Here is a 461,373-nt window from a genome sequence, read left to right on the forward strand (position 1 = left end):
TAAAAACATCGCACTTTGCGCCGCTTTTAGCTCACAAATTAAATGATCAATTAATATGATGGATAAATTTTCTTTTTTGGTCGCCTGTTCAACCCACTCATCAGGGGTACGGCATAATAAAAAGTTGTTAATTGGCTCTAAAAGCTGACTATGTGGCACGCTGACTACTCATTGCTAAAAATTGCGATTACGCATTTTAACACGAAATAATGTTCTGAATAAAATAAACACACGCAGCTCTTACAGGCATGTGGATAACTTGACTTTGCTTAGTTACTGAACCATAACTAAATGGACTGTATAAAAACAAACCAACTATAACCAAACAGTAACTTATCCTTTATGGAGAGCACGCAATGATACTAAATCACCTATGGGGCTTATACGCCCACCCACTCGAAGAGTGGCAAACAATTGATAACCGTCACGAAAGCTTAACTTACAGCTTATCGCACATTTTGCTTATCGCTTTATTTCCCTCCGTAATGGGGTACTACTCATCGGTTTACTTAGGCTGGAGTATAGGCACAGGTAACCCCGTTTTTTTAACCCATGAAAGCGCACTGATGATTGGCGCAGCCATGTATGTTGCTTTAATTGGCGGTGTATTTGCACTGGCCTATTTAGCGCATTGGATGGCGGTTACTTTCGGTGCTAAACCGACCTTTACCCAAACTATCGAGCTGGCAGCGTATACCGCTACACCGGTGTTTATGTCAGCATTGGCTGCTTTTTGGCCTGAGTTATGGTTTGTGGTGTGTGTTGGATTAGTGGCGCTCGCCTACTCAGTTTATTTACTGTATACCGGCGTCCCTATTTTAATGCACATTCCGCAGGAGCGCGGCTTTATTTATGCAAGCTCTGTTGTAACCTGTGGACTCATTTTGCTGGTTATCATTTTAGCACTTACCGCCATGCTATGGACCAACGGTATAATCAGCCCTATGTTTACATAAAAAATTAGTTTTTGAAAAACAAAAAAGGAGCGATTAAGCTCCTTTTTTATTTACAGTTAATATAACTATTAGACTGTAACTACACTATTAATCAGATTCGTTTTCATCTTGGTTATGTATTTCTAAACCAGACGACATCGCGTTTTCGCGGGTGCTTTTAGCAGAATCGTTACGTAGCTTATCAATACGATTTAGGTAGTCTTGATCAACGTCGCCAGTAATGTATTGTCCATCAAACACTGACGTTTCAAACTTAGTGATTTCAGGGTTTTCTTGGCTAACTGCTGCAATTAAATCGCTTAATGATTGAAAAATTAAACCATCAGAGCTAATGCTTTGGTTAATATCTTCAACTTCACGGCCGTGTGCAATGAGTTCAGCCGCCGATGGCATATCTATACCGTATACATTTGGAAAGCGTATTTCCGGTGCCGCTGACGCAAAGTAAACATTTTTAGCACCAGACTCGCGTGCCATCTCAACTATTTGTGCTGAGGTAGTACCACGTACAATTGAATCATCAACAAGTAGGACATTTTTACCTTTAAACTCACGGTCAATTGCATTGAGTTTTTGACGTACCGATTTTTTACGTAGCTCTTGGCCTGGCATAATAAACGTACGGCCAATATAGCGGTTTTTAACAAAGCCTTGGCGGTAAGGTAAGTCAAGCACGCGTGCCATTTCTAAAGCGATATCACACGAAGTCTCTGGGATAGGAATAACGACATCAATGTCTTTATCAGCCCACTCACGTGCTACTTTCTCGCCTAGTTTAGTCCCCATATTTACACGTGCAGCATAAACCGACATACGATCAATGGTTGAATCCGGGCGCGCAAAGTAAACAAATTCAAAAATACACGGTGAGTAAGACACTTTATCTGCACAGGCAAAAGAATGAAACTCGCCTTTTTCCGTCACATAAATAGCTTCGCCTGGGGCAACATCACGGATAAACTCAAAACCATCTGGCTTTAACGCTACACTTTCTGAGGCAAACATATATTCAGTACCCGCAGCAGATTCACGTTTACCAAATACAAGAGGACGAATACCATTTGGATCGCGAAACGCCACAATACCATGGCCAATAATCATGGCAATAGTGGCATAACCACCCGTCACTTTATTGTTAACTTCAGTAACCGCGGTAAAAATATCTTCAGGGTCTAATTTTAGTTTGTCTGACTTACTTAGCTCATGTGCCATGATGTTAAGTAAAATCTCAGAATCAGAGGTGGTATTAACATGGCGACGTGCCTCTGAAAATAACTGCTCTTTTAACGACTCTGCATTGGTTAAATTACCATTATGGGCAAGTGCTATACCAAAAGGAGAGTTCACGTAAAACGGCTGAGCCTCTGACGAGCTTGAAGAGCCCGCCGTTGGGTAGCGCACATGGCCAATGCCAATGTTGCCTTGCAAACGTTTCATATGACGAGTGTGAAACACATCTTTCACTAGGCCATTTGCTTTGCGCAAGCTAAATGTATTGTTCTCAATAGTTATGATACCCGCAGCATCTTGGCCACGGTGTTGCAAAACGGTTAAGCCATCATAAATCGCCTGATTAACTGGCGATGTTCCGACTATTCCAACGATACCACACATGTAATTTATCCTCGCCGATTAACGGTTTACTGAATTTAAAAAGCTCGAGTTGTTTTCTAGGTACGAAAAGAACCATTCAACTACAAAGCCAAATTCTGGAATCAAAATGGAGTTGCCCCACCAATGCGTATTAGGCGCACCAGTAAAAGCATCAAGAAAGAAGAGTAACGCGCTCACGACCAACACGCCTCGAAGAGCACCAAACACCAGACCAAAAACACGGTCTGTGCCGGATAATCCGGTTCGCTGTACAAGCTCACCTAAAATATAGTTTAGTAAACCGCCTAACAATAGCGTCGCAAAGAATAATATGGCAATGGCCGCCGCATTTCTTAAAAGGGGTTCAGAAATGGATGTTAGGAAGGAAGCTAAATATTGATAAAATAAGCTGGAGATGATGAAAGCCCCTGCCCATACCGCTAATGACATAGCTTCTTTAACAAAGCCGCGTATTAAACCGATGATGGTAGAGAGTGCAATAATGCCAAGAATGGCGTAATCAACCCAGATCATAAGAACCAAATAGTCGCTAATTTTGGGCGCATTCTATACCTAAACCTCCTCGTGATGCAAGTTTAAGCGTGAGATTGCAGATGAGTAAAAACATGCAGTTTTTAGATAAAAAATAGCGTGAAATATGTAGGCTAGAAGTGAGGATAGTTCAGGGAATAGATAAATGTGTAATATCAGCTGATAAACACATTTACCTATTAATGACTAAGTTATTTTGCCACTTCAAATTGAGTAACTTTACCGTTTAGTTTAGTTAGTTCTTTCAGTGCGGGAAGTTGGGACTGCAGCTCATTTTTACTTAATGACGGCCCTACAAATACTTTAGTTAACGTACCATTTGGCGTTTTAATTGGCCTAGTAAAGCTTTTAAAACCTTTCGTTTTTAGCTTTGCCTGCAACGCTTTTACATTTGCCGCATGAGAAAAACTACCAAGCTGAATGACATACGCCATACTTGTTAGGTTTTCATCAGTATTACGCATAGCATCATCTTGCCCGGTAGTGACTGTGCCTTGTTTTGTATCGGCTATAACTGCTTCAACCATTGCTGGCTGTGCAGTAACGTCAGTTTTAGCAGAGCTGTTTTGTTGCTCAAATGCAGCATCATCAGGCTGAATATTTTCAATTTCATCCTCTTTTAATGGTTCTGCATTTGCCACTTGCTGATCAATTGATTCTTGTAAATCAATGGTCTTGAACTCAGAGCGTTCTGGAATCGCTTTAAAGCCTTCTTTATAGTGCACTTTTTCACCATCGAGTATATTGGGAATAAACACAATTGCTGCGATCACCACAATACTTGTTCCGACTAAGCGATTAATAAAACCTGAGTTCACCGACATCCTCTCTATTTTTTAAAGTAATGAATAGCGCCAGCCACGGTAAAAAATGAGCCAAATACAATCAAAAGTGTATTACTTGGCTGGCTTGGCAAAATAGCATCCAATGCTACCTCTACGTTGCTATAACCCTGTTTAAAATGACTATTGGGTATACTTGAAAGCGCCTGTTGAAGATGAGCTGCACTATCCCCTCGCGGGACATCTAAGCTAGCCAACGACCATTCATCTACCACATCAGCCACTTCTTTAAGCACACCGACTTTATCTTTATCAGCAAGCATAGCGGCTAATGCATGAATTTTAAAGCCTTTATCTTTATAGCTTGCTAACTTAGTTGCTAAATAACGTGCCGATTCAGGGTTATGTGCCACATCGGTGTACACTAATGGCGACTCACTTAATTGTTGAAAGCGCCCTTCTACCACTAAGTTAGCTATGCACTGAGTTATCACTTCATCACTTGGTAATAAATCTAGCACCGACAAGGTCGTTAACGCAGTGGCCACATTTTGACACGGGATGGCCGGTTTAGGTAACTCGAGTTTATGTGCTTTAAATTGCCAACTAAAACTCTGCGCATACTCTTTAAAAATAAAGTCGCTACCCGATAGCACCATATTAGCGTTAATTTCTTTGCCATAATCGGTCATTGTATACGGAATATTTAAATCCCCAATAATTGCCGGAGTACTCTCTCTAAAAATTCCCGCCTTGTCATAAGCCACTAGCTCACGGGTATCACCTAAATATTCTTTATGATCTAAATCGATGGTGGTGATCACACTGGCAAATGGGGTAACAATATTAGTCGCGTCAAAACGCCCGCCCAAACCGACCTCTAACAACACGTAGTCAACTTCTAAGCGTTTAAATATTGCCAACGCGCCTAAGGTGCCATATTCAAAATAGGTTAATGGTGTGTCACCACGTCCTTGCTCTAGTAAATTAAACGCATCGACATGGTATTGATCGTCAAGCTCTGCGCCATTAACACGTACACGTTCATTGTAGCGAACTAAATGAGGTGAAGCATAGGTGCCAACACAATAACCCTGGGCTAATAATAATGACTCTAAACAACGTGCCGTTGTTCCTTTGCCATTGGTGCCTGCAATAAGAATGATTTTACTTGAGGAAGTTAAAAGCTCTATGTTGTTAGCAACACGAGCAACGCGCTCTAAACCCATTTCTATATTAGCAGGGTGAACACTCTCTAAATAACAAAGCCAATCATCAAGGCTTGATGATTGGCTAGGAATTGTTTTTGTCATAGCATGTAATCAGTAAAGCTGAAATTTACGCTACTCTATGCTCTTGTTCCGTAGAAGGCAAGTTCATAAATTTTGCTAAGATACGTGCTAGCGTATCGCGCATTTCTCGACGGTCAATAATCATGTCAATTGCACCGTGCTCTAATAAAAACTCACTGCGTTGGAAACCCTCTGGCAGTGTTTCACGCACAGTTTGTTCAATAACACGCGGACCGGCAAAACCAATCAAAGCTTTAGGCTCTGCAACATTAATATCACCAAGCATTGCCAATGATGCTGATACACCACCCATTGTTGGATCAGTCATTACCGAGATGAACGGTAGGCCTTTTTCGGTCATTTTAGCAAGTGCGGCACTGGTTTTAGCCATTTGCATAAGTGACATTAGCGCCTCTTGCATACGCGCGCCGCCCGATGCAGAAAAACAAATCAGCGGCATATTATGCTCTAAACATTGGTCAACCGCATCAACAAAGCGAGCACCTACAACCGATGCCATTGAGCCACCCATAAATGAGAATTCAAATGCAACTGCAGCAACCGGAATACCTTTTAGGTTTCCTTTCATTGCAACCAGTGCGTCTTTTTCACCGCTTGACTTTTGAGCTGCATTAATACGATCTGAGTATTTTTTAGAGTCTCTAAATTTAAGCACATCTTTGGGTTCGTGTTGAGCGCCTAATTCATGACGGTCACCGTCATCTAAAAATTGTTCAAGACGCTTACGACCACTAACACGCATATGATGGTCGCACTTAGGGCATACATTTAGTGATTTTTCTAATTCTGCTTTATATAAAATTGAATCACATGACGTACATTTAGCCCATACACCTTCTGGAATTTCTTTACGACCTGAAGATTTAGTCGTTTTTGGTAAGATTTTTTCTAGCCAACTCATTTGCAACTCTCTTAATGCTGTTCTGTGTCGCGAGTCTACATGTTAACCATGCAAACAAATTTTTCCAATTAAAACATGAATTACGCTATCACGGTATAAAAAACTGGTCTTAGTAGTTAGCCCTACGAATAATAGCGTATAAAAATAACCACCTGATTACCTTTTAAATATCGGTATCGGCTAAAAACAATGGCCCCAACGGCGTTCTAGGAATATTAAAGTGTTCTGGGTAATCAACATCTACTAAATATAAACCCGCCGCTTTTGCTGTGGCGCTCGCTTTGGCACGCTCTTTAAGATCTAGCAACTCTTTTAACCAAATTGGTTCATGTTTATGTAAACCGATATCCATTAAACACCCGGTAATATTACGTACCATATGATGCAAAAACGCATTGGCTTTAATGTCAATAATGACATAAGCACCTTGGCGCTGTACCGATAAATGATGAATCGTTCGCGTTGCCGTATTAGCTTGGCAGTGAAGCGCTCTAAACGAGGTGAAATCGTGCTCACCTAATAAATATTGGCAAGCCTGCTGCATTTTCACTTCATCTAAAGGATGATGAAAATGGGTAACACCTTCATTTAATACCGCACCACGAAACGCATAATTATAAATCACATAACGATAACGACGAGCAGTTGCACTAAAGCGAGCATGAAAGTCTTCAACCACAGGCTGGGCAAAACGAATAGCAATGTCTTTTGGTAATAAGGTATTCATGCCTAATGTAAAGGCCACCATTTCACGATCAGCATGGGTATCAAAATGCACAACTTGACCAGTGCCATGCACGCCGGCATCGGTGCGCCCTGCACATACAATTTCAACCGGATGATTACAAATGCGCGACAACGCTTTTTCTACTTCTTGTTGTACGCTATTTACATGAGATTGACGCTGCCAACCACTGTAACGCGCGCCGTTGTATTCTACTCCAAGTGCTACTCGCATAATTACTGCTTTACCTACTGTGCTAATCGACGCTGCATTTTATGCTATATGGCGTTCCAATAAAAGCAGCGAACTAAGGTTCCTAACTATGCGATACAAAAAACCCGTTATTAGTGTTAACCAATAACGGGTTTTACAGCTCAGATATCCTTTTCAGGATTAGCTATTGTTAGTTTTTCAGCTTAGCTTTTAGATTTTGTGCTTCTTCTTGCACATCGTCTGGGCCATTATTAATAATCTCATCTAAAATTTTAACTGCCGAGTCAGCATCATCTATCTCTATATATGCGTGAGCAAGATCAAGCTTTGCCGAGTAACCACCACTTTGAGTATCAACATCCATAGGGTTATCACCAGCAAGTAATGAATCGTAGTCACCCAAACCAACATCCATATCGACGTCGGTGTAGGGTTCGTGATCTATATCCGCATCATCACTTTGCTCTAGTAATGCATCAATATCAACAAAGTCATCTTGATCTAATGGCTCAGTAACCTCAGGTTGCTCAATGGGCTCTTGCAACAATGGTGCTTTATCATCAGCTAAATCTTCGTTAAGTAAGCTATTAAAATCAACATCGAATTCACTGCTATCGCTTAAATCAACATCATCAGGTTCAGCTAACTCATTCAGTAATGAATCAAAATCTGTTTGTGTTAAATCAGCCATGAACTCATCATCAAGCTCATCATCTGAAATCATTTCTGATTCTGACGGTACTGACGTTTGCGTTAAATCAGCTTCACGATCAGCATTTGTTTGCTGATCGGTAAATTCAGCTGACTCTGTTAACGCATCAAGTTGATCATCGTCAAAATCATCATTAGAGCTAACAACTTGCTCATCTGCAGCTTGTTCAGTCAGATCTGTAGACTCTGAAACTTCATTATCTAGAGCTTGCTCTATATCTAACTCTGAAAATTCATTATTAAGTAATAGCTCATCATCAAAATCATCTTCTAAACTATCGAGGTCGTTACCTGCTGATAGAGCATTAGCGAGATCTTGCTCTGCCTGACTAGGTGACATACCTGTAGCATCGCCATCTAAATTATCACCTTGTAGCTCTTCTGGAGTTAGTGATTGTTGCTCCTCATCTGATAAAGACAGTTCATCATCAAGCTCTAACTCAGGATACTCCTCAAGTTCTTCACTTGGGGTGATTATTTCAGGCTCATATAGCTCATCGTCTTCTGTCGATAAATCGTTGCTTTGGATATCGCCAGCAAGCGGGTCATCGCCTAAATCAATTTCCTCTTCATCAAGATCCTCGTCTAAGTCATCCATTGACCAATCAGGTACTTGTTCATCCTCATCGCCTGTTTGCTCAAGCTCACTTAAAAGCTCATCGACACTTTTGAAGTTTTCATCGTTGTATTCGTCAAGCGCATCTTCTGGGTCGAGTAAAGTAGAAGAAGTATCGGTAAAATCATCTTCTGATCCAACATCAGGCTCTGCTTCCAGTTCAGGCTCTACTTCAAGCTCAGGCTCTGCTTCAAGCTCTGGCTCTGCTTCAAGCTCTGGTTCTACTTCAAGCTCTGGTTCTACTTCAAGCTCTGGTTCTACTTCAAGCTCTGGTTCTACTTCAAGCTCTGGTTCTACTTCAAGCTCTGGTTCTACTTCAAGCTCAGGCTCTACTTCAAGTTCAGGCTCTGCTTCAAGTTCAGGTTCTGCTTCAAGCTCAGGTTCGGCTTCAAGCTCAGGCTCGACTTCAAGTTCAGGTTCTGCTTCAAGCTCTGGTTCTACTTCAAGCTCAGGTTCTACTTCAAGCTCAGGCTCTGCTTCAAGCTCAGGCTCTGCTTCAAGTTCAGGCTCTGCTTCAAGTTCAGGTTCTGCTTCAAGCTCAGGCTCGGCTTCAAGCTCAGGTTCGGCTTCAAGCTCAGGCTCGACTTCAAGTTCAGGTTCTGCTTCAAGCTCAGGTTCGGCTTCAAGTTCAAGCTCAGCTTCTGGTTCAGGTTGCTCGTCTAAGCCATCGACTGACCAATCAGGTGCTTCTACATAATCATCACTTGTTTGTTCTAACTCACTCAGTAAATCATCAACGCTATCAAGGTTTTCATTGTTGTACTCATCAAGCGCGTCTTCTGGATCGAGTAAATTAGAAGACGTATCGGTAAAATCATCTTCTGATCCGACATTAGACTCTGATTCAAGTTCTAGCTCTTCTTCAAGTTCTGGCTCTACTTCAAGTTCAGGCTCTGATTCAAGCTCAGGCTCTGCTTCAAGCTCAGGCTCTGCTTCAAGCTCAGGCTCTACTTCAAGTTCAGGCTCTACTTCAAGCTCAGGCTCTGATTCAAGCTCAGGCTCGACTTCAAGCTCAGGCTCTGCTTCAATTTCAGGCTCTGATTCAACCTCAGGCTCTGCTTCAAGCTCAGGCTCTGCTTCAAGCTCAGGCTCTGCTTCAAGTTCAGGCTCTGCTTCAAGTTCAGGCTCTACTTCAAGTTCAGGCTCTACTTCAAGCTCAGGCTCTGATTCAAGTTCAGGCTCTGATTCAAGCTCAGGCTCTGATTCAAGCTCAGGCTCTGCTTCAAGTTCAGGCTCTGCTTCAAGCTCAGGCTCTACTTCAAGTTCAGGCTCTACTTCAAGCTCAGGCTCTGCTTCAATTTCAGGCTCTGATTCAAGCTCAGGCTCTGCTTCAAGCTCAGGCTCTGCTTCAAGCTCAGGCTCTGCTTCAAGTTCAGGCTCTGCTTCAAGTTCAGGCTCTGCTGCAATTTCTGTCTCAGCTGCAACCTCTGGCTCAGCAAAAGATGAAGCGATAGATTCTACATCTTCACTATTTAACTCTTCTTGCGCGTCAGTTAAATCTTCAATTGAGTCCGCCAATGCATGATCTATTTCAGAATCATGAACATCACTTTCAGGTTGTTCAGTATCTAGTACATCGTCAATATCTACTTCGTCTTCATCAATTAAGCTGTCGATGTCTGGCTCTTTAGTTTGAGCTTCAGTAGTTGGTTGCTCAGCGTCGAGCAAACCATCAATATCAACTTCATAGTCTTCTTCAACTAAGCTGTCGATATCAGGCTCTTCAGTTTGAGCTTCAGTAGTTGGTTGCTCAGTATCGAGCAATTCATCAATATCAACTTCATCGTCTTCATCAACTAAGCTGTCGATATCTGGCTCTTCGCTTTGAGTTTCAGTAGTTGGTTGCTCAGCATCGAGCAATTCATCAATGTCAACTTCGTCGTCTTCATCAACTAAGCTGTCGATATCTGGCTCTTCAGTTTGAGCTTCAGTAGTTAGTTGCTCAGCATCGAGCAAGTCGTCAATATCAACTTCATCGTCTTCATCAACTAGAGTGTCGATGTCTGGCTCTTCGCTTTGAGTTTCAGTAGCCGGTTGCTCGGCATCGAGTAAGTCGTCAATATCAAACTCGTCGCCTTCTTCTACTAAACTGTCGATATCAGGCTCTTCGCTTTGAGCCTCAGCGTCCGGTTGCTCAGCATCAAGTAGGTCGTCAATATCAAACTCGTCGCCTTCTTCTCCTAAACTGTCGATATCAGGCTCTTCGCCTTGAGCCTCAGCGTCCGGTTGCTCAGCATCAAGCAAGTCATCAATATCAAACTCGTCATCTTCTTCAACTAAACTATCGATATCAGGCTCTTCGCTTTGAGCTACTGGTTGCTCAGCATCGAGTAAACTGTCTATATCAAACTCATCGTCATCATCAGCTTGTGCTGTTACATCATCTGCTTGTTCATTATTCTCATCAAGCAAGTCGTCAATGTTAAAGTCTTCGCCCTCTTCAGCAAGTTCTTCACTAAGTGCTGCCATATCATCGTTCGATTCACCTTTAGGTTCATCTGGCAGAGCATCGTCATCTTCTTCATCAAACAAGCTATCTAGGTCATCCGAACTTAAAATGTCATCTGACTCATCAAGGTCGATAGCATCACCTGTATCATCGCCATCGGAACTATCAAAGTCCTGTTGCATGAAAACATCAAGTTCATCGTCTTCAGTATTTTCGTCTTCAAAAACAACATCATCATTGAGTAAGCTTTCTAACTCATCTTGATCTAGTAGACTGTCATCATCGAGATCATCGTTAAATGCCACATCATCATCGAGTAACACGTCATCCATGTTGTCGTCTAATTGCACGCTTATATCATCAAGCGGATCGGGAGCTGGCGCTTCTTCATCAAGAATGGGCTCTGGCTCTTCATTTATTGGATCAGTAAACGCTGGAGCTTGAGGAATAAACTCATCATCGTCACTTTCAGGCTCTTGATTATTACTACGCTTACGCAACCACATAACAACGGCAAAAATGATCAATAAAGCCGGAATGGTCATTAATAAAATCAGCACTAAAGGATTCGAAAGTAGCGCGGCAAAGCTAAATTCACTCTCTTGCTCTACCTCTTTTAATTTTTGCTGCGCAATAATCTCATTTTGCTTAAGGATTAATTCTTTTAACTGTTGCTGTATTTCACTGTCTTGACCAAGCTGTAAGCGAACGTTTTCTAACTCGTTTGAAATACCTGTAAGCTGTTTTTTTAGGTTGTTGTTTTCAACTAAGATCTCTTCTACGTTGCTAACTGAACTTTTAAACTGCTGCTGAAGCTCAACTAATTTATTACCTTGGTCTGTTTTTATCTCTTTTAATTCTTGTTGTAATTCTTTTTTGGCTTCATCAACGTCTGCTTTGCGGGCTTGGGTTACTTGTGTTTGAGCTGAATTAATTTCTGCTTGAGTAAGCGTACCATTTTTCTTTTTTTCCCACAGGTCATCATCTTGCTCAGAGCGTTGCTTAGCTAATTGCGGGTTTACTCGTCTAATTTCTGCCAAAGTAGGTATCTTTAAGTAAGAACCGCTTCGCATATGATTTAAATTTTGTTCTAAAAATGAGTTGGGGTTTTTGTTATACAAGGCCTGCATAACTTGGTAAATGCTAACTGAATTATCAGGACGAACCTTAACGGCAATGCGCCAAAGTGTATCGGTTGGTTTTATTGGCCCAATAGAACGCCCCTGTGCGCCGTAATCTGCGCCTTTAGGCCCTCTTAATTGAGTACTGTCTTGAGAGTAAACAGTCGTTACCATCAGTGCAGACGCTAATATAATAAGTGAAACGAAACCGCGCATGCTGATCCTTTAATGTTTAAATGTTAACACAGCGCTTTGAATTGGCGCTTAAACATTGATTATTCTTGCCGTTGTTAGCCACGTAGCTAACGCACATTTTTATTACAATCTATTTTTATTGCAAGCTCTATTCCAGTTACAAACTATAAACCAGTTAAGCCATAATATCCATCGCAACGCATTGAAAATAAATACCTTAAACATCTAGATAAAAATAATTTTATGTTGTTTATCAAAGTGTTTACACCGCAGCTGTTTGTAAGTGGCAAAAAAATGGCAATTAAAGCACAAAAAAACGGCAAACCACTTTGGTTTGCCGTTTATTGGATTATCACTGTCTTCAGGCTAATTACATATAATTAGCAATGAGTTCTTCTGCTATTTGCACACTGTTGGTTGCAGCCCCTTTACGGGTATTATCACTTACTACCCACATATTTAATCCATGTGGGTGTGAAATATCGGCACGTAAACGGCCAATGTAAACAGTGTCGTTACCACTGGCATCTGAAACAGCCGTTGGGTAATCACCCGCATCATCAATTAGCTCAACACCCGGTGCATCGCTCAATAATTGCTTCACATGCTCAAAGTCATAAGGCATACGCGTTTCTATATTAATTGACTCAGAATGACCGAAAAACACCGGTACACGAACACAAGTCGGGTTTACTGCAATGGTCGTATCGCCTAAAATTTTATGCGTTTCGTTTACCATTTTCATTTCTTCGCGTGTATAGCCATTGTCTTCAAAGCTATCGATTTGCGGAATAACATTAAACGCAATTTGCTTAGGAAAAATGTCGTTTTCCATTGGGCGTGCATTCATTAAGTTAGCTGTTTGTTTTGCTAGTTCATCAACCGCTTCTTTGCCTGCGCCCGACACTGCTTGGTAGGTTGAAACGTTAATACGATCAATACCGTAGGCATCATAAATAGGTTTAAGCGCAAGCATCATTTGAATAGTTGAGCAATTAGGATTAGCGATTATATTACGGTTTCTAAAATCAGCTAAACTCGCTGCATTCACTTCTGGCACAATTAGCGGTACTTCAAAGTCATTTCTAAAATGTGAGGTATTATCAATAACAATACAGCCTGCGTCTGCAGCAATCGGGGCATACTTTTCAGACACACTGCCACCAGCAGAAAATAAGCCGATATGCGCTTGGCTAAAGTCAAAGCCTTCAACATCGCGTACTTCTATGCTCTCACCACGAAACTTTATATCTTCGCCGGCACTTCGGCTGCTTGCTAATAAAAACAGCTGATCGACCGGAAATTTACGATCTTCCAAAGTTTCAATGATTTGACGACCAACAAGGCCAGTAGCGCCGAGTACGGCAACGTTATATTTTTGCGACATATTTCATCCTCTGTAAGCACGGTTAAAACAACCGCGCTAATTAAATTAGTTTGCTGTGGTAAAGCCAAGCTGGGCAAGTACGGCAAGCTCGGTGCTATCACCTTCAACCATCACAGTGCTAAATTCACGGCGGGTTGGGTAGTTTTTTCGTAAGCTGTCAAAGCCTTCATCGGCCAAGTGACGTAGTAAAATGCCATCATCACGGCGTACGTCATAAACTAAATGCACTAAACGGGCTATATCTGTTTCGCTAAAACTGCTTTCTAGGGTGACTTTTTTAATCGCAGGAGGCGGTAAAAAATCATCAAGCGATTTTATTGCGTTAACCCCTTTTAGCTCACATAAGCGCTGGTACAACATTTGCGTACCTCGCGCTTTACCCTCAAGGGTATGCCCTGCAATGTGAACACTGGCATAGCGCACATGTTCCAGTAATTCAGTTAAAATATTAGGTTCATTTTCCCAAACATCCAGCACTAAATCGAGTTCTGCTCCGGCTTGCATTACTTCAAGCAAGGCTTGGTTATCAATTACATCACCTCGGCTGGCGTTGATTAAAGTCAGCCCAGATTTAAGTTTAGTTAAGCGTGTTTTATCAAGCATGTGTAGGGTTTTATGTTTACCCGTTTTAACCAACGGCACATGAAAAGTGACAATATCTGACTGCGCTAATAGCTCATCTAACTCAACATGCTCGGTTAATAGCCCTTGCTCATGCTTAATTGGGTCGCACAAGAGTAAATTAACGTTCAGTGCTTTTAATTTTTGCGCGAGGCAACTGCCAATATTACCTACACCCACAATACCGATTGTTTTACCGCTTAACGGGCTGGCATTTTCTTGACTTAATGCAAATAAGCTACTTATTACATACTCAGCTACGGCTATGGCATTACAGCCAGGCGCACTGGTAAAATCAATATTTTTTGCGTTGAGTAAATCGGTATCAATATGATCAACACCAATCGTAGCGGTACCTACAAAGCTTAACTTATTCGCCTGTGCTAATAGGTCACTGTTAACTTGAGTAACTGAGCGGGTAAGCAGTACATCAACATCGATAAGTTGTTCAGGAGTTAATTGCCTGCCATCAAATCGTTCAACCTCACCCATATCTTTAAAGAATTGCTCAACTAAAGGCATATTTTGATCGGCAAGAATTTTCATTGTGAGTCCGTTTGGCGAAATGAGGCGCTATTGTAACGAACAACCCCCTATTAGCACAAACGAAAAAGCCGAGCATTTTGCTCGGCTTTAAAATAGGTAACGGTTAACTTAACCTTTGTATTTGCTCATTACTAGCGTGGCATTAGTACCGCCAAAACCAAAGCTGTTAGACATAACCGTGTTTAGTTCAACGTCTTTTGCTTCAGTTACAATATTCAAGCCTGCCGCTTGTTCATCTAACTCATCAATATTGATAGATGGCGCAACAAAACCGTGCTCAAGCATTAATAATGAAAAGATAGCTTCGTGTACACCAGCAGCACCTAGTGCATGGCCTGTCATTGCTTTAGTGGCACTGATCATTGGCGAATTACCACCAAATACTTCTTGAATAGCGCCAAGCTCTTTAACATCACCTACCGGTGTTGATGTACCGTGGGTATTTAAGTAATCAATGCTGTCAACGTTTTGCATAGCTTGACGCATACAACGTGCTGCACCCTCGCCCGATGGGGCAACCATGTCGTATCCGTCAGAGGTTGCGCCGTAACCGGTAATTTCAGCGTAAATATGCGCGCCACGAGCAAGTGCATGTTCAAGTTCTTCAACAACCACAATACCGCCACCGGCTGAAATTACAAAACCATCGCGGTTTGCATCATAAGTACGTGATGCTTTTTCAGGTGTGTCGTTGTATTTAGTCGAAAGCGCGCCCATAGCGTCAAATTCCATTGCTAACGTCCAGTGAAGCTCTTCACCGCCGCCTGCAAAAATAACGTCTTGCTTGCCTAATTGAATTTGTTCCACCGCGTGGCCAATACAATGCGCAGAAGTCGCACACGCAGAACTAATTGAATAGTTAACACCTTTAATTTTAAACGGCGTTGCTAAACATGCAGAGGTGGTACTTGCCATAGTACGTGGCACCATGTAAGGGCCAACGCGCTTAACGCCTTTTTCACGAAGAATATCAGCCGCTTCTACTTGCCATTTTGATGAACCACCACCAGAGCCAACTAATAAACCAGTACGCTCGTTTGATACTTGCTCGTCGCTAAGACCCGCATCTTCAATCGCTTGCGCCATTGAAATATAAGAGTAAGCCGCCGCATCGCCCATAAAGCGCATTGCTTTACGATCAACATGCTCTTTAACATCAATATCAATTTTACCTGATACATTGCTACGCAATTTGTAATCAGCAAATTCTTGATTAAAAGCAATACCACTTTTACCCGCTTTTAGTGACTCTAATACTTCTTGTTTATTATTGCCGATGCTTGATACAACACCGATGCCTGTTATTACGGCTCTTCTCATGGGTAATTCCCTTAGCTTAATACTTAATTGTGTTCTATTTTACGCGAATTTAATCATCTAAGTGGTCAGCTTTCTAGCGTACACTTGTACTCTGAAGCTACAGCTTATAAATAACGCCAGACTATTTCAAAGAAAACACGTAAAATAATTAAAAAATTATCTATAAATTGAATTGGTCATGATAAAAAACGCCCATATACACTTTAACGACTTAGGCACACCAGTTGCCAATGACTTTGACGATGTTTATTTTTCTAATGACGACGGCCTTGCTGAATCGCATTATGTGTTTTATCAACAAAACAGTATAGATACACGGTTACAAAATCATGACCGTGAACACTTTGTTATCGCCGAAACCGGTTTTGGTACTGGGCTTAACTTTTTGAATGCATGGCTGCAGTTTTCTGACCACTTACAGTGCCTACAAGTTCAATATGAACAGCCAAATACAGTGCAGCGATTACATTTTATTTCTTTTGAAAAATATCCACTTAGCGTAAATGATTTAAAACAAGCCTTGCAAGCTTGGCCTAGTTTAAGCCATTTGAGCGACCAACTCGTTGCCCACTATCCGATTAATTTAAATGGCTGCCACCGACTTGAATTTGCCAATGGCCGTGTAACCCTCGACCTCTACTTTGGCGACGTACTGGAATGTATTAATAGTATGAGCTACCCACAAAGTGGGCTGGTTGATGCGTGGTTTTTAGATGGCTTTGCGCCAAGTAAAAACCCCGACATGTGGCAGCAAAGTGTATTTAACGCCATGGTTGATATTTCCAGAAGCAATGCCACATTAGCCACGTTTACCGCTGCGGGGTTTGTGCGCAGAGGACTAAACGAGGCAGGCTTTAGCATGCAAAAAGCCAAAGGCTTTGGCCGAAAGCGTGAAATGCTAATTGGCACACTTGCTCAAGCCAACCCAAAACAATCAGCCCCCGCCTATTTTGAGCATCACCCCTCACCGCTTTCAAGTGTGGCTATTATTGGCGGAGGTATAGCGAGCAGTTGCATCCTTTATAGCCTCGCAAAACGTGGCATAAAAAGCCACTTATTTTGCCAAGATGAAAAACCCGCAATGGGGGCATCGCACAATGTACAAGGGGCTGTGTATCCGCACTTACAGGCAAAAAACTCGCCACATAGTGAATTATTTGCCCATAGTTTTTTATACGCAAAGCGGCTTTATAATCAATTAATCAACAATGGCTTTTTGTTTGATCACCAGTGGTGTGGTGTACTACAACATGCAGTAAAACAGCCATTGGCAGATCGCCATCAAAACCTCGCAGATAAACAACTGTGGCCAGAGCAGCTTATGCGAAATGTAACTGCTGATGAGGGTGATGCTATCGCTGGGGTTAAAACAGGTTACTCGGGGGTATTTTTTGAACAAGGCGGCTGGGTTAATCCCCCGCAGTTAGTTTGTGCAATGTTAGATGCCGCACAACAATTAAATGCGTTTGAAAGCCTATTTAACTGCCATATTGAGCAATTTACTAAACAACCCGATGGTTGGTACTTAACCACGCAAAAGCAAACATTTGGCCCCTTTAGCGATGTGATTATTTGTACTGGTGAGCACAGTGATGCATTTACGCAAACCAAAACACTTCCCATTGTTGGCGTTCGCGGCCAAGTGTCACATGTTCAGGCAAGCGAGCAATCACGTAAACTTAATACTGTATTGTGTCACAAAGGTTATTTTACTCCCGCTTATTTAGATCATCATTGTATGGGCGCCACCTTTGAAAAAAATAGCAAAAGCCGTGAAGTGACCGAGCAAGACAACCACACTAACCGCGAGCAATTACTGAGTTTTTATAACAACACTGAATTTGCCACTAGCTTAGGCGATATTAGCTCAGCCAAAGCCGCTGTTCGCTGTAGTTTTATTGACCACTTACCAATGGCCGGTGAATGGGTGGAGCAAACTGATTATACACGTGCATTTGCTAATTTACGTTTGGGCAAGCGCTATCAATATCAGCCATTAGAAAAACCACAACAGGGCCTACATATTTTTACCGGCTTTGGCGCGCGAGCATTATGCAGTGCACCGTTATCTGCCGAGCACTTAATTAGTAGTTTAAACAATGAACCTCGCCCACTAAGTGAGCGTGTAAGCCAAGCAATTCATCCAGGACGTTTTATTGTTCGTGATCTTATTCGCAATAAAATTTAAAGGTAATAATACCTACAAAACCCTTTATTGTAATTATCAAGAACGCAATGTACGTATTAGCTTATACCACCGTAACTATGTAACCGAAGTAATTATAAGGATCGAGTAAAAGTTCTAAAAAACACATTAATAATAGCTAATTTTAATACTCAGTTAAGTAATGACTTTTTAACTAATATGTTTTTTAAAATAAGCTCATTTAAATCCCATTTACCCTTTAAAAATAATTCCCTACCCCAAGGTCTGTTTGTACGAACAACCTTTACACTATATTGAGAAGGAATTAATTATGAGTAAGACTTTAATTATTGGTGCAAGTGGTCAAATTGGTAAAATGGCTACCAAACTACTTTTAGAAAATGAGCAAAATGTTGTTGCACTTGTAAGAGACAAAAGCAAACTGCATGATTTAGATAGCCCATTTTTAAGTATTGTTGAACAGGATTTAGAAGGTGACTTTTCAAATGCCATTAATGGCTGCGACCAAGTTATCTTTGCGGCAGGTTCAGGTGGAAGTACAGGCACAGATAAAACCGTACTTATTGATTTGTGGGCAGCGACAAAAGCGGCAACTTATTCTAAAGAGCACGGTGTAAAACACTTTATTATGGTCAGCTCTATTGGCGCAGACGATCCAGATGCAATAGATAGTGACTTAAAGCCCTATCTAGTAGCAAAACATATGGCCGATGAGCATTTAATTCACAGTGGACTCAATTATACAATTGTCCGCCCAGGAACATTAACCGACGAAAATGCCTCTTTGGAAGTAACAACTGAGCGTCCTAGCGATCAGTCAAAGGCTAAAATTAGCCGCGAGAATGTAGCCAACGCACTGCTTCACGTTGCTACAAATTCATTTAATAGCAATCGTATTTTTGAGTTATTTGATGGCGACAAACCAATAAAAGCCGCTATTAAATAAGCATTACATTCATCCCTTGCCATGCAAGCTGTATGGCAAGCAGGGTTAAAATCACTTTAAAAATAACCCTAAAACGCGCTACCGATAACCGCTTAAGTAATCTAATCCCTAACCAAGTGCCAATGGCTCCGCTTAAAATCATCGCCAGTGTTAACGGCAACCATTGCCAAAAGCTAAAGCCAAGCCCCGCATAAACAACGGCTTTTAAACTATGCTGCAAGGTCATAATACTTGAAAAAGTCGCGGTAAATTTAAGCTTATCGTAATGATTAATATGTAAATAACTCGCCACCAAAGGCCCACTTGCCCCTACAAAAGTCGAGATAAATGCGGTTATTGCGCCCGCTATTAACCGCCCTAATCGTGAGTCTTTATTAAATTCAGGAATTGTTCCCCACAATAAATAAATAACAAATAAAGCCACAAACAACTTCATACTATCAAGGTTAATATCGCTTACTACTTGGCTTGATAGCCCCACGCCAATTAATCCACCCAGAGTAAAATACAGCAACATCGGCTTATCAAGATGGGTAATGCTTAACAACAACCGATTGGTATTAGAGCCTAACTGCACTAAAGCATGAACAGGCACTACCACCGCCATAGGCATAACCGACGCCATTACCACCAACAGCATTAAACCGCCGCCCGCACCAAAAGCCGCCGATACAAACGAAGTAAACCCCGCCAGTACAATGAGTAACAGCGAGATCAAAGGCGAAACGTGTTCAGCTGTAAAAATATCCATACCCATGCCCGCAGTTAATCATAAGCTCATAATACAACTAATAGACATGTAAGCGACTAGTCTTTTAGTGGTATGGGGTTCGGGGTTCGCAAGATAAACCAAAGCACAATAAATTCAATAATTTCAGCCATAAAAAAACCCGCGACTTGATTGCTCAAGTTGCGGGTTTTTTTAGGGTTTTTAAACAAACGAATTTAAAAACCGTTATTGGTGGAGCTGGGGGGATTTGAACCCCCGTCCGAAAAGCCTCGACCGTCGGTACTACATGTTTAGTATTGTCATTTAATTAACCTTTAAATCCCGGACAAACACGGTAGATAAAGGCGAGGCCGCTTAGTTTTAACGCTTCAACCCCGGCCAGGGTTTCCGTCGCGATCAGGTGTTAGGGTGACACTCCAAAATCCAGTCCACAAGAATACATGGAAGGAGCGCTAGCCAGCCTAAGCTGCTAGAGAGTAGTTATCGTCGTTTGCGATTACTTTAAATTGCGGCTTTTTTACGAGGCAAACCGCACCTCGACATGCACCTCGGGCTTCTTGAATTCCGTCGAATCCTAATCAGCCCCTGAATAAGGTTACTCATTCAGAGTGTCCAAGCAGTATAACCGAGTAACCTACGAATACTCAACACCTTAGGCGTTTTATTTTATTGGTTGATTAATCATGCATCAAACACACATGTAAATGTAAAGTATTGGACAATTAAGAAACAATTACTTAACAATGATGGTGCTTTATGCTCAAATGCAAGGCTAGACCTTGGTCTAATAAATTATAAAAAATAATAACAGACATATTACCTAGAGGATTTATAAATGTCGGTTTTTTCTTTTAATGAGCAAACGGGGTATATCTCTTTAGTTTCACACCCTCATGTTTCAGGTTTAGCCTCAACAGCAACACAGCTTATTGAATTAATGGGCCAGTCAGAATATTGCGAGTGTGAGGTTATTGCTAGCAATATTGGTAAGCTGTTTGCTCAAAATAAAACCGAAGAAGCCCCCTCTTTAGTAATTGCTCAAGCCATTGATGCAAAACTAACCATAAACATCGATGAAAAGAATATGCTCGTTGAAGCTACCCTTATTACTGCCAAGGGCGGTAAATTGCTTAGCATGGAACAAGCGATTGAAGAGTTCTCACAAGCAGGGGTTGTAAAAGGCATTAGCTCTCATGCATTAGAGCAGTTATTGGCGCAACAGTTCGAACACCCCCCAGGAAGTACGCATTGTGCCGAAGTCGCTTTTGGTCGTGCATCTAAAGTGGGTAACGATGCCAAATTTGTACGTCTTTGCTGCACAGCGCAAGACCGCGTACTTAGCCCACAAGCTAAAGGCGGTGGTAAAGTTGATATGAGGAACCTAGGTGATATTATTACTGTAAAACCTGGTTGTGAATTAATGCGGCGCATTCCAGCAACATCGGGGGTTGATGGGTTTACTGTGTTTGGAGATGTGCTAACTGCAACCCCTGGCAAAGAGCATAAATTACAACCTTTTGACGGCACTAAAATTGCGCCTGACAACCCCAACTTATTAATTGCCGACTGTACTGGCGTACCGGTTGCCCTTCCCCGTGGTATGCGTGTTGATGATGTTTTATGTTTTCACAATATTGATCCAAGTACTGGGCATGTTGAATTTGATGGCAGTATTATAGTCAGTGGTGATATAAAAGATGGCATGCGCGTGACCGCCAGCGGCGATATTACTGTTTTAGGCTTTGTTGAATCGGCGCAGCTCAAAAGTGATAGTGCCATCACAATAGTAAAGGGTGCAATTGGCAGAAAGCGAGAAGCCGATGAGCCATTTACCTGTTCTATTTTAGCTAAACGAACCGTTGCGCTTGGTTACTCTCAATACTGCGACATAAAAACGGATCAAAACTTACTAATAGATCGCCAATCATTACATTGTGACTTGAGTGCTGGAAATTTAATTAGGGTGGGCAGCGCAAAAGATCCTAAAGGTAAAATTATTGGTGGCCATATTCTAGACGCAATGCGCATTGAAACAGGTGAATTGGGCGCACCAGCAGGAACTAAAACCCGTGTTTGCATCGCACAGCGATGGTATGTGCTAAAACAAAAACAAGCGCAAATCACTGACTTTGAAAAAGTTTTAATCAGTAAGTCAATTGAACTACAGCAAGCGCGTCAGCGAATTAATAAACAAGTTGCAAGCGCACAGCGTCAGCAATTTTTGAATAAAATAACAACGAATGAAGAACACATAGCAAACCGAAGCGCCAGCATCAATCAGCAAAAGCAGTTGCTAAGAAAGAAAATGACGCAGCTTTTAGCGCTCAGTCGCTTAAAAGTTAATGAGCTTATGCACCCTGGGGTAGAGCTTAAAATTGCACGAGAATCAATTAGCTTTTCGCGTAATTACCCACCACATTTAATCACTCATAGTGAAGGTAAAATAACGCAATCGTTTTAATAACGCTTATTAAGACTGACTCAGCCCCACAAAGTAAGTATTCACTATTGTGAACTTAATCTTGGTTGCTTGCTTCGTCTTCGCTCTGTTGTGTTTCATCTATAGCAAGTGGCCAACCACCTAGTTGCTGCCAACGATTAACAATTAAACAATATAATTCAGCGGTGCGTTCTGTATCGTATAACGCAGAGTGTGCTTGTTTGTTATCGAACTCTATTCCTGCTGCTCGGCACGCTTTAGCTAATACTGTTTGGCCTAATGCCAAACCCGCAAGTGATGTGGTATCAAAACTAACAAACGGATGAAATGGTGTGCGCTTGATGTTATTACGCTCAATAGCGGCATTTAAAAAGCCATGGTCAAAAGCGGCATTATGAGCAACCACCACAGAGCGCTGACACCCTGCGGCTTTTTGCGCTTTGCGCACTACTTTACAAATTTCTTTAATCGCCTCTTCTTCAGGGACTGCCCTTCGAAGTGCTGAAAAAGGCTCAATCCCATTAAACTCAATAGCGGCTTGTTCAATGTTTGCACCCTCAAACGGTTGCACATGAAAATGAACGGTATGATCGATACTAAGCAGTCCTTCGTCATCCATTTTTAAGACGGATGCTGCAATTTCTAGTAGTGCGTCGGTTTCTTTGTTAAAACCGGCGGTTTCAACATCAATAACCACAGGAAAAAAGCCACGAAAGCGTTGTGCGAAAAGTGTTTGCTCAGTATTTGCCATAGTATTCTTGGTTTATAGGGATTAGCTGTCTATTATGTCAAAATTGATGGCCTGTCGGCTAGGGGATTTATTGATTAATTACAGTTAAACTATAGGCATGTTACTTGCTTTGTAATTAGCGTTTACGCTGAATTATTTGCTGTTGCGTAATATTTTACGGTTTTTGTCACTTTTTTGGCAGAGCTAGATAACTGGAGAATTCTCGATGAAGTGTAAGTTGTTATTTATTAGCCTAGGCATTAGTAGTGTGCTGTATAGTTTGAATACAACTGCAGCAATGCGCCAGTACACGGCTAGCCAAGATAATTCAAACTGGAACTTGGTTAAAACAACTCGCTTGCAATGCCAATTAAATCATGAAGTTCCCTACTATGGTGAAGCTGTTTTTAAAGCATCAGCAAGTAAAAACAAAGATCTCACTTTTAATTTAGACATGGTGGTGCGCCCAGAAAATTACGCGATTGCCGGTTTAAAAGCGGTACCACCTAGCTGGCGAGCAGGCCGCCCTGCCCGTGATATTGCTGATATGAAATTACTTAAAAAGTTTGATGGTGAATTAGGTAATAAAACAGCATGGGAAATACTGACTGAGCTTGAAAAAGGCAACCAACCCACTTTTTACTACCAAGACTGGCAAAATAGTGCCGATAAAATTGCCGTGGGTATGTCTAATGTTAACTTTAAGCAAGCGTATTGGGCATTTTTACAATGCCGAGACGAATTGCTGCCATACAATTTTGAAGATATTTCGTTCACTATAATGAATTATGAATCGAATAGCAGTAAGTTAACTAAGTCATCGCAGCAACGCCTTGATAAAATTGCTGAGTATTTAAAAAACGACCCCAGTATAGAGTCAATCAGTATTGCATCCTATACCGATAGTTATGGCGGTCGTTGGAATAACCTCGATTTATCTAGAACCCGCGCTAAGGCTATTAAAGATTACATGGTTAGCTTAGGTGTTGATGGAACTAAAGTGGTTACTGAAGGCTTTGGTGAAAAACGCTTTGTAGATACCAACGATAATATTTTGGGCCGTGATAAAAACCGCCGCTTAGTGATTCAAATAGCTAAAATGTAAATTCAGCCCCCTCTTTTAATGGCTGAAGGTGCAATTTTAGCACTTTCGGCCAACACCTATTGTTTTAGTAATCCCTCTATTGTGCAAAACCAATAATCTGACCATTTAGTTATTAACATTTGGCTTTTTATTTTTTCATTTATATTAATAAGTTAAATTTCATTTCTTGATGATTTTGGCTTTTTTAATACAGTTGTAAATAGAAGATTACATTTTATTTTGTCTCTTTTATGACAAAACTATTTAAGTTTTGCACAACTAGTTATATCTTGCGTGTCTCTCACGTTTGATCAGGACCATTAAGTGCTTAAAAATAAAACAATAGGTAGCATGTTAATTGTTGCAGGAACCACCATAGGTGCAGGTATGCTTGCCCTACCCATTGCCTCTGCGGGACTGGGATTTAATACGGCAATGGTGTTAATTGTAGGGTGTTGGTTACTAATGACCTACACTGCATTGCTTATGTTGGAGCTTCACCAATATGCCCCTCGCGACGCCACCTTAAATACACTGGCTAAGCTTTGGCTTGGTAAACGTGGCCAGTATGTAGCTAACTTTTCGATGATATTCTTATTTTATGCACTGTGCGCTGCTTACATAGCCGGTGGTGGTGCTCAGCTACAAGAGCGCATTAATACTGGGTTTAATCTTAGTATTGCTCCACAATTTGGCTCCGTTATTTTAGCCGTATTGATTGCAGGTGTGGTGACTTTAGGCACTAGTAAAGTTGATAAGCTTAACCGAGTACTATTTAGTGTAAAAATAGTAGTTTTGGCTAGCTTGTTTTATATGCTAACACCTTATGTACATGGCCAACACTTATTGGAAATGCCTGTTGAGCAAGGGCTGATACTGTCGGCTATCCCGGTGGTATTCACCTCTTTTGGTTTTCATGGCTCAATTCCTTCTATTGTTAAATATGTCGGGCTTGATATAAAAACCTTGCGCAAAGTTATGATTGCAGGCGCCTCTTTACCACTGGTTATTTATGTATTTTGGCAAGTATTAAGCCAAGGCATAATGAGCCAAGAGCAATTACTACAAAGCGATGGGTTAACTGGTTTTGTAGCCAGTGTGGCCAATATTGCCAATAACGCCAATGTTTCTACTGCGGTTAAACTCTTTGCCGACTTAGCTCTAGCAACGTCATTTTTAGGGGTAAGCTTGGGGTTATTTGACTTTTTTGCTGACACATTCAAAAAAGCAGACACGGGGGCTGATAGAATTAAAACAGCACTTATTACTTTTGTTCCTCCTCTTGGATTTGCTTTATTTTACCCGCAAGGATTTATTATGGCATTAGGCTATGCAGCCATTGCTTTGGTTATATTGGCAGTATTTTTACCCGTTAGCATGGTGTACAAGCAGCGTCAGGGGATTGAAAAAGAAGGCTATAAAGTACGCAGTGGTAATATTGGTTTGGCCATAGCCGCTTTGTGTGGTATTTCAATTATTAGCGCACAATGCCTGCAAATGGCAGGAGTTATACCGGCTATAGGCTAGCCCCTATAGTTGTTCTAATATATGCACCCCAATGATGGTTTTGGGGTGCATACCATTCAAACGTCAATAATTAACGTTAAAATACTATCGCTTGCCCTCTTCCGCTTTGCTCAGACGCCGCATCTAATTTGCCATCATTATTGATAATCACATGCATATCACCAAAGTGACGCTCATCCACTGTATAACCCATTTTTATTAGCTGTTGCTTTACTGAGGACTCCAAACCCGAGTGCGCTCTAATCACATTTTTAGGCCATAACTGATGGTGAAAACGCGGGCTATTTACTACTTCATTTGCGCTCATATTAAATTCAATCGCATTGAGTATTGATTGATACACTGAACTAATAATTGTGGTGCCGCCAGGCGACCCTGTTACCATTTTCACCTTATTATTACTGAGTAAAATGGTTGGAGTCATAGAGCTTAACATACGTTTATGTGGCTGAATTTCATTCGCTTTTCCGCCAATGGCGCCAAATACATTCATAACCCCAGGCTTAGCGCTAAAGTCATCCATTTCATCATTTAAAATAAAGCCAGCGCCTTCTACGACTACGCCACTACCAAACCCTAAATTGATGGTGGTGGTATTAGCAACAGCATTCCCCATGTTATCAATAATAGAAAAGTGTGTGGTTTGTTCGCTTTCTTTTAAACCCGGTTTAATATTTTCAGTGGTAGAAATGGCCTTTAAATCTATACTATTGCTGCGGTTTTTAAGATAGTTTTCTGCAAGTAACTTAGCTGTAGGCACTTGGTAAAAATCAGGATCGCCTAAGTATTCTGCCCTATCAGCAAACACTCGCTTACCTATTTCAGCAAGTAAGTGCACATACCCAACTGAATTATGTGATGGTGCAGCTATGGGCTTTTTAAGCTCATACATTTTAAGCCATTGTAATATAGCAATACCGCCGGAGCTTGGTGGCGGTGAAGTAAGCACTTGATAGCCGTTCCAGTTAGCTTTTATAGGAGTACGAGACTTTGCGCGGTAATTTTTTAAATCGTCTTGAGTAATAATACCGCCATGTTGCTCCATAAAGTTTGCGATGATCGTTGCGGTTTCACCTTGATAAAAGCCATCTTGGCCATTATCGCGAATGCGTTTGAGTGTCACTGCAAGCTCAGGTTGCTTAAAAAGCTTACCAGATGTAGCGCTTGCAAAATAATTGGCAAAGTTTACTTTAATGTTTTTATTGTTTAGATGTTCTATGTAGCCCTTAATTAACAGAGCCAACTTTTCAGGCACCACAAAACCTTGCTCTGCTAATGTTACCGCAGGCTGTACTAAGGTTTTCCAAGGAAGTGTGCCATGCTTCTTATGTGCTAGCCACATACCAGCAACACTACCCGGTACACCACTGGCATGAATACCATAAATAGATTTATTAGCAATAACTTGCCCTTGCGCGTCTAAATACATATCACGATGTGCGGCGTTCGGTGCAGTTTCACGGTAATCTATAAAATCACCTTGCCCATCCTTATGAATAAGCATAAACCCACCGCCGCCAATATTACCCGCCTCGGGAAGCGTAACGGCCAATACAAACTGTGCTGCAATGGCTGCATCAACCGCGTTCCCCCCCTGCTCTAACACAGCTTTTGCAGCATGTGCACTAAAAGTGTCAGGCATGGCAACGGCACTCTGTTTAGCCGCTACACTAAAAACACATAACTGTATTACCACAATACTACTGATAATTAGCTTGCTTGGTGAAAAAAGTGCTCCCATCCCATATCCTTAGGTTATTTTTATACATTGATGGAAAACATTAATGCATAGTAACAAACATCAGGTCAATATTTAGATGCTACATTTTTAAGGCTTAGGAAGTTTTAGCTCAACTGCACGGCTTTGAATAAAGCGCAGCAGTTAAGTTTGAGCCATCATCAGTATAAATATAATAGTGCTGTAGCTGCATACCGAGCTTTTTCATGATGTTAATTGAGCCAACGTTGGCGGTCAGCGCTGTGGCACTGATTGCCTTTACTTGCGACTGTTTTTCAATCGTTGAGCAAATCGCTTGTGCCGCCTCAGTTGCATAACCCTTACCCCAACTCGCTTGTTTAAATCGCCAGCCGACTTCAATATCACTAAAGTCAGGCGTATCTGAAAAAAAGCCCATCGGCCGAACAAGCACCCACCCTATAAAGGTATTGCCTTCACGCAGGGTTACCTGCCATAGCCCCCAACCTTGTTGCTCATTTCTATACGCAAGCATTCTTGGAATGCCTTTCGTTTTTATATCTTCAAGCGAAGTGGGTTTACCTTGTGTTAAATACTGCATAACGGCTGGATCTTGATCGAGCTCGAATAATTTCTGCCAATCTTTTTCGTCCATTAATTTAAAACTTAATCGTGTTGTTACAGCTATGTTCATTTTCATTGTTGTATAGTTACCTCTGAAATATATTTTTCACTAAAGGAGATAGTCAATGAAGAAATTAGCAGGTTTAGCATTATTAGGCACTTTAATTACACTAACAGGGTGTGAAGATGCCAACGAAGTGAAACAAGACGCCAAACAAACGAGCGCTGAAGTTCAAGAAAAGCTAAACGAAACGTGGAACGACGTTAAAGAAAAAACCAATGAGCTTAAAAATGACGAGTCATTTAATGAGCTGCTTGAAGAGAGTAAAGCGATGGGCTTAGACATGTACGATGACGGCAAAGAAGTAGCTGTTGATGCATGGATCAAAAGCAAAGAAGCGGCTGGCGAGCTAACTGAAAAAACGAAGCAAAAAGCACGTGAAATTGCAGCAGAAATTGAGCAAGCACGTGAAGAGCATAAAGAAGGTTAATTATTTTTAACCATAAAAAAAGGTAAGCCATGGCTTACCTTTTTTGTATTATTTTTAGAGTAAATTATGGGTTATAGTTCAAAGTCTTTTTTGAATTTTAAACCAAACTCACTACGGTCATTGCTGCGCATTACGCCAACAAAACCAGTTTGCTGCAGGCGACCTACATCGTAAACTTCGTTTAATACGTTCTCACCATATAGCGTTACTTCCATATCGCCGTATGGATTAGTGTAAGAAATATTAAAACCAACTAGCTCACGCGAATCAATCGTTTCACTTTTATTGAAAACTGACTGACCTTGCATTTCACTACGGTACGAGTAGTTGGCATTTAATGCAACCGTGCCACCATTGCTTAAATCAACAAAGTAAGATGGAGCAACCATCACCGTCCAACGAGGTGTCAGTGCTGGTGAGTCACCTTTACCAATACCTTGTACACCTTCAGCTACTTCTGTAATTTCAGAATCTAAGTAACCTACTGCAGTGCGAATAGTAAAGTCGTCGGTTAGTGCAATTGTGGTTTCAAGCTCAATACCTTGCGCTTTAGACTGGCCTGCATTTTCAACGATAGTTACAAAGCCACCGCCCGCGGTTGGATCTGAGAATGGCAGTGCTAAATCAGTGTAGTCAGTAACAAACATTGCAAGCATCATAGATACATTTTCATGTACCTGGCCCTTTAAACCAATCTCGTAGTTAACTGCTTTGGTTTCATCAAACGATACAAACTGATCCGGACCACCAAATGGGCGCGGTGGGAAACCACCTGTTTGGTAACCTTTTTGCACTTGACCGTATACATTCATATTATTGCTAAGCTGGTATGAAGCATTAACGTCCCATGTTACTGCATTAAAGTCTGCACTAATGTCTTTACGCTCAGGGAAGGTTGGGAAAATAGCATTCGCATCTTTTTTATCTTCTGAGTAACGAAGGCCACCGCCGATTGTTAAATCATCAGTTAAATCGTAACTACCGTTAATGTAAGCTGCGTATGAGTTTGTTTCTTGATTTATTTCAAAAAATCCAAAGCCACCAAATGAAGGAGTAACACCATCATTTAGCACACCATCTGGTGTATTAAACGGGCTAAATACAAAATCTTCAGAGCGAGTAAAGCCATCTTCATTAAAGAAGTATAGACCCGATACAAAGTCCATTTTATCAAACGTGGCGTTTAGCTGAAGTTCAAAAGAGTATTGATCTGCACCGCCCACTTCTGGGAACTCAGATAAGTTAAGTGGTGATGCATCATCATCTAAACCACCTTCATATTCAGAAGTACGGTAGCTTGAGATAAACTTGGCTGTATATGTGTTATTAATCGCCCAATCAGCTGTAAATGACGTACCCCAACCAGAATATGAAGTTGACTCAATACCGGCAACCGTTGTGCCTAAATCATCAGGGTTTTGAGGAATTAAGTCTTCAGTTAATAATGGGAAATCGCCATTAAAGACATCATTTGAATCTAATGAATCTGTCAGTTCAATAGTATAAGGTGATTGACCTGACTCATTATCAACGCCATCTAGCGAGAAAGTAAACGCTAAATCACTAGTTGCTTCATATTTAAGTGCTATACGACCACTAAACTCTTGCTCTTCACCAATTTCTTTTTCAGGGTTAGCTAAGTTTACTGCCGTACCTACCCCATTACGTTGTTTGTATGACGCACTGGCTGACATGCTTAGATCGTTAGTTAGTGCATTATTAAAGTAAATATCACCCGCAACTCGACCACGACTGCCCACTTTAGCGGTTGTTGTTAGAATACCTTCATCACCAGGTTGTTTAGTAATTACGTTTACTGCACCACCTAATGTGTTACGGCCATAAAGTGTGCCTTGTGGCCCACGTAGAACTTCAACTCGCTCTACATTAGGAAGTGATAAGTTAGACCCCATTTGACGACCTAAGTAAACACCATCTAGGTAAACACCTACGCCTGGATCGGTTGTTATAATGTGATCTTGCAAACCAATACCACGAATAAACACTGAGGCATGTGCAGCATTACCAACACCATAACGAGTAATGTTTAAGTTAGGAACGTATTTACCAATATCTTCTAAGTTACCCATATTGGCTTTATCAATAAGGTTAGCACCTATTGATGTAATCGCAGTTGGAGATTCGAACAAGCTCTCTGTACGTTTACGAGCTGTCACTTCAATTTTTTCAAACGCGTCTTGTTTGGCTGTCGTTTTAGCTTCTTGTGCATTTGCGGAAGTTGTTAGGGCTGCAATAACCGCTAAACTTAACTGTGAGAGGGTGCGTAATTTCAAGGTCTTCTCCAAAGGGTATTAATTTAATTATGCGTTATGCTGTGTAAACATAAATTGTAGGCATAAAAAAAGATGCGTTAGATGCATCTTTCCTCTGGGAGTTTATTATATTACAAAAACGCTACAATATGTACATTTAACTTTAGTTTACGTAAAAATTTATTTTTATCTTTTTAAGCTTAGCCAACTTACCTAAATAGCAATGCAAATTTAGCTTTAAATTAATACTTTAACATTAATTACCACCAGTATTATTTGTTAATTGAACATGCGCTTTGTTGCGAAAAACACATTAAAGCTATTTAAGATTATGACAATATCCAAACACCCTTTATATTTAAATATACTACAGAATCATTTTTAGGTGAAAAGCATGACAAAAAAACAGACCACGCAATCAGCTAACATGCTTTTTAACAACAACCATTATAGTCCATTATTTTTTACTACATTGAATAACGGCATATTATTAGTCTGTCATTCAGCACTCAATAGCCTTACAAATTACGAACTTTTGAGTCATTTTATGCAAACCAATAATTACCAAGGGTTAGTTATCTTTAATATTCCTAAAAATACTGATGCTGCTTCACTTAAAGAATGGCCAAATTTGAAAGGCCTTTTCTATCAAGATACCAATGAGGAACTATTTAACAGGGGGTTAGAAGCAATTAAACAAGGGGAGTTGTGGTTTCCACGTACTATCAGTGATATTTGGATGCGCCAAATGCTCGATTCAGAGCAAAAAACTGCTTTGCAAACAAATAACCTAACCGATAAAGAAATTAAAGTACTCAACCTACTTTTCAGTGGGCTTCATTCCAGTGCTATTGCTGATAGTTTATTTATAAGTGAAGCTACGGTAAGAGTGCACTTACATAAAATTTATAAAAAAATAGCGGTCAAGAATAAACAGCAGGCAATTCGATGGTGCCAAGACAACCTAAAAAATATGAATTCGCGTTCATAACTTAAAAAATAATTACTACTTAATACCTACTGTAGTAAATATCATCTCATTATAAATAACTCAAACAAGTCAATTAGTTACATTACCTGAAAATAAAAAAACCTTACTTTTCAATCACGGCCATGCCTTTTTGTTGCAAAAAAGCAGTAAAAAGGACTTAATTTATTAATTTTAATTAGAAAAAAGTTAATACTCATCTTATACTGCAACGGGATACACATGAAATTTAAATAGGATACACAATGAAAAAACTATCAGTTGCAGTAGCAATTTGTTGCGCACTTGCCACAAGCAATGCGAGTGCTGAAGTTCGTATTAATGGGTTTGCTTCTATTGTCGGTGGTAAGTCACTCGATAGTGATCAAACTTTATATGGATATGATGATGATATTTCATTTAAAAATGAAAGCGTATTTGCACTTCAGCTGACCGCTGACCTGCAAGAGAAGTTATCCGCTACAGCGCAAATAGTAGCTCGCGGTGAAAATGATTTTGACGCTGATTTTGAATGGGCATACATAACATATGAGTTCTCTGATGAGCTACAATTAAGCGCCGGTAAAATGCGCGCACCATTTTTTCGCTATTCTGACTTTTTAGATGTTGGCTATGCCTATCGTTGGGTTCGTCCACCACAATCCGTTTACAGACTGCCATTTTCAACCTATGAAGGGTTGAGTTTGTTATACACTTCACAATTAGGTGATTGGGATTCAACTTTACAGGTTATCTACGGTGGCTTTGAGGGTGATGTAGTAGCAGTTACTTATAACGACCAAGCAGAGTTAGATGATGTAGCAGGTATTAACTGGACACTCTCTTATGATTGGTTTAGTGCTCGTGCAGCTTACCTTGTAACAGACACTACTATGAAACTTGGGCAAAAAGATGAGAATGATCTAGCGGGGGTTCAAATAAACGCCCTAGAAAATATATTGCGCCAAAATGGATTAACGACTCAAGCTGACGATATTTCAATAAATGAAGATGATAGCTACTTCTTAGGTTTTGGCATTTCAATAGATTACAACAATATTCTATTTGACGCTGAATATACCGAATTTGAAGTTAAAGACAGTATATTAGCAAAGCAGTCTCAATATTACGCTTCTATTGGGTATCGTATGGATAACGTCATAGCTCATTTTACTTATGAAGATAATGACGACAAGCATGACTCATCAAGGTTTAATGCTATAGAGTCAGTGCCGACTCTAAATGCTGCAATAAATGGAGCCTTAGAAGGTACTCGTGCCCAAAGTAATGTATACACCATTGGTGCGCGCTATGACTTCCACCCAATGGCAGCATTAAAAGTAGATTTTAGTCGCTTCGAAAACGACATATCAAATACTGAAACTGATGTTATCGCCGTTGGCGTTGATTTAGTATTTTAATTGGAGCGAACAATGAAAAAATTAATTTTAGCCAGCATGCTAACACTATGTAGTACTGCAGCATTTGCTGAAGTTGCAGTAATCGTTAACCCAGCGAATGCCAATGCAATAAGCCAAGATGATATTAAAAAAATATACCTTGGCAAGAGCAAATCGTTTGCTGATGGTACCAAAGTAAACCCTGTTAACCAAAATGGTACTGCAGTGGCAGATGAGTTTAACGACAAGCTTGTTGGCAAATCAGGCAGCCAATTAAATGCTTATTGGTCAAAGCTAGTTTTTACTGGCAAAGGCACGCCTCCAGGTAAACTTGATAATGACCAAGCTGTGATTGATTTTGTAGCTGCTAATGCTGATGCAATTGGCTATATAGACAGCGCCAAAGCAAGTGATAAAGTTAAAGTAGTAGGTAAGTATTAACCTGCTAAATTAAAAATAAAAGCCCGTAACAAATACTTTGTTGCGGGCTTTTTTATGCCTATTATTTACAACCGTCATAAAACCTTAAAGTTTCGCCTTAACGACTACTCAATTTTAAACTTAGCAGTTGCATCTAATAGATTATCTGAAAGGTAATGTAAGTTTTTTGCCACATCTCTTACCGCTTTGAGTGAACTCATCGTATCTTCAAATGAAACATGCATATTCGATACGTTGTCTACTACCATCGCGGCCACAGAGGTTTGCTCTTCAGTTGCTGCTGCAATCTGCGAATTCATCCCATTAATTTCTAGTATTTGCTCTGCTATTTTTTCAATCGAGACACCGGTTTGCTCTGCTGCACTGGCATTATCTGTGGCCATGTCTCTTGCAGAAGTCATAGCCGTTACTGACTCATTGGCAGCCACACTTAATGTACTTAGTAACTCACGAATTTCATTAGTTGACTGTGCTGTGCGTGATGCAAGCTCGCGGACCTCATCTGCTACCACAGCAAAGCCACGACCATGCTCACCTGCACGCGCAGCTTCAATTGCAGCATTTAACGCCAACAAGTTTGTTTGTTCGGCAATGGAGGTAATTACATTGAGTATTTGCGATACATTTTTAGTGTCATCGGCTAATTTATTAATGGTGTTGGCCGCTATATTAATTTCATCGCTTAACGTACGCGACGCATTAACTGACATTTTGACTTGTACACGACTTTGATCTACTTCTTTTTCTGCTGTTTGCACAGCATTAGATGCGCTCGCTGCTGATTGTGAAATATCGCCAACGCTTTGCTTCATCTCTTCCATCGACTGCTTAACAACATCTGCATCGGTGGTTTGTTTAGTGGTTGCTCGCTCTGCTCGCTCCATCCCTTGCACAAGACGGGTTGAATTTTCCATTAGCGGTTCACATACCGCGATAACTTCTAAAACGGTTTCTCTCAGCAGACTAATAAAAGCATTAAAGTTTATAGATACCTGACCAATCTCGTCCTCTGAGTTAACAGCAAGCTTGGTGCTTAATGATCCTTTACCACTTGCTAAAAGACTTAGGTTATTAGCAGCATCACTGGCTGATGAACCAATATTACGTGCAATCCAAATAGCCATAAGCAAAAGCAATACTAATGATACAACCGCCACAACTAACATTAGATTAAGCGCATCATCTGATCGTGCTTTTGTATTGGCAACTAGCTGGAAAAAGCGATCATCTGCTTTTTGTTGTGCGTTTTTAAAGCTGGTTAAAACCGCCTCGAAAAGGCTTGTTTTAAGCTGCGCCTGTTGTTGTATTTTACTAAAATCAGCCGTGCCATTAACCATGCCATTAGCGATAGTTGCAGATATCTTTTCATAATTTTTCAGCCGCGTTTTTGTGTCGCTATCAATATATGATCCATTAATTGTTTCTATTGCGTCCAAATTCAAAATGAGCCGCTGATAAGTTTCACTCGCTTTTGTTACTAACTCTTGCTCGCCAAAGGTTACAGCCTGAGTGTATAACTCATCTAACTTTTCTAAAATGCTTACGTTGGCCAAGGTTAATTTAGCTACTTTATAAGAAGATTTCTCCATTTCATCAAGTGATATGCGATTTTCGTTCATAGCAAAGTAATTAACCAAAACAATTACTAAGAATGCGATTATCGCTATAGATGTAATTGCATGTATTTTTTTAGTAATGCTGAGGTTTTTAAAAGAGAAACCTGAAGCCATATTAATTTACCCCGTTTAATTATCTATAGTTATTATCGGCTTAATATAGAAAAATGTTAACTTTATTTTTAACTTTCGACGTTTTTTGTACATAAAATTAAATATACAACAATATTCTTTTATAAACACCAACAATTGAAATATAGAGTGTTCTACTCAATGTTCAACATTAATCCAAAAAGAGTTGTTTAATATTTTAAATTTCAGACACAAAAAAACCAGTAACATTGCTGTTACTGGTTTTTATATTTGGTGCGGATGGGGGGACTTGAACCCCCACGCCCGAAAGCACTACCCCCTCAAGGTAGCGTGTCTACCAATTCCACCACATCCGCATTTTTTAAGCTATTGCTTAGCGTTAAGTCTTAAAGCTAACTTGAGGAAAGAGAGCGACTTAACAATTTAAACTAAATTAATTTGGTACGTCAGAGCTTTGCTCTTTTGTAGATGTTACCGGAACATCTTCTTCAACTGGCGTCACAGTTTCAACAGCTGGAGCCGCTTCTAAGTTTTCCCACTCGTCAGTCTTTTTGATTTGACCGGCAGTTAAGTTACCTAAAACAATACTTAACACGAAGAAGATCGTTGCTAAAGTTGTTGTCGTTTTCGTCATAAAGTTACCGGCTCCTGAAGAACCAAAAACAGTAGACGATGCGCCTGCACCAAATGATGAGCCCATGTCAGCGCCTTTACCTTGCTGGATCAAAACCATACCAACAAGCGCTAACGCTACAATTAAATACACTACTAATAAAATTTCGTACATCTTATACGGTCCCTTTTGCACTATTGCAGATAGCAGTGAATGATTCTGCTTTTAAACTGGCGCCACCAATTAGGCCGCCGTCTATATCTGTTTGTGCAAATAATAATTCGCTATTTTTTTCATTAACGCTACCACCATATAAGATGGTTAGCCCTTGTGCTAAATCGCTGTCTAGTGAAGCAATCTTGTCACGGATAAATTTGTGAACACTTTGTGCCTGTTCAGGCGATGCAGTCTTACCTGTGCCTATAGCCCAAACGGGCTCATATGCTATCACAGATTCTTTCAGTGCTGCTACACCTAATTTATTAATTACTGCGTCAATCTGCGCAGCAACTACCTGTTCTGTTTGCCCGTTTTCTTGCTCTATTTCGCTCTCTCCAACACATAAAATAGGCGTTAAACCTACTTGTTGTGCGCGAGCAAATTTTGCCGCTACGGTGTCGTTGCTTTCTTTATATATACTGCGGCGTTCTGAGTGACCAACCAGTACATATGTTGCACCTAATTGCTTAATTAGCTGGGCATCTACTTCACCAGTAAAGGCACCTGGCGTATTCTCTGAAACAGTTTGTGTCCCAGTAGTTACACCACTGGCGACCATTGCTGATATCAGTGGAAACGGAGGAAATAAAACAATGCTTACTTCAGAAGATTTAACATCGTTAATAGCATCAGACAGTTGTTCAACAAGTTCTAATGAACCATTCATTTTCCAGTTGCCCGCGACCATCGCCTTGCGTGTTGCCATTTTTCCACTCCACATTAGAAAGCGGGCGAGATATTAACTCGACTCGCCCAAAGTTACAAGAGGTTATTGTTATCAATCAGTTTGTTTGCTCATAGATTCGACAACCGCTGCTATTTTTTGTGCGCTATCGATAACTATTTTTTCTTGTTCTGCTTCAACCATCACTCGTACAACAGGTTCAGTACCTGACTTACGAAGTAATACACGGCCTTTATCTGCTAAGCTTTGCTCTACTTCAGCTACTGCAGCAAGTACTTCTGGTGCTTGAGTTGGATCGGTACCGGCAGTGTATCGCACGTTAATCATTTTCATTGGGTACTTAGTAAATCCAGCGCCTAAATCTTGAAGTGTACGGTTTTGAGCCACCATAGCAGCAAGCACTTGTAAGCTTGAAATAATGCCATCGCCAGTGCTAATTAAGTCTAAATTTAAAACATGGCCTGAGCTCTCACCACCAATTTTCCAACCTTTTTGCTGCAGTAGTTCCATCACATAACGGTCACCCACTTTGCTACGAGCAAAAGCAATATTTTTTGCTTTTAAGGCATTTTCAAGACCCATATTAGACATGACAGTACCAACAACCCCCCCTCCTAAGTTGTCATCTTGGGCAGCTTGGCAGGCAATAATGTAAACTAAATCATCACCATCAAATACGCGGCCATTGTGGTCTACCATCATTACACGGTCGCCATCGCCATCATAGGCAATACCTACATCCGCTTTATGCTCAAGTACTTTACGCTTTAGTGTATCTACGTGAGTTGCGCCACATTCATGGTTAATATTTACCCCATTAGGCTCACATGCATGGGTTATCACCTCAGCGCCTAGCTCTCGCATAACTGAAGGCGCTATGTGATACGTTGCACCGTTGGCACAATCTAGGACTATTTTTAGCCCCTCAAGTGATAAACCTTGTGGAAACTGACTTTTACAAAATTCAATATAGCGGCCATCAGCGCTTGATAGGCGTGTTGCTTTACCTAGCTTATCAGAGGCAACACATGTCATTGGTTCATCAAGCATGGATTCTATTTGCAGCTCTACAACATCATCTAGTTTTAAGCCTTGGCCATTAAAAAACTTAATGCCGTTATCGTAATAAGGATTATGAGATGCGCTAATCACAATACCCGCTTCTGCGCGAAACGTTTGCGCTAAATATGCAACGGCAGGCGTTGGCATAGGACCAAGCAAAATAACATCAATACCGGCTGCAATTAAACCAGACTCCAATGCAGTTTCAAGCATATAACCAGAAATACGAGTATCTTTACCAATAATGACTTTTTTTGTGCCATGTTGTGATAATACGCGCCCTGCAGCCCAGCCTAATTTCATTGCAAATTCTGGATTAATAGGCCCTTGCCCAACTAGACCACGCACACCGTCTGTGCCAAAATATTTTCTTTCTTGCATTAAAGTACTCCTTGTTTGCAGGCTTGATATACGCCAAGCACGTCTGCGGTTTCTTTTACATCATGCACACGAATAATATGCGCACCGTTTTGTGCTGCTATTAATGCGCCAGCTAAACTACCAGCTAATCTATTTTCTGTATCTCTGTTGAGTAAATTACCAATCATTGACTTACGTGATAAACCCGCCAGCAGCGGTAAGCCAAACTGGGCAAAGTCATTAAATTGAGACAATATTTGATAATTGTGTTTAAGTGTTTTTCCAAAGCCAAAACCAGGGTCTAATATTAATTGGCTTTGTCTTATACCAGCAGTTTCGCATGCAGCGATGCGCTGGTTAAAAAAGTCATTTATCTCGCTTGCTAAATCATTATAGTGAGGGTCGTTTTGCATACTTCGCGGTTGTCCTTGCATATGCATTAAGCACACGACCACGTCAGGATACTGAGCAACCACCTCTAATGCACTAGGTTCTTGTAATGCTCGCACATCATTAACAATATCCGCACCAGCTTCAATGGCTTGACGCATGACTTCGGATTTACTGGTATCGATTGAAATAACGCAATCACTTTGCTCACGTATAGCCTTAATAATCGGAATAACGCGCTGCAGTTCATCTTCAAGAGTGACATCCGGCGCTCCTGGACGTGTTGATTCACCGCCGATATCTAAAATAGTCGCGCCGTCATCAAGTAATTGCATTGCATGTTTGAGTGCAGCTGTAATATTAAAAAACTGGCCACCATCTGAAAATGAATCAGGGGTAACGTTTACTATTCCCATAATAATGGGTTCGCTGAGATCAAGCGCTCGACCACGTGCAAGGTTAATTTTATTATTCATCGCTAACCTTAATATGTGTTTGTTAAGTGTAATTTGAGTTAATTACAGCAAACTGATACAAAAAAGCCCCGAAATTCGGGGCTTTTGGATTTGTTATTTTAACGATTATTCAGCTTTATCATCAAGGTTTGTTTCATCTTTTTTAGATTCATCTTTTTTAGAGTCGTCGTTTTTAGATTCGCTAGTTGGTTTTTGTATTTCATCAACAGCTTTATCTTTAGAAACATCTTCTTTTTCTGATTTAGCTTCATGTCGGTCATGCGCATCACGTGGTTCACGTACTGGCTGACGCGCCATTAAGTCATCAATTTGTTTGGCATCGATGGTTTCATACTTCATCAGTGCGTCTTTCATGGCATGCAAAATATCAATGTTTTCTTTCAATATTGATTCTGCACGTTGATAGTTGCGGTCTGAAAACAAGCGTACTTCTGCATCAATTACTTTTGCTGTTTCATCCGACATGCTCATAGAACGACCACCGCCGCCACCCATGTACATTTCATTTTGATCTTCAGCATAAAGTAATGGGCCTAGCTTTTCACTTAACCCCCATTGTGTAACCATTTTGCGAGCAATGTCAGTTGCACGTTCGATATCGTTACTTGCACCGGTAGTTACTTTGTCTTCACCATAAATAATGGCTTCAGCAATACGGCCACCATAAAGACTAGAGATCATAGACTCAAGTAACTCTTTTGAATGACTAACACGGTCTTGCTCTGGTAAATACATCGTCACACCTAGCGCACGGCCACGTGGAATAATAGATACTTTATAAACAGGATCGTGCTCTGGAACCATACGCCCAACAATGGCATGACCTGCTTCATGATAAGCTGTCATTTCTTTTTCTTGCTCGCTCATCACCATGGTCTTGCGTTCAGCACCCATCATGATTTTATCTTTTGCAGCGTCAAATTCAGCCATACTAACAACACGTTTATTACCACGTGCTGCATAAAGAGCCGCTTCATTCACTAAGTTAGCAAGATCTGCACCTGAGAAACCAGGTGTACCACGAGCAATCACTGCCGCTTCAACGTTATCACCTAAAGGTACTTTACGCATATGTACTTTTAGAATTTGTTCACGACCACGAATATCTGGTAAACCAACCACAACTTGGCGATCAAAACGGCCAGGGCGAAGTAATGCTGGGTCTAAAACATCCGGACGGTTAGTCGCAGCAATAACAATAATACCTTCATTGCCTTCGAAGCCATCCATCTCAACTAGCATTTGGTTAAGCGTTTGCTCACGTTCATCGTGACCGCCACCCATACCTGCGCCACGTTTACGTCCTACTGCATCGATTTCATCGATGAAGATGATACAGGGCGCTGCTTTTTTAGCTTGTTCGAACATGTCACGTACACGTGATGCACCTACACCCACAAACATTTCAACAAAATCAGAACCTGAAATAGTAAAGAATGGCACTTTTGCTTCACCGGCAACCGCCTTAGCAAGTAATGTTTTACCTGTACCAGGAGGACCGACCATAAGTACGCCCTTAGGAATACTGCCACCTAATTTTTGGAATTTAGATGGGTCGCGTAAAAAGTCCACCAGCTCGGTTACATCGTCTTTGGCTTCATCACAGCCAGCTACATCAGCAAAAGTCGTTTTGACTTGATCTTCACTCATTAAGCGGGCTTTACTCTTACCAAATGACATGGCGCCTTTGCCACCGCCACCTTGCATCTGACGCATGAAGAAAATCCACACACCAATTAGCAGAATCATAGGGAACCAAGAAATGAAAATACTTGCTAAAAACGATTGTTCCTCAGGTTTTACACCTTTGACATTTACATCGCTTTTTAACAAATCATTTAAAATATCTTTATCATAGATCGGCATAATCGTTTGAAAACGCTCGCCGCTATTTTTTATGCCAGTAATTGTGCCACTGCCACTTTCAATAGACACTTCTTGTATAGAGCCACTGCGGGCATCTTTAACAAATTGACTGTAACTTGTTTGACGATCAACTTGATCGCCGCCATTAAAGCTCTGAAATACTGACATAAGCACAACTGCAATAACCAGCCAGAGTATTAGATTTTTCGCCATATCGCTCAAGGGGTTAACCTCTTGTATCCAATTAATTTAAATTCAACTAAACGCCAAGCAACTGTACTACAGTTTGTATCCAGTCGCTACTATATATACTTCCCGAGAACGGGGACGCGAGGCATCCGGTTTACGTATCTTCACTGCTTTAAAACTATTACGTACATCTTGCAAATATTGATCAAAGCCTTCACCTTGGAATACTTTAACAATAAACGCGCCATTTTTCTTTAAAACTTGGTGGCACATATCAAGTGCAAGCTCAACCAAGTACATGCTCCCCGCCTGATCAACCGAGTTATTACCACTCATGTTAGGTGCCATATCAGACAATACCACATCTACATTTTTACCATCAATGCGTTTTAACAATGCATCAAGTACGGCCTCTTCACGAAAGTCACCTTGTAAAAAGTCAACACCCGCTAATGAATCCATAGGTAAAATATCACACGCAACCACTTGGCCTTTGTCACCTACTTTTTCTGCTAAGTATTGTGACCAACTCCCTGGGGCTGCGCCTAAATCAACCACTGTCATTGCTGGACGCAATAACTTATCTCTGTTTTGGATTTCGTCTAATTTGAAAACAGCTCGAGAGCGCCAGCCTTTTTTTTGCGCTTCTTGAACATATTTATCATCAAAATGTTCTTTAAGCCAACGCTGTGAACTGGCTGACTGTTTTTTATTTGTCATAAATTAACACGCAACTAATTAGTAATATTCTCTAGATGGCGTTAGAATACCCTTAATTCAAGCCATATTCAGCAAAATTTGTAATATCATGACATTATCAAACAAACAAAAGCAGTTTTTAAAAGGTCAGGCACATAGCCTTAAGCCTGTAGTTTTACTAGGTTCTAACGGTTTAACCGAAGGCGTAGTAGTTGAAATCCAAAGCGCACTAGAAATTCACGAATTAATTAAAGTGAAAGTGCCAACTGACGATCGTGAAACAAAAAAGCTTATTTTTGATGCCATAGTTCGCGAAACAGGAGCTACCAAACTACAAACAATCGGCCATACGATTGTGCTTTACCGTCAAAGCCCTGAGAAAAAAATTCAGTTACCTCGCGGCTAACAATCCGTTATAAATGATACAAAAACCAGCCGTGGCTGGTTTTTTTATATATAATTAAAAATCCATTATTCGCAACTTTGCTCTGTAGTTACCATCCTCAAACTTACTCAGCAAATAATAGTGCCCGAACTGCCCCTCATTCATATTTTCAATAGTTTGGTTACTCAATAACGAAGCCAATTGCGGTGTGGTATTACTATGCCCTACAACCACCACAACACCATTTTGTGCTAACAACTGATTTTTCAATGTCGTTAAATCAGCAGCATTATAAGTTATAACTTTAACATTAAAATACCTAGCTAAAGGCGCTGCAGTACTTAATGTTCGGTTATAGTTACTACTGTATAACGTAATGTCTGGATGGGCTTTAACTAGCGAAACCAAATGCTCAGCACGTACTTGCCCTCGCTCTGTTAAAAATGGATCATTGCCTGTTTGTTTTTCACTATGACGAAACAAATAAAGCTGTTCAGGCGCAGAAAAAGCAGGGTGGCACAGCAGTAATAGTAATACTGCCCATGCTGATTTTATCAATGTACTCATTGTTTTTTACCTCGTTTGTATGCCAATAAACGGTCTATGAACTCCGTAGTAAGCTCATTAATGAGCCCAGTTTCTGCATTTAAAATTAAACTAAACCCTACATTTAAGTGCGGAAAAACCACTAAGTCACTGCGGTAGCCTTGCACCCAACCACTGTGATAATAAAGCGTTTCATCATCATAGTCATACACACGCCAGCCTAGCCCATAGTAGGCTTCGTTCATGTGCTCTCGCCATACTCGTCTGTAGCGTTCTTTTTTAGTATGAGTATAAGGGCGTGTTTGCGTGGCCAATGCATCTAAGGATAATACCGATGGATATTGCCCTAATTGCGCATTTAACCAAATAGCCATATCTGACGCACTGGCGTTTACCCCTGCCGCGGGTGCAACTTTATAATAATTCTTTTTTAAGCGGGCGCTATACCAACGTTTTTTTCCACGCACGTGAGGGTGTGCATAGTTATTATCCTGCACCATGGCATCGTAACCCAAACTAGCATCATTCATTTCTAGGGGAGTAAAAAACGCCTCATTAAGCCACTGGGTATAGGTTTTGTTGGTACTTTTTAAAATTACGTCGTCTATTAAGCTAAACATTACATTTTGATAGCCATAGCAATCACCAGGGTCACAAATGGGTTTAACACTCAATAGTTTTTCAACAATGTCCTTATAACCCATCCGCGATTCGATTAAATTATCGTAAGCGTTAGGCACTAGACCACTAGAATGGCTTAAAATATGAAAAACTTTTAAATCATCTTTATAGCCAGTTTGCTTAAAATCCGGTAAATAATAACTAACAGGTAAATAAAGATTGAGCCGCTGTTCATTTGCGAGTTTAGCCGCTAACGACCCTGCAAATGTTTTCGATACGGAGGCTAAACGAAATCGAGTGTGCGGGTTGATTTTTTGCCCACCGCGCACCTTTGTATTACCCATAGTATGGATGTAGTCACGCGCTTGTGAGTTGACAATGGATAGCGCCCCTCCTGGGATTTTTTTTATTTTTAGTTTTTTTTCTGTATAGCGTCCATAACTTTTAACAAATGCTTCCCAATCAGGATCTGTGCTTGCGCTCGCCTGTAAATGCGTCCCGATAAGGAGCACGGCAAAAAAGTAAAAGGGTAAGGTGTTAAAATACTTCATTCTTAGCTAATTTTTCTTTTTTAGTCATAATCAACCGTTATAATATCATGAACTTTTACTCGGACTAACGTACAATATGTCCGATTAATGGCTTTTGAGTGGATGTAAAATATTTATGCGTTTTTTAGTTGTATCACTTTTTATAATATCAGCGTCAGGTTGTGCTGTCGTTAAACAACCCGCAGAACCTTTAGTTATGCCTGCAAAGCCTATGCTCAAGAGCCAAACTTACCAGTTAAAGTATGAAGCTGAGCATGCTTCACCAAAAGTGAAGTCGGTGCAATTACCCGCCCACAACGTGAAAAAAAATCAAACTGTTAGAGTAATCGTAGACCGTGCAAGTGTTACCGACACTTTGGTCTCTCAAATAAGCCAAGCCTTAATTGATAAACAGCTTAAGGTGACCACTAGCGAGAATAGCGATTATACGTTAGCAATTCATCAAGTTGATCTTGAATTTATAGATGACGCTAAGTACACCCTAGCGCAACCAGAAAAACCATATTCATTATTTTCAAAAGTAGCCCAGCAATTTCCGTCCCAACAATGCGCCAATATATTAGCCCAAGTTAGTATGCGACTTACTCACAAAGCATCGGGCGATGTGGTGTGGTTTGCTAAATCATCAATTGATAGTGCAAGCTTCCATCGTGAACCCCTTGTTTATAGCTTTAGCGAAGAAAAGAAGATCACTAATGAGCTAGAAGTTGTTGCATTTATACATAAGCACAACACCGAACAGGCTCGCCTAAAACGAGCTGAGCTTAATAATGAAGTAACGGCCCCTGCGTATAAAACCATTACAAAATTAAGTCGTTTAACTAAATTAAATGGGCCATGTACACGCACCGAAATAAGTGCTCTAACACCTATGATGCAATTTTACTTAAGCAGTATTCTTATTGATAAAATTAAAGTTCAGTAGTTGTTAGGACGACCGCTACATTTTTTTACAGATTTAGCTAAGAGTTTGACAATATACTAGGGTCTGTTGACCTTTCAAGGTTAAATTTGCAGCACTCTGTTTGGTATTTAGACAAGGCAGAGTCTTTGTGGTGTGGTTGCTCCCCATAAATAGGCGATAACGCAGCATCAATGCCAAACAGACGCTGCCCGAAGGGTTCTGCCTAGGGGCGATTTACTCTTTGTTGCTCGGTTTTTACTTAGCCCACTAGGTTACAAACTTCGCGCCGCGATTAAACCGCCCCTAGTTTGAACAAATTTTAATCCGCAAAGGTCAACAGACCCTAGCCTCTTTAGCAAACTCTAATTAAGGTTCCAAGGATGACGTATACTTCTCTTAAACAGTCTTTTGGTTGTGCGGCCTTATTAGTTGCCGCTATTTTTAGTGCCCAAAGCAGCGCCAGTAATCGTTACTATGCCGATAACACTTTGGAACCCACCACTGGGTTTGCCTGGGATTGGAGCGCTGGCGCAGGTTATTACATTGAAGACTCTTATTTAGTTGGCATGAACTCCTATGATGTTGGTGCAGAACTAGATTTGAGTATTGCAGTTTCTTACGATAATTTTTATCTAGATTTTGACCATAATCAGCTCAGCGGTGGACTTGTTTTAGGCTATAGCTTAATTAACAAATATGATTGGGGTCTTGATTTATTAGGCACCAACATTCAAGCAGGTTTTGATGAACAAGGTTTAGGCTTTTATAACGACGGAATAATTGATCCACTGCGTGGTATAAAAAAGCGTAACTATGATTTTGACACCGGCCTTCGATTAACACGCCGATTTGAAAACTCACAAGTTTCATTTGAATATTTACATGATATAAGCGGTGCTCATAATGGTTGGGTTGCCAATGTGTTTTTCAGCCATATTCAACCTTGGCGCAATTGGGAGTTTCGCTCCGGTATTGGCTTAAGTGCCTACTCTGCTGATTTTACAAACTATTACTTTGGTATTGATAGCGATGAAGCAAACGCAGCACGCCCTATTTATAGTACCGATGCCAGTACCAGTATTATGTTTGAATTTCATGCCGAATACCCCATCAATCAAGATTGGGTATTTTTAGCAGGCTGGTTAACCACTTGGTTTTCAAAAGAAATTGATGACAGCCCAATTATTTCCCAAGGATATCAACACAAAGCCAAGGTAGGCCTGCGTTATGTACTTTAGATTTTTTTACTGTTTGTTGTTTACATATTCGGGCTCTTTGCTTGCAGCCACTACACAACCACCCAGTGAACTTACTGCTGTTCCCGATACCTGTGTAGCCTTACGTGAAGGGCGTCAATGTTATGCCGATGTTGTCTTATCGTGGCAGCAACCAGAGGTAGGAAATTATTGTTTACGCGATGCGACTTCAAAATACATTATGCAGTGCTGGCTTAAACAGCGACAAGGCTCACTTAATTACGCCTTTGATTCAACCCAGAGCATTTCATTTGAGCTGTTTGATAGTAATACATCACAAGTGATTGCTGTAAGCGAAGTTAAACTACAATGGGTGTATCAAAATAGACAAAAAAAGCGGCGCTGGCGGTTATTTTAGCCACACACTATAAACATCATTCAGGTATACGAAGAAAGCTTATGGATAATTACGGTACTATTTTACTGGTTGAAGATGATATCTCTCTTGCACAATGGGTAACTGAGTATTTAACTGAGCAAGGCTATATTGTGCATGTATGTCATCGCGGTGATGAAGTTATAAGCCAAGTAAAGCATTTAAACCCACAGCTTATTTTACTCGATATTATGTTACCAGGTCTTGATGGTATCAGTGTATGCCGTGAGTTACGTAGCTTTTATCAAGCCCCTATAATTATGCTCACCGCACGAGATGAAGAAATGGATGAGGTCATTGGGCTTGAAGTCGGTGCCACAGATTACATTATAAAACCTGTTCGCCCTCGTGCACTGCTTGCTCGTATTAAGTCGGCTTTACGCTACAGCAGTGACACGCCTAAAACTGATGCTCAAGAGAGCATGATCAATATTGGTCAATTAAGTATTAATACCGAATCTCGTAACGTTACACTCAACCAGCAAGATGTGAATATTTCAAGCGCAGAGTATTTATTACTGCATTATTTAGCGAGCAACGCTGGGCAAGTTGTATCACGTGATGCGGTGTTTAAAGCAACCAAAGGCAGGGAGTATGACGGCCTAGATAGAAGCGTTGATGTGCTTATTTCTGCTTTGCGTAAAAAGTTTAATGATGATCCGCAAAAACCAGAAAAAATAAAAACTATTTGGGGGCGTGGTTATTTGTTTGTGACTACAGCGTGGTAAGTTTTAATGCCTGAGCGCTTAAATAATAAGCGCGACAATAATAAAAGTCACTTCAATACACCCAGCCTATTATGGAATAGCATCAATGAAAAAGTTTTATATTTCACTACTAGGCAGTGCGCTGCTTTCAATTATTGTTTTAGGTTGGCTTATTGATGCATTTAGCCAACAAGCACATGCACCTTTGGATGAGTTTAGTGTACAAAGCCAGATTATTGTCGGGTTAAGTAAACAGCTCACAGCTATAAAGCCACAGGCACGACCAGAACAGGTAACTAAGTTAGCCAAAGATTTTAACCTGACTCTTAACTACAAATTAAATCAGTCGCTAGCATTACCATCAGCGCTATTAGATAAAATGCAAACTCAAGGCGGGTTAATACTCGAGGACGAGCAAGGCTTTTACATGCTCTACACTAATGATGCATTAAGCCCTTACCATTTAACCATGCGTTTAGATAAGCCTTACGAGAGCACACAGCGAAACGACATAATTTTAACTTTGTTATTTTATACTGGCTTATGTGTTTTTATGGGTTTTATTATTACCCCTTTAGCAAAACGTCTTACAGTATTAAATGATGCGGCAAAACAGTTCGCATCCGGTAATGTTAAAGCCCGAATTAAGCCCTCTCGCTTTACCTATATTAAAGATGTGGAACTGACCTTTAACCGCATGGCAAGCCAAATTGAAAAGTTAGTAGCTGAAAATAAACTGATGGCCTCAAGCCTGTCCCATGATATAAGAACCCCAATAGCATGCTTACGCTTTGGTGTTGACGCTGCACTTGATAGCCATGATGAGAGCAAAATAAAGCATTACCTAACCCGTATGGAAACCGATTTGGATCATATGGAGTCAATGTTAAAAAGCTACTTAGCATTTGCTACTTTGGAACAAAATGCCAATAAACTCACTTACTCATCAGCAAACCTTAAACAATATCTAAGTGACATTGTGCTGCAGCTTGAACCAAGAATAACCGCACGTTCGCTTAATATTTCTTTAGAATGTGATGATCATACTATTTTTGCTGACTTACATTGGCTAGCAAGAGCGATCGCTAACTTAATTAATAATGCCTGCGATTTTGCACATCATCACATTAAAGTAACCGCCTCGCTACAAGAGCACACTCTAGTGATCAGCATTGCCGATGATGGCCCAGGCATAGCTCAAGAAAACAATCAAAAAGTATTTAGCCCGTTCTTCCGTGAGCGCAGCCACCGTAATCGCAGTGACAACAGTTACGGGTTAGGATTGGCTATCGTTGCCAAAGTAGCCGATTGGCATCATGGTTCAATAGAAGTGAGTAAAAGTGAGCACCTTGGTGGGGCCTGCTTTACACTTACGATTGCGCGGTTTAGATATTAATTAAACAAGTACCATCCGTTCTAACTAACGCAATATAATTAAAGAAATCGTGCTATTTATAATCAAAAAATGCACGTGTTATTTATATCTGAAAATAAAACGCAATAATTGTGCGACTAAGTCAAATAAGCACTTTTTATTTTTTTACAATTCCAGTAGATTGTCACGGCGTCGAAAAAATAGAGAAGCAAAATAATATGAGTGCAGTAAGAGGTGAGTTTAGCTCCCGCTTTGGTTTTATAATGGCTGCGGCAGGATCTGCTGTTGGGCTTGGTAATATTTGGGGTTTCCCGACACAAACAGCAAGTAATGGCGGGGCTGCCTTTTTAGTCGCTTACTTAGTACTGGCCTTCTTTTTAGCCTATCCTGCTTTAATGGCAGAGCTGATGATAGGTCGTCATGGACAAGCTAATGCGGTTTCTTCACTAACAAAATTAACCACTAAACCTTGGCAAAAGCAGTTTGCATTTGCTGTTGGCTTTGGCGGGATTTTATGTGCAGGCTTTATACTAAGCTTTTATGCGATTGTTGCTGGTTGGATGTTAAGTGCAACTTTAGAGCCGGTTACTACTCTCATAGGCGCAGATGCGGCATCTTCTTGGTTAAGTGAACAGTCACTTACACGTAACATTCTTTTTACTGTGGTATTTATTATTTTAACCGTTGCTATTATCAGCCGCGGTGTTGAAAATGGTATTGAAAAATGGTCAAAACGTTTAATGCCTGCTTTGCTCGGTATTTTGTTTGCCTTAATTGCCTATGTAATGACTCAAGAAGGCGCTGTTGAGGGATTAAAAGCTTACCTAGTCCCTGACTTTTCTTCTATTTTTGATCCCACCTTATTAGTCAGTGCACTAGGACAGGCCTTCTTTTCATTGTCACTGGGTACCAGTGTAATGATTATCTATGGCTCATATATCAGTAAAAAAGAAAACCTCGTCTCTTTGGGGGCTTATGTTACGCTTATTGATGTATTCATCGCATTTGTAGCAGGCTTACTGATTATCCCCGCGATGTATGTTGCACAAGCCCAAGGTGTTGAAATATTCTCGTCAACAACAGGTAAACTGCTTTCAGAAGACACCTTAGTATTTCAGGTTTTACCCGCCTTATTTGATGGCATGGGTGGTGTGGGTTTATTTGTTGGCTTTGCTTTTTTTGCATTAATGAGTATTGCCGCTCTAACCTCGTCAATTTCAATGCTTGAAGCGCCGGTATCGTACACTGTAGAGCGCTTTGCAATGAAGCGTGTGCAAGCAACATGGTTAATAGGTGCTTTAATTGCCATAGTTAGTATTACCATAGTGTGTAACTTAGGCACGTTATTTGGTTTAGTGATCACCTTAACAACTAAAGTCGCGCAACCTTTATTAGGACTTATGTGTTGTATTTTTGTAGGATGGATCTGGTATAGGTCATCACTGCTCAAAGCAATCCAGCAAGGTAACCCTGAAGTACATAACACCTTATTTTGGAAAATATGGCCTTGGTACACTAAGTTTGTATGCCCTATCGCCATTAGCTTAGTATTTTTACATTCTTTACTTAGCTAGTAAAACAAAAAAGGCCCACTAATGTGGGCCTTTATTTATTAAGAATTATCTACTGCTTTAAAATCATATCTTGATGGGGTATGCCATCTTCTAAGTACTCCTCCCCAACACACTCAAAACCAAATGAGCGATAAAAATTCAGTAGGTAGGTTTGTGCGCCTATATAAATATCACGAGTAGGCCACTGAGTTCTACAACAGGTAATAGCCTGGCTAACTAATTCTTTGCCTAAACCAGAGCTGCGCTGTGATTGAGCAACTAAAACGCGCCCTATCGCACTATAATGTGCATCTTTCTCATAACAACGAGCATAGGCATTTACTGTTTGCCTATTGAGTGAATACAAGTGGCGAGTAGCATCTGCAATATCCACATCATCAAGTTCGGGGTAAGGACACGCTTGTTCTACAACAAATACGTCAACACGTTCACGCATTATTGCAAACAGGGTTTGGGAGTCGAGCGCAGAGAATGGCTCACATTTAAACGCCATTTAAACACCTTTTATTATTACAGGGCCTTACTAAAAGGCCCCATAATCTTATTAAGCAAATAATCGCTCTAACTGATCACATAACTGAGATAAGTTAACATGATCATGCTCGATAGTTAAATCGACATAACCGTCACTTCTAAATGCTCTGTCTAACTCAATCAGTACATGCGTTTTATGCGCTTCAGGAATAAACGACAGTTCAATTTCCTTTATGCCAAATAAGCTGCGACTATTTGGTTGATATTCAAGCTCTTGATAACACCCAGACACAGATTGAAAAGTAGAAGCACGTAAATGGCCTTGCTCTACATCTGCTTTAACTAAACTAAATCCTAGCTTCTCCATTGCTTGCATACAGGTTTTAACTGCTTCATTCGGATAGATGTGCAAATGGTCTTTATCTGTTGGATCAAGCGCAAGGTCAATATCAAGCCCTGTTTCTAACCACACATAAGACTGGTTATAACCGGCATTAATTTCAGTAATTGGTGTTTCTGAATGCAAACGGGCTTCAAACGGGATAGTTTTAACTTCACCAGGCTCAACAGTACCAATGTCAGTTATGCGCCATTGATCAATAACATGATTAGTAAAGTAATCACCGTCTTCACTGGCCACTTTTACCCGGGTAACTAACATTAAATCCAAACCCGCAATTTCTTGACTCACATCACCTGCAGTAATAACAATTTGTGCATTGAATAGTTGGCCTGGCTGAAGATGCTCGGTTTCTAAAATGGTATCTACCTTGGCAGCACCAATGCCTACCGATGCTAAAATTTTTTTAAACATAGTTTCTCCTTAAGCTAAGCATACACTTGTTTGCTTACGCTTAAATTCCTTCGTTATGGCATCTTAACCACATTTAAAAGCGCTTGTCAGCGAAAAACTGCTATTTACATGCTGTTTACCATAAAACCGACCATTTATGTCTGTTTTTTGTACTTTATAGTCACTTTATACACGCATAACGGTGTTTTAGATATCAGGTGATAAATACTCATAATCAGCCTATTAGCTGTAGTAAATAAGTAGATTAATTGTCAATAAGCATTGTTTTTCGCTACACTACAATGCCAAGTGCAGTGATACTAATAACTATGGAACTAATTTATTTTGCTACCGCCTTCGTCTGCGGTTTTGGTATATATCAGCTAAAATTACCGCCGCTTATCGGCTTTCTTATGGCCGGATTTATTCTTAATTTAGCGGGTTACAAAAGCACGGAGCTACTCGAAACGATTGCCTCTTTAGGGGTCACACTGCTACTTTTTAGTATTGGACTCAAGCTAAAAATTGCTAACCTTATAAAACCTCAAGTATGGGCTCCTGCCACCATACACATCATTTTAAGTAGCGCATTGTTTAGTGGCTTCATGTTGTTGCTTGGTGTATTTGCACTGCCATTATTTGTCGATTTAAGCTGGCAAAGTGCATTGTTAGTCGGCTTTGCTTTAAGTTTTTCGAGTACGGTATTTGCTGTAAAAGTACTTGAAGAACGCGGTGAAATGGCAAGTTTGCACGGTAAAATAGCCATTGGTATTTTGGTTATGCAAGATATATTTGCAGTCATATTCTTAGCGGTCAGTACAGGTAAAGTACCGAACATTTGGGCCTTAGGGTTAATTGTTGCACTACCTTTGTTTCGCCCAATTATGTACTGGGTTTTAAACCGCTCTAAACACGGTGAGTTACTGCCGCTATTTGGCTTTTTCTTTGCATTGGTAGCTGGGTACAATGCCTTTGAATTCGCAGGATTAAAAGGCGATTTAGGCGCATTGATCATTGGCATGATGTTCGCCCCTCACAAAAAAGCAGGTGAGCTGTCTAAATCGCTGCTTAGCCTTAAAGATATATTACTGGTTGGCTTTTTCTTAAGTATTGGTTTAAGCGCAGAGCTTACTGCCCACTCTTTAGTCGTTGCTTTAATTTTAGTGTTGGTTATTCCTGTTAAAACGCTGCTTTACTACATACTAACTAACTTATTTAAACTGCGAGCTCGTACCTCTTTGCTCACCGCATTTAGTTTGGCTAACTTTAGTGAGTTTGGCTTAATTGTTTGTGCCGTTGCTGCATCTAGCGGCATGGTTACCTCTGAATGGCTCGCTGTTATCGCGATTGCCGTATCAATTACATTTGTGATTGCCTCCCCTTTAAATAAACGCTCTAACGAGCTGTACGTTAAAATTGAACGCCTCTTATTGAAGTTTGAAAGCAAGACCCGCTTAGCAGAAGAGCTTCCTGTAAACTTAAATGATACGAAAATAGTAATCTTTGGTATGGGTAGAATTGGCACCGGTGCCTATGAAACAATAAACGCAACCCACCCTGATGTGGTTGCAGGTATTGATATTAAACCTGAGGTGGTTGATAAACATATTAAACGTGGACGCAGAGTATTAATTGCGGATGCAACTGACCCTGATTTTTGGCAGCGTGTTAATCACTCTCATGTCGAAATGGTCATGTTAACTATGCCCAAACATATGCAAAATATTTTTGCCTTAGAGCAATTACAAGCATCAGGCTATAAAGGACAAGTAACAGCCATTGCTAATTACCCCGATCAGCAAAAAGAATTAGAAGATATGGGAATAGATTCTACATATAACTTTTACTTAGAGGCTGGTAGCGGTTTTGCAGAGCATGTAAAGCAAACCTTGTTTCCGTAATCGGGCTTAGATGCAAATAGATTGCATTTACATTCCTTTACATCTGAGTATTTTATTGGTCAAAAAATCAGGTAAAATGTCTGTGTTGGTTTAATAAAGCTAATACCTAAGTTTGTGTTTTATAAAAGACAAATAACGGACCCCTTGCTTTTAAGTGACCAATAAGATTCTCAAATTAGAGGGCCTACTCCCTCTATCAATAGGCTGTTACTTGCCCGTTACAGCCTATTTTATTTTCTTAAAATCCCTTACACTTATCCCCATTATTTATAAAAGATGTCAGTAATGGATCCTCAACAACTAAAAGTAGCGATTAACACCATTATGCCATTTGGCAAGTATGCGGGACGCCCTTTACTTTTGCTGCCTGAGCCATATTTAGTGTGGTTTAAACAACAAGGCTTTCCTGATAGCAAGCTTGGCTCTCAGCTCGCTATGATGTACGAAGTGAAGCTTAATGGCTTAGAGCAAATGCTGATGCCATTACTAGAAAAAAATAGTAAATAAAATAGAACTTTTCTATAAATGGTCTGTCTATCTATTTGCTACTTGTTGATTTTTTGGTTTTAAACCGCAAAAAAGCGCCTTTATGGCGCTTTTTTATTGTTTGGGATTTAGTTGTCGAGGGTGATAATAAACTTAACTCCACCCAGTGGTGAGTCTTCAATCTTACACTGCCCTTTATGCCAGCTAATAATTTTATTTACAATTGCTAGCCCTAATCCAAACCCACCGGTTTTTTTATCACGGCTTTTATCTAAACGGGTAAAAGGTTTAAACACTTTCTCACGTTCAGCATCCGCAATACCTGGGCCATCATCTTCAATAACCAGAAATAACTTTTCGGCGTTGGCAGTTAAACTAATATGCACAGTTTGCGTAGCATGTTTTAGTGCGTTACTAATTAAATTTTGTAGCACTCGCGACATAAAATGACTATCACATACGTAAATGAATTGACTCGGTAGCGTTGTTGTTAATTTAATAGGGGTATCAAAACTTACTTTTTCGATATTGGCTTTAATTAATGCGACGATATCACAAGGAGCCAATTGTAAGCTTGGTTGCTGTGTATCTAAACGAGCGTATTCCAACATTTCTGATACCAAGGATTCCAGCTCATGAATATCCATTTGCATATCAGATAAATAGTGCTGTGCTTTGATGTCCTGAGTTTTATCCTCTAACATCGCGATTGCAAACTTCAAACGCGCTAATGGTGTTCTAAACTCATGTGACACTGATGAGGTCAGTTCCTGTTGAGCACTCAATAAAAACTCAATCCGCTGCTGCATTACTTGCAACGTATCAGTGATGGGTAAAAAAAATGATTTAGAGCGGTCGCTTAATTGAAAATCTTGCGCGCCTCCGACGGCTTCACAGGCTTGGCTGAGCTTAGCAAAGTCTCGCCATAACAATAAGCTCCATAACCCTATCGGTAAGCTAATAATAAATAGCACCAATAAATAAGGTATTACGGTCCCAGTGTTTTTAGCTTTGACACCTACAGGACCTACTTGTAACAACTGAGAATTATTTAAAGTAACATACCAAACAATACGTTGCTGCTTATCATACAAGTAAAGGTAATTATTTTGAGCTAATTGTAATTGCTGCTCAGGAGGGAGAACTAAATCTTGCTGAGAGATAACTTGACTATCAAAATTATGCTTTAGCTGTTCAAGACCATCTGCCGTTTGAGAGAGCAGCCATAATGACTGCCCAAATTCATCATCTAACAAAACATGTTGCTCAGATTCATCATACGGCCAAAGCTGCTCTATAACACCACTGGCAATAAACAAAGAGGCAATAATATACACGTAAAGGCTTATAAATAGCTTCCCCATTAACCTAGCCTAATACCTTGCATTAATTACATGTCCCACGCATCTGATACAAATAAATAGCCTTGCCCCCACACCGTTTTAATACGGTATGGCTTATCACTATTATCACCAAGCTTCTTACGAATTCGAGATACACGTACATCAACGGTTCGATCTAGCCCGTCGTACTCACGTCCAATCATATGTTGGTGCACATGTTCTCGGCTGAGTACTTCTCCTGCATTTGAAGCTAATAACCACAGTAATTCAAACTCATGTGAGGTCAATACGATTTCTACACCGCTTAACTTTACAATACGACTGGTTTTATCTATTGATAAATCACCAAACTTAAGCTCCTCAATGGCTTTTACGCTAGGCTGTCCACGTCGCAATAATGCACTAATTCGAGCCAACAACACGCGCGGCTCCGCAGGTTTAATAACGTAATCGTCAGCCCCGAGCTCTAGGCCAATAACTTGGTCAAAATCTTCGCCCTTTGCAGTAAGCATTAAAATAGGTAAGGTGTATTTGTCGCGCACTTGGCGGCACACGCTAAAGCCATCTTTTCCTGGCAGCATCACATCTAGAATGATTAAATCAACATCGTTTTCACTCAGGTAAGGAAACACTTCGTCTCCGCGATCTAATACGTCAACTTCTAAGCCATTATGCTCAAGATAGTCTTTGGTTAATTGTTGCAACCCTAGGTCATCTTCAACAAGTAATATCTTTGGCATTTATTGCTCCTAAATTAAAAAAAGCTCCAAGGTGAGCGTAGCCGATGTTTCTTCTTCGCGTATGCAGTTTGCACTTCTACTTGCACACTCGCTAATGATACACCTGTAAGGGGATTAATCAGGGAGTATATGGTCTCCACCTGAACACGCGCTTTATAACTAAGTTGCCCTTTTTTTACCCCTTGCCAACATTTCAATTGAGTATATTGCTGGTATAAACACACATCGATTGGCTCAGGCAATTGCCACTTAAATTTTAACTCAAGATCACAGAACTCTTGTTGTTCGGAAACCACACAGACTTTGGGTGATACGTTAAGTGAAGGGGCTTTTGCAACACTTGGGTTGCTAAAAAATGAAGCTGCAAACACAACCAACATAAAACACTTCATATTAAAATGTATGTTCGAATCCTATAAAGGCGGTCATTGAATAGTCATGTTCAAATAGCGGGCTACTATCCATTGCTGAATAGTCATAATATGCTAAATGAAAACGAAGTGCGTTGGCTTTACCTACCGGCCAACGGGCGTCGATTTTAGCATAAGGTTGCCAGCTACTACCAACTTCTATTTTACCATATGAAAATTCTGCGCTGTTTAAGCCATAAAAGTAATTATTTAGTTTGGCTGATTTGTAGTTAACGCCTAAGGTTGATTTAAGTTTTAACAACTTAAGATCAAAATGGTATTGCCATTGTAATGATCCTCTGTAGCTATTATAAACACTATTTACATCATGCAATAATTGCGCAGAAAATACCTGTTGTTGTTTTACAAAAACATAACTGACGCCAGCATCCAGTACTACTCGTCTTTTTTGAATATTATTAATATTAATCTGGCGCGGAGATTCAACATCTTGTGATTCTAATATTTCGTTATTAGACATTGTTGTGAGCGGGAATATATTTTTCGGGTGCCAATCAATAAAAAACCGTGATTCTGGGTTAATCTCAGACACAAAGCTAATGTTATGCGTATCACTTTGTATAAAAGAGTAGCCTAAACGACCGTTATCAAAAAACCAATTTTGGCCATAATAAGCCACTTGTGGGACAACCACTAAAGGAATATTGTCTGCTCCATATAAAGGATTACTGATCACCCCTACCCCTAAGCTGACACTCATTTTAAGTTCATCAGTAGTGATATTTTGCTGCGTCTGAGCAATCGCATTAGCGCTAAACAACACCAATAAAATGCATATTTTTATTCTCAGATGTAACGCCATGGAGTTATTCACTAGTTTATAAAGTGGCTTTGACCCTATAGTAGCAAGTAGTATAAGTACAAGCTCTAGAAGGTTACAATCATTAACAAATTTGATACAAACGGAACACGTTTACAAATTGGCGGCTATTTCAACTCGATTTCGACCATGAGTTTTAGCTAAATAAAGTGCTCTATCGGCCTTTTCTACTAACAAACAGCTCTTACTAAAGGGCTCCATTAAAGCAATACCAAAACTTGCTGAGATATTACGTTTATTATTGCTATCTTCTTTTTTACGAATGGTTAATTTAGCAATACTCAAACGCAACTGATTACAAAATGTCATCGCATCATTAATGCTATCAAAGTAACCCGTAATACAAAATTCTTCACCACCGTAACGATAAGCATTATATTGTTCTTGCACACTATTTTGCACTTTTTGGGCAACAAGCTTGAGAACCTCATCACCTTTTTGATGGCCAAAATCATCATTAAAACGCTTGAAGTGATCAATATCTAACATTATTAACACGGCTATCTTAGCTTGCTCATCTTGTGAAGATGCATGAAGGCAAAACTCAACTATATCGGTATCAAATTTACCGCGATTTAATAACCCCGTTAGCGAATCTTTATCAACCGCTTCTTGAGTCATAGTGAGGGCTTCTTTTAAATCTTTAATCTCATTATATGCTTGCGCTAATTTAGTTTGGAAGCCGCGAGCATAATCTTGCATTGCAATTGATTCGTCTGTTAAACGCTCTACACAAGAGAGAATTTCATTAAATGAGTTTATACTAGAGAGTGTTTTTAACTCATTTTGTGAGTCAACTAACGAGGTGGTAAAACTTTTTGAATATTGAATAGAATCACTCAAATCAAACTGTACTTGCTCTACCGTATTATGAAATCTTTCAGACATTTGTTGGAAAAACGCTAACTCTTCATCATTTATATATTTATCGAATATTTCCTGTGCACTTTGAGCAGAACAAGTATTGTGCTGACCGATAACTCTATCAAGCTCTAAATTTAGTTGTGGATTATCGCCCTGTACATAACAATACCAAATTGCATAATTAATCGGCGTTACCGCCATTTTGTACTTCACCATAAGCGGAATGGCTTTTTTTAAACACTGGGCAGAATGAGCAAGTGAGGCAGTATTATCCATAATCGAAACTCTCAGACATCACAACAAAGATGTTAATAAACACATAAGTATTAGCGGTTTATATTAACAGTTTTTTATCATTCAACAAGCCTATATTATGTTTTCCCCCATATTTTGAGCAATATTCCACAGCGCACTAATCGCAGGATCATTTAATTCTTTGTGTAATACCGCCAAGCCAATTTTAAACCCTTGTGGGGGCTCATCTTTACTATCCAAAATCTGAACTTTATCGTTTAAAGGGCTATTATCGAGAACAATTTTTGGGATCATGGCCACACCTAAGCCCAAACTCACCATAGATACCATAGCCTCATGCCCAGCGACTTGTGCATAGATTTTTCCTTGCACGTTACTTTTTCGCCACCACTGCTCTAACCTTTGTCGTGAAAACCCTTGTTCAGCAACAATAAATTCAAGCTCTGACCAATCAATAGTCTCGCTGTTATTAGCTAGTTTTTCTGTGATCGGACATTGAATAGTGGGCGCAATTAATACCAGTGGCGAATAACCAATATCTACAAATGCAATTTGTGCAGGTAATTTACTGGGCCTAGCTGCAATAGCCATGGATTCGTGACCGTCTAATACACGATTTATTGCCAGAGCAGGGTCGCCCGTATTTAAGGTGATTTCAATATGCTGATGCTGAGCCCTGAGCTGCTCCAAAATATGATGCAAAAAACTATAAGATGCAGTAACAGAGCAATAAAGGCTCACATTGCCATAAATATGTTGCTGCGGTTCGTTTAAATTGGCCTTAAAACGCTGCCAATTACTGAGCGTTGCACTAGCATACTCCTTAAATGCAACGCCTTCGCGAGTAAGTTTGACACTGCGATTATCTCGCTGGAACAGCATCACCCCTACTTCATCTTCTAACTGCTTAATATTACGACTTAAAGTAGGCGCACTTATGTGGCACAACTCACTGGCACGAGAAAAATGAAGCGTTTTTGCCAACGCCAAAAAGTAATGTAAATGCTTATGATCCATAACAACACCAGTATTTCAAATTATGAAATACTTTAATTCAAATATATCATTTTACGCAAGAAGATATTTTTCATATGGTTATTCCAAGCAAAGCAAATGCAATGCATCTAACAAATTGAATTAATAGGAACCTTAATCATGGCAAATTATTTTAATAGCTTACCTTTACGTGAACAATTAGCGCAACTGGCACAATGTGAGTTTATGGGGGCAGACGAATTTAACGATGGTGTTGCTGCACTCAAAGGTAAAAAGTTAGTGATTGTAGGCTGTGGCGCACAGGGCTTAAATCAAGGCTTAAATTTACGTGATTCGGGTTTAAATGTAGCCTATACACTGCGTGAATCAGCGATTGCTGAGCGTCGTCAGTCATTCTTAAATGCATCGGAAAATGGTTTTAAAGTGGGAACATATGAAGAATTAATCCCAACAGCCGATGTAGTACTTAACTTAACACCTGATAAGCAACACACTGCGGTTGTTAATGCCATTATGCCATTAATGAAACACGGCTCAACGCTTGCTTACTCACATGGCTTTAATATTGTTGAAGAAGGCATGCAAGTTCGTGAAGACATTACCGTTATTATGGTTGCTCCAAAATGTCCGGGGTCAGAAGTACGTGAAGAGTATAAACGCGGCTTTGGTGTACCGACACTCATTGCGGTTCATCCAGAGAACGATCCTCAGGGTCATGGCTTGGCACAAGCAAAAGCCTATGCCGCAGGTACAGGTGGTCATCGTGCGGGAGTACTTAAATCATCGTTTATTGCTGAGGTTAAGTCTGACTTAATGGGTGAGCAAACCATTCTGTGCGGCATGCTACAAACTGGCTCTATTCTATGTTTTAATAAAATGATTGATAAAGGCGTTGATGCTGGTTATGCCTCAAAGCTAATTCAATATGGCTGGGAAGTGATCACAGAAGCACTTAAGTATGGCGGCGTTACCAATATGCTTGACCGTCTGTCAAACCCTGCCAAAGTAAAAGCGTTTGAATTAAGTGAGCAGCTAAAAGTAATCATGCGTCCACTGTATAACAAACATCAAGATGACATTATCGATGGCACATTTTCACGAGTAATGATGGAAGACTGGGCAAATGATGACGCTAACTTATTAAAGTGGCGTGCTGAAACTGCAGAAACTCATTTTGAAAAAACCCCAGCGAGTGATGTAGAAATTACTGAGCAAGAATTTTTTGATAACGGCATTTTAATGGTAGCCATGGTTAAAGCTGGCGTAGAGCTGGCATTTGAAACCATGACTGCAGCCGGTATTATTGAAGAATCTGCCTATTATGAGTCATTGCATGAAACGCCGTTAATTGCTAACACCATTGCACGTAAAAAGCTGTTTGAAATGAATCGTACTATTTCCGATACGGCAGAGTATGGCTGTTACTTATACAACCATGCATGTTTGCCACTACTACAAGAGTTTATGCAAGATATTGATACCGATGTTATTGGCAGAGGCTTAAATGAGCAAAGTAACCAAGTAGATAATCAAACATTGATTCAAATAAATACCGCACTGCGTGAACACCCTGTTGAAAAAGTGGGTGCTAAATTACGCGGTTATATGTCGGCAATGAAAAAAATAGTGTAACTCTATAACCCTAGAACTTTCAATTGTTAGAAGCTAAGCCCATTTGCTTTTTGCTGTGGGCTTTTTTTATTTAAATGTAAATTATTCATCAATAGCCGAAAATAAATAATGTGCTAGAATAATCGCCTCATTGCCTCAGTTGTAAATATATAAGCACTACCATGACGATACAAAATCTCTCTATTACTCAAAAAATAACAGCGCTTGGAAGCATTATTGCTATTTGTGTTGCTGTATTAATTGGTTTGACGTCTTTGCATAACTCAAAGAATATTATTGAGCAACGCATGATCGAATCAGAACTGCCAAGTAAGCTGCAAACAATCAGTAATCATATTGGTGGGGAGATCAATGAACTTTTAGGCGCAGCACAGCAGCTTTCTGCCAATACCTTTATTTTAGATTGGGCAAACTCTGGCAACACCAACGATGCGTTGTTACTAAAAGAACTCAATCGTTTGGTTGAGCAATATGACCTTGCCACCGCTTCGTGGGCTAATAAAAACACCGCGCAATATTGGAACCAAGATGGCTTTTTACGTGTTTTAAAAAATGATGCTGCAGATGGTTGGTTTTTTGCTTTTACTCAATCTAAACAACCTTATTCAATCAGTATTTATCAGGAATCTGCAAACGATGTAAAAATGTTTGTTAATCATCAGCAGCTTAATGGATTCGGCTTAGCGGGATTAGCAAAAAGCATTACTGATATGCAAAAACTGCTACAGCAGTTTAAAATTGAACAGTCAGGGTTTGTATTTATTGCCGATAAAAATGGCTTAATTCAGCTACATAAAGATGCAGCTAAAGTCGCTAAGGTTAATATAGATAGTATTTACAGTGCTAATATTCATCACAAATTACTTGATGAAAACGGTTTTGCTTTAGAAGAAGTAAATATTAACGGACAAGCCACGCTGATTGCTGCCACACCAATTAAAAACACCGACTTATTTGTGTTAGCTCAAGTACCAAAAAGTGAAGTATTCGCAAGTGTAAACACCCTAGAGTGGCAAATATTCACATTCACTATCATGACAGCACTTATCGCAAGTGTGATCAGTTACTTGTTAGCTCGCTCTTTAGCCTCACCGTTATCAAAAATGGCAGAGTTGTTTTCTCGTTTAGGTCGAGGTGATGCTAATTTAGCGTATCGTCTACCCACATCACCTCAACCTGAACTCAATAATTTGACGTCGGGCTTTAATCAGTTTATTGAAAAGATAGAAACCGCCATTGTGCAAGTAGCTGATGAAAGCCATGGTATTCGTCAAAGCTCTGATCATGTCTTTGCACAAGCAAAACAAAACTCGTTAGCGCTGGATAAACAAAAAGAGCAAACTATTTCGGTTGCTGCAGCGATTAATGAAATGGGCGCTACCGTGCAAGAAATAGCACAAAGTGCAGCGAATGCAGCTAAGTTAACTAACGATAGCCGCGATAATACCAAACAAAGCCATCAACAAGTACTACAAAGCCAAACGACAATATCAGCTCTTGCCAGCGATATTGATGGTATTACTGAGCAAGTTGCACTGCTTTCTAAAAAGACCATAGATATTGCCAGTATTGTAGATTCAATTAGAGGGATTTCAGAGCAGACCAACTTACTTGCACTTAATGCAGCCATTGAATCTGCACGTGCAGGTGAGCATGGTCGTGGTTTTGCAGTCGTTGCAGATGAAGTAAGAGCTCTGGCGAATCGTACGTCGCAATCAACCACTGAAATTCAATCAATGATTGAAGAGCTTACTCAAATTTCAGATGATGTTGTAAATGATATCAGCCAATCGAAAGGTAAAGCCCAACAAAGCGTCAGCGCAATGCAAAGCTCGGTTGAGTTGCTTAATACGATTACTGAAACAGCGAATGAAATTAACGACATGGCAACTCTAATTGCCACAGCCACCGAGCAGCAAAGTAGCGTTGTAAATGATGTCGGTCGAAGTATTGAGCAAATTAGTGAGATCAGTGATAAATCAATGAGTGAACAAATCAACACCGAACAAGCAATTCGCGATTTAGCCACCAGTGCACAAACACTTGATGCGCTAGTAGCCACGTTTAATCAGCAGCGTTAAACAGTTTGTTACATTAAAAAATAACCTCTGTATGAAATAACCACTATACTTGAGTGTGTTTTTTGTACAGAGGTGTGTATGAGTACTGTTCAAGCTAAACATTATTTACTGGCTGCTTGTTTGCTGAGTTTAAGTGCGTGTAGCACTACAGATAACGCCAATTTAAGCACGCCCCCCCCTATTATTACTCCCCCAATGCAACTTAAACAGCAGCTTGTAGAGTCTGAACAGCAAATATTTCAACTCGATCAGAGCCTTAAACAACAATTAAGTGCTTACGTACAAACAAATAAATCGGCTGATGAAATTGCCTATAGTCTACTCAGTTTTTTACTCTCAAATGGTGATAACTCACTATCTTATCAATCAACTGGCACACAAACGGCGTCTCAAAGCTATCAAAATTTAAATGCTAACTGTCTTTCCCTCTCAATTTTAGCGTATAGCTTAGCCGAACATTTAGGCCTGAAGGCTCGCTTTCAGAAAGTACATATTCCTGAGTACTGGGCGTTAAATCGAGGGTTTAATTTACTCACTGGGCACATAAACATTGCTATAGACAATAAGACTAAATTCAAAGACAGCTCACTTGTTTATCAGCGTAATAAGCGTTTAATCATTGATTTTGATCCTAATAGCCGACAAGCTCGTTTTGCAACTTCATCGCTGTCGAAAAAACGAGTGACCGCCATGTTTTATAATAACAAAGGCGGCGAGGCACTGATTAATAGGCAGTTTGATTTAGCTTATAGTTATTTTAAAGCAGCTATCAATACCGACTCTTCATTTAGTGCAAGCTGGGGGAATTTAGGAGTACTCTTTAAACAATTAGATGACCTCCAACAAGCTGAGAAAATGTATCATTTTGCCATTGCCTTAAACGCCAATGATAATACTGCGCAAGGTAATTTAGCATTATTATATAAACTCACAGATAGAGTAGCCGAAGGCGAAAAGCTATTGGCAAAACTTGACAAAAAGCGCCAAACTAACCCTTATTATCATATATCGCTTGGTAACAGTGACTATGTAAGTGGTGACTATACAAATGCGATTAGTCATTATAAAAAAGCTAACGCTATGTCGCCAACATTACATGAAAGTCACTTTGGGTTGGCGCGCAGTTACTTTAAATTAAGTAATATAACTAAAGCGGAGTTTCATCTACGTAAAGCTAGAAAAAAAGCAGACTTCATTCATCACAAACAGCGCTATGACAATAAGCTCATTGCATTAAAATCACTTACTGCGAAGGCGAATCATTATTAAATTATTTAGCTTAACCTGCATCGTTTTTTTTATAAGTTGGAGCGGCCTTTGTAAACAGATTGAGCCGCAATTATTGACTGATTTAACTATACTAACCAGCCCAGAATTAGCTGGTAGAAAAACGAATAGCCATGCAGCATTACTCACTAGGGAGTATTTAAAAACACGCTTCAAAGGGCATCAACTCACAGTAAGTGAACAACCTTTTACTTATTCCTCAGGGCTGTTTTTTAACGCACAAGGCGTTAATATTATTGCCACTAATACTGTAAAAGATTTACCCGTTATTGTTATTACTGCGCATTATGATCATTTAGGTCTACAAGCAGGAAAATTACACCCAGGTGCTAACGATAATGCCTCGGGTGTTGCTGCATTACTTTATTTATCGAATGCGCTAACGGTTTCTTCTTCATATCGCTTTATGTTTGTTGCAACAGACGCTGAAGAAAATGGTTTACACGGCAGTGAGCACTTTGCCAAAACAATGCGCCAACTCCCAATTGTTTTAAATATTAACTTAGATATGTTGGCAGTTAAAAAGTCACATAAGCGGTTATACGCACTAACAAGTCGCGCATTAAAAACCCAGCTTAACCCTTTACTTACTCAGATTAACGGTGACAAGATCAAATTAAAGCCTGTTTATTCATCACGAAAAATGAGCCGACTCACCAACACTAAACAAATCGACTGGCACAGAGCCAGCGACCATTATTCATTCGCTAAACAAAAAATCCCGTATGTGTACTTTTCTATGGGGGCAGATAACTTCCATCATAGTACTAAAGATACGCTCGAAAATATAAATACTCCCCTCTATCAAGAAGCCGTATTGCTAATTGAGGCATTTATTAATCAGCTTTTGACAAGCCCTGTGGTATTAAGGCCCCCTTTAAAAGCAGCAACATAAGCCTCTTTTTTTGCTCGTGGAAGTTTTTTAATCGCATACTCTAATTTGCTCGCGTCGCTTTTAGTACCTACTTGTTGTTGATGAATGAGCACCAGCGGCCCTTTACCTTTGAGGTTTTTTGCCCCTTTACCTGCTTGGTGAGTAGCGATACGTCGGGCTACATCAACCGTAATGCCGGTATACCAATGACCAAACCGTGTTTGCACAATATAAAGTGACCAAGTCGCCGGTTTATTTTTACTATTGCTCAACTCATTGTTTAAACTTTTTTGATTACTAATGGTCAAAACCTCGCCCTAACACGCTAAACAAAAACAATTACTCAAAAGGGTTTTACCTTGAGTAACTAATCGGTATCATGCAGATTATAAAAAATAAGGATCACAACTAACAATGCAGTCGTTAAAAACTTTGTCTCTTTGGCTTATCGTCGCTTTAACGCTTAGTTCAGCCGCAGGTTGTTCTAGCTGGGTATACAGAATCAACATCCCTCAGGGTAACTTTTTAGAACAATCAGACGTTGATAAGCTTCGCGTTAATATGACTCGCGAACAAGTACTATACGTACTAGGCAGACCCATTGCCGAAGACGCCTTCGATAAAAATACTTGGCGTTATGTATACAGCTTTAATAAAGGACGTGCTAATGAACAATATAAATCATTAGTATTAAACTTTGAAAATGAGAAGCTAGTTACGGTATCGGGCGACTATGAGCAACCAGAAAACTTTACAACACCTTTAGAGCAATAAGAAGCTATTAAAGTGTTGTTAAAAAAGGTGAGCATGGCTCACCTTTTTTGTGTCTAACGATCTAACGGCCGGCCACCAGTGACTTTATTAGCACGGCCCTCTTCTTTGGCTTTTTCAGCACGTTTTCTGCGAGCATCTTTAGGATCGGCAATTAATGGGCGGTAAATTTCAATTCTGTCGCCATCTTTAAGCTCATGATTAAGCTTTACCGTTCTGTTCCATACGCCTAAAGTTAAATCGGTTGCATCAATCTCAGGGCACTTTTTAATAATCCCTGACTGTATTACTGCTTGCTCAGCCGTTGTACCTTGCAGCACTTCTATATTTAACGTGGTTGCCTTAGTGGGTAACGCGAACACAACTTCAATATTTATCATGCACGTTCTCCGTACACGGTTTTTGCACGTTGAGTAAATGCACTCACCATGTTTTTAGCCACATCATTAAAAATTTTACCAAACGCTAGCTCTATTAGCTTACTTGAAAACTCGAACTCTAACTGTAAATTAACCTTACACGCCTGCGCATCTAATTGCTGAAAGTGCCAGCGACCTTGTAGGGTTTTAAAAGGGCCATCAACCAAGCGAAGCATCACTGTTTGCTCATCAATTAGCGTATTTTCAGTGGTAAACCATTTTTTTATACCGGCTTTGGATATTTCTAAACTAGCGGTCATGTTATTATCATGCTGCTTAATAATTTTTGAGTCTGAACAATTAGGTAAAAACTGTGAATAGGCTTCTACATCATTGACTAGATCAAACATCTCTTTAGTGCTGTACATAACCAGCGCGCTTTTTTCTATTTGTGGCATACTCACTCCCAACTGTGTGCAGGAATTTTAGCAAGCTTTGTGCGTTTCCCCAAACTTTCATCGCGCTTAAATTAATCCTTCGCTTTTGCATGTATAATTTAAAAAATCGATGTAAAACATCTTGTATAACGTATATTATAGGGCACTATGGCTAAGAAAAATTCATCAAAATCGACAAGTAATACCATCGCGCTAAACAAAAAAGCGCGACACGAGTATTTTTTACACGACAAGTTTGAAGCAGGTGTTGAACTCCAAGGCTGGGAAGTAAAAAGTATCCGAGCAGGTAAGGTAAATATCTCTGAAACTTACATTCATCTTAAAAACGGTGAAGCATTTTTATTAGGTAGTACCATTCAGCCTTTAAATAGTGCATCAACACATGTTATTTGTGACCCGCTACGTTACCGTAAATTACTACTAAGCAGGCGTGAACTTGACCGCTTAGTTGGTGCAACTGAACGTGATGGTTATTCATTAGTTGCCACCGCTATGTATTGGAAAAAATGCTGGGTGAAGCTTGAATTCCATTTAGCTAAAGGTAAGAAAATGCATGACAAACGTGAAGATGGTAAAAATAAAGATTGGTCCCGTGAAAAAGAACGTTTAATGAAACACAAAGTTTAAATAAAGACGCCTAACATCATGTTAGGCGTTTTTTTTGATTAAATTTTTAAGAAAATACAAATTATTACAAATTAAAGTCGCTCAGTGATTTATTTTTTAATAATGACCAAAGCACTCTCCCGCACCAGATAGCGAGTATCCCATTGTTTTTCATTATTGAGAAAATCAGTATATATTCGTGCCGATAATAAAATCAGCTTTGCAGTCAATTGATAACAGTTAAGTTACATGGTATTAATAATTCGGCTTGAAAAAACAAGTAAATTATAACATATCAACAAGGACTTAAGGATGAAGCAATCAATTGCATTTACACCGAGCTTAATCATCGGTGCTACTATCGCATTGTCAGCAGGTTTTAGTACAACAACTTACGCTGCACAGCAGACTGCAGAAAAAGTAGAACGTATTCAAGTAACAGGCTCTCGTATCAAACGTTCCGATATCGAAGGCCCATCGCCAGTACAATCCATTAATAAAGAAGACATCGAAAACATGGGTTATGACAACCTACAACAGCTTCTTGAAAGAATGCCTGTTGCAGGTAATGGTACTTTTTCAACCCGTGGCAATAACCAAGACTCAACCGCTAATGGTTCAGCCGCCGTCAGCCTTCGTGGTTTAGGGGCTGATGCTACGTTGGTACTTATTAATGGTCGTCGTGTTGCTATAAGCGCATTTGCTGAAGGGATCACCAACTCATTTGTTGACATAAACAGCATTCCTGTTTCAGCAATTGAACGTATTGATATTTTAAAAGATGGCGCATCAGCAATCTATGGCTCTGATGCTGTAGCAGGTGTTGTAAACGTTATCTTGAAAAAAGACATCGACGGGATTGAAGTTAATTTAGGTTACGGCGGCACAGATGGCCCTAACTATGAAGAAACCACGGCTAGCATTGTTTGGGGTACAACGAGTGCAAAAAGTAGTGCGTCCGTTATTATTGATTACTTTAAAAACACGTCTTTATCATCAGACGAAATGGGCCGTTTAGGTACTGCTAATCAATCTCCTTATGGCGGCCAAGACTTTCGTTCATCACGTGGCTTCCCGGGCTACTTTTACGTAGATGGCGTTAAAACAATCGATCCTTCGTGTCCTGCTGAAAATGCAACATCAAGTGGTAGTTGCTTATTTGACTATGGTCCATTCGGCTATATTGCCCCTGCATCAGAACGTGTAGGCGCAATTTCACAATTTGAATACCGCTTCGACAATGGCATCACCGGCTTTTTAGAAATGGCTGTACAGCATAACAGCTCAGTTGCAGCTGGCGCACCAACGCCACTTGATGAAGATGCGGGTTTAACCGTACCAGGGAATCATCCAAATAACCCATTTGGTCAAGATATAGAAATTGGTCGTTACAGAACAGTGGATGCAGGCGCGCGTCAATGGGATATCGAATCAGACACATTACGTTTTGTTGCTGGTTTAAAAGGTGAAATTAACGACTGGAGCTGGGAAACAGCGGTACAAAAAGGGCGTAGCAAGTCATTACAAACAGGGGATCGTTCACAAGGTTGGGTTCGCACCGACTTTTTACAACAAGAGATTGACGCAGGTAACTACAACCCATTTGGCGGCACTTACAACGATCCGGCTGTTGTTGACAGAATCACAACGAGCTTGGTTCGCCAAGGTGAGTCTCATATGACGTCGTTCGATGCTAACATTTCAGGTGAAGCATTTAACTTTGGTGATGATGTTGTCATGATGGCGGCCGGTATTGAATACCGCGAAGAAGACGTAACTGATACGCCAGATGATCAATTTCAACGTGGGTTAATCTTTGGTACCGAGTCAGTTTCAGCTGCCGCAGAGCGCGACCAATACGCTGCCTATGTAGAGTTTTCAATTCCACTTGCGGAAAACTTAGAGCTACAACTTGCGGGCCGTTATGATGATTACAGTGACTTTGGCACTACGACAAACCCTAAAGTCGCTTTACGCTGGGCACCTAGTGATGAAATCACGGTTCGCGGTTCTTGGGCGCAAGGCTTTAGAGCACCTTCACTTGCACAAGTAGGTTTAGGGCCATCTCAAGAGAGTCAGTTCTTTATTGATAATTACCGCTGTGATGCAACAGGTAAAGATTGTGACCCGCTAGATTACAACATTGAATTTGCCGGTAACCCAGATTTAGAAGCTGAAGAATCTGAATCTTGGAATGTCGGCTTCATTTGGGCACCCACAACTGACTTTGGTTTAAGTATTGATGTGTGGAGTATCACCCAAGATAATAAAATTGATGAGCAAGAGTTTGGTCCAATTTACAACTCAGAGTGTAATAACCAAAATAGTACGGTATGTGTACGCTTACCACCATCAGGTACTGACAGCCTAGGAACTATTCAAAAGATATTCAGTACTTTTGAAAATGTATCATCACAAGAAGTTTCTGGCGTTGATATTTCAGCAAACTACAATCATTCACTGGATGAGTTAGGCTTACTAAAATTCAATTTAGAATGGGCTTACCAAGATAAATTTGAAAAAGACGGCCGCGATTACACTGGTGAATATGGCTACCCAGAGCACCGTTGGATTTTCTCAACAAACTGGGAAATTGGCCAATTCAACACGAATATGAACATTAGTTATGTGGGTGAGTTTGAAGATACGCCAGATATCGATTTCGATGGCAACTTAGACTTCGATAGTAATACATCGCGCACTGTTGATTCTCAAGTATTGGTTGATTTACAAACATCATACCGTATTACTGAGTCTGCAAAAGTATCGCTAGGTGTAAATAACTTATTTGATGAAGAGCCACCATTTGCAATTGGTGACGGTGATTCAGATCTGTATGGTTACGCATCGGGTGTACACAACCCTCGAGGTCGTTACATTTACACTAAAGTGAGCTTTTCGTTTTAATTAAAAGCAATAAAAAACCGCCAATATGGCGGTTTTTTTTTATCTTAAACTAAAGGGCTAGATTATAGCTCGCCTTCGTTTTCAGATAAGAATTTAGCTACGCCTTCAGGGCTTGCATCCATTCCTTTTTTACCTTCAGTCCAACCAGCAGGACATACTTCGCCATGCTCGCTGTGGAATGCTAATGCATCAACCATGCGGATCATTTCGTCGATGTTACGACCAAGTGGTAAATCGTTAACTACTTGGTGACGTACGTTACCTTCTTCGTCGATTAAGAAAGAACCACGAAATGCAACGCCCGCTTCTGGGTGCTCAACGTCGTATGCTTTACAGATCTCGTGTTTAACGTCTGCAACTAGTGCGTATTGAACTTTACCAATACCGCCGTCTGCTACTGCGGTGTTACGCCATGCGTTGTGTGAGAACTGTGAATCGATTGAAACACCAATTACTTCTACACCACGTTTTTGGAATTCTGCATAACGCTTATCAAAAGCAATAAGCTCAGAAGGACATACAAAAGTGAAATCTAGTGGGTAGAAAAAGATTACTGCTTTTTTACCTTTGATTTTTTCGTGAAGGTTATAGCTATCTACAATCTCACCGTTACCTAGAACAGCTGCAGCGGTAAAGTCTGGTGCCTGGCGGCCTACTAATACACCCATTTTATTCTCCAAATATTTTGAGTTTATTGTCAATTGCTTACGCAATACTGATAGTAATATGGGCACTAATTTTTAAATTACAATAGCACCATATCTAATTAATCATTATTCTATGGCTATCAAAAATAAATTAACAATCGTATTTATAGATAGCGCCGTTCTAAAATAGCGAACGCTTGATAAATACACGGATTATTGTTCATAAAAAAACCTGCTTAAAGCAGGTTTTTTTTCTAATCCATAATGTCGCTAGGCATATCACCGCGAATATGTTGCCATATTTCACCGGTTTGATGACCATACTTACGCATCATGGATATCGCACCATCGTGCTCTTTATTCTCAGCAAGCTTAGTGAGATCTTTATAGAATTGACGTGCAAGCTCACGAGTGCGAGGATCTGAAAAGTAATGACAACCAATCTTAGAATAAAAGCCTTTGAAACCATTAAGAATAAGCACATAAATGCGATTGTTACCAGCAACAGCTAACTCATGGTGCACTTTATAGTCATAATCAGCAAATGCTTGCGCACTGTCTTCTAGCTCATCACTTTGCGATAAAATTTCAATAACGCGCTCTGGTGCAAGCTTTATTGCTGCACGGGTGTAAATTGCGCTGATGTTGGTGCGTGCTGAAAGTAACTGATCGGTCAACTCTGGCATTTTGTCTTCGTCTAAACGGGCCAGTGTTTCAAGAATATTTAACCCTGACGTTTCCCAAAAATTATTTACGCGAGTAGGTTTACCATGTTGTATTGTTAACCAACCGTCTCTTGCTAATCGTTGTAACACTTCACGCAATGTGGTTCTAGTAACACCAATTAACTCTGAGAGTTCACGCTCAGCTGGCAGAATTGAACCTGGAGGGAAATCACCATTCCAGATTGACTCTACTATGTATTCCTCAGCAAATCCTGCTGGGCTTTTCGCTTTAAAAATTCTCATTCAATTCCTACTCGAATTAATTCACATTACATCGCTACATACGATTAACTGACTGATTGTACCAGACAAGTCACAACTAACAAGTAAAGTAAGTTAAATTACCTAGGTATGTGATTAAAAGGGTAACTTTACTGGTAGAAATTAAACACAATATGAATGCCCACCTATTATTCATACGAGACAGTTTGACTAGCTCTTACAACTGGATTAACTTGATGGCTCTGGGGAAAGTCATGTAACAGAATATCCCTAACTTTGAGGTGCGAAAAGCTTTCATAGCTCCTCGCTTTTTCCTTTTACTTGCCCCGCTGTTTATCCTAAGTCATAATCTAAGCCCTTATTTAAATACGGAATTGTTATGAACTGGCTTGCTAATCTAAGTACTCAGCGTACACCTTGGTTATTATTCAGTGGGATTGTTTTTCTGCTTGAAGTTACTGCACTTTTCTTTCAATACAACATGGGGTTAGCGCCATGCATTATGTGCATATACCAGCGCACCGCAGTATTAGGCCTACTTTTTGCGGGTATGATTGGAGCCAGTAAACCAAACAGCCTCATAGTACGTATTGTCGCTTATGCTGTTTGGGGGATTTCAAGTGTATGGGGGTTACTAATAGCCCGTGAGCACATTGAAATGCAAACAACCACAGACCCATTTGCATTTAGCTGTGAATTTGAGCCAAACTTTCCAGAATTTATACCGTTACATCACTGGATACCGCAGTTTTTTGAAGCGACAGGTGACTGCGGAAATATAGATTGGCAATTTGCCAGCCTAAGTATGCCAGCGTGGATGGAAATTATTTTTGTACTCTTTACCGCCACACTGTTTATATTAGTGGCCAGTCGATTAATTACTAAAAAGTCACTTTAATATGTTTACTTTTTTTTCAAGCCAAGTTGATGAGCTTAAACATTTAAAAGTTCGTCAACGACAAACTGTTATAGCTATCTCTTTAAGCATGCTATCACCCAGTGACAGGGTCTTTATACGCATACTAAAGCTGATGCTATTAAGCCCATTCTTTTTAATATTTACTCTTTTCGAAGGTTGGTTACTGGTGCCCTTTTTAATTGTAGCTGGGTTGAGCTATCCGCTATTAACAGCACCAGTAGATATTAACTTTGCTAAAAAGCACCTTGGTGCTGCCTTAAAACAGTTTGATCAGGGCGCATAGCGCCCTTTTTAGTTAAAACGTCACCTTTCCATCAAGTTTGGCTAGCATTTTTTTACCCACCCCTTTTACTTTAGCTAGATCTTCAAGTGATGCGAAATCACCATTAGCTTCTCTATAATCGATAATTGCCTGTGCCTTTTTCTTACCGACACCTGGTAACTTAATTAACTGTTTTAAATCAGCACTATTAATATTAACCATGGCTGATTGCATCTGCTCTGATAGCATATCGCTTTGCGCAAAGGTGGTACCCATAGGTAATAAACATAAAGCAGCTGCTAACGAGATTATTTTAATTAATTTCATACTATTTCCTTTTGCGTTCCTACATGAACATTCGTTGATTATTTACACCCAGCACTTTTACATAACGTTGTGGTTACTAAGTACTAACGGTAACAATCACTCCTTGCGACTCCTTTACTGCAACGCGTTATAAAGTGACTTAATAAATAAAGTAGAGTCAGCCTTTATTGTCAACTAAGCTGCAGATAAACTAAGGCTAAAGCTTGCAAAATAACGCGCAAGCTTGTACTGTACATAAAAACAGTAATCTAATGATTTAAAATAATCATATTGCCACGTAAGTAAGCAGGAGAAATCATGGCTGTTGTTGTTAAATATGTTGTAGAACGAAACGGAGTCGAGCGCATGACGTTTACTACTAAAAAAGAAGCTGATGCCTATGACAAAATGCTCGATATCGCCGAGTCACTAGAACTAATGCTTGAAAAAGTAGATGTGCCGCTAAGTGAACAACAAGTTGAGTCGCTTGCACTTGAGATTGCGAAAAGTAAAGACGACTTTATGGCGGTACTTAAGGGGACTAAAGAAGTACCTGCAAAAGCTAAAAAAACAAAGTCAGATAACGTTGCAGATATAAAAGATAAAGCTGCAAGTTAGTACTTTTAAAAACCTAATAGTAATTATTAAAAAAACTGAATTCGGTATTCGAATTCAGTTTTTTTTATGCCTTTAAATAATGATAGCTAAAAGCGAGTAAATCATCACTATTTGCTAATGTTAAAAGTCAGTCGATAAAAATGCCAACCAGTTAAACTGGTTGGCATTTTTTTAAACCAAAACTTAGGTTAACTAATCACTTATAATGACGATTCAACTTCATCAAACAGATCAGTAATTTCCTTTTTCGGTTCAGCTGTCATAAGGCTTCCTACTACAATCGCAATACTTGCTAAAATAAAGCCAGGGACGATTTCATAGATCACGCTACTCAAACTCTCACCATTAATAGTAATAGGCGCATAAATCCACACAAGCACCGTTAGTGCACCTACAACCATACCACTGATAGCCCCTTTTAAGTTCATACGCTTCCAGTAAAGGCTAAACAATACCAGTGGACCGAATGCAGCACCGAAACCAGCCCATGCATTACTTACTAAATCTAGTATTGAACTATTGCGGTCATACGCTAAGTAGATTGCAAATAACGCAACCAATATCACGCTAATACGCCCTACTAATACCAGCTCAGTTTGCGAAGCATTACGATTTAAGTAGATCTTATAAAAGTCTTCAGTTAAAGAACTTGAACACACCAATAGTTGCGATGAAATAGTACTCATAATCGCAGCTAAAATAGCCGCTAGTAGGAAACCGGCAATTAACGGATGGAATATTAATTCAGCTAATACTAGGAAGATTGTTTCTTTGTCGGCAATCGGCATTTGGTTTTCAATCATGAATGCTGCGCCAAATAGCCCGGTAAATACCGCACCAATAGCGGATAGCGTCATCCAAGACATACCAATACGACGCATGGTTGGCATTTCTTTTACTGAGCGAATAGACATAAAGCGAACAATAATATGCGGCTGACCAAAGTAACCTAAGCCCCACGCCATTGCAGAAATAATAGCAATGGTAGAACCGCCCGCAAACCAGTCAAGCATACTTAAAGAATGAATTTCGCTTGCTTTAGGCGAGCTTAGTAACTGCTGATAGTTTGCATTTGCTAAGGTATCCATAAAGGGTTGGTCAAGCATCATGTAGGTGGCAATTGGCACTGCCAACAACGAAATAAACATGATACAGCCTTGCACAAAGTCTGTAAGGCTAACCGCTAAAAAACCACCAAACAAGGTATATACCACTACTACACCCGTGGTGATGTATAAGCCCATTTCGTAACTCATTTGAAATGAGTTTTCAAATAACTTACCACCGGCAACAACTCCCGATGAAGTATATAAGGTAAAGAAAACAATAATTACTATTGCAGAGATAACACGTAGGATATTTTTGTTGTCATCAAAACGGTTTGCAAAGAAATCAGGGATAGTAATGGAGTCATTGGCTTTTTCAGTATAAACACGCAGTCTTGGTGCTACTAAAAAGTAGTTTGCCCATGCACCTAATACTAAACCAATTGCAATCCAAACCTTACTCAATCCAAATAAATACATTGCGCCAGGTAAACCCATTAATAACCAACCACTCATATCTGATGCACCAGCCGATAGGGCAGCTACACTGGGGGCTAAATTACGACCACCTAGCATATACCCTGAAATATCACTGGTAGATTGCTTATATGCGTATAGTCCTATTCCTAGCATTACAATAAAGTATAATGCCAGTGAAATAATCATTCCTGTTTCCAAATTCGCCTCCACTTAAAAAAGTAATAATAGGCTTGTAATCCAAATAATGACTCTTGAAATCTTATAATTAAGACAGTATTGGAATAAAAGCTTTCTACTCAACTATAACACGGTAATCGCTAATAACTCCAACCCGCTAATTTAAGTAGATAAAAAACCATCCATTCGCTTGTTTTTAAAACGAATAGAGTAAAAACAATAAGTTTAGATTAATTAAAATTACCCAAGCCATGATATTTTATTAATAAAATTCATTTTACCGATGCTATTTTGAATGTTTTCCAATATATTATTACAATGTTAATTAATTTCTACCTTTACGGAATCTTATATGTATTTTTACGCTGCTCGCCAACCCATTTTAGATCGCAATAAGGAGCTAATTGGCTACGAGCTTTTATTTCGTGATGGGGTAGATAACGTATTTCCAAATATTGACGGCGACGAAGCGACGTCTCGCCTAATTGAAGGCAGTCAGTTTAATTTTGGCCTTGAAGATTTAACCGATAATAAACCCGCTTATATTAACTTTACCCTAGACACCTTATTAAAAGGCTACCCTACGCTATTAAATAAAGACGGGGTAGTTATTGAAATATTAGAAACCGTTCAGCCAGGAAAACGCCTGCTCGCAATAGTTAAAGATCTAAAAGAAAAAGGGTATACACTCGCTCTAGATGACTACGCGCACCAACCTGTTTGGCGCCACTTTTATCCATTTATTGATATCATTAAAATTGATTTTTTAAAGTGCGATATAGAAATCGTTAAAGCCCTCATCGAGGACTTAAAACCTTACCCTCATATTAAATTACTTGCAGAAAAAGTTGAAACCTACGAGCTTTACAACCAAGCTTTTGAACTGGGCTTTGAGTACTTTCAAGGCTTTTTCTTTTCAAAACCTGAGATGGTGCAAAGTAAAGCCTTACCGCCATCAGGCATGGCACTGGCTGAACTGCTCTATGAAACATCCAGTGTAGAAATGGATCTTAAAAAAATCACCGATGTATTTGAGCGTGATGTTAACTTATCATATAAACTACTGCGCTATTCAAACTCAGCAGCATTTACCCGCCGCTCTGAAATAAGCACTATAAAACAAGCACTAATTGTATTAGGCGCTGCTGAAATAAAAAAGCTGCTCTCTTTATTGTTTGCAGCACAAGTCTCTGCCGATAAGCCATTAGAGCTTATTAGACTGTCGTTAACGCGGGCGCGTTTTTGTGAGTTGTTAGCTATTTCACATGGCAAACTGAAAGACACAGGCATGGCGTTCTTAACTGGCATGATGTCGCTTATGGATGCGATATTAGATGAAGAAATGGACAGCGTAATGCTTAAATTACCTCTATCTAATGAGATAAAAACAGCGCTATTAAAAAATGAAGGGCTACTTTCCGAATACTTAAGTTTAGTGACTCTGTATGAGCAAGGTGATTGGCAAGCTGCGAATGACAAAGCTCAGCAACTAAACTTAGGTGATGAAGTGCCTGATGCATACCACGAAGCTCTCAATTGGGTTAGTGAGCAAATGCAGGTGATGATTGATAGCTAAGAGATCTTTGATGCCCATTAACAAAAACGCCAGCATTTGCTGGCGTTTCTATTTTAATTAAAGACTTTCTAAAAAATCTTCATCAAAATCTTCAGGCTCTTCTTTTATTGGCGGGTTACCGTCAAATAACTCGTATAATTGACGCTGAAAATAAATGTCTTTAATAAATAAGTAGGGATCTAACGAATCATTTAATAACCCTTCCTGAGCCATTAAAGACGCACGCGCTTCAACCGCTTTTAGTGCGAACACTAAAATGGTTTGTGGCGTGGTCAGTGCTATTTCAGGCAATACAAGGTTATCAACAACATCACCGGTTAAGTTACGTGCGGTAGATGGCCCCATTGCTGGGATCATTAAATAAGCACCATCACCCACTCCCCACACACCTAAAGTTTGGCCAAAGTCCTCGCTAGTTACTTCAAGCCCAAGTGAGCTGGCCACATCAAATATGCCAAATACACCCACCGTTGAATTCACTAAAAAACGTGCAAAATTAATTCCAGCACTGCTTGGTTTTCCTTGCAGGCCGGCATTTATAATATCAACGGGTGCAGTAATATTATCGGTAAAGTGCACAATACTACGACGAACAGGCTGCGGTGTAACAGTGATGTAACCCACTGCTGCTGGCCTTAAAATATAGGTATCGAGTACGTCCATATTAAAGTCATAAATGGGTCTATTTACACTTTGTAAGGGATCGCGCTCATCATATTTACTCTCGGGCACTTGAGCACAGCCCGATAAGGTGAGTAAACATAATAAAAGTAAGCCTTGTTTTAACATCTCAAATCCTTAAGGTATTAATGTATCAATGTTCAGTTGCACTTGTCGCACATCTTTACGAAGCAGTACTTCAGAGTGGCCTTCAAGCTCACCAGTACTTGGCATCACTGAATCATCATTAGAAATACGCGCAGAAATAACAATTTCATTAGCACTGGATAAATTTAGCCCCGCCATCATGGCGTTCTTGTCGCTCAGCTCAACGGTGATTGGAAAGCTATAGTCAGTCAGTTTAACAACGGCTAAAGGCATTGGTGAACCTTCAGAAGCTTTAGCAAACACAAACAAAATACCGTTACTGGGCTGTTTCTCTTCGAGTTGCTCGTCAATCTTAACCGTAACCTGAATACCCTGTACAACTCGCTGGTCGTGGCTGTTTAGCTCACTTTGCTTAGCTATTTGGCCATCAATTTCACTAATGCGCTTTGAAATCATAGCATAACGCGTATCTGACTCGTCCATACTGGCAAGAAGTACCTCAAATGCAGCTTTTGCCTGTATCCAATCCTTTCTCTCAAAAGCAATCAGCGCAAGTAACGAAATCGCATCGAGGTTATTTGGCTGTGCTTGTAGTACTTTAGAAAGCATACCCGCTGCGCGAGTCATATTTTCATCACTACCCTCAAGTAATAATACCTGCGAGTAACTCACCAAAGCTTGCATATTATCAGAGTTCATTGACAATGCTTTATCAAATGACTGTTTTGCCATGTCAAACTCATTAAGCATTATAGCCACACGCCCTAACAGCATCCAAGCCACTTCATCGTCACCGCTTTGGCTTAACTTAGTACGCAGTGCCAATGCAAACGCTTGCAGTTCATTTTTAGTTAACGGCTCACCTTTTTGCATTACAGCGCGTTGGCCATAATCGGCCAAATTGTCCATTGCATCATGCCAAGCCGCTATTTGTTGCTGGCTGCCGGTCATTGCATAAAATATACCCGCTAACGCAATTAAAAACGCCGCCCCTGTTAAAGCAAATATACGATTATCACCACGACTATTGAGTGACTTTTCTGGTGATAATTCATTTAGCAAACGGCGTTTTAGCTCAACAATTGCCTCGCTGTGGTTTTGCGAGTCTATGCGTTGGTTGTCTAAATCAGCCTGCAGTTCAACTAAACGCTGCTCATAAATGCTGATAAGCTCAGCATTAGCGTTATGAGTAATCGTTACTACGCGCTCTTTTTTTAAAAAAGGCACAATAATAAACAGCAATGCAATGAGTGTGAGTAAAGCAAAAGACGCCCACATTAGAATCATTTAACTTTGCTCCTGACGTTTATTTTGTTTAATCAACTTATTGAGCATCACTTCATCAGTGTCACTCCACGTTTGTTTTACCGACGCTTTACGCTGGCGAATAACAATAAAGCCAAAGCCTATTATTACAATGAGTACTGGCAACACCCACAGAATTAACGTAGCCGGCGTTACTGGTGGATCGTAATGAACAAAGTAGCCATAGCGGTCAATCATATAGTCAATGACTTCGTCTTTGCTTTTACCATCTTTTACTAACGCCAATACGCGATCGCGTAAATCTTTTGCAACTACGGCATCTGAATCAGCAATATTTTGGTTTTGACATTTAGGGCAGCGTAATTCCTTAGTTAGCTCTTCAAAACGAACCGCTTGATCGTTGCTATCAAACTGATAACGGTCTTGTTGAGCAAACGCAGCTAAACTAACAAATAAGCTAAGGGTTAATAAAAACAATCTCATTGCTGAAGCTCCTGCATAAGAGGCGCAAATTTAGCGCGCCAAACTCGAGGGTTTATATCACCGGTGTGGTGTAACAAAATAGTACCATTTTTATCAACTAAAAATGTTTCTGGTGCTCCAGACACCCCCAAATCTAACGCCAAAGAGCGCTCTAAATCTAAAATATTAAACTGATAAGGGTTACCTGCGCGCGCAAGCATATTACTCACATCGTCACGCAGAGCTTGCATATCAAACGGGCCATCAAAGTCGGCATCGTAGCTTTGCACATAATACAAACCGATAATTTTAATGCCTTGTTCGCGAAGCTTAGTTAAATAATCAAGCTCAGCTAGACACGTTGGGCACCATGTGCCCCACACGTTTAATAAATACACATCACCTTTTAACTGCTCATCAGTCCAACGTTTATTATCTTGCATTAAATCAGGCAAGTTAAATGTCGGTACGGTTTGACCAATACGTCCTGTTTGTATTTCCCGAGGGTTAGCAAACAACCCTTGATATAAAAACACACAAATAAAGATGAAAATTAATAAAGGGACTATTGCCATCAATTTACGATTCATAATGCCCCCTCTAATTCATCTTTGCGGGGTGTAGCGCGATAACGCTTATCAAATAAAATCACAAACCCAGCGAGTGAGATCAGAATGCCACCAATCCACATCCAACGCACAAACGGCTTGTGGTAAATACGTAATGACCATGCTCCTTCACTTAATTGCTCGCCAAGGGCGAGATATAAATCGCGAGTAAAACCTGCATCTATTGCAGCTTCAGTCATAAATTGCATACCAATATCGTATCGGCGTTTTTCTGCATAAAGACGCGCAATCGTTTTGTCTTCTTTTGACACTGTTACCACACCAGCATGACCACTGTAGTTTGCACCACGAATTGTCTTCACGCCTTCAAAACGGTATTGATACTGATTAAGCTGTACGCTATCACCTGGCTTCATGGCTACATCGCGCTCAACTGAATACGCAGAGGTAAGGGTAATACCGGCAATAACAAAGGCTAAACCAACATGACCAAGCACCATAGCCCAATAACTTAAACCTAAGCGTTTGATGCCAAGTTTAATTGTTCCATGAACTGCGGCCTTGGTGTAAAGGTCGATAAAGGTGGCTATAAATATCCATACACCCAATGTAGTCGCTAACAGAGTGAGTGGCGTAACCACTTCATAACTGCTAAACAGCCAAGCACAGGTAACAACAACACTGGCTAGTGCGCCAACAAATATTTTGTTTTGTAAAAATGCCCATTTATTTTGCTTCCAGCGCAAAAATGGCCCTATGCCCATTAAAATCGCAAATGGCACCAGTAGAATGGCAAACATTTTATTAAAGAAAGGTTCGCCAATAGAAATGCTGCCTAAGCCCATTTCTTTGTGCACCATAGGTAATAAAGTACCTAATAGTACAATTAAGGTGGCAACCACTAAGAAAATGTTATTTAGCCAAAGTGCTACTTCACGAGAGACAAACTTATAACGTCCTTCACTTTTAACTTGTGACACACGCAAGCCGTAAAGCGCTAAGCCGCCGCCAACAACAATGGCTAAGAAAGCAAGAATAAATAGTCCACGATCTGGATCGGTTGCAAAGGCGTGCACCGAAACAATAATCCCTGAACGAACAATAAAAGTGCCCAGTAAACTTAATGAAAAAGCAGCAATTGCTAATAATACGGTCCATGATTTAAATACACCGCGCTTTTCAGTCACACTTAAAGAGTGTAATAAAGCCGTTGCCACTAACCATGGCATCAGTGATGCGTTCTCAACTGGATCCCAGAACCACCAGCCGCCCCAGCCAAGTTCTGCATAGGCCCACCAACTACCAATGGTAATACCTAAGGTTAAAAAGCCCCATGCAGTCATTGTCCATGGGCGTGACCACTTCGCCCAGGTATTATCGAGTTTACCAGTTAATAGTGCAGCAATAGCAAAGGAAAAAGCCACAGAAAGCCCCACATACCCCATGTAAAGTAATGGTGGATGAATGATCATGCCTGGGTCTTGTAATAATGGGTTTAAGTCTCGCCCTTCAACTGGGAAATAGGGCAATAAACGCTCAAACGGACTTGAAAGCAATAAGGTGTACATCATAAAGCCGACACCTAAAAAGCCAAGCACACCTAATACACGAGCACGAAGCACCCAAGGAAGTGACTTTGAACGCACAGCGACCAGAGCTGTCCACCCGGCTTGCATAAGTAACCACAGTAAAATAGCACCTTCATGACCGCCCCATGTAGAGGTGATTTTATAATACCAAGGTAAGGTGCTACTTGAATGATAAGCAACGTAAGACACGGTAAAATCATCGGTGAGGCTGGCATAAATAAGAACAGCGAACGACAAAGCAACAAATGCAAACTGACCAACCGCTAATGATGGCGCTGCGCGCATCAAACGAAGATTACCTGTGTGTGCTCCCCAAAGTGGGAAAATACACAACAGCACACTGAGCACCATGGCCAATGTTAAAGAAAAATAACCAATTTCTGGGATCATATCAGCTCCCACTATCTAAGTTATATTTTGGCTTTTCGTGCTTAATGCCTTTTACTGCCTCAGCAACTTCTGCCGGCATATATTCTTCATCATGCTTGGCCAATACTTCAAATGCTTCAATCACGTTAGGCTCTACTAACACACCTTGCGCAACAATCCCTTGTCCTTCACGAAACAAATCAGGCAAAATACCTTGATAACGTACCGTTACCAATGGGCCTGTATCAATCAGCTTAAAACTTACTTTTAGGCTTTGTTCATTTCTGATCACAGAGCCTGGTACTACCATACCGCCAATTCTCAGCTTTTGACCTACAAACGGCTTTTCTTTATCGGGACCTTTACCATCAATTAATTCGCTGGGGGTGTAAAACAAATTAATATTTTCTTGTAAGGCGTACAACACTAAACCAATTGATCCGCCAATACCAAAGAGTACGGCGATAATAACCAAAAGGCGTTTTTTACGTCTAGGGTTCACGAGGTTTGCTCCTGCTTAGAATTTTTAATTCGAGTTTCACGTGCAATTTGCTGCTCAACGGACGCTAAAATTTGTTTTTTGTCGCGTAACGAGCTAAATAAAATACCTAATAAAATCAATGCACATGTACCAAAAGAAAGCCATACATAAAAACCATAGCCTCCCATTGCAATAAAATCTGAAAACGAGTCAAACTGCATAATTACCCCTTAGTTAACAACTGTCGCACCCATGGGCGGTGCTTTTCACGGTGTAAAATTTCATTTTTAAGACGAATTAAAGTCACCGTACCGACAAACGCGGCAAAGGCTAAAATATTAATCATTAATGGCCAAAACATACTAGGGTCAACCGCATCGCGATTAAACTTAGTGATACTCGCCCCTTGGTGCAGGGTATTCCACCACTCCACCGAAAAGTGAATAATAGGTAGGTTGATCACCCCTACTATGGCTAAAATTGACGCGGCGCGACCGGCTGACTTTTTATCTTCAAAGGCATGGTACAAAGACAACACCCCTAAGTATAAAAATAATAAAATAAGTTCAGAAGTCAGTCGTGCATCCCATACCCACCAAGCACCCCACATCGGTTTACCCCATGCGGCACCGGTAATTAAGGCTATTGCAGTCATACACGCGCCAACAGGCGCGATTGCAATTACCGCAAGTTCTGCATTACGCAATTGCCATACCAAGGCAACAATGGCAGCAATCGCCATTGATGAATATGCGCCCATAGATAAAATAGCGGAGGGCACGTGAATAAAAATAATACGATAACTGTCTTTTTGTTGGTAATCGGCAGGGGCAAAACCTAACCCCCAAATCCAACCAACAATCATACTAACGACCGTTACTACTGCAAAATATGGCAGTAGAGTATTGCATAATTGATATGCTCGCTCTGCTTTCGCATACGGATGTAACCACTTCCACATATTAACTTACACTCACTTTTAATGCTGATGATATGGCAATTGGTGCACTGATAATCGCAACGACTAACATAGCACCAAGGATTGCAAGCTGACCACTGTAATCCAGCGACATAGTGCTGGTATCAATAGCGGAAGTTGCAAAAATTAAAACTGGAATATACAAAGGCAACACTAATAAGCTCATTAAAATGCCGCCTTTTTGTAATCCCACAGTCAAACCCGCCCCTATTGCGCCAATAAAGCTTAATAAAGGGCTTCCTAGTAATAGCGTTAATAACGTGGCCATTAAGGCCGTTGTTTCTAAATTTAGTAATAAAGCAAATAAAGGAGTCATAAAGACCAACGGTAAGCCGGTGATCACCCAATGGGCCGCAACTTTACCTAGCACAGTTAATGATAATGGATACGAGGAAGCAATTAGTTGCTCCAAAGAGCCATCGTTATAGTCATCTCTAAATAACTTATCGAGTCCAAGCATGGTTGATAATAAAGCCGCAACCCAAATAATGCCTGGCGCCATTCTTGATAACAACCCAGGCTCTGGCCCTATTGCTAATGGGAATAACGAGATAACAATTAAAAAAAACAAGATAGGATTGACTATTTCAGCACGCTGGCGAAAAGCGAGTTTAACGTCTTTACTAAATACCGCGACAAATAACTGCCAATATGAGTGCTGTCGTGTCATTAGTGGCGGTACTCCAAAGTCAAGGTCTGTAGGTCACTAAAGTGGGTGGTTAGGTCTTGGTGTGTTGTTAACAAAATAGCGCCCCCCTTTGATAAGTGCTCAGTAAAACGTTGCTGTAAAAAAGCAACGCCACTTTTGTCGAGCGCTGTAAATGGTTCATCTAAAATCCATAACTTAGCTTCAGATAACCATAATCTAACCAAAGCTACTCGTCTTTGTTGACCCGCCGATAATGTTCTTACGGGCACATCTTCCAGCCCTACCAAACCTAACTTACTCAACAAAGGATATAAATCAGGTGTATTAACATAACCATTAATTGCCAACCAATGTGCTACATTTTCAACTGCACTGAGTTGTACATTAACTCCGGTTTTATGGCCTATAAATAATAAATCTCTGGCGTATTCGTCATAATATTTTTTGATAGATTGATTAAGGTATAAAATATCACCTTCATCAGGCAGCGAAAAACCGGCAATGATGCGCAATAATGATGTTTTGCCAGCCCCATTAGGACCAGCTAACTGCATGATTTGACCGCTTTTAAGGCTAAAATTAAGTTCATCAAACAAACAACGCTCTTGCTTGATACAAGTAACGGACTTAATGTGTAACAAGATGACGATTCTCTCTGCCAAAAATTAGCGGTAAGTCTACCATAATGATAGGGTAATACGAATATTGCTTTAGAATCGATTTACTTAAAATACAGAAAACTTGATATAAAATAATGAATACACCAACGCACATTACAGTGACTAACCCACAGGTTAGTAATCAAACAACCGATTCGGGTAAAACTGCGTTACCAATACTGCCGCCTGAAGTACTAGCGGCAAAAAACATTCAGTTTTCTAAAGATTCAGTTACGCTTGATGTATTTATGAATAAGCATTGGCAAACAATTCGGCTCACTGTTAATGAAGCCCCAACAAACGTTGAAAAAATAGCGAGTGCTAACATACAACTAAGTGCAGATGGTAAAAGCTTAACCATTATTCCTAACAACAGCACCTTATCAATTAAACAACCAGAACAGTTACAGCGGTTTTTAAACTTTATAAACACTCAAAGTGATATTCAAAACAACCCGCTATCGATACAAGTTACTTTAAAGCCAACGCCAAAACTGGTGATTGAAAAATTTAATGCCAGCATCGCCATTAATAAACAAGTAGCGCAATTACTGGCCGAAGAACCCTTATTAAAAGGCATAATTGATACTGATGGCAAAGGTACACGGCTAAATATCATTAATCGTTTTGCTGACATTGTACATTCTCAACCTTTAAGCCAGGCAAAACTAACACAATTAGTTGCTAACAATTTAGGTCATGCTCAGCTTCATGCTACACCCAAGTTTGCGGTGCTAACTCCAAATACCGCAAAAAGCTCGTTAAATATTAGCTTAAGCCATCAACAGTTATCTGAACTACCCACAACGCCGACTAAGGTAACTATTAGCAGCCAAGCAGATAAACTATTAATTAAAACCGCTTATCAAAATATAACCGTGGAGCTTAAAAACTCATTTAGTAAACCATTTAATGAAATGCTGTTACAGCAACCGCAAGTTGCTATCGATTCGCAAAAAATTAAGTCTCATCCACTTAGTACCGTTAATAGTCCAATTCAATCATGGCTAAAAAGCAGCTTTGCTGATTTTAAAACACGTATTTTAGATGCGGTAAAACATTTTGAAAGCAAGCCATTTACCACTGTATTAAACGCATCTCAAAAACCAAACATTGCTTTTAATGAACAGCAACAATTGCTCGCGCCAACGCAAAAAATAGACATTACGCAATTAAAAAGCCCTTTAGGAACTCCCCCCCCTTTAGTGCAACTAACCCAGCAGCTAAAAACCAGTATCTCTTTATGGCAACAGCGAGCGTTACCAACACCCGTAGATTTACACCCTGTTATTACCCAATCAGCACAAACAGCTAATAGCACCTTAACAGCCGTTAATCATTTGCAGCCACTGGAAAAGCTATTATTGACAGCCGTTTTAAAGCAAACCGAAACCGCTCCAATAGAGCAAAAAGAAGCAAGCAAACACGCTCTAAGCAGCCAACTAAACACTATCGTAACTAAGGCGGCAGATCAGGGTACTGACTTAAACCGCTTGGTTAATCAAGCTTTTAACCGTATGTTGTCAGAAAGTAATTTACACCCGACCACCATACAACGTGAAATACTCAGCACTATAAAGCCGACACAACTAACCAGTGACACTTTGCAGAGTTCCTTTAATCGAGGTGTAGAACAACTTTCATTAAGCATTTTAGCTGCGCCGATTATTAACCAAAACCCAACAGCCGTTAGCATTAATAATCAAAGCGGTTTAGAGGCCCTACTTCAGGTTTTATTACCAAGCTTCAAGGCCGGTAATAATACTAATAAGTTATTAGAACAGTTACAGCAACCACAAGTGCAAGCATTAGCAGGTGAATTAACACAAATTAAAAACACCTTAAGCCAAGTACAAGCGCCCGTTTTGAGCCAGCAGCCTGACACTAACTCCTTAGTGCAGTTTTTATTGCCTATGAAACTGCCACCAGAGGCGGCACAAACAGAAATATCGTTAGGACAATATAAAAAGCCAAACAACGGCAAATTAGCGGATAAAAACGTGTGGTTTGTAAGATTAAATTTTGATTATGCTGAACTAGGTAAGCTGCAAATAACCGCAGAGTTGATGGACAAAGCATTAGATTGTCAGTTATTAGCGTCCACTCAAGCTGTGAGCGCGTTGGCTCATCCACACCTTGATAATTTACGCTCAAAACTAGCAAAACAGGGCTTACAAGTCGGCGATCTTAATTTGAAACGCGCAGATGACAACCATCAAGCATTTTATCAATCCCATACCATTATAAATATTAAGGTTTAGCCATGACGGATTCATTTAAAAACAATTCAGCAATTGGACTGCTCTACGAAACGGGTAATTCACCCACCGTAAGCGCTAAAGGGTTTGGAGAATTGGCGGATGAAATTATTGCCCTAGCTAAAGATAAAGGTATTTTAATCCATCAGGATGAAGCACTTGCAAATACACTGTCGAAATTAGAGCTTGGCGAAGAGATCCCTAAAGAGCTTTACTTTGTTATTGCTGAACTGATTGCTTTTTCATATGTGGTAAGAGGGAAATTCCCGCCCGGATGGCAGGACTTTCAAGGGAAGCTCAATATAAAAGCATGAGCCAATATGATAAAAACAAAAAAGGCGCTAAGCGCCTTTTTGTTTGTGTAAAGAAAATAACAGTTCTGCTTCGGCGCGGGGTAATTCACACTCGCGAATAACCTCATCTAAATCAGCACCTAGCTCAACCATTTTTACCGCTCGAGAGTATATTTTAGCATCAGGGTCATCGTATTTTTGAGCAGCTTGTTGCTGTATCAGCTCTTGGTTTTGTTGTTCTACCTCAAGCACTCGTTTACCAATACTCATTAATCCAGTTCGTAACTCAGAGACTTCGCTACGTAAAATATTAATCTGCTCTGATGAATCTTTAAATTGCTGTAATTGTGCGCCAAGCTCATTCGCATAACGCTTTTTAAACATCACAATTAACAGCAGCGAGAATAGCCCAAATGCCAAACCCGCAATTGCAATACCAAGTAATAACATAATTTTATGTAGAGAAGCTTATATATCGCTTAACTCATCCCATTCGTCATCACTAAGTAGTTTATTTAAATCAACCAGAATAAGTAGCTCATTATCGCGGTTACATACACCTTGAATAAATTTAGCACTTTCTTCAGTACCCACGTTTGGAGCGCTGTCAATTTCTGAGCTACGTAAATACACGACCTCAGACACGCTATCGGCTAAAATACCAATTACTTGTTCTTCAGCTTCAATAATCAAAATACGTGAATTGTCGGTCGCTTCAATGTCAGGTAACCCAAAGCGAGAGCGAGTATCAATAACGGTAACAACATTACCACGCAGGTTGATAATACCAATCACATACGAAGGCGCACCTGGGACAGGAGCAATTTCGGTGTAACGCAGTATTTCTTGCACTTGCATTACATTTACGCCATAAGTTTCATCTTCTAGCTTAAACGTAACCCACTGTAAAATTTCATCATTATTATCTGCATTTTTTTTAGCTGACAGTAATTTATCTTCACTCATGCTCTTACCTCGTAATGGTCATTACTTGTGACGGCTATCTAAGCCCTTCTCTAATAGTGCATTTAAATTATTAACATCTATTAAAGCACACATTTTTTCTTTAATTACTCCAGCAAGCCATGGGCGCTTACTGTCATTTGTACGCCATTTTACATCTTCTTTACTCAATGTAATGTTATTTATTAGTTTTTCTGCTAATAAACCCCACTGGCTATCACCTAAAGTGATTAGATATTGATAATTTAAAGATGCCTCTAACTGCTCATCATACTTTTCAGGCATAACCCAGCGTGCAGTATCAACAACATTGAGCTTTTCTTCTCGGTTGATCATGACACCTTTAAACCATTTAGGTTTACCAAATAAATGATTCACTTCCCCAAGCTCATGAATGCCGCCTAACGCTTTTAATGGCACTGCTAAAGTGAGTCCTGCTACCTCAAAAAATAATGCCTGAAATTCACCATCAAAGTATTCAGCTTCATTACCAAGTGCTACATCATGTTCAGTTTTAAGCTGCTGAACTTGGTGAGAATCTATTTCTACATTCGTTACCTGCTCATGGCGTTTTTCAACCTCAACAACCGGCTCAACTACCGATTCAACCTGAAGTGGTTGCTCTTTTTGCTCTTCATACGCTACCTGCTCAAGCAATTTAGCAACAGGCTCAAGGTCTTTCGCTGGTACGTCATCAGATAATAACGCCCCTAAATACTGAGTGACTACTTTTTCATTAGCAAATAATTGCTTACTCATTTATTAACCTTGTTTTATTAAATATTCGAGCAATGCTTTATAAGCATAGACTCCACGGGCATTAGGGCAAAAATCAATAGGCACTTTTTGCGCTAAACTCGCATCTCTAAATTTTGTATCAACAGGAATTACACCTGGCCATACTTTTTCTTTGTACGTATCTTGTAATGTTTTATAGGCTTCAAGTGACGCTTTGGTGCGCTTATCATACATAGTTGGAATTATAGTATATTCATAGCTTTTCGCTTGCGAGGTTTGCATTAATTCCATAGTACGCATCATTCTATCAAGCCCCTTAAGCGCTAAGAACTCAGTTTGTACTGGCACCAGCACTCTTTCACAAGCAGCAAGGGCATTGACCATAAGTACCCCTAAAACGGGCGGACAATCTAAAATTGCGTAATCGTAATGCTCGCCAATTTTAGCCAATGTTTTTTTTAAAATCAGGCCCATCCCCGTTTTATTACCCATACTACGGTCAAGTGTAGCAATCGCCATTGTGGCAGGTAAAATATCAAGATTTTCTATAGTAGAAGGGCATAATGCTTGCAATATTTCCTCGCTTTTCATGCTCGACCCGCGACTGAAAATATCGTAAACACTGACCTCTAAATCTTCTGAATCAATGCCAAAGTAATAAGTTAATGATGCATGTGGATCGGTATCAATCAGTAACACTCGCTTACCTTGAAGCGCAAGGATGCCAGCAAGGCTAACCGCTGTAGTGGTTTTACCTACCCCTCCTTTTTGATTGGCTACTGTCCAGATTTTCACATTACATCCTAATTACTGTTCATTACGCGTAGTAACACGAATACCACCATGCTCTAAGCGAATTATTTTTATTGTATCGTCTTGAGTAGGCAGCTCAACTTCAGCTGGTTTAATAGCTTCAGGAAGTTGCTGCTCAGTATCCTCATCCGCTGACTCTAAAACCAAGCCGTATTTGGAAAGCGCAATCACCACTTTGCGGTTTTCAGCCCGCCCTGCTTCGGTATCATTATCGGCAAAAGGTGAGTATTGGCCATATCCCTCAATTGCCATGCGCGCAGATTGAATACCTAAGCGCTCTAATTCAACTAATATTGATGTTGCACGTGCCACCGACAACTCCCAATTAGAGCGAAATATTTCATTGCGAATAGTTTCGTTATCTGTGTATCCCCGCACTCTTATATAGTTATCGACAGGTGCGATTATTGCTTCAATCTTTTTTACAACGTCTTTAGCTTGGTTATGCGCAACGGCACTACCGCTGGCAAACAACAACCCAGAATTAAGTTCAATAACCAGCCAATCTTGACTAAGCTCTAAGCTTGCATCGCCACTACGTATTTCATCAATGAGTGACGACTGTAGTTTGACCAGTAAACTGTCGAGTGGCTTACCTAAGTGACGCTGGCTGATATTGCTATTATCACTTTGGCCATCGAGCAATACTGGCCCTTGTTCTTGTTTTTGAATACTTTCGCCATATAAAACTTCAGCCTCGGGAGTCACTCTTTCAAGCAACAAAGCATCGCCGTTTACTCCCTTACCTTGCTGAGAAAATTGTTTAGCTGACTTATCAAAAACATGCTCAAGAGAGTCAGATAAAACTTGTATATTGTCTTCTTTGTTTATTGCAATAGCATACAATACAACAAAAAATGCAAACATAATGGTCATGTAATCTGCATAAGAGACTAGCCAACGCTCAGTATGTTGGCTTTTAACGTTTTGATGACGTAAGCGACGGCGAAGCATAACCGCTAATGAGCCTGTAATATAGGACGTTCAACGCGGTAAGCTTCAAGCTTTAATTCTATATTAATAGGGCTCTCGCCTTGGCTAATGGCAATAACGCCTTCAGCTAGCATTTCATGGTAAAGCATTTTTTGCTCAACCCGTTGCTTTAATTTGTTGGCCATCGGCAAAAACAGTAAATTAGCTAAACCTACACCATATATAGTCGCAATGAATGCAGTGGCAATACCCGTTCCTAATTGCTCAGGATCGTTAATAAACGACATAGCTTGGATCAGTCCAAGCACAGCACCTAAAATACCAATGGTTGGGCTGTAACCTCCCATCGCTTCATACACTCGGCTAGCTTCCAGCAATCGTTCTCGTTCAAGTAATAAATCAATCTCGAGAGTATCACGAAGCTTTTGATCTGAGCAGCCATCGACTAATAAACTCAGTCCTTTAGTGGCATAAGGGTCAGAGTGAGTAAGTGCTTCGTTTTCGAGCGCTAAATAGCCCTCTTGGCGGGCTTTATGCGACCAGCGTTTTACTTGTTCAATCGTATCTTCAATATCGTGGTCATCAGTAACAAAAACCCAATGAGTAATACTAAGCATTTTCTTAAATGTATTGGCTGATGTTTGCAGCATCACTGCTCCTAATGTGCCGCCTAATACAATAATAAGTGCAGGCCCATTAAACAGAGCAGATACCACACCTCCCTCTAAAGAATAACCGATTGCAATAGCACCTAATGCAACCAATAATCCTAAAATAGAAAGCTTATCCACAGCCAATCTCTCTTTTTAAACGCGCAGCAACATCATGAAGACCTATGCTTTCACTTGCTAATCCTGCACTTGCTACTGCTTGCGGCATACCATATACAACACAGCTTTTTTCATCTTGAGCCCAAATTGTAGCGCCAGTTTGTTTAAGCATACGAGCACCATCACGACCATCCGCGCCCATACCAGTCAAAATAACGGCAAGTACATCACCTTGGTATGCTTTTGCTGCACTAGCAAAGGTTATGTCAACACTAGGCTTATAGCTTACTCGTTCATTTTTATCTTCAAATACGCGTAGTGTTCTGTTTGAACCCCGTCCTTCTACCATCATTTGCTGCCCACCTGGTGCTAAATATGCACAGCCAGGTTGAAGCCTATCGCCTTGCTGTGCTTCTTTTACTTTAATTTTGCACAAGCTATCTAATCGGGTTGCGAACGCAGGTGTAAATGCCGCAGGCATGTGTTGTATGAGTAGTATTGGGTGTGGGAAATTAGCAGGTAACTGAGTCAATATAGTTTGCAGTGCAACCGGTCCACCTGTTGATGTCCCAATAGCAACTAGTTGATACTGTTTACCACTTGCGCGCACTGATGTACCACTACTGGTTGGTACAGGAGCTGTATTATTGAAGCTGCGATCAGGTTGAACAATTGGCTTTTTAGCGAGATTAGAAAAGCGTTCAGACGTGCTTGGTGCTGGTTTACTTATACTAGGAGAGGCTGGCGCTCTTGTGATTCTACCAATACGCTGGCGACCTATTTCCTTAACCTTATTTTGTAGTAACTTAATTGCATCGTCGTTGTTACGTGCGATATCTTCAAACTTTTTCGGTAAAAAGTCCATCGCACCAGCATCAAGTGCATCTAAGGTAGCAGATGCCCCTGCACGCGTTAACGACGAGAACATTAAAATAGGAGTGGGATTACTCGCCATTATCTCTTTAACTGCGCTGATGCCATCAAGCACAGGCATTTCAACATCCATGGTGATCACATCGGGTCGTAGTTGAGCTGTTTTATCGACAGCTTCTCGACCATTTACAGCGAAACCTATAACTTCAATGCCGCTGTCTTGTTCAAGTATTTCACTCACTCTGCGGCGAAAAAAGCTTGAATCATCAACTACTAAAACTTTAACAGCCATTTCGCTCTCTTATTCAATGAATGGGTAGGCATAAAATGTATGCCTACTTTTAATTATCCAGCGTAATGCTTTAACATATTTGGCACATCTAGGATCAGTGCAATACCACCATCAGAGGTAATTGTTGCACCTGCCATACCTGGTGTACCTTGAAGTAATGCGTCTAGAGGCTTAATTACCACTTCTTCTTGACCAATGAGCGAGTCAACAACAAAACCCACTTTTTGAGTTCCTATTTGCACAATAACCACATGACCTTGTGCTTTTCGCTGACCTCTATCGGCGCCTTTAATGAGCCAATGTTCAAGGTAGAATAGTGGAATTGATTTTTTACGAACAATTATAGTTAGCTGGCCATCAACCACATTGGTTTTTGTTAAATCTAAATGGAATATTTCACTCACACCCGCCAGCGGCAACGCAAAGGTTTGTTCGCCAACTATTACCATTAAGGTAGGCAGTATCGCTAGAGTAAGTGGCACTTTAATTTCTAAAGTAGTACCAACACCCATTTCTGATTTGATATTCACCGAGCCATTGAGTTGAGTGATTTTTGTTTTAACCACATCCATACCAACACCACGGCCGGAAATATCTGAGATCTCTTCTTTAGTTGAAAAACCAGGTGCAAAAATAAGATTATACGCTTCAGTATCAGAAAGACGACTCGCTTGGTCGTGATCAAGCACCCCTTTACTAATCGCAATCTTTTTAAGCTTTTCAGCATCCATACCGGCACCATCATCTTGGATGGTAAGTAGAATATGATCGCCTTGTTGAGAAGCTGATAAGGTCACAGTACCCGTTCTAGGTTTACCCGATGCTTCACGAACATCTGGCATTTCAATACCATGATCCACTGAGTTGCGCACTAAATGCACCAATGGATCTGCCAATGCTTCTACTAAGTTTTTGTCTAAATCAGTGTCTTCACCAACAAGTAATAAATTAATATCTTTTTGTAGCGTTCGTGCTAAATCTCGAACTACACGTGGAAAACGGCCAAACACTTTTTTGATTGGCTGCATTCGCGTTTGCATTACCGCACCTTGGATATCAGCAGTCACTACATCTAAATTAGAAATAGCTTTGCCCATAGCCTCGCTGTCAGAGTTTGTTGCCAGACTCACCAAACGGTTTCGCACAAGTACCAGCTCGCCTACCATATTCATTATTTGGTCTAAACGTTTGGTGTCAACACGAACCGTTGTTTCTGCCGGTGGAGGCGCTGCTTTTTTAGGCGGCGCGGCCTTGGCTGGCTGTGGAGCAGGCGCCGGCTTAGCAGGCTCTGCTTTTGGTACCGGTTTCGGTTCAGGTTTTGGTACAGGTTTCGGTGTAGCAGCAGGTGCAGACTTGTTTGCGGCTACGGGCTCAGGTTTACTTGCCGGAGCCGATACTTCTATAGCTTTAGGTGCACCTTTGCCATGTAATTCATCTAGCAAAGCTTCAAATTCATCGTCACTTATTTCATCATCGCCCGCGCTTGAGTCACTATTTTGTGAATCTACTACAGGAGCTGATGGTGCTTGCTGTGGTGTACTTGCAGTGCTTTGAGTAACTTCGCCAAAACTACCAACACCATGAAGCTCATCTAATAAGCTATCAAATTCATCATCTGTAATATCGCCATTTACATCACTGTCGCTTGATGGGGATTGTTTTTCTTGCGTGGACTGGCCTTTACCATGAAGCTCATCAAGAAGACTTTCGAACTCATCTTCAGTTATTTCATCAATCTGAGAGTCTGAGCTACTACTATCTGGGCCGCTAAATAATTCATCAAATGCGAATGGGTCTTCTTCAGAATCATTGCTAGGTTGTTCTACAGCGGCCTCAGGTTCTACTGATGGGGTTTCAACAGAGGCTGTATCTTCCTCAACTACAGCATCGCCGGCTAGCTCTTCTGCCGTCGGTGGTTGTCCAAGCTTATGAAGGACTGCAAGTAACTCTGGATCAGCAGGTTCTGGCTGGTCACGATTTTTAATTGTGGCAAACATTTCATTAATGGTGTCGAGCGCTTGTAAAATTACATCCATTAATTCAGAGTTAACTGTTCTTACACCTTGGCGCAATAAATCAAACACGTTTTCAGCACCATGACATGCATCAACAAGCTCTGTCATTGCCAAAAAGCCGGCGCCACCTTTTACAGTGTGGAAACCACGAAATATTGCGTTTAGTAGTTCAGTATCATCTGGGTTGTTTTCCAGTTCTACTAACTGTTCAGATAAAAGCTCAAGGATTTCTCCGGCCTCTACTAAAAAGTCTTGTAAAATATCTTCATCGACTTCAAAGCTCATGCAGTACTCTCCTATTAGAAGCCCAAACTTGATAATAGATCATCAACTTCATCTTGATCAGATACAACATCATTACGCGATTCTTTATCAATAATAGGCCCTTCAGGGCCTGCTAGTGTTTGTGCAACAATGGAATCTTCTGTTTCTTCTGGTTGTTCGGTCTGTTGTGTTGGCTCAACCTCACCTTGTGCTGCAAATGCAGTTAACAAGTGGATCAAGCTTTCTTCAACTTCACGCACAAGTTCAATAACACGACGAATAACCTGACCAGTTAAATCTTGATAGTCTTGAGCCATCAATACATTGGTCATCAACATCTGCAACTCATCAGTTTTATGATGAGAGCTGTTCATAAACTTATCAATACTATGACAAAGTGACTTAAACTCACCAAGCTCAATTTCCCGGTTCATTAACCGATCCCACGTTGGCTTGATATCAGAAATTTCGTCAGCAATTTCTTGCGCTAAAGGTAAGCTAGCTTCAACTGCATCCATTGTTTTATTGGCTGCATTCTCAGTCATTTCCATGACATAGTTGAGGCGTTTCTTAGCATCAGGGATGGCATCAGTGGTAATGTCTGTTAAGCGCGTATCTAACTCGAAACTCTTTAAAGCTTCATGTAATTGACGCGTTAACTTACCTACCTCAGCAAATAACTGTGATTGCTCTTGTGAAGCTGTTTCTAAAATTAACTGATTCGCTTTATCTTGCTCACCATTTTCTAAAAAAACAACCAACTGGCGAGCTTGTTCTAAAGTAATCTGAGGCGCAGCAGGTGCTGACATAAGCCTCTCCCTCTCATTAACCTAAGCGTTCGAACACTTTTTCTAATTTAGTCTTCAATGTACCTGCAGTAAATGGTTTAACAATATAACCATTAACACCTGCTTGGGCCGCAGCTACTATTTGTTCTTTTTTAGCTTCTGCTGTAACCATTAAAACAGGAATATGCTTTAATTTGTCATCAGCTCGAATTGCCCTCAAAAGATCAATACCTTGCATGCCTGGCATATTCCAATCTGTTACAACAAAATCAAATACTTGATTTTGCAACATAGGTAAAGCAGTTGACCCATCATCCGCTTCTTGAACATTGGTAAAACCTAAATCGCGCAACAGGTTTTTAATAATACGTCTCATTGTTGAAAAATCATCAACAACAAGAATTTTAATGTTTTTATCCAAAACATCCTCCAGTGAGGCCTGAACCTTTATTTACTTACTTCTAGTTTATCCAGTCATTGATTTTTGCTTTAAGCTTAATCATCGCCTGACCATGTATCTGACTTACACGCGACTCACTAACATCGAGTATATGCCCAATTTCTTTTAAATTCATTTCATCGTTATAGTACAAAGAAAGCACCATTGCATCTTTTTCCGGTAACGACTTTATCGCATTGAGTAAAGACTCATTAAACCGTTCATTTTTAACATTATTGAAAGGTTTGTCTAGTGCTAAATCTTGGCCATGAGGTGTAATCACATCATCGTCAATACCAAGGTCCTCAATGCCCAAAACTTTGCTTACATTGACATCATTTAAAATATGATGGTACTCATTTAACGAAATTTCAAGTTTTTCAGCCACTTCACTATCTTTAGGTTCACGATTTAAACTGTTTTCAAGCGCGACTATCGTCTCTGCTACTAGTCTACTTTTTCTGTGAACTGAACGTGGAACCCAATCACCTCGTCGCATTTCATCTATCATTGCACCACGAATACGAATACCCGCAAAGGTTTCAAAACTCGCGCCTTTACTGGCATCGAAGTTTTTTGAAGCCTCTATTAAGCCAATCATACCTGATTGAATTAAATCATCTAGTTGCACACTGGCCGGTAAACGAGCAATTAAATGGCATGCCACTTTTTTGACTAATGAGGCATGCTTTTCAACAATCATATTTAAATTCTGTGCTGACTGATATCCCATAGCTCTATTCACCGGTATTGTCATCGTTAGTTACTAACTAGCTTCTCAATAAAAAACTCTAAATGACCCGAGGCTTGACTAGGTGTTTGCCACTTAGTAATTTTTGTCGCCAGTGTTTTAAAAGCAATCGCAGCAGGAGACCCTGGAAAAACTTCAACTATCACTTTTTGGCGACGCGTTGATTTGCGCATATTCTCATCATAAGGAACTGTTGCAACCAACTCCATGGTTATATCTAAAAATCGGTCGGTTACTTTTGATAGTTTAGCAAATAATTCCTGCCCTTCACGTAAGCTACGCACCATGTTGGCAACAATTTTAAATTTGATTACGCCGTGTTCACGGCTCAGTACTTTAATTAGTGCATAAGCATCAGTAATTGAGGTTGGCTCATCACATACCACCACAACCACATCTTGTGCGGCGCGAGAAAAGCTCAATACCATGTCAGAAATACCCGCTGCGGTATCCACAATTAAAATATCAAAATCGGTGTTAAGCTCGCTAAATGCACGGATAAGTCCGGCGTGCTCTGAAGGAGATAGCTCAACCATGCTTTGCGATCCCGATGTTGCAGGTACTATTTTTATGCCTGCGGGGCCTTCAACTAAAATATCTTCGAGTTCACATTCACCTGATAAAACATGAGACAAATTGCGCTCTACACGCAGTCCAAGCATAACATCACAATTAGCTAACCCTAAATCAGCATCTAATACCAGCACACGCTTGCCTTGTTGGCCTAACGCGATTGCCGTGTTAAGGGATACGTTTGTTTTACCCACTCCACCTTTGCCGCCGGTGACAGCGATAACTTTTACGCCGTTATTATTATTGTTGCTCATTTTGCGAAGGCCGCTTGCTTGATCTAAAACTGTGTTAATCATACATCTCTACTGTGTTCGACGCCACTGATTGGTGTCTTGATTGTTGTGCTTTTATTCTTTTTAAATACAATTGCTCAGCTTTTTTTACTAGTTTTTCAGCATTTGCCACTCTGATATCTTCTGGTACTCGCTGACCATTAGTAAGATACCCTATTGGGAGACGATTTTGAATCGCAATACTAATAATCTCACCTAAACTCAATGACTCATCTAACTTAGTAAAAATACACCCACTAAGCTGTACTTTTTTAAAGTGCCTTACTGTCTCTTGTAATACATTGATTTGCGCTGTAGCACTTAATACTAAATAACTACGTATATCCACACGTTGATTACGCATTAAGGTATTAAGCTGCTCAGTTAAGCGTAAATCTCGCTGACTCATTCCTGCTGTATCAATTAAGACTAGACGTTTATTTCGTAAATGGTATAAAACTTCTGCTAATTCATTTGCATCTTTAACTTGTTTTACGCCACAGCCAATAATTCGACCGTAAGTTGCTAGCTGCTCATACGCACCAATACGGTAGGTATCAGTGGTAATAAGCGCGACTTTATCAGCACCATACTTTTGCGCACCTAATGCAGCTAATTTTGCAACGGTGGTGGTTTTACCTACCCCTGTTGGGCCCACTAGAGCATAAACACCACCTTGGCGAAGAATTTCGTTGTTAGTGGTTTGCATTTGATCTTCAACCATATTCAATAAGGCTTTCCAACCTTGTTGGCGAGATACATCATCAGGTACAAAGCATGCCATCTGCTCAGCAACGTCTTTATCTATTCCCATACCCACTAAACGGTCAATCATGCATGCACGGGTTGGATCACGACGTGCCATATCTTGTTGCATTAAACCTGACACTTGATGTTCTAGTAATTGACGAATTGCGTTCATTTCTTCGCGCATGGTGCTTATATCACTCGACTCGTTTTGCATCGTTTGCTGACGCGGTGCACTCGGTGAGTCTAAATCGTCAAAACCACTGTCTAAATCATCAAAACCTAAGCTATCAGCTTGAGTACGAGGACGTGCAGGCGCACTTTGTTCACGTTCAAACATATTTTTAGGTCGAGATTGCACAGCTTCTTGTTCTTGATAATGGCCAGAAGTATCAATACCTGATTGTGAAAACATTGACGCAAGCTCTGCTGAACGAGGACGGGGAGATTGACGTTCTAATAAAGCTTGTAAACTGTCTGCTACCTTTGCTTGTGGCTTAGGTTGAGCACGCTGTGGCTCTGGTTTTACAAAGTTATGTGAGCTCTGGGTATGTGCAAATGAAGCACTTGCAGCTGGTTGGCTTTGAGGTTGCTCTGGCGCTTTTGTCGCGGCTTTGTCGTAATCAACAGCAGCAACAATTTCAACGCCATTAGCTAGTTTCTTATTTGACATAATAACCGCATCAACACCAAGCTCTTCTTTTACTTCTTTTAGTGCGGTGCGCATGTCTTTAGCAAAAAAACGTTTAATTTTCATAATTCAAACCCCTTTAAAATCTTATTGTTGGCCTACAGAGCTGACAATCTTGATCTGTCTTTCATCTGGTATCTCTTGATAAGACATCACTCGCAATCCTGGAATGGTGTATTTAACAAATCGAGATAACACAGTGCGTAACATTCCTGACGTTAGCAATATTGAAGGTTCACCGGCCATTTCTTGATTTTGATGTGCTTCATTCAATGATGTTTGAAGTCTATCAGCAAGTCCTGGTTCTATTCCGGCACCTTCATCACCTGCATTTTGAAGTGACTGATGCAACATCTGTTCCAACTCAGGCGCCAAGGTTATGACAGGGATTTCAGAAGACATACCAACAGCATCTTGAACGATTAATCTACGCAACGATATTCTCACTGCAGCCGTTAATACATCAGGGTCTTGGCTACGAGGGCCATACTCAACAAGGGTTTGAACAATCGAACGCATATCTCGTATTGCTACCCCTTCATTTAATAAGTTTTGTAGTACTTTAACGATGGTGGTCAGCGGTAATACATCCGGTACCAGCCCTTCAACTAAGCGAGGGTGACTTTTACCTAACATATCTAATAAGTTTTGTACTTCTTCGTGGCCAAGCAATAATGCGGCGCTATTTGTGAGTAACTGGCTAATATGAGTGGCCACAACGGTTGCTGAATCAACTACGGTATAACCTAAAGATTGCGCTTCATCTTTTTGATCTGGTTTTATCCATACCGCATCTAAACCAAATGCAGGGTCTGTAGTTTCAATGCCTTTGAGCGGGCCAAACACTTGGCCAGGATTAATTGCCAGTTCATCGCCGTGTTTAAGCTCACCCTCACCACTTGATACACCCATCATGGTGATGCGATACGCATTTGGGTCGAGCTCAAGATTATCGCGGATATGCACTGGCGGCACTAAAAAACCTAGCTCTTGAGATAGTTTTTTACGCACCCCTTTAATACGGTTTAATAGCTCGCCACCTTGTGATTGGTCTACTAAAGGAATTAACCGGTAACCCACTTCTAAGCCAATAACATCAACTTGCTGTACATCATCCCAACCCAGTTCTTTTTGTTCTTGTTTAGCCGCAATTCCGGTACCTGAGGCTGCATTTTCAGCTTCTTCGGCTTCAGCAGCTGCTAATTTAAGTTTGTTTTGCTGCGTGTAGTATGCAAGGTAACCTAAAAGCGCCCCTAAACTTAAAAATGCAATATGCGGCATACCTGGGACTAAACCCATAGTAATGAGGATACCAGAGGCAATAAATAACGATTTTTCGTTTCCTAGCTGCTGCTTAAACTGATCGCCCATATTGTGCGATTCATTTTGACGCGTTACAACAATCGCAGTACCAATTGAAAGTAGTAATGAAGGTAATTGCGCTACTAAGCCATCACCAATGGTCAATAGTGTATACACTTCCATGGCACGGGAAAAACTCAAATCATGTTGGATCATACCAACAAATAAACCACCTACAATATTAATCACTAAAATAACGATACCCGCGATAGCATCGCCTTTTACAAATTTACTAGCACCATCCATAGAACCATAAAAGTCGGCTTCACGGGTTACTTCATCACGACGTTCTCTGGCTTGCTCTGCACTAATAAAGCCAGCATTCATATCTGCATCAATCGCCATTTGCTTACCCGGCATAGCATCAAGGGTAAAACGTGCTGACACTTCAGAAATACGCCCTGCACCTTTGGTAATTACCACAAAGTTTATGATAATTAGAATCAAAAATACCACTAAACCCACGGCGTAGTTACCACCAATCACCACCGAGCCAAATGCTTCAATTACCTTACCAGCAGCATCACCACCATTATGACCCTCAAGTAGTACCACCCGAGTACTGGCTACATTAAGTGCTAAACGCATGATCGTGGCGATTAACAACACAGCTGGAAACATGCCAAATTCAAGCGGCTTCATGGTATATACAGTGACCAGTAATACTACTAATGCAAGCGCGATATTAAACGAAAATAATATATCAAGCAGAAATGGAGGCAGGGGTAAAATAACCATGCCAAGCGCAGCTAAGACTAAAAGCGGTGTACCAACGCCCTTTGCATATTCTTTTTTATCTTTATTAAGTTGTTGTAATACCGCTTTAAATTCCATAACTCTACAATTTCAAAAAATTGACACTACGCTGAAATTGCAATAACTATTCCAAGTTAGTTGGTTAGCGGTTAATACTTGAATTCATCGGGGATTGGCAGTTTTTTATTAAGCGCGACAGGGCGTTTTCCACGGCCTTTTTTAAACCGTTTAAGTTGAAATACATAGGCAAGCACTTGAGCAACAGCAGTAAATAGCTGATCGGGAATTTGATCCCCTACTTCAGCAGTATGATAAAGCGCTCGCGTTAAAGTAGGCGACTCAACAATAGGCACTTCATTACCTAAAGCAATTTTACGAATTTGCATAGCGAGTTCGTCAACACCTTTGGCTAGTACAATAGGCGCTCCAGCTCGCTCTGTGTCGTATTTTAAAGCCACTGAGTAATGAGTAGGATTGGTAACAATAACATCGGCATCGGGAACATCCTGCATCATTCTCTTTTGCGACATTTGACGTTGGGTTTGCCTGATACGCGCTTTGATTTGCGGATCCCCCTCAGAGTTCTTATATTCATCTTTTACTTCTTGCATCGTCATTTTAAGCTGTTTGTTATGGCTATAACTTTGAAATGGCGCATCAATAGCTGCAATAATAATTAAGGTGCAAGATAACCCTAAAAACATCCAGGCTAATATTTCCAAAGCATGCACGATATTGCCTGGCGCACTTTCTATACTTAAATGTAATATTTCATCAAAATAAACATTAATTAAAAAGATAGCGAAAGTTGCCACTAGGCCAAACTTTAATAATGATTTAAGTAGTTCAATAGCCGCTTGCGGGCCAAACATCCGAGTAAAACCTTTCATTGGCGACATTTTACTGGCTTTGGGCGCAGCTGCCTGCCAGCTAAAATTAAAGCCGCCAAGCATGGTGTTACCAATAAACGCAGCGAGTACAATAATAAGTACAAACATCGACATAGGAAATAACAGTACGTCGGCCACCTCCCCCCACACCGCAAACATTTTTGTGGTGTCGTAGGTTTCATTGCGATTAAGACTAAGCATTCTGCCCATAATTCGGTACAAGCCTTTGCCAATTTCAGGGCCGTACATTAATAGAGAAATAGCAGAAAAAATAAGTACAAACATAGTACCTAGCTCTTTAGAGCGCGCTATTTGGCCTTTCTTTTTGGCATCATCAACTTTTTTGGGCGTGGGTTCTTCGGTTTTTTCTTGTCCTGAATCTTCAGCCATTACGCTCTCCTAAGGGGAACAACCAACTAGAGTACACATTAGCTCAACCATTTTTAGCCATTGGAACTCAAACTGAGTGATAAAGTTACCGAGGGTAGCCCAAATAATAACGAGCCCTGCCACTAAGGTAAACGGAAAGCCTATAGAGAAGATATTTAACTGTGGGGCAGCACGGGTCATGATGCCAAATGACATATTAATTACAAGCATGGCCGTTAATGGCGCTAACGAAAGCACTAGTGCAGTGGTAAACATCCAACCACCCCATGTCACTATGTCCCAATAATGATCAACCGCCCACCAATTACCATCAATTGGCAATACCTGAAAACTATGTACCACCATTTGAATCATCATTAAATGGCCATTAAATACAAAAAATAACAAGGTAGCTAAAATGAGGTAGAACTGCCCTACAGCAGGCACACTCATTCCATTTGAGGGGTCAACAACAGACGCAAAACCTAAACCAGTTTGCATAGCAAGGATTTGCCCGGCTAACACAAATGTATTGAGCAGTAGTGTGGATGCAAAACCAATCGCAACGCCAATCAGCATTTGTTGTAGCACCACTAAAACCATTTCAAAAGAAAATAAATTAGTAAATGTAGCGGGAGGTAAAACAGGCACAACTAAAAATGTGACTACAACAGCCAAGCCCATTTTAATTCGAGAAGGGACGTTTTTGGCGCCAATACCCGCCATTATCATGATCATTGAGCTAATACGCACCAGGGGCAGTAAAAAATCACTTAACCATTGAATAACAACGGAAAATGGGAACTCCATCGTTAACCTGCTATTTCGGGTATAAGAAGCACTAAGCGATTAAAAAAATCCATCAGCTCTTGAGTAAACCAATGTCCACCCACTATTAACGCACTAATAGTAATTAATAGACGCGGTAAAAAGCTCAGTGTTTGTTCATTAATTGAGGTTGCCGCCTGAAATACTGCCACTACTAAACCAATAATTAAACCAGGTACCACAATAGCAGACACCAGCTTAATCACTAAAAACAGGGCTCCACTTAAAATATCAACAAATACTTCAGGTTCCATGGGCGACTCCTAGAGTGATTGGTTCAAAGTAGAAAGCACCACTATGTGCCCAACCCAAAGCTTTTAGCGAGCGTCCCCATCACCAAGCTCCAACCATCAACCAATACAAACAACATAATCTTAAACGGTAGCGATACTATCATGGGGGATAGCATCATCATACCCATGGCCATCAACACCGATGCAACCACCAAATCGACAATCAAAAAGGGGATGAAGAACATAAAACCGATAATAAAGGCCGTTTGTAGCTCACTGGTCACAAACGCCGGAATAAGAACAATCATTGGCGTTGCTTCGGGTGAATCAAGCTGATCGTACCCAGCTATTTTTGCAAAGGTTTCTAAGTCTTTTAATCGTACTTGAGAAAGCATAAAAGCTTTCATTGGCTCTTTAGCTAAATCGAGTGCTTCTAGTGATGTTACCTGTTCACTTAAGTACGGTTCGATTGCACGTTCGTTTATTTGCTCATAAATAGGCGCCATAATAAAAATACTTAAAAACAGCGACATACCTAGTAATACTTGATTAGAAGGCGTTTGTTGTAAACCAATCGCTTGGCGCAAAATAGCTAAAACAACAATAATTCGAGTGAACGAGGTCATCATGATAATGGCTGCTGGAATAAAGCTCATTGCCGTCATGATCGCTAACACTTGTAGCGTCACTGAATAGTCTTGCGTGCCATCAGGATTACTTGTGATCGTAAGCGCGTCAATTCCTTCCGCATTAACACCAGGAATGAACACGGTGGCAAGAATAATAAGCAGCCATTTGGTCATAATATTAATTCTTTTTATTTTGATTAAGTTGTGGATTTAACATTTTGCCAAAACGCTTCGCTAATTCTGGTAACTCTTTCTCTGTTAGGGGGGTTTCTAGTTTGTGTAAATAATTAATGCTATGTGGAGTTACACCTAATAGATGCTGTGCATTATCTATCTCAACTACCATCAAACGCTCGCGTGAGCCTAAAGGGAGGCTGCGAATCACTTTAAACTCATCGTTATTGGTTAAATTTGGATTAAGCTTTTTAACAAAAAAAGCCAACACTAAAATTAACACTACCACCACACCTAACGACATAACCATTGAAATAATGTCTGTGGTGGGTGTTGCAGCATCGGTAGCTGCAAACACAGAATTGCTTAAACCAAGTAATGCTATCATCGTAACTTTTTGATCCGTTCAACCTGACTAATTACATCCGTTAAGCGAATACCAAACTTATCGTTCACCACAACCACTTCACCATGTGCTATCAACGTACCATTAACTAATACATCTAGCGGTTCACCTGCAACCCTATCAAGTTCAACAACTGAACCTTGGTTAAGTTGTAATAAGTTACGAATATTAATTTTAGAACGCCCTACTTCCATCGAAATAGTAACGGGAATATCTAAAATAGTGTCGAGTTTACGTTTTTCTTCACCGCTGAGCTCATGCTTTGAATCATCCAGCTCATCAAGCTCGGTTACTTTAACCTCTGCACTATCATCGTCAGTTCCCTCAGCCTCAGCAAGTGCTGCTGCCCATTCGTCCATCGTATCTTGATCATCGCTCATACTTTTAACCTTTTAATCAATTACCAGTCTAAGTCTACACCGTTTGAAAGGTGTAAATCATCTTCTAGTTCTGCTAATTCTGCATCTGAATCAATTTTTTTGCCGCCTTTAGTAAAGACATGCAGCTCAGATTTAACTGAATCAGGGCGTTTAATTTTTTCACTAATTTGTAGCGCAACGTTATCGCGTGAGCGACCCATTTTAGCTCTAAATGTTGGTAACTCTTCAACAAACACAGTAATATGCTCTGGCATTTCAACAGGAATAATATCCCCCGCCTTAAGCTCCATAATTTGTTTTAAGCTTAAATCAACTTCAAGTAGCTGAGTCGACAAATCGACTTCTACATCCATTATTTCGTCGCGAAGTGCCTTGCTCCAACGTAAATCGGTATCTTCAGTATCAGACTGAACACCTGCATCCAGTAGCTCTCGAATAGGTTCGAGCATTGAGTAAGGCAGCGCAATATGAAAGTCACCACCGCCGCCATCAAGCTCAATATGAAAAGAGCTAATAACCACCACTTCGGTTGGGCTAACAATGTTAGCCATGGCGGGATTCACCTCAGAATCGAGATACTCAAACGACACATCCATAACCGGCGCCCATGCTTCTTTGTAATCTTCAAAGATTATTTTTAGCAGCATTTGCACGATACGGCGCTCTGTTGGGGTAAATTCACGCCCTTCAATTTTGGCATGATAACGACCATCGCCACCAAAAAAGTTATCTACCAGTATAAAGACTAAGCGCGCCTCCATGGTAATTAAACCAGTGCCTTTTAATGGGCGAAAACGCACCATATTCAAACTGGTTGGTACAAATAAGGTATGAATATACTCACCAAATTTGATCATTTGCACGCCATTAATTGACACCTCAGCGGTGCGGCGCATCATGTTAAATAAGCTAATTCGCATATGACGCGCAAATCGCTCATTAACAATTTCAAGTGTCGGCATGCGACCACGCACGATGCGATCTTGCGAAGAGAAGTCATACTGTAGCGTACTTCCCTCACCGTCTTCACCGTCGTGTATATCTTCCTCTTCGACCTCATCAACACCGTGTAATAGCGCATCAATTTCGTCTTGGGATAATAAATCGCTCACACTGACCCCTTATTGCATCACAAAGCCGGTAAACAGTACCCGCTCAATTACTTTACTTCCTTCCACATCCATCATTGCAGCTTGTACTTTATCAAGCGCAGTAAAGCGCAGTGTTTCTTTGCCTACACTGGTGCTTAGTTCATCTGCGGTAGTCATTGAAAATACACTCAATAGCGTACCTTCAATCAGTGGAATATGCTTTTTAGCAGTTTCTTCATTGCCATCTCCGCGCACCAGCAATTGCACTTTAATTTGTACAATTCTATCGCGACTCGCCCCTGGAACATTAAATATAAAAGGTCTTGGCATAGCAACATATAGCGCACTGCCGACCGTTGCCGAGGAGCTTGATGATTCTGCGGCTACTTCACCACTGGCGGCATCATCTGTTAAAGTTTCTACGGGCTCATCATCACCCGATAGTAAAAAGTAACCAGCTGCACCGCCAACAATAACTAATACAGCGGCTATAATTATAATGAGTTTGCTTTTATTTTTACTGACTTCTTCTATTTCTAAATTAGTATCTTCAGCCATTGTATTTCCTTTATTCGCAAAGGTATTTGCTTGTTTTAACTATTATAATAGCAGGACTTAGGCATAGTAATCTATTGATGATGACGTTTGTTGTCCAGAACTATGTGTTTGCTTATCTGGTTGCTCACTATTTGTCTCATCTGAAGAGCTATTATTAGCCATTTGACCTTGTGGCTGACTTTCTTGTTGCTCGTTTTGTTCTGGAGATGAACCACCATAAGAAATGCTGCTTTCACCTAGTTCTAAACCCTGTTGCATTAATAATTCTCTAAGCCTAGGTAATGATTGCTCCAGCGCTTCTTTGGCTTGCTGATTTTGCACTACAAAGTTTATTTGTGCTTGCTCCGCATCACTTCGAATACGAATTTGCATACTGCCCATTTCAGGTGGATCTAAACGAATTTCAGCTTCTTTGTTATTAATGCTTAACATTGAAGTAACGCGCTCTTGTAGCATTTTTGCGGCATCACTTTTAATAATATTTAATGCCTGTAAGGTGGCAGGATCAATGCTCACCTGTTTAGCTTGCGCAGTGCTTTGTAACTGCCCAGCCTGTAAACTTTGCGCTTCAATAATAGCTTGCTCGTAGCCTAAAGTATCGTATTTAGCGATAGTATTAAGCGACGATTTATCGAATATATTAATGATTTGAGAAAAAATCTGTGCAGCACGCGGTGGCATTTGTTCTGCGTTAGTGGCGCGCATACTCTCTTTTTGTAGTACATCAAGCTGTTTAGTAAGCTCCTCAGGCGTTTCGGCTATCGATTTAGAGCTTTCTGATTTTAGCTCAGGTTTTACATTAGCCGACTCTGTACCTTGTTGTGTTTTAGGTGTAACGCCTGCTATCAACGTATTATTAGCAAACAACGGCTTATCTTTGGCACTAGACAAAGTGTCTGCGTTGATAGCAGTTTCTAAATCACTGATAACCCCTTTTAATAAGGTAAGTTCTTTAGTAGGTATAGGCTCGCTTTTAATGTATCCCTGCAACTGATTAAGCAATGCCTGTTTTTCTGGGGTCGTTAGCGTACTTATTTGTGCATTAATGGCTTGTTGAGGAGTTTGCGGTTTCTCGCTTTCGCTAACATACTTACTGAGTAACTGCTTTAAATCCGCTACATTGTCTTTATTAATGGGCTTGCTCATCGCATCTAGCTCAGTAGCAAGTTCACCTTGTTGTGAAGGCGTTAAATTTGCTAAGAATTTATCAGCTTTTATTGCATTATCATCTTTTGATAACAACGCCAAAACAGACGCATCTATCGATGCTTTAGTGCCTGTAGAATCAGTCGGCTTATCTGATGGTTTTGCAACCGCTTGCTCATTTTTAACAGTCTCAGATTCTCCAGCTGTGGCAGCTGTCGCTATTGATTGAGTACCAAGCTGTGGAGACTCAACAGCAGTTTTGCTCGCTGACTCAGCACCTACAGCATTTTGTACTTGTAAAATAGCTGCATCATCAACAATTTCATCACTTGGCAAATTAATAACAATAGGTGCAAGCTTATCTTCAGGCTTAATGTTTATTTTGACACCATTTTTGTCTATTAACTCTGCGCCGCCATGAGAGTTATTTTTTACTGAGGTGTCGATTACCTGTGCCGCATTAATTTGCGCCAGCATATCCTCACCGCTCAAAGGCTTCTCTTCGCTAGTTTGCTCTTTTGGATCGGATGGTTCATCTGATGGTTGTTTTTTTGGCGCCTTAACCTCTGCATTTTGTGTATCAGAAGCTTGGTTAGCAAGTGCTAGTTGGTCAAAAAAGCCAGCATCATTACTGCTATCTAATTTTGCTTTATCACTGTCTTTATTAACTAGGTATGAGTCTTGCTCAGATACCGCCAACATTGAAATATCATTCATCGCCATAAATCACCTAATAAAAGCGGCAACAGCCCACCGCACAATCCTAAAAAACATTGCTCTTATAGAACATAAGCAATTAGTATGCCTACCTTACAGTGCTTTATTTCTTTGATAAAATTGATTAGAAGAAAACTCATCTAACATTTTTTGTTCATTCTTAGCCACCAGCATATCCGCTTTTAACTGTTGCTTTTCAATTAGCTTAGCAACCGCTTTCGCTTTAACTTGTTGTTTTAACCATAACGTTTTACGCTGGCTCACGACTTGTTTTGCAGTATTAACGGTACTCGCTTGTTGGCGAGTCGCCTCTTCAATCTTAGCTATGAATGCGTGATACTGGCTAAACCCAGCACTTGATAAGCCCGATTGCCCTTTAATATGAAGTTGCTGCGTATATTCAAGTCGAAAGTCATTTAAGCCTTGAAGCTTTTGCTGATTTAGCTGCAAGTTTTGATTTGCTTGCAAGTAGCTCATGCGTAATGTTTCTTCTTTTTCATTTTCAAGCTTAAGCAGCAAATGTAGTTTATTTTTTGCCATTATGCTTGTCCTAATAATTGTGCGAGCCCTTGTAGGCCATCATCATAACTAATCACGTCACGCATGCCTTGCTGTAAAAATGCGTTCACTCTTGGCATCATGTTTATTGCCTGATCAAGCATTTGGTCACTGCCTTTTTGATAAGCACCCAAGGTGATCATATCTTTGTTCTGTTGATACATAGAATATACTTGTTTAAGTACCCGAGCTTGCTGCATATGTGGCTCAGAAACCACTTGTGGCATCACTCGAGAAATAGACTTTTCTATATCAATAGCAGGGTAATGACCGCTGTCGGCTAAATCACGCGATAAAACAATATGCCCATCAAGTATGGCACGTGCGGCATCGGCTATCGGGTCTTGCATGTCATCACCTTCACTCAGTACAGTAAAAAAGGCAGTAATAGAGCCTTGCCCTTCTCCGCCATTACCAGCACGTTCCACTAATGCGGGTAATTTAGCAAATACTGAAGGCGGATAACCTTTGGTAGCAGGAGGCTCACCCACAGCAAGTGCTATTTCACGCTGTGCCATGGCATAACGCGTTACCGAGTCAAGCAGTAACAATACGTTTAGCCCTTGATCTCGAAAGTATTCTGCAATGGTGACTGCACTCTCACAGCCTTTTAATCGCATTAATGGTGAAGCATCAGCAGGCGCTGCCACAACAACTGAGCGTTTACGTCCTTCAACACCCAGTATTTCTTCAATAAATTCTTTTACTTCTCGGCCACGCTCACCAACTAAACCCACTACAATTACATCGGCTTCACTGCCTCGAGTCATCATGCCCAATAGTACAGATTTACCCACACCGGAGCCTGCAAATAAGCCCATACGCTGACCTTGGCCTACGGTAATTACTGAGTTAATAGCGCGAACTCCCACATCCATGGGTTTACTAATGGGGCGTCTTGCCAGTGGGTTTATTGCGTTTTGAGCGAATTTAAGTGTGTGTTCTGCGTTTATTTTCCCTAGCCCATCTAAAGGTCGCCCTAAACCGTCGATAACTCGGCCAAGTAAACTCATACCAACAGGTAAACCAGTGTCATTAACTTGAGGAATAACTCGGGCACCAGGAAGTACACCTGAGATATGATCATTGGGCATTAAATATAAGGTTTGATCATTAAAACCAACAATCTCGGCATCAACAAAGCCGCTCATGGTTTCAATTTTACATTGGCTGCCTACTGGAGCTCGCAGGCCTTTTGCTTCAAGTGTTAAACCAACCACACGGGTTAAAACACCCGCAACCGCAGGGGCTGGGGTTTTAATATGTTGTTGGTATTGAGATAAGCGTTCGCTTAATGAAGTATCGCTCACAGACATTGCACGCCAATAAAAAGTTAGATACCACTATTATGCAAAAAACTATCCAATGTTTCTTTGACACGAGTTTTCAAGGTCATATCTAAAGACGATAGTGTTGTCTTAACTTCACAACCGCCGCGCTCCAATGTAGGCTCTGGAATTAACTGCCAATGATTATCTTCAATAGCTTGCTCGCCATAACTGGTTTTTATAAGTGTTAGGTCTTCTGGGTGAAGATGAATTTTAACTTTCTGTTGCTCTGCATTCAATGCATCAATGCTTTTTTTCAAGGTATGTAAGATAATATCAGGCGAAGTTTTTATCTCTTGATAAATGATTGCTTCACTAAGCATAGTTGCTAACTGTACCAACTGCTTTTCTGCTTGCTCATCCACTTTTTTAAGTGGATCAGATAAACTATCTAACAAGCTGCGTAAGTGAGTTAACTGCTCATCCATCAAAGGTTTAACCTCTTCTTGACCTTGGGTTTTACCCAGCTCAACACCTTCTTTGTAACCAGCTTCTTTTCCCTCAGTTACGCCTTTATCAAAACCATCTATATAGCCTTGCTCGTGTCCTTGCTTAAGACCTTCCTCATACGCATCTTGGCGAATGCGCTCAAGCTCCACCATAGTAAGAGAAGGTAATTCTTGTTCTTCGGGCTCTTCATCTTGCTCTTTGGCCATTTCTTTATGGTATAGCTCTGCCAATGGCGTACCAAAAGCGGTCGAACGATTGCCAAAACTTCGCTCATCTGGCGCAACATCTGGAATTGGCCAATTTTTTAATAGCTCATCAGCTTCATCAGCGTGTAACGGGCGACCTTTTGAGTTACTCATAAATTATAAGAACTCCTCACCACCGCCACCACCAAGCATAATTTCACCTGAATCTGATAGACGACGAGCTGTTGACAGTATTTCTTTTTGTGCTGCTTCTACTTCACTAATACGCACTGGTGCCATAGCTTCTAAGTCATCAGCAAGCATTTCTGCTGCACGTTTTGACATGTTACCCAAAATCTTCTCTTTAAGCGCTTCGTCAGTGCCTTTAATGGCTTTCATCAGAACATCTTGAGGCACTTCACGTAAAATTGCTTGAATACCTCGATCCTCTACATCCATTAAGTTTTCGAAGACAAACATTAAGTCTTGAATTTGTTGCGACATTTCTTCGTCATGCTCACGGATAGAATCCATTAACTGCCCTTCAACATTGGTATCGAGGTAGTTCATAATATCTGCAGCCGCTTTTAAGCCACCCATCTTCGCAGCTTGTGCACCCGCTTGACCAGCGAATTGTTTTTCCATAATTTCGTTTAATTCTTGTAAAGCCGCTGGTTGAACTTCTTCTAAATTGGCAATACGCATGGTTAAATCTAAGCGCACTTTTTCAGGAAATTGCGCTAAAATCTCAGCAGATTGTTCCGGCTCTAAATAAGAAAGCACAATTGTTTGAATTTGTGGATGCTCATTACGAATAATATTCGCTACCTGCTTTGAGTCCATCCATTTTAATGAATCAAGCCCTTTGGCGCCTGAGCCCATAACAATTTGGTCTATCAAGCTGGCAGCTTTATCTTCACCTAATGCAGCAGTAAGTGCTTTTTTGATAAAATCTTCAGACTGAAAACCTATCGTACTAAAGCTTTGAATTTGTTCGATAAACAAGTTGTGCACTGCGCTGATTTTAGCTTGCGACAAATCATCGATTGCCGCCATGGCCATACCTACCTTTTGCACTTGCTTTGGCTCTAAGTGCTTTAGGATTTGCGCTGCATCTTCTTCAGATAAACTTAGCAATAATATCGCCGCTTTATCTACACCATCGAGCTTATCAACATCAAACGCCGGTGGTAGTTGTTTTTGTTCTTGATCAGTCATCTTCTGTTAACCACGCTTTCACTACTTGTGATGATAGTTCTGGTTCATTGGCTACAAGGGCACGAACCGCTTTCAATAAGTCTTCGTCGCCATGTAGGTCTGGTAACTGTAGTGTACCATCGCTTGAGAAGCCAACTGAAGCAGAATCAAAGTCATTATTTAGCATATCTAATGTGCTGTCACCAAGGTCAACACCTGAACTAAGAGAGTCTTCATCATATTCTTCAAGTGTATTATCTGGGTAAATTAATCGCTTAAGCATAGGCTTAACTACAGCTAAAATCAGTACAATAATAACCAGCGCACCCAATACTAAGCGCATCATTTTCATAAACCAGTCTTGTTCCCATAAAGGCAATTCGAAATCAAGCGCTGAGTCTTCACGAACAAATGGCACGGTCACTACTTCAAGTGCATCGCCACGTTGCATATCAAAGCCTACGCCACCTTGTAACAAGCGACGAATATTTGACAAAGCTTCTACCGAGCGTGGTGTCATGGTTGTTTCACCGTTTTCATCTACCGTGGGTAAGTAATCGACCGCTACAGACACACTAATTCTGCGGATCACACCCGTTTGCTGACGTTTATGAGAAATAGTGGTATCAAGTTCATAGTTACGGGTAGCTTCTTTGTGAGTACGACTTGGTGAGGTTGCAGTGCCTGCACCGCCAGCCATTGCATCTTCAGGTATCGTTGAGTTAACAGGAGGCTGATTAGTAAGTGCACCAGGAATACCTACCGCTAAACCACCGATATTATTTTCTTCGAAAGTGGTTTCACTTCTTACTGCCGGTAAATCTGGGTTGTAACGTTTTTGTGTTTCTTCTACTGCACTAAAGTCCATGCTTAAATCTACTTGGGCGGTGTAATTACCCAAACCAACGACGGGAATTAAAATGCTGTCAATTTTTTCTAGGTATTCTTGCTCACGTTTACGCTCTAGGTCGTATTCTTTACGAGAGCGTGCAGCCAAAGAGGTTTGCGAACCTGAATTTAGTAAGCGACCGTTTTGATCGGTCACCGTTACGCGAGAAGGCTCAAGGCCTTGCACCGCTGAAGCAATCATATCAACTACTGAGTCAACTTCTTCGCTATCTAATGAGCGACCACGCTTAAGCGTTAGTACTACTGTTGCTGAGGGTTTTTTCTCTCGACGAGCAAATACATTTTCTTTTGGAATAGCTAATAGTACTTTGGCGCGAGTAACGTTGTTTAGCTCTTCAATAGTACGGGCAAGCTGTTGCTCGCGACCATGTTTAAGGCGCTCACGTTCTAAACGTTGGCTTACTCCAAACCCCATGTCTTGCATAATAATATCGCTACCTGATGTTGGCCCTTGATCTAAACCTTCACGTGTCATCAGTAACTTAATATTTTGATACTCAGTTTCATCAACCGACACCACATTACCATCAAGTTCATAGTCAATTTTTTGCGCATCTAAAAAGTCGAGTGTTTCAATTAACTCTTGAGTTTGCATTTTACCTAATGGGCGCATATCTGGCTGACGAGCCCAGATAATCACGAAGATAGCAATAGCCAAACAAATGGCCAATGCAACAATCAGGGTAATTTGACGTAAAACATCAACACCACCTAGGGCGCTGAAATAGCCCGATTTTTGCTCTTGTTGATCTTCAGTTTCACTTTGCTCCATCATGCCATCAGCAAGTGCCAGATCTGTTGATTGATTAGATTGCGCCACAATAATTCTCCACTACCTAGTTAAACAGGCATGTTCATAATTTCTTTGTAAGATTCAACAAGCTTATTACGAACCTGTACCGTAGCTTCAAATGCCACAGAAGACTTTTGCGAGGCAATCATCGCCTCAGCAAGCGATACGCTTCTGTCGCCCATCTCAACTGCTTTTCTTTTTTGTCCTGTGTCTTGCTGAAGCTCATGCACTGTATTAAGTGCATTACTCAACATATCACCAAATTGTGCTGTAGACGTTGATTGCACTTGCGTTGGCAAGTTATTAACTTGGTTACTACGCGTGGCTTCTGAAGCCATAGATTGCATTTCTTGAAATAAAGCACTGTTTTGAATTTTCATAATTGTCTCTGATAATGCAGTAAACTCTTAAAGAGAATAAAGCACAAAACATGCCAAAAATAAAATTCAACTAGAACAATGGTTTACTATGTTTATTTGCGTAGTCAGAGTTTTGACAGCCCTAAAATCAGTTACTTAGTTTTAGAGCTGTTGAGGTTATGCAGGGAGGGAAATACCTAAATCGCGCATTTGCGCTAATTTGTAACGCAAAGTACGTGGACTTATACCTAAGGTTTCGGCTACTTCTTTACGTTTCCCTTGGCAACGCGCCAAGGTTTCTAGAATTATGCGATGCTCTTTATCTTTAAGCTCATCTTTATAACTCCCCGTGTCTAAGGCGAGCAAATCATTTTTTTGCTCATCTTCGGGCATTGTTTTTTCATCATAATAAGCGTTACTGAGACTATTGTTTATAGGCTCAGGCACTGACGTTGTTTCAACCACAAACTGAGTTGGGGTTAAATTTTCGATAAAAATTGCATGCTCATCAATAGTACTGCCACTGCGTAAAATTAAAGCACGTTGAATAACGTTATCCAGCTCTCGAACGTTACCCGGCCAGCTATGGCTAAGTAGCTTTTGTTCAGCGCTTGTATCTAGATACGCCATTGGCTCTTTGCTTTTACTTAAGTGACGTTCAATTAAATGCTTAGCCAGTACAATAATGTCGCCAGGACGCTCACACAGAGGTCGCCACAGTAAAGGAAACACATTGAGTCGATAATATAAATCTTCGCGGAACTGATTTTCAGCAACGGCCTCTTTTAATTCGCGGTTACTGGTTGCAAGCACACGTACATCTAGCGAAATAGTTTTCCGACCGCCTAAACGCTCAACTTCGCGTTCTTGTAATACCCGCAGTAGTTTAGCTTGTAAGCCTAAATCCATTTCGGTGATTTCATCAAGTAAGATAGTCCCACCCTGTGCTTGTTCAAACTTACCCGGGCAGGCCTGAATCGCACCAGTAAACGCGCCTTTTTCGTAGCCAAACAAAGTAGCTTCAAGCATGTTTTCAGGAATAGCAGCACAGTTAATTGCTACAAATGGTTCATTGCAGCGTTTTGACTTGTCATGAATATACCGTGCCAGCACTTCTTTACCTGAGCCACTTGGCCCAAGTACCATTACACTGGCATCTGAACGAGCAACTTTACCTGCAAGTTCAAGTAATTGAATACTACTAGGGTCGGCAACGATAGGACCGTCTGTTTCTTTTTCCTTTTCAGGTAAGTAACGGCTCACCATGTTCAATAGCACTTCTGGTGCAAATGGCTTAGCCATATAATCAATCGCGCCTAGGCGCATGGCTTCAACCGCATCATCAATAGTGGCATAGGCCGTCATCATTAAAACGGGTAAATCAGGGTGATTTAATTTAATACTGCGTAATAAATCTAAGCCACTCATTTCGCCCATTTGTACATCACTGACCACCAGTGAAAATACATCTTTTTTTAATAACAACATGGCTTGCTCTGCACTACTGGCTGCCGTGCAAGCGATGCCCGACATTTCTAGAGTATCAATTAATGCTTCACGAAGTCCGGCGTCGTCTTCTACAACTAAAATAGTGTTACTCATGTGACTCCCCTAATTTAGATGTGACACTAATAGGCAGCAACATACTAAAAATTGCTCCCCCGTGTGGGTTGTTGTTTGCCTCCACCCTTCCCTGATGCGCACTGGCTACCGAACTAACAACGGCAAGCCCTAAGCCTGTACCTTGGCTTTTAGTGGTATAAAAAGGTTCAAATATTTTCTCGCTCTGGACTAAGTCAATGCCTGGACCATTGTCACTCACGCTAATGCGTACAAAGTCAGAGTCTTGTTTGTCACGCTGGGCGCTAAGGTAAACCTGCGCGCCACTGCCAATAACTTGAATACTGTTGTGAATTAGGTTTTGAATAGCGCTTGCTAATGCGGTTTTATTACCCATGATTTCTATATCGGGTTCAGGTAAGCTCACATTTAATTCGCTATCATTGAGCGCTACCATGGCATCGGCACCAGCTTTTACTTCACTGAGTAACTGTTGCATCGACACTTGCTCAACTACCTGTTGATCACCACTTTTAGCAAATAGCAGCATGTCGTTTACTTGGGTTTCTAAATCTTTCAAGCGAGACATTAATTTTGTGTGAAAACTGCCGCGTGATGCTTCCGGTAAGCGCTTTGAGCCTAAGTTGGCAGCATACAACATCGCTGCTGATAACGGTGTGCGTACTTGATGGGCCAAAGATGCCACCATTTTACCTAACGCACTTAAACGCTGCATATGCGCGACTCGTTTTTGTAAGCGTCGGGTTTCAGTCAAATCGGTCATTAATATAAGTTGCCCAGGCTCTGGCGCAAGTGCGGTAATATCGAGTTTTATTAAGCGTCCATCTTTTAACGACACTTCATGACCATCATCTTGATGAGGACGAAATGAGCGCTGAATAACACTAAACCACTTCTCACCTTCTAGTGGTTCACCGAGCATATCGATAGCAATTTGATTCGCTTTAGCGATCATTCCTTTACCATCGAGTACAATCACGCCCGCAGGCATAGTATCAACTAAATGAGAAAGCCAACTTGCCTGTTGACGCAAATCACTCAACTCACCAACATACTCCTCTTGCAGTAAACATGGGTTATACTGGTTAGCAGAAATAAACTGGGGTTTTAGCACACTTGCAAGGGCCATAATCAACTCTCTAAAATAATGTAGATACAGTAGCTAATGCATAATGTGTACCAAAATTATTTTACAGTAAATTCAATAGATTAAACCGTAAAAACACGTGCCGTAAAAATGACGCGCAAAGGAAAATGTATGAATAAAGAGACTCAGTGCCGCTGCCCATGGTTAGATACAACAAAACCTGACTATGTGGAATATCATGATCATGAATGGGGCGTCCCAGTGTATGAGGATCAACTACTTTTTGAGTTTTTAACATTAGAATCGGCACAAGCAGGACTTAGCTGGTATACAATATTAAAAAAGCGTGAGAATTATAAAAATGCCTTCGCCAACTTTGATGTACACAAAGTAGCGGCCTTTACTGAACACGATATAGAAAAATTAATGCAAAATGCGGGCATAGTTCGCAACCGCTTAAAAATTGTCGCAACAATTAATAACGCGAAATGCTTTATTGCAATTCAAGAAGAATTTGGCAGTTTTAGTGATTATCAATGGCGGTTTGTTGGTAATAAACCTCAGGTAAACGATCTAGAAACACTGGCCGACTACCCTGCAGTTACTGAGGCATCGACGTTATTTGCGAAGGATTTAAAAAAGCGTGGCTTTAAATTTTTAGGCCCAACCACAGTGTATGCTTACATGCAGGCCTGTGGAATGGTTAACGATCATAGTAATGATTGCTTTAGGAAGGAAGAAGATATCGCGCAGTACTCATAGGTTAGTAATTAAAATAGATTTAGTTAGCCTGAACGATGCCAATTAAGTCTAGTTAAAAGCGTTACATTGTGCTGTTTTCATACTTTTTATTGATTCATTTCATAATTAATCTAACACTTATATTCTTAAATGTTCGAAAAAACTCCATTATCTTTAAAAAATTAAATGTGTTTATCTGTTAAAAACCAAGGGTCTTTCTCATATAACTCTGAGAATGCCTTGTTCATATCTTCGACAGAAATACAGCCAATTCCACCTCGACCTACCTTAGCCCTTTTATAAATACCTTTATCACTGGCATAACGGTTAAAGCGCTCGAAACTCGCCTGAGACCCCTCTATGTTTAAATCTCGAACCCATAAGGTTGATTTGCATGGAATATAGCATTTGCCATCAAACTTTTTACCATAAAATGTTTTGTCAAACCTATAAGATACATTATGTACTCTTTCAAAAAAATGTAATAACGTACTGCCTGCATCAAAGTTAATGTTAAGCACCTTAGCCTTTAATTGAACGAGTCGTGAAAAAGCGCTTCCCTCATCATAGGCATTTTCAGATACTTTATTTGTTAAGAAACTAGCATACTTTCCAATAGCAGAAACAGATACAGAAGGGTCATTGCTTCGCACTGACAATGGATTAGTCCTAATATATTCTGAGAACATACCACAGTCAGACGCTGTATCATTGACATTAAAATTCTCTCCTTTACCAAATGAATAAGTAAAGGTAGGTACCACTAAGGTACCTTGGCTTCCTAGTAAATTTAAAAAAGTACTAAGTATTAACTCTAAGGATTGCTGCTTGGAAGTAACTCCTTCCGGGTAACCTAGGTAACCAACATTACTATGACAAAAAACAGTATCACCTTTACAAATCCCTACAGATTGTAAAGCCAACTCAAAATCAGTCCTACTATAATGATAGTTTTGCAATTCATTGCACCTGTAAATCGTTTAAAATATCAACCAACCCATCAATTGAAGAGAACCTTCTATCTTCAAAATGTATCTCATTAAGCACTACATTGAAGCTTGATTCACAGAACTCTATTAACATCAGCACGTCAAATGAATCAATATAACCGGATTCAAAATAATTTAACGTTGTATCAATATTTTCCATCTGGCTTTTGGAAACAAACCACTGCACTAGCTTTTCTTTTACTAGCATTTCATTACTCTTACTCAATTGCAAAACACCTAACTGGAGCCCCATCGCCACCTTTAATTTTTAAGGGTGCGACGATAAGCGTAAATTCTTCGCTCTCAATCGAACGAATATTAATTAAATATTCAACGATAACAACACCTGCACCAAGCAGTATTTTATGGTTAGGTGCATCCTTTTCTGCCCCTCTTCCATTTAAAGGGTTGTCAGGCTGGGGGGTATCTAGGGCGATAAGCTTACACCCATTATCTACCAGCCATTGACAAGCATCCTCAGAAAAAAAGGCATGGTCTGTGTAGTATTCATTAGTGTTTAATTTTAAATCCCAGTCAAACCTGGCAACAAGGCGAACCGGACACTGGGAACCTAAAGCTAATGTCAACTCATCTTTAGTAATTTCATGTTTATCTGCAAGATTCGAAAAGTCAATAACCCGTGCAGGCCCATTTAATTGAGCTAATGGTATATTTTCAATTGTTTCACCATCAGCAATAAAGTGCCTTGGGGCATCTATGTGAGTTCCAGTGTGTGTACCTAATACAATTTTTCGCGTTTCTCTATTTTCAATTCCGTGTCGTCCTAACTGAGTTGATTCAAAAAAGGGGTGCCAATGAGCTGCAAATGTTTGCATCCCCTCTTCAAGCAACATTGTTAAATCTGTTATTTTCATTTTAATACCTCGATGAGTTCTATTATTACCCCTGAGGGAGTTTTAAATAGGAGTATATCCATCTTCTGTTCATTAACTTCAAGAGTAAATATCTCAGAAATCCAAATTACTTTATTTTTTAGTTTACTCTTAAACAGAGCTAAATCTTTTACTATAAATGCAATTGATGTAAAGCCTTGTAGATCCAGTTTTTGTTCTACAAGATCTTGTTCCGTTGAAACAAAAGAGATATCGAGGTTCCATGTTTTTACAGGTCTAGATAACCTTAGGCAATTTCCACTTTCTTTGAAACCTAGCCCACACCAAAAATCAATTTCCTTTGCAAAACAACCTGATGGTATCAAAATAGTCATCATTGAGTCACTGTAAAATAAACGATTTTGTACATTCATGTTTTTACTATGGTGATTAATAATCTCAATGTCATATGAATCACTTCGTTTAAGTAATTTAATATCATGTTTCGCAGAATAGGAAGCAAGTAAATCCTTTTTTGAATAGTTATTCTCTAACTCTTTTTCATCAAATACCGATTCATATCCTAACTCTTTAAATTTAGAGATATCTCGCTCAACAAAAGCTGAATTCCAAGTAAGATGGGAGAATCCAATAATCATATTAAGTACTTTTCGATTAGCTTTGCTTTCATTACTTTTCCCGTGACTGAAGTAGGAAAGCTTTTCAAAACAATTATTTTTTCAGGAAGAAACTCTGAAGGTAACAAGGTACCCAACCACGCCTTTATAGATTTAATATTTAAATCATGCTCTGATAAAAGAAATAATATTGGCACTTCACCCCAAAAATCATGGGGCTTTGCAACTACTGCAGCATCCATAATACCAGCATACTTCAAACTAACATCCTCTATATACCTCGAACTTATATTAATTCCACCTTTAATAATAATATCTTTTTTACGTCCAGTTATGCTTAAAACCCCTGATGATGACTTTCCAATATCACCTGTAGCAGGGCACTCTGAGTCAGCGTTTAAGTAGCCAAGCATCTCCCAAGGAGAATCAATTAGTATTTCGTTCGAATCAGAAAAAGTTACATTTACAAGATCCAGACACCGACCAACTCCGTCCAAATGCCCTTCACCGACTTTCGCACAAGATATAAACAACTGCTCACTTGTGCCATAACTTTCTAAAACTTCATGTGCAAATTTATGCTCAAACTCTTTTTTTGTATTTTGCATAAGAGGCGCAGTACCGATAAATATCTTTGCTGCGCAATCACTTACCCAGCCTATAGTATCTCTATCGGTTGTCATTTTAGATGAAAGGGCTAACATTGAAGGGCTTAGCCAAATAGCATTTGCTCTATATTTAGCAAAATTCTTAAAGATAGTTGCGGCATTACTAGCCGAGAAGGTTGTACTTAAAATGACACATCCACCAGCTATTAATGGACATAAAAAAGTGTTAAGAATACCAGCCATGTAAAAACAAGGCATTACATGCAACATCTTAACTTCACAACCGATTTCATTATGTTTGTTAAACGCTTCAGCGCAAACAAGTAAGCTTTTTAAGTCGTGGCATACCGCTTTTGGTGTACCTGTAGTCCCTGAAGTAAAGGTAATAACCTGAGCATTATTCGAACTATCCTTATAGATAAAGCTATTCGTTTTTTTTTCGGGTATGTATTCTTCAAATTCGCCAACATTGTTAATTACTTTGTCAGGGTTAAAGATGTCCAGCAATGTGCATTTATAACATTCATTGTAGTTAGCTGATAATGGTAAGACCTTTGCACCTAATGTGAACAATGAAACAAGAATTACAAAAAACTCCAATTTATCTTCGAGCTCTAGAGCTACTTTATCACCTTGACTTACACCAGCTTTAGTTAACTGATTCATATAAAACATTACCTGACTCTCAAAATTTAAATAAGTAATCTTTTGAGTACCTTGTATTATTGCAAAAGAGTGTTGTTCTGCTGACTTAAATAGTTCTTTTATCATAGAATTACTTGCTCATTCACATGGTAATTTTTATAACTCGGCTTCCAATACCCTTTTGCCTTTTGTATTTTTAACAGCTCAATTGCATGCCTTTCAACCATTTCTTCAGGTGCATTGCAAGTATCTTCTTTACAAACAGAAATAATTAAATGCCTTGGATCAACTTTATATTTTTGTGACATTTCAAAAATTATAGGCATATAACTAGAATGGAATAATGACATCCCTGATATAGTGTCAATAGATGAAAGACCATTTTTATTAATCAAAGGTTTTATGAGTTCTTCACCTAAATCCATTACTTGTATTGGATCTATTTTTCCCTCCAATCCCATACGAGCCAAGCACCCTATAATTTGTTCTGTACTTGTATTACCGGCACTACGTCCAAATCCTTGCAGCGACGAATCAATAATTTCAGCACCAGCATTGATAGCGGCAAGAGCGTTTCCCACACCTAACCCCAAATTATTATGCCCATGAAATCCAACTGTTAGACTAGGGCATTCAGCAAGTATTGCTTGAACATACTCCGTTACTTCTTGTGGTAGCATTCCGCCTGCTGAGTCCACTACATAAACAGCATCAGCCCCAATTTCGAAAGCAGCCTTTGCAGCCTTAGCCAGCTTGCTAGGCGAAACAGTATACGACTTCATGAAATTGACGTATGTGAGCATACTTTTATTTTTCGCAGAGCTTATAAATTTTTCACACTTTTTAAAATCAGATATTGTAGAACCTAAGCGAACAAAATCCATTCCATGGTACTCAGCTAACGTAAGGTGTTCTAAATTTGCAATCCCCGGAATTGCAAACATCCCCCAATTACCTTTTTTTACACTCTCAGACGCTGCTTTCATATAGACTTCATCAGTCTCAAGAGCAACTCCTATACCTCTTTCTGAAGCACCTAGACCGACACCATGACCAACTTCTATTAACTCAAATCCACAGTAATCTAGTGCACTACAAATACCAACTGTATCATTTTTAGAAAACTGAAAGTCAATTTCATAACTTCCATCTCTTAAAGTGCATTCTAGTATTTTTGGATACTTCATCACTAATACCTTTTAATAATTGGAGCACTACTTAAAAGTGCGCTTATTTTGCCTCTACTCGAAGACCAGTCGATGAACATTGCCATACTTAAAGTTTTTACTAGCTTTCAAGTATAAAGCAAAATACAAGCCACTATTAATAACCTTGGCAGCTAGATATTCCTATAAATATTGTAAACCGTATTTATGAAATGTTATCTTAAGTGTTAAACATTATACCTAACCCTATATAAAGGTAATAATACTACAATGAAGTATGATAGAGATAAATCATGGAATAGCATATATGCTGAAAACACAGAAATAGCCTACCCACCAGAAGCAGTTATTAGAATTTTTTTAGGGCAATTTCCAAAGTTAGAGTTTCTAGATAAAAATTTTCAAGGTAAGAAAATTTTAGATGTAGGTTTTGGTGATGGCCGTAATTTCCCTCTTTTTAATAGACTTGGTTTATTGAGTAGTGGGGTAGAAATCACAAAAGATATCGTAAATAATGCCTCTGAAAGAAAGGAGTTTAAAGGCCAAGAATTAGACTTACGAATAGGTAGCTGCGAAGAAATCCCATTCGAAGCGAATATGTTTGATTATTTAATATCTTGGAATAGTAGTTATTATATGAGTTCTGAAAGTTTTGATTATCAAAAACATATTGATGAATTCGTAAGAGTAACAAAGCCAAAAGGCTATCTAATCGTATCTGTTCCAACTGCTTCAGCTTTTATTTACGAATCGTGTGAAGAGCTCGAAAAAGGGTATGTGAGAATTAAAAATGATTACTTCGGAGTTCGCAATGGTCAAGTCATGCGTCGCTTTGAAGATAAAGATGATTTTTTGAGCTGCTTTTCAAATATTTCACAATATTGTGAATGCGCAGAAATAAAAATGGATTGGTTCGGATTAGCTTACAATTGGTATGTTGCTGTAATTAAATTAAACTAACAAAAGAGCGCATTTATGCGCTCCTTCTACCCTATTTAGTCTTGAACTTTGATTAAACCAGCTTTTTCGAGAGATTCAACTAAAGGTAAAAGCTCAAAAATATTAGCTCGAATCTTATCAGCAAGCTCTAATAAATCACTACCTCCATCTGCATAAGCTAGTAAATTAGTGAGCATTTTTACTTGAGTATAATCTTGCTGCATATTGCTCGTATTAGGATACAATCCTCTTTTACCAAGTTGCGGCTCACATAAATTAGTTGCTTTATATACTTTATTTTTTTCTAATAATTGAATAGCGCCAACAATTACATCTGCAGCACCTCTTAATCCAGCAGGTGTAATTAATGTAAGATCATCTAATGATGTATGATATTCGGGATATTCCCCGTATTTGCTCCGCATAATTGAACATACAGGTAAATCAACACCAGGAGCGCAAAATTGACGCTCATCACTACCGCGCTCAAGAAAAGAATACTGTTTAAAACTACCAACTAAATTCTTTAAAGCACTTAGTGCTGCTCTGTCGGCTAAAGTACGAGAGTTGCGTGAACTTAGGTAAGAGTACTCTCTTTCATCACCGACACATGTGACAATGAATCCAGCTTTCAGATGCTTTTTCAAACGTTTTAAATGTTTTGAAATATAAACTATTGATCCTATGGTTTCTGGTAAAAATAAAACTCTGTAAGTATATCTACGGTCAGTCATTAATTTAAGTTGCTCAATTAATGCCATACAAACAACTGGTCCAGATAATTCATTATTAGCTAAAGAAGGATGGCATATGTATGTAGAAAGCAAAATTTCATTTTCTGTTTCTCCAGGTAAAACAAACTCTCCATACGTTAAATGCCCATTGAATAAATTTGTATCTATAACAACTTGGTAACTACCTTCAGTCAAAGATAAACGTTGAGAGTGGCTAAGACAAAATCCCCAATTACGCTCATAGTATGATGTAACATATGGTATTGCGTCAGGCATATCCTCTATACTGTAAAGGTGGGCTTGTAATTCTTTTAAAGAAAGTGTCTTATTAACAGGCTCTGAGTAACCCATTAGATGTAGGTTATTAACTTTAAAATCGCATATTTTATTACCATTAGGATCAATTATGTATGCGTTATTTACTTTCCACTCTTGCGGTACCTTCCAGTCAAAAGCGATAGTATTTGAAGGAACCTCATGTGCAACCAGTTCCGGTACAAACTGTTTGATATATCTCAATGTTTCTCTTACACCATCACCTGTAAGGCTTCGATTGATTGGAAATAGCTCCTTTGCCCACCCATACATTCTATTTCCATCGATTGCTTCGTTCATTTTTAACCTTATTTTACTTTACTTTGTATAGAAAGCGTTACCTGCATAAAACACATGCTAGATTATTCATTAACTTAGGAGTGTACAATAAGAAAAAGAGCACCGCACACCATTAAATTGTCACTATTTAATGGGAGGCAAATCAAGTTTTAAAGCCAAAATTAAAAATAACATAGAACTTTATTAACTACAGTTCAATTTATTAGCGGTTTTAATCAATCCCTAGAAAGATTATACTTTTTCATTTTTTCGACCAGTGTGGTTCGCCTTACGCCTAGTACTTCAGCAGCACGGGCAACAACGTAATCAAAGCGCTCTAATGCCTGGGTGATTAAGTTAATTTCAAGCTCAGCTAAGTACTCCTTAAGCTCAATACCTTCATCGGGCAATAAACCGGGTGCCGCTTGAGCAAAATCATCTTCGAGGTCTATTTCGTCTTCGCTGAATCCGCCACTAAAAATATCATTAAACGCATCACGCTCCATCAGTTCTTCTGGGTACTGTGGCTCATAGGCTTCAACTTCAATGTAGCGGTATTTATTAGGTAAATCAGGAACATCAACCACCTTGTCTGGGAACATAATAACCATACGCTCAACTAAGTTAGCGAGCTCACGAATATTACCTGGCCAAGAATGCTCTTTTAAACTATCAATAGCACGCTCTGTAAACTTAGCCGTAGTGCCGCTTTGTTCATTTACACGGCGCATTAGCTCTTTAAGTAGCAAAGGGATGTCTTCTGCACGTTGAGCAAGTGATGGACTCTCAATAGGAAAAACATTTAAGCGATAGTATAAGTCTTCTCGGAATGAGCCTTTTTCAATCATGCTTTCAAGATCACGGTGGGTTGCAGCAATAACACGTACATCGGCTTGAATCGCTTTGGTACCGCCAACGCGCTCATAGCTACGCTCTTGTAGTACTCGCAGTAACTTGACCTGCATTTGCAGCGGCATATCCCCTATTTCATCTAAAAATAGCGTGCCACCTTGCGCCAATTCAAACCGGCCTTTACGTGCTGAAATAGCCCCGGTAAATGCACCTTTTTCATGGCCAAATAGTTCACTTTCTAGTAGCTCCGCAGGAATTGCCCCACAGTTTACTGGTACAAATGGGCCTTTGTTACGCTTAGAAAGCAGATGCACATTACGAGCAACTACTTCTTTACCCGTGCCCGACTCACCTAAAATAAGCACGTTGGCATCGGTTTTAGCAACTTGAGTAATTAAAAAGCGTAAATCTTTTACAGCTTTGGTTTCACCTACAAGGCCATCAAAGGTGCTTTTTTCTTTATTATGTTGATGCTCATGAGGCAGCATACGCTGATATTGCTGACAATCATGGAGTAACTGAGTGGTAACTTCATGAGTAAATGGCTCACAAATTAGTCCAACAACATTGGCGAGACTCAGTAGCGGTTTGAGCGTTTCACCAATCAGTAAAAAAGGAAATGTTGGATAGCGTTTAATTAAACTTTCATGATCTAAAGATTGCAGCGCCCCTAACACCACAATACATTCTTTGTTTTGATAGTGACTACATGCCTGCTCAAAGTCAGCTTCTGTTTGCAACTGTACCGCCTCACCAATAAAAGTAAGCGATGCATATAATCCAATAGAGCGATTATTATTATTATCTAAAATTAAGATCATTTTTTAGCGAGCCATTTATTTCACTAATTTGTTTTATTAATCAAATTGTAAGCCAGTTGGATTTGGATGCAAGTAATAGCGGCGATTTTTTGACATTAACGCCAAAAAACAGACACACCGCCTGAAAAGTCAATACTTTATAACTAATAACTCTTTAACTATTTATAACGGACTACCCACTTAGGATGAATTACCTAACACATTTTTGCCACCAGTAATGATACGATTTCACACAGAAGAAACTCATAAAAACTGCTATTATTACTTAAAGGTGTGACTGTTTTGGCCGATAAGTAATAGTCAAACTTATGTTGGAACTAAACTTGCTTAAGGTTCTACACATGTAATTAAAATTTAAGGAATTACCTATGGCGCACGCATCAATCAATAAATACCGTCAAATTACAGTTAGCAGCGTTAAAGAAATGACGCCTTATGATCAAGTCAAACTCGTGTTTGTTAATATTGTTGGTAAGTTATCAGCTGCTAAAGGGTTTATTGAACGTAAAGAGTTAGAAAAAAAAGGCAACGCAATCTCTGATTGTATTGTGCTACTTGGTGCTTTGCAGCAAGTATTAAATTTTGAACATAATAATGAAGTATCAACTAACTTAGACTCTTTATATGATTATTGTCAGCGATGCTTACTAACCGCAAACCTCGAGAACGATATAGAAAAAATTGATGAAGTAATTACCTTGATTAAGGAAATAAAATCAGGTTGGGAAGCAATTCCATTTGAACAAAGAGAACCACAACTATAATGTCTTTAAAGCGGGTTACAAGCTCACAAGTTAAAGATAGTGAGACTAGAGCATATTGCAATGATCTAGTAAGTTTGATTGCTGACTCAGAAGATTGGGATATTGAGCAAGCGCTGAATATTCATAATAAACTTGATATTCACATAAGTAGCTCACTTTCTAGAGAAAAAACTCATTATTCAGCTACTGAACTTGAGTTTTTAATTAACCTAATAGAACAGCTATCTGTTAAAATAGATAATCAAAAGCAACTATTAGCGGTTAAAATAGTTGGTAATCAAAAAAATAAAAAAGCTGTAAATAAGTATAAATCTAACTTTTAAAATAGATTTGGCAATATTAGGCTGGTTAGCTGTGGAGAAAATCACATGTTTGATGGAAAAGTAGTTTTAATAACAGGTGGAACAGGATCGTTCGGTAAAAAGTATGTAAAAACATTATTAGAACGGTACAGCCCCAAAAAAATTATTATCTTTTCTCGTGACGAGCTAAAGCAGTTTGAAATGCAGCAAGATTTTGATCAGCCTTGTATGCGCTACTTTATTGGCGATGTTCGAGATAAAGAACGACTAAATCGCGCAATGCGTGGCGTTGATTACGTTATCCATGCTGCAGCCCTTAAGCAGGTACCTGCCGCTGAATACAACCCAATGGAATGTATAAAAACCAACATAAATGGCGCAGAAAACGTTATTAATGCAGCACTTGATAATAACGTTGAAAAAGTCATAGCTCTCTCTACGGATAAAGCAGCCAACCCGATTAATCTATACGGTGCCACTAAATTGGCTTCAGATAAATTATTTGTAGCGGCAAACAACATTGCTGGCGGCCATAAAACCACTTTTTCAGTGGTGCGCTACGGTAATGTAGTATGTTCGCGAGGCTCCGTTGTGCCTATTTTCCAAAAGTTTATTAATGAAGGTCGTGATCATATTCCTATCACTCATGATGAAATGACCCGTTTTTGGATAAGCCTTCAACAAGGCGTTGATTTTGTTTTAACAAATTTCGCGCGCATGTTGGGTGGTGAAATTTTCGTACCTAAGATTCCATCAATTCGCATTACGGACCTAGCAAAAGCAATGGCTCCTGAATTACCTATTAAAATTATTGGTATTCGCCCAGGCGAGAAACTTCATGAGGTTATGTGCCCTGCCGATCTGTGTTTTGAAACCTATGAATATAACGATCACTTTGTTATTGCACCAGGCATTAAATTTAGCAGTCGTAGTAATGACTTTACAGTAAATGCGCTTGATGAAAAGGGAAAAAAAGTTCAGCAAGGCTTTGAATATAACTCTTTAAACAACCCTCATTACATGACGATTGAAGAAATTGAAGCCTTCAACATTGAAGCATTAGTTTAAAAGTTATTACTCCATGATCCCTTACGGCAAACAAGCTATTTCTCAACAAGACATCGACGCAGTAGTTGATGTCTTAAAATCCGACTGGTTAACGCAAGGCCCTAAAGTCCCCGCTTTTGAGCAAGCCATTGCGAAATATTGTGGCAGCACCTATGCATGTGCAACAAACAGTGCCACATCGGCATTGCACATTGCATGTTTAGCGTTAAATGTAGGGAAAGACGATATTGTATGGACCTCCCCTATTTCGTTCGTTGCTTCTGCAAATTGTGCACTTTACTGTGGTGCTCAAATAGATTTTGTGGATATTGATGTAGCAACAGGGAATATGTGCACTGATGAGTTAGAAAAAAAACTTATTATTGCTAAAGAAAATAATCGTTTACCAAAGGTAGTCATCCCAGTTCACCTGGCAGGTCAGTCATGTGATATGCAGGCTATATATCAACTTGCAGTTGAATATGGCTTTAAGGTTATTGAAGATGCTTCACATGCTATTGGTGCAAAATATTTAGGCAGCCCAGTGGGCAGTTGTGAGTTTTCAGATATTTGCGTATTTAGCTTTCATCCAGTCAAGATAATCACCTCAGCTGAAGGAGGCATGGCGGTAACAAACAATAAACAACTTGCTAAAAGAATGGAGCGTTTACGTAGCCATGGAATTACAGCCAACCCGAGTGAAATGACCGAACCAAGTCATGGCCCTTGGTACTATCAGCAAATTGAACTCGGCTTTAATTATAGAATGACTGAGTTGCAAGCGGCATTAGGCCTTAGCCAGCTTTCAAAGCTCGATGAATTTGTTACAAAGCGCAACCAGCTGGCTAAAGTCTATTCTAGCAAATTAAAAGACTTGCCTATTAATCATTTAACTCAATCACAACAAAGCTACTCTAGTTACCATTTATATATTTTAACCTTGTCTGGTGACGCAGTTGTAAAACATGAGTCTCTTATCTGTAGTTTAAGAGAGCGAGGCATAACGAGTCATTTGCATTATATTCCAATTCATATACAACCTTATTATAAAGAGCTTGGCTTTAAGGCAAATGACTTTCCAAATGCAATAAAATATTACAGTTGCGCTCTCACTATACCTTTGCATCCTGAATTAACTAATTCAGAACAAAATTTCATAATAGAAACACTAGCCGAACAACTATGAAAATCGCTTTAGGAACCGCCCAATTTGGTTTAGATTATGGCATTAGTAATACTGTCGGACAGGTTAAAACTGATGAGGTTAAACGAATACTCAGCCTCGCACTAGACGCTGGTATAACAGTTGTTGATACGGCATCGGCTTATGGTAGTAGCGAGAGTAATATTGGTCAATCGGGTTTAAGCCAAGCTTTATCTATTGTTACTAAAGTATCAGGTGAAAATATTCACGCGCAGGTAGAAAAAAGCTTAAAAAATCTGAACTGTGAGTCAATTGATGCAGTGTTATTTCATAATTGTGAGTTGCTTTTAAGCAGTTCAGGGGAAGACTATTTTTCGCAGCTAGAGCAGTTAAAAGCCAAAGGCATAGTTAAGCGAATAGGTGTTTCTGTTTATAACCCTAAAGAGCTTGAATTACTTAGTGAAAGGTTTAATTTAGATCTGGTTCAAGCTCCTGTAAATTGGTTAGATCAACGTTTTATACAACCTGAAATCATCGATAAGCTAATAGAAAAAAATATAAAGCTTCACGCTCGCTCGATATTTTTACAAGGGCTTTTATTAGAGCCAATGATTCAAAATAACGCTTATTTTTCACAGTTTAATAATGAGTTTTCTCAGTATAATTGTGTTATTAATGAATTAGGCTGCAATCGGCTAACTTTCGCATTAGCAATTATTGCGCAAAAAGCCCCTCATATCGAAAATGCAATTATAGGGTGTTGCTCACAAGAACAGTTAACACAATTAATAGACAGCTACTGCGTCGCAAAAAAGCTTACACTCCCCTCGGATGACGTTTTAGCCTCTTTAGCTTCAAGTAATTTAGCATTAATCAATCCATCGCAATGGCTTGGTTAATTAAGCGCTAGGATTAAAAATATGATAAATGCTTTCATGCAAGCTAGGACAGGATCAACACGCTTACCTAATAAAGTTTTAAAGAATCTCCAAGGTTTACCTATGTTTATTCAACAAGCTAAGCGTGTACAACGAGCCAAGTTGGTAGACAACCTAGTTATTGTCACAAGTACTGATGAAAGTGACGACATTATTGAACAGTTATGCAATGAGAATAATTTATTATGCTTTAGAGGAAGTTTAAGCAATGTTCTCAGCCGGTACTTTCATGCTGAACTCAATTACCCTTGTGATGCTATCGTTAGAATAACAGCTGACTGCCCAGTGATTGACCCTGAGCTCATGGACTATGTCATTAATAGTCATTTAAAAAACAACAATGATTATACTTCAAACTGCTTAGTAGCCACATACCCTGATGGTCTCGATATTGAAGTTATTAGTAAGAAGGCCTTACACAACGCTTATAAATATGCAGAAAAGCCTTCTGAGTTAGAACACGTAACACCTTATATAACAAGTCACCCTGATAAGTATAAGTTACAGAATATCCAAAGTGAGCAAGACCTGTCTGCCTATAGATGGACTGTTGACGAACCCAAAGACTTTGAGTTGATTTCATCAATATATGAAAATTTATATGTAAAAAAGCCTAATTTTAATTATCAAGATATACTGGAATTGTTATCACATAAACCAGAGCTGAACTTATTAAACCCCCAAATTGCTCGAAATGAGGGAATGGTTAAATCATTAAAACAAGATAAAGAAGAAGGCTATGAATAATTACACTAATTCAGCGGAGTGGCTACATAGAGCTGAAAAAACCATTCCTCTAGGTTCCCAAACTTTTAGTAAGAGTAGAATTGCGTTCCCACAGAATGCAGCACCTTTATTTATTGAACGAGGTTTAGGTTCTAAAGTGTGGGATGCAGATAATAATGAGTATATTGACTTTGTGAATGGCTTACTTTCTGTTTCTTTAGGCTACTGTGATGCTGATGTGAATCAAGCTGTTATAGACCAGCTTAGCTCAGGGATCACTTTCTCCCTTCCTCATAGATTAGAAATGGAAGTCGCCGAAGAACTCACAAAGCTAATACCTTGCGCTGAAATGGTGCGTTTTGGTAAAAATGGCAGTGATGCAACATCTGCTGCTATTCGACTAGCAAGAGCTTATACAAAAAGAGAGCATGTTGCTGTCTGTGGTTATCATGGTTGGCAAGATTGGTATATTGGCTCAACAACCAGAAATTTAGGTGTCCCTGAATGTGTTAGAGCGCTTACCCATGCGTTTACATACAATGATCTTAGCTCATTAGAAAGGCTCTTTACTGAATACCCTGAACAGCTTGCAGCTGTAATTATGGAGCCAATGAATGTCTCCTTTCCAGAAACGGGATTTCTTCAAGGAGTACAAGCACTTTGTAAAAAACATGGCTCTGTACTAATTTTTGACGAAACAATTACCGGTTTTCGGTTCGATCTACATGGTGCTCAAGGCTTATTTAATATTACACCCGACCTAGCAACCTTTGGCAAAGGCATGGCAAACGGATTCCCTATCTCAGCTGTCGTAGGTAAACAAAAAATAATGTCATTGATGGAAGATATTTTCTTCTCCGGTACCTTTGCGGGCGAAACCATGTCTTTAATTGCTACAAAAACAACATTAAAAAAAATGCAGCAAGAAAGAGTACTGACACATATTCACACTTTAGGTGAAAAATTAATTTGTGAGCTTAATAAATTAATAGAAAAACACAAAGTAAAAGATTGGCTGAGCACTGCAGGTCATCCGTCATGGTCTTTTATTATTATTAAAGACACTCAAAAATACTCCTCATTAGAGCTAAAATCTTTATTTATTCAAGAGATGTGCTCTAGAGGTATTTTAATTGGTGGTAGTCATAACCTTAGCTATGCCCATACACATGATGATATAGAAAAATTACTTAATGCATACGATGAAGTTATTTTTATTTTAAAAAATACAATAGAAACACAAAATTTATATGATGTTTTTAAAGGACATCTTTTAGAGCCAGTTTTTAAAGTTAGATAAATGACAACTAATGTAAGACAACTCTTCTCTTAGTTAAATTTATCGAGGATAGTAAGTATGAAAGTAGCAGTAATTGTCGCCCATCCTGATGATGAGACACTCGGCTGTGGTGCCACAATCGCGAACCATATTGAAAAGTGTGATGAAGTATATATTTTAACACTTTCTAATGGGGTTAGTTCGCGCCTAGAATATACTGAAGCAGAGATTCAAACCCGGCAAGCAGCCTTTTTAAATGCCGCCCAACATTTAGGCGTTTCACCTAATAATCTAACATCATTAGATTTTCCTGATAATGAATTCGATACCATACCACTTTTAAAAATAGCGCAAGCCATCGAACTATTTTTATCTAAAAATATAATTGCACGCGTGTATACCCATTATCATAGCGATTTAAATGTTGATCATCGAAAAACTTATGAAGCTGTTTTAACAGCTTGCAGGCCGCAACCCATGCAATCAGTAAAGCAAATATTTTGCTTCGAAACACTATCAAGCACTGAATGGGCAAGTCATCGTTACGAGGCATTCAAACCGAACTATTTTGTCAATATCGAGCATGTATTTAGTAAAAAAATAAAAGCTCTTACAGCTTATAAAGATGAAATGAGAGAAGCACCACACACTCGAAGTCTTGAGAATATTCAAGCACTCGCTAAATTTAGAGGCATGTGTATAGGCACTCCACTTGCTGAAGCATTTTATATTGAACGCTTTATAGATTAGGCCTATTACGCTCGTTATAAAGTTGCGGTTTTAATACCTAATTTAGGATAGAAAATAAAATGATAACATTAAGGGAAGCCGAGCAAAGTGATTGTACTACTTTATACCAGTGGGCTAATGATCCTGTTATTCGCAGCTGCGCATTAAAAGACGCCCCAATTACCTTACAAAATCACTTAAATTGGTTTAATAAGCAACTAGCGTCTCTTAATAGTAAAATTTATATTGCATCTATTGACGACAAACCAATCGGACAAGTCAGATTTAATCAAACAGATCTTAATACATATGAAATAGACACGCATTTATCTCCTTGCAGTAGAGGCTATGGTTACGGTCGAAAAATGTTAAAACAAGCGCTAAAACTAATAGAAAAAAATAAAAATAGTACATTTATTGCGATTATTTTAATTGAAAATATAGCATCTATTAAATTATTCGAAGCCTGTAACTTTAAACGTGAAAAAGAAACAACAATAGAAAATAAAAAATGTTTCATTTACATCCGTAAAGAGGCTCTAGATGGTGAGCATTAATATAAATAAAAGTAATACCGAAACTCCGACTCGATTACTCAACATCGCTTTTAGAGTTGATGCTTCTTTAAATATTGGTTCAGGCCATGTGATGCGCTGCCTCACACTAGCGACAGCAATTAGAAAGGCTGCCAATGTTAATATCACTTTTTTCTGTCGCGATGCCGCCGGTAATAGTAATGAAAATATAATCCAATCTGGGTTTGAGCTTGTTAGAATGGCTCCTCCAAAAAATACCATCGACTTAAAAAACTACAGCTCATGGCTGGGTACTAGCATAGATGATGACTGTGAAGAGTTTCTAAAATTAACAGCGGGGAAAAATTACGATTTAATCGTAATAGATCATTATGCTATTGATAACCATTGGCATAATAAAGTAAAAAGCATAACCAAAAAAATTATGGTTATTGACGATCTAGCGAACCGAATACACAATTGTGACTTGTTATTAGATCAAACCTACCAATGCCCAACAGTTAAATACTCGCATCTGATAAATAACCATACAAAACTCCTACTTGGCTCAAGCTTTGCTTTATTAAGGCCTGAGTTTTTAGATTTTCAAAAAGCATCAATTGTAAAAAAAGAGCGCACCTTACTCATAATGTTTGGAGGAACAGATCCTGACAATTTGACTCTTCAAGTATTAGCGCGAGTAATCAAATTAAAATACTTTGAAAGAATTAATGTAATCCTAAATAAAACAGCAAAAAACGTGAAATCAGTGTTTAACTTTGCACAATGTCATAAAAAAGTCTTTTTACATATATCGCCGAGTAATATTGCGGAAATTATGTCAACGGCAACAATAGCGATTGGTGCAGCTGGAACAACATCATGGGAAAGATGCGCTTTAGGCCTTCCTGCTGTTGTTATTGTACAAGCAGACAATCAGCGAGAGATCGCTAACGCGCTTCAATTAGCTGAAGTGATCCGCTTTATTTCAATTGCAGAGATTGAAGACAAGTTAATTAAAGAAATTGAATTTTGGCAAAATAGGTTAAAATTAAGTAATGATGTTCATAAAAATTGTATTAATATTTGTGATGGCAAAGGCACTGTAAGAGTCACCAACGAAGTGCTAAAAGTCATAGAGTAGCAATTTACCTGAAGCTGAATAACTATTAATTTGACTATGAGATAGCGTCTCTAAAACCGATAAGCGATTGAATATGAACAATTACATTGTAGCTACAATTAAAGACTGGAATATTGCCCAATATAAAAAACGCACGCCAGCTTATAATGGAAATTGGCATTTAATTACTGACAAAAAAGAGCTCACTTATAATCACTTAAAACATCTAAACCCTAAATATATATTTTTTCCTCATTGGAGCTGGATTGTTCCCGAAGAAATAATTAACAACTTTAATTGCGTTTGCTTTCATATGACTGATTTGCCTTATGGACGGGGCGGAAGCCCAATGCAGAATTTAATTTCTCTTGGCCATACCACCACAAAGTTAAGTGCCCTAAAAATGGAAGAAAGTATAGATACAGGCCCTATTTATCTAAAAAGGGCTCTATCTTTGGAGGGCACAGCGCAACAAATATTTTTACGCTGTTCAGCTTTAACTTTTGATATGATTGAGTTTATTGTTAACGATAATCCTGAAGTAACACCTCAAGAAGGCCCTGTAACAGCATTTTCAAGACGCAATCCAAGCCAAAGTGTTATTGATACGAACTTAGAGCTGGATGATATCTTTGATCATATTCGCATGTTAGATGCCGATAGTTATCCAAAAGCATACATAAAACATGGAAAGTATAAGCTTGAGTTTACAAATGCCAAAAAAAGCAACGACGCTTTAACTGCCAATATAAAATTAACTTTACTTGAGTAATCATGAAAAATAAATTTGTAGAAATAGATGGTCGAAGAATAGGTTTAGACTATGAACCTTACATTGTTGCTGAGCTTTCAGCTAACCATAACGGCGATCTTAAAGAAGCCCTAAAAACAATTGAAGAAGCCGCTAAATGTGGAGCCGATGCAATAAAAATTCAATCATATACGCCCGATACAATGACTATCGACTGTAATAAGGACGAGTTTCAGATTAAAGGCGGATTATGGGATGGTTATAATTTATATAAATTATATGAGTGGGCCCATACTCCTTTTGAGTGGCACAATGCACTGTTTGAAAAGGCCAAAGAAGTCGGTATCACTTTATTTTCAACACCGTTTGATGAAACAGCCGTTGAGCTGCTAGAAGCATTAAACACCCCAGCTTATAAAGTGGCCTCTTTCGAATTAACCGATCTACCTCTCATCAAGCGAGTTGCTGAAACAGGTAAACCTATCATTATGTCTACTGGTATGGCTAATATCTCAGAGATAGAGGAAGCGATTAGCACAGCAAGAGATAATGGTTGTGATGAACTAATTGTATTGCATTGCATAAGTGCTTACCCTGCGCCATTCGAGCAAGCTAATTTAGCTACAATCTCGGATATTGCAACACGCTTTAACGTTATTACAGGCTTATCTGATCATACCTTAGGCACAACGGCAGCAATTGCATCAGTGGCTTTAGGAGCATGCTTTATTGAAAAGCATTTTATTTTAGATAGATCTAAAAAAGGGCCTGATTCAGAATTTTCAATTGAGCCTGAGCAGCTTAAATCAATTGTTAGTCAAAGCAAAGAAGTGTACAAATCGATAGGTAATCCAGGGTATGAAGTAAAATCAGCCGAAAGCGAAAACCTAAAATTTAGACGCTCTATTTATTTTATTGAAGACGTACCAGCAGGTACAGTTATAACAAAAAAACACATAAAAAGAATACGTCCAGGCTACGGTCTCCCCTGTAAGTATTACGATACGCTGATTGGTAAGAAAACTTCTGTAAATATAACAAGAGGAACAGCTGCTAAATGGGAGCTAATTGATGAAAAATCTAGTTAAAGTAACAAGTAATGAGGTGAAAGATATTTTTTTGCAAAGTATATCTTTAGACGATGTAAATGAAAATTATGTTGCTTGGCTTAATGATCCTCTAGTAAATCAGTACTTAGAAACTCGTTTTAGTAAACAGGATCTTAACTCAGTTAAGGATTATATTTCAGCTAATTTAAATAACCCGCTTGAACAATTATTTACGATTAGAACCAACAATAATAAACACATTGGGAATATTAAAGTTGGAAATATAAATAGGATTCATAATATTGCTCAAGTGAGTCTGTTTATTGGCGAAAAAGAAAGTTGGGGGAAAGGCTATGCAAATCAAGCTATCAAGCTAATTAACCAATATGCTTTCGAAACGTTATTGATTAGAAAACTAGTCGCCTGGGTTTACACCGACAATATTGGAAGTTTTAAAGCCTTTAAAAAGGCTGGCTATAGCAAAGAGTGTGTACTTAAAAATCATTATATATTGAATGGAAAACCAAGTGATCTAATCCAACTCTCTTTGTTTAATATTAAACCCTAATATAAGTAAGTTATTTACCAAAAAAGGCCAAAGCTAAGCTTTGGCCGGTTTATTATAGTTTTCAATAAACTCTAAATAAATACCTTTTACATGCTCATGAAACGCATCAATACATGCATTTATAAATCCTGTACGCATTTCTAAATCATTGTAATAATAGCTACTTGTCATAATGTAAGCTTGAAAATATCTAAAAGTTCCCTGAATCAGCCAATAAACTACATTATCGTCTGCGGTGCTATTACGTAATGTAAGTAATATTTTATTTTGTAAATTAAACGCATCAGCAAGCTGCTCACGTGTTTCAAAATGTTGAGAAGTAATTGATAACAGCTGCTCAAGAACATCTTTGGTTCTAGCTTTTATAGCTTCCATTTTATAGTTAACGTTACCAGCAGATAATTGCTCTAAAGAAGTAGCCCTATTAAGTAGCTCTGTTATTTTATCTTGCTTATTACTAATTGGCTTCATATCAGTAATATCTTCAATACGTTTAGGCTCAGAATACTTTATAAATGCACCATTGGCCGTATTAAATACTTTAACATTGAGGTTTTTTTGGAGTAATAACTCTAAGTTACCCTTTGATGAGTCAAATATAGGAATCGTAAAGACCTCTTCGGTAAAATTACCTTTAACAATAAATGCTCCCTCAATACCTTGCTCAACCACTTTTTTATGCTTAAAGTCATTATCAAAATAGATACTATGTTTTGAATGATGATGCTCTTTAGATACAAAGCCTAAGTCAGTACCAACTAAATATACTTTCTTAAACCCCAACTCAATAGCTGTAGCAAGTGCTGTATTCGATACTGTTGGGTTACTGTAGTCAGGGTAGGTAAATTGCTTTTTTGTATCCAAAGCACGAATAAGACGACCGCCTGCATCATTTAATTTTGATAACAAATGCGCACTTTTAAAGCGCTTTAAAATGCTATCGTATACCGTATTAAGTGCAACAATATTTATCTCATTTAATTTTATCTTTAGTCCAGAGACGCGATCTATTGACTCCACCCATTCTAGCAGCCCTGCGCCTCGCTCCATTTCTATGTGAATATCAGGTTTAATATTATTACTAAGTAAGGCTCTTAATGCTGTACCACAAGAAATAATAATGATGTCACCCTGATTTTTTTTCAAAAACTCAATCGCATCATCAAGAGAGGGACCATTAGCAACAATAAATACAGAATGTTCTTGCAGAGTGTTATTTACTAACTCAGGCTTTTTCAATACTGGAAACTTTTCATTTAAATTAGCCAGAGTATGAGATACACCTATTATTTCATCTTCAAAAAAACCCCAGCCTGCAGACCAACGATGTCCGATACTTTTAATACGCTCAATTGTTTTCTCAATCAGTGGGCTATTATAATGCTTTAAGAAAAGAATTTGACTGAGGTTAAAATGACCCTGATTAAACAAAAACTTAGAAATTTCGTTAATCACTCCATCTTCACCACCAGAAACACGTATTGAAAATTGCCCACCATTGGCAGTGCATTTATCAAAAAGCGGCTTTAATTCGATACAATGTAAAAGTGCATAGAAGGTATCTTTACTCGGCTCAAATAAAAACACATTAAGTACATCTTTTTTCTTGAGTAACTCTTCTATCTGATAGCCTAACCCCCCACCTAAAAAACAAACAAAGTCGAGGCGCTTTTCTTCAGCAGGGTTATTTATTTTATTATCTGTTTCAGCGGTACGTACGTTGTAAATTGATTTTAATAGCGCAGCATGTTCAAAAACAATATTTGTGTCATCTTGGTGATTTATTTGATATTTGAAGTAAAGCGGGTTTTCTAGAAACTGAATAACTTGCTGTTTAGCGAATTCTCTAGGCTCATCTTGATAAACGAACTCATTATTGTTAAACAAGTTAGCATTGCCCATTTCATCGATTGCAACACCAGTATCGCTTGGCGTGTAATCTTTAAATGTTTCATAAATAGCCGGCATTTGCTCTTGAAGTAGAGCTAAATTTGCAAGCAGGGTTGCTTGCAACATCATTTTTGTTAATTCTTGCTGATTAGCGTCCAAAGTTCACTCCGCTTAACTTGATTTCTTAACCACCCCTGGTAGGTTAGCTAATTGTTGTTGTAAATAGCTGCCTGTTGAATTTAAATTGGCCACTAATAAATCCATTGCATTGTATTGGCTATATAATCGTTCTTCATATTTGGCCATACGAATATTAAATTTTTCTACATCAGTTTCTAGTTTAGAAAGCTGTGATTCACGACCTTCTATACGTGAACTAATAATACCATCAGAAGCCGTATAACCCTTAATAACAGTATCAAGCTGTGCAACAAAACCGCCTTTATCTTTTTCACCTACAAAAAAGGTTTGTAAGGCTTGAGGATCCTTTTCTATCGCAGCTTTTAATGCGTCAGAATCAATACTTAATTTACCAGAGCGCTCCGTTCTAATACCAAAATTAGCTAAAAAATCAGTGTTACCATTTCCCGTACTAAATTCTGAAGTTAACAATGAGCGCACCTGATTAACAGACCCTCTTAATAAAGAGTCTCCGGCAAGCGCCCCTACGCCCTCTTCAGCACTTGAGCGTCCCAGCTGTTTCGATAAATCAATAAAGGCATTAAATTTGTCTACAAATGAGTTCAAACCTGTTGTAATATTTTTGTTATTTTCAGTTATAACAGCTTTACTTAAATCATCGTCAGTGCCATGCATTTTTTTTGCATTAATGGTGACGCCTTCAATAACATCTTTAAACTCATTAGTACTGCTTGAAGCCACAAGCGTACCATCTATAGTGATAGAAGCATCGGTTGCTGCAGTTACCTCATTTAAATTTTCGGCATACGTTGTTGAAGTCGTATCACTATCATACGCCAAACGAGATAAACCTAAAAGATCCGTATTGCCACCGTCACCAGCATCATCGACTACTATTTTTATAGCATTTTCCGCGCCGGTTTCTTTACTCGACAATACCAATCGCTGACCGGTGTCATCAGTGATAATGGTGGCGTTTACCGAGTCATTATCAACTGAATCATTAATCGCATCACGAATATCGGCAAGCTTTGCTGTATCTGACACAGTAATATCAAAACTGTTAGAACCAGAGCTGATCGTTAGCTTACCCTCACCCACAGCTTCATCGCCAGCTATAGCATCTGATGTTAGCTTATGGTTTTCGGCCAAACTATTAACTTTAATTGAGTAATTATTGGTTTGTGCATCTTTTTCAGAACTTAAAGTAACAAAATCATCACTGCCACTAATTGTTCTCTTTTGAAACTCCTCAACAGAGGATAGTGACTCCAATGAGCCATTCAGCTCCTCTAAAGACGCTTTTAGTGTTCCAACAGCAGATATATCAGTCGTGAAATTAGCTTGCTGTTTTGTTACTCGAGCTTGATAAGGGGACTTCTCAGCATTGACTAAAGCACTTACAATTTCGTTTACTTGAAGTCCTGAACCTATACCTGTAAATGAAATAGCCATAATTGTTGCCCTCTTAAATTACTGAAATACTAAACTTTAAAATCAACCAATACGCCCGTGGCTTCTGCTAATTTGGCCACTATACCTAATACTTCTTCTGACGGATATTGCTTAACTAAGTCACCACTCTCTTTATCGATAACCTTGATTACATTACGGCCAGAGTCTTCGTCTACTTTAAATTGAAGACTGCGGTTCATTTCACCCATAAAATCCTGCAATTGCTGTACCACCTTTTCTAGCTTTTCAGGTGATAACTCAGTTTCAGAGACTTCGTTTCTACTTGCAGCAGTAGGGGTGGTTGTATTCTTCTGTTCATCAACATTTTGCTTAACTTGAGATGGGGCTTGATAACTTGAGGTAACCTCACCTTTTTGAGCTGAGTTGATGTTTAGATTTAAACTTTGCGTTTCCATAATTCGCTCCTACTATAAAGCGATATAAAGCTTTATACCTATACAAGAAAGGAAGGGTTACCCCTTCCTTAGTAGTTAAAGTATAGAGCTTATTGTTAAATTAACCTAATAAGCTAAGTGCTGCCTGCGGTAACTGGTTAGACTGAGCTAAGATTGTTGTACCAGCCTGTTGCATAATCTGGTTTTTCGTTAGCTTAGCTGTTTCTGCAGCGTAATCGGTATCTTGTATACGGCTTTTAGAAGCTGATACGTTTTCTGATACGTTTGAAAGGTTTGCTATGGTAAAGCCAAAGCGGTTTTGTACCGCACCTAAATCTGCACGCTGTGCATCAATCTGAGCAAGAGCAGCATCGATTGCTTTAATCGCATCTTGCGCACCAGCTGAAGTCGCACCTGAGATATCCACAGACTCAACTGAAGTTAACTCACTTGTACCACCTGTAGATGCAATATCAGCACCTGCAGCACCTTTACCAAACAGTTCATTTGCGCTCGTACCAGATATACCAATTTTATCTGCAGAGCTTAAGTTAAGCTCTGCTGAAACGCTGAGCGAACCTGCGGTGCTAGCAACAGCTTGACCACCGATAGTGAAAGCACTTGTATCGCCAGCGCCAGTAACATCAATACCATCGATATTTGTCGCTTTAAACGTAATTTCATCTTTAGCTTCATCAAAAACAGCATCATAACCATCAGCTTGCATCTCATTAGCAAGACGCGCCATATCACCACCAAAGTCACCTAGGTCATATGAATCAACTGCAGTGGCACCCTTTTTAATCTCAATTACTGATGAACTTCCAGCTTTGATAGCACCAATTGTAGTTTCAAGTTTAGCTTCGGCATTTACACCAGAACCAGATGAATTTATTGTATCAGCAATTGTTGCCGCACCTTGGTTAGCACCAACAGATACATCTGTGCCATTGATACTTAATGTATCTGCTGAAGTTACAATATTACCGGCTAGGTTAACCGTTTGAACATCCCCAAGCGCAGAAACTGTCGATGTTGCCGCACCTTTGATTTCATTCGCACCGATAGCATCAGCAGATACGTCACGAAGGCTTACGTTGATTGTTTCATTAGCGTTTGAACCCACTTGGAACTGCTTAGTACCAAATGAACCATCTAATAAGCTAGTACCACCGAATTTAGTAGTTTCTGCAATACGCGTTAATTCTTGTTGTAATGCGCCTACCTCTTTTTGAAGGGCCGCACGTGCATCAGCATCATTTGAACCATTCGCTGATTGTAGTGCTAAGTCACGCATACGTTGTAGAATATTTGATGACTCTGTCATCGCACCCTCAGCGGTTTGCGACATTGAGATACCGTCATTAGCGTTTCGCTGAGCAACACCTAAACCATTAATTTGTGAAGATAGACGGTTAGCAATTTGTAGACCAGCCGCATCATCTTTCGCGCTGTTAATTTTCATACCAGATGAAAGACGTTGCATTGATGTGCCTAACGCATCGCTAGATTTTGATAAGTTTCTTTGTGCATTTATTGATGCAACGTTAGTATTTACTGATAAAGCCATGTTATAACTCCTGATTACTTTCGTAATGTAACTAATTGATTTTAACCAAGAGCCATCACAATAAAAACCTGTTCAAGCTCCGTTCTAATTAAGTTAACGGCTGTTATAAAATTACCTTTAGCTTTTTTTTTAAAAAAACAGTAAAAACTTTTAGTTGATTGAAATACAAACAAAAAAGCCAAGTATAAATACTTGGCTTTTTTAATTTTAATTATTATTAACCACCTAACAAGCTTAATGCAGCCTGTGGTAACTGGTTTGCTTGCGACAAGATAGTAGTACCTGCCTGTTGCATGATTTGATTTTTAGTCAACGTTGCAGTTTCAAGCGCATAATCAGTGTCTTGAATACGGCTACGCGAAGCCGATACGTTTTCAGATACGTTAGCAAGGTTGGCAATAGTAAAACCAAAGCGGTTTTGCACCGCACCTAAGTCAGCTCGTTGAGCATCAATTTGCGCTAATGCTGCATCAATTGCTTTAATCGCGTCTTGCGCACCATCTGAAGTCGCGCCTGAAATATCAACACTCTCAATACTTGTTAATGAACTAGTACCGCCTGATGATTGTATTGCAGCAGCCCCTGTACCAAATAATTCATTCGCAGTGGTCCCTGAAATACCTATTTTATTCGCTGATGATAAATTTAGCTCTGCGGACACACTAAATGAGTTCGCTGTGCTGGTTACTGCAGTTCCACCTATAGTAAAGCCACTTTGATCAGTGCCTGTGATATCAATACCATCAACATCTGTGGCTTTAAAAGCAATCTCTTCAGTTGCAGGGTCGTAAATGGCATCATAACCTGCTTGTTGCATGTCATTTGTTAATCGCTCCATCTCACCACCATAATTGCCTAAGTCAAATGACTTCTCAACTAAGCCATTTTTCTTAATTTCAATCACACCTTTACTGTCCGATGTGATCCCAGCAAAAGTGGTATCAATTTTAGCCTCTGCAACCACACCGGCGCCTGACTTGTTGATAGTATCTGCAATAACAGCCGCACCAGAACCACCAGCAATAACAATATCTGTACCGTTAATATTAACCGTGTCCGCACTTGTACCATGATTTGTTGCTAAGTTAACAGTTTGTACATCGCCAAGCTTAGTATTTGCATCTGCGGCGTTGCCAGGTCCTTTAATTTCATGCGCACCAATTGAGTCTGCTGCTACATTACGTAAGCTTACATTAATGGTTTCATTCGCATTTGCACCTACTTGGAATTGTTTTGTACCAAATGTACCGTCAAGTAAGCTGGTTCCACCAAATTTGGTAGTGTCTGCAATTCGAGTAAGCTCTTGTTGCAGGGCTGCTACTTCTTTTTGCAGTGATGCACGGTCAACTGCACTGTTTGACCCATTGGCTGATTGCAGTGATAAGTCACGCATACGTTGTAAAATGTTTGCTGACTCTTGCATCGCACCTTCAGCAGTTTGCGCCATAGAAATACCATCATTGGCATTACGCTGAGCAACCGTTAGGCCATTAACCTGAGACGTTAGTCGGTTGGCAATTTGTAAACCTGCAGCATCGTCTTTTGCGCTATTAATACGCAAACCAGATGATAGTCTCTGCATTGAAGTTTCAAGTGCCATGCTAGATTTAGATAGATTGCGTTGCCCATTAAGTGATGCAACATTTGTATTTACGCTTAAAGCCATTTTACCATCTCCTAGTTTCAATCAGAATGTGGTTCAAAATATTTAAGCAAAAACCACACTTTCTATAACCAGTTGAATGCATTAGTTGTGCCAACTAATAAAAAATAGTTAAATAACTGTTTTTTAATAAATAAATAGCGTTTATTGATACTTAAAATCAGAAGTTAGCATTTTTTTGACAGGAGAAAAAAGGGGGGTGACAGTTTTTTGCCGCTTCGTTAAGGCAAGTTATTACCTACTTTTCTCGTATAGTAATAACCTGCCTTGGATGGTATTTATAAATAATCAAATAATGAAAGTTTAGCCAAGCGACCAAAAGTCGCTTGTGAAGCCTGTAAACCAGACTCATGTTTAGTGAGATCGCTGATGGCTTCAGCGGCATCAATCTCAATTAGGCTAGATCTGTTTTCTTGATTATTAATATCTAGAGCACTGTTTGAGTCGGTAACACGCTCAACTACATTCATACGCCCACCTAAACCAGCCTGAGTAAACACAATTTGCTCACTAGCATTTTTAAGCTGAATTAAACCATCAGATAATGCTTGGTTAATTTGCGTTTCATCAAGTTGTTCGTCATTTAGGCTAATGATCAAATCTTCTAGCGTATTAAGTACATTTTCTTTGCCTGGTTTTTCAAGAGTAAAATCAAGCTGTCCTGGTGCTGCCCCCTCAAGTTGAATTTCCATACCTGCAAATTCAATCGGTTCATCGGTTACTTCACCCGTAACGGGTGGTACAAGAGGATTACCATCACGTAATATTTCATATTGATCTGGCGCTGAAGGGGTCGCCCCAGGGATCACATTAACATTATAGGTATTGATCGTTGGAGAAATAAGCGGATCTGGATCTGAGTTATAATTATCTTTATGAAAACGGTCAAACTCGCCTTGGTTTTCAACATAAACAGTTCCAGCGGTAATGCCGCCTGTTGGCGTTCCATCGTTTGAAACTACATCGAGTCGCGCATCAACTCGTTCAAATACATTGAAGCCATTATCGCTTGATTTGATCTCAACGCCTTTTGCGATCGTCACTTCGTGTTGGCCTTGATCGCCTTGATATTCGTATTTGCCATTGGTGCTATTAAATGTATAAGTTTGAATATCGTCTTGATAGCCAGAGAAAAGGTATTTCCCTCCTTCAGATTGACTATTCATTAAATTAAGCAGTGATTTTTGCAATTCTTTTAGTTCACTGGCAACTGAAGCCAAATCACCTTTATCTAACGAACCATTGCCCGCTCGTATAGTTAACATTTGCGCTTCTAAAATAGTGTCGTTCATACCTTGCAATAAACTTTCTTCGGTTTCTAAACGCCCTTTTAGCTGATTAATATTCTTCGTCAGCTGCTCATTAGTTTCTATTTTATTGGTGTACAACATACCTTGCGAAATAGCAGCAGGGTTTTCAGAGGTACTCAAATATTTTTGACCTGTATTAACGCGCTCCTGCGCACCAGCTACATTTTGTTGATTCTCAAGTATTTTATTAATGTTATTTTGATACATTAAATTATTTGATAAACGCATAATTACCTCGCCGCACTCAATAAGGTGTCAAAAATAGCTCTCGCTGCAGTTAATACTTGTGCAGAAGCAGCATAGGATTGCTGGAAGCGCAGCAAATTAGCCGCCTCTTCATCTAAGTTTACGCCCGACAACGATTCGTACCAGGCTTCTGATTGTTGTGCTAAAGCATCAAATGCAGCACCATTGGTTTTTGCTTGACTGGTTACCACACCAACATCGGTGACTAATCCAGCATAGGCCTGATTCAATGTTTTATGATTATCAGCTGATGCGCTCGCTACTACATTTTGACGTACTAAATCGGTATTCTGTAAGTCAGCAAGTTTTTGGCCGTTGCGGTTATCATCAAAACCGCCTTCATTAAATTCTAAATTAAAGGTATCGCCCATTGCTGGTACGCCTTCAATATTAAAGTCAAAACCATAACCATCGTATGGTGCACCGGCTTGAGCGAGTATATTGTTAGCAGGCGGTGTAACTGTAAACGTAGTTGTGCCATTACCATCAGTAAGTTGATATTCGTTAGCATTGGCTGTTTTAACAATGCTAATAGGGCCATTTGCTAAACCCAAAGGATTACTAAAGCTGCCAGTGGTTACATCGGTAACATTACCCGGTGAAATAGTCCCTGTACCTGTATTATCAAGGCCGTCTGCTGTTCTAATTGGGGAGGCCAATGCAATGTCCTCACCTCGACCTGTTGTCAGCGATATATTGCCAGCCGCGCCACTGTTAAGTTTTACCTGAAATTGGTCACCGGCATTACCAGCTCCCGTTATATTAAGCTCTAAGCCAAACGCCTCTCCGCTAGTAATAGCAGCTGAGTCGATAATGCCACTGGGTGGAATAATTGCTAAAGAGGCTGCACCTAAAGGTTCACCTTTATTATCAATTGGCTGAATACTTACTTCGTTAGGATTACCCGTATAGGTGATCACAAAATCACTGGCTGGCAGTTCACTGCCTTTACCAGCCTCAACGGTTGCTGACATATTAGCTGTTCCGGTATTGGCTTGATAAACAAAAGCACTGACTGTTGGGATATCAAAAATATCCCCTCCGAGTTCACCGTTTGCATCCATACCTAAACGATTTTGCTGATTAAACGAATCAGCAAGCGCAATACCCATCTGGCCAATTTGATTTTGTGCCGGCACCAAAATATCGTCTCTAAATGCTAATAAACCGCCAATTTTACCTTTGAGTTTAGTAGGGTCTATATCGAGTGGCACAGCCTTACCGCCATTTACATCTAAGCGTAGCTCTTTAAAGTTAGCATCAGGATCGCCACTAATCGAAAACAAGTTAAATGACCCATTTTGCATAACAACGGCTTCGCCTGTGCCCATAAACACTTGTTTTTCACCATTAGGGCCATCAAGTGTTTCTATATCAATTAGCTCAGATAAATCACGTATTGCTTTATCACGCTCATTATAAGCAGAGCTCGCATCAGCTTCGTTTTTGGTACCATGAACACCCGCAATTTCTTGGTTCAACGAACTAATACTTTCGATTAACGTATTCGCCTCTTCTGAAAAAATCTCTAATTGCTCATTAACCACTGCTTTTTGCTCTGATACGATACCTGCAAGCCGATCCATTTGGTCAATCAGGTTTTGTGCATCACTCATCACCAATGAACGAGCAACCGTTGATGAAGGTTGATTAAGGGCTTCTTGCACGTTATTAAACATTGAGTTGATACTAGTTGATAAGCTGTTTGATTTTTCTGAAAAAATTTGATCAACCCGACTCGCTTCACTAACAAATTGATCAAAAAAACTTTTATTTGAAGTATCTCGATTTAATTGCTTTTGCGCAAACTCATTCAATAACCGGTACGTTTGGCCACGGCCTACCTGATTATCAATCATGGTGGTAAACTCGGTGCGCTCACGTACATACCCTTCGGTATTAACATTTGCGATGTTTTTACTTGTCGTTTGCAATAACTCAGAGTTTGCTCTTATTCCTGAATTAGCAATGTTTAATAAATTAAACGACATGTTACTCTACTCCCTGGCGGATCACGCTTGTGGCGATATTCTTCAATTCGTTACTGTTCAGCACTCTTTTTATTTTGTCTGCATAATTAGGGTCGGTTGCATAACCAGCTTGCTGTAAAGAGTCTAAAAATTTATGCGGCTTTGCCGTATTGTTTAATGCATCTTGATAGCGCGGGTTCTGTGTTAAAAAATCCACAAAATCATTCACGCTATCTTTTATCGAGTCATACGCTCTAAAGCTTGCTTGCTTTTTAACTGCAGCACCTTGTTCAAATTCTAAAGTGACCTTACTGGCCTTTTCACCCTGCCAACTTTTATCTGACTTAATATTGAATAAATTGTTTGAGCTATTACCATCACCTTTACTAATAATATGTTTACCCCAGCCAGTTTCTAATGCCGCTTGTGCGACCATAACCGCCGGATTTAAACCAATTTTTTTAGCCGCTGTTTTTGCGTGTTCCCACACTGTGCTCACAAATTCCTCAGCACTTTCAAATGTGCCAGACGCTATGTTTTGTTCGCTTTTTTCAGTTGAATCAACGAGCGGCACTTTTTCAGTGACCTTTTGATTTTCTTGATGAGGTAAGGTGCTACCCGCACGTTGGTCACTAAAGAAATCTGACGTTGTGCGAAGAACAGAGCCTGGCATAAAGTTTTTTCCATCTGGCGATAATTGCTGCACAATTAAATCTGCAAGACCCAAAGAGCCATTTGATGAAAGCTCTGTGGCCATTTGTTGGTCGTGCATTTCTTCAAAAAACTTAACGCCACTAGCATTAAACGGGCTTTCTTTATCTTCGAAAGCCTCATTGGCTTTACGCATACTTTTAAGCAGCATTTGGGTGAATATAGCTTCAAATTGTGCCGCCGCTTTTTTTAACGCCGCTTTAGATGCATCGGTTGATGCGTCACCGCTGTTTAAAGCATCTCGACGCAAAGAGTCTAAGTTGCCTAAATCAAAAAAGTTTTGCTTATCTAGATGATTTGTTTCCATCAGCTTTTTGACACAATAATTAATAATATCTAGATAATGCAATAATTGAGCCAGCGAGATTTTCAAAGGTGGGAGTAAGCAGGAAAAAAAAGTAAAAAACACCGCAATAAAATATTAAACGGTGTTTTTTAAAGGTTAAATTACAACAAGCTGACCGTTAATTGCACCAGCTTCTTTAAGTGCTTCAAGAATCGCCATTAAATCGCCAGGGGCAGCGCCAACTTCATTAATTGCACGTACTAAGTCATCAAGACTTACACCAGGGTCAAATACAAAAGCGCGTGAGTCATCCTGATCAACATCAATAATACTTTGCTGAGTAACCACGGTTTCACCCTCTGCTAAAGGATTTGGCTGCGCTACATTTTGTTGTTCCGCAATCGTTACTGTTAAACCACCGTGGGTAATTGCCGCAGGTTGTAATTTTACATTTTTACCTATAACAATGGTGCCGGTACGTGAGTTAACAATTATTTTTGCCGAAGTATCCGCTGGTTTAAATTCTAAGTTTTCAAGAGTTGATAAGTACGATACGCGCTGCGAGGCATCACGAGGTGCAATAACGCGAATAGAAGCTGCATCGAGTGCTTGAGCGCTATTTGGACCAATTAAATCATTAATGGTTTTCTCTAAACGTTTAGCAGTAGTAAAATCAGGACGGTTTAAATTAAAGGTAATATAGTCGTTTTGCATAAATGGGCTTTTAACAGCACGTTCAACGGTTGCACCATTTGGTACACGTCCTACCGTTGGCGTATTAATCACAACGCGACTACCATCAAGGCCTTCAGCGCCTAAGCCACCTACAATTAAACTGCCTTGAGCGATGGCGTAAACATTACCATCAACCCCTTTTAAGAATGTTTGTAGTAATGTGCCACCGCGCAAGCTGCCTGCGCTGCCAATCGATGATACAGTTATATCTATGGTTTGCCCTGGCTTTCTAAATGGGGGGAGTTCAGCATGAACAGCAACCGCTGCAACATTTTTAATTTTTGGCTTTAAACTAGAAGGTAACGTAATACCAAAACTATTAAGCATGCCTTTAAAGCTTTGCTCGGTAAAACGGCTTTGCTCACCGGTGCCTGGTAAACCAACAACTAAGCCATAGCCCACTAATTGGTTTGAGCGCACCCCTTCGACCATAGACACATCTTTAATTCGCTCAGCACTGGCAGTAAATTGCCAGCCTAGTAGCACCATAAAACAAAAAACTTTAAAACCATTCATGTCGAATGTCCTCTAAAAGGGAAACAATGAGCTACTAAAGAAACGCGTTAACCAACCTGGGCTTTGTGCCTCTTGTGTTTGGCCCTTACCTGAGTACTGAATACGCGCATTCGCAATTCGATTAGACTCAACGGTATTATCGGCATTGACATCTTGTGGACGCACTAACCCTTCTAAGCGAATAAATTCTTCACCGGTGTTTAACGTTAGCCATTTTTCACCGCGAATCACTAAATTACCATTTGGTAGTACTCGCATTACGTTAACCGAAATATCGCCAACTAAGCTATTTGATTGATTTGATTTTGAGTCACCTTTAAATGAGGAGTCACTGCCAATACCAAATTGAATGCTATCGCCGCCAATATTTACCGGTAAACCACCTAAGCCAATCACAGGGTCGAGGCTGGCATCGGTTTCTTTATCCGTTTCTGTTTTAGCTGCTTTAGTCGCTTGGGTTGACTCTTGTAATTTAACAGTAATGATATCGCCTGTTCGCAGTGCTTTTTTATCGGCATAAAGATCATTCGATAATTGAGTACTGAACAAAGAGCCGGTTGCGACTACTGGCTCCATATTAGGCTCTGGATACATAGGTGCATAATAGGGATCGTCTTGTACTACCTCATTATTTTGTGTAGCTACACAACCACTTAATAGTAAAGTCCCTACTGTAAATAACATAATATTACGCATACAATCCCCCAAAACTATAACTGTTGATTGATATAACTCATCATTTCATCAACGGCTGAGATCACTTTTGAGTTCATCTCATAAACGCGCTGCGTTTCAATCAAATTAACTAACTCTTCGGTCACATTTACATTTGATGTTTCAAGTGAACCTTGAATAATCGTACCTAAACCTTCAACCCCCGGATTACCTTGAACAGGCGCACCACTTACAGCGGTTTCGGTATATAAGTTTTGCCCTATAGGCTCAAGGCCAGACGGATTAATAAAATCACTAATCGTGATCTGACCAATAACCACGTTTTCGGCCTGACCTTTTACGCGAACTGACACTTCACCATCTTGAGATACGGTGATCGACTGTGCATCGTCAGGTACATTCATTTCAGGCTGAACAACATAACCAGCACCCGAGGTCACAACACGCCCGTCGCCGTCAGTAGTAAATTGGCCGTTTCGCGAATATGCAATATTGCCATCTGGTTGCAGTACTTCAAAAAACCCAGGACCAGAAATCATCCAATCCAATGAATTTTCAGTAGTGAGCATATTACCTTGCGAAAAGTTTTTTTGGTTAGCTACTACTTTAGTACCCGCACCGAGCATTAAGCCTGACGGCATTTCGGTATCTTGCGATGATCGACCGCCTGGTTGATTAATATTTTGGTAAAGCAAGTCTTCAAAAATAGCGCGGCTTTTTTTGTAACCTACTGTACTGGCGTTCGCTAAGTTATTTGATATAACCGATATATCAGTTTGTTGAGCGTCAAGCCCTGTTTTACTTATCCATAATGCTGGATTCATAATAATACCCTCACGTTAAAGTTAAACGATGCGCATCAGCTGCTCTTGACGTTCGTCAATCTCTTCAGCTGTTTTCATCAGTTTTACTTGTAATTCAAATTGGCGTTGGTGACTGATCATATCGACCATTTCATGCACAGGATTTACATTCGATTTTTCTAATGTGCCACCTAATACTTGTACATTGGCTGATGTTTCAACTATTTCGCCTGGTTTAGCTCTAAATAAACCATCGTTACCCTTCTCAAGCGTGGCGTTGTTTGCATCAACCACTTTTAGGCGATCAACTTCTTCTAAAAAGTTAGCCGGTGCACCTTGAGGGCGAACTTGAATAGTGCCATCTTTGCTAAATTCAATTTTTTCAATCGGTACAGGTAATATGACTGGCCCACCTTCGCCAATAACTTGACGACCGTCGCTGGTAGTTAGCATACCTTCAGCCGTTATATTTAACGAACCCACTTTTGTATAAGCTTCATTACCAGAGGCGTCCTGAACACTCAACCAGGCGTTATCGCTCATAGCAATATCAAGGCTGCGACCTGTTTCGACAACACCGCCCGATGTCATGTTTGATCCTGGACGCTCTTGCATAGCAAAAACACGAGTCGGCAAACCTTCACCGAAAGCCTGCATTGAGCGCGCTTGCGCAAAATCAGATTTAAACCCAGTGGTGTTTGCATTTGCCAAATTATTGGCTTTAAGAGCAAGCCCTTGCATGCTTTGTTTAGCGCCAGATGCGGCTATGTAGACCATTTTATCCATAACATCGACTCATTAAGAAATCTATATATGAGTAAATGCAATATAAGTGCCAAATTAAATTAAAGCATGAATAAGATTTTAAGAGAGGAATAAAAAAGGCTGCATTAAGCAGCCTTTATAAGTCAAAATATGATTATCGGATCTGTAAGATATTTTGTTGCAGTGTTGAATTCACTTCAAGCGCACGAGAGTTTGCTTGGAAGTTACGCTGCGCACTAATCAAATCAACCAGCTCTGTGGTTAAGTTTGTATTTGATTGCTCGAGGGCTGAAGAATTAATTTTGCCTAAAGTCCCTGTTCCCGGCTCACCCGCAATCGGCTCACCTGAGGTTAAACTTTTTTTCCATGAAGTATCACCCACCTGTTGTAAACCTTGTGAGTTTGCAAACCTAACCATGGCTACTTGACCTAAATAAGTTGAGTCACCATTACTGTACGATGCAACTACTTTTCCATCAGTACCAATATCAATACCCGCTAAGCGACCTACTGTCGCACCATCTTGCTCTAGTGCTTTTACTTCAAAGCGACTCGCAAACTGGCTTGGAACTTTATTTGATGTATTCGCTTCGTCGCGCCAGTTAATAGCTATATCACTAAACTGAGCACCATTACTTAATAGGCCACTTAAATTAGCCCCGGTTAAATTAACATCAGTAAAGGTTGGACCGACATTTGGAACGCCATTGGTAGTTGCAGGCAAACCACTTGCATCAAACCCAAAGGTACTTAGAGGGCTTGGTGTTGCCGTTGCAGCACCAGTAGCATCAAACGGTTGTTTATCTAGCGTGCCATGTACCTGCCATTCATTAGGCGCTGTTTTTACAAAAAAGAATTGTAAAACATGTGGCTCACCTAAAGAGTCATAAGTTGTAGTCGATGTAGATGCAGTATATGTGCTGCTGTCTGTTGCATCAAACGGTACTGCCACAACATCTTTACGTGAGTCAAGGTTGAAAGAAGTATATACGTTACTTGTAGAGCGTGGTGAACCAGAAGAGTCTGGTATTTGTAATGCAGATGAAGTACTAAGACTTACTGAGGTTGTATCTCCGGTAACCTCATCAACAGGGAAGCTCTGTAAAAAATTACCTTTGGCATCAACAACGAAATTGTCTTTATTAAGCTTAAATGCTCCAGCACGTGTAAAAGTTTGGTCTTGTGAATCCAGACTTTGAGTAGTTGCAAAGTAACCTTCACCCGTGATCGCTAAATCCAGTGAGTTATTAGTAAACTGCAGCGACCCTTGATGAAACTGCTGGGCAACCATGGTCGTTTGCACACCATCACCATTTTTTGTTTTACCGGCGCTAAATACTGATGATGCGTATACATCAGCAAACTCGGCGCGAGACTCTTTAAAACCAGTGGTGTTTACGTTGGCAATGTTATTGGCGGTAACATCCAAATCTTTTTGTGCGGCAGCAAGGCCTGTTAATGCAATATTAAAGCTCATAATTAACCTCTAACCTAAAAATATTTAGCCTGATGGCTAAAAAAATACATAAAATCTATTACGCGATTTCTGCGACATCAGTCAGCCTAACCGCACCTTCTTTAGTATTAATAATAATGCCGCTTGAGCCGTTAATATTAACACTTTCAATATTTTTGAATGTAGCTAATGGGAGGCTTGAAAATTCCCCATTTGTACTACCCTCTGCTTTGATGTTGTATTCACCAGGTGGTAGCCGTTCACCCGCTTCATTTTTACCATCCCATGCAAAACGGATGGCTCCTGCAGGCTGAGTGCCTAAATCTATAGTTTTAACCAACTGCCCGGATGCATCTTCAATGCGGATCATTAAACTATCGACTGGCTTTTCAGCTACAACAGAACCTCTTGATTCACCCGACTCATTAAGCTCCAGTGTATCCGACTCCAACAAAGCTTGTTTGCCAACCAGTGTTGATGCTTGCAATGCCGAATTTGATGTCATCGACGCAGCTAAGGAATCAAAGTTAGAGTTCAAATTTGATATTCCTTCAGCCATGGTAAAGTTTGTCATTTGTGCAATCATCTGATCGTTATCAGCAGGTTTGCTGGGATCTTGATATGACAACTGCTGTGTTAACAACGAAAAAAAATCTTCTTGGGTTAACGCATCACTGTCTTCTTTTTGTGGCACTTGCTTATCTTGCCAACGTAAAGAGTCCATGTAGGATGAAGAAGTACTAATATCGTTACTCATGAGCTACCCTCAGTTACCGCTGACCTAACAGCAGTGTTTTACTTAACATTTGCTTAGCTGCATCAGCAACTTGAACATTTGTCTGATAAGAGCGAGATGCAGAAATCATATTTGCCATCTCCTCAACAACATTCACGTTGGGTTTATAAATGTAACCATTTTCATCCGCACTCGGGTGGTTTGGGTTATATTCAATTTGTAGTGGTTTATCACTCTCAACCACTCCTAACACTTTCACACCAACGGCAGAGCCCTGTGGGTTGCTTGCTGACGCTGACGCTTTTGTTAGCTCCGCAGCAAATACAGGTTGTCGCGCTCGGTACGTTTCATTTTGTGAAGAGCTAATTGTATTGGCATTAGAGATATTACTTGCGGTGGTATTTAATCGCACGTTTTGCGCGCTCATACCCGAACCTGCAATATCAAACACATTATATAAACTCATAATTAGGCTCCTTGACTACCGAGGGCTTTTTTCAGGCCTTTAAATTTACCATTAAGAAACTGGACACTGGCCTGATACTCCATAGCATTCTGTGTATACAAGTTCCGTTCCACTTGTATATCAACAGAGTTACCATCACCTGTATCTGTTTGATTTGGCGTACGAAATAATTCATCTCCACCTACAAAACGGGTACCACCGGCAATGTGTTTTTCGTTGGTTCTTACCATCGTATTGCCGCTTAGTTGGTTAGACTTTGCCGTTTTTAATGCTGAGGCAAAGTCGATATCTTTTGCTTTATAGCCGGGCGTATCAGCATTTGCGATATTAGTGGCGAGCATTTCTGCTCTTTGCGAACGGATCAACATCGCATGCGGATGCACGCCTAATGCTTTATCAAAACTGATAGCCATAACTATCTCCAAAAAATTGACTTAGTATCAGTAAAGCAATAAGTAAGCCAGCAATGAAAGTAGTGATGATAAAAACAAAAAACGGCGCTACAGCGCCGTTTTTAGGAGGGGGTATATCTTAATATTCGTTATTTCTTTTGGTAAATAATGCCGGGGTTACAACGTACCATATCAAATTCGGTACTCAAACCAGACATAGATTCCGACGCACCTAAAAATAAATACCCCTTAGGGTTAAGTGCTTGAGAAAATTGTGCAATTATTTTGGCTTTCACCTCAGGTGAAAAATATATTAAAACATTACGGCAAAATATAATATCGAACTTACCCATCAAGGCGTACGAGTCGAGCAAATTTAAATGCCTAAAGCTCACTTGCTTTTTCAAAGAGTCAACCACTTGTGCCATACCATTGCCGCTATCTTTAAAAAATTTCTTACGACGATCAGCAGATAGCCCGCGAGCCAGTGCCAATGCATCATATTCAGCGTTTTTACACATATCTAGCATGGTATTTGATATATCAGTACCCACTATTTGTGCACCCATTTTTAAAACACCAGGGCTACTTGATTGAAACTCAGCCACTGACATAGCAATTGAATAAGGTTCTTGCCCTGAAGAGCTCGCAGCAGACCATATTTTTAATGGTCTATTTAGCGCTTTAAATTCAGGGAATAATCTGGTTTTGAGCAACTCAAATGGGTATTGATCTCTAAACCACAATGTTTCGTTGGTTGTCATGGCATCAACAACAGCAGCGCGCAATTGACGCTCATGTACGCCAAGTGTTTTGCTAACCAGTTCAGATAACGATTCAACATTAAACCGAGACATTAATGGTGCCAAGCGGCTTTTAACCAAATACTGCTTATTTTCACCTAAAACAATACCGCACTGTTGTTCTAAAAATAAGCGAAATTGATCGTATTCTGTTTGCTGCAAATCTTTATTAGTCAAATCAATAACACCTATGTTTATTAATCACAATGAACCCACTTATTAACGGCTGTAGCAAGCTCGTCTGGATTAAATTTCGCTATAAAATCGTCAGCCCCTACTTTTTCAATCATTGCTTGATTGAAAACACCACTTAATGAAGTATGTAAAATCACATGCAGTGGTGCAAGTTTGGGATCTGCTTTAATTTCTGCAGTGAGCGTATAACCATCCATTTCGGGCATTTCTACATCTGAAATAAGTAACCCTACTCGCTCTGTAATATCGTTAACACAATCAAGCTCTGCAATTTCTTTTAGTCTTATTAAAGCTTCTTTACCATTTTTAGCAAGTTCAGTAGTTACGCCTAAAGGCTCTAACGCTCGTTTAACCTGATTTCGTGCCACGGCCGAATCATCGGCTATAAATACTATACGCTCACCCAAATCTTTTTGCATACTACCTTGAGCCTGAGCCGCAACATCTGCGCTAACCTCTGTATTTACTGGACAAATCTCGTTTAAAATTTGCTCAACATCGAGAATCTCAACTAACTCATTTTCAATTTCAGTCACGGCTGTTAAATAAGAATAACGCCCCGCACCTGATGGCGGAGGCAGTATTTTTTCCCAGTTCATGTTAACAATCCGCTCAACGCCACCAACTAAGAATCCTTGAACTGAACGGTTATATTCAGCAATGATAATAAAACCTTCTTCTATATTTTTTATAGGACGGCCACCTACAGCCATAGATAAGTCAATCACCGAAATAGTTTGGCCACGGATATGTGCAACACCTCGAATATAAGCATTAGCCTTTGGCATACTAGTAAGAGGCGGGCATTGTAATACCTCTCTTACTTTAAACACATTTATGCCGAAGCGCTGACGCCCGTTAAGCTTAAATAACAATAATTCTAAGCGGTTTTGCCCAACCAACTGAGTACGTTGGTTTACTGAGTCTAAAATACCGGCCATTTAAATCTCCTAAGAAAACAAATATAAGGAACGATAATTGCTTTCAATTAATAAAGCGTCATAACACAACGGGGGCGTCTAAATTCTGACGCAAAATATTTATACCCTGTTTGCAACCATAAGCATAGTCGAAACATTATGAGTTTGTTAAAAAAAATCAGAAGATACAGTGTTTTTTATTTTCTTGCTAGCCTCTGCTTCACTTTGCCACTAAAGGCTCAAGTATTTAGTAAAGAATCACTTCAAGAAATGGCTGTATCTTATGTTGCACAAAAAGCAGTGACTACAAATGATAACAAAATACAGTTTAGCGCATTACCGTTAGATAGCCGCATACCTGATCGCTATTGTAACTCTGAGCCAGAGCTAGTAACGCCAAGTGAGCCCCCTTTTAATCGTCAAGTCACCATTCAAATAAAATGTAACGATAGTGATAACTGGGCACAGTACGTTCATGTCAGAATTACTGAATCAGCACCCGTTGTAGTCGCAACGACTAATTTAGCACGAGGTGAAGTGATTACTCCATCCCATTTAAGTATTGATATGCGCCCTGCGCACTTTATACGCGTTCAGTATCTTGATGATCCTGCACAACTTATTGGTAGCCGCAGTAAACGTAATATTCGTGAAGGTATGCCAGTACTACTCAATCAAATTTGTATGGTTTGCAAAGGCGACTCTGTCAACATTTTTGCCAATATTAAAGGGTTAAGAGTAAAAACAACGGGTGTTGCATTAGAGGATGGAACCTTAGGTGAACAAGTACGAGTAGAAAACAAAAAAACAGGTAAAGTTTTAAATGCACGGGTAGATGGTGTAGAGTCTGTGCAGGTAAATATTTAATGTAATTTATGCTAAAGTATCTTTAGTAAATGCCGATATATAGGCATCAGTTGGGTAATAAATGGGTTTTTATCATGGTCGGTCAAGTTAACAAATCAAATCAACAGCCTGGTGTTTTAACAAACACTCAACAGCAAAAAGTTGATTTAAAAAGAGATAATGCAAATACGCAGGCTGCGCAAACGCCTTCGCCTAAAGCGGCAAGCGATTCGGTGAGCCTAACACCGCAAGCTAAGCAATTAAAATCTTTACAAGAAAAAGCAGAGCAGTCTTCTGGTTTTGACAGTAACAAAGTTGCTGAACTTAAAAAAGCCATTACCGAAGGCAAGTATCAAATAGACAGTGAGAAACTTGCCAAAAATTTAGCAGACTTCGAGTTTAATGTTTATGGCTGATCACAATAGTTTAATTACGATTAAACTAAACGAACAAATAAATTGTTTAACAACCTTGAGTGAGCTTCTTACTCAAGAGCTTAATGCTATTGCCTCACGTAGAGGCGAAGGTTTGAAAGAAATTGCCCAACAGAAAATGTCTTTTTTAACCAGCATAAGCACCCTAGATAAAGAACTCAGTAACCTGATTGCCAGTAATGATCAGCAAACAGATGAAAACAATGACTTAATAAAGCTGACCAGAACTAAGCTTGAGCAATGTCAAAAACAAAATGAAGTTAATGCTCATGCAGCTCATCAGGCACAGTTAAGTGTAAAGCAGCTAAAAAGTATTTTAATTGGTGCACCTTCATCAATGACCTACGACCAAGCTGGTAGCGTCGTAAATACCGATAACAGCATTGTGCGTAACCTAAAAGCCTAAAAAAATACCCATAAAAAACGCCTAAACGATAATTCGTTTAGGCGTTTTTTATGGGTAATAATTTGTCGCTTAGTAATAAGTGACTTTTTTCACTTCCCGTGGTTTTATCTCACCGATGTACAAGTCGTGAACGCGTTTCATATTAAGCTCAAGCTCGGTTACATACATATCATTAACGGCATATGTTTTTATAATTTGTGCGCCTTTAATAATACCTTGTACTTTGCTTTGTAAATAATCATCTTGGGCAACAGACCCAGCGACTGTTGTACCTGCGGTAATTTTTTGCCCGTATACTTGCTCTGTTAGTTCGCGATAAGCCTCGAGCTTTGAAGCCTTAATCGCCATAAGTTGTTTTTGCGTATCACTACTTCCCGACTGCAAACTAATGGGCGCATAGCCAACCGCTTTTAATACTGGGTAATTATTTGGCTCAACATATTTATACTCAACGTGTTTATCAAATATATTACTACAACCGCTTAAAGTTAAGCAGCCTAATGTGATCATTAATGGCATTACTCGCATCATACTGGGCCTTTAAAAACTAATTAAACTCAGTTATGCATGTTTAGTGCCAGTGATATGCCTTTAAATAGATAACAAAAAATAGTGGTACATTACTTGCTGAAGTTGATTAACGCTAACGTTTAATTGGAGTAAAAGTATGAAATCGTTTTTAAAGGCTGTATTAGCAGGGTTAAGTACCACTGCGGTATTAACGTTTTCACCTTTTACTCACGCTCAGTGGTATGAGTCTACCGGCCATGCAGTTATTCAAAATAGCGATATTCCTAGTGCAAAAGCCGCAGCCATAAAAGATGCGATAACCCAAGCCTTAGTATTTTCTGGGGCTCGTGTAAGTTCAGTGCAAACCCTTGTAGATGGCGTATTAACTCAAGACCAACTAAAAATAAGTAGCCAAGGCGAAATCCAAAAAATAGAACTCGTTAGCGAAAACCGCAGCAGTGATGAATTTGCGATTACCTTACGCCTAGATATTTTTGCACAAACCGAACAATGCCCGCAAAGCAACTTCAATAAATTTATAGCCGTGACGCAAAGCCAATTAACTAATCGCGAACACGCTAGAATGGGTCAAATATTTGACATTAATAAAGCCGTAAGCAAAAACATCTACACGGCACTGCAAAAATCAAAAATGAGTGCTGTCCCTGTTGCCTATTTCAATAAAGCGATAAAAGTCGATACCTACTTTAATCAACAACATGACTACTCTAATAGCCAGTTAGAGGAAATTTCATCGCGCAGTAACGCGCAATATGTGTTGTTAAGCCAAATTACCAGTTTATCCACCAGCGATAAACTCAATAGCGACTATGCATTTTGGCAAGATGAAAGCTATCAGCGTCACTATCAAATAGAGTTTAGTTTATTTAATGGCACTACTTATGAACCCTTGTGGCAACAAAGCTATCAAAGCCAAGCTATCTGGCCATTTGAAAAAACAACTATTATTGATGTAAACAGTAATCGTTTTTGGCAGTCACCTTTTGGTCAAAGTATTAGTGAGATAAACCAAACCCTAAGTTACGATTTGCAAGCAGCCATGGCGTGCCTACCCACCCAAGGCAAAATTATGCACATGGAAAATAATAAACTCGTCATTAATTTAGGAAAGGCACATGGCTTAGAAAAAGGCCAACAGCTGAGTATTGCTCATCATAATTATTTAACCGATGCGCAAGGCAACACCATGCCGCATACTATAACCACTTTGAACCGTATTCGTGTAGAGCAGCTATATCAGCATAGCGCCATTGCCGTCAGTATTAATGATCAGCCTTTACCGGGCGTACAAATTAACGATATTGTGGAAGTTGCAACGCCCTAAAGTGCTTGGGTTAGCTTAACTTTTAAATTATCGTGAGCGCTTAACCAATCTGCTAACTGCTCAACCCCAGATAAATGCGGGTAGTGCTTTCGACAGGCCAATACAATATTACGTTGCTGATTAGGAAAAATAGGCAAATAATGAATTCCCTCTCGGGGGATTGCAGCAAGTTTTGGCACAAACGTAACCCCATCGTCCATCGCCACCAGCGCTAATAAGGTTTCTAAGCTATTACCTTGATACTGGCTAGAAACATCCACTCCTGCCGAAAAACAAAACTGCTGGGCTTGATCTTTAAAGCAATGGCCATCACTTAACATTAATAGGTTACTACCTTGAAGATCTTGCAGTGCTACCTTTTTATTTACAGCTAAAGCGTTATCAGCAGATACCGCAACTAAAAAGTCTTCTTTATATACATTAATCGTATGGTAATTTTTTAGCTCAGGCACATCCGCTAAAATTGCAAAATCCACCTCGCCACTGTCTAGCGCAGCTAAAATGGTAGAAGTTTGCATTTCAATAAACGAAAACTGACTTTGAGTAAATGCCGCTTTCATTGATGTAAGCAGTGTAGGAAGTAAATACGGGGCAATAGTAGGAATAATACCAATACTCAGCTTGCCCTGTAACGGTTGGTTAGAAGTAGCAGCCAGTTCTTTTAATATTTGAGTTTGTTCTAATATAAGAGTGATTTGTGTCAACAAACGTTCACCTTGGGTTGTTAAGGTAACGTGCTTAGTTGAACGGTCAAATAAGATAACCCCTAATTCTTGTTCTAGCTTTTTAATTTGCCCACTCAAGGTGGGCTGGCTTACAAAGCAGGCATCGGCTGCTTTACGAAAATGTTTAAAATGCGCAACGGCTTTTACATATTCTAAATCTTTTAAGTTCATATTCACACTCAACCTGATAGCTTATGCCTATCAGTTTAATACAAACAAACGATTGGAACTATATTTAATTGTTCGCCATAATGGCTATCAACAAATCAAGAGGAACTAAAAACATGTTAAACAATATTGAAGGTCAAACAATCCCTAACGTTACATTTGCAACGCGTCAAAACGACGAATGGAAATCAGTAACTACTGATGACATTTTTAAAGGCAAAACAGTCGTTGTGTTTTCACTACCTGGTGCATTTACACCAACGTGTTCATCAACTCACCTACCACGCTACAACGAGTTAGCTGGTGTACTTAAACAAAATGGCGTTGACGACATTGTTTGTGTATCAGTAAACGATACCTTTGTAATGAACGCATGGGCTGAACATCAAGAAGCGCAAAACATTACCTTACTACCAGATGGTAACGGCGAATTTACTGACGGCATGGGTATGCTAGTTGATAAAAACGATTTAGGTTTTGGTAAGCGCAGCTGGAGATATTCTATGCTGGTTAAAGATGGCGTAGTAGAGAAAATGTTCATCGAGCCAGATTTACCAGGCGACCCGTTTGAAGTATCAGACGCTGACACTATGCTTGATTACATCAACCCAACTCAAGTAAAACCAGAGGCGGTTACTCTATTTACTAAGCCTGGTTGTCCTTTCTGTAAAAAAGCAAAAGAGCTACTTACAGCTAAAGGCTTTGCTTTTGAAGAAATTGTAATGGGTGCTGGCGCATCACTTACCAGCCTTAAAGCAGTATCAGGCCGTGAAACCGTACCACAAGTATTTATTGGCGGTAAGCACATTGGTGGCTCAGACGACCTAGAAAAATACTTTGCTTAATTAAGTAAATAAAACAGGGGCTGCAACGCCCCTGTTTATTAAAGGAAAAACACTATGAAAGAATTGCAAACCGACGTTGTTGTTATAGGTGCAGGTACCGCTGGTTTAAGTGCCTACCGTAATGCAAAACAATTTACTCAAAACGTACTTATGATTGAATCAGGCCCATACGGTACAACCTGCGCACGTGTTGGTTGCATGCCAAGTAAGTTATTGATTGCTGCAGCAGAAGCCGCGCACTCAATAGAAATGGCACCTGCCTTTGGAGTTCACAGCTCAAAACCGGTAATTGACGGTAAAGCCGTTATGGCACGAGTAAAAAGTGAGCGCGATCGCTTTGCAGGATTCGTAGTAGAAGCGGTAGATGAAATACCTAGCGAAAATAAAATTCGTGGCTATGCACAATTTTTAGACGCCAACCGCGTGAAAATAGATGAGCACACCATAATCACTGCTAAACGCTTTGTAATAGCAACAGGTTCACGCCCATCTTACCCTGGCGTATTTAATAACTTTGGCGACCGACTGATTATTAATGACGATGTATTCGACTGGGATGATTTACCAGAATCAGTAGCCGTATTTGGCCCAGGCGTTATAGGCCTTGAAATTGGCCAAGCGTTGCACCGATTAGGGGTAAAGGTAAAACTCTTTGGTGTAGGTGGTGCCATAGGCCCACTAACCGACCCAGTAGTTAAAGATTACGCTAACACCGTATTTGCAGAAGAATTTTATGTTGATACCGACTCAAACGTTTCAGATATGAAACAGGTAGGTAATAAAGCAGAGCTAACCTATACCGACAAACAAGATGTTAAACATACCGAGCAGTTTGACTATGTTCTGGCTGCAACAGGGCGAGTACCTAACACCGATAAACTAGGGTTAGAAAACACCGGCATAGAGCTTGATGAGCGTGGCGTACCACTCGCTGATGCCCACACTATGCAATGTGGCAACTCTCACATATTTATTGCTGGCGATGCCAGTAACATGATCCCACTGCTTCACGAAGCATCCGATCAAGGAACAATCGCAGGGCAAAACGCAGGCCGCTACCCTCATGTACGTGCGGGTTTACGCCGCGCTAAAATTGCCGCTGTGTTTAGCGACCCACAAATAGCCATGGTTGGTGAAAGCTTTAAAGAAATTAGCGAACGATTAGGCAGCTGTGAGTGCTTTGAAATAGGCGAAGTCAGCTTTGAAAACCAAGGCCGTAGCCGCGTTATGCTAAAAAACAAAGGCCACATGCGTGTGTATGCCGAGCACGGCACCGGCTTATTTTTAGGTGCGGAATTTATAGGCCCACAAGCAGAGCACATAGCACACTTACTTGCATGGGCTGTACAAAACAAAATGACTGTACCACAAATGCTTGATATGCCTTTTTATCACCCTGTTATTGAAGAAGGCCTACGCACTGCACTACGTGATTTAAACGCTAAATTAAAATTTGGCCCAGACATTATTAACCATTGTATGGAATGTGGCCCAGGCGCATAACACATCACTAATACACACTTGCTACTCAAAGCCAAAACCATTGTTTTGGCTTTTTTTATGTTAAAAACTGGTATATAAAATGGAGTTTAAACTGCTACACTCAGATTAATAAACAAACAAAAATGGACCGAAAATGAGCAATAATAAATATAGACTTGTCACTCGAAGCGATTTTGACGGCCTAGTGTGTGCCGTATTACTTAAAGATTTAGATTTAATCGACGATATTTTATTTGTGCATCCAAAAGACATGCAAGACGGTAAAATAGCCATTACCAGCAACGACATTACCACTAACCTCCCCTATGTTGCCGGTTGTCATATTGCATTTGATCACCACTTAAGTGAAACCGTTCGTAACGAAAGCGATATAAAAAACCATATTATTGACCCAGATGCGCCCTCTGCAGCACGCGTTGTTTATGACTATTATGGTGGCGCAGAGAAATTCCCTAATATTTCAACTGACATGATGGAAGCGGTTGATAAAGGGGATTCGGCACAATTTACAAAAGACGAAATTTTAAACCCAACAGACTGGGTACTGATGAACTTTATTATGGATGCGCGCACAGGACTTGGCCGTTTTCGTGAATTCAAAATTTCTAATTACCAGTTAATGATGAAGTTAATTGACGCCTGTAAAGATCACAGCATAGAACAAATACTAGCAATGGAAGATGTTGCCGAGCGTGTTGCGTTATACCACGAGCACAACGCACAAGCTAAAGAGCAAATAGACCGCTGCTCATCAGTACACGACAACTTAGTGGTACTCAATTTAACCGAAGAAGAAACCATTTACGCTACTAACCGCTTCGTTATTTACGCCATGTTCCCCGAATGTAATATCTCAATACATAAAATGTGGGGGCTTAAAAAGCAAAACGTGGTGTACGCCATTGGTAAATCAATCACCAACCGCAGCTCCAATACTAATGTTGGCGAGTTATGCCTTAAATACGGTGGCGGCGGCCATCTAAATGCTGGTACTTGCCAAGTAGAAACAAACAAAGCTGAGCAGGTACTGAGCGAGCTTATCGCTACAATTACTAGTGATGGTTAAGAACTAGCTATCAGCTATCAGCTATCAGCTATCAGCTATCAGCTATCAGCTATCAGCTATCAGCTATCAGCTATCAAAATAATAAAGCGAGTAAATTTATGTTACTCGCTTTATTATTTGTAATTAGAAAAGATTTTATAAATGAGAAGAAACGGGCAAGTGCTTACAAAACTATTACGATGGTGAACTCATACTTAAAGTAAAAGGATTGTGGTTCGCTGGTAAAGCTATAATCACAAGGCACTATTCATGGAAGGTAGAAAAGGCATAACCTAAAGCTAGAACGAGTTAGCTAAAGCTATCATCAATAAATAAAACTGTAGTTAAATACAACATTTCAAATAGCTAAAGATCTTAATTTAGCTTTAGCTCATATCCAATAAAGTCTCAAAGCCAAGAACAACCTTTAGTTCACTATTTGCCAGAATGGCAAAAAAGGTCTTACTTGGAGTTCTGTAAATAACTGTACTAAGTAATATAAAAATGCGGTTACTTCATTGTCAGCTTAGAGCTGTAAAGTGATATTCTATAAATTCATTTTTTAAATAATATAAATTAAATAGAAAGAGAATAAAGACAGAGTAATGCAGAGGTAGTTTGACGCAGTGCGCGTGGGTTAATAAGTTTTGTTCAACTTGAGTACTAAAGCGTAGACTAAAGAGCACATATTACGTGCAGTTTAAATACAAAAAATCTATTCTCTAGACCTAGACACATATAAGAATAATTTTTCGATATTTAAAAACAAAAAACTGACATAAGAGTCAGTTTTTTTAAGATAAATATAAAGCTATTAATTTATTGTGGGTTCAGGATCGCTTTTTTTGCTTTACCAGCTTTAATCGCAATATTACAAGCTTTTGATAGCTTACGCATAGCTTCAACTTTACGTTGATTAGTCACTTCATTTCTTTTTGAACGCATAATCTACTCCGTCATTACCAAAACCACACCATGGCTCATATTCTAGTCGATCAACATACCGATTTGCAAGCAAATTGTAAAATGAGACAAGTCTTTTGTCTGCGGCTGACGCAGTGTAAGCTGTAGCCCCGTTATCTATAGAATGAGATAATATTAACCCTGAAATAACCCTACCTAGCAAGTTTAGTTGCTTTCTTGTAGCAGGTTCCTTTGGTCGCTCAAATGGAGTTTCATTTTCAATATTAGATTTAAGATCAAACTTAATCTCATAGCAATTTTCGTCGAGTTCCATCCCTATTAATGATTCAGTTTCTTCAAGTCTTTCTGCACTAAAATCGCTTTCAGTCGAGGGAAGTATATATACTATGTACTCATCACCCATGATATTACATTCGAGCTGGCTTACAGTATAGCCTAAATCAACTTCGATGAACTCAACCTGTGGCAAATTATTATGATCTAGAGCTCTAAAAGTATCTACAACATCACCTAGAACCGTGTCAGTACTTGTTTCATTATTGGGCATCACATTGTAGTTTAAAAACCTTGCTCCACTTGCAAGTACATTGTCTTCGATAGCAGCTAATGGAAAACCTGTATTACTGACACCCAACACAATTAAAATATCATTTTGTTCCCATTTTAATTCAAAAAGATCTATGCTTGGAATATCTTTAAAACTAACAATACTATTTGGTTCAGCTATAGAGCCGTGTATATGTATAGCACTTCCACCTGACTTTTCGATTAAATCATCAATATTAAGTGTGTAGTGTTTAAACTCTACACCAATAGAATCACAGTATGTCTCAAGGTACTTACATTCAAAGTGAGCTTGATTTGGCATAAATGTCGCGTATCTGTAGCCAATAGCCTCAATTAACTTCAATAATTCAGATTCATCAGCTACTTGAAACTGTTTATACTCAGGAGTTTCTTTGATGTTTTCATATAAAGGTAAACCCGAAGGAACAGAAAGTCCTGCACCTGATAAGATAACTACTTTCATAATTTGAATACACTATTGTTCATTCGAATTACCAATCCTCGGTTATTATGCTCATATCCATTAAAAAAATACCATAACGGACAATTATGCATCAAAGGCTTATAAATTCCAATAAACTAAATAAGACTATAAGCCTTCAAGTAGAAAAAACTATTAACTTTACATCTGTGCAGATGAGCTCAACCAGCTACTTTTGCATTTATTAGATGCTTATAAATTAAATCACGATACAAAATTATCGGGGGTATTAAGAAGGTATAAATAGCCTCTCTAAAATTATAATAATTCAATTTAGATTGCTATAAATGCGCTATAAAAAATAAACTTCACAACAGGAGGTGCTCGTAACCCATTGATTTTATTGGTAGCCCCTGCAGGAATCGAACCTGCAACTGCCCCTTAGGAGGGGGCCGCTATATCCATTTAACTAAGAGGCCACATCGAGCTTACAGCTTACAGCTTACAGCTTACAGCTTACAGCTTACAGCTTACAAAAATTATAACGGTATCTGGTTTTTTATATCAAGTATCAAAGTAAGTTAATTGCTTGATAAATATATATCTTCTTTATTTAATACGTAAAGCGGTATAAATGTTCGACTGCTGGCGGCAAGGCGCTTATTTTCAATATTTATTACGCGAGCGTTAATAACAACCCCATCTGCACGGTAAATTAATGTACCCGATAAAACATGGCTGGCTATATTCGTACCTGCAAGCTTGCGAGTGTTGCGGGTGAATGCAAAGTCGCCTTGTTCATTAACGGTAATTAAATTGGCTGTTTTAAAATCAACCGCGCTATAACCAAACTTTTGTAGCTGGTGTATAAAGGTTTCTGATAACTGATTACCTAACTGGCTTGCTGTAGTTAAACTTGCGTCTAAATCAACGAACGACGTGACTGCAATCGCTGCATCTTGCGGGGCTACTTGCATGGTGTCGGTTAAATCAAGTGCCATTTGCTCTACGTAGTTAACTAAGCTTTTATGGTGCTTGTTTGGGTTAAACTGCGTTGTATCGGCGTATTGTTCTTGCTCGTCATTTTGCTGCATTTGCGCCATGATCTGGTTAAAATCAAGATTGCTTACCACTGTTTGCTCTGGCTCAGATTTGGCGGGCTCGGTCGCGGTCGACTCGCCCATTAAATTACAGCCTGAAAGTAATAGTGATAATGCACTTATACCAATTAAAGCAGAGCGCTTAACTAAGTTAACCATGGTAAACCTCACTTACTCGCTTGTTTAAGCATAATGCCATCAGCACTGTTACTGCTATTTAGCGCATCAATAACTGATTGCGGAATAAAGCCCTGTACAGAGCCTACAACCGCTTTACTCGCTAAACCAACAATTCGTGCATTTACTAATATGCCGCCTTGGTGATTTACTAGCGTACCCGCTAATACGTAACTAAAGTTTTGTTCTTGGTTAAGCTCTAAGTAGTCGCGGCTAAAAACAAAATCGCCACCAGGGGTTACACGCATATAATCGGTGGTTTTAAAATCAATGACCGGCACACCAAAATTATGCAGTTCGTGCATAAAGCTCTCTGCTATTTGGTTACCTACTAAGTCAGCATTGTTGTAGTCACGGTCTAAAAAAACAAAGCTTGATACTGCCAATGGCGTTTTAGTATTTACGTACTGTAAGTTTTCAGCCATATCTTGCATGATGCCACGCACATAGTGATTAATATTTTTACGGGTTGGCGTATTTACTTGTTTGTTTTTATTCATCACTGCGGCTTTATTTTGATAAAGCGAATCTGTATTTGTTGGTGCAGCTACAGGGCGTTGCTCAAAAAACATAGGCGCATCGTCGGTAATTTGCGTGTCACTATGGTTTGTCATTTGTGAACAACCAAAGCCCAGTGGCAAACATAAAGTTAATAGTAGGCGTTTCATGTGTGCTCCTAATTAATATTCACTGCGGTAAATATAGTCACCGCGCTGCTGTATTTTTTCATTACTCCACATCACATTGATGGGAATTTCAGTACTTGCGGCAGATACAATCTGATTAGTTTGCATATTTACCATGCGAGCATTAACAATATAAGCATGTTCTTGACGGGTTAAAGTACCAGTGATCACAAAGTCAATAATCTGACGCTGCTTTAAGTTACTCGTGCTGCGGCTTAACACTGAATCAGCGCTCGCTGATAAGTTAAGCTGGTTTTCAAGCCGATATTCAACCGTGTTGTACCCTAACTGAGTAAATTGGGTTATTAAGCTTTCTTGAACTTGCTGACTAAGCCCTGAACCCTGCCCTTGAGCAATTTGTGAATCCAAAGCATTGGCTAAATAAAAGCTGCTGACCGCGATTGAAGCGGTGCTTTTAAAAGGCTCTTTGATATGGCTAAGCTGGGCGCTCAAGCTATTTACGTACTGGTTAAGCGTATAAGGTGCCATGACCGCTTTAGGCGCATCAGTGCTTATACTCGGCTTTGGCTGGGGTGTTAAGCTACAGCCCGCTAAATTTAATAATAGTAAGGGTAACAAAAGGCGCATAGTTGCCATCCTCTAAAAACATAATAGTTACAAAGCAATTATTATGCCTAATACCCTAGATGCATATTTATTTTAATGGCTGTTGGGTGTAATGGCTCACAATGCAATTGATTTGGCGCTGTTTAAGTTTATCGCAATCGGCAGCCGCATTCGCTTGATTTTGATAAGCCCCAAGCTTTAAACGGTAGTAAGTCATGCCACTCACGTTAATAGTTTCTACATTCGCCACGAATTCGCCCTGAAATAACGAAGATGCGCTGGCTTTTATTTGATTTAAACTTTGGCTAAGTCGCTCTTTGTCGGTAACGGCTGCAACTTGCAAGGCAAATAAGGCTTTAACGGCTTGTTTTTCGTCAGCTGTATTCGTTGCTACTTTAGCTTTTTTTGCAACTTTTGTTGGTGCTACCGTTTCAGCCGAAGCTTTAGCTGTTGATACTGCAGGCGTATTTGTTGATGCAGAGCTTTGTTTTGCCACTGCATTTAATTGGCTTATTAATAACTTTAAGTCTTGTTCAATCACTAATAAACGTTCAACACCTGCTTTGGCTGCTTGCCACTGCTGAGACGATGCTTTTAGCTGCGCCAACTCTGCCTCAGAAAGATTGGCACTCGCTTGCATTGGCTGAGGAGATTCTGCAGTTTTGGTGGTACTGCATCCTGATATAAAAAGAGCAGCAATACAGGCAATTAGTATTGAGTAGCGTTTATATAAATTAGCATATTGCATGGTTAAACCTTATTGTTATTAGTGGCTAATAAGTTGCGCTTGGACTTGGCAGTTCAAGCCTTTTACTTTTAATTCTGCACATACTTGTTCAAGCTCCCCTTGCGCAGACTCGGCATAAGCGACGGCTAAAATATACCGTTTTTGTTTTTCGTCTTTAATATAAAAAGCATCACGCTTTGATTGCTCATTTAAATGACGTTTAATTAATTGATAATACGCTTTCATAATTGGCAATGATGAAAACCCACCCGCATTAGCAATATACGCTGGAGTTTGTGTTTTTTCTTTAAGCTCAAAGTCAACGCCCATTACTACTTCACCTTGCGCTGGTAACTTAACCACCACCTGTTGCGTATCTTTTAAAGACTTACGTTGCTTAAATTCATCATCTATAACCGCTTTATATTCGCCAGGGCGTAAATCGGTAAACAAATAATAACCATCATAAGCAGCCTGCGTTTGTGCCACTTGCTTGCCTTGTTTGTCGAGTAATTTTACGGTAGCAAAAGGCTGTACTTCAGTGCTGCCTTGCTCATCTTGTTTGTAAACAGTTCCCTCTAATTCACTGCTGTTATTAAGCGAGATCTCCATATATTCAACAAAACCGGCACGAGGTGTAATTGAAAAGCCATCGTTGGCGGCAACTAAAAAAGGCTCACTAATACTACCTGGCTCTATCACTATGTCGGTGGTTCTATTTGCTGGCATTCCTTTAAGTATTGCTAAACCATTTTCGTTGGTTACAGCTCGGCGATAGTTTTGAACTCCTTTTACCTTAACGCCTTCAATTCCCTTTTCTCCGTCATCTTGAATATTGTTATTATTTGAATCAAGAAAGACTCTAACCATTAAAGTGCCAGAGTTTGCGAGGCTTCTTTTACTTAAAAAGTACTCGTCAGTGTTCGCATCAAAACCAATACTAAAGCGACTAAATAAACCTAGCCGCCAATTATCATCATCGTCGTAACTCATTGTGCTATTTAAGCTAAAACTATCGCTTTGCCAATTTAGACCCAGTTCCATAGAAACTAAATCATTTATACGGGAGTTTCTTAGTGTGAATTCAGATTGTAAATTCTGAGATAAACTACGGCTTAATTCTGCTTGGTAACCCAGTATAGTCGAACCGGAGTCTGCGCTATAGTCAACACTAAAACGAGTGTATGTTTTACCAAATCGATGTTGAAGACGCATGCTGCCAAGTGTTGTTGCATCATCTAAAGAATCAAATTTTCGCCAAATTAAGTTGTTACTAACAACGGTGCCACCTAAATTATACGATAAGGTATTATCAACACTTAGATATGAGTCGCTAAATTCTCTGCTGTTATATGCGAGCGTATTTTGATAGCTTAAGCTTCCAAACGATTTATCAAACAACTTTCCTGCCGTATATAATTGATAACTTTCAACTTTCGCTGTCTGCGAATCATCAGTTATCTTTTCATTGTTTTGAGACAGGCTTAACCGTACCGATTGACCAATTAACTCACCTCTAGCAGCTACCTCTAGCTTATCTTCATCGTTATTATTTTTTTCATAATCTAGATTAAGTAATACTTTATCAAATATACTTAGGTTCGAACCAAAAGCATAATTGTTAACATTATCACTCGAATTACTATTTAATATTGATGTACCAGCATAAACCGATAAATAATCAGTTATTCCCGTTTCATAACGGCCTGCTAGCTGCCAACCTTTACCTTGTGTCGAATAAAGTGACTGATTGAATAACTGTTCACCTTGCTCAGTAATTGACAACTCATAAAACGATTCATCTGCTGATAAACTATTACCATCTATAAAGTATTGCTCTGTTTTTCGCTCTACTTGCCCTTGTGGACCATAAAAAATCAGCTCAAAATTATTAGCGCCAAACAATAAATCAATATCTTCAAATAAATAACGCCCATCAGCTAAACTAAACTGCTGCGCTAGCAGTACATCATTACGGTATAACTCAACATCCCACCCTGGTTGAATAGCACCCGTTAAATTAATTTGATTACTATTAACCTGTTTAAAAAGTGGTTTGTTATCAACTTTTATTCCTCTGGCGTAACTACTATTAAATTGTTTACCGATTTGAGTTGCTAATACATCTCCAAATTGAACAGTTGTCGCATTTAAGGGACCTAATAACCGTGCATCTTTACTTTGACGGCTAAATGATAATCTTGAATCTGATAGTAAATCTTGTTTTCGCCCTGCAAAAAAATACTGAGCATTAAAATAGGCTAAGTCATTTGACCCTAATACAGAGTACCCTATCGCTGAATCCCTATTACTCTTGGTTGCACTAAGCTGCACATCAGCAAGAGGAGATGAAATTGCACTGTATGGACTGGCCTTCCAAGGTAATATTGCTTGACGTGACTCTCTATTAGTTACAGTTTCTCGCTGCTCTCTTTCGCGTTTTAATTCTATAGGCAATTTGGTGGGGGAGCTTACATTTAGCTCAAGTGCTGAATATTCAATATCAATATCTAACGAAAACCACTGCGCTAGCAAGTTACTATCAACAAACATATCGCCGTTATCAGCATAAGCTTGTTGGCTGTTAAATGAATATCTAGCGCCGTTAATTTGTACTGTATTTGTATTTAGGTCTAGATAAAACTGATTATCTTCACGAATAAACCAGCCTTGAGCAATAAGGTCATCGCTATTTATATCGATAGCAAAATCCAGGCTTTCTGAAAAACTTAATAAATCTATTAATACACCGGTTTTACTTTTCACCCCGAGCATTTCACCCAGGTAATTTTTTTTCACGAACGATGAAAAAAATAATAACTCCCCTTCGGGGATGCCCTCACCTTGCTGCACATTAAGCTCAGGCTCTGTTCTTTCATTTACAGCTTGATCAGTGTTGTATTGCTGCCATTTTTTATCTATTTTTTTTATGCTAGCAAGAATGGCCTGAGTGTCAGGCTCTGCTGCTAATAAGGGGTCAATTGATAAAAAAATGATCAACAACCACTTTAAACGCTTAAAGTAATACATCGCCTATTTCAAATTACCGATAATTGCATTATTAATTGGCGCAAGCTTTTCACTAAAAATAGTATCGCGATATTCTTTAAGCCCTGTATAAATTACGCGAATTTCGCCATCTTTCGGGATGTTTTGATCTACAAAAATTGGTATCGTCGCCGTTGTTGTTTTTAGCTCAGGGTAAATACTAAAATCGTTTAACATGGCGATCTTTTTCTCTGTATCCATTCCTTTTTGCTTAAAGAAAACTTCTAACTTGCCAAAAGAGCTAAAGCCCCCTTCTCGCTTAATTTCAATCTCAAGCGCTTTTTTTTCTGGGCTGTGTATAAGCTGTAAATTGCTAATATTAACATTAGGTATTTCAGCGCCTTTACGCAAAATAACAGGGATAGTGTAACTTAATAGTAATTTCAAATTAATACCAAGTCTCTGTTGCTGGATTTGAGTTTCATTAGGGAGTGCTTTAAATGCTAGGTGAGATCGGTATTCCTGTTCTAGTAAACCTTTTGGCTTTCGAATAGCAAGCTTAACAATCTGCCTTTCTCCTGGCGCTAATCTAACTTGCGATGGGCTAATCCTAACCATATTTTTAAGTGAAGCTGAACTTTCTTGATCAGCCGCTAAATTAGCATACCCTCCGCCAGCTAGTGCAACTTTGTCTTGCCACTCCAATCTATAAGTTTTTGCTTCATTAGAGTTATTAACAACAATGACTTTAGCAACACGCTGACGCTCATCAAAATTTACTCTTGTTGGGGAAATAAGTAAGTTTGCATAAGAATGGAAGCTAGTTAAGATAAAGCTTACTAAGATAAAAAAAGTTTTTATTATTGTCATTTTATCAACATCTCTAGTTGTCTAATAATTTAGCGTCACTTCAATTGTAGTATCAAAGATACCATCTTTATAAGTATTTCCGTCACCTGAGGTACTTAATTGCCCTCCTACTCTCAATAAAGCAGTTCCTGTGGTATCGGTTGTAATGGTCGCATTATAAATGAGTTGATTTAAAATCAGTGGCGCGCCACCAAAAATGTTATTTAGGGGCTGATCACTTACAAAGTCACTCACGTTTACCTGGATACGTGCAGGATATCCTTCAAGCAACAATTCGGCTGCATGGCCTTTTTCAAGTAAATATATCTTATTGGTTAAAGTATTTGTGTTACTGGGCAACAAGGTCATAGAGCTAACACTTTGGTTATCACTGATAACAATTTTACCAAAATCCAATTGCTCAAGCGGTGTAACTTGTGCGTATAAATCAGTAGTTAAAAAAGCTGCTAGTATGAGTAAAATTAATTTCATAAAGTAGCCTGCTTTATACAATAAAGCAGGCTTTGCCCATTAGTAATTTAATTCTAATGTAAACGTGCCACTGTATGATCCATCGATATAATCACTAGTTGCAGTAACCGCTGTTGTGGTTAATGTTGCACCAAAATTAAAAGTTGCTTCGCCAGCTGAATCGACCTGAATAGTCGTTGTAGCTGCACTGTTAGGCGTCGCACCAGTTAACACATAATACGTTGGAGTGCCCAAAGTAAATGCAGCAGTGCCCGCAGGTGCTGTATCAGGCGCAATCGCAGTTTCAGTCGGATTTGTAATGGTCAATGTACCAAAAGGAGACACACCTGAAATTGAGAATGAGGCTGGTGTACCTGCTACTAAAATTGCAATTTCAGCTGCGGTTGCATCTGTAGAAGCCGTTGTAGGAGCAGTAGCAGGGTTTGCGGCTAATACTAATGTTGCAGTCTCCGTCCCAGTTAAATCACCTGAAGCCCTGATTGTACCAAAATCTAGTGGTGCATCATTCGTAAAGGTGAATGCGTTTTGAACTGTAACACCCGCTTGAAAAGAAGCAGTTTCTGCAGCCGCACCGAAAGAAAGAACAGTCATTGATGCAGCTAACGCTGCTTTAGTAAATATTTTGTTCATAGTTTTCCCTTAGACATAAAGTATAAACCTGTTAGTCAGGTTATGTTAAGTATCGGCCAAAATCACTAAAAAGTTAGAAAATATTTACTTTATTTTGATTTATAATAACAGGATGAAAAAATAAGCCTAAAAAAACCTTAAACATCCTCTGAAAATGTCGCTAAGGTACACTTATTACCTATTTTGTAAAAAAACAAACACAATTGCGCTGCTTGCTGTTGACTTTTTAGCGGGCCTGCTACAACACTATAAAGCGTAGTTGATTCTTTTTGTTGCTCATTGATACGGTATTGCAAAATACTGCTCAATTGGGGATATTGCTCTTTTAGTCGCTCCACTTGTCTTTTGGCTCCATTAGAAACTAAATAACGTCCAATTTGAACACCGTACATTGCTTTGTTTGTACTGATAGTGTTATCGGTTAAGGCAGTTTCTGAGGAGAGTTGTAAAGATTGCTTAGAGCCATATTCAACACGTTTTACCTTCTCTTTCAATGGCTCAGGTACAGTATCAATATCTGTTTGTGCAGAAAGAGCTTGAATCAGTAATGATAAGTCCTCTTCCATGGTGCTTAAACGCGCTATCTGCTCTTTGTTGTTATCCCATTGCTCTAAGTAAGGTTTTATATCTTTTTCACGCACAAGCTTGTCGCTTTGTGAGTCGGCGGGCATTAGCTGGTTGCTACAACCAGCTAATGCAAATGGTATTAGTAATATTATTAAACGAAGTTTCACTTTAAAGCACCTATTACAAAAAACGAGCTCTAGCTATTATGCAATAAAAGCGCCAAATAAATAATTTATAATCTAATTGGTTTGTCAGTGTAGTTACTCACAAAGCAATCAACTTTATAGAATTTAAATACCTCACAATCATCCTCAGCACTTTTAAAGTTAAAATACTCACCTAATTTTAATCGATAATAGGTTTTGTTATTAACTTTTGCTTTTTCAATGTTTGTCGTGATTTTATCCTTAAACAAAGGCGCTGCTTTTTTGTTAATGTGCTTCCACTCTTTAGCAACACTTTCTTCTGAATCAAGGGACGCTACCTGTAAGGCAAATACTTTTTTGTTTTTATCTACCATTGCCACTTTTGTTGCCATCGATATTTTAGAGGCAATCTTTTTGTTCACCCTAGAACTAATCGCTTTCACTGGCGAGCGAGCAGTTCGTTTACTGTAGCTTTTTGAAGGAGCTGTAATTATTTTTGTAGGAACACTAGCATAGCGGCTGCTATATCGCTGATTTTTTAGAGCGTCCCTACCAGTCGGTTTTACATAACGGTTACTATATCTTTGTCTCGGTCGTTCAACGTTATCTGACGTGCTTGCGTAGTTATTACCATGCCTGAGGTCTGGCGAGGTATTAGCATTAATTGATGAGCGAGCATAGCGATTGCTAACAGCTTGGTTAGATTTCGCTATTGCTTTACTGTTAATAATATCTAAATTATCAACTAAATATGTAAGCTCACGTTCTAACTTTAATAGTCTCTCTATACCAGAACGTGCTTTTTGCCATTGCAAAGCGGCATCTTTTAGCTGTGCAAGTTCAACTGCGGTGATAGTTACATATTCGGGTGAATCTTTAACCCTTTCATTTAATGAGGTTTTATCATGCGATATCGTACAGCCACTCCCTATTAACATAAGTAAAGCTATAACTAAATATCGGTGATACTTTATGCTGTATTCACACATTGATTGTTTCTCTTTCAACAGTTTCGACCGCTAAGTTGAGCCAATTTGCGATTGGCTTAATAAAGCACGTTAACTACAAAACAACTTTAGTTAACATAAAGATTACATTACAAACTCAAATCTGTCTGTATAACTGCAAAAATAGTTATAATTAAATGTCTGTAAAAGCGATTTTACAATCAAAAAAAGCGCCATGTAGGCGCTTTGAATAATGATAAGTTTATTTAAATTAATGTTTTAATAAAGGTTTTAAGCTCATCAGCAAATTCATCACGGCGCAAAGCAAATTCTATCGTCGCCTTCAAATAACCAACTTTACTACCACAGTCATGGCTTCGGCCTTTAATAGCATAAGCGTCTACTTTTTCATCTTGCATAAGCATCGCAATTGCATCAGTCAGCTGAATCTCATCACCTGCACCTTGTGGTGTTTTAGCTAATAATGGCCAAATATTTTTGCTCAACACGTAACGACCAACCACAGCAAGGTTTGAAGGTGCCTCGTCAACAGGTGGTTTTTCTACCATGCTCTTAATGGGTGAGCTCTCACCTTGGTTTAACTCAACATCACCTAAATCAACAACACCAAATTTATCTACTTGATCTTTAGGTACTGGTTCAACCATAATTTGGCTGTGTTTACTTTGCTCAAAACGAGTGATCATTTCCGCTAAATTATCTTTTGTTAAATCACTTTCCACTTCATCGATAATAACGTCGGGTAAAATAACTACAAAAGGTTCATCCCCTATAATAGGGGCAGCACAGTTAATAGCGTGGCCTAACCCTTTCGCCTCACCTTGACGCACATGAATAATCGTCACGTCCTTAGGGCAAATAGACTGTATTTCGGCAAGTAATTGCCGCTTTACACGCTTCTCTAACGTTGCCTCAAGCTCAAAGCTAGTATCGAAGTGGTTTTCAATTGAATTTTTACTCGAATGCGTTACTAACACTATCTCTTTAATGCCAGCGGCAACGGCTTCGCTAACAACGTATTGAATAAGTGGACGGTCTACAACTGGCAGCATTTCTTTTGGAATTGCTTTAGTGGCCGGCAACATTCGTGTTCCAAGGCCCGCTACAGGGATCACTGCTTTCATTATGCTCTCCTTATTTTTTAAACTGAAAATGGGTACTGAATCGCTTCATGGCATTGATAGCCAACCACCTCAAAGTCATCACGTGTTACCCATGTTTCAATGTCTTCGAGTGACTTAATCTCTGGGTTGATTTTTAATTGGGGAGAAGCAAATGGCTCACGCTTTAATTGCACATCTCGCATTAAATCGAGCTGATTTTCATAAATATGGGCATTGGTGATTTTATGGTATGCCTTACCCGCTTTAAGGCCGGTAATTTGCGCAACTAATGCAAGTAATACAAAACATTGAATTTGGTTAAAATTAAGTCCTAGCGGAACATCACAACTGCGTTGATATGAGGTTAAATACAGAGTATCACCTAATAACGAAAAGGTATGTGTATGCATGCATGGGCGCAAGCAACCAAGTTCAAACTCACCGGGGTTATAAAATGTAATAATTTCGCCGCGATCATCTATGCCATTTTTTAAATTATTGATGACCTTTGCCAGTTGATCCAGTGTTGAACCATCAGGGCGTTGCCAGCCACGACCTTGAACGCCGTAAACGCGCCCCATATCGTCCTCACCTTTACGGTTAGGGTTATTGAGCCAAGCATTATTTTCATTGGCATTAGCATCCCATGTTTTACAGCCTATATTACGAAACTGCTCAGCACTGTCGTACCCTCTTAAATACCCTAACAACTCAGCAATAGCCGCTTTGTAATAGCTCTTTCGAGTAGTGATCATAGGAAACTGATTATTCGCCACATCGTATTCTAAATCAGCGTTTATAACCGTTAAACAACGTGTACCGGTGCGTTTATTTTCAACCCACTGTCCTTGGTCAACAATACGCTGACATAATTCTAAATATTGTTTCATCTAACTTCTTCTTTTAAACTTTTGCCGCTGTTTGCGATTGTGGTTGTTTATAGGCCCAAATAAGTAAGCCTAACCCGCCAATGATCATAGGTAACGATAGGATTTGCCCCATTGAAATGAAGTCGGCAAATAACCCCAGTTGTGCATCTGGTTGGCGAAAATACTCAATACCAAACCTAAATACGCCGTAACCTAGTAAAAACAAACCCGACACACTTCCCGCAGGACGAGGACGCTTTATAAACCACAATAATATGACAAACAATACCAGCCCTTCAAAAAAAGCTTCATAAAGTTGTGATGGGTGGCGTGCAAGCGGGCCTCCAGTTGGAAACACCATTGCCCAAGGAACATCGGTAGTACGGCCCCATAATTCGCCGTTAATAAAGTTACCTATACGCCCAGCAAGTAAACCAACAGGCACTAAAGGTGCTACAAAATCACCAACTTGCAATAACGACTTTTTACGCTTGTAAGCAAAAATAGCAATCGCAGTGATCACCCCAAGTGTGCCGCCATGAAACGACATGCCACCTTGATCGATTCTAAATAAATACAAGGGGTTTTCAATGAAGTAACTAAATTGATAAAACAGAACATATCCAACACGCCCACCTAATATAACGCCCAGCATGCCGTAAAAGAGTAAATCACTGACTTCGTCTTTAGTCCAACCCGACCCTGGTTTCTTCGCTTGACGATTAGCAAACCACATCGCAAACGCAAAACCAATTAAGTACATTAACCCATACCAACGAACGCTAAGTGGTCCAACAGAAAATATTATTGGATCAATTTGAGGAAACTCCAGTGCCATAAAAATAAACCTTTAGCTAAAAACCATTTTAATAGCGATGAAAACCAGTAACATCGCGAAAACTTTCTTAATTGTATTCACAGGTAAGTAATGTGTTGCCTTAGCCCCTATAGGCGCTATAAACCATGAGGTAATAACAATCCCAAATAAAGCGGGTAAATATACAAACCCCATAAAACCATGCGTTAAGTCCGTTACATACCAACCAGCGCTGATGTAACCGATAGAGCCAAAAAAGGCAATTACAATACCACATGCAGCAGCGCAACCAATTGCCTTTTTAATATCAACCGAAAAATAATGCAACATAGGCACAAGTAATGCACCGCCACCAATGCCAATTAACCCAGACAGTGAGCCCATTACCGCACTAATACCTCCCAGTACGGGGCCTGCAGGTAAAGGGTGTTCTGCGTTCACTTTATTTCGAGCAGAAAGTACCATTCTCATCGCAATAAAAACCACACTGACCGCAAACACCGTTCTTAACATTTTCTCAGGGATAAAGCTGGCAGCAAAGCCACTAATTAATGCGCCAACGGCCACGCCCGACATAACCCAAGGTGCAATTTCCCAAGGCACATTATCATTTTTATGATGAGCTAACGCTGAAGAAGTGGAAGTAAATAAAATAGAGGCTAACGATGTTGCAATAGCGATAACTAACACATGATCGGCAGCGGCCACGTCAAAACTAAGTAACAAACTACTTAGCACTGGCACAATAATTAAACCACCGCCTATGCCTAGTAGCCCTGCTAAAAAACCAACAATGCAACCTAACAGCGCACAACTTGCAACTAGAAGTCCTAGTTCATACATAGTTATCTCTAATACATTTAATTATATGTATATTTTAATTGATTATATAAACAATTACAGCTCTATCATTTAGGTGTATAAAATAAATCACCTAGCTGATGCTCTATCATAAAATTACGGGTTAACCGTAGTACTTGTTTAGCGTTAGGCTGTGCCAAACAATCGCTCAGTAACTGTTCCATGTCGCTTACATTTAAGCGTCTTAGCACCCACTTCACTTTGTTTAGCGACGATAAGTTCATGCTTAAACGTCTATACCCCATAGCAATCAGTAATATTGCGCCCTCGGGGTCGCCGCCGAGCTCACCACATAGACTAAAGGGCAATTCATAATGCTCACACTCGCTGGCAATATTATTTAATACACGCAATACCGCGGGGTGATAAGGGTTAAATAAATCGGCTACACGGGCATTTGCCCTATCTACGGCTAATAAATACTGAGTTAAGTCGTTACTACCTACTGAGCAAAAATCGACTTTTTTAGACCACTCTGGCAGCATAAATACACTTGAAGGTACCTCAAGCATGATGCCAATATCAGGCTTTTCTATAAGTTGCTCAGGAAATGCTTCACTTAACTCATAATAAGCTTGTTTAAATAGTGCCAGTGACTCTTCAACCTCATCAGTACCACTGATCATCGGCAGCATTATTTTTAAATTACCTAAGCCAATATTGGCTTTTAACATCGCTTTGAGCTGATCTAAAAAAAGCTCGGGATGGTCAAGGCTAATTCTAATACCACGCCATCCTAAAAATGGGTTTTCTTCAGTGATATTAAAATAATCTAAAACTTTGTCGCCACCAATATCTAACGTTCGCATAACAACGGGGTTAGGGTAATAGCTACTAAGTACTTCTCGATACCAGTTTTCTTGTTCTTGCTGCGAAGGAAACTGTCCCTTTTGCATAAACCATGCTTCGGTTCTGTAAAGACCAACACCATCACAAATATGGGCGCTATTTTGTTGAGTATTAAGCTCAAGCCCTGCATTAAGTAACAAACTAATATGCTCACCGTCTAACGTGATTGAAGGCAATGCTTGTTCTTCTAAAAAACGATTATTGAGTAAGTTATCTTGATGTTGTAATTCTGTATACTCATCAATAAGCATTTGCGAAGGCGAAATATATAAACGCCCAGCAAAAGCATCTAAAATCATTTCTTTGCTATCAAACTGCAATAGCGGTAAATCTTCGATACCCCAAATCGCCGGCACGCCCATAGCGCGGGTTAAAATAGAGGCATGGCTGTTGGCTGAACCATTAATGCTCACAACCCCAGCCAAACGCTCATTGGGTACCTCAGCTAACATAGCTGGTGTTAATGTATGCGCTATTAAAATGGTGTTTTCAGGGTAGTCTTTTATTGCATGCTCGGTATTCACTAAATGATGCAGCACCCGTAAACCAATGTCTTTAACATCAACCGCACGCTCTTTAATATAAGGGTCTTGCATTTCGTTAAACTGCGCAACTAAACGTTCAATCACAATTTTTAATGCACTTTTAGCACACCACCCTTCTTGTAATTGAGCCTCTACATTATGACCTAAACTTTTAGCATCTAATAATTGCTGATACACATCAAATACAGCCAACGCCTCTTGCGGTATGCTGTCGCTCAATGTCATCGATAAGGTGCTAAATTCTTTGCGCGTTGCAGCAACCGCTTGTGTAAATAAACGACGCTGTTCAATAACATCGTTATTCTTAGTAAGTTCTATAGACTTAAAATTAAGTTTAGGAATAACAACAAAAGCTTTACCAATACTTATACCTGGCGCGCTAGAAACCCCTTTTAATACTGATGTTTGATGGGATGACTCATCTTGGCGTAATACTTCTTTTATTTCGGCGTGGGCTAATTGCGAAGCTAACTGCGCAGAAAGCGTAATTAAAAACGACTCCTCATCTTGAGAAAATACCCGCGCCATTTTCTGTTGAACAACAATAACACCTAACACTTTTTTTTGATGAACAACAGGCACGGACAAAAAGGCGTTATAGCCTTCTTCATTAACTTCTGGGGAGAGCTTAAAGCGAGGATGCGACTTGGCAAAGGCAATATTAATTGCTTCTTCACGCTGGGCAACAAGCCCTACTAAACCTTCGGTAAAGCCAATTCTAAACTTGCCTACCGCATCAGGATTTAACCCTGATGAGGCCATTAGTACAAAGTTATCTTGGCTATAATCGGCAAAATAAATGGAGCAGCACTGGGTATTCATGGCATCTTTTACCATTTTCACAAAGCACACTAACGCATCGTCTAAATTCGCTTGTTGCGAAACAGACTCAGCTATCGTTCTGAGTGTTGCCAGCATACACTGCTCCTTTTTATGAAAAACTACCTTTTATTCCGCCAGTGATCTTTTTGTTGCTCTCGCTTATTAAAAGGCATAGCAAAAGGAGCAAACTCTTTCATAACACGTCGATAAACGTCCCGTTTAAACGACACAACCTGTCTAACCGGATACCAATAACTTACCCATCGCCAATCATCAAATTCCGGATGATGAGTTTTCAGTAAGTTAACATCTTCATCTTTACAGCGCAGTTTTAGTAAAAACCATTTTTGTTTTTGCCCAATACACACCGGACTTGAATCTCGGCGGATTAATCGTTTGGGTAATTTATAGCGTAACCAATGTTTTGAGCTTGCAACTATTTCTACATCTTCTGGTCGCAAACCTACTTCTTCGTGTAATTCACGGTACATAGTTTGTTCTGGTGTTTCACCATCATCAACACCACCTTGGGGAAATTGCCAAGAATGTTGACCATAGCGTCTGGCCCAAAACACTTGCCCCTGATTATTGCAAATTACAATTCCGACATTGGCACGAAAACCTTCGGCATCAATCACCTTAGTGCCTCATTTGTAAGTCGATTTTTTATGATTGTTCCACATTAGCTGCAATACGGCAAATACTATTACGTGCAAGCCTCGTTAACACCTTCGCTTAAGGCAAATTAATGGCGAAATCCATTGCATGTGAATAACAAACAACACAGCCATACGTAAATACATAAAAACCACACTGTTTGTGCTGGTTACTCACAGCTTGTGCATAACTTTTGTAAAACACGCTCATTTAGCAAACAAATCCACAATACAAGATCAAAAAAGTGATGTTCTCCACAGAATCTGTGGATAAACATGTTTATACATCTGTATTTATCCTTACAACAATTATAGACCTTAATTAAAACTGAACACCAAAAACAAAAAAAACAATGTAGTTCAGTTACTTAGTTAATTTTAGCGTTTTAAAGCAGTGCATAAAATTGCACCAATCACAGCACGTATAAAAATCAACCAACCGCTAAAGATATCCACTATCAAGCTAATTTGCTATCATGGCGTTGGTATTTATTCAACTAAATTAACAGTATGCAACCTTTAAAACCTCACTCAATTAATCAACTAATGCAACGTGTCAATAATATTGCAGGGCTCACACTTGGACAACTAGCACAGCAGTACCATTTTAAAACGCCAGATGATTTATTGCGTGAAAAAGGCTGGACAGGTCAACTGATTGAGTATGTATTAGGCGCAACCGCTGGTTCAAAACCGCTCCCCGACTTTGAAGATTTAGGCATAGAGCTTAAAACACTGCCCATTTCATATAAAGGCAAACCATTAGAAACCACCTTTGTGTCGGTAACCCCGTTAATAAATGTAACCGGTACGACCTGGCACTCAAGTAATGTTCGAAAAAAGTTGAATCATGTTTTATGGCTACCTATTTTAGGCGAGCGCGATATAGCACCGTTTGATAGAACCATTGGCAGTGGCTTTTTATGGCAACCTTCCCCCGCGCAAGATGCACAATTGCAGCGAGACTGGGAAGAACAAATGGAGCTTATAGCCCTTGGTAGAGTTGATGAAATTTCAGGTCATTTAGGGGATGTAATGCAAATACGCCCAAAAGCAGCGAATAGCCATATTGTTACCGATGCCATAGGCCCAAATGGGAAAATAATTAAAACCTTGCCTCGTGGTTTTTACTTAAAAACCAGTTTTACCGGCGAGATTTTAAAGCAGCAATTTCAGCTTTAATTGATAAAAAGTAATTTGCGTAGAGCTCGGCTAGTTGCTTACTAATGCCTGCCGCCTAATGTCTACTTTCCTATTTTTTTAACCCAGACATTCGCACTGCTTGCAGACCTGCAAACTTAACGCCAGTAGTCCGTTCTCTTTGCCTCTTTTTTGCTATTTTTTACAAAAAATCCCCGCATGGGCGGGGATTTATAAATCAAAGTTGAACATTTACCTTAACCGGAGTTAAAAATAAATATTACTGACCTTTAACTTCTTTTAAACCATTGTACGGTGCTTTAGCGCCTAATTGCTCTTCAATACGTAGCAATTGGTTGTACTTAGCAACACGATCTGAACGGCTTAATGAACCCGTTTTAATTTGACCTGCAGCAGTACCTACCGCTAAATCAGCAATAGTTGCATCTTCAGTTTCACCAGAGCGGTGAGAAATAACCACTGTAAAACCTGCATCTTTTGCCATTTTGATTGCTGCTAACGTCTCTGTTAGTGAACCAATTTGGTTAAATTTAATTAAGATTGAATTGGCAATACCGTTATCAATACCGCGTTTTAAAATCTTAGTATTGGTTACGAATAAGTCATCACCCACTAATTGAACTTTATCGCCCATTAGTTTAGTTTGGTGTGCAAAGCCATCCCAATCAGACTCATCTAAGCCATCTTCGATTGATACAATTGGGTATTGCTCAGTTAAATCTTTTAAGAAGTGGTTAAACTCTTCAGATGTAAATTGCTTACCTTCACCTTTAAGGTCATAGATATTTGCTTCTTTGTTATAAAACTCAGAGGCCGCACAATCAAGTGCAAGGGTAATATCTTTACCAAGCTCATAACCGGCATTTGCAACTGCTACTTTAATGGCTGCAAGCGCTGCTTCGTTTGATGCAAGGTTTGGTGCAAAACCACCTTCGTCACCTACAGCTGTTGAATGTCCATCTGCTTTAAGTACCTTAGCTAGGCTATGAAATACTTCAGCACCCATACGCAATGCTTCACGGAAGTTAGTTGCACCCACTGGCTGAACCATAAATTCTTGAATATCTACTGAGTTATCAGCATGCTCACCGCCGTTGATGATGTTCATCATTGGTAATGGCATAGAGTAAACACCTGGCGTACCATTTATGTCCGCAATGTGCTCGTAAAGCTCTACTTTTTTAGATTGTGCTGCCGCTTTAGCGTTGGCAAGTGAAACCGCTAAAATAGCATTAGCACCTAGTTTTTCTTTGTTTTCAGTACCATCTAAATCAAGCATTACTTGGTCTACATCACTTTGAGCAAGTGCATTTTGACCTTTTAGTGCTTCTGCAATTTCGTTATTAATAAAGCCAACCGCTTTTAATACGCCTTTACCTAAGTAACGCGCCTTGTCACCATCACGTAATTCTAATGCTTCGCGAGTTCCTGTAGATGCGCCTGAAGGTGCAGCAGCACGGCCCCACGAACCATCAGCTAAATATACTTCAGCTTCAACAGTTGGGTTACCACGCGAGTCCATAATTTCACGACCGATTACTTTTACGATTTCTGACATCTTGATTCCTCTATATTCCCAAAATGGTGAGTGCGGCTAACCTGAGTTTGGCTAGCCTTAGAAACAAAAAAGGCCGCGCATCATGCACAGCCTTTTTATATTACGAAGACGCTTTTTGGTAGGTATGAGCCGCAGCTACAAACCCTTCAAATAGCGGGTGACCATCACGTGGTGTTGAAGTGAATTCCGGGTGGAATTGCGCTGCAATAAACCAAGGGTGATCTTTATTCTCAATAATCTCTACTAGTTTTTTATCTTCAGATAAACCTGTAAAGCTCAAACCAGCTTGCTCAAGCTGTGCTACAAAGTTGTTGTTAACTTCATAACGGTGACGATGACGTTCAACAATCTCGTCGCTGCCATACACGCCATGCACCTTAGAGCCTGGTGTTAAATGACATTTTTGTGCGCCTAAACGCATAGTGCCACCTAAATCAGACTTTTCGTCACGTAGTTCAACATTACCTTCAGCATCTAACCACTCGGTAATTAAACCAACCACTGGTGACTCTGAATTTGCGTTAAATTCAGTTGAGTTTGCATCAACTAAACCAGCAACATTTCGTGCGTATTCAATAAGCGCAACCTGCATACCTAAACAAATACCTAGGTAAGGCACTTTGTTTTCACGGGCATATTTAGCCGCTAAGATCTTACCTTCAACACCACGACCACCAAAACCGCCCGGTACTAAAATAGCATCTAAACGAGAAAGTACATCCGTTCCTTTGGTTTCTATGTCTTGTGAATCAACGTATTGGATATTAATAGTTAAACGATTCTTCAGTCCCGCATGCTTTAATGCTTCGTTTACTGATTTGTATGCATCTGGTAATTCAATGTATTTACCTACCATACCAATTGTCACTTCACCCGTTGGGTTAGACTCTTGGTATAATACTTGTTCCCACTCAGCTAAATCCGCTTCAGGCGCGTCTAAATGAAAACGACGACATACAAAGTTATCTAACTCTTGCGATTTTAATAACGCAGGGATTTTATAAATACTATCTACATCGGGTAATGAAATAACTGCTTTTTCTTCAACGTTTGTGAACAGTGCAATTTTTGCACGCTCGTTATTTGGCAGCTTACGGTCTGAGCGACAAATAAGAATATCTGGTTGAATGCCTACCGAGCGTAACTCTTTAACTGAGTGTTGAGTTGGTTTTGTTTTCACTTCACCGGCAGGGCCTAAGAATGGCACTAGCGTTAAGTGAATGAAAAGTGCGCGTTCACGACCAATTTCTGTACCCATTTGACGAATTGCTTCGATAAATGGTTGTGATTCAATATCGCCTACCGTACCACCAATTTCAACGATTGCTATATCATGGCCTTCTGCGCCATCATAAACACGTTGCTTAATGTCATTGGTAATATGAGGAATAACCTGAATAGTTGCGCCAAGATATTCACCACGTCTTTCACGACGCAGTACATCTTCATATACGCGCCCTTGCGTAAAGTTGTTACGGCTGGTCATTTTGGTGCGAATAAAACGTTCGTAGTGACCTAAATCAAGGTCCGTTTCTGCGCCGTCTTCGGTAACGTATACTTCACCGTGTTGAATTGGGCTCATTGTGCCTGGGTCAACGTTGATGTAAGGATCCAGCTTTAGAATGGTAACATCTAAGCCACGGGCTTCTAAAATAGCGGCCAATGATGCTGCTGCAATACCTTTACCCAACGAAGAAACAACTCCGCCGGTAACGAAGATAAATTTTGTACTCATGCGAACCCTAGAATATCAGGAATTAAAAGGAATATAATACCCAAACAAGTGATTTTGGAATATAAACAAGACGGGGCGAAATTGTACCAAAACATGGCTGAGCAATCCAGCTATAAATGGCAAATCTGTGCACAAAAAACAGACATTTTTTATGTCCCTATTTATTTAATTTTTTTTATCGCATCCCATGCCGCATCCATTTCCTCTAAAGACGCTGACTCAATACATTTACCCTGGGCAATTAAGTAATTTTGCACCTTTTCAAATCGTGCAGAAAACTTATCGTTGGCACTACGAAGCAATTGCTCTGGATCCCGTTTAACATGGCGCGCTACATTCACGGTAGCAAACAACAAATCACCTAGCTCTTCTGCTGTATGCGCTGAGTACGGGTTATGAGCTAAGGCTTCTTTCACCTCCTCAACTTCCTCACTCACTTTATCTATAGCGCCATGATAAGTAGGCCAATCAAAGCCTAAAGCAGCTACACGTTGTTGAATTTTTTTAGCTTTTGTTAAGCTAGGTAAACTGTTTGGTATATCTTGCCAAAGTGTTGAGCTTTTATCTTGGGGTCTAGTAGCACGCTCTTGTGCTTTTATTGCTTGCCATTGCGCAGCTAATTCGGCATCAGTTGTGGGTGTGTCTTGCGATGAAAATACATGCGGATGACGGCGCACTAGCTTCTCATTTAACGTGTTTACCACATCGTTAAAATCAAATAATTGCTGCTCTTGCGCTAGTTGCGCATAAAACACGATTTGAAATAACAGATCACCTAGTTCACCTTTCAGTTCACTTAAATCGTCGCGCTCAATACAATCAGCCACTTCATAGGCTTCTTCAAGAGTGTGAGGTACGATTGACGCAAACGTTTGCTTGAGATCCCAAGGGCATCCGCCCTCAGGGTTTCTCAGTGTTTGCATTATTTCCAGCAGTTGGCTTAAAGCCTCATTGTTAGCCTGATTACTGCCCTCGTTTTGCACTGTGTACCCCTTCGATCTGATGTAGCTTAGACAGCACTTTATTAGTGCCCTGTAAGTCATGCACTTCAATTTGCATCACAAAAATAGCAGTTTGAGTGCTATCAACCGTGTTTACGTTCATATTGAGCACATTAACTTTTTCATTGGCAAGTGCTGAGCTGATGTCACGAATTAAGCCAGAACGATCACTGGCTTCAATACGAATAGTTAAGGCGTAAGAGCTACTAATATCATCTGACCAACTCACTGAAATAACACGCTCGGGGTGCTTGTTTTTTAAATTACTAAACGAATCACAATCCTCTCGGTGCACCGCAATACCGCGTCCTTGAGTAATATAACCAATGATTTCATCACCAGGTACTGGGCGACAACAACGAGCAACATGGCTCATTAAACTGCCGACCCCATCCACTACAATACCGTTTTTATCACCAGTCACTTTACTAGGCGATTTGAAACGAATTACCGGCTCATGCTCTGTTCTGTCAGTAATAAAGTTAAGCATTTGGTTAAGACGAATATCGCCTGCGCCAATAGCGACCATTAAGTCATCAAGTTCTCTAAAATTAAAACGCTTTATAGCGGGGTCTAAATCTTTATAAGTTAGCTCTAATTTTTGTAACTCACTATCAAGAATCTCTTTACCCGCACTTAAATTTTTATCGCGGTCGAGCTGTTTAAACCAATGATGAATTTTGGCTCTAGCGCGAGACGATTTAATGTAACCTAACGATGGATTTAACCAATCACGGCTTGGGTTTGGCTGCTTTTGGGTTAGTATTTCAACTTGGTCACCAGTGCTTAACTGATGAGTAAATGGCACTATTTTGCCAAATATTTTTGCACCAATACATCGATGCCCTACATTGGAGTGAATGTAGTAAGCAAAATCAAGAGGTGTTGCTCCCAGTGGTAAGTCAAAAATATCGCCTCGAGGGGTAAACACATAGACGCGGTCTTCAACCACTTGGTTTTTAAGCTCTTGTGCTAAGTCGCTGCCATCGACCACTTCTTCTTGCCATTGCAGTAACTTACGCAACCAGCTAATTTTTTGCTCATAGCCTGAACCACGCCCTGGTAATGCGCCTTCTTTGTACATCCAATGCGCGGCGACACCCAGCTCTGCATCTTGATGCATGTCGTGCGTTCGTATTTGAATTTCAACGGTTTTACCCTCAGGACCAAACACAACCGTATGAATAGATTGATAGCCATTTTGTTTTGGAGTCGCAACGTAATCGTCAAACTCTTTATTTAAATGACGCCAATTAGTGTGCACTATACCTAGAGCACCGTAGCAGTCTTGTAATCGTTCAACCACAATTCGCATGGCGCGTATATCAAATAGCTGATCAAACTCGTAGTTCTTTTTCGCCATTTTTTTGTAAATGCTGTAGATATGTTTTGGCCTGCCGTACACCTCAGCTTTGATACCCGCTTCATGGAGGCGTTGTTTGACCTGTTCAACCATATCAACCATATACGCTTCACGGGCAAGGCGCTTATCATCGAGTTGCTTAGCAATATTTTTATAAATATCGGGGTGCAAATAACGAAAAGCTAAATCCTCAAGCTCCCATTTTAATTGACCAATACCAAGACGATTCGCAAGTGGTGCAAATATATCAGCGGTCTCTTTGGCGGCAACTACTCGCTCTTCTTCTGCGGCATCTTTGACGTTGCGTAAATGGCAAACCTGTTCGGCTAATTTAATCACCACAGCGCGCACATCTTCCACCATAGCAAGCAGCATCCGGCGAATATTATCGACTTGCACAGTGCCGTTGCCTTGATGAGCTAAGGTACTTATGGTCGCCATTTGTGACACACCTGTAAGCAGTACTGCAACATGGTTGCCTAAATGCTCTTCTACCGCATCAATGCTCACTACATCATTTAAATAATAAGGGGTTAAATAGGCTGTGGCTAAAGAGTCAGCATCTAAATTTAACTCAACTAAAATCTCCACCATTTCTATAGCGGTATTTTGTCGCTCGCTGTTATCGCACGTTTGGCAAAGCTGCTGCGCTTTGTTGAGTAAGCTGATTTTTTCTTGAGACAAATCAAGAGATTCTACGCGTGAAAAAAAGTCACCCGCTTTATCATGTTGATGAGATTGACGTGTCGCTACCATAATGCGCTTTACCTCCGTTGAAATAACGCCATAGTTTCGATATGCCCCGTGTGAGGAAACATATTCATTAGCCCTATCTTGTTCAGCTCAAAGCCGGCTTGCGAAATAATAGCGCTGTCACGGGCTAAAGTAACAGGGTCACAAGAAACGTATAAAATCGCTTTAAACTGCGTTAATGGAAGCTGTTCTAAAACTGCCATCGCACCAGTGCGTGAGGGGTCGAGTACTAAAACATCTAATTCTTTATTAAACCACGGCGCTTTTTTAATGCTCGTGGTTAAATCAAAACAATGAAACTGGGTATTAGTAATAGAGTTAGTGTGCGCATTTTGTGTTGCTAATGCAACCGCCGAAGTTACGCCCTCAATTCCTGTTACTGTTTTAGCTTGTTTGGCTAACACTAAAGAGAAGTTACCAATACCACAAAATAAATCCAGAACATTTTCATCGCCTTGAAGTGCTAACCAGTTTGCAGCTTGGATCAGCATCGCTTGATTTACACTCGCGTTAACCTGAATAAAGTTACTGAGCCCAAACTCAAACGTTATATTTAACTGTTCAAGTTTATAAAATGGCATAGCTAAATGTGAATGTTCAATAGTATCACTGTCACTTTGCCACACTAACTGCCAATTATGAGCTGCCACACTTTGCTCAACAAACGCCTTATCATGAGGTGAAATCGCTTTGGTATGGCGGATAACAATAAAAGATTGTTCATCAGCGGCACATAATTGTAAATGACTAATACTGTGTAGCGTCTTGTTTTGATTAATGACTTTATCAAACACATTAAATACATCGGCAAATACATCACTTAAAACTGGGCACTGATTAATACTAACAATACTTTTAGAAGCATTTGCTCTGTAGCCTACCCGCATTTTTTTTGCAGCCTTATCGAACATAACAGCAATCCGAGCACTGCGTCGATAATGAGTTGCTTGGCTTAGCAGCGGAGCTTGCCAGTTTAAATCGGTTAATTTTGCAAACTTGGCAAATAATTGATTCACCGCTGCTTGCTTTTCAATTACCTGCTGTGTGGCATCTAAATGCTGTAGCTGGCAACCTCCACACTGGCTGTAATGCTCGCAAATAGGAACTGTGCGATATTCACTGGCTTTAATTATTTTAAGCGTATCAGCTTGGCTGTAACGTGCTTTATCATCAACTAACTTAGCTTTTACTCGCTCCCCAGGTAATGCTCCACTAACAAAACACACTTTATTATTGTACTTAGCAATACCACGGCCATGGTGATCCATTGCTGTAATATCGAGTTCAAGCGATTGCTGTTGTAGTGGTTTTTTCTTTGCTTTAAATATTTGTGCCATGAGGCATTACCTTAAAGGTTGATGAATTACGTCTCTACTTTGAGAATAGCTATGAGTATGTATATACTCACATTTAATAAAAATGATAATAATGCTCAGATTATGACCAAACTAGGCTTGCGCGATTCTGTTTTAACACTCACCCTGATCCCCACAGTGATCATTGGGCTATTACTAGGTGGTTATTTTACAATAAATCGTTACATTGAGCTTGATGAAATTTTATATCAACAAGGCACAACAATTTCTGAGCCTTTAGCGATTGCTCTTGAACAACCTTTACTGGAAAAAAATAAAAAACTACTTAACCGTGTTATTCGTTATACACATAACAAACACTCACCAGCGGTCAAATCAATTGCTATTTTTAATGATAACAACCAACTTATTATAACCAGTAATTATCATCGCTCGTTCGATACCTTAATTGAGCAAACGCAAATTGACAGTTTTAAAGCCACACATGTTCAGCAAACTGAAGAGTTAGTGACTTTTTTTACCCCTATCATTAACCATACAACACCCAATAGCGACTGGAATACTTCTGAGTTTCAGACCACATTAGGTACCGTGGTGATCCAACTTAATCGCGACAAAGCTGTTATTGGCCAGCAACGCGCATTATTAGTCAGCGGTATTATTATTATTCTCGCCTTAGTATTAGCTGCTATTTTAGCACTAAAACTTAGCCGTATGTTTATGACACCGCTAAATAAGTTAGTACTTGCTACCGACAGGTTAATTGAGGGTAAAAGACAAACAGGCTTAACTGAGCCCATGAATGGTGAGTTTGAACTATTGCGTGAAGGACTCAATACCATATCCCACTCTATGGTGATGCAAAAAGATGAAATGCAAAAAAATATTGATCAAGCAACTAGTGATTACCGCGAAACGCTTGAGCAATACGAAACACAAAATATACAGCTCACTATGGCTAAAAAAGAAGCCCAAGATGCTAACCGCGTTAAGTCTGACTTTTTAGCAAAAATGAGTCATGAATTACGCACACCACTTAATGGGGTTATTGGCTTTACTCGCCAGCTTTATAAAACACCGCTAAATAAAAACCAAAAAGATTACCTTGATACCATTGAGCTTTCAGCAAACAGCTTACTGACCATTATTAGCGATATATTGGACTTCTCCAAATTAGAAGCGGGTGCTATGGAGCTAGAGTCAATTCAATTTCAATTACGCGATAGCGTAAACGAAGTGATGACATTACTGGCACCTAGCGCTCACGACAAACAACTTGAGCTTTCTATTTATATAAATCCTCAGGTGCCCGATCACTTAACCGGCGACCCCACTCGATTTAAACAAGTGCTTATTAACTTGTTAAGTAACGCAATAAAATTTACTGAAAAAGGCGCTATTAAAGTCGATATTAGCCATCGTTTATTAGATGAGGAGCAAACTTCCATTTTAGTGTCGGTTGCTGACACCGGGGTGGGTATTCCTGCCGATAAACAAGACGCGTTATTTACCGCCTTTGGCCAAGCCGACTCTAGTATTACCCGTAAATTTGGTGGCACTGGCTTAGGGCTTATTATTACTAAACATATTGTTGAAGCAATGAATGGCCGTATTACTTTAAATTCAGCTCCAGGCAGTGGCACATGCTTTACCTTTAATGGCGTATTTAGATTACCAAATCATGTATTTATCAATGATTTGCCTACCCAATCATTAATTGGTAAACGTGTGCTTTACCTAGAGCCACATAAGCATACTCATCATGCCGTTGTTTCATTATTACAAGAGTGGAAAATTAGCGTCACTCGATGTCATAGCGAAAGTGAATTTTTAGAGTGTATCGAGAAATCAGAGATTAATTTTGATATATGCCTTATTGGTCACATGGCATCGGTTGATGATATGCAGCGCTTAAAAAGCTATGTAAAAGCGGTTAGAGAATCAACCGATTATTTATATTTAATGCTTAATACTGTATCGCACAATATGCGTGAAGCTTTTATAGGCAGCGGTGCAGATGCCTGTTTAAGTAAACCGCTCAACCATCGTAAATTATGTGAGTTATTAGCCGCACCCTATCGACTTGATCACCCGGCGCATAACATAGATCAGCATGAACAAACTCTACTGCCATTAAAAGTATTAGTGGTAGATGATAACGACGCTAATTTAAAATTAATATACACCCTACTAAACGAACAGGTGGAATTGATTGATACTGCCCATAATGGTTCACAAGCTTATAGCCTGAGTAAAAGTCATAAATATGATGTGATTTTTATGGATATTCAAATGCCGATAATGGATGGCATTACAGCCTGTAAACTCATTAAAGAGTCATCTTTAAATGAAGATACACCTATTATTGCCGTAACTGCACATGCACTCAATAGTGAAAAAGAACAATTATTAAAAGATGGTTTTGAAGGCTATTTAACCAAGCCAATTGACGAAGATATGCTCAATCAAGTTATTTGCGATCATAGCCCGCAATTACCTGTAAGCCGTGATAAGTCAAAAAACACATTTGAACATAGCACAGCGCCTTTTAATAGCACTCGGCTTGATTGGGCGTTGGCGCTGCAACGTGCTGGCGGTAAACCTGAATTAGCCAATGAAATGCTCAACATGCTGTTATTAAGCGTGCCCGAAACCCTAAACTTATTAAATCAAGCAATAGTCAGCAATGACTGCCCTCAAGTACTCAGCGTGATCCATAAATTTCATGGAGCGTGTTGCTATACTGGTGTACCAAAATTAAAAACATTGGCGGAAACGATCGAAACGTCACTAAAAAATGAGTGCGTACTTGATAATATAGAGCCCGAACTGTTTGAACTTCAAGACGAGCTGGAAAACTTACTTGTTGATGCCAACATTGATAACAACAATAAAAAAGACGAGCTGTAGCTCGTCTTGTCTATTGTAATTACAATTCTAAGCGCGGGCTTCAAGCATTAAGCGTTTCATATCACGCACCGCTTTATCTAAACCATCAATCGCTGCACGGGCAATAATAGCGTGACCAATATTAAGCTCGTAAATCTCTGGCATCGCTGCAATTGGCTTCACGTTGTGGTAGTGCAAACCATGGCCGGCATTAACAATTAAGCCAATACTCGCTGCATACTTAACGCCTTGGCGGATGTGTTCAAGCTCTTTTGCTGTATCTTCATCGTTGGTGGCATCGGCATAGGCTCCGGTATGAATTTCAACATAAGGCGCACTACAGGCTTTTGCCGCGTCTAACTGCGCTTTATCGGCATCTATAAACAATGACACTTTAATACCGGCTTGCGTTAGAGTTTTAGTCGCTGCGGCTATTTTATCAATATTACCCGCTACATCTAAGCCGCCTTCGGTAGTAAGCTCTTCACGTTTTTCAGGTACTAAGCATACATATTCAGGTTTAACCTCAAGTGCAATCGCAATCATTTCATCGGTTACTGCGGTTTCAAGGTTCATGCGTGTTTGAATGGTTTTAGCCATCACATACACATCACGGTCTTGAATGTGTCTGCGGTCTTCGCGTAAATGAATAGTAATACCATCAGCACCGGCATGCTCTGCAACATTGGCTGCATGGGCTGGATCTGGATAAGAAGTACCTCGAGCTTGGCGAAGCGTTGCAATATGATCTACATTCACGCCTAGAAGAATATCTTTCATGTTTGTACCTGTGAAATTTGTTTATTGAGAGCTAATAAATAACTCACGACTTTTTAATGGCTTATTGCCCAATAATGGCTTTAATAAATAACGACTTAATTGCTTTGCCATATATAACACATCCGCTTGACTAAAGTCATGATTTGCTATGGCATTAAGTTGTGAACCGGTAAATCCAGAGCGCGTGTCATGTTGCACCGAAAACCCTACTTCTGCGAAGTAACTATACGTTTGTGCCTCGTCAATTGGCTCACCGTCCGCATCAAAACTAAAATCGACTCCATACCCTAGCAGCTCTAATAATTGAAATTCATAAGAGCGCAGCACTGCTTGCATATCAGTACCACTATTAAGATTTTCTAGGTGTGTATTATAAAGTTGAAAAACTTGATCAATGGGCTCATTAATCGGCACAATGCGATTAGTTAGCTCATTTAAATAAAAGCCACAATAAAGCTTATCACCAGTTAGAAATAACGGGTTGCCGTAGAGCTCAAATTTATTAATATATTTTAAATCGTATTTGCCATTGTAATGGACGAGTAAGGATTGAAATGGTTGCAATTGAGCTTTATGTTTAGTGGCCTGGCGGCCACTAACTCGAGCGAGCATTCTAAGCTGGCCAACGCCTTCTACCAGCATATCTAACATTACTTGCGAGTCACTATAAGGACGTCGATGTAATAAATAGGCTTTGTAAAAGTCGCTGTCCATATTAGGCTATTCGATACTTATTAATCTTCACCGTAGCCTAAGCTTCTTAAGGCACGTTCATCGTCAGCCCAGCCCGATTTTACTTTAACCCATAGTTCTAAAAATACTTTATTTTCAAGCATTTCTTCTAGGTCTTTACGCGCTTCACGGCCGATCACTTTTAGCTTTTCGCCTTTGTTACCGATAACCATGCGCTTTTGCGTTTCACGCTCAACCAAAATAAGGCCATTGATGTGCCAAACGCCGTTTTCTTGCCATTTAAACTGTTCTATTTCCACAGTCACTGAGTAAGGTAGTTCCTCACCCATAAAGCGCATAAGCTTTTCACGGATCACTTCAGCAGCCATAAAGCGCATTGAGCGGTCGGTAACGTAGTCATCCGGAAAATAAAATTCGCACGGCGGTAAACGTTTAGTCACTTCTTCTTTGATCAGGTTAATGTTTTTACCCTGAGTCGCAGAGACAGGCATAATGCCTATAAAGTCAAACTTATCGCCTAAGAATTTCATGTGTGGCAGTACAAGGTCACGATCTTTCACTTGGTCAATTTTGTTAATAACTAACAATACCGGCTTGCCACTTTGGCTCACTTTGTTTAGTACCATCTCGTCATCGGCATTCCAATGGGTGCCTTCAACAACAAAAATAATCAGTTCAACATCGCCAATTGAGCTCGACGCTGCGCGGTTCATTAAACGGTTAATGGCGCGCTTTTCTTCAACATGCAGACCTGGGGTATCTACGTACACCGCTTGGTGTTTACCCTCGGTATGAATACCCATAATACGATGGCGCGTGGTTTGTGGCTTACGTGAGGTAATACTGACTTTTTGCTCAATAATCTCATTAAGCAAGGTTGATTTACCCACATTAGGACGGCCAACAATCGCAACCATGCCACAAAATGTGTCTATTTCGCCTTCATGAGGCTGTATTAAGGTATCAAGATTCATTTTTAAGTATCTTCAATGCTTTTTCGGCCGCTTTTTGTTCGGCTTTACGCCTTGAGCTGCCAACAGAAATAATGCTATCCATTCCATCAACGATACATTCAACCGTGAATGTTTGATTGTGTGCCTGACCTTTAGTGTCTACTACAGTATAGCCAGGTAATGATAGCTTACGAGCTTGCAAATACTCTTGCAGCAGGGTCTTAGGATCTTTTTGGTTAAGCCCTGGTGAAATAGCATCTAAACGTGATTCATACCACGCTAAAATAAGCTCGCCGCAACGATCAATGTCTGAATCTAAAAATACAGCGCCAATTATAGCTTCCACTGCATCTGCTAGGGTCGACTCGCGTCTAAAGCCGCCACTTTTTAGCTCGCCAGGGCCTAAACGCAGGTAATCACCTAGCTCAAACTCAAGGCCAAATTCAGCTAACGTCTGGCCGCGAACTAAAGTCGAACGCATGCGGCTTAAATCGCCTTCACGTGCTTTAGGAAATTTAGCGTACAAGGCATTGGCAATTACAAAGCTCAAAATCGAGTCGCCCAAAAATTCGAGTCGCTCGTTGTGTTGACCTTTGTGGCTGCGGTGCGTCATTGCTTGCTCAAGTAGGCCTTGATCAGCAAATGTGTAGCCAATTCTTTTGTATAACTCTGTTACATTTTTTTTCATTGTTACTGAATATTACCTAGGCGTTCAAAACGAACACCAGTTGGAACCCATCCTGGTAAAATGTCATCTGGGCCATTATCAAATTCAAAACTCATCCATATAAAGACAGCTTTACCCACCAAGTTTTCTTTTGGTACAAAGCCCCAAAAGCGACTATCTTGGCTGTTATCGCGATTGTCACCCATCATAAAGTAATGATCAGCAGGCACCACCCATTCATCTGCAGGAGTGCCCAATTGCTGGTAGTAACGCCCTTTACGTTCAGGCGATTTTGGGTTGATTAAAATATCATGGCTAGAGGTCGTTAAATCTTCATTTAAACGCGCTAAAGCCATTGGGCCTTGCATAAATTCATCATCATTAATTAATTTAAAATCAATTTTATTGAATTCGTTGCAAAGAAGCGCGCCTTTTTGAACTTCGCCTTCTCCACATTTTGGTTGAATATACAAACGCTTATCGCGGTAAACAATTTTATCGCCTGGTAAGCCTATAGCGCGTTTAATATAATCAACTCTTTCATCTAATGGGTATTTAAAAACAACAATATCGCCACGCTCTGGTTCGCTCACATCCACTAACTGGCTGCGCCATACTGGGTCTTTAATTCCATAAGAATACTTTTGCACTAAAATAAAATCGCCTACTAATAAGGTTGGCATCATCGAACCCGATGGGATCTGAAACGGCTCAAAAATAAACGATCTAAAAATAGTGATAGCAGCAATCATCGGAAAAATCGACTTTGCTGTTTCAGTAATGACTGGCTCAGGCGCAATCAATGCTGCGGTTTCTTCATCAAGTTGGCCACCGGCAGAAGTCTGTGCAAGTGCCAAACGTTCTTGCCTTTTAGGGGCAAACATTAAGTGATCTATTAACCATATTAGGCCTGAGCCTAAGGTTAATAACACCAATAAAACTGAAAAGTAGCCAGCCATTTATTATCCCTTTATTTTTTATTTACCAACTTTTAAAATGGCTAAGAACGCTTCTTGAGGCACTTCAACGTTACCAAGTTGCTTCATTCGCTTTTTACCATCTTTTTGTTTTTGAAGTAATTTTTTCTTACGACTCACGTCACCACCGTAACACTTCGCGATTACGTTTTTACGAAGCTGCTTCACGGTTGTGCGCGCGATTACATGCTGACCAATTGCTGCTTGAATCGCAATATCAAACATTTGACGTGGTATAAGCTCTTTTAGCGCATCAGCAAGCTGACGGCCACGAGACTGCGCGCTATCGCGGTGTACAATAATAGCAAGAGCATCAACACGCTCGCTATTGATGAGTATATCTACACGAACCATGTCTGAGGTTTGGAAGTGCTTAAAGTTATAATCAAGCGACGCAAAACCACGACTGGTTGATTTTAGCTTATCAAAGAAATCCATTACCACTTCAGCCATTGGCAGTTCGTACGTTACTGCAACTTGCTTACCATGGTAGCTCATTTTAGTTTGCATACCGCGCTTATCAACACATAAAGTGATTACGCTACCTAAGTACTCTTGCGGTACTAAAATATTAGCTTCTACTACTGGCTCACGTATTTCTAAAATATCGTTTACAGCTGGTAGGTCAGACGGGTTATCTATTTGTGTAGTGCCCTCTTTAGTCACTACCTCATAAATAACCGTTGGTGCTGTGGTGATTAAATCAATGTCGTATTCACGCTCTAAACGCTCTTGAATAATTTCCATGTGCAGCATACCTAAGAAGCCACAACGGAAACCAAACCCTAACGCGGTTGAGTTTTCTGGTTCAAAGAATAACGACGCATCGTTTAAGCTTAGTTTGTTAAGTGCATCGCGGAATGACTCGTAATCATCCGACGCAATTGGGAACATACCCGCATAAACTTGTGGTTTAATTTTTTGAAAACCTGGTAAGCGCTCTGGTGCCGCATTTTTTTGATGAGTAATGGTATCGCCCACCGGTGCACCGTGTATTTCTTTAATACCTGCAATAACAAACCCTACTTCACCGGTACGTAAAATACCGGTGTTAGTTTGTTTAGGCGTAAAAATCCCCACATGATCTGCGGTATGTACGTTCTCGTTTGACATGATTTTAATTTTGTCGCCCGCGCGAAGTTCGCCATGTTTGATACGCACTAGCGATACAACGCCTTGGTACGGGTCAAACCAAGAATCGATAATTAGCGCTTGTAATGGCTCGTCTTTTTCACCAACGGGTGGCGGTACATCTTTAACGATCATTTCAAGTACTTCGGCAATACCCACACCTGTTTTAGCACTACATTGCACGGCATCAAGGGCATCAATACCAATGATGTCTTCAATTTCTTCGGCTACACGTAATGGGTCAGCTTGCGGTAAATCAATTTTATTTAGAACCGGTATAACTTCTAAGTCCATTTCGATGGCGGTATAACAGTTAGCTAATGTTTGTGCTTCAACACCTTGGCCAGCATCAACAACCAATAATGCGCCTTCACACGCAGCTAGTGAGCGTGATACTTCATAAGTAAAGTCAACATGACCAGGAGTGTCGATAAAGTTGAGCTGGTAGGTTTCACCATCGTTTGCTTTGTAGTTTAACGTTACACTTTGCGCCTTGATGGTAATGCCACGTTCACGTTCAATATCCATTGAATCCAGAACCTGCTTCTGCATTTCACGGTCGGTTAAACCACCACAAACTTGGATCAAACGGTCAGAAAGGGTCGATTTACCATGGTCAATGTGGGCGATGATCGAAAAATTACGGATATGCTTCATAAACTGGATTCTAAACTTCTATTTTAAAGGACTAAGGTCGCATGCCTAAATAACTTGAAAATACTTGCTGTGCATTTTCAAGTTACTGTGGCATAAAAACGCAATTTTACATTTAATTGGCGTCAATCACCATCTATTTGAGTTAAAGGAAGGCTAATTGGATGAATTTTTATCACTTTAATCTCATGTCTAAGTGATTTCACCCATGTTTTAGCAATTAAAAAGCCGGTGATGCCACCTAATATCGCAGCTAAAATTTGCCAGCCTTCGGCTAATTGTATTAATTCACTAGCCAATAAGGCGAATATTAAACTTAAAAATAAGGGCAGCATGTAAACGGCAAAGGCATGTTTTACAACATGGCTATCATCCAGTGACAAGGTCACTTTTTGCCCCACCTCTAATTGCGTTTCAAATTTGTAGGGCAAGGTTTTTTTGGCAGTACCAAATAACTTACTAAACACTTGAGAGCCACAACGTCCATTACAGCCTTCACATGCCTGTTTTTGTTGGGCTTCTAAATGCGCAACGTGGCCACTAAGGGCCACGACGGTTAACGTTTGTTCTATCATTTATAACGCCCGTGAAACAGACTCAGCAATCGCTTTGGCGCTCATGGTTGGTATATTCCCCACCACAGACACATCAAAATTTCCGCCGTTGTGCACATAAATAGTGGTGGCTCCTGAGGTCAGAGCTCCGCTTAAGCGCTTACCTGGTAGTGGCCGTTGTATAAATACTGAGACCTCAACAAATCCATCAGAGAATAAATAGTAATCTGTTAATTCATTGTTTAAGTCGAGCTTATGTCTATCGGACTTGAGTAATTCAAACCCTTCAGGTAGCCATCCAATAGTCCAATTCATAGCATTTGCTTTGCTTTGTTCATCAATTGAATTAGCGGGTAATGGTGTTGGAAAATTACGATTAAGTACTTCTAATAATAAGCTTGCCGGTTGCTCAGTTACGCTAATGTGGGTAAGTTGTAATTGCTCTAGCGCTTCGCCTTGGTGATTCACATAGGCGGCTTTCAACAATAAAGACGACTCAGTATCAATCCAAATCCAATAGTTATATTTGTCATCGTTTTTAGATTCAATTCGAACCAGCTGAGCAGGACGCCCTGCAATACGGCCTTTACCACCAAGCACAAAATCATAATGCGCACTTAAGCGGTTAATATCTTTAAATAAGACTTCTGGGATGGGGCCTGCAATCGAGTCAGTTGTTAACGAGTAAGGTTCTGATTGTGGCTCAAAGTAGGTAACTTGATCGTCAATGCGGATCATTTCAAGGCCTGCACCATTAAGCAAACTTAAATGCTCTAGCTCTATATCACCTTGTTTAGCATGCACCCAGCGGTAGGGCTCCATACTTTTACCCTTAACAACAACAAAAGAGGCGTCGAAATTACGAGTGTGAACTGCACTGGCCATTTCAAGCAGTAAATCTTTAGCAGGGTTTGTGTCATTGGCAAAAGTATTAAAACTCAGCACCAATGACATAATAAAAGTAATTACTTTCATCTAATTAGTTTTTTTCCTCTGGGGATGTTTCATCTGTTTTAGCTGTTTTTAACGAATGAGCCACTCGCGCTTGACGTTGATGTTCAAGTACTAATGCGCCAATGCGTTGCTGCTGAAGCTCTCGTAAACCTTGCTCTGCGTTATCAAGTGCAGGTGCTGATGAGTAGCTTACAGGCGACGCCATGCCGGTTAACGGCGTGGTTTGCAATAAAGGAATTTCGTTTTGCACAGCATCTTCACCTTGCGGTAAGGTGTTCACGCCAACGATAGTAAACATTGCTACGCTCGCAGCAATTGCTAATTGAGCAACCGGTTTACGCCAATTAAACGCCACTACTTTATTATCTGTTTCGGTATTAGAAGCGGTAGCCACATTGTCAGACTGACTAAAGTCTGCATAAACGGGCTCGCTCTCAAGTGCTAACGAAATGCGTTCGCTAATATCAAAGTCCATATTATTGTTATTTTCTTTAGCTCGCATTGCATCACCAATTAACGCGTAACGGCCAAACGTAGCTACATCATCCGATGCAATAGTTGCATCCTTTAATGTTTGTTCACCGTCAAGTAATGCTGATAACGATTCGTTATCTAAGCGGTTAACGTGTGCTTTTGTCATACTAAGACTCGCCTATCAATGGGTTTAATTTATTATCAATTGCTTCACGGGCACGAAAAATACGCGAACGTACCGTCCCGACTGGGCAATCCATAACCACGGCTATTTCTTCATAGCTCATACCCTCAATTTCTCTAAGAGTAATCGCGGTTTTAAGATCTTCAGGCAAACTATCAATCGTATTAAAAATAACAGCGCGGACTTCTTCGCTTAATAGTAAATTTTCAGGTGACGCGTTAGAACGCATTGAATCTGCACCTTCATAAAACTCGGCATCGTCAGCATCTATATCATTTGCTGGCGGTTTACGCCCTTGAGCCACTAAATAATTTTTAGCACAATTAACGGCGATACGGTAAAGCCAAGTATAAAAAGCACTATCACCACGAAAGTTTGGAAGGGCACGATACGCTTTAATAAACGCTTCTTGTGCTACATCAGCAATGTCACCTTGATTTGATACATAACGAGAGATCAAACCGGCTATTTTGTTCTGATACTTCTTAACTAATAGGTTAAAGGCGTTTTTATCTCCCTGCTGGACCCTTTTCACTAACGCTAAATCTAATTCCTGCTCGCTCATTCGAGCCGGTACTCCTCTGATTGATTCTTGCTTATTATTCATAGTGTCGCCATTGTTCACACCTACTCTGACCCCTAGATGAATAAAAAGTTCTGACTCATATTGTTTTTTTATAAAATAGCTACAAATTACACGTTTATACGCTAAAACCACTTAGTAGTAGTTCAACAAATATGGTACAACTATAAGTATTAAAAATAAATATTGCTCTATCTGAGCATTGTAACCGCAAAGTACCTCACAGATGAACCAAAATAAACATCACATTACCGATGTCGCTATTATTGGTAGCGGCGCAGCAGGCTTATCACTTGCTTTATCTTTGGCTAATTACTGTAACGTTACCGTGATCAGTAAAGGTGAATTAACCGAAGGTTCTACTCTTTACGCCCAAGGCGGAATTGCCGCTGTTTTTGATAAAAAAAATGACAGTATAGAGTCTCACGTTGAAGATACCTTAGATGCAGGTGGCGGTTTGTGTGACAGAGAAGCTGTTCATTACACTGCCAGTAATGCGCATGACTGCCTACAATGGTTGATTGACCAAGGCGTGCCTTTTGATATGGAATTTGATAGTAAAGGTAAAGAGCGCTTTCATTTAACCCGTGAAGGGGGTCATAGCCATCGACGCATTTTGCATGCCGCCGATGCCACTGGCAAAGCAGTGCAAACAACGCTGATTAGCCAAGTTCAAGCGCACAGTAATATCACCTTGTTAGAGCATTATAATGCGATTGATTTAATTACTGATAAAAATATCGGTAAAACGGGGTCACATGTTCACGGTATGCATGTGTGGAATAAAAAAGCCAAAAAAGTAGAAACCATTGGCGCAAAATTTGTTGCCTTAGCAACCGGTGGCGCAAGTAAAGTGTACCTTTACACCTCTAACCCTGATGTTTCTAGCGGTGATGGCATAGCAATGGCATGGCGTGCAGGGTGTCGCGTTGCTAATATGGAATTTAATCAATTTCATCCAACCAGTCTTTACCACCCGGAATTACAAAACTTTTTAATTACCGAAGCAATGCGTGGTGAAGGGGCCTATTTAAAGCGCCCTGATGGCACTCGCTTTATGAAAGAGTTTGATGAACGAGAAGAACTCGCTCCGCGCGATATTGTAGCGCGAGCTATCGACTTTGAAATGAAACGCCTTGGCGCAAATTGCTTATATTTAGATATTAGCCATAAAGACAAAGATTTTATTATTGAACACTTCCCTACTATTTACGCTAAATGCTTGAGCGTAGGGCTTGATATAACCAAAGAGGCAATTCCGGTTGTTCCTGCTGCGCATTATACCTGTGGTGGCGTAATGACCGACTTTAATGGCAAGACAGATTTAGCAAATTTATACGCTGTAGGTGAAGTGGCTTATACCGGCCTGCATGGTGCTAACCGCATGGCAAGTAACTCATTATTAGAGTGCATTGTATTTGCCCATGCAGCAGCAAAAGACATTTTGAGTAAAATAGAGACTGCACCCGCGCTGGCTGATTTACCTAGTTGGGATGAAAGCCGTGTATCTAACTCAGATGAAGAAATTGTCATCACTCATAACTGGCATGAGCTACGATTATTTATGTGGGATTATGTTGGGATTGTACGTTCAACTAAACGCCTTGAACGTGCGCTGCATCGTGTTGAACTGCTACAACAGGAAATACACGATTATTACGCAAACTTTAGAGTAAGCAATAACTTACTTGAGTTACGTAACTTAGTACAAGTTGCCGAGCTTATAATTAGAAGTGCTATGGAACGTAAAGAAAGTCGTGGACTACACTTTACTATTGATTATCCAGAGCAAAATGAGAACCCAACGCCCACTATTTTGACTCCTCTACGTAATTAATTGCTTCAAGCGTTGCCCGTTTCAAGCGCGCATAGCTTTGCTTATCAACACTATTGGCTGAGATAATCAGCCAATAGTTTTTACTAAAGCCATTAATATACAGCCACACACTCTGACCAAGTAACCGGCTTTGGTTACTAATGAGCCCTTGAATTTGCCTGCCTGATCCTTCAAAACGAAATTGATTCGGCTCTAAGAGTATAATGCCTTGCTGTGGTTGAGCAGCCACGATTTTTCGCCAAACAATAATGCCAGCAAGTGTATTAAGTGCAATACAAAAAAGAGTTGCCACCACCGAGTTCATAAATAGGCACAACACTAAAGTCAGCACACAAAAAAAGACCACAATCGGTTTGTGGTCTGTTTTATTATCTGTAACGGTAAATCTATACACGAACTCGGTCTAAAATTAGCTGAACCATGCTGTTTAGCTCTGCGTCTTTACATTCTTCATGGCCCATAAACCAAGCGAATAAATCTGGGTCTTCTTGGGTTAATAGACGCTGAAAAATCGCTTGCTGTTTAGCATCTAACGAATCATAAGCTTCTTCAACAAACGGCATAAACAAAACATCTAGCTCTAACATGCCACGGCGACAAGCCCAACGGATACGTGCTTTACTATGTATTTCAACCATTTTAAACCTCATATTTAATTAACTCGAGTTTACCAAATACGCGTTAATTTAACAGCACTAAGTTATAAAAACATCGTCTGTTAGTCGCTGTACCATACGCTTTAACTACGTTATTATGTGGCCTCATTTGTTATTGCAAAGAAGGTATTTATGTCTCAGGTTTATGCATGTCCTTTATCACATCAGGTTATTAGCCTCTCAGGCGCAGATAAATTATCGTACCTACACGGACAAATCACTCAAGATCTAAATAAACTTAACAACGATAACTTTTTGTGGGCAGGTCACTGTAGTGCAAAAGGTAAGTTATGGGGTGTATTTAAGCTATTTTCTTATCAACAAAGTTACTTTTTAACAGGCTCAAGTGCAGAAGTAGAACGCTCTCTTGCTGAATTAAAAAAATATGCTGTATTTGCAAAAGTTGAAATTAATAAAGCCTCAGAGCGATTAATTGGTTTACTTGGTGATGACCTAACAGGCTTACTCACACAACTCGACATTCACTTTAGCGATAACGCCACGGCTTGTGACTTCGCTCACGGTAAAGCTCTTAAGCTTGGATCAAACCGCATTTTACTAATGGTTGATAGCCAATTTTGCCTACCTGGCGATGTGTCGACCCTCGATGACGATGCGCTATGGCAGCAAGCATCCATACTTGCTGGTGAACCGCAATTAAGTGTTGATGCGATTGATGAATACGTACCGCAAATGGTTAACCTGCAAGCCATTAACGGCATTAGTTTTAAAAAGGGTTGCTACACAGGCCAAGAAACCGTTGCACGTATGAAGTATCTGGGCAAAAACAAACGTGCCATGTATATCGTCTCTGGGCAAAGCGAAGGACAACTTGATGAGCCTGATATTGAAACCCAATTAGGTGAAAACTGGCGCCGCGCAGGTAAACTTATTGCGCAAAGCTATAATGAACAAACACAGACTTTAACTGGTTTGGTCGTGTTGCCAAACGATACTGATATCGATCAGACTCTTCGTGCAAAACACACCCCTTCGGTAGAGCTAAACATTCTGCCTCTACCTTACTCTCTTGAAGATGAATAATAGGAATGACTATGATCGTTGCAGCAAATAAAGTGGTAAAAATGCATTACTCTGTTTTAGATAATGACGGCAATACCATTGATAACTCATTTGGCGGTGAGCCATTAATTTTTATCGTTGGTACAGGCTACCTGATCTCAGGGCTTGAAAACGCGCTGCAAGGCAAGCAAGCTGGCGATACACTAAGCGTAAAAGTGGAGCCTGAAGAAGGTTACGGTGAGCGTCATGATCACTTAATGCAAGCCGTACCAAAATCAATGTTTGAAGGTATGGAAATTGAAGTGGGCATGCAATTTCGTGCAACCACCGATGACGGCGACCAATCAGTAATGATCATCGATATTCAAGACGAAGAAGTGATTGTTGATGGTAATAACCCACTTGCCGGTATTACACTTAACTTTGATGTAGAAATTTTAGAAGTACGCGATGCAACAGCCGAAGAGCTTGAGCATGGCCACGTACATGGCGAAGGCGGCTGTGGCCACGAGCACTAAAACCCGCTGAGTAAAATTGCTATAAGTTTATAAAAAAAGCGCCTTGGGCGCTTTTTTTATAGCATATTATTCTGTGTTCGTAATTTGGCTTGAGGCTCTGCTGCTGGCATTTCAACAGGGGTTATTTTATCTTCAAGCGCAGCAACTAATCCTGCTTGGTCATTTGTGCCTAAGCGATACTGGGTGCCATCTTTAAGCGTTAATTGCACCGCACTAAAGCCTGATACCGTATAAATCCACCCATCGTGTGTAATGCGAATACCAATACCATGGCGGTATGAGTTTTGTACTGCTTTTACATCAACAATATCTTCTAATGCTAACTTTTGGCCAGCAACACCAGGGCCAAATGCCCAGCTAATATGGGTTTCATCAACTTTAATGGTTAAACCGTGGAACAAAAAGCCCACCAGCACTAAAATACCAGCAAATACGATTAACGGGGCATCGGCACCAATTAAGTTCCATGCAAGCGCAACAAAACCGCTGATCCATGCTAATACTACAAATATAAATACCGCATACTGCTTATGCTGATACATAACACTCTCTATTAAAAAGTTAAAAAATTAAAAACTGTACACTAAGGTTGCACTGAGCTCTGAATCGTATTTAAGCTTATCTTCTTCAGGCTTAGAATTATAACGATACATATAAGCAAACTTAAGCGATACCGCGCCAACCACTTGGCTAATTAATGCCGTTTCTGACTTTAACCGAGAGTTAAGCCCAGACAAAGACTGTTCTATACTGATATCTTGATTAAATCGGGTACGCTTAGATACTAACCTCTCCCACTGCATTGCAATACGAAGTAAATAACCCATTTTGTCTTTATCGTCGTCAAGTGCTGTTGACTCATCATCAGCAACTGAGCGATATAAACCTGGGCCAATGTCTATATCTACTTTATTTTTAACCCCTTGATAAACACGTGCACCATAACCGGTTGCTATCGTACTTTTAAAATCAAGACCGCTAAATTGATCTTCCTCATAATCCCCGTAAATAAAGAACGACGAGTTTTTAACCCCTACTTTATAGTTACCTTGTGCAGAAACAAACACCCGATTAGCAGTAACATCCGACTCGCCCGTTTCTTCGTTTTCATCACGTTTGTACAAGGAGTCTATTTTGAATTGATTTCGCCAGTTTTCAAAATCTTGATAAAGATTCCCTTTAAGCTTAAAACTGGTGGAATTAGTGTTACCTTTACTTAAAATAAAACCAAATTCGGTATCGCCGTACAACACTTCGCCTTTGTGTAACTCATGAATTTCTTCATCTGAGAGTTCCCCGTATTGATGAAAATCTTCAAAGGGATCAACGGCCCAGCTAAAGCAGCTAAATAATAAAAGCAGTAATACAAAGAAGCATCGCAAAATACGTTCTCTTGCAAATGGCAATAACAAAAAAGCAGAGAGGTGGTTATTCACTTTCTTTCCACAAAATATGACAAAAAGGCGCGTCTTTATCACGGCTAATTAGAATTTTCGCAAATAGTACGTCTTCGTTATCAAACTCAAGGCCCACTAATACTTGAATAAAATGCTCAGGTTCAATTTCTAGGGCAACAAAGTCTTGCCACTGTTCATCGGGCTCATCTTCTTCAATAAAGCCTAGTTCTTCACGGTGTAGGTTAAATTCTTCAACATCTTTGTCGCTTAAATTATTGGGAGCCAGCTCTAAAAAAATATCATAAGCTTGATGAGTTGCTTCTTCTACCGTAAATAAACGTGGACCTGACATGAATGGTTAACCTCTGAGCTTTTAAGTGGCAATCATAATATCAAAAGTTGCTAGGGTTTTGATAAAAAAAACACGTTAATTACTGACTTTTTTATTTATTCCTAATACTTATAGATATTATTAAATTGGTTAGCACACGGGTCTGTTGACCTTGGAAGATTAAATAGCCATCAAAGATAGCTAGCCCCACGTGTATTAAAAAATTCAGTTTGTTTTTATTCACCTTCACCCACTTTACTTAACATCAATAAAAACATAAGCTCAAACAACAGGTCAGAGGAGTGAACAATGATAAAATTAGAAAAAAAACAGGGTATCGCTACCGTCACATTACATCGCGTAGAAAAACAAAATGCCTTAAGCTTTGCTATGTTTGTTGAGCTTAACAAAGTGATTAAAAATATAAAAAAAGACGCCAGTATTCGTGCAGTTGTATTAACCGGTGAGGGCGAACACTTTTGTGCAGGGCTCGATATTAACGCGGTCATGGCCTCGCCATTCAATATCATAAAGCTCCTATTCAAATGGCTTCCTGGTAATCAAAACCTAGCGCAAAAAGTTGTACTGGGCTGGCAATCATTGAGTGTGCCTGTAATTGCTAAAATTAACGGAAACTGTCTTGGTGGTGGCCTGCAAATAGCGCTTGGAGCTGATTACCGAATTGTTCATCACGATGCCAAGCTCGCCATTATGGAAGCGCGCTGGGGGTTATGCCCCGACATGGGCGCTAATGTTATGCTTGCAGGCTTAGTAAAACGCGACCAAGCACTTTGGCTAGCAAGTCATGCTGACCCCATTAGTGCTCAACATGCTTTTGAACTCGGTTTAGTAACAAAAACAACCGACGATACCGATAAAGCAACTAAAGAAATGCTTGATACATTACAAGCACGTTCACCTGACACATTAGCAGCAATAAAACGTGTAACTCAACAAAGCTATAAAGCCCCAGCTCGAAAAATACTCGCCAAAGAAACATGGAGTCAAATTCGCTTATTAATCAACCCTAATACTAAAAAAGCCATCGCTAAAGCAAAAGGTAAAACTGATATTGAGTTTGCAAACGCCAAACGCTGGTAATACTAAGGCACAATGCACAAAACAGCGTTATTTGTTAAAGTGATAATCCTCTATTTTATTGAGTCATCGCCATGAAATACTTTTTAAGTAGCGCTATCATTTTGCTTTGCTTGGCAGTGGGCAAACTCATTATGCACTTTATTGATGCCAGTTTTCCTGCGCCACTGTTAGCAATGGTTATTTTACTGGTTTTACTTTTATCAGGTATTGTTAAAGAGCAGCAACTTACCCCGTGTGCCACACCTATTTTAAATGTAATGCCTATTTTCTTTATTCCTGCAGGCGTTGGTTTTATTGAACACTTAGCACTTATAAAAACCCATTGGCCTTTCTTAACTGCAGTTATTTTATTAGTCCCCTTGAGTAGTTTAATTTTAGTGGCGAGCCTAGTAAGTTACTTTAAAGGTAAAACTAATAATGACTGATTTCAGTAGCACCATTTTTAGCCTTGGCTGGTTAACCATTCCATTTATTATTATCCTTTTTATTGCACTAAGGGCTGTTAATCTTAAAATCAATCAGAGTATTTTAAAGTCATTAACCAACCCCGTTTTTTTAAGCATCGGCATTATTGCCTTACTACTCGTTAACCTTAAATTACCCTATTCACAATTTGCATCGCATAGTCGGTTGTTAACGTGGTTATTGGAGCCGGCCATAGTCGCTTTGGCCTTGCCGCTATATCAACAATTTATGCACGTACGTAAAAACTTTTTACTTATTTTAGTTGCCTGCAGTATTGGTATTATTAACGCCACTCTGGTAGCTTTTGTATTAAGCGTTTTATTTGCTGCCCCCTCGCAACTGAGCGCATCAGTTGCGGCACTTAGCGTTACAACACCTATTGCATTACTTGTCACCGATTCACTTGGCGGGATCAGCTCGCTAGCCGCTGCCATGGTAATTTTTATTGGTTTACTCGGCGCTTTATTTGGCATTTTATTATTAAAACTAATTAAAATATTTAACTTTGAGGCACAAGGAATCGCAATCGGTACCGCGTGTCATGCTATAGGCACCGCGGCTGCAATTGCCGAGCATCCAAAAATAGGGGCGTTTTCATCGGTGGCTATGGCATTGAGTGCGTTATTAACTGCTGTAATTGTGCCAATAATGTATCCAATTTTAGTTAACACTTTGTTATGATAAGCAGATAAAACACTATCGCTAAAATAGAGTCGACATGATCAGTTCTGAAATTCAGCAATTTGAAAAGTACTACGCCCTACTTACTGAATATTTAGTTACCTACAGTATGCAAATTGTCGGCGCTATTTTTATTCTATTGGTTGGCCTATGGGTAGCGAAAAAGCTCGCTGCAGGTGTTGCCAATTTGATGACGCGACATAACGTCGATATCACCTTAACTAACTTTGTTAGTAATGTCGTTAAAGTATTACTGATCATTATGGTGATCATAATTGCGCTTGGTAAAATTGGCATTAGTGTTACCCCGTTTGTTGCTGCAATAGGTGCCGCTTCTTTAGGTGCTGGCTTAGCATTACAAGGCATGCTTTCTAATTATGGCGCCGGGCTTGCAATTATTGCCACGCGGCCATTTGTGGTGGGCGATACCATAGAAATAAAAGGCGTTAGCGGCCAAGTAAAACTCATTGAGCTGGGTCACACCGTATTAATTAATGAAGAAAAAGTAGAAATAACCATTCCCAACAAACATATTGTTGGCGAAATTCTGCATAACTCATTTAGCTACTCCTTAGTAAAAGGTGAAATAGACATAGCCTACAGTGCCTGTAGTGATACCGCGATTAACCTAATTGAAAACGCATTAGCTAATAACGAACTGGTTGCTAAACAACCCAATGCACAAGTTGGCATAGAACGCTTTGCTGATAGCGGCGTAACTATTAGCTATCGATACTGGGTTCCTACCACTAAAATTATTGAAACTAAGCTCGCTATTAATGCCAGCGTATATAAAGCAATTAACAATGCCAATATAGAAATTCCGTTTCCACAGCGCATTGTTACACTTAATAAAAATAACTAGCACTACTAATGTAACTAAAGCAAAAAGCTAAATGCACTTATAACTATAAAAATGAGCCAATTATGCATCAACCGCCCTTTTATTTAGGTGAATGGCAAATCACCCCTGCCAGTAACACCATTCAACGCGCTGAAGAACAAAAACAGCTAGAACCCAAAGCCATGGATGTGTTGCTGTACTTGTGTCAAAACCAAGCAGAGATTGTCAGTAGCGACGCGTTATTAACTCACTGCTGGGCAAACACAGAAACCGGCGATAACCCTCTGCATAAAACTATCACTCAGTTACGAAAAGCTCTAGGTGATAAGGCAAGCGCGCCGCAATACATAGAAACCATACGTAAACGTGGTTATAGAGTTATTGCAACGGTTGAGTTTCCATTAGCTGATGATCTCCCCAGCCAAGTTAACACATGGCAAGGCGGCTCTCCTTTTTTAGGTTTGAGTGCATATAACCCAACCGATACCCACTTATTTTTTGGTCGTAATCACGCCATCAGCAGGTTATTAGAGAGCGTATCAAACCAAGTAACATTGCAGCGCGCATTTTGTTTAATCCTTGGCCCTAGTGGCTCGGGTAAATCATCATTAGTTAATGCGGGTATATTGCCAAAGCTACTCGACGAGCGAGGCTATAACGGCATTAGAGTAATGTCGTACACCCAACTCGACTTTGCAGATGTAGCTCAAAATAGGCTGTATTTAGATCTCGCCTCAGCCATGCTCGATTGGGATATTAACGACATTCCAGTATTTACAGGGTTAAGCGCACAAACGCTGGCGCAGCAGCTAGAACATGACATAGACAATGTTATTAGCGGCTTAAAAAATACAATTGCAAATACCCAAACAGCAGCAAAAATGCCGCAATTGTTTTTGTTTATAGACCGCTTAGAAGTGCTACTTTCCTCACCGCTATTTAGTAACGACACCCGAAGTCATTTTTTATCTGTTATTGAGCGTTTAGCGACCTCTAAAGCGGTGATTGTATTTAGTGCCTGTCGTAACGATTTTTACCCTTTAGTGGTTGAGCAACCAAGTCTTATGGTGGGCAAGGCTCATGGCGCGCATTACGATTTAACCCCGCCAAATCGCCATGAACTACAACAAATTATTCGCTTGCCAGCGTTAACCGCTAATTTAACGTTTTCGCAAGACCCACACACTAAAACCCCGCTGGATGAAATACTTTGCGCCGATACCGCCAATAATCCAGATGCACTGCCCATGCTGCAATACACACTGCAAGAGCTGTATTTACAGCGCAGTGATAATAATGAGTTATTGCACAGTGTGTATGAAAAACTCGGCGGTATTGAGGGTGCCATTGGTAAAAAAGCCGAAGAAGTATTTATAGGGCTTTCTCAAGCGCAACAACAGCAACTAAAAAGCGTGTTATCGCAATTAGTAACGCTAAACCCAGATGGTAAAACCATTACGAGCCGCGCAGCCCGCTTGCAAGCATTAACCAACACCAGCCAAAAAGAACTGGTTCAAGCTATGGTCGATAGCCGCTTATTTGTATCGCATTTACAAAACCAAGAAGCCTACTTTAGCCTTGCCCACGAGGCATTATTACGCCAATGGCCACGTGCCAAACAGTGGATTAATGACCATAAAGATGCCCTTGCTATAAAAAGCCGCTTACACCACCACACGCAACAATGGCTTAATGAGCACAAAAGTAACGCCTATCTGTTAGCGCCGGGTAAACCATTGCAAGAGGCCGTTACCTTATTAAACGACAACATATTTAAACTAGACGATGACGAACGCGCGCTTATAACCAGCTCTCTTAAACACAGTAAAACAAAAACAACTATAAAACGCGGCACCGTCGCTCTGCTTTGTTTACTTACCTGTGTTGCCCTATTTATGAGTGTTACCAGCTTTCAAGCGCAGCAACTTGCACAGCAAAAACGCCAAGAGGCCGAAAGCTTACTAGGGTTTATGGTAGGTGATTTTGCCGATAAATTACGCAGCGTAAAGCGTATGGACCTACTTGATGGCATTAGTAATAAAGCACTTGAGTATTTTACCAATCAAGTTGATGAGCCAAGCTCACTATTTAACTTTAGCAGTCAACAAGGCGAGTTTAAAAGTCGCTTTCAGTACGCGCAAACTCTGGAAGCCATGGGAGAAGTGGCCTATTCCCGCGGTAAAACCATTGAGGCCTTCACTGCCTTTGAAAACGCCCGCATTCGCCTTGAAGCACTCTTAAAAATACAGCCTAATAATTTAGAGCTACTAACGCTTGCCGGTGCCAATGCCTTTTGGCTCGGTCAGCTTCATTATGATAAAAGTGATTACGCCGCTGCTGAACCGCTCTTAAAAAAATATCATACTTATAGCGAAACCATGTATTCATTAGCACCGAATGATTTTAACTCGATTATGGAGCTATCGTATTCGCATAATTCGCTGGGGTCTTTATACATAGAGAAATCTGACTACATTGCTGCAAAACAGCGCTTTACAAAATCGCTGGCCCTTAAAAACAAAGCCCTTGAGCTCAAACCTAACAACAAAAACTTATTGCGTGATAAAGCCGATACCATCAGCTGGCTGGCAAAAACAGAAGAAAAGTTAGGTGGCTTTAGTACAACGGTAAATATGTTAGAAAATGCACTAACAGTGGTAAAAGATATGACTGTTAACTATCCAAACGATGCAAGCCTTTTTTATATGTCAGCAAATATACATATGCAACAAAGTTATTTATTGAGCTATTTAGCCGATAAACGAATAGCTTACCAAAAAGCGCTTTTTGCTAACAAAATGATAAGCAATGCACTAAAACAAGATTCCAAAGACAATAAACTTCAGCTTATGTATTACCGCTCTTTAGCGCAATTATTGATGTTATCTAACGACAAAAATATTGATCCAAGGATAGAAGAAATTATCACATTCTTAAAGTCACAAAGCCTTAATAATATCAGGGTCATTAGTATAAAAATTGGTTTGATTCAATATTTTATAGATAGAAATTTACTACACAAAGCCCAAAAATTATTAACTACGCTTGAAAGTCACGAGAGCTATCAACAGTTGATAGCTAAACAGGCAAAGATTGGTGATAATTTAGTACTCATACGAATAAACCTGCTGAAAGCTAAGTTAGCTGCTACGAGCACACAAAAAGATCAATTTTGCTTAAGTGCACTACAAGAAATTGCTAAAACAGTAAATACAAACCAAAGCGTTCTCATAACTTATCCAAAGATACAGGCTTACACCTGCTTGAACCGAGCAAACGAAATCCACGAGATAAAAGCACGCCTAGTTAAACTGGGCATCAACAACTTTCAACTATAATCATGAATACAAAGGAAATAATATGAATAATACTCAAGAGCAAATTCACTTTGAAGTTAACATTGTACTAGACAATGACGGCGAAGCTAACTTTACATACTCTATAAATGGCAATGAAGTGACTGGCGGCGGAGTTGTAAGAACAGAAACCGCAGGCATTTACAGTTTAGATGAAGCCACGCTTGCTAAAGGTTTTTTATTCACTGGCGCCACTATCACCGATGTTAATAAAGAAACACCTTGCGCTCAAGACTTTAGCTTTAAAGTAAGCGATAACGGCCGCACCATTACTATTATCGATACCGGTGAAAATCCAGGCACCGCCTGTTTAGTATTTAATGTTGAGTGCAATGGCAAAGCCTATAAAAGTACCGATCCTCAAATTATAAATGAAAAAGAAAGATAACTAACAACAATTAATTTCTAAATTGCACAGGACTGATTTATTCCTGTGCAATTTTTATAAGCCAAACACTTTAACGCTAACACATACCAAGCAGCATTATTAATAACCATCCTTTATTGCTAATCTATAATAAAAACCTCAACTTTCAATTGCTTAATAATTTAATATACGAAACAATCTAATAACAATTTGATTTATATATCAAAAACATAAAAATAAGGATTGTATTATTTATGTATATTAAAAAAACCCTGCTAAGTTGCTGCCTACTTGGTGCATTTAGCTGCCTCGCTGCGGATCACTTAACCAATAGCGACCCTCTTACACCTTACCAATGGCATTTAAATAACAGCGGCCACAATGGTCTTACTACAAACACGGTTACGGGCGAAGATTTAAATTTACTCAATACCGATATGCAAGGTATTAAAGGGGATGGCGTTACCGTTACCGTAATAGACAGCGGCATAGAACTAAGTCACCCTGATTTAGTTAATAATGCCATTACAGGCTCACTTAATTTGTTAACCGGCACTGCTACCCCAACCGATAACACAGGTCATGGTACAGCAGTGGCTGGCATTATCGCCGCACAAGAAAATAATAATATTGGCGGTCGTGGTGTTGCACCTAATGCAGACCTTGTTGGGTTTAATTATCTTGATGCGCAAACAATGAGTAGCTGGCTACAATCGCATGGTATGCCATTAACGGGCTCTGCAAACTCTCGCGTTTACAATCAAAGCTACAGCAGTAAGCCGGCATTATTTAAAAACGTTGATGCAGAAGAGCATACTCTTAGCCTGCAATTAAAAGAGCGCGTAATGCAGCAAGTAAGCTTAAACAGTAACAACGGCTTAGGTGCATTATTTGTAAAGTCAGCGGGTAACGCGTTTTATCAATACACTACTTTTTTTGGCGATACGCCATTTCAAGTATTTGCGTATGAGCAGCAACAACCATTTAATAACGCGGGCTTGCCATTTCATAACGCTAATTTAAGTACCGATAACGCTAGTTTTTGGAATATGCTGGTGTCGGCCTACAACGCAAACGGTAAATTAGCATCGTACTCTTCTGTTGGCGCTAATGTATTTTTAACCGCACCCGGTGGTGAAAACGCTCAAAGCCAAGCAGGTATTGTTACCACAGATATGAGTGGCTGCGCTGCCGGTTTTAATACCATTAACAGCACAATAGACATCCCCCTGCAAAACACCGGGTTAGATAGCCACTGCGATGCCACCGCTGCCATGTATGGCACTTCTGCAGCAGCTGCCAATACATCGGGTGCAATAGCGCTTGTTATGTCGGCTAACCCGCAACTTGATGCCAGAACCATTAAGCATATCCTCGCCACAACAGCACGTAAACTCGATGGCAGCAATGCCGGTGTTGATATTAATTTTACAGATGCAAATGGTGATGCAGTCAGCTACAACGCCATTCCTGGTTGGCAACAAAATGCGGCAGGATACAACGTTCATCCCTTTTATGGCTTAGGCGCAATTGATGTTGACGCTGCTGTTGCAATGGCTCAACAAACTACTGCGTTATTACCCACATTACAGGTATCTGATTGGCATACCGCTAACACAGAGCTAACAATACCCGATGCTAACGTAAATGGTGTGCAAGATACGCTAGCCATCACTGACAATCTAACCATTGAAGCTGTGCAGTTAAAGCTATCGATTGATCATACCCGTATGCGTGACCTAGCCGTTGAGCTTATTTCACCATCAGGTACTCGCAGTGTGCTATTAAGCCCACGCACAGGATTAATAAATGCCACCGGCACCCCCGTACAAAATGCCCTATTGTTGAGCCAACATTTTTATGGCGAATCGGCGGCAGGGCAATGGCAAATTCGCTTAATTGATACCGACAATGGCACTAGCCAAACCCTAGTTTACAATGAGCAAGCAGGCTTACTCAGCATGAACGACACTAATAATAATGTAGATGGCACGCTGCTATCTTGGTCTTTGCGTTTTTACGGCCACTAATAAAGGAATTTTTATGAAAACAACGATTGTTATGTTAGTACTCACTTTTATTGTAAGTACTCTTTCATTAGCGCAAGCACAAACTAAAAACACTGCTGTAAAGCCAGGCGCTGCAATTATCGCCAGCTTAACGAGCCAAACCAATAACGCAAATAGCTTACAGCTTGGGGATAGTATAACTGATAGCCAAAGCGGTAATAGCCTAAAGCTGACCGGCGAAGTGTTATTGCAATTAACAACCCAAGCCAACTTTAGCCAACTGGCAAGCCGTTATAACTTACAGCTAAAACACCGCGTAGGCGATATTGTTGTTGTAACCACAACCACTAATAATATTCAGCAGCTAGTACAACAATTAACGCAAGAACCGACAATAAAACAAGCAAGCTTTGACTTGCGTGAGCTAGGCTTAAGCGCCGATCCTCAAATTAAAAATGAAGACGTAGTTTAATTAAAAAATTATTCTTATTTTCTAAATTGCACAGGGCTGATTTATTCCTGTGCAATTTTTATAAGCCAAACACCTTAACGCTAACACATACCAAGCAGCATTATTAATAATCATCCCTTATTACTAATCTATAATAAAAACCACAACTTTGAATTGCTGAGTAACTAATTTTCACCTTCACAGGTTACTTAAAACCTGTGCAAGCATGATTTTTACCATTAAATATCAAACAGTTAAAAACAGAAGATTACCGAAAGGTTTAATTGCACTTTTTTAAGTAAATTTGTAGACATCAAAAACGTCTGTACCATGCTAAGGCTAAAACGTGTCGAAACAAATTAACAATAAAGAGACTGCAGCAACTAATAACGGTAAAGCATTGCCCTTCGATAGCGCTTTATTATCCCCTTTTTCGCATGCCCAGTTTGGTGCATTAGTTGAATTATTTAATGGCACCGCCGAAGGTATTTTTGTACTGAATGAGCAGGGTGGTTTTGAGTTTGCCAACCCAAAGGCAGCACAGCTATTAGGTTACTCTCAGCAGTCGCTGATAGGCGAAAATTTACTGTCGTTTTTACACGGTGCAGACCTTGATAAATATAAACAGACCTTATTAAATTGGATTGGTATTAAGGACACTCCCCTTAGCATTGGCCCAAATGAAGTTGCTATAAACAAAGCCAATGGCGATGTGATTGAAGCTGACTTATCAATATCAAGCATGCCAAAAAGTCTCGCATCGGCGCAAAAGTTGTACGTGTGTATACTTCACGATCTTAGTACTCATAAAGCCATGTATAACCGTTTAAAAATACAGGCCTCAACCGATCATTTAACTGGGCTTGCTAACCGTTTAGCTTTAGATGAGTCGTTAAAAAAATACTGGCAAGAGAGTATTCAAAGCCAACAACCTTTAACCAGTATATTAATTGATGTTGACCACTTTAAAAAATTCAACGATACCTATGGGCATATTAAAGGCGATAAATGCTTACAGAAAATAGCAAAAATGCTATTGCAGTGCATTCCATCTAGAGAGTGTTTAGCTGCTAGGTATGGCGGTGAAGAGTTTGCGATTATTTTACCCCGTTGCGATATAAAAACCGCCACGGTTGTGGCCAACCATATACAACAACAAATTGCACAAATGAGCTTTACCGACATAGGTTTGCCACCAGAGGTTAAAATTACGGTAAGCCAAGGAATTGCCAGTGAAAATAATAACCAGTACCGCACCTACGAGGCGCTATTGTATGCCGCAGACACGGCTTTATATCGAGCAAAAACAGAAGGTAGAAACAAAATAAGTACGATTGTTTAAAGCTTAAATTAAAGGCCTTTTCATGACGCTATATATATTAAACGCCACTTCATGGGGGTGGCGTTTAGCTTAAAAATTAGAGTAATAACAAACTACCTAACCCTAAAAAGGTCACAAAGCCGACAATATCAGTCACTGTGGTTAAAATAACTGAGCCTGATAATGCAGGGTCAATTTTCATTTTATCTAAAATAGACGGGATCACTACGCCCGCCAACGACGCGGCCACTAAATTAAGCAGTATTGCCACGGTAATGGTTATACTAAGCATAATATCGCTAAACCATAGATACGTTAGCAAACCAATCACTAAAGCCCATACCAAGCCATTTACCGCCCCTACACGCAGCTCTTTTTTAAGTAGAGCGTTACGGTTTGAGTCGGTAACCTGACCAAGCGCAAGACCGCGCACTATAACTGTTAAGGTTTGACTACCGGCTATTCCGCCCATTGATGCCACAACAGGCATTAATACCGCAAGTGCCACCACTTGTTCTATAGTGGCGCCAAATAAGCCTATAAACCATGAGGCTAAAAATGCGGTTGCTAAGTTGATACCTAACCAAATACCACGGTTTTTAGCACTTTTGCGAACACTGGCAAATAGGTCTTCGTCTTCACGTAAACCACCCGCTTTTGCTGTGGCTTCGTCAGCAATTTCTTGACGTAACTCGTAAGCTGATGCGATGGTTAAACGCCCTATTAGTTTGTTTTCGGCATTAACCACGGGCATGGCCATTTGCTCGCTGTGAATAACCACCTCGGCGGCTTCATATAAATCGTGGTCTGCGTGCAATGAGGTAAAATCATGATTAGTTAAGGTGACTAAGCTTTGATTATCATGCGCTTTTATTAGGTCGTTAACTGCTACTTCACCAATTAAGCTGCCTTTGCGGCTCACTAAATAAATCACTTCGCTGTACTGCGGTAACCCTTTATGTAGCAGCTTTTTAGCGCCACCCGCAGTGAGCTTGTCTGACACCTTTAAAAAGTCAAAACCAATCCAGTGACCTAGTTGCTCAGGCGTATATTGTTGCGCCAGTTCGTATTGTTTAGTTTGCGCTTCATCAAGCTGTTTTTTTGCATAATCAGTAAAGCGCTGCGGGATCACTTCCTCTAATTCAAGCAGCTCTTCAACGTTAACTTCGTCTAATAATTTAAAACCGTCACTGTCATCTAGGGTTTGCAGTAACCATAAACAGCTATCTTCACTTAAGTTAACAAAAATTTCGTGTTGTGTGTCTTCATCTAATAAATGCCAAATTTCAAGGCGCTGCTCTTTAGGAATAGCTTCAAATAATAAAGATAAGTGTTCGGTTGATAAGGTTTGTTGAGCATCTATCAGTAATTTATTTTTACGCTCTGTGGTATCACACTGCAATAAGTCGTTTATGAGTTGTGGTAACTGATCAACCGGATACTCTATCATTTTAAAACCCTAAAATAGTCTTTCACTATAAATTTACTGTAATAAGTAAGCACTTATTAATAAGAATAGCTAATAGTGTACATTAGACACGACCAAAAATATTAAAAAATCTCTGTGTCGTTAGATATTTATAGCTGCTATCACCCACTCAACGCTAACCAATAAAAAAGCCGTAACAAATAATGTTACGGCTTAGTGTAGTTAGTATTTTAAATCGCGCTATATTTTAAATTGTCCTACTAGGTCACCCAAGTTTTCACCTCGCCCAGCTAGGTGCTTACTTACTGACGAAGTCGTTTTACTCGACTGTGTTAACTCATTAACTATTTCTTGAATCGCATACACATTGCGGTTAATTTCTTCTGTTACACTGCTTTGCTCTGTTGCTGCTGTAGCAATTTGCGTACTCATATCATTAATTGTTGTTACCGATGTAGTCACCGCACCTAAGCTTTCTGATATAGCGCGCGAAGACTCAACTGAACGATTACAGCTTTGTTGACTCGCATGCATAGCATCAACTGCTGCCGTCACTAAATTATGTAACTCGCTTAGCATTTCGTTAATTTCTAATGTGCTGTCTTGGGTTCTGCTTGCTAAGCTTCTAACTTCATCAGCTACCACCGCAAACCCACGACCTTGCTCACCTGCGCGTGCCGCTTCAATTGCCGCATTTAATGCTAATAAGTTTGTTTGTTCAGCAATACCACCAATTACACTCAATACGCTGTTAATTTTTTTAGATTGCTCACTTAACGAGTTAACCTGCTCTGCTGCTTGATTAATTTCGCCCATTAAGTTTGATACTTCGCTCAGTGAAACATCCACACAATCTTGCGCGTTAGCCACTTCTTTTGTTGCCGCCTGCGTTGACACTGCAACTTGTGTGGTATTTTGCGCAACTTCATGGGATGTTGCCGACATTTCAGTAATCGCTGTTGCCACTAAATCGGTTTCATGATTATGCTTTAATAGTTTGTCTTCTATGAGTAATGTTTGTGTATTAATATCTGAAGAGGCTGTTTTAACGTCACTTGTTACATCAACCACACCGGCAATAATGCTGTGTAGCTTGCTCACAAATACATTGAAAGATTCACCTAACTGACCAATTTCATCATGGGTATCTATTTCTAGGCGTCGGGTTAAATCTCCCTCCCCTTTGGCAATATCATCTAAGCTTTGCACCATACGTTTAATTGGTTTTAGCATATTGTTAGAAGCGTACAACGCACCTGCGGCAGCTAAACCAAGAAGCAGAAGTGATATTAAAACCAAAGTGGTCATTTTTTCGCTTAAATGGCGCTCCATGGTTGCTTGATACTTTACCAGTTCGGCTTCAATATCATCCATATATGTGCCAGTACCTATCATCCAATTAGTACCTGGGATCATGGCTGCATAACCAATTTTTTCGACTAAGCCGGTGGTGTTGGGCTTTTGAAAATGATAGGTGAACGAGCCACCGCCTTTACGCGCTTGCTCAAGTAAGCCAACCACTATTTTTTTACCGTTTGGGTCGGTCATGCCTATTTTATTTTGACCTTCTATTGCATCACCCAATAAGGCATGAAAAACACTAATACCATTGGTATCATAAATAAAGTAGTAACCATCTTCACCAAAGGTTAAATCTCTCAACGCATCTTTAGCGTCTTGCTCATTTCCTTGTGCTAATTGGTATTGCACTACTTTAGAGCCGATTTCTATTTCTGTTCTTAGCAAAGTTTGTTTATCAGCAATTAATTTAGTTTTAAACTCATTAAAGTTTTGCTGTTGATTTTGCATCTCTAAATAATAAGAACCTGCCATAAAACTGATTAGTAATACAATCAATGGTAAAACAGCCAACAGTAGCAATTTGTTTTTTAAGCTTAAATTACCCATTATTTCTCCAATTAACATTATTAGCCATTAAGCTTTTATTTTTCGGTAGCTTAACAACTACGTTTCCATTGTTTATATTACTGACAACAACACCACGATTGTATACAAATTAAGCACAAGTAGCGTTGTTTCGCAATTTAATATGCTCGTATGTTAGTAAAACATATTAAAAGCCACTTTATAATTAGACAATAGTATACAGCTAGTAATAAACAACTGATTTATCTCATTATTACAAACCCTACTAGTACACATTTTATTAAATTTACTTAAAGCTAAATTAACCTGAATAACGCTATTTTAGCTTTAATATAAATTAAACATTGGGTATCAAACAAAGGTCTTGCTTTCTGAGTTAAAACGCAAATAATGAAACAACTAACCACTGGGTAAGAATGAGGAAAATGAGTTATATACTAACCACCCAATGCGCAGACGATATAGGCTTAATCGCCAAAATTACCGGACTGTGTAATGAGCATGATTTAAATATTATTCGTAATAATGAATTTGTTGATAAAGATGCACAGCGCTTTTTTATGCGCACAGAGCTTACTGGCGAACCACATGCTGAGTTTTTGTCACAACTGCGCGGCGTATTACCAGCTGGCGCAAAAGTGGCACTGCACGGTGAAGAAAAAACCAAAGTGGTACTGTTAGCCACAAAAGAAGCTCATTGTTTGGGCGGCATGTTACTTAAGCAATTTGAGCAAGCCTTAAACATTGAGATACTCGCCGTTATCGCCAACTACCCTACTCTAGAGCCTCTAGTGAAAGGGTTTGATGTTCCTTTTCATGTGGTTTCTCATGAAGGACTTACGCGCAGTCAGCATGACGAAAAAGTCGGTGACTTAATTGCCAGCTATAACCCTGACATTATTGGCCTAGCTAAATACATGCGTATTTTGAGCCCTGAATTTGTGGGTCGTTTTGAGGGTAAAATCATTAATATTCATCACTCATTTTTACCTGCTTTTATTGGTGCAAAGCCGTATCACCAGGCATTTGAACGTGGTGTGAAAATTATTGGTGCCACAGCTCACTTTGTTAATAATGAGCTAGACGAAGGCCCTATTATTTTACAAGACGTGTCGAGTGTGACCCATGCGAATACAGCTGAGATGATGGCTAAAATGGGTAAAGATGTAGAGAAAACGGTGTTCTGTAAAGCACTGCAACTGGCATCAGAACATAAGCTGTTTATTAATGGCAATAAAACCGTTGTGTTTTCATAATTAGTTTTATATCAAAATTAAAAATGCCAGCGACTAAGCTGGCATTTTTATAAGTAAATATTGAACCTTACTTAATTAGGGTGTGTAATACGTTGGTGCCCCAGGGCCTACTGGCATACCTAAAACAAATACCCATAAGTAAAACAGTACCACCCAGCCAACAAAGAAGATTAAGCTGTATGGCAACATAGTGGCTACCAAAGTACCTATTCCCATGTCTTTTTTGTATTTAGTGGCAACCGCAAGGATTAAACCAAAGTAACTCATCATCGGGGTAATTAAGTTAGTTACTGAATCACCAATACGATAAGCCGCTTGAATTGTCTCGGGTGCATAACCTATAAGCATTAGCATAGGAACAAAAATAGGTGCTGTTACTGCCCACTGCGCTGACGATGAGCCTAAAGTTAAGTTAACTAAAGCACACATTAAAATAAACAGTACAAATACTTCCGGCCCAGTTAAGCTAAGTGCCTGTAGTAATGCGGCACCATTAATCGCTAAAATTGTGCCTAAGTTAGTCCATTTAAAAAATGCCACAAACTGTGCAGCAAAAAACACCAATACAATGTACATGCCCATAGAGCTCATACTTTTGCTCATGGCATTGATCACGTCTTTATCATTTTTCATGGTGCCAACCACGCGACCATACACAAAACCCGGAATACCAAAGGTGACAAAAATAAAAACAACAATCCCTTTTAAAAACGGCGAGTGAGCAACTAGACCTGTTTCAGGGTTACGTAAAATACCGTCTGCTGGAACAATCGTCCAAGCGAGTAACAACGAAACAACAAGTAATGAAACTCCAGCCCATTTTAAACCTGATTTTTCTTTGTCAGTTAAACCGGCAATATTATTTTGAGCTAAATCTTCGCTGGCTTCATCTGGGTTATATTTGCCTAAACGTGGCTCAACAATTTTCTCAGTAACAAGCGTACCCAATACAGCAATTAGCAACACTGAAATCATCATAAAATACCAGTTTGCTTCAGCGCCTACTTGGTAAGTTGGGTCAATCATTTGTGCTGCAGGCGTCGTAATACCCGCTAATAACGGATCGATAGTACCCAGTAATAAGTTAGCGCTATAGCCACCCGATACACCAGCAAACGCGGCAGCAAGACCTGCAAGCGGATGACGACCTAAACTATGAAATATCATTGCCGCTAGGGGGATCAATACTACATAACCCAGCTCAGATGCTGTGTTTGATAAAATAGCAGCGAATACCACCATGAAGGTTACTAAACGTTTAGATGCCCCCATAACCATGCCACGCATTGCTGCAGACAATAGTCCTGAATGCTCTGCAACACTCACACCTAATAGCGCTACTAGCACCGTACCCAGTGGCGCAAAGCTGGTAAAGTTGGTCACCAAGCCCGTTACAATACGCTGTAAGCCCTCAGCACTGAGTAGGCTAACCACTTCAATTACACCATCGGGATCGCGCCCGGCAGAGCCCTCAGGGCGAGGATCGATAGCACTTAGTCCAAACCAATCGGCAACGCCACTAAATAAAATAATGGCAATACAAAACATCGCGAATAAGGTAATTGGATGGGGAAGCATGTTCCCTAAAAATTCTACCGTGGCTAAAAATCGATTAAACCAGCCGCCCTTTGCGACCTGATTTTCATCTTGGGATGTGTGTGGTGAGTCTATTGAGTCTGACATACCATGCTCTCTTAATTACAAAATGCCCGTAACCTAGCATTATTTTCTGAGCAGGTCATGTAATAAAGATGAATGACTTGTTATGTCATGGTAATAACTGAGGGGTTTGTTGTGATTGGATTGCAAAAAAGAGGCTCTCGCCTCTAATTTAGTCTGCTTGGGCTTGCTCTATCGGTTCTAGTTGTAGTTTTGCAGCAATTAAAACAGCTTGGGTACGGTTATAAACACCGAGTTTTCTAAATATGGCAGTAATGTGTGCTTTGACTGTGGCTTCTGAAATGTGGAGTTCGTAGGCTATTTGTTTATTCAGTAAACCTTCGTGCAAGTATTGTAATACGCGATATTGCTGTGGAGTAAGTGATGCCACTTGTGCCGCAATTTCTCTATCTGCGCCTTCGATTTCAGCCACTTTACTTTTTAGTTCAGTTGGCAGCCAAGTATCGCCTTCGAGTATTTGGTTAATTGCGTTGGCAATATCATCAGATGAAGATGATTTAGGAATAAACCCCATAGCGCCATAACCCATAACTTTCGAAACAATATTTACATCTTCACTACCCGAAACCACCGCAATAGGTAAGCTTGGGTAATCTTCACGTATACGGATCAAGCCGTATAAGTCACCGTTACCTGGCATGTGTAAATCTAGTAGTAATATATCAAGGTCTTCTTGTTCGCTTAACACCTGCAGTGTGCTGTCAAAATCTGCTGATTCGAAAACTTCTAAACCCGCAAACTTTGCACTCAAAGCGCCTTTTAGTGCTTCACGAAATAACGGATGATCGTCCGCTATTAAAAACTGACTCATTGTTCACTCCCAAAAATTCGGCCGCTATCCAATAGACAACAGCCGATATACTACGTTTAGAATCAACTTCTAATCAAGCTTTTAACGCGAAATTAACGATTTAATCGATTTTCTACTAACTCATCAACCACAGACGGATCCGCAAGTGTTGAAGTATCGCCCAGCTGTTGATGTTCATTTGCCGCGATTTTACGTAAAATACGACGCATAATTTTACCAGAACGTGTTTTTGGTAGACCTGGCGACCACTGAATCATATCCGGTGATGCTATTGGGCTTAGCTCTTTACGAACCCAATTACGGATCTCTTTAGTTAGCTCATCACTCACCGTTACACCCTCGTTAGGAGTTATGTAAACGTAAATACCTTGGCCTTTAATATCGTGTGGGTAACCTACTACAGCCGCTTCAGCTACAGCTTCATGAGCAACTAAAGCACTTTCAATTTCAGCAGTACCTAAACGATGCCCTGATACATTGAGTACATCATCAACGCGTCCTGTGATCCAGTAATCACCGTCTTCATCGCGACGACAACCGTCACCGGTAAAGTACACACCAGGGTAAGCGCTAAAGTAGGTTTGTTCAAAGCGCTCGTGGTCGCCATACACGGTTCGCGCTTGCGAAGGCCAGCTATCTAAAATGACAAGGTTACCGTCAACCGCACCTTCTAATGTATTGCCTTCAGCATCAAATAACGCCGGTGCAATGCCAAAGAATGGACGGGTTGCAGAGCCTGGTTTCATATCGGTTGCACCTGGTAATGGCGCAATCATGATGCCACCAGTTTCGGTTTGCCACCATGTATCTACAATAGGACAATTCGACTTACCAATTTTTTCATAATACCAAGTCCACGCTTCTGGGTTGATTGGCTCACCCACAGAACCTAAAATACGTAAGCTGTCACGATGTGAGCTGGCAATCGGCTCTTCGCCTTTAGCCATCAATGCGCGAATGGCAGTAGGTGCTGTGTATAAAATCGTTACGTTATGTTTATCAACCACTTCACCCATACGACCAGCTGTTGGGTAAGTCGGTACGCCTTCAAATACCACTTGCGTACACCCATTAACGAGCGGCCCGTATGCAATATAACTGTGACCTGTGATCCAGCCTACATCAGCACTACACCAAAAAATATCATCGTCTTTTAAATCAAAAATGTATTCGTGAGTCATAGATGAATACACTAAATAGCCACCAGTGGTGTGTACCACACCTTTAGGCTGACCTGTAGAACCTGAGGTATATAAAATAAACAGCGGGTCTTCAGCATTCATGTGTTCAGGTTCGCACTCTGGCGTTTGATCTGCAACTAAGTCATGCCACCAAATATCATGGTCGTGCCAATCAACATCGCCTGAAGTTAGTTTATGCACCACTACATGCTCAACAGTGGTGACAGAATCTTGTAATACGGCTTCATCTACATTAGCTTTTAGCGGCACACAGTTACCTGCACGTCGGCCTTCATCTGACGTGATCACCACTTTAGCACCCGAATCATTAATACGATCCGCAATAGCAGACGGTGAAAAGCCACCAAATATAACTGAATGAATAGCACCTATGCGGGCACAAGCTTGCATTGCGTATATCGCTTGTGGGCTCATTGGCATGTAAATGGCTACACGGTCACCTTTTTTAACACCTAATTTTTTTAAACCATTAGCAAATTTTGCCACTTCATCATGTAGCTGTTGATAGGTAATATTTTCGCTTTGAGAAGGATCATCACCTTCCCAAATTAACGCTACTTTATCTGCTTTTGTTTTTAAATGACGATCAATACAGTTATAAGAGGCATTAAGGTAGCCATCTTCATACCATTTAATATTGATATGGCCTTTATCAAATGAAGTGTTTTTTACTTTTGAATATGGAGTAAACCAGTCAAGACGCTTACCGTGCTCAGCCCAAAACCCTTCAGGGTCTTCAATAGACTGTTTATACATCGTATTATATTTTTCATTATCGACGAGCGCTGCGTTTTTTATATGTGCAGGAACTGGATAGATACTTTGTGACATATTAGTCTCCAATTTATATTACTTGCCTTTGGCTTTTCATCAAGGATTACTCAGCAGTGCACTATTAAATATTAGACATTAGTTGTATCTGGGTTCAAATAACTAGGGTCTGTTGACCTTTCAAGGTTAAATTTGCAACAGTCTGTTTGGTATTTAGGCAAGGCAGAGCCTATGTGGTGTGGTTATTCCCCATAAATAGGCGATAACGCAGCATCAATGCCAAACAGGCGCTGCCCGATGGGTTCTGCCTAGGGGCGATTTACTCTTTGTTGCCTACATGGATGTAGGTAAGGGGCGTAAGCAGGACGCGGAAGCTTTGCTCGGTTTTTACTTATTCTTACATGGATGTAAGCCAGTAGAATAACGCAGGAGCAGTTATCGAGCCCACTAGGTTACAAACCTCGCGCCATGATTTAATCGCCCCTAGTTTGAACAAATTTTAATCCGCAAAGGTCAACAGACCCCAATATCTTATCTATAATCCTCATGGCTATACCCTATTTACATAAAAAACATACTATTAAATAAAGGTATGTGGGCCCTCAATAATTATTAAACCTTAGTCTAATAGACTAATAGTTAATTGAGTAAATTGTGCACATATACAACAGTAGCTTAATTATACAAAAACTTTGATTGTTTATTAATAACTCGTATTTACTAACAAATTAAATTAAAGACAATAAATTCAATCTGTTAGTACTATATAAGTAACACACATTAATGCATATCATAATAAAACATACAACAAGTAGCCTATAAAAGGACACAACAATGAAATTAACTCCAATTAAAACACTGGCAGCGACTGCTGTACTATGTGCACTTTCTAGTACAGCTTATGCTGCAACAGCTGCAAAAATAGGTGATACAGAATTCACCTACGGTGGATACATTAAACTCGACGCAATGTGGAGTGACTATTCAGCAGGCGCTCCTGCTGGCAGCAGTGTTGGCCGTGACTTTTATGTACCAAGTACGTTAACAGTTGGTAGCGATGATAGTTCAGACGCAGTATTTGATATGCACGCTCGTGAGTCACGTTTCAATTTTGGAACTGCTACCTTACTAGATAACGGTAAAACGGTTAAAACTAAAATAGAGCTAGACTTTTTAGCGTCTGCCCCAGGTGGCAACGAGCGTGTGTCTAATTCATATTCTCCGCGAATTCGCCATGCATTTATTTCATACGATGGTTGGTTATTTGGTCAAACATGGTCAAACTTTCAAAACGTTGGTGCATTACCAGAAGCGCTTGATTTTGTTGGCCCAGCAGAAGGCACAGTGTTCGTTCGCCAATCTCAAATTAAATACACTACAGGTGCATGGTCTTTCTCTTTAGAAAATCCAGAAAGCACAATTACTACAGCAGGTGGTGGTATGGCAGTGACTGATGATGCCTCATTACCTGACTTTACCGCACGCTATACTCACAAAGCGGATTGGGGTAACTTTGTAGTAGCAGCCCTTGCTCGTCAACTGACCTACAAAGTAGGTGGTGTTGATGCCGATGAAACCTCATTTGGTGTTAGTGCATCGGGTATGGTGAAACTTGGTGAAGACAATCTAAAATTTATGCTTACCCAAGGTAAAGGACTAGGTCGTTATGTGGGTCTAAACGTAGCACGTGGGGCGGTTCTTAATGGTGATGACCTAGATGCGATTGATTCAACATCTGGTTTTATTGCGTATCAACATAAGTGGAACAGTCAGTGGCGCTCTACTTTCCTATATTCGTTCTTATCTGCTGATAACGATGAAAACCTACTAGCAATGTATGGCGATCCTACAGAATCAAGCCAAAGCTACAGTGCAAATATTTTATACTCACCGGTTAAACGTCTAACCTTTGGTGCGGAATTTAAACATGCAGAGCGTGAGCTTGAAAGTGGCGTAGATGGCGACATGGATCGCTTACAGTTCTCTGTTAAATATGCGTTTTAATTTAAAATACTTCCTGAGCGGCTTCGGCCGCTTTTTTGTTTCCATAGTAAATACACCTGTATACTTTTTTAAAATAACATTGATGACGTGTAAAATATTACAATAACGCAATTGCAAATCACTCTCGTTTAGATTAAATTACCAGCCAAATTTAATCTTATGGGAAACAAGATGCTGCACAAACAAAAAAACTCTGCATTTAAACTGAGTCTACTTACTTCACTAGTTTTATCTGGTCATGCTGTTGCAAACGACACGCAAGACAACCTGCCTTTAGAAAAAATTGCCGTTTATGGGCAACATCATAAAAACTATATTACCGAAGAAGCGCAGTCTGCAACTAAGCTAGGTTTAACAATTAAAGAAACCCCGCAATCAATTTCCGTTGTTTCACGCGCGTTGATGGATGACTTTTCACTTGATGATATTAATGCGGTACTAGAAAGCACACCAGGCGTAACAGTAGAGCAAATAGAAACCGATCGTACATACTTTAAAGCCCGTGGTTTTGAGATAACTAACTTTTTAATTGATGGTTTAGGCACTCCGCAAACCTCTGGTTCAATTCAAGGGACACTTGATACTGCAATTTACGACCGTGTTGAAATTGTACGTGGTGCCAATGGCATGATGACCGGTGCGGGTAACCCATCGGCTACTGTAAACATGGTGCTAAAAAAACCAACCTACACAACACAAGCTCATGCTTCTGCTTCTTATGGTTCGTGGAATAACAAGCGTGTAGATATAGATGTTTCTGCACCGATTAGCGATGAACACGCTGTTCGCGCTGTATTTTCCAAGCAAGATAAAGAGTCATATTTAGATCGTTACGAAACCGATAAAACTATTGCCTACCTTGCCTATGAAGGAAAGCTAGCTGACGATACGTTACTGAGCATTAACTACGTAAACCAACAAAAAGATGCTGACAGCCCATTGTGGGGCGCATTACCCCTTTATTACACTGATGGTTCACCAACTGATTATGATGAATCGACTAGTACAGCTGCAGATTGGTCTTATTGGGATAATAGCGCTGAACGTATCTATGTAACACTTGAGCAAAACTTATCAGCGACTTGGGTTGCTAAAGCCCGTTATGCCCATATAAAAAATGAACAAAATTCTGAGTTGTTTTATGTATATGGTACCCCAGATAAAGAAACTGGTTTAGGTTTAACCGGCTATGCGAGTCGTTATGATTACAAAGACACGCAAGATTTGTTTGATTTATATGCCAGCGGTAAGTTTGAGTTGTTTTCATTAGAGCACGACTTATCATTTGGTATTAGTCAAGCAAACATGGACTTTAATGACCAATCGCTTTATGACTACAGCACAGGAAATGGTTTCCCTGCGATGCCTGATTTAGCGACTTGGGATGGGACTGCACCAGAGGCAACGCTTGCTGATGCCCCTAACGGCAGTGATGTACAAAATACACAAAGATCGGCCTATGTTTCAACTCGTATAAAACTAGCAGAGCCATTAAGCATTTTGGCAGGCGTACGCTATACCGATTGGGAAACTAAAGGTACTGCTTATAGTGTAGTGCAAACCCGCGATGACTCAGAGGTTATTCCTTACATTGGTACTGTGTACGACTTTACCGAGTCGTTATCAGCTTACGCAAGCTACACCGAAACGTTTGTGCCACAAAAAGAGTTAGACATTAACGCTGAACAACTGGCTCCGGTTATTGGTAAAAGTGCTGAGGTTGGCCTAAAAGCTCAACTTTTAGATGAGCAAGTATTTGTAACACTGGCCTACTTTGATGCTAAGCAAGATGGACTTGCTATTGCGCTTCCAGACTCTCTTCCTAGCGATACGCGTTATTATGCTGCAGATGGTATCAACAGTGATGGTTTCGAAATTGAGCTAAGCGGTCGATTAACAGATGATTTAAGTGCTAGCATCAGCTTTAGTAATTTAAGCATTGATGGTGATGAGCTTGTAAAAGATTACACCCCCGAAAACCAATTAAAAATGGCAGCTACTTATCAAGTACCATTTATTAATGGTTTAACCTTAGGTGCTAATTACCGCTGGCAAGATGCGACTAGCCGCGTGCAAGTAAAAGACCCAGCAGGTAACGCATTGGTTACTACAAAACAAGGGGCTTATGGCATATTAGATTTAATGGCCACCTACGAAATTACTCAAAACGTCGGTGTTACCTTTAATGTTAATAACAGCACTGATGAAAAGTACATAAACAGCCTCTATTGGGCACAAGGTTATTACGGGGCACCACGTAACTACTCATTGTCAGTTAACTGGCAGCTATAAAGCTAACAATTAGGCTTTAAGTCACTGTATAGCAAACAATAAAAAAGCGCTAACCTAAATGGTTAGCGCTTTTTTTAAGCTCGGGTCAAATCAAGCTTTAAAACTAAATGGCTTAAAGGTCGCCTTCATCACCTAATACGTCTTCGCCATCTTCTGGCTCAACCGTTGCTTTTAGCAATAGCATTTCACGTAACTTACCTTCAATTTCATCTGCAATTTCAGGGTTTTCTTTAAGGAACTTAATTGAATTAGACTTACCTTGGCCAACTTTGTTGCCATTGTAACTGTACCAAGCACCTGCTTTTTCAACAATTTTATGCTTAACACCTAAATCAATTAGCTCGCCCTGCTTAGAAATACCTTCACCATACATAATGATAAATTCAGCTTGTTTGAACGGCGGTGCTACTTTGTTCTTCACAACTTTAACACGCGTTTCATTACCAACAACTTCATCACCTTCTTTTACTGAACCAATACGACGAATATCAATACGTACAGAGGCGTAAAATTTCAGGGCGTTACCACCAGTTGTTGTTTCAGGATTACCAAACATTACACCAATTTTCATACGGATTTGGTTAATGAAAATACATAGCGTGTTTGAGCGCTTAATGTTACCTGTAAGCTTACGTAATGCTTGTGACATTAAACGTGCTTGTAGACCCATGTGTGAATCACCCATGTCGCCTTCAATCTCAGCTTTAGGTGTTAATGCAGCAACAGAATCGACAATAACTACATCAACCGCGCTTGAGCGCACTAACATGTCACAAATTTCCAGTGCTTGTTCACCCGTATCTGGTTGAGATACCAGTAACTCATCAATATTAACGCCTAACTTTTGTGCGTAAACTGGATCAAGAGCATGCTCAGCATCAACAAAGGCACACGTTTTACCTTCTTTTTGAGCTTGTGCGATAACTTGTAATGTTAGCGTTGTTTTACCTGATGACTCTGGGCCATATACTTCAACAATACGCCCCATTGGCAAGCCGCCTATGCCTAAAGCAATATCAATACCTAGCGAGCCTGTTGATACAGCGTCAATGTTTAACGCCTTATTGTCACCCAATTTCATGATTGAACCTTTACCAAATTGACGTTCAATTTGTGATAAAGCTGCGTCCAACGCTTTTTGTTTGTTATCGTTCATTTTCTTCTCCAAATCCAGCTAATGCACACAAGTATACTGTATGAAATCACAGTATCAAGCTAATTTTATTATTTTATCTTCTCTATTATAGTTTTTAAAGAAAATACAATGGCTTGCAGCCTAACTTGCGCCCTATCACCATTAAATACTTGTTCAAACGTCCAGTGTTTACCGTTAATTTGTAGCCCAAACCACACAAGCCCTACCGGTTTGTCCTCAGTAGCGCCACCGGGCCCTGCAATCCCTGAAATAGCAATGGCAATGTCAGCACTGGCTGCCTTACAGGCACCTGCTGCCATCTCAATAACTGTTTGTTCGCTCACTGCGCCAAATTGCTCGAGGGTATCATGCTTCACATTGAGTAATTCATGCTTTGCGTTATTGCTATAAGTAACAAATGCACGATCAATATATGCAGAGCTTCCTGGGGTATCGGTAAGCGAATAACTCACTCCACCACCAGTACATGATTCAGCGGTAGTGATCCATAAGCGTTTATCCGTTAAAATAGCGCCTAATTGCGCAGCAAGTGTCTTAATCTCTTGATGTAATTCCATATTCAGCCTTTGGGTAAATACATGTCGTTTGATCTTTATGCACCGCACACTATAAAACAACAAACCCCTATGATGCAGCAGTATCTAAAAATAAAATCAGAGCATCGCGATATTTTATTGTTTTATCGGATGGGGGATTTTTACGAACTCTTTTTTGATGACGCAAAACGCGCCGCTCAATTGCTTGATATTTCGCAAACACACCGTGGCAAAGCAGGGGGCGATCCTATTCCTATGGCGGGCGTGCCTTATCATGCGGTAGAAAACTACTTAGCTCGCTTAGTGCAAATGGGCGAGTCGGTGGCTATTTGTGAACAAGTGGGCGACCCTGCCACCAGCAAAGGCCCTGTTGAGCGCAAAGTAGTGCGTATTGTAACCCCTGGTACTATTTCTGACGAAGCCTTATTACAAGAGCGCCAAGACAACTTACTAACCAGTGTTTGGCAAAATAAAAAAGGCCAATACGGTGTTGCGTATCTTGATATCAACTCAGGACGCTTCAACATTGTTGAAGTTAGTACTGATGAAGCATTTAGCTCAACCCTACAACGCTTAGCGCCTGCTGAATTACTATATAGTGAACACTTTGAAAACACTCATTTAATTGAACATATTAAGGGAGCGCGTCGCCGCCCTGATTGGGAGTTTGACCTTGATACCGCGCAACACTTACTGTGCGAGCAGTTTGGCACCAAAGATTTAGTCGGTTTTGGGGTCGATAAAGCACATAGCGCCTTGGTAGCGGCAGGCTGTTTAATGCAGTACGTAAAAGATACCCAACGTATTGCATTACCGCACATTCGTGCAATTACCCTTGAGCATAATGAACACGCGGTAATTTTAGATGCGCCCACCCGTAAAAACCTTGAACTTACCGTTAATTTATCAGGTGGCTTTGAAAATACCCTTGCCCAAGTGCTTGATAAAACAGCCACAGCGATGGGCTCACGATTACTGAAGCGCCGTATTCATACCCCTATTCGTAATAAAGACGAGTTAAATTCTCGTCTAAATGCCATTAGTGCTATTTTAGATGTGCAATTATGCAGTGAGCTGCATGACGCTCTCAGAGATATTGGTGATATAGAACGTGTAATTGCTCGCTTGGCATTACACACTGCTCGGCCACGTGATTTAACACGGCTTCGTAGTGCGCTTCAAGCATTAGCACCGCTACATAACTTATTAAGCGATGCCACAGATGCGCGTATTTCTCATATTATTGCCCACTCTAAAGAGCTCCCCGAGCTTCAAGCATTACTTGAACGTGCAGTGATTGATAACCCACCAGTGTTAATACGTGATGGCGGTGTTATTGCGCCAGGGTATAACAGCGAACTTGATGAGTGGCGTAATTTAAGCCAAGGTGCCACCGATGTGCTTGAACAGCTAGAGCAGCGCGAACGTGAACGCACAGGTATTAGTACACTTAAAATTGGTTATAACAGAGTGCATGGCTTTTTTATTGAAGTGAGCCGCGCTAACTCGCACTTAGTGCCTGCAGATTATATTCGTCGTCAAACGTTAAAAAATAATGAACGTTATATAATTCCAGAACTTAAAGAACATGAAGACAAGGTTCTCGGCAGCCAATCAAAAGCGCTGGCCCTAGAAAAGCAGCTATACGAACAGCTATTTGAATTTATTGCTCCGCATATCGAGCAGCTGCAAATAATGGCCTCGGTCATTGCCGATTTAGATGTACTGAATAATTTAGCAGAGCGTGCCCAAACGCTAAATTATGCCAAGCCTGAGCTTTGCGATAACGATAATATCAGCATCGAACAAGGCCGCCACCCTGTAGTTGAGCAAGTAATGAAAGACCCATTTATTGCCAATCCTGTGGAGCTCAATAGCCAGCGTAAAATGTTGATAATTACTGGTCCTAACATGGGCGGTAAATCAACTTACATGCGCCAAACTGCGCTTATTGTGCTTATGGCGCACATTGGCTGTTACGTTCCTGCTGATAGCGCAAAGATTGGTAATATTGATAGAATATTTACTCGCATTGGCGCCAGTGACGACTTAGCATCTGGGCGCTCTACCTTTATGGTTGAAATGACAGAAACTGCGGCAATTTTAAATAATGCCACCGCACAATCATTGGTATTAATGGATGAAATAGGCCGAGGAACCAGTACTTACGATGGTTTATCACTGGCATACGCAACAGCTGATCATCTTGCTTCAAAAATCGCGGCTAAAACTCTGTTCGCAACCCATTACTTTGAACTCACTGAGCTTGCAGAACAAACGCCTGGGCTGGTTAATGTGCACCTAGATGCCATTGAACACAACGATACCATTGCCTTTATGCACACGGTATTAGATGGTGCCGCAAGTAAAAGTTTTGGTTTGCAAGTGGCAGCCCTGGCTGGTGTGCCTAAAGCGGTTATTGCCCAAGCTAAACAAAAGCTAACCTTGCTTGAAAATCATCAAAGTGTCACAACAGTCACCACAGAGCAACAGGTTTTACCGTTTGATAGTGAACCGCAAATAATTCAGCCTAGTGAACTTGAGCAACAAATGACCGCAATAGATCCCGATAACCTATCACCGCGTCAGGCGCATGAACTGCTTTATAAATTAAAAGCACTGCTTTAAACGCAAACAGCCCGACTAAAAAGTCGGGCTGTATTTAATTTTACTGTGTGTTTAGATTAAGCAAACTGCTCAAACAAGCTTTCGGTACTTAATCCTTCTTGCTGCAAAATATCTTTTAACCGACGTAGCGCCTCAACCTGTATTTGGCGAACTCGCTCACGGGTTAACCCAATTTCACGGCCCACATCTTCAAGTGTTGAAGGCTCATAACCGAGTAAACCAAACCGACGTGCCAGTACTTCGCGCTGCTTAGGATTCAATTCACCTAACCAGTCAATAATATGCGTATTCATATCATTGTTTTGCACTTCACCTTCAGGGCCCACATTTTTTTCGTCGGCAATTACATCTAACAATGCACTGTCATTCTCGCCACCAATAGGCATATCTACAGAAGCTATTTTTTCGTTTAGGCGAAGCATTTTTGTTACATCTTCGACCGGTCTGTCTAAGCTTTCTGCAATTTCTTCTGCGGTTGGCTCATGATCAAGCTTTTGAGTTAGCTCACGTGCTGTACGTAAATAAACGTTAAGCTCTTTAACAACATGAATAGGCAAACGAATAGTACGGGTTTGATTCATTATTGCCCGTTCAATGGTTTGTCGTATCCACCATGTGGCATAAGTAGAAAATCGAAAACCCCGTTCAGGATCAAACTTTTCAACTGCTCGGATCAGCCCTAAGTTACCTTCTTCAATTAAATCAAGTAGAGCAAGTCCACGATTGTTGTACCTACGCGCAATTTTTACAACTAAGCGTAAGTTACTTTCAATCATACGTTTTCGGGAGGCTTCGCAGCCTTTAAGCGATTTTCGTGCAAAAAACACTTCTTCTTCTGCACTTAATAGAGGGGAAAAACCAATCTCGCCTAAGTATAACTGGGTGGCATCGAGGTTTTTAGTGACTTCTTCTTTTACAAATACATCTTCATCTTCCACTTCATCAAGTAACTTCGTTGTCTCCTCTATTTTAGAGTCGTCAAACTTATCATCAGTGGGGGTTTTCTCAGCTTTTGCTACATCAGCCATAAGACTTCTCCTGAGCAAGCTATCAATAACTTTATGATTTAGGTCTGTAGTCGTTTTACAAGCTTTTGCTGTATTAGCCATGAGCCTTCTCCAGAACAGTCAATCAACACCTTCAGTTCAGGGTAGGTACTTAGCAGGGTTAACAGCTTTTCCTCGATAACGAATTTCAAAACGAAGTGCCGTTACTGAAGACTCTGAATTACCAATTTCTGCTATTTTTTGTCCCGCCTTCACTATTTGCTTTTCTTTCACAAGTAACGTTGAGTTATGTGCATAAGCACTTAGGTAATCATCATTATGTTTCAATATGATTAAATTACCGTAACCTCTTAGCGCACTACCCGCGTAAACTACCGTTCCTTTTGCAGCGGCGAGTACAGCAGTACCCTTTTTATTAGCAATCTGTAGGCCTTTGTAACCATTTTCCTTGTTAGAAAAGCGTTTTGTTATTTTACCTTTAGCAGGCCAAAACCAACTCAACTTTTTAGCTGAAGAACCTTGAGACTGACTAATTTTTTGGTTAGCTTGTTTTTGAACATACCTACGTTTTTTCGGCTTATCAAGCTCTTTCTTTAATTTTCTGTTACTTTTTTGTAAATTAGATGACTTTTTAGCGGGCTTATTTTGGTAAGTTTTTTGTGCAACCCTTGACCTACTTGGTTCTAAAAGGGATACAACCTGACCAGGAACAATAGTGTAAGGTGATGGAATTGAATTATTTTTTGCAAGTTCTCTGAAATCTTTTCCAGCACTAAAAGCAATCGAATAAAGTGTATCGCCTTTTTGTACCGTGTACTTGCCACCGTTAATATTAATCCGTGAGGGATAGTCATTAATATTATTATTTAAACTACTTACAGGAGCAGGAACATGGCGAGACGAGCATGCACAAAGCAAAACACTAATAAATAAAGCAACATAACAGCGTATTTGTTTATTCAATGTGTTTTGCCCTCTGTTTTAACATCGTTGCATTATGGCGATTATCGCAATAATGCGTACGCAACAGCGATTAAAGCAACCACTGCCCAGCCAAGTACTTCAATATATTGACGTAATTTTTGTTCCATTTTAACTCCACCCCACTTCATTAAAGCAGATACTAAAAAGAAACGCGCGCCACGCCCAATAGCCGAGGCAATAATAAAGGGTAAAAACGCCATTTGTAATACGCCAGCGCCAATGGTAAATACCTTATAAGGAATAGGAGAAAACCCCGCTATAAATACCACCCAAACGCCATAATCTTTAAACCATGCAAGCGCCGTATTAAATTTATCTTGCCATTGCATTTGCGCAATAAAGGGCTCTACAACCGGTTCAAACAACCAAAATCCAAGTAAATAACCCAGTACGCCGCCAAGCACAGAAGCAACCGTGGCAAAGCTTGCAAATCGCCATGCCTTACTTGGTTGCGCTAGCGACATAGGCGCTAACATTACATCAGGTGGAACTGGGAAGAAAACCGACTCGGCAAAACTCATCCCTGCTAAATAGCGTTCTGCATGGCGGTGTTTAGCCCACACTAACGCCATATCGTATAACTTGGTAAACAACTTCAAAATGAATTCCTATTCAATATCACCAGGGACTAAAGGTACAAATCTTACTGGCGCAATTACATGCTCTGTAAAGTTATCGCCTTGGCGAATAACCATGGTTAATTTTTGTTCTTCCTCACCAATAGGGGCCAGTAATACGCCTCCATCAGCAAGTTGTGCGAGTAACTCGGGGGGAATGGTGGTTGCCGCAGCAGTCACGATAATGCCATCAAATGGCGCTTGTGACTGCCAGCCTTGCCAACCATCGCCATGTTTCATGGTGACATTGTACAAATCAAGCTGGTGTAATCGGCGTTTAGCTTGCCATTGTAAGGCTTTAATACGCTCTACCGAATATACCTTATCAAAGGTTTTAGCCAAAACCGCCGTTTGATAGCCCGACCCTGTGCCTATTTCTAACACCTTATGTTGTACACCGGCTAATCGCATTAGCTCGGTCATGCGCGCAACAATATAAGGCTGAGAAATAGTTTGCCCTTGCCCTATCGGTAACGCGGTATTCTGATACGCTTTATGCTTGAGTACATCATCAATAAATATATGCCGAGGAATTTGCGCAATCGCTTTTAAAACCTCTTTGTCTTCTACGCCCTCGCGCTGTAATAAGTCTGAAAGTGCTTGTGCACTGCGAGTATAATTAGCCAGCACGGTTAATCTCCAACTCGGCTAACCACTCTCCCACGGCTTTAATACTGTCTTTGGCGGTCATATCAACGCTTAACGGGGTCACTGATGCATAGCCATTATTAACCGCATAAAAGTCAGTACCTTCACCGGCGTCGCTTTCAAGCCCTAGCGATCCATACCAAAAAATATCGCGTCCCCATGGATCGGTTTGCTTGGTCATAGTTTCTGCTTTGTGACGAGCCCCTAAACGAGTTACCTGAACGCCTTTAAGCTCAGAGAGCGGAATATCGGGAACATTAATATTAATGATCTGATCTTTGGGCAACGGATGTGAAGCAAGCCCTTTAATAATATTTACAGTAACGGCTGCAGCTGTTTCAAAATGCTCACCATGATGAGAGCACAAAGATACCGCAATTGCTGGTAAGCCTAAATGACGGCCTTCAGTCGCCGCAGCAACTGTACCAGAGTAAAGCGTATCATCGCCTAAATTACCGCCATGATTAATACCAGCAACAACCAAATCGGGTTTTTCATCCACTAATTGGTTAACACCTAAATGCACACAATCGGTGGGTGTACCGTTTACAGACATAAATCCGTTGTCGAGCGTTGTGGCACGCAGCGGATTCATTAGCGTTAGTGAATTACTAGCACCACTACAATTTCTATCTGGAGCAACCAGCGTTACCTCAGCAATTTGTGTTAATGCTTGATATAAAACAGCAATACCTTTGGCATTAACACCATCATCATTACTTAATAGAATCTTCATCTGCGTTATCCTTTTCTTTTCGCTCGCGTGGGCTGGCGTCAGTATAATCGACCAGTTCGCGCAGTAAAGCCGTTGCAAAACAGCCTTTGGGTAAGCCAAAGCTGAGTTTTAATGTGCGTTCATCAAGCGTTTCTATGCTTAGCTCTTGGGGGATTAAACGCAGCATTCTACGCTCGTTTTTAAGCCCTAAATCCCCTAAGCCATCACACCATGCTTGATACGGTGCCAACCATGTTTTTTCTTGTTCGGTTAAGCCTTTTTCACTTTTGCCCACCATGGGCGCCGACATCATAATGTCGCCAGAGGCAAGCCGTGCAATATTTTCATCACTTATCGCATCTTCAAAAAATGCATTACTGCCACTGAGCATAAATACTTCGCGGTGCATGGTTTTAGCAAGCCCATGCTCAGCCACGCGTAAACTAACAATTTGATTAAACACATGTGAACGCGCAGCAGAAATAATAATGCCTCGCAGCTTTTTATCGCGAATACGCTCACCGGCAAACATTTTTTCGGCCATCACTAGGTTGTGCCCATCACGACCAAAGCGCTGTTCACCAAAATAATTAGGCACACCTGCGCGTACCGCGTTTATACGGCATAAAATATCAAGCGGCTCGGTTACATTGCGCAAGGTAATAGTAAATCTATTTCCTTTGTGGCAACCGGTGCGCAATTTTCGCTCATGGCGCTGCTGCGATACCACAAACACGCTTTCACTGTTCAGCTCAGTAAAATCAATATGCTTTTTAATCGGTACTTTTACGCTAAACCACTGCGAGCATACTCCATGGCGGTCTTTCATACCGGCATAGCTTACATCACGTGGCGATACACCCGCTTTTTGTGCAATCAGCTTGGCAACATATTGGGTGTTTTCACCCTTTTTAACCACTTGCAAACACACGTGTTCACCACTGCCGGTAAACTCTATACCGAGATCCTCATCAACCATAAAGTCTTCTGCGGTGGTTTTAAAGTCGGCTTTGGAAAGCGGCGCGCCATATAAATAATTTAATTCGCTCATGCGTTTTGTTTGCTCATAATGACCACGGCATGGCTTGAAATGCCTTCTTTACGCCCCTCAAAACCGAGTTTTTCGGTAGTGGTAGCTTTTACATTTACCTGTGAAAGCTCGGCATTTAAATCACTGGCAAGGTTGCCACGCATCGCTTGAATGTGCGGCAGCATTTTTGGTGCTTGTGCCACAATAGTGACATCCGCATTGCCCAATACATAACCTTGTTGCTTAGCAAGGTTCACTACATGGCGAAGTAAAATACGGCTATCAATATTTTCATATTCACTGGCCGTATCCGGAAAATGCTTACCAATATCGCCCAGCGCTAATGATCCTAAAATAGCGTCACATAAGGCATGAATAGCTACATCACCATCTGAGTGTGCTAAAAAGCCTTGTGGATAATCAATTTTTTCGCCGCAGATAGTTAAAGGCCCTTGGCCTCCAAATTTATGCACGTCAAAACCATGGCCTATTCGTATCATGTTGCACTCTCATTATTTTGTTTTTGCAGTAAAAAGCCTGCTAAATCTAAATCTTCTGGGGTGGTAATTTTAATATTATCACTACGCCCTGCTACCAGCTTTACCGGCTTATTTGCCCACTCCATTGCACTGGCTTCATCAGTAATGGTTGCACCGCTGTTAAGCGCACTTTGCAATGCCGTTTTAAGCTCGTCGTATTTAAACAGTTGCGGGGTAAGCGCTTGCCATAAATCATCACGAGGCACAGTTTGCTGCGCATGGCTTTGCCCTCGTTTTATAGTGTCTTTTACTTTGCTGGCTAAAATGCCGCCTTCATCAGCCTGCATGCACTGTGCGATTAAGCGCTCTATATCAGCAATATCGACTAAAGGTCTTGCAGCGTCGTGCACCAAAACCCAAGCAGGTGGGTTGGCAGCTAAAAACAATAAACTGTTTAACACTGAATCTGCGCGCTCTTTACCGCCAATAGCACGCACAATGCGAGGATCAGCTAGCGTAAGGTCGTCAAAGTAGGGGTCGGTTTCGCTCAGAGCCACCACTATAGAGTTTAACTGCGGTAACTGCGATAACTTAGCGAGCGTATGCTCTAGAATGGTTTTCCCTGCTAAGGAAATATATTGCTTTGGTGTTGTGTGTTGCATTCGACTGCCAACACCTGCGGCAGGAACAATAGCAGCAATAGTTTGTTTATTTGTCATGGTGTTGAGCCGGTAAAACACGAATAAAGGTTTCGTCCGGTTTAATCATTCCTAATTCGTTGCGGGCACGCTCTTCAATGCCTTCGTGGCCGAGCTTTAAATCTTCTATATCCGCTTTTAATACTTTATTACGCTTTATTAGTTTTTCGTTAGTTTGTTGATGCGATGCCACCGCATTTTTTAAACGGGTGTAGTCTTGCACCCCGTTATGACCAAACCAAAGGCGATACTGGATAAAAAGTGCTAAGCACAACAAGCCAAATTGAAAAAATCGCATTAAACACTCCTTATTTTAATTTTTAATTATCTACTTATGCTAGCGGCCGCTTAACATTGCGCCAATTAATATTGGCAGCTAGTAACATTTCCCGTAGTGACAAAACCCGTGGCGTGCTACGCTTTGAAAACTGCCACTGGTGGCCACAACACGCCGCTGCAAGGCTCGTTTTACTAGGTTTAAGCAGTTGCGCACTTTGCTGCTCAAGTCCTTGGCCTAAAAAATCAAACCAGCCAAGTTCATTACAATGCAGTTGCGTATCAGCTACTTGATCAATGCTGTCTATTCTAACCCGAATTTGACCGTGACTTTGTAATAATACCGGAATTATTAGCCCTACTTTGGCATGCGCTTGATAAAAAAGTTCATTCGCTGAAGGATTAGCCTCTGGCGGTGTTGGTTTTTGCTTTTCAAGCCAGCCTCCATTTTGCGCATCAAGCGTAAAAGGCAATGGTGCATTAGCTACACGTGTTGCGGCACGTTCAATATAATAAGGCAGACTTTTTAATTGCCTGCGTAAACGGTCACCATTAGGTTCAGCCACTAAGCGCTGAACTTCACGCTGATAAAAAGCATTGCATAATTGTGCGTAAAGCACTTTTTCTGCATCAGTTTGCCACATTTCAACTTGCTGGCTTGTGTTAAACTGCTTATTTTTAGCAACCAATCGCTGTACTCAAAAAAACATTTTAATACTGTTTTATAACACAGTAATGCACAGTTTTTAAGCACTTGTAGTAATTTAAGCGCTTGGCTTTTCACCTAATTTTGCAATACCTGATTCTAAAAATTGCACCATAGTACTGCGCTTTTTACCTATTAATAAGCTGCCATCAGATAAAAACATAAAGTTTTGCCAGTTACGTTTAAACACATCAAATGTCGTTTCGATAATATTGTCGCGTGCCATGCAAAAATACACTGTGGTATTAGCCTGCCAATCTAAGTGGTTCAAAATAGCTTCTGGAAATTGCGGTTCTTCGCTTTCCCACGCATCTTCCCAATTAATTTCTTGGCTAAAGTTTTGCTCTTGCGCGCACCAATCGGTTTTATCAAAAAAGTCTGGATGATCATGTTCACGACTCACCATGGTTGTCCACAGTACGGCGGCACGCTCGCTGGTCATTGGTTTAATATTGGCTGCATCAATATCTGAAACCGGAATATCTTTGTGGCGAAATACCCAGGCTTTTTTGTAATCATCAAGAGAAATATAATTCATAGTATTGCTGTATTCTTTGGCATAATAAAAAGCGAAGGCAAATTATACAAGATAACAGACTATGACTACAGCACTAAAACTGGGTTTATATCGACACTACAAAGGCCCACAATATAAAGTTATGCATGTGGCGACCCACAGCGAAACCAACGAGCAGTTGGTTATTTACCAAGCCTTATACGGTGAATACGGCATATGGGCACGCCCACTAAGTATGTTTACTGAAACCGTAGAAAAAGACGGTAAAACTATCGCCCGTTTTGCCTACCTTGGTGAAGCCGATTAACTATGGCATTATAACGCATAATAATTACTGCTCAGACCAGATAAAGGATAACCCGTGCAATTTAATTCTACTGATAATTACATCGCAAGCTCAGCATTAAAACAGGCAGTAAACGCCGCTATTATGCTGCAAAAACCGCTTTTAATTAAAGGCGAGCCTGGCACAGGTAAAACCATGCTGGCCGAAGAGTTAGCGAAAAGTTTAGATACTGAGCTTATTCAGTGGCATATAAAATCAACCACTAAAGCGCAGCAAGGTTTGTACGAGTACGATGCGGTATCGCGTTTGCGCGACAGCCAGCTAGGTGATGAGCGCGTTCACAATATTAGCAACTACATAGTTAAAGGTAAGCTGTGGCAAGCCTTCATGTACGCTGAATTAAACGGCAAACGCCCAGTACTGCTTATTGACGAAATAGACAAAGCCGATATTGAGTTTCCAAACGATTTACTACTCGAACTCGATAAAATGGAATTTCATGTATACGAAACCGGTGAGCGCATTGTGGCTAAAGAGCGCCCTATTGTGATCATCACATCAAACAATGAAAAAGAGCTGCCTGATGCGTTTTTACGTCGCTGTTTTTTCCATTATATTGATTTTCCAAATAGCGACGAAATGCAGCAAATTATTGATGTGCACTACCCGCATGTTAAACAAGATTTAGTTCGCCAAGCATTAGAAGTATTTTTTAACTTACGCGAAGCCAACGGCCTTAAAAAGAAGCCATCCACCAGCGAGTTACTTGATTGGTTAAAACTATTAATGGCTGAAGATATAGACGCAAAAACCCTGCACGACAAAGCGCAAAAAGGCGGCTTAATGCCGATGTTTGGTGCGCTGCTTAAAAACGAGCAAGACATAAGCCTAATCGAAAAACTTGCGTTTATGAGTCGCCGTTAAGATGTTGATTGCATTTTTCTTCAAATTACGAGAATACCGCTTACCTGTGAGCCTGCGCGAACTACTCGATTTAATTAACGCTTTAAAACAAGGCGTTATATTTGCTGATGTAGACGCGTTTTATCATTTAGCACGCACTATTATGGTAAAAGACGAAACCCATTTTGACCGGTTCGATAAAGCCTTTAGCGATTACTTTAGCGGTATTGCCGACTTAGACCTACTCGAGAGCTTAAAACAACAACACAATTTACCGGAAGATTGGTTGCGTAAAGAGTTTGAAAAGCACCTAAGCGATGAAGAAAAAGCCCAACTAAAAGCCATGGGCGGGCTCGAAGAGCTAATGAAAACCCTAAAAGAGCGTTTAGAAGAACAGCAAAAACGCCATGCTGGCGGCAATAAGTGGGTAGGTACAGGCGGCACCTCGCCTTTTGGTGCATATGGTTATAACCCTGAGGGCGTTCGCATTGGTCAAGACGGCAGCCGCAATCGCCAAGCAGTAAAAGTGTGGGATAAGCGCGAATACCGTAACCTAGATTCTGACCGTGAAATTGGTTCACGCACTATAAAATTGGCGCTTAAAAAGCTCCGCAAATTTGCCCGTACTGGCGCAAGCGACACCCTTGATTTAAACGAGACTATTCGCGCGACCGCCAAGCAAGGCGGCATGCTCGATGTCAAAATGGCCCCCGAGCGCCACAACGCGGTAAAAGTATTGATGCTGTTTGATATTGGCGGTTCAATGGATGACTACATTCATACCTGTGAAGAGTTATTTAGCGCCGCCCACAGCGAATTTAAACACTTAGAATTTTACTACTTTCATAACTGCTTATACGAGCACGTGTGGCAAGATAACCAACGCCGCCACTCAAACGTTATTGACACCATGACGCTGATCAACAAGTTCACCAGTGACTACAAAGTTATATTTGTTGGTGATGCCACTATGGGCCCGTATGAAATTGCCTATCCTGGCGGCTCAGTAGAGCATTGGAATGAAGAACCCGGCAGTGCATGGTTAAACCGAATCACCAATCACTTTGATAAAGTCGCGTGGCTCAACCCACAACCCGTTGAACACTGGCCGTATTATCAATCAATTGATTTTATAAAGCAGCTAATGAATAACCGCATGTACCCACTGAGTTTAGATGGGATAAGTAGAGCGATAAAAGAGCTGAGTTGATAGTTAATATCTATGGCAGCTCAGTGCTAGCAGCAGAGCTTCGGGCGTGAACCTATAACTTTGTTGGGTGGCGCCTTCGGCTTAACCAACCTACCTTTGACGTAGGTCGGATAAGTGGCGAAGCCACGCCATCCGACAAAAAAGATAAATTTATTAGAAACAACCCGACTTACCGCGTTAATGAACAACCGCATGTACCCACTTAGTTTAGATGGGGTAAGTAAAGCGATAAAAGAACTTAGTTAATGTATTTTAAGTAGTTCATACACCATATTTTTGATGGTATTCACTGAGCATGAGTTCTAATTGCTTCTCGAAGACTTCAATGGATGGTTTTTTTCCACTTAACCGCTGCTGCTTTAGCCATTCAAGTAATTCAATCCTTACTAAATAACCGTCTTCAATGCAGTAACTTGGGTCTGAAAGCCAAATTTTTGGAGCCCCTAGTGAAGCTCCTGAATACCAGTGACAAATGGAATAGCCTTCACTTTCAAGCTTATCACTAAGTTGCCAGCTGTAAATCCACCAGGTAATCAGAAATAGAGGGAAGCATCCTATAATAACAAACAGCCCCCTTCGCATCGATTTCTCTGATATATCACCATACATTCTTTGATAAATCCCGTAGATGAGTACAAAAAAAGCGGGCATCATAACTATCAAAGGAATTACTACAGGTTTAATTTTTAACGAAATTACATTTTCAGCAATAAGACTTAATGTGCTAATTTCTAATTCAAAGCTGTAGGCATAGAGAGTAATGATTAAACATAAAACGCCTATAGAAAACCACCCCTTTTTAGGGTTGACAGGTGAGAGTTGATTAGCCGAACTTGCCATTTTAGTATCGTCTTCCTGAGTAAGGAATACCAAATAAGCGGTGTATAAACTCAATTGGATTGTTATCGTACATTTGCTCAGCCCTATCTAATTCATATTTTAACTGAGACACACTATTTTTTATATTCTCTTCCATTACTCGCAAGCTATTTGACATTTTTTTAGTCATTTCATCAGAATCAATAAACGCATATGTTAAAAGGGTAAGTACAGTACCAATGATAACTACTGCTACCATTGGGCCTATAGCGAGCATTGCGGCAGTACCGCCTACATAAGTTGAAATTAGTCCCCAAGCAATTCCAGACGATACAGCAGCAATACTTATATCTACAGCCATACCACCAATAAAATCATGCCATGTAGCTTTATCATTAATCATTTGCTCAATACTGTGAAAAAATGCTGAAATGATTATAGTGACAACAAAACCACCTTTAATGGCTTTTTCAACACCCAATTTACCAATTCCAAATGAAACAACTTTAGGATTATGTGCCAAATACTTGGTACCTGTTAAGTGTTTTCTCAGACCTGCATAACCTTTAAATATAATATGTGGCTTACCATTATAAGTCTTAATCTGATATTTAGAAAAAACGTTCCCACTACGACTCACTTCTAAAGCAAGAGCTCCAAGAGCTGCAACATCTAATGTAACTGGAACTGCCGCAGAATATAATTTAGCCGACTCTTTATACTTATTAATGGTATCCGAATTAATATTTGCTTTAACTAATATTCTCTCAATCCACTCACTGATTTGAAACTGGTTCATTCCATTCAATCTTTTTACATTAATAATAAAGTCAAAGAATTCAGTTGTATTCATTTGTACAAATGTATATTCATTTTTGCCAATAGCGGCCTGAATTTGTCTTTGTCTTTGTAATTGTTGAATAGCTTTTCTAGCGTGTGCAGACATGTTAAATTTCCTTATAAATAAATCCTAATATTTCACCACTGAATTAAAACAGCCATGAAAGTAAAACGTTTAATAGTGTACCTAAAAAAACTTGCCCCAGCAATTTTCGCCCTTAACCTTTAGACCAACAATAACCTAAACTAAAGATACCGATACTGTAATTTATAAAAATACTAAAAGAAGAAGCATGGCACTTCTTTTCATAATCAGAATAATTGTTTTTAATCCTCCTTATTAAATATAGTCGAGCATGAGCGCTTTAAGATTGGATATTATCAAATAGAGCCAAAGCTATTATTAATCCTATAACCTCCATTAAATTTATACCTTAAAGGTTGCTTAAAGCTCTGTTATGTCAGTAAAATCACATCAACTTCCAAACCACAAACGCCATAGCAAAACCAACCAAGTACACCAAGCCTAACCAGGTTAAGCCACGCAAAAGTAGACTGTGTTTAATCGCAGGCTCTGAGCGAACTAGGCTGAAGTTAAGCCATGCAAAAACCGGTGTGGTTACAAACGCAAGCGTCATGGCAAAGGTAAGCATGGGCCCAAGAGCTGATTTAAAAAATAAGATCACCGCCATACCGGCCAATGCTTGTAATATAAGCCACGTATTTAAGCTGTGTTTTGATTGCTTAAAACCTAGAAGTTTATGCGATTCGTTAAGTGTCCGGGCGTAACCGTCAAGCACGGTGAGTGTGGTGCCAAACATACACAAAAACGCGATGGCTGATACCAAAGGCCTTGCCCACTCGCCAATAGTAAGTGCATACATATCAATCAGCTGTTTAGCAAAGGCTACACCGCCAAGCTCTATATTACTGCTTTGCCCATATTGCACTAACGCACCTAAACTAAAAAATACCAGCGCAAGCCCGGCAGTTAACCAATAACCTACATTAAAATCGAATAAGCCTTGGCTTTTAGTCACACTTTGCTGAGTTTGTTTTTCTTTAAGCCACAACGAGCTCAGAGCCGAAATTTCAATAGGCGCTGGCATCCACCCCATTAAGGCAACCATAAAGCCTAACATGGCAAGTTCATACGGTGAGGGACCAACATAGTTTACAGGCGCTACAGGGCCGTTATTTATAGCAATAATTAATGCTGTTATGGTTGCTATAGTAAGTAGCCCCATAATAGCTTTTGCAACATTATCGAGTGCTTTAAAGTGCCCTAGTAATAATATAATTAAACACACAGCCGATATTAACCAGCACAATAAGGTAACGGGAATACTAATAGGTAATGCGTAGTGTAATAAGCTCGCAGTAAGCAACAATACGCCCGCGGTATTTACCACCGCGGCAATAATATTGAGGGCAATAAAACTGTAAAAATAGCCAGGCCCTTGGTTTTTATACCCTTCGACTAAACTATTTTTAGTAGCGAGTGTGTATTCCATACCAAAACGAAAAAACGGGTACTTTAAAACGTTAACCACCACAATAAGCCAAAATAGCTGCCAGCCAAATAATGCGCCAGCTTGAGTCGATGCAACTAAGTGTGAGCCACCAATGGCAGCGGTAGCCATTAAAATACCTGGGCCGAGCGCTCCTAACCGAGACTTCCATGTGCTTTGTGTGTACTGCATTAACTTCTCAAATTTGGTGTGTTATGTGCTTTTATTATTAATTTTAATCATTAATAAACTGTGTGAATGCATAACTTACCTAATTTACAGACAATAAAAAAGAGCCCTTAGGCTCTTTTTAAAAATAACACATTGTTAGTTATTAATTTAAATCCATCTCTTGGATGATTTCATGTGCTATTTCAGGTGTGGTACTTACAGGCTTTTCATGTAAGTTCGCTTTTATTTGCCCTTTACGATGCTTTAGTGCGGCATCGAGTTTTTTAGCTGCGCTGGAAATAGCTGGGTACATAACCTCGTTTTCCCCTTTAACCGATATTCGCGCACCTTCATAATTAGTACTAATTTCTGCTTGGAACTTGTGATGCTCTTTTGAAAGAATAATGTCGAGCGCTATCAATGATGGAAAATGACTCTCAATTTTAGAAAACTTTTCGTTAATGTGTTCTTTAATAGAATCAGTAACGTCAACATGGTGACCAGAAAGATTAATTTTCATAGGGTATCCTTTTTTATGTTACCTCATAGTTAGTATTGGGGGCTAAACGAATTAACACAAGAGAAAATAGCTAAATTTAGCAATTATTTATTACCCCACCTGATTTAGATCATTCATTTAGCATTAAGTATGCAAAAAGCCGCGTGATAGCGGCTTTTCAGAGGTGCTGATAATTCAACCAATTATGTAATTAATCTGTGTATGAACAACAATAATCTGCAAAATCACTTACTTTTACATGAAAGCTAACATTAGCATCAACATTAAATGACTCACCCGCATTAAATGTTTTCCACTCGCTTTCACCTGGTAATAACACATCCCACTGCCCTGCAAGTAATTCCATGCACTCTTTTTGGTTGGTATTAAACTCAAATTCACCGGGTTGCATAAAACCCAAGGTTTTCGCTTCACCATTTCCTAAAAGCACAGTTCGGCTTGATACTTTGCCATCAAAATATACATTGGCTTTTTTAACCACACTAACGTTATCGAACTTTGGCATGTTAACTCCTGTTATTAATTTATAATTTTGCTACCTCCACAGTGCCTGATACACAAAAGCCTTGCAAGTTAAGTGCTGTGAAAATTACTCACTTAGCAGCCAAAAGATTAAAAATGAACGACTTTATAGGGGAATTTGCTTCGAGCAACGGGCTAAACTTTTCGAACAGGTCTTTTAATGATTTGTGCACAAAGAGGACTATGAGACGCTACGCTTTAGAGAAGTGATCAAACAGCAGAATTGACTTTGTAATTTAGGTTTTGTATTGCCTCATTTTCTTCTCATTTACTTCTCTGTGTTCAAATAAATTTTTAATGATTTATGCACAAAGAGGGCTAGAAACACTGCGCTTTAGAGGCAGTGATAAAAGTACAACTCATAAAAAAGCCCGCTCTGTTTTACACAGCGCGGGCTTTTTTATGTTAAAGCAGTCGCTTAAAACAATGCGTTTGCTTTGTTAACGATGTTTTCTACGGTGAAGCCGAAGAATTCAAATAGCTCGTTAGCTGGTGCCGACTCGCCAAAGGTGGTCATACCGACTACGGCGCCATTTAGACCTACGTACTTGTACCAGTAATCAGCAATACCCGCTTCAATCGCTACGCGACGTGAAACGCTTGCTGGTAATACGCTTTCTTTGTACTCAGGCGATTGATCTTCAAACGCATCAGTACACGGCATAGATACAACACGTACCTTTTTACCCTGCGCACGTAGCTCTTTCGCAGAGTCTTGCGCTAGTTGTACTTCAGAGCCGGTAGCAATAAGAATAAGCTCTGGGTTGCCGTCACAACTTAGGATGTAACCACCCTTTTTAACGTCGCTTAATTGCTGTGCATCACGTGCTTGTTGCTCTAAGCCTTGGCGAGTAAAGATTAATGATGTAGGACCGTCTTTACGTTCAATAGCTTGTTGCCATGCAATTGCCGATTCAACTTGGTCACATGGGCGCCAATTGTAAAGGTTAGGCGTTAAACGCATGCTGGCAATTTGCTCTACAGGTTGGTGAGTTGGACCATCTTCACCTAAACCAATTGAATCGTGCGTGTATACAAAAATGCTTGGTTGCTTCATTAATGCAGCCATACGAACCGCGTTGCGTGCGTATTCCATAAACATTAAGAACGTTGCACCGTAAGGAATAAAGCCTTTATGAAGTGCAATACCATTCATAATTGCCGACATACCAAACTCACGCACACCGTAGTAAACGTAGTTACCACTTGCATCGTCTGCCGTTAAGCCTTTAGAGCCATCCCAAATTGTTAAGTTTGAACCTGCTAAATCGGCAGAGCCACCCATAAACTCAGGTAGTAACGGACCAAATGCGTTTAATGCATTTTGCGATGCTTTACGTGATGCTGGATTTGCTGGGTTTGCTTGTAACTGCTCAATATACGCTTGTGACTTTTCAGCCCAATCAGCGGGTAAATCTGAATTTGTACGGCGTTTGTATTCAGCTGCTAGCTCTGGGAATGCTTGCTCGTAGGCAGCAAATTTCTCATCCCAGCTTGCTTCAAGCTGTTGGCCTTTTTCTTTGTTATCCCACTGTGCATAAATGTCAGCAGGGATTTCAAATGCATCACCCGTCCAACCTAAGAACTCGCGAGATGCTTTAATTTCGTCATCACCTAATGGTGCGCCATGACAATCGTGGCTACCTGATTTATTAGGTGAGCCATATCCAATTACTGTTTTACAACAAATTAGCGTTGGTTTGTCAGTCACGCTTTTTGCTTCGCTAATTGCAGCACTTACAGCATCGCTGTTGTGGCCATCAACGTCGCTAATTACATGCCAGCCGTATGCTTTAAAACGTGCTGGTGTGTCATCGCTAAACCAGCCTTCAACTTCACCGTCGATTGAAATGCCGTTGTCATCCCAAAATGCCACTAACTTGCCTAGGCCTAATGTGCCAGCAAGCGAACAGGCTTCATGAGAAATACCTTCCATTAAACAACCATCACCCATAAATGCGTAAGTGTGGTGATCAACAATGTCATGGCCTTCACGGTTAAATTGAGCGGCTAATGCTTTTTCAGCAATTGCCATACCTACGGCATTTGTGATCCCTTGACCTAATGGACCCGTAGTGGTCTCAATTCCTGGCGCGTATCCATATTCTGGGTGGCCTGGTGTTTTAGAGTGCATTTGGCGGAAGTTTTTAATTTCGTCCAGTGGTAAATCATAACCACTTAAATGCAATAGAGAATAAATTAGCATTGAACCGTGACCATTTGAGAGTATAAATCGATCTCGGTCAGCCCACTCTGGATTTGTTGGGTTATGTTTTAGATAATCGCGCCATAATACTTCTGCGATATCAGCCATGCCCATAGGGGCTCCAGGGTGACCAGATTTGGCCTTTTGTACTGCGTCCATTGACAAGACGCGAATAGCATTTGCAAGTTCTTTGCGAGATGGCATGAATTCTCCTACCTTTATATGTATTTGCGCGGGTATTTATATACCTCCATTCTTACTTATTGTAGGGGCTGTGTGCAATTAAAAACCCATAAAAATAGGACATTATGAATATTTTTTAAGAACCTTTTACTATTATATATTTTATTTAGACGTCTAGGCGTAAAAAAACTATGCAAGTTCGCTTGTTTTAGATAAAATACGCGCCTTAATTTTTTAGCGCTAATACCGACGTTTGTGAAGCGCAATATTTGTGAGCATAATTACAATGGCAAAACATTTATTTACTTCTGAATCTGTTTCTGAAGGTCATCCGGATAAAATCGCCGATCAAATTTCTGATGCGGTACTTGATGCTATCCTAGAGCAAGACTCTCATGCCCGTGTAGCGTGTGAAACTTACGTTAAAACCGGTATGGTTATGGTTGGTGGTGAAATCACTACTAGCGCATGGGTTGATATCGAAGAAATTACACGTAAAACAGTACGTGAAATTGGTTACACACACTCAGATATGGGCTTTGATGCCGATTCGTGTGCAATTTTAAACACTATTGGTAAACAGTCTCCAGACATTAACCAAGGTGTTGACCGTACAAGCCCTGAAGAGCAAGGCGCTGGCGACCAAGGCTTAATGTTTGGTTACGCATGTAACGAAACTGAAGTATTAATGCCTGCTCCAATTACTTATTCTCACCGTTTAGTGCAGCGTCAAGCTGAAGTTCGTAAAAGCGGCGAGCTTAACTGGTTACGTCCAGATGCAAAATCACAAGTTACATTTGCATACGAAAATGGCAAGCCAGTAGGTATTGATGCCGTTGTACTTTCTACTCAGCACAGCGAAGATGTATCGCAAAATGACTTAGTAGAAGCGGTAATGGAAACAATTATTAAGCCAGTACTTCCTGCTGAGCTTATTACTAGCGCAACTAAATTTTTCATTAACCCAACGGGTCGTTTTGTTATTGGTGGCCCAATGGGTGACTGTGGTTTAACTGGTCGTAAAATCATTGTAGATACATACGGTGGCATGGCTCGTCACGGTGGTGGTGCTTTCTCTGGTAAAGATCCATCAAAAGTTGACCGCTCAGCGGCTTATGCTGCACGTTACGTTGCTAAAAACATTGTTGCTGCAGGCCTTGCTGATAAGTGTGAACTTCAAGTGTCTTACGCTATTGGTGTTGCAGAGCCTACTTCTATCAGTGTTGAAACATTTGGCACAGGTAAATTAGAAGAAGCGCGTTTAATTGAACTTATTCGTGAACACTTTGACTTACGCCCTTACGGTCTAATTCAAATGCTTGATCTTGAGCGCCCTATTTATCTTCCAACAGCGGCTTACGGCCACTTTGGTCGTGACGAATTCCCATGGGAACGCACAGATAAAGCAGACGCACTTCGCGCAGCAGCTGGTCTATAAGCCACTTAGCTAATATTTAAACGGCCCTTTTTAGGGCCGTTTTGCTATGTGTACTAAGTTAGTCGTAAAACAGTCTCGAACTGTTTAACATTTTAGGTATATACTCTGCTTATACAATAAAGCGTATTAGGGATAAAAAATGGCCGACAATTTTCGTGTTATATTTGTAGGACTTGCAGAAGGTGCAGACAGCCAAGCAGTGACCACTGCACTGACAGAAAAGCTGAAAACCTCGCCAGAAAAAGTGGCTGCTTTTTTTGATGGCAAACCGTTATTTGCCCCTTGCCCCAAAGATAAAGCACTCAAGCAAGCTAAGTTACTTTCAACGCTGGGGATTAAAAGCAAACTTCAGCAAGCTGCGGCTACACAAACGGCACCTCAAACAGCTTACGACAGCCAGCGAGATCAGCGCTTATTTGACGCCCTAGATTACATTACCAGTAGCCTAATTCGCCTTGAAGAAAAACTAGAAGATATTGAGCAACGCCTCCCTGAAGTTGAATTATCATTACCTGATGAAAACAATGAAGTATGGGAAGATGACGATTTAATGCTTGATGAGCCCCTCTCTACTGAGCCCAAAAAACGCGGCAACCTTGTTTTATATTCGCTGATTTCTACAGCCGTAATATTGCTTATTGTACTTGCTATGTACTTATTATTTCCTAATTTATTCTCTTTTTAATTACGGTTAAGCTATTTAATGAGTAATAATCGCGCACAAATAAGACACGATATTCGTAAAGCACGTAATAACCTATCAAAAAAACAGCAAGAATTAGCCGCCGAATCGCTTAAAGTGAATTTTATTCAACACTTAAAAAGCATAAATTCGGCCAAAAAAAGTCATATCGCGCTTTATTTAAGTAATGATGGAGAATTAGATACCTCATTGTTAATTAATGAATTATGGAACACTGACCAGGCTATTTACTTGCCCGTAATTCATCCATTTAATGGGGCTAATTTACTATTTCAACGCTATGAAAAAAACTCACCCATGAGAGCAAATCGCTATGGTATCTTGGAGCCTAAGTTGAACTGCTCTCAAATATGCCCCTTACCTGAGCTTGATTACGTTCTAATGCCATTAGTGGCATTTGATAAATTTGGTAATCGCCTTGGAATGGGAGGTGGGTTTTACGATAGAACATTGGCACGTTTATACGAACAACACTGGCAACAACCGCAACTTATTGGCCTCGCACATGCGTGCCAACAAGTCGATGAGTTACCGATTGAATCGTGGGATGTACCACTAAAAACGATCATAACACCCGATAAAATCTACTGTTGGTAACAACTAACCTTGTAAACTAACAGCCTATTTTGACACCAATGAGCAGACAACAATGACACAAGATGAATTAAAAAAAGCAGCTGCGTGGGCTGCACTCGAGTTTGTAAAAGAAAACACCATAGTAGGTGTAGGTACAGGCTCAACCGTTAATCACTTTATTGATGCCCTAGGCACAGTTAAAGACACCATCGTTGGTGCAGTATCAAGTTCAGAAGCATCTACAGCGCGCTTAAAAGAGCTTGGCATAGAAGTGTTTGAGCTTAACGATGTAGCAGCACTTGATGTATACGTTGATGGCGCAGATGAAATTAACGCCTTAAATGAAATGATCAAAGGCGGCGGTGCGGCGCTTACCCGCGAAAAAATAGTGGCAGCTGTAGCAAAACAGTTTGTATGTATTGTTGATGATACAAAACTAGTCGATACCTTAGGAGACTTCCCTCTTCCGGTTGAAGTTATTCCGATGGCACGTAGCTACGTTGCCCGTGAATTATTAAAACTAGGTGGTGACCCAGTTTATCGCCAAGGTGTAGTAACCGATAACGGCAACGTTATTTTAGATGTACATAATTTAAAAATTACCCATGCTAAACAGCTTGAAACACAAATAAATCAAATTGTTGGCGTAGTCACCAACGGCCTATTTGCAGAGCGCGGTGCTGATAAAGTAATTATCGGCACTAAAAATGGGCCACAAATTAAATAGGATATGGTTATGAGTAAGGTATCGTTAGCAAAAGACAAAATTAAAATTCTCTTGCTTGAAGGTGTTCACCAAAGCGCTGTTGAAACGCTAAAACGTAACGGTTATAGCAATATCGACTACGTTAAAACATCGTTGCCAGAGGACGAACTTATAGAGCGCATTAAAGATGTGCACTTTGTAGGGCTTCGTTCTCGTACTCATATTAACGAATCTGTATTAAACGCAGCTGAAAAGCTAGTTGCTGTAGGTTGTTTTTGTATTGGCACAAACCAAGTAGATTTAAACGCAGCGCGTGAGCGTGGTATTGCGGTATTTAATGCACCGTTTTCAAATACTCGCTCTGTAGCTGAGCTTGTACTTGGTGAAATATTGCTGTTATTACGTGGTATTCCACAGCGTAATGCCGCTGCCCATCGTGGCGGCTGGTTAAAAACAGCTAATGGCTCGTTTGAAGCACGCGGCAAAACCTTAGGTATTATTGGTTACGGTCACATTGGAACTCAGTTAGGTATTATGGCTGAAAATATTGGTATGAACGTGGAGTATTACGACATTGAAGACAAACTATCTTTAGGTAATGCTACACAAGTACATAACTTAACGCAGCTGTTGCAACGCGCTGATATTATTAGCTTACATGTTCCAGAGACACCGCAAACTAAAAACCTAATTGGTACAGCAGAGCTTGCCGTGATGAAGCAAGGGTCTATTTTAATTAATGCTTCTCGCGGTACTGTGGTTGACATTAACGCCCTAGCTGAAGCACTAACAGAGAAGAAACTTAGCGGTGCAGCCATTGATGTATTCCCAGTTGAGCCTAAATCAAACGATGAAGAGTTTATTTCGCCACTACGTGAATTCGACAACGTTATTTTAACGCCGCACATTGGGGGTTCTACTCAAGAAGCACAGGAAAACATTGGTATTGAAGTAGCAGGTAAACTCGCTAAGTACTCAGATAATGGCTCAACCATTACTGCAGTTAACTTCCCTGAAGTATCATTGCCTGAACTTGCCAACCGTAGCCGCTTGCTACACGTGCATCACAACCGCCCTGGCGTGCTAACGCAAATTAACCAAGCGTTTGCTCAGCACGGTATTAATATTGCCGCACAGTACTTACAAACGGATGAAGCGATTGGTTACGTGGTTATTGACGTAGATACCGTTCAATCTGAAGTAGCACTAAAAGAACTTAGTGCCGTTGAGGGCACAATTAGAGCTCGTATTCTTCACTAAATAATCAGCTATCAGCTATCAGCTATCAGCTATCAGCTATCAGCTATCAGCTATCAGCTATCAGCTATCAGCTATCAGCTATCAGCTATCAGCTATCAGCTATCAGCTATCAGCTATCAGCTAAAATAATAAAAGCCGTACTTGAATAATCAAGTACGGCTTTTATTTACTGCCACTTTATTTGTATATTTTTGCTTAATGAGCTTTTTACTTGCAGATGATTAGTCTCAATTAATGCAGTTGTGTTCTCTGTAATCTGGGCAAATAAACCGTCCGCCTCGCAACTTATATTATCCAACCCTATCCATGCATTTCGATTGGAGTTCTTAGCGGCATATAAACAATGATCAGCAATGTCAACGACCCGCTCCCAACTCAATGCTTGAGGCCTATTGGGTAGAAATGGGTAGCTTGCAAACCCAATAGAGCAGGTTTTATTAATCGTTTCGCTATCACTAATTTTAAAAGCGTGTTTTTCTATAGCCGCTCTAAGTCTTTCGGCTAATTCAGCGGCATTATTACGTTCTGAAAAACGTGCAACGACTAAAAACTCCTCTCCGCCCCATCTAACACAATAATCTAACTCTCTAAATATCTGCTTTAAAACGTCCTTTATCTGCATTAATACGGCATCTCCGGCAGTATGGCCATAAACATCGTTAACTCGCTTAAAGTGATCAATATCAATAAGGAAAAAAATTAGATCGGCATCTTTAATAGTTGCTAGTGTTTTTTGCTCGCTGTGTTCAAAGTATTTACGATTGACCAGCTCTATATCAGCAAGTAAGTTATTGGCTAAAAATCGTCTATTGTAGAGTCCGGTTAATTCGTCGATAACACTTAACTTTACTAACTCTGCATTCGCTTGTTGTAACCCTAAAGTACGCTCTGCCACTTTAAGCTCTAGTTGCTCGTTTACTTTTTTAATAAAGTGCACTTTTTTATATTGCGCGCGCACAAATAACCAAATAGCCAACACAACTAAGACTACATAACCGGTGTAAGCCCACCACGACAACCAGGGTGGCGGTAGCACTTTGATTTTTAATGCTGTAGCAGTTTCATTCCAAACCCCATAAGGATTACTCGCTTTAACACGTAAAATATACTCCCCAGTAGGTAAATTAGTATAAGTTGCACGACGGTTTTTATAATCCGTTTTTATCCACTCGTTATCTAAACCAGCCATTTGAAATGCATATTGGTTTTTTTTCGAATTAGAAAAATACAGACCACTAAACTCAAAAGTAACTAAGTTTTGCTTATGAGTTAACGTTATTTCAGAAGTACTGTGAATTGCTTTTTCGAGGCTATATCCAGATCTAATGTTATTCACAATCTCTGTTTGGGTAGCCGTTTTACGTTTAACTTCACCTACTGGTACCGACTTATTCGACAGCAACATATCAGTAAAAACCACCTTTGGAGGTCGACTATCAATTTTAATATCATTTGGATAAAAACGATTAAACCCGTTAATACCACCAAAAAACAACTCGCCCGTTTTACTTTTAAATGAGGCATCTGCATTAAATTCATTGCTCTGCAAGCCGTCGCTAACGTTATAATTTTTAAAGCGTTTTGTTTTAGTATTTAAGTGCGAGAGTCCTTGGTTAGTGCTCAGCCAAATACCAGTATTATCTTCTTCAATTCGGTAAATGACATTATTTGCTAAGCCATCTTCTTCAAAATAATGAGTGAAACTTCCCGTTGCCTTATCAAGTAAATTTAAACCACTGGCTGTCCCTACCCAAATATTACCTAAATGGTCTTCTTTGATTGCGTAGACGGTATTATGACTTAAGCTTCGAGGGTTAGTATCTTGATGAGTGAAGTGAGTAAACGTTTGTGTATCAGGATTAAAATGATTAATTCCTTTCCATGTACCTAACCAAAGGTGACCACGACGATCCTCGGTGATCACTCGGATGGTATCATCATTTAAACTATTACTATTATTTGGATCATGATTGTAGTGAACAAACTGCTCTGTAAGAGGATTAAAACGACTCAATCCTTGCCATGAGCCTAACCATAAATATCCATCGCGATCTTCTGTTATTACACTAATAGCTTCTCCACGAACACTATTTATATTACTTGGATCATGGCGGAAGTGCTTAAATTTCTCTGTTGAAGGATCAAAACGACTTAACCCTCCTTGATCGGCCCCAAGCCACAAATAGCCTTGCTTATCTTGGGTTATTGCGTAAATACGATCGTCGTTTAAACTGTTGCTGCTGGTGTCATCATGTCGATAATGAGTAAACTTCTCAGAAGCTGAATTAAATTTATTAAGCCCACCTCCCCATGTACCTATCCATAATGACCCCTCACGGTCTTGGGTAATTGCTCTGATCATATTATGGCTAAGGCTGTAAGGGTCTGTTCTTTGGTGGTTGTAATGGGTAAACTGCCTAGCAATTGAATTTGAACGATTGAGACCTCCGCCGTCCATTCCTACCCACAAGTTATCATGCTGATCGTAAATAATTGCTCTAACAATATCGTTGCTTAAACTATTAGGATTTGTTGCATCATAACGATAATGAGTAAATTGTTTCTTGGTAATATTAAAATAATTAAGCCCACCACCTAGCGTAGCTAGCCATAGATTACCTTGTTTATCGGGCGTAATTGCATCGACATTGTTATCACTTAAACTGTTGTCGTTATTTGATTGATATTTATAATGGGTAAACTTTTTTTCTACTAAATTAAAATAACTTAAACCGCTACCACGTGTTCCTATCCACAAGTTATCTAAATCATCTATATGAATGGCACTAATAGTATTATTGCTAAGACTATTTATTTGATTAGGCTGATGACTATAATGGCTAAACAGTCCTGTTTTTGGACTGAAATGGTTAAGGCCCCCATTCCATGTTCCTATCCAAAGTGAGCCGTTATCATCCGAAGTTATAACACTAATCGCGTCATCGCTAATACTATTTTTAGTATCAGCTTGATGGCGATAATGAGTAAACTTTTTGGTACTGGGGTTAAACCGATTCAGGCCACCTTTATCTGTTCCAATCCATATATTGCCTTGCGAGTCTTGGGTAATAGCGTGCACTGAGTTATCGCTTAAACTATTTGCATCGTTTGGATCATGCATATAACGGATAAACCGCTCAGTAGTAGGATCAAAACGGTTAATACCACCTCCTCGTGTGCCTATCCATAATTCACCGTCTTTACCTTGAGTAATTACCTTAATATAGTTATTTGATAACGAATACAAATCATCTTTCTGTTTTTTAAAGACCTTAAACTCATAACCATCGTAACGCGCAAGGCCTTCCTCAGTTCCGATCCATAAAAACCCTTGCTGATCTTGTAAAATCGCTTTTGCACTGCTTTGTGGTAACCCATTTTCTATTGATAAGCGCTCAAAACGCACAGCAGGACCTGCAGCTAATACAGATGGGATCGAAAACACAATAACAAGCCACATTATGCACAAATACTTTATTTTTTTACTCAAACAGAAAACTCCAATTACCAGGGGCTGTTGTATTTCAGAATTAAAACTTGTTTCACCGAGGGGAGACTTTATCACGCTACGAGTTGGTAACTTAGTAGGCGAAGAAAATAAGCAGGCAAAGCTGCAGCGTCAAGCCCATGTCCCTTAGCAGAATCCAAGCAATCACCTTTCATTTAAAATAGTAGGTTACTTTACAAATATATATAATATTTAATTAATAAAGACACAAAAAAGCGCGAGCTAAACTCACGCTTTCATTATTTAACATGTAAAGTCTGGTTAATAACTAGTGCTTATTTGCCTTTAACTTCTAAGTTTATAAACTTAACCAGCTCTTCAGGTTGCCCTGCTAATATCATTAGCTGCTGATTTACTTCCATCATGGTTTTACCTTCCGGTAGTTTAGCCGAGACACTAAGCGAATTTAGGCCTTTAGCAAAGTCAGTTAATGCTTGTGCTATTTCTTCGGTTACCGGCGCTTGTTGTAACTGTTGAGCCAGCATCATTTGCATTTGCTCTAGTGTCATACCTTGTTTGGCTAGCTCACTTTCTAGCAAGGTACTTAACTCACCTTGATTATCGAGCATTACACTCAAAGTACGTGGCTCTAACTTGCTCATTGCTTGCATAATAAGTGTTTGCTGTTGTAACTCTTGCTCATAAGTAAGCGGGGTATCACCTGCTGTTTGCTGAGCTTTGCTTATTTCTAGTGAAGCATCCATAAGCGCTTTAGAATTAGCCAGTCCCATATTCATATCAATGCTGGCAATATCGTTGGCGTGTAGTTTAACAACTATATCGCTGTTTCCAGATTGTTCATCGTAATCTAATGATGAGTGTAAATCATAACTGGCCGAGGCAAGTTGTGTATTTGTATCTGCTGGCAGTGTAGCGACAAAACCTTCATCAAATTGGAAATTCTTTAGTGTAAAAGCAGTATGTGGCGATATTTTATCGGTTTCGTAACCTGTTACTTCCACATGCTCAACTGTGGCAATATTTTTACCCTCAGGGCTAGTCACTTCTATATTGCTAATAGCAACACTATTTGAAATAACACTCGCCGATAGCTCTGCATAGTTAAAGCTTGCACCTGTTTGCTCGCTAACCAAAGCCAACTGCTTATCAACCTCAGCGCGTACCTCTTGGGTTGCTACATAGTTTGCATAGCTTACGCCACCCACACCTGCAGCAATAATCGCGGCTGTAATCACTAATTTCTTCATGTTATTTCCTTATTCTGTATATAAGCGGTATTACTCTAAAGAGTAACATTGCTCGGCAGTCGCTGTAAGCGTTAATTTATTAAGCTAAGTAGCTCGTGCACTGTTTTAACTGGCGTTATTTTAGCACCTAGCCCTTCCATGGATTTATGGTAATTACGAAATGGGATAAATATTTCAGTAAACCCATGTTGCGCCGCTTCTTTAACACGGGGCACACCACTGTCGATTGGGCGTACATCACCATTTAAACTTAACTCTCCCATAATACAGGTGGTTCGTGGAACAACGAATTCGTTTAAACTACTCAAAAGTGCAGTAACAAGCGCTAAGTCAATACAGGTTTCTGATTCATCAATTTTTAAACCACCGACAATATTAAAAAACGTATCGTGGAATATTTTGGTTTTAGTGTGCTTACGTAAAATACCGGTAAGCATTTTAATCCGATTCATATTTAAACCAACACATACTCGCTGTGGAAACTCTGCCTCGGTTTCTGTGGTTAAACACTGAATTTCAAGTAGTAAATTACGATTTCCCTTACGAATACAGGTAATCGTCGACCCTGGTGACTCGGTGGTTGAACCCGATAAGAAAATTTCACTGGGGTTATCAACACTGAGCATTCCGCGTTCACACATTTTAAAAATACCGACAGTATCTATATCACCAAAGCGATTTTTATTAGCGCGTAGGGTGCGCACTTGACCATCGTTGGTATCAATATGTAACAGTGCATCAACTATATGTACTAGAGTTTGCGGGCCGGCTATTTCATTATTCTTATTTACGTGAGCAATAATAAACATAGTCACGTCGTTTTGCTTACAGTACTGTGTTAATGCCTGAGCAGCACTTTTCACCTGAGAAGGCGAACCAGGGCTACCATTTGCGGTATCGGTAACAACTGCTTGAATGGAGTCAATAACGGCAAATTTAATTTTGTTTTTATCAAGCTCTTCAATAATAGTTTCAACACTGGTCTCAGACAGTAAATAAAGTTCATCTTCGTTGTAATTAAGCTTTAACCGGTTAACCCTGTTTTTAAACTGCGACAGGGACTCCTCAGCAGTACAGTAAAGTGATGGCATACGCTGAGACATTCTTGCCACTAAATCAGATAGCAGCGTTGTTTTACCCGCCCCAGGATCGCCAGAAATAATATTAACTGAGCCGGTGGTTACACCGCCACTTAGCACACGATCTAGTTCACCAATTTCGGTAAGCTGTTTTTCAGCCTCTGCAGTGGCTACATCATTAATCTTTTTAGAACCACCACCAATGCCGCCTGCATAGCCACCTACACTTGCACGAGCAGCTACCTTTTTGTTTTGCCCTGCAGAGGGTTTAAACTCTGCTAAAGTGTTCCACGCGCCACAGCGACACTGACCTTGCCAGCGTTGATAGTTCATGCCACATTCTGTACAAACAAACTCTACTCTTGCCGCTTTAGCCATTTAAACCTTACCTACTATTCTTTATTTTGAAATACACAGTGTTAAGCGCTTATTTTGCCATTGCTGGCTCTACCTTAGCAACAACGTCTTGTGGATCAGCGCATTTAGTATCACACTCACAGTATGCTAATGTAGTTTCACTTAACCTACTTTAGGGCATGTTTCTTGCTTTAAAAAACTAATTAACCCTTGCCAATTAATTGGCTATTAGAGAATAACAATAAATAACCTGAACTCTGGTTAAGATATTTACTAACATATTGAGTCAAAATAGATATTTGTGCTTATTTTTCTCTAGCTAGAGATTTTTAGTGAAAACAAGGCGAAATTACGCGTCAATAGCTAGCCTATTGCAAGTAAACTCAACGCAGTTAGCGCTGAAAATAGCTGCTTGAGATGGATTTATTATCCGGAGTTCAGGTTAAAAACAAAGTATAGTTACGCATAGTATTATGGCCGCATTTGGCGGCTTTGCGAGATTCGATTTATTAAATATTCTAATAAAGAATTGTAACAGTATACCTACTTTTTAAATTAGACGGTGACGATTTATAAATGGCTGATGACGTATTGCTTAAGCATGAAGCGCTTGTAGATGAATTAAAACAGTATTTAGGAAATCCTAAATTTGATCTCATTTTCAAGACAAAAACCGCCGAGTTAACTAAACCCGAGCAGTTTTTAATAAAAATGGAAATGTCGCGTTTATCTCAGCCGATAGACCGTTTTATTGATCTGCGTAGTTTAGTCACTGGTCAAGTAAAACCTTATGAATACAAAGGCAAGCAGCACTTTATGGATGACACCGCTATTGAAGTATTTGAAGCGGCTATAAAACAACATAAAGATTACACTCTTGCAGTATACGAAGCGGTAATGAATACCGAAAATAATTATCGCGTATTACAACAAAAATCAACGACTACCCCACCTAAAGAAATTGAATCATCGCGCGAATTGTCTACCGATGTAATTAAATTTGCAGCTTATGAAAATCGCAGTGAAGAGCGGATGAATTACTCAATTAAAATTACTATTGAGTATGACGGACAAGCAAAAATCGATGCAAGTACCTCTGATATTTCAATCAGTGGCTGTAAAATTAAGTTAGCGTCGCGCTATCGCTTAAAAAAAGGTCAGCTTATAAATATGCACCTAGTAGGCTTAGAGCAAGATTTTCAGCTTGGCCTCAAAAGTGGCGTTAAATATGAAGTCGTTGCAATAGAAAACACCTCAGAAGAATTTAATCATATCCGCTTGAAGCGTACATTTGAAGAAAATAACAGCGCGTTTGATCGTTTTTTAGAAAGCTTTATTCATGGCAATAAACGCCGTTATAAAGTGAATTTAGATAACACCCTCGATGCAGTTATTTCTAAAGGGTATGAACAATATTATATACCTAGGGTTAATTCTTTATATGTTTTTATTAGCCAGCAAAACGGCGTTTATTATCCTAGCCTGAGCTTAACTACTGAAAACAGTTTATTTATTCAGCGTTATTTTACTGATGAACGCAAAAAATCATGCCTTTACAATGTGTTAAATCATAAGCGTATTCGTACCTTGGCGCTAAAACCGATTGCAGTAAAAGAAGAGTATTTGTATACCTTTACCCATGTCTCTGCAGGAAAAATTTATTATTACTCAGCCACTCGCTCAGAGCTTGAGCAACAAGCAAAATTAAAAGCGTTATTTTTTGGTTTTGGTAGCCGAAGAGACAGTTGGCGCTGCTTTAAATTACAACTAATGCCGAGTCATACTGAAGATGCTTATATTCCTTTATCTTTACCTAACTCTTTAGGCAAAGATATTGAAAAACTAAATAAACCACCTTCACCACGTGTTGAAGGCGCAATAAAAGACGTTAAGTATTTAATGCTACTTACCCAAGTTGGTAATGAGCATGAACAACAACATTATCAACAATATGAATTTGATAAAGCCTTAGCCAATAAATTGAAATATTTTGGCCACAGTAAGCACGCATCGCCACCGGAACTTAATACTGTGCCTCTAGAGTATGTAAATCTTCGCTCTAATAAACGCTATTTATACAAAACTAATGTTGTGATTAATACTCGTGATGCGGTATTACATGGGCATACCCGTGATTTTTCAATATTTGGCTTACAGCTAGAGTGCAATCAAGAAGTGAACTTTAAAAAAGGCGATATTGTTTCGTTATCATTTCCTGATTTGCAAAAAATTACTAAAAACTATTCATTAAATCTTATTCAATATGAAGTAATGGCTGTGAGTAAATCGCTGACTACCATTAATTTGAAAGCGTATGTAGATAAAGGCTCATCTCATACTGGGGTCGATTTTTTTACTCTTTTAATAAGTAGCAATAAACAAAAATTAAAAGTAGCAGAAGAATCACCTAAAGTACCCGGGCTTTCTACAGCACTTAGAAATATGGTAACCAAAACGCTTTGCCAGTTTCCGATTTATTTACATAAATCAATGGCGCATTTTGAAATTGGCGCTATGGGATTTGGTTTATATCCAAGCCCACTGCATATTATTTTGCAAAATTTTTCCTTATTAAATGCTAAAACAGACTTATCGGATATTATTACTAAAGCGCATATTATTGATGTGATCACCCCTAATATTAAAGAGCGTACCCGCCAAGATCCGCCATTAGAGTTTAGTTTAATAATTAACTTTGATCCTAAAAAAGATAATATAGCGGATGCTATTACCAGCCAATGTGTTTTAGGTACTGACTGCAGCGAGTTTAAACAGCAAGTAAGAAAAGGGCTTAAATCTGAGCTGATTTTTATAATGCGTTTATATATTTCACGCACTGGTCGACTCGATACTGACTACCTAGCAAACGAGCTAAAATACGTCAGCCAATACGCAATTCACAAGGCCAAAGACTTAGAGGATGCTTTGTGGTCTGTATCAGGTGTTGGCGATATTATTGATGTCAGTGATGAAGCGCTTGAGCATTTAGCGCTCAACCAACAACAGGTTGAGCAAATGTCTAGACGAAAGCTCATCTGGTTAAATCGTTTACGTTAAACCTTTGATGTGTTTAGCGGAACCGCCAGCATATATAACAGTTGCAATAACGAGCCTTGGCAAATAGCTGCTTGGGCTTGCTCAACTACTTTTGGTTTACCATGTACAGCAACGCCTAAGCCAGCTTGAGCCATCATTTTTAAATCGTTTGCGCCATCGCCAATGGCAACCGTTTGGCATTTTTCAAGCCCCAGCTTTTGTTGTAGCGAGTTTAAAACAACCGCTTTTTGCTCAGCATCAACAATCCCACCTAACACTTTACCTGTTAGTTTATCGTCTTTAAATTCAAGCACATTGGCATGCACTTCATCTAAATTAATCAGCTCCTGTACTCGCTCAGCAAACGGCACAAAACCGCCCGATGCAATCGCTAAATACCAATCATGGTGTTTTAAAATTTGGCATAACGCTTTAATACCGGGCATTAAAGGCAGTGTACTTTTAAGCTCATCAATTAAACTCTTTTCAATGCCTTCAAGCTTAGCAACACGCTGATATAAGCTTTCACTAAAATCAAGCTTGCCTGCCATTGCCTGCGCGGTCACGCTGGCAACCTCGTCATATACATTCGCCAAGCGTGCAATTTCATCAATACACTCAATAGTAATGGCTGTTGAATCCATATCCATTACTAATAACCCAGGTTTTTGTAAATCAGGGGGACAGGTTACTTGCACTAACTGACACGCCAAGGTATTTGCAAAAGTTTGAAGTTCAAGTGGATTTATTACACGCTCTGCATTTTCTATATAAAAACATAATGCCGGAGATAACCCTAAATCTGGCTGATATTGACAAATAGCCGTTACTTTTTGCTGGTGAGCCGCAAAGAACTCAATAATGCTATTAATATGCTGAATATTAAAATCACCGCCAAAGGCAATACTAAATAACCCGTGGTTTCTGTTTGGTGTTGTATTTAGTGGTGTAAAAACACCTTGTTGGTAGCTAAACCATTTATTAAGAATAAGTGATGATGATAATAGCTCAGCGCTTTGCTGTGCCATGTTCGCGTTCGACATGGGATCTCCGTTTATATTTCCTGACATTTAGCTCATTGATAATAAGGATATGAGATACAAAATTCGCCATCAGGGGGGATTTAGGGTTATAGTGTAGTTGTAACATCAAATCAAAATGCTGTCAGCAGCATAAACGGTGACTATGAAAAATAACCATCTTAAAAATCCACTTACAGCCTCGCAAAAAAAGCGTCTAATTCGTTTATTATTGGCCGCTGGCTGCTTTGTATTATTAAGCTGGGTAGGAATAAACAGTAGCTTTCAAAGCCATCAACTACTATATGATAGTGCTGATAGTGCAGCCAAGTCACTCACTCAGTTTATGGCACTGAATGCCAAAAACCCGCTGATAGAGAAAAACAAATCGCAGCTCACCACCTTGTGCAACAATATCAGTAAAGATGAGTTTGTTCTTTCAGCCACCATTTATGATAAACAAGGTGTAGTGCTTGCAAGCAGCGATAATTGGCAATCACATCATGTATATGGCTTACTACCAGACTCATCGCCTGGCATTAGTAAGTTAAAAACACCGTTTGTTGAACAAGTTATTTCTGACGACAATCGCCCTATTGGCTTTGTATCTATTACCTATTTAACGCGTGCTGCGGTATCTTCAAGCCATAATCATTTTCACGATTTAGGCCGCCAAGTATTACTTATGCTAGTGATTGCTTGTATTTTTACTTGGCAATTAGGCCGAGGGTTAAAACGCTGGCAAGTAAATCGTTATATACAAAAAACGTCAGAGCACGAATCATAAAGCTGCTCAGCTAATCGATATTTATCGCTATTTGACTTTAAAGCATAGAGCGCATCAAACACCTTAGGAATATGCAATGGGGTATTTATTTCTCCCTGATAACCATTTAGCGGCATTGAAGGTGAGTCAGTTTCCAGCACTAAATGCTGTGACTCAAGCTTTGCTACAACCGCACGAGTTTTAGCAGCCCGCTCATAGGTGATAACCCCACCCACTCCAAGCTTAAAGCCCATTTTTATATAATACTGTGCTTGTTGTATTGAGCCTGAAAAAGCATGGATCACACCGCCATTCTTAGGTTTACAACGCTTAAACGATTGCGCTATTAAATCATGGCTTTGTCTGTGATGCACAATCAGCGGTAACTCTAGCTCATTAGCAAGCGCTATTTGTTGCTCAAACAGAAAGGTTTGTTTTTCAAGGTTTTCGATACTGCGATCTAGCCCGCATTCCCCAATAGCCACAAGCTGAGTTTTGTTTGTTTTAGCAAAGTTATACAGTGATTCTAAGTGCGATTGCTGATGTTGCTCTAAAAAATAAGGATGTAGCCCTGCAGCTATTCTAATTTGTGGGTAGGTTGCTTTAAACTCGAGTAGTTTTTGAGACTGCGCCAAGCTAATGCCTGGCACAATAAATTGATTAATGCCCTTTGCTACACAGGCATTAATAAGCGATTCCCGATTTGTATCAAACTCACTAAAATCGAGATGACAGTGTGAGTCTATAAATTGCAAAACCAGTAGCCAACTAAGGGTTTAAGCGGGTTATTTGCCAGCTATTGTCGGCTTGACGCAGATACATAAAGCGATCATGTAAACGATGCGCTCCGCCTTGCCAAAACTCGATTTTTTGCGGCACAACACAATACCCGCCCCAAAAGTCAGGGAGCGGAATTTCACCTTTAGCGAACTTGTTTTTCATGTTGGTAAAGGTTTCCATTAGCACTTTACGCGACGAAATTGGACGACTTTGTTGCGACGCCCATGCGGCTAATTGACTTTCTTTAGGTCGAGATAAAAAGTATTTAGCAACAGCCGATGTAGGTAATGGCTGCGCTTCACCATACACAATTACTTGGCGATCCATAGGGTGCCATGGAAAGTGCAAGGAAATTTTGTTATTGCCTTTTAGTTCTTGCGCTTTACGTGAACCGGTATTAGTAAAAAACACAAAACCGTTATCATCTAAATGCTTTAGCAACACAATACGCTGTGAAGGCTGACCGGTTTCATCGACCGTAGCGACCACCATTGCTGTAGGATCAGGCAAGTTACTACCAACAGCATGCTCAAGCCACGTTTCAAACTGCTTAAACGGATCATCAAGCAAGTTGTCTTCACTAAGCGCATCTTGCAGGTATTCACGACGAATATCTTCGAGTTTCATATCAAATCCTTCTTTAAAAGCTATCAGCTACAAAATTGGTGAACATTCCGAACAGTGTCAATATAAAATTATCTGCAAGTGTAGGCGTGCTAGCAAGGCGGTAAAACTATTTATGTCAAGGAGCATACGGTTTGTATGTGACTTAGGCTAAATAATTTTACCAACGCAGCTAAAGCGAACTACACGCAGCAGACGCTCACCTAAGTAGTTTAGTCTAAGATAAGGCGGACACTCGACTTATCCCTATGAGCATACGTAGTTGTATGTGATTAGGGTCAGTCGAGTGGACAACGCAGTATTAGATTAAAATACGACGGTGATTACATTTGCTCCATGACTTCGATACCTAGTAGATCTAAGCCTGTGCGCAGCGTATCTGCCACTAAATTACACAACACTAAACGACTATCACGAACACTTGGCTCTACGCCCTCTTTAAGTACTGGGCAAGCTTCGTAGAATGTCATATATAGGCTAGCTAGTTCGTATAAGTAACCACATAATACGTGCGGTGTGGCTTCATTGATCATCAGATCAAGAACTTCTTCTAACTGCAATAATTTAAGCGCGAGCGTTTTCTCTTGCGGCTCAATAATGCTCACATCAGCCTTTAAGCTTGCAGCATCAACACCTGACTTACGGAAAATACTGCGAACACGCGTATACGCATATTGTAAGTAAGGGGCTGTTGCGCCTTCAAAGCTTAGCATGCTGTCCCAGTTGAAGATGTAATCGCTGGTACGATGCTTAGAAAGGTCAGCATATTTAACTGCGCCAATACCCACTTTACGTGCAATTTCACTACGGTCTTCGTCAGATAAATCTGATTCACGCTCAGCGAGTTTAGCTGCTGCGCGAGTAATTGACTCTTCAAGTAAATCAGCTAATTTTACCGTGCCGCCTGTACGGGTTTTAAATGGTTTGCCATCAGCACCCATCATGGTGCCAAATGGGCAAAACTCGTAACTGGTTTCATCACGTAATAAACCAGCTTTACGCGCAGTAAGCTCCACTTGATTAAAGTGAAGGCTCTGGCGCGCATCAACAAATATTAAAATACGCTCAGCGCCTAGTTTGTTTGAACGGTAATCACACGCGGCTAAATCTGTGGTTGCATATAAGAAGCCGCCACCTGATTTTTGCACGATAAACGCTGAAGGCTCACCGTCTTTATTTGCCAGCTCATCTAAAAATACCACTTGTGCGCCTTGCGACTCTACTGCAATATTTTTATCTTTTAATAGGCTAATAATATCGTTAAGTTCACTGTTATAAGCACTTTCAGCCATAATATCGGCAGGCGTAAGGGTTACATTTAAACGCTTGTATACTTCTTCAGAGTGCTTCACTGAAGTGGCAATAAATAGTTTCCACAGTTTTTCACAGTGAGCGTCGCCACCTTGCAGTTTAACTACGTAGTTACGTGCTTTATCGGCAAAGCCTTCTTCGTCATCAAAACGCTTTTTAGCATCGCGGTAAAAGGTTTCTAAGTCAGCAAGCGCAACAGTGTCTAAATCAACACCTTGGTTAATTTGATCTTCTAAATGCGCAATCAACATGCCAAACTGTGTGCCCCAATCACCCATGTGATTTTGACGTACAACGGTATCGCCTCTAAATTCAAGTGCGCGTACTACCGCATCACCAATAATAGTTGAGCGTAAGTGACCTACGTGCATTTCTTTTGCAAGGTTAGGCGATGAGTAATCAACCACTACTTTTTGTGGTTTGGGGTGCTCGTTTACTGCAAGTTTTGCGTGGTTATTAGCGGCTTGTACGCTTTGTGCTAAAAACTCAGGCTTTAAGTGAATATTAATAAAACCAGGGCCAGCAATTTCAGTTTTTTCGGCAATGTCGCTTACATCTAACTGATCAATAATTTTTTGCGCCAATTCACGTGGGTTACTTTTCATTTTTTTAGCTGCGCCCATCGCGCCATTAATTTGGTAATCACCAAACTGTGGACGTGTGCTTTGCGTAACCGCTGGGTTAGTATCTTCTGGTAGGCCTGCGGCGGTCATAGCGGCAATGGCTTTTTCTACTAAAATAGTACGAATATTCATTATATTATTTACCTTTATAAGCCCGCCAAAGCAGGCTTTGTGTTAATTCTAGTTGGTCAGTTCTAGTTTTCACGCGTGTGGTTAAATGTCACTTCAGGGTAACGCTCAGTCGACAAATTAAGGTTTACACGACTCGGCGCGATGTAAGTTAAATTATCGCCACCATCGAGTGCTAAGTTGCTTTCGCACTTACGCTTAAACTCTTCAAACTTTTTAACATCATCACAGCTAACCCAGCGGGCTGTATTTACATTAACGCTTTCGTAAATTGCATCAACGTTGTACTCAGCTTTTAAACGCGCTACAACCACATCAAACTGCAACACACCTACCGCACCTACAATTAAGTCATTATTAATTAATGGTCTGAATACTTGTACTGCGCCCTCTTCTGAAAGCTGTACCAACCCTTTTAATAACTGTTTTTGTTTTAATGGATCGCGCAGGCGAATTCGGCGGAACAGTTCAGGGGCGAAGTTTGGAATACCGCTAAACTTAATTTTTTCACCTTGGGTAAAAGTATCACCAATTTGAATCGTACCGTGGTTGTGTAATCCAATGATATCACCAGCGTAAGCATCAGCCGCACGCTCACGATCGCCCGCCATAAAGGTTACCGCATCAGAAATACTAACTTGTTTACCGATACGCACATGATTCATTTTCATGCCTTGGCTATATTTACCCGATACAATACGCATAAAGGCAATACGGTCGCGGTGCTTTGGATCCATGTTAGCCTGAATTTTAAATACAAACCCAGTGAAGTTTTCTTCTGTGGCTACAACTTGGCGATCTTCAGTCTCACGTGGTAATGGGGTTGGCGCCCATTGAGTTAACCCATCTAAAACATGATCTACACCAAAGTTACCAAGTGCGGTACCAAAATACACAGGCGATAACTCACCCGCTAAGAATAGATCTAAATCAAATTCGTGTGATGCACCAATAACCAACTCTAACTCGTCACGTAATTGCGCTGCAAGTTCATCACCAATGGCTTGGTCAAGCTCAGGGTTATCGAGCCCTTTAATGCTGCGTACTTCTTGAATAGTGTGACCTTGACCCGTTTTATATAAAATGGTCTCTTCGTTATGGATATGGTAAACACCTTTAAACTCTTTACCACAGCCAATGGGCCAAGTAACAGGTGCACAGGCAATATTTAGCTCTGTTTCTACTTCATCGAGTAGTTCCATTGGGTCGCGAATATCACGGTCACATTTATTCATAAAGGTAACAATAGGCGTGGTACGCAGGCGTGTTACTTCCATTAGCTTACGGGTACGTTCTTCTACACCTTTAGCAGCATCAATGACCATTAAACACGAATCTACCGCGGTTAAAGTTCGGTATGTATCTTCAGAGAAGTCTTCGTGTCCTGGGGTATCAAGTAAATTAACTAACGCATTGTTATATGGAAATTGCATTACAGAGGTAGTAACAGAAATACCACGCTCTTTTTCCATTTCCATCCAATCCGACTTAGCATGCTGATTAGAACCACGGCCTTTAACCGTTCCAGCTTTTTGAATTGCTTGTCCGAATAACAATACTTTTTCAGTGATAGTGGTTTTACCCGCATCCGGATGCGAGATGATCGCAAAGGTACGGCGTTTATTAATTTCGCTAAGGAGATTTTGGTCTGCCATTAAAAAGGTTCTTTTAGTTGATATACGGATGTATTTATATTTTAGTATGCTGAGCTTTTAAGGCTAAAAACAAGCTAACCTCTAAAGCTCAACATACCCCAACAAGAACCCAAATTAGTTCTTGTGATGCTATCCGTTAAGTTAATCGTAATTGAAGACTATTTTCGCTGATCTTGGCGCTATAAACAATCAATGGTTAGTTATTAACGGATCTTTTTTAATGAAGCGATTAATATTGGTGTTTCCAATTATTATTAACAATATCGATATAAATTGCCCACTAACTTAACACCAAGCTTGAGTAATAATGCTGTAAATCATATTATTGGTCAATTACATGGAAGATTTGATGTTGGGTAATGAAAACCAGTAAGCTAAGTATTCGATTATTATGGTATATAACTCCACTGGTTATACTGCCGTTGTTATTTTTAGGGGGCTTTACGCTCACTAATGTAACCAACTCCACGCAAAAACAAGCCGACTTGATCATGAGTCGCTTTGTAGAACAACAGCAGCAAAAAGTATTCAACTATATCGATTCTTTTCATGCAACGGCTAAGTTACTCTCTGCTTCACCGGTACTAAGTGACTTTTTAGCTAAAGATTTATTTGAAGACGCCAGCTATACCTATCGCCTTGGCGCGTTAATGGACGTATTTGCCAGTTACAGTGAAGCCTACCCTGACATTATTAGTATTAACTTAGTCTCAAAAACCGGTAAAAGTGACGCCTATTACTCCAGTAATTTAACCGTAGCGCCCAAATCCTACCCATTTTTTGATCAAGTAAAACAAAGTAATTTAAGTCAGCAGCAGTTTATGGTGCAAAAAGAAGATGGCACCACCAATTTATACTTTGTACAGCGTATATATAGCGTCGACTATTATTTAAAACGCCCACAACAGCTAGGCTTTATTATTCTTAAAGTAGACCCCTCTATTTTAAACACCAGTATTTTAGAAGCGCCTTATAACAACACCTTAAATTTATTACTGGCCAGCGATGGTAAAATTTTATTTAGCTCTGATTATAAAATGCGCGGCCACTATGTTACTAAATATGAATTAAATAAAATTAACGATCTAGCTGATATAGGTAGCTTATCAACTATTGAGCTTTCAAGTGTTGATAAAATAGAGCGACTAATTTTTGCCGCCCAAATGAGTGGCGGCTACTATTATGTGTCGACTATTCCTAAAGCGGTGTTATATCAATCGGGTAAAGCAATTAGTGTGATCACCGGGCTAATTGTAATTATTTCTGTGATCACCCTCCCAATCTTAATTTTTATTGTGGTGCGTAATTTACTGCTTAACCCAATAGAATTATTAGGTGAAGCAAGTCATCGCGTTGGTGATGGCGATCTCTCTGTTACACTACCTGCTTATACTACGGATGAAGTAGGGATACTGTTTAACGACTTTAATCACATGATTAACCAAATTAAGCATTATCAACAGCAACTTGAAGAATATAAGCATCACTTAGAAGACAAAGTAGAAAGCCGGACTAAGGCGCTTGAATCGATGAACAGCAAGCTTGAAACCGCCATAGCCCAAGCAGAACAAGCAAACCAGCTTAAAAGCCGCTTTTTAGCCAATATGAGTCATGAAATTCGCACCCCGCTTACAGCTATTATGGGATTTACAGAGCAACTACTGCACAGCGAAAAAGCAACCAATGACAAACACCATTTAGGTACTATTCTACGTAATTCAAAACATTTGTTAGAGCTTATTAATAATATTCTCGATCTTTCAAAAATTGAAGCCGAAAAACTCGCGGTTGAAAAAACGCCGCTAAATGTTGTACAGCTTATTCATGATGTTGAATCAATCATTAAACCTTTAGCACAAGAGAAACAGCTATCATTTACAATTAATTATACACTTCCGCTACCGCATACTATTAATAGTGATATTACTCGCTTAAAGCAAATACTCATTAATATTGCCAGTAATGCGGTTAAATTTACTGAGCAAGGTCAGGTTACTATAACCGCTAAATACCAAGCACCAAAAACGCTTACCTTTGTTATAGAAGATACCGGCATTGGTATGTCGTCAAACCAAATTAATCGATTGTTTACGCCATTTGAGCAAGCCGATGCCACAACGACACGTCGGTTTGGTGGTACGGGATTGGGGCTGTGTATATCAAAAAATTTGGCTCAATTGTTAGGTGGGGATGTAAGTGTAACCAGTGAGGTGGGCGTGGGTAGTTGCTTTACTATCGATATAGATTGCCATTTGAATAATAGCCTTGGCGGCAATTTATTATTAACCGAACACTCTCAACTAACACCAGAAAAGGATCCGCAGCTATCTTTTGCGAGCAACAGCTTTGATGCACAAATTTTGGTCGCAGAAGATAACCCCGATAATCAGTTATTGATTAAATTGCTATTACAAACATGGGGATTAGAGCCCGATATAGCCAACAATGGTGCACAAGCTGTAGAAATGGCATTAGTAAACGACTACCAGCTTATAATCATGGATATGCAAATGCCGGTTATGGGTGGGTTAGAAGCGACTAAAATGCTTAGAGATGCAGCCTACGATGGCCCAATTATCGCCCTAACCGCGAATGTGATGAATCATGATATTGATACTTACCTTGAAGCAGGCTGTGATGAAGCGCTGGGAAAACCTATTGATAAAGACGCACTAGAAAATGTATTAGTTAGCTATTTACACCTTGAGCGTGATAACCAAAATAAGTGGGATAGCTTATTGAAGAGCGAAAAGTTTCAGCAAATAAACGCAAACTATTTAGCAAGTTTGCCAGATTATTTGCAACAGATAAAAACCCTATATAACAGCCAAGATTGCGAGACACTACGCGCCCTTGCCCACAGTATTAAGGGCAGCGCTGGTTGTTTTAACTTTGATGAAATTTACCAAAGCGCTTCAGCGGTTGAACACAGTTTAAAAGGTAATGATATGCCACAAAGAGAAAAGTGCGTAGCAGAACTTATTGCTGCAATAGAGCAAGCCATCGCTAATAAGTAATCGTTAAAAATTTAAACCCAGTGCCATGCCCATTAAAATCGCGTCTTCAAAGCCGTTTTTATTGGGTGCATCACTGGGGTAATAATTTTTACGTACTGACATTTCAATAAAGCCCGCACGTTCATACAAAGCAATAGCCCGCGTATTAGATTCGCGGACTTCTAAAAATAAGTTTTCAGCGCTGTGTTGCTCACCATAAGCTATAAACTGCGTTAATAACTGCTGAGCAAACCCTTGCCCCTGAAAGCTCGGAGCAACACAAATATCCATTAAGGTAAAATCGGGCCCTGCTTTTTCACCAATGTAAAAACCTATCATTTGCTCGTCGTCGAACGCGGCTAAATTAAAATAGCGGCCCTGCAAACACGACTGCATCGTTTTTAATGTCCAAGGATGTGTGTGGCAAGTGGTTTCAATGGCCATTAGCTCATTGATATTCTCATCGGTAACTGACTTAAAGTGTATCAAGGTGTTCACTCATTAATGCCCATAACGCACGTTTTTGTGCACTGGACAGGGTGGAATCAGGCAAGCCTAATCGTTGCTCATTAAACTCAATAGTTGATGACTTAACAATCTTGTTAATTGTTACAGGCGCAAATGCACGCTCAATATCATCTTTTAATGTATCACTGAGTATTAACGATGAATTAGCTGACTGCTCTGACTGAGCTGGGCGAAAGTGTTGATTAAGTTCAAGCTTTTCTATACCAAAAACAGATGCGTAACGTGAATGCATAACGACTCGATGGAATTAGTAAGATGAATAATATAGGAAGTAATCAAAACGATGTAAAGAAGAAATGGCAGGGGCGGAGAGATTCGAACTCCCAACCGTCGGTTTTGGAGACCGCTGTTCTACCAATTGGAACTACGCCCCTGCAATGACGATGAATTATAAAGACCTTTTGACAAAGGTAAAGTAAAAATTCAACTTTTCGGTTTGTTTGCTTTTTAAATAAACAAAACGGCGAATTAGCATGCTAATTCGCCGTTAGTTATTACTTAATTATAGCAATGGGAGGATTATTCCCACTCGATAGTGGCAGGTGGTTTACCTGAAATATCGTAAACAACACGAGAAATACCGTCGATTTCATTAATGATGCGGTTTGAAACAACACCTAAGAACTCATACGGTAAATGTGACCAACGCGCAGTCATAAAGTCGATGGTTTCTACACAACGAAGTGAAACAACCCAATCGTACTTACGTGCATCACCCATAACCCCTACCGACTTAACCGGTAAGAATACAGTAAACGCTTGACTTACTTTATGGTAAAGCTCTGCTTTGTGAAGCTCTTCAATGAAAATAGCATCAGCGCGGCGTAATAAATCACAGTACTCTTTTTTGATTTCGCCAAGTACACGCACACCTAAACCTGGCCCTGGGAATGGGTGACGGTAAAGCATGTCGTACGGTAAACCTAGCTCTAAACCAATTTTACGTACTTCGTCCTTAAATAACTCACGTAATGGCTCTACTAAGCCCATTTGCATATCATCTGGTAAGCCGCCCACATTATGGTGCGATTTAATTACGTGCGCTTTACCAGTCGCTGAGGCCGCTGATTCGATTACGTCAGGGTAAATTGTACCTTGGCCTAACCATTTTGCGTTTTTAAGCTTTTTAGCTTGCTCATCAAATACGTTAATAAACGTATGGCCAATGGCTTTACGCTTATCTTCTGGGTCTGATTTACCTGCTAAGTCATTTAAGAATTGATCTTCGGCATCTACTTTTACAATGTTTAAACCAAACTTATTGCCAAACATGTCCATGACTTGTTGGCCTTCGTTTAAACGAAGTAGCCCGTTATCTACAAATACACAGGTTAGTCGCTCACCAATAGCGCGGTGAATAAGCATCGCCACAACCGATGAATCTACACCGCCTGATAAGCCTAAAATAACTTCGTCGTCGCCAACGGTTTCTTTGATACGCTCAATAGCATCATCAATTATTTTTGCTGGCGTCCATAATTTTTCACAACCACAAATATCAATAGCAAAACGTTCTAATAAGCGTTGACCTTGATGTGTGTGTGTTACTTCTGGGTGAAATTGTACGCCGTAAAAACGTTTTTCTTCGTTAGACATTGCCGCATGTGGACAAGTAGATGTTTTAGCAGTAGTTTTAAAAGTATCTGGAATTTCCATTACTTTATCGCCGTGGCTCATCCACACGTCAAGTACGCCATTGCCGCCATCAGTAATATGATCTTCAATTGCATCAAATAATGCACAGTTACCCACTTTTTCAACTTGTGCGTAACCAAATTCTTTTTTATCTGAGCTATGTACACGGCCGCCAAGCTGCGTTGCCATAGTTTGCATACCGTAACAAATACCAAGTACGGGTACGCCAGCATTAAATACATACTCAGGAGCACGCGGGCTGTTTTCAAGCGTAGTTGATTCTGGGCCACCTGAAAGGATAATACCTTGTGGGTTAAACTCGCGAATTTGCTCTTCGGTTACATCCCAAGCCCAAAGCTCACAGTAAACACCAATTTCGCGTACGCGACGGGCAATTAACTGCGTGTATTGTGAACCAAAATCTAAAATGAGGATTCGTGAATCGTGAATGTCTTTGCTCATGAAGTATCTCGTAAAGTCAGGTGCTAAACGCCACCAGCTTAAGCTGTGTGACTATATTAGGGCTAACAAAGGTTAGCCCACTTATTTCAAGTTGTTAAGGCTGATTAGCCTAAACGGTAGTTCGGTGCTTCTTTAGTGATTTGCACATCATGAACATGCGACTCACCCATACCAGCAGAAGTAACACGTACAAATTGTGGCTTAGTGTTTAGCTCTTCAATGGTGGCACAACCGGTTAAACCCATTGCACTGCGAAGACCACCCACTTGTTGGTGAATAATGGTTGCAATTGGTCCTTTATAAGCAACACGACCTTCAATACCTTCAGGTACTAACTTGTCAGCTTGGTTTGATTTTTGGAAGTAGCGATCTGATGAACCTTCTTTTTGATCCATCGCTCCTAGGCTACCCATACCACGGTAAGACTTGTAGTAGCGACCTTGATAAAGTTCAACTTCACCCGGAGCTTCTTCAGTACCCGCGAGCATAGAGCCAACCATTACACACGATGCACCCGCAACCAATGCTTTTACAATATCACCAGAAAAACGAATACCGCCATCGGCAATCACTGGAATATCGCGACCTTTAAGGCCTTCAACCGCATCTGAAATAGCTGTTATTTGTGGTACACCACAACCAGTAACAATACGTGTAGTACAAATAGAACCTGGGCCGATACCTACTTTAACAGCATCAACACCGGCATCTGCAAGGGCAATAGCACCTTCGGCAGTTGCCACGTTACCCGCAACAATTTGTAAATCTGGGTAAGCTTGACGAGTCGCTGCAACACGGTCAATAACACCTTGAGAGTGACCATGAGAAGTATCGATTAGTAGTACATCAACACCGGCTTCAACTAATGCAGCAATACGCTCATCAGTACCTGCGCCAACACCTACCGCAGCACCTACACGTAAACGACCTTGCTCGTCTTTACATGCATCTGGTTTGTCTTGTGCTTTTTGGTAATCTTTTACGGTGATCATGCCTTTAAGTTTAAACGCATCATCAACCACAAGAATCTTTTCAATGCGGTGTTCGTGCATTAAGCTTAAGATATCTTCGCGAGCGGTGCCCTCTTTAACCGTTACTAGGTTTTCTTTTTTCGTCATCACTGTTGAAACCGGCTGTTCAAGCTTAGTTTCAAAGCGCATATCACGACTAGTTACGATACCTACAAGGTTATTTTCGCTATCGGTGACCGGAAAACCTGAGAATCCCTTTTCCTGAGACAGCTCAACGGCATCTGCAATAGTCAGATCGGCGGTTACTGTAACAGGGTATGAAACAATACCTGCTTCATAGGTTTTAACTTTACGAACATTTTTCGCTTGTTCTGCAATGGTCATGTTTTTATGAATAAAACCAAGACCACCTTCCTGCGCGAGGGCAATAGCTAAACGAGCTTCTGTAACAGTATCCATAGATGCTGAAATGAGCGGCAAGTTAAGTTTGATACCACGCGTTAAGCGAGTTGAAATATTTGCCGTGTGTGGCAAAACAGTAGAATGACCAGGTACTAAAAGTACGTCATCAAAGGTAAGAGCTTCTTTAGCGATTCTAAGCATTTTGGCAACTTCTCACATGTGGATCTAAGATAAGGAATTGCGGCCAAATTTTAACAGCGTTGCAGGCACTAGTAAATAATATTTTGTATTTATTTATGATAAGCTAGGTTTATAAATGTTTTTTGGTAGTTTTTATGTTTTCTAAGCCCTCGCAAACGGTTTATACCGTATCTCGCCTTAATCGTGAAATACGTGCCTTACTTGAACAAGGTTTTGCGTCTTTAGTACTCACCGGTGAAATTTCAAACTTTATCACCCCAGCATCTGGGCACTGGTATTTTTCGTTAAAAGACGACAAAGCGCAAATTAAAGCCGCCATGTGGCGAGGTAATAATCGCAACCAAAGCTACCGCCCTGTAAATGGCGCACAAGTAACCGTTAAAGCTCGTGTATCTTTGTACGAACCCCGTGGTGACTACCAGCTTATTGTAGAAAGCATGGAACCTGCAGGAGAAGGGCAACTTAAGCAAGAGTTTGACGCGCTAAAAATGCGTTTGGCTGCAGAGGGTTTATTTAGCTCCGTTTATAAAAAATCCCTACCCCAAAACATAAATCGCATAGGGGTGATCACCTCACCTACAGGCGCCGCAATTAAAGATATTTTAACTGTGCTAAAACGTCGTGCGCCGCAATTAGAAGTGGTTATTTATCCTGCTATGGTGCAAGGCAAAGAAGCGCATGGTCATTTAATCAAGCAAATAGAGCTGGCAAATCGTCGTAACGAAGTCGATGTGATTATTCTTGGGCGCGGTGGTGGTTCATTAGAGGATTTATGGTGTTTTAATCATGAGCAACTTGCTCGTGCAATTTATCAAAGCGAACTACCCATTGTGAGCGCTGTTGGCCATGAAATAGACACCACGATTAGCGATTATGTCGCTGATGTGCGCGCTGCAACGCCCTCGGCGGCCGCAGAGCTAGTAAGCCCCAATACGCAAGAACTGCACAATAGAGTTAACCAATTAATTAGCCGTTTAGCGAATGCATTTAAACATGACATTGCCGATAAACGCGCACTGGCAACTCAGCTACAGCATCGTTTAAATTTATGCCACCCGCGCAATCAGCTTAACCAAAAGTCACAACGCTTAGATGAGTTGAGTATTGCACTGCAACAGGCAATGCGTCAGCGTTTATACCAGCAAGAACGCGTGTTAGCTAATTTAACTCCACGCCTAATGCGCCAATCACCAGATAAAAAGCTAGCAAATGCAAACCATCAGTTAGCACAGCTACATGCAAGGTTACACCAAGCGATGCAGCAGCAACTACAAAACGCAAATAATACGCTTGCCTTACAGGCGAGTCGGCTTGATTCGGTTAGCCCCCTTAATGTATTAGCGCGCGGTTACAGCATAACGAAAACGGCGCAAAATAAAGTGGTTAAATCAGTGGAAGATGTAAAAGTGGGTGATGTGTTGATCACTGAGTTAGTAGATGGCCAAGTTATTTCAAAGGTAGAAGCTTAGCCATATTGCTAAGCGCTAGCCTTGCGTACTTACGGTAAACTCAATACGGGCATCGTTAGATTGAGATGCACTGAGTTTAAATTGCTGCCACCAAGGTTCAAGATGAAGCTTATCGTTAATCTCGCGCCATAATTTAGCCCCATAACTAACGGCATTCTGGTTTATGGTAAGCTCAAACTTGCAAATTGTTTGCTTACACTTAAGCGCTGTAAGCTCCGCGCTATCTGCAAACTCATTAATAATTAAAAAGTCATTTAACGCGACTTCAAGCTCGTAACTCCATTCGAGATTATCAGCTTCTTGCTCAAACTGTATTGCGAGCTCATCATCAAGCTCTACACTTTCTAATTGATTTAACTTTAGCTGTTGTTGAGACTGCTTAAGCTGGATTGATTTTTTTTCAAGCCGCTGATTAAGCTCAACCACATGTTGTGCTAGCTGAGTTTGTTGATCAGCCTCTTGGGCTTTATTAACCTGCACTAAACCTTGCAAAGTAGTTGGCTGATTATTGACTTGAGTGTTAGGCGAAGAGATTACAGCTTGTTTGGGCGCTGAGGAAACACCAGTGGAATCTTTAAAAAACAAAAAGTAACCACTTGCTAACGCCACGCCTGAAGAAAAACAGAGCAGCATGGCCACAAGGTTACTTTTATATATCATTTCTAGGTACTCAAAAATTAAAGCATGGCACTGGTGTGCGATTCGTTTTCTGGCTCGGGGTATTCTAAAAAGTTTTGGTTCATACTTTCTGCCGGGCACTCACAATCAGGACGACCAATAATTTTTGCAGGTACACCAACAGCAGTTGTGTGAGGTGGCACAGGGCTTAGTACCACAGAGCCTGCACCAATACGTGCGCCCTCGCCTACTTCAATATTACCCAACACTTTAGCACCCGCACCAATAAGTACGCCCGCTCTAATTTTAGGATGGCGATCGCCTTGCTCGTTACCCGTACCACCTAATGTAACCGATTGTAATATCGATACATTATCTTCAATTACTGCAGTTTCACCTATAACAATACCGGTGGCATGGTCAAACATGATGCCTTGGCCTACTTTACAGGCAGGGTGAATATCAACCCCAAACACCTCTGAGGTACGGCTTTGAATAAAGCGTGCAAGCTCTTTACGGTTTTGTTGCCATAAGCAGTTAGCTAAGCGGTGCGCTTGTATCGCATGAAACCCTTTTAAATTTAAAATCACAGTAAGGTAGGTTTCGGCCGCAGGGTCACGGTCTTTTACCGCTTTAATATCATGAGCAACATACGTCAGCATCCGGTCACACTTTACAAAAGCTTGGTCAAACAGCTCACGGATTGTAAAGGCAGAAACCACAGCGTCAGCTAGTTTATTAGCAACAATAAAACTCAATGCAGACCCTAAGCATTCGTGATTTAAAATACACGAATACACATGGCTCGCTAAAAGAGGTTCACGGGTTACTACTTCATTTGCTTCACTGCGAAGCTGTTGCCAAATTTCATGACGCATAATAATGCCTTAAGATTAGTACAAAGAGCCTACCGCTAATTCTAACGGATTTAGCCGCCTAGGTGTTAATCCCTTTGTTATTTGTTCTAGTTATTAGATATAACCAGGGTCTGTTGACCTTTCAAGGTTAAATTTGCAGCAGCCTGTTTGGTATTTAAGCAAGGCAGAGCCTATGCAGTGTGGTTATTCCTCATAAGTAGATGAAGGCGCTACCCGAAGGGTTCTGCCTAGAGGCGATTTACTCTTTGTTGTCTACATGGATGTAGGTAAGGGGCGTGAGCAGGACGCGGAAGCTTTGCTCGGTTTTTACTTATTCTTACATGGATGTAAGCCAGTAGAATAACGCAGGAGCAGTTATCGAGCCCACTAGGTTACAAACCTCGCGCCGCGATTAAACCGCCCCTAGTTTGAACAAATTTTAATCCGCAAAGGTTAACAGACCCAAGTATTTACAACCTAAAATATAAAAATGCCCCAATGCTTAAGGCTCCGGGGCATTTTTTAATACTTAAAAACTTAAATTATTGAAATACTTTATCCACCTTCACTACTTCAATATTTTTCGTTGGTATTGCCAGTTTGTAATCAGCAATCACTTTATCTTCAGCCACTAACTCGGCAGGTTTATCGGTGTTATACACCATAGGCGAGGTTTGCATAGTTGCTAAACGTTTTTGCATATCTTCACCATCACCGGTAACAAACACATAGTGAATATTCTCGGTTTGTAGGTTGTCTTTAATCACTCGATTTACATCGTCAACAGTCAATGTTTTCAGTTTGCTTGTAACGTAGTTTACAAAACTATCGGTGTTATAAAACTCGCTATCTAGCGCATAACCTAACTGACGATTTTGACTAGCAACCATTTGCGGCACAAAGTTAATTAAAAAGTTACGTGTGGCTTCAAAATCAGCCTCAGTCATGCCATTTTTAATTAATTTATCTAGCTCAAATAATGCGGTACGGGTAGCAAAATGCGCATCGTTGTTTGAGCGCAGTGGACGCAGCCACACCTGGAATATTTGCTCCGAGCGGCCTAAGTTTGCATCAGGTTTAGTTTGAAACATACCCCTAGGGAAGTATTCAATATAGGCGTAATCGCCATAGTTCATGCCACGCGTTTGACGAATACGTTCGTACAAGTAACTGTTAGAACTACGATGCTCACCAAAGTACGAACGCACTAGCCACAATGCAGTCCAGTCTTCGCTGCTACGAATTGTATCAATAGGAAAGCCAAACGATACAGCTGTTGATTGCGCTGACTTTTCAACAATTGTTGCATGATGACCTTTAAGCTCTGGCGCATCAGGGATTGTTAAGCGGCTTTGTTCGCCTTTTGGAAGTGTCGCCAAGTCAGCTAACATTTGTGCTTTAAGTTTTTCAGGTACGGCACCAATTAAACCCACAGTAAGTTTAGCTTGTGTAAGTTCAGCATTATAAAACGCTTTAACATCATCAAGAGTCAGCGCTTCTAAATCAGATAAGTCACCGTAGTTATAGCTTTCATAAGGGTGGCCTTTATAAAGCACGCTGTAGAGCACTTCTTTACCCAACTCTTCGTCGTTAGAAGCTTTTAAGCCTGATTTAATGCCATCGATCATTTCTTTTTTCAGGCGCTTAAAGTCATCTTCTCTAAAGCCTGGGCTTAACAGCTGCTCACTCACTAAAGCATACCACTGAGCAGCATTATCTTTATGAATACGCCCTTGGAACGACAGCATTTCTTTATCTATTTGATAACCAAAACTACCCGCCAGCGGATACATTGCCTTTTTAATATCTTTGTAACTCATTGAGGTTGAGCCACCTTGCGCCAGCATTGCGGCAGTTAAAGCCGCTACGCCTTTTTTACCCTGCGGATCGGCAGCGGCACCGGTATTAAATAATAAGTTAATATCGATTAACGGCGAGCTATTGGTTTTATCAAGCACCTTAAAGATAGGCTTACTCGGTGCTTGCTGATACTTAGCTACCAAGGCATTTAAGTCGCTTTCTTGCTCAAAACCAGGGGCTTTATCAAGTGCCGACATAGTAATTGTGGTGCGGGCATTATCAACAAAATACTTATTTGCAACGGCTCTAATATCTTCGCTAGTGATATTGTCTGCCGATTTATACAGCTGATTAATCACCTCAGGATCGCGCTCAAAATGCATATAGCTGGCAAGTGTAGAGGCAATTGCTTGCGATGAATCTAAACCATTTATAAAACTGTATTTAAGGTTAGACTTTAAATCGCTGAGTTTTTGGCTATCAACCAACTCGGTACGCGCTTTAGCATACGTACGATTAATGGCATCACGTACTGTGGCTAAATCATCGGCATTTTCAACTTTTACAAATACATGCAGTAACCCTGGATCTTTTGTCTCTGGGTTGTAGGTAAACATTTGACTCGCTATTTGCCTTTCTACTACCAGCTCTTGGTAAATATCTGAATTGCTAGAAAAATAAAGCTGCGAGAGTAAATCTAATGCGGCTCTGTCTTTTTTCTGAGGCTCCCATGCGGCGCCTTTATACGACACAAGTAACCAGTGACCAGGTAATCCTTCGTTTTGCTCATGCACATATTTTGGCGCTTGTTGAGTTGGCTCTTTTGGAATATCAGCAACATAGTCGCCTTTTTGCCAGTTACCCCAGTGCTTTTTAACCATCGCCATGGTCTCTTTTGGCTCAACATCACCAACAATCACAAGCGATACATATTCAGGCTTATAAAACTTAGCAAAAAATTCTTTACCGTAGGCCATTTGATCTGGCATGGCTTCAATATCTTCAAAAAAGCCCATAGTAGTGTGTTTATAGGTATGTTTATCGAACGCTTCTTGGCGTACCGCACTTAATAATTTACGAATTGGACTGGCATTATTTTTTAAGTACTCGCCTTTAACCGTTAGCGCTTCCGTTCTAAATTGTTCTTCGGTGTAGCTTAAGTTTTGAAAAATATCAGCTTCAATCTCAAGTACTTTATCAAGATGCTGTTTTGAAAAATTTAAGTGGTAGTTAGTGTAATCGTTAGTTGTATAGGCGCGGTTATCAACCCCTGAATTTTTTAGAATATCTGAATACACATCTTGCGGAAACTTTTCAGAGCCTTTAAACATCATGTGTTCAAAAAAGTGAGCAAAACCAGTTTTACCCGCTTCCACTTCATTACGCGAGCCAACAGATACAGGTATTTGTAGCGATACTACATCTGGGTAATCGGTTTTAACTACCATAACGCGCAAGCCGTTATCTAGCTCTTCTATTAGGTAATCTTGTGAAAAAACACGCTCATCTGCTTTATTAACTTGTTCTTGTTGGGCTACTGTTTGCGTGTTTTGACTTTGCTGCATAGCGCAACCCGTTAAAGCCAGCGATACCGCTAGGCTAGTTGCCAATAATTTAAATTTCATTGTTATCCCTTTTTAAATTGAGCAATTTTTAAAACATTTACCAAACTAAGTATGCCGTAAAGTAATTAAATATAAGAGCCCTAAGCCTATTAATTATGTAAACAACTGTGTCAGTTATTGCTGGTAACTTGGTTTAACTATGAAAATAATTCACGTTAGTTGAGAAACTTTCAATAAATAAATCTATCTAGACGTCTAAATGGCTGCTATATTAAATCCATCATCACAAATTAAGCTGGAATGGGGATTATGGCTTTATCACTTCAAGAAAAAATACAGGACACCAACCAAGGTGTTTACCTAATTGGCACAACACCGCCAAAAATTGGGACTGATAAAGCGCAATTAAAAATCATTGCCGAAAAGTTATTAGGCCGTTTACACGAAATTGAATATGACGGCGTAGTTATTTATGACATTCAAGATGAAAGTAGCCGTACAGAGCAAGCGCGTCCATTTGCATTTAAGCAAACAGTTGATCCGCGCGAGTACAGCCAACTCTTACGAGGCTTATCTGATCTTGATGTAATTACTTATAAAAGTGTAGCTCAGCGCGGTGTGAGTGAGTTTAAAGCGTGGTTAGATGAAACCAAAAATGACTACGATTTAAAAAACGTGGTGTTAGTGGGTAGCCCTTCATCAGCAGGTGATATAAAGCTGAGCTTACCGAATGCCTATAAAACACTGGCAGAGCAGTCTGAAGATTTCTTTTTAGGTGGTGTAACCATTGCTGAGCGCCATGCCAATAAGCGCAACGAGCACCAACGCTTAATAGAAAAAACAGCACAAGGATGCCAGTTTTTTATCTCTCAAGCCGTTTACAATGCACAAGCAACCATAGATTTAATAACCAGTTATGCGCGCACATGCAAAGCACAAGGCCTGACACCTAATCGGATTATATTAACCTTTACGCCTTGTGGTGGTGAAAAAACCTTGGAGTTTATGCAGTGGCTAGGTATCTCGGTGCCAGAGGCAACTAAATGGCGCATGCTTGATTCGGAAAATACACTAAGCGAATCAGTGCGTATTTGTCGTGAAAATCTCGACTCAATTTTAAAAAGCTGTGCGCACTTAGGTGTGCCACTGGGTTTAAATATTGAAAGCTTAACCAATCGTAAAGAAGAAATAGATGCGTCTATTAACTTATACCGTTTATTAAAAGCCACAATGGAACTCAACCTTGCGGAGAAACTGATAGCGTAAAGTTAAACTGATTTATACCGTACTTGGCAAGCTGCTGGCTTGCCTTTTTTATATTTCCAAGTTAGTTAATAAAATAATTGAAAACAAAAGATTAAATACACACCCATTTTGCTATTACTTCAAACATACTTTCAACTTTAATAGGCTTTGAAATATAGCCATTCATACCGCAACCTTTCGCCTTTAGTAAATCGGTTTCTCTTGTATTAGCAGTCATTGCAATAATGGGTAAATTTTTAAACTTTGCTTGTTTTTTTATTTCTTTGGCTGCTGTGTAACCATCCATTCGGGGCATCTGGCAATCCATTAACACCCCATCATAGGTTTTATTTTTTAGCGCTTCTAATGCCTCAATACCATCATTGGCAACATCAACGATTAAGCCTTTTTTGCGAAGTATTTGTGTTGCTACTTGCTGATTGAGCGGATTGTCTTCAACCAATAAAATATGAATACCTTGAAGCTTTTGTAATGCATTTTGTGTATCTGAGCTCTCTTGTGATTCTGGCTTATTAAGTGTTTTTATATGCATAATTTGTAAAAGTACATTGTATAATGTGCTTTTAATAATTGGTTTGATCAGCACTTTATAAGTGTTATCAGCAAATCCTAGTAGGCTTTCGTTGAGTGCTTTATTTTCACAAGGTGCTACTACGATTAGCTTTTTCGCATTTAATTTGAGTTCACTTCGAAGAGACTGCGCAGCCCTGTCATTATTTAAATTTAAAGTACGCCAATCTATAAAAATAAAGTCGTAATCATGTAAGGCGCTTAACCGGTCTAGCACTTGGTTGATATTATTTGCAATATCAACTTTAACTTCAAATCCAATAAGCAGCGTTTGTAATGATGCTAACGTACTGTCTGAACTTTCGATAACAAGGGCCTGCTTAGCCCTAACATGTGATATTTCAAACTCACTTTTTTTAGTCGAATAGCTAAGTGGAATAGTAAAGCTAAAACAACTTCCTTTATTGAGTTTACTGTTTACTAAAACATTTCCCTGCATTAGTTCTACCAACGTTTTACTTATTACCAAGCCAAGCCCAGTCCCACCAAACTTTCGCGTTGTAGACACGTCAGCCTGAGTAAAAGGTTTAAATAGTGAGTCTACTTGTGCTTGGCTCATTCCAATGCCATTATCTAAAACAGAAAAAGTGACACTGCAAAAATTGTCTACCTTTTGCGCTAACTTTACAGCTAATACAACTTTGCCGCGGGTTGAGAACTTCAGTGCATTATTAAGCAAATTTAACAGCACTTGATTAAGCCTTAATGCATCACCAATAAAAAAGTCAGGCAGTAAGGGGTCAATATCAAACAGCACTTCAATTTTTCTTTGTGATGCTAGCGTGCTAATAATATTGACAAGATTTTCTAGAAAGATATTAAAATTGAATTCTTTTTGTTCTAGCTCTATTTTACCCGCTTCGACCTTTGAAAAGTCTAAAATATCATTAATGATCCCTAATAAAGACTCTGCCGAATAGTGAATTTTTTCAACATAGTCGCGTTGCTTATCAGAAAGCCCGGTATCTAAAGCAAGATAAGCCATGCCAATTATTGCATTCATCGGGGTACGAATCTCATGACTCATATTTGCCAAAAAGTCTGATTTAGCATTATTTGCAGCTTCTGCATCTTGTTTCGCAAGTTTGAGGGCATGGGTTCTATTAGCAACCTCTTGCTCTAAGTTTTCAGCCGCTCCTTTGAGCACTTCATTGGCTTCGTAAAGTTGTAATGATTTGGCTTCTAATAGCTTTTCAGCTTCTTTTCGCGCCAAACGCTCTCGCTCTAACCTGCGCTGTAAAAGAGCAATGTCCATATCTAACCTACCAATGTTAAGTTAAACGTAGCAACTTGATGATCGTCATTGATATCGCTGCTTATACTTATATTTTCCTTAAAATGTTCGGCTGCGCCTTCTATTAATCCCTCAGCGAGCATGGCAAATGGGTTACTTGAATGATAAATCATCTGCATTTGGGTATTACTTAAGTGGTTGGTTTTAAAGGTGGGCAACTCAACGTCGGTATATAGTTTTTTAACTTCTACATGCACGTGCTGATCTATGGTATCTAAAAAATCAAACGTTGTAGTGAGCTCTTCAAAAAACTGTGGATAGTAGACTAAGAAGCGCTTTAGTAAGTATTTACCGTATTCTTTAACGAGTACATCAACCGGAATATCAACAATACTGCTCAGTGAGGTCACTAACTTTAAAAGCTCTTGCTTATTATAGTTACCAACACTGGTATAAGCCCCATTGGAATCCAGTTCGTTTTGCTCAATGATTTGATCAGCAACTGCTGGTGAAAATGTGATCTCGACCATTTCTAGAAATTCAGTAAAAATAATACCTTTCATACAACTACCCACTCATTAGCTATAAACAAAGTATAGTTTCAAACTAAAAAAATTCACGTACATAGCATGCGTATATGTTAATTAGTTTGCTGTGTATATTGGCATAACAAGTTAATAGCAATTAACGATTTAATAACCGATTTTTTTATTTAACTTATATTTTTGCTTATTTTTATACATTGATTGGTCTGCATCATTTAAAAGTGTTTCAAATGGCTGCTTTTTTTGCTCAGAAAAACTATAACCAACACTTAGTGATAACTCGCAAATTCCATCTAATACTAGTGCATTAGCAAACTCAATCGAAATTGTATTTATAATGTGGTCTAGTTTACTCTTATCATTTATTTGCATGACAGCAACAAACTCATCGCCTCCTAAGCGCCCCACGATGTCGGCATCTCTTAGGTGCTTTTTTAACGTTGTGGCTAATGTAATAAGGGCTTTATCGCCCGCTTCGTGGCCAGAGTTATCGTTTAATTTTTTAAAGTCGTTAATATCGATAAATAAACAACACACATCAAAACCTAAACGATGAGAAAGGTTTAGTTTTTGCTGAGCAAGTAAACTTAATGCTCGACGATTATAAATATTAGTGAGCGGGTCTAGCATTGCAATTTCGCGCATTTTTTCAAAATTATATACAAGCGCTAAATCGTCTTCTATTAAGTCTCGTAACTGATTAATGAGCTCAAAATATTCATTCGTATAGTTTGTTTCTTTGTTGTCTTTTAAGCAAAGCGTCCCAAATACATCTCCTTGCGGCCAGTGAATGGGTAAACCTAAGTAGGAGTTAACGCCATTTTCAACTACCTCAGGCATGGCGCTCCACATTTCAGTACTAGCAGCATCATTAACATATAAGAGATTGTCACTTTCGACCACATGCCTACAAAACATATCACTTTCAGGAGGAATAGTAGGGTTGGTCTCAAAGGTTGACCCACCCTCGTTTTTTCTGATAACTACTCGGTAACCTATGCTTGTTGCCTGTACTATATATCCGGAGGGAGCTGAAAATAACTCAGCAATTAAATCAATTATTTTTTGCCACTTATCTAGTGATATCTGACCATCAAGGCCAGTAAATGCCCACTTATCAGTCTCAAACATTTTATACCCCCGCTATTATTTACCTAAGTATAGGCAAAAAAAAATGCTTAAAAGGTAGTATTAATCACTGTATTAATTACATTGACTCAAAATTAAAGAGTAGATGTAAAATGTACCTATACTCAAACGCAAATAATGGAATAATTAAAGATATTTAGTAACTTAATTGTGCTTTAAGAACACTCTAATTTTTACTTTCGGCGTCTATTTGGCGCTCTTTGCCCTGTAATACGTTTTTTATCGCGATCTTTACGCGCTTTGTTAGTGTTTTTGCGGTTGTCTTTTGGCGGCTTATTTAAATCGGGCTCGTAGCCTTCAAGCCATTGTGGGGCTAAACGCGTATCAAGCAGTACTTCAATTTCTTCAAGTAGCCATTGCTCATCAAGACTCACTAACGACATTGCAAGGCCTTGCTCGCCAGCTCGTCCTGTACGGCCAATACGATGCACATAATCTTCAGCTATATATGGTAATTCAAAGTTAATTACGTATTTAAGTGCCGGTATGTCTAAACCGCGCGCCGCTACATCGGTGGCTACTAAAACACGCGTACTACCCTCTTTAAAGTTTTGTAATGCGCGGTCGCGAGCACCTTGTGATTTATCACCATGAATAGATTCGGTTTTTAAACCATCTTTACACATTTCTTTGGCAAGCTTATCGGCCATTTGTTTTGTGCGGGTGAATATAAGTACTTGGCGCCAGTTTTTCATGCCAATCATGTGCGATACCAGTTCGCGCTTTCTGTCTTCATCTACTGCGTAAATAACTTGTTCAACCTCTACAGCAGCAGAGTTGCGCTTATCAACTTCAATAAGCTCAGGATCTTTAAGCAATTTTTTACTCAGCTCAAATACACTGTCATCAAAGGTGGCGGAAAACAGTAAGGTTTGACGATCGCCTGGGATATGACGCAGTATTCGTTTAATTTCGTCAATAAAACCCATATCAAGCATACGGTCTGCTTCATCAAATACTAAAGAGTCCACGCTTGAAAGCACCACACTGCCCTTCACTATATGATCAAGTAAGCGCCCTGGCGTTGCCACTATTACTTGCGCTGTTTTAAGTGCTTTGATTTGTGGACCAATGCTTGCACCACCATAGGCAAGTGCACCTTTTATATCTGTACCTTGTGCGTATTTTTCAAAGCTTGCAAATACTTGCTGAGCAAGCTCCCTAGTGGGCGTTAAAATAACCACACGAGCAATGCCTGGTTCGTCTTTTTTAGCGGTATTTAAAAGCTTGTGTAATAGCGGTAAAACAAAAGCGGCTGTTTTACCGGTGCCAGTTTGAGCGCTGCCCATAACGTCTTTGCCCGCTAAAATTGGCGGTATCGTTTTGTGCTGAATGGCGGTAGGCGTAGTGTAATTATTTTGCTCTATTGCCGTTAATAGTAACGGGTCTAGGGCTAGTGATGAGAACGATGTGGCAGACATAAGCTTGGCTTTAAAATAACAAAGAACGCTATTATACCTGAGCTTTAGTAATAAAAAAGGCGCTAAATAGCGCCTATATAAAATGAAGTATTTAAGCCGGTTTTAATGTGGCTTTACGTTCATTATAAAATGCAATTAAATCATCTACGGTGCTTTGACAGTACTCACGAATACCCGATACGACCATGTGTTTTTCACCAAAACCCACTTTTTCGCCGTTTTCTAATAAATTAAAGCGCAAGGTTATTTTGCCGCGTTTACCAGCGTATTCAAAGCTTGGCTCTGCAAACTCTAGAGTCGGTGATTTAATATCAATGTTATTAAGGTTAATTATCATTGATTCATAAATAATCATAGGACGCGCAGGGTTTATCATTACCTCTTGCTTGCCCATTAAAGGAATAATTACATGCGGGAACGCAGCACCTGAGAACTCAACATAATTTTTTATTAAACTGTTTGTAAGTGTTGGGCATTTACTGGTTTTACCATCGCGTTTAACCTTTAAAATTACTTTTTCGCCATGGTTTACATCAAACTCTTCTCCAGGTTGTTCTGGAAAATTTAGCTTGGTATTTTCATCAACCATACCGGCAAAGGTAAACTCCATTCGCTCACTAATGCCATAGCGGTCTAACACTAGAGAAAAAAGTAAGTCTCCTGGTGCGCAAAACTTTTTAGCGTCTTTATCATGAAGCGGGTTGTAGTCGTCGGCTACACATTTAGCAAAGCGACAACCTTGCTCACGAGAAATTGAAACATAATCAGCATGCTGCTGATAGTAAGGACTTAACATAGTGTGTTCACTGCTTAAACTGCTTATAACCTAGCTATACTACCAGAAAAAAAATCTTGAGAGGTCGAATCTGTTTAATAAAGGCGAAAAATGATAATTTGCAACCCACTAATTAACTAAGTAAATTAGGCAAATACGAGTTTAAGGGATTAACTAATGAAGTATTTTTCTTTATTAATATGTGCGGTTTCATTTTTAACTGGCTGTAATAACGTTACTTACACAACCAATATCGACGACGACGTTTTATCAGAACACGTTTCAAGCCACATTAAAAAACGTGGCCTAGAGCAGTTTTACAGTATTCAGGACGCTCTCGATAGAGGTGCAAGCCCCCTTGGTGGAATAAAAGGCGAAAGCTGCGATGAATCAGATAATACGCGAACATCCTCAATTACCTATAACCGTTTGAAATCACAAGCTATAGAATCCCTTAAAAATGATGTGCTTTATTTAGGTGGCAATGCATTTACACTAGAGCAGTGCCAATCAGTATCTCGCTACAATTGTGATTTAGCCGTTATTTGTACAGGACAAGCCTATAATTATTAATAGCTCAAAATTATCTAATTGAAACTATAACGCTATGTAATTCGTTTTCTCTCATTTCCCTCTATCAAACAACAAGCTGTATTTGCCAATGACTTTTTACTTTTTAGCTGCCGCTATTTTATGTGTTTTCCCACAGTGTAAACTCACTGTATTTCGCCAACCATTATGGCAATACTTATTGCTGCTAAGTGTTATTACTGCCTATTATCAAGAATATATAAATTTAAACGCGGTTGCTGTTATAGCTGTTTATGTGGGATTGTTTCACTTTACGCTATTGGCAACCTCAGCGTTAAAAGGTAATGTTCTAACGTCTTTATTTATAATAGCCTCACTCGGGTTAGCCTTACATTGGTTTGCGGGTTTTAATAACCTGCCAATTGTTGTTAATGAACAAGTCACCAGTAACGCAATTGCATTTACCCTGTATGCTAATTTCGATAAAGCATTAGCGGGTTTAATGCTGAGCGCTTATTTTTTTGCAAAAAACAAAACGATAAAGCCAGTAACTATCGGCTACCCTGCCTTAATCATAATTATCACTATTTTAGCGGCGCTTATAACTGCTTTAACGTTAAACCTTGTTGAATTTGCACCAAAAGTACCTGAATTTTGGTTGTTATTTATAGCTATCAACCTACTTTTTACCTGCGTTGCAGAAGAGGCATTATTTAGGGGAGTGATACAAACTAAGCTTTCAAAACTAATAACCCCGAGCAGGTTTGCACTGCTCGCACCGGTGATCAGTACTTGTGTATTTTCACTGGCACACTTTTCAGCTGGAACTCATTATATGCTTGTGGCGGCCGTAGCAGGTTTTGGTTATGGCTATATTTACTATAAAACAAGCCGATTAGAATGGGCCATTTTATGTCATTGGCTCGTTAACGTGTTTCACTTTTTCTTATTTACTTACCCGATGCTGGCAACTCCATCTTAGAATTACAGGCACAAAAAAGCCGCTTAATTTAAGCGGCTTTTAAATAGCTAACCTGAATTAGGATTAATTACGCGCTTGGGTAATCACGGTATGCGCGTTCTATCTTTTTAGCCTGCTTTTTAGAAATACCTAAATGGGCAAGCGCAACACGTAAACGTGCACGCGATAGGTCAGACCCTAAAATCTCCATTGCATCTAATACCGAAGTTGATGATGTTTTGCCGGTAATAGCCACAAATATAGGCTCTAAGAAGTCTTTAATTTTAAGCTCGTGGAAGGTGGCTACTTCTTTTGCAATTGCAAAAATAGCTGGCTTTTCAAAGCTACGTAAGCCTTCTAGCTGCCATACAAAAAACTGCAGCGCTTGGCGAATAACATCTTCGTCAGCTTTACCTGCGGTTAATAGCGCTGGGTCGTAGGTCGGGATGCCGCCTACAAAGTGCCCTGCTAAATCAACCATGTCAGAGAGCGTATTTATACGCGTTTTAGCTTCTGGTAATACTTTAGCCAGCATGTCGCCATTAAATTTCCAGTCAACAAAACGCTGCATTAGCTCTGCATCAGTTAAGTTTTCGCGGATCCACATACCGTTTAACCAGCTTAACTTGTCTACGTCAAATACTGGGCCACCAAGCGATACACGCTTCATGTCAAAATGTTCAATCATTTCGTTAAGGGTGAACTTTTCACGCTCATCAGGCATTGACCAACCCATACGGCCTAAGTAGTTTAGCACCGCTTCTGGTAAGTAACCCATTTCTTTGTAGTAATTAATCGAAGTTGGGTTTTTACGCTTAGACAGTTTTGATTTATCTGGATTACGCAGTAATGGTAAGTGACCTAGTACCGGTGCTTCCCAACCAAAATCTTCATAAAGTTTTAATAACTTAGGCGCTGAGTTTATCCACTCTTCACCACGGAAAATATGGCTAATTTGCATATGGTGATCATCCACCACGTTTGCTAAAAAGTAAGTTGGAAAACCATCCGCTTTTAATAGCACTTGCATGTCTACGTTTTCCCACGGGATCTCAATTTCGTCGCGTAGGTAATCGTTAAACTTAAAGGTACCTTCGCTTGGGATTTTCATACGTATAACGTACGGTTTACCAGCAGCTAGGTTTGCTTTAATTTCGTCTTCTGTATGGTTTAAGCCACGGCCATCGTATTTAGGACGCAGACCTTCGGCCATTTGTTCTTCACGCATTTGGTCCAGTTCTTCGCTGGTTGCGAAACAATAAAATGCTTTGCCGTCTTCAACTAACTGATGAGCGTATTTTTTATATAAATCACTGCGCTCAGATTGACGGTATGGACCAAACTCACCACCTACATCAGGACCATGATCCCATTCAAGGCCTAACCAGCGTAAGCTATCCATGATGGCTTGTTCAGATTCAGGTGTGCTGCGAACTTGGTCAGTATCTTCAATACGAAGTACAAATTCACCGCCTTGCTGTTTAGCAAAACAGTAATTAAATAAGGCAATGTAAGCGGTGCCAAGATGCGGGTCACCAGTTGGTGACGGAGCAACACGGGTACGAATTGTCATGGTAATGTCTCTTTTAATAAGTGAGATGGTATGAAATACCAATAAATATTTTAAGCGGCTACTTTGTTTAAGTAAGCAATAATATCGTTTGATTCATAAAGCCATTTAACTTGGCCATCTTGCTCAATACGTAAACAAGGTACTTTAACTTTTCCGCCTTGCTCTAATAGCTCTTGGCGGTATTGCTCATCATTTTTTGCATCGCGTGTTTCAATTTTTAAGCCTTCACGCTTAATTGAACGGCGTACTTTTACACAAAAAGGGCATGCTTTGAATTGATAGAGCTTAAATTGTGCGGTTTGCTGATCAAGCTTAGTTTGCTCTTGCGGATCACGTTTTTTGCTACGCGGCGTAAAAACAAAATTAAAAAATAAGATGATACAACCTAAAACCCAGCGAACTAATTTCATCTTCAATACTCTTTACAACAAATTTAAGGTGCAAGATTTTAACACAAAAAAGCGCAACACTATAAGCGGATTATACGTTGCGCTATATCGTTAAAAAAGTGCTTAATTACAACACCACCATATCATCTCTGTGTAGCACTTCCACGCCGCTATCGTAATCAAGTAAATGGCTGATTTGATTAGAATGTGCGCCTTTTATTTTATCGATTTCAAGATGGCTAAAGCGCGTTAACCCGCGTGCAATAATTTGCTGGTTTACATCAATTAAGTTAATTAAATCTCCACGTTCAAATTCACCTATTGCACGCGTAATACCTTTAGCAAGTAAACTAGCCCCCTTAGATTGCAATGCATGCACCGCACCGGCATCAATTAAAATTTGGCCACTACTTTTAGGCCCTGCCAATAACCATTTTTTTCGACCATCTTTAGGCGCGGTAAGTTTTAAAAAACGGGTGCCTGGTAGTTGCTCGCTCATGCATTTTAAAATCACATTTTCATCAGCGCCTTTGGCAATAATCACCTCAACCCCAGCTCTTCTGGCAATATCCGCGGCCTGTAATTTGGTTGCCATACCCCCTGTGCCTAGGTTCGTACCGCTGCCACCCGCAAGTTGGCGTAACTCATCATTAATATGGGTAACTTCGTCAATCAAGGTGGCGTTAATGTCGGTGCGCGGATCGCTGGTGAATAACCCTTGTTGGTCGGTCAGTAGCAGTAACTTATCGGCATTGGCTAAAATAGCCACCAATGCCGACAAGTTATCGTTGTCACCTACTTTTATTTCGCTAGTAGCAACTGCGTCATTTTCATTAATGATCGGCACTACATCGTAATTTAATAGGGCATTGAGGGTATCGCGTGCATTTAAATAGCGCTCTCTGTCGTCAACATCCGCGCGCGTTAGTAGCATTTGCCCGACGTTAATGCCATACAACGCAAATAAGCTTTGCCAAATATGAATGAGCTGCCCCTGTCCAATGGCGGCCAACATTTGTTTGTCTATTAATGTGCGCCCACAGGGTTTTAATAGCTGTTCGCGACCTGCGGCAACCGCACCGCTTGATACTAAAATAACGTGATGACCTTGCTTTTTTAGCTCACTGCATTGGCGAACAAGTTCCACCATATGTGCTTTGTCTAACTTATCGGTACCGCCAGTGAGTACGCTTGTACCTAGCTTTACAACTACGACCTGATCCCTTTGCATGTTTTTTACTTAGCGCAATAAATGATGAATTTATTTATACCAGTTCGGTATTTTTGAACAAGTAAAAAATATTCAATCACCCCCTCTGCATGCTAGGATCGCACTATATTCAACCGATTAAATTACACCTTATGCCTGCCAGTTTATGTTTAATTATTGCCACCTTTTTGTGGGGTAGCTCCTTTATTGCACTTAAATACGCGATTGCGATTTATGACCCTGCCTTGGTGATATTTTTACGTATGCTCACCACTTTACTGATTTCGTTATGTTTATGGCGTTACGTAATTCGCTTTGAATATTTAAAAGGCGATTGGAAGTACTTATTAGGCATGTCACTGGCAGAGCCTTGCTTGTACTTTTTATTTGAAGGCCACGCAATGGAATATACCTCAGCGTCTCAGGCGGGGGTGATTGTTTCTTGTTTACCCATTATTGTGGCATTTTTAGCGTTTTTCATGCTCAAAGAGCATATTAGTAGAGCTATTGTGGTGGGTTTTACGCTGTGTATTGGCGGTAGTATTTTACTGACCTTGCTCTCACCGAGTTCAAGCCAAGCCCCAAACCCATTACTGGGGAATTTTTTAGAATTAATGGCCATGGTGTGCGCGGCATTTTATACCGTGTGTATAAAACATTTAGCTAACCGCTACTCCCCACTCACATTAATTGCTCTGCAAGGCGTGAGTGGTAGTGTGTTTTTTGCTCCGTTTTTATTATTTATTGATCTACCTAGTGAAAACCAACACGATTTAACCGCACTAATGAGCATTTTGTACTTAGGCTCTTGTGTTACTTTGGGTGGGTACGGCATGTACAACTATGCGATTAGTAAAGTGTCGGTATTAACTGCAGCAGCTTACTCTAATTTAATCCCTATTTTCACTTTAATTTTGTCAGCCATTATCCTCAACGAAGTACTAACTCTTGGGCAGTGGATCAGCATTTTTGTGGTGTTTATAGGCGTAATGATTAGCCAACGCCATCAAGAACTAGTGGTCGATATTCCTAACTCAACTTCGGGTGAGGATATTTCTGCCGACACTAACCATCTTAAATCGGTACCCGAGGCCAGTGAATCAAAAGGGTAACAGGTTAATAAATACAACCCTGATTGCTGCAAAAAATCGGTGTTGTACTGATTAATCACCTCAACATGAGTCACTGAATAATGTTGCACTTGGCCATTTTTAAGTTGTAGAGAAAATTGTTCCCCCACTTTAGCGTTTTTTAAAAACGCAAAGTGGGTATCGTTGTGGCCAGCAATAAGTGCTCCTTGCGAATTACCAAAATCAGCCCCACCTAAATCCCCTGCTGGTAAAAAGTGGCTCGGCGCAAACGCTAAATTTCTACCACTTGCACCATCAAGCACGGTTAGTCGTTTATTATGCTTTGGCCATATTATTTTTGCCACTGGGTAACTATCAGCATAAAACCACGGCTTAATTTTTTTATTAGGCGATTTAAGGGCTGTTTGCCAAGCTTGCTCTATTAACACTTGTGCAAGCCATGCCTTTGCCTGCATGTATACACCATGGCCAAACAAGCTCAGCCCCAAGGCTAGTAAACCTATGCTTAGCCACTTTTTCATTTACAGCGCCTTACTAACAACAGACCACCTAGAAGTAGTAATGCTCCAAACACAATATGCATTTTGCTTTGCCCATCTGTTTGCGGCAAGCGCATGGTCATTCCTTGTGGCATAGTATTAGCCACTTGTGTGCTTTGTTTAGCAACTTCTTTAATAGTGGTCTCTTCTATGGCAATGAACGCAGTAAATGGGCTAAGTAATTGATGCTCAAGCGCGAGCTGCTGCACTTGCTGTTTTACAACACTTTGTTGGTTGTATAACAATAACGACTTTATTTTTTGACGTGCCCAAAGCTTATCAATTCCCGTGGCTTTTGAACTTGCTTGCGGATTAAGCTTAACCTTAAACTCCCCATGCGCCGTTTGCCCCGTAAAAGTAATTGCATCGGTAGTGTCTAATTTAATAGCCACCATAATAGGCTCAGCAAAATATAGGTCAGGCAAAGGTGAGGGCCAAAAATCTAAGCTGTCTCCATTTGTATTTGTTAACGCTAAATTAGTCATAGCCGGGTGAGCAAGTTTATCAAACAACTGCTGCATTTTCGGCTGCACATCATGAGCACTGCTTATAAAGGTGTAAGTTCCCTTGCCTATATCAGCGGCACGACGCATAAAATAACGGTTAGGCGCGCTACCAATGCCCACGGTAAATAAACGGCTATCACCTAAGGTATGCGCAATATGTTTAAATAACTGATCTTCGTTACTTACGCTACCATCGGTTAAAAATACAACTTGGCGTACAAACCCTTCAAACTGCGCACCATCGAGTACTGCATCAAGTGCGCCTTTTATTTCAGTTCCGCCATCGGCTTGTAAGTTATAAATAAAGCGCTCTGCTCGACGTAAATTAAAGTCACTGGCAATTAATGGGGTCTCACTCATGGCTGCAACCTCACTATTAAAACTGACAATATTGAAGCTATCATCACTATCTAATAATGATAATGCGTAAAACAGCGCTTTTTTAGCTTGTTCAATAGACTGCCCATGCATAGATCCCGAAGTATCAACTACAAACACCATTTCACGCGGTAAACGCTGAGATTGAGTAAAGCTATCGCTTGGCGGCATTAGCATTGCTAACGCATACTGCTCACCATTTTGTGCTTGCTGAGTAAAAAGTGCAGCTTGCGCTTGCGCTAGTTGAAGTGGCTTAAACTCAAGTACAAAGTCTCTATTTATGGCTTGCTGTGGTTTTAGCACAATGCTGTATTGCCCAAATGCAGGGTTTTCAATATTAACTTGATGGTACTTAGCGTTTATATCAACCAATTCTAAGCCTATATCCATGTTAATTGTTAAGCTTAAATCGCTGGCATTTGCCGCCTCATTGGTTTGTTTTGTGTAAACAGGGCTTAACCAACCCTGTGGAGTAAACGAAGGTGTGTTAGTGCTTGTTATCGCATGTGTATCTTGTTCATCGTTAACTTCCCCTGTTATTGCATGATAGCGTGGCGTCATTGTGGTTGGAAAATGAATCGCAAAGATTCCGTGTTGGTAATCAATAATCTCTTGATACTCAAGCGTTATAACTATTTCTTCTCCTGGCCCTACATTTGCCACATTTGTAATAAACATATTTGCACGCTGCTGTCGCAGCAATGAAGCTTGTTTGCCTGCTTTTTTGGCAGCTTGGTACTGTTTTTCAGCTTGGCGTTTTTTTGCTATTTTACCTTTAATAACTCGCTCGCCAATGCGCATGGTCATTGCTTGCACGGCGCTTTCATCGGGTAAAGGAAATAAATAACGTGCATTTACGGCAAAAGGATTTTCATTTATGTAGTGCTGCGTTACTACAACATGATTAATTAGCCCTGTTAGGGTCATTTTTGCATCGCTTTTTAAAATAACCCCAGGGTTAACCGCCACTCCTTGGCTATCAAACAAGGATAGTTTTGGCGACTGTGCATGGCTTTTAAAGCTGGCCAAAAGCACGATAATAATAAAAATAAAAAGGCTTACCTTGGTAAGCACTTTGGTGGGTTTACTCAACATAAATCACTCCATCGAACGCCTTGCGATTAATTGCTTGCTGTTTGATCAGTCGTTTGATTAAGCGCACGGGTAGTGAGAGTAACGCGCCTGTCAAAAAAGTTATCTTCAAGGGTGTTACTATTTGCTATGCTTTGTTGCTCGCCAAATGCTTGTGCGCTTAAACGTATATGGCTTACACCTTGTTTAATTAAGTAACTTTGTACGGCGTTTACTCTGGCTTTTGAAAGTAATAAGTTTGCTTGCTCTTCACCACGCTGATCGGCAAAGCCACTTAAATCGAGTGCGAGTTGCGGTTGGCTTTTTAATAACGCAACCAATTGATCAAGCTGCTTGGCAAAATGTGGAGCAATATCGCTAGAGCCTGTTTTAAATTGCACCGTCATCGCCAATAAATTATTAAGCTGCGATTGAGTTAATTGCTCATTTTGTTGCGCCAGTAGTTCAAGTTGCGCCTCTAGGTGACTGTTATGATTAAGTACGTGCTGGTAGTCGTTGGTTTTCTCTGCCATTACAGTTAAAGCTTGCTGCTGCTCAGCAATGGTTTGCTCAGCCACCTTGGCATCGCCAATCAAACCACCAGCAAATGCGCCTACAAACGCGCCAATTGGGCCACCAACCACGCCACCAATAATGGCACCGGTGCTCAGGCCAACTATTGTTTCTTTTTTTGCTTCTTTTGATGGGGTATCCGCAGCAAATACTGGCGTACAAAAAGTGCTAACAAGTGTGAGTGCGATTAATGTTTTCTTCATGGTCTATTCCTTACTATTAATAATGGTTGGCAAGCTATTGGTTGGCACTTGCGTTGTATTGGTAATTTCAATAGCTGTATTAAAACACCATGAAGTGGCAACAAAGGGGAGTAAAAATGGCAAACTGCTGAGCAATTGTGGCAAAAAAATGGCAATTGCCTTTTTCACCTTACTTAGCACGAAAACTTCGTTATAGTGCGCTTTAAAATAAATAAGGGTGTGTAGAATGAAAAAAATAGCTATCGTTGAAGATGAAACTGCCATTCGCGAAAACTACATAGAAATGCTGAGCGCTCAAGGCTATCAGGTAAGTGGTTATGAAAACCGCACTCAAGCAGAAATAGCTTTTAAAGAAGCACTCCCCGATTTAGCCATTGTTGATATTGGCTTAGGCCATGAAATAGATGGCGGCTTTTTACTGTGCCAAACACTGCGTTCACTTTCTAAAACCTTACCAATTATTTTTTTAACCGCTCGCGACAGCGAAATAGACACCGTATGCGGCCTGCGCATGGGCGCCGATGACTACCTAACCAAAGATATTAGCTTAGCGCATTTAGCCGCGCGTATTGGTGCGCTATTTCGCCGCATGGAAGCATTAGAGCAACCCGCCGATGCCAACGCATTAATAATTCGCGGTCAACTAACACTCGACACGCAACGCATGCAGGTGCTTTGGCAGCAACAGTTGGTTGATTTAACCGTAACTGAGTTTTGGATGCTGCACTCACTCGCCCAACGACCTGGCCACGTTAAAAGCCGTAATGAGTTAATGAGCGATGCTAAAATTTATGTAGACGACAGCACCATTACCTCCCATGTAAAACGCATTCGCAAAAAGTTTATAGCACTCGATAGCCAGTTTGACTGCATTGATACCGTGTATGGCATGGGTTACAGGTGGGAGCAACCCACATGCTGAGATTTGGCCTACGCAGTAAATTTATTCTACTTTCATGCTTTTTGTTTTTGTTGCCATGGTTAGGCTACGAGTACGTATGGGAAATGGAAAAGTTTTTACGCCAAGGCCAAGAAAAAACGCTCGTAGGCACTACACGCGCACTGGCAACAGCCCTGCACGAACGCCCCGCTTTATTTGACGAACAAACCAACTTTTTAGATCAAGTTGTAAAAGGCCGCGATCTCTATGCTTATAATTTAAAAAGCCCAATTCAGCTCGATGGTAAACTCAGCGACTGGGACGCTTACCAATCGCTATTTTGGCTGTATGACAAACGCTACTTACAAACAGCCAATGATAACCATCAACTGAACAACTTATCATTTAGCCACATGGTAGGTAAGTTTGATAATTACTTATATGCTGTATTTAAAGTCACAGATGACACTGTAATTTACCGTGCTAAAAACAGCCTCAGCATTACCAATAATGACTATGTAAAAATTGGCCTAAAAAACCCTGATGGGCAATTTAATACTTATATTATTGCTCCGCGCCAAGATGGCTGGGTCAACGCATTTGATGCCAACAGTAAAATGCCTTTTACTAAAATTCAGGGTTTCTTTAAAAAAACTGAAACAGGTTATAACCTTGAGCTGCGCTTTCCTTTGAGTATGCTTGGCAATAAACTGGGATTTGCCATTGCCGATGTTGATAGTAAACAACCAAACCAAACCCCTAGTATTATGTCTACATCGAACTTAAATAACCCGAATGATTTAGGTTCGGTACTGGTGCCCTCCCCTGAAATAAACCGTATATTAAAAGGCATGGGACACAGCGGCAGTCGCATATGGGTGGTCGATAATCATCACCGTGTATTAGCGCAATCGGGCAGTATTCAAAATGCCGATGGCGTATGGGCCGATGGGCTAAAAAATCAAGCGCCAAAAACTGCGTGGCAGCGCTTTGAACAGGCCTATTTACATCCTTTGTATTATAAAATTTTAACGCGTCCTGAAGATGAATTTATAGATACCTTACACGATGTAGCTTCAATGCAAGGCGCTCATTTAGCCAAAGCACTGAAAGGTCAACCGGCCTCGTCTTGGCGACTCACTCCCGATAACAAAGCGGTAATATTATCGGCTGCGTATCCTATTTGGATTGAGGATAAGGTTATTGGGGCAGTTATAGCTGAAGAAACCACCAATGGCGTGCGTACACTGCGTAATAAATCGCTGGAAAAACTATTTAATGTGATTTTAGCGGTCATGTTAATTGGCACAGTCACTTTGTTCTTTTTTGCTTCGCGTATATCGAGCCGTATTAGGCGACTACGAGATACAGCAGAGCAAGCCATTGATGCGCAAGGACGAGTAACGGGCCATATAAATTACAGCGATGCCAATGACGAAATTGGCGATCTGTCGCGTAGCTTTTCAAATATAGTGAGCCGACTTGGTGGCTATACCGATTATTTAGAAAATATGTCGTCGCGCTTATCTCACGAGCTGCGCACACCGGTTGCGGTTGTCCGTTCATCTCTTGAAAACTTACAAAGCTTGCAGCAAAGTGAACTGAGTCAAAAATACCTTGAACGTGCCAGCGAAGGGGTTGAGCGCTTAGGGAAAATAATTACCACTATGAGCGAAGCTACCCGCCTTGAGCAAAGTATTCAAAGTAATGAGCCAGAGCAGTTTGATTTACAAAAAGTGATTAGTGGCTGTATGCAGGGCTACCAACTTACTTATACTAACCAGTTATTTACACTCAACATTTGCCAAAGCACACTGCCAATGCAAGGTGCCCCTGAATTTATAGCGCAACTGCTCGATAAGCTAATTAATAATGCCTTGGAATTTAGTGAAGCTAACACAGCAATTGAAGTCAGCCTTAAGCAAAATGAAAACAAAGCAACCTTAACGGTAAGTAATACAGGTACTTTATTGCCTGAGGGACTTACTGAACATATTTTTGATTCTATGGTATCGGTGCGCAGCCAACAAATGCAGCAACAACCGCATTTAGGCTTAGGGCTTTATATTGTAAGACTAGTGTGTGATTACCACAAAGGTACAGTAACAGCGCACAATAATGAGCAAGGTAATGGGGTGGTATTTACTGTGAGCTTACCACTTAATAACTAAAGGTTCCCTAGAAGCTATGCCTCTTTTTTTAACAAGCGATACAAAGTATCCATACGCTTATGCGCTTGCTGCACCTTTGCTTGCGCCTCAACTTTTATAGTTAAGATAAGTAGTAACAACAGATAAAAACTAGGCTGAGCTAATACGTCTGGGAACATCAATGAAACAAATGCGATATAAGCAAAACTGCCAAATAATCCCTTAAAAATATCAAAGGGTTTAGGTGAGTGTTTTTCAAACTCATCTTCAAGAACTCGTTTTTTTTCAGCTTCGCTTATCGCTAATTTTGCGTTAATTTGTTCTGGTGTCATTAAATTAAGTCCTTTTAAGATAAATACAATTATGGATATGCAGCTTTCACTATTAAGAATGATAAGCAAACTCAATTGTATCGCTATTTGGTAAAAGTGACGAGCAAAAAAGGCTGAAACGTCCTAGGGTCTGTTGACCTTTGCGATTAAAATTTGTTCAAACTAGGGGCGGTTTAATCGCGGCGCGAGGTTTGTAGCCTAGTGGGCTCGATAACTGCTCCTGCGTTATTCTACTGGCTTACATCCATGTAAGAATAAGTAAAAACCGAGCAAAGCTTCCGCGTCCTGCTCACGCCCCTTACCTACATCCATGTAGGCAACAAATAGTAAATCGCTCCTAGGCAGAACCCGAAGGGCAGCGCCCGTTTGGCATTGATGCTACGTTACCGCCTATTTATGGGGAATAACCACACTACATAGGCGCTGCCTTGCCTAAATACCAAACAGACTGCTGCAAATTCAACCTTGAAAGGTCAACAGACCCTAGTTATAGCAAGGACGTTTAAAAATGACTTAATGCAATATTATAATCAGTTTAAGTGACCTTGAGAGTGTTAGTGTTTAAAAACGCTTTAATGCAGTCTATTTCAGCTTGTTTGACCGTTTCGCCTATTTCGGGGCCTTTTTTGCCGCTTTTAAGCGCGTCTTGCACTATCTGTTTTTTATCCATTTTTTGTAGTTCGTTGTGAATAGCACGTAATTTAGCGGCTTGTGGATAGGGCTTATCCACCAGCGTTTCGCCTCGTCCTTGTGCATCACACTGGCACGCTTGAGTAAAGGCAATAAAACGCTCTGGATGCACTAGCGCATTTAAATTAGTGACGATTAATTTATGAATAGTTTGCGGTCTTAACTGTTCAAGCGTGTGACAAAGGGTATGGTTATCACTGGTAAGCACGCCTATATCACGAAAGCGATTAGGCACTTTTAAACGTTCACAAAAGGCCTCAACTACAGCAACCCCTTCACGTTCATGGCCGCGTAAATTACCGCGTTTTTTATAGCTTAGCGCTTTACCAAAGTCATGGGTTAAAGCAGCAAAACGAGTTTCTAGGTTGAAGCCTAAATCGGCTGCTCGTCTAAGGACTAGCATGGTATGGACAAACACATCGCCCTCGGGATGATGATTTGCCGGCTGCGGGGTATTTTTCATCTGTTCTATTTCAGGAAAAATACCTAACCCATCTAATGCTTGAAAATAAAGCTCAGGGTGTTTTTCGCCAAGCGCTTTTTCTGTTTCAAGCCAGACTCGCTCTGGTACTAGATGTTCCAACTCGCCTTTATTTTTAAGCTCATGCATTAATGCAGTAGTACTTGGATGAATAGACCAGTCGCTACCATAACGCGCTAAAAAGCGAGCAATACGCAATACCCGAACAGGGTCTTCTACAAATGCTTGGGTGGTGTGACGCAGTATTTTATTTTTTAAATCAGCTTGACCATTAAATGGATCAATAATAGTGCCGTTTTCGTCTAGCGCCATAGAGTTAATGGTTAAATCTCGGCGTGCTAAATCTTCTTCAAGGGTTACGTTTGGGCTGGCATCCACCACAAAGCCGGTATAACCTTTACCACTTTTACGCTCAGTGCGCCCTAGTGCATATTCTTCTTTAGTGTTTGGGTGTAAGTAAACCGGAAAATCGCTGCCAATGGGTAAAAATCCGAGTGCTTCCATTGTCTCTGGCGTTTCACCAATAACAACATAGTCATTATCTTTTGATTGTATGTTTAGCAGTTTATCTCGCACTGCTCCACCCACTAGGTAAACTTGCTTTAAACTCTGTTGCACTTTATTCCCAACCACTACTTTTAAGCTTTTCTTTGATGTTAATCATACCTAATAGTCATTAAAAAATCTGTGTTGTTTGCCAAGCTTTATTAAGCTCATTACAATAGCGCATTATTTTTTAATACCTAACAGCGAATGAAAAACCACTCAGCAAAAAAAGAACTTATGTTACTGCCCATCCTTTTGGTGGTTATTATTATGTGTGTTGCAGGGCATTTCTTGCTACAGGCTAATTTTCAAGATAGCCATTTGGTTGAGTATTTGTTAGCTGCAATTCCATTTGCTATGTTTGGCTTAGTAATAGTAGCCTTTAAAATGGCAGCCAAAAGTGAACAACAAGAAAATGATGAGTAAATAAGTTACTGATAGTTTTTTTCTGCTTTAGTGACTTTGTATAAATAGCGTCTTGATTCTGCACGTGAGTGCTTAGTGGTGAGAATATTATAAAACTGGCTTGCAGTAAGCTGATTTATTTGTGAAAACGCCACACTTCTATTTTTATTAAATATGCGCAGTACATTACCCGCCCCGCCGTTATAAGACGAGATCATGGCAAAGTGCTTACTTTTGTCGGTACTAATTTTGTTTAAGTAGTTATTTTTTAAAATACTTAAATAGGCGCTGCCAATATCAATATTATGTTTTGGATTAAACAATACAGCTTTGGTTGGTTGCCCGGATACTTTTTTTATTTTTTGGTATACATCGCGCCCTGCGGTAGCCGGGATCACTTGCATTAATCCATAGGCATTGGATGAACTCACCGCATGTGGATTAAAGCTACTTTCGGTTTCAATAATGGCATAAATAAGTGCTGCCGATATTTGATATTTTTTTGCAGCCGCCAGCACATAGTCACTGTATTTTTGTTTTCTTAAATGGGCATTTTGCTCGACTAAATCAAAACTAACCGACGAAATAACGTGCCCATATTGACGTTGCTTTTTTAAGTTATTATTTACTAAATAACGCGCAAATCGATTAGCACGCCAGCTATATTTTATGGGTAACTTATCTTGATCGAGCACTTGTTGGTATAAAAACGGCTCACCTTCTAAAATGGGCGCTTCGCTGGTAAAAATATCGGTTTTATCGGGATCGCTAGAGGTCAGTAAGGTCATAACAATGGCCTGCTGTAACAAGCTTATTGTATTTTTTAACGCGATGGTTTCTACTTTTACAGTGCCTTGCTCAAAATCAATAATGGCACGAGCTTGGTAATCATTACTGTATTTTACGTATTTTTTGGCACTAGGTTGCTGAGTGTTTTGTTTACCCCACTTGCGCCCAACAACGCTTTCTAATGCGGCTAAAAGCTGTTTTACGCTACCAACCTGTGCCTTAATAGAACGGTGTGTTTTTTGTGCTTGCTTGTGAATTGCAACCACGTCAGTAGGATCGTTTTTTACTTGCTTTACCAGTTTATTTAAATCAACAACGGGCGGTAAACCCGACATTGATTTACAGCCACTTAAGCCAACTAGCAAAAGTATAAACGCATACTTTTTCACACAACATCCTAATAAACTTAATAAATCCTCATTTATTATAATACATGATAACCAAACCAGTCAGGTTTAATTGTTTGTGCTTGACCACTTGGGGTTAGTTTAATATTAAGCTGGCTATCGAGTAAGTCGATAGCAAAGCAATCATCAACGTCATGTAAATCATCTTTATGTAGATGGCTAAGCCCTGCGAGTAAATCATTTTTAGCGCGCTGTTTTGCTTCTTCACTACTACTGGCAACATACAAAGCAAAGTCGTGTTGCTCTGCTAGTGAGTCGCTTCTGTAAGCACCTAAGTTAACAAAATAAAGCTGCTTATTTTGCTCTACATAACTATCAACTACCTCGACTTTATAACCATCAATGTGATTAACCGCCATGTAGCTATCCATGTGTACGCTATTTTTGTCGCCTACCCACTGACTTTTAAGCTTGCTATAAGTTTGCTCAATGTTTTGACCTACCACAAAGCGTACGTCGTGCATTTCTATGTGGCAACCTTGAATACGCCCACCTAAATACACCATAAATAACTGCATGCTCACTTCCTTTTTTAAATTATATTAAGCTATCTACGTCAATTTCATGCTTTTTAATTAGCTTATAAAAATCAGAACGATTACGCTTGGCAAGCTTGGCACCTTCGGCCACATTACCCCCTGCCATTTTCAGGGTATTGATAACGTAATCTCGCTCAAACTCTTTTTTAGCGTCGTTAAGCGAAAGTGGCTCAACGTTATTTTCATTGCTATTTAACGCACTAAGCACTAAATGTTCAGATATAACGTCACTTGGTGTTAAGGCAACTACCTGCTCCACCACATTTTGTAATTGACGAATATTACCAGGCCAATCATACCTTACCAATGCATGCATGGCATCGTTTGCAAAACGTTTTTCTTTTTGCTCCATACGTTTTGCAATATTAGCGCTAAAAAAGTTAGCTAATAAGCTAATATCTTCACGGCGTTCTCGCAGCGGAGGAAGTTTGAGATTTACTACGTTTAGACGATAATATAAATCTTCTCTAAACTCTTGATTGCTAATAGCTTCAGGCAGGTTTTTATGGGTCGCTGAAACAATTCGCACATTAATGGGGATCTCTTCTTGAAAACCGACTGGGCGAATGGTTTTTTCTTGCAGCACGCGTAATAACTTAACTTGTAAATTTAGCGGCATATCACCAATTTCATCTAAAAATAAGGTCCCCCCTTGCGCTTGCTGAAACAGGCCTTGGTGATCTTTTACCGCCCCTGTAAATGCGCCTTTTTTGTGACCAAATAACTCCGATTCTAATAACTCACCAGGGACTGCACCACAGTTAATAGCCACAAATGGGCCATCACTAACATGGCTGTGCTGATGAATTGCCTGTGCAAGCAGCTCCTTGCCCGTACCACTAGCACCAGAAATAAGTACATTTACCTGAGTAGGACCTAGTAATTTAACTTGCTCTAGCAAATGCAGCATAGCGCCACTGCGAGTAACAATATTGCTTTGCGGAGTAATATCATCATTATTCACCCCATGTATTTCTATGGCTTTAGCTAAGCTATCGAATAGCTCATCTTTATCAACTGGCTTAGTAATAAAGGCAAAAATACCTTGCTTAGTCGCCTCTACCGCATCAGGAATTGAACCATGAGCCGTCATCATAATTACAGGTAGTGCTGGGTAGCGGCTTTGCAATTGTCGGTGCAGTGCCATTCCATCCATTTCATCCATTCTTAAATCGGTGATCACCGCATCAAATACTTGGCTTTTAAGTATTTGTAATGCATTCATGCCACTATCACTGGTTGTTACTTCATAACCTTTTGATTGAATTCGAATTGCCAGTAACTGCAGTAAGCTGGCATCGTCATCAACGAGTAACACTTTAGCGCTTGATGGAAGTGTGACTGACATAGTTACTGCTCCTTGGTTTCTTCACGTAATAAAAGTTGCTGTTCGATTGCAGCTAATGACGATAAGGTTTTTTGCATTTCAGCGTTTAATGCTTGCTGTTGTTTTTTGGCATTTATTTGCATTAACACCTGCTGCTTTTGCAGCCATAAATAGTGTTTTATATCGTCTGGCCAATAGTAAGCCTGATCTAGCTTAAGCAATTGACTCATAACAGTATCAGGGTCGCGACTAAGGTTGACGCATGCGGTATTAAAAAATGCCTTAAGTGCTTGCTCCCCTAAGTAAGTTTTATTGTCAGGCGTTAATTTAAAGCCACCACATTGATGGGCATGCCATGCAATAACTTGCGCGGCGGGCGGATACATAAGATCTAGTTTTGGCCGCGGCTTTGGATTGGGCTGAGTTTGAGCTATTAGCTCAGGTTTAGCTGGTGTTTGAGTGTTTGTTAATTCACACCCAGATAAAAAAACGAGACTGCTGGTTAGCCATAAAATAGCCATTAAACGCGCAGACATATTATTTAACTCCTTTATTTTTATAGGGGATGACAATGTTAAATCGACAGCCTTGCGGCTCATTATGCTCAATAGTTAACTTACCCTGTAACTGTTCAACCGACTCTTTTACTATGGTAAGGCCTAAACCACTGCCTTGAAGACTAATCTCTTTACTGTGTTTACCTTGATAAAAAGCGCCAAAAACATGTTCTTTTTCATGCTCTTTAATACCACAGCCCTCATCAGCAACCTGTATAATTAAGTTATTACTTTCTAAACTTAAACTAATCGACACAGCTTGGTTTGGCTTTGAAAACTTTAAACCATTAGAGATTAACTGAATTAAAATCATTTCAATTAATTCTCTCGGTAAATTAAGTGCAACTGTCGGTAAGCTATTGTGCCAAATAAGCGACTGCTCTCGTGCGTTTAACCTATGTTCAAAATGATTACTTACCTTTTTAATGAGCTGGTTAAATTCCACTTCACTCACATTATCTTTACTGGTTCGAATCGCGTTATAGCTTAACAAACTGTCTATCATAGTGCGTAATCGCACCATAGATTGACTGATTAACCCAAGCACTGCTTTTTGCTCATTATTAATCGGCCCAACAATTTCATCGGCTAATAATTCAGTGCCCTCCACCATAGAGGCCAAGGGTGTTTTTAGCTCGTGAGTAACATGGCGTAAAAACGTATCTTTTTGCTGCTCTAGCATATGCAATTGCGCTTGCACCCACTGCAATTTGTTACCTAGTTCAATAAGTTCAGCAGATCCCTGCACCGATATTTTTTGCTGCCAATCTCCTTGGCCTAATTTATCAATAACGGAGGTTAAACCTTTTAAACGGCCACTTATCCGCCATAAAAACCCACCCCCAACAAGTAAGGTTAAAGGCGTAAGTGCCACTAACCAGTTTATAAAGGAGGCTTGTAAATTTGTCAGTTTAATTTGGTTTTGAGTGATTTTGGCTTCATTGGTTTCGCGAAGCCACATTGTTAGATCTGCCAGTATTTCACTAATTGGCACAAACAACTCTGCTTGCTCACGAGCTTCAACCACCAGTTTGGTATGCGCTGCTTTTAGCGTATCTGTTAACCTTTGCCATTGTTGAGTACTTTGCTGGCTGCTAGAAAGCTGTTTAAGCTCATTTATATTGTCCAGCGATGACTGCCATTTATCCACGATAAGTTTATCGAGTGAATCGCTTTTTAAAACCCAATTTTGCCTTGTTGCCCTTTCTAAACTGTTGAGCTCTTGTTTAAGAGCATTAAACGACTTGGTTACTTGGTAGTTATTACTGACAATTTGCTGCGTGACCGCTAATTGTTTATTTAATACATTTAAAAATACAATAACCACAATAGACAAAGGCAAGAGTGACAACAGCATGCTCATTACAAACTGGCCAATCAAATTAGGACGCCAATTTACCAATGCTTTATATTTTTCAGCCATGATTACAGGCATACACTAATCCTTCACTACTTTTAAGCGCTCTATTATTAAGCGTTCAACTTATACACTCGCTGAACCAAATACATTTTTGAGAGTAAAACCGTTGCAATGTCGCACAATTGCGACAAGTTAAGCACTTGATTTAAAAATAGTAAAAAACCCTAACTGAGAAAATGTTGCATAAAACACACAAGCGTCGGTAAATATTACCTATTAAAAATACGCTAGAAAGTTAAACCTATGATTTTTAATAAAAATAAAAACTGGCACCATAATTGTATTACGCTTATAAATATTAATTTTTAAAGGCCAAGGAATGACTAAAGGTTATTTAAAATCGACTGTATTAATAGCGTTATGTTTCACAAGTATCCATTCATTTGCTCTTGATGTGAACACAGCATTTTACAGCCTAGATAAGGACAGCAACGGCACATTAAGTGAAGCGGAAGCTGGTGAAGATGCATTACTGCATGAGAATTTTGCACAAATAGATAAAAATGAAGACGGACAATTATCGTTCGATGAATTTAAACAGTTTGTAAAATAAAGGAGTATATTTATGAAACAATTAATTGGTGCTTTTTCACTACTATTTTTGGCTATTAGCGCGACGGCATTGGCATCGTCGTTAAATGTACGTTTTATGCATTTAGATAAAAATATGGATGGCCAAATATCGCTTACAGAGGCTAAACAAGATAAACAGCTACTCAAGCAATTTACTGATTTAGACAAAGACAATAACGAGATGATTTCTAAAAAAGAGTTCGATAACTTTAAACTTTAAGCTTAGATTCAAGTTTCGTTTTGTAATATAGAGTTAAAAGCATTTGCCATAATCCCTGAGGGAGTGTGTAAACGGATTTAATGTTGGGAGTTAAATTATGGCAAGTGCTTTCTTTCAATACTGCAGCAATTTAAATACACCTTGGAACGCCAACTATGAGAATACTGCTTCCCTTTATTGGTGCTTTACTTTTTATCAGCCAAAGTGCATTGGCACTTGATGTAAAGCAACGCTTTGAGCATTTAGATACAAATAATGATGGATATTTAACCCACAGCGAGCTTGCTGCTCAGCCTCAGCTATTAAACTCATTTTCAAATTGGGATGAAAATCAAGACAACAGAATTTCTTTAGCTGAGTTTAAAAACTACTTAACCACTAACCTGTTCTGAGCATTTATATGAAGCATTTTAAAAATATTATTTTACTAACACTGACTGTTTTTAGCTGTATGAGTTTTGCAACAAGCAGTTATATTGCCGAAAAATTTGAAAAACTTGACCGCAACCAAGATGGCTTTTTAACTCGCTCTGAAGCTGCCAGCGATCCTGCTTTATGGTCACGCTTTGGCAGTTATGACCGTGACAAAGACACACAATTATCATTAAGCGAATACAGTTTGTACGCCAGTAAATAAATTGCCTCCTCAAACAAAGCTTGGTTAACAATATCAAGCTTGAGAAGGTTTAACTCCCATTGTTAACACATCCTATTTCCCCCTTAACTTGTTGCTTGCTTTAGCTAAAAGCTGACTTATACGACGCTTAATAAATTATGCTATTGGTATTCTAAATTTGAGTTTGCTACTGTGATAGTTCAAATAATAACAATGTGCGTCTTATGCAACTGATAAAAATAATAAAACCGATATTACTAGCAAGCCTTTGTGCCGTCACTAGCGTGGCAATAGCACAAACTCAAGTCATTTATAATGCTAATGGCTACTCACCTTTGTATAAAGGAAAAATGCGCCATGGCGAAGTAAACACATTTACAACCTTAGTTATAAAAGATGGCAAAGTAGTTAAAACAGGTCCAGACAGCTTAAAAAATAGCTTTCCTGGTGCAACCCTAATTGACGCGAAAGGAAAAACTCTACTCCCAGGGCTCATTGATGCGCATGGACATGTCATCGGGCTAGGTAATAATTTGTCGCAACTTGATGTGCGCGGTGCAAAGTCCGTAGATGAAGTAACCGCTAAACTCAAGGAATTTTCCAAAGATAAAGAAGGTTGGATCATTGGTCGAGGCTGGAATCAAGAACTATGGTCAAATACTCGCTTTCCTTCGGCCGCTGACTTAGACAAAGCAGTTAACGATCGCCCTGTTATTTTATCGCGAGTAGATGGTCATGCCATTTGGGTTAACTCAAAAGCATTAGAACTTGCCAATATTAACGCTGACACATCAGCCCCAGCTGGCGGAGAAATTATAAAAGATGAGTTTGGTAAGCCCACCGGCATTTTTATCGATAAAGCAGAAACCTTGGTTACTCAACATATGCCTGCAACGTCTGCACAATCGGTCAGTAATGCATTAGATGCCGCAGGTAAACACTTACTGAGCCTAGGCATTACCTCAACTCATGATGCAGGTATTGATAAAACCACATGGCAAGTTTACAAACAACGCGCCGAGTTAGGCACATTACCGCTTAGAATTGTAGCGATGTTAAGTGCAGCAAGCCCCGACTTAAGCGCTATGCTTAAAGCGGGTCGTTATCAAGATGCACAGGACTTTTTATCTATCCGCAGTGTAAAAATTTATGCTGATGGCGCATTAGGGTCACGTGGTGCTGCGCTTATTGAAGAGTACGCTGATAGAGCCAACCATTTTGGCCTTATGCTTGAAACCCAACAAAAGCTAGAGGAACTATTTACCCTGACTTTTAAAAATGGTTTTAGCGCTAACACGCATGCAATTGGCGATAGAGCAAATAAAATTGTGCTAGATGCTTATCAAAATGTATTTAAACAAACCGGTGGCATACTACTGCGCAATCGTATGGAGCATGCACAAATAGTCTCGCCAGAGGATATCCCGCGCTTTAAAACCCTGAAAATAATTCCATCTATGCAACCTGTGCATGCCACATCAGACATGCATATGGCTGAGCAGCGTTTAACCGACAAGCAACTACAAGGCGCTTATGCTTGGCAAACATTTTTAGACCAAGGTTCAACGATTGCGGCGGGATCTGATTACCCTGTCGAACTGGCGAACCCGTTTGATGGTTTATATTCTGCGATAACGCGCATGGATCATAATCAACTGCCTGAAAACGGTTGGCGCGCCAGTGAAGTTTTGAGCAGGGAAGATGCATTGCGTGCCTTTACCCTTGGCGGCGCGTATGCAGCGCATCAAGAATTTAAAGTAGGTAGTTTGGAGCAAGGTAAATGGGCTGATTTTATACTGATTGATCAAGACTACTTTAAAGTGCCTATTGAGCAGCTTTACAAAACTCAGGTGCTGGAAACGTGGATTGCCGGTAAATTACGCTACCAAAAAGATTCAGCAAAGTCTGAGTAAAAACAAAAAAGGGTTAACTTAAAAGTTAACCCTTTTTTGTATCAGCCTTAGACTGACGATATAACTTAATAATGTGATAAATATTGACCAGAGCTAACAAGCCGTTAGCAAATGCCACCGGCACAGAACCGATTGCTGCACCGTAAAAAGTAAACGCAATACAGCCAAGTAAATTAAACCAACGTAGTTTGGTCACATCGGTCATGGTCAAGGATATAACTAATAATGCAGATGCTAAATAACCTAAATATTCCCAACTCAATTGTTCTCTCCTAGGCTTTAGGTTAATATTACCAGCTAAATTTTAGTACATTATTAAAAACTGCTACGTAGCAGTTTAAATAAAAAAGCTAACTTACCAATAAAACCTTAAAATATGCTGGTTTTACCCACAATTTTTTAATCATTACACGGTAGAATGAAGGCCATTTAACGCCATTAAATAAATAACGGCGTGGGTAAGTTAGCGTAAATTCTTAATCTTAATGCTATCGTCATTAAGGTGTAATAAATAGGACAATTGTCCGAAGAGCATGATTGATGTTTCAATACCATTTTTCCAGTTACCTTGTTGAACAGCTGCTGACATTTGCCGGCAGTAGTTATCAGCAATCAAAAAAAGAAATATTAATACAGCAAGACCAACCACTCACTAAGTTGGTATTGGTGCGAAGTGGTACTGTATCGTTTAGTTACGATGTGGGGAATGGTCGACGCCTGCTGCTTGGTCAACTCGACTGCAACAACACTTTAATTGGTGAAATTGAAGCACTGAATAATAACCCGTGTATTTATACGGTAACCTGCTTCAGTGATGTTACGTACAATCTTATTGAGCTAAAGCATTGGCGTTCATTATTGCTCGACAAACCAGAATTGAGCCTATACACGGCGCAAACAATTGCTGCTAAGTTCCAAGAAAATCAAAAGATTAACTTAGATAAACTGTTGCTTCCCTTAAGCTACAACATTGCTAAAGACTGCTTATTACGTGCAGAAAATAACAACCCTACTTTATTGCGCGCCTATCCTACGGTAAATGCAGAAGCTGAGCGCTTTGCAACCACTGAACGTGCATACCGACGGGTAGTGAGTGAGTTGGTAGAGAAAAATCTAGTGCAACGAAGCACCCAAGGGCTGCAAGCTGTCGATATTCCTAAACTCAGTGAATATGTAGATAGCTTTGCACAACTTTAAAGACAATAAAAAAGGCCATTAAGGCCTTTTTTATTGAGCAAAGTCACGTTTATTTTTCAAGTAAAATATCGTGGATTTTAGCTAAATCAGATTTACCTTCAATAATTTCATCCGGCGTTAACCCTGATAATTCATGCGGGAATACTAACCATTCTTCAGATTCATGAATGTAGTAATCTGGCACTGTATCTACTTTTGAGTTTTTTGGCTTGTAGTATGGACAAGCAATACGAATATCACTCGGTAAGTTTAAACGCATTAGCTCAGAGAGCTTCTCTTTTAGCGCCACGATGCTTCGACCTGAGTCAAATACATCATCCACAATCAGTAATGAATCACCCGCATTCGCGTTTTCAACTATGTAGTGTAAACCATGTACTTTTATTTCTTTTGATTGCTTACCAATACCGTAATAAGACGACGTACGCACCGCAATATGATCGGTTTCTATGCCTTTGTAGTCATAATATTCTTGAACTGCAATCCCGATTGGAGCACCACCGCGCCATATACCAATAATAAAATCTGGACGAAAGCCATCTTTATACACTTGTGCCGCTACGCGGAATGAATCTTCAAGTAATTGTTGAGCCGTGATATAGCACTTTTCTGACATAGTAAGGATCCCAGTGGTATGTATAATATTTGAGCGAGGTTTAAATGAAATAGATGCCCAAACACGTATTGGCGAAGGATTTTACCGTAAATAAAACAAAATTGCTTGTATGGCGGATAAAAAAATAGGCACCCTTAGGCACCTATTTTTTAACTAATTGCTTAGTCTGAGTTGATTATGCTTTTTCAAGCAAGGTGCGCGCTACTGTACGCATACCTTGTGTAGTTGCACCTGAAGCCCACTGACTAGTACCACCACCCATATTAAATGCTGCCGCTAAATCAATATGTACCCAACCTTTACCATCGTTTGGCACAAAGCGAGATAAGAAACCTGCTGCATTTGAAGCACCACCATAGCCACCGCCTTTTTGTGCACGGCTGTTTGCTGTATCGGCATACGGTGATGGGCAGTTTTGTTGATGCCACTTTTCAAGCGGTAATGGCCATGCGGCTTCCATTTCTTGTGATGCAAAGTCTTCTACTTCACGTACTAGCTCTTTATCAAGGGCAAATAACGCGTTGTATTCTTGACCAACGGCAACAAGGGCTGCGCCCGTTAATGTTGCTGCGTCAATAATAAGTGGTGCACCCGTCTCACCTGCCGCCATTAGGCCATCAGCTAATACTAAACGGCCTTCAGCATCTGTGTTTACAATTTCAACGCTTGTGCCATTTTTGTAGGTAAGAATGTCACCTAGTTTGTATGCATGACCGGAAATTAAGTTCTCTGCACAACATAAAAACAGCTTAATGCGCTTTTCTACACCACGATTAATGGCCAGCGCTAAACCTGCAGTTACCGTTGCAGCTCCGCCCATGTCGCACTTCATGCCTAACATGCCTTCGCTAGATTTAATTGAGTAACCGCCTGAGTCAAATGTAATACCTTTACCTACAAGTGCTGCGCTTACTGGTGCGTTATCATCGCCAGTTGGGTTGTAATCAAGCTCAAGTAATACAGGTGGGCGTTCACTACCACGACCTACAGCATGAATACCAATCCATTGCTGCTCTAATAGCGCATCGCCTTTTATTATTTGGTAGCTAACATGTTCTGGTGCCAGTGATTGAATAAATTCAGCCGCTTTTTCTGCTAGGCTCTCTGGGTAAATGTCATCGGCGGTGCCGTTAACCATTTCACGTGCCCACGTTGCTGAAGCTTTTAAATCAGCAAGTTCTTTTAAATCAGATTGTGCATTATCAACAAACTCAACACCGTGCAGTACTTTTGGTGATACAAAGCCTTGGTAAAATGCCCATTGGCTCTCTGTACACCAAACATCGCCTTCAAGCACAACACTTTTAATGCCTTGGCTTGCAATAGTACGACCCGCTTTTTGCACGTTTTTTAATGTTTCTTGCTCAGATAAATGAACCGTTGCGCCGTGTTCGTTAAAAGATAGTGACGCACTTTCGCCCCAGTGTCCTGGTGCCGATTGCTCGCTTAATTGAACAACAAATTTTTCACTCATGTTAGAATATCCTTGCACTTAAATGTATGGTTGAGTTTACTATAGCGCGCCTAAGTTCCCAACAGCTTGCGGTAAATAACCTCAAATAGACCGCAAAGTCTTATTTTACTTAACCTGAACTCTGGTTATATAAGGAAGTCATTAATGAAATACACCCCGCCATTACAATCTGCTACGTTATTAAAACGTTACAAACGCTTTTTAGCTGATTTAGAGCTCAGTGATGGCAGCACTTTTACCGCTCACTGTGCTAATACGGGGAAAATGACGGGCTGTGCAGACTCTGGTTTTAATGCCTTTTATTCCACCAGCAGTAACACCAAACGAAAGTACCCACAGTCATTAGAGCTGACGCAAAATAACTTATCACAGCTTATTTGTGTAAACACAGCCGTTGCTAATAAAGTAGTAGAAGAAGCGATTAACGCTGAAGTGATTAAAGAGCTGACAGGCTATCAACAAGTCCAAAGTGAAGTGAAGTATGGCAGTGAAAACAGCCGCATCGACTTTTTACTTACCCACAGCAGTAAAGCCAATTGCTATGTTGAAGTTAAATCAGTGACTCTCCTAAGTGAAGAGCATCCACAAAGCGGCCAAGGTTACTTCCCTGATGCGCAAACAGTTCGTGGGCAAAAGCATATTCGTGAATTAATCGAAATGGTAAAACAAGGGCATCGTGCGGTATTACTATTTTCGGTGCTACATCAAGGGATCACACAAGTGAGTGCGGCGGCACATATAGATTCAACCTATGCACAATTACTAAGCGAAGCGATTGAGCAAGGCGTAGAAATATTAGCTTATAAAGCCCATATTTCTGCTAGTGAAGTAACTTTAGTTGAGAAAGTGGCGTTTGTTGAGTAAAAGCGCGCATTTAAACGTTGGTATTGCGCTACGCCAAAAAAATACTTAGTCAAAAAGTAAAAATAAGTTGTTTTTATTATTATTGCCCATATAACTACGCCAGTTTATAAACCAATACTGTGATAAGAAAGTATAAGTAGTACTTTTACTACTTTTATATCACCAAACAGGGTTAAGCTAATTCGATTATTTAAAAATAAATTTGCCTAGGGTATGAGTTTCTGTTATTTATACCGCCGGCTAATGCTGAGGCATTAAATTAAGGATTTAGGAGAGAGTTATGCCAGACCAAAAAAGACATGGTTTATTGGCTCAAGCCGGTTTAGAACCATACCAAGAAAAACCGGGTGAAGAGTACATGAATGATGCACAACGTGCTCATTTTAAAACAATTTTAGAAACTTGGCGTAATGATTTACGTAACGAAGTTGATCGTACCAAATCACACATGCAAGACGAAGCAGCAAACTTTCCTGATCCCGTTGACCGCGCAGCACAAGAAGAAGAGTTCTCATTAGAGCTTCGTACTCGTGACCGCGAACGTAAGTTAATTAAAAAAATTGAAAAAACAATTATATTAATTAAAGAAGACGAATTTGGCTTTTGTGAGTCTTGTGGCATTGAAATTGGCATTCGTCGCTTAGAAGCGCGCCCTACTGCTGATTTATGTGTAGACTGTAAAACACTTGCTGAAATCAAAGAAAAGCAATCTGGACGCGGCTAATTAAGTATAGCCATGTCTTCTACAGCCGTTACTGCGCAAGTATCTAACTATCGCGGCCGATTTGCACCGTCCCCTTCCGGACCGTTACATTTTGGCTCACTTGTGGCGGCTGTAGGTAGCTATCTAGATGCAAAAGCGAACCAAGGAAAGTGGTTAGTTCGCATTGAAGATATAGACACCACTCGCGTTGTAAAAGGCGCCGCCACCGATATCCTAAATACCTTAGACGCCTATAACCTCAATTGGGATGAAAACGTTGTGTACCAAACACAGCGTCTTACTATTTATCAAGATGCCGTTCACGCTCTGTCACAACAACAGCTTGTTTATGCCTGCCAGTGCTCTCGTAAGCAAATAAAAGCCCTCGGCGGCATTTATCAAGGGCAATGTAAACACAGCCAACTAAGTGAACAAGGTCATGCCCTACGTTTAACTCAATGCTATGCAACCGTTGATTATAAAGACCTTATTCAAGGGCATATTGACGTGGACCCAGCTCTCGCTCATGAAGATTACATAATCAAACGCAGCGATGGTTTATTTGCCTATCAACTGGTGGTGGTTATTGATGACATTGAGCAGGGGATTAATCGTATTGTGCGAGGCGCTGATTTAATTGAACCGACTGCGCGTCAAATTAGCTTATTTAAACAGCTAAATTGCCCTATTCCAGAGTTTGCTCATTTGCCTTTGGCTGTAGCAAAACCAGGGTTTAAACTGTCTAAGCAAAATTACGCCCCTGCAATTTGCAAACAAAATCCAAAGCCCACTTTAATAGCTGTATTCGAATTTTTAGGCTTGCCAATACATGAGCAACTAATGGATTTAAACACAGAACAATTACTCGCTTGGGGCGTGGCGCATTTTAACTTAAGCCTTGTTCCTGCTAAGCGCGAAATACAGATTTAACCTCCCATTACGTATTACGTGTGATTAATTCAAATAAAATCGTTAAAAATGGCTTAATTTCAGTGCTGCAACTTAATTTTTTTACCTTGCTGGTATATGATAGCCGCCTAAATATATGCTAATTACATTAAACGGTAAGAATCACGCTTTAAGCGAATACTTGCTGTGATTTTGATTGCAATGGCGAGCAAATCAACCGCTTCTCTAGGAGACAGACTATTATTTCCAAGCTTTTTCAATTTTGTCGACAAATTATCGGCCCAAGTGCCAATAACGAAAATGTCGCAATCAGCAGTGAGCCGTTAGTGATCCCTAGAGGTGAGCATGGTATTTCTCGCAAACAATTTAGCCCAAATGCAATCAAAGTACTCTACCGCCTAAAAGATGGTGGCTATGATGCTTACTTAGTTGGTGGTTGCATTCGCGATGTATTGTTAGGCCAACAACCTAAAGATTTTGATGTTGTAACCAATGCTACCCCTGAGCAAGTAAAAAAACTGTTTCGTAACTGTCGCTTAATTGGTCGCCGCTTTCGTTTGGCGCACATTGTTTTTGGCCGTGAGATTATTGAAGTGGCCACAATGCGCGGCCATCACGAAGCACAAGAAGATAAAAATCAAATTAGCCAGTCAAGTGAACATGGGCAACTTCTTCGCGATAACGTATTTGGTAGCATTGAAGAAGATGCAGAACGCCGTGATTTTTCAATCAACGCTTTATACTACTCGATTAATGATTTTTGTGTTTACGATTACGCAAATGGCTTAGCCGCTATCAAAGCAAAACAAATAGAATTAATTGGCGATCCTGAAACACGCTACCGTGAAGATCCGGTACGTATGCTTCGCGCAGTGCGCTTTGCCACCAAGTTAGATATGCAAATAGCGCCAGCAAGCGAAAAGCCGATTACCGAATTAGCGAGCTTGCTTGATAATATTCCGCCAGCGCGTTTATTTGAAGAAATACTCAAGCTATTTTTAAACGGCAAAGCACAGCAAAACTTTATAATGCTGCGTCAGTACGGTTTATTTAAGTCGTTATTTCCTGAGCTAGACCGTATTTTAAATAAAAACCCTGGCGGACTTGAAGAAACCTTCATAAAGCAGATGTTTGCAAACACTGATATCCGTATTAATGCAGATAAAAAAGTCACTCCTGCATTCGTATTTGCAGCATTACTGTGGTTCCCGCTGATTGAGCGTACTGAAAAAATTAGACGCCAAGAGCAACTATCAGAATACGATGCATTTGCTCAAGCAATTAATAAAGTACTGAGTGAGAATGCCCAACATATTGCCGTACCAAAACGCTTTACTTTAGGTGCCCGTGATATTTGGCATATTCAACAACGCTTAGATAAACGTGCTGGCCAGCGTGCCTATCGTTTAACACAGCAGCCGCGCTTTAAAGCCGCTTATGATTTTTTACTATTGCGTGTTGATGCTGGTGAAACTGAGCATACAGAGCTGGCACAGTGGTGGACACAGTACTTAGGTCAAGATATTAATGGCCAAAAAGAAATGGTACGAGAGCTTGGTCATCAAGGTGGCCCAAAGCCACGCAAGCGACCTCGTCGTCGTACTACTAAAAAGCCAGCTGAGTAAATAATGTTACGTGTCTATTTGGGGTTAGGTGCAAACCTTAACAGCCCTAAAAAACAACTTGATAACGCTGTTATTGCACTTAAAAGCTTGCCAAACAGCGAACTTATAGCCTGCTCGCATTATTATGCGAGCAAGCCTATGGGACCACAAGATCAACCTGATTATGTGAATGCAGTCGCCTGTATCAACACTTCACTTGAGCCAGAGCAACTACTCGATTTAACCCAAGCCATAGAACTGGAACATGGGCGAGTCAGAAAGGCTGAGCGCTGGGGCGCACGCACATTGGATATTGATATTTTATTATTTGGTGAACACATTTTAAATACCGATCGTTTAACCGTGCCTCATTACGGATTAACTGAGCGAGAATTTGTTGTTTACCCACTGCAAGAAATTGCACCGGAACTGATTTTACCTAGCGGCGCATCTATCAAACAGATAGCAAATACCCTACCGCTTAACGACTTACAACAATTACCACGGTAATTAATTAAGGCCATTGTCTGCGAGAATATTATGTCTAAAATAACCGTTTCAACTTTGAATAAAATGAAGGCTGAAAGTAATAAAATCACTGCGTTAACAGCTTACGATGCTAGTTTTGCTAAGTTATTTCATGATAACGGCGTTGATGTTGTTTTAGTTGGTGATTCTTTGGGTATGGTATTACAAGGTGGCGATGATACCTTAGCGGTTACAAACCAAGAAATTGCCTACCATACTCGCTGTGTGCGCGCAGGAAGCCGTGATTTATTTGTTATTGCTGATTTACCGTTTATGACCTACGCAACCCCAAATGATGCGTGTAAAAATGCTGCAGAACTGATGCGCGCGGGTGCTAATATGGTCAAACTTGAAGGCGGTGAATGGCTACATGACAGCATTAAATCACTAACCCAACAAGGTATTCCAGTGTGTGGCCATTTGGGTCTTACACCGCAATCTGTGCATGTATTCGGTGGTTTTAAAATCCAGGGCCGTGAAGAAGCGCAAGCGCAAAAAATTATTGCCGATGCAAAAGCATTAGAAGCCGCAGGTGCTCAACTACTGGTGCTTGAATGTATTCCAAGTGCCTTAGCAAAACGCGTTACAGAGTCATTGAGCATCCCTACAATCGGGATTGGTGCGGGTAATGCAACCGATGGTCAAATTTTGGTTATGCACGACTTGGTGGGCATTTCTGCAGGTTATATTCCTAAATTTTCAAAAAACTTTTTACTCGAAACAGGCAATATGCCTGCTGCAGTTAAAAAGTATTGTAACGATGTCAAAAGCGGCGTATTCCCAAGCGCTGAACACGAGTTTAAATAATGCAGTCAATCACTGAAATAAAATCATTACGCAGTCAAATTAGAACCTGGCGCCAAGCCGGTTTAAGCGTGGCATTTGTTCCTACTATGGGCAACTTACACCGTGGTCATTTTTCACTGGTAGAAAAAGCTAAAACACTGGCCGATAAAGTGGTCGTGAGCATTTTTGTTAACCCAATGCAATTTGGTGCTAACGAAGATTTAGACAGTTATCCGCGTACTCTAGATGCTGATAAGCAAGGGTTAGCTGATCTTGAAACAGACATTTTGTTTATCCCCAGTGTTGAGACTATTTACCCTAATGGTTTAGGCGCGCAAAGCTTTGTTGATGTGCCTGGTATTTCAATGGGATATTGTGGTGGTTCACGCCCAGGCCACTTTAAAGGCGTAGCGACTGTTGTTACTAAGCTATTTAATTTAGTACAGCCTGATTATGCTTGTTTTGGTGAAAAAGATTTTCAGCAGCTACAAGTTGTTAAAACCATGGCTACTGACTTATCAATACCAGTAGAAATTATTGGTGTACCTACCATGCGTGAAGTTAGCGGCCTTGCCATGAGCTCGCGTAATGGGTACTTATCAAGTGATGAAAAACAAACCGCTCCTGCTTTATTTAATACCTTAAAGCATTGTGCGCAGCAAATAAAAAGCGGTAATAAAGACTTTGCTACATTGGAAAGTGAAGCAAAGAACGCATTAGAAAACGCAGGCCTAAAACCAGATTATTTTTCGATAGCTCAACGAGATACATTAAAAGCTGCTACACTCGAAGATACACGATTTGTAATTTTAGCTGCCGCCTTTTTAGGTAGTGTTAGATTAATCGACAATATTCAGGTTGAAGTTTAATACTGGTGTGGCCTCATTTTAAGGATAAGCATGAAAACTTTTTTTAAAACTAGCCTCGTGGCTTTTTCGTTTGCAGTTATTGCTGGCTGCCAGAGCCAGCCGGGTAATCCAGCACTTAATCAGTGTGCTCAACAAAGTTATCAATGTGAAACCAGCTGCGAACAGCAAACAACCACCGATAGTCTTAAATCGCAGGTTTGTTCATCAAAATGTATTGAGGCTTACAATCAATGCAAAGTACAAGCTGAAAACTTAGGTAAAGCAACAAACTAAATAATCTTAAGTAAAACAAAAAAACCGCTCAATGAGCGGTTTTTTATTATTTGCTTTGGCTGCTTATTTCAAGCCTAACTTTTTAAGCTCTAGTTCAACTAACTTTGCAGAAAGTGGTACATAGCCATCCTTTTCTACAATTTTTTGACCGTCTTGAGAAAGTACCATCTTTAAGAACTCAGCTTCAACTGGCCCAAGTGGCTTATTTGGGTGTTTATTTACATAAACATATAAAAAACGTGATAGTGGGTATTTACCTTGTGCTACGTTTTCAAGCGTGGCATCAACAAAGTTAGTGCCTTTTTTAGATAACGGAACAGTACGCACACCCGATGTTTTATAACCAATGCCAGAGTAACCAATCGCATTTAATGACGCTGAAATTGACTGTACAACAGAAGCCGAACCCGGTTGCTCGTTCACGTTATTACGGAAATCACCTTTACATAGCGCTTTCTTTTTAAAGTAACCGTAAGTACCTGATACTGAGTTACGTCCGTATAATTGCACGTCTTTTGCAGCCCAATCACCTTCTAGACCAACATCACTCCAGCGATTTACTTGCTCTGATGCACCACATTTACGAGTTGATGAGAAAATAGCATCGATTTGGTCAATGCGTAGTCCTTCGATTGGGTTATCTTTGTGTACAAATACTGCCAACGCATCAATTGCTACTCGCACTTGTGTTGGTTTGTAGCCATGACGCTTTTCAAATGCTTCAATCTCTTTTGACTTCATTGCACGGCTCATTGGACCTAAGTTAGCCGTACCTTCAGTTAGTGCTGGTGGCGCAGTAGACGAACCTGCCGCTTGAATTTGAATATTTACATTTGGGTAAATACGCTTATATTCTTCAGCCCAAAAGGTCATCATGTTGGCTAATGTGTCAGACCCTACTGATGAAAAGTTACCTGATACACCGCTAATTTTTTGATACTCAGGAATACCGTCTTCTAATGCAACCGCTTGTGCAGATACAAATGTTGTAACAGCCACACCCATTGCGGCAACTAAGTTTTTAAATTTCATTTTGGGGTTCTCCAATTTGTTCGTCCCATTTCCTAACTGCGGTTCACTCTAAAGTGAGTACATGACAATGGTGTGACTCTTAAATGACACTTTTATGACTACCTATATTGCTTGCTACTAATGGCGAAATAACGATAAGTCTATCGCTTGAAAACGCGAAAGAAAAACAAGAACCTTTACCCAGCTCGCTGTGAATTTTTAATTGACTACCATGGCGAGTAAGCACATGCTTGGTAATAGCTAAGCCTAAGCCTGAGCCACCTGTGGTACGGCTTCTGGCTTTATCTACTCGATAAAAACGCTCAGTTAACCGGTTAATATGCTCAGGTGCAATACCATCACCATTATCGGTCACACTAAAACATGCTTGTTCATTGTTGCGCTGCCAAAGTACCTCAATTTTACCGCCTGGTTTAGTATAATGAATGGCATTAAATACTAAATTTGAAAAGGCACTTCTAAGTTCATCCTCAGCACCGGTAATATCAAGCGATGCATCAATCTTAAAAATAAGTTGATGGCCTTTGTCTTGATTGATAGATTGCGCTTCTGTTTCAATTAAGTTTAATAATCGTGGCACATTCACCGCTTTGTCATTACTGTGTTGCTTTCCCCCTTCGATGCGCGATAACGACAACAGCTGATTCACCAAGCTATCCATACGCTTACATTGCTCTAGCATAGTAGTTTGTGCTTTATTCCACATTGCAGGCGGGGGAAGTGAATCACTATCGAGCATTTCAAGGTAGCCGGTAACAACAGTTAAAGGGGTTCTGAGCTCATGAGAGACGTTTGCTACAAAGTCTTTACGCATCTGCTCAAGTTGCTTTAAGCGAGTAACATCGCGTACCACTACCAACAACTGTGTATTGGCATAGGGCATAACCCTAAATTCAAGAACTTGCTCAACACTGTGGCCACTTTCAAGCTCCAGAGCATCGCTAAACTCTTTACGACGCATATATTTAGCAAATTTAGGATCGCGAATTAAGTTATCTAAACGCTGACCATGATCAACCGGCCACTGTAACCCTAACACTTTGAGTGCAAGTTGATTACACCACACAATTGATAAGTCGTTTTGTAGCACAACAACGGCATCGGGTACGGCCTCAGCGCCGTCACGAAAACGCCGTATTAGCTCTGCCAGCTCATTACGTTTTTTACGATTGCGGTGTTGCAGCTGGTAAATACCTTCAAATACTTGCTCCCACGACCCTTCCCCTTCAGGCGGGTTAAAACTGCGTTGATCATGCAGCCAGTCACTTAAGCGATAAAGCTGATGGTAATGCCACATAAGTAGCGAAAAAGCGCCCAAAAACAACATCAAAAATGGGGCACCAATGAGCACCCCAATTAAAAGCAAAGGTATAAAATAGACAAACAGCCGTTTAGTTAACGCCTGCTTGTTAATAACTCGATACATACACGCTCTTTACCTTATAAACACTAGCAGATGATTTGACTGTGCTAGGTTAATAGATTGTGACTTACGAAGTAAACTTATAATTTACTCGAAAAGCGATAACCAGCACCGCGAACTGTTTGTACTAAGCGGTCATGCCCAAGCGTAGCAATTGCCTTACGCAGGCGACGGATATGAACATCTACAGTTCTATCTTCAACATAAACGTTAGTACCCCATACATGATCAAGTAATTGCTCTCGGCTATATACACGCTCAGGGTGGGTCATAAAAAAGTGTAACAGTCTAAATTCCGTTGGCCCCATATCTAGCTCACTGCCACCTGAGGTCACACGATGCGAAATAGGATCTAAACGTAAGCCATGTACTTCAATCGCCTCTTCAAGTGAGGTAGGAGCAACACGACGAATAACCGCTTTAATACGCGCCATTAACTCTTTAGGTGAGAACGGTTTTGTAACGTAATCATCAGCACCGACTTCTAAACCGCGTATTTTATCTTCTTCTTCGCCGCGGGCTGTCAGCATAATGATAGGAATTTGGCGTGTGTGTTCATTTTGTTTGAATTTTTTAGCGATTTGAATTCCACTACCGCCAGGTAGCATCCAATCGAGTAACACCATATCTGGATAAGGTTCAACCATTGCAGATATTGCAGAATCATAATCTTCTGCCTCAATGGCTTGAAACCCATTTTGTTCTAAAACAAAAACCAACATTTCCCTGATAGGTGCTTCGTCATCAACGACTAATACTTTACGTGACATTCCAATTTATCTCTTAGGCTATTGAGTAGGTTTCATTATTATGACTAAGTATGACATTTTTATTAAAGTGTAACGTGGAAATCAAAATGAGCGTAAAAAAAAACACAAAATAGTGACAAAAAATTAAATATGTCATCTTTGTATCATCATAAGCTGTAAATCAAAAAGCGGTTTGAGGTGTTAATAGCTTAATAATTGCGCGTAGTTTTTATATTATTTATGAGATCATCAAATTACTAAGCGACGAGTTTTAACAACTATATTTTTAGTCTGATCATAAAAGCTCACTGCGCCACGACACTATTTAGATCAGCTTTATTAAGATCTTAAATATCAGGATCAGAGTTTTATCAAGCAGATCCCTTTGCGGATCACTATTTTACCCACTACTAAAGCTAAACCAATGATTTTTTGTATAATTTTCATTCTACCACTGCGCTTTACGATGCCTAAATGACTAAAACATGCCCATTTTAGCGCTTTAGTTAGTAAAGTAATGATCCCAGATATGACAAGTTAGTAATCGAGTGATCCCAAATTAATAACTAGGTAAAATACTGATCCCCCACAGATCAAAAAAGCCAGTGCATAGGCAACTGGCTTTTATAATGAGCGCGAGAGTATCGCTATTATTGGCTCATTATTTTATTTTTGGGTTTAGCTCACCGCTTAAGTATTTAAGGTGCATTTCATCTAACGAAATTGGCTTAATTTTACTTGCTTGACCTGCAGTACCAAACGCTTCGTAACGGGCAATACAAATATCAGTCATCGCTTGCGTTGCAGCGGCTAAGAACTTACGTGGGTCGAAGTTAGACGGGTTCATTGCTAAATGACGACGGATTGCACCGGTAGACGCTAAACGTAAGTCAGTATCAATGTTTACCTTACGCACACCGTATTTAATACCTTCAACAATTTGCTCTACTGGCACGCCGTAAGTTTCTGGGATCTCACCACCGTATTGGTTGATCACCTCTAACCACTCTTGTGGTACTGAAGACGAACCATGCATTACTAAGTGGGTATTTGGTATACGCGCGTGGATTTCTTTAATACGATCAATTGCTAAAATGTCGTCGGTTGGTGGACGCGTAAATTTGTAGGCACCGTGTGATGTACCACAGGCAATAGCCAGCGCATCAACATGGGTTTTATTTACAAAGTCTGCCGCTTCTTCTGGATTTGTTAGCATTTGCTCAGTGGTAAGTTTACCCTCAGCGCCAACACCATCTTCTTCACCCGCTTCACCAGTTTCAAGTGAACCTAATACACCTAGCTCACCCTCTACAGATACGCCACACGCATGCGCCATTTCAACTGTTTTACGTGTTACATCAACGTTGTAATCGTAGCTTGAAGGTGTTTTACCATCGCTCATTAATGAGCCATCCATCATTACTGATGAAAATCCTAGCTGAATTGAACGCTGACATACACCCGGTGATGTACCGTGATCCTGATGCATAACCACTGGAATATGTGGCCATTCTTCAACTGCCGCTAAAATCATATGACGAATAAAAGGTGCACCGGCATACGCACGTGCGCCCGCAGAACCTTGCACAATAACAGGGCTGTTTGTTTTATCAGCCGCTTCCATAATTGCACGCATTTGCTCTTGGTTATTTACATTAAACGCGGGTACACCGTAACCATGCTCTGCGGCATGATCAAGAAGTTGTCGCATACTGATTAAAGCCATTGGGTATTCTCCAATTTATCGGTAGTTATTTTACTACCTAGTTTGAACGGATTTGTTAGTTTGGCGCAATCACTGCGCCATGAATTAAAAGGCAAATGGCCTAAAATTCATATTATTAACGACTAAATAAAAGTGAGAGGTATTTACTCGTTAATTGTAGCAGATGTGAAATAAGCACATCTGCTTTACGGCTAGCTAATACCCTAAGGTATTATTTAGCGCGTGATTCTAGCATTGCAACTGCAGGTAGTTTTTTGCCTTCTAAAAACTCTAAGAACGCACCACCACCAGTAGAAATATACGATACTTTATCACTAATGCCATACTTATCAATTGCCGCTAGGGTGTCACCACCACCAGCAATAGAAAATGCGCTTGAATCAGCAATCGCTTTTGCAATAGCGCGAGTGCCATTACCAAATTGATCAAACTCAAACACACCCACTGGGCCATTCCATACAACAGTGCCCGCATTAGCAATAATTTTTGCAAGTTGATTAGCAGTATCAGGGCCAATATCAAAAATCATATCGTCGCTGGTGACTTCACTTACATCTTTAAGTGTGGCTACAGCTGACTCTGAAAACTCATTACCTACAACAACATCTGTGGGTACCGGTATTTCGCCATCGTTGGCTTTCGCTGCAACGCATAAACGATTTGCTTCATCCATTAAATCAGCCTCATAAAGTGACTTACCTACGGGATGACCAGCAGCTGCAATAAAGGTATTGGCAATACCACCGCCGGTAACAAGCTGATCAACAATTTTAGATAACGAATCAAGTACGGTTAATTTAGTGGATACTTTAGAACCACCCACAATCGCCACTAACGGACGGGCTGGGTTATCAAGTGCTTTACCTAGGGCGTCTAGTTCAGCCGATAATAATGGACCAGCACACGCTACATCAGCAAACAGACCCACACCATGGGTTGAAGCTTGTGCGCGATGTGCAGTACCAAAGGCATCCATTACGTAAACATCACATAATGCAGCGAGTTGCTTTGATAGGGCTTCGTCGTCTTTTTTCTCGCCTTTGTTAAAACGTACGTTTTCAAAAACAACCACTTCGCTATCTGCAACATCAACGCCGTTTAAGTAATCTTTTTCTAGGCGAACAGTTTGCTCAAGTGCATCATTTAAGTAATCAACAACGGGTGCTAATGAAAATTCGTCTTCGTATTGCCCTTCCGTAGGACGGCCTAGGTGTGACATAACCATCACTTTTGCACCTTTTTCTAGCGCAAGTTTGATAGTAGGTAGTGCAGCACGAATACGTGCGTCTGACGTCACTTTACCTGCTTTAACGGGTACATTTAAATCTTCACGAATTAATACACGCTTGCCGTTTAAATCTAAATCTGCCATTTTTATGACCGACATGAACATCTCCTTAGTTAACGATACTAAACCAATAAATACGTTTTAAATATTACTTAAATGCCATCATAGCACGAGCGGTATCAAGCATGCGATTCGCAAACCCCCACTCATTATCACACCAAACTAGTAATTTTATCAGCCGTTTATGACTAACACGTGTCTGTGTGCCATCTATAATACAAGAATGGGGATCGTGGTTAAAATCAACCGATACCAGCGGCTCTTCGGTGTAACTTAAAATACCCTCAAGCCTATCTTTAGCTTGTGCCTTAAGCGCACTATTAACCGCACTTAAATCTACATCGGTATTTACCGTGACACTTAAATCCATGGCGGTCACATTAATAGTCGGTACACGAACGGCAATAGCCTCAAAGCGGCCTTTAAATTTAGGTAAAATACGGTCGATACCACGGGCTAATTTTGTGTCTACCGGAATAATAGATTGGCTGGCGGCACGAGTTCGGCGTAAATCATGGTGATACGCATCAATCACTTGCTGATCGTTCATTGACGCATGAATAGTTGTAATAGCGCCAGACTCAATACCAAAGGCATCATCGAGTACTTTAATAACAGGAACAACGCAGTTGGTGGTACACGAACCATTAGAGACAATAGTATGCTCGTTTTTCAGCTCATCGTCGTTTATGCCATACACAATGGTGGCATCTACATCATTATCAGCAGGATGGGAAAACAACACTTTTTTAGCACCTGCGGCAATATGTGACTGTGCATGCTCACGTGAGTGGTACACGCCAGTACATTCAAGTACCACGTCAACATCTAGCGTTTGCCACGGTAATTCAACTGGATTTTCTTCACAAAATAATGCAATGGTGTCATCAGCAACGCTGATAGTGTCTTCACCTAGTTTAACTGGAAAAGTGAAACGACCATGAGAGGTGTCGTATTTTAATAAATGGGCAATAGCTTCAGGGTCGGCTAGTTCGTTAATTGCAACAATTTTGATCTCGTCGCTTAAGCCTGATTCGTATAGTGCACGGACAATATTTCGACCAATACGACCAAAACCATTAATTGCAAGTTTGATTGCCATGAAATATAAAATCCACTCTAGTTACGTACAGAGAAAGGCAGCGTCGCCTTTTAGATGGCGGTATTGTAATCGACCTTGCCTGCGATTATAAGAGCCAAGCATTAGAAACTTTAAATTAACGCCATAATCAACACGCAATGCGCTTTTATTTTTAACTCGGCTTTGCGATATTTGCTATTTTAGTTTTAAATCAAACACCACGTTTATTGATGCTTTAACGCTTATTCTTGCACCTAAATATTGCTGCTGCGTAAATGGGTTCTCGTTATTTCTAGCAGCCATGCTATTTCTGTGGCTAGATAAAACAATGTGCTTAACACCGCTCGCGTCGTAATCTGAGCTACTAGAATTTGCACTAATACTATAAACGTTGCCAAGTTCAGCACCAAAAGACTGAGCGAGCTTATTTCCCTTCGCTTTTGCGTTATCAATTGCTAGTTGTGTTGCCTCTGCCTCTAACTGCATGGCCTTGGAGGATAAACCATTAATTTTTTTGATATTGTCTATTTGTAAGCGTTGAGCAAAATCAATAAATTCATCGACTTTTTTAATATCTTTCAATGTGACTTTAACTGTTTTCAGAGCTAAATAATTATCGCTTAAAGCAATCCCTGATTCTGTACCAACCTTAGTGTATACCTTGCTTTTTAAACCCGATATATGAACATCGCCTTGGCCAAAATCATATTTATCTAATTCTTCAAATAACACGCTGATCCGGCCATCAAGGTCACGCTTAGCCTCAAGTAATGTATCTTCAATGCTTTTTACTTCAAATATAATTTGAGCCATATCTGGCTCAACTAATACCTCAGCAGACCCCTGCACTGCAATATGACGATTAGCTGGCACGCTTGAATTAGCAAAAGTAATAAGAGGGAATAAGATAATAAAAATAGCGCTGATAAGTTTCATATTCGTTCCTTGAATTTTTAATTAAACACGCGTTCCCATAAGTATACAAACAAGAAGAAAAGTAAACTGCATACAATTAAGCTAAGTGCATACTTTATAGTTGGGTTTCTTATAGTTGGGTTTCGCTGTCCTTAACCAACCTACATTAGATCGCCTACTTTAAGTTCTTTACCGGCGCCTATTTGATGGCATTGGGCTAATAACAGCTCAGCAGTGGCTTGTGCATCGGTAAGCGCATGATGGCAATGATAGCTTGGTAAATCGTAGCGATTACGGCATTCATTTAAGGTTAAATCATCTAATTTGATATCGCTTGCGTGTTGCAGTAAGCGCTTTTTTTCTATTTGTAAGGTATCGATGATCAGCTTAGGCCGCTGGATGATCCCTGCATTTTTTATTGCTAACTTTAAAAAGCCCCAGTCGAGCATGGCATTATGAAATACTAAAATGCAGTCACTAAAGTGAGCACTTAAAGACATTAAAATACTCTGTAGACTTTGCCCTTGTGCCACCGAGTCAGTACTAATGCCGTGAAAAACAGGGCTTTGCTCTAGACTTTTAACCTCTTTATTAACGATATGCTGCGATTGACTATTCTTGATACATTGATTATCAATCAGTACCCAAGCAACCGAGACAATTTCATGTTGTTTAGGATCAAGCCCTGTTAATTCCAAATCAATCACTAAATAACGTTGCTTTAAAGCACTTTGCGCAAGCAAATGGCGACGCTTTAAGTACCGCGTAATAAGCTGCTTAACCATTATTGTTACAAACTCCCACGCGCAAATTTAAACGCCGCGCCTTGCTGCGCTTGTTTTACTAGGTAAAACGCTTCTTTAAGCTGATGACGCTCTAACGAATTGAGTTTGTCTGGGTTAATACAATTACTAGGTAACCCTTCTTCGTTTATTTGCGTGCGCAGCCGAAGCTGAGTTAAAAATCGCCAACAATCTTTTAAATTATAAATATCTTCTTTGCTTAATAGTGAATACTTTAATAAAGCATCCAACCTCTCTTGGGTGTTAGCACGGCGAATGCCTACTTTTAATGCATAAAGTCGCGCTAGATCGTTAATGATCACCACCCCGCGCTTTTTAAGATCGATGTACTTATGGTGTTGCTCTGTTTTTTCGGTTTTAAAGTTATTGAATAAACCAATCGGCGCACTGTTAGCGTTAACATCGCTGGCCATTGCCGCATAAAAAAGATCATTGCGAGAAATATGGGTCAACTCTTCACAAAACTGGCTATAGAGTGTGGTTGAGCCTTCAATAAAGCGCAGATCAAAAAAGATTTTACAGTTGAGCATTGCCTGCGGTGTGGGACTGGTGATCCACTTTAAAAACTTCGCCCGCCAATCACTAACACTCATTCGACATGCATCACTGCTAGCCATTATGTTACCAGGACAACGACGAATGCCGCACTCAACTAAGTTTTCACAAACAAATTCGCCCATCTGTTTAAAATATGCGTGCTGTTCATCGTTTAGACCATCAGGTAATAACAAGCCATTATCTTGATCTGAATGCAGTGTTTGCTCTTCGCGCGCTTGAGAGCCAAAACAAATAAAACTAAAACTGGTTGGCGCGGCGCCATGGTGTTGTTGAAATAAAAAAATTAGCCGCGAGGTCAACGCATCGGTTAAACCACTGAGTAACTTTCCGATCAGCGAAATATCATCAATATTATTTGAAAACCCTTTTAATAACTCAGGAATTTCTTTCGCGTAACGTTTTAAATCAGCCACATTATGGGCCTTGTAAATACGACCAATTAGCTGCACTGGGTCGCTTTTTTGTTGGCGTAGTAAGTCTGTACTGGTGATCATTCCTAGCGGTTTATGGTTTTCGTCAAGCACAGGTAAATGATGAATATTATGCTTAAGCATTAAGTGCAGCGCTGAAAATACGCGGTTATTTTCAAATATAAACTTAGGCTTATTGGTCATAATACTATCGATAGCTTGCGCAGGGTCAACTTCATCGGCAAGCACTCGGTTACGTAAATCACGATCTGTAACCACACCAATAAGATGCGAATTTTCGGTGATCATCATTGATGAAATCCCATGCTCTTGCATTTTTTTAGCACTATGACGGATGCTGGCATCGGGGGGCAGCGTAATCGCTTTGCGAGTCATGATCTCTGATATTTTACGCTCAGACCAGCTGTCGTTGTTACTTTTATAATGTGATGACAGCAATCGATTAGCATGAGCACGAACAAAGTATTGCTCGAATGCTTTATATTCTCGACGTAAGTAATCAAAATCCGTTTGGTCGAGCATATAGACAATGCCCTCTTTTTGTACTTCTAAACTGTTTTGTATTGAATCTCCCGTCAGTAACGAGGGATAACCAAAGTAATCACCTTGAGTTAAACGCGTTACCGTATCGCCTTGAGCATCCACTAAATCGTATAACCCGGAACGAATTAAAAATAATTTAGGCTGTTCACTGTTAAGCCATTGCGTTTGGTTTTCTCGGGTCAAATAAATACTATCGAGATGGTTAACAAAATAACTGCAGGCGCTGTCCTGTAACATTGAAAATGGTGCTTGCTTGTTAATAAACTGCGCGACTTCCTGTTGCTCACTACTCATAAATCATCCTCAATAAAAAAGCGACTTAACCTGAAATATGGTTATTTAATATAGCGATTATTTAATGTAGTCATTATTTAAACAAATAAAAAGCCCGACTTAAGTCGGGCTTTGATGCGTTATATCATTAGATATATGGATTAGTGAGCATGCGCATCACTAGACCCTTTAGGATTACGAATACCTTCAACCATTTCTTGAATTTCAACTGGTGTCGGTTGAGTCATTTTCATAACACCTGCAGCTACTGCAAAGTTAATGATCATGCCTACTAAACCAATCCCTTCAGGTGAAATACCTAAGAACCAATTTTCTGGGCTATTAAGCTCTGGACTCACAAACTTGAAGTAAATGATGTATGCAGCAGTAAAGGTGATACCCGTTACCATGCCTGCAATTGCACCATGTTTATTCATTGATTTAGAGAAAATACCCATAATAATTGCAGGGAAGAAGCTCGCCGCTGCTAAGCCGAAGGCAAAGGCAACAACCGAGGCCACAAATCCTGGCGGGTTAATCCCAAAGTAAGCGGATATTACAATAGCAATCATCGCTGCCAACCTCGCTGCAAGTAATTCTTGCTTGTCGGTTATATCCGGTTTAAGTGTCCGTTTAAGTAAATCGTGCGATACTGAGGTTGAAATAACCAATAGTAAGCCCGCTGTAGTAGATAGTGCCGCGGCAATACCACCTGCTGCAACGAGTGCAATAACCCAGGCTGGTAAGTCGGCTATTTCAGGATTCGCTAGTACCATAATATCGCGGTCAACATTTACTTCGTTTGCGCTATTAGGATCAGTGATTTTACCTGATGTGTAGAACATTTTGCCGTCACCATTTTTATCATTAAAGGTGATTAGGCCTGTGCGTTCCCAGTTTTTGATCCAAGCTGGTGCCTCTGCATACGCTGTACCACTTCCGTCTTTACCATTAATTGTATCAATCATGTTTACACGGGCAAACGAAGCTACTGCAGGTGCTGTTGTGTAAACAATAGCAATAAACACCAGTGTCCATGCTGCTGAAATACGTGTGTCTTTAACGCGAGGTACAGTGAAAAAGCGAACAATTACGTGTGGTAAACCAGCAGTACCCACCATAAGAGCACCTGTAATTGCAAATACATCAATCATGCTCTTTGAGCCTTCAGTGTATTGGCCAAATCCAAGCTCGGTACTTAAACCATCGAGCTTATCAAGTACATACATACCTGAGCCATCACTTAGCGTGGCACCAAAGCCTGTTTGTGGAAAAAAGTGACCTGTTGCCATCATAGAGATAAAAATAGCCGGTACTAAATAAGCAAATACCAGTACACAATACTGCGCAACTTGCGTGTAAGTAATACCTTTCATGCCACCAAGTACGGCATAGAAGAAAACAATGATCATACCGATATAAACACCGGTTTCAATTTCAACTTCTAAGAAGCGAGAGAACACTACACCAACACCACGCATTTGACCCGCAATGTAAGTAAAACAAATAAAGATGGCACATAAAATAGCCACTAAACGCGCAGTACGTGAGTAGTAACGGTCACCGATAAAGTCTGGCACGGTAAACTTGCCGAATTTACGTAAGTAAGGCGCTAAACACATAGCCAGTAGTACATAACCACCGGTCCACCCCATTAAGTAAACACTTCCGTCGTAACCCGCAAACGAGATAATACCCGCCATTGAAATGAATGACGCAGCACTCATCCAATCCGCAGCAGTTGCCATACCATTGGCTAGTGGAGGTACACCACCACCAGCAACGTAGAATTCATTTGTGGACCCAGCTCGAGCCCAAATTGCAATACCGATATAAAGCGCAAAGCTTAAACCGACAATTATAAATGTGAGTATTTGAACATCCATTGACTAGCTCCTATTCGTCTACGCCATATTTTTTATCTAACGTATTCATTTTGAAAACGTACACAAAAATCAAAGCCACAAAGGTATAAATCGCGCCTTGCTGGGCGAACCAGAAGCCAAGTTTAAACCCAAAAAAACGTACTTCATTAAGTACATCAACCAGTAATATGCCAAAGCCAAAAGAGACCACAAACCATACTGCTAATAATTTAAACAGTAATGAAATGTTTTCTGCCCAATAAGCTTTTGCTTGTTCTTCATTTTTAAAAGCCATTTTTATTTTCCCCTTTAAACATCACGATTGTGATGGGTGGTTTTTTATATTCGTTAACCAATTTAGCAATGCAATTCAAATATTGAATTGCGACAATAGTCGTAACAACATATTAACGTTTCCGTAAACTGCGCATGATCAATTAATAAACAACTCATGAACCAGTTAAATTTCAGTAGCTTAATAGATTTTTATTGCTCAAACTTTTAGCCAAATTAAAACAAACCGTGGGAATAAGACATTAGTCTAACTAAATAGACAAAAACAAATTAACCCTTAAATATCATAGTTTTATTTTATTTATAGATAACATAAACAAAATGTATACCCCCTACTTTATTTGCAGCTAGGTATTGTTAATAAGCAAACTACTTCAAACTCCAACTGGCGCTCGCATCTTGAAATAGTTTGGGTATAGTTATGACAAATTATAAAAACACTCTACGAGGTTAAATAAACATGACAGCTGTACTACTCATTGTTGCCTTTGGCTACATAGGCGTGCTGTTTTGGCTGGCAAATTGGGGTGATAAGACCACCCCACTTGCCAAGCGTATTAGTCATCACCCATTTGTGTATTCATTTGCATTGGGAATTTATTGTACTTCGTGGACTTACTATGGCTCGGTAGGCACCGCTGCTACTAGTAGTTGGAGCTTTTTGCCTATTTTATTAGGACCCGCCTTACTGTTTTTTTTCGGCCAAGGCTTTTTACGTAAACTGGTATTGGTGAGTAAAAAACAAAATATCACCACTATTGCCGACTTTATTTCAGCGCGTTACGGCAAACGCCAAACCACCGCTATTATGGTGACCATTATTGCCTTATTAGCCACTATTCCTTACATTGCATTACAATTAAAAGCGCTTAGTTCTAGTTTTTTACTTTTGCAAAATAGTAATCAAATATCTGGGGATATTTTGGCGTTATCAGCCACTTTAATGATGGCACTATTTGCTATATTTTTTGGCACGCGCAAAGTTGATGTAACCGAGTACCGCTCAGGCTTAATGCTTGCTGTGGCGTTTGAGTCGCTAATAAAGCTGTTTGCTCTGGCTGCTGTAGCAGGGCTTGCAATATATAGCTTATTTAATTTACCCACAGAGGGTTCTAGCCAAGTTGCCGAGTCAATTTGGCTGCATTGGGCGCAGTTTGACTTTTTTAGCTTTAACTTTATAGGTCAGTCACTAATGGCGGCAGCTGCTATAATTTGTTTGCCACGGCAATTTCATGTCACCGTGGTTGATAACCAAGATAAGCGCCATTTATTTACTGCTCGCTGGGCTTTTCCATTGTACTTGTTATTAACCGCAGCAATGATTTTACCTATTGCCACCGCTGCTATTCATCCAGAAATTGGTCGCAGTTTATCACCTGACAGCTTTGTACTGGCACTGCCTATGCTGCACGATAACGCTTTTTTAACCACCTTTGTGTTTATAGGTGGGCTTTCTGCTGCCACAGCCATGATTGTTGTTGCAACACTTACACTAAGCACCATGATCTCCAACGACGTGGTGCTCCCCTTAATGTTGCGCCGTAAATTTAAACGTAATTTAATCACCACCAGCTACAAATCCCGCATTTTATTAGTACGGCGTTTTACCATTGCTGGGGTACTTATTTTAGCCTACTTCTATCAGCAATGGTTTGGTAGTGGCAGTGCGCTAGCCAGTATGGGGTTAGTGGCTTTCTCATTGGTGTCGCAATTATTGCCTGCTATTGTGGGTGGTTTATATTGGCGAAAAGGTCATGCTTATGGTGTTTATGCTGGGCTACTCGCAGGGGTCATTTGTTGGGTGCTATTTTTAATGTTGCCTATTTTAGAAGCCCCTAACCCACTAGACAGTGAGCTGCAACAAACGCTTATAACTAGAGGCACCTTAATCGCGTTGTTTGCTAATATTGGCTGTTACATTAGCTTTTCCTTGGGAGCTGAAGAGCGCTTAATCGATAAAATTCAAGCTGCGGCATTTGTTAATCCTAAAGATCAGGCCATTTTATCTCGTCGCTTAAATAAAAACGTAAAAGCCACCGTATATGACTTTAAAATTTTACTGCAGACCTTCTTAGGCATTCAGCGTAGCCAACAAATTTTATCGCATTACGCACTCCATCATGATTTAAACGACAACAATGCACACCCTCGCGCTGACTTTATTGCCTACTGCGAACGCGCACTAACTGGAGTATTAGGTGCTTCCTCTGCGCAAGCACTTATTCATACAGTATCATCTGGCAAACGAATGGCGTTTGAAGAAGTGGTAAACTTTTTTGATGAAACCACACAAGCACTGCAGTTTAATCAAAACTTACTATTTACCTCACTCGAAAACTTAAGCCACGGACTCTCTGTGGTAGATAAAGATCTCAACCTCGTTGCTTGGAATAAGCGCTACAGCGAAATGTTTAACTACCCTGAGGGTTTTTTACAAGTTGGCCAGCCCATTGAAGAAATAATACGGTATAACGCAGAGCGCGGTGAATGCGGCCCCGGTGAAATTGATCGCCATGTTGATAAGCGGGTTCAGCATTTAAAAAATGGCAGCTCACATCACTTTATTCGTCATCGTCGAAATGGCCAGGTTTACGAAATGATAGGCAACCCACTACCTGATGGGGGGTTTGTAACGAGTTTTTCTGATATTACTAATCATATTAGTACGCAAAATGCGCTCGAAGAAATTAATATGGACTTAGAAAACCGCATTGAAGCGCGCACCCAAGAAGTGCAAACCATTAATAGTAGCCTGCAAGCACAAATCGATAGTCGCGTACAAACAGAGCAAGCACTTACTTTAGCTAAACGTGAAGCTGAGCAAGCGAATGATAGTAAAACTCGCTTTTTAGCACTGGCCAGCCATGATATATTACAACCGCTCAATGCGGCACGATTATATCTCGCCGCCATTGATGAAACTCAATTAGATAGCACCAATAAAAATAACTTTAATAAGCTAGGTGATAGCCTCGATTCCACCGTGCATTTAATGTCGGCTTTATTAGAAATTGCCAAGCTAGAGCAAGGGGCAATGACCCCAAATCCTCGTCACTTTTACATTGATGATATTTTAGATCCCCTTAAAAGCGAATATGCGATTTTATCGAGCGATAAAGGACTCTCATTTAAAGTACGTTCAAATAAACAAATAGTACACAGCGACATTACTTACTTGCGCCGAATACTACAAAACTTACTGTCAAATGCGATTAAATACACGGAAAATGGCCGTGTATTAATTGCCTGTAGAAACAGAAAGCACAGTTTACGGATTGAAGTATGGGATACCGGCCCTGGTATTAGCGACATTGAACAAGCAAAAATATTTAACGACTTTTACCGAATTGAAGCTAGCGACAATAAAGGCGTTGGCTTAGGTTTAGGGGTGGTTAAACGTATGGCTGATTTATTGAGCCTGCCGATTGATGTGGTTTCATTACCTAATAAAGGCAGCCGATTTAGCATTGAAGTGCCTTATGGTGATGCGCAATTAGTACAGCAAAAACAATCCAGTCAAAATATAGTCGACAACCGCGCCGCGATAAATATTATTGCCGTTGACGACGACCCTGAAAACCTTGCAGCCATGGCTAGCCTATTAAAGCGCTGGCAGGCAAATTACACCCTATTCGATAAAGTGGACGCGGTGTTAACTTATGCAAAAGAACAGGGCGCACCTGATGTTATTTTAATGGACTATCAGTTAGGTAATGATTGGGATGGCATTACTTTAATTAAAGCGCTACGCGAGATTTGGCAAAGCGATATTCCGGCTATATTAATTACCGCAGTGCGAGACACTGAGCTAAAACAAATCACCAAAGCCGAAAATATTCATTATCTGAGTAAACCAGTAAAACCTGGTAAGCTTAAAGCACTGCTGAACCACAGCACTTAACGATTAATAAGAGCTTAAGCCCAGTAAGTACTGGGCTTGAACTTAACTATGAATGCGCTCTCTGAGTTTTTGGAATAACCAACTAAGCCCTACCAGCGACAACCCTAAACCAATGAAGGACAATGCTTTTAGAAGTCCCGTTAAATTTGCCATATCTATTAAAAACACCTTAACAATTACAGCGCCAAGAATACCTAAACCAACATTTTGCAGTAACCGTTGCTGCTTTAAATGCCCGGCTATCACTACCAGCGCGCCGAGTAATAACCAAATAACCGAATAGCTATATAGCTCGGCGTCACTGGTTGCTTTATCAAGATAAATGAAGCCACCTTGCCAATATTGACGGATCAAGCTGTTGATAGCTAACAGGGCTAATAAACCAGACACACCGAGTGTAATTTGACTCAATTTAGCATTTAACGGTTTAACTAAACTCGCTAACCATAACGCCAGCAGGCTCGGGACCAACCAAATTAAAAGTATCCAGTTAAATATTGGTGTTTCACCAACATAAAGACGCATTAATAACGGATTATCATCCAACGTTGTATTGATTAACAACAAGCCAGCTAACGCTGATAAAATAAAACCTGCAGTGCGATATAGCTTGCCCAGCTGCCCTGCACTTTGCGCGCGATATAAATAAACGCAGCCTAAAGCAAGCAAGTTACAACTGAGCAAAACTTGCTCATAAAAACTTAAAGAAAACAGCTGAGGGTAGTGCCCTACCAGTTGATAACTGGTTTCGGTTGTCACAAATAACGCTAAACAATGCAGTGCTGCTCCTTCAAGCCATATTTTTAGTTTTGAAGTATTAAAACATTTAGCCGCTGCAAAAAATAACCCAATACACAGCGGGTAAACAACTAAACTCCAATGCAAACCAAATATGCTTAGCTCATCATAACTAGGCGTCCACGGCGATAAGGTAAGGCGTAAAAGTAATGCCGCCACAAGGGCTTTTATTGGCCAGTGTGGCATAGCCACATTGTATTTTTTTATCAGTAAGCTCAGCAGTAATACTTGAACAGCCAGAGCAATGGTAAGGCCACTATCACTCAGTAACATCGTAATTGCTAAGGTAATATTGGCGTTTGCCCCCACCCAATAACTAAAGCGCTGCCATAAGGTTGTATTATTTTGCGTAAATTTAATTAACACGGCACTCATTAAACATAGCAATACCGCCCAAAGAGGGTAAGCGGTTGCTAAAGCCGTGTTTGGGATCATCGCATACAAAGTGCCAACTAATGCAAACATGCTTAATGAAGCAAGCAAATGAAAAGCTAATCGTTTTGGGTATTTATTACCAAAATAGAGTCCATAGCCACTTAGCCCCAGAGCAAGTAATAAGCCTAGCCCGTATTCGTTTTTAAAAATGAATAACGCGTCATTAAAGGCATAAGTTTGTTTAGCACTGACCACTAATAACAGTGCAATTAATAAAGAGACAGCCTGCCATGCATCCCAACGGCTATTTTTTAGCACTAAAAATAGTAACAAAGCGATGCTTAATAACGCCACGATTTGCCATTGTAAATTAAACACACTCAACAGCATGGCAATCATTAAAGGAGCAATAAAGGCCAGTAACAAACCGTGGTCTGGAAATAAATTAACTAACCGTTTAAAGCTGTGCGGGCGTACTTCAAGGGTGTTAAAGCCCAAGCCTAAGCGTGCAATAGCGATTAATCCTAAAATACTTAACAACGCAAAAGCGCCTATTAACCACACTGTGTCGTAGTTAAATAGAGTGAGTCCAACCAAGTACCAGCCAATATGCCCTACCCATAGTAAATACCACAGCCAAATACGCTTTACTTTATGTGCCACAACTGCTGCGGCAACACTCACAAGGGCAACATAAATAAGCAAAGAAAATAACTGCCCACTGCCCGTATTTACCCAAATAGGAACACTGTAAGCGCCTATAATGCCTATTACAGCAAGTAAAGGGCCTAACTTTATTGCCATTACACTAGCACACACAGCAATAACTGCTAAGCCAATAAATGCCCACTCAGCACTTAGCATGCTAAAGCTGTTATAAGCTAAAAACATTAAGGCAAAACAAGTCATAAAGCCGCCACTGGCAAGGGCTGCAGGAATGTAATTATTAAAGCCTTCAAAAACGATGCGTTTATAATGTAAATAATACGCTGCTGCGATTAAGCCAATGCCAAATAATCCACCGGCACTGAGCCTCATTGCAGGTGAAAGTAGCCCAGCCTCTAAACTGTATTTTGCTAAAAACACGCCACCTAAAGCCAAAGCAATAGCACCAATCCAGGTCATCCAATTTTTCTCGAAGCCTGCACGTAATTGTTTAAAAAGCAGTTCAATACTCGATGGTTTTTTAGTTATCGTTTTACGAGGTGGTGGAGGTTTAATGCTTACTGGTTTATTAACAGCAGCAGGAATATCTGAGCGGTTTAGAGGTATTGCGTTATCTACTTGAGGGTCAGCGGAGGATTTTTCATTTTTTGCTACATTTTGATTTGACTCAAACTGTAATAGTTTTAGTTTTAATACTGCAACCTCTTGTTTAAGGGTGTTCAATTGCACTAAGGCCACTAATCCACAAATAGCCCCTGCAACAATCGCAATAGATACAATAATTGCTAATCCGATTAACTCATCCATACAGTCCCTTTTTTACCTCGCAACAGAAGTCCCCAAAAATAGCACAAGCGAAATCTATTTTATAAAATTACTATGTTTAAGCAACCTCAAGGCGATCACGGCCTGCTTTTTTAGCTCGGTATAATGCCTGATCTGCACGTTTCATTACATTTTCAAAGCTCTGATCGCTACTACGGTGCGCAATACCGATACTAACCGTTAAAGAACGCTGATTTTGTACTGTAATAGTACGAGCAGTTTCTAGAATAGTCTGCGCAAAGTTAAGCACTTCATCAAGCTCATAACTAGGTAAGTAAGCGGCGAACTCCTCACCGCCTATGCGAGCAAAAATATTTTCATTTTTAAAAAGATGATTCACTTTATCTGCGAACTGTTTAAGCACCTGATCGCCCACATCATGGCCAAAATCGTCATTAATACGTTTGAAATGATCAAGATCTATGATTAAAACAGTGTAAGGATTATTAACAACCTCCTTCACATGCTGATAAAAACAGCGTCGGTTATACACTTTAGTTAAATCATCTATGATAAATTCTTGCGCTAACCGAGTGTGCATTCGCTGCATAAAGTGCATGGTTTTAAATAAACCATAAACAGTAATTAACATACCCAATGTGCGACATAAATCCTCTACGTAATTGCTTATCCAAAGAGGCTGATGTATTACTTCATCAAGCACATCGGCAGTAGATGCTACAATCCATAACATTAAACCGATACTGACATACACGTAGGCTTTTTTAGCTAATTGTGAACATTGCACCATAAAGAAAATTGTAAAAATAACCACTAAGTTAATAAAGTCAGTGGTAAAGCCGTAAAGATTTTGCTTGAAATCCAATAAAGGAAAGCGCATTAACGAAAAAATTGAAAAGCCAATAATAAATGCCAGCATAGCTAAAATTAACAGTTTGTTTAATCTGGTAATTTTTACAAAGCGGCTGAGCTTAAGGCTCACTTTTTCCGGATTCATCATAGGCTGTATTTAAACTTATTATTGTTGCTAAAAACTATACCATAAACTAAAACTGATTAATTTAAATTAATGTGCTAACACCCCAGCCAATCGCAACTAAAATAGTTAACCCAATCATGGTCTTAGTTTTGTGCTTGCTGATAATACGCTCAGCTTGATTGCCCGCATAATACACCACGATTGCCAAGCCGAAATAACGTATAGAGCGAGCAATAGCGCTTGCTAATAAAAACAGCGCCAGCGAATACTTAGTTGCGCCAGCGGCCAGCATCGCAATTTGAAACGGAATAGGCACGATACCTAGGCTTAACACAAACCAAAATCCTTGTGCCTGCATTTTTTGTTTTACGTTTTCAAACTGCTCAGGGCTTGAGAATGTGTTGATAACCCAATCGCCAATGATATCAAATAAGTAATAGCCTAAAGCATAGCCAAATAACGCACCTACAATACAGCCTAGTGTTGCCATTAGGGCAATTTGCCAAAGCTTTTCCCGTCGTGCTTGCATAAGTGGTACCAGCACTGCCTCGAGTGGAATGGGAACTATGGTGGATTCTAAAAATGAGGCAATAGTAATCCCACCCAGCATATTTTTAGACTCAATAAACTGACGTGTTTTTTGCTTGAGCTTTTTTTGTATAGCCATAAACGTCCTGTTAGCAATTAGGTAAGTGACTAAATCATCTCATAATAAGGTTAATGCTACCTGAAGAAATACAGTCAACATAGTAATCATTATAAGACTGCTTTATTATCTTTATATACCATTATACTTTTAAAATTTTCACAATATGCAAACTGCCCGCTACATTCCCTTTAGAAAACACGACATCATTACAATGTGCGCCAAAGAGCTTAATAAAGACCAACAAACTTCTTTTAAGCAGCTTTGTGAACTTTTAGCCAGCTTAATTCACTTTCATTACCATGGCACACTTGAGTCATTAAAAAATAATTACGCGCCTTTTGATCCAAATAGCGATACTCGTTTGATAAACAGCGTGACTGATGAACAAAAAGCGCAGTGCCAACGTGATTTTGCTAAAGATTTTGCCAAAGTTCTAAACGCGGCTAATTTTGAAGTGATCACCCATCAAGACCTACAAGATGCACTAAACGAAGAATCACTATTTAAAGTGCGCCTTGAGGTAGAGTTTGAGGATTTTGAAGAAGTGGTTTTTTATCGCCGTGGCGAGTCGCAACTCACCGAAACCATAACCAGTTTTTGGGGGTTACGTAAAAAGCCACTGCATTTTACCAACTACGATCGCGTAGCAGTATTTATCCGTTTTAAAGACAAATCCTATTTTGAATCAAAAAATAAACTACCTATGGGGTTTGAGCCCAGCTCAACCATAGTAAAACTATTTCAAAATGTGCCAAAAGCTGACTTAGAAATGCTATTTCCTAATAGCGAAGTACGCATGCGCCCTATTGATAAAGTGATTATTGGCTCATCGGCACTTATTGGCGGTGCGGTAGTATTAGTTACCAAACTGGGCGCCTCATTACTTTTACTGTTTGCTTTGTTTACATTTTGGGGAGGGTTTAGTGATAAAGCCGTTACCATGACTCAGCAGCACTTTATTACGTTAGCCATTGGTATTGGAGTATTTGGCAGTTTTGTGTTTAAAGAGTGGAGTAAATTTAAAAACCGTAAAATTAAATTTATGAAAGCACTGAGCGATAATCTTTACTTTAAAAACCTTGATAACAACGCCGGTGTTTTTCATACCCTTATAGACGCCGCCGAAGAAGAAGACATAAAAGAAGCTCTGCTTGCCTATACATTTTTACTAAAATCAGAAAGTGGCTTAAGCGCACAAATGCTTGATGAGCAGATAGAGACGTGGTTTAAAACAAAGTATAAATGCGAGCTAGATTTTGAAATTAGCGATGCGCTTGAAAAGCTTAAACGCATGCATTTAGTAACTTGCACAAACACCCTATATAACGCGATAAATCTAGAGCACGCAAAAGCCATATTAGATGAGCGCTGGGATAACCTATTTCAATATAACTAAGCAACTCCTTACTTAACAAAAAAGCAGCTGACACTTCAGCTGCTTTTTACGTTATTACCTAATTTAGGCTGTTTGCTGCTTTTCAAATTTTGCATGCACTAATTTATAAAGTGCTGGTAAAATTAACAACGTGAGCAAAGTGGATGACATAATTCCACCTACCACCACGGTTGCCAAAGGCCGTTGTATTTCAGCGCCGGTACCGGTATTTAGCGCCATAGGAATAAACCCTAAACTAGCCACAAGCGCGGTCATTAGCACTGGGCGTAATCGCTGTAATGCCCCGCTATGTATTGCATGGTATAAGCTTAATCCCTCATTTCGTAACTGCTTAATAAACGACAGCATCACCACACCGTTTAATACCGCAACCCCACTTAGAGCAATAAATCCCACACCCGCTGAAATAGAAAGCGGCATATCTCGTAGCAATAATGCTAATACCCCACCGGTTAGTGCCAGTGGTACGCCACTGAATATAATCAGTGAATCACGCAGCGAGCCAAAGGCACTATAAAGTAAGCCAAAAATAAGCAATAAAGTCACAGGCACTACCAACGACAAACGCTTACTCGCCGATTGTAATTGCTCAAACGTACCGCCGTATTCAAGCCAATAACCACTGGGTAGGTTAAGTTGTGCGTTCATAGTCGCTTGGGCATCGCTTACAAAGCTGGCTAAATCGCGTCCTGTTACATTCGCTGTTATTACCACATTGCGCTTGCCGCTTTCGCGATTTATTTGATTAGGGCCTTTTTCAATACTGATTGTAGCCACTTCTCCAAGCGGTACAAATGCAAGCTCAGGGTTACTACTTTTAGGTAACGCAATAGGTAAACGCGCAAGCGCAGAGACATCATCAGACCAACGCTTATCTAAGCGTACTAATAACGAAAAGCGCTTATCACCCTCATAAATTAGCCCTGTTTGCACCCCACCAACAGCAGCGGCAAGGGTTTGTTGAATGTCGTTTACGGTTAATCCTAATAGCGCCATATGGTCTCGCATTGGGGTAACAGAAAGTGTGGGCAAGCCCTCCATTTGCTCTAAACGAACATCAGTAGCACCGGTAATATTTCGCATTAAACCAGTGGCTTTTTCGCCAAACTGTTTAAGTATGGCTAAATCGTCACCGTAAATACGCAGCGCTACATCGGCACGCACACCGGCAATTAACTCATTAAAGCGCATTTCTATAGGCTGGGTAAATTCATAGTTATTACCCGGTACCTCATTCACACGATGACGAATTTGCTGCACTAACGCGTCTTTACTTAGTGACGGATCAGGCCATTGCTCACGCGGCTTTAACATTAAAAAAGTGTCGGCAACGTTAGGTGGCATAGGATCGCTGGCGACATCTGCTGTGCCAATCTTTGAAAATACGTTCGCAATTTCAGGCTGCTCTAATAAAGCCTGCTCCAACTGCTTTTGCATTTGCACCGATTGTTCAATACCGGTGCCAGTAATACGCAACGCATGCATTGCAATGTCACCTTCATCTAGCTGCGGTAAGAATTCGGCGCCCATATTTTTAACTTTAAAGCCAAGCACTAATACCAAAACAGTGGCAATACTCACCATCAGCCACGGTAATTTAAGCGATAAGTTAAGCAGTGGCTTGTAGATTTTTTTAACGCCACGCATTACTGCGTTTTCGCTTTCATCTACTTTACCACGCACAAATACGGCAATAGCCGCTGGCACAAAGGTGACAGCAAAAATAAGTGCACCTATTAACGCGGCAACCACGGTAAACGCCATAGGCTGAAACATTTTGCCCTCAACACCACTGAGCGCAAATAGCGGTAAATACACCAACATAATAATTAAAATACCAAATACTGCGGGGCTAAACACTTCTTTGGTGGCTGAAGTTACAACCTCTAAACGCTCACTGAGCGTAAGTAAGCGGCCATGTTTATGTTGAGCCATCCCTAATTGACGAAGGCAGTTTTCAACCACAATCACCGCGCCATCAACAATTAATCCAAAATCGATTGCACCTAAGCTCATTAAGTTACCCGAGACTCGATTGCCCACCATGCCTGTAATAGCAAATAGCATACTCAGCGGAATAACCATGGCGGTAATAAGCGCACCAGTGATATTCCCAAGCAATAACAACAGAATGACGATAACCAATACCGCACCTTCAAACAGGTTTTTTTGTACTGTGGCGATGGTTTTATCAACCAGATTGGTGCGGTCATAAACAGGCTCAATAATAACCCCTGCAGGTAAACTTTTTTGTACTTGTATAAGCTTATCAGCCATGGCTTTGGCAACCACACGGCTATTTTCACCAATTAGCATCATCGCCGTGCCTAATACGGTTTCCTCGCCATTATAGGTAGCCGCGCCAGTTCTGAGCTCTTTTCCTAAGTATACATTTGCCACGTCCTTAATTCGCACAGGAGCATCATCACGCTTAGCAATAACGGTGTTTGCTATATCCGCTAATGTTTTTAATTGCCCAGGGGAGCGCACTAAATATTGGCCGTCAAAGCGCTCTATATAACCGGCTCCGCGATTGCTGTTATTAAGCTCAAGTGCACTGATAACATCGTTGATTGTTAGCTTATAAGCGATGAGCTTTTCTGGTATGGGCGCAACTTGGTACTGGCGCTCAAAGCCACCTTGGCTGTTTATTTCGGTTACGCCTTTTACTTTTAAAAGCTGCGGACGAATAACCCAGTCTTGTAAAGTACGTAAATCTTCGGCGCTGTAAGGCATACCATCACTTTTTAACGCATTGGGTTTTGCATGCACGCTATAGGTAAATATTTCACCTAAACCACTGGCAATAGGTCCAAGGTTTGGCTCAACATTATTAGGTAAATCGGCGCGAATACTTTGAATACGCTCTCCAATTTGTTGACGCGCCCAATAAATATCGGTGCCTTCATCAAAAATAATGGTTACTTGAGAAAGCCCATAGCGAGAAAGCGAACGGGTATAATCAAGCTTAGGAATACCCGCCATCGCTGTTTCGACTAAGTAAGTGATACGCTGCTCAACTTCAAGCGGCGTAAAACCAGGCGCTTTAGAGTTAATTTGCACTTGTACATTGGTAATATCGGGTACAGCATCTACCGCTAAGTTTTGGATGTTATACACACCAAACCCAGCAAATAAAAATGTCAGTGCCAGTACCATCATGCGGCGTTTAACCGCAAAAGAAACAATCCAGTTAATCATGGTACCTCCTAGTGAGCGTGACTTGCGCCGCTTTTTAAAATATCGGCTTTGATCACATAGCTATTGGTTGTGACGTACTCGCTACCTGGGCTTAAACCCGCAATGACTTCTACCCACTCGCTACTTTTTGCGCCTAAAGTAACAGGGCGCACTTCAAACACACTATCTTTACGCACAAACACACTCGCCATACCGTTAAACTCCTGAATAGCCTCAGGCTTTACACGCACGTTAGCATTAACCTTATCGATACTGACATCACTATTAACATGCATACCTGGACGCCAATGACCATCAGGGTTATTAAGCTCAATACGAGCACGTGCAATATGCCCGCCAGTCATCATAGGTGCTATAAAAAACACCTTACCTTGGGCATTTAAATGATGATGTAAATCGTACACGACAGCGCTTTGACCAATGGCTAGGTTTTCAATATTTTCAGGAAAGGCTGAGAGCTCAACCCATACTTTATCAAGGTTCACGACTTGCATTAGCGCACGAGTACTTGCCAGTTCGCCACGCTTTAAATATTGTTCGGTTACCACACCGCTAATAGGGCTTTTAATGCTGTAGTTTTGCAAAGTTTCGCGATTGGTGACGCTGGCCAGTACATCGCCTTTTTGAACGTTTTGACCAATACTGACAAAAATATCGCTGATCAATCCGGTATATGGCGCCATAATTTCTACTGTGCCATGCTGTGTAGGTGTAATAACACCGAACAGCGTGTCGGAAATATCAACCTCGCCGCTTTGTGCTATCTCCGTTTTAATGCCCGCGCCTTTAATTGCTCGCTCGCTCAGCACAGTTTGGCCTTCGTGCTGAGAGTACTCAAAGCTGACGCGTTCACCTTTATAATTAGCAGTAATTAAAAGCTCAAACGAATGTGGCTCATTTATAGGTTGCGTGCTAACAAGGTACTCATTCTCACGGGTAAACTGTATTTTTTGCGGCGTTTCTACTAAGCGTTTTAAGTTTATTTCTATACTTAAATCGTTCACATCTACCGGCTGTTTTTGCTCATAACCATATACGCGCAGCTCAACTTTACCTGCCAATTCTTGCAGCTTTAACTCAAGAGTGAGCTTTTCGTTGGTTAATAAAAAGCCGCCGTGTGGACCTTGTTTTTGGGTTTGCTCTGTTTGGTCATGCTCTGCTGAGGCAAATACATATGTGCTTGTTAAGCTAGCTACAAACGAGAGAAATACTAATAATGCGATAAAAGTGTTGTTCATGATTGAAAAGTCTCAGTTAAAGATTGGCCAGTTAAACGCTCAAGTGCGAGATGGGTCTGATATAACGCTGCATATGTATTAATCAACGCGCGTTTAGAGTCAAAAAGGGCTTGTTGAGCATCGAGCAATTGCAACACCGAAATTTGTCCGCGTTGATAGCTTTTTAAACTTTGCTCAATGAGTGTTTGGGCTTGGGGAATAACTTGCCCAGATAACAACTGTGCCTGTAACATCTTACCTTGGTAATAGGCATACAAAGTACGAACTTGCTGACGTAATTGAACCCGTAACTGTCCTTGCTGCTCACGTAACAATGCTAACTGACTGTTAGCTGCTTCAATATTACCGCTATTTGAGTTACTCAATTGCAATGGCATTGAAAACGAAAACAGCAACGAACTGGTATTGTTTTGCTGGTTGTAGCTCACGCCTGCACCTATATTAATATCGCTTTGCCCATTGGCTTTTTGCAGCGCTAAGTTGGCCGCTTGTTGTAAGTATTGCTGCTGTAACATTGCAAAATCAGGCGCTTGGTTAACCGCATCAAGTAACCCTTGCTCAGATTTAAGCGTTATTAATGTATTAATATTTCCCGCTAAATCCGTGTAATCATGTTGCTCACTCCATAGCTCATTGAGCGATAAACGCGCTCGCTCAAATTCACTATTTAGCTTAGCTTTATCAAGCTCAACTTGGCTAAGCGCATAACGCATGCGGGTTACATCTGCTTGCGATACAGCGCCAGCATCAGCTCGCTGCTTTATTGCTTTAAGTGCTTGGCTTACAACCTGATGCCGCTCGCTATTTAGAGAAAGTAAAGTTTGAAATTTAAGCGCCTCGTAATACCGCTCACCAGTGGTTGCCAATAAGGCTAAACGAGTATTTTGATATTGTATTGCTTGGGCTTTAATGTTTGCCGTAGCGTAATTTATGCGGCTTTGGCGTTTATTCCCAAGCTCTATAAGCTGGCTAAATGCCAAGGTTATTTCAGCACCTTGCACACCACGTGCATCGTTTGTCCCCAGCAGATTTTCAGCTTCTATATTTAAGATAGGGTTAGGCGAAAGTGCAGCTTGAGATTTAAGCGCGCTGAGTATTTTTTGATGATAAGGGTAGCGTTTTAATAGCGGATTTTGTTGCTCGGTATTTATCAACGCTTGTTTTAGAGTTAGTGTTTTAACATTTGCAAACGCACTAAAAGCAGGCAGCGTGCACAGCATCACCACCAGCATAATTGGTTTTTTATTCATATAGCTTGTCCGTTTTTAATCAACAGAGTTCACTTGCAAACCATTTACAACCTACGCAAAAAATAGCGACAGTGTAAAATGCTCAGCAATCTAAAAATGCCTATAACAGCCCATTAAACGCTTACACGTAGGCAGCTAAAAGCACAATAATCAATTGAAATTAAATTAAAAACTAGCTAAATAAATTCGGTGGCGGTACGTCTGGTGGATAATGTAAGCCGTGATAGCATGTCGCTAAAGTTGGTTTACTTTTCTCGGGAGTTATTGAGTGATTTGAGCTGTGGCTATAGCCACTGTGGCAATGCTGGTGGGCATGTATTTCTGTTGTTGGGGCATTATCGCTATCATCAGCAGATGAACCTAGTTGCGATAATGAGCTATTTACGTGGTCAACGTCTTCTTGTAAATGGTACGCGGCGCCGTCACAGCTTATAAAGCTATGCACAAGCACAAGTAACATTACAATTAAAAAACGATTTGAACGCACAGTTAAACGAGTTCCCTATTGAAACACACGATTAGATAAGCTCATTACTCATCTATATATTATTTTCTTCAATACTGTACCTGAAAACATCAAAAAAAGTAATGCAGCAAAATAAAATTTTATTTCATTCAATCTTATTTTGCTGCAAAAAGCCGCTAGCAAATGTTAACGGTCGAGATTAATCATTATTAAGCAACCGCTTGTTCTAAAATTTCACGGCTTTCTTTTAACGTAATAGCTTGGTTTTCTCCAAGGGCAACCATGCCATGCGCTTCAAGCTTGCCAATAATATTATCAATGGCAGCCGCTTTGTCATCACCATGCTCAGTAAGCTCAGTTGCTACGTCAAGGCTATGGTAAAACGCTTCAATCGCTTGAATTGTTTGCTCTGCTAAATCGTCTGTTTGTGCAAGACCAAATACGTTTTTGCCCATTTGTTCTAGTTTTGCTTTTTTAACTGCAAATTGATTTCGCAGTAAAGAAGGCTGAACAATAGCCAGTGAACGGGCATGATCAACGCCGTAAGCAGCTGTAAGCTCATGGCCAATCATGTGGGTTGCCCAATCTTGTGATACGCCAGAACCAATTAAGCCGTTAAGTGCTTGGTTTGCGGCCCACATAAGGTTTGCACGCCATGCATCGTCTTGGTTTTCAAAGTTATCACCCAATGTTTTAAGCGCTTTTAACAGTGCCTCTGCATAACCTTCTTGAACAAGTGCACCTTCTGGGAATGTTAGGTACTGCTCACACGTATGTACCCATGCATCTACTAAACCATTTACAAGCTGGCGCTGCGGTAATGTTTTCATTACATCAGGGTCCATAATGGCAAATTTTGGTAATACTTCTGGAGATGCAAACGGTAGTTTTTGCTTCGTTGCTTCTTTGCTTACTACTGAATTTTGATTAGACTCAGAACCGGTTGCAGGCAATGTAAGTACCGCACCAATAGGTAATGCGCTGGTAATTGTATGCTTACCTGTAGGGATATCCCAACCTTCGCCATCATATACAGCAGATGCTGCAATGTATTTAACGCCGTCAATTACAGAGCCGCCGCCTACACCTAAAACGAAATCGATATCTTGTTCTTTACAAATTTTTACTGCTTGGTCTAGCACTTCAATTGTTGGGTTGGCACCTACGCCCGAAAACTCTACCCAATCAAAACCTTCAAGTGCTGCTGCAACTTCATCGTATACGCCGTTCTTTTTAATAGAACCGCCACCGTACACAACTAATACTTTTTGATCTTTTGCGATCAAATCAGTAAGTGCGGCAATTTGTTGCTGACCAAATTGAATTAAAGTGGGATTTACGTAGCTAAATTTCATTATTTTGCTCCTAAAGGGGACGGTTAATTACTAAGCACCTTATCAATTCTTAAATAAATAAAGTGTTGATAGATGCATAATAATGGCATAGCGCATATATAAAAAGCCTAATAACTGCCAAAAGCTTGCCTAAAACTATCAGTGTTGTTATTTTACGCCAAATACCGTTAATTTAAGCCGCCCTTATGACGACCATCGCCACTTTGTTACAACAATACGCAGAGCATAATAAGTTGCTCAGCTTTGAAGGTACCATGGAAACAATTATTCCAGGGGTGTACTTTCATCGCGCCACCAAAAGCTCAGCGCGTCAGCCTCTTATTTATAATTCAGGTATTATTATTGTTGGCCAAGGACATAAAGTTATTCACTTTCCTGAGCATCAAATACAGTATGGTGCAGGCGATTATTTAGTACTGGGAGTGCCCGTACCACTAGAATGTGAAGCGTTTACTGATAACGATTTACCAGTAATGGGTATAGCAATTGATATAAACCCAGCCATGCTGCACAAACTGGTTAACCAAATGATGCAACATAATCCTATTTTAACTCCTTTAACACAAAGCGGAGCCGTCCAAAGTGCCGCTTTAGATATGGCCATGGAGCAAGTCACTCATCGACTGTTAACAGTGTTAAACAATCCACTTGAGGCTGAGGTATTTGGTGGCGATATAGTTAAAGAATTAGTATATAGGGTGCTGTGTGGCCCTCAAGGGCATACCTTAATTGGGCTTGCAATGCATGATGGCCATTACGCGCGCATAGCGCGTACTTTATCAACATTACACAGCGATTACGCAAACCCTATTACCGTAGAGCACTTAGCTGAAGAAGTTAATATGAGTGTGTCATCTTTTCATCGTGCGTTTAAACAAGTTACGTTTGAATCCCCTTTGCAGTATTTAAAAAAAGTACGCTTAGCAAAAGCAAAAGAATTAATAATCACCTCTGGCAGTAAAGCTAACGAGGCCGCATTTAAAGTAGGCTATACTAGTGCGTCACAATTTAGCCGTGAGTTTAAACGACACTTCAATAAAACCCCCAGTGAAATACATGTGTGATTAAAAGTAACCCATTTTTGCACTAAGTCATTATTTAAATACTTAATTACTAGTAAAGCCTACCTGCTTTGTTAGTATGGTTTAGAGTATTCATCCTTTTAGTAGCAATGAATTTTACGATAAAGACAAGAGGTTTTTGAGCATGTTAAGCGCACTGATGATTAGATTTAGCATTTTTATATGCGCTTGTACTATGCTGTTTAGTAGCGTTACTTATGCGCAAGAGCATTGCCAGCTCAATGAAAGAGCAACAAACACATCGGTGTCTTTATCCAAAGAAGTTGTCTCAAATATTAAGCTTAAAAACGGTATTAATCATCTCGAATTAAGCTGTAACTTAAAGCAAGGTGGGGTATTTTCTTTTACTCGCCCTGCACTTACAGACTTTTCGTGGCAGCAAAATTCAGTATATAAAACACCTTTAAAAACCAATCAGATGGCAATTTTAATGGACCAAGGCGTTTTTACTGCACAGCTTACAGTTACTACCTCAGCAGCTTATACCCCACGCTTTAAGTGGTCAGATACACAACCGTTTGTCGAAAAAATACAACGCTATAACCTTATTTTTGGCATTTTTTATGGTCTTTGCGCCACACTTATTTTTTATGCATTAATTATAGGACACGGCATAAAAGACCCTCTTTTTAAACTGTATGGCATTTATATTTTTTGTATCGCTAGTTTTATATTCTTTCAAGAAGGACAGCCTTATTTATTTACACAGCAGTACTACTCTGTGTACGTAAGTCATCTTTACACGTTAAGTATTGGTTTAACTATAGTCAGTGCCACATGGTTTATGAGTGCACTATTAGAGCTACCTAGATACTTTCCAAAGTTAAGCAATACATTAAAAGTTACCGCCTTATGCGTACTGACTTTGTGCTTACAAAAAATAGCGCTCGATCTGCCACTCATAACCAATATTACCTCTGCAGTAACCGGCTATTTATCATTATTTATTGTCATGACTATTTTTATCCTCAGCGCGATACAAACAAAGTACGGTGTCAATGAAGCAAACTTGGTATTTATAGCACTGGCAAGTGTGTTTATTAGTATGACTTTTAGAGTACTACTAACCGATTATAGTCCGTTCATTCAACGCTATGGGTTTGTTATTGCGTTTACAATTGAATCTTTATTACTAGCTATTGCCGTCGGTAGACGAATTCAAAGATTGAGTTATGCAAAAAAACAGGCTGAACGACACGCTAACTTTGATCACTTGTGCCATATATACAATCGTCGTGGGTGGAGCTTAAAAGCAAACGACTTATTGGCAGAGCACAAGCAACGTGGAGGCGTTTTGTGTTTTTTATACATAGATCTAGACCGTTTTAAAGCAATTAATGATACCTATGGCCATGATGTAGGCGACAAAGTACTGTGCAAAGTTGCAGAGTCACTTGGTCAACACATGCGCAGTGAAGATGCTGTTGGCCGCTTAGGAGGCGATGAATTTGTAGCCATGGCATTATTTAATAGCAACGAAAAAATTAACCAGCGAGTTAACACCCTAGAACAACAATTAAACCAGTTAACTATAGAGCATCAGGGCCATACCATTTCCATTTACGCCAGTGTTGGGCAAACTAGCTATACTCAGCCACCTGATAACTTAGACACAGTTTTAAAAGCGGGTGATGAAGCGATGTATAAACAGAAATTGCAAAGAAAGGCAAAGCAGGCTGAAAAAATGGTAGGAACCGCAATTTAAAGGCAAAAAACATGAGCTAGTCAGTAAGACTAGCTCAGCTATAATAGCTAGCTTAATCCTTTTTAAACAGTACCTCAGGATTAACCATGGTTTTCATTTCAAGCACGTTACCGTTGGGATCTTCAATAAAAAAGGTTTCTTGCTCAAACTCATCACCAACAAAACGACGGTAAGGTTTATCTAAATATTCAAGGCCGGCATCAGCAATGCGTTGCTTAAGTCCTTGAAACTCACTTTCTGATAAATGAATACCGAAGTGTGGTACAGCCACTGCGCCCATATCAACGTCGTGACGTACCGTAGGTAAACGCTCAACGCTTTGATGCAGAGTTAACTCGTTGCCCCAAAAATCAATGTCTACCCATCGTCCTGCTTCACTATTGCCGGTTTTACAGCCGAGTACGTCACAGTAAAACGTTTTCGCTTTTTCAAGATCGCCAGCGGGGATAGCCAGATGTAAACAGTTAGACATAAATTACCTTAGGTTATAACTTTTAATATATGAAATATGCCGCATTATACATAATTTGCAATTTATAGAACATCAACACTGTTATTTTTAGTCATTCATTGCATATCGATAATTTTCAACAATAATTCATCTTTTAACAATGGTGTATCGATTTTAGTCTTAAATCACAGTTTTTAACTATTAAAGCTAAAACTGATACATTATGATGTGCGCGCCATGACTAAATTCATACTTTTAAAATTCATTACCTTTTTTATCGGCTGCCTATCGTGTTTTGTAATGCATACCACATTCGCATTGCCTATTGTTGTATCTGCCGGTTTAACGGGGCTTATCGGTTCATTTATTCCATTCCCTGACGATTACAAAAACCATCCCTATTCAGCTATTTATGCAGGCAGTTTTGCCGGTATGTGCTCCACTAGTTTAATAACTGAATACTGGGAAATTGCGGCTATTTCTGCCATTGGGGCTGTTTTGTACACACTCACGATTAACATATTTGCAGGGTTTGGTGGACGATTAGGTAGCATTGCATTTGCTAGTGTCGCCTTATTTGTTTTAGCCAAGGAGTTAATAATATGACGCTTATTTATCCGCTGCTTGCTTTGTTAGGGGCGTTTTTAACCTTTTACTTGGCTAAACATAATCGCTTTGATGGGATCCGAGCCTCTGCAGCTCTATCGATTATTGCCTATTTGATTTTTGCGCAGCTGAGCCTTAACGCTGAGCTATATAGCATCGTCTTTTTTGGCGGCACATTTATTGGAATGAGTGCTCCCCACCGTTTTGGTGTGTATACGCTTGCCAGTTCAGCAATTATATTTTCACTGTTTTTTGCCTATCTAGTGCCTATTCTTGATGGTTTTGGTGGCGCTTTGGGAATTAGTGCATTTCTATCTGTGTGTATTTGCCATGTATTTATTTTACTTGGCGCACCACGCAGTAAAAAAACTAAAATTTAAACGTTTTCTTGAATAAAAATTCAATAAAATCTTACACCTATTAAATTGTATAAAAATAACCCATGTTTTTTTGATCAACACTGTTAATAGCTTCGTAGTATTCACAAAGCTGTAACACTGTAACATTCGATTAAAGGAACAATTATGAATAAAGTATTTAAGCTCGGTGCTATCATACTTCCCTTGTTACTTATTCAAGGCTGTAGTAGTGATGACGATAACAACGCTCCAGTAACTGTAGACCCACAACCTGCCGTCTCAATCTTTGACGCCGCACAGGACTCTGAAGAGTTCACCACTCTTGTTGCAGCACTAGAAGCAACCGGTCTAGATGAAACTCTCGATGATTTAACTACCAGCTATACTGTATTTGCCCCTACCGATGATGCATTCGCATTATTAGGCGAAGAGACCATTAATAGCTTATTAGCTGATACAGACACCCTAAGTTCTATTTTAACTTACCATGTGATCGCTGGCAGAGTAGACGCGCAAACAGCTATTGGCTTAGCGGGCAGCACTGTAGAGACTGTTAACGGGCAAAACATTGCTTTATCTTTAAATGGTGAGAATTTATTAGTAAATACCAGCACAGTAACAATGACCGACATTGTGACCGACAACGGAATCATTCATGTTATTGACGCGGTGCTCACACCAAAAACAGTGCCAGAAACAGCACCAACTAATAATATCATTGAAACAGCTCAGCAAGCTGGCAATTTTAGTACATTACTTGCAGCTCTTGATGCTGCATCCCTTACTTCAGCACTAGCGGACGAATCATCAGAATTTACCGTATTCGCCCCTACGGATGCTGCATTCGAGGCAATTGGTAGCAACTTTTTAAACACGTTACTGGCTAACCCCACCGTTTTAGCCGATATTTTGAAGCAGCATGTACTTGTAGGATCAGTAGATTCTGTTACTGCAATGTCTCTTAACGGTCAATCAGCAGAAACGCTACTTGGCAATACCCTTCCAGTGGCGATAAACGCAGAAACAAACATGCTATCGTTTGGCGGAGCAAACATTGTAGTTAGAGATATTATGACCAATAACGGTGTCATTCATGTGATCGATTCGGTTATTATTTCTGATGTTACTTTACCTCAAAGTACCAATACAATTGCTGATATAGCGAGCGCTGATGGTAATTTTACGACACTTCTAGCTGCTTTAACGGCAACAGGGTTAGATACACTAGTTGCCGATCCAGATAATACTTTTAGTGTATTTGCACCTACAGACGCTGCATTTGCTGCGCTCGGACAGGATACAATTAATGCGCTACTAGCTGATACAGATACGCTTCGTGATATTTTGCTGTACCATGTTTTTTCTGACGCGACAGTTTTATCAGATGACGCAGTAGCCATTGCCAATAGCAACAGCAACAAGATAGAAATGGCCAATGGCGACATGGCTGCTATATCTCATGTAAATAGCTCACTATTTATCAATGACTCAGCAATTTCAGAGGCAAATGTAATCGCTAGTAACGGCGTGATTCATGTATTAAATAAAGTAATTATGCCACCGGCTGAAGTTGGTACCCCGACTAAAACAATTGCTACAGTGGCTACTGAAACACCTGCACTATCTACTTTAGTCACTGCACTACAAGCAGCATCACTAGTAGATACCTTTAACGACACCACTCAATCATTTACGGTATTTGCACCGACAAATGCTGCATTTAGCAAAATCCCTACCGCTGATTTAGAGGCTTTATTGGCTGACACGACTGCATTGACAGGTGTGCTAACTCAACATGTTTTAGGCGCTCAAGTGGGCAGTACTGATGCATTTGCAGCCAATGGTAAAACGGTGACCACGCTTGCCGATAACATGCTAAGCGTAAACGTTGTAGACTTTACCAGCACAGCAAACACAGCAACAGATAGCATTGCTTATGATTCAACTGATAGTCGTTTAGTAACGGGTATGGCTGATGCTATGCCAGGCAAAACAGTTTATGTGTTCGACAATGATTTAGGCGAGGCAATGAGCACGTGTGAAGCAGCTTGTGCAACAACGTGGCCACCGGTTCTTGGTACTGCAGCATCAATTGAAAATGTACCCGGTTTATCGTTAATTGCTCGCTCAGATGACAGCATGCAAGTCGCCTACCTTGGCCGCCCTTTATATACCTTCTCCGGTGATACGGCAGCAGGTCAGAATAATGGCCAAGCTGTGAACGATATTTGGTGGCAAGTAAGCTTACCAGCTACATCACTACAAGTAGCGGGTAGCAATGTAACAACCACTGATATTTATACCAGTAATGGCGTTGTTCACTTAATTGATACAGTGATCACAACGGCCAAATAAACTAAGTTTTACTGTGAGATAAGCCAGGAGTGATGCTATTTACTCCTGGCTTTTTTATAAAAAATAGGCTTACTTATTAATACCTTGGGAGCTTGTTGGGTAACCAAAGACTACTTTTAACTTTGCTTTTAATCCCTTTGCTCTGTAGGTACTTTTAAAGAGATGCTGCCACTGATGAAAGGTAATTTTAATCGGGTTATTACTGTGTAGTTGGCCAATAATTCCGTATTTACAAGGCTTGCTTTCATCCTCTTCTACATAAGTGCCAAATAACTTATCCCAAACAATTAGTACCCCTGCAAAGTTTTTATCTAAGTAGCCACTGTTAATAGCATGATGAACCCGATGATGTGATGGAGTATTAAATACGCTTTCAAACCAACCCAGCTTTTTTACCACTTGGGTGTGAACAAAAAATTGATACGCTAAATTAAGGGCAACTACGGCAAAAACAATCACAGGTTCAAAACCAAGTAATATCATTGGCATCCAAAACAGCCACATGCCCGCAAGCGGATACATTAAACTTTGTCTAAAGGCAGTAGTAAAATTCATTCTCGTAGAGCTATGATGTACGACATGCGCTGCCCATAACCAATGTATATGGTGTGATGCACGATGAAACCAATAATATAAAAAATCTTGCAGTACAAAGGCACCTAATATGGTCAATACCGTCAATTCAATATCAAATAACCGAAACTGATACAGCCAGTAAAAAAACGGCATTAGTACTATTAATGCAATAGCATCAGCACCTTGATGTAATAAAGCCAATAATGCATTGGCTAAACTGTCTTTTATATCGTAGTGACGCCTAAATTTAATAAACTCGATAGCAACAAACAGCAAAAAAATAGGGCTCAGTGCGAGTAAAATAATTTCAATGCTCATACAACACGCTCCTGAAAATAATGGGCTATTTTTTTAAGTGCTTGGCTAATATCTTTTTTTATAAAAAAAGCCAGTATAAAATCGGGTACCCAAAAAGGTGCAATGCAACTAATATGGTAATTAACCTCAGTGAGCGATGGCTCTTCGTTAATGGTATTTAAGTAAATATCACCACGATGCTGCGCAACGGGCTTGCTACCTATAATACGGTAACTAATATGACTGTTATCTGCAGCTATTATTTGCTCTTTAAAGGTAGTGCCTTGCATTTTTATTTCTCTAATCGTGCCTTTTCCGCCACTTATTTCATCCGGCTCTTGTGGTGCTAGTAGTGTAAAGTGAGCATTAAAAAATCGGCCTAAATCAGCATGCGCTAATAATACGCTGCGTATTTGCTCCGGCGTTGCTGCCACAGCTCGCTTAACCTTTATTTCTACCATGATCTTCACCCTATTATTTTTATCGATCACTAGCATATAAAAATATGCCGTGGCAAACTTGCGATTAGACGACTATTTTTTAGCTTTAGGCGACAAATGAAAACCTTAGCCGATCATTATTTTTGTAGCTGTTTGGATTATCTTGAAGCCCAAGGCTTAGCTAGCCAAGTGGCTTTAAGCGCTATTGATTTTAACGAGTATACCAATAAAAAGTCACAACAATTGGCGCCACGTATCAGCTTAAAAAGCTATAATGCGCTGCTTGGCTATGCACAACAGGCGTTAAACGATCCCTTATTTGGCTTTGAATTAGGAAAACAAATACGCACCGCTGATTTTGGTGTATTGGGGTATTTAATTGAATCGAGTACTAATTTAGCCAGCGCTATTACTGCACTACTTAATTACGACAGCCTAGTGGCTAATATTGGTCGCGCCAAGTTTGAGCAACAAAAAACACGGTGTAAAGTAACTTGGTTAGCCGATCCACAATGTAGTTCACAGGCTGTTTTACGAAATATGACCGCTTGGGTCAGCGTGGTACGCCAACTACTTAATCCTGAGCTTTCACCTAGCTGTGTGTATTTTTCAACACACTTTTCAAACACCGAACAACACAGATTAACTAATTGGTTTAATTGCCCAGTAAAAGCTGGCGCTAGCTTTAATCAAATCGAGTTTCCAAGTAATTACTTAACCCTGCCCTTTAAAACCGATAATAGCCAAATCAACGCAATGCTTAAGCAAATGTCAGAGCAACAGCTATCCCAGTTTAAAAGTCAGCAGTTATTATCAGAAAAAATTAATCATATTTTAATGGCAAAACACGACTTACAAGATTGCTCTTTGCTTAGGACAGCTGCGGCCTTAAATATGACGCCACGCACACTACAGCGCTATCTAAAAAAAGAGCAAACCACGTTTGCCGCGCTGCTTGAAGCAGAGCAAAAACGACGCTTATTAACTTATATTCACCACTATTCGTTAAATAAAATCGCATTTATGCTGGGATTTAACGATCAAAGTTCTTTTAATCGTGCCTTTAAACGCTGGCATCATTGCTCGCCTCGCCAATTTATAAAAAACAACAAGTAAACAACCTGCTTACTTAAAATATACATTTATCATGTACCTTATTAATGTTTTTCTTTACACTAGCGTTATAGTATTGCTTTAAAGACAATTATTTATGCTTTTGCGTATGGTGTTAACTGTTTTTGTATTGTTTTTTTATAGTGCGTTCTGCAACGCCACCCCTGTTACCTTTATCGCTGAAGATTTACCGCCTTATCATTTTAAAAACCCTCAAGGTGAAGCACAGGGCGCGCTGGTCGATATAGCTAAAGCAGTTTTAAATGGCACTGATTTAACAGCAAAGTTTGAAATAATGCCAATGGCTAGAATATTCCAACAGCAACGAGCCAATCCTAATGCCATAATAATGTCACTGCTAAAAACACCAAACAGACATCATCAATATAAGTGGCTAGGTAAAGTCTACTTTGCGGACGCATACCTAGTTAGTTTAAGTAACCACAAAGATGAAGTGATTCATTTAAATTTTGCTAAAGAGTACAAAGTAGCCACTATTCGCGGCTACTCTGCACAAGCTTATTTAGAAACTAAAGGCTTTACTGAAAATGAAAACCTAGTATTAGTCAGTTATTATCAACAGCTCTGGAAAATGCTATATAAAAATCGTATCGACTTTGTTGTAACCAATACGCTCACACTTGAAAACGAATTAAAGCGCACCGGGCTCGACCCTAATTTAATTTCAAAACGCATCCACTTAGATGAGTTACCCTCTTCTTTGCATTTTGCAGCCAGTAATCAGTTTGACTCACACACAGCAAAAATTATTAGCGATAGGTTAAATGCCATCAAGGAAAGTGGTGAATATCAGCAAATTTTAAATAAATGGCAACTCCCTATGCCAAAAAACCTTTAATACTTAGCGGGCAAGGTATTCTGTGCTAGATAATTTTTTAATGAGATAAACAAAGGTGCGGGCAAGTCATTAATATCGCACCAACGCCACTGTAAACATTTGTGAGGCTCTTTATTTATAACCTCTCCGCCTTCATAGTCTGCTTGCATATATAAGGTAATATAATGTTTGTTCTCTGCGCTAAAAATATCGTTGGTAAAATCGAGTTTACGAATATTAGTGACATTGAGCCCAGTCTCTTCTACTACTTCACGCACAGCGCATTGCTCAACAGTTTCACCAAATTCTAAATGCCCTCCAGGGGTTGCCCACGTATTTGCGCCATGTGCGCCTATCCGTTCACCGAGTAAAATTTTATTATCATGCATTACTATTACTGCAACGCCTACTCTGACCATTTGATTCATTCTTATATCCATTTACTCTCATTAATTACTGAAACATTTTACATTAGTTGGAACTTTTTAGTTCTATACAATCATCACGTTGGCCAAAAAACAAAAACATCGCTTACTATTTAACCGACCATAGTCGAATATCACTGCTGATAAAAAGCGCTTAGTTTTAAATTACGTTAGATTATATTTTCCTTAGGAGCCTTTATGTCAGGTGAATACAAACAACATTACAACGAGTTTAAACAAGACCCAGCAGCGTTTTGGTTATCACAAAGTAAGCGACTACCTTGGTACAAGGCTCCAGAAACCGCATACACACAAGATCAAGAAGGACTACACCACTGGTATGCAGACGGCCAACTTAACAGCTGTTTTTTAGCCGTAGATCAGCATGTCATCGCTGGGCATGGTAATGAAACAGCGTTAATTTATGACTCACCGGTTACCAATAGCAAACGCAGTTATAGCTATTTACAACTGCAGCAAGAGGTCGCTAAATTTGCAGGGGTAATGCAGTCTTTAGGAGTGACTAAAGGCGACCGCGTAGTGATTTATATGCCCATGATCCCCGAAGCCGTAATTGGTATGTTGGCATGTGCCCGAATTGGCGCTATTCATTCTGTTGTATTTGGCGGTTTTGCAGCGCATGAATTAGCGGTACGGATTGATGACGCCAAGCCCAAATTGGTACTCAGTGCCTCCTGTGGTGTAGAAGTTAATACTGTAATTGAGTACAAAGAATTACTCGATAACGCGGTTGAAGCTGCTAGCTATAAAGTTGAACACTGTATTATTTATCAGCGTGAGCAAGCCACCGCACCGCTTATGCCCGAACGTGATATTGACTGGGCTGTTGCAATGCAAACAGCCACACCGGTTGATCCCGTTGCGGTCAGTGGCGATCATCCACTTTATATTTTATACACCTCTGGCACAACAGGGACACCTAAAGGTGTGGTGCGTGAAAATGGCGGCCATGCGGTTGCTATGCATTACAGCATGGAAACCGTATACGGCATGAAACCCGGTGACGTATTTTGGGCCGCCTCTGATATTGGCTGGGTAGTGGGTCATTCGTATATTGTGTATGCGCCACTTATGTATCGATGCGCAACTATTTTATTTGAAGGAAAACCGGTTAGAACCCCCGATGCCAGTGCTTTTTGGCGCGTAGTAGAAGAATACAAAGTGAATGCCCTATTTAGTGCCCCCACTGCGTTTCGCGCGATTAAAAAAGAGGATCCCAATGCCGATGGCTTTAAACAATACGATACCTCTAGTCTGAAACGATTATTTTTAGCCGGAGAGCGTTTAGACCCACCTACCTACGATTGGCTCAAAGAAAAAACAGGTTTACCGGTGCTTGATCATTGGTGGCAAACAGAAACGGGCTGGGCAATTGCGTGTAACCCTGTTGGCATTGAACACCTGCCAACAAAAGCAGGAAGCTCAACAGTTGCAACACCTGGATTTGATGTAAGAATTTTAGATATGAATGGGGATGAATGTGCTCCGAATGAACAAGGCGCGGTTGTTATAAAGCGACCTTTACCACCGGGATGCTTACCGACAATTTGGAAAAATACGGCTCGTTTTAAGGCTGGTTATTTGGCTGAATATGAGGGCTACTATTTATCTGGTGATGGCGGTTATATTGATGGCGATGGCTACCTCTTTATTATGGGTCGCACCGATGATGTAATTAATGTCGCAGGGCACCGTCTATCCACCGGTGAAATGGAAGAAATTGTTGCCGCGCACCCAGCTGTGGCTGAATGTGCAGTATTTGGTATTAGTGATGCGTTAAAAGGGCAAAACCCAATGGCGATGGTGGTGCTAAAAAATGATTTTCATGGCTCACATAAAGAGGTAGAACAGCAATTGGTGCAAACCGTGCGTAATCAAATTGGTGCTATTGCGTGCCTTAAAAATATTATGTGTGTAGAGCGATTACCAAAAACCCGTTCTGGCAAAATTTTACGTAAAAACCTGCGGCAGTTAATTGATGGTGAAGAACTGCAAATTCCATCAACCATAGATGATCCAAGTATTTTTGAAGAACTCAGCCAGCAACTCGAGCATGGTAAACTGTAACTACATAATGTAAAAAGTCTTAAATAGACTTTTTACATTGCAGCTGCTTAACTAATAATAAGTAATTAATAATAGCGTCCTTATGGAGTATTAATGACAGGAACACGCGCACAGCTGCGAGATTTTTTACTGCAATGGTTTGGCGATTATTTTCCGGGAAGTCCATTTTTATGGTACGACCTGATTGTATTGGCTTGGATTGCGCTATTTGCATTAATATTACACCTCATTTTAAGACTGGTTTCTCAGCGTTTAGTTAAAAACCGTTTTAGCGAACAAGCTGCGCAACCCGATAGCAAAAGTCCTTTATATTCAGCAAAAAAGCTCGCTCGTAATATCTCATTTGTTTTACAAGGAGCGGTCGTTGTTATTCAGGCGCAACTGTGGGTACCCGAAGGCACCACGTTTTTGTATTTGATTCAAATGATCACCGATCAATGGATCATTTTATTTGCCTTACTTTCGCTATTTTCTTTACTGGATATATTTCAAGCAATTTCCGATAAGCGCCCCTTAAGCGCTCACTTTCCGCTGCGCGGCTTTTTGCAAACAATTAAGCTTATTGCCAGTGTATTAACTGCCATTTTAGCCGTTTCATTGTTAATGAATAAATCACCGTTAATTTTACTAAGCGGCTTAGGCGCTCTGTCTGCGGTGTTATTACTGGTATTTAAAGACGCTATTTTAGGATTAGTAGCAGGTATTCAGCTCTCTGCCAATAATATGCTGGCGGTAGGTGACTGGTTAGAAATGCCTAAGTACGGTGCCGACGGTGATGTTATTGATATTGCGTTAACCACGGTTAAAGTAAGAAATTGGGATAAAACCATTACCACCATTCCTACTTATGCCTTGATCTCCGACTCATTTAAAAATTGGCGCGGTATGTCAGACTCTGGTGGACGCCGGATAAAACGCAGCATTCACCTTGAAATGAGTAGTGTGCACTTTTTAGACGAAGCCGCAGTTGTTGCCCTTAAAAAAGCCGATTTACTAAGTGAGTACCTTGAAAGTACGCTATTGGTTATTGAGGAGCAAAACATCACTAAAAAAGTAGATATGAGCTGCACTTTAAATGGCCGCAGGCTAACTAATGTGGGTACATTTCGTCACTATTTGGTCGCGCTATTAAAACAGCACCCACATATTCATCAAGGTATGACCTTAATGGTAAGGCAATTAGCGCCAACAACCCAAGGTTTACCTATTGAGATTTATGCATTCACTAATACCACTAATTGGGGTGAATATGAAAATATTCAGTCAGATATATTTGATCATATATTAGCGGTTTTACCCGCCTTTTCGTTACGTGCCCATGAAGCACCAACAGGAAGCGATATTCGCCAACTAATTAACCTGAACTCTGGTTAAGAGATTTACTAACATATTGAATCAAAATGATATTTATGTTTATTTTCTCTAGCCAGTGATTTTCAGTGAAAACAAGGCGAAATTACGCGTCAATAGCTAGTCTATTGCAAGTAAATTCAACGCAGTTAGCGCTCAAAATAGCTGCTTGAGATAGATTTATTATCTAGAGTTCAGGTTAATTATATAACCTGAACTGTGAATAATAAATCTAGCTCACGCAGAGTCAGTCTAAATACGCTTTAATTGTGCAATAAGCCACTGATGAATATCGCTGTTATTTGAGCGAGGATGCCATGCTGCAATCACCTTAAACGGCGGCGGTAATAATTCAATCTCCAATTGCTTTACCTTACTATTTGGCAATAACCTTGATGGGTAAAACGCAATTAAATCGGTGGTATTTAGTAAATCAGGCACTGATGAAAACCCAGGTACTGACATGACAATATTTCGTTTGTAGCCTTTATCTGCAAACCAGCGATCGTGCGAACCACGTAAGTTTGCTCTAGATGCCGACACCACCAACTGCGGCCGGCTCGCAACCTCAGATAAGCTCAAAGGCTTTGAAGGTGTGGGCGCATGTGCGCCTGCAATACAAATATGTTGTTCTTCAAATAGGGTATCGTAGACTAAATTATCAGGAATAAATTCAACAAAGCTAATCAGTAAATCAAGCTCCCCTGCGCTGATAAGCTGGTTAACGTTATCGGATGCGAAGTCTCGAACAATCAACTTTAAACCTGGCGCTTCACTGCGAGTAATTGCTAATAATTGAGGTAAAAGTGCAGCAATCGCATAGTCCGTAGCACTTATAGTAAAAACGCCTTGATAACTCTGCGGGGAAAACTGTGACGGCACTAATAATGCGTCTAGTTGACTCAGAATTTGATTAATTGATAGTTCAAGCGCCAGCGCTTTTGGCGTTGGCAGCATCGTATTGCCTTGACGAATAAACAGCCTATCATCAAATAAGTCGCGTAATTTTCGCAGCTGCTCACTAATGGCTTGCTGAGTTAGCCCCATTTTTTGCGCAACATGCGATACATTTTTTAATTTGAGCAAAGCGCTTAAAACTCGCAACTGCTTTATATCCAGCCGACCTATACCATTCATAATTGTATCTAAAACAAAAAAGTGTTGTTTCAAATTGTAGCTTTAAATCCCTATGCTCACCAGCATTGTTATAAGCGCTCAGCAGCATAGTTAATTTAAAAGGTATTAAAATGAGTCAACCGAGTAAAAATATCGACAGTTTATTTTCATCCATTAGTTTAGGGCCATATACCCTGAAAAATCGTATTGTTATGCCGCCACTTACCCGCTCACGCAGTACAGTACCTGGCAATATCCCCAACGAAGTAATGGCCACCTATTATGCGCAACGTGCAAGTGCTGGCTTTATGGTTACCGAGGGCACTCAAATTGAACCCAGAGGACAAGGATACGCTTGGACACCCGGTATTTACTCTGCAGAACAAATCGATGGCTGGAGAAAAGTGACTAATGCCGTGCATGCAGAAGGGGGAGTTATTTTTGCCCAGCTTTGGCATGTAGGCCGTGTATCGCATACTAGCCTACAACCAAATGAAGCCAAACCTGTTGCTCCCTCAGCAATAGCAGCTGATAGTGTGAAAGTGTTTATAGAAACAGGGCCAGCTCAAGGCGCTTTAGCCGATCCAAGTGAACCGCAAGCTTTAACAACAAATGAAGTCAAAGAGCTTGTTGGCATGTATGCACAAGCTGCCCGTAATGCGCTAGAGGCTGGGTTTGATGGTGTGGAACTGCATTGTGCTAATGGCTACTTAGTAAACCAATTTATTTCTGAGCATAGTAACCAACGTGAAGATGAATACGGTGGCTCACTGACTAATCGCTTACGCTTTTTAAAAGAGATTGTTGCTGCCGTTAGTGATGTAGTTGGCGCTGAGCGTTTAGGGGTTAGATTTGCGCCGCTATTTAGCAGTACTGATGAAACCCGTGTTTATTTAGGATTAGTAGAATCAGACCCTCAACATACTTATATAGAAGCCATTAAAGTACTTGAGCAAGCGGGTATTGCTTATCTTTCAATTGCTGAAGCCGATTGGGACAATGCCCCTGATTTGCCAGAGCAATTTTACCAAGCGGCACGCGCAGAATTTTCTGGACGTATTATTTACGCAGGTAAATACACAGTTGATAAATCTGTGGCAATGCTAGCTAAAGGTTATGGAGATTTATTTGCTTTTGGTCGCCCTTTTATTGCCAATCCTGATTTACCAGCGCGTATTAAACATAATTGGCCATTAAATGAAGCCGATGCTACTACTATGTATGGTGGCACTGAGCAAGGCTACAGTGATTATCCTCGCTACAAAAACGATTAGCAAAATGGCCATGGATGGCCTCTAAAATTGCTAAAAGCGCGATAATCCACTCTATCTAAATCTCCCAAATAAGTCTTATCACTGTTTTTACCTTATCGAAAATATCATACATTTGGTTAAAAAATGTCGATAAAAGTCATTTAAATTAGTTTTAAAGTATTGTTTTTAAATAATTAACAAGCATTAAAGTAGTAATATTTCTCAATATGAATACAATAAGCCTTTATTTTTTAGACATCGGTCTTTGGAGCATAGGTTGTTAAAATTAGCAGGAGTTAAATCAACTTCTTTGAGCCTTTTAGGTCTATGTGGCTTATTTTTATTATTAGTTCAGTTTCAAGCTCAATGGCAAAGTAAGCTCTCTCTTATTAATAATCTTGTTTATCCATTACTGATTATTACTGCTGTATTTGCTACTCAGTTTAATCGAAGTCGAGTTGCATTACTTTGCGCATTTTGGGTGCTTTATTTATCTTCATTAGACTACGCTTTACCTTGGTCTAACTGGCTTAAAGCGCAACCTGACTGGACCTTATTATGCGCTACAAGTTTATTAATGCTATTGGCAGTTATAAAAGATAGAGCGCTCTTATCAATACACACAGTAACTCGCAGTTTACTCGTTATTGTCTGTGGCGGTACTGCATTTGCTTGGTTAGCACTGAGCCAACACTTGCAAGAACTAACAATACAATCTTCTTTTTATACTCAGCTGCTTCCTTATTTACCCATTGTTTTACCGCTTTCAATAATTGGCGGCTTGCTTATTTGGCAAAGCTTAAGAGCCCATAACCTGACTCAAACCGCCTTATTAATTACTTTTATTGTGTGGTGCCTTAATCAGCAACACATTATTGATTTTCCTTGGTCTGTAATAGCCGTGCTTATGGCTTCTTTGTATTTATTGGCAGTAAGTACAGACTCTTATTATTTAGCCTATAGAGACGATTTAACCAGCTTACCAACGCGGCGAGCACTTAATCAGCTTGCTTTATCATTAGGGCGAAAATACACCGTTGCTATGCTCGACATTGATCACTTTAAAAAATTCAACGATACCTATGGCCACGATATTGGCGACCAAGTGTTAAAGCTAGTGGCGGCTAAAATGACTGGCATTAAAGGGGGTGGCAAAATTTACCGTTATGGTGGAGAAGAATTTACGGTGGTGTTCCCGCGTAAAACAGCCGAGCAGTCAATCCCTGAACTAGAAACACTGCGCGAAAATATTGCCACCTACGACATGGTGATCAGAAACCCAAAACGCACCGATAAAAAATCTCGCAAAGGTAAACAGCCAAGCGACCACAAAACGGTAAACGTGACGGTTTCTATTGGTGTAGCGCAAAGAGCGGCAAAACAAAGCTTTGATGAGGCATTAAAAAATGCCGATTTAGCCCTTTATAGAGCTAAGAAAAAAGGCAGAAATAACGTTAGCGAGTAATCCTTTTAACGTGGCACGCTAACTTAATAATAGCGTGCCCAAAGGCAACTAAATTTAACTACAACTTATTGCTTTTCCAAAACCGCTTTTAAATTATTTAATGCCGATACAGAAAAACCACGGTCGTAAAAGTAAATAATTTTGCCACTCTCATCAAGCAGTATTACACGACTGTTATTAGGGTTTTCGTTGCCAGTAAATGCCTGAACTTTATCGCCATCTTTGTAAATTGTGATCACCCCACCCCACAACTCTTTTGGGATCCCCTTACGCATGCCGCTATCAATTAAGGTACTAAACATACGAGGAACCATGCCCTGAATGGTTGGTAACTCATAGGCAGTCACATCAACTGCAGTCATATCTAAACCAATAAGCCAACGATCAATATCAAACTGGCTATCTTGTTTATAACCAATTAATAGCAACGTATGTGGGTTGTTAAAGTCATCAGGAATAGTGAATGACTGTTGCTCTAAGCTTTCTCCTGTAACAGTGGGAAATTGCTTACCAAGCAGCGCTTGATTTGGATACTGGGTTGAACATCCGCTAACCACTAAAACCATCACCAGCGTCATTATTGCCTTTAACATACCTTTACTCCCTATTTTTAAATAAATCTAAAGTGAACACGTTAACTAAATAATTAGTACAAGACTTACGCTTTAAACCAGACTTACGATCCATAGTAACTCCCATAAATTAAATAAAAATACAAGCATATGAATAGGCTTGTTCGATAAAATGTTTATTCGTTATACTTTAATATTATTACTATATTCATTTTAATTCTATCCCATAGCGAAAGCGTATTTTGTTAACACCTTACAAAGCGTTAAAGTGCCGCGCTAATTCACAGCTATAAAAGAGGGTACCATGTCGCTTGCTGTATTATTAATGTTGGCATTATTTGTCGGTTTGCTGTTTGCTATTTATCTTGTTTCGCAAAAAAGCAGCTCTTTATCTCGTACCGTTTTATTTGGTTTAGTGCTTGGTAGTGCCTTTGGTTTAGCCCTACAGTTTTTATTTGCCAACTCACCAGAAACCATTAAAGAAATACTCAGCTGGGTCAGCATAGTAGGTAAAGGCTATGTCGGGTTACTAAAAATGATCATTATGCCACTGGTATTAGTCTTTATGATTGCCGCAGTGGTTAAGCTTGAGAACCAAGGCTCGCTAGGAAAAATATCCTTTATTAGTATTTCTGTTTTACTGTTTACTACTGCAATTGCAGCGTTAATTGGTATTGCGGTAACGTATGGATTTGACTTGAGCATTGAAGGACTTGTTTCGGGTACTCGTGAAGCCGCTAGAATGGACACCCTACAAAACAAAGCCGCGAATGTAGCCGACCTAAGTGTGCCGCAAATGCTACTGAGCTTTATTCCTGAAAACCCCTTTGCGGATTTAAGTAATCAACGTTCAACCTCTATTATTGCCACGGTTATATTTGGTGTACTTGTTGGTATAGCTGCACGTAAAGTAATGCTTGAAAAAACAGAACTTGCTAGCCCAATTCGTAACGGTGTAAACGCCCTACAAGCAACAATAATGAGCTTAGTTCGTATGGTAATTGCACTAACGCCTTATGGTGTGGCAGGCCTAATGGCAAGTGTTGTGGCAAACTCTAGTAGTAACGATATTTTAAATTTACTCGCCTTTATTGTGGCTTCTTACGTGGCTATTTTATTAATGTTTGTTGTGCATGGTTTACTGCTTAGCTTAGTCGGCGTTAATCCAAAACATTACTTTGAAAAAATTTGGCCTGTGCTTACCTTTGCCTTTAGCTCACGTAGCTCAGCGGCATCGATTCCTATGAATGTTGACGTGCAAATTAACCAGTTAAAAGTGCCACCTGCAATTGCTAATTTATCGGCTTCTTTTGGAGCTACCATAGGTCAAAACGGCTGTGCCGGTATTTACCCTGCTATGCTTGCAATGATGGTTGCGCCAAGCGTGGGGATTGACCCACTTACATTTGAGTTTATTTTACCGCTAATTGGTATTGTGGTTATTAGCTCGTTTGGTATTGCAGGTGTTGGCGGCGGTGCTACCTTCGCAGCGTTGGTTGTATTACCGACCATGGGACTACCTATAGAGGTAGTGGCTTTACTTATTTCTATTGAACCATTGATAGACATGGCGCGCACTGCACTCAATGTATCGGGTGCTATGACCTCAGGTGTGATCACCAGTAAATTAATGAAAACTCAATAACACTGACTTTAATTTAATAGCCCAGCCTACGCTGGGCTTTTTTATGTCTGCCGCTTTCAAAGTTCTTTAGTGATTCGTTTATTTAATTAATTAACTTCAATAAATCATTTTTATAGATTGCATCAATCGCTTTATTTCGCACACAGTTTTTAGCCCCTTTACTATACTATTCCCATCGCTCAGTCATTCAGGCTTGTTTAACAACTTGAATGAAGTATCAACCTACTGTTTTTAAATGAGTAGACCCTATTTTTAATACGCTTTGTATATAACGAGATTCGTTAACTTTAAGGAAGCTGACAATGAAAAACCGATCATTTACAAAAAAAGCGCTTGTTGGATTTATAAGTGTGGCACTTATGTCTGGCTCTGCTTTTAGTCAAGAAAAACCACAAATGTCTAAGCCACAAGGTGCTGTAGGCATGGGTGAGGCAAAAATGGGGGCAACCAGAACCAACCAATTTTGGTGGCCAGATCAACTTAACCTATCTCCTCTTCGCGATCATGATCTACGTTCAAACCCTTACGGTAGTGACTTTAATTATGCAGAGGCATTTAACAGCCTAGATTTAGACACTGTAAAAAGTGATATCGACGCTCTACTAACTCAATCTCAAGATTGGTGGCCAGCAGATTTTGGTAACTATGGCCCATTTTTTATTCGTATGACCTGGCACAGTGCAGGTACCTATCGTACGCTTGATGGCCGTGGTGGTGCTGGCGGTGGTCAACAACGTTTTGAGCCGCTTAATAGCTGGCCAGATAACGTAAGCTTGGATAAAGCGCGCCGTTTACTTTGGCCAATTAAACAGAAATACGGTGAAGCCCTTTCATGGTCAGACTTAATCGTATTAGCCGGTAATGTTGCCTTAGAAAACATGGGGTTTGAAACCTATGGTTTTGCTGGTGGTCGTACTGACGATTGGGAACCAGACATGGTTTACTGGGGTCCTGAAGTAGAAATGCTTGCCAGCGACCGTGAAGATGCCAGCGGCAAACTAGAACGCCCGCTAGGTGCAACTCACATGGGTTTAATTTATGTAAACCCAGAAGGGCCTAAAGGGGTTCCTGATCCTATTGGTTCAGCTAAGAACATTCGCGTTGCGTTTTCTCGCATGGCGATGAACGATGAAGAAACCCTAGCACTTATCGCCGGTGGTCACACCTTTGGTAAAATGCATGGTGCGCACAAACCTAAAGACTGTGTGGGTGCAGAGCCTGCTGCAGCAGGTATTGAAGAGCAAGGTTTAGGCTGGAAAAATAAATGTGGTAAAGGTCACTCTGAAGATACCGTATCTAGTGGTTTAGAAGGCGCATGGACACAAGCACCTACTCGCTGGTCATCATTATACTTAAGCAACCTACTTAACTTTGAGTGGAAACAAACTCGCAGTCCTGCTGGCGCTATTCAGTGGATCCCAACAGATGAATCATTACATAAGTCAGTACCTGATGCGCACGTTAAGGGTAAATTTAACCCACCGGTAATGACCACTGCCGATTTAGCGTTAAAATTTGATCCTGAATATCGCAAAATTGCTGAACGCTTTTTAAATGACCCTAAAGAGTATCAACTAGCCTTTGCTAAAGCATGGTACAAATTAACTCATAGAGATATGGGACCACCACGTAACTTTTTAGGTAAAGAAGTACCAAAAGAAGACTTAATTTGGCAAGACCCTATTTCAGCAGAGACTAAATCAAACATTGATGCTGGTGCAGTAAAAGAGCTGAAAACTGCTATTTTAGACTCGAACCTAAGTGTACCTGAGTTAGTACGTGTGGCATGGGCATCGGCCGCTAGTTACCGTGATTCAGATATGCGCGGCGGAGCCAATGGCGCACGTATTGCGCTAGCACCACAAAAAGATTGGGCAGTAAATAATCCAGCAGAAACCGCAAAAGTACTTAAAGTATTAAAAGCGATTCAAGCTGACTTTAACGACAGCTTATTTAGTAAAAGCCAGGTATCGCTTGCTGATTTAATTGTGCTTGGTGGTAATGCAGCGATTGAAAAAGCAGCCAAAGATGCAGGCTACTCAGTAGACGTTCCGTTTAATGCTGGCCGTGGTGATGCTACACAAGCACAAACTGACGTTAATGCATTTAGCTTATTAGAGTTTCCTGCCGATGGTTTTAGAAACTATTTTGATGCAGAGAAAAGCTATAAATCACCAACTGAAATGCTGATTGATAAAGCGGATCAGCTTGACCTAACAGTTCCTGAAATGACTGTATTAGTTGGTGGCTTACGCTCACTTGATGCAAACTACAAAGGCACTGACTACGGCGTATTTACTGATAAGCCAGGTACACTAAATAACGATTTCTTCGTTAACTTATTAGATATGTCGACGGTATGGAAAAAATCGTCTGATGCTGGTATTTATCAAGGCTTTGATCGTCAGTCGGGTGAGCAAAAGTACACTGCTACTTCGGTTGATCTGATTTTTGGTTCAAATTCAGAACTACGTGCAGTTGCTGAGGTGTATGCCTTTGATACATCAAAACAAAAGTTTGTAGAAGACTTTGTTGCGGCATGGACTAAAGTAATGAATTTAGACCGTTAATAACCATTAAGTAATACAACCACAGCGCTGCAATTAATTGCAGCGCTTTTTTATTGTAAAGCTACTTTAAAGCAAGTACTCGATCACGTAAGTCATCGGCACTCACATTTTCAGACGCAACTGGCTCACCAATCGCTACGCTTACCAACGACCATTTGGGTCTAGGTAGTCGCCATTTAGTTTTTCGACTAAACATACTGCCCCATAATCCATCTAAATGAACAGGGATAACAGGCACAGGCGTGCGCTGAATTATTTTTTCAATGCCACGGCGAAATACATCAACCTCGCCATCACCGCTGAGCTTTCCTTCAGGAAAAATACCCACCAGCTCACCACGTTCCAGTGCTTGCGCAATGTCATCAAAAGCTTTATTAAACGCCTTAGGATTTGATTTTTGACTATCGATTGGAATGGCTTTGGCCATTTTAAATAACCAATTAAGTGCCGGTGAATAGTAAATAGGAGCAAATACAACAAACCGAATAGGCCTAGGTGACGCCGCTAAAATAAACATCCAATCAACAAAGCTAACATGATTACTTACCACCACCGCAGCTCCTTCATCGGGAATATTGAGCTGGCCTTTAGTGCGCACACGATACATACAAATCGCTAAAATATAGATAATAAAACGTAAGAAAAACTCCGGTACTTTGGTGTATATGTACAGCGATATTAGTAAATTAAGCCCTGCTAATAACAACAGTAATTGTGAAATATCCCAGTGTAATAGCGTTAAAGTAACAATACTTAAAACGGCGCTGCCAACCATAAACAATGCATTTAACACATTGTTAGCTGCAATTACTCGTGAACGGCTATCGGGGTGAGTACGCTGCTGAATGAGTGCATACAAAGGTACCGTATAAAACCCTGCGGCAATACCAATTCCTGCCATCCAAACAAAATGCCAGAGCATATCGCCGGTATTAATCACTTGTTCAAGAGTAAGCTGTAACTCACTCACTTGGTGATAAAATTCAATACCAGGCTCTTGGCTTAGTAAATATAAAAATAAGGTAATTAATAGTGCACCAAAAGGCACAATACCTAACTCAATACGTGAGCGCGATAGCTTTTCACACAATAAAGACCCCAATGCAATACTCAACGAAAACACCACTAAAGCAGCTGTCACCACCAACTCATCACCTCCCATTACATGTTTTACGTAATTAGGGAGCGCCGTTAGTATCACCGCACCAATAAGCCAAAACCAACTGATCCCTAATACTGACTTACCCACCGACTCGGTTTGTGCGTTAAGCGCATTAAAAACACTTTTGGTTGAAGTAATAGGGTTAATCGATACTTTTAAGTTAGCATTATTGGCTGCACTTTTAGGAATAAATCGACTGCTTAAAAAGCCAATAACTGCAAGGCTTACTATTGCGATACTGATATAAATAGGGCCCGCTGTTTGGGTTATATAATAGGTGCCAAATACGGTGCCCAATAAAATAGCGACAAAAGTGCCCGACTCCACCAGTCCATTCGCTTTAGTTAGCTCATTTGGGGCCACATGCTGCGGTAAAATAGAGTACTTAAGCGGCCCAAAAAAAGTGCTTTGTAAACCCATTAAAAATACAGTACCTAACATTAACCAAACCTGCTCGGTTAAAATCGATACTACACCCACCAGCATAATAGGAATTTCGCAAAACTTTACCATGCTGATCAGTTTTGATTTTTCCAACTTTTCTGCAATTTGCCCAGCCATGCCTGAAAATAGAAAAAACGGTAAAATAAATAATCCTGCCGCCAGATTAGAATAAAAGGCACCATCAGCTACCGTAGCAGCCTGAAAAATTAAAATAAGCAGGATTGATTGCTTATAAACATTGTCATTTAAAGCAGAGAAAAACTGCGTCACAAACAGAGGTAAAAACCGTTTACTACCCAGTAAAGCTCCTTGAAATTGTTGTTTATTTTCCTTCATTACGGTCTCTTAAAATTAGCTTCAGGGCTTAGATTACCACTGTGGAAAAGAAATACGAACCCACTTTTTAAGTACATGCTCAAACATATATTTAAATAAACAAAATAGCTAACCCAACAAAAATGACTAACAAATGAACAAAGCGACTAAATCTTGCGTATAAGCGTTTATGAGTTGTAAATAGAACATCTATGTTCTAAACCTAAAAGGTGACTAAAAAAGGAGCATCTTTATGCCAACTACAAACACAATAGATAAAGACACTAAATTCGCACGTTGTTTAGAGTGCAACAAAGTAAATACATTTGCCGCTTTTCACTGGCTTTCGTTAGCGTTTAAAGATATGGCGCGCGCGCCCATGTTAAGTTTAATTTACGGTTTAATCTTCACGCTTATTCCGGTAGCGATTGTTTACTCTGTTGTACTTACCGACAGCCACTTAGCTATTTTACCTGCAACCGTTGCTTTTGCTTTAATCGGTCCGGTATTCGCCGTTGGCCTATACGATGTAGCCTGGGAACTTGAAAAAGGCCACAAACCTACATTAAGCCATTCATTAAAATCAATGTTTCGTAACCCCGTAGGTGAATGGGGTTTTGCGGTATTACTCATGGTGATTATGATTATTTGGATGCGCCTAGCTGCAATTGTGCATGCATTATATCCAAACCATGTAAACCCCACCTTTGAAGAACTTTCTGCGTTTTTAACTATAGGCAGTATTATCGGCGGAATTTTGTTGGTCAGTGTGTTTTCAATCTCAGCATTTACCCCGCAAATTATGATGGAAAGACGTGTTGATATAATGACCGCAGTCGTTTCTTCAATCCACGCAGTCAAAGAAAACTTTGCAGCCATGGTTGTGTGGTCAATTTGTATATTCGTACTGGTAGCGCTGGGCTTTGCTGCAGGTGCCGCTGGATTCATTATTATTATGCCACTACTTAGTTACGCTAGTTGGCATGGATACATCGCAGTTATCAAAACTAAAACACCACGTGGCTATGAATAACACTTACCAGTAGTTTTAAGCACTTAATTAAATGCTTTTTGGCATTTAATTAAGTGTTGCCTCTTCTCCCTCAGTTTATAAAATACGTAAAAACCTTGATCTGAATAAGGTGCAAAGCTTAAAAATAACGCTAATATATGCTGATACACTGCAGATAATATAAAGGAATAAACATGAGTCAAAACGTTACAGACTTAATGACAGCTAACCCATTTTCGGTAAACATAAAAAGCACTTTGCATGACGCACACAATTTAATGAAAGAAAAAAACGTTCGTCATATTCCTGTTATTGACGAAGACGGCGCATTTGTCGGTATGCTTACCCAAAAAATAATGGTCGCCAAAGTTATGGGGATCATGGCAACGTTTGGTGCTAATGCATTACAACGCAAAGAAAAACTCACAAAAGTAGAAGATATTATGGTGAGTGATTTTATCAGTGTAACGCCAGAGCAGCCGCTATCAGATGTCGTTAAATTTTTTGTAGATAATCGCCACGGTTGCATGCCCGTTGTGAGCGAGCAAGGTCAGCTAGTAGGTATTTTAACGTCTTCTGATTTTGTGCGTTTAGCTGCAGCACTGCTCTCGTAAATCCCTTATTTAATAAAAACTGCATTTGGCTTCACTAAGTGCAGTTTTTATTCGCTTAAAAGATATATAAAATTAACAGCATAGATAGCTAAGTCACTAACAGCCTGCTATGGTAAACCCCCTGCTTTTAATGGTTATTACAAGGTAAGTTTTCATATGGCTAATCAATTAAATGTACTAGGAACTCGCTTACAACTTTGCTGTGGCAACGGTGGCTATACCCGAGAGGGATTTTGCTATGTACCAGATTCAGACTTTGGCAATCATAGTGTATGCGCCATTATGACCGACGAATTTTTGCAGTTTTCCAAGGCGCAAGGTAACGATTTAATTAGCCCTAATCCTTTGTATGATTTTGCTGGTTTAAAAGCTGGCGATAAGTGGTGTTTATGTGCGATTCGTTGGTATCATGCCATTGCTGCGAGCGTTGCTCCTCCTGTGGTACTTGAAGCGACAAACCAAAAAGCGCTCGACATTATTCCGCTTGAAGTATTAAAAGCACATCAATATTAAAAAACGCTATAGCGATTAAACCCTGAACTCTACTTTTCTTTTTGCCTAAATACCTTAGGCAAAAAGAGCCTTTAAAGTACTCCATTTTTAAATGTATTTTTTGCAGAATTTACAAAAAAAGTGCATGTTTTTCATACCCCTTTAAGCTAAATACTCCTTAAAGCTTTATTAAAAAAAATAAATCATCAAATTTCAGTAACTTACAATAAAAAATCTAACGGCATGCTCATTGCTTCTATTAGAACAGACGTGTTCGTTATCGCAATTAAAACACTCACTTGAGTTAAGCGAACACTATTTTGAAATAGTAGGAGGCATAATGAGTAACAGTAATAATGCAAACAAAGTCGCTGAATTTACCGCTCCCGGTGTAGAAAATGAATCAGCAAGTAAAGCAATATCTGTTCTAGAAGATCGCATGGTAGCGCTAATTGATTTACAGCTAACTTTAAAACATATTCATTGGAATGTAGTAGGTCCAAACTTTATTGGCGTACATGAAATGCTAGACCCACAAGTTGAAACCGTGCGTGAAATGACCGACACCATAGCAGAACGTATTGCCACTTTAGGCGGCGTGCCTGTTGGTACACCAAAATCAATTGTTGATCGTCGTACATGGGAAGATTACGCTATAGGCAAAGGTTTAGTAACTGAACACCTAGCTGCATTAGATAAAGTATATAACGGCGTTAACGGTGATCATCGTAAAGCTATTGAGTCACTCGGTGAGCTTGATCCGGTATCTGAAGATATGATCATTGCGCAACTTGCAGAGCTTGAGCAATACCAATGGTTTGTTCGCGCCCACATAGAGTCATCTACAGGCCAATTGAACAGTTAATATTTATGGTAAACGTTCAGTTTACGAAGCCCAGCAAGTTGCTGGGCTTTTTCATGCTTGTGATGTTTCATTCCATCATTAATTATCATTCAACTCTTTAGTTATTCTCCTTGAGCATATATGCACAACAATTAGGCTATTCGCCACTCTTTGACTACACTCAAATTAGGCTATTTCTTAAAAGAAGCATTTGTTGACGCAAATGAGTTTGCGTTAGTAATGCGTAAAATTAATTTGAGAATACAGGAGCTCTAATGAAATACACTCTACTAATCGTGTGTTTAATTGCACTCACAGGCTGTGATAAAGGAGTTGATTCTCCACGAGGTTTTAGCTTGCCAGAGGGGAATGCAGAACAAGGTAAAGCCGTGTTTTTAAAATATAAGTGCTTGGCATGTCACACCCTTGCAGGCGTTGAAGATAGCAGCGTAACAAAACATGACGATATTTCTATTAAGCTAGGAGGTAATAAAACCAAAATAATTTCTTATGCTGAGCTGGTCACGTCAGTGATCAACCCCTCACATCGGTTTTCTAGGCCTTATAGACCCGACGCCAGAAATGAAGATGGCAGCTCAAAAATGACGGTATTTAACGATACCATGACCGTATCTGAACTCACCGACTTAGTCACTTTTTTACAACCAAACTATAAACTTATTCCGTACCACAGAACTAATTACCAACTTTACTCTCACTACAAGTAAATATTGATAGCAAAAAAAACCGTTGCTAAACAACGGTTTTTTATGCGTTATATCTACTCGGCATTAACCATTTCTTCAAACTTCATACCGGTCAGCTTGGTCAGCACTTTAATCACATAAATAAAAATTCCAATCAGCATTATCATAGATGGAATCGCGATCACTGGATAACTCAATAGCGTCATTTCACCAAGTTGCTCGTTAAATTCCACGCTACCTGCTGGGCTAGTAACAATCCATTTAGCTAAGAGGTAATTCATCGTTGATGAAAACACAAAGGTCAGCGCTAATAAGTAATTAGCATTAGTAATCTTTTGTTTAAAGTTTTGCGTATTGCCGCGCTCATCAAGGGCATCGTAAATAGTGTCTAACTTAAATAAAAGTGAGTTTAATAAGAGCTTGGCTAGCAAGGGTTTACCAAAAAAGCCCGACATCAGCACGGTAAAACCAATGATTGCTGGTATAGCCGCTTCTTTAATTGCTAACCACTCAACATTAAGCTCAAACAGCGCAATACCACCGGTAAGCAAAGTACTTAAAAAGCCCAAAAGTGAAATAAAATTTAATGAGCCCGCTTTTATAAAATCATAAATACCGTAACTAATAGGGAATATAAGCGCCACAATTAAGCCAATCACGCTGCCTAAATATTCAGGCCCTGAAAATTTCATTAAAATGACTGAAGGTATGATGATATTAAATACGATTTCGATAAGCGGATTATTCTTTTTACGCTTATTTATAGCTTGATTATCACTGGTCATTTTTAATTCCAAAAAAATATTACTGCTGCCATTAGGGTCTGTTGACCTTTGCGGATTAAAATTTGTTCAAACTAGGGGCTGTTTAATCGCGGCGCGAGGTTTGTAACCTAGTGGGCTAAGTAAAAACCGAGCAACAAAGAGTAAATCGCCCCTAGGCAGAACCCTTCGGGCAGCGCCTGTTTGGCATTGATGCTGCGTTATCGCCTATTTATGGGGAATAACCACACCACATATGCGCTGCCTTGCCTAAATACCAAACAGACTGCTGCAAATTTAACCTTAAAAGGTCAACAGACCCTAACTTCCTCTCTAAAGAGTAAGTAATGCTTAAAATTATCTTTAAGCATAATACCTGCAATACACTCGCTATTCTAGCATTGCACTCACCCGCCCGATTTTTAGGTCGCTATTTTATCCAAAGCTATTTTTATTAATAAATAATTTATCGGACACTCTATATTCTTACGTTACGTGATCATTATTACAGAACACATTTTTTACAGCTTGGAAAACCTTCATGCTTGCTCTAGTATCTAGTTGTCTTAGCTCAATAATTTGCATTTAAATGAAATCATTTCCATCACTATATTTTGCCAATTTATTTTTAATTATTGGTACCGGCTTACTTACAACCTATTTAGCCCTGTATTTAGGTAAACAAGGCACGTCTACGTTTTGGATAGGCCTAATGACCTCGTGTTATTACCTTGGCTTATTACTGGGTTCAAAGCTTGGTTACCATTTAATTAAATCGGTGGGTCACATCAGAACATTTGCCGCTAGTACCGCTGCAGTGACAGCCTGTGTGGCCGCACACGGAGTAAGCGACAATCTATATATTTGGTTAGGCCTTAGGCTTTTTGTTGGCTTAGGGATGATGTGTAATTACATGGTGCTAGAAAGCTGGCTAAACGAACAATCAGCGCCTGAGTCTCGCGGGCGAGTCTTCTCTTTTTATATGATCACCTCTTACTTAGGGATGATTTTAGGCCAACTAGCGCTCGCACAATTTCCTGAGCTAGGGTATGCACCGCTATTTTTAGTCTGCATGGCGTTGGCTATCGGTATTATTCCAATTTCTATCACTCGTAGAATTCACCCAAAACCGTTAAAGCCGATAAAAATGAGCCTGTTTGATTACGCTAAAAAAGTGCCACAGTCGCTTACTGCGGTGCACTTTGCAGGCATTATCAATGGTAGTTTTTATGGCCTAGCGCCTATATTTGCTAAGCTATCTGGCTTTGGTGCCGCAGAAATTGCTATTTTTATGTCAGTGACTATTTTTGCTGGTTTGCTAGCCCAGTGGCCAATGGGGATGCTCTCTGATCGCATTCGTCGTAGCGTATTAATTCGAACTAATGCAGCAGCTATCGGTGTTGTAAGTTTGGCATTGTTTTTATTGCCTACTTCACAACTAACAGCTTACATACTCACTTTTATCTTTGGTTTATTTGCGTTTACTTTATATCCGCTTTGTTCGGCGCTAGCTAATTCGCGTGTTGAGGACGAAGAGCGCGTAGGCGTATCATCTGCATTATTAGTCGCTTTTGGCGCCGGTGCAGCAATAGGCTCAACACTTAACGCACAGCTGATGACCTACTTTGGTCACCAAGCATTGTATGCGTCAATTTCGCTATTAACCGTGGCTATGTACTTACTACTAACCTTTATTAACTCTAAACAAAAAGTTGAACAGCCAGAACCCAGTGATTATGTGGTCGGTACATCCGATGTTACAAACTCGCCACTGGCCGCTACGATGGATCCGCGCATTGAAGAAACCACCGCGCAAGATCAAATGCTGGTTGTAGATGAAGAAGAAGATGATGAATTTTTTGAGCATCCCCAAGGGGAGCTGTTTAAAGATCTTCACGAAGATGACGTGAAAAATTAAGTTTCCATTCAAAGCATTAATAATGCATAACAAAAAAGGGGAGCCTCCCCTCTTTTTTGTTATTTTTACTACTTAATACATTACTGGCTTATCTGTGGCTTAAGATCGTTTAAATCTAAATGGATAGTCATTTCAAAATTCTCAGGCTGTACAGCAACATCACTCAAACCTGTTCTTGCAAAATAATCTTCAAAGTCTTGCTGATATTTAGCCGAAAACTGCGAATACGCGGTAATAAACAAACTTAGCTTTTTAGCTATTATTGGGTAGGTAGCGGCAAGTTCCCGCAGTTTTTCAGGTTCAGCAAAGGCAAATTCAGCATAAATATTAAAGTCGTTCTCAACATTAGTTTTACCATATCTAGATAAAAATCCATTTTCATAATCAGGCCCTATATTTCTATCTTGCGTTAAAGCCTCATAGTTCGAGGATACAGGCTTCCACTCTTTTGGCAGCAAAGCTTGCCATGCAAAAATAACGAAAGGTGAACGCATATAAACCAACGAGCTTAATTCATGATGAACCCCTTTCAACGAATTTTCGAAATTAAAATTCGTGCCATTCCATCCTGAGAGATTAACTAGAATTATGGAGTTGCTTGAGTATGTCCCACCCGCTTCAGCTCCTTCCATAAGCATAGGACCAGAGAGATAAATAGCGTCAATTACTTCAGCAACAAACCCTTGAGGGTATGTCGTTAATGCGGCCTCAATACCATCAAGTGACTCAGAAGCATCTGCAAGCGTAGTCATTTCCATTTCAAGAATTGGAGCCTCTCCATCACTTACTGTAAATTGCTCTGGGAAAAATAAACGGGGTTCACCAGCTTGAATGTCTACTTGGTATGTTTTGGATAAACGGTTTGCTTGCTCTGTTTCACTTTCTAAATATGAACACGCACTAACTAATAACAAAAAAACGAACACTAATTTTTTCATTTATAAAATCCCTTCTAATGAGCATGCCTGAATGTCGCCGCTGGCACTATTGAAGTAGTAAATCGAACAACAGCAGGTAGAGTAGCAGGTATAACAACAGCCCTAGCAGACCCCCATAAAACAACACCTCTTGCAGTCATACCTGCAGCAGCAGCAAAACTAGCAGGATCGTCCGCAACTCCCGCACCAAAAGTAACGTAATCCTCTACTAATGTACCTATGACGATTAATGTCGCCCCAGCAAATAAACCTATAGCTAAAGGTTTATCCCATGCACTGCTATTGTCGGAGTTCTCTCTTGCACTTTTTCCATTAGACCCCGTAAAAGTTACCTCTAAAATAAATGATACTTTTTCAGCCAAATAATTAAACTGATTAATTTTTCCTTTTAACTGAGGGAGATGGACTTCATACTTCAACTTTAGAAGGGGAGAGTTTGAACTTACCTCAACGCCTACAGACGTAGTTGGCAAATTAGGATTTGTACTTTTAGAAATAATATTTGTACCAAGAGTTAATTTTTTTGTTTTTTCGTCGAAAGCTAACTTTGTGTCACTAATTAATGCCCCAAAAGCTTTATTGGCTTGAGATGTAACTGTAGCCTCTAACTTTCTATCATTTATTACATAATTAATAGGAAATTTATCAACACTAGACAACGTAATGTTACCTGTCATCTTAATTTCCACAATAGCATTAGGGATTATAATAGGAGGTTGTCTGATATCATCTAGTTTATAACTTAATGACATTGGTGCTGTAATTTTATTAGGTCGTTTATCTAAAGAGTTTTTGGGAGTGCTGAATACTCTTGCATTTTGTCTAGCCTCAACTTTAGAGTGCTCTAAAGAAGGTATCAATATTTTTTGACCTGGGTAGATAAGATCAGGATTTACTATCGGTTTGTTAGTAATGGCTACCACTTCTTTTCGATTATTGAATTTCCATAATCGTGGCCACTCCATTGGTGAGCCTAAATACTTAGAAGATATATCCCATAATGTATCACCTTTTTTTACAATATATTCCTTTACCATGTTCATTCCTTTTTATGTGTAAGTTCCTTTATTGGGACAAATATACTGGCGCTACTCAAACTTGTCAATTTCATCTACCTAGAGTAAATAAAATAGAAAATAACAGGCAAAACTTAAAATAACTACATTCTTTTTAGCCAACCCAAAATAAAAAAATCAAGAGACCTTTTATATAGGTAAAATACTCCCCCTGTATTTTTAATAAAATTTTAAAACGATTTCACCCCTTTTCTATTTGCCAGCCGTTATAGCTCTGAAACAACATAATAAGTTAATTTGGAGCGGCTTATGCACACACTTGAATTTCCTAAAAACCCCATGTTCAAAACATCAACAGCTGTTCTTGGCGGTGCTGTGATGACCTTTATTGCATTCGCCTTTATGCAGTACTTAATTAGTGGCGAACAAAGAGCACCTATAAAATTGGGTGATGATATTACTGTTGAGATTTTTCAAGCACCAGAAGATAAACAAACCACGCATATTAAAAGAATACCGCCACCACCCACACCTAAAGTGCCGCCTAAAGCACCACCACGTGTAACACCTAGTAATGAGCCAATAACAGCAATAAGCACAGCACCACCCATAGTAATTGACGGATTTGGTAACGATATGAAGCAAACACTGACCCGCCCTACGGGAGATGCTTCACCCATTGTGCGCATAAATCCAAAGTACCCAACTAGCGCAGCTCGTGATGGTATAGAAGGCTGGGTGCAACTTAGCTTTAATATTTCACCCACTGGTGAAGTGATTGATGCCACGGTAGTAAATGCCGAACCAAAACGCATATTTGATCGCGAAGCGCTTCGCGCAATTAAACGCTGGAAATATCGCCCAAAAGTAATTGAAGGTGTGGCACAATTACAAACAGGTCAAACCGTACAGCTTGATTTTAAATTAGACAGTTCGCAGTAAAGGAATAAGCGCCTATGCTATTGAGTATTAAGTCATGGTTATTTGAAGCGCCAAGCAAAGACTGCATGGCGCGGTATGCAAAAAGTGGCGACAACCGCCACTTAGAGCAGCTTATTGCCTTATACAGTAACGATTTATATCACTACCTAGTTACCCAGTCTAATACACATTTAGCATACGACGTAAGCCAACAAACATGGCTAAAGGTTATTGAAAAGCGCCACCTTTACCAAGCACAAACCACGCCCAAAGCCTGGTTATTTAAACTCGCACGCAACACCCTAATAGACGAATACCGCAAACAGCAACACTTTGTCGAGCTTGACGAAAACAACCAACTGCCTGCGCAAAATAACAATCAAAGTGAATTAACAAGCAGTGACTCACACATAGGCGACACACACATAAGTTATGAAGCGTTTAATGCTGCGCTCAAGCAACTTAGTTTTGTGCAACGCGAAGCCATCACCTTACAACAAGAAGGCTTTAGCCTTACCGACATAGAGCTTATAACGCAAAGCAACGCCCAAACCATAAAAACAAGGCTACGCTACGCCAAACAAAACCTAAAACAATTATTAGGAGATTATAATGAACAAGCCTGATGAGCAGTTTAATGAAAAGCTCACACAACATTATAACGAGCGTAAAGCACGCACCAGACTTTCGCACGCTCAGCAACAGGCGTTAAAACATAGCGTAATCCAAAAACAACCTAAAAAGCTTGGCTTTGCCCTGCAACTCACAAGCCTTACCTGCGCACTGGGCTTACTGGCTTTTATAGTTCTCGACAGTAACAACGTGATAAATACTGCCCCTAAAACCGTATTAAACACCATAGACATACACGACTACTCGTTTATAACAACGCATGAAATAGATCAAACAGGTAACTACGCTAGTACCATAACGCAACAAAAACGAGCGCTCGACACCCAACTAGCAAACGACTTACGCCGCCATCAACAACACCATATAGAATACGGCACGCTCGTAAAGGTCGACAACGACTGGTACATAGCCAGCTGTAATGACGAGGTACTGGTACAAATTAAGCAGTCACTGCTCAGTGATTTAAAAGGAAAGCATGCAGTAGAAAGTAATATAAATACGGGTGATATGCTCGCTATGGCGCATAACGGCAAAGGGCAGATTATTGCTCTTAAACATGCCGAGGATGGGGTGAGACAGTGTGGGGCTTAGGTTGTTTTTAGCATGGTGGTAATTTAAATAAGTAATTACCACCGAGAACACAGAGGCGCTTCGCGCTGCACAGAGATAGTTAACTATCGCCCATGTAATCTAATGGTGAAGAAAGCTCTATAAAATCACGGTAGTGCTCTTTAGTAATTTCTTCATAGCCATCTTTTATGTAAATGTAACTTAACCACAAGAGTGTAATATTGCCTACCCTAGGCTTTCTGACATCAGCATTTGCTAAGTTTTGTTCAGCGCTATGAAGTGCTGTTACGTTCTCACTACTTGAACTAAACATTAGAGTCACAGAATTTGTTGTATTATTAAATACTCTGCAAAAGATACTATCTATAAATTCAGTTAGTTTTATAGAGTAATTCCCAGTAGCAAAATTATTATTTCTACTTGTCATTTGACCTAAGTAAAATGAATTTGTGTAAGATAATGGTTCAATAAAATATTTTATCTCTGCTAGTTGTTGTACGCCTTGAATGCTCTGTTTTAAAAAATTATTTAAGCTTATATTTCGTACTTCGCCTTTATGGTTTTTTCCATCTCGTTTAAACCTTCCAGTAATTATCTCTTCATAAAGTGAGTGGTCTTTTTCATAGATACAAAACAAAACAGCGAGCACAAGTACATCAACTTTTTTACCACTTGGTAAATTTGCAATAATAGCTGTCATTCGTTCAGTAATTTGAATAGCTGTTCTTGCTGATACCTGAAAGGCGTCTAATACAATAGAAATATTGGCTAAAGCAGTTTCGTGGGTTTGTGCGCGGGGGAGTAACTCAATATTTTTACTTTCTAAATACGCCGTTTCAAATTTAGTTGTATCACTGTGTACAAATAAAAAGTCTTTTAATACAGGTCGTTTTAAGCTGTAACGGCTATTAAAAAAGCGACCTAAATAAACGTTTGCATCAAAGCCTTCACCATAAATTGATTTGATTGTATGTTGAAGTTGCTCAGTATCTGTTGCAACAACAAACACAATGCCTTTAACATCAAAAATATGTTTAATCGTCTCTAACATTTCTACCGCATAACTTGGGCGACAGCGATCTAATTCATCAATAAAAATAAATATGGGTAGCGACTTACCTTCCTGCTTTTCAAACTTACTTACCCAGTCTGCTAACTTGGATTTGATTACTTCGATGCTTTTATTCTTTGCTTCATGATCTTTAATCAAATTTTGTGCAAGCGCTTTTACTGCTGGTGAAAAGTCGCTACCAGTTAACTTGTTAGAATTTTGCTTTTGATCATCTTCAATTTCTTCATCAGAGAATAGTAATGTGTGTAACTCATCTAAATCTATGCCTGATATTTTTTTAGTTAGGCCTTGTGCAATAGCAGGTGCAACAGCCTTAAACATCGAAACTGCACTTTTAGGAATAGTTATATTAAACTTAGCCTGACGTTGAAGCTGTTTGATGATACCTGCAATTACAGTTAAAAATGGGTCGTCTGAATAGTCTTGCTGCCATGCATCAATATATACAACAGGAAAATCTACTATTAATTCTCGTGACCAACGCTTAAGAAAATAGGTTTTACCTGCCCCCCATTCAGCATTGAGATTTAATACATAGTTTTTCTTTTGCTCATCATCAGGCCTACTTTTGTCAAAACCTTCTTGAACCAATAGCCTTGATAAGAATGTGGCATAACGAGCACGATCTAATTTATCAGCAGGAAAATACTCCCCCAGTGAACGGTTGGTTGGCTTGTTCCAGTTGAAGCCTTTAATATCGTGCATTTAATTTCCCTTTAAACCATTCTTTTTCATATAGTGCCATACTACATTCAATAAACGTAACCTATTAATAAAAAGCTATTATTATTTATCTCTGTGTAGCACGTAGCGCCTCGGTGTTCTCGGTGGTGATCAATCTTAAACAAAAAAGCCTGCAGATTTGCAGGCTTTAAACTCACTCACTTTGTTGGGTTTCGCTACGCTCTACCCAACCTACAAAACAATTAAGCTCGTTACTAAGTAAGCAACAAACGTTAGGCCGCCGCCCACTAACGCATACGGTAATTGGGTTTTAACGTGGGTGAGTAAATCACAACCCGAGGCGATGGCTGATACTGCGCTGGTGTCGGATATAGGGGAACAATGATCGCCAAATATCCCGCCACCTAAAATAGCGCCTACCACCAGCGATGGCGGTAAACCAAGCGCTTGAATAAGCGGTACGCCAATAGGGATGAGGATGGCAAACGTGCCCCACGATGTACCCGTAGTAAACGACATAACCGCACCGGTTAAAAACAGTACTGGCACTATTAAATATATTGGTAAGTAATCGCCAACCAAAGATGCCACAAACACGCCTGTGCCTAGCTCTTTTAAGCTTGCGCCCAAGGTCAGCGAGAGCAATACAATACTTACCAGTGGGAGTAATTCGCCCATGCCTTTAAAGCCGGTATCAACAAGTTGGTGGTGGGTAAACTGGCGCGATCCAATCATTAAACAATAGGCTACAACAATAGCTAAAACGGTGGCGTACAATACTGATTTTGAACCGCTGCCCTCGGCAAGTACGCCGTTACCGGTATAAAACATAAAACCGACCATGCTCACAATCAGCGTAAGTAATGGCACCAACATAAAGCGTGCTTTAGAGCCTTTTACTTCTTCTTTTAGCTCGGTTGTTTGTAGCTCTAGTTTTTGCTCGGCTACTTTCATTGGGCCATGTACTTTATCGAACGCAATGGTATAAAAAACAATAACCAGAGTGATTATGGCGTAAAAGTTATAGCCTACACTGCCCCACAGCACCGATACGGCCGACTCGCCTAATTCGTAATTACCTAACAAGCCCAGTACAAATGCACCCCAGCCGTTTAGTAATATTAAAATACATACAGGGGCGCTGGTGCTATCGATTATATAAGCTAAACGCGCGCGGCTCATTTTAAATTTATCGAACAGGCCGCGAGATAAAATACCCGAGGTAAGCACACTTAAGTTTGACTCTATAAATACCGCAACGCCGGTAAACATAGTTAAAAAGCCCACTTGGCGCTTACTTTTAGCAACGCCTTTGTTCATCAGCAAATTAACAGTAGCAGCAACACCGCCAGATTCGCGAATATAGGCAAGTAAGGCGCCTATTAAAATACTAAAGATGAGTATACGGGTATTACCAGGAGAACTGGCCACAGCAACTATGCGCTCAATGCTATTTAAAAACGTAGTAAATACGCTATTTCCTTCACCTTGTAATGCGAGTAAAAATTCCGATGAAATTACCGCAACAAGCAGCGCCATAATGACTTCTTTGCGCCAAAACACAATAATAATGGCAATCAGCGGTGGCAAAATAGAATACCAATGCATAAACAAACCTTTTTAATTTTTATAATAAACGCGGCTTTAACAGCCTTGGTTAGTTAATAGTAAGCAGTTAACTTAATAGATTTACACCATTAAGTCACTCACTGAGTTTACTGATTTAACAGCGCCTCATAAATTAATGAAACAATAGAACCATATTGAGCTGTTTCAAAGTTTTTACCTACAAACTGATAACGTTTTTCACTACCTTTAATTGGTGAATGGCGTGCATTGGTAAGTAAAACAATAGCTAAATCGTAAGCGGGATCAATCACAGTTACTGTGCCAGTCCAACCTGTGTGTCCATAAGCTTGTGGGCTGGCATATGGGCCAAAGTGCCAGCGCCGCGCTTGATTATTTCCTGCAAGACGAAAACCTAAGCCGTAGGTTTCATCGGTACTTTGTGGGGTTAAAAACTGCGCCAAACTACTGGCATTAAAAATTTGCTTATCGCCGTAACCGCCCTTGTTGAGCAACACTTGGCATAAAACGGCTAAATCGGGGGCATTACTAAATAGTCCTGCATGGCCTGCTACACCATCAAGTGAATAAAAAGCACGCTCATCATGTACCTGCCCTTGCAGTACATTGGTGCGAATATTATCAAAATGAATACGGCCATCGCGGGTATTTCCACTTAGCTCCGTGGCGGCAAACTGCTGACGATTAAAGCCTTTTTTAAGCGGGTTAAATAAAGTGTTGTTAAGCTTTAAAGGCGCGTAAATATGCTGCTCTAGGTATTCGTCGAGCGGTTGGCCGCTAATACGCTCAATTAAAACTCCTAAAATCATGTAATCAATATCAGAGTAAACATGCTGAGCGCTTGGCTCACTGGCTAGTGGTACGCTGGTAAGTAGTAATTGTTTAGTGGTGTCGCTGGCTTGTGAAAAAAAAGCTTCGCCATAGCGGGTGTCTTTTCGATGAAAGTCGAACACAGGCGGATAACCGGCTTTATGAGTGAGTAAGTCTTTAACTTGGCGCAGCTCTCGTCCATCGCCTTGGTATTCTGTTAGGTAATCACTCACTCTGTTATTTATGTTTAATTGCCCTTCGCTTACTAGTTTCATTAACGCAAAGTTAGTAGCAAATATTTTTGTGTTTGAGGCTAAATCAAAGAGTGTATTTGTTTGCATGGGCTCTGGGCGTAACAACATTAAGTCATTTTGCTGATATTGCTTGGCATCACCATAAGCGGTTAATTTTAATATCTTACCCGCTTTAATTATCGCTAATACCGCACCAGGAAAGCCCGCACTTACATCTTTTTCTATTAGCTTATCTACCGCACTAAAATCAATGGTTTTAGCCACTGAGCTATTTAGAGTAGCAAAGGCAAATCGCAGAGTTAAACTACCGTTAGCTGGTTGAATGTTATCAACCTTAAAAGTATTAACTCCGTTGTGAGTGTACTGCCCTAAATTAAAGGCATACTCAGTATTTTTTTGCAGGGTATCAAGCGCTAACTTTTTATTATTAATATAAATATCGGCACTTAAGGCACTTTCATTTTGTAGTAATAATTGCCCTCGCCCTTTATATGCTTTAAAGGTCCCACGATTATTTACATATTCTCGGCTACTGGGGTTGGACTCAGGAAAGGTAGCAATAACTTGCGCATTAGCGAGGCTCTGTATTTGATTAGGAATAAACGGGCGCTGAGATTTAATTGCACTGCTTGCGCCACTGCAACCGGTAATAATAAAGCAAAGCGTAATTGTCAGTGCGTTAAAAAAAGTACGCTTTGCTAACACGGAAAAATTTAAATACACACTCATTCCTTTATTGGTAGAGCAAATAAGGCGCTCTTTGCTGTTTAAATTGCTCAAGCCCCGCTTGCCAACTTTGCTTAATTTCCTCAGCTGTTCGCCTCGCTTCTATGGCAAGTCTGAGCTGATCAGTTCCTGCGAGTTTATCCATAAAATCGGCACGTTCAAAAAACACCTGCTTAGCCTGAGTCAGTTGCTGGTAAACATTAATTAAATAATTTAAGTTTAAGCCTGTGATATTACTATGGCGTAAATCAATCCCTTTCACCATTTGGTCTTTAAATTTAGGATTAAGCGCTGCGCCTTTTATTGAACGCGGAGTAAAGCTAAAGTCCCCAAGTGCTACTGGTGAATAACCAATAACCTGAAATGCAAAGTCAGTTCCTCTACCTATGCTAACAGGGGTTGCTTCAAAAAAGCACAACGACGGATACAGCGCTATTGATTGATCGTTGGGTAAATTAGGGCTTGGTTTTACCGGCAAACTGTATGGCGTTGTGCGGGTGTAGCCTGCAACAGGGATCACGCTCAGTTGTAAATTAGCAGCTTGATTGATCCAGCCCTCGCCTTTGATCATTTTAGCAAGCTCGCCTACCGTCATGCCGTGCAGCACGGGTATTGGGTGCATGCCTACAAACGACTTAAAGTCGCGCTCAAGTATTGGCCCATCAACGTAAGCAATATTGGGGTTTGGCCTATCAAACACAATAAACTCAATATCTTGCTCGGCTGCGGCTTCCATCATGTAATGCATAGAGCTTATGTAGGTATAAAAGCGCACGCCTACATCTTGAATATCAAAAATAATAACATCTACATTGCTAAGAGCTTCGATACTTGGTTTTTTGTTTTTGCCATAAATAGATATAAGCGGGATACCAGTTTTGCTATCAACGGCGTTTTTAACATGCGCTCCCGCGTCATGATCGCCTCGAAAGCCATGCTCAGGTGCAAAAATTTTAGTAATATTGATGTTTTTAGCCAGCAAGCTATCAACTAAATGCGTTTGCCCCACTACAGAAGTTTGATTAACCACCAGCCCTACACGCTTATTTTTTAATTGCGGTAAATAATGTGCGAACTGCGCAGCGCCAACCACAGCTAAGTTTTGCGCTTCGCTTTGCTTCGCATTCACATTAAATAAGCTGCTAAATAATAATACAAAGGTGATAAATACGGCTTTAAACATACAGCAAGATCCTTTTAAACAAGGTGTTTAAAATACCACACCTTAAGTTAAAGAGCAGTGAATGGTTTTAAGTGGATACGTAACTAATTAGAAGCTGCGCTTCTCACGCGAACACGTTCTGCGTCTACGCTGAAATTTTTAACAGGGGTGTTTGTTTGGCTTAACTGAAAGCTAAAAGCTAAAAACCTTCTCAAATTTCAGGCACAAAAAAACCGACTTAATGTCGGCTTATGTATGAAAGTGGTGGGCGCAGGACGTATCTTGTAAGAGTGAACCTCTGACAGTCTGGTTCGTAGCTAGCTACTTTGCCATATTCACTTTATTTTAGGCACAAAAAAACCGACTTAATGTCGGCTTATGTATGAAAGTGCTGGGCGCAGGACGTATTTTGTAAGAGTGAACCTCTGACCGTCTGGTTCGTAGCTAGCTACTTTCCCATATTCACTTTATTTTAGGCACAAAAAAACCGACTCAATGTCGGCTTATGTATGAAAGTGGTGGGCGCAGGAGGATTCGAACCTCCGACCGCCTGGTTCGTAGCCAGGTACTCTATCCAGCTGAGCTATGCGCCCACTTTCATATTTACTTATTTATACTCTAAGTGAGAGTTGAAAGTGGTGGGCGCAGGAGGATTCGAACCTCCGACCGCCTGGTTCGTAGCCAGGTACTCTATCCAGCTGAGCTATGCGCCCACTTTCATTTTTGCTTGTTTTAACTCTAAGCAGAGTGTGTAAAGAGTGGTGGGCGCAGGAGGATTCGAACCTCCGACCGCCTGGTTCGTAGCCAGGTACTCTATCCAGCTGAGCTATGCGCCCATCTTTACGTTTACAAGATTTCGCCATTTAAAAAATGGTGGAGAGGGAGGGATTCGAACCCTCGATAGAGCTACAAACTCTATACTCCCTTAGCAGGGGAGCTCCTTCGGCCACTCGGACACCTCTCCGTCTTGTGGGGCGTATAATAAAGATTTCAGAAAATATGTCAAACACTTTTCTGACAAAAGTGACTATATGGCTATAGATTGCACACATGTCTGGTTTTAAAGTGTAATTAGTTTGAAAATTAATCAGGTTAGGTATTTGGAGTGCTTGAGTTTACACCCATCACTGGCACTAGTTCATCCGTAAGTTCAGCAAGATATTGCTCTTGGTAGCCCAATTTTTGAAACTCAGCAATACACGCGCGGTAATAAGCTTGTCGCTGTTGCTCTGTGGTGCTCTCATCGGGTAAAGACTCTACTCGTTTAGCTTTCATATTATTTATCTAAGTCCTTTAGAAATTTTTATTTTTACGACTAATAATGACCGTGTACAAATTTCGGCCATATTTTAGCTAAAAAATTCACATAAATACAACATAATGTTTAAAAAACAATCATACCAAAAAGTTATAGCACTGCTTTAATGTTGCTAAGCAGTGAGGCAACTTTATGATAATGAAACTGAATTAAAGGTTAATATCCCTTTGTACTTACATTTTATTATCAGTGTAGTACTTATTAATTAAAAGCCCTAATATAAAGTTTAGGCAATGTCTCACAAACAATAAGGCAAAAAAAACGCCGCTAATTAGCGGCGTTAATAATTTTATAGTTTATTCCTTCAAGCTTAGTCAGCTTGTGGGCGCATGTGCGGGAATAAAATAACATCTTTGATAGTTGATGAGTCAGTAAATAGCATCACTAAACGGTCAATACCAATGCCCTCACCTGCCGTTGGTGGTAAACCATACTCAAGTGCGCGAATGTAGTCTTCGTCATAATGCATTGCTTCATCATCACCAGCGTCTTTCTCTTCAACCTGACGAGTAAAACGCTCAGCTTGATCTTGTGCATCGTTAAGCTCTGAGAAACCATTTGCAAGCTCACGGCCACCAACAAAGAATTCAAAACGGTCAGTTACAAATGGATTTTCGTCGTTACGACGTGCAAGTGGAGATACTTCCCACGGGTAGCCTGTGATAAATGTAGGTTGGATAAGCATATGCTCAGCCGTTTCTTCAAATATTTCACATAAGAACTTACCTGGGCCCCATACGCAGTTTTCAGGAATTTTAACGTGTACTTGTTTAGCGTACGCTTTTAATTCTTCAAAGTGGTTTTCTGGGTCGTTAAATACCGCAGCATCAAACTCTGGGTTATATTTTAAGATAGCATCTGCCATGCTTAAACGCGTGAACGGTTGACCAAAGTCATACTCTACTGAATCAACAACGTCGCCGTTTTCATCTTTAGTGGTGTTAACCACAATTGGGCTGCCCAGTACATTAGTTGCAACTGTACGTAACATGTCTTCGGTGATGTTCATTAAATCAATGTAGTCAGCGTACGCTTGGTAGAACTCAATCATAGTGAATTCTGGGTTGTGGCGTGTCGATAACCCTTCGTTACGGAAGTTACGGTTAATTTCGAATACGCGGTCAAAACCACCTACCACTAAACGCTTTAAGTAAAGCTCTGGTGCAATACGCAAGTACATATCGATATCAAGCGCATTATGATGCGTTACAAACGGACGTGCCGTCGCGCCACCAGGAATAACCTGTAGCATTGGCGTTTCTACTTCCATAAAATCGCGGTCAGCTAAAAAGCGACGAATGCCTTCAACTACTTGTGAGCGAATGCGGAATGTTTCACGCGTTGCTTCGTTAGTAATTAAATCAACATAACGTTGACGGTATTTAGTTTCTTGATCTGATAAGCCATGGAATTTTTCTGGTAGTGGACGAAGTGACTTAGTCAGCAGTTCGTACTCTGTCATTTCTACGTATAAATCGCCTTTACCTGATTTGTTCAGCGCGCCTTTAACACCAATAATATCGCCAATATCAAGCTGACCATATTTTGCTTTTAAATCTTTTTGAACGTCTTTTGAGGCATATGCTTGTACACGGCCTTTCATGTCTTGAATAGACATAAATGGACCACGTTTAGCAAGAATACGACCTGCTATCGATACTACGTGCTGTAATTCGATTAGCTCTTCTTTACTCTTATCACCAAACTCAGCCTGCAAATCTGCCGTGTAATGCTCACGACGGAATTGGTTTGGATGACCGTTGGCTGGGCAATTTTCGCGAATAGCGTCTAATTTGCCGCGACGCTCAGCGATTAACTTATTTTCGTCTTGGATTTGATCAGTCATTTTTTAGCTCTTTTTTAGCTTGGTGGTTATAAACCAGATTTTAAGCTGGCTTCAATAAATTTATCTAGGTCGCCATCGAGTACCGCTTGAGTGTTACGGTTTTCAACGCCAGTACGTAAATCTTTAATACGCGAGTCATCAAGTACGTATGAACGAATTTGACTTCCCCAGCCAATATCAGACTTGTTGTCTTCTTGGCTTTGCTTTTCAGCATTTTGCTGCTGTAGCTCAAGCTCAAATAATTTCGCTTTTAACTGCTTCATTGCTTGGGCTTTATTTTTATGTTGTGAACGCTCGTTTTGACATTGCACCACGGTATTAGTTGGTACGTGAGTAATACGTACCGCCGATTCGGTGGTATTTACGTGCTGACCACCCGCGCCTGATGCACGGTAAACGTCTATACGTAAGTCAGACGGATTAATATCAATCTCAATGTTGTCATCAACTTCTGGGTAAACAAACGCAGATGCAAACGAGGTATGACGACGGCCACTTGAATCAAATGGGCTTTTACGAACTAGGCGGTGTACGCCTGTTTCAGTGCGTAACCAACCATAAGCGTATTCGCCAGAAAAACGTACCGTTGCACCTTTAATACCAGCAACATCACCATCGGTCGCTTCAACTAGCTCTACTTTAAAGCCTTTTGCTTCACCCCAGCGTAAGTACATACGCAGTAAAATATTACACCAGTCTTGTGCTTCTGTACCGCCAGAGCCTGATTGTAAATCAAGGTAGGCATCGTTTGAATCGTGAGAGCCTGAAAACATACGACGAAACTCAAGCCCTTCAAGCTGCTGGTTTAAATCAGCTAGTTCGCTTTGTGCTTCATCAAAGGTGTCTTGATCTTCGGCTTCAACAGCAAGCTCGACTAAACCTTCAACATCGTCAGTACCAGCAACAAGGTTATCGATTGTTTCAACCACGGCTTCTAGTGCTGACTTTTCACGACCAAGGGCTTGTGCGCGCTCAGGCTCATTCCATACGGCTGAATCTTCAAGTTCGGCGTTAACTTCTTCTAAACGTTCTTGTTTAAGAGCGTAGTCAAAGGTACCCCCGAAGCAGTTCAGTACGTTCGCGAATTTCCTTGATTTGATTAATCACAGGATTCACTTCAAACATGTACATTACTCCAAAATGGCTAGGTTATTGCGCACTTAAAAAAGAGACCGAGCGCAATTAAAAATCATTAAATAATAAAAACGCCCGATTTTAACAAAAAACCGCGCGTTTTATTAGCCTTTTATGCATGGTTTGAAGATATTTTTTAGCCCACTTTTTCAAGCTCTCTAACTATAAGTTGTAAGCTAAATTTACCTCTAAATTCATTTATATCGAGCTGATACGCTACTTTAACAAACTGCGCCTCGGTATCTGGCCACGCTTTTACATCAATCCCAAAGGCAATGGCATCCACTAAGCGTGCAGACTGATGCTTTAATACTAGCTTTAAGTGTTTTTCACCCACAATACGCTGCTGGATTACTTCAAAGGTGTGTTCAAATATCGGCTCAGGAAACTGCTGCCCCCACGGGCCCGATTGTTTTAAAAGCTGGGCAAAATCCATGCTAAAGCAGTCATTAGGTAGCTCACCATCGGTAAATACAATACAGCGTTTACTTTCTTCACTGAGTTGCTCGCTAACTGCACTATCAAATGCGCGTTTGAACTCAGTAAATTGCTGCTCGTTAATACTTAAACCTGCCGCCATTGCGTGGCCGCCAAATTTATTAATTAAACCAGGCTGCGCAGTGTTTAACCCCTCAAGCAGGTCGCGCATATGCAAGCCTTCAATAGAGCGACATGAACCTTTTACTTCACCGTTTTCGCCACCCGCAAATATCACGGTTGGGCGGTGGTATTTTTCTTTTAAGCGCCCCGCTAAAATGCCAATAACACCTTGATGCCAATCGTCTTGATACAAACAAATAGCATCAGGCACACTATCTTCTTTAAATGCTAGCCTATCGAGCACGGCTTGCGCCTCTACTTGCATACCTTGCTCTATTTCACGTCTGGCAAAGTTTAAGCTATCAAGCTCGCCGGCTATGCGCCTTGCTTGATTTATGTCGTTGCTAAGTAAGCAAGCTATACCCAAACTCATGTCATCTAGGCGCCCAGCTGCATTTAAACGCGGCGCTAATGAAAAGCCAAAATCGCTGGCACTTAAACGAGCTGCATTACGATTAGCCACTTCAATCAGTGCGGTGATACCTGGGCGCGTTTTACCGCTGCGAATACGTGCCAAGCCTTGATGCACTAACGTACGGTTATTCGCATCCAGAGCCACCACATCGGCCACCGTACCAAGGGCTACAATATCGAGTAAGTCAGCAATATTTGGCATAGGATGTTGGTTAAAGTAGCCTTGTTCACGCAGCGCACTTCTCAGCGCGATAAGTAAATAAAACGCCACACCAACACCAGCTATCGACTTAGAAGGAAAATCACAGTCATGACGATTAGGATTAACAATAGCATCGGCATTCGGCAGTTGCTCGCCTTGTAAATGGTGATCTGTAACCAGCACTTTAATGCCTGCGGCTTTAACAATATCAATCCCTGCAATACACGAAATACCGTTATCTACGGTGATCACTAAATCGGGCTGCATAGTCACTATTTGCTCAGCCAATGCTGGGCTTAAACCATAACCTAGACTAAAGCGGTCTGGCACTAAGTAATCTAAATGAGTAAAGCCAAACATGGCCAGCCCTTGCATTAAGGTGGCGGTGCTGGTTGCGCCGTCGGCGTCAAAATCGCCAACAATAAGTATTTTGCTTTGTGCATGCAGCGCATCAATTAACAGTTGGCTGGCTTTGTCTATATCTTTAAACAACTTAAAGTCGAGTAAAGTAGCCGCACTATTATTTAATTCATCAGCATGGCAGACGTTACGCGTGGCATAAATTTGCTTAATAACAGGATGTAGATGACTAGGTAGATGAGAGTCGTCAACGGGTTCTCGCGCAATGATCATTTTTTTCATGCTGGTTTTTTAACTTATGATGTTCATAACAAAAAGACAAAAAAAGGCCATAAAGGCCTTTTTAAACAGGTACTCAGGTTTTTAATTAACCTGCTTTATTCGCCTCAAGCGCAGCGCTTAATGCGGCTGCTGGTTGGTAGCCTGGGATCATCGTGCCATCTTCTAAAATAATAGCCGGTGTACCACTAACACCAAAACTTTGGCCTAATTGGTAATGCTCTGCAACGGGTGCGCTACAATCTTTTACAATTTGTGTATCCGAGCCCGATTTAGCTTCAGTAAGTGCTTCTTGCTGATCTTTAGCACACCACACATTCATTAAATCAGCATAACCTGACCCCTGTAGGCCGCCACGTGGAAATGCGAGGTATTTAACCGTAATACCCGACTCAAGTAAGTCATCAAGCTCTCGGTGTAATTTACGACAGTAACCACAGCTAATATCTGTAAACACGGTAATGCTGTGTTTTTCTTCTGGCGCTTTATACACAATCATTGAATCTTCGTATTCTTTTAACCCTGATTGGCGCACACCATTAAGTGCTTGCTCGGTTAAATTATTACGGTTGTTTAAATCGATTAGCGTACCTTGCATTAAAAACTGACCGTCAGGGCTTGCATATAGCACCCCTTTATTGGTAATCAATTCTTTTAAGCCTGCAACCGGACTTGGGTTAATTTGTTTTACAGTTACTCCAAGCGCGGCAAATTTTGTCACGATAGGATCATTGGCATCGGGTGTTACTGCAACGCCATTAGCAAAAGCGCTCAAACTAGTGCACAACATGGCACCTGCTAACATTAATTTTTTCATAACGGGTTCTCTATCCTAAAAAATACTTATCTTATCGTGTCTATATGACCGGCTTAGTGACAAAAAAATTCGCTTAAGCACGAGGATGGTGCTCAGCATGCACCGATTTTAATCGCTCATTCGCTACATGCGTATAAATTTGGGTAGTTGATAGGTCGCTGTGGCCAAGCATCATCTGCACCACACGCAAGTCAGCCCCATGATTTAATAAATGCGTTGCAAATGCATGTCGCAAAGTGTGAGGTGATAACGGCGACTCAACGGATGCCAAAATAGCATAGTGTTTAATCCGATGCCAAAAAGTTTGTCGTGTCATGCCCACCCCACGTTTAGAGGGAAAGACAAAATCGGTGGCATGTTTTATCATTTGTGCTCGCCCAAGCTTTAAAAATTGCTCCAGCCAATACATAGCCTCTTCACCTAAAGGCACTAATCGCTCTTTATTTCCTTTACCTTTTACAAACACCACAGCTTGGCGCAAATTTATTTGCTCCATTCTCAGCCCTACCAGCTCAGTTACCCGCAAGCCCGTTGCATACAATAGCTCTAGCATGGCTTTGTCGCGCAGCCCCATTGGCTCTTCTATATTGGGGGCACTTAATAGTGCCTCTACTTCGGCTTCAGAAAGCGTTTTTGGTAATGATTGCCCCGCTTTAGGCTGAGCAATATTGACCATAGGTGAGTCGCTAATTATTTTTTCGCGTACAAAGTACTGATAAAAACGTTTTAATGCACTAATGCTACGCGCAGTACTGCGTGGCTTTAGCCCTAAATCAACACGGTGTGCCAAGTAACTTTCAACATCTAAGCTGGTTACCGTCATTAAGTTTTCGCCTTTTAAAAATTGGCAAAACTTATCTAAGTCACTGCGATAAGCGCTCAGTGTGTTTTCACTTACGCCTTGCTCTAAATAGAGGCTATCAAGAAAGGTTTCTAAAAAGTCGCTATTGCTGCTTAGCTCAGTATTTTGTTCAGGTAAATCGTCAGATAGCGTTGTCACGTTGTGATCTCATGTTGGTAATACCACGGGAGAAGGTATCAATTAAAAATACCTTACGGTAAACTTGAGCCTATCATAACAGGCAATTACACAGTGATAAATACGATGCAGATTGGTTTATTTTTTGGTTCTACTACCTGCTATACCGAAATGGCGGCAGAAAAAATACGCGATATTATTGGCGCCGACATTGTCAGCTTACATAATATTAAAGACGAGCCGCTTAAAAACGCTGAGCAATATGACTTTATCATTTTTGGTATTTCTACGTGGGACTTTGGCGAAATTCAAGAAGATTGGGAATCAAAGTGGGACGACATAAAAGACGTTGACCTAAATGGTAAAACTATCGCCTTATTTGGCATGGGCGATCAGCAAGGGTATGGCCAGTGGTTTCAAGATGCGTTAGGTATGTTGCACGATGAAATAAATGCCCAAGCCATTACTCAACTTGGCTTTTGGCCTAACGATAGTAATTACGAATTTGAAGCGTCTAAAGCCCTTACCGAAGACGGTAAACAATTTGTAGGTTTAGCATTAGACGAAGACAGTCAGTACGAGCTAAGCGACGAGCGTATTGCCACTTGGGTAGAACAAGTGATGACAGAGTACGCTGAAACCCTATAACTCAGCGTGCAAAGAGCGCTGCTATGCAGCGCTTTTTAATCCTTAACTACTCTACTTTTAACCAGTATTGGTTACGGTAAAAAAAGCCCACATAACCACGCACTTCTAACTGTTCACCATTTTGCTGCAAAGTTAGGCGCACGCTGTAGGTTTTACCATTATTGGGGTCGAGAATTTCACCGTCTTCCCAACTACCATCTCCGGCATAAGTCACATCTTCAATAATGGTCATGCCTAGCATCGGCTGATTCTTTTTATCACCACCACACTCGCTGCAAAGCGCATCTTGCTTATTTTTATTGAGTATTGTTTCAATTTTGCCAGTCAGTACGCCGTCTTGTTCAGTAATGCGTACATAAGACTTTGCTTCTTTGGTGTCTTCATTAATGGTTTTCCAAAGCCCTACAGGACTCATGTTTGCATGCGCACTATGGCTTATAAATAAAGCTGCAGCGAGAGTGCTTAGCAAAGTTAGTTTATTAAAGTTTTTCATTGAGTTGCTTTAATTTTAAATAGCGAATAAAACGATAATACCAGCTGATTTATAAACACACTATGAAATTACATAGCTAATTAGGTGCATGTAAAAAATAAAAACCAAGTGCGTTTTAACACACTTGGTTTTTAAATAATAATCACGTTTTAAAGTACATGATTAAAAGTGCATATTTAAAAATCACGTACCTCTACACTTGAGCTATTAAATTCAAACATATTAATTTTGCCGCACTGGGCCATATGGTTAGTGCTTGCATATGGGGTGTTTGCTTGATTTATATCGCCCTCCCACTCAGGGCCATTTTTTACAAATGCTTTGAGTTCAAACCAGCCGTTAACGGCTTTACTGCAATCCATATCAACATCAAGCATCCAGTAGTGTTCGCCCCATATGTTAAGTGGTGTAACGCCAAAACCATCATTATCTACCGTTTTTTGCGCGCCATATTCACTAGGCCATATATTAGTAGTCCAATCCATCGCGGTACCTTGCGCCTTACTGCTTTGACCTTGCTCAATACCATACCAATCTAGGTAATTATCGTTTGCTTTCCAAGGCAAAGTGGTGTTGTTTTTTAAATTGTTGTGACGAATAGGCATGGCACATTCAATGTTCGTTGTTTGGCAGTTTCTACCAAGGTTTGCATTCGCATAAATGTGATCTATTCCACCACGAACAAACATATCTTGCCCGCTTTGTGTTTGCGCATTGATAAAAACAACGGTTCTTTGCCAATCACCACCGTTATTAGGAAGCGAGCCTTGTAGTAATTTAGCCTTTTTATGAATAGCCATGGCATCCCATGGCGCCACATTTAAATTAATAGTGCCGTTACTATTAACTGTAATAACCTCACCACTACAGCTTTTAGCATCACTCGAAAGCTCACCTTTTAATACGTTACAGTACTGACCAGCAGCCATATCTGTTTGAACCGTTGAATTTAAGGTTGAGTCTTCTTTATTAATTGCCATATGGCCTGAGCTACCTCGCCCAAATGCAATCTGGTTATTGGTGTTATCCCACCAGTTTGTTACACCCCAGTTATCGGCAGTGTTATTTCTAAAATCAACACCACCAGCAATGTACGACCAACGATGCTCACACTTCCATTTGCTTGCAAAACACTCCAAGTTACCATTGTTGTGCACTGGCACACTTGGCCCACCTGCATCGGTATCACCATGAAAGTCATAACTCGACATGACTTTTGGATACCCATACGGATATGCCAACATAAAAACGTTAGCTAGATCGTATAAACGGCCATCTTCAAAAGTAATTACATTACCCGCACCACCATGCCCGCGTTGGTTATCATGGTTATCAACAAATACCACAGCTGACGAACTTGGCATAAAACCCCAACCTTCACCAAAATTACTTAGCCACGCAAGCGAGCCATTTCTAAACGTATTACCAAGTTGGGTACTATATTTAAACTCAGTAACTAAACCTGTACTTAAATACTCTGAAGCATCTACCGCTTCAGTACCTTGATCTATCACCTCATGAAACACCACTGGCGAACCATTTATTTTAGCCATTAGACTTTGAATATCGATTGCAGCAACATGCTTAGCAGCATCAAACCTAAAGCCTTTAACACCTAAAGCTTGCAGGTCATTAATATAGGCCGCTAACGTATTTTGCACATAAGTTGAAGCGGTATTTAAATCGGCAAGCCCTACCAGCTCGCAATGTTGCACACGATAGCGGTTATTACCGTAATCTTCAGGGTTAATTGAGCAGCTTTGGTGAAAATCTTGTGGGCTATAAATAGGATATTGTTTATTACCAAAGTTATTACCGGCGGTACCAGTACCATTGCCTGCAGCCATATGGTTTATTAGCGTATCAACATATATATCTACGCCTGCCGAATTACATCGATTAACCATATCTATAAACTGCGTCCGGTTCCCGCCACGGCTTTGCAGTTGGTAGCTCACAGGTTGGTAGCGAGTCCACCATTGATTACCTGTAATATGCTCGTTAGGCGGAGATACCTGTACAGCAGCATACCCTTTGGGCCCTAAAAACTGTTCACATTCTTGGGCTATATCTTGCCAGTTCCATTCAAATAGATGCACAAATGTTGTAGGTGCAGCCATAGCTAAGCTTGGTAAAGTTAAGCCAAGGCTTAATCCTGCAGTGGTGATTATTTTATTCAGCTTCATAGTGTGTGTTCCAAGTGTTGAGCGAGTTAAACAACATACTCGACGTTATTTACAAGTGGTTAACACTAGTCTGGTGATTGATTAAATAAAAACTGAATACGTATGCATAATGGGTAAATTATCTTTCTTTTTAAATAACTAAGCTCAATTTATAGCTTACATCTTTAAATAAAATGCTTTGCAAAGCCCGACATAATCAGCTGTGTAGGTGTTGTTTTCATCTTTTATGCAAAGCACTGTTTGTTGTAATTCTGTTTTGATTGAGCTAAAGCGCATTAAGCTACGACTGAACACTTTACTCGGTGTAGTTTTTACTTTGCAATGCGCGTTTAAATACAGCCCTTGTTGCTGCGCCAAGGTTATAAATAACTGTGCCTCTTTGCTGGGTAAAATTAAATTAAAGTGTGCCTGTTTATGCGTTAAGCGTTTAAACGCAGCAATCAGTTCTGCAAAGCTTAAACCATCGGTATGGCGAGCGGCATTGCGTGCTGCATTATCACTTTTTAAACTGTGATTAAAATAAGGCGGATTAGATATAACGCAATCAAATTTAGTCTCAGCCGCAAAATGCTGAATGCCTTGATGATAAATACTAATATCAGGCCAAGGGCTTTGCTGGCAATTTTTTACAGCTTGCTGGTAGGCGGCTTCATCAACCTCAACCGCACTCACCTTTAAATCTGGCACTCGCTGTTTACACATTAACGCCAACAACCCCGTGCCTGTGCCAATATCTAATAACGAACTAGCATCGCTTAAATCAGCCCATGCCCCGAGTAAAATACCATCGGTAGAGACCTTCATGGCGCACTGGTCGTGCTCAACCTTAAATTGTTTAAATGCAAAACCAGACATTTTTTCACCTTTTCATTCACCAAGTAGATTTAAGTGCGTATAATTAACGGCAATTGTCCCCTATTTTTGACACTCTATGCAATTTTCTGAATTTGATCTTGATAATAAGCTACTCAATGCTATTAATAAAATGGGTTTTGAAACCCCTACTAGCATTCAACAACAAGCCATTCCTGAGGCGTTGCAAGGGCGTGATATTTTAGCGTCTGCACCGACAGGTACGGGTAAAACGGCGGCATTCTTAATTCCAGCAATTCAATATTTAATGGATTTCCCGCGTCGTGATCCGGGCTTTGCACGGGTATTAATTATGACCCCAACTCGCGAGCTTGCTTATCAAATTCATGAACAATGTGAGTTACTTGCAAAACAAACCCACTTAAAAATTGGGGTGGTTACCGGCGGTATTAATTACGGTACACACAAAGAAATTTTTGAAAATAATAACGACATTTTAATCGCCACACCTGGGCGTTTAATGGAGTATTTGGAAACTGAAAACTTCCACGCAGAAAACGTAGAAATGCTCATTCTTGATGAAGCCGACCGCATGCTCGACATGGGCTTTCGTAAAGAAATGCTGCGTATTTGTGATGAAGCTAAAAACCGTCGTCAGTGCTTTTTATTCTCAGCTACTCTTGAAGGTGACAGCGTAGAATTATTTGCAGAGCGTATTTTAAACGACCCGGCTCTACTTGAAGCCGAATCATCACGCAAAGAAAAAGCTAAAATACATCAATGGGTTCATTTAGCTGACGATTACCATCACAAGCTTGAGCTATTAGTTAACACCTTAAACGGCCCTGATGTTAGTAAAGCGATTGTGTTTGTAAAAACTCGTGAGCGCCTTGAAACCCTTATTGGTGAACTAACCAATAACGGCGTTAAAGCTGCGTGGCTACGTGGTGAAATGCCACAAGATAAACGCATGAAAGCGATGGAAAATTTCCACAGTGGCAAAACCCGCATTTTAGTCGCGACCGATGTAGCCGCGCGTGGTATTGATGTAGCTGATATAAGCCACGTAATTAACTTTGATATGCCTCGCACTGCAGATGTTTACGTACACCGTATTGGCCGTACAGGTCGCGCGGGTAAAAAAGGCATAGCAATTTCACTAATTGAAGCACACGATATTGGCATCCTTTACAAAGTAGAACGTTACATAGAGCAGAAGCTAAAACGCCGTGTATTTAAAGGATTAGAGCCAAAACATAAAGAAGCTAAGCCACCAGTTAAAAAGCGTAAAGATCCAGTAAAAATGAAAGCGAAGAAAAAAGCCAAAGCTAAAAAGAAAAAATAGCTTTAGCTTTAGTACATTTGATTGAGCCGACGTTTGTCGGCTTTTTTGTGGCTTAAAAACAGTGAGTAAGCAATTCAGAGTAATATGTAAAAACTACTTAGCTGAATAACCACTTAATAAAATACCCAATTATTTCAAACAGTTAAATTTGGAATGAAACTTGTAACCCTAGTCAATATATGAGTATTAAAACGCCAAATAACGGCGATAATTTTTCAAAACACATTAAGGATATAGTTATGAGTCGCATTAAATTTACTATCGGTTTTATTTCGTTTTGTTGTTTATTTTTATTAGTCTCTGCTTTTAAAGTTAGTGCAGCAACGCATTTAGCGATAGTGAGTAGTGTGGCCACACAAGCTACTTTACAGCAATCTATTACTCATGAATTACGTACTAACCCAAACCTAGAATTAAAAAATTTAAACGTACAGGTTGAAAATGGCGACGTTGAACTTAAAGGCAAAGCTAATAACGGTTTTGAACGTGCTCTTGCACAAAAATTTTTAGAAAATATGGATGGGGTTAAAGTCATTCGTAACAAAATTAGTGTGATTTAATACATCTCCTTCTTAACTTATTCTTCAGCGCTGCTTGTTGCTCCAACACAAGCGGCGCTTTTTATGGCCTGCAAGATATAATTTAATGCAGAACATACTCCCGAGCCAGTATAAATAGCTTGATTAAAAGCCTTTTAGTTTACGCGCCAATCGCGACGCTCATTGCAGCTACTTATACCATTGAATCCTTTACTCAAAGACACTTCTATATAGGGCTTGCATCAAGCTTGAGAACATATTCGATTAATTAAATAATCTATTTTGAAATGAGAAACCTTATCGATATAGTTTTCTAATTGAGACGCTTTTAACTTAGTTAACGCAAGGCTTTAGTTACTTCCGAACATCAATTAATTATAATAAAAAGCGCGTTTTTACTTTGTAAAAACGCGCTGATAGTCAGTAAGTTTTTCCTACCGCTTTACCCTTGTAAATTTAAAATTAATTGCTTTCCTGGCTTGTATCAGTGTTGCTATCAGCCTCTTTACTAGTTGACTGCTGACTTATTTTATCGCTTATCATGGCATCGAGTTTTTCACCGCCTTTAATACCGAAATCCAACGTACGAATAGGAAACGGAATACTTATATCAGCAGCATCGAGTGCTTGCTTTACTGCCACAACACCTTTGTGACGCACCGTCATAAAATCGGGCTCACCAGGGTATTTAATCCAAAACCATACCAATAAGTTTATACTGCTATCACCAAAGCCTTCTGCGTACACCGCGGTCTCATCTTTGCGGATCACAAAGTCGAATTGATTAATTTTTTCGACAATAACTTCACTGGCTTTTTCTATATCGTCAGCGTAAGAAATACCTACTGGTACTTCTATTCTTCTGACCCCTAAAGTGCTGTAATTACGCAGTACATTTCTAAATAGTATTTTATTAGGAACCAGTATCAACTGCCCGTAAAAGCTCTCTATTAGTGTGTTACGTAAATTTATTGAATGCACTGAACCAAATACGTTATCGGTCTCGATAACATCACCCGCTTTGAACGGTTTACGAATACCCATAGCAATACCCGCAATTAGGTTTTCGGTCATATCTTGAAAAGCAAAACCAATGGCGAGACCAACAATACCTGCACCCGCAAGTAGTGACGTAACGGTACTTTTTAAACCCATAAAATCAAGGGCAATAAAGACTCCTACACTCAAAACAATGACTTTAAAAATGGAGGCCATTAAGTCGGCAATTTGAGTAGAATCGAGGGAACGACGCAATACTTTTTTCATTCCTTTGCCTGCAAGGCGGGCAATAAATGAAAATATAATCGCAATAATCACCGCGACTATAAAGTTAGGGATATGACTTATAACAACATCAAACCAACCGCCGAGCTTCTCTTCTATGAGTTTTTCGGCTTCTGTAATTGAGGGAATTGAGAGCATTTGTTTTTATACCTTAGTTTGGGTTAATAACCTAAGGTCTGCAAAAATAGCGCCAAAATAAAAAGCCATGCAATGCATGGCTTTTTAAACATTTTAAAAAAGTGTGTTAGCTTTGCTCTTCGCGCAAAAATACCGGTTCAAGTTCTTTAGTGGTTGCTTCTGAGCTAAAGTAATAACCGGCCACGGTAAACTCTTTAAGCTGACTTAATTGCGTGACTTGGTTTTCGATAAGGTAACGCGCCATCATGCCGCGCGCTTTTTTAGCGTAAAAGCTAATCACTTTATATTGGCCGTTTTTACAGTCTTTAAAATGTGGCGTAATAATTTGTGCGTTAAGCGTTTTTTTATCTACCGCTTTAAAGTATTCGTTAGACGCTAAATTAACTAAGTATTGTGCATCTTGTGCCGCTAAAACGTCGTTAAGTTTATTAGCAATAATACTGCCCCAAAACTCATATAGGTTTTTACCACGGCTGTTTTCAAGCTTTGTACCCATTTCCAGGCGGTAGGCTTGCATTAGATCAAGCGGTTTTAATAATCCGTATAAACCCGAGAGTATACGTAAATGCTCTTGAGCATAATCAAGTTGCTTAGCCGTTAGGGTGTCGGCATCTAAACCGCCATATACATCGCCATTAAAGGCAAGCACAGCCTGTTTAGCATTACTCGTAGTAAACGGTTGCGCCCACTCACTAAAACGTGCTGCATTAAGGCCCGCGAGCTTATCGCTAATTTTCATTAAACTGCCAATCTGCGCAGGAGTTAGTTCACGGCATACTTTCATGAGCGCTTCGCTGTGCTCAAGTAATTCAGGTTGAGTGAACTTATCTGTTGCGGGTGGCGTGTCGTAATCAAGATTCTTTGCTGGTGAAATAACAGTGATCATAGTTAGCTATTGACTTGTAAATTATTTAATGTCAATTTCAACATTAAATGAGACGAAAAGCACGTTTTGTTTAAAATTATCCTACCTAAAACTCAACCGTTACCGTTTTTTCATTGATAAGGACATAAGACCTATCAAGCATTGTCACACTGTTGCAGTATAGCTATATTAAGGTAGTTTAGATTTTCTTTTAACTTGCTTGGAATGAGGAAAAGCAAATGACTAGCGCTCTACAAAGGCTTAAACAACATTCTTCTATCGTGGCCGACACGGGCGATATAGAAGCCATAAAAAAACATCAACCTGAAGATGCGACTACCAATCCATCGCTGCTTTTAAAAGCGAGCGAGATTGAAGCTTACAAACCTTATCTAGATAAAGCATGGCAATACGCTAAAGAAACCGAGCAACAGCCTGCAAAACAACTAGAGCTGGCTTGTGATTATTTTGCAGTATTACTTGGTAAAGAAATTAGCGAAATTGTACCGGGTTATATTTCTACTGAAGTTGATGCACGTTTATCATTTGATACTCAAGCAACAATTAATAAAGCACATACGCTATTGAGCCTTTACGAAAAAGAAGGCGTAAGCAAAGACAAGATTTTAATTAAAGTAGCGTCAACATGGGAAGGCATTAAAGCCGCAGAACAGTTAGAAAAAGAAGGCACTAAATGTAACTTAACGCTTTTATTTAGTGATGCTCAAGCCCGTGCCTGTGCTGATGCAAACGTATTTTTAATTTCGCCATTTGTTGGCAGAATTTTAGATTGGCACGTAGCAAACGGTATGGAAAAACCAACCGACCCGCTACAAGATCCTGGTGTACAATCGGTGCGTAGTATTTTTGAGTTTTATAAACGTCACGATTACAAAACGGTTGTTATGGGCGCAAGCTTTCGTAACACCGGCGAAATTATTGCCCTTACAGGCTGCGATAAGCTAACAATTAGCCCTAATCTTTTAGAAGAGCTAGGTAATTTAGAAGACGCACAAGAATACTTACTAGAGAGCGATATTGCTAAAGAGCCAAAACCAGAGCCACTTAGCGAAGCACAGTTCCGTTGGTTACATAACCAAGATGCTATGGCTACTGAGAAACTAGCTGAAGGTATTCGCTCATTTGCAGATGCGCAAGAGCAATTAGAAGCACGCTTTAAAGCGATGTAACTAACAGCTGTTTAACGAATTTAAAAACGTCGCTTTTTAGCGACGTTTTTTTGTGCCTGCGATTTATTTTAAATACTCGACTTGTTCCTATTTACGTTCTTTTTGTATTGATCTTCATCAAAACACCACCCATTAGTAACAGTTTCGTCACATTTATATTCTATTTTATTAATAGCTGTGGTATAGATAATGCCGAGGTTCAAAAAGTGGTCAATAGGAGATAATCAATGGATAGCCTAAACGAAATAATAGAAATATTAGAAGGTTCTGATACATCGAAAAAAACCTCTCAAAAAAATAAAAAAAGAAAATGGCGCGAAATAGAAGCAATAAAAGATAAGCAACGTTTGCGCAAAGAACTACAGGAGCTCGACTATTTTGCTGATAGTATTGCTATTGATGAGTTAGAGTTTTAATCAACAACAGCAACTAAAAAGGCTTTCATTTATGAAAGCCTTTTTTAATACCAATTACCCTATACTTGCCAATTAATGGGCTGTGCTCCTTGCGCTATTAACAGCTCATTGGTTTTTGAAAAGTGCTGACAGCCAAAAAAGCCGCGATGCGCTGAAAGCGGTGAAGGGTGCGGCCCAGACAATACATGATGGCGCTGGCGATCAATGCTTTTACCTTTTTTTTGTGCATGTGCGCCCCACAAAATAAACACCACTCCTTGGCAATGCTCATTTATATGAGTAATTACGTTATCGGTAAATTGCTCCCAACCTAAATGTTTATGGGAATGGGCTTGCCCTTGCTCTACTGTTAGTACGGTATTAAGCAAAAACACACCTTGATCTGCCCAGCTTTGTAAATAGCCATGCTCCGGTGTAATAAAACCATTAATGTCCGTCACTAACTCTTTATAAATATTTTTAAGTGAAGGCGGGAGCTTTTTAACTTCAGGCAATACAGAAAAACACAAGCCATGCGCTTGCCCTTCTCCATGGTAAGGGTCTTGACCTAATATAACCACTTTAATGTCACTAAGTGGAGTTGCATCAAACGCGTTAAACACCTGCGGTTCTGGTGGAAACACAGCAATACCGTTTGATCGTTTATTCGCAACATATTCAAGGGTTTGCTGCATATATGCTTGGCTAAGTTCGTGATTTAAAAAAGATGACCAGTTGCTCATAATTGACTCTTAATAAGTTCTCTAGATACCTCAACTTTGTCACACATTTGTGCTAATCCATCAAGCATTCTAGGGGAAAAACGATGTAATAAATCCGCGTTAACGCTAATAAATTGCTCATATTTAACCGCCGGAATTTCAGGCCATTGCTGCCAATTAACTGTAGGTATTACCCGTTTTGATTTTTCATCAGGAATAATAATAACTTGTGGCTTAGTCACTATCACGTTTTCAATACTGATTTGTGGGTAATCTGTGTCGCTGTCGGCAAATACATTAGTTACTTGGCAGGTTTCGATTAACTGATTTATCCAGGTATTTTTTGATACCGTCATCATAGGCTCAGGCCACAGCTGATAAAACCCAGTAAGCGTGGTTTTATTATGCTGCGCGGCTTTAATTGCGTTGAGCTTAGCTGTAAATGCCTCTGCTACCTTTTTACTTTGCTCAATACGACCCGTTAATTGACCTAGTTTTAGTATTTCTTTAGCAACGCCTTCAATAGAGCGTGGATTACTTAAATGCAATTCAATCCCTAGTCGCTTAATTTGTGCTAAATCTTCTGCCTGATTACCGCTTTTCCACGCAATGACCATGTCAGGCTTGAGCATGAGTAACTTTTCGATAGAAATGCCATTATAGCCGCCGATACGCTCAATTTTAGTCGCCTCTTGTGGGTAATCTGCGTAATCCAGCGTGCCCACTATTAGATCACCCGCCCCAATGGCATATAAATTTTCGACTATGTGTGGTGCCAAAGCCACAATACGAAGCGGCTTGTCGGCTAAGGCTTGAGGTACATAAACAGCAAACAATAACAGCCCAAGAATAATGCGTTTTAACATTAGTAATCAAAGCCTTTTAGTGCTTTTACGCCCGACTCAAACGCATGCTTTACATTACGCACTTCACTTACGGTATCGGCCAGCTCAATTAAGGTACGGTGCGCAGCACGGCCAGTAATAATTACCGATTGCATTGCAGGTCGGTTGTTAATTGCAGCAACCACTTCCTCAAGGTCGATATAGCCATAGGTCACCATATAGGTGAGCTCATCGAGTAATACCACATCGATACTGCTGTCGCTTAGCATCCGCTTTGACTCTTGCCATGTTGCTTGTGCTGCCGCAGTATCGGCCTCTTTATTTTGCGTATCCCAAGTAAAACCTGTGTTCATAACAGCAAATTCAACTCCAGCACCTTGTAGTAAATTACGCTCACCACATTCCCATGTACCTTTAATGAACTGACATACCGCGGCCTTTTTACCATGGCCAACACAGCGTGCAACCACACCAAAACCAGAGGTTGATTTACCTTTGCCATTACCAGTAATAACCTGAAAAATGCCTTTTTCTTGCTGTGCCGCTGCTACTCGAGCATCAACTTGTTCTTTTACTTTTTGCTGGCGCTGTTGGTGCTTGTCGTTTGTTGATTCAGTCATTGTTATGTCCTTGGTAAATTTTAATAATTTGTTCAATGTTTAAATGTGTTTGGCACATTTCAGCGAGGCGTTCTAGCTGGCGCTCGCGATGCTCATTGATGCTGATACCACTAATTTCACTGTCTGGTTTTAGCCACTTTAATAGCAGCTCTGTAGCGGCTGCGTTGTCAAATAAGCCATGTAAATAAGTACCAGCAATGGCATTATCGTCACTAATAAAACCATCCGTAGTAAAGCCATTGGGGTGTTTATTAAAGTGAATAAGTGGTTTATTGAGCGCTTGACCTTTACTGATCCCAGCATGTATTTCGTAACCCTGACAAGCAACCTGCTGCTGGTTTAAACTAATAGTGGCGTTTACTTGGCTTAGCACTTTTTGTTCACCTAATGTGGTATCAAAATCACTAAGCGCTAACCCAGCTATTTGCCCTAATGATGATTCCACCGCATTAGGGTCACAAATCGTATTACCTAGCATTTGCATACCGCCGCAAATACCCAATACTTTGCCACCATAGCGTAAATGGCGTTTAATTTGCTTATCCCAGCCTTCATTTTTTAAAAATACCAAATCGCTGAGTACATTTTTACTGCCAGGCACAATAATTAAATCAACATCAGGAATTGTTTGAGTATGGCGCACATAGGTTATATTTATATTTGGGTGTAATCGCAGTGCATCAAAATCGGTATGGTTACTAATATGAGGCACTAGCAGCACCGCAATATTAATGCTGGCTTCGGTCACATTATTATCTATGGCAACGGCATCTTCGGCATCAAGTGCTAAATCGTGTAGGTAGGGTAACACCCCTAACACAGGTTTACCTGTATACTCTTCAAGCCAATCTAACCCGCCTTGTAATAGGCTAATGTCACCACGAAAACGGTTAATCACAAAGCCTTTTACCCGTGCTTGCTCTGATTCGCTTAATAGCGCCAAAGTCCCTACTAGGTGAGCAAACACACCCCCTTTATCAATATCAGCAATAATAATAACCGGGCAATCAACCTTTTCGGCGTAGCCCATATTGGCGATATCGTTTGCGCGTAAGTTAATTTCAGCTGGGCTACCAGCCCCTTCAACCAACAATAAGTCAAAGCGTTTAGCTAAACGATTATGCGAGGTTAATACCGCTTCCATAGCCACTTTTTTATAGTCATGGTAAGAGTCGGCTTCCATATTGCTAATAGCCCTACCATGAATAATAACTTGCGCGCCGGTATCACTATTGGGTTTGAGTAATATCGGGTTGAAGTCTATTTCAGGTGCTACTTTTGCCGCAACGGCTTGTAATGCTTGTGCTCTACCAATTTCACCGCCATCATGAGTTACGGCACTATTAAGCGCCATATTTTGCGGTTTAAACGGCGCAACATTAACACCTTGATTAGCAAACACTCTGCAAAGTGCTGCAACCAGGGTACTTTTACCCGCATCTGAGGTAGTGCCTTGTACCATTAGTGTTTTCATTATTGAACCACCAGCTGACGCTTACGAAAATACAATATACTTAAAAAGAATAGACTGCCGATAGCCGCCGTGATCACTCCGATTGGCAACTCTTGATTACTTAATAGTGAGCGAGCGAGCACATCGACCCACACCATAAATATTCCCCCGACTAATCCAGTCATTAATAATCCAACGCGGCTACCTTGAGAGATAAAAAAGCGCACTATGTGTGGCACCATCAAGCCAACAAAACCAATACCACCACAGTTGGCAACTAACACGGCCGTGATCAACGAGCTTAAAATAAGCATTAAAATTCTAAAACGATGTACTCTTACGCCAAGCGTTGTCGCACTTTCATCGCCTAACAACATGGCATTAAGCTGACGCCTAAAACCCAACATGATTATTGTACAGACTATAATGACTAAGACAGGTAATAGCAGCGACTGCCACTGTGCTTTAGCAAAACTACCTAAAGTCCAAAATAAAATAGCCGCGACTGCTTGTGGATCGCTCCAATAAAGTAACAAACTAGTAAAAGCACTAAATAAAAATGATAAGGCTACCCCCGCCAATAACATCGATTCAACTTGGGCATTACGCTGGCTGCCAGCAATTAAAATTAATAATCCCATCGCCACTAAACTACCGGTTAATGCCGCCCCAGATAGCGCAATACCCGCCCCTGCTCCCACAAAAGACATTAGTATAACCACACCTAATGAAGCGCCGGACGAAATACCAAATAAGTAAGGATCTGCTAAGGGGTTACGGGTGACTGTTTGTAGTATTAAACCTGCAATCGCTAAGCCACTCCCAGCTAAAAAAGCCAGTAAAGTACGTGGCATTCTTAATTCAATAATAATACGGCTGGTGAATAAAGCCTCGTTTGAAAAGGTTAAGCTTTGATATACATCTGCGAGCGACGTGGGTGCCGCACCAAAACTCAGTGCAATAAATAAACTTAATAGTGCGCATAGTAGCGCAGCGATTAATGCAACGGTATGGTTAGAAAAAACCGTCATATTATTGGTATCCATAATAATAAGTAATATGAGGAATAGCCTCACCCGAAGCTGCTGATTGAGGGTGAGTGCTCACTTGTGCACAAACGCCAAACACCTCATCCAGTATCTGCTCAGTGACCACTTTATTTGGCTTACCTGCATCAACAACTTTTCCATTTTTAATAACCACTAACTCATCACACATAGCAGCAGCTAAATTTAAGTCATGAAATGACGCAAATACCGTGATCCCTAGAGATTTAGCCAGCTCCATCAGTTGAATTTGATATTTCACATCAAGGTGACTAGTTGGTTCATCCATAATAAGAAGTTGCGGTTGCTGCACAATAGCGCGGGCAATAAAGGCTCGTTGCTTTTCACCGCCAGATAGCGAATCAAATAATTGAGTACTATGAGATTCAAGCCCCACATGGCTAATAGCCTGAGCTATTTTTTGTTTATCTGCTTGGGTGGTCGAACTGAATAGCGTTTTATGTGGCGTAAGCCCTAGAGCCACAACATCGAATAACGAGAGGTTAAATTGCGACGGTGTTTCTTGTAGCACAACGGCAACTTGCTTGGCGTAGTCTTCGCTTTTTAGTTGCCAAATATCGGTGTTATTAAATTTAACCTCTCCCGCTGACGGCTGATTAAATCGATACAAGCAACGCAGTAAACTCGATTTTCCCGCACCATTAGGACCAATTAAGCCAACAAACTTGCCACGCTCAATACTCAAATTAATATGCTCAAGGATTAAGGTGTTACCCACTCGCCAAGAGACATTATTAACGGTTAGAAGTGCAGTTTTTTTAGCGGTTTGAGTGTGCAAAAAATTATCCTAGGCAGGGAAAACCCACACTCAGTACCACAAGTACCAAAAAGAAAATGAGTTAACCCGCTCGTTATATGAAGTTTTAAGGCACTTGTATCTGACTTACAGTAAAACTGATTACAGTTACGGGTATAGTTGAGGAGTTTCACCTCATTCCAAATGCTTGGCTATTATGCGCAGATAAGTAAATAATTTAAAGCAAAAAAAACCGCACTCAGCTGAGTGCGGTTAAAAGGGAGTGTTTTAACTAAGGTTTAGTTAAAACTTATATTCCATACCTAAACCTAGGTAATCTTGGTCAACGTTGTTGTCCATATCAAAACTTGAGTAAAAGCCAAACACCTTAAGATTTTTGTTTAGCTTGTGATCAACACCTACCGATACTGCACTTTTATCATCGCTGTCATCAAAATCCATTGTTTGATATTGCACTTTAAAAGTGTTGCTACCCATTAGGTAAGCTGCATTCACTAAGTAACCGTCAGCTTCAGCGCTACCGTCTACTTTTTCTTGTGTTTGGTACATTGCACCAAGTCTAAAGTCTTCAATTTTACCTTGAACTGTTGCACGTACTACGTCGTAACCATTTACTTCACTATCAGCAGCAACAGCAGCGTATACAGCGCTCTTTTTAAGGCCAGCATCACCATAAGTTAACGCCACTGAGTAACCATTTTTGGCATCTTTATCATCTTCTGCAATAAATGAAGCTAATACTTTAAAGCCTTCATATGAGTTTGAAGCGTAAGATACTGAGTTACCTAAGCGGTTTTCACCTTTAAACGTGTTTTTAATATCACCTTCAAGGTCATTAAATAAATCAAGTTTACCTTGCGCCTGCTTTAGCGCGGTATCGTTACGGCCTATTACTACCTGACCAAATGAACCTTTAAAACCTACATATTGATTACGCGCTGAAATATTATCTTTATCGCCTTTTGAGTCAGCGTCCGACACATCAACCTGAAACTCAAACTTATAAACAGCTTCTAAACCGTCTGAAATTTTTTCAGACCCCTTAAGTCCGAAACGAGATGCATTACTTTTAATTTCAGTAAACGACCCTTCTCCATCATCAGATGATTGAACGGTTACATTCGCTTTACCGTAAATGTCTACTTCTGCAAGCGCATTAAAAGATAAACCACTAAGTAAGGCTAGGCATAGGCTCGATTTTGCAAATTTCATGTTATTTCCTCGATAAACACAATAGACTAATTTTTAAAACAGCAGCAGTGTGTCACCGCTAAATGACAAAAATATTACAAAGGACATATTTTTGTCTTTTTAAGTTAATAAAACTGCATTAAATCTGAAATCAAAATAACATCTAAAATATACCGTCTAACGACTACTTACTTTGTTTCAGTAAACTCGGTGTCATTTGCGACAGCAAATTAACCAGAGTTTCTATTAACTCTTTCTGTTCGTTATCTCTATGATAGGCAACAAATACATCTCTTGACGTATTTTCTACCCCTTTTACATGAAAAAGTTCGCCTTTTTCTAAATGGTCTTTAACTAATACCTGTGGAATAAACGCACTGCCGCCACATTGCAGTATTAAATCAAGGGCTATACGTCCGGTACTGGTTCTAAAATAAGGCGGCGTTTTACCGGTAAACTGACGGGCGTGCCAAAGAGAAAACGTAGTTCCCCAATCAACATAAACATATTGATTATCAAAAAAGTTATCGCCTGTTGCGGTATCGTAGCCACTAACCGGAATAATAGGTAGTTCACAAATTCGTTCAACAACGAGTTCGTCTACTTTTGGTGGATCAAATAAAATGGCTAGATCAAGGGTGCGCTCTAATAGTAATCGAGTACTCTCTTGTTGTGCTTTTACCTCTGCCACCAAAGATACACCGGGCATAGCCGATACTATATTTGTAATACCAAACTGTAAAAACGCATCCCAAATATTAGGAGTCCCAGCCAAGCTGATTTGCTTATGCATATTATCTGCAAGTGCAACATCCACTTTGGCCCTTTGCATTCCAGTAATAATCATTTGTGCATGCGGCAACAAGCGCTCACCCGGAGCCGTTAGTTGAATATTATTGCGCTGGCGAATAAATAAATTTACGCCTAAGCCCTGCTCTAATTGACGAATTCGAAAACTCACTGCAGACTGCGTTATGTATAGGTTTTCTGCCGCTTTACCAAAATGGCGAGTACGCACCACTTCAACAAATGTTTTTAATAAATCTATGTCCAATTTTTTATCCTCACGATAAAAATTTTTTGTTTAAAAAAATAGCGATTATGACCCATACTCCAGCTAATAATTGGTATGAGGGTACAGCTATGAGCAATGATATTTCACTACTTCGTCAAGCATTTGTTAGTCAACGTCAGTTTTATGATGATCAAAACTTTCCACGCGGATTTAGCCGCAGCGGACACTTTACCTTGTTAGAGGCAAGTATTTTAGAACAGCACGGTGTTGTTTTAAAAAGTTTGTATAACAAAACAGTTGAGCCGCAAAACGAATATCAACAACAATTTGTAAATGCAATAAGTGGCATCATAGAGCCAAGTAACCCCATTGAGCGAGCATGGGTTAAATACTTAAAGCTAACAACCTGCAAAACAAAATTTCATACATTATTTGGTCGCTCAAAAATTTCAGGGCCAACACCAATCAGCCAAGATTATTATTCTGAGGCTGACAATCTATAAGTCATTACAATAGTTGCTTTTTGGCGTTTTAGCAGTTACAACTTGTATAAGCAAACACTTTTGCAAAATTTAAACAAGGCTGTTACGTGACGCACAGAATACTTATTATTGAAGACACCCCTACTATTGCGCGAGTGCAAAAGCATATCGCGCAAAAAGCGGGCTACGAGGTTGATATTGCTCAGTCGCTGGCTGAGACTAAAGAGCTGATAAGTAAACATGCTTATTTTTGCGCAGTGGTAGACTTTATATTACCTGATGCCCCACAAGGGGAAGCGGTTCCCTGCACCGTTGCAGCAGATATTCCTACCATAGTTATGACAGGCAATATCGATAATCAAACTCGCGATACCGTCGAAAAATACCCTATTATTGATTACATTATCAAAGGCAATAAACAAGCTTACGAATATTTAGAAAAGCAGCTTTATCGCCTACCTCGAAATAAGCAGGTAAAAGTACTGGTTGTTGATGATTCAGCTTCAACACGCCAATATATTTGTAATTTATTAACACGTCATAAATATCAAATCTTTCAAGCAGCCGATGGCCTAGAGGCGCTTAAAGAGCTTGAAAACACCCCTGACATCTCTGTGATCATTACCGATAAAGAAATGCCTAACATGGGCGGTATTGAGCTATGTAATGAAATTAGGCGCATTTATAGTAATGACGAAAAAGCTGTTATTGGTATCTCAGGCGCTACATCGTCTAATTTGTCTGCTTTATTTCTAAAAAATGGAGCAAACGATTATCTATATAAACCTTTTAACAGTGAAGAATTTTACTGCCGGTTGAGCCAAAACGTCGATATGCTAGAGCATATCGAAACTATAAAACGCCAAGCCAATACCGACTATTTAACTAAACTCCCTAATCGCCGTTACTTTTTTGAAGAGGCTAATAAGTCATTAAAGCAGTTTAAAAAAGCAAAAATGCCGGCACAGCTCGCCATGCTTGATATTGACCATTTTAAAGCGATTAACGATACCTATGGTCATGATGCCGGAGATGAAGTGCTTAAAGGGCTTGCGATATGCTTTAATAAATATTTTGAAAACCAATTGGTTGCCCGTTTAGGCGGAGAAGAATTTGCGGTATTTTTTACTGAGCTAACCGAACAGGAGGCGCTAAAACGACTAGAGAGCTTCAGGCTTTTTATTGAGCTTAACAGTCATGAATTCAGTCAAGCAAACATCAAGTTTACGCTGTCGATAGGCTTCAGCAACAGTAAAACCTATCAGATTGACGAGCTATTAAAACAAGCCGACTTAAAGCTCTACAAAGCCAAAGAGTCGGGTCGTAATAAAGTGGTTTAGTTTTTAAACCACACCAGAGGCTACAATGGCCGCTTTTCTGCGTTTTCGCGATTGATGGTATGAGTCCCAACTAAAAATAGCCAATGCGCTCCAAATACACGCAAAGGTAATTACGCGCTCAGCATCAAACACCTCACCATAAAATACCACCGCTAAAATAAACATTAGGCTAGGCCCTATATACTGAAAAAACCCTAACGTTGTATATTGCAAACGCTTAGCCGCGCCGGTAAAACACAGCAGTGGCAGCGTAGTTACTATGCCCGCGCTCACCAATAATGCATTAGTTAGCCAATCATTCGCTGGTAAATTTGACGTTTCAGTCGGTACCATTAGCCACCAATAGGTAAGCGCCACGGGTAACAATATTAATGCCTCAATTAAAATCCCAGGCAGAGCATCAACTTGTAGCTTTTTACGTAATAAGCCATATAGTGCGAAAGATGTCGCTAATGAAAACGCTACCACGGGGAATGAGCCAAAACTAATTAGCTGTAACAACACGCCTGTAAAAGCTAAAGCAACAGCAACACCTTGCAACTTACGTAATCGTTCGTTTAAAAACACCATACCAAGCAACACATTCAATAGAGGATTAATGTAGTAACCTAGGCTGGCATCCAACATGTGATTGTTATTGATGGCCCAAATAAACAATCCCCAGTTAAACCCTAGTAAGGTCGAGGTAACAACTAACATCAAAATAAGTTTAGGTTGGATTAAAATGCGTTTAATTTTATCCCAGTAGCTGAGCACACTCACCACCACAATAAGAAACACCACTGACCAAATAACACGGTGCATTAAAATTTCAAATGCTGACACATGTTGGATCATCTTAAAATAAATGGGTGCGAGGCCCCACATAAAAAAAGCGAGGCAGGCAAAAATAGCACCCTTTCGCTGCTCGGTATCAATCGACATAGTAACCACTTGGTGATTTAAAAGGCCGTCAGTTTAACCCCCTCTCACTTTTTAGCCAACTAAATACGTGCCCGTTCCAAAAGCAATTTGTACTGACTTCTCGTTGTGCAACTCCATTCGACACACGCATACTTTATTTCCTGAGCGAATCAGCTTAGCACTAGCAATAAATACCTCGCCTTTGCCTGGACGTAAATAGTCGGTGCGTAAATCTATTGTCCCCAGTGTGGCTAACTTTTTATGTACACTGGGTAAATCTGCATCGTCTAGTTTTCCTATAACGCTGGCGGCAGCAAGCATTCCACCCACATTATCAAGTACCGCCGAAATAACCCCACCATGGAGAATTTTTTGCGCAGGGTTGCCTATTAATACATCTTGCCAAGGAAAGGAGATTTTAGCTTGTTCAGTACTAAGTGACTCCACCGCTATTTTTAAAAACTGGTTAAAAGGCATATTATTTACAAACAATGCCCCAACTTGTTCAATCAACATTTCTTTATTCATTATTATTCTCTATGTTTAAGGTGGTACGATGAGTAAAGCACAACTTAAAGCTGTTGTAACCTCCTCGATTATCATTACCGATGTTTACACCAAATAATGAAAGCTAAAGACATACTGATAAAAAACCACTAAAATAGCGCCGATGAATACACTAACTCCCTCTCCAAATACGCTGGTGCGTAAACCTGAAACTGTACTCAAACAAGTGTTTGGTTACAGCGAATTTCGCGACGGTCAAAGTGCAGTAATCGATGCTGCGATTAACGGCCAAGACTCGTTAGTATTATTGCCTACCGGTGGTGGTAAATCGGTGTGTTACCAAATACCCGCACTAGTATTAGAGGGGGTAACCATTGTTATCTCTCCGCTCATTTCTTTAATGCAAGATCAAGTAACTCAGTTACAAGCTCTAGGCGTAAAAGCCGCTTATATAAATAACAGCTTAGCCCGTGAAGAACAGCAGTTAGTCTATCAGCAGTTGCATCAGGGGCTAATAAAATTACTTTATGTTGCCCCAGAGAAAGTACTACAAAGGGAATTTTTAGAGCGCTTATCGCATTTAAATGTCAGTTTGTTTGCTATTGATGAAGCACACTGTGTTTCTCATTGGGGACATGACTTTAGACCTCACTATTTTAGATTAAATGAATTAAAGCAACGCTTTACACATGTACCTATGATGGCACTCACTGCCACCGCTGATAAAGCCACCCGCTTTGATATTGTTGAGCAACTCAAGCTACAGCAGCCTTATATTCATACCGGCAGCTTTGACCGCCCTAATATTCGTTACACCATAGAAGAGAAATTTAAACCTATGGTGCAATTACTGCGCTATTTGAAAGAACAAAAAAATCAAAGTGGCATTATTTATTGCACCAGTCGAAAGCGGGTTGATGATATTGCTGAAAAGCTTGCCGATGCAGGCCTTAATGCGGCTGCTTATCATGCGGGAATGAGTAACGAACAGCGTCAATTTGTGCAAACTGGATTTGCCCGCGACGATATTCAAATTGTGGTTGCCACCGTTGCCTTTGGTATGGGAATTAACAAGCCTAACGTACGTTTTGTATTACATTACGACATTCCAAAAAGTATTGAAGCGTATTATCAGGAAACCGGTCGCGCTGGACGTGATGGACTCGCTGCAGAAGCCATTATGTATTTTGACCCCGCTGATATAGGTCGGGTTAGACGCTTTTTTGAAGATATTGACGATGAACAACGCCGTCGTGTAGAAGAGCAGCGTTTTAATGCCATGGCCAGTTTTGCCGAAGCGCAGACTTGCAGACGTCAAATATTATTAAACTACTTTAGTGAATACCAACGAGAGCCGTGCGGTAACTGCGATATTTGCTTAAATCCACCAAAAAGCTTTGATGGCACACTGGTGGCCCAACAAGCTCTTTCGTGTGTGTATCGGGCACAGCAACGATTTGGCTTAGGTTACATTGTAGAGTTATTACGCGGCGCAAATACCAGCCGCATTCGTGATAACAACCATCATGAACTCAGCACCTATGGCATAGGTAAAGATAAAAGCAGTGAGTTTTGGCTCAGTATTTTACGCCAACTTATTCACCAAGGGCTACTAAGCCAAGATATAACCCAAGGCGCATCACTACGGCTTACCGAAGCTGCACGCGCTATTTTAAAGAGTGAGTATGCGCTACAACTGGCTGAACCACGCCTACAAGCTAAGCACGTTTATCAGGATAAATTAGCGCAGTTTAATTACGATAAAAAGTTATTTGCTCGCCTACGTGCATTACGTAAAGAATTAGCCGATGCCGATGACGTACCCCCTTATGTAGTATTTAACGATAAAACGCTGGCCGAAATGGCGCAGCTTATGCCTACCAACGACAGTGAATTTTTAAAAGTGTCGGGGGTTGGTTTTACTAAATTAAACAAATATGGCGGTGAGTTTTTAACCGCAATTCGACATTATCTAGCAACGCAATAAGCCCCTTATGACCGAACTTGAATACGATCACACACATCAATGCATTATTGTTAAACCAACAGAGTTGCCGCACGATGAAGACTTTGAGTTATGGGGAACGTTTTTTTTGCACAGCGATGAAATTAGCATTAGTGAATTTGCAGCTGGGGCTGATCGTCACCAACTGCGTTTTAACTATGCTAACCACACTTTTAATTTAAATTTTGAGCATTACAGTCAAAGTGTGTGGATTAACGGCGAAGGTCAAGATGCCGACAACCTATTGGCAGCGTTAACATTTTATTTAAGCTAAGGCCACGTCTATTTATCGCTAATACCTTATAATTGCTATAAAAAATAAACTAAATTGGCACTTTTACTTACATATTAATAACAATGATGTAAGCTAAGAGTAAGTGTTTTATTTTGCAAAATAGCGCTAAAGAGGGTCAATGCTAAATAGAAAATGGATTGCACGTAGTTGTTTTAGCCTTTCTATTTTGAGTATGTTTATGCTCAGCGTTTGCGCGCAAGAAACGCCACTAGCCCAAAGCTGCCAAAATGACGATTCATTGAAAACTTCTGAAATTAACTTGCGTCGACAAATCGAGTCTCAACCTCCATCGCTTACGATAAATAGTAACGCTAAAATTGCCTCAATTAATCTTAAACAACTTAATGTTTTTAATACCGAACTCGAAGCTGAAAACAACGCACTGTTTCGCTTTGCTAATCGTGCACATATACAAACTGAGCCTGAGGTTATTAAAAGCATTTTATTGTTTAAAGCGGGTGATACTTTTAATCAAAAAACCTTGGCTGAATCTGAGCGGCTACTGCGTAAACAAAACTATTTATATGACGCACAAATTGTTGCCAACGAAAACTGCGATGGCGATATTGATGTAACCGTGGTGACTCGCGATTTGTGGACTTTGCTACCCGAGCTTAGCTTTAGCCGCAGTGGTGGCGAAAATAAATCAAGTATCGGCTTTCGCGAGTCTAACTTATTTGGTTGGGGCAAACGATTATCGTTTGCTCGCAAAACCGACAGTGATCGTAATGGCTATTTATTTGTTTACGATGATCCAAATATCCTATCAACACGCTACAGAGGTCGTATAGAGTATGCCGATAACAGTGACGGTAAAAGCCACTTAGTTGAGCTAACTTATCCGTTTTACGCCATCGATACACCTTACAGTTATGGTGCCTTGAGTTACTCGACCCAGCGAGAAGAGGCGCTCTATCTCAGGGGCGATAAATTTAGTGAGTTTGAACAGACCACCGATCTAAATCAGGTATTTTTTGGTCACTCTAAAGCCCTTAGCCATAACTGGACACAGCGCTTGAGCCTAGGTTATATCGATGAGCAACAAACATTTAAAAGCATAGATGAAACCACTGTGCCGCTAGCTGAAAATAGGCAGCTTAGTTATCCTTATGTAAGCGGCCACTGGTTTGAAGATTACTTTATAAAGGTGCGTAACTTTGACAGTATTTACCGTACCGAGGATTTAAATTTAGGTTGGAATATAAAAGCTACGCTGGGTTATTCTGATGAATCAATTAGTAACGACGATAGCCGCGCTATTTACTCGTTTAACTTTAACAAAGCACATTTTAGTGGTGATAATACGCTATGGCGGTTTCACGCAGATATTCAAGGTTATTGGAATAAAGAACAAAAACAGCTTGAAAACTTAATCACCACCAGCCAAATTCAATATTATTTAAATACCAGTATTGATCAGTCTTGGTATGTAAAAGCCAGGCTACAATACGCAAAAAACCTCACCAACGATAAGCAGCTCACTCTCGGGGGCGAAACAGGTTTACGCGGTTACCCTATTGAGTTTCAACATGGCGATCGGAGTTTTTTAGTCAGCTTAGAAAAGCGCTACTATTGGGAGTATGACTTACTACAACTGTTTAAAGTGGGAGGCGCAGCCTTTCTAGATGTAGGTCGCGCATGGTATAACAATGACTCGAATACCCTGTATCAAGTTGAAAACACACCTGTACTTAAAAATGTTGGACTCGGTTTACGCCTTGCGCCAAGTCGCGCCAACGCGGGTACTATGATCCACCTTGATATTGCCGCGCCACTAAATAAATATAACGATGTTGACTCGGTACAATGGCTACTGAGCGTTAAAAATTCTTTTTAAATCACTACTGCGCACAAAGCTAACACGTTACACTTTGCGCCTATCATTATTGTGAGAATACGTTTTGGAATTAATCTCTCTTTTAGAGCTTGTGAGCACACAATATAAGTTAATCGTAACTGTAATTGCGCTGTTGAGTTTTCCGTTACTGTTAAAGCTAACTAAAAAATTACTCGAAAAAGCCATTAGAGGTAAAATCGACTTACACAGAAAATACCGAGCAGAGTTACTATTAAAAATAATACTCGCCTTTGTTATGTTGTGTTTAGTATTAGTTTTTTGGGGAATAGAGCTGCGTGGTTTATTAGTATTAGGTTCTTCCTTATTTGCCATGTTAGGCGTTGCGCTGTTTGCTGCTTGGTCTCTATTGAGCAACTTAACCGCGTTTTTATTGATGTTTATTCAAAATGACTGCCGTGTAGGCTATTGGGTTAGAATCGTGGATGGTGCCAATGCCATTGAAGGACGCATTATTGAAATGGGGCTGATGAATGTATTACTAGAACACGTTGATGGGCATAGGGTGATTTATCCAAATAACTTATTTGTTACCCGCCCAGTGTTAGTTCTCAATACAGAGCCAAAACCAACAAAGGCGCCTAAAATTAAACGTATTATTGGCCCAAAACCACGTAATTAAATAACAATTAAAAAAGCCGCTTAAGCGGCTTTTTTAATTTTTTACCAGTGAAGTTAATTATTCAGCTCAGCCGTTTTCAGTTCATCATCTAAGTCATTTATCTCATCAATAAACGTTTCTAGCTGCTGCTCTACCAGGCTATTTGCATGTGCAAAATAAGCAATGTGGAATACGGCATCGCCTTCATTTACTAGAGGCATGGTTTGCTGACCAATAATAATACCGCTACGTGGAGCGAGTAATTCAAGCTCAGAGTCGCCAAGTGGGCTACTTATATACGCCAGTATTTGCCCCTTTGTGACACGTTCACCTAACGATACTTGCGCTCTTACTATGCCGTCAACCTCAGCACGTACCCAACTTGTTGAACCAGCAATAATCGGCTCAGGTAGTTTTTTTGGTCGTTTACCGCGCATCATTTTTAAATGGCGCATAACATAATCAACCCCTTGTACTCCCGCAGCAATCGCAATCGGGTCAAAGCGCAGCGCCTCACCGGCTTCGTAGGTAATAACGGGTATGCCCAAATTAGCCGCTTCACTACGTAGTGAACCATTGCGCAGTGATGCGTTAATTACAGCTGGTGTGCCAAAGGCCTTAGCCATTTGCGCTGTAGCTTCATCGGCTAAATTAGCACGTATTTGCGGTAAGTTAGTACGGTGAATCGCCCCCGTATGTAAATCTATAATATGCGTACAGTGCACAGCAACTTGGTTAAAAAACATATACGCCATACGACCTGCTAACGAGCCACGTTCAGAACCTGGAAAGCTTCGGTTCATATCACGACGGTCAGGCAAGTAACGCGACTTATGAATAAAACCAAATACATTCACAATCGGCACCGCTATTAATGTGCCTCGTAGCTGGCTAGGGTCGATTTTAGCCAGTAGCTGGCGCACTACTTCAACTCCATTTAGCTCATCGCCATGTATTGCCGCACATACCATCAATACAGGGCCTTCCATTACACCATTGACCACTTCAATAGGAATATTAAGCGGTGAATGGGTATAAAGCTTTGCAGCTTCCAGCGCCAGTGATTTTCGCTCACCCACGCCAATACTTTCACCTAATAAGGTAAAAGGACTGTTAATTTTAACCTTTGCCACGTGTTGCTGTTCCTTTCACTGAGGCCGTTTTTTCGATGAAATCAATCACCATACCCGCGATATCTTTACCTGTTGCCACTTCAATTCCCTCAAGGCCTGGCGATGAGTTTACTTCCATAACCAAAGGACCACGAGATGAGCGAAGTAGGTCAACGCCAGCAACGTTTAAGCCCATTGCTTTTGCCGCTGCAACCGCTGTTTTACGCTCTTCTGGGGTAATACGCACCAGTGTAGCACTACCACCACGATGAAGATTAGAGCGGAACTCGCCTTCTTGCGCTTGGCGTTTCATTGCTGCAATCACTTTATCACCCAGTACAAAACAACGAATGTCTGCACCGCCAGCTTCTTTAATATACTCTTGCACCATGATATTGGCTTTTAAGCCCATAAATGCTTCAATCACACTTTCAGCTGCTTTACGTGTTTCAGCCAATACCACACCAATACCTTGAGTACCTTCCAGTAATTTAATAACAACCGGTGCACCGCCTACCATTTCTAATAAATCTTTTACGTCATCCGGCTTGCTGGCAAAGCCTGTGACCGGCATACCTACACCTTTACGTGATAGTAATTGCAAAGAACGTAATTTATCGCGAGAGCGAGAAATAGCCACAGATTCATTAACAGGGAACACTCCCATCATTTCAAATTGGCGTAATACAGCACAACCATAAAATGTAACCGATGCACCAATACGTGGCACGATAGCATCGAAATCTTTTAGATTTTCACCACGATAATGAATTTCAGGTTGCTCTGAGTTTATGTTCATATAAGAGCGTAACGCATCAATAACTTTCACTTCATGTCCGCGCGCCTCAGCAGCTTCAATTAAACGACGCGTTGAATATAATTTTTTGTTACGAGATAAAATACCAATTTTCATAGTTAAAACCTTAACTAAATTATGTTGAGTAAGCACATGTAAGTGTATTTACTACTCAACGAATCCTTATAATAAGTGTGATAAAGCCGGATCAACGACTATACGATTTTCCATTGCTGTGCGCCCTAACAACATTCTAAACTTCATTGACGCACGACTTGTTAATGTAATTTCTATTGGCCAACTAAATTCGCCTGCATGCAATGTAGTTTCAATAAAGTAACGCAATTCTTTTTGGCCACTAGAGCTGGTAACGTACTTCATTTTTTTAACTTTGGCATTGCAGGTAATTTGCGTTTGCTCGTCTTCTTGCAATGGTTGGGCTGTAAATTTAACCCACTTTTCGCCATCTACTTCGTACTCTTCAATATTAATTGCATGAATACAGGAAGTACGCGCACCAGTATCTATTTTTGCTTTAATTTGCTCGATACCTAGCTCGGGTAAACTTAACCACTCACGCCAACCAACTGTTATTTTTGTCGTCATAAATGCGCCCTTAGTAAAAAAGTGTTTTATACGCTACCGCTAATAAAACACCAGCAAAATAAATTCATCCACTCGATAAGTCGATTTGATTGATCTTTTAAGTTTACTCGGTTAACAATGCCCTCTAATGTGTACACTTAACCATAGGCTAAAAAATAACTTTTTGTTGCTTAACTCTTCAAAGTAAAGCTAAGTTAAATACACTACAGTAAAACTGTATTAAAAACATACTATTTATGAGAAATTATTATGATTAACGGCTTACTTCATGCGCTTATTCTTGATGAACAAGGCGGCGCTCGCCCAATAGAAAACAGTAAACAATTACATCAATGGCAACCTACTGATGGAAAACTGTGGGTACATATGGATTACAGTCAAAAAGAAGCCGTTGATTGGTTAAAAAACTGCGGCCAATTAAACGACTACGAACTTGAATCACTTACCGCAGATGAAACACGCCCTCGTATTACTCCTACAATGAATGGCCATATGCTGTTTTTACGTGGAATCAATTTAAATCCAGCGCAAAGCCCTGAAGACATGGTGTCTATTCGCTTATTTATTAATAAAGATGTGGTGATCACTACCCGTAAGCGCCGATTATTGTCAGTGCAAGATATTTTAACCTCGTTGAATAATAATGAGGGGCCTAGCAGTATTTCTGAACTAGTGTGTAGCTTAGCGCAAAAGTTAACTTCACGTATGCAAACGGTAATAGATGAACTAGATGAAAGCTTAGATGAGTTTGAAGAAGAAATTGATGAGCCTAGTAAAAAGTTTGATAACCAGGGCTTGTCGCAACTTCGCCGTCAAACAATCGCGCTAAAACGGTACTTAAAACCACAAAAGGAAGCGCTCAGCAACATGGTTAATAATCATTACTCGTGGCTGTTTGACGATGATAAAGCCAAGCTAAATGAAACCACCAATTTACTTATTCGCTATTTAGAAGAGCTCGATAGCTCAATAGAGCGTGCACTCGTTATTCAGCAAACCATTACTAACCAAGTGTCTGAGCAATTAAATCAGCGTATGTATGTGATGTCGGTGGTGGCTGCTTTATTTTTACCACTAGGATTTTTGACTGGGTTATTGGGGGTCAATGTTGGCGGTATTCCTGGCACAGACAGCCCCTATGCATTTACTGCATTTGTGGTGTTTTTGGTTGTTTTGACTGGTGGGATTGGTATTTACTTTAAAAATAAAAAGTGGCTGTAATTACAACGCAGATCTAACAGCACAAAAAAGGCGAACATAATTGTTCGCCTTTTGCATTGGTAACCCTTACTCTTGAAAGTAAGTGCCCCAACCGTCGTATTCTACGTCGCATTCAACAGCAAGTTGTGCAAGCTTATCAACGTCTTCCATTATAACGTCAACATCTAATTCGGCTTCAACAACAATGTCAAAACTCCAAATCTTTTCGCCGTCTTCAAGCTCAAGTTCTGCTGGCTCTTCTACATCGTAACCTAGTTTAAACGCAGCAAGTGCAGCTTGTTCTAACTTAGTAAAATCTTCACATACAAAGTGGTGTTCTACTTCATAAAGAATTTCCGGATCGGAACCATCTTCAAGTAATGAAGTTACGATGTCTTCACTTATTTCACGCCAGTTTTCCATTATTTCTCTCTCACTTGAGCATCTAATTCTGTTATTTTAGCAGCCATAATGCTGTGCACACTTTTAGCGTGCTCACGGGCACTGATACTGTTATCAAGTGCTATGGGGGCTAACATTTCAATGTAAATTGTACCATTATCCCAGCGATTTAGTTTAATGGTTTTATCGGTTGTGTTCATACATACTGGCACAACAGGTACCTCTGCACTCATTGCTGTATGAAACGCACCGGTTTTAAAAGGGAGTAAACCACGACCATAACTACGCGTCCCCTCAGGGAACATCCACACCGATAAGCCTTTTTGTTTTATTTTAGCCGCTGCTTTAGAAATAGTGCCTGCCGCTTTAGAGCGATTTGCTCTGTCGATTAAAATATTACCCGACAACCAATAAAGCTGACCAAAAAATGGGATCCACTTCAGACTTTTTTTGCCAACACTCACACAATTTTTTGGCACCATGGCTGGAACAGTAAATAAATCATAGCTATTTTGGTGATTCGCTACATACACAGCAGGCCCCACCTTAAGCGCATCGGGATGATATTTTAGTTCTAATTTAACCCCAAGCATTTTAGCCATTGAACCAAACCAACTTGCAATAACGTGCACATTATTAGGATGAAATGGTCTAAATATTGATAATAACAAACCAAAAAAACAACTTAACAATATAAACAACAGCATTATTAAAATACGTATAACAGCTAGCAAATGCGCCTCTCCAATATAACCACAATCATGTATTGCTCTATTATAACGTTATTTTGTTGCGTAGACGAGAAAATAGCGCACAAGCGTGCGCTGAAATAAAACAGTCATAAAAAAACGGCTTACCTAGGTAAGCCGTTTTCTAATTTGATCTTAGGATTAACTTGGCTCTGCGTCTGAGCTTGGTTCATCTACTTGCTGCGGTGTTAACTCTACCACAGCTTCATCAACGCGCTGTAAGCCACGAGGTAACTTATTCCCCCTGCGCCCTCGCTCACCATGATAGTGCTCAAGGTCGCTTGGTTTAAGGGTCAGCTTACGTTTACCTGCATGCAGCGTAACACTACTGCCTTGTGGTACAACAGCTAATACTTTTACAAACTCTTCGCGGGCTTGCACTTTCGCACCCGGAATAGAAATAATTTTATTGCCCTTACCCTTACCTAGCTTAGGGAGGTCTCGCAGTGGGAATAACAACATCCGCCCTTCGTTAGAAATCGCCATACAGTAGTCAGTAGCCACGTCGTTAACGCGAATTGGCGAAAGTAACACACCACCTTTTGGCACACTCACTAACGCTTTACCGTTTTTGTTTTTACTCACTAAATCTTTAAAGTCAGTAATAAAGCCATAACCAGCGTCGGAGGCCATTAACAACACTTGAGCGTCTTCACCCATAACTACATGCTCAAAGCTGGCGCCCGAGGTTAAGTTAAAGCGCCCTGTCATTGGCTCGCCTTGGCTTCGCGCTGAAGGAAGACTATGAGCATCAGTAGCAAATGCACGCCCTGCTGAATCTAAAAATACCGCTGGTTGATTACTTTTACCTCTCGCTGATGCTCTATAGCCATCACCAGCGCGGTAATTTAATCCTTCCACATCTAAGTCATGACCCTTACCAACCCGTGCCCAGCCTTTATCTGATAACACCACGGTTACTGACTCTGATGGTATTAAATCTTTTTCGCTTAGTGCTTTAGCTTCTACACGCTCAATCACAGGCGAGCGGCGATCATCACCATACATTTCTGCAGCTTCTTGAATTTCTTTTTTCAATAAGGTCGACATGCGACGGTCTGAGCCCAGTGTTTGCTCTAATTTGTCACGCTCTTTCGCCAATTCATCTTGCTCACCACGAATTTTAAACTCTTCAAGTTTTGCCAAATGGCGAAGTTTTAATTCTAAAATGGCTTCTGCTTGAATATCTGTTAAATCAAAGCGCTCCATCAATATTGGTTTGGGCTTATCTTCAGAGCGGATGATTTCTATAACTTCATCAATATTTAAAAAGGCAGCTAGTAAACCTTCTAAAATATGTAATCGTGCCAGCACTTTATCAAGTCGATATTGCAAGCGACGACGTACCGTTTCGCGTCTAAAGGTTAACCACTCTGTTAAAATACTCCGTAAATCTTTAACCTGTGGACGGCCATCTAAGCCGAGCATATTTAAATTTACGCGGTAATTTTTTTCAAGATCGGTGGTGGCAAATAAGTGTGCCATTAATGGCTCAGCTTTAATTCGGTTTGAACGCGGCACAATCACAATGCGGGTCGGATTTTCATGATCAGATTCATCACGTAAATCGGCTACCATTGGCAACTTTTTAGCATTCATTTGCGCTGCAATTTGCTCAAGTACTTTTGCACCCGAACATTGATGCGGTAACGCAGTAATAACTATATCGCCTTGCTCTTCACAATACACAGCGCGCATTTTAATTGAGCCACGGCCAGTTTTATAAATTTTGTGAATATCAGCTTTTGGCGTAATTATTTCAGCATCAGTTGGGTAATCTGGCGCATGTACTAAATCCAGTAACTCTTCGAGCTCTGTTTTTGGTTTATCAAGTAATAAACAACAGGCACTGGCTACTTCACGCACATTATGCGGCGGTATATCGGTTGCCATACCTACCGCAATACCGGTGACACCATTAAGTAATATATGCGGTAAGCGCGATGGCAATACTAAAGGCTCATCCATGGTGCCGTCGAAGTTTGGCGTCCAATCAACGGTCCCTTGGCCTAACTCTTTAAGTAATACTTCAGAGAATTTAGATAAACGCGCTTCAGTATAACGCATTGCCGCAAACGACTTAGGATCGTCAGCTGCACCCCAGTTACCCTGACCATCAACTAACGGGTAGCGATAAGAAAACGGCTGCGCCATAAGTACCATGGCTTCATAACAGGCACTATCACCATGAGGATGGTATTTACCTAATACATCACCCACGGTACGGGCTGATTTTTTGTATTTAGCACTTGCCGATAACCCCAGTTCACTCATCGCATAAATAATACGGCGCTGAACGGGTTTTAAGCCGTCACCAACGTGCGGTAAGGCACGATCCATGATCACGTACATTGAATAATTTAAATAGGCGTCTTCGGTAAAACGCCCCATTGTTTGCTGTTCAATTCCTTGCATTAGCAAGGTATCTGTATCACTCATTAAAGCTTACCTAGTTTTTCTTATAGCTTACGCGGTAAATTACGTTAGCGTAATCATCGCTTACCAATAGACTGCCATCATTTAATTGTGCAAATGCAACAGGGCGTCCAAATGTCGTTTCGTCTTGCATAAAGCCGGTGATCAGTGGCGTATATTTAGTTACTTTGGCATTTTCTATGGTTGCCACAGCCACTTTATAACCAACCTTTTCAGAGCGATTCCATGAACCATGCTCAGCAACAAATAACTGTTGTTTGTAGCTATTTGGGAACTGTTTGCCGGTATAAAAATGAATACCCAATGGCGCAACATGCGCCCCCAATGCCAATGCAGGTTGAGTGTAATCAGCAATATTTTTGCCTTCACCAAACTCAGGATCAACAATAACGCCACCATGCACGTATGGAAAACCAAAGTGCTCTTCTTCCTTAGTAATGCGGTTTAGCTCATCAGGTGGAATATCATCCCCCATCATGTCGCGGCCGTTATCGCTAAACCATAGCATTTGCGTACTAGGATGAAAGTCAAAACCCACCGTATTACGTACACCTTTGGCTAAAGTCGTTATTTCTTTGGTATCGGTATTTAACGAAAAAATACGGCCAAAGCGAGCATCTTCCTCACAAATATTACACGGTACGCCCACGGGAATTATCAGCTCGCCATTTGGTGCAAAGCGCAAAAACTTCCAACCATGGTGACGCTCTGACGGTAAATCGCTATAAAACACTTCATACTCAGGATTTTTGAGGTGTTTATCGATATTTTTAAAACGGATAATCCGGTGCACTTCACCAACATATAAGTCACCGCCTTTAATTGCTAAACCCGAGGGCATATTTAATCCCTCTGCAATCACTATTTTTTTATCTGCCACGCCATCGCTGTTATGGTCAATCAGTGCATACACATTGCCCGCTTTACGAGACCCTGCATACACAATACCTCGGCTTGATACTGCAATTTGCCGTGCATTTTCAACATCATCAGCAAATAAGCTGATTTCAAAACCTGGTGCAGCGGTCAGCTTGTCGAGTATATTTTTCGCCATCACTGGCGATGATATTAAGCCCAGTAACAACAGTGTGCTAAATAATTTATTCATTTGCCTCTCCTGTTTTAAAGCCCAAAGGCTTATTAAACTTGTGCCTTATTACCATGATCCTCTAGCCATTGACGGCGATCTGATGAGCGCTTTTTAGCGAGTAGCATATCCATCATTTCCATTGTTTGCTGCTCCTCATCAAGAGTGAGTTGCACTAAACGACGAGTATTAGGGTCCATAGTTGTTTCACGCAATTGTAGCGGGTTCATTTCACCCAAACCTTTAAAGCGTTGTACGTTTACTTTGCCACGTTTTTTTTCTGCTTCTATGCGCGCTAAAATACCGGTTTTTTCATCTTCATCCAGCGCGTAGTAAACATCTTTACCAATATCAATTCTAAATAACGGTGGCATAGCAACATACACATGGCCAGTTTTAACTAATTGTGGGAAATGGCGTACAAATAAGGCACACAGTAAGGTGGCAATATGCAGTCCATCGGAGTCAGCATCCGCTAATATACATATTTTATTGTAACGTAGTCCCGACATATCGGTTGAGTCAGGGTCAATACCTAGCGCGACTGAAATATCGTGCACCTCTTGAGAGGCCAAAATTTGCCCTGATTCAACTTCCCAAGTATTTAAAATTTTACCTCTTAGCGGCATAATTGCTTGGAACTCACGATCTCGCGCTTGTTTAGCTGAACCGCCTGCTGAGTCACCCTCTACTAAAAATAATTCCGTGCGGTCATTATCAGCAGCACTACAATCGGTCAGTTTGCCTGGTAATGCTGGGCCTGATGTAACTCGCTTACGTACTACTTTTTTAGCCGCACGTAAGCGACGCTGTGCATTTGAAATACATAGTTCAGAAAGTAGCTCTGCGGTGTCAGTGTGCTCATTTAGCCATAAGCTAAAGGCATCTTTTACTACACCCGATACAAACGCAGCACATGAACGTGATGAGAGTTTTTCTTTGGTTTGCCCTGCAAATTGTGGGTCTTGCATTTTAACCGACAACACATAACTACAACGTTCCCAAATATCATCTGGGGTGAGCTTTACGCCACGTGGTAATAAATTTCTAAACTCACAAAATTCACGCATCGCCTCTAAAAGCCCTTGGCGCAGACCATTTACATGGGTGCCCCCTTGCGCGGTAGGAATTAAGTTTACATAACTTTCGGCTATCGACTCACCACCTTCAGGCATCCATACTACCGCCCAATCAGCGCCTTCAATAGAACTTGAAAACTCACCCACAAATGGGTCTTTAGGTAGTATTTCGTAACCTTTAACGGCTTCAATTAAGTAATCTTTTAAGCCTGTTTCATAAAACCATTCTTGGGTTTCTTTCGTTTGTTTATTTACAAACTTAATACGCAAACCTGGGCATAAAACCGCTTTAGCTTTTAATAAGTGATTAAGCTTAGTCAAAGAAAAATTAGCAGAGTCAAAATAGCTGGTATCTGGCCAAAAACGTACCGTAGTACCAGTGTTGCGTTTACCCACTGAGCCAATAACATTTAAATCTTCAACTTTATCGCCATGCTCAAAAGCCATTCTAAATTGCTGCGCATCACGGCGAACCGTTACTTCCACGCGGGTAGATAGCGCATTAACAACCGAGATACCTACGCCATGCAAGCCACCAGAGAATTGATAGTTTTTGTTTGAAAACTTACCGCCGGCATGCAGCTTAGTAAATATTAACTCAACTCCTGGAATACCTTCTTCTGGGTGAATGTCAATTGGCATACCTCGGCCATCGTCACTCACCTCAAGCGAATTATCTTCATGTAAAATGACATCAATACGTGTTGCGTGCCCAGCCATTGCCTCATCAACACTGTTATCAATAACCTCTTGGCCTAAATGGTTTGGCCTTGTGGTATCTGTATACATGCCTGGGCGGCGTTTTACCGGCTCTAATCCATTAAGTACTTCAATGGCTTCGGCGTTATAATTTTGTTGAGTCATAGTTTTTATCTTTATATACGCTAATATCTGATTTTAAGAAAATCGACAATGCTTGAAAAAGCTCGCTCAAAGCCATTAAAGCTATGATCGCCGCCAAATTCAATTAACTGTTTACATTGTGAGTAATACTTTATTGCGTGCTGAAAATTTAACACTTCATCCCCTGTTTGCTGTAATAAGTACATCAGTTCAGGGTGTTTTAACTCTGTCACCGTTAATGCTTTTAACGCATCTATATGACGAGATTGTAATTGGTAATTATAATCTTGATACGGATTATAATTAGGCCCAAGTATAGGCTCTAATAATGTATATGGGGCAACGGCAGGATTAATTACCACCGCAGGAATTTGATAACGCTGCGATAAATACGTGGCAAAAAAACCACCTAGCGAGCTGCCCAATAATACGGTATTCGGTGTTAATAGTTGTTCAAGCGCTATAATAGCCTCTACAGGCTCATGATTTAAACGCGGCACACAATAATCAACATCATAGTGTGCCATAAGCTCACCAAAGCGCACAGCTTTATATGATTTTTCAGAGCTATTAAAACCGTGAATATAAATTACCCGTTTAACCATACCACGTCCGAGTGTATGTGCAGCTGTTGTTGCTCAGCATTTAAATACAGCATGCGATAAGCTGACCCTTTATTTTCTTGCTGCCAAGTCTCACTGTGTTTACTAAACTGCACGCAACTTGCAGGAGTGGCGTACACATTAAGCCCTCTAAACTGCTGTTGGTAGTCATTGTGAACATGCCCATGAAACAGCGCATCAACGCGGCCATTATTAACTAATAAATTTAATAGTTGCGGCCCATTTTCTAGCATATGTTTATCTAGGTAGCCATTAATAGGCAATGGGTTGTGATGACAAAATGCAATGTGGCGATTGCTTGAATTAACTAAGCACGCCATAATTTCATCCAAATGTGTGGCGCTAACCCACCCTGCTGGTGTATCACCTTTAGAGTTAATTAATATTAGCTCAATTCCTTGTGCCACTATGTGTTTAGCGTGTTGTATTTGTCCACCACTAATTAAATTAAGCTGTTCAATCTCATCATGGTTACCAGGCACCCAAAATACGGGGCAATCAACGTCACTATTATGAATAAGTTCTGCAAATAATAAATACGAATTAAAGCTGTGATCTTGCGTTAGGTCACCACCAAATATCAACGCATCAGGCTGCTGCTTTGCTATATCGGCCAATGCTTTAACAAAATGTTCAGCGGTATTAACGCCAAAGTATTCAGCATCTTTATCACTAAAAAGGTGGCAATCAGTTAGGTGTGCAATTCGAAGCGTAGTTTGTTCAAAATAATAAGTGTCATCAAACCAAGCCATTATTTACATCCCAATTAAGTGTTGATTGACCTCTTTCAACACACGCTACCAACCAGTCATACAAAAAAGCATTTAACTGATATTTTTCATCTTTTTGATGCATTTTTGGGTTAGGGTAACCATAAGAAGGCTTAATTCGTTGGTGGTAGTCATGATGAACAATTTCAGCCACCTTCGCATCATTGTACAAACGTACCGTTAAATACAGCGGTGCAATGCCAACGAGCATGCCATTTAACTGTTTAATAGACACATCGAGTGTGTATTTGGCACTATCATCTATGTGAATTGCAAATTCACTGTGGCCTAATTTAATTTCTCTTACATTGCCAATCACTCGATCATGAGGCAGTAATTTTAAAAGGCGTACGTAATTGTGCTCACAAAGCGTTAAATACTTTGGAAGGCTTTGAATGTACCGATTAGTGGTTAAAATTGCTGTCAAAATACCGCCATTACTATTAAAAATTAAAAACTATGCCCACTTTTTACGTATCTTATCGCGATTTAGCGCTAACCATTGCAAGCTAATTACGGTAGCGGCATTATCTATTTCACCACTATTAAGTCGCTGCTGTGCTTCGTCTACGTGCATAATATGGGTTTTAATATCTTCACCTTCGGTTTCTAACCCATAAATGCCAGTACTCATTTGGCTTAAATCGGCGTGAGCTAAATATAAGAACAAACGCTCTGTAGTACCGCCGGGGCTTGAAAGGTAAGACAGCATAAACTCAAGTTCTGTTAAATTAAGCCCTGCTTCTTCAAACGCTTCTTTTTTAACAACCGCTTCGTAATCTTCACTGTCATCGGTCATACCCGCTATACATTCTAACAGCCAAGGCGTATGTTTGCTTTTAATTGCGCCAATTCGAATTTGTTCTATGAGCAATACTTGCTCAGTCACTGGATCATAAGGTAATACCGCGACCGCATCGCCACGCTCTAAAATTTCTCGACGAATAACCTCAGACTCTCCACCTGCAAACAAGGCATGCTGAAATTGATAAAGGTTTATTTTAAAAAACCCCTTATACAAATTTTCAACCGGTTTTAATCTCACATCATCATGGGTAAATTGAGTACGACTTTTATTCGCCATGTTTTTTATTTCCTTTTTGAAAGCGTAGATACATCAACGCCTTGATTGCAAGCCCCATTAAAACGCTAAATTGAGCGAATGAGGCGTGTTAGGTATATATTCTGTTACACTTGAGAACGTTGTTTTACTAATTTTTTTTTTAGTTATTAAGTAAAACAGGTTAACATGCCTGTAGTACAAAAATTGTCTAAGGACCGAACATCACATGAAAAAGAACATCCTTGCAGCACTGGTTAGTTTATCATGCGCATTGGGCTCAACCGTAGCCAATGCTGAAGATTTACTTCAAGTTTTTGAAATCGCAACAGCCAACGATCCTACCGTTTTAAAAGCAAAAGCCCAAGCTGATGCTCAATCATACCAAAGCGATCGCGCTATGAGCGCATTATTACCGCAAATTGGTTTGACTATGGGTTATACAAAGTCTGACTCAACTTCCTTCAGACAATCTGAAGATTTATCTTCTATTAATAAAATTAATTCTGAAAGCGACGAGTTTTCTCGTGGTATTAGCTTAAGCCAAACGTTATTTGATTTAGGCGCATGGAATTCATTAGGTATAGCCGACAAACAAGCACTTCAAGCAAGCGGCCAATACGACTTTGCCAAGCAAAACCTAATTGTTCGTGTTGCTGAGGGTTATTTTAACGTACTTAGCGCTATTGATAACCTTGAATTTGTACAAGCTGAAAAACGTGCCATTGAGCGCCAACTTGAACAAACTAAACAGCGTTACGCTGTAGGTTTAACAGCTATTACCGATGTACATGAAGCACAAGCACAATTTGATAACTCAGTAGCGCAAGAGATCATTGCTAATAATGCGGTAGAAACAGCCCGTGAGCAGCTACGTGAGATCACTGGTAAGTATCACGCAAAACTTGATATGTTAAACACCAAAACGTTTTCTACTGTTAAGCCAAGTACGCCTGCAACTGATTTAGTTAAAATAGCTAAAGACAAAAATTTGAATCTGCAGGTATCAAAAATCACGGTTGATATAGCTAAAGAACAAATTGAACTCGCAAAAGCAGGTCATTATCCAAAACTAACGTTAAATGCTAGCTACGGCGACTCATTGACAGATAGCGAGTCAAATGGCGTTAGTTTTGACGATCAACCTCGTTCAGATTCTAGCTCTATTGGACTAAACTTTAGCGTACCACTTTACTCAGGTGGCGCAACGGTTGCTGCAACAGATCAAGCACGTGCATTTTACGTTGCTGCTAGCCAAGATTTTGAAACCGATTATCGTGCAGTAACTCGCTCTGTAATTACTTCTTACAATCAAGTGGTATCTGACATTGCGACATTCAAAGCGCTTGAGCAAGCGGTTATCTCAGCAGAAAGCGCATTAAAAGCCACTGAAGCGGGTTTTGAAGTAGGTACACGTACAATCGTTGATGTACTGATCAGTACGCAAAACTTGTACAATGCAAAGCGTAATCTTGCTGATGTGCGTTATCGTTATGTTGTATCAACGCTTCGCTTAAAACAAGCGACAGGAACATTAAGCCGTGAAGATTTAGTGGGTATAAACCAAGGTTTAAATACTGTTAACTAAGCAGACGACTTCATTATAAATAATCACTAAAGCCAGCTTTTTGCTGGCTTTTTGTATTTTTTAACACATAGCGTTAAACTAGGGTCTGTTGACCTTTCAAGGTTAAATTTGCAGCAGCCTGTTTGGTATTAAGGCAAGGCAGAGCCTATGTGGTGTGGTTATTCCCCATTAATAGGCGATAACGCCGCATTAATGCCAAACAGGCGCTGCCCGAAGGGTTCTGCCTAGGGGCAATTAACTCTTTGTTGCTCGGTTTTTACTTAGCCCACTAGGTTACAAACCTCGCGCCGCGATTAAATTGCCCCTAGTTTGAACAAATATTAATCCGCAAAGGTCAACAGACCCTAGCCTTTTATTTTTAGAGAAATTTTTGTGGTTAACTCATCCCCTTTTAAAGCCTCTTTTTTAGGTCCTCGTTACTGGCTAACCTGGATTGGTGTTTTGTTTTTATATCTCATTTCTTGGTTACCGCAAAAACTACAATTAGCTATGGGTAAGCAGCTAGGACGCTTGGTTCATAAATATATGAAGCGTAGAAGGCATATTGCTGAGGTTAATATTAAACGCTGTTTCCCCACAATGAGCGAAGCCGAGCAACAACAACTGGTACTTAAAAATATGGAAAATACCGGTATTGCCATGGTTGAAACCGGTATGGCTTGGTGGTGGCCACAATGGCGGGTCAAAAAAGTACTCGGGTCAATAAAAGGGCTTGAGCACTTTGAGCGCGTACAACAATCAGGAAAAGGTGTTTTATTACTTGTTCCACATATACTTCATCTTGAAATGACAAGTCGTGTAATGGGTTTGAAGTGCCAAGGTATTGGCTTTTACCGCCCGCATAACAATCCGCTTATGGAATACTTTACCACCAATGGACGTCTTCGCTCTAATGAATACATGGTTGGGAAAAAAGACGTAAAAGGATTATTAAAATCATTAAAAAATAAAAAGCTGTGTTATTACTTACCCGATCAGGATTATGGCCGTAACCGCTGTGAGTTTGTGCCTTTTTACGCAGTACCCGATACAGCAACCACCACTGGTACACTAATGTTTGCAGGTAGTAAAAACTGCGAAACAATGAGCTTAATTGCTTACAGGGATAACAACGGAAAGTATCACTTAGAAATCGTACCTGAGCTTGAAAATTTCCCAAGCGGCGATGATAAAGCCGATGTAACACGTGTTAATCAGCGCATGGAGCAATCAATAAATGCCGCCCCTGAACAATATATGTGGTTGCATAGACGTTTTAAAACACGCCCAGATAAAGACGCTCCATCTTTTTATTAAAGATGGGTTATTAAAATAACAAAGACGAGTAACAGCCATGTGGTTTTGGATTAGATATATACTTTTAGCTTTATTGTTAATTGGTGCAGCCATTTACTTTTTACTAAATGGTACATCGTCGCTCAATTATCAACAAACCACTAATGCTGCGGCTGAGGGATTATCGCGGTTTTATGCATCAATTAGAGATAGGATTACTACCGATAAAGACAATGACAAATTTGTAATTGAACTCGAAAAACCCGATCTTAGTCTCGACAGAGCGCTAAACCAACGCTCTTTTGTAGTAGAACCCATGCCTTTAAATTGGAGTGGAGAAGTAGGCCCGCGTCGCTTTCAACCTGATTCAACCTTACGTACCGTTCTTACCCAATATGCTAATAACGAAGGGGTTACATTATTATGGTACTTAGATAAGGATTACGTTGTTAAAGATCACTTTCGAATCGATAGCAGTTTTAATTCCGCTTTATACCGCGTTAGCCGCTCTATTAATGATGACTTTTCAAATGAAGTATATGCATTCTTTTGCCCTAAACAACGTGCAGCGGTAATTACCGAGCTACCGTCTGAATTTGTACGTACACACTGTTTAAAGCTAAGTAATTAACTGCGATTTATAGGCGCTCAATAATAATCGAGCGCCTATGTATTTATTCAATTTAATTCAAAAATAGCCTGCCATATCGACGTGACATTTTTAATATCTTCACTAAAATCTTCACGTTTTACGCAGCGACCCTGCTGATCTAAGCTCAACACATGATAGCGTGAGCGATAATCTATATAGGCTTTAATAAGTTGCTGTTTCTGTGTGTCTGTAATGCAACCAATTTTAGCCGCGTCCGTTAAAATTCTGACATTGTCAGAATAGTCGCATAAATGGGTAAATTCATGAGCGTACTTTAATACTAAATATTGGGTGATAAACTCAATATCGGTCATCGCCCCCACGTCTTGTTTTAAATCAAACTGCTGTTCGTTACCTTTAGCTAAATGACCACGCATTTTTTCGCGCATTTTAATTACGTCGGTCTTTAGCAGTTCAACATCACGTTTTTGACACAATATCTCGGCGCGAATTTGTGCAAAACGCGTTACTAATTCAGTTTGGCCTAAAATCAGTCTCGCTCTCACTAAAGCTTGATGCTCCCACGTCCATGCTTGGGTTTGTTGATAATGATTAAAACTCTCTAAGTTAATCGCTAATAACCCTGATGCCCCCTCTGGGCGAAGTCGAGTATCTAATTCATATAAAATACCTGAAGCAGTACGGGTATTAAATAAATGCATTAATCGTTGCGCTAGTTTTAAATAAAACTGTCTTGAGTCAATTGCTTTGTCGCCGCTGGTGTAGCTGGTACCGTCATGGTTATGCACGAACACTAAATCGAGATCAGAGTCATAACCCACCTCAAAACCGCCAGTTTTTCCATACGCAATAACGGCAAAGCCTTTATGCTCATCATCGGTATTGGGTGGCATGCCAAAACGTTTAACACAATGATACCAAGCAATATTAACAGCCTGATCAACTATTGCTTCTGCAAGTGCAGTTAAGTGATCGCTTACTTTCATTACATCAATTACGCCAGTGGCATCTGCGGCAGCAATCCGTAACTGATGAGTTTGTTTAAACTGACGTAATGCCTCCATTTGTTGTTCAAGATCGTCATGTTCAATACGTAAAAAATACTGTCTTATTTCATCTTTATATGCTGTTAATGGGGTCGGTTTGTATAGCACTGCAGGGTCGATAAGTTCATCGAGCAAAATGGGATACAATGAAATATGCTCTCCAATCCACTTACTATGGCAACAGAGCAAAACTAACTGCTTTAACGTTCCAGGGTTTTCATACAACAACTCTAAATAAGCGGTGCGCGAAATAATTTTATTTAGTATTTGGCATACCGTTGTAAACGCACTGGCAGTAGCATTAAAGTCATTTAATTGCTTGAGCAATGCAGGCATTAATTTATCAAGAATATCGCGTCCACGGTTGCCCACTTTGGCTTTAGATAGGCGCTGTTTGAAGTCATGTAATGGTGTTTGCCACTCTTCTCTTGGTTCATTCAAAAAGCTAACATCACCATGATCCCAAGTACTTATAAACGCGCCTTCACAAGTATCAAGTGGTTCGGTTTCTTCACCAATTACCTGAATAAACTCATTATGAATTTGCGCCATGACCTGTTCTATTTTTTCAATAGCTGAGTCAAAATTACCTTGCTTCAACAATACATTCAGCCGTTGCTGATTTAGCTCATCATCAGGCAGAGTTTGTGTTTGCTGATCATCAAAAATCTGTAGGTATTGCTCTACCATACGTAAATAAAGATAGTTATTTTTAAGCCCTCTGGCTTCATGCTCATCAATCACTTGGCTAAAAGTTAGCTGCTCTAATGCAGTTAATAGAGATTGTGTTTGTAAATTTGCTTCTCTGCCGCCCCTGACCATTTGCAATGCTTGAACAATAAATTCAACTTCGCGAATGCCGCCACCACCTAATTTAATATTATTTGTTAAGCGCTTACGACGCACTTCTTGGGCAATCATGAGTTTCATTTTTCTAAGCGATTCAATCACCGAAAAATCAATATAGCGGCGATAAACAAAAGGTCTCAGCAAGGTATTAAACTCCTGCCAATAACGATTAGGCGTGCCAATTAAACGCCCTTTTAACATCGCATAGCGCTCCCAATCACGCCCTTGCTCTTGGTAGTAATCTTCAATGGCATTAAAGCTCATCACCAACGGACCACTTTCACCAAATGGGCGCAGACGCATATCAACCCGAAATACTTGGCCATCCACGGTGCATTGGTTCAGGGCTGTAATTAACTTTTGGGCCACTTTAGTATAAAAAACAGATGCTTCGAGCGAGCGACGACCGCCTTGGGTTTTAACGTTGCGGGGGTATGCAAAAATAAGGTCGATATCAGATGAGTAATTTAGCTCTTGCCCTCCTAACTTCCCCATGCCTAGTACCATTAATGGTAAAGCGTTTTTATCTTCATCTAATGGTTCACCATTAGTTTTAGCAACATTATTGTAGGCCCATTGATTAGCACTATCTATCAGTTTATTGGCAAGTTCACTAATGTATTTAATGCTATCCGCAATTGAGTTTTCACAACATAAGTCTAAAAAAGCGACTTTTAGCCAGTACTTTTCACGATATTGGCGCAGTAATTGATGACACTGCTGCTCTTCGACTTCATTAATATTAAGTGTTGCAAAGGGATCTGAAATTTCTCTATTGTTAATTTCAACTTCGCATAGCAACCAAGACAACAGCGAAGGTTGAGAGCTTAAACTGCGCCAAGAAAAATCACTTAACGCTAATAAACGCACGATTTGCTGCTGGATTTGTTGTTCGGGATACAGCGTTGCAAAACGCGTTTCACCCAGTTTTTGTAATTCAATAGGAAGCTGCGTGTCGTTACTCATCAATACCCTCTTTTATCTCACCAATAACCATACTAGAATGGTTAAAAACCTATCAAGGTAAATCTATTTAGGAACACCATGTCATATTTATCATTATCTAACACTAGTTTAGTTGCGATTGCTATTAGTTTTGTGGTTATTTGTATTATTATCATCAGTTTAAGAATTATTACTCAAATAAAAGCAAAACAAGCACTTAAAGAAGAATTAGCGCAACATGATAACTTTGCAATGGGAATTAGTTTTGCTTCTGAAATATCAGTGGTGATCGCCACAATGGCATTTTTGTTCGATGAAATTAGTGTTAGCACCGCTCAATCAAATCCACTGAAAGTCATTTTGTTAATTGTGCTGTTATTTTCGTTTATAAAAATGGGACATTTAATCCACCGTAAGTGGATATTACGCCGCTTTAATGAAGAAGCAGCTATATTAAAACAAAACGTTTGTGCGGCGCTGGTTGATTCAGGCATGCTGATTGCCAACTGCATTTTAGTATTGGGTTTATATACGTGGACACACACTCAAGGCTTTAGTAATTTATTAATAGCCTCGGTAAGCTTTTTTGTTTTACAAGGCATGTTTGCCCTAGACAGTAAAATACGCGAAAACCGCTTTGCTAAAGCCAACCAAGGGGCCTCGTTGCAAAGTAACTTTGGTTTAGAAAACACCTCCATTGGTATTCGCTATGCGGGTAAATCAATAGGCTTAGCTCTTGCTGCATATGCTGGTTTATCGAGTGCGGCGTTTCAAAACGGTAAAATGGTAGAGAACTTATTTACTTTGGTAATGCATTGCGGTGTGATGTGGCTGTTACTATACTGTTTAACGTATATTATAAAAATTATTTCAATGCCAAATATAGATACCGCACTTGAAGTCGACCATCAGGATAATATTGGCATTGCCTGTATTGAATTTGCTGTATTTTGTGCTATTGGTTATTTATTAATAAGTATGTTTTCAATTTAGTACCAAACTCATTAAATTTAGCCGTTGCTAAACGTCCCTATTTAATTGTTTGGTAAATTAACAGGGACTTTAGGTATATGGCAATTAAAACAGGAAGTTATCTATTAATTGATATAGATAACGAGTTCAGTCGAGCATTTGTAAAGTATTACATAAATACTAATGATGCTGCTAAAAAAGACATCATTATAGCCGGTGCGAACACGCAAAAGCTGGTTAAAATGATGTTTGATGAACTCGTTAAAGATTATTGCTATTGCGATATTGAGAACGAAATCAGTATTTCAGAACTGGCCAGCTACCTTCACGAACACCATAATGTTCAAGGCGTATTATTCAATCAAACAGATTATTTGCTCGCTGATGATACACAGCGCTTTATTTATAATTCATTACATGAAAAGCGCTATATTATTAGTCAAACCAATCATGGCTATGACATTAACCCCATAAATGAAGAGTGCCATTCAAATCATTTGTCCTGTGATACCGATATAGCCCAAACCGCACAAGAACTAATAGAGCTTGCAGTCCCTGAATATGAAAAATAAATAATTGCACCCAAGCCTTTGCTTACTTACCATAGAGGGATATAACTTCTATGTAAAAAAAGTGATTTGCCATGCGAGTGCCTCATATTTATCAATCATCACCAATTGCCCTTAATACTCCTTTAAACCTTGACGATGATGCTGCTGGGCACATAGGTCGAGTGTTGCGCATGAAAGTGGGCGAGCAGGTTTCTATTTTTAATGGTGAAGGCGGAGAATTCCTCAGTGAAATTATTGAGGTGAGTAAAAAGAGCGTGGTTGTTATGCCACTTGAATTTAATCCTCATGACGTTGAATCACCATTAAAAATTCATTTAGGCCAGTGCGTATCCCGTGGTGACAAAATGGATTTTACCATTCAAAAGTCTGTTGAATTAGGGATCACTGAAATCACTCCTATTTTTAGCCAGCGCTGCGGCGTAAAACTAAGTGGCGACCGCTTAGAAAAAAAACACCAGCAATGGCAAAAAATAGCCATTGCCGCATCAGAGCAATCTGGGCGCAACTTTGTGCCAAAAGTACACTCACCTGTTGATTTAAAAACCTGGCTTGAACAGCAAACAGCTGCCATTAAATTAACTTTGCATCCTCGCGCCGAACACAGTATTAAAACTATTACCATTCCCGATGACGGCGTGCGCTTTTTAGTAGGGCCGGAAGGCGGATTTACTGACGATGAAATAGCACAAACAAAGCAACAAGAATTTGTAGATATTCGCTTAGGCCCGCGGGTACTTCGCACAGAAACAGCAGCGTTAACCGTTTTAAGCGCACTGCAATTACAATTTGGCGATTTAGCTAATTGAAATAACAAAAAGCACCCACATATCAAGGTTACAGTTGTAAAAAACACATAAATTAAGGCACAGCGCATGGCAATTAAGTTAGGTATTATTTCAGATCCTATTAGTGGATTTAATATTAAAAAAGACACCGGTTTTGCAATGATGATGCAAGCGCAAACCCGTGGCTACGAAATTTACTACATGGAAATGGATGATTTATCGCTGCGTCAAGGCAATGCCTACGCCACTGCAGCCAAAGCGCAGGTTTTTGATAACGCAGAAAAATGGTACCAACTTGAAGAAAAAACCACCATTGCGCTGGCTGATTTAGACGTTATTTTAATGCGTAAAGATCCGCCTTTTGATACTGAATATATTTACGCAACCTATATTTTAGAACGTGCTGAGCAAGCGGGTACTTTAGTTATTAATAAGCCACAGAGCTTGCGTGACGCCAATGAAAAACTTTTTACAGCTTGGTTTAGTGAGCACACACCTGATACATTAGTTACGCGCAGCCAAAAGCAAATCCGTGAATTTTTAGCCCAGCACAAGGATATTATTTTAAAACCACTGGATGGTATGGGCGGTGCTTCTATTTTTAGAGTAAAAGCAGATGATGCCAATATTGGCGTAATATGCGAAACCTTAACTGAGCATGGCAGTCGCTTTGCGATGGCGCAAAATTACATTGAAGAGATCACTCAAGGTGACAAGCGCGTATTGGTTGTTGATGGTGAAGTTATTCCTTATTGCTTAGCGCGTATCCCACAAAACGGCGAAACGCGCGGTAACTTAGCCGCCGGCGGACGTGGTGAAGCACGCCCAATTAGTGAGTCAGATCTTAAAATTGCTCAAGCAGTTGCCCCTACATTGAAAGAAAAAGGCTTAATATTTGTTGGCTTAGATATCATTGGCGATAAGTTAACTGAAATTAACGTAACAGCACCAACCTGTGTTAAAGAAATTGAGGCCGCTTACGACATTTCTATTACCGGTATTTTATTTGATGCCATAGAGAGAAAACTTAGCTAAAGCCATAGCAAACTTTAAGCGCTGACGCTTCTATAGTCATCGCTTAAAGTTGAATAAATTTTTAGTGTTAAAACATGGGACTATGCCATACTCAAGATTCAATAACTAAAGGGGTAAAAATTATGCAGTCATTAGAAAATCATTTTTTAATCGCAATGCCATCAATGCAAGACCCTTTTTTTAAACGTGCGGTCACTTATATTTGTGAACACAATGAAGAAGGCGCTATGGGACTTGTTATCAATCAACCGATTGATGTTACCGTAGGTGAGCTACTCGACAAAATTGATATTGATAACGATAAGTCGCAACATGCCGCGCAAGTGACAGTGTATGCTGGCGGGCCGGTAAAAACGGATCGTGGCTTTGTGCTACATTCACCAAAACCGGGGTATTCGGCAAGCCAAAAATTGAGCAGTGATATTATGATCACTACCTCAAAAGATGTATTAGCCACATTAACTACTGCTCAAGCACCCGAGCAATTTATAATTACCTTAGGTTACTCAGGTTGGGAGCAAGGCCAGCTAGAACAAGAGCTACTTGATAATAGCTGGTTGATTATAAAAGCCGACCCTAAAATAATTTTTGATACCCCAGTGGAAAAGCGCTGGGAAATGGCAGTCTCTATGCTTGGTTTTGATGTTAGCCAATTAAGCCCCGAAGCTGGACATGCTTAGGGTCTGTTGACCTTTGCTGATTAAAATTTGTTCAAACTAGGGGCAATTTAATCGCGGCGCGAAGTTTGTAACCTAGTGGGCTAAGTAAAAACCGAGCAACAAAGAGTAAATCGCCCCTAGGCAGAACCCTTCGGGCAGCGCCTGTTTGGCATTTATGCTGCGTTATCGCCTATTTATGGGGAATAACCACACCACAAAGGCTCTGCCTTGCCTAAATACCAAACAGACTGCTGCAAATTTAACCTTGAAAGGTTAACAGACCCTAATAACATAAAAGACAAACATGACTAAAAAAACAGTAAAACCGCAAGGTGAGCGCACCGTAATGGGATTTGATTTTGGTACTAAGAGCATTGGTATTGCAATTGGTCAAGAATTGACAGGCAGCGCCACCAGCCTAAAGGCGGTGAAAGCTCAAGATGGCATCCCTAATTGGGATGACATTGCTGTACAGGTAAAAGAGTGGCAACCTGACTTAATGGTGGTTGGCTTACCGCTTAATATGGATGGCACTTCTCAAGAGGTTACCTTTAAAGCCAAAAAGTTCGCCAACCGTTTGCATAATCATTACGGTATAGCGGTTCATACTCAAGATGAGCGCTTAACTACCGCTGATGCTAAAGCACGGTTGTTTGAACGTGGTGGTTATAAAAACTTAGGTAAAGGCAACGTAGATAATATGTCTGCGGTGATAATTCTAGAGAGCTTTTTTGAAGCCAGTTATGGCGAATAAATTGATTTAACAAAAAAAGCGCTTAAAGCGCTTTTTTTATGCGTGGATTTAGATTTGGGTCTATTAACCTTTGCGGATTAAAACTCGTTCAAGTAAGGGGCGATTTAATCATGGCGCGAGGTTTATAACCTAGCTGGCTCGATAACTGCTCCTACGTTATACTACTGGCTTATATCCATGTAGGCAGCAACGAGTTAATTGTCCTTAGGTAATATTACCTTTATCATCAAGGCCATCAATGGTTACACCTTGCAAAAAGCCTGCCCCTTGCTGCTCGTTATTACGCAGTTTTATCATTAAACGTAAATCATTTGGCGAGTCTGCATGATGAAGTGCATCGGCATAGTTAATCCGTTGCTGTCTGTAAAGCTCAAACAGCGCTTGGTCAAAGGTCTGCATGCCCATTTCAGTTGATTTGGCCATAGTTTCTTTAATACCACCAATGTTACCGTTTTTAATCAGCTCACTCACCATTGGCGTATTCAATAATACCTCTATAGCAGCAGCACGTCCCTCACCATCAGAGGTAGGGATAAGCTGCTGGGCAATAATAGCGCGTAAGTTTAATGCTAAATCATATTTAAGCTTATCGTGCTTCTCTTTTGGAACTAAGTGCATAATACGATCAATAGCTTGGTTAGCATTGTTAGCATGTAAGGTGGCAACACATAAATGACCTGTTTCTGCAAAGCTTAACGCATACTCCATAGTTTCTTGCGATCGAATTTCACCAATCAAAATAACATCAGGCGCTTGGCGTAAAGAGCTTTTTAGTGCTGACTCAAAACTTTCAGTATCTAAGCCCACTTCACGTTGAGTAATAATGCTTTTTTTATGTTCATGAACAAACTCTATTGGATCTTCTATAGTTAAAATATGCCCACGTTGATTGCGATTTCTATAACCAATAAGCGCCGCCAAAGACGTTGATTTACCGGTTCCCGTACCACCGACAAATAATACCAGTCCGCGCTTTGACATAATCACATCTGTAAGCGCTGAGGGCAATCCAAGTTCTTTTACATCAGGTATTTGGGTCACAATCCGGCGAATAACCATCCCCGCTCTATCGCGTTGCCAAAAAGCCGAAATACGAAAGCGCCCTTCGCTGGTTGCAATCGCAAAGTTACACTCTTTGGTGTTATGAAACTCTGCTTTTTGCTTTTCACTCATCGCTGATTCAACTAATTCCAGCGCTTGCTCATCGGTTAGCTTGTCATCATTAAGAGGTATCAGCTCGCCATTAATTTTAGCGCTAATAGGCAGCTGGCTTGATACAAATAGATCAGAGCCTTTTTTGTCGATCATTATTTGTAAAAAGTGATTTAGAGATAAAGTCATAATAATTCCTTAAGCGCTAAACTGCGTCTTATCTTGTGCTTTTGTATACGCCGCTGAGTGAGTGATAATGCCTCTGTTAACAAGGTTTGTTAAACATTGATCCATGGTTTGCATGCCCTGCGACGCACCGGTTTGAATCGATGAGTACATTTGAGCAATTTTATCTTCACGAATTAAGTTACGAATAGCAGGCGTTGCCAACATGATTTCGTGTGCAGCCACTCGCCCTCCACCGACCTTTTTGATCAGTGTTTGTGAGATAACCGCACGCAATGATTCCGAGAGCATAGAGCGGATCATGTCTTTTTCTTCACCAGGAAATACGTCAATAATACGGTCAATGGTTTTAGGTGCCGACGTGGTATGCAAAGTGCCAAACACTAAGTGACCAGTTTCAGCAGCAGTCATAGCAAGGCGAATAGTTTCTAGATCTCGTAGCTCACCTACCAAAATAACATCAGGGTCTTCACGCAATGCACTTCGCAAGGCATTAGAAAAACTATGTGTATCGCGGTGAACTTCACGCTGGTTAATTAAGCTGAGTTTATTATCGTGCACAAATTCGATAGGATCTTCAATGGTCAGTACATGATGATGTTTATTTTGATTTATATAGTCCACCATGGCTGCGAGTGTAGTCGACTTACCTGAGCCTGTAGGGCCGGTAACTAATACTAAGCCTCGTGGGTTATCTGAAATTTGTTTGAATATTTCCGGCGCGCCCAAATCTTCAAGTGTCAATACATCACTCGGGATAGTACGAAACACGGCAGCAGGACCACGATTAGAGTTAAAGGCATTTACACGAAAACGTGCTAAATTAGGGACTTCAAAAGAAAAATCCACTTCGAGATTTTGTTCATAGTCCTTACGCTGGTTATCGTTCATAATGTCATAAACCAGACTGCTGACTTCTTTATCTCCAAGTGCTGGTATATTAATACGTCGCACATCACCATCAACACGTATCATAGGTGACACCCCTGATGATAAGTGCAAATCTGATGCTTTATGTTGCACACTAAATGCCAATAATTCGGTGATATCCATTTATGACTCCACAACTAACTGATAAATATATGGTTACAATAGCAGAACGACTCACATCCGCCTACGCTAGAATTGCAGAGGCAGCGCAAAATGCACAGCGTAATAGTAACGAAATTACGTTACTTGCAGTATCTAAAACCAAACCCGCCTCTGATATTATGGCAGCTTATGAGCAAGGGCAACGCCAATTTGGTGAATCTTATGTTCAAGAAGCTGTAGATAAAATAGCGCAACTAGCCACATTTAGCGATATTGTTTGGCATTTCATTGGCCCTATACAGTCAAATAAAAGCGCTTTGGTGGCTGCTAATTTTGACTGGGTACAAAGCGTCGATAGACTAAAAATAGCAAAACGCTTAAACGCTCAGCGCCCACAGGAAATGCCCGCTCTTAATGTACTGATACAAGTTAATATTAGCGCAGAAGATGCTAAATCAGGCTGTACCATAGAAGAGATTGACCAACTAGCGCAATTTATAAGTCAGTGTTCACAGTTAAAATTACGCGGACTAATGGCTATTCCTGCAAAAAGTGACGATGCTAACACGCAAATTCAATATTTTGAGCAATTACAAACTTGCTTTGATAAACTACAGACCCAATATCCTCATATAGATACGTTGTCGATGGGGATGAGTAACGATGTAGAGACTGCCATAGCGGCAGGTTCAACCATGGTGAGGATCGGCACAGATATTTTTGGAACACGAACTTAAAAGGTGATAACAGACATATGTCAGATAAAAAAATCGCATTTATAGGCACAGGTAATATGAGCTACGCCATCATTGGTGGCATGGTAAAAAACGGCTTTAACGCAAACAATATTATTGCAACTAACCGCAACCAAGAAAAACTAGCCAAGGTAGCATCCGACTTTAAGGTGCAAACCACCAGTGATAATAACGAAGCTATGCGCGATGCAGATGTCATTGTTCTGTCTGTTAAACCACAAATGATGGGCGACTTGTGCCAATCATTTCAAGATTCAGGCATCGACTTTAGTGATAAATTATTTATCTCAGTCGCTGCAGGCTTAACCGTTAAACGCTTACGTGAAATGCTTGGCCAAGATGTGAAAATGGTGCGTTGTATGCCAAATACACCGTCGTTACTTGGCCGTGGTGTATCGGGCTTATATGGCGCTGGCGAAACGCAAAGCGAACATGAATTTGTACAACAAGTTTTTGAATGTACAGGTATAGTTGTGTGGGTAGAGCAAGAATCGCAAATTAACGATATCATTGCTGTGACAGGCTCATCGC

428 protein-coding genes, 7 tRNA genes, 1 other RNA gene and 1 riboswitch (2 of these 437 running past the window's edge) are annotated in these 461,373 nt (G+C 40.2%); of the genes, 152 read left to right on the forward strand and 284 right to left on the reverse strand.

All coding sequences use genetic code 11. From position 1 onward, the window contains the following. Positions 1-159, reverse strand: the start of a protein-coding gene (gene miaE, locus FLM47_RS10790) for a tRNA isopentenyl-2-thiomethyl-A-37 hydroxylase MiaE (RefSeq protein ID WP_178956369.1). It extends 621 nt beyond the left edge of the window; the window shows 159 of its 780 coding nt (coding positions 1-159); its start codon is at positions 157-159; the stop codon falls past the left edge of the window. 197 nt (positions 160-356) lie between these two features. Between miaE and FLM47_RS10795 the strand changes: the two genes are divergently transcribed. After that, on the forward strand, positions 357-956 hold the full coding sequence (locus FLM47_RS10795; protein ID WP_033103997.1) for a Yip1 family protein: 600 nt from the start codon (positions 357-359) through the stop codon (positions 954-956). 87 nt (positions 957-1,043) lie between these two features. Here FLM47_RS10795 and purF read toward each other — a convergent pair whose 3' ends face one another. The 10 genes from purF to fabB form a co-directional block, all read right to left on the reverse strand. After that, on the reverse strand, positions 1,044-2,570 hold the full coding sequence (gene purF / locus FLM47_RS10800) for an amidophosphoribosyltransferase (RefSeq protein WP_138605386.1): 1,527 nt from the start codon (positions 2,568-2,570) through the stop codon (positions 1,044-1,046). Positions 2,571-2,588: 18 nt separating this feature from the next. Beyond that, positions 2,589-3,083, reverse strand: coding sequence for a CvpA family protein (locus tag FLM47_RS10805; protein ID WP_076919200.1), 495 nt, complete (start codon positions 3,081-3,083; stop codon positions 2,589-2,591). Positions 3,084-3,292: 209 nt separating this feature from the next. Then, positions 3,293-3,919 carry an SPOR domain-containing protein gene (locus tag FLM47_RS10810; protein ID WP_178956370.1) on the reverse strand — a complete coding sequence of 209 codons (627 nt, stop codon included), beginning with the start codon at positions 3,917-3,919 and terminating at the stop codon, positions 3,293-3,295. A gap of 11 nt (positions 3,920-3,930) precedes the next feature. Continuing rightward, positions 3,931-5,196, reverse strand: a complete 1,266-nt coding sequence (gene folC / locus FLM47_RS10815) for a bifunctional tetrahydrofolate synthase/dihydrofolate synthase (protein ID WP_178956371.1) — start codon at positions 5,194-5,196, stop codon at positions 3,931-3,933. A 25-nt stretch (positions 5,197-5,221) separates the two neighbouring features. Then, the gene (accD, locus tag FLM47_RS10820; RefSeq protein WP_008111068.1) at positions 5,222-6,097 is read right to left on the reverse strand and encodes an acetyl-CoA carboxylase, carboxyltransferase subunit beta; all 876 of its coding nucleotides are present in this window, start codon (positions 6,095-6,097) and stop codon (positions 5,222-5,224) included. 163 nt (positions 6,098-6,260) lie between these two features. Beyond that, on the reverse strand, positions 6,261-7,055 hold the full coding sequence (truA, locus tag FLM47_RS10825; RefSeq protein WP_178956372.1) for a tRNA pseudouridine(38-40) synthase TruA: 795 nt from the start codon (positions 7,053-7,055) through the stop codon (positions 6,261-6,263). Positions 7,056-7,224: 169 nt separating this feature from the next. Continuing rightward, positions 7,225-12,147: a FimV/HubP family polar landmark protein gene (locus tag FLM47_RS10830; protein ID WP_178956373.1), complete on the reverse strand. Its 4,923-nt coding sequence runs from the start codon at positions 12,145-12,147 to the stop codon at positions 7,225-7,227. A 349-nt stretch (positions 12,148-12,496) separates the two neighbouring features. After that, positions 12,497-13,513, reverse strand: a complete 1,017-nt coding sequence (locus tag FLM47_RS10835) for an aspartate-semialdehyde dehydrogenase (protein ID WP_010388045.1) — start codon at positions 13,511-13,513, stop codon at positions 12,497-12,499. A gap of 45 nt (positions 13,514-13,558) precedes the next feature. Beyond that, on the reverse strand, positions 13,559-14,680 hold the full coding sequence (locus FLM47_RS10840; RefSeq protein WP_178956374.1) for a 4-phosphoerythronate dehydrogenase: 1,122 nt from the start codon (positions 14,678-14,680) through the stop codon (positions 13,559-13,561). A 108-nt stretch (positions 14,681-14,788) separates the two neighbouring features. Then, the gene (fabB, locus tag FLM47_RS10845; protein WP_010388041.1) at positions 14,789-16,000 is read right to left on the reverse strand and encodes a beta-ketoacyl-ACP synthase I; all 1,212 of its coding nucleotides are present in this window, start codon (positions 15,998-16,000) and stop codon (positions 14,789-14,791) included. 178 nt (positions 16,001-16,178) lie between these two features. Between fabB and mnmC the strand changes: the two genes are divergently transcribed. Further along, the gene (gene mnmC / locus FLM47_RS10850) at positions 16,179-18,188 is read left to right on the forward strand and encodes a bifunctional tRNA (5-methylaminomethyl-2-thiouridine)(34)-methyltransferase MnmD/FAD-dependent 5-carboxymethylaminomethyl-2-thiouridine(34) oxidoreductase MnmC (RefSeq protein WP_178956375.1); all 2,010 of its coding nucleotides are present in this window, start codon (positions 16,179-16,181) and stop codon (positions 18,186-18,188) included. Between the two features lie 289 nt (positions 18,189-18,477). After that, positions 18,478-19,113, forward strand: coding sequence for an NAD(P)-binding oxidoreductase (locus FLM47_RS10855; protein WP_178956376.1), 636 nt, complete (start codon positions 18,478-18,480; stop codon positions 19,111-19,113). Here the strand turns inward: FLM47_RS10855 and FLM47_RS10860 are convergent. Both FLM47_RS10860 and ssrA read right to left on the reverse strand, forming a co-directional pair. After that, positions 19,106-19,864 (reverse strand): sulfite exporter TauE/SafE family protein, encoded by a 759-nt coding sequence (locus FLM47_RS10860; RefSeq protein WP_178956377.1) that lies wholly within the window; start codon positions 19,862-19,864, stop codon positions 19,106-19,108. The genes FLM47_RS10855 and FLM47_RS10860 overlap by 8 nt on opposite strands. 208 nt (positions 19,865-20,072) lie before the next feature. Next, positions 20,073-20,429, reverse strand: a transfer-messenger RNA (tmRNA) gene (ssrA, locus tag FLM47_RS10865). A 249-nt stretch (positions 20,430-20,678) separates the two neighbouring features. On the opposite strand from ssrA, the gene FLM47_RS10870 reads away from it, so the two are divergent. Beyond that, positions 20,679-22,304, forward strand: a complete 1,626-nt coding sequence (locus FLM47_RS10870; protein ID WP_178956378.1) for a DUF342 domain-containing protein — start codon at positions 20,679-20,681, stop codon at positions 22,302-22,304. Positions 22,305-22,359: 55 nt separating this feature from the next. Here FLM47_RS10870 and rnt read toward each other — a convergent pair whose 3' ends face one another. Then, positions 22,360-23,034 (reverse strand): ribonuclease T, encoded by a 675-nt coding sequence (rnt, locus tag FLM47_RS10875; protein WP_178956379.1) that lies wholly within the window; start codon positions 23,032-23,034, stop codon positions 22,360-22,362. Between the two features lie 205 nt (positions 23,035-23,239). On the opposite strand from rnt, the gene FLM47_RS10880 reads away from it, so the two are divergent. Then, positions 23,240-24,118: an OmpA family protein gene (locus tag FLM47_RS10880; RefSeq protein ID WP_178956380.1), complete on the forward strand. Its 879-nt coding sequence runs from the start codon at positions 23,240-23,242 to the stop codon at positions 24,116-24,118. 303 nt (positions 24,119-24,421) lie between these two features. Next, positions 24,422-25,624: an aromatic amino acid transport family protein gene (locus tag FLM47_RS10885; protein ID WP_178956381.1), complete on the forward strand. Its 1,203-nt coding sequence runs from the start codon at positions 24,422-24,424 to the stop codon at positions 25,622-25,624. A gap of 76 nt (positions 25,625-25,700) precedes the next feature. On the opposite strand, the gene ggt is transcribed toward FLM47_RS10885, so the two are convergent. Together ggt and FLM47_RS10895 are read right to left on the reverse strand one after the other, a co-directional pair. Then, on the reverse strand, positions 25,701-27,365 hold the full coding sequence (ggt, locus tag FLM47_RS10890; protein WP_178956382.1) for a gamma-glutamyltransferase: 1,665 nt from the start codon (positions 27,363-27,365) through the stop codon (positions 25,701-25,703). Between the two features lie 109 nt (positions 27,366-27,474). Then, the gene (locus FLM47_RS10895) at positions 27,475-28,020 is read right to left on the reverse strand and encodes a GNAT family N-acetyltransferase (RefSeq protein WP_178956383.1); all 546 of its coding nucleotides are present in this window, start codon (positions 28,018-28,020) and stop codon (positions 27,475-27,477) included. Between the two features lie 49 nt (positions 28,021-28,069). Between FLM47_RS10895 and FLM47_RS10900 the strand changes: the two genes are divergently transcribed. Further along, a complete protein-coding gene (locus FLM47_RS10900; protein WP_008111315.1) occupies positions 28,070-28,435 on the forward strand; it encodes a hypothetical protein in 366 nt (121 codons plus the stop codon). Between the two features lie 71 nt (positions 28,436-28,506). Here the strand turns inward: FLM47_RS10900 and FLM47_RS10905 are convergent, their stop codons facing one another. After that, positions 28,507-30,729 carry a TonB-dependent receptor gene (locus FLM47_RS10905; protein WP_024602070.1) on the reverse strand — a complete coding sequence of 741 codons (2,223 nt, stop codon included), beginning with the start codon at positions 30,727-30,729 and terminating at the stop codon, positions 28,507-28,509. A gap of 373 nt (positions 30,730-31,102) precedes the next feature. Between FLM47_RS10905 and FLM47_RS10910 the strand changes: the two genes are divergently transcribed. From FLM47_RS10910 to FLM47_RS10920, 3 genes are all read left to right on the forward strand, one after another. After that, complete coding sequence (locus FLM47_RS10910) at positions 31,103-31,699, forward strand: LuxR C-terminal-related transcriptional regulator (RefSeq protein WP_178956384.1); 597 nt, start codon at positions 31,103-31,105, stop codon at positions 31,697-31,699. Between the two features lie 242 nt (positions 31,700-31,941). Beyond that, the gene (locus tag FLM47_RS10915; RefSeq protein WP_024602068.1) at positions 31,942-33,096 is read left to right on the forward strand and encodes a porin; all 1,155 of its coding nucleotides are present in this window, start codon (positions 31,942-31,944) and stop codon (positions 33,094-33,096) included. Between the two features lie 12 nt (positions 33,097-33,108). Continuing rightward, positions 33,109-33,516: a phosphate ABC transporter substrate-binding protein gene (locus FLM47_RS10920; RefSeq protein ID WP_024602067.1), complete on the forward strand. Its 408-nt coding sequence runs from the start codon at positions 33,109-33,111 to the stop codon at positions 33,514-33,516. A gap of 104 nt (positions 33,517-33,620) precedes the next feature. Here FLM47_RS10920 and FLM47_RS10925 read toward each other — a convergent pair whose 3' ends face one another. The 8 genes from FLM47_RS10925 to rlmE all read right to left on the reverse strand — a co-directional run bounded on the left by FLM47_RS10925 (position 33,621) and on the right by rlmE (position 41,805). Further along, positions 33,621-35,246, reverse strand: coding sequence for a methyl-accepting chemotaxis protein (locus tag FLM47_RS10925; RefSeq protein WP_024602066.1), 1,626 nt, complete (start codon positions 35,244-35,246; stop codon positions 33,621-33,623). 250 nt (positions 35,247-35,496) lie between these two features. Then, a tRNA-Leu gene (locus FLM47_RS10930) sits at positions 35,497-35,581 on the reverse strand. Positions 35,582-35,658: 77 nt separating this feature from the next. Further along, positions 35,659-36,012 carry a preprotein translocase subunit SecG gene (secG, locus tag FLM47_RS10935; protein ID WP_010388009.1) on the reverse strand — a complete coding sequence of 118 codons (354 nt, stop codon included), beginning with the start codon at positions 36,010-36,012 and terminating at the stop codon, positions 35,659-35,661. Position 36,013: 1 nt separating this feature from the next. Beyond that, positions 36,014-36,763 carry a triose-phosphate isomerase gene (gene tpiA, locus FLM47_RS10940; protein ID WP_178956385.1) on the reverse strand — a complete coding sequence of 250 codons (750 nt, stop codon included), beginning with the start codon at positions 36,761-36,763 and terminating at the stop codon, positions 36,014-36,016. A 72-nt stretch (positions 36,764-36,835) separates the two neighbouring features. After that, complete coding sequence (glmM, locus tag FLM47_RS10945) at positions 36,836-38,185, reverse strand: phosphoglucosamine mutase (protein WP_178956386.1); 1,350 nt, start codon at positions 38,183-38,185, stop codon at positions 36,836-36,838. Beyond that, positions 38,185-39,030 carry a dihydropteroate synthase gene (folP, locus tag FLM47_RS10950; RefSeq protein WP_178956387.1) on the reverse strand — a complete coding sequence of 282 codons (846 nt, stop codon included), beginning with the start codon at positions 39,028-39,030 and terminating at the stop codon, positions 38,185-38,187. Before folP ends, glmM begins: the two co-directional genes overlap by 1 nt. A gap of 105 nt (positions 39,031-39,135) precedes the next feature. Next, positions 39,136-41,109, reverse strand: coding sequence for an ATP-dependent zinc metalloprotease FtsH (gene ftsH, locus FLM47_RS10955; RefSeq protein ID WP_256729743.1), 1,974 nt, complete (start codon positions 41,107-41,109; stop codon positions 39,136-39,138). A 66-nt stretch (positions 41,110-41,175) separates the two neighbouring features. Next, positions 41,176-41,805, reverse strand: coding sequence for a 23S rRNA (uridine(2552)-2'-O)-methyltransferase RlmE (gene rlmE, locus FLM47_RS10960; RefSeq protein WP_010388002.1), 630 nt, complete (start codon positions 41,803-41,805; stop codon positions 41,176-41,178). Between the two features lie 88 nt (positions 41,806-41,893). On the opposite strand from rlmE, the gene yhbY reads away from it, so the two are divergent. Continuing rightward, complete coding sequence (yhbY, locus tag FLM47_RS10965; protein WP_008112687.1) at positions 41,894-42,190, forward strand: ribosome assembly RNA-binding protein YhbY; 297 nt, start codon at positions 41,894-41,896, stop codon at positions 42,188-42,190. A gap of 54 nt (positions 42,191-42,244) precedes the next feature. Here yhbY and FLM47_RS10970 read toward each other — a convergent pair whose 3' ends face one another. Both FLM47_RS10970 and FLM47_RS10975 read right to left on the reverse strand, forming a co-directional pair. Next, positions 42,245-42,736 (reverse strand): histidine phosphatase family protein, encoded by a 492-nt coding sequence (locus tag FLM47_RS10970; protein ID WP_178956389.1) that lies wholly within the window; start codon positions 42,734-42,736, stop codon positions 42,245-42,247. Then, a complete protein-coding gene (locus FLM47_RS10975) occupies positions 42,733-43,887 on the reverse strand; it encodes a serine hydrolase (RefSeq protein WP_178956390.1) in 1,155 nt (384 codons plus the stop codon). The genes FLM47_RS10970 and FLM47_RS10975 overlap by 4 nt, the downstream gene beginning before the upstream one ends. A 115-nt stretch (positions 43,888-44,002) precedes the next feature. Between FLM47_RS10975 and FLM47_RS10980 the strand changes: the two genes are divergently transcribed. The 6 genes from FLM47_RS10980 (at position 44,003) to FLM47_RS11005 (ending at position 50,079) form a co-directional block, all read left to right on the forward strand. Continuing rightward, the gene (locus tag FLM47_RS10980) at positions 44,003-44,812 is read left to right on the forward strand and encodes a hypothetical protein (RefSeq protein WP_138608286.1); all 810 of its coding nucleotides are present in this window, start codon (positions 44,003-44,005) and stop codon (positions 44,810-44,812) included. Between the two features lie 359 nt (positions 44,813-45,171). Then, entirely contained in the window at positions 45,172-46,029 is an 858-nt protein-coding gene (locus FLM47_RS10985; protein ID WP_138605367.1) for a MipA/OmpV family protein, read from the forward strand. Beyond that, positions 46,019-46,405: a DUF3019 domain-containing protein gene (locus tag FLM47_RS10990; RefSeq protein ID WP_010387996.1), complete on the forward strand. Its 387-nt coding sequence runs from the start codon at positions 46,019-46,021 to the stop codon at positions 46,403-46,405. Before FLM47_RS10985 ends, FLM47_RS10990 begins: the two co-directional genes overlap by 11 nt. A 41-nt stretch (positions 46,406-46,446) precedes the next feature. Beyond that, entirely contained in the window at positions 46,447-47,151 is a 705-nt protein-coding gene (locus tag FLM47_RS10995; protein WP_054201686.1) for a response regulator transcription factor, read from the forward strand. 85 nt (positions 47,152-47,236) lie between these two features. Beyond that, positions 47,237-48,526 carry an ATP-binding protein gene (locus FLM47_RS11000; protein ID WP_138605365.1) on the forward strand — a complete coding sequence of 430 codons (1,290 nt, stop codon included), beginning with the start codon at positions 47,237-47,239 and terminating at the stop codon, positions 48,524-48,526. Between the two features lie 197 nt (positions 48,527-48,723). After that, positions 48,724-50,079 carry a sodium-dependent transporter gene (locus FLM47_RS11005; RefSeq protein ID WP_010387992.1) on the forward strand — a complete coding sequence of 452 codons (1,356 nt, stop codon included), beginning with the start codon at positions 48,724-48,726 and terminating at the stop codon, positions 50,077-50,079. Between the two features lie 49 nt (positions 50,080-50,128). Here FLM47_RS11005 and FLM47_RS11010 read toward each other — a convergent pair whose 3' ends face one another. Both FLM47_RS11010 and FLM47_RS11015 read right to left on the reverse strand, forming a co-directional pair. After that, positions 50,129-50,572 carry a GNAT family N-acetyltransferase gene (locus FLM47_RS11010; protein WP_178956391.1) on the reverse strand — a complete coding sequence of 148 codons (444 nt, stop codon included), beginning with the start codon at positions 50,570-50,572 and terminating at the stop codon, positions 50,129-50,131. Positions 50,573-50,623: 51 nt separating this feature from the next. Next, complete coding sequence (locus tag FLM47_RS11015) at positions 50,624-51,367, reverse strand: sporulation protein (RefSeq protein WP_008109135.1); 744 nt, start codon at positions 51,365-51,367, stop codon at positions 50,624-50,626. Positions 51,368-51,675: 308 nt separating this feature from the next. Here FLM47_RS11015 and FLM47_RS11020 point away from each other — a divergent pair, with 308 nt between their 5' ends. Together FLM47_RS11020 and FLM47_RS11025 are read left to right on the forward strand one after the other, a co-directional pair. Beyond that, positions 51,676-53,247 (forward strand): cation:proton antiporter family protein, encoded by a 1,572-nt coding sequence (locus FLM47_RS11020; RefSeq protein WP_010387989.1) that lies wholly within the window; start codon positions 51,676-51,678, stop codon positions 53,245-53,247. A 285-nt stretch (positions 53,248-53,532) separates the two neighbouring features. Continuing rightward, entirely contained in the window at positions 53,533-53,754 is a 222-nt protein-coding gene (locus FLM47_RS11025) for a DUF3820 family protein (RefSeq protein ID WP_010387988.1), read from the forward strand. A 107-nt stretch (positions 53,755-53,861) separates the two neighbouring features. Here FLM47_RS11025 and FLM47_RS11030 read toward each other — a convergent pair whose 3' ends face one another. The 6 genes from FLM47_RS11030 to ilvY all read right to left on the reverse strand — a co-directional run bounded on the left by FLM47_RS11030 (position 53,862) and on the right by ilvY (position 59,203). Further along, positions 53,862-55,097, reverse strand: a complete 1,236-nt coding sequence (locus FLM47_RS11030) for an ATP-binding protein (RefSeq protein WP_138605357.1) — start codon at positions 55,095-55,097, stop codon at positions 53,862-53,864. Between the two features lie 26 nt (positions 55,098-55,123). Next, positions 55,124-55,816: a response regulator gene (locus FLM47_RS11035; protein WP_178956392.1), complete on the reverse strand. Its 693-nt coding sequence runs from the start codon at positions 55,814-55,816 to the stop codon at positions 55,124-55,126. Positions 55,817-55,830: 14 nt separating this feature from the next. Further along, positions 55,831-56,196 carry a DUF3019 domain-containing protein gene (locus FLM47_RS11040; RefSeq protein WP_178956393.1) on the reverse strand — a complete coding sequence of 122 codons (366 nt, stop codon included), beginning with the start codon at positions 56,194-56,196 and terminating at the stop codon, positions 55,831-55,833. 13 nt (positions 56,197-56,209) lie between these two features. Beyond that, positions 56,210-57,049 carry a MipA/OmpV family protein gene (locus FLM47_RS11045; protein WP_256729714.1) on the reverse strand — a complete coding sequence of 280 codons (840 nt, stop codon included), beginning with the start codon at positions 57,047-57,049 and terminating at the stop codon, positions 56,210-56,212. A 111-nt stretch (positions 57,050-57,160) separates the two neighbouring features. Next, the gene (locus FLM47_RS11050; protein ID WP_138605350.1) at positions 57,161-58,207 is read right to left on the reverse strand and encodes a GGDEF domain-containing protein; all 1,047 of its coding nucleotides are present in this window, start codon (positions 58,205-58,207) and stop codon (positions 57,161-57,163) included. Positions 58,208-58,297: 90 nt separating this feature from the next. Continuing rightward, a complete protein-coding gene (ilvY, locus tag FLM47_RS11055) occupies positions 58,298-59,203 on the reverse strand; it encodes an HTH-type transcriptional activator IlvY (protein WP_178956394.1) in 906 nt (301 codons plus the stop codon). A 138-nt stretch (positions 59,204-59,341) separates the two neighbouring features. Here ilvY and ilvC point away from each other — a divergent pair, with 138 nt between their 5' ends. The 4 genes from ilvC to FLM47_RS11075 all read left to right on the forward strand — a co-directional run bounded on the left by ilvC (position 59,342) and on the right by FLM47_RS11075 (position 65,077). Next, complete coding sequence (gene ilvC / locus FLM47_RS11060) at positions 59,342-60,814, forward strand: ketol-acid reductoisomerase (RefSeq protein ID WP_178956395.1); 1,473 nt, start codon at positions 59,342-59,344, stop codon at positions 60,812-60,814. Positions 60,815-60,975: 161 nt separating this feature from the next. Then, positions 60,976-62,895: a methyl-accepting chemotaxis protein gene (locus FLM47_RS11065; protein ID WP_138605344.1), complete on the forward strand. Its 1,920-nt coding sequence runs from the start codon at positions 60,976-60,978 to the stop codon at positions 62,893-62,895. Between the two features lie 78 nt (positions 62,896-62,973). Beyond that, positions 62,974-64,164: a tetratricopeptide repeat protein gene (locus FLM47_RS11070; RefSeq protein WP_178956396.1), complete on the forward strand. Its 1,191-nt coding sequence runs from the start codon at positions 62,974-62,976 to the stop codon at positions 64,162-64,164. A 73-nt stretch (positions 64,165-64,237) separates the two neighbouring features. Continuing rightward, complete coding sequence (locus tag FLM47_RS11075; protein WP_218651601.1) at positions 64,238-65,077, forward strand: M28 family peptidase; 840 nt, start codon at positions 64,238-64,240, stop codon at positions 65,075-65,077. On the opposite strand, the gene FLM47_RS11080 is transcribed toward FLM47_RS11075, so the two are convergent. Continuing rightward, entirely contained in the window at positions 65,023-65,364 is a 342-nt protein-coding gene (locus FLM47_RS11080; RefSeq protein ID WP_138605340.1) for a GIY-YIG nuclease family protein, read from the reverse strand. The genes FLM47_RS11075 and FLM47_RS11080 overlap by 55 nt on opposite strands. A 106-nt stretch (positions 65,365-65,470) precedes the next feature. On the opposite strand from FLM47_RS11080, the gene FLM47_RS11085 reads away from it, so the two are divergent. Beyond that, positions 65,471-65,830: an outer membrane protein assembly factor BamE gene (locus FLM47_RS11085; protein WP_138605338.1), complete on the forward strand. Its 360-nt coding sequence runs from the start codon at positions 65,471-65,473 to the stop codon at positions 65,828-65,830. 53 nt (positions 65,831-65,883) lie between these two features. On the opposite strand, the gene FLM47_RS11090 is transcribed toward FLM47_RS11085, so the two are convergent. Continuing rightward, a complete protein-coding gene (locus FLM47_RS11090; protein WP_008109106.1) occupies positions 65,884-66,207 on the reverse strand; it encodes an RnfH family protein in 324 nt (107 codons plus the stop codon). Then, positions 66,204-66,644: a type II toxin-antitoxin system RatA family toxin gene (locus FLM47_RS11095; RefSeq protein ID WP_138605336.1), complete on the reverse strand. Its 441-nt coding sequence runs from the start codon at positions 66,642-66,644 to the stop codon at positions 66,204-66,206. The genes FLM47_RS11090 and FLM47_RS11095 overlap by 4 nt, the downstream gene beginning before the upstream one ends. A 147-nt stretch (positions 66,645-66,791) precedes the next feature. Between FLM47_RS11095 and smpB the strand changes: the two genes are divergently transcribed. Together smpB and FLM47_RS11105 are read left to right on the forward strand one after the other, a co-directional pair. Further along, on the forward strand, positions 66,792-67,271 hold the full coding sequence (smpB, locus tag FLM47_RS11100) for an SsrA-binding protein SmpB (protein ID WP_008109102.1): 480 nt from the start codon (positions 66,792-66,794) through the stop codon (positions 67,269-67,271). Between the two features lie 291 nt (positions 67,272-67,562). Next, positions 67,563-70,157, forward strand: a complete 2,595-nt coding sequence (locus FLM47_RS11105; protein ID WP_178956397.1) for a TonB-dependent receptor — start codon at positions 67,563-67,565, stop codon at positions 70,155-70,157. A 62-nt stretch (positions 70,158-70,219) separates the two neighbouring features. On the opposite strand, the gene FLM47_RS11110 is transcribed toward FLM47_RS11105, so the two are convergent. Both FLM47_RS11110 and fadR read right to left on the reverse strand, forming a co-directional pair. Continuing rightward, the gene (locus tag FLM47_RS11110; RefSeq protein WP_008109095.1) at positions 70,220-70,825 is read right to left on the reverse strand and encodes a peroxiredoxin; all 606 of its coding nucleotides are present in this window, start codon (positions 70,823-70,825) and stop codon (positions 70,220-70,222) included. Between the two features lie 233 nt (positions 70,826-71,058). Further along, complete coding sequence (gene fadR / locus FLM47_RS11115) at positions 71,059-71,772, reverse strand: fatty acid metabolism transcriptional regulator FadR (protein ID WP_138605332.1); 714 nt, start codon at positions 71,770-71,772, stop codon at positions 71,059-71,061. Positions 71,773-72,130: 358 nt separating this feature from the next. Here fadR and dsbB point away from each other — a divergent pair, with 358 nt between their 5' ends. Further along, the gene (dsbB, locus tag FLM47_RS11120; RefSeq protein ID WP_138605330.1) at positions 72,131-72,649 is read left to right on the forward strand and encodes a disulfide bond formation protein DsbB; all 519 of its coding nucleotides are present in this window, start codon (positions 72,131-72,133) and stop codon (positions 72,647-72,649) included. Between the two features lies 1 nt (position 72,650). Continuing rightward, positions 72,651-72,953 (forward strand): hypothetical protein, encoded by a 303-nt coding sequence (locus tag FLM47_RS11125; protein WP_010387958.1) that lies wholly within the window; start codon positions 72,651-72,653, stop codon positions 72,951-72,953. A gap of 12 nt (positions 72,954-72,965) precedes the next feature. Here FLM47_RS11125 and FLM47_RS11130 read toward each other — a convergent pair whose 3' ends face one another. Next, positions 72,966-73,259 (reverse strand): ComEA family DNA-binding protein, encoded by a 294-nt coding sequence (locus tag FLM47_RS11130; protein WP_138605328.1) that lies wholly within the window; start codon positions 73,257-73,259, stop codon positions 72,966-72,968. Between the two features lie 297 nt (positions 73,260-73,556). Between FLM47_RS11130 and FLM47_RS11135 the strand changes: the two genes are divergently transcribed. Next, entirely contained in the window at positions 73,557-73,856 is a 300-nt protein-coding gene (locus FLM47_RS11135) for a YebG family protein (protein WP_010387955.1), read from the forward strand. A gap of 200 nt (positions 73,857-74,056) precedes the next feature. Here the strand turns inward: FLM47_RS11135 and putP are convergent, their stop codons facing one another. Continuing rightward, a complete protein-coding gene (putP, locus tag FLM47_RS11140; protein ID WP_138605326.1) occupies positions 74,057-75,568 on the reverse strand; it encodes a sodium/proline symporter PutP in 1,512 nt (503 codons plus the stop codon). Between the two features lie 343 nt (positions 75,569-75,911). Here putP and FLM47_RS11145 point away from each other — a divergent pair, with 343 nt between their 5' ends. Further along, positions 75,912-77,135: an EAL and HDOD domain-containing protein gene (locus FLM47_RS11145; protein ID WP_178956398.1), complete on the forward strand. Its 1,224-nt coding sequence runs from the start codon at positions 75,912-75,914 to the stop codon at positions 77,133-77,135. Positions 77,136-77,192: 57 nt separating this feature from the next. Here the strand turns inward: FLM47_RS11145 and FLM47_RS11150 are convergent, their stop codons facing one another. From FLM47_RS11150 to ccmA, 10 genes are read right to left on the reverse strand one after another with little or no spacing between them, the layout of a single operon-like run. Next, positions 77,193-77,924: a VacJ family lipoprotein gene (locus FLM47_RS11150; protein WP_138605324.1), complete on the reverse strand. Its 732-nt coding sequence runs from the start codon at positions 77,922-77,924 to the stop codon at positions 77,193-77,195. A 9-nt stretch (positions 77,925-77,933) separates the two neighbouring features. Further along, entirely contained in the window at positions 77,934-79,190 is a 1,257-nt protein-coding gene (gene ccmI, locus FLM47_RS11155) for a c-type cytochrome biogenesis protein CcmI (protein WP_138605323.1), read from the reverse strand. Next, a complete protein-coding gene (locus FLM47_RS11160) occupies positions 79,191-79,652 on the reverse strand; it encodes a cytochrome c-type biogenesis protein (protein WP_178956399.1) in 462 nt (153 codons plus the stop codon). Next, complete coding sequence (locus FLM47_RS11165; RefSeq protein WP_138605321.1) at positions 79,649-80,221, reverse strand: DsbE family thiol:disulfide interchange protein; 573 nt, start codon at positions 80,219-80,221, stop codon at positions 79,649-79,651. The genes FLM47_RS11160 and FLM47_RS11165 overlap by 4 nt, the downstream gene beginning before the upstream one ends. Continuing rightward, complete coding sequence (locus tag FLM47_RS11170) at positions 80,218-82,179, reverse strand: heme lyase CcmF/NrfE family subunit (protein ID WP_178956400.1); 1,962 nt, start codon at positions 82,177-82,179, stop codon at positions 80,218-80,220. Before FLM47_RS11170 ends, FLM47_RS11165 begins: the two co-directional genes overlap by 4 nt. 1 nt (position 82,180) lies before the next feature. Then, entirely contained in the window at positions 82,181-82,660 is a 480-nt protein-coding gene (gene ccmE, locus FLM47_RS11175) for a cytochrome c maturation protein CcmE (protein WP_138605319.1), read from the reverse strand. Further along, positions 82,657-82,860, reverse strand: coding sequence for a heme exporter protein CcmD (gene ccmD / locus FLM47_RS11180; protein WP_008112240.1), 204 nt, complete (start codon positions 82,858-82,860; stop codon positions 82,657-82,659). The genes ccmE and ccmD overlap by 4 nt, the downstream gene beginning before the upstream one ends. Positions 82,861-82,862: 2 nt before the next feature. Continuing rightward, on the reverse strand, positions 82,863-83,600 hold the full coding sequence (locus FLM47_RS11185; RefSeq protein ID WP_138605318.1) for a heme ABC transporter permease: 738 nt from the start codon (positions 83,598-83,600) through the stop codon (positions 82,863-82,865). 1 nt (position 83,601) lies between these two features. Beyond that, complete coding sequence (gene ccmB / locus FLM47_RS11190) at positions 83,602-84,288, reverse strand: heme exporter protein CcmB (RefSeq protein WP_178956401.1); 687 nt, start codon at positions 84,286-84,288, stop codon at positions 83,602-83,604. After that, a complete protein-coding gene (ccmA, locus tag FLM47_RS11195; protein WP_178956402.1) occupies positions 84,288-84,908 on the reverse strand; it encodes a cytochrome c biogenesis heme-transporting ATPase CcmA in 621 nt (206 codons plus the stop codon). The genes ccmB and ccmA overlap by 1 nt, the downstream gene beginning before the upstream one ends. Positions 84,909-85,021: 113 nt before the next feature. Between ccmA and FLM47_RS11200 the strand changes: the two genes are divergently transcribed. Both FLM47_RS11200 and FLM47_RS11205 read left to right on the forward strand, forming a co-directional pair. Continuing rightward, complete coding sequence (locus tag FLM47_RS11200) at positions 85,022-87,187, forward strand: flagellar hook-length control protein FliK (protein ID WP_178956403.1); 2,166 nt, start codon at positions 85,022-85,024, stop codon at positions 87,185-87,187. A gap of 2 nt (positions 87,188-87,189) precedes the next feature. Further along, the gene (locus FLM47_RS11205) at positions 87,190-87,498 is read left to right on the forward strand and encodes an EscU/YscU/HrcU family type III secretion system export apparatus switch protein (RefSeq protein ID WP_054201705.1); all 309 of its coding nucleotides are present in this window, start codon (positions 87,190-87,192) and stop codon (positions 87,496-87,498) included. Positions 87,499-87,525: 27 nt separating this feature from the next. On the opposite strand, the gene FLM47_RS11210 is transcribed toward FLM47_RS11205, so the two are convergent. From FLM47_RS11210 to FLM47_RS11360, 31 genes are all read right to left on the reverse strand, one after another. After that, on the reverse strand, positions 87,526-87,927 hold the full coding sequence (locus FLM47_RS11210; protein WP_054201706.1) for a DUF2802 domain-containing protein: 402 nt from the start codon (positions 87,925-87,927) through the stop codon (positions 87,526-87,528). Positions 87,928-87,945: 18 nt separating this feature from the next. After that, positions 87,946-88,443, reverse strand: coding sequence for a chemotaxis protein CheW (locus FLM47_RS11215; protein WP_008112225.1), 498 nt, complete (start codon positions 88,441-88,443; stop codon positions 87,946-87,948). A 21-nt stretch (positions 88,444-88,464) separates the two neighbouring features. Continuing rightward, the gene (locus FLM47_RS11220; RefSeq protein WP_178956404.1) at positions 88,465-89,199 is read right to left on the reverse strand and encodes a CheW domain-containing protein; all 735 of its coding nucleotides are present in this window, start codon (positions 89,197-89,199) and stop codon (positions 88,465-88,467) included. Positions 89,200-89,202: 3 nt separating this feature from the next. Then, positions 89,203-89,973 carry a ParA family protein gene (locus FLM47_RS11225; protein WP_138605313.1) on the reverse strand — a complete coding sequence of 257 codons (771 nt, stop codon included), beginning with the start codon at positions 89,971-89,973 and terminating at the stop codon, positions 89,203-89,205. A 12-nt stretch (positions 89,974-89,985) separates the two neighbouring features. Continuing rightward, positions 89,986-90,945 carry a flagellar motor protein MotB gene (locus FLM47_RS11230; protein WP_178956405.1) on the reverse strand — a complete coding sequence of 320 codons (960 nt, stop codon included), beginning with the start codon at positions 90,943-90,945 and terminating at the stop codon, positions 89,986-89,988. A gap of 5 nt (positions 90,946-90,950) precedes the next feature. After that, entirely contained in the window at positions 90,951-91,715 is a 765-nt protein-coding gene (locus FLM47_RS11235; protein ID WP_138605311.1) for a flagellar motor protein, read from the reverse strand. Then, positions 91,708-92,859: a chemotaxis response regulator protein-glutamate methylesterase gene (locus FLM47_RS11240; RefSeq protein WP_178956406.1), complete on the reverse strand. Its 1,152-nt coding sequence runs from the start codon at positions 92,857-92,859 to the stop codon at positions 91,708-91,710. The genes FLM47_RS11235 and FLM47_RS11240 overlap by 8 nt, the downstream gene beginning before the upstream one ends. A gap of 53 nt (positions 92,860-92,912) precedes the next feature. Continuing rightward, the gene (locus FLM47_RS11245; protein WP_178956407.1) at positions 92,913-95,159 is read right to left on the reverse strand and encodes a chemotaxis protein CheA; all 2,247 of its coding nucleotides are present in this window, start codon (positions 95,157-95,159) and stop codon (positions 92,913-92,915) included. Between the two features lie 14 nt (positions 95,160-95,173). Continuing rightward, a complete protein-coding gene (locus FLM47_RS11250) occupies positions 95,174-95,947 on the reverse strand; it encodes a protein phosphatase CheZ (RefSeq protein WP_178956408.1) in 774 nt (257 codons plus the stop codon). A gap of 16 nt (positions 95,948-95,963) precedes the next feature. After that, complete coding sequence (gene cheY, locus FLM47_RS11255; protein ID WP_138605307.1) at positions 95,964-96,347, reverse strand: chemotaxis response regulator CheY; 384 nt, start codon at positions 96,345-96,347, stop codon at positions 95,964-95,966. Positions 96,348-96,387: 40 nt separating this feature from the next. Then, a complete protein-coding gene (locus FLM47_RS11260; RefSeq protein ID WP_138605376.1) occupies positions 96,388-97,098 on the reverse strand; it encodes an RNA polymerase sigma factor FliA in 711 nt (236 codons plus the stop codon). Positions 97,099-97,124: 26 nt separating this feature from the next. Next, a complete protein-coding gene (locus FLM47_RS11265; protein WP_138605306.1) occupies positions 97,125-97,985 on the reverse strand; it encodes a MinD/ParA family protein in 861 nt (286 codons plus the stop codon). Further along, the gene (flhF, locus tag FLM47_RS11270) at positions 97,978-99,465 is read right to left on the reverse strand and encodes a flagellar biosynthesis protein FlhF (RefSeq protein WP_138605305.1); all 1,488 of its coding nucleotides are present in this window, start codon (positions 99,463-99,465) and stop codon (positions 97,978-97,980) included. Before flhF ends, FLM47_RS11265 begins: the two co-directional genes overlap by 8 nt. 21 nt (positions 99,466-99,486) lie before the next feature. Then, positions 99,487-101,595, reverse strand: coding sequence for a flagellar biosynthesis protein FlhA (gene flhA / locus FLM47_RS11275; protein WP_054201717.1), 2,109 nt, complete (start codon positions 101,593-101,595; stop codon positions 99,487-99,489). 71 nt (positions 101,596-101,666) lie between these two features. Then, positions 101,667-102,797, reverse strand: a complete 1,131-nt coding sequence (gene flhB, locus FLM47_RS11280; RefSeq protein ID WP_010387924.1) for a flagellar biosynthesis protein FlhB — start codon at positions 102,795-102,797, stop codon at positions 101,667-101,669. A gap of 9 nt (positions 102,798-102,806) precedes the next feature. Further along, entirely contained in the window at positions 102,807-103,586 is a 780-nt protein-coding gene (fliR, locus tag FLM47_RS11285; RefSeq protein WP_010387923.1) for a flagellar biosynthetic protein FliR, read from the reverse strand. A 2-nt stretch (positions 103,587-103,588) separates the two neighbouring features. Further along, positions 103,589-103,858 (reverse strand): flagellar biosynthetic protein FliQ, encoded by a 270-nt coding sequence (locus FLM47_RS11290; RefSeq protein ID WP_010387922.1) that lies wholly within the window; start codon positions 103,856-103,858, stop codon positions 103,589-103,591. Positions 103,859-103,899: 41 nt separating this feature from the next. After that, positions 103,900-104,640: a flagellar type III secretion system pore protein FliP gene (fliP, locus tag FLM47_RS11295; RefSeq protein WP_178956409.1), complete on the reverse strand. Its 741-nt coding sequence runs from the start codon at positions 104,638-104,640 to the stop codon at positions 103,900-103,902. Positions 104,641-104,644: 4 nt separating this feature from the next. Continuing rightward, on the reverse strand, positions 104,645-105,028 hold the full coding sequence (fliO, locus tag FLM47_RS11300; RefSeq protein ID WP_010387917.1) for a flagellar biosynthetic protein FliO: 384 nt from the start codon (positions 105,026-105,028) through the stop codon (positions 104,645-104,647). Beyond that, a complete protein-coding gene (fliN, locus tag FLM47_RS11305; RefSeq protein WP_010387913.1) occupies positions 105,025-105,426 on the reverse strand; it encodes a flagellar motor switch protein FliN in 402 nt (133 codons plus the stop codon). The genes fliO and fliN overlap by 4 nt, the downstream gene beginning before the upstream one ends. Positions 105,427-105,446: 20 nt before the next feature. Beyond that, the gene (gene fliM / locus FLM47_RS11310) at positions 105,447-106,538 is read right to left on the reverse strand and encodes a flagellar motor switch protein FliM (RefSeq protein ID WP_010387912.1); all 1,092 of its coding nucleotides are present in this window, start codon (positions 106,536-106,538) and stop codon (positions 105,447-105,449) included. 9 nt (positions 106,539-106,547) lie between these two features. After that, positions 106,548-107,075 (reverse strand): flagellar basal body-associated protein FliL, encoded by a 528-nt coding sequence (fliL, locus tag FLM47_RS11315; RefSeq protein WP_138605303.1) that lies wholly within the window; start codon positions 107,073-107,075, stop codon positions 106,548-106,550. Positions 107,076-107,132: 57 nt separating this feature from the next. Then, complete coding sequence (locus FLM47_RS11320) at positions 107,133-108,944, reverse strand: flagellar hook-length control protein FliK (protein WP_178956410.1); 1,812 nt, start codon at positions 108,942-108,944, stop codon at positions 107,133-107,135. A gap of 87 nt (positions 108,945-109,031) precedes the next feature. Next, the gene (fliJ, locus tag FLM47_RS11325; protein ID WP_010387909.1) at positions 109,032-109,478 is read right to left on the reverse strand and encodes a flagellar export protein FliJ; all 447 of its coding nucleotides are present in this window, start codon (positions 109,476-109,478) and stop codon (positions 109,032-109,034) included. Continuing rightward, a complete protein-coding gene (gene fliI / locus FLM47_RS11330; protein WP_178956411.1) occupies positions 109,478-110,812 on the reverse strand; it encodes a flagellar protein export ATPase FliI in 1,335 nt (444 codons plus the stop codon). The genes fliJ and fliI overlap by 1 nt, the downstream gene beginning before the upstream one ends. A gap of 17 nt (positions 110,813-110,829) precedes the next feature. After that, positions 110,830-111,633, reverse strand: coding sequence for a flagellar assembly protein FliH (fliH, locus tag FLM47_RS11335; RefSeq protein ID WP_055013207.1), 804 nt, complete (start codon positions 111,631-111,633; stop codon positions 110,830-110,832). Between the two features lie 3 nt (positions 111,634-111,636). Then, positions 111,637-112,677 (reverse strand): flagellar motor switch protein FliG, encoded by a 1,041-nt coding sequence (fliG, locus tag FLM47_RS11340; RefSeq protein WP_010387902.1) that lies wholly within the window; start codon positions 112,675-112,677, stop codon positions 111,637-111,639. Further along, positions 112,670-114,385, reverse strand: a complete 1,716-nt coding sequence (gene fliF / locus FLM47_RS11345) for a flagellar basal-body MS-ring/collar protein FliF (protein ID WP_178956412.1) — start codon at positions 114,383-114,385, stop codon at positions 112,670-112,672. Before fliF ends, fliG begins: the two co-directional genes overlap by 8 nt. A 20-nt stretch (positions 114,386-114,405) precedes the next feature. After that, entirely contained in the window at positions 114,406-114,738 is a 333-nt protein-coding gene (fliE, locus tag FLM47_RS11350; RefSeq protein WP_010387900.1) for a flagellar hook-basal body complex protein FliE, read from the reverse strand. A gap of 156 nt (positions 114,739-114,894) precedes the next feature. Continuing rightward, positions 114,895-116,319 (reverse strand): sigma-54 dependent transcriptional regulator, encoded by a 1,425-nt coding sequence (locus FLM47_RS11355; protein WP_178956413.1) that lies wholly within the window; start codon positions 116,317-116,319, stop codon positions 114,895-114,897. Next, complete coding sequence (locus tag FLM47_RS11360; RefSeq protein WP_075169684.1) at positions 116,312-117,427, reverse strand: PAS domain-containing sensor histidine kinase; 1,116 nt, start codon at positions 117,425-117,427, stop codon at positions 116,312-116,314. The genes FLM47_RS11355 and FLM47_RS11360 overlap by 8 nt, the downstream gene beginning before the upstream one ends. Before the next feature lie 129 nt (positions 117,428-117,556). Here FLM47_RS11360 and FLM47_RS11365 point away from each other — a divergent pair, with 129 nt between their 5' ends. Next, positions 117,557-118,147 (forward strand): DNA-3-methyladenine glycosylase I, encoded by a 591-nt coding sequence (locus tag FLM47_RS11365; RefSeq protein WP_178956414.1) that lies wholly within the window; start codon positions 117,557-117,559, stop codon positions 118,145-118,147. A 161-nt stretch (positions 118,148-118,308) separates the two neighbouring features. On the opposite strand, the gene FLM47_RS11370 is transcribed toward FLM47_RS11365, so the two are convergent. From FLM47_RS11370 to FLM47_RS11395, 6 genes are read right to left on the reverse strand one after another with little or no spacing between them, the layout of a single operon-like run. Then, positions 118,309-119,085: an AAC(3) family N-acetyltransferase gene (locus FLM47_RS11370; protein WP_171039589.1), complete on the reverse strand. Its 777-nt coding sequence runs from the start codon at positions 119,083-119,085 to the stop codon at positions 118,309-118,311. A 1-nt stretch (position 119,086) separates the two neighbouring features. Then, positions 119,087-119,341 (reverse strand): hypothetical protein, encoded by a 255-nt coding sequence (locus FLM47_RS11375; RefSeq protein ID WP_178956415.1) that lies wholly within the window; start codon positions 119,339-119,341, stop codon positions 119,087-119,089. Beyond that, positions 119,334-119,990, reverse strand: coding sequence for a cyclase family protein (locus FLM47_RS11380; protein ID WP_178956416.1), 657 nt, complete (start codon positions 119,988-119,990; stop codon positions 119,334-119,336). Before FLM47_RS11380 ends, FLM47_RS11375 begins: the two co-directional genes overlap by 8 nt. Further along, positions 119,987-120,607, reverse strand: a complete 621-nt coding sequence (locus FLM47_RS11385; protein WP_138605294.1) for a hypothetical protein — start codon at positions 120,605-120,607, stop codon at positions 119,987-119,989. The genes FLM47_RS11380 and FLM47_RS11385 overlap by 4 nt, the downstream gene beginning before the upstream one ends. Further along, positions 120,604-121,965 (reverse strand): class I adenylate-forming enzyme family protein, encoded by a 1,362-nt coding sequence (locus FLM47_RS11390; RefSeq protein ID WP_178956417.1) that lies wholly within the window; start codon positions 121,963-121,965, stop codon positions 120,604-120,606. Before FLM47_RS11390 ends, FLM47_RS11385 begins: the two co-directional genes overlap by 4 nt. Continuing rightward, positions 121,962-123,026: a 4-hydroxy-2-oxovalerate aldolase gene (locus FLM47_RS11395; protein ID WP_178956418.1), complete on the reverse strand. Its 1,065-nt coding sequence runs from the start codon at positions 123,024-123,026 to the stop codon at positions 121,962-121,964. Before FLM47_RS11395 ends, FLM47_RS11390 begins: the two co-directional genes overlap by 4 nt. 249 nt (positions 123,027-123,275) lie before the next feature. Here FLM47_RS11395 and FLM47_RS11400 point away from each other — a divergent pair, with 249 nt between their 5' ends. Continuing rightward, positions 123,276-123,965 (forward strand): class I SAM-dependent methyltransferase, encoded by a 690-nt coding sequence (locus tag FLM47_RS11400; RefSeq protein ID WP_138570510.1) that lies wholly within the window; start codon positions 123,276-123,278, stop codon positions 123,963-123,965. 35 nt (positions 123,966-124,000) lie between these two features. Here the strand turns inward: FLM47_RS11400 and FLM47_RS11405 are convergent, their stop codons facing one another. Further along, positions 124,001-125,293 carry a DUF4910 domain-containing protein gene (locus FLM47_RS11405; protein ID WP_212751290.1) on the reverse strand — a complete coding sequence of 431 codons (1,293 nt, stop codon included), beginning with the start codon at positions 125,291-125,293 and terminating at the stop codon, positions 124,001-124,003. A gap of 215 nt (positions 125,294-125,508) precedes the next feature. Then, complete coding sequence (locus FLM47_RS11410) at positions 125,509-126,945, reverse strand: sigma-54-dependent Fis family transcriptional regulator (RefSeq protein WP_010387896.1); 1,437 nt, start codon at positions 126,943-126,945, stop codon at positions 125,509-125,511. A gap of 368 nt (positions 126,946-127,313) precedes the next feature. On the opposite strand from FLM47_RS11410, the gene fliS reads away from it, so the two are divergent. The 13 genes from fliS to FLM47_RS11475 all read left to right on the forward strand — a co-directional run bounded on the left by fliS (position 127,314) and on the right by FLM47_RS11475 (position 137,880). After that, complete coding sequence (gene fliS, locus FLM47_RS11415; RefSeq protein ID WP_109874274.1) at positions 127,314-127,709, forward strand: flagellar export chaperone FliS; 396 nt, start codon at positions 127,314-127,316, stop codon at positions 127,707-127,709. Next, positions 127,709-128,032, forward strand: a complete 324-nt coding sequence (locus FLM47_RS11420; protein WP_178956419.1) for a hypothetical protein — start codon at positions 127,709-127,711, stop codon at positions 128,030-128,032. Before fliS ends, FLM47_RS11420 begins: the two co-directional genes overlap by 1 nt. A 45-nt stretch (positions 128,033-128,077) precedes the next feature. After that, positions 128,078-129,079: a UDP-N-acetylglucosamine 4,6-dehydratase (inverting) gene (pseB, locus tag FLM47_RS11425; protein ID WP_138605289.1), complete on the forward strand. Its 1,002-nt coding sequence runs from the start codon at positions 128,078-128,080 to the stop codon at positions 129,077-129,079. 13 nt (positions 129,080-129,092) lie between these two features. After that, positions 129,093-130,244, forward strand: a complete 1,152-nt coding sequence (gene pseC, locus FLM47_RS11430) for a UDP-4-amino-4,6-dideoxy-N-acetyl-beta-L-altrosamine transaminase (RefSeq protein WP_178956420.1) — start codon at positions 129,093-129,095, stop codon at positions 130,242-130,244. After that, a complete protein-coding gene (locus FLM47_RS11435) occupies positions 130,241-131,101 on the forward strand; it encodes an aldo/keto reductase (RefSeq protein ID WP_138605287.1) in 861 nt (286 codons plus the stop codon). The genes pseC and FLM47_RS11435 overlap by 4 nt, the downstream gene beginning before the upstream one ends. Positions 131,102-131,122: 21 nt before the next feature. Continuing rightward, positions 131,123-131,887 carry a cytidylyltransferase domain-containing protein gene (locus tag FLM47_RS11440; protein WP_178956421.1) on the forward strand — a complete coding sequence of 255 codons (765 nt, stop codon included), beginning with the start codon at positions 131,123-131,125 and terminating at the stop codon, positions 131,885-131,887. Beyond that, entirely contained in the window at positions 131,880-133,166 is a 1,287-nt protein-coding gene (locus FLM47_RS11445; protein WP_178956422.1) for an aminotransferase class III-fold pyridoxal phosphate-dependent enzyme, read from the forward strand. Before FLM47_RS11440 ends, FLM47_RS11445 begins: the two co-directional genes overlap by 8 nt. Positions 133,167-133,223: 57 nt before the next feature. Next, positions 133,224-133,895 carry a PIG-L deacetylase family protein gene (locus FLM47_RS11450; RefSeq protein ID WP_138570517.1) on the forward strand — a complete coding sequence of 224 codons (672 nt, stop codon included), beginning with the start codon at positions 133,224-133,226 and terminating at the stop codon, positions 133,893-133,895. Between the two features lie 59 nt (positions 133,896-133,954). Then, positions 133,955-134,431, forward strand: coding sequence for a GNAT family N-acetyltransferase (locus tag FLM47_RS11455; RefSeq protein WP_138605284.1), 477 nt, complete (start codon positions 133,955-133,957; stop codon positions 134,429-134,431). Beyond that, positions 134,418-135,533, forward strand: a complete 1,116-nt coding sequence (gene pseG, locus FLM47_RS11460) for a UDP-2,4-diacetamido-2,4,6-trideoxy-beta-L-altropyranose hydrolase (RefSeq protein WP_178956423.1) — start codon at positions 134,418-134,420, stop codon at positions 135,531-135,533. The genes FLM47_RS11455 and pseG overlap by 14 nt, the downstream gene beginning before the upstream one ends. 73 nt (positions 135,534-135,606) lie before the next feature. Further along, positions 135,607-136,284: a methionyl-tRNA formyltransferase gene (locus tag FLM47_RS11465; protein WP_138605282.1), complete on the forward strand. Its 678-nt coding sequence runs from the start codon at positions 135,607-135,609 to the stop codon at positions 136,282-136,284. Positions 136,285-136,286: 2 nt separating this feature from the next. After that, on the forward strand, positions 136,287-137,351 hold the full coding sequence (pseI, locus tag FLM47_RS11470; RefSeq protein WP_138605281.1) for a pseudaminic acid synthase: 1,065 nt from the start codon (positions 136,287-136,289) through the stop codon (positions 137,349-137,351). Then, positions 137,335-137,880, forward strand: coding sequence for a GNAT family N-acetyltransferase (locus FLM47_RS11475; protein ID WP_232735517.1), 546 nt, complete (start codon positions 137,335-137,337; stop codon positions 137,878-137,880). Before pseI ends, FLM47_RS11475 begins: the two co-directional genes overlap by 17 nt. Positions 137,881-137,913: 33 nt before the next feature. Here the strand turns inward: FLM47_RS11475 and FLM47_RS11480 are convergent, their stop codons facing one another. The 18 genes from FLM47_RS11480 to FLM47_RS11565 all read right to left on the reverse strand — a co-directional run bounded on the left by FLM47_RS11480 (position 137,914) and on the right by FLM47_RS11565 (position 158,000). After that, positions 137,914-139,929 carry a motility associated factor glycosyltransferase family protein gene (locus FLM47_RS11480; protein WP_178956424.1) on the reverse strand — a complete coding sequence of 672 codons (2,016 nt, stop codon included), beginning with the start codon at positions 139,927-139,929 and terminating at the stop codon, positions 137,914-137,916. A gap of 12 nt (positions 139,930-139,941) precedes the next feature. Then, positions 139,942-141,366: a flagellar filament capping protein FliD gene (gene fliD, locus FLM47_RS11485; RefSeq protein ID WP_138605279.1), complete on the reverse strand. Its 1,425-nt coding sequence runs from the start codon at positions 141,364-141,366 to the stop codon at positions 139,942-139,944. A gap of 29 nt (positions 141,367-141,395) precedes the next feature. After that, positions 141,396-141,782, reverse strand: a complete 387-nt coding sequence (locus FLM47_RS11490; protein ID WP_138570524.1) for a flagellar protein FlaG — start codon at positions 141,780-141,782, stop codon at positions 141,396-141,398. Between the two features lie 100 nt (positions 141,783-141,882). Further along, positions 141,883-143,331, reverse strand: coding sequence for a flagellin (locus tag FLM47_RS11495; protein ID WP_138605277.1), 1,449 nt, complete (start codon positions 143,329-143,331; stop codon positions 141,883-141,885). Between the two features lie 217 nt (positions 143,332-143,548). Then, positions 143,549-144,997 carry a flagellin gene (locus tag FLM47_RS11500; RefSeq protein WP_138605276.1) on the reverse strand — a complete coding sequence of 483 codons (1,449 nt, stop codon included), beginning with the start codon at positions 144,995-144,997 and terminating at the stop codon, positions 143,549-143,551. Positions 144,998-145,272: 275 nt separating this feature from the next. Beyond that, positions 145,273-146,532: a flagellar hook-associated protein FlgL gene (gene flgL / locus FLM47_RS11505; RefSeq protein WP_138605275.1), complete on the reverse strand. Its 1,260-nt coding sequence runs from the start codon at positions 146,530-146,532 to the stop codon at positions 145,273-145,275. A gap of 2 nt (positions 146,533-146,534) precedes the next feature. Beyond that, positions 146,535-148,541: a flagellar hook-associated protein FlgK gene (flgK, locus tag FLM47_RS11510; RefSeq protein WP_178956425.1), complete on the reverse strand. Its 2,007-nt coding sequence runs from the start codon at positions 148,539-148,541 to the stop codon at positions 146,535-146,537. A 1-nt stretch (position 148,542) separates the two neighbouring features. Next, positions 148,543-149,538 carry a flagellar assembly peptidoglycan hydrolase FlgJ gene (flgJ, locus tag FLM47_RS11515; RefSeq protein ID WP_178956426.1) on the reverse strand — a complete coding sequence of 332 codons (996 nt, stop codon included), beginning with the start codon at positions 149,536-149,538 and terminating at the stop codon, positions 148,543-148,545. A gap of 135 nt (positions 149,539-149,673) precedes the next feature. After that, positions 149,674-150,768 carry a flagellar basal body P-ring protein FlgI gene (locus FLM47_RS11520; protein WP_178956427.1) on the reverse strand — a complete coding sequence of 365 codons (1,095 nt, stop codon included), beginning with the start codon at positions 150,766-150,768 and terminating at the stop codon, positions 149,674-149,676. 12 nt (positions 150,769-150,780) lie between these two features. Beyond that, a complete protein-coding gene (flgH, locus tag FLM47_RS11525; protein WP_010387881.1) occupies positions 150,781-151,464 on the reverse strand; it encodes a flagellar basal body L-ring protein FlgH in 684 nt (227 codons plus the stop codon). 14 nt (positions 151,465-151,478) lie between these two features. Then, entirely contained in the window at positions 151,479-152,267 is a 789-nt protein-coding gene (gene flgG / locus FLM47_RS11530; RefSeq protein ID WP_010387879.1) for a flagellar basal-body rod protein FlgG, read from the reverse strand. 21 nt (positions 152,268-152,288) lie between these two features. Continuing rightward, complete coding sequence (locus FLM47_RS11535) at positions 152,289-153,032, reverse strand: flagellar basal body rod protein FlgF (protein ID WP_131691416.1); 744 nt, start codon at positions 153,030-153,032, stop codon at positions 152,289-152,291. Between the two features lie 133 nt (positions 153,033-153,165). Continuing rightward, entirely contained in the window at positions 153,166-154,488 is a 1,323-nt protein-coding gene (gene flgE, locus FLM47_RS11540) for a flagellar hook protein FlgE (RefSeq protein ID WP_178956428.1), read from the reverse strand. 58 nt (positions 154,489-154,546) lie between these two features. Further along, a complete protein-coding gene (locus FLM47_RS11545) occupies positions 154,547-155,224 on the reverse strand; it encodes a flagellar hook assembly protein FlgD (protein ID WP_178956429.1) in 678 nt (225 codons plus the stop codon). 13 nt (positions 155,225-155,237) lie between these two features. Then, positions 155,238-155,669 (reverse strand): flagellar basal body rod protein FlgC, encoded by a 432-nt coding sequence (flgC, locus tag FLM47_RS11550; RefSeq protein WP_008113068.1) that lies wholly within the window; start codon positions 155,667-155,669, stop codon positions 155,238-155,240. Between the two features lie 2 nt (positions 155,670-155,671). Next, the gene (gene flgB, locus FLM47_RS11555) at positions 155,672-156,082 is read right to left on the reverse strand and encodes a flagellar basal body rod protein FlgB (protein ID WP_138605269.1); all 411 of its coding nucleotides are present in this window, start codon (positions 156,080-156,082) and stop codon (positions 155,672-155,674) included. A gap of 128 nt (positions 156,083-156,210) precedes the next feature. Then, positions 156,211-157,041 carry a protein-glutamate O-methyltransferase CheR gene (locus FLM47_RS11560; protein ID WP_138605268.1) on the reverse strand — a complete coding sequence of 277 codons (831 nt, stop codon included), beginning with the start codon at positions 157,039-157,041 and terminating at the stop codon, positions 156,211-156,213. A 20-nt stretch (positions 157,042-157,061) separates the two neighbouring features. Then, a complete protein-coding gene (locus tag FLM47_RS11565; RefSeq protein WP_138605267.1) occupies positions 157,062-158,000 on the reverse strand; it encodes a chemotaxis protein CheV in 939 nt (312 codons plus the stop codon). A gap of 138 nt (positions 158,001-158,138) precedes the next feature. Here FLM47_RS11565 and flgA point away from each other — a divergent pair, with 138 nt between their 5' ends. The 3 genes from flgA to flgN all read left to right on the forward strand — a co-directional run bounded on the left by flgA (position 158,139) and on the right by flgN (position 159,665). Further along, positions 158,139-158,846 carry a flagellar basal body P-ring formation chaperone FlgA gene (flgA, locus tag FLM47_RS11570; protein WP_178956430.1) on the forward strand — a complete coding sequence of 236 codons (708 nt, stop codon included), beginning with the start codon at positions 158,139-158,141 and terminating at the stop codon, positions 158,844-158,846. 74 nt (positions 158,847-158,920) lie between these two features. Continuing rightward, complete coding sequence (gene flgM, locus FLM47_RS11575; RefSeq protein ID WP_010387860.1) at positions 158,921-159,241, forward strand: flagellar biosynthesis anti-sigma factor FlgM; 321 nt, start codon at positions 158,921-158,923, stop codon at positions 159,239-159,241. Next, positions 159,234-159,665 carry a flagellar export chaperone FlgN gene (flgN, locus tag FLM47_RS11580; protein WP_178956431.1) on the forward strand — a complete coding sequence of 144 codons (432 nt, stop codon included), beginning with the start codon at positions 159,234-159,236 and terminating at the stop codon, positions 159,663-159,665. The genes flgM and flgN overlap by 8 nt, the downstream gene beginning before the upstream one ends. Positions 159,666-159,734: 69 nt before the next feature. Here flgN and FLM47_RS11585 read toward each other — a convergent pair whose 3' ends face one another. Next, positions 159,735-160,193 (reverse strand): LPP20 family lipoprotein, encoded by a 459-nt coding sequence (locus FLM47_RS11585; RefSeq protein ID WP_138605368.1) that lies wholly within the window; start codon positions 160,191-160,193, stop codon positions 159,735-159,737. 139 nt (positions 160,194-160,332) lie between these two features. Here FLM47_RS11585 and FLM47_RS11590 point away from each other — a divergent pair, with 139 nt between their 5' ends. Further along, positions 160,333-161,520: a flagellar assembly protein T N-terminal domain-containing protein gene (locus tag FLM47_RS11590; protein WP_138605264.1), complete on the forward strand. Its 1,188-nt coding sequence runs from the start codon at positions 160,333-160,335 to the stop codon at positions 161,518-161,520. Here FLM47_RS11590 and FLM47_RS11595 read toward each other — a convergent pair. Continuing rightward, positions 161,517-162,416 carry a LysR substrate-binding domain-containing protein gene (locus tag FLM47_RS11595; RefSeq protein ID WP_054201738.1) on the reverse strand — a complete coding sequence of 300 codons (900 nt, stop codon included), beginning with the start codon at positions 162,414-162,416 and terminating at the stop codon, positions 161,517-161,519. The two genes, FLM47_RS11590 and FLM47_RS11595, sit on opposite strands and share 4 nt — an antisense overlap. Positions 162,417-162,529: 113 nt before the next feature. Between FLM47_RS11595 and FLM47_RS11600 the strand changes: the two genes are divergently transcribed. From FLM47_RS11600 to FLM47_RS11610, 3 genes are all read left to right on the forward strand, one after another. After that, positions 162,530-163,258: a glutathione peroxidase gene (locus FLM47_RS11600; protein ID WP_008466566.1), complete on the forward strand. Its 729-nt coding sequence runs from the start codon at positions 162,530-162,532 to the stop codon at positions 163,256-163,258. Between the two features lie 54 nt (positions 163,259-163,312). Further along, entirely contained in the window at positions 163,313-164,761 is a 1,449-nt protein-coding gene (locus FLM47_RS11605; RefSeq protein ID WP_178956432.1) for a dihydrolipoyl dehydrogenase, read from the forward strand. A gap of 133 nt (positions 164,762-164,894) precedes the next feature. Then, complete coding sequence (locus FLM47_RS11610; RefSeq protein ID WP_178956433.1) at positions 164,895-165,827, forward strand: exopolyphosphatase; 933 nt, start codon at positions 164,895-164,897, stop codon at positions 165,825-165,827. A gap of 798 nt (positions 165,828-166,625) precedes the next feature. On the opposite strand, the gene FLM47_RS18905 is transcribed toward FLM47_RS11610, so the two are convergent. The 19 genes from FLM47_RS18905 to rppH all read right to left on the reverse strand — a co-directional run bounded on the left by FLM47_RS18905 (position 166,626) and on the right by rppH (position 184,119). Next, complete coding sequence (locus tag FLM47_RS18905; protein WP_256729715.1) at positions 166,626-166,751, reverse strand: hypothetical protein; 126 nt, start codon at positions 166,749-166,751, stop codon at positions 166,626-166,628. After that, complete coding sequence (locus FLM47_RS11615) at positions 166,732-167,760, reverse strand: hypothetical protein (protein WP_178956434.1); 1,029 nt, start codon at positions 167,758-167,760, stop codon at positions 166,732-166,734. The genes FLM47_RS18905 and FLM47_RS11615 overlap by 20 nt, the downstream gene beginning before the upstream one ends. Positions 167,761-168,122: 362 nt before the next feature. Further along, positions 168,123-168,197 (reverse strand) — tRNA-Arg (locus FLM47_RS11620). Positions 168,198-168,299: 102 nt separating this feature from the next. Next, positions 168,300-168,977 carry a FlgO family outer membrane protein gene (locus FLM47_RS11625; protein ID WP_138608116.1) on the reverse strand — a complete coding sequence of 226 codons (678 nt, stop codon included), beginning with the start codon at positions 168,975-168,977 and terminating at the stop codon, positions 168,300-168,302. An 8-nt stretch (positions 168,978-168,985) separates the two neighbouring features. Next, entirely contained in the window at positions 168,986-169,663 is a 678-nt protein-coding gene (locus FLM47_RS11630; protein WP_178956435.1) for a FlgO family outer membrane protein, read from the reverse strand. 12 nt (positions 169,664-169,675) lie between these two features. Further along, a complete protein-coding gene (locus FLM47_RS11635; RefSeq protein WP_138608118.1) occupies positions 169,676-170,269 on the reverse strand; it encodes a FlgO family outer membrane protein in 594 nt (197 codons plus the stop codon). A gap of 67 nt (positions 170,270-170,336) precedes the next feature. Then, positions 170,337-170,996 carry an SPOR domain-containing protein gene (locus FLM47_RS11640; protein ID WP_178956436.1) on the reverse strand — a complete coding sequence of 220 codons (660 nt, stop codon included), beginning with the start codon at positions 170,994-170,996 and terminating at the stop codon, positions 170,337-170,339. A gap of 18 nt (positions 170,997-171,014) precedes the next feature. Beyond that, positions 171,015-173,975, reverse strand: a complete 2,961-nt coding sequence (locus tag FLM47_RS11645) for a hypothetical protein (RefSeq protein WP_256729716.1) — start codon at positions 173,973-173,975, stop codon at positions 171,015-171,017. A 33-nt stretch (positions 173,976-174,008) separates the two neighbouring features. Next, positions 174,009-174,833: a molecular chaperone gene (locus FLM47_RS11650; protein WP_178956438.1), complete on the reverse strand. Its 825-nt coding sequence runs from the start codon at positions 174,831-174,833 to the stop codon at positions 174,009-174,011. 21 nt (positions 174,834-174,854) lie between these two features. Next, entirely contained in the window at positions 174,855-175,304 is a 450-nt protein-coding gene (locus FLM47_RS11655) for a DUF4402 domain-containing protein (RefSeq protein ID WP_178956439.1), read from the reverse strand. 39 nt (positions 175,305-175,343) lie between these two features. Further along, positions 175,344-175,934 carry a DUF4402 domain-containing protein gene (locus FLM47_RS11660; RefSeq protein ID WP_138608128.1) on the reverse strand — a complete coding sequence of 197 codons (591 nt, stop codon included), beginning with the start codon at positions 175,932-175,934 and terminating at the stop codon, positions 175,344-175,346. A gap of 137 nt (positions 175,935-176,071) precedes the next feature. Beyond that, complete coding sequence (locus tag FLM47_RS11665; protein WP_178956440.1) at positions 176,072-176,668, reverse strand: SPOR domain-containing protein; 597 nt, start codon at positions 176,666-176,668, stop codon at positions 176,072-176,074. A 65-nt stretch (positions 176,669-176,733) separates the two neighbouring features. After that, a complete protein-coding gene (locus FLM47_RS11670; RefSeq protein WP_178956441.1) occupies positions 176,734-177,585 on the reverse strand; it encodes an SPOR domain-containing protein in 852 nt (283 codons plus the stop codon). Positions 177,586-177,860: 275 nt separating this feature from the next. Next, complete coding sequence (galU, locus tag FLM47_RS11675; RefSeq protein ID WP_138608132.1) at positions 177,861-178,739, reverse strand: UTP--glucose-1-phosphate uridylyltransferase GalU; 879 nt, start codon at positions 178,737-178,739, stop codon at positions 177,861-177,863. A gap of 17 nt (positions 178,740-178,756) precedes the next feature. Further along, on the reverse strand, positions 178,757-179,608 hold the full coding sequence (locus FLM47_RS11680; protein WP_178956442.1) for a thymidylate synthase: 852 nt from the start codon (positions 179,606-179,608) through the stop codon (positions 178,757-178,759). 13 nt (positions 179,609-179,621) lie between these two features. Continuing rightward, positions 179,622-180,425, reverse strand: a complete 804-nt coding sequence (gene lgt, locus FLM47_RS11685; protein WP_055013228.1) for a prolipoprotein diacylglyceryl transferase — start codon at positions 180,423-180,425, stop codon at positions 179,622-179,624. A 12-nt stretch (positions 180,426-180,437) separates the two neighbouring features. Then, positions 180,438-181,247 carry a sulfite exporter TauE/SafE family protein gene (locus FLM47_RS11690; RefSeq protein ID WP_138608136.1) on the reverse strand — a complete coding sequence of 270 codons (810 nt, stop codon included), beginning with the start codon at positions 181,245-181,247 and terminating at the stop codon, positions 180,438-180,440. Between the two features lie 65 nt (positions 181,248-181,312). Beyond that, positions 181,313-183,577 carry a phosphoenolpyruvate--protein phosphotransferase gene (gene ptsP, locus FLM47_RS11695; RefSeq protein ID WP_178956443.1) on the reverse strand — a complete coding sequence of 755 codons (2,265 nt, stop codon included), beginning with the start codon at positions 183,575-183,577 and terminating at the stop codon, positions 181,313-181,315. Between the two features lie 23 nt (positions 183,578-183,600). After that, positions 183,601-184,119, reverse strand: coding sequence for an RNA pyrophosphohydrolase (gene rppH, locus FLM47_RS11700; RefSeq protein WP_008111786.1), 519 nt, complete (start codon positions 184,117-184,119; stop codon positions 183,601-183,603). A 528-nt stretch (positions 184,120-184,647) separates the two neighbouring features. Here rppH and mutH point away from each other — a divergent pair. Beyond that, positions 184,648-185,319, forward strand: coding sequence for a DNA mismatch repair endonuclease MutH (gene mutH / locus FLM47_RS11705; RefSeq protein WP_138608140.1), 672 nt, complete (start codon positions 184,648-184,650; stop codon positions 185,317-185,319). Positions 185,320-185,557: 238 nt separating this feature from the next. Here mutH and eno read toward each other — a convergent pair whose 3' ends face one another. From eno to rlmD, 5 genes are all read right to left on the reverse strand, one after another. Next, positions 185,558-186,856, reverse strand: a complete 1,299-nt coding sequence (gene eno / locus FLM47_RS11710; RefSeq protein WP_178956444.1) for a phosphopyruvate hydratase — start codon at positions 186,854-186,856, stop codon at positions 185,558-185,560. A gap of 100 nt (positions 186,857-186,956) precedes the next feature. Continuing rightward, positions 186,957-188,591 carry a CTP synthase gene (locus FLM47_RS11715; protein WP_138608144.1) on the reverse strand — a complete coding sequence of 545 codons (1,635 nt, stop codon included), beginning with the start codon at positions 188,589-188,591 and terminating at the stop codon, positions 186,957-186,959. Positions 188,592-188,752: 161 nt separating this feature from the next. Then, on the reverse strand, positions 188,753-189,574 hold the full coding sequence (mazG, locus tag FLM47_RS11720; protein ID WP_178956445.1) for a nucleoside triphosphate pyrophosphohydrolase: 822 nt from the start codon (positions 189,572-189,574) through the stop codon (positions 188,753-188,755). Further along, complete coding sequence (gene relA / locus FLM47_RS11725; RefSeq protein ID WP_138608148.1) at positions 189,555-191,711, reverse strand: GTP diphosphokinase; 2,157 nt, start codon at positions 191,709-191,711, stop codon at positions 189,555-189,557. Before relA ends, mazG begins: the two co-directional genes overlap by 20 nt. An 8-nt stretch (positions 191,712-191,719) precedes the next feature. Next, the gene (gene rlmD / locus FLM47_RS11730; RefSeq protein ID WP_178956446.1) at positions 191,720-193,045 is read right to left on the reverse strand and encodes a 23S rRNA (uracil(1939)-C(5))-methyltransferase RlmD; all 1,326 of its coding nucleotides are present in this window, start codon (positions 193,043-193,045) and stop codon (positions 191,720-191,722) included. A gap of 102 nt (positions 193,046-193,147) precedes the next feature. Here rlmD and barA point away from each other — a divergent pair, with 102 nt between their 5' ends. Then, entirely contained in the window at positions 193,148-195,934 is a 2,787-nt protein-coding gene (gene barA, locus FLM47_RS11735; protein WP_171039633.1) for a two-component sensor histidine kinase BarA, read from the forward strand. Positions 195,935-195,961: 27 nt separating this feature from the next. On the opposite strand, the gene pdxJ is transcribed toward barA, so the two are convergent. The 10 genes from pdxJ to rpoE all read right to left on the reverse strand — a co-directional run bounded on the left by pdxJ (position 195,962) and on the right by rpoE (position 204,499). Beyond that, on the reverse strand, positions 195,962-196,693 hold the full coding sequence (gene pdxJ / locus FLM47_RS11740) for a pyridoxine 5'-phosphate synthase (RefSeq protein ID WP_178956447.1): 732 nt from the start codon (positions 196,691-196,693) through the stop codon (positions 195,962-195,964). A 21-nt stretch (positions 196,694-196,714) separates the two neighbouring features. Further along, positions 196,715-197,407, reverse strand: coding sequence for a DNA repair protein RecO (recO, locus tag FLM47_RS11745; protein WP_138608154.1), 693 nt, complete (start codon positions 197,405-197,407; stop codon positions 196,715-196,717). A 20-nt stretch (positions 197,408-197,427) separates the two neighbouring features. Then, positions 197,428-198,360, reverse strand: a complete 933-nt coding sequence (gene era / locus FLM47_RS11750) for a GTPase Era (RefSeq protein ID WP_138596050.1) — start codon at positions 198,358-198,360, stop codon at positions 197,428-197,430. Next, positions 198,350-199,027, reverse strand: coding sequence for a ribonuclease III (rnc, locus tag FLM47_RS11755; protein ID WP_008466504.1), 678 nt, complete (start codon positions 199,025-199,027; stop codon positions 198,350-198,352). The genes era and rnc overlap by 11 nt, the downstream gene beginning before the upstream one ends. Positions 199,028-199,029: 2 nt before the next feature. Further along, complete coding sequence (gene lepB / locus FLM47_RS11760) at positions 199,030-199,965, reverse strand: signal peptidase I (RefSeq protein WP_178956448.1); 936 nt, start codon at positions 199,963-199,965, stop codon at positions 199,030-199,032. Positions 199,966-199,983: 18 nt separating this feature from the next. Further along, positions 199,984-201,771 (reverse strand): translation elongation factor 4, encoded by a 1,788-nt coding sequence (gene lepA, locus FLM47_RS11765; protein WP_138608157.1) that lies wholly within the window; start codon positions 201,769-201,771, stop codon positions 199,984-199,986. A gap of 122 nt (positions 201,772-201,893) precedes the next feature. Beyond that, entirely contained in the window at positions 201,894-202,343 is a 450-nt protein-coding gene (locus tag FLM47_RS11770; protein ID WP_138608159.1) for a SoxR reducing system RseC family protein, read from the reverse strand. Further along, a complete protein-coding gene (locus FLM47_RS11775; protein WP_138608161.1) occupies positions 202,344-203,297 on the reverse strand; it encodes a MucB/RseB C-terminal domain-containing protein in 954 nt (317 codons plus the stop codon). A gap of 4 nt (positions 203,298-203,301) precedes the next feature. Continuing rightward, positions 203,302-203,916, reverse strand: coding sequence for a sigma-E factor negative regulatory protein (locus FLM47_RS11780; protein ID WP_178956449.1), 615 nt, complete (start codon positions 203,914-203,916; stop codon positions 203,302-203,304). 1 nt (position 203,917) lies between these two features. Continuing rightward, entirely contained in the window at positions 203,918-204,499 is a 582-nt protein-coding gene (rpoE, locus tag FLM47_RS11785; protein WP_010387792.1) for an RNA polymerase sigma factor RpoE, read from the reverse strand. A gap of 244 nt (positions 204,500-204,743) precedes the next feature. On the opposite strand from rpoE, the gene nadB reads away from it, so the two are divergent. Beyond that, entirely contained in the window at positions 204,744-206,354 is a 1,611-nt protein-coding gene (nadB, locus tag FLM47_RS11790; protein ID WP_178956450.1) for an L-aspartate oxidase, read from the forward strand. Here nadB and FLM47_RS11795 read toward each other — a convergent pair. Continuing rightward, on the reverse strand, positions 206,329-206,658 hold the full coding sequence (locus FLM47_RS11795; RefSeq protein WP_218651723.1) for a hypothetical protein: 330 nt from the start codon (positions 206,656-206,658) through the stop codon (positions 206,329-206,331). The genes nadB and FLM47_RS11795 overlap by 26 nt on opposite strands. A gap of 82 nt (positions 206,659-206,740) precedes the next feature. Beyond that, positions 206,741-206,992 (reverse strand): succinate dehydrogenase assembly factor 2, encoded by a 252-nt coding sequence (locus FLM47_RS11800; protein WP_010387788.1) that lies wholly within the window; start codon positions 206,990-206,992, stop codon positions 206,741-206,743. Between the two features lie 150 nt (positions 206,993-207,142). Here FLM47_RS11800 and FLM47_RS11805 point away from each other — a divergent pair, with 150 nt between their 5' ends. Beyond that, positions 207,143-208,054 (forward strand): folate-binding protein YgfZ, encoded by a 912-nt coding sequence (locus tag FLM47_RS11805; protein WP_178956451.1) that lies wholly within the window; start codon positions 207,143-207,145, stop codon positions 208,052-208,054. Between the two features lie 11 nt (positions 208,055-208,065). After that, positions 208,066-208,551, forward strand: coding sequence for a peptidylprolyl isomerase (locus FLM47_RS11810; protein ID WP_008111743.1), 486 nt, complete (start codon positions 208,066-208,068; stop codon positions 208,549-208,551). A gap of 56 nt (positions 208,552-208,607) precedes the next feature. On the opposite strand, the gene FLM47_RS11815 is transcribed toward FLM47_RS11810, so the two are convergent. Genes FLM47_RS11815 through FLM47_RS11825 form a run of 3 tightly spaced genes read right to left on the reverse strand, consistent with a single transcriptional unit; the run spans position 208,608 to position 210,300 of the window. Beyond that, positions 208,608-209,093, reverse strand: a complete 486-nt coding sequence (locus FLM47_RS11815) for a hypothetical protein (RefSeq protein ID WP_178956452.1) — start codon at positions 209,091-209,093, stop codon at positions 208,608-208,610. A 27-nt stretch (positions 209,094-209,120) separates the two neighbouring features. Further along, positions 209,121-209,933, reverse strand: coding sequence for a DUF481 domain-containing protein (locus tag FLM47_RS11820; protein ID WP_138609342.1), 813 nt, complete (start codon positions 209,931-209,933; stop codon positions 209,121-209,123). A 46-nt stretch (positions 209,934-209,979) separates the two neighbouring features. After that, positions 209,980-210,300 (reverse strand): HI1450 family dsDNA-mimic protein, encoded by a 321-nt coding sequence (locus tag FLM47_RS11825; protein ID WP_013465646.1) that lies wholly within the window; start codon positions 210,298-210,300, stop codon positions 209,980-209,982. 288 nt (positions 210,301-210,588) lie between these two features. Here FLM47_RS11825 and FLM47_RS11830 point away from each other — a divergent pair, with 288 nt between their 5' ends. From FLM47_RS11830 to FLM47_RS11870, 9 genes are all read left to right on the forward strand, one after another. Then, complete coding sequence (locus FLM47_RS11830; protein ID WP_178956453.1) at positions 210,589-211,380, forward strand: crotonase/enoyl-CoA hydratase family protein; 792 nt, start codon at positions 210,589-210,591, stop codon at positions 211,378-211,380. A 71-nt stretch (positions 211,381-211,451) separates the two neighbouring features. Next, positions 211,452-211,805, forward strand: coding sequence for a CidA/LrgA family protein (locus FLM47_RS11835; protein ID WP_178956454.1), 354 nt, complete (start codon positions 211,452-211,454; stop codon positions 211,803-211,805). Continuing rightward, positions 211,798-212,526 carry an LrgB family protein gene (locus FLM47_RS11840; protein WP_178956455.1) on the forward strand — a complete coding sequence of 243 codons (729 nt, stop codon included), beginning with the start codon at positions 211,798-211,800 and terminating at the stop codon, positions 212,524-212,526. Before FLM47_RS11835 ends, FLM47_RS11840 begins: the two co-directional genes overlap by 8 nt. A gap of 37 nt (positions 212,527-212,563) precedes the next feature. After that, positions 212,564-213,391, forward strand: coding sequence for a mechanosensitive ion channel family protein (locus tag FLM47_RS11845; protein ID WP_178956456.1), 828 nt, complete (start codon positions 212,564-212,566; stop codon positions 213,389-213,391). A gap of 62 nt (positions 213,392-213,453) precedes the next feature. After that, a complete protein-coding gene (locus FLM47_RS11850; protein ID WP_178956457.1) occupies positions 213,454-216,708 on the forward strand; it encodes a winged helix-turn-helix domain-containing protein in 3,255 nt (1,084 codons plus the stop codon). Between the two features lie 22 nt (positions 216,709-216,730). Next, a complete protein-coding gene (locus FLM47_RS11855; protein WP_178956458.1) occupies positions 216,731-217,114 on the forward strand; it encodes a DP-EP family protein in 384 nt (127 codons plus the stop codon). A 233-nt stretch (positions 217,115-217,347) separates the two neighbouring features. Continuing rightward, the gene (locus FLM47_RS11860) at positions 217,348-219,123 is read left to right on the forward strand and encodes a S8 family peptidase (RefSeq protein ID WP_178956459.1); all 1,776 of its coding nucleotides are present in this window, start codon (positions 217,348-217,350) and stop codon (positions 219,121-219,123) included. 13 nt (positions 219,124-219,136) lie between these two features. After that, the gene (locus tag FLM47_RS11865; protein ID WP_178956460.1) at positions 219,137-219,574 is read left to right on the forward strand and encodes a hypothetical protein; all 438 of its coding nucleotides are present in this window, start codon (positions 219,137-219,139) and stop codon (positions 219,572-219,574) included. Between the two features lie 325 nt (positions 219,575-219,899). Further along, complete coding sequence (locus FLM47_RS11870; RefSeq protein ID WP_178956461.1) at positions 219,900-220,895, forward strand: GGDEF domain-containing protein; 996 nt, start codon at positions 219,900-219,902, stop codon at positions 220,893-220,895. A gap of 76 nt (positions 220,896-220,971) precedes the next feature. Here FLM47_RS11870 and FLM47_RS11875 read toward each other — a convergent pair whose 3' ends face one another. Both FLM47_RS11875 and FLM47_RS11880 read right to left on the reverse strand, forming a co-directional pair. Further along, on the reverse strand, positions 220,972-222,324 hold the full coding sequence (locus tag FLM47_RS11875) for a magnesium transporter (RefSeq protein WP_178956462.1): 1,353 nt from the start codon (positions 222,322-222,324) through the stop codon (positions 220,972-220,974). A 219-nt stretch (positions 222,325-222,543) separates the two neighbouring features. Next, positions 222,544-224,211, reverse strand: coding sequence for a methyl-accepting chemotaxis protein (locus FLM47_RS11880; RefSeq protein WP_178956463.1), 1,668 nt, complete (start codon positions 224,209-224,211; stop codon positions 222,544-222,546). Between the two features lie 404 nt (positions 224,212-224,615). Here FLM47_RS11880 and purU point away from each other — a divergent pair, with 404 nt between their 5' ends. Next, complete coding sequence (gene purU, locus FLM47_RS11885) at positions 224,616-225,446, forward strand: formyltetrahydrofolate deformylase (protein ID WP_178956464.1); 831 nt, start codon at positions 224,616-224,618, stop codon at positions 225,444-225,446. A gap of 75 nt (positions 225,447-225,521) precedes the next feature. Here purU and FLM47_RS11890 read toward each other — a convergent pair whose 3' ends face one another. The 3 genes from FLM47_RS11890 to acs form a co-directional block, all read right to left on the reverse strand. Beyond that, entirely contained in the window at positions 225,522-227,129 is a 1,608-nt protein-coding gene (locus tag FLM47_RS11890) for an AbgT family transporter (RefSeq protein ID WP_138609311.1), read from the reverse strand. A gap of 148 nt (positions 227,130-227,277) precedes the next feature. Continuing rightward, complete coding sequence (locus FLM47_RS11895; protein ID WP_138609309.1) at positions 227,278-227,937, reverse strand: response regulator transcription factor; 660 nt, start codon at positions 227,935-227,937, stop codon at positions 227,278-227,280. A 92-nt stretch (positions 227,938-228,029) separates the two neighbouring features. Beyond that, positions 228,030-229,970, reverse strand: a complete 1,941-nt coding sequence (gene acs / locus FLM47_RS11900) for an acetate--CoA ligase (protein WP_178956465.1) — start codon at positions 229,968-229,970, stop codon at positions 228,030-228,032. Positions 229,971-230,744: 774 nt separating this feature from the next. Here acs and FLM47_RS11905 point away from each other — a divergent pair. Continuing rightward, positions 230,745-231,914 (forward strand): DcaP family trimeric outer membrane transporter, encoded by a 1,170-nt coding sequence (locus FLM47_RS11905; RefSeq protein WP_178956466.1) that lies wholly within the window; start codon positions 230,745-230,747, stop codon positions 231,912-231,914. A 171-nt stretch (positions 231,915-232,085) separates the two neighbouring features. Beyond that, the gene (locus FLM47_RS11910; protein ID WP_178956467.1) at positions 232,086-234,206 is read left to right on the forward strand and encodes a TonB-dependent siderophore receptor; all 2,121 of its coding nucleotides are present in this window, start codon (positions 232,086-232,088) and stop codon (positions 234,204-234,206) included. A 112-nt stretch (positions 234,207-234,318) separates the two neighbouring features. On the opposite strand, the gene recA is transcribed toward FLM47_RS11910, so the two are convergent. After that, positions 234,319-235,362, reverse strand: a complete 1,044-nt coding sequence (gene recA, locus FLM47_RS11915; protein WP_058155138.1) for a recombinase RecA — start codon at positions 235,360-235,362, stop codon at positions 234,319-234,321. Positions 235,363-235,430: 68 nt separating this feature from the next. Next, positions 235,431-235,919, reverse strand: coding sequence for a CinA family protein (locus FLM47_RS11920; RefSeq protein ID WP_138609349.1), 489 nt, complete (start codon positions 235,917-235,919; stop codon positions 235,431-235,433). Between the two features lie 21 nt (positions 235,920-235,940). Here FLM47_RS11920 and mutS point away from each other — a divergent pair, with 21 nt between their 5' ends. Further along, positions 235,941-238,526 carry a DNA mismatch repair protein MutS gene (gene mutS / locus FLM47_RS11925; protein ID WP_178956468.1) on the forward strand — a complete coding sequence of 862 codons (2,586 nt, stop codon included), beginning with the start codon at positions 235,941-235,943 and terminating at the stop codon, positions 238,524-238,526. A gap of 56 nt (positions 238,527-238,582) precedes the next feature. Here mutS and rpoS read toward each other — a convergent pair whose 3' ends face one another. The 11 genes from rpoS to FLM47_RS11980 all read right to left on the reverse strand — a co-directional run bounded on the left by rpoS (position 238,583) and on the right by FLM47_RS11980 (position 246,224). Further along, positions 238,583-239,554: an RNA polymerase sigma factor RpoS gene (rpoS, locus tag FLM47_RS11930; RefSeq protein WP_109874229.1), complete on the reverse strand. Its 972-nt coding sequence runs from the start codon at positions 239,552-239,554 to the stop codon at positions 238,583-238,585. 117 nt (positions 239,555-239,671) lie between these two features. Next, complete coding sequence (locus FLM47_RS11935; protein WP_178956469.1) at positions 239,672-240,496, reverse strand: peptidoglycan DD-metalloendopeptidase family protein; 825 nt, start codon at positions 240,494-240,496, stop codon at positions 239,672-239,674. A 41-nt stretch (positions 240,497-240,537) separates the two neighbouring features. Further along, the gene (locus tag FLM47_RS11940) at positions 240,538-241,116 is read right to left on the reverse strand and encodes a YqaA family protein (protein ID WP_178956470.1); all 579 of its coding nucleotides are present in this window, start codon (positions 241,114-241,116) and stop codon (positions 240,538-240,540) included. Positions 241,117-241,125: 9 nt separating this feature from the next. Further along, positions 241,126-241,764: a protein-L-isoaspartate(D-aspartate) O-methyltransferase gene (locus tag FLM47_RS11945; RefSeq protein ID WP_178956471.1), complete on the reverse strand. Its 639-nt coding sequence runs from the start codon at positions 241,762-241,764 to the stop codon at positions 241,126-241,128. Then, on the reverse strand, positions 241,754-242,518 hold the full coding sequence (gene surE / locus FLM47_RS11950) for a 5'/3'-nucleotidase SurE (protein ID WP_010387748.1): 765 nt from the start codon (positions 242,516-242,518) through the stop codon (positions 241,754-241,756). Before surE ends, FLM47_RS11945 begins: the two co-directional genes overlap by 11 nt. Continuing rightward, entirely contained in the window at positions 242,499-243,548 is a 1,050-nt protein-coding gene (truD, locus tag FLM47_RS11955; RefSeq protein ID WP_008464223.1) for a tRNA pseudouridine(13) synthase TruD, read from the reverse strand. Before truD ends, surE begins: the two co-directional genes overlap by 20 nt. Then, complete coding sequence (gene ispF, locus FLM47_RS11960) at positions 243,545-244,027, reverse strand: 2-C-methyl-D-erythritol 2,4-cyclodiphosphate synthase (protein WP_008464226.1); 483 nt, start codon at positions 244,025-244,027, stop codon at positions 243,545-243,547. The genes truD and ispF overlap by 4 nt, the downstream gene beginning before the upstream one ends. After that, positions 244,024-244,725, reverse strand: a complete 702-nt coding sequence (gene ispD, locus FLM47_RS11965) for a 2-C-methyl-D-erythritol 4-phosphate cytidylyltransferase (protein WP_076918330.1) — start codon at positions 244,723-244,725, stop codon at positions 244,024-244,026. Before ispD ends, ispF begins: the two co-directional genes overlap by 4 nt. Then, the gene (ftsB, locus tag FLM47_RS11970; protein ID WP_008110330.1) at positions 244,715-245,002 is read right to left on the reverse strand and encodes a cell division protein FtsB; all 288 of its coding nucleotides are present in this window, start codon (positions 245,000-245,002) and stop codon (positions 244,715-244,717) included. Before ftsB ends, ispD begins: the two co-directional genes overlap by 11 nt. A 34-nt stretch (positions 245,003-245,036) precedes the next feature. Then, entirely contained in the window at positions 245,037-245,669 is a 633-nt protein-coding gene (locus tag FLM47_RS11975) for a hypothetical protein (protein WP_178956472.1), read from the reverse strand. A gap of 75 nt (positions 245,670-245,744) precedes the next feature. Beyond that, a complete protein-coding gene (locus tag FLM47_RS11980; RefSeq protein WP_178956473.1) occupies positions 245,745-246,224 on the reverse strand; it encodes a DUF2947 domain-containing protein in 480 nt (159 codons plus the stop codon). A 61-nt stretch (positions 246,225-246,285) separates the two neighbouring features. Here FLM47_RS11980 and FLM47_RS11985 point away from each other — a divergent pair, with 61 nt between their 5' ends. From FLM47_RS11985 to FLM47_RS11995, 3 genes are read left to right on the forward strand one after another with little or no spacing between them, the layout of a single operon-like run. After that, positions 246,286-246,510 carry a DUF1653 domain-containing protein gene (locus tag FLM47_RS11985; RefSeq protein ID WP_178956474.1) on the forward strand — a complete coding sequence of 75 codons (225 nt, stop codon included), beginning with the start codon at positions 246,286-246,288 and terminating at the stop codon, positions 246,508-246,510. Between the two features lie 54 nt (positions 246,511-246,564). Beyond that, complete coding sequence (locus FLM47_RS11990) at positions 246,565-247,413, forward strand: MoxR family ATPase (RefSeq protein WP_008464234.1); 849 nt, start codon at positions 246,565-246,567, stop codon at positions 247,411-247,413. A 1-nt stretch (position 247,414) separates the two neighbouring features. After that, the gene (locus tag FLM47_RS11995) at positions 247,415-248,602 is read left to right on the forward strand and encodes a VWA domain-containing protein (protein ID WP_178956475.1); all 1,188 of its coding nucleotides are present in this window, start codon (positions 247,415-247,417) and stop codon (positions 248,600-248,602) included. Between the two features lie 261 nt (positions 248,603-248,863). Here the strand turns inward: FLM47_RS11995 and FLM47_RS12000 are convergent, their stop codons facing one another. The 6 genes from FLM47_RS12000 to tkt form a co-directional block, all read right to left on the reverse strand. Then, on the reverse strand, positions 248,864-249,442 hold the full coding sequence (locus tag FLM47_RS12000; RefSeq protein WP_178956476.1) for a hypothetical protein: 579 nt from the start codon (positions 249,440-249,442) through the stop codon (positions 248,864-248,866). Position 249,443: 1 nt separating this feature from the next. Then, positions 249,444-250,367 carry a hypothetical protein gene (locus tag FLM47_RS12005; protein ID WP_178956477.1) on the reverse strand — a complete coding sequence of 308 codons (924 nt, stop codon included), beginning with the start codon at positions 250,365-250,367 and terminating at the stop codon, positions 249,444-249,446. Between the two features lie 364 nt (positions 250,368-250,731). Further along, on the reverse strand, positions 250,732-251,964 hold the full coding sequence (locus FLM47_RS12010; RefSeq protein WP_178956478.1) for an NRAMP family divalent metal transporter: 1,233 nt from the start codon (positions 251,962-251,964) through the stop codon (positions 250,732-250,734). Positions 251,965-252,106: 142 nt separating this feature from the next. Beyond that, a complete protein-coding gene (gene hpf / locus FLM47_RS12015; protein ID WP_008110321.1) occupies positions 252,107-252,463 on the reverse strand; it encodes a ribosome hibernation-promoting factor, HPF/YfiA family in 357 nt (118 codons plus the stop codon). Positions 252,464-252,653: 190 nt separating this feature from the next. Beyond that, entirely contained in the window at positions 252,654-252,968 is a 315-nt protein-coding gene (locus tag FLM47_RS12020; RefSeq protein ID WP_010387728.1) for a pyrimidine/purine nucleoside phosphorylase, read from the reverse strand. Positions 252,969-253,403: 435 nt separating this feature from the next. Further along, positions 253,404-255,395, reverse strand: coding sequence for a transketolase (gene tkt / locus FLM47_RS12025; protein WP_178956479.1), 1,992 nt, complete (start codon positions 255,393-255,395; stop codon positions 253,404-253,406). 265 nt (positions 255,396-255,660) lie between these two features. Between tkt and metK the strand changes: the two genes are divergently transcribed. The 5 genes from metK to serA all read left to right on the forward strand — a co-directional run bounded on the left by metK (position 255,661) and on the right by serA (position 260,057). Beyond that, positions 255,661-256,812 carry a methionine adenosyltransferase gene (metK, locus tag FLM47_RS12030; protein WP_008110316.1) on the forward strand — a complete coding sequence of 384 codons (1,152 nt, stop codon included), beginning with the start codon at positions 255,661-255,663 and terminating at the stop codon, positions 256,810-256,812. Positions 256,813-256,951: 139 nt separating this feature from the next. Continuing rightward, positions 256,952-257,497: a hypothetical protein gene (locus tag FLM47_RS12035; protein ID WP_075169738.1), complete on the forward strand. Its 546-nt coding sequence runs from the start codon at positions 256,952-256,954 to the stop codon at positions 257,495-257,497. Between the two features lie 18 nt (positions 257,498-257,515). Next, positions 257,516-258,112, forward strand: a complete 597-nt coding sequence (locus FLM47_RS12040; protein WP_178956480.1) for a 5-formyltetrahydrofolate cyclo-ligase — start codon at positions 257,516-257,518, stop codon at positions 258,110-258,112. A gap of 52 nt (positions 258,113-258,164) precedes the next feature. After that, positions 258,165-258,818: a ribose-5-phosphate isomerase RpiA gene (rpiA, locus tag FLM47_RS12045; protein WP_138609384.1), complete on the forward strand. Its 654-nt coding sequence runs from the start codon at positions 258,165-258,167 to the stop codon at positions 258,816-258,818. Between the two features lie 9 nt (positions 258,819-258,827). Beyond that, positions 258,828-260,057 carry a phosphoglycerate dehydrogenase gene (serA, locus tag FLM47_RS12050; RefSeq protein ID WP_178956481.1) on the forward strand — a complete coding sequence of 410 codons (1,230 nt, stop codon included), beginning with the start codon at positions 258,828-258,830 and terminating at the stop codon, positions 260,055-260,057. Positions 260,058-260,223: 166 nt separating this feature from the next. Here the strand turns inward: serA and FLM47_RS12055 are convergent, their stop codons facing one another. The 3 genes from FLM47_RS12055 to radA form a co-directional block, all read right to left on the reverse strand. Beyond that, complete coding sequence (locus FLM47_RS12055) at positions 260,224-263,547, reverse strand: ligand-binding sensor domain-containing diguanylate cyclase (protein ID WP_178956482.1); 3,324 nt, start codon at positions 263,545-263,547, stop codon at positions 260,224-260,226. A gap of 293 nt (positions 263,548-263,840) precedes the next feature. Further along, positions 263,841-264,773, reverse strand: coding sequence for a hypothetical protein (locus tag FLM47_RS12060; protein WP_138608762.1), 933 nt, complete (start codon positions 264,771-264,773; stop codon positions 263,841-263,843). Between the two features lie 71 nt (positions 264,774-264,844). Then, entirely contained in the window at positions 264,845-266,230 is a 1,386-nt protein-coding gene (radA, locus tag FLM47_RS12065) for a DNA repair protein RadA (RefSeq protein ID WP_178956483.1), read from the reverse strand. A 555-nt stretch (positions 266,231-266,785) separates the two neighbouring features. Between radA and FLM47_RS12070 the strand changes: the two genes are divergently transcribed. Beyond that, a complete protein-coding gene (locus FLM47_RS12070) occupies positions 266,786-269,266 on the forward strand; it encodes a PilZ domain-containing protein (protein WP_178956484.1) in 2,481 nt (826 codons plus the stop codon). Here the strand turns inward: FLM47_RS12070 and serB are convergent. Beyond that, a complete protein-coding gene (gene serB, locus FLM47_RS12075) occupies positions 269,263-270,288 on the reverse strand; it encodes a phosphoserine phosphatase SerB (protein WP_178956485.1) in 1,026 nt (341 codons plus the stop codon). The two genes, FLM47_RS12070 and serB, sit on opposite strands and share 4 nt — an antisense overlap. Before the next feature lie 142 nt (positions 270,289-270,430). Here serB and FLM47_RS12080 point away from each other — a divergent pair, with 142 nt between their 5' ends. Continuing rightward, a complete protein-coding gene (locus FLM47_RS12080; protein ID WP_138608770.1) occupies positions 270,431-271,051 on the forward strand; it encodes an AhpA/YtjB family protein in 621 nt (206 codons plus the stop codon). Here the strand turns inward: FLM47_RS12080 and FLM47_RS12085 are convergent. The 4 genes from FLM47_RS12085 to prfC all read right to left on the reverse strand — a co-directional run bounded on the left by FLM47_RS12085 (position 271,018) and on the right by prfC (position 276,152). Further along, entirely contained in the window at positions 271,018-271,785 is a 768-nt protein-coding gene (locus FLM47_RS12085) for a TatD family hydrolase (protein WP_138608772.1), read from the reverse strand. The two genes, FLM47_RS12080 and FLM47_RS12085, sit on opposite strands and share 34 nt — an antisense overlap. Positions 271,786-271,798: 13 nt before the next feature. Beyond that, positions 271,799-272,437, reverse strand: a complete 639-nt coding sequence (pdxH, locus tag FLM47_RS12090) for a pyridoxamine 5'-phosphate oxidase (protein WP_178956486.1) — start codon at positions 272,435-272,437, stop codon at positions 271,799-271,801. A 320-nt stretch (positions 272,438-272,757) separates the two neighbouring features. Further along, a complete protein-coding gene (argS, locus tag FLM47_RS12095; protein ID WP_178956487.1) occupies positions 272,758-274,500 on the reverse strand; it encodes an arginine--tRNA ligase in 1,743 nt (580 codons plus the stop codon). Positions 274,501-274,562: 62 nt separating this feature from the next. After that, entirely contained in the window at positions 274,563-276,152 is a 1,590-nt protein-coding gene (gene prfC, locus FLM47_RS12100) for a peptide chain release factor 3 (RefSeq protein ID WP_010387708.1), read from the reverse strand. Positions 276,153-276,511: 359 nt separating this feature from the next. On the opposite strand from prfC, the gene FLM47_RS12105 reads away from it, so the two are divergent. Then, the gene (locus tag FLM47_RS12105) at positions 276,512-279,169 is read left to right on the forward strand and encodes an ATP-binding protein (protein ID WP_178956488.1); all 2,658 of its coding nucleotides are present in this window, start codon (positions 276,512-276,514) and stop codon (positions 279,167-279,169) included. Positions 279,170-279,172: 3 nt separating this feature from the next. Here FLM47_RS12105 and rimI read toward each other — a convergent pair whose 3' ends face one another. The 5 genes from rimI to guaB form a co-directional block, all read right to left on the reverse strand. After that, on the reverse strand, positions 279,173-279,637 hold the full coding sequence (gene rimI / locus FLM47_RS12110) for a ribosomal protein S18-alanine N-acetyltransferase (protein ID WP_171039644.1): 465 nt from the start codon (positions 279,635-279,637) through the stop codon (positions 279,173-279,175). Continuing rightward, positions 279,624-279,908, reverse strand: a complete 285-nt coding sequence (locus FLM47_RS12115; protein WP_178956489.1) for a hypothetical protein — start codon at positions 279,906-279,908, stop codon at positions 279,624-279,626. Before FLM47_RS12115 ends, rimI begins: the two co-directional genes overlap by 14 nt. A gap of 65 nt (positions 279,909-279,973) precedes the next feature. Continuing rightward, positions 279,974-280,050: transfer RNA gene (locus FLM47_RS12120), tRNA-Trp, on the reverse strand. Between the two features lie 145 nt (positions 280,051-280,195). Then, positions 280,196-281,773 carry a glutamine-hydrolyzing GMP synthase gene (gene guaA / locus FLM47_RS12125; protein ID WP_010387703.1) on the reverse strand — a complete coding sequence of 526 codons (1,578 nt, stop codon included), beginning with the start codon at positions 281,771-281,773 and terminating at the stop codon, positions 280,196-280,198. A gap of 104 nt (positions 281,774-281,877) precedes the next feature. Next, positions 281,878-283,347: an IMP dehydrogenase gene (gene guaB, locus FLM47_RS12130; RefSeq protein WP_008110278.1), complete on the reverse strand. Its 1,470-nt coding sequence runs from the start codon at positions 283,345-283,347 to the stop codon at positions 281,878-281,880. A 134-nt stretch (positions 283,348-283,481) separates the two neighbouring features. On the opposite strand from guaB, the gene xseA reads away from it, so the two are divergent. After that, positions 283,482-284,816 (forward strand): exodeoxyribonuclease VII large subunit, encoded by a 1,335-nt coding sequence (gene xseA, locus FLM47_RS12135; RefSeq protein WP_178956490.1) that lies wholly within the window; start codon positions 283,482-283,484, stop codon positions 284,814-284,816. Positions 284,817-284,831: 15 nt separating this feature from the next. Here the strand turns inward: xseA and FLM47_RS12140 are convergent, their stop codons facing one another. The 3 genes from FLM47_RS12140 to FLM47_RS12150 form a co-directional block, all read right to left on the reverse strand. Further along, positions 284,832-285,476 carry a hypothetical protein gene (locus FLM47_RS12140; protein ID WP_178956491.1) on the reverse strand — a complete coding sequence of 215 codons (645 nt, stop codon included), beginning with the start codon at positions 285,474-285,476 and terminating at the stop codon, positions 284,832-284,834. Between the two features lie 17 nt (positions 285,477-285,493). After that, a complete protein-coding gene (gene cysE / locus FLM47_RS12145) occupies positions 285,494-286,312 on the reverse strand; it encodes a serine O-acetyltransferase (protein ID WP_008110273.1) in 819 nt (272 codons plus the stop codon). Positions 286,313-286,833: 521 nt separating this feature from the next. Further along, a complete protein-coding gene (locus FLM47_RS12150; RefSeq protein WP_178956492.1) occupies positions 286,834-289,716 on the reverse strand; it encodes a pitrilysin family protein in 2,883 nt (960 codons plus the stop codon). Between the two features lie 249 nt (positions 289,717-289,965). Between FLM47_RS12150 and FLM47_RS12155 the strand changes: the two genes are divergently transcribed. Further along, positions 289,966-290,922, forward strand: coding sequence for a methylenetetrahydrofolate reductase (locus FLM47_RS12155; RefSeq protein ID WP_178956493.1), 957 nt, complete (start codon positions 289,966-289,968; stop codon positions 290,920-290,922). Between the two features lie 91 nt (positions 290,923-291,013). On the opposite strand, the gene FLM47_RS12160 is transcribed toward FLM47_RS12155, so the two are convergent. The 5 genes from FLM47_RS12160 to FLM47_RS12180 form a co-directional block, all read right to left on the reverse strand. Then, the gene (locus tag FLM47_RS12160) at positions 291,014-292,747 is read right to left on the reverse strand and encodes a response regulator (protein ID WP_178956494.1); all 1,734 of its coding nucleotides are present in this window, start codon (positions 292,745-292,747) and stop codon (positions 291,014-291,016) included. Between the two features lie 2 nt (positions 292,748-292,749). Then, positions 292,750-293,289 (reverse strand): heme NO-binding domain-containing protein, encoded by a 540-nt coding sequence (locus FLM47_RS12165; protein WP_138606890.1) that lies wholly within the window; start codon positions 293,287-293,289, stop codon positions 292,750-292,752. Between the two features lie 129 nt (positions 293,290-293,418). Further along, a complete protein-coding gene (locus FLM47_RS12170) occupies positions 293,419-294,402 on the reverse strand; it encodes a sensor domain-containing diguanylate cyclase (protein ID WP_178956495.1) in 984 nt (327 codons plus the stop codon). A 191-nt stretch (positions 294,403-294,593) separates the two neighbouring features. Beyond that, positions 294,594-295,841 carry a DEAD/DEAH box helicase gene (locus FLM47_RS12175; protein ID WP_138570835.1) on the reverse strand — a complete coding sequence of 416 codons (1,248 nt, stop codon included), beginning with the start codon at positions 295,839-295,841 and terminating at the stop codon, positions 294,594-294,596. Between the two features lie 91 nt (positions 295,842-295,932). Then, complete coding sequence (locus FLM47_RS12180; RefSeq protein WP_016900441.1) at positions 295,933-296,637, reverse strand: DUF3581 domain-containing protein; 705 nt, start codon at positions 296,635-296,637, stop codon at positions 295,933-295,935. 156 nt (positions 296,638-296,793) lie between these two features. Here FLM47_RS12180 and FLM47_RS12185 point away from each other — a divergent pair, with 156 nt between their 5' ends. Together FLM47_RS12185 and FLM47_RS12190 are read left to right on the forward strand one after the other, a co-directional pair. Then, on the forward strand, positions 296,794-297,189 hold the full coding sequence (locus tag FLM47_RS12185) for a hypothetical protein (protein WP_178956496.1): 396 nt from the start codon (positions 296,794-296,796) through the stop codon (positions 297,187-297,189). Positions 297,190-297,277: 88 nt separating this feature from the next. Then, positions 297,278-298,129 carry a CPBP family intramembrane glutamic endopeptidase gene (locus tag FLM47_RS12190; protein WP_178956497.1) on the forward strand — a complete coding sequence of 284 codons (852 nt, stop codon included), beginning with the start codon at positions 297,278-297,280 and terminating at the stop codon, positions 298,127-298,129. A 67-nt stretch (positions 298,130-298,196) separates the two neighbouring features. On the opposite strand, the gene gltX is transcribed toward FLM47_RS12190, so the two are convergent. The 3 genes from gltX to proB all read right to left on the reverse strand — a co-directional run bounded on the left by gltX (position 298,197) and on the right by proB (position 301,301). Next, complete coding sequence (gene gltX / locus FLM47_RS12195) at positions 298,197-299,681, reverse strand: glutamate--tRNA ligase (RefSeq protein ID WP_008111109.1); 1,485 nt, start codon at positions 299,679-299,681, stop codon at positions 298,197-298,199. A 50-nt stretch (positions 299,682-299,731) separates the two neighbouring features. After that, positions 299,732-300,091 carry a glutathione S-transferase N-terminal domain-containing protein gene (locus FLM47_RS12200; protein WP_008111110.1) on the reverse strand — a complete coding sequence of 120 codons (360 nt, stop codon included), beginning with the start codon at positions 300,089-300,091 and terminating at the stop codon, positions 299,732-299,734. Positions 300,092-300,197: 106 nt separating this feature from the next. Further along, the gene (gene proB / locus FLM47_RS12205) at positions 300,198-301,301 is read right to left on the reverse strand and encodes a glutamate 5-kinase (RefSeq protein WP_033102848.1); all 1,104 of its coding nucleotides are present in this window, start codon (positions 301,299-301,301) and stop codon (positions 300,198-300,200) included. 131 nt (positions 301,302-301,432) lie between these two features. Between proB and FLM47_RS12210 the strand changes: the two genes are divergently transcribed. Next, the gene (locus FLM47_RS12210; protein ID WP_178956498.1) at positions 301,433-302,392 is read left to right on the forward strand and encodes a DMT family transporter; all 960 of its coding nucleotides are present in this window, start codon (positions 301,433-301,435) and stop codon (positions 302,390-302,392) included. On the opposite strand, the gene FLM47_RS12215 is transcribed toward FLM47_RS12210, so the two are convergent. From FLM47_RS12215 to pdsO, 3 genes are read right to left on the reverse strand one after another with little or no spacing between them, the layout of a single operon-like run. After that, positions 302,287-302,892 (reverse strand): class GN sortase, encoded by a 606-nt coding sequence (locus FLM47_RS12215; protein ID WP_178956499.1) that lies wholly within the window; start codon positions 302,890-302,892, stop codon positions 302,287-302,289. The genes FLM47_RS12210 and FLM47_RS12215 overlap by 106 nt on opposite strands. Next, positions 302,889-304,889 (reverse strand): marine proteobacterial sortase target protein, encoded by a 2,001-nt coding sequence (locus FLM47_RS12220; RefSeq protein WP_178956500.1) that lies wholly within the window; start codon positions 304,887-304,889, stop codon positions 302,889-302,891. The genes FLM47_RS12215 and FLM47_RS12220 overlap by 4 nt, the downstream gene beginning before the upstream one ends. Positions 304,890-304,915: 26 nt before the next feature. Continuing rightward, complete coding sequence (gene pdsO / locus FLM47_RS12225; protein WP_036956574.1) at positions 304,916-305,641, reverse strand: sortase-associated OmpA-like protein PdsO; 726 nt, start codon at positions 305,639-305,641, stop codon at positions 304,916-304,918. A gap of 226 nt (positions 305,642-305,867) precedes the next feature. On the opposite strand from pdsO, the gene pdsR reads away from it, so the two are divergent. Then, the gene (pdsR, locus tag FLM47_RS12230; protein ID WP_178956501.1) at positions 305,868-306,563 is read left to right on the forward strand and encodes a proteobacterial dedicated sortase system response regulator; all 696 of its coding nucleotides are present in this window, start codon (positions 305,868-305,870) and stop codon (positions 306,561-306,563) included. Continuing rightward, positions 306,557-308,692, forward strand: a complete 2,136-nt coding sequence (gene pdsS, locus FLM47_RS12235) for a proteobacterial dedicated sortase system histidine kinase (RefSeq protein WP_178956502.1) — start codon at positions 306,557-306,559, stop codon at positions 308,690-308,692. Before pdsR ends, pdsS begins: the two co-directional genes overlap by 7 nt. A gap of 14 nt (positions 308,693-308,706) precedes the next feature. Here the strand turns inward: pdsS and FLM47_RS12240 are convergent, their stop codons facing one another. Both FLM47_RS12240 and FLM47_RS12245 read right to left on the reverse strand, forming a co-directional pair. Next, positions 308,707-309,003 carry a hypothetical protein gene (locus FLM47_RS12240; protein ID WP_138570845.1) on the reverse strand — a complete coding sequence of 99 codons (297 nt, stop codon included), beginning with the start codon at positions 309,001-309,003 and terminating at the stop codon, positions 308,707-308,709. 535 nt (positions 309,004-309,538) lie between these two features. Further along, a complete protein-coding gene (locus FLM47_RS12245) occupies positions 309,539-310,792 on the reverse strand; it encodes a multifunctional CCA addition/repair protein (protein WP_178956503.1) in 1,254 nt (417 codons plus the stop codon). A gap of 135 nt (positions 310,793-310,927) precedes the next feature. Between FLM47_RS12245 and FLM47_RS12250 the strand changes: the two genes are divergently transcribed. Beyond that, positions 310,928-311,146 (forward strand): hypothetical protein, encoded by a 219-nt coding sequence (locus tag FLM47_RS12250; protein WP_036981490.1) that lies wholly within the window; start codon positions 310,928-310,930, stop codon positions 311,144-311,146. A gap of 5 nt (positions 311,147-311,151) precedes the next feature. On the opposite strand, the gene FLM47_RS12255 is transcribed toward FLM47_RS12250, so the two are convergent. The 5 genes from FLM47_RS12255 to FLM47_RS12275 are packed head-to-tail and all read right to left on the reverse strand — an operon-like array spanning position 311,152 to position 316,179. Beyond that, entirely contained in the window at positions 311,152-312,303 is a 1,152-nt protein-coding gene (locus tag FLM47_RS12255; RefSeq protein WP_178956504.1) for a murein transglycosylase domain-containing protein, read from the reverse strand. Positions 312,304-312,338: 35 nt separating this feature from the next. Next, positions 312,339-312,839 (reverse strand): DUF1543 domain-containing protein, encoded by a 501-nt coding sequence (locus tag FLM47_RS12260; protein WP_010387662.1) that lies wholly within the window; start codon positions 312,837-312,839, stop codon positions 312,339-312,341. Positions 312,840-312,858: 19 nt separating this feature from the next. Beyond that, the gene (locus FLM47_RS12265) at positions 312,859-314,208 is read right to left on the reverse strand and encodes a sigma 54-interacting transcriptional regulator (protein WP_178956505.1); all 1,350 of its coding nucleotides are present in this window, start codon (positions 314,206-314,208) and stop codon (positions 312,859-312,861) included. A gap of 2 nt (positions 314,209-314,210) precedes the next feature. Then, positions 314,211-314,723: a hypothetical protein gene (locus FLM47_RS12270; protein WP_178956506.1), complete on the reverse strand. Its 513-nt coding sequence runs from the start codon at positions 314,721-314,723 to the stop codon at positions 314,211-314,213. 1 nt (position 314,724) lies between these two features. Next, positions 314,725-316,179 (reverse strand): HAMP domain-containing sensor histidine kinase, encoded by a 1,455-nt coding sequence (locus FLM47_RS12275; protein WP_178956507.1) that lies wholly within the window; start codon positions 316,177-316,179, stop codon positions 314,725-314,727. A 304-nt stretch (positions 316,180-316,483) separates the two neighbouring features. On the opposite strand from FLM47_RS12275, the gene FLM47_RS12280 reads away from it, so the two are divergent. The 5 genes from FLM47_RS12280 to FLM47_RS12300 all read left to right on the forward strand — a co-directional run bounded on the left by FLM47_RS12280 (position 316,484) and on the right by FLM47_RS12300 (position 319,486). Then, positions 316,484-316,717, forward strand: coding sequence for an EF-hand domain-containing protein (locus tag FLM47_RS12280; RefSeq protein ID WP_138609158.1), 234 nt, complete (start codon positions 316,484-316,486; stop codon positions 316,715-316,717). 12 nt (positions 316,718-316,729) lie between these two features. Beyond that, complete coding sequence (locus tag FLM47_RS12285; RefSeq protein WP_076918368.1) at positions 316,730-316,957, forward strand: hypothetical protein; 228 nt, start codon at positions 316,730-316,732, stop codon at positions 316,955-316,957. Positions 316,958-317,112: 155 nt separating this feature from the next. After that, positions 317,113-317,349 (forward strand): EF-hand domain-containing protein, encoded by a 237-nt coding sequence (locus FLM47_RS12290; protein WP_178956508.1) that lies wholly within the window; start codon positions 317,113-317,115, stop codon positions 317,347-317,349. A gap of 8 nt (positions 317,350-317,357) precedes the next feature. Next, on the forward strand, positions 317,358-317,594 hold the full coding sequence (locus tag FLM47_RS12295; protein WP_178956509.1) for an EF-hand domain-containing protein: 237 nt from the start codon (positions 317,358-317,360) through the stop codon (positions 317,592-317,594). A gap of 203 nt (positions 317,595-317,797) precedes the next feature. Next, on the forward strand, positions 317,798-319,486 hold the full coding sequence (locus tag FLM47_RS12300) for an amidohydrolase (protein WP_178956510.1): 1,689 nt from the start codon (positions 317,798-317,800) through the stop codon (positions 319,484-319,486). Between the two features lie 25 nt (positions 319,487-319,511). Here FLM47_RS12300 and FLM47_RS12305 read toward each other — a convergent pair whose 3' ends face one another. Next, complete coding sequence (locus FLM47_RS12305) at positions 319,512-319,748, reverse strand: YgjV family protein (protein WP_138609166.1); 237 nt, start codon at positions 319,746-319,748, stop codon at positions 319,512-319,514. Between the two features lie 278 nt (positions 319,749-320,026). Between FLM47_RS12305 and FLM47_RS12310 the strand changes: the two genes are divergently transcribed. Further along, positions 320,027-320,683, forward strand: a complete 657-nt coding sequence (locus tag FLM47_RS12310; RefSeq protein WP_076918373.1) for a Crp/Fnr family transcriptional regulator — start codon at positions 320,027-320,029, stop codon at positions 320,681-320,683. 49 nt (positions 320,684-320,732) lie between these two features. Here the strand turns inward: FLM47_RS12310 and FLM47_RS12315 are convergent, their stop codons facing one another. Both FLM47_RS12315 and pepB read right to left on the reverse strand, forming a co-directional pair. After that, the gene (locus FLM47_RS12315; RefSeq protein WP_010387648.1) at positions 320,733-321,299 is read right to left on the reverse strand and encodes a phosphoribosyltransferase; all 567 of its coding nucleotides are present in this window, start codon (positions 321,297-321,299) and stop codon (positions 320,733-320,735) included. 175 nt (positions 321,300-321,474) lie between these two features. After that, positions 321,475-322,773, reverse strand: coding sequence for an aminopeptidase PepB (gene pepB, locus FLM47_RS12320; RefSeq protein ID WP_054201839.1), 1,299 nt, complete (start codon positions 322,771-322,773; stop codon positions 321,475-321,477). Positions 322,774-322,917: 144 nt separating this feature from the next. Between pepB and sfsA the strand changes: the two genes are divergently transcribed. The 8 genes from sfsA (at position 322,918) to FLM47_RS12360 (ending at position 329,309) form a co-directional block, all read left to right on the forward strand. After that, positions 322,918-323,637 (forward strand): DNA/RNA nuclease SfsA, encoded by a 720-nt coding sequence (sfsA, locus tag FLM47_RS12325; protein WP_178956511.1) that lies wholly within the window; start codon positions 322,918-322,920, stop codon positions 323,635-323,637. A 280-nt stretch (positions 323,638-323,917) separates the two neighbouring features. Continuing rightward, positions 323,918-324,361, forward strand: coding sequence for an RNA polymerase-binding protein DksA (gene dksA / locus FLM47_RS12330; RefSeq protein ID WP_008111170.1), 444 nt, complete (start codon positions 323,918-323,920; stop codon positions 324,359-324,361). Positions 324,362-324,373: 12 nt separating this feature from the next. Continuing rightward, entirely contained in the window at positions 324,374-325,270 is an 897-nt protein-coding gene (gene gluQRS, locus FLM47_RS12335) for a tRNA glutamyl-Q(34) synthetase GluQRS (protein WP_138609170.1), read from the forward strand. Positions 325,271-325,575: 305 nt separating this feature from the next. Beyond that, complete coding sequence (gene pcnB / locus FLM47_RS12340) at positions 325,576-326,874, forward strand: polynucleotide adenylyltransferase PcnB (protein WP_178956512.1); 1,299 nt, start codon at positions 325,576-325,578, stop codon at positions 326,872-326,874. Between the two features lie 3 nt (positions 326,875-326,877). Next, on the forward strand, positions 326,878-327,363 hold the full coding sequence (folK, locus tag FLM47_RS12345; protein ID WP_178956513.1) for a 2-amino-4-hydroxy-6-hydroxymethyldihydropteridine diphosphokinase: 486 nt from the start codon (positions 326,878-326,880) through the stop codon (positions 327,361-327,363). Positions 327,364-327,393: 30 nt separating this feature from the next. Then, the gene (panB, locus tag FLM47_RS12350) at positions 327,394-328,188 is read left to right on the forward strand and encodes a 3-methyl-2-oxobutanoate hydroxymethyltransferase (RefSeq protein WP_178956514.1); all 795 of its coding nucleotides are present in this window, start codon (positions 327,394-327,396) and stop codon (positions 328,186-328,188) included. After that, positions 328,188-329,036: a pantoate--beta-alanine ligase gene (panC, locus tag FLM47_RS12355; protein WP_138609176.1), complete on the forward strand. Its 849-nt coding sequence runs from the start codon at positions 328,188-328,190 to the stop codon at positions 329,034-329,036. The genes panB and panC overlap by 1 nt, the downstream gene beginning before the upstream one ends. Positions 329,037-329,066: 30 nt before the next feature. After that, on the forward strand, positions 329,067-329,309 hold the full coding sequence (locus FLM47_RS12360) for a hypothetical protein (protein WP_138609178.1): 243 nt from the start codon (positions 329,067-329,069) through the stop codon (positions 329,307-329,309). 63 nt (positions 329,310-329,372) lie between these two features. Here FLM47_RS12360 and FLM47_RS12365 read toward each other — a convergent pair whose 3' ends face one another. From FLM47_RS12365 to FLM47_RS12415, 11 genes are all read right to left on the reverse strand, one after another. Beyond that, positions 329,373-330,341: a PstS family phosphate ABC transporter substrate-binding protein gene (locus FLM47_RS12365; RefSeq protein ID WP_010387635.1), complete on the reverse strand. Its 969-nt coding sequence runs from the start codon at positions 330,339-330,341 to the stop codon at positions 329,373-329,375. A 79-nt stretch (positions 330,342-330,420) separates the two neighbouring features. Further along, positions 330,421-331,767 carry a phosphate regulon sensor histidine kinase PhoR gene (gene phoR, locus FLM47_RS12370; RefSeq protein WP_138609180.1) on the reverse strand — a complete coding sequence of 449 codons (1,347 nt, stop codon included), beginning with the start codon at positions 331,765-331,767 and terminating at the stop codon, positions 330,421-330,423. Between the two features lie 77 nt (positions 331,768-331,844). Further along, positions 331,845-332,534 carry a phosphate regulon transcriptional regulator PhoB gene (phoB, locus tag FLM47_RS12375; RefSeq protein ID WP_008111196.1) on the reverse strand — a complete coding sequence of 230 codons (690 nt, stop codon included), beginning with the start codon at positions 332,532-332,534 and terminating at the stop codon, positions 331,845-331,847. A gap of 640 nt (positions 332,535-333,174) precedes the next feature. After that, entirely contained in the window at positions 333,175-334,239 is a 1,065-nt protein-coding gene (gene fba / locus FLM47_RS12380; RefSeq protein ID WP_008111197.1) for a class II fructose-bisphosphate aldolase, read from the reverse strand. Between the two features lie 211 nt (positions 334,240-334,450). After that, entirely contained in the window at positions 334,451-335,626 is a 1,176-nt protein-coding gene (locus FLM47_RS12385) for a phosphoglycerate kinase (protein ID WP_178956515.1), read from the reverse strand. Positions 335,627-335,675: 49 nt separating this feature from the next. Continuing rightward, positions 335,676-336,689, reverse strand: a complete 1,014-nt coding sequence (gene epd / locus FLM47_RS12390) for an erythrose-4-phosphate dehydrogenase (protein ID WP_109874182.1) — start codon at positions 336,687-336,689, stop codon at positions 335,676-335,678. Between the two features lie 174 nt (positions 336,690-336,863). Next, positions 336,864-337,604 (reverse strand): SIMPL domain-containing protein, encoded by a 741-nt coding sequence (locus tag FLM47_RS12395; protein ID WP_178956516.1) that lies wholly within the window; start codon positions 337,602-337,604, stop codon positions 336,864-336,866. Positions 337,605-337,744: 140 nt separating this feature from the next. Further along, positions 337,745-338,368, reverse strand: a complete 624-nt coding sequence (locus tag FLM47_RS12400) for a 3'-5' exonuclease (RefSeq protein WP_138609187.1) — start codon at positions 338,366-338,368, stop codon at positions 337,745-337,747. 5 nt (positions 338,369-338,373) lie between these two features. Beyond that, positions 338,374-340,212, reverse strand: a complete 1,839-nt coding sequence (locus FLM47_RS12405; RefSeq protein ID WP_178956517.1) for a DUF294 nucleotidyltransferase-like domain-containing protein — start codon at positions 340,210-340,212, stop codon at positions 338,374-338,376. Positions 340,213-340,352: 140 nt separating this feature from the next. Then, positions 340,353-342,077 (reverse strand): sodium:solute symporter family protein, encoded by a 1,725-nt coding sequence (locus FLM47_RS12410; protein ID WP_178956518.1) that lies wholly within the window; start codon positions 342,075-342,077, stop codon positions 340,353-340,355. A gap of 10 nt (positions 342,078-342,087) precedes the next feature. Beyond that, a complete protein-coding gene (locus FLM47_RS12415) occupies positions 342,088-342,351 on the reverse strand; it encodes a DUF4212 domain-containing protein (RefSeq protein ID WP_008464847.1) in 264 nt (87 codons plus the stop codon). A 459-nt stretch (positions 342,352-342,810) separates the two neighbouring features. Here FLM47_RS12415 and FLM47_RS12420 point away from each other — a divergent pair, with 459 nt between their 5' ends. Next, positions 342,811-346,251: a PAS-domain containing protein gene (locus tag FLM47_RS12420; protein ID WP_178956519.1), complete on the forward strand. Its 3,441-nt coding sequence runs from the start codon at positions 342,811-342,813 to the stop codon at positions 346,249-346,251. Positions 346,252-346,293: 42 nt separating this feature from the next. Here FLM47_RS12420 and FLM47_RS12425 read toward each other — a convergent pair whose 3' ends face one another. The 3 genes from FLM47_RS12425 to FLM47_RS12435 form a co-directional block, all read right to left on the reverse strand. After that, a complete protein-coding gene (locus FLM47_RS12425; RefSeq protein WP_178956520.1) occupies positions 346,294-348,897 on the reverse strand; it encodes a DUF2339 domain-containing protein in 2,604 nt (867 codons plus the stop codon). 76 nt (positions 348,898-348,973) lie between these two features. Beyond that, entirely contained in the window at positions 348,974-349,873 is a 900-nt protein-coding gene (locus FLM47_RS12430) for a GGDEF domain-containing protein (protein WP_178956869.1), read from the reverse strand. Between the two features lie 64 nt (positions 349,874-349,937). Beyond that, positions 349,938-350,522 (reverse strand): YqaA family protein, encoded by a 585-nt coding sequence (locus tag FLM47_RS12435; protein ID WP_010387603.1) that lies wholly within the window; start codon positions 350,520-350,522, stop codon positions 349,938-349,940. 145 nt (positions 350,523-350,667) lie between these two features. Here FLM47_RS12435 and FLM47_RS12440 point away from each other — a divergent pair, with 145 nt between their 5' ends. Further along, positions 350,668-351,900, forward strand: coding sequence for a TMEM143 family protein (locus FLM47_RS12440; RefSeq protein WP_178956521.1), 1,233 nt, complete (start codon positions 350,668-350,670; stop codon positions 351,898-351,900). A 63-nt stretch (positions 351,901-351,963) separates the two neighbouring features. On the opposite strand, the gene FLM47_RS12445 is transcribed toward FLM47_RS12440, so the two are convergent. From FLM47_RS12445 to FLM47_RS12465, 5 genes are all read right to left on the reverse strand, one after another. After that, entirely contained in the window at positions 351,964-355,101 is a 3,138-nt protein-coding gene (locus FLM47_RS12445) for an efflux RND transporter permease subunit (protein WP_178956522.1), read from the reverse strand. A gap of 8 nt (positions 355,102-355,109) precedes the next feature. Then, positions 355,110-356,339 carry an efflux RND transporter periplasmic adaptor subunit gene (locus FLM47_RS12450; RefSeq protein ID WP_178956523.1) on the reverse strand — a complete coding sequence of 410 codons (1,230 nt, stop codon included), beginning with the start codon at positions 356,337-356,339 and terminating at the stop codon, positions 355,110-355,112. Next, a complete protein-coding gene (locus FLM47_RS12455) occupies positions 356,336-357,589 on the reverse strand; it encodes a TolC family protein (protein WP_178956524.1) in 1,254 nt (417 codons plus the stop codon). Before FLM47_RS12455 ends, FLM47_RS12450 begins: the two co-directional genes overlap by 4 nt. A gap of 172 nt (positions 357,590-357,761) precedes the next feature. Then, complete coding sequence (locus FLM47_RS12460) at positions 357,762-358,076, reverse strand: hypothetical protein (protein ID WP_138608676.1); 315 nt, start codon at positions 358,074-358,076, stop codon at positions 357,762-357,764. Positions 358,077-358,264: 188 nt separating this feature from the next. Then, complete coding sequence (locus FLM47_RS12465) at positions 358,265-359,410, reverse strand: iron-containing alcohol dehydrogenase (protein WP_010387594.1); 1,146 nt, start codon at positions 359,408-359,410, stop codon at positions 358,265-358,267. 185 nt (positions 359,411-359,595) lie between these two features. Between FLM47_RS12465 and FLM47_RS12470 the strand changes: the two genes are divergently transcribed. Together FLM47_RS12470 and FLM47_RS12475 are read left to right on the forward strand one after the other, a co-directional pair. Beyond that, a complete protein-coding gene (locus tag FLM47_RS12470) occupies positions 359,596-360,474 on the forward strand; it encodes an AraC family transcriptional regulator (protein WP_178956525.1) in 879 nt (292 codons plus the stop codon). Between the two features lie 157 nt (positions 360,475-360,631). Further along, positions 360,632-362,197, forward strand: coding sequence for a diguanylate cyclase (locus FLM47_RS12475; RefSeq protein WP_256729570.1), 1,566 nt, complete (start codon positions 360,632-360,634; stop codon positions 362,195-362,197). A 52-nt stretch (positions 362,198-362,249) separates the two neighbouring features. Here FLM47_RS12475 and FLM47_RS12480 read toward each other — a convergent pair whose 3' ends face one another. Continuing rightward, positions 362,250-362,669 (reverse strand): VOC family protein, encoded by a 420-nt coding sequence (locus tag FLM47_RS12480; protein ID WP_138608683.1) that lies wholly within the window; start codon positions 362,667-362,669, stop codon positions 362,250-362,252. A 216-nt stretch (positions 362,670-362,885) separates the two neighbouring features. Here FLM47_RS12480 and FLM47_RS12485 point away from each other — a divergent pair, with 216 nt between their 5' ends. The 3 genes from FLM47_RS12485 (at position 362,886) to FLM47_RS12495 (ending at position 365,968) form a co-directional block, all read left to right on the forward strand. After that, entirely contained in the window at positions 362,886-363,254 is a 369-nt protein-coding gene (locus FLM47_RS12485) for a hypothetical protein (RefSeq protein WP_178956527.1), read from the forward strand. Continuing rightward, positions 363,251-363,634 carry a hypothetical protein gene (locus tag FLM47_RS12490; protein WP_010387586.1) on the forward strand — a complete coding sequence of 128 codons (384 nt, stop codon included), beginning with the start codon at positions 363,251-363,253 and terminating at the stop codon, positions 363,632-363,634. The genes FLM47_RS12485 and FLM47_RS12490 overlap by 4 nt, the downstream gene beginning before the upstream one ends. A gap of 144 nt (positions 363,635-363,778) precedes the next feature. Then, positions 363,779-365,968: a fasciclin domain-containing protein gene (locus FLM47_RS12495; RefSeq protein WP_178956528.1), complete on the forward strand. Its 2,190-nt coding sequence runs from the start codon at positions 363,779-363,781 to the stop codon at positions 365,966-365,968. A gap of 69 nt (positions 365,969-366,037) precedes the next feature. Here the strand turns inward: FLM47_RS12495 and FLM47_RS12500 are convergent, their stop codons facing one another. After that, positions 366,038-366,862 carry a sterol desaturase family protein gene (locus FLM47_RS12500; RefSeq protein ID WP_138608687.1) on the reverse strand — a complete coding sequence of 275 codons (825 nt, stop codon included), beginning with the start codon at positions 366,860-366,862 and terminating at the stop codon, positions 366,038-366,040. Then, on the reverse strand, positions 366,859-367,302 hold the full coding sequence (locus FLM47_RS12505; protein ID WP_178956529.1) for an SRPBCC family protein: 444 nt from the start codon (positions 367,300-367,302) through the stop codon (positions 366,859-366,861). Before FLM47_RS12505 ends, FLM47_RS12500 begins: the two co-directional genes overlap by 4 nt. A 96-nt stretch (positions 367,303-367,398) precedes the next feature. Between FLM47_RS12505 and FLM47_RS12510 the strand changes: the two genes are divergently transcribed. Together FLM47_RS12510 and FLM47_RS12515 are read left to right on the forward strand one after the other, a co-directional pair. Further along, complete coding sequence (locus FLM47_RS12510; RefSeq protein ID WP_178956530.1) at positions 367,399-368,397, forward strand: AraC family transcriptional regulator; 999 nt, start codon at positions 367,399-367,401, stop codon at positions 368,395-368,397. 94 nt (positions 368,398-368,491) lie between these two features. Then, complete coding sequence (locus FLM47_RS12515) at positions 368,492-369,253, forward strand: ABC transporter substrate-binding protein (RefSeq protein WP_178956531.1); 762 nt, start codon at positions 368,492-368,494, stop codon at positions 369,251-369,253. Here FLM47_RS12515 and FLM47_RS12520 read toward each other — a convergent pair. After that, entirely contained in the window at positions 369,250-369,660 is a 411-nt protein-coding gene (locus FLM47_RS12520; protein WP_178956532.1) for an NUDIX hydrolase, read from the reverse strand. The genes FLM47_RS12515 and FLM47_RS12520 overlap by 4 nt on opposite strands. A 195-nt stretch (positions 369,661-369,855) precedes the next feature. On the opposite strand from FLM47_RS12520, the gene FLM47_RS12525 reads away from it, so the two are divergent. Both FLM47_RS12525 and FLM47_RS12530 read left to right on the forward strand, forming a co-directional pair. Further along, a complete protein-coding gene (locus FLM47_RS12525; protein ID WP_178956533.1) occupies positions 369,856-371,745 on the forward strand; it encodes an AMP-binding protein in 1,890 nt (629 codons plus the stop codon). Between the two features lie 93 nt (positions 371,746-371,838). After that, positions 371,839-373,119 (forward strand): mechanosensitive ion channel family protein, encoded by a 1,281-nt coding sequence (locus FLM47_RS12530; RefSeq protein ID WP_178956534.1) that lies wholly within the window; start codon positions 371,839-371,841, stop codon positions 373,117-373,119. A 228-nt stretch (positions 373,120-373,347) separates the two neighbouring features. On the opposite strand, the gene FLM47_RS12535 is transcribed toward FLM47_RS12530, so the two are convergent. Then, positions 373,348-374,232: a LysR family transcriptional regulator gene (locus FLM47_RS12535; protein WP_178956535.1), complete on the reverse strand. Its 885-nt coding sequence runs from the start codon at positions 374,230-374,232 to the stop codon at positions 373,348-373,350. Between the two features lie 110 nt (positions 374,233-374,342). On the opposite strand from FLM47_RS12535, the gene FLM47_RS12540 reads away from it, so the two are divergent. Beyond that, positions 374,343-375,485, forward strand: coding sequence for an alkene reductase (locus FLM47_RS12540; RefSeq protein WP_178956536.1), 1,143 nt, complete (start codon positions 374,343-374,345; stop codon positions 375,483-375,485). A 256-nt stretch (positions 375,486-375,741) separates the two neighbouring features. Further along, a complete protein-coding gene (locus FLM47_RS12545) occupies positions 375,742-376,929 on the forward strand; it encodes a diguanylate cyclase (RefSeq protein WP_256729572.1) in 1,188 nt (395 codons plus the stop codon). A 65-nt stretch (positions 376,930-376,994) separates the two neighbouring features. Here the strand turns inward: FLM47_RS12545 and FLM47_RS12550 are convergent, their stop codons facing one another. Beyond that, entirely contained in the window at positions 376,995-377,522 is a 528-nt protein-coding gene (locus FLM47_RS12550) for a hypothetical protein (protein WP_131691630.1), read from the reverse strand. 283 nt (positions 377,523-377,805) lie between these two features. On the opposite strand from FLM47_RS12550, the gene FLM47_RS12555 reads away from it, so the two are divergent. Together FLM47_RS12555 and katG are read left to right on the forward strand one after the other, a co-directional pair. Continuing rightward, positions 377,806-379,146 (forward strand): L-cystine transporter, encoded by a 1,341-nt coding sequence (locus tag FLM47_RS12555; RefSeq protein ID WP_178956538.1) that lies wholly within the window; start codon positions 377,806-377,808, stop codon positions 379,144-379,146. Positions 379,147-379,448: 302 nt separating this feature from the next. After that, positions 379,449-381,716 (forward strand): catalase/peroxidase HPI, encoded by a 2,268-nt coding sequence (gene katG, locus FLM47_RS12560; RefSeq protein ID WP_178956539.1) that lies wholly within the window; start codon positions 379,449-379,451, stop codon positions 381,714-381,716. Between the two features lie 61 nt (positions 381,717-381,777). Here katG and FLM47_RS12565 read toward each other — a convergent pair whose 3' ends face one another. Next, positions 381,778-383,658, reverse strand: coding sequence for an MFS transporter (locus FLM47_RS12565; RefSeq protein ID WP_178956540.1), 1,881 nt, complete (start codon positions 383,656-383,658; stop codon positions 381,778-381,780). A gap of 232 nt (positions 383,659-383,890) precedes the next feature. Between FLM47_RS12565 and FLM47_RS12570 the strand changes: the two genes are divergently transcribed. The 5 genes from FLM47_RS12570 to FLM47_RS12590 all read left to right on the forward strand — a co-directional run bounded on the left by FLM47_RS12570 (position 383,891) and on the right by FLM47_RS12590 (position 387,327). Next, positions 383,891-384,670, forward strand: coding sequence for a DUF2189 domain-containing protein (locus FLM47_RS12570; protein ID WP_008111401.1), 780 nt, complete (start codon positions 383,891-383,893; stop codon positions 384,668-384,670). A 173-nt stretch (positions 384,671-384,843) separates the two neighbouring features. Further along, a complete protein-coding gene (locus FLM47_RS12575; protein WP_138608710.1) occupies positions 384,844-385,263 on the forward strand; it encodes an HPP family protein in 420 nt (139 codons plus the stop codon). A gap of 156 nt (positions 385,264-385,419) precedes the next feature. Beyond that, a complete protein-coding gene (locus FLM47_RS12580; protein ID WP_178956541.1) occupies positions 385,420-385,776 on the forward strand; it encodes a DUF2237 family protein in 357 nt (118 codons plus the stop codon). A 319-nt stretch (positions 385,777-386,095) separates the two neighbouring features. After that, positions 386,096-386,620: a DNA starvation/stationary phase protection protein Dps gene (dps, locus tag FLM47_RS12585; protein ID WP_178956542.1), complete on the forward strand. Its 525-nt coding sequence runs from the start codon at positions 386,096-386,098 to the stop codon at positions 386,618-386,620. Between the two features lie 254 nt (positions 386,621-386,874). Next, entirely contained in the window at positions 386,875-387,327 is a 453-nt protein-coding gene (locus FLM47_RS12590; RefSeq protein ID WP_138608716.1) for a c-type cytochrome, read from the forward strand. A gap of 53 nt (positions 387,328-387,380) precedes the next feature. Here FLM47_RS12590 and FLM47_RS12595 read toward each other — a convergent pair whose 3' ends face one another. After that, positions 387,381-388,091 (reverse strand): VC0807 family protein, encoded by a 711-nt coding sequence (locus tag FLM47_RS12595; protein ID WP_178956543.1) that lies wholly within the window; start codon positions 388,089-388,091, stop codon positions 387,381-387,383. A gap of 565 nt (positions 388,092-388,656) precedes the next feature. On the opposite strand from FLM47_RS12595, the gene FLM47_RS12600 reads away from it, so the two are divergent. After that, the gene (locus FLM47_RS12600; protein ID WP_178956544.1) at positions 388,657-389,985 is read left to right on the forward strand and encodes an MFS transporter; all 1,329 of its coding nucleotides are present in this window, start codon (positions 388,657-388,659) and stop codon (positions 389,983-389,985) included. 80 nt (positions 389,986-390,065) lie between these two features. On the opposite strand, the gene FLM47_RS12605 is transcribed toward FLM47_RS12600, so the two are convergent. Both FLM47_RS12605 and FLM47_RS12610 read right to left on the reverse strand, forming a co-directional pair. After that, positions 390,066-390,923 (reverse strand): hypothetical protein, encoded by an 858-nt coding sequence (locus tag FLM47_RS12605; RefSeq protein ID WP_178956545.1) that lies wholly within the window; start codon positions 390,921-390,923, stop codon positions 390,066-390,068. 14 nt (positions 390,924-390,937) lie between these two features. Further along, the gene (locus tag FLM47_RS12610) at positions 390,938-391,960 is read right to left on the reverse strand and encodes a LysM peptidoglycan-binding domain-containing protein (protein ID WP_232735521.1); all 1,023 of its coding nucleotides are present in this window, start codon (positions 391,958-391,960) and stop codon (positions 390,938-390,940) included. Positions 391,961-392,248: 288 nt separating this feature from the next. Here FLM47_RS12610 and FLM47_RS12615 point away from each other — a divergent pair, with 288 nt between their 5' ends. The 3 genes from FLM47_RS12615 to FLM47_RS12625 are packed head-to-tail and all read left to right on the forward strand — an operon-like array spanning position 392,249 to position 394,084. Next, positions 392,249-392,881, forward strand: a complete 633-nt coding sequence (locus FLM47_RS12615; RefSeq protein WP_178956547.1) for an energy transducer TonB — start codon at positions 392,249-392,251, stop codon at positions 392,879-392,881. A gap of 14 nt (positions 392,882-392,895) precedes the next feature. Further along, positions 392,896-393,486, forward strand: coding sequence for a sigma-70 family RNA polymerase sigma factor (locus tag FLM47_RS12620; RefSeq protein WP_178956548.1), 591 nt, complete (start codon positions 392,896-392,898; stop codon positions 393,484-393,486). Continuing rightward, positions 393,473-394,084, forward strand: coding sequence for a hypothetical protein (locus tag FLM47_RS12625; RefSeq protein ID WP_178956549.1), 612 nt, complete (start codon positions 393,473-393,475; stop codon positions 394,082-394,084). Before FLM47_RS12620 ends, FLM47_RS12625 begins: the two co-directional genes overlap by 14 nt. Before the next feature lie 79 nt (positions 394,085-394,163). Here the strand turns inward: FLM47_RS12625 and FLM47_RS12630 are convergent, their stop codons facing one another. The 14 genes from FLM47_RS12630 to xerD form a co-directional block, all read right to left on the reverse strand. Next, on the reverse strand, positions 394,164-395,840 hold the full coding sequence (locus tag FLM47_RS12630; RefSeq protein ID WP_178956550.1) for a P-loop NTPase fold protein: 1,677 nt from the start codon (positions 395,838-395,840) through the stop codon (positions 394,164-394,166). Between the two features lie 210 nt (positions 395,841-396,050). After that, the gene (locus tag FLM47_RS12635) at positions 396,051-397,427 is read right to left on the reverse strand and encodes a Na+/H+ antiporter NhaC family protein (protein WP_109874150.1); all 1,377 of its coding nucleotides are present in this window, start codon (positions 397,425-397,427) and stop codon (positions 396,051-396,053) included. 107 nt (positions 397,428-397,534) lie between these two features. Beyond that, entirely contained in the window at positions 397,535-399,193 is a 1,659-nt protein-coding gene (gene pbp4b / locus FLM47_RS12640) for a penicillin binding protein PBP4B (protein WP_178956551.1), read from the reverse strand. 10 nt (positions 399,194-399,203) lie between these two features. Beyond that, positions 399,204-400,379, reverse strand: coding sequence for an exo-beta-N-acetylmuramidase NamZ domain-containing protein (locus tag FLM47_RS12645; protein ID WP_178956552.1), 1,176 nt, complete (start codon positions 400,377-400,379; stop codon positions 399,204-399,206). A 495-nt stretch (positions 400,380-400,874) separates the two neighbouring features. Then, positions 400,875-400,951 (reverse strand) — tRNA-Arg (locus tag FLM47_RS12650). A gap of 43 nt (positions 400,952-400,994) precedes the next feature. Further along, positions 400,995-401,071, reverse strand: a tRNA-Arg gene (locus FLM47_RS12655). A 46-nt stretch (positions 401,072-401,117) separates the two neighbouring features. Further along, positions 401,118-401,194 (reverse strand) — tRNA-Arg (locus FLM47_RS12660). 35 nt (positions 401,195-401,229) lie between these two features. After that, positions 401,230-401,322: transfer RNA gene (locus FLM47_RS12665), tRNA-Ser, on the reverse strand. Positions 401,323-401,450: 128 nt separating this feature from the next. Further along, a complete protein-coding gene (locus FLM47_RS12670; RefSeq protein WP_138606615.1) occupies positions 401,451-401,633 on the reverse strand; it encodes a hypothetical protein in 183 nt (60 codons plus the stop codon). 353 nt (positions 401,634-401,986) lie between these two features. Continuing rightward, entirely contained in the window at positions 401,987-403,522 is a 1,536-nt protein-coding gene (gene lysS / locus FLM47_RS12675) for a lysine--tRNA ligase (protein WP_054201888.1), read from the reverse strand. 26 nt (positions 403,523-403,548) lie between these two features. Next, positions 403,549-404,647, reverse strand: a protein-coding gene (gene prfB, locus FLM47_RS12680; protein ID WP_109874146.1) for a peptide chain release factor 2 whose coding sequence is annotated in 2 segments (ribosomal slippage) — positions 403,549-404,571 and positions 404,573-404,647 — 1,098 coding nt in all. Because the reading frame shifts where the segments join, the coding sequence is not laid out codon by codon here. A gap of 145 nt (positions 404,648-404,792) precedes the next feature. Continuing rightward, the gene (recJ, locus tag FLM47_RS12685; RefSeq protein ID WP_178956553.1) at positions 404,793-406,514 is read right to left on the reverse strand and encodes a single-stranded-DNA-specific exonuclease RecJ; all 1,722 of its coding nucleotides are present in this window, start codon (positions 406,512-406,514) and stop codon (positions 404,793-404,795) included. 85 nt (positions 406,515-406,599) lie between these two features. Then, positions 406,600-407,328 carry a bifunctional protein-disulfide isomerase/oxidoreductase DsbC gene (dsbC, locus tag FLM47_RS12690; protein ID WP_138606619.1) on the reverse strand — a complete coding sequence of 243 codons (729 nt, stop codon included), beginning with the start codon at positions 407,326-407,328 and terminating at the stop codon, positions 406,600-406,602. A gap of 73 nt (positions 407,329-407,401) precedes the next feature. After that, positions 407,402-408,328 (reverse strand): site-specific tyrosine recombinase XerD, encoded by a 927-nt coding sequence (xerD, locus tag FLM47_RS12695; protein WP_008110662.1) that lies wholly within the window; start codon positions 408,326-408,328, stop codon positions 407,402-407,404. A gap of 105 nt (positions 408,329-408,433) precedes the next feature. Here xerD and fldB point away from each other — a divergent pair, with 105 nt between their 5' ends. Continuing rightward, entirely contained in the window at positions 408,434-408,955 is a 522-nt protein-coding gene (gene fldB / locus FLM47_RS12700) for a flavodoxin FldB (protein WP_008467792.1), read from the forward strand. A 46-nt stretch (positions 408,956-409,001) separates the two neighbouring features. Here fldB and FLM47_RS12705 read toward each other — a convergent pair whose 3' ends face one another. The 3 genes from FLM47_RS12705 to FLM47_RS12715 form a co-directional block, all read right to left on the reverse strand. After that, positions 409,002-409,448: a DUF2147 domain-containing protein gene (locus FLM47_RS12705; protein WP_178956554.1), complete on the reverse strand. Its 447-nt coding sequence runs from the start codon at positions 409,446-409,448 to the stop codon at positions 409,002-409,004. A 176-nt stretch (positions 409,449-409,624) separates the two neighbouring features. Then, on the reverse strand, positions 409,625-411,634 hold the full coding sequence (locus tag FLM47_RS12710; RefSeq protein ID WP_178956555.1) for an alpha-amylase family protein: 2,010 nt from the start codon (positions 411,632-411,634) through the stop codon (positions 409,625-409,627). A gap of 156 nt (positions 411,635-411,790) precedes the next feature. Next, the gene (locus FLM47_RS12715; RefSeq protein ID WP_178956556.1) at positions 411,791-412,489 is read right to left on the reverse strand and encodes a tRNA1(Val) (adenine(37)-N6)-methyltransferase; all 699 of its coding nucleotides are present in this window, start codon (positions 412,487-412,489) and stop codon (positions 411,791-411,793) included. A 76-nt stretch (positions 412,490-412,565) separates the two neighbouring features. On the opposite strand from FLM47_RS12715, the gene srmB reads away from it, so the two are divergent. After that, positions 412,566-413,792: an ATP-dependent RNA helicase SrmB gene (gene srmB / locus FLM47_RS12720; RefSeq protein WP_010391528.1), complete on the forward strand. Its 1,227-nt coding sequence runs from the start codon at positions 412,566-412,568 to the stop codon at positions 413,790-413,792. A gap of 239 nt (positions 413,793-414,031) precedes the next feature. Further along, the gene (locus FLM47_RS12725; RefSeq protein ID WP_178956557.1) at positions 414,032-414,352 is read left to right on the forward strand and encodes a BON domain-containing protein; all 321 of its coding nucleotides are present in this window, start codon (positions 414,032-414,034) and stop codon (positions 414,350-414,352) included. A 441-nt stretch (positions 414,353-414,793) separates the two neighbouring features. On the opposite strand, the gene FLM47_RS12730 is transcribed toward FLM47_RS12725, so the two are convergent. Beyond that, positions 414,794-415,753 (reverse strand): mechanosensitive ion channel family protein, encoded by a 960-nt coding sequence (locus tag FLM47_RS12730; protein WP_138606631.1) that lies wholly within the window; start codon positions 415,751-415,753, stop codon positions 414,794-414,796. A 106-nt stretch (positions 415,754-415,859) separates the two neighbouring features. Then, positions 415,860-416,639 carry a peroxide stress protein YaaA gene (gene yaaA, locus FLM47_RS12735; protein ID WP_013465813.1) on the reverse strand — a complete coding sequence of 260 codons (780 nt, stop codon included), beginning with the start codon at positions 416,637-416,639 and terminating at the stop codon, positions 415,860-415,862. 218 nt (positions 416,640-416,857) lie between these two features. Here yaaA and tal point away from each other — a divergent pair, with 218 nt between their 5' ends. Both tal and FLM47_RS12745 read left to right on the forward strand, forming a co-directional pair. Then, on the forward strand, positions 416,858-417,808 hold the full coding sequence (gene tal / locus FLM47_RS12740) for a transaldolase (RefSeq protein WP_008110647.1): 951 nt from the start codon (positions 416,858-416,860) through the stop codon (positions 417,806-417,808). 227 nt (positions 417,809-418,035) lie between these two features. After that, on the forward strand, positions 418,036-418,224 hold the full coding sequence (locus tag FLM47_RS12745; RefSeq protein ID WP_008110646.1) for a DUF3545 family protein: 189 nt from the start codon (positions 418,036-418,038) through the stop codon (positions 418,222-418,224). A 59-nt stretch (positions 418,225-418,283) separates the two neighbouring features. Here FLM47_RS12745 and ung read toward each other — a convergent pair whose 3' ends face one another. From ung to FLM47_RS12785, 8 genes are all read right to left on the reverse strand, one after another. Continuing rightward, complete coding sequence (gene ung, locus FLM47_RS12750) at positions 418,284-418,946, reverse strand: uracil-DNA glycosylase (protein WP_016900536.1); 663 nt, start codon at positions 418,944-418,946, stop codon at positions 418,284-418,286. Then, positions 418,943-419,791, reverse strand: coding sequence for a cobalamin-binding protein (locus FLM47_RS12755; protein ID WP_178956558.1), 849 nt, complete (start codon positions 419,789-419,791; stop codon positions 418,943-418,945). The genes ung and FLM47_RS12755 overlap by 4 nt, the downstream gene beginning before the upstream one ends. Continuing rightward, positions 419,791-420,390, reverse strand: coding sequence for a cob(I)yrinic acid a,c-diamide adenosyltransferase (gene cobO, locus FLM47_RS12760; protein WP_010391538.1), 600 nt, complete (start codon positions 420,388-420,390; stop codon positions 419,791-419,793). Before cobO ends, FLM47_RS12755 begins: the two co-directional genes overlap by 1 nt. After that, complete coding sequence (locus tag FLM47_RS12765; RefSeq protein WP_178956559.1) at positions 420,383-421,864, reverse strand: cobyric acid synthase; 1,482 nt, start codon at positions 421,862-421,864, stop codon at positions 420,383-420,385. Before FLM47_RS12765 ends, cobO begins: the two co-directional genes overlap by 8 nt. Further along, positions 421,864-422,874 (reverse strand): iron ABC transporter permease, encoded by a 1,011-nt coding sequence (locus FLM47_RS12770; RefSeq protein WP_178956560.1) that lies wholly within the window; start codon positions 422,872-422,874, stop codon positions 421,864-421,866. Before FLM47_RS12770 ends, FLM47_RS12765 begins: the two co-directional genes overlap by 1 nt. Position 422,875: 1 nt before the next feature. Further along, complete coding sequence (locus tag FLM47_RS12775) at positions 422,876-423,688, reverse strand: ABC transporter ATP-binding protein (RefSeq protein ID WP_178956561.1); 813 nt, start codon at positions 423,686-423,688, stop codon at positions 422,876-422,878. Positions 423,689-423,761: 73 nt separating this feature from the next. Further along, positions 423,762-423,892: riboswitch (cobalamin riboswitch) on the reverse strand. 57 nt (positions 423,893-423,949) lie between these two features. Beyond that, positions 423,950-424,879 (reverse strand): porin, encoded by a 930-nt coding sequence (locus FLM47_RS12780; RefSeq protein ID WP_010391543.1) that lies wholly within the window; start codon positions 424,877-424,879, stop codon positions 423,950-423,952. A gap of 163 nt (positions 424,880-425,042) precedes the next feature. Then, the gene (locus FLM47_RS12785; protein WP_008467766.1) at positions 425,043-425,912 is read right to left on the reverse strand and encodes a LysR family transcriptional regulator; all 870 of its coding nucleotides are present in this window, start codon (positions 425,910-425,912) and stop codon (positions 425,043-425,045) included. Positions 425,913-426,001: 89 nt separating this feature from the next. Between FLM47_RS12785 and FLM47_RS12790 the strand changes: the two genes are divergently transcribed. Both FLM47_RS12790 and FLM47_RS12795 read left to right on the forward strand, forming a co-directional pair. Beyond that, positions 426,002-426,376 carry a DUF413 domain-containing protein gene (locus FLM47_RS12790; RefSeq protein ID WP_138606645.1) on the forward strand — a complete coding sequence of 125 codons (375 nt, stop codon included), beginning with the start codon at positions 426,002-426,004 and terminating at the stop codon, positions 426,374-426,376. Positions 426,377-426,462: 86 nt separating this feature from the next. Then, positions 426,463-427,695, forward strand: coding sequence for a response regulator (locus FLM47_RS12795; RefSeq protein WP_138606647.1), 1,233 nt, complete (start codon positions 426,463-426,465; stop codon positions 427,693-427,695). A 3-nt stretch (positions 427,696-427,698) separates the two neighbouring features. Here the strand turns inward: FLM47_RS12795 and rarD are convergent, their stop codons facing one another. Both rarD and FLM47_RS12805 read right to left on the reverse strand, forming a co-directional pair. Beyond that, a complete protein-coding gene (gene rarD / locus FLM47_RS12800; protein ID WP_178956562.1) occupies positions 427,699-428,619 on the reverse strand; it encodes an EamA family transporter RarD in 921 nt (306 codons plus the stop codon). 51 nt (positions 428,620-428,670) lie between these two features. Continuing rightward, positions 428,671-429,126 carry a thioesterase family protein gene (locus tag FLM47_RS12805; RefSeq protein ID WP_171039605.1) on the reverse strand — a complete coding sequence of 152 codons (456 nt, stop codon included), beginning with the start codon at positions 429,124-429,126 and terminating at the stop codon, positions 428,671-428,673. Between the two features lie 142 nt (positions 429,127-429,268). Here FLM47_RS12805 and recQ point away from each other — a divergent pair, with 142 nt between their 5' ends. The 4 genes from recQ to FLM47_RS12825 all read left to right on the forward strand — a co-directional run bounded on the left by recQ (position 429,269) and on the right by FLM47_RS12825 (position 433,882). Continuing rightward, positions 429,269-431,092: a DNA helicase RecQ gene (gene recQ, locus FLM47_RS12810; protein WP_054201899.1), complete on the forward strand. Its 1,824-nt coding sequence runs from the start codon at positions 429,269-429,271 to the stop codon at positions 431,090-431,092. A 7-nt stretch (positions 431,093-431,099) separates the two neighbouring features. Beyond that, complete coding sequence (locus FLM47_RS12815) at positions 431,100-431,384, forward strand: DUF3630 family protein (RefSeq protein WP_010391549.1); 285 nt, start codon at positions 431,100-431,102, stop codon at positions 431,382-431,384. A 139-nt stretch (positions 431,385-431,523) separates the two neighbouring features. Continuing rightward, on the forward strand, positions 431,524-433,242 hold the full coding sequence (locus tag FLM47_RS12820) for a POTRA domain-containing protein (RefSeq protein WP_178956563.1): 1,719 nt from the start codon (positions 431,524-431,526) through the stop codon (positions 433,240-433,242). 64 nt (positions 433,243-433,306) lie between these two features. Then, positions 433,307-433,882 (forward strand): mechanosensitive ion channel domain-containing protein, encoded by a 576-nt coding sequence (locus FLM47_RS12825; RefSeq protein ID WP_010391553.1) that lies wholly within the window; start codon positions 433,307-433,309, stop codon positions 433,880-433,882. Between the two features lie 53 nt (positions 433,883-433,935). Here FLM47_RS12825 and FLM47_RS12830 read toward each other — a convergent pair whose 3' ends face one another. The 3 genes from FLM47_RS12830 to FLM47_RS12840 all read right to left on the reverse strand — a co-directional run bounded on the left by FLM47_RS12830 (position 433,936) and on the right by FLM47_RS12840 (position 436,375). Then, positions 433,936-434,994, reverse strand: coding sequence for a succinylglutamate desuccinylase/aspartoacylase family protein (locus FLM47_RS12830; protein WP_138608439.1), 1,059 nt, complete (start codon positions 434,992-434,994; stop codon positions 433,936-433,938). Continuing rightward, positions 434,981-435,886: a 30S ribosomal protein S6--L-glutamate ligase gene (gene rimK, locus FLM47_RS12835; RefSeq protein WP_008467750.1), complete on the reverse strand. Its 906-nt coding sequence runs from the start codon at positions 435,884-435,886 to the stop codon at positions 434,981-434,983. Before rimK ends, FLM47_RS12830 begins: the two co-directional genes overlap by 14 nt. 66 nt (positions 435,887-435,952) lie before the next feature. After that, positions 435,953-436,375, reverse strand: coding sequence for an ATP-dependent zinc protease (locus FLM47_RS12840; protein ID WP_010391555.1), 423 nt, complete (start codon positions 436,373-436,375; stop codon positions 435,953-435,955). A 249-nt stretch (positions 436,376-436,624) separates the two neighbouring features. On the opposite strand from FLM47_RS12840, the gene FLM47_RS12845 reads away from it, so the two are divergent. Beyond that, on the forward strand, positions 436,625-437,596 hold the full coding sequence (locus tag FLM47_RS12845) for a zinc transporter ZntB (protein ID WP_138608437.1): 972 nt from the start codon (positions 436,625-436,627) through the stop codon (positions 437,594-437,596). Between the two features lie 66 nt (positions 437,597-437,662). Here the strand turns inward: FLM47_RS12845 and rraB are convergent, their stop codons facing one another. From rraB to FLM47_RS12890, 9 genes are all read right to left on the reverse strand, one after another. Next, positions 437,663-437,998, reverse strand: a complete 336-nt coding sequence (gene rraB / locus FLM47_RS12850; protein WP_008110603.1) for a ribonuclease E inhibitor RraB — start codon at positions 437,996-437,998, stop codon at positions 437,663-437,665. Further along, positions 437,998-438,711: a 1-acylglycerol-3-phosphate O-acyltransferase gene (locus FLM47_RS12855; RefSeq protein WP_178956564.1), complete on the reverse strand. Its 714-nt coding sequence runs from the start codon at positions 438,709-438,711 to the stop codon at positions 437,998-438,000. The genes rraB and FLM47_RS12855 overlap by 1 nt, the downstream gene beginning before the upstream one ends. Positions 438,712-438,867: 156 nt before the next feature. Continuing rightward, positions 438,868-441,165 (reverse strand): DNA topoisomerase IV subunit A, encoded by a 2,298-nt coding sequence (gene parC, locus FLM47_RS12860; protein WP_010391560.1) that lies wholly within the window; start codon positions 441,163-441,165, stop codon positions 438,868-438,870. A 10-nt stretch (positions 441,166-441,175) separates the two neighbouring features. Beyond that, entirely contained in the window at positions 441,176-442,270 is a 1,095-nt protein-coding gene (locus tag FLM47_RS12865; RefSeq protein WP_178956565.1) for a sorbosone dehydrogenase family protein, read from the reverse strand. 32 nt (positions 442,271-442,302) lie between these two features. After that, positions 442,303-444,192 (reverse strand): DNA topoisomerase IV subunit B, encoded by a 1,890-nt coding sequence (gene parE, locus FLM47_RS12870; RefSeq protein WP_024600809.1) that lies wholly within the window; start codon positions 444,190-444,192, stop codon positions 442,303-442,305. 20 nt (positions 444,193-444,212) lie between these two features. Continuing rightward, positions 444,213-444,776, reverse strand: coding sequence for a YqiA/YcfP family alpha/beta fold hydrolase (locus FLM47_RS12875; protein ID WP_138608429.1), 564 nt, complete (start codon positions 444,774-444,776; stop codon positions 444,213-444,215). Beyond that, the gene (locus tag FLM47_RS12880; protein WP_138608427.1) at positions 444,761-445,546 is read right to left on the reverse strand and encodes a metallophosphoesterase; all 786 of its coding nucleotides are present in this window, start codon (positions 445,544-445,546) and stop codon (positions 444,761-444,763) included. Before FLM47_RS12880 ends, FLM47_RS12875 begins: the two co-directional genes overlap by 16 nt. Beyond that, complete coding sequence (locus FLM47_RS12885) at positions 445,533-445,991, reverse strand: DUF1249 domain-containing protein (protein ID WP_138608425.1); 459 nt, start codon at positions 445,989-445,991, stop codon at positions 445,533-445,535. The genes FLM47_RS12880 and FLM47_RS12885 overlap by 14 nt, the downstream gene beginning before the upstream one ends. Before the next feature lie 30 nt (positions 445,992-446,021). Next, on the reverse strand, positions 446,022-446,648 hold the full coding sequence (locus FLM47_RS12890) for an NUDIX domain-containing protein (RefSeq protein WP_138608423.1): 627 nt from the start codon (positions 446,646-446,648) through the stop codon (positions 446,022-446,024). Between the two features lie 205 nt (positions 446,649-446,853). Between FLM47_RS12890 and tolC the strand changes: the two genes are divergently transcribed. The 3 genes from tolC to FLM47_RS12905 all read left to right on the forward strand — a co-directional run bounded on the left by tolC (position 446,854) and on the right by FLM47_RS12905 (position 450,118). Continuing rightward, positions 446,854-448,212 (forward strand): outer membrane channel protein TolC, encoded by a 1,359-nt coding sequence (gene tolC / locus FLM47_RS12895; RefSeq protein ID WP_138608421.1) that lies wholly within the window; start codon positions 446,854-446,856, stop codon positions 448,210-448,212. Between the two features lie 372 nt (positions 448,213-448,584). Then, positions 448,585-449,508 carry an LpxL/LpxP family Kdo(2)-lipid IV(A) lauroyl/palmitoleoyl acyltransferase gene (gene lpxL / locus FLM47_RS12900; RefSeq protein WP_069439864.1) on the forward strand — a complete coding sequence of 308 codons (924 nt, stop codon included), beginning with the start codon at positions 448,585-448,587 and terminating at the stop codon, positions 449,506-449,508. A gap of 37 nt (positions 449,509-449,545) precedes the next feature. Then, positions 449,546-450,118 (forward strand): toxin co-regulated pilus biosynthesis Q family protein, encoded by a 573-nt coding sequence (locus FLM47_RS12905; RefSeq protein ID WP_138609258.1) that lies wholly within the window; start codon positions 449,546-449,548, stop codon positions 450,116-450,118. Between the two features lie 47 nt (positions 450,119-450,165). Here the strand turns inward: FLM47_RS12905 and glnE are convergent, their stop codons facing one another. After that, a complete protein-coding gene (gene glnE, locus FLM47_RS12910; RefSeq protein ID WP_178956566.1) occupies positions 450,166-452,961 on the reverse strand; it encodes a bifunctional [glutamate--ammonia ligase]-adenylyl-L-tyrosine phosphorylase/[glutamate--ammonia-ligase] adenylyltransferase in 2,796 nt (931 codons plus the stop codon). Positions 452,962-453,039: 78 nt separating this feature from the next. Here glnE and FLM47_RS12915 point away from each other — a divergent pair, with 78 nt between their 5' ends. The 6 genes from FLM47_RS12915 to ruvX all read left to right on the forward strand — a co-directional run bounded on the left by FLM47_RS12915 (position 453,040) and on the right by ruvX (position 457,717). Next, complete coding sequence (locus FLM47_RS12915) at positions 453,040-453,933, forward strand: hypothetical protein (RefSeq protein ID WP_178956567.1); 894 nt, start codon at positions 453,040-453,042, stop codon at positions 453,931-453,933. Positions 453,934-454,010: 77 nt separating this feature from the next. Then, positions 454,011-454,484, forward strand: a complete 474-nt coding sequence (locus FLM47_RS12920; protein ID WP_178956568.1) for a hypothetical protein — start codon at positions 454,011-454,013, stop codon at positions 454,482-454,484. Between the two features lie 71 nt (positions 454,485-454,555). Further along, positions 454,556-455,290, forward strand: a complete 735-nt coding sequence (gene rsmE / locus FLM47_RS12925; protein WP_178956569.1) for a 16S rRNA (uracil(1498)-N(3))-methyltransferase — start codon at positions 454,556-454,558, stop codon at positions 455,288-455,290. Between the two features lie 66 nt (positions 455,291-455,356). Further along, complete coding sequence (gshB, locus tag FLM47_RS12930; protein ID WP_138609469.1) at positions 455,357-456,304, forward strand: glutathione synthase; 948 nt, start codon at positions 455,357-455,359, stop codon at positions 456,302-456,304. Positions 456,305-456,426: 122 nt separating this feature from the next. After that, on the forward strand, positions 456,427-456,984 hold the full coding sequence (locus FLM47_RS12935) for a YqgE/AlgH family protein (RefSeq protein WP_010391585.1): 558 nt from the start codon (positions 456,427-456,429) through the stop codon (positions 456,982-456,984). 283 nt (positions 456,985-457,267) lie between these two features. Then, complete coding sequence (gene ruvX, locus FLM47_RS12940) at positions 457,268-457,717, forward strand: Holliday junction resolvase RuvX (protein ID WP_013465849.1); 450 nt, start codon at positions 457,268-457,270, stop codon at positions 457,715-457,717. A gap of 204 nt (positions 457,718-457,921) precedes the next feature. Here ruvX and FLM47_RS12945 read toward each other — a convergent pair whose 3' ends face one another. Both FLM47_RS12945 and FLM47_RS12950 read right to left on the reverse strand, forming a co-directional pair. After that, a complete protein-coding gene (locus FLM47_RS12945) occupies positions 457,922-459,058 on the reverse strand; it encodes a PilT/PilU family type 4a pilus ATPase (RefSeq protein WP_138609270.1) in 1,137 nt (378 codons plus the stop codon). A gap of 9 nt (positions 459,059-459,067) precedes the next feature. Then, positions 459,068-460,108: a type IV pilus twitching motility protein PilT gene (locus FLM47_RS12950; RefSeq protein ID WP_010391590.1), complete on the reverse strand. Its 1,041-nt coding sequence runs from the start codon at positions 460,106-460,108 to the stop codon at positions 459,068-459,070. A gap of 2 nt (positions 460,109-460,110) precedes the next feature. Here FLM47_RS12950 and FLM47_RS12955 point away from each other — a divergent pair, with 2 nt between their 5' ends. Next, positions 460,111-460,824, forward strand: a complete 714-nt coding sequence (locus tag FLM47_RS12955; RefSeq protein ID WP_178956570.1) for a YggS family pyridoxal phosphate-dependent enzyme — start codon at positions 460,111-460,113, stop codon at positions 460,822-460,824. Positions 460,825-460,841: 17 nt separating this feature from the next. Beyond that, positions 460,842-461,373 carry the 5' portion of a pyrroline-5-carboxylate reductase gene (proC, locus tag FLM47_RS12960; RefSeq protein WP_138609266.1) on the forward strand. Its footprint extends 290 nt past the window's final position, so 532 of the gene's 822 nt are visible here — the first part of the coding sequence; it begins with the start codon at positions 460,842-460,844; the stop codon falls past the right edge of the window.

Origin of the sequence: Pseudoalteromonas sp. Scap06 (genome assembly GCF_013394165.1) — a bacterium.
GTDB lineage: Bacteria > Pseudomonadota > Gammaproteobacteria > Enterobacterales > Alteromonadaceae > Pseudoalteromonas.

Coding starts and splice junctions, on each gene's coding strand:
- FLM47_RS10795 (WP_033103997.1), top strand. CDS start 357: ATGATACTAAATCACCTATGGGGCTTATACGCCCACCCACTCGAAGAG.
- purF (WP_138605386.1), bottom strand. CDS start 2,570: ATGTGTGGTATCGTTGGAATAGTCGGAACATCGCCAGTTAATCAGGCG.
- FLM47_RS10805 (WP_076919200.1), bottom strand. CDS start 3,083: ATGATCTGGGTTGATTACGCCATTCTTGGCATTATTGCACTCTCTACC.
- folC (WP_178956371.1), bottom strand. CDS start 5,196: ATGACAAAAACAATTCCTAGCCAATCATCAAGCCTTGATGATTGGCTT.
- accD (WP_008111068.1), bottom strand. CDS start 6,097: ATGAGTTGGCTAGAAAAAATCTTACCAAAAACGACTAAATCTTCAGGT.
- truA (WP_178956372.1), bottom strand. CDS start 7,055: ATGCGAGTAGCACTTGGAGTAGAATACAACGGCGCGCGTTACAGTGGT.
- FLM47_RS10830 (WP_178956373.1), bottom strand. CDS start 12,147: ATGCGCGGTTTCGTTTCACTTATTATATTAGCGTCTGCACTGATGGTA.
- FLM47_RS10835 (WP_010388045.1), bottom strand. CDS start 13,513: ATGTCGCAAAAATATAACGTTGCCGTACTCGGCGCTACTGGCCTTGTT.
- FLM47_RS10840 (WP_178956374.1), bottom strand. CDS start 14,680: ATGAAAATTCTTGCCGATCAAAATATGCCTTTAGTTGAGCAATTCTTT.
- fabB (WP_010388041.1), bottom strand. CDS start 16,000: ATGAGAAGAGCCGTAATAACAGGCATCGGTGTTGTATCAAGCATCGGC.
- mnmC (WP_178956375.1), top strand. CDS start 16,179: ATGATAAAAAACGCCCATATACACTTTAACGACTTAGGCACACCAGTT.
- FLM47_RS10855 (WP_178956376.1), top strand. CDS start 18,478: ATGAGTAAGACTTTAATTATTGGTGCAAGTGGTCAAATTGGTAAAATG.
- FLM47_RS10860 (WP_178956377.1), bottom strand. CDS start 19,864: ATGGATATTTTTACAGCTGAACACGTTTCGCCTTTGATCTCGCTGTTA.
- FLM47_RS10870 (WP_178956378.1), top strand. CDS start 20,679: ATGTCGGTTTTTTCTTTTAATGAGCAAACGGGGTATATCTCTTTAGTT.
- rnt (WP_178956379.1), bottom strand. CDS start 23,034: ATGGCAAATACTGAGCAAACACTTTTCGCACAACGCTTTCGTGGCTTT.
- FLM47_RS10880 (WP_178956380.1), top strand. CDS start 23,240: ATGAAGTGTAAGTTGTTATTTATTAGCCTAGGCATTAGTAGTGTGCTG.
- ggt (WP_178956382.1), bottom strand. CDS start 27,365: ATGGGAGCACTTTTTTCACCAAGCAAGCTAATTATCAGTAGTATTGTG.
- FLM47_RS10895 (WP_178956383.1), bottom strand. CDS start 28,020: ATGAAAATGAACATAGCTGTAACAACACGATTAAGTTTTAAATTAATG.
- FLM47_RS10900 (WP_008111315.1), top strand. CDS start 28,070: ATGAAGAAATTAGCAGGTTTAGCATTATTAGGCACTTTAATTACACTA.
- FLM47_RS10910 (WP_178956384.1), top strand. CDS start 31,103: ATGACAAAAAAACAGACCACGCAATCAGCTAACATGCTTTTTAACAAC.
- FLM47_RS10915 (WP_024602068.1), top strand. CDS start 31,942: ATGAAAAAACTATCAGTTGCAGTAGCAATTTGTTGCGCACTTGCCACA.
- FLM47_RS10920 (WP_024602067.1), top strand. CDS start 33,109: ATGAAAAAATTAATTTTAGCCAGCATGCTAACACTATGTAGTACTGCA.
- FLM47_RS10925 (WP_024602066.1), bottom strand. CDS start 35,246: ATGGCTTCAGGTTTCTCTTTTAAAAACCTCAGCATTACTAAAAAAATA.
- secG (WP_010388009.1), bottom strand. CDS start 36,012: ATGTACGAAATTTTATTAGTAGTGTATTTAATTGTAGCGTTAGCGCTT.
- tpiA (WP_178956385.1), bottom strand. CDS start 36,763: ATGGCAACACGCAAGGCGATGGTCGCGGGCAACTGGAAAATGAATGGT.
- glmM (WP_178956386.1), bottom strand. CDS start 38,185: ATGCAAGAAAGAAAATATTTTGGCACAGACGGTGTGCGTGGTCTAGTT.
- folP (WP_178956387.1), bottom strand. CDS start 39,030: ATGAATAATAAAATTAACCTTGCACGTGGTCGAGCGCTTGATCTCAGC.
- ftsH (WP_256729743.1), bottom strand. CDS start 41,109: ATGGCGAAAAATCTAATACTCTGGCTGGTTATTGCAGTTGTGCTTATG.
- rlmE (WP_010388002.1), bottom strand. CDS start 41,805: ATGACAAATAAAAAACAGTCAGCCAGTTCACAGCGTTGGCTTAAAGAA.
- yhbY (WP_008112687.1), top strand. CDS start 41,894: ATGACATTATCAAACAAACAAAAGCAGTTTTTAAAAGGTCAGGCACAT.
- FLM47_RS10970 (WP_178956389.1), bottom strand. CDS start 42,736: ATGAGTACATTGATAAAATCAGCATGGGCAGTATTACTATTACTGCTG.
- FLM47_RS10975 (WP_178956390.1), bottom strand. CDS start 43,887: ATGAAGTATTTTAACACCTTACCCTTTTACTTTTTTGCCGTGCTCCTT.
- FLM47_RS10980 (WP_138608286.1), top strand. CDS start 44,003: ATGCGTTTTTTAGTTGTATCACTTTTTATAATATCAGCGTCAGGTTGT.
- FLM47_RS10985 (WP_138605367.1), top strand. CDS start 45,172: ATGACGTATACTTCTCTTAAACAGTCTTTTGGTTGTGCGGCCTTATTA.
- FLM47_RS10990 (WP_010387996.1), top strand. CDS start 46,019: ATGTACTTTAGATTTTTTTACTGTTTGTTGTTTACATATTCGGGCTCT.
- FLM47_RS10995 (WP_054201686.1), top strand. CDS start 46,447: ATGGATAATTACGGTACTATTTTACTGGTTGAAGATGATATCTCTCTT.
- FLM47_RS11000 (WP_138605365.1), top strand. CDS start 47,237: ATGAAAAAGTTTTATATTTCACTACTAGGCAGTGCGCTGCTTTCAATT.
- FLM47_RS11005 (WP_010387992.1), top strand. CDS start 48,724: ATGAGTGCAGTAAGAGGTGAGTTTAGCTCCCGCTTTGGTTTTATAATG.
- FLM47_RS11010 (WP_178956391.1), bottom strand. CDS start 50,572: ATGGCGTTTAAATGTGAGCCATTCTCTGCGCTCGACTCCCAAACCCTG.
- FLM47_RS11015 (WP_008109135.1), bottom strand. CDS start 51,367: ATGTTTAAAAAAATTTTAGCATCGGTAGGCATTGGTGCTGCCAAGGTA.
- FLM47_RS11020 (WP_010387989.1), top strand. CDS start 51,676: ATGGAACTAATTTATTTTGCTACCGCCTTCGTCTGCGGTTTTGGTATA.
- FLM47_RS11025 (WP_010387988.1), top strand. CDS start 53,533: ATGGATCCTCAACAACTAAAAGTAGCGATTAACACCATTATGCCATTT.
- FLM47_RS11030 (WP_138605357.1), bottom strand. CDS start 55,097: ATGGGGAAGCTATTTATAAGCCTTTACGTGTATATTATTGCCTCTTTG.
- FLM47_RS11035 (WP_178956392.1), bottom strand. CDS start 55,816: ATGCCAAAGATATTACTTGTTGAAGATGACCTAGGGTTGCAACAATTA.
- FLM47_RS11040 (WP_178956393.1), bottom strand. CDS start 56,196: ATGTTGGTTGTGTTTGCAGCTTCATTTTTTAGCAACCCAAGTGTTGCA.
- FLM47_RS11045 (WP_256729714.1), bottom strand. CDS start 57,049: ATGGCGTTACATCTGAGAATAAAAATATGCATTTTATTGGTGTTGTTT.
- FLM47_RS11050 (WP_138605350.1), bottom strand. CDS start 58,207: ATGGATAATACTGCCTCACTTGCTCATTCTGCCCAGTGTTTAAAAAAA.
- ilvY (WP_178956394.1), bottom strand. CDS start 59,203: ATGGATCATAAGCATTTACATTACTTTTTGGCGTTGGCAAAAACGCTT.
- ilvC (WP_178956395.1), top strand. CDS start 59,342: ATGGCAAATTATTTTAATAGCTTACCTTTACGTGAACAATTAGCGCAA.
- FLM47_RS11065 (WP_138605344.1), top strand. CDS start 60,976: ATGACGATACAAAATCTCTCTATTACTCAAAAAATAACAGCGCTTGGA.
- FLM47_RS11070 (WP_178956396.1), top strand. CDS start 62,974: ATGAGTACTGTTCAAGCTAAACATTATTTACTGGCTGCTTGTTTGCTG.
- FLM47_RS11085 (WP_138605338.1), top strand. CDS start 65,471: ATGCAGTCGTTAAAAACTTTGTCTCTTTGGCTTATCGTCGCTTTAACG.
- FLM47_RS11090 (WP_008109106.1), bottom strand. CDS start 66,207: ATGATAAATATTGAAGTTGTGTTCGCGTTACCCACTAAGGCAACCACG.
- FLM47_RS11095 (WP_138605336.1), bottom strand. CDS start 66,644: ATGCCACAAATAGAAAAAAGCGCGCTGGTTATGTACAGCACTAAAGAG.
- smpB (WP_008109102.1), top strand. CDS start 66,792: ATGGCTAAGAAAAATTCATCAAAATCGACAAGTAATACCATCGCGCTA.
- FLM47_RS11105 (WP_178956397.1), top strand. CDS start 67,563: ATGAAGCAATCAATTGCATTTACACCGAGCTTAATCATCGGTGCTACT.
- FLM47_RS11110 (WP_008109095.1), bottom strand. CDS start 70,825: ATGGGTGTATTAGTAGGCCGCCAGGCACCAGACTTTACCGCTGCAGCT.
- fadR (WP_138605332.1), bottom strand. CDS start 71,772: ATGAGAATTTTTAAAGCGAAAAGCCCAGCAGGATTTGCTGAGGAATAC.
- dsbB (WP_138605330.1), top strand. CDS start 72,131: ATGAACTGGCTTGCTAATCTAAGTACTCAGCGTACACCTTGGTTATTA.
- FLM47_RS11125 (WP_010387958.1), top strand. CDS start 72,651: ATGTTTACTTTTTTTTCAAGCCAAGTTGATGAGCTTAAACATTTAAAA.
- FLM47_RS11130 (WP_138605328.1), bottom strand. CDS start 73,259: ATGAAATTAATTAAAATAATCTCGTTAGCAGCTGCTTTATGTTTATTA.
- FLM47_RS11135 (WP_010387955.1), top strand. CDS start 73,557: ATGGCTGTTGTTGTTAAATATGTTGTAGAACGAAACGGAGTCGAGCGC.
- putP (WP_138605326.1), bottom strand. CDS start 75,568: ATGATTATTTCACTGGCATTATACTTTATTGTAATGCTAGGAATAGGA.
- FLM47_RS11145 (WP_178956398.1), top strand. CDS start 75,912: ATGTATTTTTACGCTGCTCGCCAACCCATTTTAGATCGCAATAAGGAG.
- FLM47_RS11150 (WP_138605324.1), bottom strand. CDS start 77,924: ATGTTAAAACAAGGCTTACTTTTATTATGTTTACTCACCTTATCGGGC.
- ccmI (WP_138605323.1), bottom strand. CDS start 79,190: ATGATTCTAATGTGGGCGTCTTTTGCTTTACTCACACTCATTGCATTG.
- FLM47_RS11160 (WP_178956399.1), bottom strand. CDS start 79,652: ATGAGATTGTTTTTATTAACCCTTAGCTTATTTGTTAGTTTAGCTGCG.
- FLM47_RS11165 (WP_138605321.1), bottom strand. CDS start 80,221: ATGAATCGTAAATTGATGGCAATAGTCCCTTTATTAATTTTCATCTTT.
- FLM47_RS11170 (WP_178956400.1), bottom strand. CDS start 82,179: ATGATCCCAGAAATTGGTTATTTTTCTTTAACATTGGCCATGGTGCTC.
- ccmD (WP_008112240.1), bottom strand. CDS start 82,860: ATGCAGTTTGACTCGTTTTCAGATTTTATTGCAATGGGAGGCTATGGT.
- FLM47_RS11185 (WP_138605318.1), bottom strand. CDS start 83,600: ATGTGGAAGTGGTTACATCCGTATGCGAAAGCAGAGCGAGCATATCAA.
- ccmB (WP_178956401.1), bottom strand. CDS start 84,288: ATGACACGACAGCACTCATATTGGCAGTTATTTGTCGCGGTATTTAGT.
- FLM47_RS11200 (WP_178956403.1), top strand. CDS start 85,022: ATGAATACACCAACGCACATTACAGTGACTAACCCACAGGTTAGTAAT.
- FLM47_RS11205 (WP_054201705.1), top strand. CDS start 87,190: ATGACGGATTCATTTAAAAACAATTCAGCAATTGGACTGCTCTACGAA.
- FLM47_RS11210 (WP_054201706.1), bottom strand. CDS start 87,927: ATGTTATTACTTGGTATTGCAATTGCGGGTTTGGCATTTGGGCTATTC.
- FLM47_RS11215 (WP_008112225.1), bottom strand. CDS start 88,443: ATGAGTGAAGATAAATTACTGTCAGCTAAAAAAAATGCAGATAATAAT.
- FLM47_RS11220 (WP_178956404.1), bottom strand. CDS start 89,199: ATGAGTAAGCAATTATTTGCTAATGAAAAAGTAGTCACTCAGTATTTA.
- FLM47_RS11230 (WP_178956405.1), bottom strand. CDS start 90,945: ATGCTTCGCCGTCGCTTACGTCATCAAAACGTTAAAAGCCAACATACT.
- FLM47_RS11240 (WP_178956406.1), bottom strand. CDS start 92,859: ATGGCTGTTAAAGTTTTAGTAGTTGATGATTCAAGCTTTTTTCGCCGC.
- FLM47_RS11245 (WP_178956407.1), bottom strand. CDS start 95,159: ATGAGCTTTGAAGTCGATGAAGATATTTTACAAGACTTTTTAGTAGAG.
- FLM47_RS11250 (WP_178956408.1), bottom strand. CDS start 95,947: ATGTCAGCACCTGCTGCGCCTCAGATTACTTTAGAACAAGCTCGCCAG.
- FLM47_RS11260 (WP_138605376.1), bottom strand. CDS start 97,098: ATGGGATATCAGTCAGCACAGAATTTAAATATGATTGTTGAAAAGCAT.
- FLM47_RS11265 (WP_138605306.1), bottom strand. CDS start 97,985: ATGATTAACACAGTTTTAGATCAAGCAAGCGGCCTTCGCAAAATGAGC.
- flhF (WP_138605305.1), bottom strand. CDS start 99,465: ATGAAAATTAAACGTTTTTTTGCTAAAGACATGCGCACCGCACTAAAA.
- flhA (WP_054201717.1), bottom strand. CDS start 101,595: ATGGAATTTAAAGCGGTATTACAACAACTTAATAAAGATAAAAAAGAA.
- flhB (WP_010387924.1), bottom strand. CDS start 102,797: ATGGCTGAAGATTCAGGACAAGAAAAAACCGAAGAACCCACGCCCAAA.
- fliR (WP_010387923.1), bottom strand. CDS start 103,586: ATGGAGTTCCCATTTTCCGTTGTTATTCAATGGTTAAGTGATTTTTTA.
- FLM47_RS11290 (WP_010387922.1), bottom strand. CDS start 103,858: ATGGAACCTGAAGTATTTGTTGATATTTTAAGTGGAGCCCTGTTTTTA.
- fliP (WP_178956409.1), bottom strand. CDS start 104,640: ATGACCAAATGGCTGCTTATTATTCTTGCCACCGTGTTCATTCCTGGT.
- fliO (WP_010387917.1), bottom strand. CDS start 105,028: ATGATAGCATTACTTGGTTTAAGCAATTCTGTGTTTGCAGCTACCGAT.
- fliN (WP_010387913.1), bottom strand. CDS start 105,426: ATGAGCGATGATCAAGATACGATGGACGAATGGGCAGCAGCACTTGCT.
- fliL (WP_138605303.1), bottom strand. CDS start 107,075: ATGGCTGAAGATACTAATTTAGAAATAGAAGAAGTCAGTAAAAATAAA.
- FLM47_RS11320 (WP_178956410.1), bottom strand. CDS start 108,944: ATGGCGATGAATGATATTTCAATGTTGGCGGTATCTGAGCAAGACTCA.
- fliJ (WP_010387909.1), bottom strand. CDS start 109,478: ATGGCAAAAAATAAACTACATTTGCTGCTTAAGCTTGAAAATGAAAAA.
- fliI (WP_178956411.1), bottom strand. CDS start 110,812: ATGTCTGTGAGCGATACTTCATTAAGCGAACGCTTATCTCAATACCAA.
- fliH (WP_055013207.1), bottom strand. CDS start 111,633: ATGAGTAACTCAAAAGGTCGCCCGTTACACGCTGATGAAGCTGATGAG.
- fliG (WP_010387902.1), bottom strand. CDS start 112,677: ATGACTGATCAAGAACAAAAACAACTACCACCGGCGTTTGATGTTGAT.
- fliE (WP_010387900.1), bottom strand. CDS start 114,738: ATGAAAATTCAAAACAGTGCTTTATTTCAAGAAATGCAATCTATGGCT.
- FLM47_RS11355 (WP_178956413.1), bottom strand. CDS start 116,319: ATGAGTAACACTATTTTAGTTGTAGAAGACGACGCCGGACTTCGTGAA.
- FLM47_RS11360 (WP_075169684.1), bottom strand. CDS start 117,427: ATGGCCCTTGCAAGTGTGCTAAAACCCCAGTTTATTTCTGCTAACCAG.
- FLM47_RS11365 (WP_178956414.1), top strand. CDS start 117,557: ATGAATAAAGAGACTCAGTGCCGCTGCCCATGGTTAGATACAACAAAA.
- FLM47_RS11380 (WP_178956416.1), bottom strand. CDS start 119,990: ATGAAAATAACAGATTTAACAATGTTGCTTGAAGAGGGGATGCAAACA.
- FLM47_RS11385 (WP_138605294.1), bottom strand. CDS start 120,607: ATGATTATTGGATTCTCCCATCTTACTTGGAATTCAGCTTTTGTTGAG.
- FLM47_RS11390 (WP_178956417.1), bottom strand. CDS start 121,965: ATGATAAAAGAACTATTTAAGTCAGCAGAACAACACTCTTTTGCAATA.
- FLM47_RS11395 (WP_178956418.1), bottom strand. CDS start 123,026: ATGAAGTATCCAAAAATACTAGAATGCACTTTAAGAGATGGAAGTTAT.
- FLM47_RS11400 (WP_138570510.1), top strand. CDS start 123,276: ATGAAGTATGATAGAGATAAATCATGGAATAGCATATATGCTGAAAAC.
- FLM47_RS11405 (WP_212751290.1), bottom strand. CDS start 125,293: ATGAACGAAGCAATCGATGGAAATAGAATGTATGGGTGGGCAAAGGAG.
- FLM47_RS11410 (WP_010387896.1), bottom strand. CDS start 126,945: ATGATCTTAATTTTAGATAATAATAATAATCGCTCTATTGGATTATAT.
- fliS (WP_109874274.1), top strand. CDS start 127,314: ATGGCGCACGCATCAATCAATAAATACCGTCAAATTACAGTTAGCAGC.
- FLM47_RS11420 (WP_178956419.1), top strand. CDS start 127,709: ATGTCTTTAAAGCGGGTTACAAGCTCACAAGTTAAAGATAGTGAGACT.
- pseB (WP_138605289.1), top strand. CDS start 128,078: ATGTTTGATGGAAAAGTAGTTTTAATAACAGGTGGAACAGGATCGTTC.
- pseC (WP_178956420.1), top strand. CDS start 129,093: ATGATCCCTTACGGCAAACAAGCTATTTCTCAACAAGACATCGACGCA.
- FLM47_RS11435 (WP_138605287.1), top strand. CDS start 130,241: ATGAAAATCGCTTTAGGAACCGCCCAATTTGGTTTAGATTATGGCATT.
- FLM47_RS11440 (WP_178956421.1), top strand. CDS start 131,123: ATGATAAATGCTTTCATGCAAGCTAGGACAGGATCAACACGCTTACCT.
- FLM47_RS11445 (WP_178956422.1), top strand. CDS start 131,880: ATGAATAATTACACTAATTCAGCGGAGTGGCTACATAGAGCTGAAAAA.
- FLM47_RS11450 (WP_138570517.1), top strand. CDS start 133,224: ATGAAAGTAGCAGTAATTGTCGCCCATCCTGATGATGAGACACTCGGC.
- FLM47_RS11455 (WP_138605284.1), top strand. CDS start 133,955: ATGATAACATTAAGGGAAGCCGAGCAAAGTGATTGTACTACTTTATAC.
- pseG (WP_178956423.1), top strand. CDS start 134,418: ATGGTGAGCATTAATATAAATAAAAGTAATACCGAAACTCCGACTCGA.
- FLM47_RS11465 (WP_138605282.1), top strand. CDS start 135,607: ATGAACAATTACATTGTAGCTACAATTAAAGACTGGAATATTGCCCAA.
- pseI (WP_138605281.1), top strand. CDS start 136,287: ATGAAAAATAAATTTGTAGAAATAGATGGTCGAAGAATAGGTTTAGAC.
- FLM47_RS11475 (WP_232735517.1), top strand. CDS start 137,335: ATGAAAAATCTAGTTAAAGTAACAAGTAATGAGGTGAAAGATATTTTT.
- fliD (WP_138605279.1), bottom strand. CDS start 141,366: ATGGCTATTTCATTTACAGGTATAGGTTCAGGACTTCAAGTAAACGAA.
- FLM47_RS11490 (WP_138570524.1), bottom strand. CDS start 141,782: ATGGAAACGCAAAGTTTAAATCTAAACATCAACTCAGCTCAAAAAGGT.
- FLM47_RS11495 (WP_138605277.1), bottom strand. CDS start 143,331: ATGGCTTTATCAGTAAATACTAACGTTGCATCAATAAATGCACAAAGA.
- FLM47_RS11500 (WP_138605276.1), bottom strand. CDS start 144,997: ATGGCTTTAAGCGTAAATACAAATGTTGCATCACTTAATGGGCAACGC.
- flgL (WP_138605275.1), bottom strand. CDS start 146,532: ATGCGTTTATCAAATAATTTAATGTATCAAAATAACATTAATAAAATA.
- flgK (WP_178956425.1), bottom strand. CDS start 148,541: ATGTCGTTTAATTTATTAAACATTGCTAATTCAGGAATAAGAGCAAAC.
- flgJ (WP_178956426.1), bottom strand. CDS start 149,538: ATGGAAACAAATCATCTAGATAAGCAAAACTTTTTTGATTTAGGCAAC.
- FLM47_RS11520 (WP_178956427.1), bottom strand. CDS start 150,768: ATGAATGGTTTTAAAGTTTTTTGTTTTATGGTGCTACTAGGCTGGCAA.
- flgH (WP_010387881.1), bottom strand. CDS start 151,464: ATGCGTAATATTATGTTATTTACAGTAGGGACTTTACTATTAAGTGGT.
- flgG (WP_010387879.1), bottom strand. CDS start 152,267: ATGAATCCAGCATTATGGATAAGTAAAACAGGGCTTGACGCTCAACAA.
- FLM47_RS11535 (WP_131691416.1), bottom strand. CDS start 153,032: ATGGATAAAATGGTCTACATAGCCGCATCTGGCGCTAAACAAAGCATG.
- flgE (WP_178956428.1), bottom strand. CDS start 154,488: ATGAGCTTTAATATTGCATTAACAGGCCTTGCTGCCGCACAAAAAGAT.
- FLM47_RS11545 (WP_178956429.1), bottom strand. CDS start 155,224: ATGAGTAACGATATTAGTACTTCTTCATCCTACATGGACTCTTTACGT.
- flgC (WP_008113068.1), bottom strand. CDS start 155,669: ATGAGTTTATATAATGTGTTTGATATTGCAGGTTCGGGTATGAGCGCG.
- flgB (WP_138605269.1), bottom strand. CDS start 156,082: ATGGCTATCAGTTTTGATAAAGCATTAGGCGTGCATCCGCATGCGATG.
- FLM47_RS11565 (WP_138605267.1), bottom strand. CDS start 158,000: ATGGCCGGTATTTTAGACTCAGTAAACCAACGTACTCAGTTGGTTGGG.
- flgA (WP_178956430.1), top strand. CDS start 158,139: ATGAGTTTGTTAAAAAAAATCAGAAGATACAGTGTTTTTTATTTTCTT.
- flgM (WP_010387860.1), top strand. CDS start 158,921: ATGGTCGGTCAAGTTAACAAATCAAATCAACAGCCTGGTGTTTTAACA.
- flgN (WP_178956431.1), top strand. CDS start 159,234: ATGGCTGATCACAATAGTTTAATTACGATTAAACTAAACGAACAAATA.
- FLM47_RS11585 (WP_138605368.1), bottom strand. CDS start 160,193: ATGCGAGTAATGCCATTAATGATCACATTAGGCTGCTTAACTTTAAGC.
- FLM47_RS11590 (WP_138605264.1), top strand. CDS start 160,333: ATGAAATCGTTTTTAAAGGCTGTATTAGCAGGGTTAAGTACCACTGCG.
- FLM47_RS11595 (WP_054201738.1), bottom strand. CDS start 162,416: ATGAACTTAAAAGATTTAGAATATGTAAAAGCCGTTGCGCATTTTAAA.
- FLM47_RS11600 (WP_008466566.1), top strand. CDS start 162,530: ATGTTAAACAATATTGAAGGTCAAACAATCCCTAACGTTACATTTGCA.
- FLM47_RS11605 (WP_178956432.1), top strand. CDS start 163,313: ATGAAAGAATTGCAAACCGACGTTGTTGTTATAGGTGCAGGTACCGCT.
- FLM47_RS11610 (WP_178956433.1), top strand. CDS start 164,895: ATGAGCAATAATAAATATAGACTTGTCACTCGAAGCGATTTTGACGGC.
- FLM47_RS18905 (WP_256729715.1), bottom strand. CDS start 166,751: ATGCGTTCAAAAAGAAATGAAGTGACTAATCAACGTAAAGTTGAAGCT.
- FLM47_RS11615 (WP_178956434.1), bottom strand. CDS start 167,760: ATGAAAGTAGTTATCTTATCAGGTGCAGGACTTTCTGTTCCTTCGGGT.
- FLM47_RS11625 (WP_138608116.1), bottom strand. CDS start 168,977: ATGGTTAACTTAGTTAAGCGCTCTGCTTTAATTGGTATAAGTGCATTA.
- FLM47_RS11630 (WP_178956435.1), bottom strand. CDS start 169,663: ATGAAACGCCTACTATTAACTTTATGTTTGCCACTGGGCTTTGGTTGT.
- FLM47_RS11635 (WP_138608118.1), bottom strand. CDS start 170,269: ATGCGCCTTTTGTTACCCTTACTATTATTAAATTTAGCGGGCTGTAGC.
- FLM47_RS11640 (WP_178956436.1), bottom strand. CDS start 170,996: ATGCAATATGCTAATTTATATAAACGCTACTCAATACTAATTGCCTGT.
- FLM47_RS11650 (WP_178956438.1), bottom strand. CDS start 174,833: ATGACAATAATAAAAACTTTTTTTATCTTAGTAAGCTTTATCTTAACT.
- FLM47_RS11655 (WP_178956439.1), bottom strand. CDS start 175,304: ATGAAATTAATTTTACTCATACTAGCAGCTTTTTTAACTACTGATTTA.
- FLM47_RS11660 (WP_138608128.1), bottom strand. CDS start 175,934: ATGAACAAAATATTTACTAAAGCAGCGTTAGCTGCATCAATGACTGTT.
- FLM47_RS11670 (WP_178956441.1), bottom strand. CDS start 177,585: ATGTTAATAGGGAGTGGCTGTACGATATCGCATGATAAAACCTCATTA.
- galU (WP_138608132.1), bottom strand. CDS start 178,739: ATGAAAGCAGTGATCCCTGTAGCGGGCCTTGGAACACGAATGTTGCCG.
- FLM47_RS11680 (WP_178956442.1), bottom strand. CDS start 179,608: ATGAAACAATATTTAGAATTATGTCAGCGTATTGTTGACCAAGGACAG.
- lgt (WP_055013228.1), bottom strand. CDS start 180,425: ATGGCACTGGAGTTTCCTCAAATTGATCCAATAATATTTTCTGTTGGA.
- FLM47_RS11690 (WP_138608136.1), bottom strand. CDS start 181,247: ATGTATGAACTAGGACTTCTAGTTGCAAGTTGTGCGCTGTTAGGTTGC.
- ptsP (WP_178956443.1), bottom strand. CDS start 183,577: ATGCTGGCAACACTCAGAACGATAGCTGAGTCTGTTTCGCAACAAGCG.
- mutH (WP_138608140.1), top strand. CDS start 184,648: ATGCAACCTTTAAAACCTCACTCAATTAATCAACTAATGCAACGTGTC.
- eno (WP_178956444.1), bottom strand. CDS start 186,856: ATGTCAGAAATCGTAAAAGTAATCGGTCGTGAAATTATGGACTCGCGT.
- FLM47_RS11715 (WP_138608144.1), bottom strand. CDS start 188,591: ATGAGTACAAAATTTATCTTCGTTACCGGCGGAGTTGTTTCTTCGTTG.
- relA (WP_138608148.1), bottom strand. CDS start 191,711: ATGGTAGCGACACGTCAATCTCATCAACATGATAAAGCGGGTGACTTT.
- rlmD (WP_178956446.1), bottom strand. CDS start 193,045: ATGGCACAAATATTTAAAGCAAAGAAAAAACCACTACAACAGCAATCG.
- barA (WP_171039633.1), top strand. CDS start 193,148: ATGACCAAACTAGGCTTGCGCGATTCTGTTTTAACACTCACCCTGATC.
- pdxJ (WP_178956447.1), bottom strand. CDS start 196,693: ATGAAAGATATTCTTCTAGGCGTGAATGTAGATCATATTGCAACGCTT.
- recO (WP_138608154.1), bottom strand. CDS start 197,407: ATGGACAGCGACTTTTACAAAGCCTATTTATTACATCGACGTCCTTAT.
- era (WP_138596050.1), bottom strand. CDS start 198,360: ATGAATCTTGATACCTTAATACAGCCTCATGAAGGCGAAATAGACACA.
- rnc (WP_008466504.1), bottom strand. CDS start 199,027: ATGAAAAAAAATGTAACAGAGTTATACAAAAGAATTGGCTACACATTT.
- lepB (WP_178956448.1), bottom strand. CDS start 199,965: ATGGCTGGCTACTTTTCAGTTTTATTGGTGTTATTAACCTTAGGCTCA.
- lepA (WP_138608157.1), bottom strand. CDS start 201,771: ATGAAGCATATCCGTAATTTTTCGATCATCGCCCACATTGACCATGGT.
- FLM47_RS11770 (WP_138608159.1), bottom strand. CDS start 202,343: ATGATAGAACAAACGTTAACCGTCGTGGCCCTTAGTGGCCACGTTGCG.
- FLM47_RS11775 (WP_138608161.1), bottom strand. CDS start 203,297: ATGAAAGTAATTACTTTTATTATGTCATTGGTGCTGAGTTTTAATACT.
- FLM47_RS11780 (WP_178956449.1), bottom strand. CDS start 203,916: ATGACAAAAGCACACGTTAACCGCTTAGATAACGAATCGTTATCAGCA.
- rpoE (WP_010387792.1), bottom strand. CDS start 204,499: ATGAGCGAGCAGGAATTAGATTTAGCGTTAGTGAAAAGGGTCCAGCAG.
- nadB (WP_178956450.1), top strand. CDS start 204,744: ATGAACCAAAATAAACATCACATTACCGATGTCGCTATTATTGGTAGC.
- FLM47_RS11795 (WP_218651723.1), bottom strand. CDS start 206,658: ATGAACTCGGTGGTGGCAACTCTTTTTTGTATTGCACTTAATACACTT.
- FLM47_RS11800 (WP_010387788.1), bottom strand. CDS start 206,992: ATGGTTGAAATACATAGTAAAGCACGTATCCGTTGGGCTTGTCGCCGT.
- FLM47_RS11805 (WP_178956451.1), top strand. CDS start 207,143: ATGTCTCAGGTTTATGCATGTCCTTTATCACATCAGGTTATTAGCCTC.
- FLM47_RS11810 (WP_008111743.1), top strand. CDS start 208,066: ATGATCGTTGCAGCAAATAAAGTGGTAAAAATGCATTACTCTGTTTTA.
- FLM47_RS11815 (WP_178956452.1), bottom strand. CDS start 209,093: ATGTATCAGCATAAGCAGTATGCGGTATTTATATTTGTAGTATTAGCA.
- FLM47_RS11825 (WP_013465646.1), bottom strand. CDS start 210,300: ATGTCAGGTCCACGTTTATTTACGGTAGAAGAAGCAACTCATCAAGCT.
- FLM47_RS11830 (WP_178956453.1), top strand. CDS start 210,589: ATGATAAAATTAGAAAAAAAACAGGGTATCGCTACCGTCACATTACAT.
- FLM47_RS11835 (WP_178956454.1), top strand. CDS start 211,452: ATGAAATACTTTTTAAGTAGCGCTATCATTTTGCTTTGCTTGGCAGTG.
- FLM47_RS11840 (WP_178956455.1), top strand. CDS start 211,798: ATGACTGATTTCAGTAGCACCATTTTTAGCCTTGGCTGGTTAACCATT.
- FLM47_RS11845 (WP_178956456.1), top strand. CDS start 212,564: ATGATCAGTTCTGAAATTCAGCAATTTGAAAAGTACTACGCCCTACTT.
- FLM47_RS11850 (WP_178956457.1), top strand. CDS start 213,454: ATGCATCAACCGCCCTTTTATTTAGGTGAATGGCAAATCACCCCTGCC.
- FLM47_RS11855 (WP_178956458.1), top strand. CDS start 216,731: ATGAATAATACTCAAGAGCAAATTCACTTTGAAGTTAACATTGTACTA.
- FLM47_RS11860 (WP_178956459.1), top strand. CDS start 217,348: ATGTATATTAAAAAAACCCTGCTAAGTTGCTGCCTACTTGGTGCATTT.
- FLM47_RS11865 (WP_178956460.1), top strand. CDS start 219,137: ATGAAAACAACGATTGTTATGTTAGTACTCACTTTTATTGTAAGTACT.
- FLM47_RS11875 (WP_178956462.1), bottom strand. CDS start 222,324: ATGATAGAGTATCCGGTTGATCAGTTACCACAACTCATAAACGACTTA.
- FLM47_RS11880 (WP_178956463.1), bottom strand. CDS start 224,211: ATGGGTAATTTAAGCTTAAAAAACAAATTGCTACTGTTGGCTGTTTTA.
- purU (WP_178956464.1), top strand. CDS start 224,616: ATGAGTTATATACTAACCACCCAATGCGCAGACGATATAGGCTTAATC.
- FLM47_RS11890 (WP_138609311.1), bottom strand. CDS start 227,129: ATGTCAGACTCAATAGACTCACCACACACATCCCAAGATGAAAATCAG.
- FLM47_RS11895 (WP_138609309.1), bottom strand. CDS start 227,937: ATGAGTCAGTTTTTAATAGCGGACGATCATCCGTTATTTCGTGAAGCA.
- acs (WP_178956465.1), bottom strand. CDS start 229,970: ATGTCACAAAGTATCTATCCAGTTCCTGCACATATAAAAAACGCAGCG.
- FLM47_RS11905 (WP_178956466.1), top strand. CDS start 230,745: ATGAAATTAACTCCAATTAAAACACTGGCAGCGACTGCTGTACTATGT.
- FLM47_RS11910 (WP_178956467.1), top strand. CDS start 232,086: ATGCTGCACAAACAAAAAAACTCTGCATTTAAACTGAGTCTACTTACT.
- recA (WP_058155138.1), bottom strand. CDS start 235,362: ATGAACGATAACAAACAAAAAGCGTTGGACGCAGCTTTATCACAAATT.
- FLM47_RS11920 (WP_138609349.1), bottom strand. CDS start 235,919: ATGGAATTACATCAAGAGATTAAGACACTTGCTGCGCAATTAGGCGCT.
- mutS (WP_178956468.1), top strand. CDS start 235,941: ATGTCGTTTGATCTTTATGCACCGCACACTATAAAACAACAAACCCCT.
- rpoS (WP_109874229.1), bottom strand. CDS start 239,554: ATGGCTGATGTAGCAAAAGCTGAGAAAACCCCCACTGATGATAAGTTT.
- surE (WP_010387748.1), bottom strand. CDS start 242,518: ATGAAGATTCTATTAAGTAATGATGATGGTGTTAATGCCAAAGGTATT.
- truD (WP_008464223.1), bottom strand. CDS start 243,548: ATGAGCGAATTAAATTATTTATATGGCGCGCCGCTTTCCAAAGCCGAC.
- ispF (WP_008464226.1), bottom strand. CDS start 244,027: ATGATACGAATAGGCCATGGTTTTGACGTGCATAAATTTGGAGGCCAA.
- ispD (WP_076918330.1), bottom strand. CDS start 244,725: ATGACAAATAAACAAACTATTGCTGCTATTGTTCCTGCCGCAGGTGTT.
- ftsB (WP_008110330.1), bottom strand. CDS start 245,002: ATGCGATTTTTTCAATTTGGCTTGTTGTGCTTAGCACTTTTTATCCAG.
- FLM47_RS11980 (WP_178956473.1), bottom strand. CDS start 246,224: ATGAATTATATTTCTCTTGATGATTACAAAAAAGCCTGGGTATTTCGC.
- FLM47_RS11985 (WP_178956474.1), top strand. CDS start 246,286: ATGACTACAGCACTAAAACTGGGTTTATATCGACACTACAAAGGCCCA.
- FLM47_RS11995 (WP_178956475.1), top strand. CDS start 247,415: ATGTTGATTGCATTTTTCTTCAAATTACGAGAATACCGCTTACCTGTG.
- FLM47_RS12000 (WP_178956476.1), bottom strand. CDS start 249,442: ATGGCAAGTTCGGCTAATCAACTCTCACCTGTCAACCCTAAAAAGGGG.
- FLM47_RS12005 (WP_178956477.1), bottom strand. CDS start 250,367: ATGTCTGCACACGCTAGAAAAGCTATTCAACAATTACAAAGACAAAGA.
- FLM47_RS12010 (WP_178956478.1), bottom strand. CDS start 251,964: ATGCAGTACACACAAAGCACATGGAAGTCTCGGTTAGGAGCGCTCGGC.
- hpf (WP_008110321.1), bottom strand. CDS start 252,463: ATGAAAATTAATCTTTCTGGTCACCATGTTGACGTTACTGATTCTATT.
- FLM47_RS12020 (WP_010387728.1), bottom strand. CDS start 252,968: ATGCCAAAGTTCGATAACGTTAGTGTGGTTAAAAAAGCCAATGTATAT.
- tkt (WP_178956479.1), bottom strand. CDS start 255,395: ATGCCATCTCGCAAAGAACTTGCAAATGCTATTCGCGTCTTGTCAATG.
- metK (WP_008110316.1), top strand. CDS start 255,661: ATGGCAAAACATTTATTTACTTCTGAATCTGTTTCTGAAGGTCATCCG.
- FLM47_RS12035 (WP_075169738.1), top strand. CDS start 256,952: ATGGCCGACAATTTTCGTGTTATATTTGTAGGACTTGCAGAAGGTGCA.
- FLM47_RS12040 (WP_178956480.1), top strand. CDS start 257,516: ATGAGTAATAATCGCGCACAAATAAGACACGATATTCGTAAAGCACGT.
- rpiA (WP_138609384.1), top strand. CDS start 258,165: ATGACACAAGATGAATTAAAAAAAGCAGCTGCGTGGGCTGCACTCGAG.
- serA (WP_178956481.1), top strand. CDS start 258,828: ATGAGTAAGGTATCGTTAGCAAAAGACAAAATTAAAATTCTCTTGCTT.
- FLM47_RS12060 (WP_138608762.1), bottom strand. CDS start 264,773: ATGAAGAAATTAGTGATTACAGCCGCGATTATTGCTGCAGGTGTGGGT.
- radA (WP_178956483.1), bottom strand. CDS start 266,230: ATGGCTAAAGCGGCAAGAGTAGAGTTTGTTTGTACAGAATGTGGCATG.
- FLM47_RS12070 (WP_178956484.1), top strand. CDS start 266,786: ATGGCTGATGACGTATTGCTTAAGCATGAAGCGCTTGTAGATGAATTA.
- serB (WP_178956485.1), bottom strand. CDS start 270,288: ATGTCGAACGCGAACATGGCACAGCAAAGCGCTGAGCTATTATCATCA.
- FLM47_RS12080 (WP_138608770.1), top strand. CDS start 270,431: ATGAAAAATAACCATCTTAAAAATCCACTTACAGCCTCGCAAAAAAAG.
- pdxH (WP_178956486.1), bottom strand. CDS start 272,437: ATGAAACTCGAAGATATTCGTCGTGAATACCTGCAAGATGCGCTTAGT.
- argS (WP_178956487.1), bottom strand. CDS start 274,500: ATGAATATTCGTACTATTTTAGTAGAAAAAGCCATTGCCGCTATGACC.
- prfC (WP_010387708.1), bottom strand. CDS start 276,152: ATGGCAGACCAAAATCTCCTTAGCGAAATTAATAAACGCCGTACCTTT.
- FLM47_RS12105 (WP_178956488.1), top strand. CDS start 276,512: ATGAAAACCAGTAAGCTAAGTATTCGATTATTATGGTATATAACTCCA.
- FLM47_RS12115 (WP_178956489.1), bottom strand. CDS start 279,908: ATGCATTCACGTTACGCATCTGTTTTTGGTATAGAAAAGCTTGAACTT.
- guaA (WP_010387703.1), bottom strand. CDS start 281,773: ATGAGCAAAGACATTCACGATTCACGAATCCTCATTTTAGATTTTGGT.
- guaB (WP_008110278.1), bottom strand. CDS start 283,347: ATGCTTAGAATCGCTAAAGAAGCTCTTACCTTTGATGACGTACTTTTA.
- xseA (WP_178956490.1), top strand. CDS start 283,482: ATGTTTTCTAAGCCCTCGCAAACGGTTTATACCGTATCTCGCCTTAAT.
- FLM47_RS12140 (WP_178956491.1), bottom strand. CDS start 285,476: ATGATATATAAAAGTAACCTTGTGGCCATGCTGCTCTGTTTTTCTTCA.
- cysE (WP_008110273.1), bottom strand. CDS start 286,312: ATGCGTCATGAAATTTGGCAACAGCTTCGCAGTGAAGCAAATGAAGTA.
- FLM47_RS12150 (WP_178956492.1), bottom strand. CDS start 289,716: ATGAAATTTAAATTATTGGCAACTAGCCTAGCGGTATCGCTGGCTTTA.
- FLM47_RS12155 (WP_178956493.1), top strand. CDS start 289,966: ATGGCTTTATCACTTCAAGAAAAAATACAGGACACCAACCAAGGTGTT.
- FLM47_RS12160 (WP_178956494.1), bottom strand. CDS start 292,747: ATGGACATTGCTCTTTTACAGCGCAGGTTAGAGCGAGAGCGTTTGGCG.
- FLM47_RS12165 (WP_138606890.1), bottom strand. CDS start 293,289: ATGAAAGGTATTATTTTTACTGAATTTCTAGAAATGGTCGAGATCACA.
- FLM47_RS12170 (WP_178956495.1), bottom strand. CDS start 294,402: ATGTTTGAGACTGATAAGTGGGCATTTACTGGCCTTGATGGTCAGATA.
- FLM47_RS12175 (WP_138570835.1), bottom strand. CDS start 295,841: ATGTCTGCCACATCGTTCTCATCACTAGCCCTAGACCCGTTACTATTA.
- FLM47_RS12180 (WP_016900441.1), bottom strand. CDS start 296,637: ATGTTAAGTCCTTACTATCAGCAGCATGCTGATTATGTTTCAATTTCT.
- FLM47_RS12185 (WP_178956496.1), top strand. CDS start 296,794: ATGAAGTATTTTTCTTTATTAATATGTGCGGTTTCATTTTTAACTGGC.
- FLM47_RS12190 (WP_178956497.1), top strand. CDS start 297,278: ATGACTTTTTACTTTTTAGCTGCCGCTATTTTATGTGTTTTCCCACAG.
- gltX (WP_008111109.1), bottom strand. CDS start 299,681: ATGACAATTCGTACCCGTGTTGCTCCGTCACCAACTGGTGACCCGCAT.
- FLM47_RS12200 (WP_008111110.1), bottom strand. CDS start 300,091: ATGAAATTAGTTCGCTGGGTTTTAGGTTGTATCATCTTATTTTTTAAT.
- proB (WP_033102848.1), bottom strand. CDS start 301,301: ATGCAAAGGGATCAGGTCGTAGTTGTAAAGCTAGGTACAAGCGTACTC.
- FLM47_RS12210 (WP_178956498.1), top strand. CDS start 301,433: ATGCCTGCCAGTTTATGTTTAATTATTGCCACCTTTTTGTGGGGTAGC.
- FLM47_RS12215 (WP_178956499.1), bottom strand. CDS start 302,892: ATGAAAAAGTGGCTAAGCATAGGTTTACTAGCCTTGGGGCTGAGCTTG.
- FLM47_RS12220 (WP_178956500.1), bottom strand. CDS start 304,889: ATGTTGAGTAAACCCACCAAAGTGCTTACCAAGGTAAGCCTTTTTATT.
- pdsO (WP_036956574.1), bottom strand. CDS start 305,641: ATGAAGAAAACATTAATCGCACTCACACTTGTTAGCACTTTTTGTACG.
- pdsR (WP_178956501.1), top strand. CDS start 305,868: ATGAAAAAAATAGCTATCGTTGAAGATGAAACTGCCATTCGCGAAAAC.
- pdsS (WP_178956502.1), top strand. CDS start 306,557: ATGCTGAGATTTGGCCTACGCAGTAAATTTATTCTACTTTCATGCTTT.
- FLM47_RS12240 (WP_138570845.1), bottom strand. CDS start 309,003: ATGACACCAGAACAAATTAACGCAAAATTAGCGATAAGCGAAGCTGAA.
- FLM47_RS12250 (WP_036981490.1), top strand. CDS start 310,928: ATGAAAAACCACTCAGCAAAAAAAGAACTTATGTTACTGCCCATCCTT.
- FLM47_RS12260 (WP_010387662.1), bottom strand. CDS start 312,839: ATGCAGTTATTTATGGTGTATTTAGGTGGGCGTATTCAAGGTTGCCAC.
- FLM47_RS12265 (WP_178956505.1), bottom strand. CDS start 314,208: ATGTCAGTCACACTTCCATCAAGCGCTAAAGTGTTACTCGTTGATGAC.
- FLM47_RS12270 (WP_178956506.1), bottom strand. CDS start 314,723: ATGTCTGCGCGTTTAATGGCTATTTTATGGCTAACCAGCAGTCTCGTT.
- FLM47_RS12275 (WP_178956507.1), bottom strand. CDS start 316,179: ATGCCTGTAATCATGGCTGAAAAATATAAAGCATTGGTAAATTGGCGT.
- FLM47_RS12280 (WP_138609158.1), top strand. CDS start 316,484: ATGACTAAAGGTTATTTAAAATCGACTGTATTAATAGCGTTATGTTTC.
- FLM47_RS12285 (WP_076918368.1), top strand. CDS start 316,730: ATGAAACAATTAATTGGTGCTTTTTCACTACTATTTTTGGCTATTAGC.
- FLM47_RS12290 (WP_178956508.1), top strand. CDS start 317,113: ATGAGAATACTGCTTCCCTTTATTGGTGCTTTACTTTTTATCAGCCAA.
- FLM47_RS12295 (WP_178956509.1), top strand. CDS start 317,358: ATGAAGCATTTTAAAAATATTATTTTACTAACACTGACTGTTTTTAGC.
- FLM47_RS12300 (WP_178956510.1), top strand. CDS start 317,798: ATGCAACTGATAAAAATAATAAAACCGATATTACTAGCAAGCCTTTGT.
- FLM47_RS12310 (WP_076918373.1), top strand. CDS start 320,027: ATGTTTCAATACCATTTTTCCAGTTACCTTGTTGAACAGCTGCTGACA.
- FLM47_RS12315 (WP_010387648.1), bottom strand. CDS start 321,299: ATGTCAGAAAAGTGCTATATCACGGCTCAACAATTACTTGAAGATTCA.
- pepB (WP_054201839.1), bottom strand. CDS start 322,773: ATGAGTGAAAAATTTGTTGTTCAATTAAGCGAGCAATCGGCACCAGGA.
- sfsA (WP_178956511.1), top strand. CDS start 322,918: ATGAAATACACCCCGCCATTACAATCTGCTACGTTATTAAAACGTTAC.
- dksA (WP_008111170.1), top strand. CDS start 323,918: ATGCCAGACCAAAAAAGACATGGTTTATTGGCTCAAGCCGGTTTAGAA.
- gluQRS (WP_138609170.1), top strand. CDS start 324,374: ATGTCTTCTACAGCCGTTACTGCGCAAGTATCTAACTATCGCGGCCGA.
- folK (WP_178956513.1), top strand. CDS start 326,878: ATGTTACGTGTCTATTTGGGGTTAGGTGCAAACCTTAACAGCCCTAAA.
- panB (WP_178956514.1), top strand. CDS start 327,394: ATGTCTAAAATAACCGTTTCAACTTTGAATAAAATGAAGGCTGAAAGT.
- panC (WP_138609176.1), top strand. CDS start 328,188: ATGCAGTCAATCACTGAAATAAAATCATTACGCAGTCAAATTAGAACC.
- FLM47_RS12360 (WP_138609178.1), top strand. CDS start 329,067: ATGAAAACTTTTTTTAAAACTAGCCTCGTGGCTTTTTCGTTTGCAGTT.
- FLM47_RS12365 (WP_010387635.1), bottom strand. CDS start 330,341: ATGAAATTTAAAAACTTAGTTGCCGCAATGGGTGTGGCTGTTACAACA.
- phoR (WP_138609180.1), bottom strand. CDS start 331,767: ATGTATCGAGTTATTAACAAGCAGGCGTTAACTAAACGGCTGTTTGTC.
- phoB (WP_008111196.1), bottom strand. CDS start 332,534: ATGTCACGTAAAGTATTAGTCGTTGATGACGAAGCACCTATCAGGGAA.
- fba (WP_008111197.1), bottom strand. CDS start 334,239: ATGGCTTTAATCAGTATGCGACAACTTCTTGATCATGCCGCAGAGCAT.
- FLM47_RS12385 (WP_178956515.1), bottom strand. CDS start 335,626: ATGTCGGTCATAAAAATGGCAGATTTAGATTTAAACGGCAAGCGTGTA.
- epd (WP_109874182.1), bottom strand. CDS start 336,689: ATGGCAATCAAACTTGCAATTAATGGTTTTGGTCGTATTGGTCGAAAT.
- FLM47_RS12395 (WP_178956516.1), bottom strand. CDS start 337,604: ATGAAACTTATCAGCGCTATTTTTATTATCTTATTCCCTCTTATTACT.
- FLM47_RS12400 (WP_138609187.1), bottom strand. CDS start 338,368: ATGGTTAAGCAGCTTATTACGCGGTACTTAAAGCGTCGCCATTTGCTT.
- FLM47_RS12405 (WP_178956517.1), bottom strand. CDS start 340,212: ATGAGTAGTGAGCAACAGGAAGTCGCGCAGTTTATTAACAAGCAAGCA.
- FLM47_RS12410 (WP_178956518.1), bottom strand. CDS start 342,077: ATGGATGTTCAAATACTCACATTTATAATTGTCGGTTTAAGCTTTGCG.
- FLM47_RS12415 (WP_008464847.1), bottom strand. CDS start 342,351: ATGGCTTTTAAAAATGAAGAACAAGCAAAAGCTTATTGGGCAGAAAAC.
- FLM47_RS12420 (WP_178956519.1), top strand. CDS start 342,811: ATGACAGCTGTACTACTCATTGTTGCCTTTGGCTACATAGGCGTGCTG.
- FLM47_RS12425 (WP_178956520.1), bottom strand. CDS start 348,897: ATGGATGAGTTAATCGGATTAGCAATTATTGTATCTATTGCGATTGTT.
- FLM47_RS12430 (WP_178956869.1), bottom strand. CDS start 349,873: ATGAATCCGGAAAAAGTGAGCCTTAAGCTCAGCCGCTTTGTAAAAATT.
- FLM47_RS12435 (WP_010387603.1), bottom strand. CDS start 350,522: ATGGCTATACAAAAAAAGCTCAAGCAAAAAACACGTCAGTTTATTGAG.
- FLM47_RS12440 (WP_178956521.1), top strand. CDS start 350,668: ATGCAAACTGCCCGCTACATTCCCTTTAGAAAACACGACATCATTACA.
- FLM47_RS12445 (WP_178956522.1), bottom strand. CDS start 355,101: ATGATTAACTGGATTGTTTCTTTTGCGGTTAAACGCCGCATGATGGTA.
- FLM47_RS12450 (WP_178956523.1), bottom strand. CDS start 356,339: ATGAACAACACTTTTATCGCATTATTAGTATTTCTCTCGTTTGTAGCT.
- FLM47_RS12455 (WP_178956524.1), bottom strand. CDS start 357,589: ATGAATAAAAAACCAATTATGCTGGTGGTGATGCTGTGCACGCTGCCT.
- FLM47_RS12465 (WP_010387594.1), bottom strand. CDS start 359,410: ATGAAATTTAGCTACGTAAATCCCACTTTAATTCAATTTGGTCAGCAA.
- FLM47_RS12470 (WP_178956525.1), top strand. CDS start 359,596: ATGACGACCATCGCCACTTTGTTACAACAATACGCAGAGCATAATAAG.
- FLM47_RS12475 (WP_256729570.1), top strand. CDS start 360,632: ATGATTAGATTTAGCATTTTTATATGCGCTTGTACTATGCTGTTTAGT.
- FLM47_RS12480 (WP_138608683.1), bottom strand. CDS start 362,669: ATGTCTAACTGTTTACATCTGGCTATCCCCGCTGGCGATCTTGAAAAA.
- FLM47_RS12485 (WP_178956527.1), top strand. CDS start 362,886: ATGACTAAATTCATACTTTTAAAATTCATTACCTTTTTTATCGGCTGC.
- FLM47_RS12490 (WP_010387586.1), top strand. CDS start 363,251: ATGACGCTTATTTATCCGCTGCTTGCTTTGTTAGGGGCGTTTTTAACC.
- FLM47_RS12495 (WP_178956528.1), top strand. CDS start 363,779: ATGAATAAAGTATTTAAGCTCGGTGCTATCATACTTCCCTTGTTACTT.
- FLM47_RS12500 (WP_138608687.1), bottom strand. CDS start 366,862: ATGAGCATTGAAATTATTTTACTCGCACTGAGCCCTATTTTTTTGCTG.
- FLM47_RS12505 (WP_178956529.1), bottom strand. CDS start 367,302: ATGGTAGAAATAAAGGTTAAGCGAGCTGTGGCAGCAACGCCGGAGCAA.
- FLM47_RS12510 (WP_178956530.1), top strand. CDS start 367,399: ATGAAAACCTTAGCCGATCATTATTTTTGTAGCTGTTTGGATTATCTT.
- FLM47_RS12515 (WP_178956531.1), top strand. CDS start 368,492: ATGCTTTTGCGTATGGTGTTAACTGTTTTTGTATTGTTTTTTTATAGT.
- FLM47_RS12520 (WP_178956532.1), bottom strand. CDS start 369,660: ATGAATCAAATGGTCAGAGTAGGCGTTGCAGTAATAGTAATGCATGAT.
- FLM47_RS12525 (WP_178956533.1), top strand. CDS start 369,856: ATGTCAGGTGAATACAAACAACATTACAACGAGTTTAAACAAGACCCA.
- FLM47_RS12530 (WP_178956534.1), top strand. CDS start 371,839: ATGACAGGAACACGCGCACAGCTGCGAGATTTTTTACTGCAATGGTTT.
- FLM47_RS12535 (WP_178956535.1), bottom strand. CDS start 374,232: ATGAATGGTATAGGTCGGCTGGATATAAAGCAGTTGCGAGTTTTAAGC.
- FLM47_RS12540 (WP_178956536.1), top strand. CDS start 374,343: ATGAGTCAACCGAGTAAAAATATCGACAGTTTATTTTCATCCATTAGT.
- FLM47_RS12550 (WP_131691630.1), bottom strand. CDS start 377,522: ATGTTAAAGGCAATAATGACGCTGGTGATGGTTTTAGTGGTTAGCGGA.
- FLM47_RS12555 (WP_178956538.1), top strand. CDS start 377,806: ATGTCGCTTGCTGTATTATTAATGTTGGCATTATTTGTCGGTTTGCTG.
- katG (WP_178956539.1), top strand. CDS start 379,449: ATGAAAAACCGATCATTTACAAAAAAAGCGCTTGTTGGATTTATAAGT.
- FLM47_RS12565 (WP_178956540.1), bottom strand. CDS start 383,658: ATGAAGGAAAATAAACAACAATTTCAAGGAGCTTTACTGGGTAGTAAA.
- FLM47_RS12570 (WP_008111401.1), top strand. CDS start 383,891: ATGCCAACTACAAACACAATAGATAAAGACACTAAATTCGCACGTTGT.
- FLM47_RS12575 (WP_138608710.1), top strand. CDS start 384,844: ATGAGTCAAAACGTTACAGACTTAATGACAGCTAACCCATTTTCGGTA.
- FLM47_RS12580 (WP_178956541.1), top strand. CDS start 385,420: ATGGCTAATCAATTAAATGTACTAGGAACTCGCTTACAACTTTGCTGT.
- dps (WP_178956542.1), top strand. CDS start 386,096: ATGAGTAACAGTAATAATGCAAACAAAGTCGCTGAATTTACCGCTCCC.
- FLM47_RS12590 (WP_138608716.1), top strand. CDS start 386,875: ATGAAATACACTCTACTAATCGTGTGTTTAATTGCACTCACAGGCTGT.
- FLM47_RS12595 (WP_178956543.1), bottom strand. CDS start 388,091: ATGACCAGTGATAATCAAGCTATAAATAAGCGTAAAAAGAATAATCCG.
- FLM47_RS12600 (WP_178956544.1), top strand. CDS start 388,657: ATGAAATCATTTCCATCACTATATTTTGCCAATTTATTTTTAATTATT.
- FLM47_RS12605 (WP_178956545.1), bottom strand. CDS start 390,923: ATGAAAAAATTAGTGTTCGTTTTTTTGTTATTAGTTAGTGCGTGTTCA.
- FLM47_RS12610 (WP_232735521.1), bottom strand. CDS start 391,960: ATGGTAAAGGAATATATTGTAAAAAAAGGTGATACATTATGGGATATA.
- FLM47_RS12615 (WP_178956547.1), top strand. CDS start 392,249: ATGCACACACTTGAATTTCCTAAAAACCCCATGTTCAAAACATCAACA.
- FLM47_RS12620 (WP_178956548.1), top strand. CDS start 392,896: ATGCTATTGAGTATTAAGTCATGGTTATTTGAAGCGCCAAGCAAAGAC.
- FLM47_RS12625 (WP_178956549.1), top strand. CDS start 393,473: ATGAACAAGCCTGATGAGCAGTTTAATGAAAAGCTCACACAACATTAT.
- FLM47_RS12630 (WP_178956550.1), bottom strand. CDS start 395,840: ATGCACGATATTAAAGGCTTCAACTGGAACAAGCCAACCAACCGTTCA.
- FLM47_RS12635 (WP_109874150.1), bottom strand. CDS start 397,427: ATGCATTGGTATTCTATTTTGCCACCGCTGATTGCCATTATTATTGTG.
- FLM47_RS12645 (WP_178956552.1), bottom strand. CDS start 400,379: ATGTTTAAAGCCGTATTTATCACCTTTGTATTATTATTTAGCAGCTTA.
- FLM47_RS12670 (WP_138606615.1), bottom strand. CDS start 401,633: ATGAAAGCTAAACGAGTAGAGTCTTTACCCGATGAGAGCACCACAGAG.
- lysS (WP_054201888.1), bottom strand. CDS start 403,522: ATGACTGATCAAATCCAAGACGAAAATAAGTTAATCGCTGAGCGTCGC.
- recJ (WP_178956553.1), bottom strand. CDS start 406,514: ATGAAAAAAATGATCATTGCGCGAGAACCCGTTGACGACTCTCATCTA.
- dsbC (WP_138606619.1), bottom strand. CDS start 407,328: ATGAAAAAATTAATGTTAGCAGGTGCCATGTTGTGCACTAGTTTGAGC.
- fldB (WP_008467792.1), top strand. CDS start 408,434: ATGCAGATTGGTTTATTTTTTGGTTCTACTACCTGCTATACCGAAATG.
- FLM47_RS12705 (WP_178956554.1), bottom strand. CDS start 409,448: ATGAAAAACTTTAATAAACTAACTTTGCTAAGCACTCTCGCTGCAGCT.
- FLM47_RS12710 (WP_178956555.1), bottom strand. CDS start 411,634: ATGAAGCTGAATAAAATAATCACCACTGCAGGATTAAGCCTTGGCTTA.
- FLM47_RS12715 (WP_178956556.1), bottom strand. CDS start 412,489: ATGTCTGGTTTTGCATTTAAACAATTTAAGGTTGAGCACGACCAGTGC.
- srmB (WP_010391528.1), top strand. CDS start 412,566: ATGCAATTTTCTGAATTTGATCTTGATAATAAGCTACTCAATGCTATT.
- FLM47_RS12725 (WP_178956557.1), top strand. CDS start 414,032: ATGAGTCGCATTAAATTTACTATCGGTTTTATTTCGTTTTGTTGTTTA.
- FLM47_RS12730 (WP_138606631.1), bottom strand. CDS start 415,753: ATGCTCTCAATTCCCTCAATTACAGAAGCCGAAAAACTCATAGAAGAG.
- yaaA (WP_013465813.1), bottom strand. CDS start 416,639: ATGATCACTGTTATTTCACCAGCAAAGAATCTTGATTACGACACGCCA.
- tal (WP_008110647.1), top strand. CDS start 416,858: ATGACTAGCGCTCTACAAAGGCTTAAACAACATTCTTCTATCGTGGCC.
- FLM47_RS12745 (WP_008110646.1), top strand. CDS start 418,036: ATGGATAGCCTAAACGAAATAATAGAAATATTAGAAGGTTCTGATACA.
- ung (WP_016900536.1), bottom strand. CDS start 418,946: ATGAGCAACTGGTCATCTTTTTTAAATCACGAACTTAGCCAAGCATAT.
- FLM47_RS12755 (WP_178956558.1), bottom strand. CDS start 419,791: ATGTTAAAACGCATTATTCTTGGGCTGTTATTGTTTGCTGTTTATGTA.
- cobO (WP_010391538.1), bottom strand. CDS start 420,390: ATGACTGAATCAACAAACGACAAGCACCAACAGCGCCAGCAAAAAGTA.
- FLM47_RS12765 (WP_178956559.1), bottom strand. CDS start 421,864: ATGAAAACACTAATGGTACAAGGCACTACCTCAGATGCGGGTAAAAGT.
- FLM47_RS12770 (WP_178956560.1), bottom strand. CDS start 422,874: ATGACGGTTTTTTCTAACCATACCGTTGCATTAATCGCTGCGCTACTA.
- FLM47_RS12780 (WP_010391543.1), bottom strand. CDS start 424,879: ATGAAATTTGCAAAATCGAGCCTATGCCTAGCCTTACTTAGTGGTTTA.
- FLM47_RS12790 (WP_138606645.1), top strand. CDS start 426,002: ATGAGCAATGATATTTCACTACTTCGTCAAGCATTTGTTAGTCAACGT.
- rarD (WP_178956562.1), bottom strand. CDS start 428,619: ATGTCGATTGATACCGAGCAGCGAAAGGGTGCTATTTTTGCCTGCCTC.
- FLM47_RS12805 (WP_171039605.1), bottom strand. CDS start 429,126: ATGAATAAAGAAATGTTGATTGAACAAGTTGGGGCATTGTTTGTAAAT.
- recQ (WP_054201899.1), top strand. CDS start 429,269: ATGAATACACTAACTCCCTCTCCAAATACGCTGGTGCGTAAACCTGAA.
- FLM47_RS12815 (WP_010391549.1), top strand. CDS start 431,100: ATGACCGAACTTGAATACGATCACACACATCAATGCATTATTGTTAAA.
- FLM47_RS12820 (WP_178956563.1), top strand. CDS start 431,524: ATGCTAAATAGAAAATGGATTGCACGTAGTTGTTTTAGCCTTTCTATT.
- rimK (WP_008467750.1), bottom strand. CDS start 435,886: ATGAAAATTGGTATTTTATCTCGTAACAAAAAATTATATTCAACGCGT.
- FLM47_RS12840 (WP_010391555.1), bottom strand. CDS start 436,375: ATGACGACAAAAATAACAGTTGGTTGGCGTGAGTGGTTAAGTTTACCC.
- FLM47_RS12845 (WP_138608437.1), top strand. CDS start 436,625: ATGATTAACGGCTTACTTCATGCGCTTATTCTTGATGAACAAGGCGGC.
- rraB (WP_008110603.1), bottom strand. CDS start 437,998: ATGGAAAACTGGCGTGAAATAAGTGAAGACATCGTAACTTCATTACTT.
- parC (WP_010391560.1), bottom strand. CDS start 441,165: ATGAGTGATACAGATACCTTGCTAATGCAAGGAATTGAACAGCAAACA.
- FLM47_RS12865 (WP_178956565.1), bottom strand. CDS start 442,270: ATGAATAAATTATTTAGCACACTGTTGTTACTGGGCTTAATATCATCG.
- parE (WP_024600809.1), bottom strand. CDS start 444,192: ATGACTCAACAAAATTATAACGCCGAAGCCATTGAAGTACTTAATGGA.
- FLM47_RS12875 (WP_138608429.1), bottom strand. CDS start 444,776: ATGGTTAAACGGGTAATTTATATTCACGGTTTTAATAGCTCTGAAAAA.
- FLM47_RS12880 (WP_138608427.1), bottom strand. CDS start 445,546: ATGGCTTGGTTTGATGACACTTATTATTTTGAACAAACTACGCTTCGA.
- FLM47_RS12890 (WP_138608423.1), bottom strand. CDS start 446,648: ATGGCGAATAAAAGTCGTACTCAATTTACCCATGATGATGTGAGATTA.
- tolC (WP_138608421.1), top strand. CDS start 446,854: ATGAAAAAGAACATCCTTGCAGCACTGGTTAGTTTATCATGCGCATTG.
- FLM47_RS12905 (WP_138609258.1), top strand. CDS start 449,546: ATGTGGTTTTGGATTAGATATATACTTTTAGCTTTATTGTTAATTGGT.
- glnE (WP_178956566.1), bottom strand. CDS start 452,961: ATGAGTAACGACACGCAGCTTCCTATTGAATTACAAAAACTGGGTGAA.
- FLM47_RS12915 (WP_178956567.1), top strand. CDS start 453,040: ATGTCATATTTATCATTATCTAACACTAGTTTAGTTGCGATTGCTATT.
- FLM47_RS12920 (WP_178956568.1), top strand. CDS start 454,011: ATGGCAATTAAAACAGGAAGTTATCTATTAATTGATATAGATAACGAG.
- rsmE (WP_178956569.1), top strand. CDS start 454,556: ATGCGAGTGCCTCATATTTATCAATCATCACCAATTGCCCTTAATACT.
- gshB (WP_138609469.1), top strand. CDS start 455,357: ATGGCAATTAAGTTAGGTATTATTTCAGATCCTATTAGTGGATTTAAT.
- FLM47_RS12935 (WP_010391585.1), top strand. CDS start 456,427: ATGCAGTCATTAGAAAATCATTTTTTAATCGCAATGCCATCAATGCAA.
- ruvX (WP_013465849.1), top strand. CDS start 457,268: ATGACTAAAAAAACAGTAAAACCGCAAGGTGAGCGCACCGTAATGGGA.
- FLM47_RS12945 (WP_138609270.1), bottom strand. CDS start 459,058: ATGACTTTATCTCTAAATCACTTTTTACAAATAATGATCGACAAAAAA.
- FLM47_RS12950 (WP_010391590.1), bottom strand. CDS start 460,108: ATGGATATCACCGAATTATTGGCATTTAGTGTGCAACATAAAGCATCA.
- FLM47_RS12955 (WP_178956570.1), top strand. CDS start 460,111: ATGACTCCACAACTAACTGATAAATATATGGTTACAATAGCAGAACGA.